322 protein-coding genes, 2 tRNA genes and 1 pseudogene (2 of these 325 running past the window's edge) are annotated in these 461,373 nt (G+C 56.2%); 159 read left to right on the forward strand and 166 right to left on the reverse strand.

What is annotated here, in order from left to right:
* On the reverse strand, nt 1–317 hold the beginning of the coding sequence (locus THTE_RS07170) for an ATP-binding protein (protein ID WP_095414784.1). The gene continues 1,444 nt to the left of window position 1, outside the view; 317 of the gene's 1,761 nt are visible here — the first part of the coding sequence; the start codon lies at nt 315–317; its stop codon lies off the left edge, out of view.
* A 249-nt stretch (nt 318–566) separates the two neighbouring features.
* Between THTE_RS07170 and THTE_RS07175 the strand changes: the two genes are divergently transcribed.
* Entirely contained in the window at nt 567–1,826 is a 1,260-nt protein-coding gene (locus THTE_RS07175; RefSeq protein ID WP_237260225.1) for a DegT/DnrJ/EryC1/StrS family aminotransferase, read from the forward strand.
* A 193-nt stretch (nt 1,827–2,019) separates the two neighbouring features.
* Here the strand turns inward: THTE_RS07175 and THTE_RS07180 are convergent, their stop codons facing one another.
* From THTE_RS07180 to THTE_RS07200, 5 genes are all read right to left on the reverse strand, one after another.
* Nucleotides 2,020–2,319 (reverse strand): hypothetical protein, encoded by a 300-nt coding sequence (locus tag THTE_RS07180; RefSeq protein WP_157731885.1) that lies wholly within the window; start codon nt 2,317–2,319, stop codon nt 2,020–2,022.
* A gap of 326 nt (nt 2,320–2,645) precedes the next feature.
* Nucleotides 2,646–3,737 carry a phosphate ABC transporter ATP-binding protein PstB gene (gene pstB, locus THTE_RS07185; RefSeq protein WP_237260226.1) on the reverse strand — a complete coding sequence of 364 codons (1,092 nt, stop codon included), beginning with the start codon at nt 3,735–3,737 and terminating at the stop codon, nt 2,646–2,648.
* Between the two features lie 20 nt (nt 3,738–3,757).
* A complete protein-coding gene (gene pstA / locus THTE_RS07190; protein ID WP_095414787.1) occupies nt 3,758–5,515 on the reverse strand; it encodes a phosphate ABC transporter permease PstA in 1,758 nt (585 codons plus the stop codon).
* A gap of 52 nt (nt 5,516–5,567) precedes the next feature.
* Nucleotides 5,568–8,336, reverse strand: a complete 2,769-nt coding sequence (locus THTE_RS07195; protein ID WP_207651803.1) for an ABC transporter permease subunit — start codon at nt 8,334–8,336, stop codon at nt 5,568–5,570.
* Between the two features lie 328 nt (nt 8,337–8,664).
* The gene (locus THTE_RS07200; RefSeq protein ID WP_207651804.1) at nt 8,665–9,669 is read right to left on the reverse strand and encodes a PstS family phosphate ABC transporter substrate-binding protein; all 1,005 of its coding nucleotides are present in this window, start codon (nt 9,667–9,669) and stop codon (nt 8,665–8,667) included.
* A 775-nt stretch (nt 9,670–10,444) separates the two neighbouring features.
* Here THTE_RS07200 and THTE_RS07205 point away from each other — a divergent pair.
* Both THTE_RS07205 and THTE_RS07210 read left to right on the forward strand, forming a co-directional pair.
* The gene (locus tag THTE_RS07205) at nt 10,445–11,731 is read left to right on the forward strand and encodes an adenylosuccinate synthase (RefSeq protein WP_095414789.1); all 1,287 of its coding nucleotides are present in this window, start codon (nt 10,445–10,447) and stop codon (nt 11,729–11,731) included.
* Nucleotides 11,732–11,914: 183 nt separating this feature from the next.
* Entirely contained in the window at nt 11,915–12,676 is a 762-nt protein-coding gene (locus tag THTE_RS07210; RefSeq protein WP_095414790.1) for an isoprenyl transferase, read from the forward strand.
* Between the two features lie 80 nt (nt 12,677–12,756).
* Here the strand turns inward: THTE_RS07210 and THTE_RS07215 are convergent, their stop codons facing one another.
* Together THTE_RS07215 and THTE_RS07220 are read right to left on the reverse strand one after the other, a co-directional pair.
* Nucleotides 12,757–14,154: an MBL fold metallo-hydrolase RNA specificity domain-containing protein gene (locus tag THTE_RS07215; RefSeq protein ID WP_095414791.1), complete on the reverse strand. Its 1,398-nt coding sequence runs from the start codon at nt 14,152–14,154 to the stop codon at nt 12,757–12,759.
* A gap of 292 nt (nt 14,155–14,446) precedes the next feature.
* On the reverse strand, nt 14,447–15,739 hold the full coding sequence (locus THTE_RS07220) for a cellulase family glycosylhydrolase (protein ID WP_095414792.1): 1,293 nt from the start codon (nt 15,737–15,739) through the stop codon (nt 14,447–14,449).
* A gap of 229 nt (nt 15,740–15,968) precedes the next feature.
* Here THTE_RS07220 and THTE_RS07225 point away from each other — a divergent pair, with 229 nt between their 5' ends.
* The 8 genes from THTE_RS07225 to THTE_RS07260 all read left to right on the forward strand — a co-directional run bounded on the left by THTE_RS07225 (nt 15,969) and on the right by THTE_RS07260 (nt 29,194).
* Nucleotides 15,969–16,925, forward strand: coding sequence for a sugar phosphate isomerase/epimerase family protein (locus tag THTE_RS07225; protein ID WP_095416814.1), 957 nt, complete (start codon nt 15,969–15,971; stop codon nt 16,923–16,925).
* Nucleotides 16,926–17,108: 183 nt separating this feature from the next.
* Nucleotides 17,109–18,479, forward strand: coding sequence for an L-lactate MFS transporter (locus THTE_RS07230; protein ID WP_095416815.1), 1,371 nt, complete (start codon nt 17,109–17,111; stop codon nt 18,477–18,479).
* Between the two features lie 305 nt (nt 18,480–18,784).
* Nucleotides 18,785–19,864, forward strand: coding sequence for a sugar ABC transporter substrate-binding protein (locus THTE_RS07235; RefSeq protein WP_095414793.1), 1,080 nt, complete (start codon nt 18,785–18,787; stop codon nt 19,862–19,864).
* Between the two features lie 131 nt (nt 19,865–19,995).
* Nucleotides 19,996–21,402 carry a hypothetical protein gene (locus THTE_RS07240; protein WP_095414794.1) on the forward strand — a complete coding sequence of 469 codons (1,407 nt, stop codon included), beginning with the start codon at nt 19,996–19,998 and terminating at the stop codon, nt 21,400–21,402.
* Between the two features lie 255 nt (nt 21,403–21,657).
* Nucleotides 21,658–22,677: a D-2-hydroxyacid dehydrogenase gene (locus THTE_RS07245; RefSeq protein ID WP_095414795.1), complete on the forward strand. Its 1,020-nt coding sequence runs from the start codon at nt 21,658–21,660 to the stop codon at nt 22,675–22,677.
* 173 nt (nt 22,678–22,850) lie between these two features.
* Nucleotides 22,851–23,834 (forward strand): type I phosphomannose isomerase catalytic subunit, encoded by a 984-nt coding sequence (locus THTE_RS07250; RefSeq protein WP_095414796.1) that lies wholly within the window; start codon nt 22,851–22,853, stop codon nt 23,832–23,834.
* Between the two features lie 190 nt (nt 23,835–24,024).
* Nucleotides 24,025–27,288: a transcription-repair coupling factor gene (gene mfd, locus THTE_RS07255; protein WP_095414797.1), complete on the forward strand. Its 3,264-nt coding sequence runs from the start codon at nt 24,025–24,027 to the stop codon at nt 27,286–27,288.
* Between the two features lie 55 nt (nt 27,289–27,343).
* A complete protein-coding gene (locus THTE_RS07260; RefSeq protein ID WP_168175806.1) occupies nt 27,344–29,194 on the forward strand; it encodes a peptidylprolyl isomerase in 1,851 nt (616 codons plus the stop codon).
* Nucleotides 29,195–29,321: 127 nt separating this feature from the next.
* Here THTE_RS07260 and THTE_RS07265 read toward each other — a convergent pair whose 3' ends face one another.
* Together THTE_RS07265 and THTE_RS07270 are read right to left on the reverse strand one after the other, a co-directional pair.
* Complete coding sequence (locus tag THTE_RS07265) at nt 29,322–30,683, reverse strand: citrate synthase (RefSeq protein WP_095414799.1); 1,362 nt, start codon at nt 30,681–30,683, stop codon at nt 29,322–29,324.
* Between the two features lie 547 nt (nt 30,684–31,230).
* Nucleotides 31,231–32,862, reverse strand: coding sequence for an SH3 domain-containing protein (locus THTE_RS07270; RefSeq protein ID WP_095414800.1), 1,632 nt, complete (start codon nt 32,860–32,862; stop codon nt 31,231–31,233).
* Nucleotides 32,863–33,288: 426 nt separating this feature from the next.
* On the opposite strand from THTE_RS07270, the gene THTE_RS07275 reads away from it, so the two are divergent.
* Nucleotides 33,289–34,701: a neutral/alkaline non-lysosomal ceramidase N-terminal domain-containing protein gene (locus THTE_RS07275; RefSeq protein ID WP_095416816.1), complete on the forward strand. Its 1,413-nt coding sequence runs from the start codon at nt 33,289–33,291 to the stop codon at nt 34,699–34,701.
* Nucleotides 34,702–34,769: 68 nt separating this feature from the next.
* Here the strand turns inward: THTE_RS07275 and THTE_RS07280 are convergent, their stop codons facing one another.
* The gene (locus THTE_RS07280; RefSeq protein WP_095414801.1) at nt 34,770–37,673 is read right to left on the reverse strand and encodes an alpha-galactosidase; all 2,904 of its coding nucleotides are present in this window, start codon (nt 37,671–37,673) and stop codon (nt 34,770–34,772) included.
* A gap of 426 nt (nt 37,674–38,099) precedes the next feature.
* On the opposite strand from THTE_RS07280, the gene THTE_RS07290 reads away from it, so the two are divergent.
* On the forward strand, nt 38,100–39,053 hold the full coding sequence (locus THTE_RS07290) for a restriction endonuclease (RefSeq protein WP_095414803.1): 954 nt from the start codon (nt 38,100–38,102) through the stop codon (nt 39,051–39,053).
* Here THTE_RS07290 and THTE_RS07295 read toward each other — a convergent pair.
* From THTE_RS07295 to THTE_RS07305, 3 genes are read right to left on the reverse strand one after another with little or no spacing between them, the layout of a single operon-like run.
* Nucleotides 39,038–39,466 (reverse strand): response regulator, encoded by a 429-nt coding sequence (locus THTE_RS07295; RefSeq protein ID WP_095414804.1) that lies wholly within the window; start codon nt 39,464–39,466, stop codon nt 39,038–39,040. The genes THTE_RS07290 and THTE_RS07295 overlap by 16 nt on opposite strands.
* 46 nt (nt 39,467–39,512) lie before the next feature.
* Entirely contained in the window at nt 39,513–40,913 is a 1,401-nt protein-coding gene (locus THTE_RS07300) for a sensor histidine kinase (RefSeq protein WP_157731889.1), read from the reverse strand.
* 29 nt (nt 40,914–40,942) lie between these two features.
* The gene (locus tag THTE_RS07305; RefSeq protein WP_095414806.1) at nt 40,943–41,815 is read right to left on the reverse strand and encodes a GAF domain-containing protein; all 873 of its coding nucleotides are present in this window, start codon (nt 41,813–41,815) and stop codon (nt 40,943–40,945) included.
* 692 nt (nt 41,816–42,507) lie between these two features.
* On the opposite strand from THTE_RS07305, the gene THTE_RS07310 reads away from it, so the two are divergent.
* From THTE_RS07310 to THTE_RS07340, 7 genes are all read left to right on the forward strand, one after another.
* Nucleotides 42,508–43,374, forward strand: a complete 867-nt coding sequence (locus THTE_RS07310) for an HDOD domain-containing protein (RefSeq protein ID WP_095414807.1) — start codon at nt 42,508–42,510, stop codon at nt 43,372–43,374.
* 101 nt (nt 43,375–43,475) lie between these two features.
* Nucleotides 43,476–45,155 (forward strand): PAS domain-containing protein, encoded by a 1,680-nt coding sequence (locus tag THTE_RS07315; RefSeq protein WP_095414808.1) that lies wholly within the window; start codon nt 43,476–43,478, stop codon nt 45,153–45,155.
* Nucleotides 45,152–45,718 carry a sensor histidine kinase gene (locus tag THTE_RS07320; RefSeq protein WP_157731890.1) on the forward strand — a complete coding sequence of 189 codons (567 nt, stop codon included), beginning with the start codon at nt 45,152–45,154 and terminating at the stop codon, nt 45,716–45,718. Before THTE_RS07315 ends, THTE_RS07320 begins: the two co-directional genes overlap by 4 nt.
* A gap of 73 nt (nt 45,719–45,791) precedes the next feature.
* A complete protein-coding gene (locus THTE_RS07325) occupies nt 45,792–47,021 on the forward strand; it encodes a response regulator (RefSeq protein WP_168175807.1) in 1,230 nt (409 codons plus the stop codon).
* 3 nt (nt 47,022–47,024) lie between these two features.
* A complete protein-coding gene (locus THTE_RS07330; RefSeq protein ID WP_095414811.1) occupies nt 47,025–48,287 on the forward strand; it encodes an HDOD domain-containing protein in 1,263 nt (420 codons plus the stop codon).
* A 7-nt stretch (nt 48,288–48,294) separates the two neighbouring features.
* Entirely contained in the window at nt 48,295–49,479 is a 1,185-nt protein-coding gene (locus THTE_RS07335; RefSeq protein ID WP_095414812.1) for an HD domain-containing phosphohydrolase, read from the forward strand.
* 231 nt (nt 49,480–49,710) lie between these two features.
* A complete protein-coding gene (locus THTE_RS07340) occupies nt 49,711–51,819 on the forward strand; it encodes a bifunctional serine/threonine-protein kinase/formylglycine-generating enzyme family protein (RefSeq protein ID WP_095414813.1) in 2,109 nt (702 codons plus the stop codon).
* A gap of 97 nt (nt 51,820–51,916) precedes the next feature.
* On the opposite strand, the gene THTE_RS07345 is transcribed toward THTE_RS07340, so the two are convergent.
* The 3 genes from THTE_RS07345 to THTE_RS07355 all read right to left on the reverse strand — a co-directional run bounded on the left by THTE_RS07345 (nt 51,917) and on the right by THTE_RS07355 (nt 55,810).
* Nucleotides 51,917–52,762 carry a hypothetical protein gene (locus tag THTE_RS07345; protein ID WP_095414814.1) on the reverse strand — a complete coding sequence of 282 codons (846 nt, stop codon included), beginning with the start codon at nt 52,760–52,762 and terminating at the stop codon, nt 51,917–51,919.
* Nucleotides 52,763–52,997: 235 nt separating this feature from the next.
* A complete protein-coding gene (gene ilvB, locus THTE_RS07350; RefSeq protein WP_095414815.1) occupies nt 52,998–54,791 on the reverse strand; it encodes a biosynthetic-type acetolactate synthase large subunit in 1,794 nt (597 codons plus the stop codon).
* A 311-nt stretch (nt 54,792–55,102) separates the two neighbouring features.
* On the reverse strand, nt 55,103–55,810 hold the full coding sequence (locus tag THTE_RS07355; RefSeq protein ID WP_095414816.1) for a PTS sugar transporter subunit IIA: 708 nt from the start codon (nt 55,808–55,810) through the stop codon (nt 55,103–55,105).
* 397 nt (nt 55,811–56,207) lie between these two features.
* On the opposite strand from THTE_RS07355, the gene THTE_RS07360 reads away from it, so the two are divergent.
* Nucleotides 56,208–57,395, forward strand: a complete 1,188-nt coding sequence (locus THTE_RS07360) for a Gfo/Idh/MocA family protein (RefSeq protein WP_207651805.1) — start codon at nt 56,208–56,210, stop codon at nt 57,393–57,395.
* 472 nt (nt 57,396–57,867) lie between these two features.
* Here THTE_RS07360 and THTE_RS07365 read toward each other — a convergent pair whose 3' ends face one another.
* Complete coding sequence (locus THTE_RS07365) at nt 57,868–58,554, reverse strand: zinc metallopeptidase (protein WP_095414818.1); 687 nt, start codon at nt 58,552–58,554, stop codon at nt 57,868–57,870.
* 421 nt (nt 58,555–58,975) lie between these two features.
* Here THTE_RS07365 and THTE_RS07370 point away from each other — a divergent pair, with 421 nt between their 5' ends.
* Nucleotides 58,976–60,241, forward strand: coding sequence for a Gfo/Idh/MocA family protein (locus tag THTE_RS07370; protein WP_095414819.1), 1,266 nt, complete (start codon nt 58,976–58,978; stop codon nt 60,239–60,241).
* Between the two features lie 216 nt (nt 60,242–60,457).
* Here THTE_RS07370 and THTE_RS07375 read toward each other — a convergent pair whose 3' ends face one another.
* Nucleotides 60,458–64,384, reverse strand: a complete 3,927-nt coding sequence (locus THTE_RS07375; protein WP_157731892.1) for a glycoside hydrolase family protein — start codon at nt 64,382–64,384, stop codon at nt 60,458–60,460.
* A 226-nt stretch (nt 64,385–64,610) separates the two neighbouring features.
* On the opposite strand from THTE_RS07375, the gene THTE_RS07380 reads away from it, so the two are divergent.
* Nucleotides 64,611–66,311 carry a carbohydrate binding domain-containing protein gene (locus THTE_RS07380; protein ID WP_095414821.1) on the forward strand — a complete coding sequence of 567 codons (1,701 nt, stop codon included), beginning with the start codon at nt 64,611–64,613 and terminating at the stop codon, nt 66,309–66,311.
* A gap of 149 nt (nt 66,312–66,460) precedes the next feature.
* Here THTE_RS07380 and THTE_RS07385 read toward each other — a convergent pair whose 3' ends face one another.
* A complete protein-coding gene (locus tag THTE_RS07385; protein WP_095414822.1) occupies nt 66,461–67,045 on the reverse strand; it encodes a thioredoxin family protein in 585 nt (194 codons plus the stop codon).
* A 565-nt stretch (nt 67,046–67,610) separates the two neighbouring features.
* A complete protein-coding gene (locus THTE_RS07390) occupies nt 67,611–68,069 on the reverse strand; it encodes a TIR domain-containing protein (protein ID WP_095414823.1) in 459 nt (152 codons plus the stop codon).
* Between the two features lie 305 nt (nt 68,070–68,374).
* On the opposite strand from THTE_RS07390, the gene THTE_RS07395 reads away from it, so the two are divergent.
* Complete coding sequence (locus tag THTE_RS07395; protein ID WP_095414824.1) at nt 68,375–69,346, forward strand: hypothetical protein; 972 nt, start codon at nt 68,375–68,377, stop codon at nt 69,344–69,346.
* Between the two features lie 70 nt (nt 69,347–69,416).
* On the opposite strand, the gene hpnH is transcribed toward THTE_RS07395, so the two are convergent.
* The 3 genes from hpnH to THTE_RS07410 all read right to left on the reverse strand — a co-directional run bounded on the left by hpnH (nt 69,417) and on the right by THTE_RS07410 (nt 74,584).
* The gene (hpnH, locus tag THTE_RS07400; protein WP_095414825.1) at nt 69,417–70,556 is read right to left on the reverse strand and encodes an adenosyl-hopene transferase HpnH; all 1,140 of its coding nucleotides are present in this window, start codon (nt 70,554–70,556) and stop codon (nt 69,417–69,419) included.
* Between the two features lie 27 nt (nt 70,557–70,583).
* Nucleotides 70,584–72,788, reverse strand: coding sequence for a terpene cyclase/mutase family protein (locus tag THTE_RS07405; RefSeq protein WP_095414826.1), 2,205 nt, complete (start codon nt 72,786–72,788; stop codon nt 70,584–70,586).
* A 488-nt stretch (nt 72,789–73,276) separates the two neighbouring features.
* Nucleotides 73,277–74,584 (reverse strand): Gfo/Idh/MocA family protein, encoded by a 1,308-nt coding sequence (locus THTE_RS07410; protein ID WP_095414827.1) that lies wholly within the window; start codon nt 74,582–74,584, stop codon nt 73,277–73,279.
* Between the two features lie 670 nt (nt 74,585–75,254).
* Between THTE_RS07410 and THTE_RS07415 the strand changes: the two genes are divergently transcribed.
* Entirely contained in the window at nt 75,255–76,280 is a 1,026-nt protein-coding gene (locus THTE_RS07415) for an HDOD domain-containing protein (RefSeq protein WP_095414828.1), read from the forward strand.
* 92 nt (nt 76,281–76,372) lie between these two features.
* On the opposite strand, the gene THTE_RS17930 is transcribed toward THTE_RS07415, so the two are convergent.
* On the reverse strand, nt 76,373–76,522 hold the full coding sequence (locus THTE_RS17930; RefSeq protein ID WP_157731896.1) for a hypothetical protein: 150 nt from the start codon (nt 76,520–76,522) through the stop codon (nt 76,373–76,375).
* Between the two features lie 439 nt (nt 76,523–76,961).
* Nucleotides 76,962–77,165: a DUF6485 family protein gene (locus THTE_RS07420; protein WP_095414829.1), complete on the reverse strand. Its 204-nt coding sequence runs from the start codon at nt 77,163–77,165 to the stop codon at nt 76,962–76,964.
* Nucleotides 77,166–77,431: 266 nt separating this feature from the next.
* On the opposite strand from THTE_RS07420, the gene THTE_RS07425 reads away from it, so the two are divergent.
* Both THTE_RS07425 and THTE_RS07430 read left to right on the forward strand, forming a co-directional pair.
* Nucleotides 77,432–78,907: a tetratricopeptide repeat protein gene (locus tag THTE_RS07425; RefSeq protein WP_168175808.1), complete on the forward strand. Its 1,476-nt coding sequence runs from the start codon at nt 77,432–77,434 to the stop codon at nt 78,905–78,907.
* Nucleotides 78,908–79,109: 202 nt separating this feature from the next.
* Nucleotides 79,110–80,633, forward strand: a complete 1,524-nt coding sequence (locus THTE_RS07430) for a CRTAC1 family protein (protein WP_207651806.1) — start codon at nt 79,110–79,112, stop codon at nt 80,631–80,633.
* Between the two features lie 124 nt (nt 80,634–80,757).
* Here the strand turns inward: THTE_RS07430 and THTE_RS07435 are convergent, their stop codons facing one another.
* The 3 genes from THTE_RS07435 to THTE_RS07445 all read right to left on the reverse strand — a co-directional run bounded on the left by THTE_RS07435 (nt 80,758) and on the right by THTE_RS07445 (nt 87,190).
* Nucleotides 80,758–82,788 carry a DUF4340 domain-containing protein gene (locus THTE_RS07435; RefSeq protein ID WP_095414832.1) on the reverse strand — a complete coding sequence of 677 codons (2,031 nt, stop codon included), beginning with the start codon at nt 82,786–82,788 and terminating at the stop codon, nt 80,758–80,760.
* A 147-nt stretch (nt 82,789–82,935) separates the two neighbouring features.
* Nucleotides 82,936–86,277, reverse strand: a complete 3,342-nt coding sequence (locus tag THTE_RS07440; protein ID WP_095414833.1) for a Gldg family protein — start codon at nt 86,275–86,277, stop codon at nt 82,936–82,938.
* A gap of 163 nt (nt 86,278–86,440) precedes the next feature.
* Nucleotides 86,441–87,190 carry an ABC transporter ATP-binding protein gene (locus tag THTE_RS07445; protein ID WP_237260227.1) on the reverse strand — a complete coding sequence of 250 codons (750 nt, stop codon included), beginning with the start codon at nt 87,188–87,190 and terminating at the stop codon, nt 86,441–86,443.
* Between the two features lie 699 nt (nt 87,191–87,889).
* Here THTE_RS07445 and THTE_RS07450 point away from each other — a divergent pair.
* The gene (locus THTE_RS07450; protein WP_095414834.1) at nt 87,890–89,008 is read left to right on the forward strand and encodes an isocitrate/isopropylmalate dehydrogenase family protein; all 1,119 of its coding nucleotides are present in this window, start codon (nt 87,890–87,892) and stop codon (nt 89,006–89,008) included.
* A 371-nt stretch (nt 89,009–89,379) separates the two neighbouring features.
* Nucleotides 89,380–89,724 (forward strand): hypothetical protein, encoded by a 345-nt coding sequence (locus tag THTE_RS07455; protein ID WP_095414835.1) that lies wholly within the window; start codon nt 89,380–89,382, stop codon nt 89,722–89,724.
* Nucleotides 89,725–89,809: 85 nt separating this feature from the next.
* Here the strand turns inward: THTE_RS07455 and THTE_RS07460 are convergent, their stop codons facing one another.
* From THTE_RS07460 to THTE_RS07470, 3 genes are all read right to left on the reverse strand, one after another.
* The gene (locus THTE_RS07460) at nt 89,810–90,226 is read right to left on the reverse strand and encodes a hypothetical protein (RefSeq protein WP_095414836.1); all 417 of its coding nucleotides are present in this window, start codon (nt 90,224–90,226) and stop codon (nt 89,810–89,812) included.
* 378 nt (nt 90,227–90,604) lie between these two features.
* Nucleotides 90,605–91,957, reverse strand: a complete 1,353-nt coding sequence (locus THTE_RS07465; protein WP_157731898.1) for a Gfo/Idh/MocA family protein — start codon at nt 91,955–91,957, stop codon at nt 90,605–90,607.
* A gap of 180 nt (nt 91,958–92,137) precedes the next feature.
* A complete protein-coding gene (locus tag THTE_RS07470) occupies nt 92,138–93,604 on the reverse strand; it encodes a Gfo/Idh/MocA family protein (protein ID WP_095414838.1) in 1,467 nt (488 codons plus the stop codon).
* A gap of 398 nt (nt 93,605–94,002) precedes the next feature.
* Here THTE_RS07470 and THTE_RS07475 point away from each other — a divergent pair, with 398 nt between their 5' ends.
* From THTE_RS07475 to THTE_RS07485, 3 genes are all read left to right on the forward strand, one after another.
* Nucleotides 94,003–94,227, forward strand: coding sequence for a hypothetical protein (locus THTE_RS07475; RefSeq protein WP_095414839.1), 225 nt, complete (start codon nt 94,003–94,005; stop codon nt 94,225–94,227).
* Nucleotides 94,228–94,570: 343 nt separating this feature from the next.
* A complete protein-coding gene (locus tag THTE_RS07480; protein WP_095414840.1) occupies nt 94,571–94,840 on the forward strand; it encodes an EF-Tu/IF-2/RF-3 family GTPase in 270 nt (89 codons plus the stop codon).
* Nucleotides 94,841–94,858: 18 nt separating this feature from the next.
* Nucleotides 94,859–95,776 carry a class I SAM-dependent methyltransferase gene (locus THTE_RS07485; RefSeq protein WP_095414841.1) on the forward strand — a complete coding sequence of 306 codons (918 nt, stop codon included), beginning with the start codon at nt 94,859–94,861 and terminating at the stop codon, nt 95,774–95,776.
* On the opposite strand, the gene THTE_RS07490 is transcribed toward THTE_RS07485, so the two are convergent.
* From THTE_RS07490 to THTE_RS07565, 16 genes are all read right to left on the reverse strand, one after another.
* Nucleotides 95,773–96,753, reverse strand: a complete 981-nt coding sequence (locus THTE_RS07490; protein WP_095414842.1) for a CNNM domain-containing protein — start codon at nt 96,751–96,753, stop codon at nt 95,773–95,775. The two genes, THTE_RS07485 and THTE_RS07490, sit on opposite strands and share 4 nt — an antisense overlap.
* Nucleotides 96,750–98,096, reverse strand: coding sequence for a CNNM domain-containing protein (locus tag THTE_RS07495; protein WP_095414843.1), 1,347 nt, complete (start codon nt 98,094–98,096; stop codon nt 96,750–96,752). The genes THTE_RS07490 and THTE_RS07495 overlap by 4 nt, the downstream gene beginning before the upstream one ends.
* Before the next feature lie 60 nt (nt 98,097–98,156).
* Nucleotides 98,157–100,064, reverse strand: coding sequence for an ABC transporter permease (locus THTE_RS07500; RefSeq protein WP_095414844.1), 1,908 nt, complete (start codon nt 100,062–100,064; stop codon nt 98,157–98,159).
* Nucleotides 100,065–100,498: 434 nt separating this feature from the next.
* On the reverse strand, nt 100,499–101,218 hold the full coding sequence (locus THTE_RS07505; protein WP_095414845.1) for a response regulator transcription factor: 720 nt from the start codon (nt 101,216–101,218) through the stop codon (nt 100,499–100,501).
* Nucleotides 101,219–101,564: 346 nt separating this feature from the next.
* Nucleotides 101,565–102,047 carry a RidA family protein gene (locus THTE_RS07510; protein WP_095414846.1) on the reverse strand — a complete coding sequence of 161 codons (483 nt, stop codon included), beginning with the start codon at nt 102,045–102,047 and terminating at the stop codon, nt 101,565–101,567.
* Between the two features lie 48 nt (nt 102,048–102,095).
* The gene (gene hisG / locus THTE_RS07515) at nt 102,096–102,980 is read right to left on the reverse strand and encodes an ATP phosphoribosyltransferase (RefSeq protein ID WP_095414847.1); all 885 of its coding nucleotides are present in this window, start codon (nt 102,978–102,980) and stop codon (nt 102,096–102,098) included.
* Between the two features lie 82 nt (nt 102,981–103,062).
* Nucleotides 103,063–103,485: a phosphoribosyl-AMP cyclohydrolase gene (hisI, locus tag THTE_RS07520; protein ID WP_095414848.1), complete on the reverse strand. Its 423-nt coding sequence runs from the start codon at nt 103,483–103,485 to the stop codon at nt 103,063–103,065.
* 334 nt (nt 103,486–103,819) lie between these two features.
* A complete protein-coding gene (locus THTE_RS07525) occupies nt 103,820–106,744 on the reverse strand; it encodes a carbohydrate-binding protein (protein WP_157731900.1) in 2,925 nt (974 codons plus the stop codon).
* Nucleotides 106,745–106,900: 156 nt separating this feature from the next.
* Complete coding sequence (locus tag THTE_RS07530; protein ID WP_095414850.1) at nt 106,901–108,829, reverse strand: ABC-F family ATP-binding cassette domain-containing protein; 1,929 nt, start codon at nt 108,827–108,829, stop codon at nt 106,901–106,903.
* A gap of 112 nt (nt 108,830–108,941) precedes the next feature.
* Nucleotides 108,942–109,712, reverse strand: coding sequence for an enoyl-ACP reductase FabI (locus THTE_RS07535; protein ID WP_095414851.1), 771 nt, complete (start codon nt 109,710–109,712; stop codon nt 108,942–108,944).
* Nucleotides 109,713–109,916: 204 nt separating this feature from the next.
* Entirely contained in the window at nt 109,917–111,659 is a 1,743-nt protein-coding gene (locus THTE_RS07540; RefSeq protein WP_095414852.1) for an acyl-CoA dehydrogenase family protein, read from the reverse strand.
* Nucleotides 111,660–111,767: 108 nt separating this feature from the next.
* Nucleotides 111,768–112,799 (reverse strand): electron transfer flavoprotein subunit alpha/FixB family protein, encoded by a 1,032-nt coding sequence (locus THTE_RS07545; protein WP_095414853.1) that lies wholly within the window; start codon nt 112,797–112,799, stop codon nt 111,768–111,770.
* A gap of 151 nt (nt 112,800–112,950) precedes the next feature.
* Entirely contained in the window at nt 112,951–113,865 is a 915-nt protein-coding gene (locus THTE_RS07550) for an electron transfer flavoprotein subunit beta/FixA family protein (RefSeq protein WP_095414854.1), read from the reverse strand.
* Nucleotides 113,866–114,183: 318 nt separating this feature from the next.
* Nucleotides 114,184–115,476: a Gfo/Idh/MocA family protein gene (locus THTE_RS07555; RefSeq protein WP_095414855.1), complete on the reverse strand. Its 1,293-nt coding sequence runs from the start codon at nt 115,474–115,476 to the stop codon at nt 114,184–114,186.
* 46 nt (nt 115,477–115,522) lie between these two features.
* Nucleotides 115,523–116,935, reverse strand: a complete 1,413-nt coding sequence (locus THTE_RS07560; protein ID WP_095414856.1) for a right-handed parallel beta-helix repeat-containing protein — start codon at nt 116,933–116,935, stop codon at nt 115,523–115,525.
* A 545-nt stretch (nt 116,936–117,480) separates the two neighbouring features.
* Nucleotides 117,481–119,325, reverse strand: a complete 1,845-nt coding sequence (locus tag THTE_RS07565) for a prenyltransferase/squalene oxidase repeat-containing protein (RefSeq protein WP_168175809.1) — start codon at nt 119,323–119,325, stop codon at nt 117,481–117,483.
* Between the two features lie 483 nt (nt 119,326–119,808).
* Between THTE_RS07565 and THTE_RS07570 the strand changes: the two genes are divergently transcribed.
* Complete coding sequence (locus THTE_RS07570) at nt 119,809–120,351, forward strand: hypothetical protein (protein ID WP_157731904.1); 543 nt, start codon at nt 119,809–119,811, stop codon at nt 120,349–120,351.
* A 37-nt stretch (nt 120,352–120,388) separates the two neighbouring features.
* Here THTE_RS07570 and THTE_RS07575 read toward each other — a convergent pair whose 3' ends face one another.
* The 8 genes from THTE_RS07575 to THTE_RS07610 form a co-directional block, all read right to left on the reverse strand.
* Nucleotides 120,389–121,309, reverse strand: coding sequence for a DUF6263 family protein (locus THTE_RS07575; RefSeq protein WP_157731906.1), 921 nt, complete (start codon nt 121,307–121,309; stop codon nt 120,389–120,391).
* 365 nt (nt 121,310–121,674) lie between these two features.
* The gene (locus THTE_RS07580) at nt 121,675–122,532 is read right to left on the reverse strand and encodes an NAD(+)/NADH kinase (RefSeq protein WP_237260228.1); all 858 of its coding nucleotides are present in this window, start codon (nt 122,530–122,532) and stop codon (nt 121,675–121,677) included.
* A gap of 55 nt (nt 122,533–122,587) precedes the next feature.
* Nucleotides 122,588–124,495: a 1-deoxy-D-xylulose-5-phosphate synthase gene (gene dxs / locus THTE_RS07585; protein WP_095414860.1), complete on the reverse strand. Its 1,908-nt coding sequence runs from the start codon at nt 124,493–124,495 to the stop codon at nt 122,588–122,590.
* Nucleotides 124,495–125,406 (reverse strand): polyprenyl synthetase family protein, encoded by a 912-nt coding sequence (locus THTE_RS07590; RefSeq protein ID WP_095414861.1) that lies wholly within the window; start codon nt 125,404–125,406, stop codon nt 124,495–124,497. The genes dxs and THTE_RS07590 overlap by 1 nt, the downstream gene beginning before the upstream one ends.
* 62 nt (nt 125,407–125,468) lie before the next feature.
* Nucleotides 125,469–125,873 carry an exodeoxyribonuclease VII small subunit gene (gene xseB, locus THTE_RS18630; protein ID WP_095414862.1) on the reverse strand — a complete coding sequence of 135 codons (405 nt, stop codon included), beginning with the start codon at nt 125,871–125,873 and terminating at the stop codon, nt 125,469–125,471.
* Between the two features lie 7 nt (nt 125,874–125,880).
* Nucleotides 125,881–127,428 (reverse strand): glutamine-hydrolyzing GMP synthase, encoded by a 1,548-nt coding sequence (gene guaA, locus THTE_RS07600; protein WP_095414863.1) that lies wholly within the window; start codon nt 127,426–127,428, stop codon nt 125,881–125,883.
* Between the two features lie 287 nt (nt 127,429–127,715).
* On the reverse strand, nt 127,716–129,005 hold the full coding sequence (gene eno / locus THTE_RS07605) for a phosphopyruvate hydratase (protein ID WP_095414864.1): 1,290 nt from the start codon (nt 129,003–129,005) through the stop codon (nt 127,716–127,718).
* 363 nt (nt 129,006–129,368) lie between these two features.
* Nucleotides 129,369–130,013, reverse strand: coding sequence for a HEAT repeat domain-containing protein (locus tag THTE_RS07610; RefSeq protein ID WP_157731908.1), 645 nt, complete (start codon nt 130,011–130,013; stop codon nt 129,369–129,371).
* A gap of 683 nt (nt 130,014–130,696) precedes the next feature.
* Between THTE_RS07610 and THTE_RS07615 the strand changes: the two genes are divergently transcribed.
* The 6 genes from THTE_RS07615 to THTE_RS07640 all read left to right on the forward strand — a co-directional run bounded on the left by THTE_RS07615 (nt 130,697) and on the right by THTE_RS07640 (nt 139,151).
* Nucleotides 130,697–131,206, forward strand: a complete 510-nt coding sequence (locus tag THTE_RS07615; protein ID WP_095414866.1) for a hypothetical protein — start codon at nt 130,697–130,699, stop codon at nt 131,204–131,206.
* Nucleotides 131,207–131,343: 137 nt separating this feature from the next.
* Nucleotides 131,344–132,747, forward strand: a complete 1,404-nt coding sequence (locus tag THTE_RS07620) for an SPFH domain-containing protein (protein WP_095414867.1) — start codon at nt 131,344–131,346, stop codon at nt 132,745–132,747.
* A gap of 32 nt (nt 132,748–132,779) precedes the next feature.
* Nucleotides 132,780–133,949 (forward strand): DUF1570 domain-containing protein, encoded by a 1,170-nt coding sequence (locus THTE_RS07625; protein WP_157731910.1) that lies wholly within the window; start codon nt 132,780–132,782, stop codon nt 133,947–133,949.
* A 189-nt stretch (nt 133,950–134,138) separates the two neighbouring features.
* Nucleotides 134,139–135,476: a Gfo/Idh/MocA family protein gene (locus THTE_RS07630; RefSeq protein ID WP_095414869.1), complete on the forward strand. Its 1,338-nt coding sequence runs from the start codon at nt 134,139–134,141 to the stop codon at nt 135,474–135,476.
* Between the two features lie 89 nt (nt 135,477–135,565).
* Nucleotides 135,566–137,146 (forward strand): pectate lyase, encoded by a 1,581-nt coding sequence (locus THTE_RS07635; RefSeq protein WP_095414870.1) that lies wholly within the window; start codon nt 135,566–135,568, stop codon nt 137,144–137,146.
* A gap of 118 nt (nt 137,147–137,264) precedes the next feature.
* On the forward strand, nt 137,265–139,151 hold the full coding sequence (locus THTE_RS07640) for a sulfatase-like hydrolase/transferase (RefSeq protein WP_095414871.1): 1,887 nt from the start codon (nt 137,265–137,267) through the stop codon (nt 139,149–139,151).
* Between the two features lie 498 nt (nt 139,152–139,649).
* On the opposite strand, the gene THTE_RS07645 is transcribed toward THTE_RS07640, so the two are convergent.
* Complete coding sequence (locus tag THTE_RS07645; RefSeq protein ID WP_157731912.1) at nt 139,650–141,035, reverse strand: Gfo/Idh/MocA family protein; 1,386 nt, start codon at nt 141,033–141,035, stop codon at nt 139,650–139,652.
* 177 nt (nt 141,036–141,212) lie between these two features.
* Between THTE_RS07645 and THTE_RS17935 the strand changes: the two genes are divergently transcribed.
* Entirely contained in the window at nt 141,213–141,473 is a 261-nt protein-coding gene (locus tag THTE_RS17935) for a hypothetical protein (RefSeq protein WP_157731914.1), read from the forward strand.
* A gap of 12 nt (nt 141,474–141,485) precedes the next feature.
* Here the strand turns inward: THTE_RS17935 and THTE_RS07650 are convergent, their stop codons facing one another.
* The 4 genes from THTE_RS07650 to THTE_RS07670 form a co-directional block, all read right to left on the reverse strand.
* Nucleotides 141,486–143,366, reverse strand: coding sequence for a chromosomal replication initiator protein DnaA (locus tag THTE_RS07650; protein WP_095414873.1), 1,881 nt, complete (start codon nt 143,364–143,366; stop codon nt 141,486–141,488).
* A 469-nt stretch (nt 143,367–143,835) separates the two neighbouring features.
* Nucleotides 143,836–144,816 carry a GNAT family N-acetyltransferase gene (locus tag THTE_RS07660; RefSeq protein ID WP_095414875.1) on the reverse strand — a complete coding sequence of 327 codons (981 nt, stop codon included), beginning with the start codon at nt 144,814–144,816 and terminating at the stop codon, nt 143,836–143,838.
* Nucleotides 144,817–144,835: 19 nt separating this feature from the next.
* Complete coding sequence (locus THTE_RS07665; RefSeq protein WP_095414876.1) at nt 144,836–145,579, reverse strand: NAD(P)H-hydrate epimerase; 744 nt, start codon at nt 145,577–145,579, stop codon at nt 144,836–144,838.
* A 178-nt stretch (nt 145,580–145,757) separates the two neighbouring features.
* Nucleotides 145,758–147,233: a purine-cytosine permease family protein gene (locus THTE_RS07670; protein WP_095414877.1), complete on the reverse strand. Its 1,476-nt coding sequence runs from the start codon at nt 147,231–147,233 to the stop codon at nt 145,758–145,760.
* 494 nt (nt 147,234–147,727) lie between these two features.
* On the opposite strand from THTE_RS07670, the gene THTE_RS07675 reads away from it, so the two are divergent.
* From THTE_RS07675 to THTE_RS07720, 11 genes and pseudogenes are all read left to right on the forward strand, one after another.
* Nucleotides 147,728–149,047, forward strand: a complete 1,320-nt coding sequence (locus THTE_RS07675) for an ArnT family glycosyltransferase (RefSeq protein ID WP_095414878.1) — start codon at nt 147,728–147,730, stop codon at nt 149,045–149,047.
* A gap of 243 nt (nt 149,048–149,290) precedes the next feature.
* Nucleotides 149,291–152,548 carry an AsmA-like C-terminal region-containing protein gene (locus THTE_RS07680; RefSeq protein WP_095414879.1) on the forward strand — a complete coding sequence of 1,086 codons (3,258 nt, stop codon included), beginning with the start codon at nt 149,291–149,293 and terminating at the stop codon, nt 152,546–152,548.
* Nucleotides 152,549–152,726: 178 nt separating this feature from the next.
* Complete coding sequence (locus tag THTE_RS07685; RefSeq protein WP_095414880.1) at nt 152,727–153,047, forward strand: hypothetical protein; 321 nt, start codon at nt 152,727–152,729, stop codon at nt 153,045–153,047.
* Between the two features lie 209 nt (nt 153,048–153,256).
* On the forward strand, nt 153,257–154,111 hold the full coding sequence (gene dapF, locus THTE_RS07690; protein WP_095414881.1) for a diaminopimelate epimerase: 855 nt from the start codon (nt 153,257–153,259) through the stop codon (nt 154,109–154,111).
* Nucleotides 154,112–154,353: 242 nt separating this feature from the next.
* Nucleotides 154,354–154,518: pseudogene (locus tag THTE_RS18635) on the forward strand (DUF374 domain-containing protein); the annotation flags it as partial.
* 18 nt (nt 154,519–154,536) lie between these two features.
* A complete protein-coding gene (locus THTE_RS18395; RefSeq protein WP_237260229.1) occupies nt 154,537–154,917 on the forward strand; it encodes a lysophospholipid acyltransferase family protein in 381 nt (126 codons plus the stop codon).
* Nucleotides 154,918–155,089: 172 nt separating this feature from the next.
* Nucleotides 155,090–156,304 (forward strand): exodeoxyribonuclease VII large subunit, encoded by a 1,215-nt coding sequence (gene xseA, locus THTE_RS07700; protein WP_237260230.1) that lies wholly within the window; start codon nt 155,090–155,092, stop codon nt 156,302–156,304.
* Between the two features lie 193 nt (nt 156,305–156,497).
* On the forward strand, nt 156,498–157,520 hold the full coding sequence (locus tag THTE_RS18400) for a MotA/TolQ/ExbB proton channel family protein (RefSeq protein WP_237260231.1): 1,023 nt from the start codon (nt 156,498–156,500) through the stop codon (nt 157,518–157,520).
* Complete coding sequence (locus tag THTE_RS07710) at nt 157,517–157,942, forward strand: ExbD/TolR family protein (RefSeq protein ID WP_095414884.1); 426 nt, start codon at nt 157,517–157,519, stop codon at nt 157,940–157,942. The genes THTE_RS18400 and THTE_RS07710 overlap by 4 nt, the downstream gene beginning before the upstream one ends.
* A gap of 36 nt (nt 157,943–157,978) precedes the next feature.
* The gene (locus tag THTE_RS07715; protein ID WP_095414885.1) at nt 157,979–158,422 is read left to right on the forward strand and encodes an ExbD/TolR family protein; all 444 of its coding nucleotides are present in this window, start codon (nt 157,979–157,981) and stop codon (nt 158,420–158,422) included.
* Nucleotides 158,419–161,061 (forward strand): tetratricopeptide repeat protein, encoded by a 2,643-nt coding sequence (locus tag THTE_RS07720; RefSeq protein WP_095414886.1) that lies wholly within the window; start codon nt 158,419–158,421, stop codon nt 161,059–161,061. Before THTE_RS07715 ends, THTE_RS07720 begins: the two co-directional genes overlap by 4 nt.
* Before the next feature lie 2 nt (nt 161,062–161,063).
* Here the strand turns inward: THTE_RS07720 and THTE_RS07725 are convergent, their stop codons facing one another.
* Both THTE_RS07725 and THTE_RS07730 read right to left on the reverse strand, forming a co-directional pair.
* Complete coding sequence (locus THTE_RS07725) at nt 161,064–163,856, reverse strand: GDSL-type esterase/lipase family protein (protein ID WP_095414887.1); 2,793 nt, start codon at nt 163,854–163,856, stop codon at nt 161,064–161,066.
* A gap of 197 nt (nt 163,857–164,053) precedes the next feature.
* The gene (locus THTE_RS07730) at nt 164,054–165,403 is read right to left on the reverse strand and encodes a Gfo/Idh/MocA family protein (RefSeq protein WP_095414888.1); all 1,350 of its coding nucleotides are present in this window, start codon (nt 165,401–165,403) and stop codon (nt 164,054–164,056) included.
* Nucleotides 165,404–166,062: 659 nt separating this feature from the next.
* Here THTE_RS07730 and folE point away from each other — a divergent pair.
* From folE to acpS, 8 genes are all read left to right on the forward strand, one after another.
* Nucleotides 166,063–166,731: a GTP cyclohydrolase I FolE gene (gene folE, locus THTE_RS07735; protein WP_095414889.1), complete on the forward strand. Its 669-nt coding sequence runs from the start codon at nt 166,063–166,065 to the stop codon at nt 166,729–166,731.
* A gap of 26 nt (nt 166,732–166,757) precedes the next feature.
* Entirely contained in the window at nt 166,758–169,958 is a 3,201-nt protein-coding gene (locus THTE_RS07740; RefSeq protein WP_095414890.1) for an anaerobic glycerol-3-phosphate dehydrogenase subunit C, read from the forward strand.
* A 40-nt stretch (nt 169,959–169,998) separates the two neighbouring features.
* Nucleotides 169,999–170,463, forward strand: coding sequence for a YkgJ family cysteine cluster protein (locus tag THTE_RS07745; protein ID WP_095414891.1), 465 nt, complete (start codon nt 169,999–170,001; stop codon nt 170,461–170,463).
* Between the two features lie 549 nt (nt 170,464–171,012).
* The gene (locus THTE_RS07750) at nt 171,013–171,342 is read left to right on the forward strand and encodes an HU family DNA-binding protein (protein ID WP_095414892.1); all 330 of its coding nucleotides are present in this window, start codon (nt 171,013–171,015) and stop codon (nt 171,340–171,342) included.
* Between the two features lie 215 nt (nt 171,343–171,557).
* Complete coding sequence (locus THTE_RS07755; protein WP_095414893.1) at nt 171,558–171,776, forward strand: hypothetical protein; 219 nt, start codon at nt 171,558–171,560, stop codon at nt 171,774–171,776.
* 613 nt (nt 171,777–172,389) lie between these two features.
* Nucleotides 172,390–173,328, forward strand: coding sequence for a dihydroorotate dehydrogenase (locus tag THTE_RS07760; protein WP_237260232.1), 939 nt, complete (start codon nt 172,390–172,392; stop codon nt 173,326–173,328).
* 182 nt (nt 173,329–173,510) lie between these two features.
* Nucleotides 173,511–174,482, forward strand: coding sequence for a tryptophan--tRNA ligase (gene trpS / locus THTE_RS07765; RefSeq protein WP_095414895.1), 972 nt, complete (start codon nt 173,511–173,513; stop codon nt 174,480–174,482).
* A 268-nt stretch (nt 174,483–174,750) separates the two neighbouring features.
* Nucleotides 174,751–175,161: a holo-ACP synthase gene (acpS, locus tag THTE_RS07770; protein WP_095414896.1), complete on the forward strand. Its 411-nt coding sequence runs from the start codon at nt 174,751–174,753 to the stop codon at nt 175,159–175,161.
* Nucleotides 175,162–175,212: 51 nt separating this feature from the next.
* Here the strand turns inward: acpS and THTE_RS07775 are convergent, their stop codons facing one another.
* Nucleotides 175,213–176,355 carry an LptF/LptG family permease gene (locus tag THTE_RS07775; RefSeq protein ID WP_157731916.1) on the reverse strand — a complete coding sequence of 381 codons (1,143 nt, stop codon included), beginning with the start codon at nt 176,353–176,355 and terminating at the stop codon, nt 175,213–175,215.
* Nucleotides 176,356–176,808: 453 nt separating this feature from the next.
* Between THTE_RS07775 and THTE_RS07780 the strand changes: the two genes are divergently transcribed.
* Nucleotides 176,809–177,327, forward strand: coding sequence for a UvrB/UvrC motif-containing protein (locus tag THTE_RS07780; protein WP_095414898.1), 519 nt, complete (start codon nt 176,809–176,811; stop codon nt 177,325–177,327).
* 185 nt (nt 177,328–177,512) lie between these two features.
* Nucleotides 177,513–178,583, forward strand: a complete 1,071-nt coding sequence (locus THTE_RS07785) for a protein arginine kinase (protein ID WP_095414899.1) — start codon at nt 177,513–177,515, stop codon at nt 178,581–178,583.
* 89 nt (nt 178,584–178,672) lie between these two features.
* Here the strand turns inward: THTE_RS07785 and THTE_RS07790 are convergent, their stop codons facing one another.
* The 5 genes from THTE_RS07790 to THTE_RS07810 form a co-directional block, all read right to left on the reverse strand.
* A complete protein-coding gene (locus THTE_RS07790; protein WP_095414900.1) occupies nt 178,673–180,217 on the reverse strand; it encodes a sulfatase family protein in 1,545 nt (514 codons plus the stop codon).
* 78 nt (nt 180,218–180,295) lie between these two features.
* Nucleotides 180,296–182,680, reverse strand: coding sequence for a PPC domain-containing protein (locus THTE_RS07795; protein ID WP_095414901.1), 2,385 nt, complete (start codon nt 182,678–182,680; stop codon nt 180,296–180,298).
* A gap of 110 nt (nt 182,681–182,790) precedes the next feature.
* Nucleotides 182,791–184,185 (reverse strand): DUF1501 domain-containing protein, encoded by a 1,395-nt coding sequence (locus THTE_RS07800; protein WP_095414902.1) that lies wholly within the window; start codon nt 184,183–184,185, stop codon nt 182,791–182,793.
* 19 nt (nt 184,186–184,204) lie between these two features.
* Nucleotides 184,205–185,797: a DUF1549 and DUF1553 domain-containing protein gene (locus tag THTE_RS07805; RefSeq protein ID WP_095414903.1), complete on the reverse strand. Its 1,593-nt coding sequence runs from the start codon at nt 185,795–185,797 to the stop codon at nt 184,205–184,207.
* A gap of 333 nt (nt 185,798–186,130) precedes the next feature.
* Entirely contained in the window at nt 186,131–187,753 is a 1,623-nt protein-coding gene (locus tag THTE_RS07810; protein WP_095416820.1) for a glycine--tRNA ligase, read from the reverse strand.
* A gap of 540 nt (nt 187,754–188,293) precedes the next feature.
* Here THTE_RS07810 and THTE_RS07815 point away from each other — a divergent pair.
* Genes THTE_RS07815 through THTE_RS07830 form a run of 4 tightly spaced genes read left to right on the forward strand, consistent with a single transcriptional unit; the run spans nt 188,294 to nt 192,498 of the window.
* Nucleotides 188,294–188,947 (forward strand): DUF5752 family protein, encoded by a 654-nt coding sequence (locus THTE_RS07815; protein WP_095414904.1) that lies wholly within the window; start codon nt 188,294–188,296, stop codon nt 188,945–188,947.
* Nucleotides 188,944–190,197, forward strand: a complete 1,254-nt coding sequence (locus THTE_RS07820) for a glycosyltransferase (RefSeq protein ID WP_095414905.1) — start codon at nt 188,944–188,946, stop codon at nt 190,195–190,197. The genes THTE_RS07815 and THTE_RS07820 overlap by 4 nt, the downstream gene beginning before the upstream one ends.
* Complete coding sequence (otsB, locus tag THTE_RS07825; RefSeq protein ID WP_095414906.1) at nt 190,185–190,991, forward strand: trehalose-phosphatase; 807 nt, start codon at nt 190,185–190,187, stop codon at nt 190,989–190,991. Before THTE_RS07820 ends, otsB begins: the two co-directional genes overlap by 13 nt.
* Nucleotides 190,978–192,498 (forward strand): alpha,alpha-trehalose-phosphate synthase (UDP-forming), encoded by a 1,521-nt coding sequence (locus tag THTE_RS07830; protein ID WP_095414907.1) that lies wholly within the window; start codon nt 190,978–190,980, stop codon nt 192,496–192,498. Before otsB ends, THTE_RS07830 begins: the two co-directional genes overlap by 14 nt.
* A 200-nt stretch (nt 192,499–192,698) precedes the next feature.
* Here THTE_RS07830 and THTE_RS07835 read toward each other — a convergent pair whose 3' ends face one another.
* The gene (locus tag THTE_RS07835) at nt 192,699–193,877 is read right to left on the reverse strand and encodes a hypothetical protein (protein ID WP_095416821.1); all 1,179 of its coding nucleotides are present in this window, start codon (nt 193,875–193,877) and stop codon (nt 192,699–192,701) included.
* A 260-nt stretch (nt 193,878–194,137) separates the two neighbouring features.
* Here THTE_RS07835 and THTE_RS07840 point away from each other — a divergent pair, with 260 nt between their 5' ends.
* Nucleotides 194,138–196,186 (forward strand): sulfatase-like hydrolase/transferase, encoded by a 2,049-nt coding sequence (locus THTE_RS07840; RefSeq protein ID WP_157731918.1) that lies wholly within the window; start codon nt 194,138–194,140, stop codon nt 196,184–196,186.
* 23 nt (nt 196,187–196,209) lie between these two features.
* On the opposite strand, the gene THTE_RS07845 is transcribed toward THTE_RS07840, so the two are convergent.
* From THTE_RS07845 to THTE_RS07890, 10 genes are all read right to left on the reverse strand, one after another.
* Nucleotides 196,210–197,460 carry a DegT/DnrJ/EryC1/StrS family aminotransferase gene (locus THTE_RS07845; protein ID WP_095414908.1) on the reverse strand — a complete coding sequence of 417 codons (1,251 nt, stop codon included), beginning with the start codon at nt 197,458–197,460 and terminating at the stop codon, nt 196,210–196,212.
* A 48-nt stretch (nt 197,461–197,508) separates the two neighbouring features.
* On the reverse strand, nt 197,509–198,603 hold the full coding sequence (locus THTE_RS07850) for a GNAT family N-acetyltransferase (protein ID WP_095414909.1): 1,095 nt from the start codon (nt 198,601–198,603) through the stop codon (nt 197,509–197,511).
* Nucleotides 198,604–198,620: 17 nt separating this feature from the next.
* Nucleotides 198,621–199,862: a glycosyltransferase family 4 protein gene (locus tag THTE_RS07855; protein WP_095414910.1), complete on the reverse strand. Its 1,242-nt coding sequence runs from the start codon at nt 199,860–199,862 to the stop codon at nt 198,621–198,623.
* 258 nt (nt 199,863–200,120) lie between these two features.
* Nucleotides 200,121–201,365, reverse strand: a complete 1,245-nt coding sequence (locus THTE_RS07860; RefSeq protein ID WP_095414911.1) for a HEAT repeat domain-containing protein — start codon at nt 201,363–201,365, stop codon at nt 200,121–200,123.
* Nucleotides 201,366–201,659: 294 nt separating this feature from the next.
* Nucleotides 201,660–204,551 carry a PD-(D/E)XK nuclease family protein gene (locus THTE_RS07865; RefSeq protein WP_157731920.1) on the reverse strand — a complete coding sequence of 964 codons (2,892 nt, stop codon included), beginning with the start codon at nt 204,549–204,551 and terminating at the stop codon, nt 201,660–201,662.
* Nucleotides 204,541–206,178 carry a methylenetetrahydrofolate reductase C-terminal domain-containing protein gene (locus THTE_RS07870; protein WP_095414913.1) on the reverse strand — a complete coding sequence of 546 codons (1,638 nt, stop codon included), beginning with the start codon at nt 206,176–206,178 and terminating at the stop codon, nt 204,541–204,543. The genes THTE_RS07865 and THTE_RS07870 overlap by 11 nt, the downstream gene beginning before the upstream one ends.
* A gap of 183 nt (nt 206,179–206,361) precedes the next feature.
* Entirely contained in the window at nt 206,362–207,024 is a 663-nt protein-coding gene (locus tag THTE_RS07875) for a corrinoid protein (protein ID WP_095414914.1), read from the reverse strand.
* A 229-nt stretch (nt 207,025–207,253) separates the two neighbouring features.
* Nucleotides 207,254–208,315, reverse strand: a complete 1,062-nt coding sequence (locus tag THTE_RS07880; protein ID WP_095414915.1) for a hypothetical protein — start codon at nt 208,313–208,315, stop codon at nt 207,254–207,256.
* A 168-nt stretch (nt 208,316–208,483) separates the two neighbouring features.
* Nucleotides 208,484–209,659 carry a sialidase family protein gene (locus THTE_RS07885; RefSeq protein WP_095414916.1) on the reverse strand — a complete coding sequence of 392 codons (1,176 nt, stop codon included), beginning with the start codon at nt 209,657–209,659 and terminating at the stop codon, nt 208,484–208,486.
* Nucleotides 209,660–209,716: 57 nt separating this feature from the next.
* Complete coding sequence (locus tag THTE_RS07890; protein WP_095414917.1) at nt 209,717–211,039, reverse strand: right-handed parallel beta-helix repeat-containing protein; 1,323 nt, start codon at nt 211,037–211,039, stop codon at nt 209,717–209,719.
* Between the two features lie 552 nt (nt 211,040–211,591).
* Between THTE_RS07890 and THTE_RS07895 the strand changes: the two genes are divergently transcribed.
* The gene (locus THTE_RS07895; RefSeq protein WP_095414918.1) at nt 211,592–213,034 is read left to right on the forward strand and encodes a sulfatase-like hydrolase/transferase; all 1,443 of its coding nucleotides are present in this window, start codon (nt 211,592–211,594) and stop codon (nt 213,032–213,034) included.
* Nucleotides 213,035–213,480: 446 nt separating this feature from the next.
* Nucleotides 213,481–216,069 (forward strand): tetratricopeptide repeat protein, encoded by a 2,589-nt coding sequence (locus THTE_RS07900; protein WP_168175810.1) that lies wholly within the window; start codon nt 213,481–213,483, stop codon nt 216,067–216,069.
* 207 nt (nt 216,070–216,276) lie between these two features.
* On the opposite strand, the gene THTE_RS07905 is transcribed toward THTE_RS07900, so the two are convergent.
* From THTE_RS07905 to THTE_RS07915, 3 genes are all read right to left on the reverse strand, one after another.
* Entirely contained in the window at nt 216,277–216,738 is a 462-nt protein-coding gene (locus tag THTE_RS07905; RefSeq protein WP_095414920.1) for a carboxypeptidase-like regulatory domain-containing protein, read from the reverse strand.
* A gap of 286 nt (nt 216,739–217,024) precedes the next feature.
* Nucleotides 217,025–217,693, reverse strand: coding sequence for an IS630 family transposase (locus tag THTE_RS07910; protein WP_157731922.1), 669 nt, complete (start codon nt 217,691–217,693; stop codon nt 217,025–217,027).
* Nucleotides 217,690–218,160, reverse strand: coding sequence for a helix-turn-helix domain-containing protein (locus THTE_RS07915; RefSeq protein WP_157731745.1), 471 nt, complete (start codon nt 218,158–218,160; stop codon nt 217,690–217,692). Before THTE_RS07915 ends, THTE_RS07910 begins: the two co-directional genes overlap by 4 nt.
* A gap of 110 nt (nt 218,161–218,270) precedes the next feature.
* Between THTE_RS07915 and THTE_RS07920 the strand changes: the two genes are divergently transcribed.
* A complete protein-coding gene (locus THTE_RS07920) occupies nt 218,271–219,389 on the forward strand; it encodes a DUF1559 domain-containing protein (protein WP_095414922.1) in 1,119 nt (372 codons plus the stop codon).
* A 207-nt stretch (nt 219,390–219,596) separates the two neighbouring features.
* Nucleotides 219,597–221,048: an FG-GAP repeat domain-containing protein gene (locus THTE_RS07925; protein WP_095414923.1), complete on the forward strand. Its 1,452-nt coding sequence runs from the start codon at nt 219,597–219,599 to the stop codon at nt 221,046–221,048.
* 2 nt (nt 221,049–221,050) lie between these two features.
* Here THTE_RS07925 and THTE_RS07930 read toward each other — a convergent pair whose 3' ends face one another.
* Entirely contained in the window at nt 221,051–223,075 is a 2,025-nt protein-coding gene (locus THTE_RS07930) for a c-type cytochrome (RefSeq protein ID WP_095414924.1), read from the reverse strand.
* Nucleotides 223,076–223,511: 436 nt separating this feature from the next.
* On the opposite strand from THTE_RS07930, the gene THTE_RS07935 reads away from it, so the two are divergent.
* From THTE_RS07935 to THTE_RS07955, 5 genes are all read left to right on the forward strand, one after another.
* Entirely contained in the window at nt 223,512–224,954 is a 1,443-nt protein-coding gene (locus THTE_RS07935) for a sulfatase-like hydrolase/transferase (protein ID WP_095414925.1), read from the forward strand.
* 448 nt (nt 224,955–225,402) lie between these two features.
* Nucleotides 225,403–225,933 carry an RrF2 family transcriptional regulator gene (locus THTE_RS07940; RefSeq protein WP_095414926.1) on the forward strand — a complete coding sequence of 177 codons (531 nt, stop codon included), beginning with the start codon at nt 225,403–225,405 and terminating at the stop codon, nt 225,931–225,933.
* A complete protein-coding gene (locus THTE_RS07945; protein WP_095414927.1) occupies nt 225,914–226,819 on the forward strand; it encodes a 4Fe-4S dicluster domain-containing protein in 906 nt (301 codons plus the stop codon). Before THTE_RS07940 ends, THTE_RS07945 begins: the two co-directional genes overlap by 20 nt.
* Before the next feature lie 53 nt (nt 226,820–226,872).
* Nucleotides 226,873–228,147, forward strand: coding sequence for an NrfD/PsrC family molybdoenzyme membrane anchor subunit (nrfD, locus tag THTE_RS07950; protein WP_095414928.1), 1,275 nt, complete (start codon nt 226,873–226,875; stop codon nt 228,145–228,147).
* 65 nt (nt 228,148–228,212) lie between these two features.
* Entirely contained in the window at nt 228,213–231,482 is a 3,270-nt protein-coding gene (locus tag THTE_RS07955; RefSeq protein ID WP_095414929.1) for a molybdopterin-dependent oxidoreductase, read from the forward strand.
* A gap of 245 nt (nt 231,483–231,727) precedes the next feature.
* Here the strand turns inward: THTE_RS07955 and THTE_RS07960 are convergent, their stop codons facing one another.
* Both THTE_RS07960 and THTE_RS07965 read right to left on the reverse strand, forming a co-directional pair.
* Nucleotides 231,728–232,051 (reverse strand): putative quinol monooxygenase, encoded by a 324-nt coding sequence (locus THTE_RS07960; protein ID WP_095414930.1) that lies wholly within the window; start codon nt 232,049–232,051, stop codon nt 231,728–231,730.
* Nucleotides 232,052–232,148: 97 nt separating this feature from the next.
* On the reverse strand, nt 232,149–233,291 hold the full coding sequence (locus tag THTE_RS07965) for an enolase C-terminal domain-like protein (RefSeq protein ID WP_095414931.1): 1,143 nt from the start codon (nt 233,289–233,291) through the stop codon (nt 232,149–232,151).
* A gap of 641 nt (nt 233,292–233,932) precedes the next feature.
* Between THTE_RS07965 and THTE_RS07970 the strand changes: the two genes are divergently transcribed.
* Nucleotides 233,933–234,598 (forward strand): metallophosphoesterase family protein, encoded by a 666-nt coding sequence (locus THTE_RS07970; protein WP_095414932.1) that lies wholly within the window; start codon nt 233,933–233,935, stop codon nt 234,596–234,598.
* Nucleotides 234,599–234,623: 25 nt separating this feature from the next.
* Here the strand turns inward: THTE_RS07970 and THTE_RS18640 are convergent, their stop codons facing one another.
* Complete coding sequence (locus tag THTE_RS18640; protein ID WP_420823858.1) at nt 234,624–234,998, reverse strand: phosphatase PAP2 family protein; 375 nt, start codon at nt 234,996–234,998, stop codon at nt 234,624–234,626.
* On the opposite strand from THTE_RS18640, the gene THTE_RS18410 reads away from it, so the two are divergent.
* The 5 genes from THTE_RS18410 (at nt 234,900) to ppk1 (ending at nt 241,514) form a co-directional block, all read left to right on the forward strand.
* Nucleotides 234,900–235,130: a hypothetical protein gene (locus THTE_RS18410; RefSeq protein ID WP_237260235.1), complete on the forward strand. Its 231-nt coding sequence runs from the start codon at nt 234,900–234,902 to the stop codon at nt 235,128–235,130. The genes THTE_RS18640 and THTE_RS18410 overlap by 99 nt on opposite strands.
* A gap of 318 nt (nt 235,131–235,448) precedes the next feature.
* Nucleotides 235,449–236,195, forward strand: a complete 747-nt coding sequence (gene bshB1, locus THTE_RS07980; protein ID WP_095414934.1) for a bacillithiol biosynthesis deacetylase BshB1 — start codon at nt 235,449–235,451, stop codon at nt 236,193–236,195.
* Nucleotides 236,196–236,516: 321 nt separating this feature from the next.
* Nucleotides 236,517–237,548, forward strand: a complete 1,032-nt coding sequence (locus THTE_RS07985; RefSeq protein ID WP_095414935.1) for a CHAD domain-containing protein — start codon at nt 236,517–236,519, stop codon at nt 237,546–237,548.
* 181 nt (nt 237,549–237,729) lie between these two features.
* Nucleotides 237,730–239,292 carry a Ppx/GppA phosphatase family protein gene (locus THTE_RS07990; RefSeq protein WP_095414936.1) on the forward strand — a complete coding sequence of 521 codons (1,563 nt, stop codon included), beginning with the start codon at nt 237,730–237,732 and terminating at the stop codon, nt 239,290–239,292.
* Nucleotides 239,293–239,378: 86 nt separating this feature from the next.
* Complete coding sequence (ppk1, locus tag THTE_RS07995) at nt 239,379–241,514, forward strand: polyphosphate kinase 1 (protein ID WP_095414937.1); 2,136 nt, start codon at nt 239,379–239,381, stop codon at nt 241,512–241,514.
* A 365-nt stretch (nt 241,515–241,879) separates the two neighbouring features.
* On the opposite strand, the gene THTE_RS08000 is transcribed toward ppk1, so the two are convergent.
* Nucleotides 241,880–243,982, reverse strand: coding sequence for an elongation factor G (locus THTE_RS08000; protein ID WP_095414938.1), 2,103 nt, complete (start codon nt 243,980–243,982; stop codon nt 241,880–241,882).
* A gap of 161 nt (nt 243,983–244,143) precedes the next feature.
* On the reverse strand, nt 244,144–244,905 hold the full coding sequence (hisA, locus tag THTE_RS08005; RefSeq protein WP_095414939.1) for a 1-(5-phosphoribosyl)-5-[(5-phosphoribosylamino)methylideneamino]imidazole-4-carboxamide isomerase: 762 nt from the start codon (nt 244,903–244,905) through the stop codon (nt 244,144–244,146).
* A gap of 522 nt (nt 244,906–245,427) precedes the next feature.
* On the opposite strand from hisA, the gene THTE_RS08010 reads away from it, so the two are divergent.
* On the forward strand, nt 245,428–245,643 hold the full coding sequence (locus THTE_RS08010) for a dodecin (RefSeq protein ID WP_095414940.1): 216 nt from the start codon (nt 245,428–245,430) through the stop codon (nt 245,641–245,643).
* A 101-nt stretch (nt 245,644–245,744) separates the two neighbouring features.
* On the opposite strand, the gene THTE_RS08015 is transcribed toward THTE_RS08010, so the two are convergent.
* Entirely contained in the window at nt 245,745–246,398 is a 654-nt protein-coding gene (locus tag THTE_RS08015) for an MBL fold metallo-hydrolase (RefSeq protein WP_207651807.1), read from the reverse strand.
* A 249-nt stretch (nt 246,399–246,647) separates the two neighbouring features.
* On the opposite strand from THTE_RS08015, the gene THTE_RS08020 reads away from it, so the two are divergent.
* On the forward strand, nt 246,648–247,541 hold the full coding sequence (locus THTE_RS08020) for a DUF1571 domain-containing protein (RefSeq protein ID WP_095414941.1): 894 nt from the start codon (nt 246,648–246,650) through the stop codon (nt 247,539–247,541).
* 22 nt (nt 247,542–247,563) lie between these two features.
* On the opposite strand, the gene THTE_RS08025 is transcribed toward THTE_RS08020, so the two are convergent.
* Nucleotides 247,564–248,136 (reverse strand): putative molybdenum carrier protein, encoded by a 573-nt coding sequence (locus tag THTE_RS08025; RefSeq protein ID WP_237260260.1) that lies wholly within the window; start codon nt 248,134–248,136, stop codon nt 247,564–247,566.
* A gap of 77 nt (nt 248,137–248,213) precedes the next feature.
* Nucleotides 248,214–249,341 (reverse strand): prephenate dehydratase, encoded by a 1,128-nt coding sequence (pheA, locus tag THTE_RS08030; RefSeq protein ID WP_237260236.1) that lies wholly within the window; start codon nt 249,339–249,341, stop codon nt 248,214–248,216.
* Between the two features lie 590 nt (nt 249,342–249,931).
* Between pheA and THTE_RS08035 the strand changes: the two genes are divergently transcribed.
* From THTE_RS08035 to THTE_RS08055, 5 genes are all read left to right on the forward strand, one after another.
* Nucleotides 249,932–250,642 carry a class I SAM-dependent methyltransferase gene (locus THTE_RS08035; protein WP_095414942.1) on the forward strand — a complete coding sequence of 237 codons (711 nt, stop codon included), beginning with the start codon at nt 249,932–249,934 and terminating at the stop codon, nt 250,640–250,642.
* Between the two features lie 104 nt (nt 250,643–250,746).
* On the forward strand, nt 250,747–251,202 hold the full coding sequence (locus THTE_RS08040; protein ID WP_095414943.1) for a hypothetical protein: 456 nt from the start codon (nt 250,747–250,749) through the stop codon (nt 251,200–251,202).
* A gap of 637 nt (nt 251,203–251,839) precedes the next feature.
* Nucleotides 251,840–254,284 carry a GspE/PulE/PilB domain-containing protein gene (locus tag THTE_RS08045; RefSeq protein ID WP_095414944.1) on the forward strand — a complete coding sequence of 815 codons (2,445 nt, stop codon included), beginning with the start codon at nt 251,840–251,842 and terminating at the stop codon, nt 254,282–254,284.
* 211 nt (nt 254,285–254,495) lie between these two features.
* Entirely contained in the window at nt 254,496–256,460 is a 1,965-nt protein-coding gene (locus THTE_RS08050) for a PSD1 and planctomycete cytochrome C domain-containing protein (protein WP_168175811.1), read from the forward strand.
* A 102-nt stretch (nt 256,461–256,562) separates the two neighbouring features.
* Nucleotides 256,563–258,008 (forward strand): DUF1501 domain-containing protein, encoded by a 1,446-nt coding sequence (locus THTE_RS08055; protein ID WP_095414946.1) that lies wholly within the window; start codon nt 256,563–256,565, stop codon nt 258,006–258,008.
* A 142-nt stretch (nt 258,009–258,150) separates the two neighbouring features.
* Here THTE_RS08055 and THTE_RS08060 read toward each other — a convergent pair whose 3' ends face one another.
* The 5 genes from THTE_RS08060 to THTE_RS08080 form a co-directional block, all read right to left on the reverse strand.
* On the reverse strand, nt 258,151–261,630 hold the full coding sequence (locus THTE_RS08060; RefSeq protein ID WP_168175812.1) for an FAD-dependent oxidoreductase: 3,480 nt from the start codon (nt 261,628–261,630) through the stop codon (nt 258,151–258,153).
* Between the two features lie 164 nt (nt 261,631–261,794).
* The gene (gene proC, locus THTE_RS08065) at nt 261,795–262,604 is read right to left on the reverse strand and encodes a pyrroline-5-carboxylate reductase (protein ID WP_095414948.1); all 810 of its coding nucleotides are present in this window, start codon (nt 262,602–262,604) and stop codon (nt 261,795–261,797) included.
* 32 nt (nt 262,605–262,636) lie between these two features.
* Complete coding sequence (locus THTE_RS08070; protein ID WP_095414949.1) at nt 262,637–265,867, reverse strand: family 78 glycoside hydrolase catalytic domain; 3,231 nt, start codon at nt 265,865–265,867, stop codon at nt 262,637–262,639.
* 83 nt (nt 265,868–265,950) lie between these two features.
* Nucleotides 265,951–268,350 carry a purine-cytosine permease family protein gene (locus THTE_RS08075; protein ID WP_095414950.1) on the reverse strand — a complete coding sequence of 800 codons (2,400 nt, stop codon included), beginning with the start codon at nt 268,348–268,350 and terminating at the stop codon, nt 265,951–265,953.
* 316 nt (nt 268,351–268,666) lie between these two features.
* Complete coding sequence (locus THTE_RS08080; protein WP_095414951.1) at nt 268,667–269,935, reverse strand: L-rhamnose isomerase; 1,269 nt, start codon at nt 269,933–269,935, stop codon at nt 268,667–268,669.
* 445 nt (nt 269,936–270,380) lie between these two features.
* Between THTE_RS08080 and THTE_RS08085 the strand changes: the two genes are divergently transcribed.
* From THTE_RS08085 to THTE_RS08095, 3 genes are all read left to right on the forward strand, one after another.
* On the forward strand, nt 270,381–272,555 hold the full coding sequence (locus tag THTE_RS08085; protein WP_095414952.1) for a glycoside hydrolase family 2 protein: 2,175 nt from the start codon (nt 270,381–270,383) through the stop codon (nt 272,553–272,555).
* Between the two features lie 260 nt (nt 272,556–272,815).
* Entirely contained in the window at nt 272,816–273,904 is a 1,089-nt protein-coding gene (locus THTE_RS08090; RefSeq protein WP_207651808.1) for an Sb-PDE family phosphodiesterase, read from the forward strand.
* Nucleotides 273,905–274,074: 170 nt separating this feature from the next.
* Complete coding sequence (locus tag THTE_RS08095; protein WP_157731926.1) at nt 274,075–275,949, forward strand: hypothetical protein; 1,875 nt, start codon at nt 274,075–274,077, stop codon at nt 275,947–275,949.
* Between the two features lie 75 nt (nt 275,950–276,024).
* Here the strand turns inward: THTE_RS08095 and THTE_RS08100 are convergent, their stop codons facing one another.
* On the reverse strand, nt 276,025–278,058 hold the full coding sequence (locus THTE_RS08100; RefSeq protein WP_095414954.1) for an NPCBM/NEW2 domain-containing protein: 2,034 nt from the start codon (nt 278,056–278,058) through the stop codon (nt 276,025–276,027).
* Between the two features lie 208 nt (nt 278,059–278,266).
* Between THTE_RS08100 and THTE_RS08105 the strand changes: the two genes are divergently transcribed.
* Nucleotides 278,267–278,890 (forward strand): HAD family hydrolase, encoded by a 624-nt coding sequence (locus THTE_RS08105; protein WP_095414955.1) that lies wholly within the window; start codon nt 278,267–278,269, stop codon nt 278,888–278,890.
* Between the two features lie 237 nt (nt 278,891–279,127).
* Here THTE_RS08105 and xylA read toward each other — a convergent pair whose 3' ends face one another.
* The 8 genes from xylA to THTE_RS18530 form a co-directional block, all read right to left on the reverse strand.
* Nucleotides 279,128–280,441: a xylose isomerase gene (gene xylA / locus THTE_RS08110; protein ID WP_095414956.1), complete on the reverse strand. Its 1,314-nt coding sequence runs from the start codon at nt 280,439–280,441 to the stop codon at nt 279,128–279,130.
* A 282-nt stretch (nt 280,442–280,723) separates the two neighbouring features.
* Nucleotides 280,724–281,428: a class I SAM-dependent methyltransferase gene (locus tag THTE_RS08115; RefSeq protein WP_157731928.1), complete on the reverse strand. Its 705-nt coding sequence runs from the start codon at nt 281,426–281,428 to the stop codon at nt 280,724–280,726.
* 242 nt (nt 281,429–281,670) lie between these two features.
* Nucleotides 281,671–283,242 carry a PulJ/GspJ family protein gene (locus tag THTE_RS08120; protein WP_095414958.1) on the reverse strand — a complete coding sequence of 524 codons (1,572 nt, stop codon included), beginning with the start codon at nt 283,240–283,242 and terminating at the stop codon, nt 281,671–281,673.
* A gap of 609 nt (nt 283,243–283,851) precedes the next feature.
* Nucleotides 283,852–285,933, reverse strand: a complete 2,082-nt coding sequence (locus THTE_RS08125; RefSeq protein ID WP_095414959.1) for an ATP-binding cassette domain-containing protein — start codon at nt 285,931–285,933, stop codon at nt 283,852–283,854.
* Nucleotides 285,934–285,941: 8 nt separating this feature from the next.
* Entirely contained in the window at nt 285,942–287,096 is a 1,155-nt protein-coding gene (locus tag THTE_RS08130) for a hypothetical protein (protein ID WP_157731930.1), read from the reverse strand.
* 181 nt (nt 287,097–287,277) lie between these two features.
* Nucleotides 287,278–290,574: a protein kinase domain-containing protein gene (locus THTE_RS08135; RefSeq protein WP_095414961.1), complete on the reverse strand. Its 3,297-nt coding sequence runs from the start codon at nt 290,572–290,574 to the stop codon at nt 287,278–287,280.
* Nucleotides 290,480–290,887 (reverse strand): hypothetical protein, encoded by a 408-nt coding sequence (locus THTE_RS08140; protein WP_095414962.1) that lies wholly within the window; start codon nt 290,885–290,887, stop codon nt 290,480–290,482. The genes THTE_RS08135 and THTE_RS08140 overlap by 95 nt, the downstream gene beginning before the upstream one ends.
* Nucleotides 290,888–290,900: 13 nt before the next feature.
* A complete protein-coding gene (locus THTE_RS18530) occupies nt 290,901–291,176 on the reverse strand; it encodes a helix-turn-helix domain-containing protein (RefSeq protein ID WP_095414963.1) in 276 nt (91 codons plus the stop codon).
* Nucleotides 291,177–291,423: 247 nt separating this feature from the next.
* Here THTE_RS18530 and tsaA point away from each other — a divergent pair, with 247 nt between their 5' ends.
* Complete coding sequence (gene tsaA / locus THTE_RS08150) at nt 291,424–291,939, forward strand: tRNA (N6-threonylcarbamoyladenosine(37)-N6)-methyltransferase TrmO (protein ID WP_207651809.1); 516 nt, start codon at nt 291,424–291,426, stop codon at nt 291,937–291,939.
* 160 nt (nt 291,940–292,099) lie between these two features.
* Nucleotides 292,100–293,473, forward strand: coding sequence for a glycosyl hydrolase family 28 protein (locus THTE_RS08155; protein WP_095414964.1), 1,374 nt, complete (start codon nt 292,100–292,102; stop codon nt 293,471–293,473).
* Between the two features lie 126 nt (nt 293,474–293,599).
* Here the strand turns inward: THTE_RS08155 and THTE_RS08160 are convergent, their stop codons facing one another.
* From THTE_RS08160 to THTE_RS08170, 3 genes are all read right to left on the reverse strand, one after another.
* A complete protein-coding gene (locus THTE_RS08160) occupies nt 293,600–294,292 on the reverse strand; it encodes a hypothetical protein (RefSeq protein ID WP_157731932.1) in 693 nt (230 codons plus the stop codon).
* Nucleotides 294,293–294,749: 457 nt separating this feature from the next.
* A complete protein-coding gene (locus THTE_RS08165; protein WP_157731934.1) occupies nt 294,750–295,559 on the reverse strand; it encodes an ABC transporter permease subunit in 810 nt (269 codons plus the stop codon).
* A gap of 37 nt (nt 295,560–295,596) precedes the next feature.
* Nucleotides 295,597–298,113 (reverse strand): beta-L-arabinofuranosidase domain-containing protein, encoded by a 2,517-nt coding sequence (locus THTE_RS08170; RefSeq protein WP_095414967.1) that lies wholly within the window; start codon nt 298,111–298,113, stop codon nt 295,597–295,599.
* A gap of 628 nt (nt 298,114–298,741) precedes the next feature.
* On the opposite strand from THTE_RS08170, the gene THTE_RS08175 reads away from it, so the two are divergent.
* Entirely contained in the window at nt 298,742–300,217 is a 1,476-nt protein-coding gene (locus tag THTE_RS08175) for a beta-galactosidase (protein ID WP_095414968.1), read from the forward strand.
* Nucleotides 300,218–300,293: 76 nt separating this feature from the next.
* On the opposite strand, the gene THTE_RS08180 is transcribed toward THTE_RS08175, so the two are convergent.
* Both THTE_RS08180 and THTE_RS08185 read right to left on the reverse strand, forming a co-directional pair.
* Nucleotides 300,294–300,821 carry an NUDIX hydrolase gene (locus THTE_RS08180; protein ID WP_095414969.1) on the reverse strand — a complete coding sequence of 176 codons (528 nt, stop codon included), beginning with the start codon at nt 300,819–300,821 and terminating at the stop codon, nt 300,294–300,296.
* 209 nt (nt 300,822–301,030) lie between these two features.
* On the reverse strand, nt 301,031–302,344 hold the full coding sequence (locus THTE_RS08185; protein ID WP_095414970.1) for a Gfo/Idh/MocA family protein: 1,314 nt from the start codon (nt 302,342–302,344) through the stop codon (nt 301,031–301,033).
* Nucleotides 302,345–302,696: 352 nt separating this feature from the next.
* Between THTE_RS08185 and THTE_RS08190 the strand changes: the two genes are divergently transcribed.
* From THTE_RS08190 to THTE_RS08230, 7 genes are all read left to right on the forward strand, one after another.
* Nucleotides 302,697–304,148 (forward strand): neutral/alkaline non-lysosomal ceramidase N-terminal domain-containing protein, encoded by a 1,452-nt coding sequence (locus tag THTE_RS08190; protein WP_095414971.1) that lies wholly within the window; start codon nt 302,697–302,699, stop codon nt 304,146–304,148.
* Between the two features lie 132 nt (nt 304,149–304,280).
* Nucleotides 304,281–305,240: a ComEC/Rec2 family competence protein gene (locus tag THTE_RS08195; protein ID WP_095414972.1), complete on the forward strand. Its 960-nt coding sequence runs from the start codon at nt 304,281–304,283 to the stop codon at nt 305,238–305,240.
* A gap of 458 nt (nt 305,241–305,698) precedes the next feature.
* Nucleotides 305,699–306,397, forward strand: a complete 699-nt coding sequence (locus THTE_RS08205; RefSeq protein ID WP_095414974.1) for a hemerythrin domain-containing protein — start codon at nt 305,699–305,701, stop codon at nt 306,395–306,397.
* A gap of 519 nt (nt 306,398–306,916) precedes the next feature.
* Nucleotides 306,917–308,230: a hypothetical protein gene (locus THTE_RS08215; RefSeq protein WP_095414976.1), complete on the forward strand. Its 1,314-nt coding sequence runs from the start codon at nt 306,917–306,919 to the stop codon at nt 308,228–308,230.
* A gap of 95 nt (nt 308,231–308,325) precedes the next feature.
* A complete protein-coding gene (locus THTE_RS08220) occupies nt 308,326–310,521 on the forward strand; it encodes a GAP1-N2 domain-containing protein (RefSeq protein WP_095414977.1) in 2,196 nt (731 codons plus the stop codon).
* A 44-nt stretch (nt 310,522–310,565) separates the two neighbouring features.
* Nucleotides 310,566–313,472, forward strand: coding sequence for a hypothetical protein (locus tag THTE_RS08225; protein ID WP_095414978.1), 2,907 nt, complete (start codon nt 310,566–310,568; stop codon nt 313,470–313,472).
* A 74-nt stretch (nt 313,473–313,546) separates the two neighbouring features.
* Nucleotides 313,547–314,419, forward strand: coding sequence for a DUF4339 domain-containing protein (locus THTE_RS08230; protein ID WP_095414979.1), 873 nt, complete (start codon nt 313,547–313,549; stop codon nt 314,417–314,419).
* A gap of 97 nt (nt 314,420–314,516) precedes the next feature.
* Here the strand turns inward: THTE_RS08230 and THTE_RS08235 are convergent, their stop codons facing one another.
* Nucleotides 314,517–316,181, reverse strand: a complete 1,665-nt coding sequence (locus tag THTE_RS08235; RefSeq protein WP_168175813.1) for a glycosyl hydrolase — start codon at nt 316,179–316,181, stop codon at nt 314,517–314,519.
* Nucleotides 316,182–316,728: 547 nt separating this feature from the next.
* Here THTE_RS08235 and THTE_RS08245 point away from each other — a divergent pair.
* The 3 genes from THTE_RS08245 (at nt 316,729) to mtnA (ending at nt 319,791) form a co-directional block, all read left to right on the forward strand.
* Nucleotides 316,729–317,985 (forward strand): beta-ketoacyl-[acyl-carrier-protein] synthase family protein, encoded by a 1,257-nt coding sequence (locus tag THTE_RS08245; RefSeq protein WP_168175814.1) that lies wholly within the window; start codon nt 316,729–316,731, stop codon nt 317,983–317,985.
* 121 nt (nt 317,986–318,106) lie between these two features.
* Nucleotides 318,107–318,613: a 5-(carboxyamino)imidazole ribonucleotide mutase gene (gene purE / locus THTE_RS08250; protein ID WP_095414983.1), complete on the forward strand. Its 507-nt coding sequence runs from the start codon at nt 318,107–318,109 to the stop codon at nt 318,611–318,613.
* A gap of 86 nt (nt 318,614–318,699) precedes the next feature.
* On the forward strand, nt 318,700–319,791 hold the full coding sequence (gene mtnA, locus THTE_RS08255; protein ID WP_095414984.1) for an S-methyl-5-thioribose-1-phosphate isomerase: 1,092 nt from the start codon (nt 318,700–318,702) through the stop codon (nt 319,789–319,791).
* 60 nt (nt 319,792–319,851) lie between these two features.
* On the opposite strand, the gene malQ is transcribed toward mtnA, so the two are convergent.
* Nucleotides 319,852–321,462, reverse strand: a complete 1,611-nt coding sequence (malQ, locus tag THTE_RS08260) for a 4-alpha-glucanotransferase (RefSeq protein ID WP_095414985.1) — start codon at nt 321,460–321,462, stop codon at nt 319,852–319,854.
* 737 nt (nt 321,463–322,199) lie between these two features.
* Between malQ and THTE_RS08265 the strand changes: the two genes are divergently transcribed.
* Nucleotides 322,200–324,062, forward strand: a complete 1,863-nt coding sequence (locus THTE_RS08265) for an SLC13 family permease (protein WP_095414986.1) — start codon at nt 322,200–322,202, stop codon at nt 324,060–324,062.
* Nucleotides 324,063–324,556: 494 nt separating this feature from the next.
* The gene (locus tag THTE_RS08270; RefSeq protein ID WP_207651810.1) at nt 324,557–325,855 is read left to right on the forward strand and encodes a glucuronyl esterase domain-containing protein; all 1,299 of its coding nucleotides are present in this window, start codon (nt 324,557–324,559) and stop codon (nt 325,853–325,855) included.
* 14 nt (nt 325,856–325,869) lie between these two features.
* Here the strand turns inward: THTE_RS08270 and THTE_RS08275 are convergent, their stop codons facing one another.
* A complete protein-coding gene (locus tag THTE_RS08275) occupies nt 325,870–326,313 on the reverse strand; it encodes a CBS domain-containing protein (RefSeq protein WP_168175815.1) in 444 nt (147 codons plus the stop codon).
* A gap of 228 nt (nt 326,314–326,541) precedes the next feature.
* Here THTE_RS08275 and THTE_RS08280 point away from each other — a divergent pair, with 228 nt between their 5' ends.
* A complete protein-coding gene (locus THTE_RS08280; RefSeq protein WP_095414988.1) occupies nt 326,542–327,330 on the forward strand; it encodes a pyrroline-5-carboxylate reductase family protein in 789 nt (262 codons plus the stop codon).
* A gap of 6 nt (nt 327,331–327,336) precedes the next feature.
* Here THTE_RS08280 and THTE_RS08285 read toward each other — a convergent pair whose 3' ends face one another.
* From THTE_RS08285 to THTE_RS08310, 6 genes are all read right to left on the reverse strand, one after another.
* Nucleotides 327,337–328,629, reverse strand: a complete 1,293-nt coding sequence (locus tag THTE_RS08285) for a YeeE/YedE thiosulfate transporter family protein (protein ID WP_095414989.1) — start codon at nt 328,627–328,629, stop codon at nt 327,337–327,339.
* A 42-nt stretch (nt 328,630–328,671) separates the two neighbouring features.
* Nucleotides 328,672–329,211, reverse strand: coding sequence for a YeeE/YedE thiosulfate transporter family protein (locus tag THTE_RS08290; protein ID WP_095414990.1), 540 nt, complete (start codon nt 329,209–329,211; stop codon nt 328,672–328,674).
* 69 nt (nt 329,212–329,280) lie between these two features.
* Nucleotides 329,281–329,940, reverse strand: coding sequence for a cytochrome b/b6 domain-containing protein (locus tag THTE_RS08295; RefSeq protein WP_095414991.1), 660 nt, complete (start codon nt 329,938–329,940; stop codon nt 329,281–329,283).
* A gap of 54 nt (nt 329,941–329,994) precedes the next feature.
* Nucleotides 329,995–332,241 carry a hypothetical protein gene (locus THTE_RS08300; protein WP_095414992.1) on the reverse strand — a complete coding sequence of 749 codons (2,247 nt, stop codon included), beginning with the start codon at nt 332,239–332,241 and terminating at the stop codon, nt 329,995–329,997.
* 64 nt (nt 332,242–332,305) lie between these two features.
* Entirely contained in the window at nt 332,306–333,751 is a 1,446-nt protein-coding gene (locus THTE_RS08305) for a tetrathionate reductase family octaheme c-type cytochrome (protein WP_095414993.1), read from the reverse strand.
* A 73-nt stretch (nt 333,752–333,824) separates the two neighbouring features.
* Complete coding sequence (locus THTE_RS08310) at nt 333,825–334,211, reverse strand: ArsR/SmtB family transcription factor (protein WP_095414994.1); 387 nt, start codon at nt 334,209–334,211, stop codon at nt 333,825–333,827.
* Between the two features lie 334 nt (nt 334,212–334,545).
* Here THTE_RS08310 and THTE_RS08315 point away from each other — a divergent pair, with 334 nt between their 5' ends.
* The 7 genes from THTE_RS08315 (at nt 334,546) to THTE_RS08345 (ending at nt 342,955) form a co-directional block, all read left to right on the forward strand.
* Complete coding sequence (locus tag THTE_RS08315; protein WP_095414995.1) at nt 334,546–335,163, forward strand: RNA polymerase sigma factor; 618 nt, start codon at nt 334,546–334,548, stop codon at nt 335,161–335,163.
* A 118-nt stretch (nt 335,164–335,281) separates the two neighbouring features.
* Complete coding sequence (locus tag THTE_RS08320; protein WP_095414996.1) at nt 335,282–336,070, forward strand: anti-sigma factor; 789 nt, start codon at nt 335,282–335,284, stop codon at nt 336,068–336,070.
* 47 nt (nt 336,071–336,117) lie between these two features.
* Nucleotides 336,118–337,089, forward strand: a complete 972-nt coding sequence (locus THTE_RS08325; RefSeq protein ID WP_157731936.1) for a PDZ domain-containing protein — start codon at nt 336,118–336,120, stop codon at nt 337,087–337,089.
* A gap of 244 nt (nt 337,090–337,333) precedes the next feature.
* Nucleotides 337,334–338,203, forward strand: coding sequence for a hypothetical protein (locus THTE_RS08330; protein ID WP_095414998.1), 870 nt, complete (start codon nt 337,334–337,336; stop codon nt 338,201–338,203).
* Entirely contained in the window at nt 338,184–338,429 is a 246-nt protein-coding gene (locus THTE_RS08335) for a hypothetical protein (protein WP_095414999.1), read from the forward strand. Before THTE_RS08330 ends, THTE_RS08335 begins: the two co-directional genes overlap by 20 nt.
* A 381-nt stretch (nt 338,430–338,810) precedes the next feature.
* The gene (locus THTE_RS08340; protein ID WP_237260237.1) at nt 338,811–339,491 is read left to right on the forward strand and encodes an ABC transporter ATP-binding protein; all 681 of its coding nucleotides are present in this window, start codon (nt 338,811–338,813) and stop codon (nt 339,489–339,491) included.
* A gap of 11 nt (nt 339,492–339,502) precedes the next feature.
* Nucleotides 339,503–342,955, forward strand: coding sequence for an FtsX-like permease family protein (locus THTE_RS08345; protein ID WP_095415000.1), 3,453 nt, complete (start codon nt 339,503–339,505; stop codon nt 342,953–342,955).
* 110 nt (nt 342,956–343,065) lie between these two features.
* Here the strand turns inward: THTE_RS08345 and THTE_RS08350 are convergent, their stop codons facing one another.
* The 13 genes from THTE_RS08350 to THTE_RS17940 form a co-directional block, all read right to left on the reverse strand.
* Nucleotides 343,066–344,415 carry a Gfo/Idh/MocA family protein gene (locus THTE_RS08350; RefSeq protein ID WP_095415001.1) on the reverse strand — a complete coding sequence of 450 codons (1,350 nt, stop codon included), beginning with the start codon at nt 344,413–344,415 and terminating at the stop codon, nt 343,066–343,068.
* A gap of 453 nt (nt 344,416–344,868) precedes the next feature.
* On the reverse strand, nt 344,869–345,690 hold the full coding sequence (locus THTE_RS08360; RefSeq protein ID WP_157731938.1) for an FkbM family methyltransferase: 822 nt from the start codon (nt 345,688–345,690) through the stop codon (nt 344,869–344,871).
* Between the two features lie 197 nt (nt 345,691–345,887).
* Complete coding sequence (locus tag THTE_RS08365) at nt 345,888–347,351, reverse strand: glycosyltransferase (RefSeq protein WP_095415004.1); 1,464 nt, start codon at nt 347,349–347,351, stop codon at nt 345,888–345,890.
* A 520-nt stretch (nt 347,352–347,871) separates the two neighbouring features.
* A complete protein-coding gene (locus THTE_RS08370) occupies nt 347,872–348,324 on the reverse strand; it encodes a DUF2703 domain-containing protein (protein ID WP_095415005.1) in 453 nt (150 codons plus the stop codon).
* 42 nt (nt 348,325–348,366) lie between these two features.
* Nucleotides 348,367–349,560 (reverse strand): ACR3 family arsenite efflux transporter, encoded by a 1,194-nt coding sequence (gene arsB, locus THTE_RS08375; RefSeq protein ID WP_237260238.1) that lies wholly within the window; start codon nt 349,558–349,560, stop codon nt 348,367–348,369.
* 124 nt (nt 349,561–349,684) lie between these two features.
* Nucleotides 349,685–350,080, reverse strand: coding sequence for an ArsR/SmtB family transcription factor (locus THTE_RS08380; RefSeq protein WP_095415006.1), 396 nt, complete (start codon nt 350,078–350,080; stop codon nt 349,685–349,687).
* 551 nt (nt 350,081–350,631) lie between these two features.
* The gene (locus THTE_RS08385; RefSeq protein WP_095415007.1) at nt 350,632–351,363 is read right to left on the reverse strand and encodes a sulfite exporter TauE/SafE family protein; all 732 of its coding nucleotides are present in this window, start codon (nt 351,361–351,363) and stop codon (nt 350,632–350,634) included.
* 206 nt (nt 351,364–351,569) lie between these two features.
* Entirely contained in the window at nt 351,570–353,756 is a 2,187-nt protein-coding gene (locus THTE_RS08390; RefSeq protein ID WP_095415008.1) for a LamG-like jellyroll fold domain-containing protein, read from the reverse strand.
* Nucleotides 353,757–353,834: 78 nt separating this feature from the next.
* The gene (locus tag THTE_RS08395; RefSeq protein ID WP_095415009.1) at nt 353,835–355,202 is read right to left on the reverse strand and encodes an ROK family protein; all 1,368 of its coding nucleotides are present in this window, start codon (nt 355,200–355,202) and stop codon (nt 353,835–353,837) included.
* A gap of 25 nt (nt 355,203–355,227) precedes the next feature.
* Nucleotides 355,228–357,099, reverse strand: a complete 1,872-nt coding sequence (locus tag THTE_RS08400) for a hypothetical protein (protein WP_157731940.1) — start codon at nt 357,097–357,099, stop codon at nt 355,228–355,230.
* Nucleotides 357,100–357,306: 207 nt separating this feature from the next.
* Entirely contained in the window at nt 357,307–359,736 is a 2,430-nt protein-coding gene (locus THTE_RS08405; protein ID WP_157731942.1) for a glycoside hydrolase family 127 protein, read from the reverse strand.
* Nucleotides 359,737–359,996: 260 nt separating this feature from the next.
* Nucleotides 359,997–360,977, reverse strand: a complete 981-nt coding sequence (locus tag THTE_RS08410) for a BON domain-containing protein (RefSeq protein ID WP_095415012.1) — start codon at nt 360,975–360,977, stop codon at nt 359,997–359,999.
* A 511-nt stretch (nt 360,978–361,488) separates the two neighbouring features.
* Nucleotides 361,489–361,629 carry a hypothetical protein gene (locus THTE_RS17940; protein ID WP_157731944.1) on the reverse strand — a complete coding sequence of 47 codons (141 nt, stop codon included), beginning with the start codon at nt 361,627–361,629 and terminating at the stop codon, nt 361,489–361,491.
* Between the two features lie 493 nt (nt 361,630–362,122).
* Here THTE_RS17940 and pap point away from each other — a divergent pair, with 493 nt between their 5' ends.
* A complete protein-coding gene (pap, locus tag THTE_RS08415) occupies nt 362,123–363,610 on the forward strand; it encodes a polyphosphate:AMP phosphotransferase (protein WP_095415013.1) in 1,488 nt (495 codons plus the stop codon).
* Between the two features lie 20 nt (nt 363,611–363,630).
* Here pap and THTE_RS08420 read toward each other — a convergent pair whose 3' ends face one another.
* Entirely contained in the window at nt 363,631–364,830 is a 1,200-nt protein-coding gene (locus tag THTE_RS08420; RefSeq protein ID WP_095415014.1) for a NupC/NupG family nucleoside CNT transporter, read from the reverse strand.
* A 324-nt stretch (nt 364,831–365,154) separates the two neighbouring features.
* Between THTE_RS08420 and THTE_RS08425 the strand changes: the two genes are divergently transcribed.
* The 4 genes from THTE_RS08425 to THTE_RS08440 are packed head-to-tail and all read left to right on the forward strand — an operon-like array spanning nt 365,155 to nt 369,501.
* Nucleotides 365,155–365,463, forward strand: a complete 309-nt coding sequence (locus THTE_RS08425; protein WP_095415015.1) for an MTH1187 family thiamine-binding protein — start codon at nt 365,155–365,157, stop codon at nt 365,461–365,463.
* 27 nt (nt 365,464–365,490) lie between these two features.
* Nucleotides 365,491–366,924 (forward strand): FAD-binding oxidoreductase, encoded by a 1,434-nt coding sequence (locus THTE_RS08430; protein WP_095415016.1) that lies wholly within the window; start codon nt 365,491–365,493, stop codon nt 366,922–366,924.
* Nucleotides 366,921–368,168, forward strand: coding sequence for an FAD-binding oxidoreductase (locus THTE_RS08435; protein ID WP_095415017.1), 1,248 nt, complete (start codon nt 366,921–366,923; stop codon nt 368,166–368,168). The genes THTE_RS08430 and THTE_RS08435 overlap by 4 nt, the downstream gene beginning before the upstream one ends.
* A gap of 28 nt (nt 368,169–368,196) precedes the next feature.
* Nucleotides 368,197–369,501: a (Fe-S)-binding protein gene (locus THTE_RS08440; protein WP_095415018.1), complete on the forward strand. Its 1,305-nt coding sequence runs from the start codon at nt 368,197–368,199 to the stop codon at nt 369,499–369,501.
* Here THTE_RS08440 and THTE_RS08445 read toward each other — a convergent pair.
* Entirely contained in the window at nt 369,498–370,631 is a 1,134-nt protein-coding gene (locus tag THTE_RS08445; RefSeq protein WP_095415019.1) for a glycoside hydrolase family 88 protein, read from the reverse strand. The genes THTE_RS08440 and THTE_RS08445 overlap by 4 nt on opposite strands.
* A gap of 345 nt (nt 370,632–370,976) precedes the next feature.
* On the opposite strand from THTE_RS08445, the gene THTE_RS08450 reads away from it, so the two are divergent.
* The gene (locus THTE_RS08450) at nt 370,977–372,884 is read left to right on the forward strand and encodes an alpha-L-arabinofuranosidase C-terminal domain-containing protein (RefSeq protein WP_157731946.1); all 1,908 of its coding nucleotides are present in this window, start codon (nt 370,977–370,979) and stop codon (nt 372,882–372,884) included.
* A 141-nt stretch (nt 372,885–373,025) separates the two neighbouring features.
* Here THTE_RS08450 and THTE_RS08455 read toward each other — a convergent pair whose 3' ends face one another.
* From THTE_RS08455 to THTE_RS08465, 3 genes are all read right to left on the reverse strand, one after another.
* Nucleotides 373,026–374,015, reverse strand: coding sequence for a 6-phosphofructokinase (locus THTE_RS08455; protein WP_095415021.1), 990 nt, complete (start codon nt 374,013–374,015; stop codon nt 373,026–373,028).
* Nucleotides 374,016–374,075: 60 nt separating this feature from the next.
* Nucleotides 374,076–375,035, reverse strand: coding sequence for a carbohydrate kinase family protein (locus THTE_RS08460; protein ID WP_157731948.1), 960 nt, complete (start codon nt 375,033–375,035; stop codon nt 374,076–374,078).
* Nucleotides 375,036–375,160: 125 nt separating this feature from the next.
* Nucleotides 375,161–375,811: a phosphopantothenoylcysteine decarboxylase domain-containing protein gene (locus THTE_RS08465; protein ID WP_095415023.1), complete on the reverse strand. Its 651-nt coding sequence runs from the start codon at nt 375,809–375,811 to the stop codon at nt 375,161–375,163.
* A gap of 435 nt (nt 375,812–376,246) precedes the next feature.
* Here THTE_RS08465 and THTE_RS08470 point away from each other — a divergent pair, with 435 nt between their 5' ends.
* Nucleotides 376,247–376,510, forward strand: coding sequence for a hypothetical protein (locus THTE_RS08470; protein ID WP_157731950.1), 264 nt, complete (start codon nt 376,247–376,249; stop codon nt 376,508–376,510).
* 74 nt (nt 376,511–376,584) lie between these two features.
* Here the strand turns inward: THTE_RS08470 and THTE_RS08475 are convergent, their stop codons facing one another.
* The 5 genes from THTE_RS08475 to THTE_RS08495 form a co-directional block, all read right to left on the reverse strand.
* On the reverse strand, nt 376,585–377,160 hold the full coding sequence (locus THTE_RS08475; protein ID WP_237260239.1) for a hypothetical protein: 576 nt from the start codon (nt 377,158–377,160) through the stop codon (nt 376,585–376,587).
* 324 nt (nt 377,161–377,484) lie between these two features.
* The gene (locus THTE_RS08480; protein ID WP_095415025.1) at nt 377,485–378,519 is read right to left on the reverse strand and encodes a glycoside hydrolase family 5 protein; all 1,035 of its coding nucleotides are present in this window, start codon (nt 378,517–378,519) and stop codon (nt 377,485–377,487) included.
* 108 nt (nt 378,520–378,627) lie between these two features.
* Nucleotides 378,628–380,010, reverse strand: coding sequence for an NAD(P)(+) transhydrogenase (Re/Si-specific) subunit beta (locus THTE_RS08485; protein ID WP_095415026.1), 1,383 nt, complete (start codon nt 380,008–380,010; stop codon nt 378,628–378,630).
* Nucleotides 380,011–380,144: 134 nt separating this feature from the next.
* Nucleotides 380,145–380,489, reverse strand: coding sequence for an NAD(P) transhydrogenase subunit alpha part 2 (locus THTE_RS08490; RefSeq protein ID WP_168175816.1), 345 nt, complete (start codon nt 380,487–380,489; stop codon nt 380,145–380,147).
* A gap of 215 nt (nt 380,490–380,704) precedes the next feature.
* Nucleotides 380,705–381,856 (reverse strand): Re/Si-specific NAD(P)(+) transhydrogenase subunit alpha, encoded by a 1,152-nt coding sequence (locus THTE_RS08495; RefSeq protein ID WP_095415027.1) that lies wholly within the window; start codon nt 381,854–381,856, stop codon nt 380,705–380,707.
* 648 nt (nt 381,857–382,504) lie between these two features.
* Here THTE_RS08495 and THTE_RS08500 point away from each other — a divergent pair.
* A complete protein-coding gene (locus tag THTE_RS08500; RefSeq protein WP_095415028.1) occupies nt 382,505–383,749 on the forward strand; it encodes a hypothetical protein in 1,245 nt (414 codons plus the stop codon).
* An 83-nt stretch (nt 383,750–383,832) separates the two neighbouring features.
* Here THTE_RS08500 and THTE_RS08505 read toward each other — a convergent pair whose 3' ends face one another.
* Nucleotides 383,833–384,453 (reverse strand): SAM-dependent methyltransferase, encoded by a 621-nt coding sequence (locus tag THTE_RS08505; protein WP_095415029.1) that lies wholly within the window; start codon nt 384,451–384,453, stop codon nt 383,833–383,835.
* Between the two features lie 263 nt (nt 384,454–384,716).
* Here THTE_RS08505 and THTE_RS08510 point away from each other — a divergent pair.
* Nucleotides 384,717–384,788 (forward strand) — tRNA-Gly (locus THTE_RS08510).
* Between the two features lie 201 nt (nt 384,789–384,989).
* Here the strand turns inward: THTE_RS08510 and THTE_RS08515 are convergent.
* Nucleotides 384,990–385,721 (reverse strand): hypothetical protein, encoded by a 732-nt coding sequence (locus THTE_RS08515; RefSeq protein WP_095415030.1) that lies wholly within the window; start codon nt 385,719–385,721, stop codon nt 384,990–384,992.
* Between the two features lie 114 nt (nt 385,722–385,835).
* On the reverse strand, nt 385,836–386,315 hold the full coding sequence (bcp, locus tag THTE_RS08520) for a thioredoxin-dependent thiol peroxidase (protein ID WP_095415031.1): 480 nt from the start codon (nt 386,313–386,315) through the stop codon (nt 385,836–385,838).
* 1,001 nt (nt 386,316–387,316) lie between these two features.
* On the opposite strand from bcp, the gene aroF reads away from it, so the two are divergent.
* From aroF to THTE_RS08535, 3 genes are all read left to right on the forward strand, one after another.
* Nucleotides 387,317–388,357: a 3-deoxy-7-phosphoheptulonate synthase gene (gene aroF, locus THTE_RS08525; RefSeq protein WP_095415032.1), complete on the forward strand. Its 1,041-nt coding sequence runs from the start codon at nt 387,317–387,319 to the stop codon at nt 388,355–388,357.
* 212 nt (nt 388,358–388,569) lie between these two features.
* Nucleotides 388,570–390,063, forward strand: coding sequence for an aldehyde dehydrogenase family protein (locus THTE_RS08530; protein WP_095415033.1), 1,494 nt, complete (start codon nt 388,570–388,572; stop codon nt 390,061–390,063).
* A gap of 335 nt (nt 390,064–390,398) precedes the next feature.
* On the forward strand, nt 390,399–390,581 hold the full coding sequence (locus tag THTE_RS08535; RefSeq protein ID WP_095415034.1) for a hypothetical protein: 183 nt from the start codon (nt 390,399–390,401) through the stop codon (nt 390,579–390,581).
* Between the two features lie 136 nt (nt 390,582–390,717).
* Here the strand turns inward: THTE_RS08535 and cobA are convergent, their stop codons facing one another.
* Entirely contained in the window at nt 390,718–392,295 is a 1,578-nt protein-coding gene (gene cobA, locus THTE_RS08540; protein ID WP_095415035.1) for a uroporphyrinogen-III C-methyltransferase, read from the reverse strand.
* 156 nt (nt 392,296–392,451) lie between these two features.
* Between cobA and THTE_RS08545 the strand changes: the two genes are divergently transcribed.
* The 4 genes from THTE_RS08545 (at nt 392,452) to der (ending at nt 398,316) form a co-directional block, all read left to right on the forward strand.
* Complete coding sequence (locus tag THTE_RS08545) at nt 392,452–393,924, forward strand: tetratricopeptide repeat protein (protein ID WP_168175817.1); 1,473 nt, start codon at nt 392,452–392,454, stop codon at nt 393,922–393,924.
* Nucleotides 393,925–394,019: 95 nt separating this feature from the next.
* Complete coding sequence (gene rpsT / locus THTE_RS08550) at nt 394,020–394,307, forward strand: 30S ribosomal protein S20 (protein WP_095415037.1); 288 nt, start codon at nt 394,020–394,022, stop codon at nt 394,305–394,307.
* A gap of 670 nt (nt 394,308–394,977) precedes the next feature.
* Nucleotides 394,978–396,534, forward strand: a complete 1,557-nt coding sequence (gene trpE / locus THTE_RS08555; RefSeq protein ID WP_095415038.1) for an anthranilate synthase component I — start codon at nt 394,978–394,980, stop codon at nt 396,532–396,534.
* Between the two features lie 369 nt (nt 396,535–396,903).
* Nucleotides 396,904–398,316, forward strand: coding sequence for a ribosome biogenesis GTPase Der (gene der, locus THTE_RS08560; protein WP_095415039.1), 1,413 nt, complete (start codon nt 396,904–396,906; stop codon nt 398,314–398,316).
* Nucleotides 398,317–398,511: 195 nt separating this feature from the next.
* Here the strand turns inward: der and THTE_RS08565 are convergent, their stop codons facing one another.
* From THTE_RS08565 to THTE_RS08585, 4 genes are all read right to left on the reverse strand, one after another.
* Nucleotides 398,512–399,591, reverse strand: coding sequence for an Mrp/NBP35 family ATP-binding protein (locus tag THTE_RS08565; RefSeq protein ID WP_095415040.1), 1,080 nt, complete (start codon nt 399,589–399,591; stop codon nt 398,512–398,514).
* A 257-nt stretch (nt 399,592–399,848) separates the two neighbouring features.
* Nucleotides 399,849–400,076 carry a hypothetical protein gene (locus tag THTE_RS17945; RefSeq protein ID WP_157731954.1) on the reverse strand — a complete coding sequence of 76 codons (228 nt, stop codon included), beginning with the start codon at nt 400,074–400,076 and terminating at the stop codon, nt 399,849–399,851.
* Between the two features lie 475 nt (nt 400,077–400,551).
* The gene (locus THTE_RS08580; protein ID WP_095415043.1) at nt 400,552–400,752 is read right to left on the reverse strand and encodes a hypothetical protein; all 201 of its coding nucleotides are present in this window, start codon (nt 400,750–400,752) and stop codon (nt 400,552–400,554) included.
* Nucleotides 400,753–400,770: 18 nt separating this feature from the next.
* Entirely contained in the window at nt 400,771–402,120 is a 1,350-nt protein-coding gene (locus tag THTE_RS08585) for a hypothetical protein (RefSeq protein WP_095415044.1), read from the reverse strand.
* A gap of 250 nt (nt 402,121–402,370) precedes the next feature.
* On the opposite strand from THTE_RS08585, the gene THTE_RS08595 reads away from it, so the two are divergent.
* Entirely contained in the window at nt 402,371–403,315 is a 945-nt protein-coding gene (locus THTE_RS08595; RefSeq protein WP_207651811.1) for a PIG-L deacetylase family protein, read from the forward strand.
* A gap of 309 nt (nt 403,316–403,624) precedes the next feature.
* Nucleotides 403,625–404,341, forward strand: coding sequence for a hypothetical protein (locus THTE_RS08600; RefSeq protein ID WP_095415046.1), 717 nt, complete (start codon nt 403,625–403,627; stop codon nt 404,339–404,341).
* 13 nt (nt 404,342–404,354) lie between these two features.
* On the opposite strand, the gene THTE_RS08605 is transcribed toward THTE_RS08600, so the two are convergent.
* Nucleotides 404,355–405,143: a 3-ketoacyl-ACP reductase gene (locus tag THTE_RS08605; protein ID WP_095415047.1), complete on the reverse strand. Its 789-nt coding sequence runs from the start codon at nt 405,141–405,143 to the stop codon at nt 404,355–404,357.
* Nucleotides 405,144–405,924: 781 nt separating this feature from the next.
* On the opposite strand from THTE_RS08605, the gene nagB reads away from it, so the two are divergent.
* The 5 genes from nagB (at nt 405,925) to THTE_RS08630 (ending at nt 411,486) form a co-directional block, all read left to right on the forward strand.
* The gene (gene nagB / locus THTE_RS08610) at nt 405,925–406,707 is read left to right on the forward strand and encodes a glucosamine-6-phosphate deaminase (protein WP_095415048.1); all 783 of its coding nucleotides are present in this window, start codon (nt 405,925–405,927) and stop codon (nt 406,705–406,707) included.
* Nucleotides 406,708–406,731: 24 nt separating this feature from the next.
* A complete protein-coding gene (gene ruvX, locus THTE_RS08615; RefSeq protein WP_237260240.1) occupies nt 406,732–407,274 on the forward strand; it encodes a Holliday junction resolvase RuvX in 543 nt (180 codons plus the stop codon).
* Nucleotides 407,275–407,307: 33 nt separating this feature from the next.
* Entirely contained in the window at nt 407,308–408,198 is an 891-nt protein-coding gene (locus THTE_RS08620) for an NAD-dependent epimerase/dehydratase family protein (RefSeq protein WP_095415049.1), read from the forward strand.
* A gap of 343 nt (nt 408,199–408,541) precedes the next feature.
* Entirely contained in the window at nt 408,542–409,678 is a 1,137-nt protein-coding gene (locus tag THTE_RS08625) for a BNR-4 repeat-containing protein (protein ID WP_207651812.1), read from the forward strand.
* 704 nt (nt 409,679–410,382) lie between these two features.
* Nucleotides 410,383–411,486 carry a helix-turn-helix transcriptional regulator gene (locus THTE_RS08630; RefSeq protein WP_168175818.1) on the forward strand — a complete coding sequence of 368 codons (1,104 nt, stop codon included), beginning with the start codon at nt 410,383–410,385 and terminating at the stop codon, nt 411,484–411,486.
* A gap of 48 nt (nt 411,487–411,534) precedes the next feature.
* Here the strand turns inward: THTE_RS08630 and tgt are convergent, their stop codons facing one another.
* The 3 genes from tgt to THTE_RS08645 form a co-directional block, all read right to left on the reverse strand.
* Complete coding sequence (gene tgt, locus THTE_RS08635) at nt 411,535–412,695, reverse strand: tRNA guanosine(34) transglycosylase Tgt (protein ID WP_095415052.1); 1,161 nt, start codon at nt 412,693–412,695, stop codon at nt 411,535–411,537.
* Between the two features lie 162 nt (nt 412,696–412,857).
* Nucleotides 412,858–414,195, reverse strand: coding sequence for a DNA-directed RNA polymerase subunit alpha C-terminal domain-containing protein (locus THTE_RS08640; RefSeq protein WP_095415053.1), 1,338 nt, complete (start codon nt 414,193–414,195; stop codon nt 412,858–412,860).
* A 140-nt stretch (nt 414,196–414,335) separates the two neighbouring features.
* Nucleotides 414,336–414,408, reverse strand: a tRNA-Thr gene (locus THTE_RS08645).
* A gap of 730 nt (nt 414,409–415,138) precedes the next feature.
* On the opposite strand from THTE_RS08645, the gene THTE_RS08650 reads away from it, so the two are divergent.
* The 4 genes from THTE_RS08650 (at nt 415,139) to THTE_RS08665 (ending at nt 420,669) form a co-directional block, all read left to right on the forward strand.
* The gene (locus THTE_RS08650) at nt 415,139–416,257 is read left to right on the forward strand and encodes a TadA family conjugal transfer-associated ATPase (RefSeq protein ID WP_157731956.1); all 1,119 of its coding nucleotides are present in this window, start codon (nt 415,139–415,141) and stop codon (nt 416,255–416,257) included.
* A gap of 334 nt (nt 416,258–416,591) precedes the next feature.
* Entirely contained in the window at nt 416,592–417,605 is a 1,014-nt protein-coding gene (locus tag THTE_RS08655) for a Gfo/Idh/MocA family protein (RefSeq protein ID WP_095415055.1), read from the forward strand.
* A 340-nt stretch (nt 417,606–417,945) separates the two neighbouring features.
* Nucleotides 417,946–419,508 (forward strand): hypothetical protein, encoded by a 1,563-nt coding sequence (locus tag THTE_RS08660; RefSeq protein ID WP_095415056.1) that lies wholly within the window; start codon nt 417,946–417,948, stop codon nt 419,506–419,508.
* A gap of 519 nt (nt 419,509–420,027) precedes the next feature.
* Nucleotides 420,028–420,669, forward strand: coding sequence for a hypothetical protein (locus THTE_RS08665; RefSeq protein WP_157731958.1), 642 nt, complete (start codon nt 420,028–420,030; stop codon nt 420,667–420,669).
* Between the two features lie 8 nt (nt 420,670–420,677).
* Here THTE_RS08665 and THTE_RS08670 read toward each other — a convergent pair whose 3' ends face one another.
* Nucleotides 420,678–422,597, reverse strand: a complete 1,920-nt coding sequence (locus THTE_RS08670; RefSeq protein ID WP_157731960.1) for an ArnT family glycosyltransferase — start codon at nt 422,595–422,597, stop codon at nt 420,678–420,680.
* 476 nt (nt 422,598–423,073) lie between these two features.
* On the opposite strand from THTE_RS08670, the gene THTE_RS08675 reads away from it, so the two are divergent.
* The 7 genes from THTE_RS08675 (at nt 423,074) to THTE_RS08705 (ending at nt 434,116) form a co-directional block, all read left to right on the forward strand.
* Nucleotides 423,074–425,575, forward strand: a complete 2,502-nt coding sequence (locus tag THTE_RS08675) for a YidC/Oxa1 family insertase periplasmic-domain containing protein (protein ID WP_095415059.1) — start codon at nt 423,074–423,076, stop codon at nt 425,573–425,575.
* Between the two features lie 14 nt (nt 425,576–425,589).
* Entirely contained in the window at nt 425,590–427,014 is a 1,425-nt protein-coding gene (locus THTE_RS08680; protein ID WP_095415060.1) for a tRNA modification GTPase, read from the forward strand.
* 91 nt (nt 427,015–427,105) lie between these two features.
* Nucleotides 427,106–428,041 carry a ribokinase gene (gene rbsK, locus THTE_RS08685; RefSeq protein ID WP_095415061.1) on the forward strand — a complete coding sequence of 312 codons (936 nt, stop codon included), beginning with the start codon at nt 427,106–427,108 and terminating at the stop codon, nt 428,039–428,041.
* A 161-nt stretch (nt 428,042–428,202) separates the two neighbouring features.
* Nucleotides 428,203–429,450, forward strand: coding sequence for a Gfo/Idh/MocA family protein (locus THTE_RS08690; RefSeq protein WP_095415062.1), 1,248 nt, complete (start codon nt 428,203–428,205; stop codon nt 429,448–429,450).
* Nucleotides 429,451–429,549: 99 nt separating this feature from the next.
* Nucleotides 429,550–430,596 carry a ThuA domain-containing protein gene (locus THTE_RS08695; RefSeq protein WP_095415063.1) on the forward strand — a complete coding sequence of 349 codons (1,047 nt, stop codon included), beginning with the start codon at nt 429,550–429,552 and terminating at the stop codon, nt 430,594–430,596.
* A gap of 229 nt (nt 430,597–430,825) precedes the next feature.
* The gene (locus THTE_RS08700; RefSeq protein WP_095415064.1) at nt 430,826–432,109 is read left to right on the forward strand and encodes a Gfo/Idh/MocA family protein; all 1,284 of its coding nucleotides are present in this window, start codon (nt 430,826–430,828) and stop codon (nt 432,107–432,109) included.
* A gap of 69 nt (nt 432,110–432,178) precedes the next feature.
* The gene (locus tag THTE_RS08705) at nt 432,179–434,116 is read left to right on the forward strand and encodes a HEAT repeat domain-containing protein (protein WP_095415065.1); all 1,938 of its coding nucleotides are present in this window, start codon (nt 432,179–432,181) and stop codon (nt 434,114–434,116) included.
* A gap of 106 nt (nt 434,117–434,222) precedes the next feature.
* On the opposite strand, the gene THTE_RS08710 is transcribed toward THTE_RS08705, so the two are convergent.
* From THTE_RS08710 to THTE_RS08720, 3 genes are read right to left on the reverse strand one after another with little or no spacing between them, the layout of a single operon-like run.
* Entirely contained in the window at nt 434,223–437,546 is a 3,324-nt protein-coding gene (locus tag THTE_RS08710; protein ID WP_095415066.1) for an error-prone DNA polymerase, read from the reverse strand.
* A 16-nt stretch (nt 437,547–437,562) separates the two neighbouring features.
* Entirely contained in the window at nt 437,563–438,981 is a 1,419-nt protein-coding gene (locus THTE_RS08715; protein ID WP_157731962.1) for a DNA polymerase Y subunit UmuC family protein, read from the reverse strand.
* A complete protein-coding gene (locus tag THTE_RS08720; protein ID WP_095415068.1) occupies nt 438,893–439,753 on the reverse strand; it encodes an ImuA family protein in 861 nt (286 codons plus the stop codon). Before THTE_RS08720 ends, THTE_RS08715 begins: the two co-directional genes overlap by 89 nt.
* 208 nt (nt 439,754–439,961) lie before the next feature.
* On the opposite strand from THTE_RS08720, the gene THTE_RS08725 reads away from it, so the two are divergent.
* From THTE_RS08725 to THTE_RS17950, 3 genes are all read left to right on the forward strand, one after another.
* Nucleotides 439,962–440,450 (forward strand): L-2-amino-thiazoline-4-carboxylic acid hydrolase, encoded by a 489-nt coding sequence (locus THTE_RS08725; protein ID WP_095415069.1) that lies wholly within the window; start codon nt 439,962–439,964, stop codon nt 440,448–440,450.
* Nucleotides 440,451–440,539: 89 nt separating this feature from the next.
* Nucleotides 440,540–441,532 (forward strand): NADPH:quinone reductase, encoded by a 993-nt coding sequence (locus THTE_RS08730; protein WP_095415070.1) that lies wholly within the window; start codon nt 440,540–440,542, stop codon nt 441,530–441,532.
* Between the two features lie 368 nt (nt 441,533–441,900).
* Nucleotides 441,901–442,113 (forward strand): hypothetical protein, encoded by a 213-nt coding sequence (locus THTE_RS17950; RefSeq protein ID WP_157731964.1) that lies wholly within the window; start codon nt 441,901–441,903, stop codon nt 442,111–442,113.
* 48 nt (nt 442,114–442,161) lie between these two features.
* Here THTE_RS17950 and THTE_RS08740 read toward each other — a convergent pair whose 3' ends face one another.
* Both THTE_RS08740 and THTE_RS08745 read right to left on the reverse strand, forming a co-directional pair.
* Entirely contained in the window at nt 442,162–443,472 is a 1,311-nt protein-coding gene (locus THTE_RS08740; protein ID WP_095415072.1) for a Gfo/Idh/MocA family protein, read from the reverse strand.
* Nucleotides 443,473–443,575: 103 nt separating this feature from the next.
* A complete protein-coding gene (locus THTE_RS08745) occupies nt 443,576–444,754 on the reverse strand; it encodes an FG-GAP-like repeat-containing protein (RefSeq protein ID WP_095415073.1) in 1,179 nt (392 codons plus the stop codon).
* A gap of 229 nt (nt 444,755–444,983) precedes the next feature.
* On the opposite strand from THTE_RS08745, the gene THTE_RS08750 reads away from it, so the two are divergent.
* A complete protein-coding gene (locus tag THTE_RS08750) occupies nt 444,984–446,273 on the forward strand; it encodes a uroporphyrinogen decarboxylase family protein (protein ID WP_207651813.1) in 1,290 nt (429 codons plus the stop codon).
* A 21-nt stretch (nt 446,274–446,294) separates the two neighbouring features.
* Here THTE_RS08750 and THTE_RS08755 read toward each other — a convergent pair whose 3' ends face one another.
* The 3 genes from THTE_RS08755 to THTE_RS08765 all read right to left on the reverse strand — a co-directional run bounded on the left by THTE_RS08755 (nt 446,295) and on the right by THTE_RS08765 (nt 450,666).
* Complete coding sequence (locus tag THTE_RS08755) at nt 446,295–447,383, reverse strand: FemAB family XrtA/PEP-CTERM system-associated protein (protein WP_095415074.1); 1,089 nt, start codon at nt 447,381–447,383, stop codon at nt 446,295–446,297.
* A gap of 231 nt (nt 447,384–447,614) precedes the next feature.
* Nucleotides 447,615–449,567, reverse strand: coding sequence for a type 1 glutamine amidotransferase family protein (locus THTE_RS08760; protein ID WP_095415075.1), 1,953 nt, complete (start codon nt 449,565–449,567; stop codon nt 447,615–447,617).
* Nucleotides 449,568–449,670: 103 nt separating this feature from the next.
* The gene (locus tag THTE_RS08765; RefSeq protein ID WP_157731966.1) at nt 449,671–450,666 is read right to left on the reverse strand and encodes a 6-phosphogluconolactonase; all 996 of its coding nucleotides are present in this window, start codon (nt 450,664–450,666) and stop codon (nt 449,671–449,673) included.
* A 631-nt stretch (nt 450,667–451,297) separates the two neighbouring features.
* Between THTE_RS08765 and aspS the strand changes: the two genes are divergently transcribed.
* From aspS to THTE_RS08785, 4 genes are all read left to right on the forward strand, one after another.
* Complete coding sequence (gene aspS, locus THTE_RS08770) at nt 451,298–453,064, forward strand: aspartate--tRNA ligase (RefSeq protein WP_095415077.1); 1,767 nt, start codon at nt 451,298–451,300, stop codon at nt 453,062–453,064.
* A gap of 97 nt (nt 453,065–453,161) precedes the next feature.
* A complete protein-coding gene (locus THTE_RS08775; protein WP_095415078.1) occupies nt 453,162–453,914 on the forward strand; it encodes a redoxin domain-containing protein in 753 nt (250 codons plus the stop codon).
* 54 nt (nt 453,915–453,968) lie between these two features.
* Complete coding sequence (locus THTE_RS08780; RefSeq protein ID WP_095415079.1) at nt 453,969–455,201, forward strand: acetate/propionate family kinase; 1,233 nt, start codon at nt 453,969–453,971, stop codon at nt 455,199–455,201.
* Between the two features lie 185 nt (nt 455,202–455,386).
* Nucleotides 455,387–456,430, forward strand: a complete 1,044-nt coding sequence (locus tag THTE_RS08785; protein ID WP_207651815.1) for an aldose epimerase family protein — start codon at nt 455,387–455,389, stop codon at nt 456,428–456,430.
* A 166-nt stretch (nt 456,431–456,596) separates the two neighbouring features.
* Here THTE_RS08785 and THTE_RS08790 read toward each other — a convergent pair whose 3' ends face one another.
* Together THTE_RS08790 and THTE_RS08795 are read right to left on the reverse strand one after the other, a co-directional pair.
* Nucleotides 456,597–457,931 carry a sulfatase family protein gene (locus THTE_RS08790; RefSeq protein WP_237260241.1) on the reverse strand — a complete coding sequence of 445 codons (1,335 nt, stop codon included), beginning with the start codon at nt 457,929–457,931 and terminating at the stop codon, nt 456,597–456,599.
* Between the two features lie 78 nt (nt 457,932–458,009).
* Nucleotides 458,010–459,221, reverse strand: a complete 1,212-nt coding sequence (locus tag THTE_RS08795) for a beta/alpha barrel domain-containing protein (protein WP_095415082.1) — start codon at nt 459,219–459,221, stop codon at nt 458,010–458,012.
* A 383-nt stretch (nt 459,222–459,604) separates the two neighbouring features.
* Between THTE_RS08795 and cbiE the strand changes: the two genes are divergently transcribed.
* Together cbiE and THTE_RS08805 are read left to right on the forward strand one after the other, a co-directional pair.
* Nucleotides 459,605–460,891: a precorrin-6y C5,15-methyltransferase (decarboxylating) subunit CbiE gene (gene cbiE / locus THTE_RS08800; protein ID WP_095415083.1), complete on the forward strand. Its 1,287-nt coding sequence runs from the start codon at nt 459,605–459,607 to the stop codon at nt 460,889–460,891.
* A 132-nt stretch (nt 460,892–461,023) separates the two neighbouring features.
* A protein-coding gene (locus THTE_RS08805; RefSeq protein WP_095415084.1) for a PIG-L family deacetylase crosses the window boundary here: on the forward strand, nt 461,024–461,373 show its beginning. The gene runs 412 nt beyond the window's last position; 350 of the gene's 762 nt are visible here — the first part of the coding sequence; it begins with the start codon at nt 461,024–461,026; the stop codon falls past the right edge of the window.

Here is a 461,373-nt window from a genome sequence, read left to right on the forward strand (position 1 = left end):
GCGGCACGGGTAATTCCCGGCGTTGTGGCTACCAGGACACGTCCGCCTGCGTCGAAAATCGCAAGCTGGAGTTCCAAAGCGCCGGCCTTTTGACGCAAGACGTTGGTCAGGGCTTGGAGGTCCGTCATCTGTTTCGCCGTTTCGTCTGGAAGAATGGTCCGGGCAAGATAGTGCGCCCGCTCTTCGATCCACATGTTCACGAGCTGCTCATGGGTGGCCGGACTCGTGAGTAACCATATCAGGGCAATTGGAACAGTCGTGACAGCCCAAAAAGTGAGAAGCACGAAAGGTAACCTCAATCGAGACAGGCGAAACATGACTGCGATTCCCAAAGTGCGATGTCTGGATCAAAATGGTGGCTTAACCGATCTGACTGACGGAGCTTTATTCCAAGGTGAGCGCGTCGAGATCGGTAGTCTCAGCTTCTTATGTTCTCATTCCCCTGAAATTGATCTTGACTGTTTTCAAGCAATCAATCTACGCTACTTCCGATGGTGCGTCCAAGTTGACGGATGTTGGGACATCTGGAGAGACACCCACGGACGGTGAGCGAAGAAGGAAATCACATGGCACCAACTCCTCGGCCAATGGAGAGCACGGAAGCCTCGTCGCACCCCCGACGCATGGTCCCCTTTCTCGACCTCGGTCGTGCCCAGGCGCCTCTGCGGGACGAGATTGTGGCAGCGCTGGCGAGGGTCGTCGATTCTGGAGTGTTTGTTCTCGGCCCCGAGGTGGAGACCCTTGAACAGGCCCTTGCAGAGTACTGTCATTGCCGGTATGCCATTGCCTGTGCTTCGGGCAGTGATGCTCTGCTGCTTGCGATGATGGCTCTCAACATCGGGCCGGGGGACGAGGTGATCGTCCCGAGTTTCACTTTTTTTGCAACTGCCAGTGCCGTCGCACGGCTTGGAGCCAAGCCAGTCTTCGCTGACATTGACCCGCGATCGTACAACATATCGCCCGAGCACGTAGCGCGATTGATCAGGAAGAATACCAAAGCCATCATACCCGTTCATCTTTTCGGTCAGGCGGCCGACATGACGCCGATTTTGGAACTGGCGGAACGCTTCGGCATAACCGTCGTCGAAGATGCCGCCCAGTCGATTGGGGCGGAGTACCGCGGAAAACGCGTCGGCTCGCTGGGCCGAATTGGATGTCTCAGCTTCTATCCCACCAAGAATTTGGGCGGGATGGGCGACGGTGGAATGTTGACCACCAACGATGGGCAGCTCAGCGATCAGCTTCGCATCCTCCGCGTCCACGGAATGCATCCGCGGTACTATCATCATAAAATTGGTATCAACAGCCGGATGGACGCCTTTCAAGCAGCCGTTCTCCTGGTCAAATTTCGCCATCTGGAGGATTGGGTGGCCTGTCGCCAGGAAATTGCCCAACGTTACACCGCGCTCTTTTTGGAAGCCGGTTTGGAACGGCACATTGTTTTGCCGGAGAGAACCGTGGAAGGGCGCCACGTGTGGAATCAGTACGTCATTCGGGTGCGCAACGGACAGCGTGACGCTCTTCGCAAGTACCTCCAAGAACAGGGAATCGGGACCGAAATCTATTATCCGCTTGGCCTGCACGAGCAGGAATGCTTTCAATTCTTGGGCTACGCTCCCACCGACCTGCCGGAAACATTTCTGGCCAGCCGAGAGGTGCTGGCTCTCCCCATTTTTCCGCATTTGACCGAAGAAGAGCAGCGGACAGTGGTTCGGGCGATCGCGGAGTTTCTGGGGGCACAATCGCATACGTTCCGGATTGGGCCGCCCAAATTTCTGGAAAGAACATCTCAACCGACGACGGAAACACACGTGGAACGCCGGTAACGGCCAGCTCGAAATCTCTTCCCACAGCGGCCGAGAGCCTCCAACTGCACTCCCGCTGTGTGCGGCCAACTATCCGACGCAGCCCGGCGGATCGCACGTGCGAAGCCCAATTCACGAGGAATGCACAACGGCAACCACCGGGACACGGCTGCCAGGGCCCGTTGGGCAGGTACGGCGAGGAGACCCGACGAGCTCACCCGCGCTTTTTCGCCATCTGAGCAGGAGCAAAGACGCCGGGCGGAGGGCCCTCCGGCGCCTTCTTCTTTTCTGTTTCTGACGTCACGACTTTACCCCAGGATGTGCCCTTAAACTCAATTCCCTTGACTTTGTCGGATCTGCGACTCGGGGCCAAAGCGATCATCATCACGAAAACTGTGGCCAGGATGACCACGAGATACCCCGGTGCCCATGCTGGACTGCCTCCCCCGCTCGCCTCTTCAGCGATGAGCAAGCTTTCCCCCAGATTGATAACCGCCAGCCACAAGCACATCACGCGGGCTCCTCACTTCTCTGCGTGTTTTCAGTGGTAGATGACATTTCCGCGATGGCCACACTGTTCGATTATAAACCGGCACGCCGTCTCTGCCAATTTGGCGACTGGTTGCCTGATCACCAGTTTTCCTCCGCCAACGGCGCCCCGGACCTTCGTGCCGTTTCGTGTGGGAGCGAGATTCGCTCCGGAGGCAGTGGATTATCAGGTCCGCTTTTAGAGGGGCCTGCTTGTCAGGTCCGCTTTGCCACGTTAAATCACCCATCGGGTTTCGGCGGGCACGACGAGCGTGCCCCTCCGAAGGATTTCCCCTCCAATGGGGACGAACCTTATCCAAACCGTCCCGTCACATACGCTTCCGTCTCCGGCAACCGTGGGGCACTGAAGATGTCTGGGGTCGGGCCGTATTCGATAAGACGACCCAAATAGAGCAGAGCCGTGTAATCACTCACCCGGGCGGCCTGCTGCATATTGTGAGTCACGATGACCACGGTATATTCCCCAGCGAGTTCTCGGATGAGATCTTCAATCTTGTTCGTCGCGATGGGATCGAGTGCCGAGCAGGGCTCGTCCAATAACAGCACTTCCGGGTTGCCTGCCAAAGCTCGGGCGATGCACAGACGCTGCTGCTGCCCGCCGGAAAGCTGGAGGGCGTTTTGATTGAGATGATCCTTGACCTCATCCCAAAGTGCGGCCGCCCGGAGGCACCGCTCACATTGTTCCTGAAGGTACTGCCGATTTCGGATGCCCTGAATCCGCAGCGGATAGACGACGTTCTCAAAAATGCTCATGGGAAAGGGATTGGGCTTCTGAAACACCATGCCTGCCCGCTTGCGGATTTGGGTCACATCCACGGTAGGATCAAATACCGAGACGCCATCCAACCGGATATCTCCTTCCGTACGCACATCATCAATCAGATCATTCATGCGGTTGACGCAGCGGATCAGCGTGGATTTGCCGCATCCACTGGGACCGATGATGGCGGTTACCTTCCCTTTCGGGATATTCATGGAAATGTCGAAGAGGGTCTGTTTTTTCCCGTACCAGAGGCTGAAATGGTCTATTTCAAGGACGGCGGGCTCTGCCAGAACCTGCGGATGGATTTCGCTTTCAAAAGGTTCACCTCGGGCGATCGCTGCCAATCGCGACGCGCCCTGCAACAGCGATTCTTCGAAGGAAAGCAGTTTTCCGTCACGGCTCGCTCGTACTTGGGAGTTGGAGGGCTGAACTTTTACGGCCGAGCTTAGCCGAGTTGAGGTTGTTTCCGCAGATGACGGTGCAGACTTGGAATCCATGGGAGACACGCGCTCAATAAACGGATTACTGGCCAGACTGGCCAGTTGCGACTCTTTCTTCTCTCGCAAAGCGGCAACCTTACGGCCGGAGTTTATTGGCACAAAAGTTTGCCAGTAGCTCATCTTAGTAAAGCCACGCTTCATCATAAATGCAAGACGCGTGAGGCCCGCCGTAACCGCGCACGCAGTGCGAACGCCCACAGGTTGAGTGCCAGAATAAGCAAAATCAACACCAGTGTTGTGGAGAATACCATCGGCTTGGCGGCTTCGCTGTTGGGACTTTGAAAACCGAGGTCATAAATGTGGAAACCCAGGTGCATAAAACTCCGCTGCAGGTGAATGTAGGGGAAGCGATGATCGATGGGCAACTCCGGAGCCAGTTTGACAGCGCCGGTCAGCATGAGTGGAGCCACTTCTCCCGCGCCACGAGCCATGGCCAAAATCGTGCCGGTGAGGATTCCTGGAAACGCTTGGGGTATAACCACCCGACGCAGCGTCTGCCAGCGGGTAGCACCACAGGCATAGGAGCCCTCGCGGACAGATCGAGGAACTGCGGCCAGTGCCTCTTCAGTGGCCACAATGACTACCGGGAGCGTGAGCAGCGCAAGCGTAAGAGATGCCCAGAGAATTCCCCCGGTGCCAAAAGTCGGGTTGGGGAGCCGAGCCTGGAAGAAAATGCTATCGATCGATCCGCCGACCAGGTAGCAGAAAAATCCGAGACCAAACACGCCAAAGACGATGCTGGGTACTCCCGCCAAATTGTTGATGGCAATCCGTAAACCACTGACGATCACGCCGCCTTTGGCATACTCCCGCAGGTAAAGTGCCGCCAGCACTCCCATGGGCACAACAGCGATGGTCATCAAGAGCGTTAGAAATGCTGTCCCAAAAATCGCCGGAAAGATTCCACCTTCGGTGTTGGCCTCTCGTGGTTCGTCTGTTAAAAACTCCCAGACCCGGCTCAGGTAAACCTGGCATCGCGCAATCAGGTCAAGTTGGTTTGCCGGATACGCGCGAACAATGTCCGCCAGAGCGATGTCTTTCTCCTGACCATCGGCCGTTTTCAGGCGAATGGCATACCGAGCGTTCTCAGCTCGCAGGCGCTCAATTTCCTGCCGCACCGATTCGTAACGTTCGTTTAATTTCTTTTCTGCCTGAGCAACCTCTGCCTCCAAGCGGCGATACCGCGGGGATTGCTTACCTTCTTCCAGTTCCACAGAGCGCAGACGCAGACGGGCAGACTCAAGATCGTGATTGATGTCGCCAAGGACCCGAGTTTCCAATCGCCTGATCACCCTGAACCGGCGGCGTACCTCTGGATGCCAGTGAAGAAAGTTTTCCCATGCCTCGGAGGGCGTGGTGACCTGGGGCTGACCATCGATCACGAAAGCCACGGGAATTCCATAAAACCGTCCCCATGCCATCCGTTCCAAAACAATAACCCAGTCGGGCCAGGTGGTCTTACCCAGGAGAATCTCAGGCGCCGACACCCACTGGAAGTGTTCATTGGTGAGTTCGTAATTACCTGTTCTCACCAGGTACCGCAGAACCCAGCCTTTGTGCTTATCCGTATATTCCTGGAAGGATTTTTGTAGTTCCGGTGACATGTTCTGGATGGATTGAGGGTCTGGACGAAACCATTCGCTTCGAGTGATTTCACCCATCACCACGCGATCCGGCAGTTCCCACCGAACGACACGAAGGGGCCAGAAAGTCCGCGTCCCTTCTACCAGGATGAGGGCCAGCAAACCGAACATCATCGTGAGTGCGATGACCAGCGCGCCGCCAGTCAGCCACAGAGAGGGCTCGGCATAGGCCGAGAGCAATCGTGCGGGGCTGTCCCGCAAGGCGGGCGGTTCACGAGAAATTCTTGTGTTTCTCGAAGTTATAACCTGTGTCATCGAATTGGAACCGTTAAGCCATCCAGGTTTAAGTGATGGAAGCGGTCTGAAATCACAATTGAAATGCCTTCTTGCGGAACCGTAGACGGACGAGCTCCGCCACGGTATTGACGATAAACGTGATAACAAACAGGCAAAGCCCGGCCAGGAACAGCATCCGGTAGTGCGTGCTGTACTGGACCGCCTCGGGCAATTCCACCGCGATGTTGGCCGACAACGTTCGGAAACCGCTGAATATGTTCCAGTCCATGATGGGCGTGTTTCCGGCGGCCATCAGGACGATCATTGTTTCCCCAGCAGCCCGCCCCAGCCCAATCATGAGGGCAGAGAAAAGTCCACTCATGGCGGTCGGAATAACCACCCGGAGAGCGGTTTGCCAGGGCGTGGCACCGGCGCCAAGGGAAGCAGCACGGAGGTGATCCGGTACAGCCGTCAGGGCATCGTCGGCGATCGTGTAAATGATGGGGATGATCGCAAAACCCATCACGAAACCGACGACGAAGGCATTCCGCTGCACGTAGGTACCAAGAAACAATCCACGTGGGTCGATGCCCAAGACATGCGTCAAAAGCCACCCCAGAAGGAAACTGGCAAAGAAGGCTGCCACGACGCCCAGCAGAAATAAGCCGAGCTTGATCCATGCCCAAAGTTGACGAGAAGCAAGTGGCAGAAATCTTTCAAGAGTTGGCCCAATCCACAAGATCTGGGTCATCGCCACGAATACGCCCGCGAGAGGCAACAATACAAACGCCCAGCCAGGTGTTCCCGAGCCTACCCTTCCATTCAGCCATGCCTTGATATCCCCGTGAAAAAAGGCCTTTTCAGCCAGTGGGCCGGCGTAGTTGGCCAGGGCAATGCCCAGCGCGCAGGCCACTAGGATTGTCCAGAACCGGTACCGCGCCGCGACGAACTGCCAGGACCTCGGCAGAACCCGAAGAACGTGTCCGCCCAGCAGGAGCGCGAATGGTACTGTGTAGAACACGGCTAGAACCTGGGGAAGGCGTGTTTCCACCCAGGGGGCAAACACAAGTGCCGCCAGAAAACCCAGCACCACGCTGGGCAGGCCCGCCATCAGTTCCAGGCTGGGCTTGACATACGCCCGCACGCTCTTGTGCAGCACCTCGCTGGTATAAACGGCGGCCAGGAACGCCAGTGGCACGGCAAAAAGAAGGGCGAATACGGTGGCCTTGATAGTTCCGAAAATGAGTGGAGTGAGACTGTACTTGGGCTCAAAGTCGTCTGTACCGCTCGATGATTGCCAGACAAACTCCGGTTTTGGGTACCCCTCGTACCAAACCCGTCCAAAAACAGAGCGGAGCGTGATACCGGCATGAGGGGCGGCAAGCCGCCAGAGTTGGGCCTGGTGCTTTTCGACTGCGATGAGGGCGTCTTCTTTAGGGCCAATCGCCACAGCCGAAATGTGTGTCTCCCACGATTTTGCGGCGTTCCTTGCGGCAGAGAGTGGTTTAGAACCATGAGCGGATGACGCAGTTACCTCTGCAACAAACCTATCTTCCGCGACGAGCTGCTCGCTTGTGGCGTGAAAGACTCTCACCGTTCCGTCGGAGTACGCCACGGAGAAGAGACGACTCCGCTGGGAGGGACCGAAGCACACAGCCGCGGCCGGCCCTTTGCGAAAGATATGTCCCTGCACAAGCTGGACGCCATCGGGAGTCTTAGCATTTTCGGGTTTAATGGGAAACCAGGCAGAGACCTCACCATCGCGGGTTCCAATGAGAAGGGTGTTCTTTCCGATGAGTTGACCGAATGCTGTAATGGTATCGTTTCCGCGAGTGACTCGGAGTCTTTCTGCGACCTGTGGGGCATCCACCACACGGGTGTCAACGCGGAGGAGTCGGCCGTCTTGCCACAGGAGGTAGACCGAATCGCCAACCCCCGACATGCAGAGATAACTCGGAAAACTCTCTCCGAGCTCCGCGTCCAATTCCAAGGAACCCCCGGAAAAGGTCACCGTTTCCTCGCCTGTCAGAAAGTTGAGCTTCTTTTCTGAGGTTCCCACGTGGAGAACTCTATCCTCAGTGAGGGCGGCGAGAAGTCGGGTTTCACCGCGGAAAGAAGAGTCCACCAGGACCACGGCCCGATCACCAAGGACGACCGGGTCTTCCCGCGAAACCGAGACACGCGAATTTCGCCAGAGCCCCTGCCCGGCAGTCCACCAGGCGGCGTCGCCCTCGATGACTACCTTGGTCTCAGCGGCCGGGCTCGGCCGATGAGATCTGATTTGCGCGGGTACTTCCTCCTCAGGGACGGAAGTCATCTGGATCGTGAAACTTCCCGGCAACAGTTTGCCGTCCTGCGTTCCCAGCACAAATGATCGTCGTCGAGCGTCCACCGTGGCGCAGACGATGTTTTCCGATTCACTTAATGGGATCTGGTGAACCATCCGTCCTTGAGCCAACTCCCAGACGGAAAGGATACCCGTTCGCGAGACACCCCAGAGCACGGAAACGGACTCATCCACACCGAATGCCACAGGATTTGAAGGCAGGGCGTCGTCAAGCGATTCATGGCGAGTCTGCCTGCTCTGAAGCTCTTGTTGCGGCTCCTCGGAACTCGGCGGTTCGCCGGACGTTCTTGCAGCCCTTGAGCCCGCAGTCGGCCGCTCCATGGTGAGTCGCACGACTGCCTGGTGAGTTAAAGATGCAGGCCGGAAAAGTGGGAGCACACTCCAGACCAGAAAGACAAAAACCGCCAGAACGGCGACAATTGTGCTGACGCCTCCGAGGGAAATAATCCAGGCTGCGATTCGATCGATTGAGTGGACTATGCGAGTTCTTCGCCTCGACGCACTATCCATCATGCTCCTTCATACTCGCCCAAATGACAATGCCCACGATGTGATTCATAAATGTGGCTTGATGGATGAAATTTGTCGTCTGCGTCTTCTGTAGTGAGGTCACGTCGCACGGGCTAAACCACGAGGAAATAGCCTAACAATATGTGCTGATTTTGCCGAGTACTGCACATTTCTTCTACAGTCGACTCGTGGCTGTATGGCAAGGCAGGGGCCTCCTGTCGGCGCCCCTGCCCTGAATCGCCAACTGTCCTGCGGACGGACCAGCACACCAAGGTCAATCGCTCACGGGTAATCCTCAAAATACTCATTTATCGTTTTTCACTCCACGAGATCAAAAGTCGACGGGTAGCCCCACAGCCTGAAGTGTTTTTCGAGCGAAGACAGCCGGCACGGGATAGTAACCGGCACGAATGACGTCATTCTGCCCTTGCTTGCTGAAGATATACTTGATGAACTCAGCCCGAAGGGGGTCGAGTTGGGTTCCTTGCTTATAGTTCACGTACACGTAGAGAAACCGGGCAAGGGGATAATCCCCCGTGTAGGCATGCTCTGGTTCCGCGGGGACGAAGGGTGCTCCCTGTTTGGCAGCGAGAGGGAGTGCTCGCACGTCTGCGGTCTTGTACCCAATCCCGCTGTATCCGATGGCATAGCGATCGCTCGCAACCCCTTGAACCACCGAGGAGCTACCAGGCTGTTCCTTGACCTCATCTTTGAAATCGCCGCCGAATAGGGCGTGTTCTTTGAAGAATCCGTAGGTTCCCGATGCCGAGTTTCGGCCGTAAAGACTTATCGGATGGGAAGCCCAATCTCCAGTCAGGCCCAACTGGCCCCAGGTTCGGATATCCGTGGGATAACCGCCACGACGAGTCTTTGAGAAAATGGCGTCCACCTGCTGGAGAGTCAATCCTTTAATGGGATTGTCCCTATGCACATAAACTGCCAGCATATCGATGGCCGTGGACAGAGCCGTTGGCTTGTAACCGAACTTGGCCTCAAATTGATCGATCTCGGCTTCTTTCATGGGGCGACTCATCGGCCCAAATTGCGATGTGCCCGCGATTAAGGCGGGCGGTGCCGTCGATGAGCCTTTTCCTTCGATCTCAATCTGCACGTTAGGATAATAACGGCGGAATCCCTCGGCCCAAAGGGTCATGAGGATGTTCATGGTGTCCGAACCAACACTTTTCAGGTTACCGGACACACCCTGAACGGGTTTATAATCCGGAAGTTTGGGATCTACCTGTATCTGCGCGAAACAAGCCGCATGAAACGCCCAGATACCGTAAACGGCCAGCGTCAGTCTGGCCAACCAGCGTGCTGCAAGTAATCGTCTCATCGTCATAACTGGTTTCCTTTGGGTGCCGAAGAGTTTCATCCACAGTACCTCGTTAAACCTCACTTCTGACCGCAGAGTCGCATCCGCGGAGCTTGCGTCCCTACCGCGCCTTTCCTTTACTCTTGTTGTGCACTGCGGTCGTGGCCACGTTTGCCTTGATTTTAAAGGCACTCTGTTAGGCATTTGTTAAGGAATTGTTAAGAATTTGTTAACATGGAATGTTTGGAGATGCCTGCGAGGACAGTTCTTAGGCGGTATTGCAGCCGTGGGACGCCTTCCACGGGGTCCGTCGAACCCGGAGGGGCACGCTTGTCGTGCGCGGGCCAACTCCATATGGGGACTGCGGGGCTTTAGCTCCGCTTTCCGCGCGGGACTTCAGTCCCCGGCGAGAGGGAATGGATGATCGAACGTCAAACCACGGACCCGACAAGCGGGTCCCTCCAAGGGATGTTTCGGAGGGGCACGCTTGTCGTGCCCGACGATTCGAAATGGAGGATCCGACCTTGAGCGGCGGACCTGACAAGCAGGTCCCTCCAGGCTGAAGCTTGCCCCTGCCCAAGGCGTTGTCTAGGTGAGTGCCGGTTTCCAGCAGGAAAATAGCCGGGGGGACTCCGGTGTCCCACATGCTTGACGAAGGCTTTCCCTCGGGGTTAGACTGCATGATTTGGGTTTTGCCAACGGCTGAAATCCGAGTCATCGGGTGCCGGCTACAGCCAAGGAGCTTGTAACCCAGAATCCGAACGTCGCGTTCTGACGAGAAAAGGACACTTTAACCGTGAGTGCTACCGCCGTCATTGGACTTCAGTGGGGGGATGAGGCCAAGGGGAAGATTGTCGATCTTCTCACTGAAGAACACGATATCGTGGTCCGCTATCAGGGGGGAGCAAACGCCGGGCACACCGTGGTGACGGGTGGAAAAACGTTCAAGCTCTCGCTCGTGCCAAGCGGAATTTTTCGCCCCCACGTGACATGCGTCATTGCTGCCGGTGTGGTCGTCAATTTCAAAACGCTCTGTGAAGAAATTGCCAGTCTCCGGGCTCAGGGGGTATCTATTGGTGACAATCTGATGCTCAGCGACCGAGCGCACGTCATTCTCCCCTGGCACATCGAAGAGGACCGGATCCTCAACGAATGTCCCGGGGGAGAGGCAATTGGTACGACCTTGCGCGGAATTGGGCCGTGCTACCGAGACAAGGTGGGGCGCTCCCTCGCGGTACGGGTAGGCGATTTTTTTGAGCCGGGCTTGAAAGAACGGCTCCTGGCCATCGCGGCGAGCAAGGCCAAAGCCCTCATTCCGCTCGGATTGTCGCCGGACTCGCCCGCCCTTGATGGGGAAGCTGTGTACCGGGAATACGCGACCTATGCGGAAGAACTTCGGCCCCATGTGACGGACACAACCGCGTTTTTGCTCGACGCTGCTGAAAACGGGAAAAAGATTCTTCTCGAAGGTGCGCAGGGGGCCCTTCTTGATATCGACCACGGTACCTTCCCCTATGTGACGAGTAGCAACAGCTCGGGGGTGGGGATTTCCGCTGGGTCAGGCCTGCCTGCCAAATATATCACCAGAGTTGTTGGGGTCATTAAGGCGTACACAACGCGGGTGGGCGGCGGGCCCTTTCCTACCGAGCAGAACAACGAAATTGGCCAACTGATTCGCGATCGCGGTAACGAATACGGCACAGTAACCCGGCGGCCGCGGCGCTGTGGGTGGTTTGACGCCGTGGCGGTTCGCTACACCGCAAGACTGAGCGGTGTGGACAGCCTGGCCATCATGCTTTTAGATGTGTTGAGCACACTTCCTGAAGTCAAAATTTGCGTCGCTTACGAATTGGATGGCGAAAGGATCGATCGATTTCCCAGCCACACCGAACAGTTGCGGCGCGTGCGGCCAGTCTATGAAACACTTCCCGGTTGGGAGCAGGAGCTTCGCGGCATCCGGCGGTTGGCGGAGCTTCCGAAAGCTGCCCGTGCATACGTCGACCGGATCGCCGAATTGGTGGGAAGACCGGTTGAGATTATCTCAGTAGGGCCTGATCGCGAGGAAACGATTTTTTGTCAGTAGCGTATTTGCGGCGAACTAACCGGCAGTCGCTCTAGGCGTTGAAATCTCCGATCGGCAAAATGAGCGTGCGAGGAGAGAAAATCTGGGTCAGAGAGATCTCTGGATCTTTGCCGCGCCGAGCAGTTCTCAGCGTGAGCAAGTCAATGCCCGAAATTTGGGTCTTTTGACCGAGGTGGGTGCTCCATGAAATCATCGCCAGGCAAAAGCGATTCTAACTTTGAGGTCCCGCCCGAAAAGCGACCCCGCCACATAGCGGCGATCATGGATGGAAACGGGCGCTGGGCCCAACGCCGGGGTCTCCCGCGGATTGAAGGGCACCGCCATGGTGTCGCTGCCGTTAGGCGTACCGTGGAAGAGTGCGTCCGGCTCGGCATTGAATATCTGACACTTTATTGCCTATCCAGCGAAAACTGGAAAAGGCCCAAAAGCGAGCTCGACTTTCTCCTAAGGTTGCTGGAGCAATACATCGTTGAAGAACGTCAAACTTTTCTGGAAAACAACGTGCGTGTGGTGGTTATCGGAAAGCGGGAAGGGATTCCATCTCATGTTCAGCGGGAGATCGATAAAACAGTCGAAATGACGGCTGATCAGACCGGGCTGTGTCTGTGTCTGGCAGTTAACTACGGAGGGCGTGCGGAGATTCTCGACGCAGTCCGTGCAATCGCGGCCAAGGTGGCTGAAGGACAGCTCAGCCCGAACGACATCGACGAAGCAACCTTCTCCGCCCATCTCTATACGGCCGGGATGCCTGATCCTGATTTGTTGATTCGGACAGCCGGCGAATTGCGAGTCAGTAATTTTTTGCTTTGGCAGATCAGTTACGCAGAGCTCTGGGTGACCGACGTCTGTTGGCCAGATTTTGATGAAAACCTGCTGCGGCAGGCCATCCGTGATTATGCGCGACGGGTGCGCCGGTTTGGGGGGCTGGCGGTTTCCCCAAGTTGACCTCAAGGGGGCGAAGGACCTCGTCGGCTGATGAGTTGATTTTCCACGGCGGAGAAAAACGTCCCCGTGGGAAATTTGCTCTATTCCAGCTCCACCTCGTCCATGTATTCTGGCACGCTTGCTCGCCATCCGAACCGACTGCGGAGCGTCTCGGCGAAAGAGAGCGACGCGTTTTCTTCACCGTGGGTAATGAACACCGATTTTGGGGGTTGCTTGATTTCCGAGAGCCAGCTCAGCAGGGCAGGACGATCAGCATGTCCAGAAAGACCGTGGATTTGCTCGATGCGGGCACGAGTCGGCCACTCTTTGCCGTGGATTCGAACCTGAGGGTTACCGTCGAGTATTTGCCGTCCCAGTGTTCCCCTTGCCTGGTAGCCCACGAATAGGATTGTCGATTCCGGCCGCACGATATTGTGCCGCAGGTGAAACTTGATTCGCCCTGCCGTGCACATTCCCGATGTCGCCATAATGACAGAGGGAACGCTTATGGTGTTGATCTGTTTCGATTCCTCCACTGTGGAAACAAGATGCAGGTTGGGAAAACTGAACGGTGATTCGTCCGCGTCAATCAGGGCTTGCGTCTCTTCATCGAGGCATTCTCGATGGCGTCGAAACACCTCGGTGATACGTACTGCCATTGGGCTGTCCAGAAAAATCGGCAAGGGCGGGAGTTTGCCTTCACGGTAGAGGCGACTGAAGTAAAAGAGGAGTTCCTGTGCCCGTTCGAGGGCGAAAACGGGAATCACAACATGGCCTCCTCGGGCCGAGGTTTCTTTGACCACCCGCGTAAGCTGTTCCATGACGCTCGGACCGTGATCGTGTTCCCGATCACCGTAGGTGGACTCTATGATGAGATAGTCAACCTGGTCGATGGTTTCGGGATCCCTGAGAATAGGGCGGTCTCGCATGCCGAGATCCCCGGAAAATACAATCCGCCGTCGCCGACCGTTCTCGACCGCATCAAGCACGAGAAATGCGGAGCCGAGCACGTGGCCCGCATCCAGAAAGCGTGCGGTTACTCCATTCAACTGAATCGGTTCGTGGTACGGGATGGGCTGGAAATACGGCAAGGCCCGCTCCACATCGGTTTCATCATAGAGGGGAATTTCCGGATGTTTGCCGGTGCGACCTTCCTTGCGGTGGCGCTTCTTTTTGTAGGCGGCATCTTCCACCTGGATATGGGCTGAATCGCGGAGGATAATCTCGGCAAGATCGGCCGAGGCCGCCGTGGTGTAAATCTTTCCGCGGAAGCCGTCGCGAACCAATTTGGGGATCAGGCCGCAATGATCCAAATGGGCGTGTGTGAGAAGGAGTGCATCAATTTCTCTGGGGGGAACAGGGAGGGGTTCCCAGTTGCGATCAAGATACTGTCTTTCTTGGAACATGCCGCAGTCAATTAGGAGACGAGTTTGTCCTACCCGCAGGTAATACTGCGACCCTGTGACCTGCCTGTTTGCGCCAAGAAATTGAAGTTTCACGGGGATCCTCGACGAGTGCTCACGCTTGGCTGAACGATCAAGACCTGCTGACCATTCCTCACGCGGGACATCCGATCCTCTCTGGAAACGGTGGGCAAGGGCAAGACGTACCTTGCTCTTACCGACATCTGTGTTGATACGCTCGACGGTACCACAAATGTTCACCCTGCCGTGGGGTGAACGCTCCTCTCAAAATTTAGCTTACGGAAGCAAATGGGACCAATTCGGGGACATCCCAGGTGCCCGGGTTGCCGAAAAAGTTCCTGCCCGCACGAGGCTGGCCTGGAGGCACTCATTCGGCGACCAGATAGGTCGGACTGTCGGCCACCTCCACGGCAACCGGCTGGGATGTAACCTCAAGCACACCTTTATCTTGTCCCAGCCAGTCTGTCATGCGGTACCGTCCCTCGGGTATCCGCAATCGGATGGTAGCAGTCTTGCCGTCCTCTTGACACCAGGCGACAATGGCTGGCTTTTTATCCTTTTCAAAAAGGAGCACCCAGCAGGGGACCGCATCATTTCCCTCGGCCTCCAAGGTTTTAACGAATCGGAAATCCTGGAGCACTCGACAGAGTGTTTGCGCTGCCCGATAGGCAGGTTTGGGGTCGTACACGGGGTCCCGCCCGGCATGATATGGATAGGCCACCATTCCGAAGTGGTGCTCGGGTTCTTTCGGATCTGGGCCGTCATCGTGCCAGTCGTACCAGATCGACACCGGGACTCCCGCACTGATGTTGATGAGCCACTGGCGAGGCAGATATTTGCCCTGGCGCGTCTCATCGTAGTTTTTCCATACGGCCGAATATCCCCACTCTCCCGAAATGATGGGGATCTTCTTGCCTGCCGGAGCGTATTTATCGATGAGCTGGCGCAGCTTTTCATACTCAGGGAGAACGGTTTCGGGGGGCGTCTGACGATAGGGGTGCACGGAAACGGCGTCCCAGTATTCCAGTAACCCGCCCTGGAAACAGGCTTCCAGGAACTTCAGGTCAATCTGGGAGGTGGCGGGACCTATATACAGCTCTTCCGGAGCTTCTCGACGAAGGGTTTTACCCACTTCCACGGCCAGTTTGACGTAATCCTGCACGTTGGGCTTGGGTTTCCAGAATCCGATGTTGGGTTCGTTGTACATTTCCCAGAGGATATCCTTGCCGCGAAAATGCTTGGCAGCCGCTGCCGCCCAGCGTGCGAAGGCCTGACGCCCTTCATCAGTGTGGGGGGCCAGACCATCGTCATAGAGAGGATTGCCATAATCGAGAATGAACAGGGCCCGGATCCCGTGTTTTTCCAGCGAGTTCATGAGCCGCTCGTAGGCTGAGAAATCGTATTCTCCTCGTTTCCGCTCGGTGGCGCCCCAGACAAAATCCATGCGGATCCATTTGACTCCGGAAGCAGCCAGCATTTCCATTTCACCCGGGCGTGCATCCGTGAAGTGGATATTGACTCCAAAACCCTGCGGCACAACAGGGGGCGGGAACTTTTCTTCCGCTGCGCTCGGGGGCAGTGCTCCGGCCAGAATACTTCCCGACACTGTTATCCCCAGGAGTAACCGAATAAGAAAAGAAGCGGAAGTGGTGCGACGCATGGTCAATCCTCCTCGATCCTTCGGCATCTTGTGAGAGTGTGTTACTTGCGTGGGCAAATTGTTCCAGTGTATATTTTGTCCAATCAAAAACTGCTTCGTTTTGTGGGAGGCAGTTATTTTACCTTTTATGGGCGAAGTTGCAGTCAAACGCGAAGAACCGGCGTGTTGCCTGGGTGGGTGGCTGTACCGTGCGAAAGATTACATTATCACTGCTTCAAAGGATCATGCAATGGCTGAGCTATCTCGACGTCGCTTTCTGAAAGCAGCAACCGCCGCCGTTTGCGCGGCCCATGGCACTGGCTGGCTCACAGCTCGGACGACCGAGTATCTGGCTGCGGCAGAGAGCCAGCTCCACATAGCCACAAACGTGTATCCGTGGTTTACGTTTTATCGCCGGGAGAAGAAAGACTTCAACGCCGACCTGGACGCCGGCCTCGCAGAAGTTGCAGCGGCTGGTCTGGACGGCTTCGAGCCCATTCTCAACAGTCCGGAAGAAGTGGACAGGTTGGCGCCGCTCCTGGAAAAACATCATCTGGAAATGCGATCGTTTTATGTGAACACAGTGCTTCACGATCCTCAGGCGGCGGACCAGTCCATTGAGCATGTCCTCGTGGTTGCGGAAAAGGCACGGTCACGCCTGGGAACCCAGTTTGTGGTTACCAATCCCAGTCCGATTTCCTGGAATCGGCAGGAACCGAACATTGATAAGAACGACGAACAACTGGAAATCCAGGCCCGTGCCCTGGACCGGTTGGGTGCGGCCTTGAGAGAACGTGGGCTGAGGCTGGCGTATCACAACCACGACATGGAACTCCGGCAAGCTGCCCGCGAGTTCCACCATATGATGTTGGCAACCAATCCCGAGAATGTGGGTTTATGCTTGGATGCGCACTGGATTTACCGCGGCTCGGGAAATTCGCAGGTGGCTCTGTTCGACGTGATCAAGCTTTACGGGTCTCGGGTGCGCGAACTGCACCTCCGCCAGTCGCAAGATGGGATTTGGACCGAAGCTTTTGGGCCAGGCGATATTGACTACGTCCGTCTGGCAAATGAGCTCAAGCGTTTGGGCGTCCGTCCCCATCTCGTCCTCGAGCAGGCTGTGGAGCAGGGATCACCCAACACGATGGGGGCCCGGGAAGCTCACCGGAAAGGGCGTGATTACGTCCTCCAGCTCTTTGCTGGATGATGCGGACTGGAGCAGGGCACGCGGACGGGCTTATCGTGTTGACAGACCAAATCTCGTGCCAGGTTGTCTGGCCATTGTGATTGGGACGAAGGGTTTTTGTCGGGTGAGTTGGAACGGTCAGCGCGGCTGAGGATCAGCCGCCGGCCGTGACGGATGGTCGTTTTCCTTCCGGGAGGAGAAACAATGGCAACGGTTAAAACGATGAACCGCTGGTGGGTTGTATTGGGGGCAATTCTCATCCAATTGGCCCTTGGTGCGATCTATTCCTGGAGTGTGTTCACCAAAGCGTTGACCTCCGAACCTTATGCCTTCAGTAAAACCCAGACGCAGATTATTTTTAGCGTCGGGTTGGCGACATTCGCGTTTGTCATGGTTGTGGCTGGGCAGCTCCAATCGCGATTGCCGCCGCGCGCCGTCGCTTTGTTGGGCGGATGGACGCTGGGCCTCGGTTACATTCTGGCCCGTTTTGTAGGGACCAGTTTCTGGGGTCACGTCTTAACGATCGGACTGGTCGGTGGTGCGGGGATTGGGCTAGCTTATGTGATTCCGATTGCGGTCGGGGTGCGATGGTTCCCGGATCGCAAGGGAATGCTTACGGGGTTGGCCGTCGCAGGTTTTGGTTTTGGAGCATTCCTTTGGATTCAGCTGGCGGGTAATCTTGGCCAGCTTATTGCGCGATTGGGCGTGGCCAATGTGTTTCTCGTATACGGAATTCTCTTCGCCCTTCTAGTCACGGTCGGTGCGATTTGGATGGTCAATCCCCCGGAAGGATATACTCCGCCTGGATGGACATCGGAAACCGCGGCAAGGGTGGCGAAGAAAACGGGCGGAACACGGGAGTTTTCGCCCTGGCAAATGCTTCGCACACGGCAATTTTATATGCTGTGGTTGATGTTTGTTGCCGGGGCAATGGCGGGCCTCATGGTGATTGGCATCATCAAATTGTTTGGCATCGAACGCCTGACGAGCTACTACGAAGCGACTGACCTGCCGCCGGAGCAGGCCATGAAACGGGCCGAAGTCACCGCCGAACTGGCAATGGCCATTTTCTTTGCCCTGGCCAATGGACTTGGACGGATCGGTTGGGGAATTATCTCGGACTGGATCGGTCGAAAGGCCGCGCTGGTGGCAATGCTCATTTCCCAGACCATTGTGATGGCAGGGTTCTACTGGCTGGCCGCCAGCCCGGCCCTGTTCTGTGTCGGCACGTGTTGGATTGGCTTCAACTTCGGAGGGAATTTCGCCCTTTTCCCGGCAGCCACGGCAGACCTCTTCGGTAATAAAAACGTGGGTGTCAATTACGGGTGGGTATTCACTGCCTACGGCATCGGGGGCATTTTGGGGCCGATTCTCGGCGGTTTCTTCGGCGATCTTGCAAAGAGCAGCCAGCGTTTGGAAGCCTGGCTGGTACCGTTTTGGATTGCGGCTGCGGGATGCCTTCTCGGTACCGTTCTGGCGGCACTGCTCAGTCCCCCTGAGTCGGCTCCGTCCGCCAAGCCGAGCTTGCCTGCAGGTGAACCTAACACCCGGCACGAGGCCGCCGCGCAGCGGTAAGGGCTGTTTTCCCGTGATCCGCAGCTCAATAAACTGGTCGGGCATTGTGACCACCCGGTCCCGACTGGTCACAAAACGTTCTTGAAAGGCCTTCTGACGACAGAATGGTCGGCCAAGGCGGTTTTTCCACCGCAACCTTGGTGGGAGTGGACAGGAGGTCTTCTCCGTCAGAGGCACACTGTTTGCTCCGCCACCGGAAAGGTGCACGGTCTTGATTTTCGCTTGGCGGGGGGTAAAGTACAAGGCAACTGACCGCCGATGGACGTCCTCTGTGGAAACGGATAATTCGTGGGAGATCGTTCAGCATGCGCAATGATACTTGCCAGTGCCGGCCCGACACAAATGCCGAGACAACCTCGCTGGATGTATCCCGTCGCGAGTGGCTTGCCGCCGCGGGGGTGAGCGGCATGCTTGGGCTGGTCGGTGTTCTGGGCTGCCAACCTGCTAAGGTTGTGGAGGAGGCTCAAAAAGGCCGCCGTTTGCGAGCCGCGTTTTCGAATGCCGGACTGGCCGGGACATGGAACAAATTGGGTTACGACGCGGCGAAACTCTGGGGTGATTTACTCAACGTGGAAGTCGTCTGGTTCGATGGCGAGTTTAACGGTCAAAGGCAGAGAGAGAAAATCGAATTGGCTGCCGCGGAGGACTGGGATTTCTGTGCCTTTCAGGCCCATCAGATCGACATCCTTGCGGAGCCGTGTCGGCGGCTTAAGGCTCGGGGCATCCCCATCATTGGAATGGACACTCTCATCGTCCCGGAGAACCAGCTCTTTGAAACAGGGGTCCTCGTCTATGTGACCCCTGACCACGTGAAAATGGCCGAACAAAGCACGCAGTACATGGTGGATAAAATTGGTGGTAAGGGAAAGGTTATTCACATCGGCGGCCAAAGTGAGCACAGCGGAGCGCAAGACCGTGCCCGAGGATTTCAGAACGTCATCAGCAAATACCCGGAAATCGAAGTGGTCGGTGGGGGAGTCCGCTGGTGCGACTGGCAAACAGAAAAAGCTCGAAATACGTTCGAGGTGCTCCTGGAACAAACCCAAGACCGGATTGCCGGGGCGTTTTTCCATAACGATGACATGGCGCTGGCCTGCGTGCCGTCTCTCAAGGGAACACGCCATGAGGGGATGGTCGTCACGGGCGTGGATGGTCAACGTCCCGGATTGCTGGGTGTTCGCGACGGTTTGCTGGCAGCCACCAGCGTCAATCCCGCCGCGATGATCCACATGTATGCGCTGGTGATCGGACAATTTATTGTGCGAAACCAGGAAAAATTCGACCGGCTTCTGAAGATTGTGCTCCCCTGCCCTCTCGTGTCCAAGGAATCGGGCAATCTGGACGCGATGCTCTACCTTTCAGACCCGAAGCACTGCTTAGTGTGAACAAAAATAGAGAATAAAATCGTTGTAAAAACCATATTTGGTTTGCGGTACGAGGAAGAGCGACTAAGTCGGGAAAGTCTGCTGAAGAAGCTCACTGACTCGCTGAGTCTTTGCTGTGGGAGGCCGGTGCTATGGACCGATCGCTCCGCCAAATGAGCGCTCTGTCGTGGCCTCTAATCCTTTTTCTGATTGGCATCGCGCATGGCGGTGAAGTTTCCAACAGTATTCGCCCGTGGTCACAGAACCCGCGCTATTGGGAATACAAAGGGAAACCGGTAATGCTTATTGGGGGCAGTAAAGACGACAACCTCTTTCAAATCCCGGATTTAAGAGAGCATTTGGATGAGATGGTCCAGGTGGGGGCCAATTACATTCGCAATACCATGAGCGACCGCCCCGATAAAGGATTCGAAGTTTATCCGTTTAAAAAGCTGTCCAATGGGAAGTATGACCTGAACCAGTGGAACGAGGAATACTGGAACCGGTTTGAAAATATGCTCAGATGGACTGCCGAACGTGATATTATTGTCCAGATTGAGGTATGGGACCGCTTCGACTATTCGCGGGACAACTGGGAGGTTCATCCCTACAATTCCAAGAACAACGTGAATTATTCGTACGAAGAATCCGGGTTCGCCGAGCACTATCCGGAGCATCCCGGTGCGAATAAACAACCATTTTTCTTTACAACCCCTTATCAGCGAAATAACAGGGTCGTTTTTCCTTATCAGCAGCGATTTGTGGATAAACTCCTCTCTTATTCATTGCAGTACGGTCATGTGTTGTACTGTATTGATAATGAGACGTCGGGCGAGGAAGCTTGGGCACGGTTCTGGGCGGAGTATATTCAGAAATGCGCGAATGAGTTGGGAAAAACAGTTTGCATTACGGAAATGTGGGATGACCGGGACCTAACCGCGCCACGGCACCGGCGAACCCTGGACCATCCCGAGCTTTACGCATTCGCTGAAGTGTCGCAAAACAACCATCAAAAAGGAGAAACTCACTGGAAAAATTTCCTGTGGGTTCGTGATTATGTGGCCAATCAACCCAGACCGCTGAACAGTGTGAAAATCTATGGTGCGGACACCGGCCGATATGGAACAGATCAAGACGGTGTGGAACGCTTCTGGCGGCTTTTGCTAGGCGGGGCGGCGGCTGTCCGGTTCCATCGTCCGGATTCGGGGCTCGGGCTGTCAGAGAAGGCCAAGGCTTCCATTCGGGCAGCACGCAAGGTCGAGAGCGTTCTGCCCTGGTGGGAGCTTGAGCCCAACCTGGCGATTCTCCGCGACCGAGAACCGAACGAGGCGTATGCGGCACTGTCACCTGGGAAGGGGTGTGTTGTGTTCTTCACAAACGGCGGCAGCGTCGAAGTGGACGTGTCCAATCTTCCCAAAACCCTGGCGGTGCGATGGATTAATGTGAGCACGGGCGAATGGGCCAGCAGGGACTCGCTGCCTACAACCAGCAGAGTGATATTAAAAGCACCAGCAGCTGGTCCGTGGGTAGCGGTTATCACGGGAGAACAGAAGAATTGAAGAGGCAGACACCGCCGTGGCACAATCACTGTGCTGCTTCTCTTTGTGAGAAAAAACATTATGCTGAAAAGTGAAGCCTACGGAGGCGCCAAGCCTTTACCAACACGTTCGGCGCGTCCGGTAGTCGTGACAGCTTTCGCGGGAAAACGCTTACGGTTTTTCTAACTCCCTGTCAGAGATTACCGATGTAGTCGCTTCGTAGATTCACCCGCCAAACTGGTCTTTCGGCACCGGTGTTGTGAAGGACATTTCCCGATGCGACCAAGAATCGTGCTGTGTTTTCCCCATGAGGAGCGTCATCGTCAGGCCATTGCGGCTGCTGCTCCGTGGGGGAATGTTGTCTCCGTGCCCCAGGAACAGATTGCAGAAGAGTTGATGGAGGCAGATATTTTTTGCGGGCACGCGAAAGTCCCGGTGGATTGGGACGCCGTGGTCAAACGTGGTCGTCTGGTCTGGATTCAATCGTCGGCAGCCGGGATGGATCACTGCCTGGTCCCCTCCGTCATTGCCTCCAACATCGTGGTGACAAGTGCTTCTGGTGTCCTGGCGGATCAGGTAGCGGAGCACACAGTGGCCCTGATGACGGCATGGCTGCGCAGCCTTCCCACGTTCTTTTGGGCTCAGCAGCGGGAAGAGTTTATCAGACGCCCCACACGGGATTTGCATCGGAGCCGCATCCTGATTGTGGGTTTCGGGGGTGTCGGGCGTCGCCTCGCCCAGGTGCTCCATGTTTTCAAAACGCACATCTGGGCCACGGATCTTTTCCCTGTGGATAAACCCGCGTACGTGGAAAAATTGTGCCCCCCTGAATCTCTTGAAGAATTTTTGCCCGAAGCGGACATCACGATTCTGGCATTGCCGCTCAACGATAAGACTCGGGGGATGTTTGGCCAAGACCAGTTCGCGCGGATGAAACCGGGATCGCTATTTGTGAACGTCGCCCGGGGTCCCATCGTGCGAACCGACGCCCTTATTGAGGCCCTTCAAAAAGGCCCCATCGCGGGGGCTGTGCTCGATGTGACTGACCCGGAGCCGTTGCCTCCCGGACATCCTTTGTGGAAACTCTCCAACGTAATCATTACCCCTCATGTGGGTGGGCAGTCGGCAACCCGGGCAGACGATATTACCCGACTCATTTGTGAAAACCTTCGGCGGTGGCACACGGGGCAACCCCTCATCAATCTGGTGAGCGATAAAACGGCCGGTTTTCCATTCCGGGATGGCTCAACGCCGCTTTGGATTGATGTCTGTGACTCGATCCCGGCTGATTTTTGAGTGTCTCCGCGGAACCGCAGTGACGCTTGGGTCTCCCGCGCGCGGGTCGGCCCGATTCTGTCGGTTGGTGGATGCAGCGCAGCGCCGCAACTGCTTTTTTCACAGTCAAGTTTTTGCGGGCGATTCTGTGCTATGATGTTTAAAAAATTGAGGCCATTCGGCGGGACGAGACTATGGAGCCGCTTTTTTTTGAACCGTTTTTACGGGAACAGATTTGGGGGGGCCGACAGCTCGGGTCGGTGTTGGGGAAGCCTCTTCCGAATGAGGGTTGGTATGGAGAGTCGTGGGAGATAAGCGCCCATCCGTTTCACGTCAGTCAGGTTAAGGGAGGCCGTTTTGAAGGTTGGTCCCTCACCGAGCTTTGGTCAGCCTTCAAGAGGGAATTGTGGGGTGAGGGACGCGAACCACCGGAGGAGTTTCCCTGGCTCATCAAGTTTTTGGATTGCCGGGATTATCTTTCCGTTCAGGTCCATCCCGACGATGCCCTTGCCGGGATTCTGTGCCCGCCTGAGAAAGGTAAGTTTGAGGTGTGGACCGTCGTGGAGGCGGAGCCAGGGGCGAAGATCTTTGCCGGTCTTAAGGCGGGTGTGAATCCCGACGAGCTTCGTGACGCCCTTCAACGAAAAGAACCAGAGACGTGCCTCCACGAATTGACACCCCGCGTGGGTGATGTGGTCGTCATGCCCCCGGGAACCGTCCATTCCGCTGGGGGCGGGGTCCTGGTGGCAGAGGTGCAGACGCCCAGTGACGCAACATTTCGGCTCTATGATTGGAACAGGACGGACCGAAATGGGCTTCCAAGACCCCTTCACATTGAAGAGGCTCTTCGCGCGATCAACTGGGATCAGGGCCCCTGCTCCGTTGTGAAACCGCGGGAAATCTATCGCGATACGGGTGCGGTGGGAGAACTCCTCGTCGAAGGCCCTACATTTGTTTTGCGGCGATGGATCCTTTCGCCGGGGGCCGGTCTTTTGATCAGCCGCCATATGCTGGCGGTCTGGCTGGTGCTGCTTGGCAGCGGCGAACTTCTCGTGGGTGACTCGGCATTCCCAATGAATCGGGGTGACAGCGTTTTGATTCCCGGGAGTTGTCCCCATGCCCGCTGGAAATCGACCTCTCCCGGACGGGCAATCTTGCTTTCGTGTCATCCCGTGTGATCCGTACCACCGGGGGCGAGGGACCTGGCACTTACCCCGGTCTGAAAAGTCTACAATTGAAGCGCAACACACCAACCGGGAAAAACTAGCCCGGACGCATCTGGGCACGACCGTCACTTTGCGCGGTTCACTCAGTCGCCGCCCCCAAATGGTCTTATCATTCCCGAAACTCATTTCTAAAATTGAGGGCATGGAAATTGTTCAGCCGGGCACGGAGGCGATCGCGACGAATTTGGGCTTTCTCGTCGACCTCGTCCGTGCCCGCGATGACTTCGCTCGGTTGCTCGCGTCGCTCCGCTTCGGTCAAAGTGTGGTAGCTGACGAAGCGGCCGGGTCAGGGTCTGCGCTGTTGGTGGCCAGCCTTGTCGCGGCATGCCCGGGCGTTGTGCTCGTGGTCGCGCCTGACGAGCAGCTCGCCGATGCGATTCTGGAGGACCTCAAGCTTTTCGGAATTGATGAGGTTGTTCTTTTCCCCGCGCTGACGTCGCCCACCGAAGCTCCCCGTCCGGACGACGAGACGTTGGGCCAGCGGTTAAGGATTCTGTTACGTCTGGTTCGCGCTGAGTTCCCACGGGTGATTGTCGCCTCCGGGGAGTCCCTTCTCCAGGCCGTTCCCCCCGTCCATGTGCTCAAAGAAAGACTGTGGACGTTGAAAGCCGGTGAGAACCTGGACGTTGCGGCATTTTTAAGGGCCATCGGGGAACATGGCTACCGGAGCGTCCCGACGGTCGCAATGCCGGGCGAGTTCTCATTGCGGGGCGGAATTCTCGATGTATTTGCTCCCGAGTGGACGGCTCCTCTCCGCATCGAACTTTTCGACGAGCGTATCGAATCGCTCCGGCATTTCGATGTTTCGTCCCAGCGAAGTGTGGAGCGGGTGGAGGAAATCACGCTTAGCCTTTGTGCCCTCACCGAACAGCCGGCAGGATCGTTGCTCGATTATCTGCCGCCCGAAACCTGGACGGTCTGGATTGATCCCCAGGGCATTGAGTCCTCTTCACGGAGTTACCTCGCGCGGTTGGAGAAGACCGCATTTCATCACACCTGGGAAACGGTGGTTCGCGATTCCCAGAAGTTCGCGCGTCTGGAAATATGGGATATCGCGCCGGAAGCCGAAAGCGATGTTTTCCACGGGCAGATGGAATCAGTGGAGCGGTTTTCCGGGGATGTCGAGCGGGTGCGGGACGAGCTGGACGCGGTGGCCGGTGACTCCCGCGTGTACCTGGTATGCACCGCGTCTGCCGAGATTGAGCGACTCCGCGAGCTTTTTGCCAGCACGCAAATTGCCAGCTCCGGAAATCTCCATTTTGTGGTTGGACGCCTCTCGCGGGGATTTCGACTTCGGCCTGAGAAGATCGTTCTCATCAGCGTCAATCAGCTTTTCCAGCGAACCGAACTCCGCATCCCCGCACGACGGCCAGAGTCTCGCCCCATCGAAGATTTTTTGGATCTGAAAGAGGGAGACCTGGTGGTTCACGTGGCACACGGCATTGCCCGGTATCGTGGATTGAAGCTCCTTCAGAAGGGTGATCAGCTCGAGGAGCATCTGCTGCTCGAATTTGCCGAGGGCACCAAGCTCTACGTGCCGACCTCCAAGATTGGTCTGGTTCAGAAATACATCGGCGGTGCCCGGGCCCGGCCGAAATTGTCCAAGCTTGGCGGACGAACCTGGACCAGGCAAAAGCAGGCGGTGGCGGCGGCAGTTTTTGATCTGGCGGCGGAAATGCTCGAGATGCAAGCCATCCGGCAGACCCGTCCCGGCATCGCCTTTCCTCCCGATACCATTTGGCAGCAGGAGTTCGATGCCTCCTTCCCATTTGAAGAAACGCCGGACCAGTTGGAGGCCATGGCCGCCATCAAACGCGACATGATGAGTCCGCGGCCCATGGACCGACTCCTCTGTGGGGACGTTGGCTTTGGCAAAACGGAACTGGCGATGCGGGCGGCTTTTAAGGCAGTGGATGCTGGCTACCAGGTTGCGATGCTGGTTCCGACGACGATCCTGGCCGAACAGCACGTGAGGACTTTCCGAGAAAGGATGGCGGAGTTCCCCATCCGGATCGAGTGCCTATCCCGTTTTTGTACGCCCCGGGAAGAAACTGAGATCCTTCAAGGGCTTGCCGAAGGGGCGATCGATATTGTCATCGGAACGCACCGACTGGTCCAACCGGATGTTCGCTTTCACAACCTGGGATTGGTGATCATCGACGAAGAACAGCGATTCGGCGTGGAAATCAAAGAGCGTCTGAAATCGTTCCGGCAAACCGTGGACGTGCTCACCATGACGGCCACGCCCATTCCCCGCACGCTTCACATGGCGCTGGTCGGACTGCGTGATATCAGTACGCTCAGGACACCTCCTCAGGATCGCTTTGCTGTTGAGACACACGTGTGCCGATTTGATCCCCATTTGATTCGACAGGCTGTGTTGCGGGAGTTGAACCGCCACGGCCAGATCTACTTTGTTCACAATCGAGTCAAGGATATCGACGCGGTTTACCGCATTCTCTGCCAAATCGTTCCTGAGGCACGTATCCGGGTAGCCCACGCGCAAATGCCCGATCATCAGCTCGAAGAGATCATGCTAGCGTTTGTGCGTCATGAATTTGATCTTCTTCTGACCACAACGATTATTGAGAGTGGGTTGGACATCCCATCGGCAAATACGATTTTCATTGACATGGCGGAACGCTTCGGTCTGGCCGATTTGCACCAGCTTCGGGGTCGGGTCGGCCGTTACAAGCACCGGGCCTACTGCTATTTGCTGATCCATCCTCATCAGCGGCTCAATCCCAATGCCCGGCGGCGGTTGCAGGCGATTGAGGAATACAGCGAGCTCGGTGCGGGGTTTGCGCTGGCCATGCGAGACCTGGAAATCCGTGGGGCGGGCAATATTCTGGGGACCGAACAGAGTGGCCACATCGCGGCGGTGGGATATGAGCTGTACTGCGAACTTCTCGAGCAGGCCGTCCGCCGTCTCAAGAAGTTACCGCCAGCAACTTCCATTGACGTGGACGTGGACCTGCCGTGCCAGGCTTATCTCCCCGATTCATACATTCCGGATATTCGCACGAAGATTGATCTTTATCGGAAGCTGGCTCGTCTTACCGAAGTTGCTCAGCTAACCGATTTCGCCCAGGAATTGCGAGATCGCTTTGGTCCCCTACCCCCACCCGTGGAACGGCTGTTAGAGCTGCACGAATTGCGGATCCATGCTCACTGGTGGCGGATTCGTAACATCCATCAGGAAGCGACCTTTGTCGTCTTCCAGTATGTCTCCCGCAGAAAAATGGAAAATTTACAGAAACTGGCGAAAGGACGTCTCCGAATCGTGGACCACGAGTCTGCTTATCTGGTTGCCGACGATTGGGTGGGCGATATCGACCAGCTTCTCTCCGCGCTCAAATCGCTGTTGCAGCAGCGTCCCGAGGATCCTTATAATCCGCGGGCTTGATTCGGCGATTGAGAACTGGAAGGCAGATAAAGCCGGTCTCTATTCGAGCCTTACCGTGACGGGCAAACATCTCGGAACGATCATCCTCGGCTTATGTCTGACACTCGGGTTGATTCTGTGTTGCGCACCCGAGGAAGGTTCTCATTTTTTGCGATTCTTGTGGCAATTGGGAGGCGAGTTGGGGCACACCCTGGTCAATCGGGTTAAAGCTTCGGAGTCCCAGGTGTCAAGCCCCGATTCACCCGGCGAGGGTATTTTCAGCGAGGGCAAAGGATTCGGCGGGGTGCCGATCGGGCCCCATCTCAAGCGGCCCGCATGGCCTCCTCGCTTTGAAGACGCGCCGGACTCCGACAGCACGCAGAGCGAGGAGAAGCCAGCGCAAGAGAATAATCTTCAATTCCCGGTGCTCCCGAAAACGCTTGTGCCATCCCAGCGCACTGATGTGGCGGGCTCTTCAGTTTCGCTACCCGAGCAGCTGGGAAATGATCCCCAGGTCTACCCGGCCACTTCTCGGCCCGTGGCCAGTTGGGAGGCTTCACAAATCCGGCCTGTCTTTGATCCGATGGAAGCTCAGGTTGTCCGGTTGCCGGGTGTTGCCGGTCTTGGCGGCTCACGGGTTTCCAACGCGACTGCCGCAGATAACGATTTCCGACAGCTGGCGCCGGGGAGCACGAACGTTACGGATGCCGGCGAGTGGTCGTTGCCGAGCGGGAGGCCAGTGATGCCTCAGGCCGCACCGCCGCAGTTTTCCGCAGACTCCGCGGCGCGACCTGCGAATTTTGTGGCACCCGCGGAGGTGACGGTATCGGATCAGGATAGCTTAGGAGATGACCGTTCCTCTCTTTCCGAATGGGCCAGGACAGCGGCTTCCCTCCAAACTGATCGCGTGGGCGATTTTCGGCAGGAAATCAACGAGCAAACTCGGGTGCTGGCACGCGTGGGATCTGAGGTGATTCTCGCTGGTGAAATCCTTGGTGCCGTCAACGAAATCTTGCTGCCCTATCAGGATAAAGTACCCGTCGTCGTGTACGAGCAATACAAGCAGCAACTGATGCGGCAACTTTTGAATAAACGGATCGAAATGAAACTTGTCTACGAAGACATCAAACGCAAAATCCCCCGGGAAAATCTTCAGCGAATCGAGCAGGAAATTGCCAAGTTTTTTGAGGAAAAGGAGATTCCGGCACGGCTTCGCAAAATGGGCCTTCAGTCTGCGAAGGAGTGGGATGAACGCCTCCGTCGTGTGGGGAGTTCCTTGGAGCATGAAAAACGGGCGTTCATTGAGGGAACCCTCGCTCGTGACTGGATCAAACAGCAAATGGCATCGGCCGGCTCGACGGCGAAGACCGTATCGCCGGAAGTTCTCTGGGAGTACTACCGAACCCATTTACATGAGTTTGAGCAACCCGCCGAGGTCCGTTGGCAACAGCTCATGGTGAAAAAACGGCCGGACCGCTCGGATGCAGAGGCCTATGCGAAGCTTGCTGAATTGGGCAACCGAGTTCTGCGGGGCGAGCCGTTCGAAGAGGTTGCCCGTTCTGGATCGGAAGGCCCCACCGCCTCCGAAGGGGGCATGAGAGAACCGGTGCAGCCTGGGAGTTTGCGGTCCCGCATCCTCGAGGAAGCCCTATTCTCTCTGCCCGTCGGCCAGCTCAGCCCCATCCTGGAAGACGACCAAGGATTCCACATCGTCCGTGTCCTGGAGCGCCGCGAGGCCAGCCGGATCCCGTTCACCGAGGCCCAGGTGAAAATTCGGGAACGTCTGGCAGAGGAAGAGAAACAAAAGCAGTTGAATGAGTATCTTGCGAAGCTCCGCGAGGAAATTCCTGTGTGGAATGTCTTCGAGGCCACGCGAGAAGATTCCGGTGTGCTTCCCACGGCCACAAAAGGCGGCACAGCGCCGTGATCATTTTGTCGAAAATCCTGCAATCCAGCTCTCGGAATGCAGGATCATGCGACTGGCAAATCGGCAACGCACGGGATGTTGCTTTCGATTCGATCCCGTGGTTCGGATGAGTGAAAACGAGCTCTCGTCAGAGCTCGAATTCGCCACCGGGGAACGGACCTCCCACCGGCCGTTTGATGGAGACTTCCTGCGTGGGCTTGGGCGAACGTTTGATCAGGGGCACAAAGGGGCGCTCGGGATAACCAATGTAAAGTTGCCGCGGACGGTGAATACGCTTGTTGGGTGTGAGGTGCATTTCACGCCAGTGGGCAATCCAGCCGGGAAGCCGTCCCAGTGCGAACAGCACCGTAAACATGTTCTTGGGGATACCCATGGCGCGATAAATAATGCCTGAATAAAAATCGACATTGGGATAGAGCTTGCGCTCCACGAAGTACGGATCTTTCAGTGCGATTTCTTCGAGTTCCTTGGCCAACTCGAACAGTGGATCAGTGCCGATCTTCTTGGCGATCAGACGGTCGGCCACGCTCTTAATAATCTTCGCGCGAGGATCGTAGTTCTTGTAAATTCGGTGTCCGAAACCCATCAACCGGAACGGATCATTGGGATCCTTCGCCTTATCGATGTATTTCCCTATGTTGCGGTTGTCTGCGAGAATCTGCTCCAGCATGTTGATGCAGGCTTCGTTCGCCCCGCCGTGAAGTTGTCCCCAGAGGGCGCAGATTCCCGCCGAGATGGCAGAGAAAAGATTCACGTTGCTGGAACCCACCATCCGCACGGCGGACGTGCTGCAGTTCTGACCGTGATCAGCATGCAGGATCAGCAGAAGATTGAGGGCCTCCACATAATCCGGGTCCATCCGGTAGCGTTCGCTGGGGACTGCAAACAGCATGTAGAGGAAATTCTGACAGTACGTCAGGTGATTCTGCGGGTAAACAAACGGCTGGCCGATCGACTGCTTGTAGCCAAACGCCGCGATGGTCGGCATCTTCGCCATCAGACGGTAAATGGAGAGCTGGCGCTGGGCTTCATCGAGGGGATCCAGCGAATCCTTGCAATAGATGGCCAGAGCCCCCACCACTGAACTGAGGATGGCCATGGGGTGTGCATCGGGCGGAAAACCCGCGAAGAGCTGCTTCATTCCCTCGTGGAGGAGCGTGTGCCGGCGGATGTTGTCGCGAAATTCCTCCAGTTGGTCGGCAGTGGGCAATTCTCCGTAAATGAGCAGGTACGCCACTTCGAGAAAATCGCAACGCTCGGCAAGCTCTTCGATCCGGTAACCGCGATAGCGAAGAATCCCCTTTTCACCATCGATATACGTGATGCTGCTGGTCGTACCGCCGGTGTTGGCAAAGCCGTCATCCAGCGTGATGTAACCAGTCATCTGATAGAGCTTGGATATATCAATGACTCGGTTACCCTCCGTACCCACGCGGATAGGCAGTTCGTACTCTTTGCCGTCCAGAATCAGCTTTGCGACCTCTCCCATAGACGCTCCCAATCATTCGGTGAGAGAAAATAGCGTAAACGGTTTGCAGACCTTCCCCCCTCCCTGCGACCAACACTTTGCTCCAAAAAACAGCATTTTACGGCGCAATAACCCCTGCGACCAGATACCGCTTTGCCAGGTTGCCCGACTGATTGCCGAAAATCCCGACAAAAGCCCGACGGAATCGGCAAGCTTGCCGATTTGACACGGGCCAGATCTAAACTATCATGATAAAACAAGTCATAATGATGTGCAACTAGTGGCTGTAACAATTGCCATTCTCCGGCCGTTGAGAATTCTCTCCCAAGGGGAGCGTCGAACCCGCCGAGACCGGTTCGTGCTGCGTAGGCCCATCAAAAACCGGCGCCCTTGGCACACATGGTCTATCAATGAACACGACACACAAAACGGAGGAGCCGCTCCCAGTCACTCCCCCTGGCAGCATGATGCGATAAGGCACACTGGCACTTCTGTGCGGCTATCTGTTCAAAAGAAAAGAAGAGTTGTTGAAGGCGAAATCGCCACAAAATTGTGTGGCCCAGGAGTGCTACGGGGCTGACCGCTGGGCCAGAATTGAGTTTTCCCGTCTCTTCTCCGGTGGATCCAGGAGTTGCACCGACTCTGCCACGAGGAGAGGGCCGCGCCCATCGGCGGACCGGACTTTTCGGCCGACGATTCCGACCTGGTGGCCAATGTAGGTGCGGAGCAGCGTCCCCGGAGCAGGACGGACATAGGCTTCGATCTCCCCCCGCTCGTTGATGACCTGATAAGGTGGGTCGGACGGACGTCTCACCTGTGCTCGAACGAGGCGTCCCACCGCGTCGAAGCGCTGGCGGCGCAGTTCGTTCAACTCCTGGGCAATCTCCTCTCTGGTCGGGATAGGCCGGTCTGCCTGCCCCATTTCGGGAGCGACCTGCGCCTGGTGCTGGGCGAGCGGCTGAATTGCATTGGTCGCGTTGCTCAGCGGTTGCGTGACAAACGACGCCTGCGCCACTTCGGGAGCGGCCGGGGGAGACTCCGGTGCGAACGGCAGGCGGGGAACCGCGGGGCCGGCCACGGTCTGGAAAGACGTGGCCAGAGTTGGAGGAGCAGCAGGGATCACGACCCGGGTGGCGGGTGGGGGTATCTCCGTCAAAGTCGGTGGACCTGAAAACACGGTCGCCGAAGTATCAGGAGTTGGTGGTATCGTGGGCGATCGCATACCCGGGAAACCCGCGGAAACGACGCCAGAAGATAACGTGGCTTTGGCGGCCTGGGCGATGTGCCTGGCTTCGGCAGTACGCTCGGCGAGGGCCTTCAAACGGGTCACCTGGGAGGGGGACAGCGGTTGCGCGGCCAGATTAGCCAGAGCGTCTTCAAGGGGCTTCAGATCCCATGTTGTTGGGTCCTGTGTCAGCATTCTTGTGAATTGGGCCTCGATTTGATCCAGACGTGCGTCCACAGATACCCGCCCCAGTGCATCGAAGCTCGTACCGCCCGCGGTTGCGGATCTCAGGGAGCGGTTCTCGGAACCTCCGCCGGGTTGGGCGTGAGGGTTTGAGAGGACACTGGAGCGAGCTGAGGCGTTTCCCGCTGGTCGCCACCCGTCGCCCTGCCCTGCCCCGCCCATCATGCCGGGCAAGAGAAACGACGCTGGCTCGACGGTACTGGTGTTTTCCGTAGCGTCGTTTCCTCGACGGGAGGAGGGGTCCCGCGATGGTTTTCCACCCTGGTTTGACGATCCTGACGGGGCGGAAGTAGGCACGGTGAGTTCTTTTAACTGGGACGTCGTTATCCATACGGTTTGGCCGTCAGCCAATCGGACGGCCGACCAACCGCCGGGATCGTCCACAATCCACTCAACGACGTCCCCGGCACCAATCGTCGCGGCGAAAGGGTAAGTTTCGCTGGGACCAGTTCGCCCTGGGATGGATATTCCCGGCATGGCAGGGTTGACCTCTCGCCACACCTGGTCGGGAGGCACCTCGCCGCGGCATAGCAGCGAGGCAAAAAGAACGACAGAGCCAGCCAGCAGTGCCAGCCTCACAAGTCCGGCGAGGTTTTTGCGCCATCCGCGCTGAGCTGGCCAGTTAAAGCCGGGTTGCTTCGTGGGAAAATCGGCAGCCTGCGGGAGAAAGGCCGCTACAACCGCGCTTCGATGTTGCCGGTTGACGAAAGGTCGGTTTGGGGACCCTTCCATGGGACGGTTTCCTGACAACTGAGGATGTTAGCTCAACTGAGAAGACAATGGCTCGTGGGGCTTATAACAAATAAAGCAATGTCGGGGCAAGATCGCCGTGGAAAACGTGAGTTACAAAAGAATAAAAAGGTTAGGACGAGAAATCCGCGTAAAGTAGAGAACAAGATCACGAGAGTTTAAAGTTGGGCGACCGGCCAACCTGTTGAAGGAATCGTCCCCGAAGATCAGCCGGGTGTGTGACGACATATTGCCATCCGGAGACTTGTCCGCGCCACTGGCAAACGGCCGCTGAGGGCAGTATCCTAACGGCGGGCTGGTCACAGGTCGTGAAAGACCGACAGGTCGTTGGGCCTTCGTTATTTGGAGGGAATCGCCGTGATAGGCACTCGCACTATGGTGACTTTTGTCTCAGGGTTTCTTTGCTGGATGGCAGTGGTGAAGACCTTGGCCTGGGAGTCGGAAGCAGCCAATGTCCCAGAATCTAAGGTTCTCAAAGCGGGTGCAGCTGCAAGCAACATCACACCCTGGCTCGATGAGCCGATCGTGGGTGGATGGTCGTCACCCCCGGGAAAATACATCCACGATGAGCTATTTGCGCGTGCCCTTGTGCTGGATGATGGAACGACGAAGGTGGCGATCGTCGTGGTGGATAATCTCGGACTGGCCCGGGAGGTATGCGATCTGGCCAAAAGGTGGATTCGGGAACAGACGGATATTCCGGAAGATCATATTTTGATCGCAGCAACACACACGCACTCTTCGATCAGTGCAAGGCCGGCGAGCGTTCTCAAGCCAGATCCTCAAATGTCCGACTACGCGACATTTGTGGCGCGGAGAATATCAGATGGAGTTCGCTGCGCAGTGGCCCGTCTGGAACCGGCTCGCATCGCCTGGGCCACCTTGGACGTTCCCGAGCACCTCAACAATCGCCGATGGTTCATGAAACCTGGTGTTCGGTTAGTGAACCCGTTTGGTGGGGAGGACAAAGTCCGCATGAATCCGCCAGCGGGCAGTCCGGACCTGGTGGAGCCTGCTGGTCCGGTGGATCCCCAACTTGCCTTCATTTCTGTGCAGTCCCGTGACGGTCGGCCGATTGCTCTGTTGGCAAACTACTCGTTGCACTATGTGGGAGGAGTTGGCTCCAACCACATTTCTGCGGACTACTTTGGCGTTTTTGCTGATCGGATCCAGCAACTTCTTGGTGCGGACCGTCTCGATCCCCCCTTTGTTGGAATGCTTTCCAACGGAGCGAGTGGGGACGTCAACAACATCTCGTTCCGACAGCCGCGGCCTCCGAAAAAGCCGTACGAGCAGATGCGTTACGTCGCTTATGACCTGGCCCAGAAAGTCTTCGACGCTCATCAGTCGCTTCAATGGCATAATTGGGTGCCCCTGGGGATGCGACAGCGAGAACTCGTGTTGAAAGTGCGCAAACCAACACCTGAGCAACTGAAGCGGGCACAGGAAATTCTCGCCGGGGCGCCCCCACTTCCGGAGCGGCCGCATGAAGAAATTTACGCCCATCGCGTCATTCAGCAACAGGAGGCCCCTGAAACCATTTCCGTCCCCTTGCAGGCCGTTCGCATCGGAGATCTCGGCATCGCCGCAATTCCGTTCGAAGTCTTCGCCGAGATCGGACTGGAAATCCGGGAAAAAAGTCCATTTCGCCCGACGTTCACCATTTCCCACGCAAACGGCTCATACGGTTATCTGCCCACTCCTCGCCAGCACGAACTGGGCGGCTACGAAACCTGGCTGGGCACGTGCAAAGTCGAGGAACAGGCCTCGGTCAAGATAACCGAGGCGATCTTGGAGATGTTCCAGGAGCTTCGGCCTTAGTGGCCAAATTGGCCGTGGGCCGATCCCCACTTGGCCAGTTTGTCTGGCTGTCATTCAGTCCGATGCGCTCACGGTTGGAGGGGCTCGCCAAAGGCGATGACCGTCACCTTCGCCCGATGATGGACCTGCGGGGGAGTCTCCGCAGCGCAACTAAAGTGAATTGTGTTGACGCCATTTTGCAGCTCGGGAATCTCTCCTTCTATCTGCGCGGTTTGAGTGAGGGTTCCTCGGGCGTCGTACACGCGCACGTCCCCCGAGCCGTCAAATTCCAGGTAATCCCCGCTGGCAAGCGGTACCGGGAAAGTGATGCGCCGCCCGTTCAGCTCCAGTGCTGGGCGGGTCAATTTTATTGAAACAATGGGCATAACGCGGACGGGGCTGATGAGGCATGTCGTACTTCCCTGCACTGGCACATTGTTGAGGTAGATGTTGAGCTCACTCACATGGTCCCGGATGAGCGGAGATCGGTAAACGACGGCATAATAGCTTCCATATGGCCACACGTAGCGGTGGAATTCGTCGGCGTCGCGTTCCCGCAAAAGCAGCTCAAAATATCTCCAACCTTGGAAGTCGAGATGAACGTAGTGCTCGTCGCATGTGGGCCAGTAATGGAGGGGATTGCTTAACTGGAGATTTAATACTGCCCCACTTCCGTCCCCCCGCACCCATACTCCCAGCGCCGCTCGGTCCTCGAAATTAATTGGGGGCTCAAAGGCCTTTGTGACCTTCGCCCAGGCACCTCTTGGCGAATTGCCCGAGTTGCGCACAAAAAACTTTCCACTTTGCTTTCCAGCCTTGACGTCGTCCTGAACAAGTTCAAACTGTGCTGTGACGTTCGCTGCCTGAGCCGCCTGACCAAGTTCGTCCGCCGACTTCAAAGAGAGAATTTCCAGAGCACGCGGACCCTCGTAGGGTTCTACGCCATAGAGGGCCTGGATCCGGACACGCAGCGGCTGGGCCGAATAACGATTGGTCACCTGCCATGTGTCACTCTCCGGAATGGCCGCCGTGATCTTGTGGGACATGTAATCCACGGGGTAAAACCTCCAGGAACCGTCTGCCCGAACCTCCAAATGGAAATCCTGGCCCTCTTCTTTAAGTCGATCACGGATAGTCTGAGGAACCTGCTGGGAAAGCCGCAACCGCTCGTAGTGGGCAAGCATTTTCAGGTATTCTGGCTGCCGGGCACAGGGAGGATTAGGACCGGGAGCGATTCCCTGAAATGAAAGCGGCATTCCGTAGGCAAGGGCTTTGGCACACAGATATTCAAACTCGTCGGGGAGTTCGGCGTCGTGATCCTGGGTGGGGCCGAGGATCGCCCACCAACCAAGCTGCGCCGGCAGTAAAGTACTTCGCCGGTGCTCTTCATTGGATCGGCAATGCCAGTCCACAAACGGTTTCAGACCCCAATTGGGATGATCCCACGCCCCCAGGCGAGAATGGAAAGCCCAGGAATGGTAGTCCCAGCAACTGGCCTCAACCAGTGCCGGACGCTTGAGTCGCCGGAAAATAGCCTCGCGCATCCGACTGATCCCGTACCATCCACCGGGCATGCCTTCGGCCCCATCCATGTAGATCATGTCAAATCCACAGGTGTTGTACACATCGGCGATGGCCTGGGCAATTTCGTCGACAAGCGTGGACTTTTCGTCGGGCAAAAAGCAGCCATAACGCACGAAGAGGTGATCAACCGAACTCCCAGGCGCGTGACTCTGAGGCTTTGTTCCGAACGCTCCCCGCTTACACCCAGTGAAGCCGTAGGGAGGTTCCTGGGCCAGGCCACTGTACTGAATGAGCTCATCCCCAATCCGAAGGACATTTCCTCGACTGCCGTAAGCCCAGACCGTATCCAGGTCACCCGGCTTTTCCTGAACGATGATCCGATCGGCATTCTCATCGAGCGCCGCTGCAAGGGTGAATCGGGCGTCCACCGCCAACCGAGGATCGGGGTGTGGCGTGACCCAGGGATCGGCTGGCGAAATACAGCCCGTGAGCGTGTGCATGCCGGCCTTCAAGCCTGCTGCATGGATTTTTTCCACCACCTGGCGCAATCCCTCGATTCCGTGAGGAAAAAGATTTTTTCGCGGTTGGTAATGTCCGAGGGTCTGCTCCCACCCGATCATATGGATTTCGGCAATGCCCGCGTTCCTGGCGAGTTCGATCCAGTCATCCGCATTCTCTTCGGAGACGGTCGCAAAAACGTAGGAGCCCTGGGTTTCCGGGGCATCCGAAGCCCAAGGGCCGCCGAGTGGCGAGCGAATGGCCTCCTCTGCTTCCAGCATTTCCCGAAGCGCGTCTCGAAGGCCTGGCGTTGGACATCCGACGAGGGCCACCGCCGCCCCGCCAAAGCCGTGTTCACGGTAGGCCACGGCAGAGATACTCGCGGCTTGCGAAGGTTCCTGCGAACTCCCTGGTTGGCCGCCGGAAGACTGACCGGTTGTCAGCCGCACACTGTGGACCTGGCCGAGCACGAGTAAGTTGAGCGATCGCACGGCTACGGCGAAGTTATCGTCCTGCGCAATTCCCGAAATGCTGCTTGTCAACTGTGACGGCTTGACGAGCAAGTTGAGCAGGCGAATTTCATCTGCGTCACCTTCGACTGACTTAATGCCAAACGTAAAATGATGCCGCCGGGACGTAACTTCCAGCACGACGCGCCCATTTTCGAATTCCACAGTGAGTGTGTCACCGTTTTTCGTGCATCGCCGAGGAACAAACGTTTTCCCCGCCTGGCGGTACGTCACGATGTACCCGGTTTGAGTCGTGATGAGTTGTTCGCCCTGGCCGACTTTGTCCGTTAAGCTCAGATTTCGACCATCGGGGCCGACGACATACCGGACGAATTCGTTCTCCAGGACGATTTCCTGGCTGAGACAGGGTGCACGCAGGCCGGTCCAGAGAGCGACGACGATGACCAGGAGACCGCCCTGGTGCACCGGTAACACTGACCGGGAGTTTCGCAATGACCGCATGGTTGAACTCCTTCGGAAAAACGAAATGGTTGACCGCCAGAGGTCCTTGCACCGTAGCAGACCTCTTCGAGAATGGGAAAACGTGCCACGATTCCGCCGCGTTGGATTATGACACTTCCCGCCCGTGGCGGAAAGATCCACACGGGAATGGCCCTGAGCCATCCCCATTTTTGCAAAAACCCATGACACGCCACGAGCGCAAAGCGCCGCAGGGGCAATTCATGAATTGCCCCCACCAGTGCGTGGCCCGGGTGCAACCGGGCGCTCCGGTCGCTCGCATGGTTCGGGTGCGACCGGGATGCTCGGTCGGCGTGGAAGCCGGACCTGTTAAAAGGACGCCTTTCACGGCGTCCATCCAACTCTCATGGGAATGGCTTGGTCTAACACTTTTTGACGAAAGCGTATCGTGAAAGGACATCGCGAGCTATGAAACTGCCGGACGATCCAAGACAACTGATGGAGATGGAGGCTGCCACGCTGCGAAGCCTGCAACTGGTGGAGGCAGAGCGTTCTCAAATCAAGCGGCAGATCGACACATTACGTTCATCGCTTGCAGGCTTGAAACGCGAGAGGTTTTGGGCGGAGCTCAGGCTGCGTTATGTGCGCTGCGCGGGCGCCATTCGGAAATGGTTGACGCTGCCCGAGTGGATGCGATTTCTCGTGTGGCTGAGTGCGGGAATCACGCTGGCCGTGGGGCTGGCAATCACAGTAGGCCCCAAAGTAGCCGTTGGCGCGCTCCTTGCAGGGTGCGTTGTCGCATTGTTATCTGCTTTCCCCAGTGACACCACCCTGGAGGCTCTCAGACAAAGATTAATGGATCATTTACCCCGGCTGCTGGAATCGCATACGCAGCTTCTGGCTGAGTTGGCCCAAAAAAAGGAGGAATTATTGCAAACCGAACGGCAGGTGGCGACGATTCGCGGCACTTTGGAGGAGATACGCCGATCCCGGCTCCACCGTCTCGCCGTTCTGGCCTCGGCCGATTGGCGGTCGTTCCGGGGTGAAATGTTCGAGCGATTTCTCGTGCAGGTTCTCAACGAACTGGGCTACCGGGTCCATCATACGGGGAAAAGCGGAGATCAGGGCGCGGATATCATCTGCGAGCGGGACGGCTACAGAGTGGCTGTGCAGGTGAAGGGATACACCCATAGTGTGGGCAATGACGCTGTGCAGGAGGCGTACTCCGGCAAGGCCTTTTACCAGTGCCACGGATGTGCGGTGATCACCAATAGTGTTTTCACATCCGGTGCCCGCGAGTTAGCGCAAAGAGTCGGTTGTGTACTTATCGACCAGACGATGATACCGGACTTAATCTTCGGGAGAATTAACCTGATCCAATTGTCATGCCAAACGCGAGTCCAGTCTCAGGGAGTCGCATGATCGGGCCGGCGGCAAGAAACGTTCATGGGTGAGCGTGCAGCTTCCAGAGCGTCATGGATCGTCATCACAAGATCCCAGTCGCTGCACGGCTTTGTGAGAAAGCGAAAAACCTGCCCGCGGTTGATCGCGTCGACAGCGGTTTTCAGGTCCGGCTGTCCTGTCAGGATGATTCGCACCGTACGAGGACAATGTTCCGCGATCCATGCGAGTAGTTCCGTGCCGCGTGTTCCCGGCATATGCTGGTCACAGATGACGACATCGACCGGCCACCGTTTGAGGATTTCGCGGGCTTCTTCGCCGCTTCGAGCGGTCAAAAGTTGAAAGGTTTGATGCCGGAGAACGCGCGTCAATCCCCGCAAGAGATTCACGTCGTCGTCCACAACCAAAACCAGTGCGTCGCGTTCGGTGCTCATATCGTCCGCCCAGGTGATTCTTCAGAGCGACGGAGACGTCAATACTTTATTTGCCATAGCTTAATCGTGAGATGTCCCCGTTCAAAAAAGTCGTTGTGTCTGGCGAGGCGGCGGCCTGCTCGCTGGCGATGATAGGAGTCAGGTGGGAGCCGTGCGCCTTTGCCTTCTCTAGATCTTGCGTCGGAAGCCGAATGACAATCCGCGTGCCTGTGTTTTCTTCGCTTTCCACATTGATGCTTCCTTGGTGTCCTTCCACGATCACTCTGTAAAGATGAACCAGGGAGCGGCGGGATGTAACGGATGCTGGCTGGTGGGCAAAGTACGGTTCGAGGAAATTCTTCCGTTCCTGGGAATCCATTGCAACGCCGTTGTCAGAGACTTCTATTTCCACCCAATCTGTATCCAGGCGACGCGTACGGATCACGATGAGGCCCTTTTCATCCCCTGAGTTTTGCTGCTTTTCGATGGCTTCCACGGCGCCCAGAAGAAGATTGGACACGGCCTGGCTGAAGGCCCCCGCCATCAGTGGGACATGCGGGAGGGTGCTGTCGAATTCTGTAATGACGTCGGCGACCTTAGACACACGGGAGTGCATCACATCCACCGCGGGCTGAATAACAGCATTGAGGTCCTGAACCGTCTTTTCTGTTTCATCCGGATAGGCGAAAGTCCGAAGGGCTTTCACTATTTTCGCAAGGCGCTGGACCCCTGTGAGGGTTTCTTCCAGTGCATCCGGGAATTCCCGAGTGAGCAGTTCATCGTCCAGCATATTTCCCTGAGACCCTGTGGAAAATCCTTCTTTTTGCAGTACCAGTCCTTGCGGGTTTTGGCTGATCTCGCGCCAGGTTTCCCGCAGGAAATGGAGATTATGTTCCAGGTACTGAAGCGGGGAATTCATCTCGTGGGAGAGGATCTCGGCCAGGTGACCGATGGCTGCGAGTCGCTCGGCCTGCACCAAACGGTCTTCCCAGCGCTTCCGATCGGTGAGGTCCACCGTGATTTCGCTGATGTACCACTTGGCGTCGGGTGCCAGGAAAGGGATCGCGGTGGTTTGCACTGGGCGATTGCCTTCGCGAGGCAGGATCCGTTCCTGTGTCACCCGCATTTTGGTTCGCAACGCCCTGGCAGTGGGGCAAGCCCAGCAGGGCTCGGTCGTTCCACAGAAATACTCGTGCGTGGTTTTGCCACGATAGTCGCCATAAACAGCCCGCCGCCAAAGGTCCACATAAACCAAGCGACATTCTTGGTCCACGATGCTCAGTCCCGTGCGTGTGACCTCCAGAACCAGTTCTGTTTGCCGTCGGAAAGCGTGGATTTCCTCTTCCACTTTTTTGCGCGTCAACACGGTGCTCAAACGTTCCGCCAGTTCGTTGACAAACATGCGATAGACGGAGAAGCCTTCGTCATCAAGAAGCTCCTTGGGGCAGCATATTTCCACGGCGCCCACGTAATCATCTCCTAGAAAGATGGCGGCACTCAGTTTGTGCTCTGTTTCTTCGTACGAGTCAGCTTGGTAAACCTGCCCCCGAAAATGATCCGCGAATAGACATTTGGAAGGTCCTGGAATATCCCAGCCAGGAGATGGCTGGTCAGCTCGACCATCTCTTCGATGGAGGCACCACGTTCCGCCAGATCGCTCAGCCCGGCTAGGCATTCGAGCTGACGATTGCGCCGCTTTAACTGCTGTGTTTGGATGGCTAGTCTTTTTTCGTACTCAACTCGCTTTTCCTTTTCCTGCTCCTCCCGAATATGGGCATCGACGATGGGGGCCAGAAATCGGGCGATCATTTCGAGGGTACGCACATCCTCCTGTGTGTAATCGCTAGATTTATTGGCCAAAAAGATTGCCGCCACCAACCGATCCTGGACGATGAGAGGCACACCCAGAAACCGGGTGATGGGCACGTGCCCAGGGGGAGTCGCAACCGGTTGATTGACGCACACGGTGAGTTGCTGCTTGAGGACCTGCGCGAGGACACCGCCCAGTTCGTCCAACTCAAACACAATTTTCTTGTCTGCCATCTGGCAGCGATTCCACACGTGGCGCGTCAGGCTGGGACAAACAAGGCGGCCAGAGCGATCGATGTAGCCGATGATGCCATACTCACTCTTGAGAGCTTTGAGGATTTCATCAAGAACTTCAGAGTATACGTCGTCGCTGGAAAGTCGCAGGAAGCATTCGTTGATCCGAGTCAGTGTCTCAACGAGGGAGGCCGCCGAGGCGTCCGCGCAGGGTTGTGTATCCAAGGATTTGTTGGCCGCACCCATTCGAGCGGAATCCTCTATGACTGCAAAGCCGAGTGGCGGGGCCGGGGTGACAGGTTTCACCGTTTCATTCTGCTCGTTCATGAGCAACCTCCGCGGCCTGCTTCAAAGGGACAGACCCTTCAATGTTAATGACTCGGCATCGACGTTCGCGATTTTTCGTGCCCAGCGGTGCTGTGCGGAACTTCCGACCATCTTCCAGACAGGAAAATGCAAGGGCTGCCACTGCTAGGGAGCGGTTCTGGCCATTACTAGGAAAATTGAGGCCTCCTGGCTTTTGCCTTTTGTTAAAACAATAGGTCACAAATGCGGCGTGTCGGGACGTGTTCGTTCGGCGGGCATCTTCAGTGAGCGACGTTCGGGGAACCTTTCACCGCGGGCTGGGGAGGGGTAGCAGTACAGAAGTAGGTCCTCGTGCGATGGCGAGAATTGCTCAGGTGGCAGGTCCCCGCGCCTCACGGGCTGCGTTTTTGTTACGCCGTTCGAACCGGTGGAAGCTCCGTCGGCATTTTTCGAATATCCCACCGAATCTCCACACGCGGAACAAACGGAATCGAACACTGGTATGGCCCTGAAGACGCCGAAGAAACGCCGTTGGTAGGAAACGAGTGGCCAGGAAAGGCTTTGGAACTACTTGTGCACGTGGGATCGAGAGCTAAGAACCTGCTCTCGCCGTCCCCAGCTGTTCCACCACGTGACCTATACTTTTTATGGCCCGTAGTATCGATTCCCGATTTCCCATTCGTTTCTGAGCGTTAATAAGGGGGGTTCTGGAGATGGCTGCCGTTTCTGCGTCAACCGGCTCCGCGCTGGAGAATGTGGTCCGTCGCGTGCACGATATTTCCAGCATTCCGCAAGTTGCCCTGCGGGTACTTGAAGTGGCGAACGATCCCGATTCAAGTGCCAGTGACCTTAAAGAGGTTATGGAAACAGACGCTGCCCTAAGTGCACGAGTCTTGCGGTACGTTAATTCGTCTGCCTACGCGGTGCGAACCCGCATCACCAATCTACAGCAAGCGATTGCCTATCTTGGAATGAAACAGATCCGCAATATTGCGCTAACGGCCAGCGTGGCGGAAATGTTTCGAAATGACATGGGGGTGGAGCCGTACCGGCGCTCCAGTCTCTGGAAACATCTCGTTTCGGTCGGGATCTGCGCGCGGTTGATCGCCATGCGGTGCAAAATCGCGGCATTCGAGGACGTTTTTCTGGCCGGCCTTTTGCACGATATTGGCATCATCCTTGAAGATCAGTATGTGCACCCCAAGTTTCGTCAAATGATTATGGCGCTGACTCCGGAAAAGTCGCTCTGCGAATGGGAACGGCAGTTCCTGGGCTTTGACCACGCAGAGTTGGGCGAGGCGGTCGCCCGAGCATGGGGATTCCCCGAAAATGTGCGGACTTCCATTGCCTTTCATCACAATGCGGCCCTTTATCGCGGCGAGCAGATTAACATCATTCGCTGCGTCGCCGTGGCCAACCTCATCTGTACTTTGAAAGGCATGCCTTCTGTGGGAATCAACCTCGTCCGCGTACCCACTTGGGCCCTCCAGGGATTGAATCTCACAAAGGCAGATATTGCTGTGCTGGCTGAAGACCTGGATCGGGAAATAGCCCAAAACGCGATGTTGTATGAACTTTGACGGACGGGGAACGAATCGGTTGTGTGAAGCGTGAAGACCGCGGCGGAATAGATCGCGCAAATGTGGCCGAGGGGCAAAGACAGCCGAAAGCGAGGTGACAAATGGATGGCATCGTCCCCGAAAACCTGACTGAGTTTTTAGAAAAGTGGCAGGATCCCGAGGTGGGAAATTTCTCCCAGCCTTTCAGAGCATCTGGTTCGGGGTTCCTCGCACGGTGCAAAGCCCTGTGGGTTCAGTCACTCGGTTGCCCGGGGGATGGACCGACGGCCTCAACCACACTTATCAACACACTCGCCCCGGCTGTTTGGGACAAATTGGTTGACCTGGTGAAACATGTGGACCCCACAGTCGGAGCGCACCGCCTGGCGGTTCCCAACGAGCCCTCCTCATTCCTTCTTGTCTGGCCGCTACGGGGGACATTGCCCCCTCAAGTCTTGGCTGCTGTTCTTGAGAACGACTGGTTGAAAGAAGATGCTGAGGATGGCTGGCGAGATTGGTACGAAGACGACTCGGCCATGCCGGCCGCGGAGATTCTCACGATGTTGCTCTTGGAGTTGGAATGGCAACAGAAGGAGAAACTTCTCCAGGCCGAAAAGCATGTGGAGCAGCTCCTTAACGAACGGATCACGTTGAAGACCTCGCATGCCGAGGCGGTAGCTAGTGTGGTGGCTGAGCGCGAGCAGCGGCTTCGGGAGCAGGAGGAGCACTACCATCAAATTCAAACCATCATGCGCAAGGCGGCCGACGCCATTGTGACGCTTAACGAATCGGGAACGATTCAGTCGATCAATGAGGCGGCGGAAGAAATCTTTGGTTTTCGCGAGAATGAACTTGTTGGCCAACCGGTGGATGTGCTTCTGGGGTGTGACCATCGGGAGGCGTCCTCTTTAGAGGTTCTCTGCCAGGCCCTCAAGAGTGAACGACAGGTGTGCGAAATTCAGGGGCAGCGGAAAGACGGAACGGCCATCGAGCTCGAGCTCTCGGTAAGCGAGGTGTCCCTCGGGCAGGAACGCAGGTACATCGTCATTTTTCGCGATATCACCATTCGCAAGCGATTGGAAGAGCAGCAACGCCGTCTCCATCTGATGAACCAGATGATTCTGAATGCGGCCGGGGATGGCATCGTCGGCGTCGATCATGAAGGACGCATCACGTTTGTCAATCCGGCTGCATCGCGGATGCTGGGTTGGGAATGCGACGAACTCTTGGGGCGGTCGTTTCGGGAGACTGTGCATCAGCCTGTGGCGCAGGCCGGAAACCACGGAATGAGAGATTTCTTCCCGGTCAAGGGCTTGCCACATTCGGCCACGCCTGCACTGACGCAGACCGTATTTCGGCGGCGCGACGGAAGCACGTTTCCTGTGGAATGCAGCAGCCAGCCGATCCGGGAGGATGAGAGGATTACCGGTCAGGTCATTACATTTCGCGATATTTCAGAACGGCAAATGCTGGAAGCCAAGCTGCGCCAGGCTCAGAAGATGGAATCGATCGGCCAGTTGGCGGCCGGAATCGCCCACGAGATCAATACCCCACCCAATACATTGGGGACAATATTTGTTTCGTCCTGGAAGCATGGAAGGAACTGGATCCCATCTTTCAGGGTTGTCTCGAAATTCGCAGGCGGTTGCTCAGTGAAGAGGCGATCCAGGAAGAACACCTGGCGGCTCTCTACGATGCAATCCGCGAGGTTGACCTGGACTACCTGTATGAGGATGTTCCACGCGCTCTCAATGAAGCAATGGAAGGCGTGCGCGGGGTGGCCAAGATTGTCCGTTCGATGAAAGAATTCTCGCACCCAGCGGCGCAGGCGAAGCAGGTGGTGGATTTCAACCGCTGTGTGGAGAGCACGGTGACAGTGTGCCGAAACGAGTGGAAATATGTGGCGGATGTGGAGCTCGATTTAGACCCGCGACTTCCACCTGTGTATTGTTCGCCTGGTGAAATGAATCAGGTGTTACTCAATCTGATTGTGAATGCAGCCCATGCCATTGGGGACAAACTGGGAGGGGTCACAAATGAACGGGGAAAAATTACGATTTCGACGCGCTGCCAGGGGGATTGGCTGGAGATCCGCGTCAGTGATACGGGAACCGGTATTCCAGAGGCCATCCGCGACCGCATCTTCGATCCCTTCTTTACAACCAAACCCGTGGGTAAGGGAACCGGACAGGGCCTGGCGATCACGCATTCGATCGTGGTGGAAAAGCACCATGGCACGATCGATGTTGAAACGACCCCAGGAAAAGGGACGACCTTTATCGTGCGCATTCCTATTCACGATCAGGAAGAGGAAAAGAATGCTTCCGATTTGCCTGGCGGGTCTCCCGAGTCCGTGATCGCATGACAGGTACAAGGCCTTTGGCCAGGTTTGCGCGACATCAACCGTGCCCATTCCCGTTAATAGGAGTGAACAGACTGTGGAGATTTTAAGATCCGTGCTCCTGGAGAACAGAAAAAAGCGGATTCTCTTGCTCGATGACGAACCGGCCGTGGTCCGTTCCCTGGCCAGGATCATCAACCAGTTCCACCGTGATTGGGAACTTGAGGCCGTCACCGATCCGGAAGAAGCCTGGCTGCGCTTGCAGCGTGACCGATTTGATGTCCTGGTGACGGATGTGCGGATGCCCAAAGTCACAGGTTTGACCCTTTTGGAACGGATGCAGATGGACCCGCGCACGGCCTGTATTCCTGTGGTGGTTGTCACGGGATGGGGGGATTACGAAACCAAGCTGCGTGCCCTTGAATTGGGGGCGATGGATCTGCTGGAAAAACCCGTGGAACCGCGGCACCTGGTCACCCGATTGCAGCAGGTCCTGCGATGGAAAGAGGGGCAGGACATCCTCGCCGCACTCAACGTGCGTTTGCGTCGGATTCTGGACCGACACTTGCGAGAGCTTGCTTCTGAGCGAATGGGAACCATCTTGCGGCTGCTGATTGTGATCCAGCAGCGCAATCCTGATTTAGCTTTCCACAGCATGCGGGTTGCTGTGTATTCCAAAGTGCTCGCGCAATTGCTGAAGCTGGAGGACAGTCAGTGTCGCGAGATCTTTTGGGCGGGAATGCTCCACGACGTGGGCAAGATCGCTTTGCCCGATGCTCTCCTTGTGCGGGCAGGCATGTTCAGTCCTGGGGAGATAACCATCTGGCAAAAGCATTGCCAGTATGGCGAGCAGATTTTGCGGGGGCGCACGCCCTGGTCAGGCATGCTGCCAACCGGCGAAGACAGCGATTCCGGGACATCATCGATCGTCAAGACGGCTGCCCAGGTTGCGATTAGTCATCACGAGCGATGGGACGGCACGGGGTTCCCGTACGGGTTGGAAGGCGGAGCGATACCCCTCCCGGGACGGATCGTCGCCATTGCTGATGCCATCGACCATGCAACCCGCCCGGTGGCTTGGGCACATCTCTCTTCTCTCGTGGTATTGCCAGCGTCGGAAGAGGCGCACAAGGCGTTTGATCCGCGGATGGTTGAAGTGTTCCGCTGCCATGAGGAGGTCTTTCGCAAGCTCAGCGATCGGTTTCGAAGAATTCCTGCGGACAATGAAGGGTGGCTGGCGAGTGTGGACACCCAGTTATGCGGGGAATGGCAAGACGCTGCCAGTTCCGATTCGGACGAATCGAGTGCGCGGTGTTTATCGGAGTAAGCAATGAAGCGGATCATTTTCGTGGATGACGACACGAGAGTCCTGGAAGGTCTTCGGCGGTTGATGCGGGGATTCCGCTCCCAGTGGCAGATGGAATTTTTTGACAACCCCCTCAAGGCCCTCGAGCAAATCGAGAAGCAGCCACCAGACGTCGTCGTGAGCGACATTCGGATGCCTGTTATGGACGGTGCCGAGCTTTTGACGCAGGTTCAGGAGCGCGCACCGGCCACCATCCGAATCGCGCTGAGTGGGCAGTGCGATCGGGCGGCCGTCATGCGGGCTATCAGGCCCACCCATCAATTTCTTGCCAAACCATGTGAGCCGGAGACATTGCGGAAAACCCTCACCCGATTGAGCGAACTGAGGGACCGCGTCATCAACGAGGAGGTTCGGGCAGAGATTTCACGGATAGCGGCACTCCCGGTCGTGCCAGAAGCACTGACCCAGTTGCGGCGTGTTCTGACGCAGGATGATGTGAGTATCAGAACCGTGGCCAAGCTAATGGCTTCTGACGTTGGTATGTGCGCCAAGGTGATGCAGCTTGTCAGTTCCAATTTTTTTGGAACGCAGCGCAGCGCGTGTCTGCCGGAGGAAGCAGTGCGAGTACTCGGGATGGATGTCATTCGGCCGCTGGTGCTGTCGCAGGACCTGTTTACGCCCATCCCGCTCGAGGAAGATCTCAGTCATTTGGGGAGATTTTACAATCGTCTTTGCTGCACAGTGGCACGGGCCGCGCAGCGAATCGCTCAGATGGAAAACGCGGGGGAACCCTTTTGCACGTACAGCTATCTGGGCGGACTTTTCGCTAAAGTGGGTGTGGTTATTTATGCAGCGCTGGATATCACCAAATATCACCAGATCTTCAGACTCGCTGTGGAGGGGCACGGATCGCTCAGGCAACTGGAAACTCAGGTCTACGGCGTTGCTCGGACCCAGGCGGGCGCATATCTCTTTGCACTCTGGGGCCTGCCGGAACCCGTGGTGGACGCCGTGATGTATGCGGATCGGCCATCTGCGTCCCCGGTAGGGGGATTTACTCCGACCACAGCGGTTCATGTAGCGGAGGTACTGGTCCAGCGGCTGGTGGGAAGCATCGGTGGGGGTCAACCGTTCCTGAACCAGGATTATCTTCGCACGATCGGTCTGGAGGACCGCCTAAAAAGCTGGGAGAAAGAAGTGGAGCAAGTGGTCGAAGAGACATTCCGGGACGAGGAACGTGAGGGAAATGTGAGCGAGCCGGTCCTTCAAGAGACAGCAACAGAGTGAGAAAGATATGAGTGACAAGATTCTTTTTGTGGACGACGACGTGCATATCCTTCAAGCATTCCAGAGAACGCTTCGCCGCAAGTTCAATCTTGAGACGGCGCTGGGACCCGAGGAAGGACTGCGCTGTGTCAGAGAAAGGGGGCCGTTTGCGGTGGTCGTCTCGGATATGCGGATGCCGAACATGAATGGAGTGGAATTCCTACGGCAAGTCCGCGAGATCAATCCCGACACGGTGAGGATGATTTTAACCGGCAATGCCGATCAACAGACGGCTATTGACGCGGTCAATGAGGGATACATCTTCCGGTTCCTGACCAAACCATGTCCGCCGGAAGTCCTGGCGCGTGCGCTGGAAGCGGGACTGGAACAGTACCGTCTGATCACGGCAGAGCGCGAGCTTCTCTCCAAAACCTTGGCTGGCTGCATCCGCGTGCTCACAGACATCCTGAGCCTGGTGGCCCCCGAAGCCTTTGGGCGAGCGCTCCGCGTGCGCGAAATTGCGGCCCGTTTGTGTCGGGAACTCAATGTTCGCGATTCCTGGCAGATCGAGATTGCAGCGATGCTCGCACCAATCGGATGTATTGCCATGCCGGACGAGATCGTGCGGAAGGTGTTTCGGGGCGAGGCCCTCAAAGATCACGAGCAGTTGACCTATCAGACGCATCCCAGAATCGCCTACGATTTGTTGAGCAAAATTCCCCGGCTTGAACAGGTGGCTCTCATCGTGGCCTATCAAGAAAAGCTTTTTGACGGCCGTGGATTTCCGGCCGATCTGATCGCTGAGGAGGCGATTCCACTGGGATCCCGGATATTGAAACTGGCGATGGATTGGGATGACCTTTTGCAGGCGGGGATTTCTCCGGAGATGGCATTGGCCGAAATCATGGATCGTCGCGGCTGGTATGATCCGGCTGTGGTGGCAGCACTGCGGCGGACGCTCAACCTGAATCGCGTGTGCGTGGTACGAGAAATGAAAGTTTCCGACCTGGTGGACGGCTTGATCCTGGCCGATAACGTGTATTCCGTCAGTGGAACGCTTCTTTGCAGCAAAGGTCAGGAAATCACCCCGGCGATTCGCTTTCGCTTGCGCAATTACGCAGTGAACGTGGGGATCGCCCGGCCTATTCGCGTTTTCGTACCCACCAATACCGACCAGGAAAACCTGGAAAACCAACTCATTCCCGACCAATGAACTACTGAACACCTGTCAGTGGTTTTTTGCCAGAAAACGTGGAGAATGATAAGTAAGTCCCGAAAAACGTTTGGTTGCCTGGGAAGTGCTTATTGTTGATCTCTACACAAGGCAACTTTTTTCGTCTGTTCGTTTTTTCGGTTGGTGCATGTCCATGCGAGATTGGTATAATTAATGGAGAGCGAACTGGATGTGAAGTTCTTATAAGCCAACATCGGCGGGGGCGCCATCATGATCATCCGCTGTCCGGATTGTTCGGGCACGCTGGAAGTGGGGGACGGTCAATTACCCGACGATGTGGTCTGCCCACACTGCGGTCGACACAATCCTTTTGAAACAGCGACTCTCTCGATCCATCCCAAAGATCTCATCGCCCTTGGCCATTTTCAGCTCCTCGAACACATAGGAACTGGAAGATTCGGGGAAGTCTTCAAAGCGCGGGATATCAGGTTGAACCGCATTGTGGCTCTCAAGATCCCCCGCACGGAGATGATGGACGAGGGAACAAGGCGGTGGTTTTTACGAGAGGCCCGGGCTGCTGCCAAACTCCGCCATCCGAACATTGTGGCCATTCATGAGGTGGGTGTCGCGGACGGCCGGATCTACATTGCAAGTGACTATATCGAAGGGTGCACACTTGCCAATTATTTGGCAGCGACCCGGCCGACATTATGCGAGATTGTGAACATTTGTATCCAGGTCGCGGATGCCCTTCATTATGTCCATCAGGAGGGGGTAATCCATCGTGACCTGAAACCAAGCAATATTCTTTTGGATGCCCAGCGACGGGCCTATGTGACCGATTTTGGACTGGCAAAAGAGCTGACCACTGACTCCACCGTGACAGCCGAAGGGCTCGTCTTGGGCACGCCATCGTACATGTCACCGGAACAAGCCAAAGGAGGGGCATGCCACGCCGATGCCCGTAGCGACGTGTTTTCGCTGGGGGTCATCCTGTACGAGATGCTGGCTGGCAAGCTGCCTTTCAGTGCAGACAGTGTTCATGGGTTGCTGGACCAGATCCGATATGTGGATCCGACTCCTCCCCGCCGTTTTAACAGGCAAGTTTCCAGGGACCTGGAAACAATCTGCTTGAAAGCCCTTGCCAAGGACCCCGCGGCTCGCTACCAGAGTGCACTTGAGTTTGCCGAGGATCTTCGGCGGTTCCGTGCGGGATTGCCCATTCGCGCAAGACGGGTGGGCTGGGTGGGGCGGACAGCACGCTGGATTGAGAGGAACCGCCCGCTCGCGATCACCTTATGCGGTTTGGTGTTTTTGGCGTTACTCGTGACAACACTGGTTGCTACCCAAGTGTACCGGCACTGGTCGCAGTTCCGACAGGTTGTGATCGATACCATTCCCTCGGGGGCCAATGTGGTTTTTATTCCAATCGATCAGGAATCAGGCGAGCCAGTTCCAGAAAACGCCACCGTACCCAAGAAAAGTCCTGTACTTCAGAGTCTTCTTTCCGGCGATTATCTGGTGGTGGCTTACCTACCTGATGGACGGTTCCACGAGGTTTATCGGCATGTGCCACGTGACCAGCAAGAAGTTCCCACGATCTATCCTCACCGTTCGTGGGAATGGAACGGCAAGAAAGTCACGCTGCCCGTGGTCAAAATTCCTGATCACTTTGTGGCTCGCGACATGGCACTCATCCCCGGGGGTGAGGTCACGACCGTTCCTCCAAGGGTACCCTCTGTCTCAGGAAACGTAGTTCCCACACCCCATCGGCAGTTTGTGCCCAGCTTTTTCCTCGACACTGAGGAGATTACCTGCAAAAAGTATCGCGGCAACGAAGGTGAGCTACCAGATTCTACAAGCTGCTTGACAGAAAAGCCCGACGACAGCGATGCCCTCACATGCATATCGCTCGATCAAGCCATTGCTTTCGCGGAAGTTGTTGGCAAACGGATTCCCACGGAAGCGGAGTTCCTGCTGGCGGCAACGCATTTAGAACGTGAACGATCCAGGGCTGGTGCAAAGAGAGTGAATTTGACGTTCAGTGCGGCTTCTGAGGATAAAGGGGATTTCCTCCTTGTGGACCCGCAACGCCCGGTTAGGGGACTTTTCTCCAACGTGGCTGAGTGGACGATCACGGTAGCCCTGTTACCCGACCTGAGCGGTTCTCCGAGCAGGACCATCCGCGGTCGTGTCGTATGGGGCGCAACGCTCTCCATTCTGGATCGCAAGCCGGAAGCACTCGAAATCGCAGGGATTAGCACTCCTCGGCTGGTCCTTCATGAGGGCACCAAGAAGCCCGGCCTCGGGTTCCGGTGCGCGCGAAGCGTTAAACCCAGGATCGCCCCGGAAGACTTTATACGCTCCGTTGAGCGATAGAATCCACCGGTTGGGGGTGACGATCGTGACCACGGAAAACGGCGAAAAGACGGACGCCGTTGGCTTTCCTGGAGCCCTGCTCAAATTCGAGTCTGGTTTACAGGTTAGCCGCCTTTGTAGGTGTGCACTCCACGGGCTCCCCGAGAAGCACGATGTAAATTGTGCCCTCGTACTCCACCAGCACCACGCACGAGGTTGACGTTTCAGAATCCGAGGAGGGACAGTGAATTTTATCCCGCGGGATATCCACGATTTGACCTTCCGGTTTCCCGACAACCTCAACACCGTGCCCGATCGTAGTTTCGCCTTTTATGCTTTCTGGCAATCCCTCTGCCGAAGCGACCATGCGGATTTTTTGAAGTTTCACGATCGCAGACTTTCCTTTCAGGAAATAGAGCTTGGCAAACCACGGATCGCCTTCAGGTTTCGCAGAGAAACCCGGTGGCACGTGCGGAGAAAGAAAGATCGGAGGAGCTTGTGGTGGAATTTTTGGATAGCACTTTTTGGTTACCCCTGGAGGTACGATCACGTACGGTGGGCGGGGTGTCACCTCATGCGCTAGGTGAATGAGTCGCCCATTGGGCTTGAAACAGTTACCGTCAGAACAACTGGGAGGATCCGGACAGGCCGACGGGCTGGAGCAATGACAGGAACCTACGGTGCGGCGGATGGCGTCGGAATACACGACCGTCCCTGGATTCCCCTCAACCGGGCAGGCCATGCCGTAGTAATAGTAAATCGGGCTCGACGGGGGCGGCGGCACATAAAGGCAGTACTCATAAAAAAGGCAAACGCACGGTCCTCTTGTTTCGGTTGCTGTGTTGGTTGGCCCGCATTGGCAGCCGTCACCGCCCTGCGCCACATTCCCGAAACACACCACCACAAACGCCAGCGTTACGATTCCCAGCACGACTGCTGGAGCCCACTTGGCCGACCGAGCCATGGCTCGAACCTCCTCATTGAAAAGACCCTGGTTATTACACCCCACGCCTACTGCGTGTTTGCGCTCATCGGGAGTAGGAGAGAATAAAGTTAAGAATCGACTCTGTTTTCTATCCCAACGCGCAGAGGTTTGTCAATCCCCTCATATTGACTAAATCGGCCAGTCCTAATGAGTGGATTGGCTCCGGCGTGGTAACCAGTGATAGTGTTTGTGTCCCGCTCATCCTACGGCAATGTCACTCGCGGATGAGTTCGCGAATGGTCATTCCCGCGGGAATCATTGGCAACACGTGTTCCTGATAGGGGACAAGAACATCCAGGAGGAAGGGGCCCTCACTGTCGATCAGCTCTTTGAGGCCATCCAGGAGTTCTGATTTGTGCCGAATATGCCGAGCCTTCCAATTGAAGCCTTTGGCGATGGTCACAAAATCGGGATAGTGATACCGCGGAGCAAGCCCCTGCCCCTGTCCGACGGCCTCTGGCTCGTCGATTGGGCCGAGATAGGTATGCGCCCGGTTCCGGGCATGAAAGCGGTCTTCCCATTGGACCACCATGCCCAGGTGCTGATTATTGAGAAGCAGTACTTTAACCGGCACCTTCTCGCAGTAGCAGGTGGCCATCTCCTGAATATTCATGAGGAAACTACCGTCGCCATCGATATCGATGACAAGTTTATCCGGATGGGCAATCTTGGCACCGATGGCCGCGGGCAGCCCAAATCCCATTGTTCCCAGACCGAGGCTTGATAGCCACGTCCGCGGCTTGCGGAATTTGTAAAACTGTGCCGCCCACATCTGATGCTGGCCGACGCCGGTGGTGATGATCGTGTCACGGTCTTTGGTCAGTTTCCAAAGCTCGTAAATCGCCTGTTGGGGAAGAATCGCCTCGGGATGCTCCCGATACCGGAAAGGTTCCGTCTCCTTCCAGTGTTTAATCTTGGCATGCCACTCAGAAATGTCCTCAGGCGGCTCAATGATCTTATTCAATTCCTCAAGGGCGTATTTCAGGTCGCTCACAATGCCAATGTGGGCGTGCTTCACCTTATTAAGTTCGGAGGGGTCGATGTCGATGTGGACAATGGTAGCATATTTTGCGAATTCGCTGACTTTGCCCGTGACACGATCGTCGAATCGCACACCAAACGCAAGGAGCAGGTCGCACTCGGCCACCGCGTAATTGGCATAAATGCTGCCATGCATGCCCAGCATATCAAGCGAGAGCGGGTGGTCACCCGGAAATCCACCCAGGCCCATCGCAGTCATGGCCACAGGGATGGATGTCTTCTCCGCAAACTCACGGAGGGCGTCAGCCGCACCCGAAGTGATGACGCCACCTCCCGCGTAAATAACTGGACGCCGTGACTTTTTCACCACCCGCGCCACTTCACGCAGTTCTTCCGGTCGCGCCAGACGGGGTACCGGCTTGTAGCCGGGCAGATCCATCGGCACGTCGTAATCGGGCACGGTTTGGGCGATTTGCACATTTTTAGGAATGTCGATCAAAACTGGGCCGGGGCGTCCCGTGCTGGCTACGTAGAAGGCCTCTTTGAACACACGGGCGAGATCATTGACGTCCGTCACCAGATAGTGGTGCTTTGTGATACTCCGGCTGACCTCAACGGTGGGCGTCTCCTGGAAAGCATCCGTTCCGATGACGGATGTCCCCACCTGCCCCGTAATTGCGATGATCGGGACACTGTCCAATTTGGCGTCGGCCAAGGGAGTGATGGCGTTCGTTGCCCCCGGACCGCTCGTCGTCATGAACACGCCAACTTTACCTGTAGACCGGGCATACCCCTGAGCGGCGAAACCGCCGCCCTGCTCATGTCGCGGAAGCACAACGCGAATCTTATCCCGATATCGCGTGAGGGCCTGATGAATGGGCATACTGGCCCCCCCGGGGTAAGCAAAGACGACCTCAACCCCGTGATTCACGAGCGACTGCACGACGATTTCAGCGCCGCTGACCGGTTCACGCTTCACTTCGATCTGAGGGCTTCGAGTTTGAGGCGCCTTTGTTGCCGTGCTCACTGGTTTTCACTCCTTTTTTTCAGCTCTGGTCGTGGTTTTTCCCCAAATCAGATAGGCCGCCTCGCCCGCTCCGCAGGCGTAAGGGCGAGTTCAGCACAAATTGCAATAATCTTCACCAATTCAGTGTCGAATACCGCTTTGTCTTATCTCCCTGCATTGATCAAAGATACGGCGTCGCCGGGCCCTTTTCAATGATTACTCGGCCAGAAAATAATGCCCCGACGGCAGGACGCGGCTGCACCAGATGCGATAACACTCTCACGCCTGGTCCAATAGGACAGCCTTTCCCGAGTCAATGGTTCGCGCGATTCTTAAAGCCCCGACTCCGTTTCCGCGATGAGACGCCGGATCGCCTCAGGGTCGTCCAGTTCCCTCAGTTGGGGGAGAAAACCTGGCTGCGCAAGAATCCGGCTAAGTCGGGCAAGCGTCCGCAGGTGGCCGCGGTCGTCCACAGAGCATATCAAAAAGAAACAATCTGTCAGGGCTCCAGACTCACTTCCGAACGGGATACCGCTCGCTGTCCTCCCGAATGCGAGGAACGGCTGGCCGAGAATCCGGCTAAGGGGACGTCGCGGGTGCAACAGGGCGACACCGTTTTCCAACGCTGTGGGGTGCATTTCTTCCCGAGCGAGAACCGCCTCGGCCATCGCCTCAGGATCCCAGAGCCATCCTGTTCGGGCGGCCACTTCCGCCATCCTTTGAATGACTGCGATCCGCGTCTTTGCCGCCAACGGGACTTCAATCGCTTCCGGTGGTAACATCTCGGCAATGGAGATTTCGCTTCCGGGGCTCGCTCTGCCACGGAGTTGCTGCTCCATTTCCGCCAGATCGTCATCCTCTGTGGCCAGCCCAATGCGGCGCTCCAGCCAGTGGTGGATTTCAGCGCGCGAAAATCGCCAGTGACCGGCGACTTTCCGCCCGGGAATTTTGCCTCGTTCAGCCAGCCGCTGCACTTGCTGAGGTGTGAGGTGCAGGTACGCGGCAAGGGAAGACAGATCAAAATCTTCTGTGTCCGACATCTGGCCTATCCCCTGTGTTTATCCCCAGTCCTGGACTCTCTCACCTGGGCTTGGTTCTTCAGGCTGCGCAACGCTGAAAACACAATCTTGGAAAACTCCGCGCAATACGCCAACTCACGAGACCCGATGCCGATAACCTTGATTGTCCGCTACGATGGGGTGGTGGTCTATCCAGGGCAGCAGCGCCAGGCTTTTCGTCGAACGAATTGTTTGGGCGCCCGATACCAACCGGGTAAAGTTGGCAAACCAGGCTGATTCTGCCGAAGTGATGGGTTGTTGCTTGGCGGAACTGGTCTTCGGGCCTCTTGCAAAGTTGACAGAATAAGTTATAACGGCGAACCAAAGGACTAATCGTATCGTGCAACACGGTGATTGTCGGCATATGGAGGAACAGCTTATGGACACCATCAATGTCGCGTTGATCGGTCAGGGGTTTATGGGGCGGTCCCACTCGAATGCGTGGGGTCAGGTGGCCAAGTTTTTCAAGCCGCCCATCAAGCCGATTATGCATACGTCTTTTGGTCAACCAGGGGTGGACCCCGACCCGGCGGGTTTCGCGGCGAATTGGGGCTGGAAAAATGTTTCCACCGATTGGGAATCAGTCGTGAAGAACCCCGAAATCGGTCTCGTGGACATTGTGACGCCCAACTACATGCACGCGCCGGTGGCCAAGGCCGCCATCGCTGCGGGCAAACACGTGGCCTGTGAAAAGCCGATTGCAGGGACGCTTGCCGATGCCCGCGAAATGGTGGAGGCGGCGAAGAAAGCGAATGTGAAGACGTTTGTGTGGTTCAACTATCGCCGATGCCCTGCCGTGGCACTCGCCCATCTGTTGGTCAAGCAGGGAAAGCTCGGTGAAATTCGGCACGTTCGTGCTGCGTATCTCCAGGATTGGGCTGACGAAAACGTACCCCTCGTTTGGCGATTCGATAAGAATCTCGCGGGCTCCGGCGCCCACGGGGACCTGAACGCTCACATTGTGGACATGACACGTTTCGTCACCGGCTTGGAAATCACTGAAATTGCCGGCGCAATCGCAGAAACGTTTATCAAGAAGCGGAGACTGCCAAGTGCAGGCTCGACTGGTGCAATCGTTTCGGGTGGTGCCGGCAAGGAGGAGTGGGGCGACGTCACTGTGGATGACACGGTGCTCTTCCTGGCACGATTCTCCAATGGTGCCGTCGCCAGCTTCGAGGCGGCACGTCAGGCCACCGGCAATCAGAACCGCAACATGTTCGAAATCAATGGCACAAAAGGTGCGCTCAAGTTTGATTTCGAGCGGATGAATGAACTGCTGTTCTATGATGCCACGCTGCCTCGCGCGGTCCAGGGTTGGACGAACATCATGGTCACACATGCTCCGGATCACCCGTATATCGCCAACTGGTGGCCGGACGCCCACATCATCGGTTACGAACACGGCTTTGTGAACCAGGCGTATGATATCCTGCGAGTGATTGCCGGTCAGGAGCCTGTGGTGCCGATTCCGGACTTCGAGGACGCTTATCAAACGCAGCGGGTCTTGGAGGCCGCTTTGATTTCTGCCCGGGAGCGGCGCCCGGTGAAGCTCGAAGAGGTGTACTGAACTGACCTCGAGCCCGTCGCGTCGAGTAAATGGTGACGGGACGTTGGTCAACTGGAGATTGGTGAAACTTTCCGACAGGAGGTCACTCGGGGCGCTATGGACCGAGGAGCGGCTAGTCCAGAGCGCCCCTTTTCTCTCTCATCACGGCATTTGCCTGTGGGGATGATCTCCGTTTTCCTCAATGCCGGCTTCCGTTTGGTGATCGCCGAGTGATTACCTGTCCATCCGCGCTTTTGCAAAAACTACGACACCTCGCGGGCGCAATGCGCGTTGCAGGGGGCAATTCATGAATTGCCCCTACCGTTTAGACGGCAACTGAACCGGAGACTCGGAGCCCGGCCAGTGAAATGGCCTGTGCAAGCTCCAAGAACGGACCTAACATGCAGGTCCTTCCGGGCTGAATCCCGCCCCGCCCGAAGCCATGCCGAGGTCCACGTCCCCGTCAGAAAGAATGAGGATGAGTCAGGAGTGTTTACCGGTCACGATCTCGGGCGGAAACCAACAACAGGTAATAGAGCAGAGTGAGGATCGCCTGGAGCGTGGCCGCCACGTAAGTCCAGGCCGCTGCATTGAGAACTCGATTCACATAAGTAAGTTCCTCAGGGGAGACGATGCCGCGTTCCACCAGGAGCTGCTTGGCCCGGCGGCTTGCGTTGAACTCGACGGGCAGATTGATGACTTGAAAGATGACCACCGCCGAGAACAGATAAACACCCACCCAGGCGAGCCAGGTGAGACCCATCCCTAAACCGATGAGAAGGGCGAGAAGACCCAGGCTGCTTCCGAAATTGGCAGCCGGATAGGCGATTTGGGTAATCATGAGGGGCGCATACCCGTGGGCATGCTGAAGGGCATGACCCACTTCATGAGCCGCAATTCCCACCGAGGCGAGGCTTCGGCCCCGATAGACGTCAGGGCTGAGGCGGATGACGCGCTCGCTTGGGGAATAATGGTCAGTTAATTCACCGGGGACCATATCCACGTCCACATCCGTGAGCCCGGCAGAGTTGAGAATTAACCGAGCTGCCTCTGCCCCACTCAGTCGCGCCGGGATTTGCCTTGCCTGCGCATAGGTGCTGCGCACCCGGAACTGGGCCCACAGAGCCAAAATGATCGCCGGACTAATGAAGATCAGGTAAAACGGATCGAAGAAAAACATCGGCACGACGCGTTCACCTCCTCAAAAATTTATCCATTCCAGTGTTGACACCATCCCCGATGTGTTCACCGGGCAAACCCCTTGAATGTCGGAAGATGCCCGTCGTGATGACAGGCTTCAACCCAATTTTACGTTGGGTTTTCAGATTGTGTAGATCGGATTCCTGTTGCAGAATCAGGCTTGCCGGTCTAACATGGTAGCGGCGAAGTGGAAGACAATCTGGGCACACTCGAAAGGAGCCGTCCTCCAACCGGGCCACGAAGGTGTCGCCCTGTGCAGAAAAGCTTGGCGGCGTCAATCCCTGGCTCTGGCTTCCCCCCAATCCGGACTGAATGCCCGGACGCTCAATTCGGGATCAAAGAATCAACTGCCGTGACTCGTGTTGGGTATTCCTTCAGACGCATTTCGGGAGGACTATGTTATGCAGCAGCCTCGTATCTCACGCAGACGCGCGTTGCAATCCCTTGTGGCCACGTCGCTGGCCATTCCCTCATGCGTCAAGGCGACGGCCTTGGGGCTTGAAGGAGCCACACCGGCCAGTGAACGGGTGACGGTCGGACACATCGGAGTGGGAGGACGTGGACGGGATTTGCTTCGAGGTTTCATGACCTGTCCTGGCGCGCAACCCGTAGCGGTTGCCGACGCCTATCGCGACCGTCGCGAGGCGATGGCGGAAATGATTGAAGGAAAGGCCTACGGAGACTTTCGCGAACTGTTGGCCCGCGAGGATATCGATGCGGTGGTCATTGCCACTCCTGATCACTGGCACGTGCCCATCGCAATCATGGCGGCCAAGGCCGGCAAACACGCTTACGTCGAGAAACCGCTCGGACTGACAGTGGAGCAGGACCTGCTGTGCCGCAAGGTTTTCCGCGAAACCGGCCGTGTGTTCCAGTATGGAACCCAGCAGCGGAGCATGGCCCACGGCCGATTTGGCTGCGAACTGGTTCGCAGCGGGAAAATCGGCGAACTGAAAAGGATCGAGGTGATTGCCCCTGATGGTGGAGCAGGTGGGTCCACTGAACCGGCTCCTGTGCCGCCTGAGCTGGATTACGAAATGTGGATCGGTCCAGCCCCCATGAAGCCGTACACGGTGAGCCGTTGCAATCCACCGGGGACTTACTGGATTTATGATTTTTCCATCGGATTCCTGGCCGGTTGGGGGGCCCATCCGCTGGATATCATGATCTGGGGATGTGACGCAGATCTGGCAGGCCCGATGACCTTCGAGGGAACTGGTGAGATTCCGAAAGAGGGACTCTACGATACCGTGATCCACTGGGATGTGACCGTCCAGATGGGAAATGGGGTGGTGATGACCTTCAAGCCGGGCAGCGATTCAACGAAATTCATCGGCACAGAAGGCTGGGTGGACGTGCGCCGCGCAGGGATTGATGCCGAACCGAAGTCGCTCCTTAAGCTGGAGTTGGGTCCCAATGACGTGCACCTGACCCGCAGTCCGCGACACGACCAGAATTTCATCGAAGCCATCAAATCCGGTGGAAAGGCCATTGCCCCGATCGATGAGGCTGTGCGATCGGACATCATCAGCCATATGTGCGATATTGCCATCCGCACTGGCCGGAAAATCACGTGGGATCCCAAGAAAGAAGAAATCGTCGGCGATCCGGAGGCCGCCAAGATGCTATCCCGGCCAATGAGGCCGCCGTGGAAGCTGGAGGTCTGACCGACTGGTCCATTGGGAAAGCGGCGGGGATGGCTTCCACCAACTTTCCCAACCACCGTTCCGTGCACGATTCAGGCGGTAAGCGGTGAGATCGGGTGTACAACGCCCGGCCGCTGCCGCGCTGTGTCCGAGCCGCCACCAACAAAGGTCAGGCGTCCGCCCGAGCTGTGCGGGAAGCGAAAAAACCAAGCTCATGTGTGAGCTCAGTGAGCGTTGTCAACGCTCGCCGGAGTTCTGGGAAGATTGAGGCGCTGTAGACACCGTGTAGGCCCACTGAGGCGCGCGGCTCTCAATGCGCAACTCCGCCCAACATCCCCAATCGCCGACGGAGTTGCCCGCCGGTCCGACGTCTGCCACGAGTTTGAGCTTGATGGTCTTCCCTGCCCAGGGACTTAGATCGAGCTCCCAGGGATGCCAAGCGTGGTCGCGCTGGATGATTTCTCCAAGGAGCGTGTGCTGGCCGCCATCGTCCACCACATAAACCTGGTACAGGATGCCGTCTCCGGGGTCGCTTCCGTCGCCTTTGCCTACGGCACATCGCAAACAGGCAGGCACATTCGGCGGAAGATGAACTGGCTCGAGGACGGCCGCCACGTAGCCCACACCTCCGCGATAGGGCGGATGCATGAACAGAGATGCCTTCTCCACGCCCCCGCAGGAAGTTTTCCTTTTGTCCACGATCGCCCCTGTGGCCGAGTCCACAGGGGCCTCGTTGTGACCGCGCACGCATTGCATGGTGGATTCAATTTCAGGAAACGGCACAACTTCCACGAGTCGGCGGTCCACAGCGAGCCGCCACATTTGGCGAAGAGTGAAACCGTTTGCACTGAGTTCCACCGGCACATCGATGACGCCCTTCTTTTCCGGTGGTCGGAAGGGTAGAGAGACCACCGTCCAACTCCGCGGAGCGAGTTTAACCTGTTGAGTGGCTTCCCCAACTTTAACCAGGAAAGGTTTTTCGTCCGGCAAATTGGCACGCAGTGACAGCGACCATTTTTGCTCAGCGGCGTTTACCTGGAGATCAACATCCGCCAGGGGAACCACGCGAAAATCCAACCAGTGTCCATTATGCGAGTGCCACACGAGACTTCCTGGTTTGGCGTCGAGGGGAACAATCCAGGACCCAGAAGGTTTCCCTTCGATCTTAACGGTCTCGCCGGGTACGACCGTTTCCCGATCGCAGTTCAGGCTGGTGGAAGGCGGCGGTTCAGGTATGAGTCGGTAGCTGAAAGATGGGTTCTGGGGAACCACGTGGACAAATCCCCGAGCAAACCTGACCTCAACCGGTTGGCCCTCCCTGCTCTCTTCATCAAGGCCGGTTGCCTTGGCTGACTGGCCATTCAACTTGACAGCCATGACGCTGCAATCGAGGGGAATTAGCTCAAAACTTCCGTCCGATTTTGGCAGCAGGACCAATTGGCCATCACACAGCACACGCGGAAAACGTGTGATTTTTCCCCGCCCGTTGGCATAGATGTAAGCTGGGGATTCTACGTAGTCGCAACGGTGATTCTCTATGAGGGCCGAATACGCGAGCAGCTGACCGTCGGGAAACTCTCCCCGTGCACACCAACCGTTCGGCGGTAAAGTCAGGTCCATTTCCGGAATATGCCATGAATCGTGGGAGTGGCCGTTCACCCACAGCTCAAGGCCGTTGGAGTACTTCACGTACACCTGTGACCGGCGGTACGCTCCTGTGAGGAGCGCTCGGCTGGTCGGTTCCAGGTGCCCTTCAGCATTCCAGTAACGGATATCCGCCACTGTGGCCTGGGCATATCGGGCGTGAATTTGTTGTACTGAGTAGTAGCTTCGGATGGCGTTGCCCATTCCGCCTTCCATGACAAGAAAGCCCGTGTGACCAAAGGCGAGTGTCGCTGCCAGAAACCGATCCAGTGCCTGCTCGTCGCTCAGGTGGGGGTGGCCCTGCGGATAAAACATCCCCAAATTTCCCATCCCGAAATTGCAGCACAGGGGGTGGAGTTTCCGCAGGTCAAAATCGACCAGCCAGGGATTGATATCGAGCCGGGCGAGTTGGTCCTGACCGTAATTGCCATCCGTCAGACCGCAGTAGTACCAGTGGTTGTTCCCTTCGCTGTACACCGGCCCATTCCAGGTGGCCTTCTGGTGAAGCATGATCTCGCCATAGGCATAGAATGTGGCGGCGAAGGTCCCTGCTCCTGGTACACGGGCATCAAAGTCGCAGTAATCCCACGGGCGGACGGCCGTGTGGACGTCGCAGTACGCGGTGCTCAGATGGAATTTCTCCTGAATGATGGGGGCCAGTTTAGCCTCGAATTCCACCGCTCGGGCTGGTTTGAGGTTGTAACAGCGTGGCCACGCCCGGCGCCAGTTACCGTCCGATAACCGTGTGACGCAGTCCTCATTCCAGAACTCATTGACTGGCGCGTAGTCCGTATAGTTGTTGTAGATGCCGTAGCGAAATCCCAGTTCCTGCATTTTTTGGGCATACCAGCGCTGCCCTTCATCACCCCCCTTCCCCGGTGCCGCACGGGTACGCAGCGTGAAACTTTCGCCACCATCTCGCCAACCTGTCTCGTGGTCGGTGACGACGATGTTCGTCATACCGTAGCGGGCGACGCGCTTCCACAGCTCATAATCACGCTGGCGATTCGACGCCCCGTGAGCCCGCCAAACTCGCTCTCCGGCCACGTGCATCCAGGGGGATTTTGGATTAGGAATATTCGGCAATACCTCTTCAAACTGGGGTGAGACTGTCAGGAAGATGCGTTCAAAGCAGTCATTGAGTTGGCCGTCTGTTTTGGGCAGATAGCGGGCACCACCGTTATACACGAGATGCTGAGGGGAAGGATCATTGATCGCGAAAAGGGCCGACGCGTTGGAACGGTAGTAATCCACAAGCCCCATCATGAACAGTGGCATGTGATCATCCCCCGCCACAACGACGGCCGGTCGGTGGGCGTCGCAGGTCAGATACGGCAGCGTGATCAATCGTGGGGAAGGAATTCCCTCTGCGTATCCAAATTGCACTTCACCCACCACACCGCCGCGACACGCGACATCGATGACGAGGCTTTTCTGCCACAGTCGAAACGTGTAGGTCACCTCGGTGCTGAGACCGTCGGCCTCTGCCCGCCAACGGGAAACCACGCGCTGGTCCTCTTTGCGGCAGTCAAGGAGCGTGTATTTCGGCTCTACAAGCCGTCCGTCAGGGAGGCGAAGTCGAATCCCTCCGTTCACCATCGGCCGGAACGTCAGCCCATTTGACCAAACCACGGCGACATCACCCCAGTGTCCTTCCCGCGGCTGGTAGCGATAGGCGAACTGGCAGTCGGTTCCTTCGTAACGGAATTCAAACGCATCGCCCGTGTGGACAACTTCGGTCCGATATGGCTGCGTGAGCTGATCGGGAAGGATAGTTTCTTCCCGCGTGGGGAACGGAAGAACGCCAGGGCCGGTGTTTGTGCCGGTTGTTTGGCCTTCTGGGAGAGTAAGGGGACGCCTGGGTCGCGGCGCAAAAGCTAGGGGCGGCAACGCTTCCAGGTAGGGCGTCAGGTTGTCGAAATACAGAACACGGTCCTCCGCGTTTGTACCCCCGCTGATCTCGATACCTTCGACGAGCCCGCCCTGCTCCAGGGCCTTGGCATCTTCCGGACGAAGGCGAGTGTGGACGAGAAACCATTCCCGCCAGTTGACACGTCCCATATCGGCTCGAATAGACCGGCCGTCGGGGGACTTCAGGAGGATGGTGATTTGCACCTGAGGTGTGCTTGGGTCTGGAACCCATGCCCAGTTATTGCCGTAGATCCACACGTTGACGCAGTCCACCGGCCCGGCAAACGGCACAGGCTGCGGCGGCCTGACAATGATTGCGGGATTCGGGCCAGTTCCTCGATAGGTGAGCTTGCCCACATACTTTCCCCAAATCTGTTGCTCGCGGGAGCGGATGAACTCGGCTACCGCATTTCTGGTTTCCACGGTCCATCCGTCAAGGTTTTCAAAGTCGATGAGAGGCGGCCGCGTATCCTCCGTGCGGCCGGCCCAGTCCATTTCGTACGGACGCTTTCCTACAACCTCCTCTGCCTCGCAAAGGAAAGAGTAGGACTGTATTCCAAGCAGAATTCCCAAAAGCGTCAAGTACCTGAAATAGAGGGTGTGAAGCATGGTCATCTCCCTCAACGAGTACAGTTTGATCGTCGTCCCGGCCTGCCCTTTGCGGGAAATCATAGGGAGGAAAGGGAACTTAGGGTGCTGAAAGGCGACGTACAAACGCACGGGGGCACTTGTGTGCTGCGTGCGAAGGAACGACAATTCTCGTCGGTCGAGCCCCATTATGTTCTGCCCTTTGGCGAAAAGCGAGAGGGTGTAGCTTTGCGAGGAGGAATCTGCCATGCGGTCTGTGTTACGGCGCCATGTGGTTTTGTCGTTCCTAGTGATGTTGGGGAGCGTCAGCATCGTCTCTGTTAAACAGAAATTCGTGGCTGCAGAGGATGCCCGCTACCCCGACCGCTGGGTGTGGGTGTTCGGCTACGGTTTGGGACGAGATAGTGATGTGGCCGAAGTGATTAAACTGCTCGATCGAGCAGGCAAAAGTGGGTACACCGGTGCGGCGGTTTCTTTTGGACTGGACAGTCTCTGCAAACGGGATGAGACCTTCTTCAGACGGCTCGAAGAAGTCAAGGCGGCCTGCGCTCGGAATCATCTCGACATAGTCCCTTCCATTTTCTCGGTGGGCTATGGGGGCGGTATTTTGGCCCACAATAAGTACTTGGCAGAAGGCCTGCCGGTCAAGGATGCCCTGTTCGAAGTCCGCGGCAACGAGGCGCGGCTCATCCCCGATCCGCCAGTCGAGATTCAAAATGGAGGGTTTGAAGAATTCTCGGGAAATCGCTTCACCGGTTGGCGCTTTCACGACCAGCCTGGAGAAGTGAGCTTTGTCGATACTGCCGTGAGGCACACTGGCCGGGCGTCGCTGCGAATGGAGAATTTTCGGGCAAATCCTCACGGCCACGGCCGAGTCATGCAGGAAGTTCGGGTCCACCCCTATCGCTGCTACAAAATGACGTTGTGGGTCAAAACAGAGGAATTGCAGCCCACCAGCGCGTTCATGGTCCAGGTGCTGGCAGACAATCGGACACTGGCCCCCATTGAATTCAATCTGTCTCCCACCACCGACTGGACGAAGCTCGTGCTCATCTTCAACAGTCACAAATTTGATGTGGTCCGGGTGTATGCCGGGGTGTGGGGTGGTCGCAGTGGGCGGTTCTGGATTGATGACTGGACCATCGAAGAGATGGGGCCGATCAACGTCCTGCGCCGCCCGGGAACCCCCGTGACGGTCAAGAGCGAAGACGGCTCGATCGTCTACGAAGAAGGTCGCGATTATCAGCGATTGGAAGACCCGAATTACAGCCCCTTTCGGGTGGACCGCCCTGCTCCTCCGCTGCGGCTGATGCCGGGAAGCCGGATCAGAGATGGGCAGCGACTTAGAGTGAGCTGGTATCACTCCCAGAAAATCCATGATTCGCAGGTCACAGTCTGCATGGCCGAGCCCGAGCTGTACGAGATTTTCGACCACGAGGCAGCTCTTCTCGCGAAATACGTCAATCCTAAAAAAGTGATCCTCAGCATGGATGAGGTCCGCATGGGCGGTACGTGTGAAGCCTGCCGAGGTCGTGATATGGGCGAACTACTGGGCGAGTGTATCACGCGGCAGGTCCAGATTCTGCGGAAATATATGCCCGATGTGCAGGTCTATATCTGGTCAGATATGCTCGACCCCAATCACAACGCCCACGGGGATTATTACCTTGTGGAGGGCGATTTTACGGGAAGCTGGAAACATGTTCCTAAAGACCTTGTCATTGCGGTGTGGGGTGGAGCCCCGCGTCCCAAGAGCGTGCAGTTCTTTGCCGAGCAGGGATTCCCCATCCTCATTGCCTGCTATTATGACGCCCCCAACCTCGACGATGTGAAAGGATGGGCGAAGGTGGTGGAAGGTGTCCCGGGCGTCCGGGGGTTCATGTATACACCATGGACCAGGAAATACGATCTTTTGGAGGAATTTGCGAAAATCCTGTGGGGACGCTGAGCGCGGAGCTCAGCCTGACGTGGCTCCGATGCCATCATGTGCCCTGAACAGGCCTCCACCTGTCACTGGCCGGGGTTCACCGTGTGCCAGCGGCTAGCGGGAGCCGGTAAGGCAGGTATGGCCCGGGCGGCCTGGGTCACAGGACCACATTACGCGGAGAAATACTCCGGCTCGTTGCCGGGTTTCCATTTGATATTGCAGCCGAGGCTGGGCTTTTGATCGGGCGGGACTGGTCGGCCGGCGAGAACGGCTTCGATGGCTGCTCGCAGGTCTTTTCCCGTCACAGGGATTCCGTTTCCCGGACGGCTGTCGTCGTACTGCCCTCGGTACACCAATCGACGCTCTTTGTCGAAGAGGAAAAAGTCAGGAGTGCAGGCCGCCCGGTACGCCTTGGCAACTTCCTGGGTCTCGTCGTATAAGTAGGGGAATGTGTAGCCGCGAAGTTTGACCTCTTCCCGCATCTTTTCCGGAGAATCATCCGGGTAACTTGCTGCATCGTTGGAGTTGATTCCGACGATCGCGACCCCCTTAGCCTGAAATTCCTTAGTGAATTGTGCCAGGTGATCGGCAATATGTTTGACGTACGGACAGTGATTGCACATGAAGATGACCAGCAGCGCCGGGGCGCCGTCAAAATCGGAAAGGCGGACGATGCGACCCTCGGTGTCTGGCAGAGCGAAATCCGGCGCCTTGGCCCCAAGCGGGAGCATCATGGTACTGCCTGTGCGAACCATCGAATTATCCTCCTCCTTTTCGTTTTCAAATAAGCGCGGGGAAAGGTTCCCCCATCGACTGACTCATCGTCATCATTTGAACTGCCTTTGGATATTGTACGGTGCCAGAAAAGAAGTCCAGTCCACAGGCTAGGCGAAATGGTGAGTGAATCGCCAAACACATCCGCACTTTCTCCTTGCTTATGGGGCCGCGGACGTTCACACCCCTTGGCGCGGCAGCCAGAGTCAACCCGGAGGGACCTGCTTGTCAGGTTGGCTTTTCAATGTTGGATAGTCCATTTTTATTCAGCGGGCATAACAAGCGTGCCCCTCCAAAAGATTCTTCCTCGAAAGCCGCGTGTCAGGTCGCGTTCTAGCGTTCGGACAATCCACACCAGCCGGGCTCCAACTCTGCGGTTCCGTTGTCGGTCGAGCGGTAGAGGCAATTCATGAATTGTCCCTACCAACACATTGTGTTCGTGGGATGTGGTGCGTTCTCTGCAAAAGCGAAGATGAGTCAGGTGAATCACCCATCAGTTCTAGCCAAATTGGGAGACGGCTGGTGGGGTGGCCTGGACAAGAGTTCTCATCTTTGCAGTGAGCTTTTTCCAATCCTCTCCTGCAAAAGCCGACGAATCTCGCCCGTCTCCAGGGCCACCCTGAACGCATCCAGGCCTGAATAGATTCGGTGGCTGAGAAACTTGACGACCCAGTTGTGCCGCATGGGACTTATAGTGACCACCACCGCTCCATGGCGATAGGCTTCCCACATCTCGATGGCCGTCCCCATTGAAGCCTGAGGCAGATAAGCGATGAGAAGGTCCACGGTTCGACACATTTCATTGTGAAAGAAAAAGACTTCGCGACCGGTGCGCCGGTCATATTCCAGAGAATTTCTGTGATCGGCAAGGGGATCGTAAACGTCGGCCTCGGGAAGGTGTTGCCGCAGGAGGTGTTTGAGCTCTGCCCGATAATCCTGCGGCACCAGTCCCTTCTCGATCATGGATCCCTGCATCACGCCTGCCAGGAAAACTTTCCACCGCATGGAAGTCGCTGGTGCTGATGGCTGTTTCCTCCCGACCGTTACTTTGCAGGGCGATTGCTCGGTTGGTGTGTGATCGTGAGCCATGGCTGATCATCTCGTGGTTCTCGGTTTTCGCCTAGGCCGGTAAGTGCCACAAACTTTTCCCAGACGTCATCAACCGTTTGTCTTCACGCCTGTGTGAGCCAAAAACAGGAATAAACAGGCATCGCAGGGGCTAACTAGCGGGTATGGTTGAATAGCCCCCCGTGCCTCGCGAAATCCCGCCTTGAATACACCCCCTTCTTAAGTGGGAGTCGAAAAAGGTGATGCCGAAATTCTGGCTCCAAATCGCTCCGCTTGTCACCCTTTGCTCATTGATTGGGCTGGCTATTTATCGCTATCAAAACGTTAACGACCGCATATGGCAAATGGTACAGGCGCAAAAGCGCTCAGTCAAAGAGGGAATTGCGTCACGCGGACCCACTTCTGACCCATTGGGCTATCAGACCGAGACCACGAACACCGGTTCGGACACGGCCCCGGCGGCCTCCCTCCGCACGCCCTCAACCATGACGAGCCGGGAAACGATCACCGGATCGGATAACGGGGATGCACCCATTTCTCCGACGGGGTGGACTAGTTTGGAAATCACACCTAGCGTGGCAGAAAGTCACGATGATTCCGGTGGAGAACCGGCAAGTAACGGTTGTTCATCCCACACCGGACCCAACGGCGAGGCAGTACGTTCCCCGCAAATCACAACGGCGGTTCCCCCGCGGATGGCGATAACGGTTCCACCATCAGTGACGGAGATGTCTCACGCGAAAAAGAACGCCAGCCCGGCCGCGGCGGAGCCGGTACCAGCAGACCCCGTAGTAGGGACGCAACCATCAGCGGGGGAATCCAGTACGACTGCGGGTGATTCAGAAGTAGCGTCGCCCGAGGTGCCAAAGCCGCAAACAGGCCAGGAACCGATGGCCACAGCCGATGCCGGTGGCGACATGCCTCCGCTGGTGCCGATCGCAGGATTTCGCTCGAGGTCGAACGAGGGCTCGCCGAGGTCTGCGAAAGAGGAGTTTCAAACGCTAGATACCCAACCGAGTGTGGCCCGCAAGATGGAACAATCGCCCGTTGTGGGAGCGGGCTTGCCACTTGTGACTATCGTCAAAAGCCCGTGGTTTCCCTCAGAGAAACCACAACGGCTGCCACCTGTCGATCAAGCGTTGCCCAGTCCCCAGGCTGTGTCTCCTTCGGAATGGTTTCCCAGCGTCCCCTTGTATCCTTCCACGGGTCGATAACTGCGCCGGGCACCACCAAGCGCTGGCTTTTATCGATTCTTGCTTGCCACGGCGATCCCTGAACGTTCTTTTATCGGCCGAACTGCCAGATGGCCAGGCTCAGGCTATCGCGAAGGGATTTTTGGGCAGCGAAGACGGCCCCGGTTTCAAATCCATAATGGACAAGGCAATTCTCGCAGCGGGGATCACGACCCGGGCCCAGCCTCTGCCACGGGGTCTTTTCCTGCCATTCTCGAAACGTGGCGAAATGTCCATCAGTAATGAGGTAACAGGGCGACTTCCAGCCACACACATTCCGTGTCGGTGAAGCCCACGCAGCACACGGCAAATCTCGCAAGCCCATGAGAAAGTCGAGATACAGGGGGGAATTGATCAACCGAAACCGCCGAAGTTCAGTTTTGATCGATTGGAATTTCTCGGCTACCTGGGAGCGCGTCAAAAAAAGTGACTGTTCCCGAGCAATCGCGGTATCCTTGGTCCTCTGTTCCACGGGGGCTAACGGTGTGGCACAATCATTTTCTTTAGCGGCGCAGCCTTCAGGGGTGAAAGGGACGGCTCCTGCCGCCGCTGGGAGGGATGTTGTAGCCGGCTGGAGGCATTCGTAGGAATAAGCCGGGGAAAGCAACATGCCGTCCACGCCCAATTCCGTCAAATACTCCATCAGTACGATAACTTCATGCATGTCCATGGAGGCGTAAATGGTGGTGTTGGTGGTTACCCGCATTCCCGCCTCTTTGGCCAGACGGATAGCCCGGGTCACTTCACGAAAAGTGCCAGGTCGACCGGTGATGGCGTCGTGAGTCGTTTCCATGCCGTCGAGATGGACATTCCAGACGAGCCTTTTCGTGCGTGGAAGCCGGTCCAGCCAGCGCGGAATAAGCAACCCGTTAGTACACAGATAGATGAATCGTTTTTGCAACAGCAAACCCGACACTAAACGATCAAGGTCCCGATACAGAAGCGGTTCTCCTCCGCACACGCTGACCACGGGTGCATCACATTCCCGTGCCGCGTGCAGGCATTCCTCCAGAGGCATTTGGCGATGAGCCATCGCCGCGTACTCGCGGATGCGGCCACAACCTTCGCACGCCAGATTACAGGCAAAAAGAGGTTCAAGCATCAGCACGAGGGGCGGTCGTGTTCGCCCGCACATTCGCGAGCGGAGCAGATGTAGGCTCATTGTTTTTACAAGTGACCAGGGAAATCGCACGAGATAGAGGTCCTTTCTTGAGGGCTTTTACGCACTTCGCGACTCTGAGGATAGGTGGTCCTGTTTGGGAACGAGCACACGCAGCTCGGGAAGGTCGAGTTCTTCAAGATAAGGTGCATTTACGGTGGCAAACCGCGCCAGGGCCATGAGCGGAAAATAGAGAGGGTAATGATGGTAGCGCAGGTAAAAGACGCGCGGGAAGCCCGTTCCGGTGAAGGCCTCTTCCGCCCATGTGCCGTCGCTCTGTTGGCGATCGAGCAGGTAGCGCACACCTCGCAGGACGGCAGGGTGTCGCGACTTGCCGGCGGCTAACAGCCCAAGGATTGCCCAGGCGGTTTGAGAAGGAGTGCTTGGGCCGGCTCCGCGCTTGGCAGGATTGTCGTACGTTTCGGGCGTTTCCCCCCAGCCGCCGTCGGGGAGTTGGTGGCCGATGAGCCACGTCGCGCCGGCGAGTACACTGGGATCATGTTCGGGAATTCCTACGGCGTCCAACCCTGCAAGGGCCAGCCATGTACCGTAAATATAGCTGACTCCCCACCTTCCCAGCCAGCTTCCATCTGGCTCCTGAACTGCCCTGAGATAACGCACAGCGCGATCGACCGCCGGATGACCCACGCGGTAACCGAGATTACCGAGAGCCTCCAGGACCCGCCCCGTCACATCCGGAGTGCTCGGGTCGATCATGGCATTGTGATCGGCAAAGGGAACTTGGGTCAGAAGTTGACAGCAATTATTTCGATCGAAGGCGGCCCAGCCACCGTCATCGTTCTGCATGGCCAGCAACCACTTGAGCCCGCGATCGATCGCTCTGGTTGCGTCGGCGAGAGCTTCCTCGCCGGACAACCTCTCCAGACGCCCATGGGATAGACGATCATCGCCTGGATGATTGAGCCGACCCTCACATTTGTCTGGCGGGTTGACCAGCTCCCATTGGGGAGGGAACAAGCCGTCAGCAGGCGATTCAGTCTGGAATAGAGCTGCCAATGCGAGCAGGACAGCAGCGGTGTCATCACAGTCCGGATAATGATCGTTGGCGTATTGGAAGCACCATCCCCCGGGCTGAGCCTGGGTGTGAAGGGCCCAGTCGCCGGGTTTGAGAATCTGTCGGCCCAGAAGCCAGTGGACGCCTCGCCGCAGAGCTGGATGGTCAATCCCCAAACCCGATTCTCTCAGGCAGCGGACGGCCAGTGTCGTGTCCCACACGGGGGACAGACAGGGTTGAACCCGGGCTGTATGATTGTTCTCGTCGGAGATGATAAGCTCTTCCACGTGCCGCCATCCGGTCCTCATCAGGGGACTTTCCTCGTCATAGCCGAGAGCCTTGAGAGCAATGAGGCTCCAAACCATGGCAGGATAAATGGCACCCAAACCATGGCTTCCCTCAAGATGTTGAAGAATCCAGGCTTCAGCGGCACGGAGGGCCTTTTGACGCAAAGGTACCAAACGATGACGATCACAAAGCTTATAGAGGCGATCCACGGCGGAAAAAAATCGGCTCCAGAACCACTCCAGCCGTGCGGACCGCGATCCCCTGGTCAGCGGCCAGTTCTCCGGACGAGTGAGAAATAGTTCCCGAATTCCCTTTTCGGGCGGAAGGGTGCGGACGGGCTTCAATGCCCAAATGATGGACAGCGGCACCACCATTGTGCGCGACCAAGCGCTTAGAGAATAAAGATTGATCGGAAACCACCGAGGCAGGAGCACAAGCTCCGGCGGAACAGCGGGGCACGCCGAGTACGGAATTTGCCCCAGAAAAGCCAGATAAAACCGGGTAAAACTGTTGACCGACTGAGCACCGCCTCGCGCCAGAATGGCATCCCGTGCCCGGCGGATGGGCTCCTCATGGAGGTCGAATCCCGCGATTTTGAGGGCGAAATAGGCCTTTACGGTGGCACTTATATCCAGGGGACCGCCAGGATAAAGAGACCACCCGCCCTCCGCCGTCTGTGTTTCCAGGAGCCGTGAGGCCAGAAGCGAAACCAGTTCGCTCGATTCGCGGTGGAAAAACGCCAGAATGAGAATAGTCTCGCTTTGAAGGATGCTGTCACCTTCCAGTTCCGCCCGCCAATGGCCATCAGGATACTGGCGATTGAGCAGGCACCATCGTCCTCGAGAGACGCTCCGCCGGAGTTGAGATTCAAGCGTGGAGCGAGGTCGGGTGGTGTAGGCCAAGCGGAGGCGATTCTCACCTCTCGGCCTGAGACTGTCGCCTCCCTGCCAGGGCTCATCCATGCGCGCATTCTCCTCACATCCTCAAGATTCGAAAAAGCAGTTAAACCTCCTCGCTCAACTAGCTTAAAGGGAAGGCGGGCGTTCTGCAACCCGGAATCCGTCCGATTCATCCCCACTTTTGCTTTACCGATGGGGAGGCAAACGTCCCCAGGGATACGCGCGAGAGCGCGGCCCCAGGGGAGCGGACTGTCAGGTCCGCTTTTCAACGTTAGGGCATGCATTGCGTTTCGCCGGGCACCACAAGCGTGCCCCTCCTAAGGACTCCTTCGAGAAAGCTGCTTGTGAGGTCCCATTACAACGTTTGAATTATCCAGCTCACCGACCCGAGGCCAACTGCTGGGTTCGGTTGCTGGTTAAACGGTAGGGGCCGTTCATGACTTGCCCCAAGAACACACGAACTGTCGCCGAATCGATCCCGAAAAAACACGCCCCCTGCTGAAATCAGGGGGCGCAGCCTCATGGAGTCTCTTGATCTCGCCAGTTCCAACTCAGATCGTGGGTAACTGCCAGGGATCCCGGCGAGGCTCTTTTCGAATCCCGTCCAGCCACTCATTGGCCTCGGCGGGTTCTACAAATTTCCAATTTTGTGGATCCCATTTGAGACGCTTGCCCGTCCAGTAAGCGAGATTACCCAAGTGGCAAACCGTTACAGAGCGGGCCCCTACCTCCACCGGGCAAATGGGTTGACGATTTTCGCGGATGGCATTCAGCCAGTCGCGGTGGTGACCCGGGGACTCATACAGTCGAACTTTTTCACTATCTTTGAGTGGTTCCTTGACAACTTCATCGGGCCAACTTTGGAGCTTTCCACGATCGACGTACACCACTCCATCGGTCCCAACGAAATTGACTCCCCCGCGACCTTCGTATCCGCCATGAATGAGCTCGACGCCATTTGCGTAAATCCATCGAACCCCCTGGCCTTTTTCGGGGTCATCGGGAGGAATCACTTCCACCGGTCCCGAATCGTCCATGCCCAGACCCCATTGGGCAATATCGAAATGATGGGCACCCCAGTCGGTCATGCCACCGCCTGAGTATTCGCGATAGGCCCGCCAGTTCGGAAAGTGGTTATGAACCCCGCGAGGGCTGAGAACAGAGTTGTACGGCCGCATGGGGGCTTGACCCAACCACATGTTCCAATCGAGACCGGGCTCCATGGGTTCTTCCGGCAGGTCACAAAAGCGGCTCGGCCCTCCCACTGCCGCGTAGACCTGCTTGATCTTTCCGATCCGACCGTTTCGGACGGCCTCGCAGGCAATTCGGAACTCTCGGCTGGAACGCTGCTGGCTGCCCGTCTGAAAAACAACACCATACTTGTTGACAGCATCAATGCAGAGTTTCGCCTCCGCAATTGTCAACGTCAACGGTTTTTCGCAGTAAATATGTTTCTTGGCCTTGCAGGCATCCACAATGGGATGCGTGTGCCAGTGGTCCGGCGTGGCGATGACCACGGCGTCAATATCCTTGCGAGCAATCAACTCACGATAATCGTTGTAACCTGCGCAGTCCGTGTTTTCATAGGCTTTGTTGACCTTTTCCACGGAGAAATTTCTTCGCGTGGTGTCCACCTCGCAGACGGCCAGAACGTGCACGTCCTTCATGCGAAGGAACGCATCGAGATGATACTGATTCTGTTTTCCCATTCCGATGAAACCGAGGGTCAAGCGTTCGCTGGGCGCTGGTTGCTCCGCTGAACCCAGCGCGGAACGGGCAATGATGGTAGGCAGAGCCATAGCGGCTGCCGACGCTTTTAACATGTCGCGACGAGAGAGTGATGCATTCCTCCGACTCATGGCGGTTTCCTCCATTCATTCGGGGGCCTAACGGCGGGATGCTACCAAACTGCACAGCGTTTACAGCAACTGCGTCCTGACACAGCCAGCCCCTGGGACGATTCGTTTTCAGGGCGGGCATGAACATCGCGATGGAAACTTTCATCACGATAATTCCTGCTCACAAGGAAAACAAGAGACCTGAATTCTGGGTACACTGCAACCTGCCTCGTCGCTGACCCATTCCCGCGTTTGCGATAGCCTATGAGATGTCACGGGCACACTGTGCTGTACGGGCGATCATGAATTGCCCCTACCGTCTAACCGACTGGACCGAAGAGTTGAAGCCCCGCTGGTGTGGATTCTCCAAGCGTGGAAAGCGGACGTGACAGGCACGTCCCGCCGAAAGCGGACCTGATTATCAGGTCTCGCCGGGTTGAATCTCGTTCCCATGCGAAGCCCCGGGGAGGTAAGTTTTCCGTCGGTGAAGAAACCGTGGGAATGAGTCAGGTCTCGTCGGCGCGTGAAAGGACCGCCGACGGGTTTTACGGTTCAGCATGATGCCTTTTGCGGCGATCATGTGCCACTGCCGGGTGGGTCCGTGAGCTATACTTTTAGCGAGGGACGTTTTGCCTCAATTCGCGTGACAGCGTTTCCGCCACGTCAATACCGCTATTAAAGGTGTGGCCATATGCGGGAATCGCAGATCTTCGCGGGTAGTACGGGTGATAGCACACAACAATCCCGAGGTTTCGCAGCGCAATCGGCCAGTCCGGAGCAGCTTGTGGAACGACTGGAGATCCCTCACTCTTCACCGGGGGTCGCGTGGCGAGTGGTTCAAATTCTGAAAGATCCCGAATACGATGTTCACGAAGTGGAGTCCATTCTAGAATCGGATCCCGGTTTGTGCGCGTCCATCCTAAAGCTGGTCAACTCGTCCGCGTTCGGGTTGCCCCGCAATGTCACCAATCTTCGGCAGGCGATCACCCTGCTTGGTGCCCGATCGCTCCGGTTGGCCGTGTTAAGTTTTGGGCTGGTCAACAGGCTGACGCAGGGAACGCCCAGGGAAGTATTCGACGATTTTTGGAGACGGGCGCTAACGACGGCCGTCGTGGCCGGAAAACTCATCCGGCGAGAAAGGGCCGTCAATCCTGAAGACGCGTACTGTGCAGGGCTTCTTGCGGAAATCGGCGTTCTGGTGTTCTCTCAGGTTGACACGAGAAAATATCCCGGCTTGTACCTGAAACACCGCCATGGCAAAGATCTTCTGGCGGCAGAGGAAGAGCACTACGGATTCGATCACGCGACCCTGGGGGCGTGCCTGCTCGAGCGCTGGGGGCTACCCAGTCCTTTGCCTCTGGCGGCGGCTTGCCACCACCAACCAAATCGATGCGATACCCCCCTGCTGCAGGCGGTTCACGCGGGAACCATGCTGAGTGATGTACTGTGGGTAGCCCGCTCGGCTCTTCTACCGACGGCCCGGCAATGGCTGGAAAGACACTTCGGGATGGATCTGGATGGCTTCATCGGTCTCGCCAACGAGTGCAAACAAGAGATCATGGATAGTGCCGAGTTTTTCTCGGTCAAATTGAAAGGTCGGATTGATGTCTCGGCACTGAAAAAGGAGGCCTTTGAAATCTTCAAAAAGGCCGCCCTGGAAACGGCGTTAGAATATGACTCAATTACCGCTGTTCTCGAACAGCGTTACACAATGTGAAGTTGCGTCCGGTGCCCACCCCGATGGGCCGGTCCCCGATGACGCAGGCGTGCCAGTTATCGACAACGGCTTGCTACGAAGCAGGAGCGAGATCAGCCCAGGTAAGGTGCGAGCGAGACGATTAAACTGAGTACCACGGCGGTCGCAAGGAAAAAGACCATGGCGTAGTGAATCGCCAGTAGGCCAGCTCGCCCCCTTCGATCGAGTGCTCCTGCGAACGAAGCTCTGAATTTTCTCGTCATTCCGGGCTCTCCTGGGATCACAACTATAACAAAAGAGCGGCACACATTTGGGCGTCTGCTCGGTACCTGAGCCGTTGGCCTGGCCGAGCGCGGAAAGGTGACTTCTCCCCTTGGAACTATAGCATTCAGAAATTGCCATGACAGATGGAGATGATCCCCATCATATGAGGGATGCAAGGGGAGAATATTGCTCCGCCGGCCTGTCCGATCCCGGTGGCGTCTGGGACTGGGGACACCCTCCGTTGCGACAAGCAATCCGAACCAACTGGGGAGCGTAAAAACTGAAAGGCAAAGCGTTGGGTAGGGGCAATTCATGAATTGCCCCTACAAACGCAGTGCATGGTGCTCCGAACACCGCACACACGATACCGATCTGGGCGATTCGTCAAACGAACTGTGCAGAGCTTCCAAATGATAAGTCGCCCCGGCCGTCAAAAAATCAGACTTTTTTCTCCTGAATTAACCTTGCAAAGTGTTCAAACGATCGGTCGTAGGTCGCTTCCGCCGCAGGCGGGAAGCAGCAGCCGGGAAGCTGGCGTTTCTTCAGGTGGTATTGGAGACACTCGCAACAAAGTCCTTTCCGCGGACAGGGATCGTAGGTACACGTGCAAAACGAGAGATTCCGATCTTTCCGGCATTCCATGACGCTCCTCCCGGAATTTGAGAACAATCGATATTTACCACTTACCTCTATCGGTGAGGACACCCATGTCCGGTTCACCAGCGAAACGCGTCCCATACCGGGAAGCGGCGCGTGAACATCACGATGCAATCCATTATCTTTTTTGCGAAAATTTTGACCAGCCGATGAGGCCGGGCCGTTCTCCGCGGAGCTTGCCCGGGAGTAAAATGACCCCGAGAGACACGTCGAGCCGGGACGACCCCCAAGCGTATGACTCGGGGTGCTTTATGCGCACAGAGAATATCAAGTTCGAAACCGGCGGTTTTCGGAGATCGTTTGTTTTCTTCGCGATCGCCCCAGTACTTGGCCTGGTGTTCTGTTCCGGTTGCGGGCAGGACGAATCTTCTGATTCGCGCCATTCCACCTATTCCGTGCCAGTGGCGTCAGCCCGGCCGGAAAAACAAACTCCGAGCGCCACCGCGGCTGTGTGGGAACCAGCGCCATCCGACCAATCCGGTGAGTCGCAGGGGACCGTCCCGATCAAATGGCCTAAACTCCCTTCGCCCTTGACGGGCGACTGGATGAAGGAGCAGGGACATCACGTCGCGGACGAGCTTGCGCAGAAATTTCCAAACGATGTGTATGCGCAACATGTTCACGCTCAGGTGTATCGTCTTTCTGGCGATACGGAGGAGGCATTGAAAATATGGCATCACTGTTTGGAGCTGAAAAAAGACTTTTTGCCGGCTTACGAGGAGATTGTCCAGATCCTCGTGCGGCGGGGAGATCACGCGCAGGCAGAGAAAATGGCACGGCAGGGGCTGGCCTTCCATCCCCGTGCCGTCTCGCTGCGGAATTTGTTGGCCAGCATCCTTCTGGAACAGGGGCGTCTGGATGAGGTCATCACCACCGTCCTGGCAGGGCGCGCTCTCGGGACGGAGTCGCCTGAAGGTCTCTTTTTAGCTGCCCAGGCTTACCAGCGGAAGCAGCAGCACGACCGTGCTCGAGAGGTCCTGGAAGAGGCCGTGCGACTGCGACCAGAGTTCACTCAGGCCCACTATGCGCTGGCTGTCAGTCTGGCAAGGCTTGGGGACCAGGCCGGGGCTCAGCGGCATCGCGAGATTTTTCAAAAACTGAAGGAGCGCGATCAGCAAGCGAATGCCGCTATCTTGCGGGTGGAGAGCGATGAATTCGTACGCCGGACCGTGGCCGGTATTTTTCAGCAGGCGGGGGTCATTTTTTCGAATCACGGGCTTCCCGAGCGAGCCGAGGAATGTTGGTTGATGGGAGCCGCTCTTTCGCCGAAGGATGTGGTGTGCCGCCAAGCCCTGGTGGTTCTCTATCAGCAGCAGCGCCGGCCCGCCGCAGGCCTCGCAATCGTGGAGGAGCTCGTTGGACTGGAACCTCGCAATCCCTCGCATCGCGTGGCGGAAGGGGTATTCTACTTACAAATACAAAACTTCGAGAAGGCCATCGACTCGTTCAAACAGGCACTTGCCCTGGACCCCAAGATGGATGCGGCATATGCTGGACTGGCTCAAGCGTATTTACAAAAAAAAGAAAACCTCGAGGAAGCCCGACGGCTCGCCGAAACCGCTGTGCAACTATCTCCCCAGCCGGATTACTTCGTGGTGCTGGCCGTCGCGTCTGCCGAACTCGGGGACTGGGAGCAGGCCAGACGAAATGTCGAAAAAGCCCTGGCGATCAATCCTTCTCACGACCTCGCCCGAAAACTAGCTCGGTTTCTGCAACATGGAATTTAACTGTCTATCCTTTGCCTCAATCGATATCTGTAGGCTCCGTTGGTTTAATGGGATCGCTATTGTCGGTGTCGTCTTTTGGTTTTTTGTCCTTGCGGAGGACTCGAAAGCTAAAGAGCCCGCCCGACTGGTTTTTCGGAACGTCACACAACAAAGTGGCGTTAACTTTCGACATACTCACGGCGGCTGTGGCAAATATTACATCGTGGAGACGGTGACAGCCGGCCTGTGTCTTTTCGACTACGACGGTGACGGGGATGACGATATTTACTTTCTCAACGGGGCTCCGCTTGTCGGTTGCCCACAAAAGGAAAAACCCACGAACAAATTATTTCGAAATGACGGCGGGCTTCACTTTACTGATGTGACAGCCCAGGCGGGTGTAGGTGATACCGGTTATGGGTTGGGGGTGGTTGCTGGGGATTACAACAACGATGGTTTTCTTGATTTGTTTGTAAATAATTACGGCAGGAATGTTCTATACCGTAACAATAAAGACGGAACGTTTTCTGATGTAACCGTCGAAGCCGGGGTGGACAACGGTTCACGGGTCGGAGCCGGCGCCCTTTTTCTGGACATTGATGCCGATGGATGGCTCGACCTGTACGTGGGTAATTATATTGTGTTCGATGAAAGCAAACACGTTTTCCATCAATTGACAGGTATTCCCGTGTATGGTAGTCCTGAGGAGTATCCCCCTGACAAAGATACCCTTTTTAAGAACAATGGGGACGGAACGTTCCGAGATGTAACGGAGATTTCGGGGATTGGAAAAGTGGCAGGCACAAGCATGGGTATGGTGGCGGGGGATTTCGATAACGATGGCGATACCGATATTTTTGTGGGGAACGATGTTCGAGCTAATTTTCTTTTTGTCAACGATGGTAAGGGGTATTTTATAGAATCGGCTCTGGAGAGGGGTGTTGCCTATAACGGTTACGGCGACGAGAACGCAAGCATGGGAGTTGATTGTGGAGACTATGATAATGATGGTTGGTTGGACCTGTTTATGTCGGACTATCAAAACGAGTGGCCTGTTCTTTATAAAAACACCGGGAACGGATTTTTCGAGGACGTAACATTCAGCACAGGGGCAGGCGGAAGGGCGTATCCGTATGTCAATTGGGGAGTTGGTCTGGTGGATTTTGATAATGATGGCGATAAAGATATCTTTATCGGAAACGGACATATTAATGATAGAATTGGTGAGATAGACGATACGACGGCTTATCGAGTGGCAAATGCTGTTCTCCGCAACGACGGTGGCAAATTTGTGGATGTGAGTGCGACCGCTGGAGATTTGCCGAATCTGGTGAAGTCAACGCGGGGCGTCGCTTTCGCGGACCTGGACCTGGACGGTCGTGTGGATGTCGTTATCCTCAACTCGCAGGATACCGCCGATGTTCTGCGAAATGTGACAGACACAGACAATCACTGGATCCAGATCGACCTCCGTCAAACGGGAAAAAATTGCTTCGGAGTCGGTAGCCGGGTGAAGGTCGTGGCGGGTGAACTTGTTCAGTATGATGAGGTTCACGCTGGTCGGGGATATCAGAGCCACTGGGGGTTACGCCTGCATTTCGGATTGGGTAGCCACGACCGGGTGGATCGTCTCGAAGTCCATTGGCATGGCGGTGGTCACGACATTATCGAAAATATTCCTGCCGATCAGATTATCACCGTCAGTCCGGGCGGCAGATGGTCTCGCTCCCGTATACGGGGCCACTGACTCGCCTGCACCTCTAGCCCAGGCGAAGAATCCGCTATAAACGCCAGCAAAATCTGTAACGTCCGGCGGCGTATAACCACCAGACTTATCGCAGCGCAGATCAGCACAGGTCATGGAAAGAACCTTACTTTTGTTCCGCGGAGGAATTGGCTGTTGAAGCAGGTCCACCTTGCCGAGGTGTTTCGGACTGGCCTTGCTGTTGTGCCGGCTGAGACGGAGCCGCATCATTCCCCGTTTTTGCCGGTGTTTCCGGGGCCTGTTGCTGGTCAGGTTGGTTGCCACTGGCGGGCTGTTGTTCTCCTGTCTCAGGTTTGCTTGCGGATGGAGTTGCTGGACTTTGCGCGGGAGATTGCTCACCAGGCTTTTGGTCTGTTTCACTGGTCGCAGGTTGTTTCTCACCGGTCTGATCGGACTTTTGTTCAGTCTGTTGCTCTTTCTTTTTGATGATATCGCTCAGACCGAGATGGATCTTGCGATAGACTTCGTCGGATATGATGTAGTACCAATCTGCAAAACGAGCATTGAGTTCTGTGACTCTTTCCTGCCCCTTTTTAAGTTTTTCCTGATATTCGTCTTGCTTGCGTTTATTCTCTTTTTCGATCCGCTCCCGTTCAGCTTTGATGTCCTCCGGCTTTTTCTGAGGTTGGGCATCCTGTTGGCTACCTTGAGCCGAGGCATCGGACTTCACTTGATCAGGTGTGGGCTTCGTGGTCTCCTCTTTTGCCTCCTGGGCTGTTTTTTGGGCGTTTTCGGGGGACGTCTGAACGCTGTCTGCTGGTGCGGAGTGTTCCCCGGAATGACTGGTTACACTCGACTTTTCGTTTGATTGTTCCGCCGTGATGGTGCTTTTTTGCTCGCTGCTGGAAGTAGACTGCTGTCCCGACGGTTGCGATGGACTGCCCGCATTATCCGCGGGTAGTTCGGGAAGGGGCTGAAGCTCGGGTTTCGGAATCAATTCAGGGTCGAATTCCGCCACCACAAAGAGATAACGGTTGACTCCCGCCGACCCCGTGCTTTCACCCTGCCCCTCAACAACGCGACCGAACCGGAGGAGATACCGCACACCATCCTTCATCCCGACGCGAACTTCTCCCTCGCTGGAAATCACTTCCACATCGCCGGGTTTGATCTGTCGTTGGCCGACCATTGGGAAGATCTGATAGAATTGCTGCGCCGATGCAAGGAAGAATCCTGCTTCACTCAAGGAAGCGGCCGTCTCTTTATTCGCTTTGACTGATCCATCGGCGCTTAGGCTTGCGCTGATACCTTGCGGTTTGCGCCGCACGTCCACGATTTTCAGATCGTCCAGTGCTGTTCGCAATCCATCGAGCTTGGCTGTGTCGAGCTCTTCATCCTGGGCCAATTCGCGAGGTGTCCATGTGCCTTTGTCGAGGTCAAAAATCAAGCCGCGGACGAGTTTCCAACGGGGATTTCCTAAGTCGTCATAGGAAAGCACGACCTGCGATCGGGGGGTGATGCCAGCCGTCACCGGATCGAACGAGTAATCGTGCAATTGCACATCACGAATATCCCAGGGATTAAGTTGGAGGAGATCCTTTTCTATCCAGTCACCGAATTCGCTCGAGAACTTATCGTCCGATAGTTTAACGACGTAAACTGGTTCTGCGCCCTTCACCCGCACATAACGCAGTTCCTCTCGGTCGGGTACCTTGTTACCGATAATCACATCGGCGAGCACTTTATCGCTGCTGTCACGAAAAATCACGCGTTTACCGACGCCCCGCGTGACGGTCTTAATCACGTCATTGGTCGGCTCAACGACGCCATACATGACAAGCTCATCCTGCGTGGGCGACTCACTGGCCACATCCAGAATCTTCAGACCGATAAGGGCAGTAGCCGCCTGGGCCAGATGCTCTTTCGCATCGGCAGGATAATTTTCGTGGCTGGGAATACACCAGCGGTTGTTGATCTGGGCAACCTTGAAATTCTTGATCCGCACTGCGTTGGGATCGTACTCGAAGATTTCCAGACTAGTGGCCGCGAGGGCGTCGGTGAGGTTCGGGCAAAGTAATTGTCCCCTCAACTCAGTTTTTATATTCGTTGTCGGAGTATAATGGCTCCACCATGCGATAACGAGAATGAGCGAGGACGCGCCAATAAAGGCCAGGGTTTTTTTAATTTCGTTATTCATTGCTGGCTATCTCCTCAACTCCCTTGCAGGAAATCGTTGTCAGGAATAAAAGGCTTATGTTACGATGATTGGCGTGAAACTCGTATTTTCGCTTTGTTCTATTACTCAATGGTCCAAATACCAAGTGTTGCTGACTGAGGTAACGATTCAGCCTTTTTCGGAGCTCGTGACTACGGCACTGCTGGCGGTCTGGGTGGTCGAGGATCGCCGCACCCGCCGAATATCGGGAATTCCCTCCATTTCCTTGGCCCGTCTCCAGATGAACACGATGACGGCGAGCCCCAGCGGGAAAAGGGGCGGGATGATCACGGAGACCATCTTGTAGAAGTTCTGCAAACGTCGCACGTAAAGGCTGAGCTCGGTTTCGATACGTTCCAGGGCACGGTCCCGCTTTTGTCGTTCTTCTTCCATTCGCGCATTCAGGCGCCGCTCGCCCTGCTGCTGAGCTATCGCGACGCGCCTGAGAATCTCGTCCAGACTGATATTTTGTTTCTTCATGTCCTCTTCGAGCTTCTTAATACTTTGTTCGAGCTTTTCCCTTTCTTCTCGCTCGATTTTGTTGTATGCCTCCTGAAGTTTCTGGCGTTCCTCGGCCGCGCGAGCCCGAGCCGCTTCGGTTGCCCGCTCGATGGTGGTCAGGGTGCGATGTTTGGGGCGTCGATTACGGATATCAATAAATCGATCGTCTCCCGCCACCCAGTCGATGAGGTTCAGCACCATGGTGACGTTGTCGAAGCTAAGCTTAACATCGAGACCGGGCAGGTCCTGACGCTGGCGAAGGCGGAAAAACGTCTCGTGAAGCATATCAATATCCGAGACCAGCACAACTTTGAAGTCATGTTGTTTATTGGGAATTTCTTCAACTTTCTCGGAATTCTGGTCGCTGTTGGAACTGCTTTCGGTCTTGGTAATCTTCATTTCTGGCAGTTTGCCTTCGATGGCGGCCGCCAGGATGTATTCGGTACGGGTGGGGCGAAATTCGCGATTTCGATTGAGCTCCCGCGTGCCGGTGAGAAAGTCCATTCGGAAAATGTCATCGTAGTTGATGAGACCGGTCACACGGCCGGTTCGCACCAGGGGGGTGAACTTCATCGTGGAGCTGTTGAGCCTTGTGATTGCTCCGGGGAACGGGAACAGAACCTGTTGCAGTCCACCCACCGCCGGAATTTGTCGGTTGAACGGTTCCTCCGCACCGCAGCTCCAGTTGACGAAGACGAACTCAGGGTTCTCTTCGAAGAGCTGGAATTTCGGATAAGGATTGTACCTCTGCCAGACAATCTCATTGGCTGTGAAATCGATTCCCAGCTTCCGCCACAATTTGGTGATATCACCTTTCGGCAAGGGCCGCATCCCGAACATCATCATCTGCTGCGGCGGCCGCCGTTCCTGACCCGTGCCCGCCACGTTGGACGCAAATAAGGGCATCGGATCTTCAAAGACGACGGTGGGCTGGCCGTAACTGATGGCCGCGATGAATCGGTCCATGTCCTCTGGCGCAAGCGTGCTGGGCTGCACAGCCAGGAGGACGTCCCACCGTCCCAGCTTCATTGCTTCCTCTTTAACTTTGGCCTTACACTGCTCTTTTTGCTGGTCTGTAAGCTTGTCGGTCGGGACATTCAGGCCGAGGAGTTCCCGTCCACGTTCAATGATTTTGCTCTCGCTGGCATCAGCAAGGCCCAGCACCTTCATGCCCGCCTTTTCGCACTCTTCGTCGTTCGTCACAAGGTCCGCGGGTTCGACCCGCACGACCTCGTACTGCTTCTGAAGTTCGTCCACAATGGGCCAGCGCTCCTCTCCGCCCTGGAAACTGAACTGTCCGAAAAGTTGGGCATCTGTCGTCAGGATACCCACCCGTTTTCGCTTTTGCTGCGTGACCGTGGCGATGGACCGGATCAATTCATATTCCACGGGAATGTCTCGATCGATAAAGGGGACGACAACTCTCTCTAAACCGCATATGAAGGCCACGCCCATAAAGATCCTGTGTTCGGTCCACCGGCCCTGCTGCAGGGCGAACACACGTTGCGGTGTGATGTTGAATCGCTCCGCTGCCCGTTGGGCTTCCGCTGTGAACAGTTCCGTGTTATTGATTCTCACACGAACGTTTTTGGCCCTGGCTTCGAATTCTTTCAGCAAATTGATGAGGTTCGCACGCGTCTGTATGTACGACTCGGGAACCTCAGGACTGATAAAGGCTTCAATCTGGACAACATGCTTGGGATCCAGCGAGCGAAGAATCTGAAGCGTATGCGGCGACAGCGAACTGATCCTTTCATTGGTAATGTCCACGCGCACATCAGCCGCCTGAAGAACAGCCACCAAACCCAAACTCGCCGCTGCCAGGGCGAGCGTCCGCAGTGTGAAGTGGGCGGGCATCAGCGCGACGGCGCGAGGGAAAGTGGCCCAACCCACAAAGAAAAGCACATGGAGAGCAATCAGAATCGCCATGAGCGTCCAGAAGACCCAGCCAGAGCTGAGCTTCTCTCCCCAAAGGATAGCCACAACAGCGCCCGCGATGATCGTGACCACCTGCGCGCCGGGCGCCACAAAGTGGATGGGCGTGATCGTTTCCTTCCTTGGGAATTGCTGCCAGATGTAGAGGAGCGCGGCGTGCAGAATCAGATAACCAATTACAAGACCAATTATCCAGAGTGTGGAGCCGCCCAATTTGCTGGCAAGGATACTCCCCAACAGTGCGAAGCTCCCCAGCCAGGCAAGATGCAGCACCGCGAAGAACAGTCCGGAAGGCAATCGAGACTCCCCTGTCGGCCAGTGCCGCCGGCCGATCAGGACCATGGCCACGTAGAGTGTTACAGCGGCAATAAAGACGAAATACGCCAGGCCGGAAAGCGTAATGAGGCCGCGTCCAAAGTTGGCGAACTGCTCGGCGATGCTCCACGCTTTAGCCCGGATGGCGAGGTCCTGACGCATGATCACGTCCGCTGAGGACAAAAAGACGGCAGGTGCGTTGAGCAGCACGCCCAGGATATACGCCACTGTAAGATTGGCTGTAAAAAACGAGGCCACCATGCCGATCCCCAGCATGGCCAGACCCATCAGCCAGTAGCCCAGGTAGGTTGCCACGAACAGGCCGAAATCCGGGTTGCCCAGACTCCGCAACACGGCGTAATTGCAAATGAACGAAAAGACCAGCGACACAGTAAAAATTGCTACTGCGGCGAAAAACTTGCCGAGTACTACTTCCCAATCTGTTGCGGGCATCGTGAGGAGGAGTTCATCTGTCCCCTGGCGGCGCTCATCCGCCCAGATGCCCATCGTGATAGCCGGAATGAAGACCAGCATTACGTAGGGAAACCATTTATTGAGCTGATCGAGATTGGCCAGGTTGGCATCGAAAAACTCATTGGGCCAGAAAGCGGCCACGGTGCTCAGAGCGACGAACACGCAGATAAAGAGGTAGGCAATTGGACTGGCAAAATAACTGATGAAATTCCGTTTAGCAACGGCCAGCAAGACTTTCGTATTCATACGCTCGACACCTCAGTGTCCGAACAGTGTCTATTTAGTTTTCGCAATTTCCTGACGACTTTCTTGCGCTGCTGATCAGTGCCTTGTGGACAACCCCTGGATTTCTAGGGCGTGGGGCTTTTCCCTTTGAGAAAGCCCTCTGAAATCGCCCCGTTCCACGCCATTAAACAGCGACTTGTTGACCCATTGACAGTTCCCTGAACCATTCGTCCAGTCGCTTGCCGGTACGAATGACATCCTCAACTGGCCCATCGTAGATCAGTCGGCCTTCGTTGATAAACAGAATTCTGGTGGCCATGGCTTCCACCTCTTGGAGAATATGGGTGGAAAGCAGAATCGTCTTCCGCTCTCCCATCAGGCGGCGGATCGTTTCCCGAACCTCGTGAATCTGATTGGGATCAAGTCCCGCAGTGGGTTCGTCGAGAATGAGGACATCCGGCCGATGAAGGAGCACCTGGGCCATTCCTACCCGCTGCCGATACCCACGCGACAGCTTCCCGATCGGTTTCCGCAACACGCCTTCCAGGCCGCACAACTCCACCACCTCCGAAATGCGCTGCTGCCGCTGGGCGGGCGGGATTCCCCGGGCTTCCGCGAAAAACTGAAGCAACCCGATGGGGGTCATGTCCGCGTAAAGCGGACCGTTTTCAGGGAGATACCCGAGGTGCCGGGCTCCCTCCAATCGCTCCTCAGTCGTCATGTCGTAGCCGGCGATCCGGGCAGTCCCGGCACTCGGAGCCAGATAGCCGGTCAGCAGTTTCATGGTGGTGCTTTTCCCGGCTCCGTTTGGCCCCAGGAAAGCCACCACCTCTCCCTCGCGAATTTGGAACGTGACATTCTCAATGGCAGCAAAGTCTCCGTAGTACTTACAGAGGCCATCTGCCTCAATCATCAACCGACCATCTTTCTTCATGACTTTTTGGCTCCACGGTGACAATTGCGTTTTGCCAAACTACGCGAACATGTCCGGTCGATCCGTCGGACAGGCTAATTGAGAACAAACGACCAGCCCCGATTCGTCACCGAAACAATCGTTTTACGGAAAGCTACGGCCTTTCCATGTCCGCGGTTCATTCCCCGCCCTGGCGTAAAGTTGAACATTGACCTTGCGGGAATCTGACGCGTATTTTTTCCCCGCGTTGGGTGGGGCTGCTGAGGACCGAACGTGCTGCCCAGTTATGGAGCGGTGAGAGTGTCATTATAATCCCCCCGCCTTTCTCGCTCCAGAACCACGGCGGGGTGTTCACTCCGGATAAAATCCGTTACCACAGCCCAATTAACGCAATATGTTTGGTTGCCGGTGGTCGGGTGACTGTTGCAGCGAAGGGCGCTTCACAAGAACGGGCGATTTGCCAAGAGACATTTATCATCAGCGAGCGGGTGCGTGGCGTGAAAGCTGGGATAGGGGGCGGCTCCCCTAGGCGACAAAAACACGCTACCATTTAAATTTCGCCACATCCCGTTGTGCTAATTGTCCGGATGAGGCTCTGCTTCGACTCGAAACCGGGCATTTGCCCCACTTCCGGTGGGCGCGAACCTAGCTCTCCGTGGAGAGAATTGTTGCCGATTTTGCTGTTTTCAAACACGGTTGCACGGTGGGAAAGGAATAAGCATGGCTCACGAGGTGACCCTCATTACCGGTGACGGAACCGGGCCGGAACTGGCCTCCGCTGCTCGTCGCTGTGTGGATGCCACGGGCGTCGAAATTCACTGGGATGTTCAGGAAGCCGGCGTGGACGTTATGGAAAGGACCGGGACCCCGCTCCCAGAGGCAACGATGGAGAGCATTCGCCGAACACGTTGCGCGTTAAAGGCCCCGATCACCACACCGGTCGGAACCGGATTCCGCAGTATCAACGTGTATCTCCGGCAGGAATTAGGGCTTTATGCATGCGTGCGTCCGTGCAAATACTATCCAGGGGTGCGGACGTTTTTCGAGCGGGTACCCGTGGACCTGGTGATCATTCGCGAGAACACGGAAGATCTCTATGCGGGGGTCGAATTTGAACGGGGCCAGCCAAATACCGCCGAACTGATCAGCACAATCAACCGCCTGTCCACTGATCGGAAAGTAAAGACCGGACCTGAGGAAACTGGCATTTCAATCAAGCCCATCAGCGTCTCCGGGACCGAGCGGATCGTGCGATTCGCCTTCCGGTATGCTCGAGAAAACAATCGCAGGAAGGTCACGGCCGTCCACAAGGCCAACATCATGAAATTCACCGACGGATTGTTCCTCGATGTGGCACGGCGGGTCGCCCAGGAGTTTCCGGATATCGAATTTGAGGACCGGATTGTGGACAACATGTGCATGCAGCTTGTCCAAAAGCCGGATCTGTATGATGTACTTGTCCTCCCCAATCTTTACGGAGACATCATCAGTGACCTGGCAGCCGGACTGGTGGGCGGACTGGGCGTGGCACCAGGAGCCAACATCGGAGAGAACGGCGCAGTCTTTGAGGCTACACATGGCAGCGCTCCAAAGTACAAGGGGCTCAACAAGGTCAATCCCACCGCACTCATTCTGTCGGCGGTTCTCATGCTCCGCTATCTGAACGAGAAGGAGGCCGCCGACCTGCTCGAACGGGCAGTGGCCGAGGTGATTCGGGAGGGGAAATACGTGACGTACGATCTCAAACCAGATCGCAATGACCCGACGGCGGTGGGAACCCAGGAAATGGCCGACGCAATCTGCCGAAAGATCGAGGAGCTACGAACGACGGCAAAATAGCTGTCCCCGTAAGAGCGGAAGGCCCCCATCCATCCAGGTGTTTTTCCGGTAGCTTGACCCTCCCCAATCGGAAAAATTGGTAAATTCTCGTTTGGGGGACGATGTGATACTAAGAGGAATGAGCTTTTTGCGACCATTTGAAGAGGCGCACCCGTGAAGCGCTGCGCTTAGGATGCGCGTGCGCAGTCTTTTTGAATGTGCTTGACTCGACTTCTCTGGCGTACTTAAGTGTTGTGCTCATCCATATCTTCCTTTCTTTTCATCACTTAGAGAAAGTTGCAAAGTTCTGGCACGGGATATGCTCTGGATCCTCACGTCGGTTGGTTGCGTGGCCCGGATCAGGAACGCCTTGCAGAAAAGAGGAGGGTGTCATGCGTGGGAAATGGCTACTGGCTGTTGTGTGTGCGATAGGACTGGCTGGCGCTCAAGCCGCCCTAGGGCACGACGACTGGGGACGAGGTGACCGTCGGGGTCCAACCTTCGGTGGTGGCGTTTACTCGTTTGTCCACGAGGGTCGCGACTACTGGTACGGCTACCATCATCCACACCATGTGCCGCCGCCGGTGATTGTGAAACCGTACCCTGGTCATCCGCCGGTGATCATTGTGCCTCCGCGGCACGATGATTGCCACAGGCCTCGATACTATGGTTATTCGCACAGTCACGGCGGAATTGGTATTTACGGACCGAGATTTGGTTTCAGCCTGCGGTGGTAATAGCACCGTTGCGGCGGAGCAGAAAAGAGCTTAAGCCCCCGGCGACGAAAGGTGTTACCCGTAGTTGGTAACACCTTTTTTGTGTTTAGAAAACCACCTCCCGTAACTCGGGGTGATCGCCTGGGTGAAGCATTTGGAGGAACTCCAGACCGAGCTGAAAGAAACCGCCGCCCATGGGGGTCAGATGCACGGCCCTGGCAAGGATGAATCGCATTTCCCCCTGATACTTTAGTCCCACCACCACGCGGTCGTATCCACGTGGCTCGGACAGAATGACCGACATCCCAGTGGAGGAAAATTCCTTTGTGATCACCGGTAACTTTTCCCGGACCGGGATCGTCCTGGCGTCATAAGGAATCAAAACCGCCACGACGCACAACCGGGTACGCGACTCCCGCCTTTGTCCGAGTTCAACGGATTCCGCCACTTCCGAGTGGCTGTTGACAAATTTGAGAACGAAACTTTGCACTTCGTGAACTTTTTTCTGGGTGAAGAATGGCATGCTCTCAGCCTCGCCCACCAGAGTCAGCGTAGAAAAACGTTGAAGCGATGGTCTCCTCGCCTTACCGACCCACTCGCTGCGAATACCGATCTGCGTTGAGCAGCGGGTAGCCGGCTCGGCCAACTCATTCCGATTTTCCCTGTCTGGGAAAATCTAGCTTATAAGATCTATTGGTGGGAAATGGCTGAGAGTGAGGTGCGAAAATGCATCACTCATGTGGGGGGTGTAACTGCGATAAAATGGCCTGCAGAAGCCGAACGCACCCCCTTTCCCTCTTGTCACGCTTTAGGGAGTTCCTACGACGCGCGAAACGCTTGAGCCGAACCCCCGAATGGTTGCCATCGGACGGGACCGGCACCCATTCGGGCACGCGGTAGGCTATCCCTTCAGATACTCCTCCGGGAAACGCCACGGCTTTCGATAAACCGGAACGGCGAGACGCGCCGCTTCCTCGTCTCCAACGATTTGTTCCGAATCCGGATCGAAGGTGAGCGACCGTCCCAAACGGTACGCGAGATTTCCCAACACGATGGGGACATCCACGCGAACGTGATAGAACACGCTGCAGGATGGCTGTTCTCGTGTTTTCACGCAATTGATCCATTCCAGTTCGTGTCCAGGCGAGGGCGGGATGGAAGCAGGCGGCGGCTCACGGTCCTTCATGCGATCGCCTTCCGGCACCACCTGATGCATCGTGTAATTGGCGTACAGCGTTCCATCCACTCCATGGAAATAAATGCCCAGACGACGTTGTGGCACGGGGTTCCCGTGGAGGTCGAAGCCGTAGCTGTTCACGAGATTGCACATCCAGGTCATCGTCAGGTTCGGGTACTGCCACAGGATTTCCTGAACATCCGGGGCGTCCCCATCGTCACGAATAATGTAGCGACCACCTGAACAGTGGACGCGAAGCGGATATTTGAGATCCAGCGCCCAGATGGGGAGGTCGATGATGTGGGGCGCCATTCCCGGTGTCCAGCCCCCGCTGTAGTCCATCCAGGAACAATGGTAGTAGGAACTGCTGGCGAGGATGCGGTTGTACGGTCGCATGGGCGCCGGGCCGATCCAGAGCTCCCAGTTCAGGTCTGGGGGGCACGGAGTGCCGGGGTCGCGTCCCACTCCTTCCGGCCCCTGGTTCATGACATTAAACGTCCGAACGACGCTGACCTGCCCGATAAACCCTGCCCGAATCTTTTCCACCACACGACGGTAGTTTTCGGATGCGTGGATTTGGGTGCCGATCTGGCTGATGCGATTGTGCTTCTTTACGGCGTTGCGAACCGCCAGACTCTCCCCGAGATGGAGCGTCATGGGTTTTTGCAGGTAGATATCTTTGCCGGCTTCGCAAGAGTGGATCGCATGAAGACAATGCCAGTGGGGTGGTGACGCAATGATCACGGCATCTACATCTTTTTGATCCAGCAATTCGCGATAGTCTTTAAAACCTTTGCAACCGGGGTATTTCTTGAGCACGGCATCTAAACGGGACTCCCACGGATCGGCGGCGGCCGCGACAACCACATCTGGGTGCTGTGCGGTGTTTGCGAGGTTCGCCTGGCCCATTCCGCCGCAACCGATGAGGCCAACCCTCACTTTTTCACTGGCGCCCGAGGTGCCTCCCTCGCCGAGTACGGCACCGGGAATGAAGGTGGGCACCATCATTCCTGCGCCGCCCAGGAGGGCTGTTCGATCGAGAAAACTCCGGCGGGACAAACGATCAGGCTTGTTCATGGCTGGATCTCCTGTCATCGGACGGAGGATGGATGGGGTAAAGGTGAACACTTCAGCCAGGATGGTGTAATTTCTCTTAGGATCCAAGGGCGAATCTCCAACCGCCCTGAGCGAGGATCCCTCGCCCAGTTGAGCATGGATCGGAATTACGACCGCACAACGCGGAGCTTTTCTTCGAAATCACACGTTTTCCGGAACGACGAACGGCTTCCGGTAATCTCGCGTGAGGAGTTTATCCGCTTCGGGGTTGTCAACAAAACGCTCTTTACTTCGGTCGAACGCCAATTTGGGGCCCAAAATGCACGTGAGCTTCGTCAGATCCACGCCCAAAGCGCCCGCGATGTTGTCTTCCAGCATCTTCCATGCAGCGGCGACCAGCTCGTGGTTTGGCAATCCGGCGGCCGCTTCGGCGAAGCTGACTTCCTTGCCCAGGCGATAAGAAATGTTACCCAGGTGGCAGAGGGCGGAAGAGTAGTGGGCAACCTCGATATCGGCGTGCAGTTCTTCGACTTTGCGACTGCGCATGCATGCGATGAAGTTTTCGAATTGGTCGCCCGGACCCATTTTGACGTCCACCTTCACCAGCGGTTCTGGCTGGTCCTTTCCCTTGGGATAGAACTTACCGTCCTTGATGACGCCTTCTTCAAGATAGAATTCGTTGGTGACGATGGGGTCAAATTTTTTGCCGCCCGGGCCTGCTTTTCCCACGAGACCTCGCACCTCAAAGAGCAAGAGCACATCTCCGAAACCCATGACGGTGATCTGCATGTTGGGCGTCTGGCCCTGGTCCTTCCAGTTGTGGTTGGGCTCGTCGACATATCGGCCACCCGCGCTGATGACCCAGTCCGGCAACGTGGCGCCAGGGATCGCCCAACGCGCGATGTCCATCTGATGAACTCCCTGATTGCCGATTTCCCCATTGCCAGTTGGCCAGAACCAGTGCCAATTGTAATGGACGAGGTTTTCGTTGTACGGCATCCACTGAGCGGGTCCGAGCCACAGGTTGTAGTCCAGCCCAGGCGGCGGATCCTTATCTTCTTTGAATCCGATGGACCACCGTGGTTTGCTGGCATAGCCTTTCGAGACCAACAGTTTGCCGTATTTGCCTGAAGCGATGGCGGCCACCTGCTGTGCCCAGGAGGCACTCGACCGACTCTGCGTGCCATGTTGCACAATTCGGCCGTATTTGCGGGCGGCCTCGACGCACTTGCGGCCCTCGAACACGTTGTGGCTGCACGGCTTTTCCACGTAAACGTCTTTGCCCGCCTGGCATGCCCAAATTGTCATGAGCGAATGCCAGTGATTGCAGGTGGCGATAGAGATTGCGTCCAGGTTCTTGTCGTCCAGAGCCTCGCGGATATCCTGGACACACTTGGGGGTATTACCACCGCGTTTTTCGACCTGCTTGATGCGACTAGCAAACAATCGGCTGTCGGGATCGATCAAATACGTGACCCGCACATTGGGCATACTGGCAAAGGCATCAATATGGGCTCCACCGCGTCCGTGGATGCCCGCCACACCGATGTTGATCGTCTCATTAGCGCCGATGATTCGACCCGAGCTGCGTGTGCCCGAGATCGCAAAAGTGAAGACCACCCCAGCGGCAGCCGATGTTTTGAGAAAGGAGCGACGATGAACACGCATAGGTTTGACCTCCTTCATCAAAGGGTGTGACGGATCGTGCAATGGTTTGCTGGTGAATCGTTCGCGGTTTGGAAAGATGTATCTCCGGCTCTGGTGTGCTTCCAAGGTTGGATGGAACCGGACCGAGCGCCCTGCTCGAAGCCCGCCAACATTAAAACAAGACGGAAGCTCGTCGTCCAGTCTTGGGCTTAAATTTTCCCGTGGGGACGTCGCCTGGCGAAGACTGTTCGACCTTTTTCCAGAACGTGCCTTGGGCTGAATCGCGGCGATCACCAGCACCACTCTTTCAAGCAACCGGGACCTAAAAAAGTGCCTCGGGGGCATTGAAATTTTTGCAACCTTCGATATAAAGCCGATGAAACCACTTGCGGCGTGCCATCGATGGTGGCCATTGAGCGATGGCGGCCCTGAAAACGTGGCTGGGTGTGGCTGTATGTGCCCAGGCGGGAAAGGTGGCCTGTAAACGGCTTCGGCGGTCGGAGCCATCCCGCGGGTACTGTTTGGACGGAGGTACGTATCGTGGCGACCAAGAAAGCAGCGACGAAGGGTGCGGCAACCAAGAAGGCTGCTGCCAAGAAGGCAACCAAGAAATCGTGCAAGAAGAAATGCTGACCGAGATTTGAGAGACTGGAAGCCTGTCCTCGGATCGGGGAAAGGCAAAAGGTCTCAGCGTCGGCTGACGCCGCTCACCCCGACGAGAAAGGGCCGCGAAGCACGAGGCTGAGCGGCCCTATTTTCGTGGAAACGCTCCCACATAGCTGCGTCTCGTTGCAGGTTCCGCGTGGGTATGCCATACTGGAATGGGGAGTCCATGCCATGGCAATCATGTGCCCGCGCTGTGGTGCGGCTTACGATGTAACCTTGTTCGCGTTTGGTCGTTCCATAAGGTGTGAGTGCGGCCAGTGGATCGATGTACGATCCGGTCACACCCAACCAGTTCGTTTCTTGCAAGAAGGAGGACATGCCATGGCAGAGATTCCAGTGGGACGCGTAACACACTACTTCAGCCATTTGGGCGTGGCGGCTGTGGAGATTACGAATGGCACTCTGGCCGTAGGAGATACCATCCACATCAAAGGGCACACGACTGACTTTTACCAGCCTGTGACCTCGATTCAAATTGACAGGCGGCCCGTTCAGCAGGCGGAGGCCGGGCAGAACGTGGGGATCAAAGTTGCGGAACATGCGCGTGAACACGATACCGTGTACAAGGTAGTTCCGGAGGCGTCGGCATAAGGGCGTGCGATTCCTCACATGTTCCAGGTTGACTGCGAAGAATGGGGTGCAACTCCTTTTCAGACTCAGGATTACGAGCTCCTCGATTTCGGAGAAGGACGTCGCCTGGAACGCTTTGGAGCGTGGGTTTTAGACCGGCCCAGTCCCGCGGCGGAAGGGCCGCCGGTTCGGCCGCCGTTGTGGCGCATGGCTCACAGTCGGTTCGAGCGGGTTCGTGGGAATCTGGGCAGGTGGGTGGACCAGACTCACGTCCCGCAGCGATGGACGATTCGATGGGGCCCGCTCGTGTTCGAATTGAAGCGGAACGATTCTGGCCACGTGGGGCTTTTTCCGGAACAGGCTGCCAACTGGAACTGGCTCTACTATCGGCTTCGCGCCACTCCTCCCACCAAGCCGATTCTCAACCTTTTTGCCTATACGGGAGGGGCTACTCTGGCGGCGGCACTGGCAGGAGCCGAGGTCATCCATGTGGATGCCGCTCGGAATGTGGTGGGTTGGGCACGTCGTAACGCCGAGCACTCGGGCCTGGAAAATCGGCCCATTCACTGGATTGTCGAAGACGCGCGAAAATTTGTGCGGCGCGAGCTGCGGCGAGGCAAAAGCTACGAGGGGATCATTCTGGATCCGCCCAGTTACGGTCATGGTCCCCGAGGCGAGGCCTTTCAGTTTCACAAAGATATTGAGGCCCTTGTACGAATGTGTTTTGAGCTAATGGCCCCCGACCGGGGTTTCTTCCTCTTCACGTGCCACACGCCTGGTTACGGTACCCAGCAGGTTACACGATTGATCCACGGGATTCGTCCAGAGATTTGGCAGTATGGGGAATTAAAAATCCGGATGATGGCGATTCCTACTGCGGATGGCCGATTCCTTCCCAGCGGTATGATGGTCCGCTGGGATGCGCTCGGTGTTCCGGCACCTTCGAACAAGCTCTAAGAGTTGCTATCCACAAGATAGAGGCGGCGCAATGCCCGCTCGATGAGCACGCCCACAGGCTGACCTTTTGCATTTACCACCAGCGCCAGAGGTTCCCGTGTCCGAAACAGCTCTTGAAGGACGGACACCAATCGCTCCTCCGCATAAACGCGAAAAATCGGCCGAACAAAAGCACGCACCGGTGTCTCTGGATTCAAAAAGAGTTCCGCCAGACATACGTAGCCTCTGTATCTTCCATCACCGGTGCTCTCGCAAACCAGGGCAAACTCCTCTTCTTTAAAGGATGATTGCTGAGCCAGATGTTGCCAGGTGATGTCGAGCGAAACGTGGGGAATAGCCGAGAGTTCCTGCATGAACGCGCTTACCGGTTTGGCGCCGCTCTCCAGAATGGCTCGAGCGATCCGACGCTGCATGCCCACAATTAGTCCCGCGTGTTCACCCTCCTCCATGATCCGTCGTAACTCCTGACTGGTGATCTCGGAGCGTGCTTCGTCCAGCGGAGCAGTAAGGAACAAAGCCAAGACTCGACTATACGCCCAGAGGATCACTGCGACGGGCAACAGCACGACGGCCAGAACGGCAAAGACGGGCCCTGTGATGCGAAGCAGCCGAAAAGGAGCCTGAAGGAAGAGTCGCTTTGGAATGAGTTCTCCGAAAATAAAGACGATGGGAGTCGTGACGAACGTGGCGAGAAACTCGACCGTTGTGGTCGACGCACTGGCCAGTTGCTGTAAAAGAACAACGGCCGCGAAAGAGACCAAATAATTGGCTAGATTGTTGCCTACAAGAGTCGTGCTAATGAATAACGCGGGCCGCTCGGCGAACCAGGCAAGGATGCGCGCAAGCCAATCACCCGTGCCCGCCAGGACCTGGAGTCGTAATCGAGAAACGCGATAGAAGCCGGTTTCCGTTCCGCTGAAAAGTGCGCTTAAAGCAAGGCCGATGAGGAATAAAGCAAGTGGCAAAACGAGGGTCATTCACCGGTCTCCTTCGCGTGATCACAGCGGCGAAGTTCAGCCAGAATGACACCACGACGGCCCACCTGAATGGCACGCAATTCAAATGGTCCCCACCGGCAGATGTCGCCAGGCTTGGGCAGTCGTCCTAATTGGTCCTGAAAGATGCCGGCGACTGTACGGCTGGCCTCCTCGGGATGTTCCAGACCGAAATAACGGCACAGGCGATAAACACTCGTCAACCCCGTTACGTGCCAGACGCCCGGCTGTACAGGGAGGATGGGACGCCGTCCGAAGAACTGCTCGCTGCGGCTGGTCTCACGTGTGAAGATGCGGGAGAGAAGGTCCTCAAGAGTGATGATGCCCACCGTTTCGCCATACTCATTCACAACCGCTGCCACGTCTCGATGCTCATCCACCAGGGTTTGCAGGACCTGCGCAGCCGTGACGTTCCAGGGGACATAGGCAACGGGCTCGGCCCAAACAGCCAGGTCCACGGAATCCAAACCTTCTGATTCGGTTGTGTTACTCTGATCTGAGGCCGGTAGGACATTCGGTTGCGGTTCGTCAGCGCTCACAGTGCGCTGTGCCGCTCTCATAAGGGTCCGAGAAGAAATCGCTGCCGTGAAAGCCTCGTCTTCCTGCTCCACGATGAAGAGATACTTTGACACTGAGAATGCCGCTTTGGCCTCGGGGGGTGATACCGGTCGGTGGAAAATCCGGACCTCGGTGCGAGGCTGCATGACATCCTCAGCGCGTAGATCAGAAAGCTGGACGAGGTTCTCCAGGACGTGTTGTTCATCTTCCAGTACCGCCGCAGCCTCCTGGGAGAAGCGGACCGCTTTTTCCAACTCCCTGACACGCAGAAAGGGTTCCGGTTTGAACCCGGGCCAGAACACTCGTCGAATGCTGATGGCTATTCCACGTAACACCGGCAGAAGGGGGTTTGTCAACCTGACGGCCATGTAGATGGGAAAGGCCAGTATTAGTGCGGAGGCTACCGGACGCTGGGCGGCGAGGCTTTTGGGCAGCATCTCACTGAAGAAAATGAGAACCAAGATGGAAAGCGACGCGAAAACACCGGCCTGCTGGATATTCCCCTGTCGCTGCCAGTGCAGTGTGATCACCGAAGACATCGTGAAGTAGGCCACGTTGACCAGCAAATTGCAGAACAAAATGGCCGTCAGAAGGTGTTCCCCTCGGTTCGCAAGATAGGAAGCGAGGCGACCTGTCCAGCCGAAAGTGGCCAGCCGTTGCGTGTCCTGACGACGAAGCGAGAAGAAAGCTGCTTCCGCCGCAGAAAAGCATGCCGACAGGACTGCCAATGCCCCCATCACGATCAGAAACGGGATCAGTGAGAGCATGCTCACAGCGGCGCCCTGACCTCCAAGTGGAACGGTATCACTTCGAGCCGTCCTGCGTGTTCAGGTCTCATCCAGTGTAGTGCGGCCGGTGGCCACATCGAACTCGTCGATGGCCGGAATGAGCATCGCAGCCGTGGCGAAACTGTAGGCGGCAACCAGCGTGACAAAAACCAGATGGGTTTGTCCCAAAAAAAGACTGGTAAGAGCATAAAATGTGGCCAGGGGACAGGCGAACGAAGCGAGAGCCAATGCATTCGACGGGTTTCGAATCCCCAGCGCTAGGTACAGGCCCGCTCCGCCTCCGATCATGAAAGCCAGAAACGGATGAAGCTGGGCCTGGAACGACCCACTGAACGCCAGCATCACCCGCATGCACACGGCGACACCGAGAAAGAGGAAAAACACGGTCCCCAGACTGGTCGCGATGGCATGGCGGGAGTTGACGTAGTTTAAGCCAGCGTGAACTCCGAGCATCGCCACAAATCCAAAGAGCACCCACAGACCGACAACGAGATAGACGGTGTCCTCCCACGTCAGCCAGCCGCGCCAGCCCAGCCACAGGCACAGAACCGTGGGTAAAAGCACATACTCCTTGCAGTTGTAAAAAGTTCCCGCCAGTTTGCCAAAGATAAACTCTTTGGGGGTAATGTCTGAGACCAGGAGGAGATCCAGTGTTCGACCGTCACGTTCCGTCGTCAGAGCGATGACCGCCTGGGTGTTGACGAGGATGAGACTGATCAATAAAACCGGCACCGTGACTGCGGCGACGAGGCCCTTGTTGACCCCCTCAGCAGTTTCCCCATACTGGGCCAGGGTGAAAAAGGCGGCAAAAAAGAGGGCCAGATATCCAATCCGTACGAGAAGGGCGCGCCTTCCGTACGCCCATGTGCAGACCTCCCGCCAAAGTACCGGATTGTCCCACACCTCTCTCTTTTTGCCCGGTGCGGCGTGAAGACGGCTCAATTCTTCCACCGACTTTGCCCCTCGAGCGATTGGAGTTGGAACCGTTGCCTCCTTCACGCCATCCTGGTCCGTTGTCTCGCTTTGAGACGGCCTGGTCTGGGCCTGAGCACTTGTCCCGACAGCGGCGAGAGCTGGCTCGAGCACTTCCGCTTCCTGGGCTGTGGCCCAGTCCTCCTCCGCCGGCTGCCGCCGAGGATCTCGAACTACGTTCCAAACTCGCACTCCGGCAATGGCAATGCCATTCAGGACCAGGAAAGAGACTAGCTCCACGGCAAGAAACCCCGCCCAGCTATATCGTAATATGCCGAGCGCGCCTTCTGCCCGGAGAATCGGGCGAGACGCCTCCAGAACTGCCCGCCAGGGGCTGATCATCACAGCCAGCGACGAGCAGGGTATTCCCGCAAGCGATCGCTCCCCCTGCCAGGCCAGCACCTCGCCGATGCCCAGCCAGAATACAAGCGCGAGAATGGTCAGCGTGATTGCCTGAACGGTCTTTTCCCGCCAGAAAGCCAGAACCGTGCCGATACTTCCGGCGACGAGCATGGCTGCCAAGGTAACGAGGAACACGCGAAAAATCTGGCCGTAAGAAATGCCACCTAAAAGGGCAGCAAAAAGATACACGGGAATTCCACCCACCAAGGTCGTCAGAAGCGTAACAAGGCTGCTGAAAAGCTTCCCCAGAACAAGCTCGGTGTTTGCGAGCTCTGTTACCAGGAGGAGATCGAGGGTGCGTTTGTCTTTTTCCTGACAGACGCTCGAGGCGGCGACCAATGCAGCCGAGAATATTGCCAGGACAAGCTGTAGCGGGCTGGCGATCTGAAACCACGTTTCCCCAAACCGAGCGGCGTCCCCAACATCTCGAATGTACTGCGTGCCGGTGACCACCAGCCATGCCGTGCACATGATTAAGAGGAGAATGGCCGCATAGGCCGTTCTGGCAAGAAAGAATTGCCAGCGGCGGGGACAAACGGCCATTTCGCGAGTTAATATCGGCCCTGCAAACAAAGCTTTCTCCTGGTGCTCCCAATAAGCCTTATGAGGTGTTCACTCCGGTTTCTGCTTCTACTTTAAACCCCTGTCCCCTGCCCCATCTGGGGCCATTGTTCGCACCACCAGTGTGGGGGTCGCCGTGACTGGAAACAACCAACGTCTCACACGCCGGCAATTCGCCGCGCGCAGCACAGCAACACCATCCCGGGGGCGTGTTTCCTTGCTATTTCCGAACTGCTCCTCCGGCCCCCATTTTCTGCCTTCGGTCGACGCTCCCCAACCTCCCATTTTATGTTAGACCGTGCCTGCAAGTCCCGAAAGACAGAGCTGTCGGACCAAAACGAGCCGCAGTATCCGATTGTCCCGAGGGCGGACGCCCCTCAGTGGGGATTATCTTCCTGCAAAGGGGAAAACGTTGGATCGCTTGCCCAAATTAGGGGGAGCGTTTCTCACGGCTCGACTTGCGATGGCTGGCTGGCTTGGTGGGGCTGAATCCGATAACCAACACCACGGACTGTCTCCACCATTTTTCCCGCTTCCCCCAGTTTCTTGCGGAGAGACGCAATGTGCACGTCCACGGCCCGATCGGTTGTCACGAAGGGCTCTCCGTGAACCAGTTCGGCGATTTCCGTTCGCGAAAGTACCCGACCAGCACGGCTGGCGAGAATATCGAGTATTTCAAACTCCGTCCGCGTCAGTTGGATCGACCTATCCCGCACACGCACTTCCCGTCGGGATCTATCGATCGTGATTTCCCCAACGGAATAGCATTCTTCGTCCTGCTCTTTGTCAGGCGTCTTTCGTCTGAGAACAGCGCGAATTCGAGCGATCAACACCTTTGGACTGAATGGCTTAGGAATGTAGTCATCAGCCCCGGTTTCTAATCCCGTCACGATGGCCTGATCCTCTCCTCGAGCTGTGAGCATGATGACGGGAATATTCGCTGTATCGGGCTGACTTTTTAAGCGACGACAGAATGTGAGGCCGTCCATCCCCGGCAGCATCAGGTCCAGAATGACGATGTCGATCGGTCTCTGGCTGAGGAAAGACAAAGCTTCCTCGGCCGAATACGCTGAAACCACGGAAAACCCCGCCCGCGTGAGGTTGTACTGAAGAAGTTCCTGGATGCGAGTGTCATCTTCAACGACCAGAATCTGACAAGTGCTCATGCATCATTTCCCCATGCACAGTCCCGCCAGCAAAAAAACGATCGAAAAGAGGCGTCGTGCGCTGAGCGCTCCACCCTCTGAGTTCCGTTATTTTATCGAGCTGTAACAGCTCAAGTACTGGCGCACGGACATGCTCTGGGTCAAAGTCCTCCTTCTGAAGATCGATCTTCCTGTTTTACGTTATTCCTCCCCCCTTCCGCTGACTGATCCCCAGAAAAGCCGGACAGGGTTACAGCCTTCTCATCTTGTCAACAAGACAAACGAGCGGGAAATACTCCTTCGGCCTGCCGGCCTTTTCTAGGATTCTCGTGTCTCATCGCATCACCGCAGTTACGGGAAGAACGGGTCACTGGGAATCAGCAAGCTCAAACACGGCCTCGATCTCCACTGCAGCACCTAAAGGAAGCGTGGGAGTTCCAAAAGCGGTACGCACGCCGATGCCGCCATCGTTTCCAAATACCTCTGCGAAAAGTTGGCTGCACCCGTTAATAACTGACGGTTGTCCGTGGAATCCGGGAGCCGATTGAACAAGACCGGTGAGCTTGATCAGTCGTTTCACTTTATCAAGGCTGCCTAGATAACTTCTCACGGAAGCAAGAATTCCCAATCCCGCCCAAACGGCGGCCTCTCGCCCTTTATCCTCCGTCATGTCCGCACCCACGGTTCCCCGGATTAACTCGCCGGTGTCAGTGACGGGCAGGTGGCCCGAGGTCCACAGCCAGGTGCTGGTCTGGACAACGGGCCGGTATAAACCTTTTGGCTCCGGCGGGGAGGGAAGCCGAAGGCCATTTTTTTCCAACCACAGTTGCAGCCGCTCTTCGTGGGTCATGGTGTGATGTAGGACGAAATTCTCGGTTTCAAGTCGAGGCGTTCCGGGTTAGTCGATCAGCTTGGTGATGGGTTGTTCCACAATCCCCTGCGCGCCTGCCGCCTTAAGCCGCGGGATGATCTGTCGCACGACGCTTTCGTCGCAAACGGTGATGACCGCCACCCAATCGGGATCAGAAAGGTCGGCCACCGTCGGTTTTTGCAGGGCCGGCAAGATCGCCACTACCTGTGACAGCTTGTTTCGCGGAACATTCATCATCAGGCTGACCTTGCCCTCAGCCGCCATCGCACCCTTAAGCATGAGTACGATGTCCTCGATCTTCTGCCGCTTCCAGGGGTCCTGATAGGCAGCCCGGTTGGCAATAAACCGCGGCGTGCTGACTAGAACTTCCTCCAGAATCCGCAGATTATTGGCGCGCAGGGAACTACCCGTTTCTGTCACTTCCACGATGGCATCCGCCAACCGTGGGGGTTTAACCTCGGTGGCTCCCCAACTGAATTCCACTTTTGCCTTCACCCCGTGACGAGCAAGAAACTGCTCGGTGATGCCCACTGCTTCGGTGGCGATGCGTTTGCCTTCCAAATCTTTCACCGACTGAATGGGAGAGTCCTCGGGAACGGCCAGAACCCATCGGACCGGTCGGCGGGAAACTTTGGAAAATACCAACTCCGCAACTTCCACGACATCCGCTTTCGTCTCGATGATCCAGTCGTAGCCCGTCAGTCCCGCGTCAAGGACGCCGTCCTGAACGTATCGGGCCATCTCCTGGGCTCGGATAAGAACGCACTCAATCTCCGGATCGTCAATCGCCGGGTAATAACTCCGATTCGTGTAAGTAATTTTGTAACCGGCACGACGAAACAAATCGGCCGTGGCTTCCTGAAGGCTACCGGCCGGTAAACCCAGACGCAATACTTGTCCAGACTCAGACATTCCTTCGTTCACCTCGCAGAATGAGCGTTGTTAAAGCTTTGAACCGTGCGAAACTATGCGAATACGGCTTGACCACACACATTCAGGATTTCTGACCGTAAACCTTTTGCGGATCGAAAACCGGCTCGCCCACCGGTTTCAGACCATTGGGAGTGAGTTGTCGATAAAAACAGGAGCGATAGCCGGTATGACACGCTGCCCCACCCACTTGCTCGACTTTGAGAAGGATTGCGTCATTATCGCAATCAATGAAGATTTCCTTGACGATTTGCACGTGCCCGCTCTCTTCCCCTTTGCGCCACAGCTTGTTTCGGCTCCGGCTGAAATAAACCGCCCGGCCGGTGGCCACCGTCTCGGCAAAACTTTCCGCGTTCATATACGCGAGCATGAGGACTTCACCAGTCACGGCGTCCTGGGCGATGGCCGGAAGAATACCCCCGCCGCGACTGAAATCCGGGCCGGCCGGTGGGATCGAATCTGTAGAAGTGGAAGTTTTATCGCTCATCACGTTATTTCCTCAAAGAATCTGGTTGCGAAACGTCACGACCTTGCCATTAGGTTCGACCCAAGCATGCCCGAGGAACCGTGTCAACGGCCTGAACTTTCACGGGGGCTCTGAACGCCATCAAAACCCCCGGAGTCGCTCACGCCGTGCTCCGTCGACCCAGCCGGTGGGACTCCCTGGGCAGCAAACTAATTATTTTACCGGCCTTCACTCTGCCGATAACCGCCGCTCCGCGAAATCACTGGACCCCCCGCCCAAACTGTTTTGCCGGAGATACGCCGTTATAAAGGCATGAGCTGGTTGCTCGTCGGCTACGGTAAAGGGAGTCCCGCGTTCACTGGCTGTCAAGGGATTCTTTGATGTCCCCTCGCCGGACGGGGATAATATCGCTCTCAAATACACCCTGAATCCCCTCGACTGAGTTGTTTTCCAACGTGCACAAAGTCTGCGGACTGTCAATTTGAAAAGCGACACGCTCCCCAGCCCGATTGTTCACAGGATACCAGAAGTACACGTGATTGCGGCGCAACACGACCCCCTCAACGGAGGAGGCTAACCGAAATCCGCAGAGAGCATCCCGCACCAAATTGAACTCGGCTATCGTACCCATGACAGCCGCAAGGCCCGAGTCTTCGCCATCCCTTCGGTTTCCCATGACCAAAACGCCATCGGTGCGGCTTTTGACGCAACCGTTGTGGCGGAGAACATTCCCGAGAGCGTGGGGGAAGAGAAGCGGCAAATCGGCTCGCTCGCCGGTTGTAAGCAGGATGCCGCAGCTCGTCTCGTCCGCCTGAGTTCCCTCCACATGGTTGAAAAACAGGGGACCAATCCCCCGGTTCCACGTCATGGGCATGGAAGAGGCCAGTGTGGTACAGGTGCCATACAAGAAGACTGCCGGTTTTCTTTGCCGGGCCACTTCATTCCCCGACACAATGTTCCCGATGCAGGAGATCCAGAGCTGAATCCCGGTCATGCCGTTGACTGTCCGATTGTTGACGATGTGGTTTTCGAAAAATGCGGTGGAAATCACCACCCGGCTACCCGGCGGTGGAACGACTCGCCACGGCGAGGCCAGACGGTAGGTCGTTTGATCGCGGGCGACAATCCGCCGGGTCTGGCCCCAACCGGGACCGTCAAGCACGATAACATAATATTCTGTGAGCACCGGCTCCCGATCGTTCTCTTTCTCCGGTGGCCAATACGGTGTTTCCCGGCCTTTATCATCACGCGGAAGATCCTCGCGTTTGACGTCGCCCAACCATTCTTGTGGTGTGTCCTTTACGAAGGATGGTAACGTCACTCGATCAACGTCCGCGCCCGCAATCGGGCCGAAATACGCCACGCGCTGGCAGGCTTCAAAAAGAATCATCTCGCCCACGTTCTGGTCGGTTCCCGCAACCCCTCCGAAGACTGCCCGCTCCTCACGGTTCCCCGCGATCCAGTTGTGCGTGACGGAGCCCCGCCCGGTGGATAGCCAGATCATGCGTCGCCCCGTGGGGCCACCTCCTTCACTCCCCGGTGGAACGGCGCAGACATTGCCTTCGATGATGCACTCCTCCACTGGCTCATTTCGGCCGTTAATGTAACCCTCTGCATTCCCGCCCCAAAGTGTGACGCTGACCAGGCGATTCTCGGAGAGGTCGCACTGCCTCACCCCCGATAGAAAGAGGGGAGATCGGGCCCACAACTCGCAGCCTTTGACCACGGCACCGAACGCATGAAACAGCCGGACCCCACAGTTCTCAGCCTGTTTTCCTTGACAATCCCGCATCTCGACGTTTTCCATGCGGCAGTTGTAAATCCATTGAGGAAACTCGGGATGACGAACGACAATCCCCAGGTTGGTCTGGATACTTCCCAACACCGTCAGATTACGCACGGAAGCGCCGTCACCGGCCAGCCACACGCACGCCTTTTCGGCACCAGGTAAGCTTCCCTCCTTGGTTTGAAAGTCAACCACGTCTTCTCCCTGGAGCACGACCAGGTGCGGCCCGGAGACGGGAAATTCGCCTTCCTGGGGTTGCCAGGACGGATCATCCGTGAAGACAAACGCGTCGATGTGAATCCCGCCTCCCTGTTCGTTTTTCCATTTGAGGACATGTTCTCCCGCGGACGCCGTGAGTGTAGCGGAAAGACTCCATCGGAACGTGCCGAAACTTCCCGTGTTCGGCAGATTCTCCAGACGAACGGGAGGATTGTCGTCGAGAGTGAGCGTCATTCTGCCCGAGACTCCCGGCTGTCCCCAGGGCGACATGTCCGTGGCGTAGCGCAACCACACGTGCCAGTCGCCCGCCCGAGGGAATGTCACCTTGTACACCATGGTGTCGCCGGGAGTGTGAACCGCGGCAGGCCCCTGATTCCACGCACTGCCCTGAAATTGGGCGAACTTGACGGCGGGGCTTGACGGTGCTTGAAGGATCGTCCGGCCCTTCCCTTGCCCATTCACAGTCACCCCAGCGGGAATCACCAAGGTTCCAGAAAGCGTGTATCGGCCCGCCGGTAACGTCAGGATGCCTCCGCCTTGCGCACCCAAAGCATTGACTGCGGCCTGAATGTCTGTCCCGGTAAGCTGTATCCCTGTTTGGGCTGGTGCCTGTGCCTGCACCTGAATGGTTATTGGATCGCTCCATCCCCACTGTCCCCCGGCACCGGCGTGAATTCGAAGTTGATACCGCCCCGGGGCAAGATCATCGGGCAGACGGAGTGTGGCCGAGTATTTCCCCGAAGACAACGAAGGCAACCACGACCCACTTCCCGATTCGGACTCAAGATAGGCGAACACTTCTGCAAAATGGGGTCGCCTGCCGATGTTCCGGCCAAACACCCGCACGGTGCCGCCGGGAGTGCACGTGCGGGGATAACACCACCACAATTGTGGGCGGTTGAGAACCAAAGGCTGCGATCGGCCATTGGCATTTTCAACCCATACCACGAACGGCCCATCATAGGCGCGTTCGGGGATTGTGGCGGCCAACATCTTGCCAGTGCAAAACTGAATTTTGGGACGAATTTCCGCTCCATCTTCCCGATTGGGGCTCAATCCCCACATAAAAACGTTTTCGGTAAGGCCTTCGCCAACCAGCAGGAAGGTTTCGTCCGGACCTGCATCATCCGTCCACGAGGAAATGACAGGCACGCCCGGGCCCGACTTGCCTTCGGGCACCCTGTACGCTGGCCCCGGCGGTGGAGGCAACTCCGCCGGTAAAGGAAACGATATTCCAGCAAAGAAAAATGCCAGCAGGATCGAGAATCGTGCCATGGCAGGATTTCGGTGCGGTCGTGTGCGAGTACGAATGTTCACAGCCTCTGGAATGACGATCATTATTTCTGGAATGATGGAGTGTTGCAATGATTTTCTGCCGATAGTATGCGACTTTAGGGCAAAAGCTATTGACGGGACTGGCTGGGCCCCACTTCAGCCATTCAGCTCCATCGCTTCCTCCCAGTGTGCATACAACGATTGAAGTTTTTGCTCCAATTCTTCAAGCTCCTGTTTGAGCCGCTTCACCCGATCGCCGTGGCGATACGTTTCCGGCTCGCTGAGTTCGCGGTGAATCTCTTCGCGGCGGGCCTCGTGCTGGAGAATGTCCGCCTCGATATCCTCCACTTTGCGATAGGGGAATCGTCTCTTTCGCTTTCCTGAACCTTCGCCGCGATCGTCAGCGCGTTTGCTGGGCCTCCTGACTTGGGATTCGTCTGGAGCCGTGTCCTTTATCTTTTGTGCGGACTCCGCACGTCGGGCATCCGCGAGGGCCTGGTACATTGCGTAATTTCCATGGATCACCCGCACCTCGGCCCCCTCGAAAACGAGGAGGTGATCAGCCACCTGATCGATAAAATAGCGGTCGTGACTGACGAAGAGAACGGTGCCGTCAAAGCGGCGTAGCGCCTGTTCAAGGGCATCGCGTGCCCAGAGGTCGAGGTGGTTGGTCGGCTCATCCAGAACGAGAAAATTCGCTTTGGCCGCGGTCAGTCGCGCAAGTGCCACTCGACAGCGTTCACCCCCGCTCAGGTTCCGGACGGGCGTGAGGGCACGGTCCCCTGTGATACCGAATTTTGCGAGAAGATCTCGACGCTTTTGCTCGACCAGGTCGTCACCGACGATTGAAGTGGGGAGAACCGCGTCCATGGCGGGTAGATCGGGAGGTAGACATGTCAGATGCTGGTCGAAATAGCCCACTATGACATTGTGCCCTCGAATGACACGCCCCTCATCGGGCTCGACTTCTCCGAGCAGGCACTTCAGGAGAGTACTCTTGCCGCATCCGTTAGGGCCCAGGATACCCCATCGCTGACCACGCGCGATTTCAAAGGTAAGTCCCTTAAAAAGCGGCCGTCCAAAACTCTTGCCGAGGTTTTCGACTCTCAGCACGATATCGCCGCTTCGTTCTGCAGCGGGAAACTGGATCGGCGGCGCGGTGATTTCCCGCGGCGGTTCAACAAGCTCAATCCGTTCCAGCTTTTTGCGGCGATCCTGAGCCTGAGCTGCCTTCTGGCCGTAGTGATGGCGCCGGATGAACTCCTCTGCCTTTTCAATTTCTTCGAGTTGCTTCTCGTAAGTCCGCCGGGCGACCAGAAGCCGTTCCTCTTTTTGACGACGGTAGGCAGAAAAATTACCTGGAAATGTCTCCACCGTTCCGCGAAAAAGTTCCAGTGTCCGAGTTGTAACCTTGTCGAGAAAGTACCTGTCGTGGGACACGATGATCATTGCGGCACGGTGGTTTGCGAGAAACTCCTCCAGCCAGCGCGTGGCCTCAATGTCGAGATGGTTGGAGGGCTCGTCGAGGAGCATGAAATCCGGTTCGGAGAGCAGGAGCTTCGCCAGCAAAAGTCGGTTTTGCTCGCCGCCACTCAGTTCGCAGGCAGGTCGGTCAAAGAAATCAGGCCCCAGCCCCAGACCTACCAGAATTTGCTCGATTTTATGGTCTAGGTGATAAGCGTTGAGCCGGTGGAGTTCTTGTTGAAGTCGGTCGAATCGGGCTGCCAGTCGGGCACGCTCGTCGGGGCGCTGGATCTCCGCCAGAAGAGCCGCCGTTCTTTCGGCTTCGTGTTGCAACTCGAGCAAATGTTGCAGAGCACTCTGGGCCTCCTCCCACACGGTGCGGCCGGGCAAAAACTCCGCATGCTGCTCCAGGTATCCCAGACGGATGCCGGTGGTGATTTGGCACTCTCCCCCGTCGGGTGATTCGAGACCCGCAATGATTTTCAAGAGTGTCGTCTTGCCCGACCCGTTGGGTCCGACAAGGCCGGCCCGATCTCCGGCGTAAAGATCAAAGGTGACTCCGTCCAGGACTGGATTGGGACCAAAGTATTTTCGGATGCCTTCAACGTGCAGAACTTGCATGATGACATGGCCAAACTGATGCCCTCAGGCGGACATTTCCGGAAGAGCCCCTCTTGAGGCAGTCTGACGCGCCATGAATGAGCGCGGAACGGACAGCGGCTGCCGAAAGTCTTTACAATCCCACGATATTGTAGCCGCAGTCCACGTGAAGGATCTCCCCGGTAATTCCGCTTGACATTTCACTGAGGAGGAAAACAGCGGTGGAGGCTAGCTCATGGAGGTCCACGTTTCGCCGTAACGGGCTTTTATGTGCGGCGTGCCGCTGCATCTCATCGAATCCCGCGATTCCGGCAGAACTGAGAGTCCGCACCGGTCCCGCGCTGATGGCGTTGACGCGGATATTTTTCGGCCCCAGGTCCCAGGCCAGATATCGGACACTGTGTTCCAGCGCCGCTTTGCAGACTCCCATGACGTTGTAGCCGGGCATCACTTTTTCCGCGCCGAAGTAGCTGATCGTCAAAATGGAGCCGCCGCTTTCCATGAGCCCTCGCGCGGCACGGGAAACCGCCACCAGGCTGTAGGCCGAAATGTCCATCGCGACGTGCCAGCCCTGGCGGGTTGTCTCCACGTAAGGATTCCGCAGCTCGGCTGGTGGCGCAAATGCCACTGCGTGGACGACTAAATCGAGCTGGCCGTACTGATCTTCAATCGCCGAAAACACGTTCGCGATGTCGTCATCAGACTGTACGTCGCAGGGTAGAAAGACTTTGGGTTGATGGGCCTCGACCAGCCGGCGAACGCGGCGTTCGTTGGATGGACCCGGCAGGTGCGTGTAGGCCAGCTCCGCGCCCTCGCGATGGAGTGCCTCAGCGATGGCCCAGGCGATGCTCCGGTCGTTGGCCACACCCATGATCAAACCGACTTTGCCACTGAACAATCCCATGGTTGTCAGCATCCCTTACAAATTTCCGGAGTTGGATACAACTGTCGTACAGCAGGAAAACTCATTCTTCTTTGTCCCTCCGGAAAGCAGGATGTGATCTTTTAAGGAAATCTCCTCGGCCGACAATTATTGCCCGTTTAAAGAATCTTCGTTGATCGTAGCCTGTTCCGACCGGAAGCGGCCCGCTGTTGCATTTCACGGTTTTCATGCGAGAGCCGGGACTGGGCCCGCCAGCACATCGTACTCTTCCAAAGGTGCCATGTCTCCCGAGAGGACCTGCCGACACTTGGCCTCGAGTTCGGGGAGACGATGTTCGATATAGCGGCGAGCGACGCGACGCTTGCGTTCGTTGGCGGTAGCCTGCCCCAGCAGGAGATGGCCCACGATGCAGATGATGGCGGAATCCACCAATCGGCGCCCCGCCAAATCGAGATAGGTGGTGGACTGCGTCTTGGTGAACTGAATTGCCTCCTGGACGCGCTTCCGCGCTTCGATCAACTCATTCCGCAAATCATCAAGGAGTTTGTCGCCATACACCCTGTTTTCGAAATCAGCGACGTAACTTTCAAACGATCCGGAAGCTACGCCGCGTACGGCGGCCACGATTTGGAGTTGGCTGGTCCCCTCATAAATTGTGGTGATCCGGGCATCCCGTAAATAGCGCTCCGCCGCGTAATCCTTCATGTAACCCGATCCCCCGAGGACCTGGATCGCATCGTTGGCCACCTGGACGCACATTTCCGAAGCGTAGTACTTGCTCATCGGGGTGAGCATGCCATTGATGCGTTTCAGCGTCCGGGCCAGTTGCTTCCGCTCTTTCTGTTCGTCTTTGGGAAGATCGGGCACGGTTTCCAGGATTCGCAGATTGTTGTTTTCCAAATCACAAATGCGGCTTGTTTCGTACGTGAGCGCCCGGGCGGCTTCGATGGCAATTTTCATTTCAGTGACCATCTCGGCCACCGCGGGGAGACGCTCGATCGGCCCACCGAATTGTTGACGTGTGTGCGCGTACACCCGGGCCAGGCGAAAAGCAGCTTCCGCGATTCCCAGGGACTGGGCGGCGATTCCTACCCGGGCACCGTTCATCAGCGCCATAACGTAAGTAATCAGGCCGCGCTGACGTTCGCCAATGAGCCGCGCGGGCGTATCGTCGAACACAAGCTCGCAGGTCGGACTGCCATGGATTCCCAGCTTTTCTTCCAGGTGCCGGACACGCACCCGCTCGTTCCGCTCGGTGATGAAAAGACTGAGTCCCCGGCCGTCCTGGATGTCGGGTTCACTTCTGGCCAGGACGAGCAAAATCTCACCACAGCCGTTGGTGATAAAACGTTTGACACCATTGAGTCGCCACTGTCCCGTTTCGTCCTGATATGCGCGGAGACGCACAGCCTGCAGATCGCTTCCCGCATCCGGTTCGGTCAGAACCATGGCCCCCGTAACTTCGCCCCGGGCAAACCGCGGAAGGACCTCATCTTTGATGTCATCTGATGCGAATGCGTTGATGGTCTCCGCGATGCCCTGGAGCCCAAACAGGTTCATGAAGGAGGCGTCTGCGCGGCTGACAATCTCGGTGGCCATTGTGTAAATGAGATTCGGACAATTCAGACCACCGTACTTACGCGGGAGGGTGAAACCCATGAGATCAGCCTGGGCCATGCGGCGAAGATTTTCCCGAACCAGGGGGTGGAGCGTGACGGTGCCGTCCTCGTTGAGTTTGTTTCCTTCCCGGTCGATCTGCTCCGCATGCGGCGCGATGATATCGGCGGCAATCTGGCCGACAATTTCCAGCACCCGCCAGTAATTGTCCACCGCATCTTCTTCATCGATGGGGACATAATCCGCATCGCCGTTGGCGGCATACGCCTCTTGCAGCCGCGCCAGTTCCTTCAGATCGATGTGCCGGAACAAAAACTGGATGTCTTCGTTATCCAGAAAGTAGTTCCCCACAGATGATTCTCCCGTTTACCAATTCCCGAAAGCCGCTTCTGAATTGCGATTGAAAACCCAGCCAGTTGTATCCTTGCCCGTTGGTGCCTCCACACGAACAATATCAGCTCACCTTCGTCGTTCACGAAGGGCTTTGATCATCATCGGAATGACCTTTTTCAGATCACCCACGATCCCGTAATGGGCAATGGAGAAAATCGGGGCGTTTGGATCGATGTTGATCGCGATGATTTTGGCAGACTCTTCCATTCCTGCCCGGTGCTGGACCGCACCAGAAATGCCGGCGGCAATATAGAGGGCAGGCCGGACAGTGGTCCCCGTCTGGCCAATCTGGTGCTCCTTGCCGATAAAACCGCTATCCACCGCCGCACGGCTTGCCCCCACGGCTCCTCCAATCGCTCCCGCCAGCTCATGGATCAGCCGAAAATCCTCTTTGCTCCCCACTCCCCCACCGCCCGCAACGATGACTCGGGCGCTCTTCAAGTTCACCTTCCGCGGTTCGATATGTCTTTCAATGAGCCGCAAGGCCAACAGCGATTCGTCGATCTCCACTTTTTCATCGATGATTTCGCCATTGCGGGAGGGATTGGGCGGTAGCAGCGGCATAACACCTTCCCGAACGGTGGCCATTTGCGGCCAGCGGTCGTAATTGACAATCGTGGCGATAATATTGCCCCCGAACGCCGGCCGAATTTGCAGAAGCAGATTGCGATGGACTTCCTTTGTTTTCGGGTCGGTGACATCGCTGATTTGGAGATCCGTGCAATCCGCGGTCATTCCTGCCTGAATGGCCGAGGCCACACGCGGTGCCAGATCCCTTCCCAGGGGAGTTGCCCCGTAAAGCACAATCTGTGGTCGGTATTTTTCAATCAGGGTGCAGAGGACCCGGGCATAGGGGATTGTCTGGAAATGGGCCAATCGCGAATCTTCCACGACATACACGCGATCAGCGCCATGCGCGATGAGCTTGCTCGCGAGAGGGCGAATCTGGTGTCCCGGAAGAACCGCTCCGACGGGTACTTTCAGTACGTCAGCGAGTTGCCGTGCCTTGCCGCAGAGTTCAAGCACAACATCGTGCAACGAGCCGTCTTCCTGCTCCGCAAAAACCCAAACTTCTCCTTGGCGATTTGGTGCGATCATGATTGAAACCGTTTCCCTGAGTACACACTCCCGTTGGCTGATCTTTTAGCTCTCTCTTTCTCGGTATCTAATTCGGCGGTCACCTGGCTACCTTTAATCCGCGGATTTTCAGGCGATCACCTGGCTTCTGGCGGGTGGAGGTTTTTACTGTTTATCCAAGGGTCCGGTCCACAACCAGTTCGTCGATCAGACGGCGGATTCCTTCCTCGGTCGGCGGAATATTTGTGAAGCCTTTCTTGGTCAGGACAATGGCCTGGACACGATAAACCTTGGTAGGCGAGCCTGGCAGACCACAACGATTGAGGTCCGCGTGAATATCATCGAGGCTCCATTGCTCCATCAGCAGCCCCTGCCGGGCCAATTCTTGTTTGCGCCGCTCAACGGCGTCCAACAGCTCCTCGTCCGAGACCTGGCCCAGGCTGGCCTTCACTTCAGCCTCAATCTCCGCGGGAATACGAGCCCGCTTGTACCGCATCACTTTTTTCGCGGCTGGAGGCCGCGGCTGATTGGCCCCCCCGATCACCGTAAACAGGACGGGCAGTTTGACCTCCACAACTTCCCAACCCCGTCCCACATTTCGGCGCACTCGGGCGGTTCCGTTTTCAATGCAGTCGATCTTTTCGAGGTAGGTCACCTGGGGAATGCCAAGCTTTTCCGCGATTTGGGGGCCCACCTGGGCGGTGTCACCATCGATGGCCTGCCGACCGCACAGGACGATGTCAAACCTGCCGATTGTGCGGATAGTCTGAGCAAGAATGTAACTCGTGGCGAGGGTGTCGGACGCGGCCGCCCGGCGATCCGTAATCAGGATGACTCGGTCGGCACCCCGGTAGAGGCAATCGCGAAGAACCTCTGCCGCTTTGGGAGGTCCCATGCTGATCGCCGTGACGGTTCCGCCGTAGCGGTCACGGATCTCCAAAGCGGCCTCCAAAGCATTAAGGTCTTCCGGGTTGAAAATGGCGGGCAATGCGGCACGATTGACCGTGCCGTCCTCCTTCATGGCCTCAGCAGTGATGTTCGCGGTGTCGGGAACCTGTTTGACACAGACGACGATGTCGTATGGCACAGCGCGATTCTCCCAGACGTGTTATCCCCCCGAAAGCGTCGATCGTTACTAGTCTCGCGTAGTATTTTCTGGACCTATCCTTTTTGACCCATAATTTGGCAATTGGAAGGAGCACCCGTTCTAGCTTATTTCGGGCAAAATGGCTCCCGGCTCCGGGTAATCCGCCCAACTTTAGGGGCATAAGATGCCAGATTGCCAAAATGCCTATTGTAGCGAAAGAGCGAAAACTGCGGAACGGCACCTTTTGGAGGCAACCCCCACAATAGAAGGGTATGATTGTGCAGAATCGAGGCAATCGCAAGCTGGATTTTCGGCCCGTCATCCTGAATAGGGATGTTTCCATGGGGCCCGATACTCTCGCTTGAGGAGCTTCTCCGCCGCCGGATTATCCACGATGGTGCCTTTGGCCTCGTCCCAGTGGACGACCGAATCGCTCTCATAAGCGATCATCGCGAGTTTCACAGTGACGGTGGAGCGGTATCCTTCCTCGATCGGACAGGCAGGCTGACGTCCTTCTCGAACGGCCGTCAGAAAGTCTCGCATGTGTTCCAGACCGGCATCGGTCGCGGGGGTGTATTCCTTGCGATCGGCGTTTTTGCCGTTGGGTATCACGACCCATCGGTTGTCTGTGACGAACACTGTGGCCTTGGTGCCAAAGAAGAACACGCCGTTATTGACTTCGGGGGTGTACTCCTCAGCACCCCATAAGCGGTGCCGCCACACGAGCGGTCCCTCAGCAAATTCAAAATGCGCGGTGAGCGTATCAGGTGTGGTGATGATCCCCTTGAGCTTGTAGATTCCTCCGGTAGCGGCGACCTTGTGGGGCGTCATGAGATTCAAGATCATCCGCGTGGCATCCACCAGGTGAATACCCCAGTCCACCAGATGCCCGTGGCCGGTTGTTCTTTCCAGCCTCCAGTTGAAATGGCCCACCTGCTCGCTGTACGGAATGAGCGGCGCTGGACCGCACCAGAGGTTCCAATCCAGGCTGGGCGGGGGATCTTTAGGTGTGGGATCTTTGGTTCCAGCGCGATAATGAATCTGCGCATCAACCTGGATGATATCTCCAGCGTCGCCGCCTTTGATGAAATCCCGCACCTGTCGAAAGCTGGCGTGCTGTCGTCTTTGAAAACCGATTTGGACAATACGTCCGCTATCCCGTACAGCCTTCAAAAGTGCTTGACATTCGCGAATATCATAGGCGAGCGGTTTTTCACAATATACATGGAGTTTCCGATCCAAAGCCGCCAGCAGGTGAAGGGCATGCCAGTGGGGCGGACTGGCAATGATCACCGCGTCAAGGTCGGAATTATCGAGCATATCCTGGTAGAGCTTGAACGTCTTAGGACGCGTGCCCTGGAGTTGCTCCAGTTCCGCGGCGGATTTTTCGAGATGTTCCGAGTCCACGTCGCAGATGCTGCTGATGACCACGCCGCCCGCCTTCAGCGCGGCACGCGCATCAACCATTCCGTACCAACCCACCCCGATAACGCCCAGTTTGAGGGGCGACTCCACTCCCGCATGCACGGATTTCATGAAAAAGTTGGGGATGGTGGTGGCAGCAGCAATTACGGAGCCACTTTGGAGAAATGCACGACGCGTTGTTTTCATAGGTATTCCCTCCAGTTAACAGATGCCTTACCAATGATCGGTCTGTTTATCGGTCCTGGCCCGGCTCGGCAGTACGGTATTCGTACGCCCCAAGATCGATGCCCTTTCCTTGAGGTCTGTGGACACCCAGGATGTCAATGCTGGGTGCCAGCTCCGCCGTACCCGCGTCGATGGCGGGGCAATCTGGCCGGAGACGCATGTCATACCGGTTCGGGTTGAGGAAGAAATCTTCAGGGCGTTCCACGACCAAATTGTGATCCACAGTCATATTTTCGCCGCGAACGTCCAGTGCACTGGCCAAATTGTTTCGCACCACGCAATCTCGGGAGGGTGTGCCGTTTTTGTGGTTCCCGATGCGGATGGCGGCCGGTCCCGGACGATAGGCGTTGGGATCGATCACCGTGTTGTTGACAATTTTGCAGCGCACCGCACCACCCAATGTGATGCCATGATAGTGGTCCACAACCACCACGTTGTTTTCGATGAGCCAGTCTTCGTACATGCCGTCAAAGCATCCGATGCCCTGAAGAGTACCTCGATGGGGTTGCTGGGGATCTTCGTAATTGATGATGATGTTGCCGCGCAGGACGACGCCTTTTACCACGCCAGTTCCCACACCGCCGGGTCCCACAGACCAGCTTTGAAAACCATCGTCGTGGTTCGCATTAACGTCGTAACAGTTTTTCACAATGTTGTACTGGAACACCGTGTGATCACCCAGTCCCCGGAGGCCGTCGCCTGCGAAGTTTTCCACAACATTTCTTTCCACAAGGCAGTGCACCCCGCTCACTGAAATCCCGAAATTGACGTTTTTGAGGTAATTGCCCCGAAGTGTAATCCGTGGCCCATCGGCGAGAATCCCATCGCAGGAAAGGTTATTCCAGTCGTCCGCTGTCCAGCGTGAAGTGTCGGCAGCGGATTGAAGATGACAATTTTCCACCACAATATCGTGAACTGGTCCGCGCCAACCGTGCGATTCCAGGCGGATCAAGACGCGCGGCCTCTCCCCTTCCCCGTATTCCGGACTTACATGCAGACCTCGTAGGATCCAGTGACAACCCGACTGAATGTGGATGCGTCGAAACCGGGGAGTGTGGCCGGGTTCAGCGGCAATCGTGATCGCGCTGGGATTGTAATACCCTTGAATGCGGAGTTCACCGAAATCACCAGTGCGAAGGTAGATGGTGTCCCCCGGTTTTACAGGAGCGCCGGGATTTCTCGGGACGAGTTTCACTCCCTCCCGATACGGCAAGGATTCCCACGTCTGAGACTCGATCAGGCCTCTGTCGAACAGTTCCTGGAGGCTCTTCCAGGGGCGTTCCTTACTTCCATCGTTCTCCGAACGGCCCTGAACGGGGTCAACATAAAACTCGGCACCGTGCAAGGAAGTTACGGAACCGAGGGCCGTCATTGCGAATGCGAGTAAACAGGTTCGGAAAAGCCGACCTGAAGGTTGCATGGAAAAATTCCCTGTCGCTGGACTTAATTCTGTTTTCATTACCATCATCCTCGATTACTTTTCGATGGAAAGATTGCCCAGATTATATGGAGGCATTCTGTCCTGGCCAATCACCCCCAATTGCGACTTATCTCCACTTTCCGCGTGGCGACAGAAAGGGGGCGGACCTCGCTGTCGGTGGGCACAACGAGCGTAGCGCTCCGATCCTTTGGAGGGATACACTTGGCCCGTTTGCTCTCCAAGGTTGGATAATCGACTTCACCGATCGGACTCCGTCTGCTCAATTCAGTTCTGGCTCAAATGCAGGGTCAACACCTAAATTGCGCCGACAGCACATTGAGACCCTGGCGTATCACGAATTCTTAAAAAAACTATGGTGGCTCAAACGCTGAAGCGAGATTCACTTCGTGTGTCCGATCTGGTGGCCGATTGCAGGGATGTTCGCTCAGGCGGAGCAGATTGATGGGCCGGCCAGATGATTTTCCGCGTCGTTCCCATGTTGCCTGCATTTTTGTTGCGGAAAACCGGCGAGTGATCGCTCGGAATCAGGGAGTATTCTGTGCAGGAGAAGACCGGTTCGGCTTAGCCGTTTCATTGGCATTACCAGATGCCGGTTGAACGTTTTGGGCCAGGATTGGGAGTGGGTCATAGAGGGGCATATGTCGGTAGTATACCTCGAGCGTACAGATTGCTAGTGCTGTGGTGTAGATGCGACCTCCCTGTCGGCCGTAGCGCTCCGTGGGGTCCCAGCTTCCCGCCAGCGATCCAGTTTTCCGCTGGGTGGGCAAAAGCGTCGCTTTCATGGCCTCGTTCCATTTACGCCAGAAATCTCCGCCCATATTGTGCATCACCTGAGTGGCATAGTAGATGTAATAGAACCAGGGCTGAGAAGTATCGAGCTTTTTGGGGGACGGGAGGTTTTCCAGGAGATAGTACGCCCCCGCTTTCATTCCTCGGTGTTCCCTTGGCCAGCCCAGATATTGGCGGCACAAAAGGGCTTCAGCGGTCATAGTGGGAGTTGCGGCATGCCCCGGCCGATAGGCGTAGCGGCCGCCATATTGATCCGTTTGTGCTGAATCGAGGTACTGAGAGGCTTTGTAGAACACGGTGTCCGGTACGCGAAGATACGCCATCTTTCCGCTGCGGAGGGCCATCAATTGCCAGCCCAGTACGCTCGTATCTCCTTCCTGTCCAGGTTCATAGCGCCACCCGCCCGCCGGATGCTGAGCGCGAATGATAAAATCGATCGCTTTTTGCGCAGGTTCTCGCAGTTGCGGGTCCTGAGTCATCGCGTAGGCTTCACAGAGGACCAGGGCCGCCTGTCCGTGCGCGTACATGTCGCCAATGCCGTTTCCCCGCAGGTCACCATCGGGTCCTTGGTGACTGACAAGCCAGTTAAGGCCCTTCAAAACGACCTGGCGGTATTCCCCCTGGATGTGTGTCTGACCGGCTCCCAGAAAAGGCAGCAGGGCCAGAGCGGTGGCAGCCACGTCAGCCTGCTGGCCGAGTCCGTCTTCATCACCGGAGGCCCCGGGCGCCAAATGGAAGGCGTGGAGCGACCAACTCCCGTCGGCATTCTGATGTTTGGCCAGCCATCGCAGTCCGCGGGCGACGGCGGCTTCGGTTTCGTTCGTTCCGCCCTGTTCAGCCAGGAGCCGTGATCGCACTGACGGATCCCGACCCGCAAATATGGCGGCCACCGGCCGGGAAAGAAGGACGTCGCTGAGGCGATCTGCTACCGCGGCCATGGGAAGAGTGGGTTGCAGCGATTCCCCCAGCGAATCGGGGGCAAACTGATCCACGATTCCCACATCCTGCTCGGCGGGCAGGTGGACGTCGGTCACCAGCCCGGCCTCTTCGAATTCGTTCGGGAGATGCTCACGCTCTTCCAGCAACCCTTCCTCACCAGGGCTGTCTCGATAGTTGATCGAAGTCGAAAGCGTGATGGCCGGCGGAGGCAGGCCTCCTGGCGCGGCCAGCATTCCCAGAAGCAGGAATGCGACCAGATGAAACACGAGACTGATCAGCCAGGCAGGGGCGTCGTCCCAAATGACCTGCCAAAGGCTGCGAACTTTCCGCGGCGCTATCGATTGGCGGAGAAACTCCCGTCGCTCCTCAGCCTGGCGAGAAGGGGAGCGCATCGGCTGACCAGCCGATTTCGGCACCTCTGCCGTCCAACGCGGAGGCGTTGGAACCTTGGGCCCTTGTCCAGTGCTCCTGGCGCGAAGCGAAGGTTGGATAGAGCGGGCGGCCTGTTGCACCTGTTGGAGCCGTTCTGCTTCCCAAAGCTGGAGCAGGCGAATCGCTTCCGCTTCCTGCTCCTCTGTCAGCTCCACGCTGGCCCCGCACCGCCAGCAGTCCGCCAACCGCAACCACAGCCGAATCGACATGGGTGCCCCGCAATCGGGACACGCACAAGCCAGAACCCCACCGTCCAGCCATATTTGGCCAGGTTGCAGGGACGAGCGGCTTTCGTGGCTCGGGGAGCCCGTCTCCACACCTGACGGGGACTCCGCTAAAGGCTCCGAGTTTTGAGAAAAATCCCGCATCGGACCAGGTGGCAATGTCTCATCGATAGGGCATCGGAACGCCTTCCCTAATCGTCATTGTATCAGCCTGAACGAAAAAACCCACGTTTTTCCTTCCTCTTTGACGCAAGCCTGCCGTTTTTTGTGAGTCTGGCACTTTCCCGCCGGGAGAGGCGAAACACGTATCGAATCCTCTCTGACGAACCCGCTGGAGGTTGTTTCGTTTTCCCGCCGAATTGGCCAAAATAGAAGCGAACTCCGCGCTGGGGAGTCTCTGGCTGGGTGGAAGATTGGGAGTTCTGCGGGGATCTCGCGAACTCTAGCTGTCAAGCATGTGATGCCAAAATGAACCTGAGCTGGATTGTTGACGATCCCACTCCTGTGGTGGTCATTATTGTGATCGTGGAGGCGATCCTCGGCCTTTTCTTTGTTGCTACCGTTCAGAAGCCTTTCCTGTGGGGGATGGGTGGAGCAGCCGTGGTGCTGGGGCTGGTGCTCCTGGCCGACTACCTTGTAATAACGGACCGGGAGGCCGTCGAACAGACGATCCGTGAAGGTGTTTCCGCCCTCCGCGACAACGATCTGGAACGGGTCCTGACGTTTCTCTCCCCCTCCGCCGTCAAGACGCGGGAAAGAGCCATTTGGGCAATGAACCTCGTCCGCTTCACCGGGATTCACATTTCCGATTTGAAGATCGAGGTCAATCCCCGGACGAATCCGCCCACGGCAGAAGCACGTTTTTTTGCGGTTTTTCGCTACGAATTTCGGGAGAAAACAGCGGAACACATCTACGAAGCCTACGCGGCCCGATTTACCGTCATCTTTGAAAAGGTCAACAACCGCTGGCTCCTCACCGACCACTACGAGTACGAAGCAGCCCGACTGTAGTACACGCTCACCCGCGGGTTGCGCGGGGCGTGCCGCTCTAACGGCCGAGTTGGTCCGCAGACTTCTGGCGGTCGGCCACCTTGTCGACGAGAAAATCCTCAGTAAATCGGGTGCGGTAGTGAAAGCTGCTTGCCGGTCCCTGGAAGCCGACAACCTGCCGATCTACCTCGATTTCCTGGGAAAGAATGTGTCCGGCCGTCACGTCGAATTTGATGGTCCCTTCACTCAATCGTTGGACGAGCTGAACTTCCACTTCGGGGTCATCGATCGGCGTCAGAACCTGGGTTTTTACCTCAATTGTGGCCACGTCATTCTTCACAGACACAAGCGTGAACTTCTGCTGCACTTTGACCTTTTTGACTGTTCCATTGCGCAGCGGCACCATGATTTCATCGGGGAAAGTCCACGATTCACCAATGGCCACGGGCTCTTCCGGGAATGGGACTGTCAGGTAGCCATGGGTCTGGAAGGCATCGGGTTCCAGTTGTTCTCTTTCAAGGACATGGCCGCGGGAATCCAGCGTGATCCTGGCAAGCGGCTTCCCCACCGTTTTGGCGACGTCCTCAAATCCCAGCGGTGGATCCTGTTTCTCACGGGTTGAATAGCGAACCTCGGGACGCCCCCCGATGCGATGTGTCATGTCCACGTCATCCACTTGCAATTGAAAAGTCACCGTTCCGTCTGGCCGCCGAGAAAGCACTTTCCATGTTTTAACTGATTGCGTTACCGTCTCGGCTGTTTGTTCTGTTTGCGTCACAACCGTGCGAACGCTCGCTCTGTGGACGACCCGCCAGCGAAGCTCCTCACCGGGCTGAAGACTGTAACGGAGCCGATAGCGACCGGGTTGAGAACTCGACGGTTTTTCCGATTGATCCGCGGCCCAAAGCCTCCCCAGACCCGGTACTACCAAGCAAACTACAAACGCACTCATTAAGACATGGTGTTTTCTAATGAACATGATGACGTCCCTGTCGCTATCGTGGCAACAAACAATCCGAGCCCACGCGATACGACCGCGCTCACGTTTATGACTCCGGTTTGTAGCCGTGCATTGTCAACGGCCGCGGCGTAGATCGCCACTGTTATAAAAGCAGAACGCTCGGTCGCAAAGGTCAATTTTTTGGAAATCCCCCTCACCTGGAAATTTGGGATTCTTGAGGAAAAGGCGCAAAGTTTTGCGGGCGGTTTCAAAAGGTAGGAAAGCGATAATTCCATCGCTTCGAGAAGCGTGACCACCGGAGCTAAGCTTTGCGGATTACTTCCTGTCCCATCGGGCGTGATTCTGGGGAGTCGCTCGCGCTTCCGCGAATGCCGCAACGGCTGTCAGGAGATGTTTTCGATCGCTGGCACACAGGAACGCGTATGACCTCCCCAGCCAAGTTTTTCCCGCAGAGTGCGGTAATAGCTATGGCCGGGAGCACTGACGAGTTGAAATCTCGGTTCGGCCCGACGGACCCGTACGCAGTCTTCTCCGCGGAGTGTATCGATCGCCTGCCCATCGATCACCAGCATCGTGTTGGGCTGGGGATTGAGAACGCGGAGTTCGTACGTGCGATCCGCGGAATCGACCACCGGCCGATTGGACAGCGTGTGGGGACTGATAGGCGAAATGACAACCGCATCCAGGTCTTTCCGGAGGATGGGACCACCCGCGGACAGCGAGTGAGCTGTGGAACCCACCGGGGTGGCGAGGATCAGGCCGTCCCCAGAGTACACCGTTGCCAGGTCGTGATCCACCCACAGTTCCACGTCTAGGAGACTAAACGGTGGCCCGTTGAGAATAGCCACCTCGTTGAGTGCCAACCATGATCCGCAACTCAAGCCGTCGCGCATCAGTTCACAATGCAGCATGAGGTGGTCGATGATCGGAAGTGGGCCGCGTGCTGCGAGAACCAGCACGGCTTCCAGTTCGTGTGGCGAAATATCCGCCAGAAAGCCCAGCCGACCGAGATTGACGGCGATAACCGGAAGCTGCCGGTTCCCCATTTGTCGTGCTGCCCGCAAAATCGAGCCGTCGCCACCGAAGACGATGGCAAAATCCGCCTGAAATTGCGACAGATCGACCTCGCCCGTCAGGTCGATGACGAGGATCTCCGCGTACCGTTCGATCATCGATTTCAGGCGGTTGACCTCCCGCACGACGTCCGGCCGACCCCCATATCCAAGGATGATCACCTTCATAGCGTAATCTCTCGCGGGAGCACGTGTTGAGGCCTCGACGCCACCCCGGCGTGGATCAGGAAAATGCTCTCCGGTGGCATCGTCTTTCTGCTGCTTGTCGGCAAGCCTGGGCGATCCCCTCCACGTCAAGCCCGAGGTCGGCAAGTTGCTCCCCTCGCTCGGCGTGTTCCACAAATCGGTCGGGAATCCCCAGTCGCTTGATATGAGACGTATTTAAGCCCGCGTCATTTGCGGCTTCCAGTACCGCACTTCCAAACCCACCCTGGAGTACCCCTTCTTCAACCGTGATCACGACCGGACTTTCCTCAATAGCGGAAAGAATGGTCTCGGTGTCCAGCGGCTTCACGAATCGGGCATTGATAACCCCGAAGTTGAGCCCCTCCTGAGCCAATTGCTCGGCGGCAGCCACGCATGCGGGTAGGAGCGCCCCGCAACAGATGATTGTTCCGTCGGCACCGTCCCGAATCCGCTCCGCCTTGCCGAGTGTCACCGGTGCGAATGTCCGCGGCACTTTTTCTGCTTTGGCCTTGGGATAACGGATGGCAACCGGCCCATCGTGGCTGAGGGCGAATTCCAGCATTGCCGGAAGATCGGCGGCATCGCCGGGAGCCATGACTGTCACATTCGGGAAAGGTCGGAAGTACGCGAAATCAAACACGCCATGGTGAGTCGGACCATCTGCTCCCACCACGCCAGCGCGATCCATCATGAACACAACGGGCAGATTCTGCAGGGATACCTCCTGGAAAAGTTGATCATAGGCACGCTGGAGGAATGTGCTGTAAATATCCACGATGGGACGGACGCCCGCCTTTGCCAAACCTGCGGCGAACCCAACCGCATGCGATTCGCAAATTCCCACATCGAAATAGCGATCGGGGAATTCATCGCGGACCGGTTCGAGCATATTCCCCTGGCACATGGCGGCCGTGATCACCACCACCCGCTTGTTCTTGCGCATCTGTTCCAGAATGGCGTTTCGTGCCACTTCAGTGAACGTCACCGAGGAGCCGTTGCTTTTGAAGGCGACCTCGGTGCCATTAATTCGGTGGAACGGTGCGGGGGCGTGAAATGTTCGAGGATCGCGCTCTGCCGGCGGGAATCCACGCCCTTTCTCGGTCAATACGTGCAGCAGCACCGGCCCGGGGAACTGCTTGACCATTCGGAGATACTTCTGTAGTTGGGCGATGTTATGCCCGTCAACCGGTCCGATATAGCGGAATCCCAACTCCTCAAATAGCATTCCGCCCAGCATCCCGGCCTTTATCGCATCGCGGAGTTGATCGAGAAGCCGCTCCATCGACGTTCCCACCAGCGGCACCTTGGACAGCAGATTATAAACTTCGTTCTTTATGCCGGAATACAGCGGGGCCATGCGAAGGCGATCGAGATATTCCGCGATACCTCCCACTCTCTGGCATATGGACATCCGGTTGTCGTTGAGAACCACGATCAGCGGCTTTTTGAGCCATCCCGCGTGGTTCATGGCCTCGGAGACAATTCCGGAAGGAAACGCTCCGTCGCCAATAACCGCCACAACATGACGATGCTCTTCCGGTCGAACCAGATCATCGCCGCATTTCAGCCCAACGGCCGTGGAAATGCTGCATCCCGCATGGCCAGTCATGAAAAGATCGTAGGGACTTTCCGCGGGGTTGGGATAGCCCATCAAACCACCTTTGGTTCGGATCGTGTGGAAACGATCGAACCGTCCGGTAATCATTTTGTGGGGATAAACCTGATGCCCGGTGTCCCAAATGAGGCGGTCCCGGGAAAAATCAAAGACGGTGTGGAGAGCAAGCGTCAGCTCGACAACCCCCAGATTGGAGGCAAAATGGGCCGAGCGTGTGCCGAGAAGCTGGCACATCGTCTCTCGAATTTCGCCAGCCAGTTCCTGCAACTCCTCAAGACTGAGCGATTGAAGATCCTGGGGTGACTTAATGCGGTTGAGGATCTTGACCATCAGTGTTTCCGAGTCCCCACAAAAAAGGCCAGTGCCACGAGATGGCGTCCATCGATCGGTAACTCTGCCAGGGCCTCGGCAGCCTGAGAAACGAGCTGGCCAACCATCTCGCGGCTTTTCTCAACTCCCAGAAAACGTGGGAATGTCAATTTTTTCTGGGCGTCATCCTTTTTCAAGCGTTTCCCTACCAATTTTTCATCACCTTCAAGATCAAGCAAGTCGTCTGTAATTTGAAAGGCGAGCCCCAGTGCCCTGCCATATTCGCGCAATCCGCGCAAAACCTCCTCCGTGGCTTCGGCGAGGGTGCCCCCCAGCATGAGGGATGCTTCGATCAAAGCCCCTGTTTTTCGGCGATGAATGGATTCCAGCAGCTCGAGCGAGCCCTCGGCTGTGGCCGCCTGAATGTCATCTGCCTGGCCACCCACCAACTGGCAGGGCCCTGCAGCCTCCGCCAGCAACCTGCAGCATTCGGCGGCCAAACGAGGAGGATGGATATCCTTCGCCAAAGTCTCGAATGCCAGCGTCAAAAGCGCATCACCAGCTAGGATCGCCGTCGCCTCGTCAAACTTTCGATGACACGTCGGCTGGCCCCGCCGCAGATCATCATTGTCCATAGCGGGTAAGTCATCATGGATGAGGGAGTACGCATGAATCATTTCGACGGCGCATGCCGCCGGTAACGCCCGATCCCATTCCTTCCCGCACGCTTCCGTACTAAGAAGTACCAAAAGCGGCCGGAACCTTTTGCCAGGGGCCAGGAGACTGTATCGGATGGCTTCTCTGAGTCGGGAAGGACATCCTTCCGGAAAATTTGTGCGACGGTCCAGCTCGGCATCGATCCGCTGCCGCATTTCCTCTAGATGCGCGGCGGTTTCCTGCCAGTCGTAGGAAGGAATTCTCACGTTGGACATGAAAGAGAGACCTACTGCGTAACGAACGCCGAGATTTTAAGTTCGCTAGTTCCTGACCGGATTCAGCTTTCCTCCCCTTTTGCACCCCGCCTTCGACTACGTTTTTCCCGTTTTTCTTCCAGAGACATTTCTTCTTCTGCGAACGGCTTTGTGATGGGAGTTCCGTTTTCGCCGATGCCGGTGAGGATTTCAATTCGCTGTTCGGCACGTTTCAAAAGTTCCCGACATCGCCTGATCAGCCGAATTCCGCGTTCGTAGGCTGCCAGGGCCTCATCCAAACCGAGATTGCCCCGCTCGAGTTGTTCCACGACGCGTTCCAGCTCCCCCATCGCTTTTTCGAACGACAGCTCTTCTTCCGGGCTGGAAGACTCAGCCCTATCCTGAGCGGCATTCGGCACGCAGGCCTGGTCGCTCTTGCTCAGCGCCGATTCGCCGTCGTTGCATGAATCACCGGTCAAAGGGACCATTGCGAGATCACTCCCATTCAATTGTCGCCGGAGGCTTCGAGCTTATATCGTACACCACACGATTAATACCGGGAACCTCGTTGATAATACGTGTGGCAATCCGTCCCAAGAGGTCATAGGGCAGGCGGGACCAGTCGGCTGTCATGAAATCCTCGGTATCGACCGCGCGAACTGCGATAACCTCCTCGTAAGTCCGGGCATCGCCCATGACCCCCACGGTCTGCACCGGCAACAGGACGGCGAACGCCTGTGCTGTTTTGCGATACCATCCTGCTTTCTTGATTTCCTCCACCACGATGGCGTCGGCCTGACGAAGGATTTCCAGCCGTTCTTTGGTGACAGCACCGAGGCATCGCACCGCCAAACCGGGACCGGGGAAAGGATGCCGCCACACGATCTCCTCCGGCAAGCCCAATTGAAGGCCGAGTTGTCGAACCTCGTCCTTAAAAAGATTGCGGAGTGGCTCGATCAGTTCAAACTGCAGGTCCTGTGGGAGACCACCCACGTTATGATGGAGTTTGATTGTGGCGGCTGGACCGTCACGCAAACCGCCGCTTTCGATCACATCGGGATAGAGTGTACCCTGGGCAAGAAACCGTGCCCGCGGAATCTTGGCCGCTTCCTCGGCGAAGCAATCGATGAATATCCGCCCGATGATTTTTCGCTTTTCCTGAGGATCTGTCACCCCCGCCAGCGCGGCCAGAAAGCGATCTTCCGCCCGCACCACATGGAGATCCGTCTTGAAGTGTTTGCTGAATTCCTCAATGACGGATTCGATTTCTCCTCGCCGCATCAGACCGTTGTCGACGAGAATGCACGCCGTTTGGTCGCCGACAGCGCGGGAAAGGAGGGCCGCCGTCACCGAAGAATCGACACCTCCGGACAAGCCACAAATGACGCGATTACTACCCACGCGTTGTCGGATCTCGGCTATCGTTTCTTCCGCGAAATCTGTAAGCTTCCATGTCCCCTGACATCCGCAGACACGCTTCACAAAGTTCGCCAGGATCTGCGAGCCGTATGAGGTGTGCGTCACTTCTGGGTGAAACTGGAGTCCATAAATCGGCCGACGGCGATGCTTGACGGCCGCCAAGGGACAACTGTCGGTGGAAGCCAGGACAGTAAATTCTTCAGAAATGGCGGTCACCTGGTCGCCGTGACTCATCCACACCTGAAACTCGTTGGGCAATCCCTCAAACAGCTCATTGGGCTCCCGAATGCGGCACAGAGCCGGGCCGTATTCACGCCCCCGCTGACTTTCCACTTTGCCCCCCAGACTCTGACAGACGAGTTGCATTCCGTAGCAAATGCCCAGGATGGGCAGGTTCAGTTGAAAAAGGTCGGGGTCACAACGGGGACTGTCATTCCAGTGCACGCTGGCTGGCCCACCCGAAAAGATCAAACCGCGGGGCGCGATTTCCTGGACTCTCTCTGCAGGAATGTCGTGTCGGACTATTGCCGCATACACGTTTTGCTCGCGGACCCGCCGCGCAATAAGCTGCGCGTATTGAGAACCAAAATCGAGGACCAGGATTTTTTCGTCAGTTACGCTCATCGTATCCCGTAGATTCTATCGGTACCAAAAGAAAGATGGCCCCTCACTCGCCGAGTCTCACTCCTTTCACATGAGTGCGGAGCTTACCAGCCGTTGCTTCTTCGTACCGCGTCAAAACTTCAATATCCCTAACAGGCTTGTAATCTGAAAAATGAAGCAAGGCGCTCCCTCCGGAACGCCTTGGATCTATTTACGCTCATCAATTACGGAAAGACTTCTGGGACTTTTCCGGCCCCAAATACGGATTTGCTTCCTAGCCACCGCACAAAAGTGCAGCGGGCGAGAAGCTATTTCCTTTTACGGGGAAACAACTTGCCGCCGTAGATCGCCCCGGAACCAAGTTCCTCTTCGATCCGCAGTAACTGATTGTACTTGGCAATCCGGTCGGTTCTAGATGCAGACCCGGTCTTGATTTGTGCCGATCCAGTGGCCACGGCGAGGTCAGCAATGGTGGTGTCCTCCGTCTCGCCACTGCGGTGGCTGATGACGAACGTGTAACCCGCCCGACGTGCCATGTCGATGCATTCCAAGGTTTCCGTCAACGTCCCGATTTGGTTGAGTTTGATGAGGATGCTGTTCGCAACCCCCGATTCGATACCCTTTTGGAAGATCTTGGTGTTGGTCACGAACACATCATCCCCGACGATCTGGACCTTTTGGCCTAACCGCTCGGTGAGGAGTGCCCACCCGTCCCAGTCATCTTCGGCGCAAGCGTCTTCGATGGAACAAATCGAGTACTTGTCGATCCAGGAGTCAAGCATTTCGATGACCGCCTGAGCAGACATCTCTTTGCCCCCAATCTTGTAGACGCCCTTCTTGCCCTCAACGGCCAGTTCGCTGGCTGCCAGGTCGAGAGCGATAAACACCTGCTTGCCGAGTTCGTATCCGGCCTTCTCAATCGCTTCACGAATGCACTCGAGGGCCTCCTCGTTACTCTTCAAATCGGGAGCGAAGCCCCCTTCGTCACCAACGTTCGTTGACAAACCGCGGGCTTTTAGAACCTTACGCAAATTGTGGAATATTTCGCAGCCGCACCGGATTGCCTCCTGAAAGCTGTCAAAGCCCAGGGGCATGACCATGAATTCCTGGATATCGACGTCGTTATCCGCGTGAGCTCCTCCGTTCAGGATGTTCATCATCGGCGCCGGAAGGATTCGGGCGCCGACTCCCCCCAGGTAGCGGTAGAGGGGAAGATTGCAGAATTGGGCAGCGGCCTTGGCCACGGCCAGAGAGACCCCGAGGATGGCATTGGCGCCCAATTGACTCTTGTTCTCCGTACCGTCCAGTTCGATCATCAGTTTGTCGATGGCGGCCTGGTCCAGGGCGTCCATACCGCAGATTTCGTCGGCCAGCTTCTCATTGATGTTACGAACCGCCTGGGTCACCCCCTTGCCGAGGTATTTAGTGCTATCACCATCGCGGAGTTCCAACGCCTCCCGCGTACCCGTGCTGGCTCCGCTGGGAACCGCCGCCCGACCGAACGAGCCGTCCTCGAGGAGCACGTCCACCTCGACCGTCGGGTTCCCGCGACTATCCAGAATCTGCCGACCAACAATGTCAATAATCGTGGAGCTCATTGTTCCATCCTTTCTTGTGACTTCAGGACATGCCCTCAAACGCTTTATTCGGGTCTCGACCTCCCGGAGCTTCTCCACCCAACACCTGTCAGCAGCGAGAAGGTCCTGAGTGGACCTCCCCTCGAATACGAACCTACGCAGCGCATGCGGCCGCTCTAAGGCCCTTCCCTACCCCGGGGTTAAAACACATATTGTGATGCAAAACGGCGATGACGACCAGACAGGGCGTCCCACTTTACCAGAGGCCGGCACAAATCCTCAAAAAGCCAAACTTTAAGCCATAGCACTTTCTACCAGACTAAATTGATGAGCCACACACCTTGTTTGCAAGTGGAACGCCAGGATACTCAGCGCAGCCAGTGGTTAGTACCGCGGAGAAGCTTTTTCCGCCAAGGCGGGCTGGCTTTCTCCGGCTGGGGTGCCGCCGTAAACATACGCTTCCCATTGTTTGAGGTCCATGCCAAAGTCCTTGCCGGTGGTTTGTTTGAGGGATTGCACGGCAAGGTACTGGATGGCCGGATCGCGATTGCGGAGAAGTTGAGCTAGAACTTGGTTCGCCCTGGGATCGTGGAGTCGGCCCAGCGCCTTGATTGCCGCCTGGCGAACGTCCTGATCCCGGTCGTTGAGGGCTAACTCAGACAGCACGGACACCGCGGAACCAGAGGGACTTTTGGCAAGGAGATGGCACAATTGGATCCGTACGCTTGGCTCCTCGTCGCTCTTGGCACGTTCCACAAGTGTGTCGCTCGGTGGCAGGTTCAACTGCCCCATGAGACGAAGAAGCTCGGCTCTCAATTGTGGGTCGTCCTCCTTAAGAAAGGCTTCTTCCAATTGTCGGGCTACGTTTGATTTGGCGCTTGGACTTGTCGCGCTTTTGACCAGCTTTTGCCAGTTTTGAAGCTTCTCCCGCGGGGCGACGATTCCTGGAGGCAGTGGAATATCCTGCGATGTTTTCTTCTTTCGCAAAAAGCTGTTCGAGCCGCTACAGCCTGCGGCTAGCACAAGCATGATCAGCACTCCACCAAAGACGCAGTATTTTGTGAGCGCAGGCGTTCGTGGCTTGTTACGCCTCATCAGATGATTTTCCAGTTTGGATAGGGAGACACACATGAACGGGTCTGCCACAGCGCGAGGTCAAGGGTTTTCCGTCCATGCCTGACGACGTCCGACAAATTGTCGACAAGCAGGGGGCCGACGGTATCCCTGTCCGCAGACGCCCTTGCTGACATGACTTGCGGATGCTTCCTCCATCAGCGCCTAAAGTGCCCGCCGTACGGCCCAAGAATCCCTCTCGCCCGAAACAACCACCCAGATACCCTCGGAGAATACTTACCCAATTCGGTTCAGTTTGCCAAGGTTTATTTTGCTTCCTTTTTGATGGAGGGGCCAAAACCAGGTCAATGTGCGCCGTGATCCTCAGAACCGCTGGCCTGACTGTGTCTCGAGGCCGGCTCCCTGGGAATCCGTTCGAAAAGACTCGCGCTGGGCCGGCGAACGGACGTGAATTAGGATAATCTCGGAAGAGCGTTGCCAAATTGGCGGCGACCATTCGCCCTCCGAATGGGGATGTGATATGATAACAGGTGGTAATGGCCATCCCCTGCGCATGTTCCTCGAGTGGTCTCGACCTACGGATGTTTATCGCAGGGTGGTTTACGGTCCATTGGGCGCAAAGGGAAGGAGCGAGTGTCATGATTGAACCTGCCGATCATACGAAAAGACGCAATTGGGTCGAGACCATCCTCAGATACGTGCCGGGATTCCGCGGATACTTGGAAAAGGAGTACCGTCGAGAAAGCGACAACCTCCAGCGTGAATGGCTGGCAGGTCGCCTGGAGCGGGCCAAGCGGGCCATTGACAATCTGATGGGGTTACTGGCCGAAGGAGGACACGTGGACCAACTCGCCAAGCTGGATCAGGTCCGCAGCCGGATCGATCATCTCATCGCGCGCGTCCGGGGGGCGATGGAGGGCTATAGCGGTTTCTTTGACCTTGTCAGAATCGACGAAGCGGTGCTCGATCGTGTCTATGAATATGATGTGTCCCTCGCAGAGAAGGTGGAGGAACTGGCAACGGCCATCGAGCGCTTGCCCAAATGCCCCTCTGACCTATCCTGCGCAATCGACGAGGTGGTCGCTTCGCTCCAACAGTTCCACCACCTCTGGGATGCCCGCGAAGAGATTCTCGCTGGTCTGCGATAAGTGGCGATGAGTCAGGACTCATGAATTGTCCACGCCTCATGAGATTGGCACGCGAGAAGTTAAAAAGGTTTTCCGCGCAACCGAAATTACCGAGGCGGGCGTGTTATCTCGCAAGAATTGACTGAGGAGATTGTTCAATGGGCGTGCGCCTGGAAGTCATCCAGTTCTTCGACGAGACAAACCGTTCGCTGATTCAGCGCATTCCTCCGGAAGGATCGGCGGATATCAAATTGGGGGCACAGCTCATTGTCTATGAAAATCAGGAAGCCGTCTTTTTTCGTGACGGCAAGGCCCTGGACCGATTCGGGCCGGGACGCTACACACTCACAACGGCCAATGTCCCCCTGATAACTCGACTGCTGACAATTCCCTGGGAGAAATCCCCTTTTCAATGTTCCGTTTATTTTGTCGGTAAGCAAACGTTTCTGGATCAGAAATGGGGGACCCGCCAACCTATTGTCTATCGTGACCCGCAGCTTGGAATGGTCCGTCTACGGAGTTTCGGCAAGTTTTCATTCCGGGTGAGGGATTCTGTCGTTCTCATCAACACGCTTGTTGGGACACAAGGCAAGTTTACGACCGAGGAGGCTACGAATTTCTTAAAAGATCTCATCGTTGCTCGTCTCACTGATTTTCTGGGCACCCTCAACGTCAGCGTGCTTGATCTTCCCTCGCGGTATGACGAACTGGCGGCTGGGGCGAAAGCCAAAGTGGCAGAAGATTTCGCCAAGTACGGTCTGGAGATTGTAGACTTTTTCATTAACGCCATAACTCCGCCCGAGGAAGTGCAACGTATGATCGACGCCCGCAGCGGCATGGGGGTTATCGGCAATCTGGATGCCTATTTAAAGTTCCAAATTGCCCAGAGTTTGGGAAAGCTCGCTGAGGGACAGGGTGAGGGCAGCAGCGCCATGGGGATGGGCTATGGTGCCGGCTTCGGCATGATGTTGCCTGCGATGATTCGCGAAGCGATGCGGGACAGCGCCGTTTCCCCTAGTCCGGGCGCACCGCCTTCGGCGATGCCCGTTTCGACACCGTCAACTTCCCCCCTGGCCGCAGGTGCCGTCGGTAATTCGGTCATGTCGGGAGGTGCACAGACGGTGCAGCAACCAGAAAAAGACGCGGCTGAGGCCACCAGCGATCCCATCGCGTTGGTCCGGGAATTTGCATCGCGGTCCGGCTATCAGGTGGAAGAGACGGCGGACAAACTGAAAGTGCTCGTTCCTGTGGGAAATCTCCGCAAGCAAATTGTCTGGTGTGGTGTTTATCAGCCACAGTCCACTGGTGGGCAGGTGGTACGTTTTTGGTCGGTGTGTGGTCCGGCCACAGAAAAAAACGCTGTCGCTCTCTTGCGATTCAATGCCCAATTGGCCATCGGAGCTTTTGCGTACGACAAGCTGGATGGTCAGGAAGTCATCATTCTCCAGACCACCGTTCCGGCCGCGACGATGACCGTTTTCGATGTCGCCCGAATACTCCCCGCCCTCGCATGGCAAGCCGATCGAGTAGAGGAACAATTGAGCGGAGAGGACATTTACTGAGACGCCTCCCATTTTAAATGGGTGCTGATCGGATGAGTGTGGTAACACGTGTCTCTCAATCAGCCAACTTTTCGAAAGTTGCCGTCTATTGGCTCGCAGTAGTCCTGTTGCTGTCCCCGGGGAGCTTTTCCGCTGTCGGCTATTCGCTGGACATTGTGCAAGTCAAAGAGGGCGAGAGCGTCCTCACCTATCATGGCCGAATTCTTGTTCAGGCTGTGGATGGCGGAATTCTCTTGCTCACGCCGGAAGGGCGGTTGCTTCCCCTTGCGCCGGCCGAGATCGTCTCCGTCTCCCGCGACTCTGCGGAATTCAAGCCAGCAGATCCGGAAGAGGTCGCGCGGTGGTGGCTGAAGCAATTACCCTCCGGCTTTGAAATGTATCAAACTGCCCACTACCTGATTTTGCATAATACCTCTCGCGATTATGCCCGCTGGTGTGGCAGTCTGTTGGAAAGACTTTACGCTGGTTTTACCGCGTATTTTGCCAACAAGGGGGTCACCATTGAGAAACCGGAGTTTCCCCTTGTGGTGATTATTTTTTCAACTCGGGAGCAGTACGTGGCGCATTGTCGGGCTGAGGTGGGCGATGGCATCGAGAAAATTCAGGGTCACTACAACCTGGTGACCAACGTCGTCACGATGTATGACCTGACCGGGAGCGGCGGGACCGCCACCGCAGCCCAGATCGCGCGATTTGTGCAAAACCCCAACGTGCGGCAAAGCATTGCCACGGTCGTCCATGAGGCGACTCATCAACTGGCCAACAACTGTGGAATCACGTGCCGCTGGACCGATACGCCTCAGTGGGTGGCGGAGGGGCTGGCCATGTTCTTTGAGACCCCCGATCTGCGAAGCGCCCGCGGCTGGTCCACGGTGGGAGCCGTCAATCAATCCCGGCTGGACCGTTTTCGCAGTTATCTTGCCAGAAGGCCAGATGATTCGCTGATAACGCTCATTCGCGACAATGCACGCTTCCAGAGCACGGAAACCGCCTTGGACGCGTACGCCGAAGCCTGGGCCTTGACGTATTTCCTGCTCCAGCAGAAACGAAGCGCTTTTTTGGAATACCTCAAGCGGCTGCGAGAAAAGCCGCCCCTGGTTTATGACTCCCCAGAAGAACGAATCCGCGAGTTCACGGAAATCTTAGGGAATTTTGAAGCCCTCGACGCGCAGCTTGTCCGTTTCGTTTCGCGTCTGCGTTGACTCCTCTCACCGAGTTAAGCCAATTACGGCCGGATGCTTGTTCCTTGAGGGGGTTCGAAATAAGATAAGGGGCGAATTCGGGTTGCACAATTCTCGCCAGAGTGTTCCACACATCCGTTGTAGCGTTACGTCGTGTCCCCCTGCAAACGCAGAAGCGTCAGTTCCGGTTTTTGAAGGAAGGAGTTCGTCATGACACGTTCACAGCAAGCATGTCGCGGAACAACGAAGCCGTCTGCCTCCACTCGAAGAGATTTTCTGAAAACGACCGGGTTGGTGACAGGCGCCGCGCTGACCGGTGTCTCGATCGCCCGCATGGCCCATGCGGCGGGAGAGGATCCGATTTTGAAGATCGCCCTCATCGGATGCGGTGGCCGTGGAACGGGAGCGGCGGCCAATGCCCTGGAGGCGGATCCAAGAACTGTCCTCGTAGCCATGGCAGATGCTTTTGAAGACCGTTTGAAGGGCAGCCTCGCGGCCTTGAAAAAGCAGTTTCCTGATCGCGTCAAGGTGACTCCCGAAACTTCCTTCGTCGGCTTCGAGGCTTACAAGAGTGCCATCGCAGCGGGTGTGGACGTGGTTCTCTTGTGCGAGCCACCGCATTTCCGCCCCATTCATCTCAAAGCCGCGATAGAAGCCGGAAAGCACGTCTTCGCAGAAAAGCCTGTGGCGGTGGATGCCGCCGGTTATCGTTCCGTTCTTGAAAGCACAGAACTGGCACGGCAGAAAGGGCTTTGTATCGTCTCAGGACTGTGCTGGCGTTACCACCGGGCAACTATCGAGACGGTCAAGCGAATTCAGGACGGAGCGGTGGGTGACATCATCGCGATTCAGGAAACTTACAACACAGGTCATATCGGTGGACGCGATCGTGATCCCAAGTTGACGGAAATGCAATTTCAATTGCGAAACTGGTACTGCTTCACCTGGCTTTCCGGGGACCACAATGTGGAACAGCACATCCACAGTCTGGATAAAGCCCTCTGGGTGATGCACGATGAGCCGCCGGCCGTGGCTTGGGGGATGGGGGGACGCCAGGTAAGAACAGAGATGCCCCGTTACGGCAACATCTACGACCACCACGCGGTCTGCTATGAATACCCCAACGGAGTTCGCGTCTACTCCTATTGCCGTCAGCACGCCAATTGCTGGAACGACACAACAGATCACGTCTTCGGCACAAAAGGCCGGGCAATCATTCTCAATCAATGGCGAATCGACGGAGAACAGTCCTGGAAATATCAGGGCGAAAGTCCGAATATGTATGTTGAAGAACACCGCGCACTCTTCTCCGCGATCCGCAAGGGTGAACCGATCAACAACGGCGTGTACATGGCCCGCAGCACGATGATGGCCATTATGGGGCGGATGGCCACGTACACAGGGCAGAGAATCACCTGGGAAGAGGCGATCAATTCCAAGGAGGTGCTTGCCCCGTCGGCATACACGTGGGACGCGACACCGCCCATCGTCCCGGACGAGAACGGTCGCTATCCCGTGGCGATTCCGGGCATCACCAAATTTATTTGATTGTCTTCATCACCGTTTCAGTGACGGCTGAATAATGACCGGCAGCCGGGGTTGGGGACGCGGAACCTCGCCCCGGCTGTGAGTTTGGGATGGACCTTGCGAGTCTTCAATGTGGATGCCCGCCGGAGGCGATCGAGGCGGTACGCATCCATGACAAACCCGAAGACAAATCTCGGTATCAGGCATGGGGGAGGCATCCTGTGCGACGTCGCGAATTCTGCCAGCAGATAGGAATCGCCATTGGGCTTTACGCCTTTTCCAGACGCAGTTACGCAATTGAAATCACAGGGCAGGAGCTAGACCTTCCCAGAAAAGCTCATGATGCCCTTGTCCAGGCAGTCCGATTCTTCGACGAGAAAGTGTCGGTAGAAGGGGGTTACCTCTGGGCTTACTCCGAGGATTTGCGCTTTCGGGAAGGTGAAGCCCCCGCGTTACCCTCGACGGCCTGGGTACAACCGCCGGGCACTCCGAGTGTGGGAATGGCGTTCCTTGTCGCGTATCGCCTCACAAAGGAGCCGACGTGTTTGCAAGCGGCGACCCGCACGGCCCATGCACTCGTGAAAGGCCAGCTTGTTTCGGGGGGATGGGATTATCGGATCGAATTTTCGCCCGAACTGCGGAGGAATTGCCGTTACCGTCAACCGCCGAATGGCGGCGAAAAAGCACGGAACGTATCGACGCTGGACGATGATACGACACAATCGGCGCTAAGGTTCCTCATGGAGTTCGACCGCACAACGGGGATGGCCGATAAACAGGTGCACGAGGCGGTTCTTTACGGGCTGAATTCGCTCCTGGCGGTGCAGCGTCCTAACGGAGGTTGGCCTCAGCGATTTAGGGAACTGCCTCGCCTTGAGGATTATCCGGACGTGCCCGCTTCCTACCCCGAGGACTGGCCGCGTCAGTGGCCGGGCAAACCTTACTACGATTGCTACACCCTCAATGATAACGTCCATAACGAGGCCCTGAAGACAATGCTTTTGGCCTGGCGAATTTACGGAGACGAAAAATACCGGGCGGCAGCCCAACGAGCGGTAGAGTTTCTCCTGAAAGTCCAGATGCCAGACCCGCAACCAGCTTGGGCGCAGCAGTACGACGCGCAGATGCGTCCGTGCTGGGCACGGAAGTTCGAGCCCCCGGCTATATCCGGTGGCGAATCGCAGGGTGTTTTGCAGACACTCATTCTGGCCTTTCACGAGCTTGCCGAACCCCGCTTCCTCGATCCTATTCCCCGGGCTCTTGCCTATCTTGAACGGTCTACGCTTCCGGATGGAAAGTTGGCACGATTCTATGAATTGAAAACGAATCGGCCGCTCTATTTCACGCGGGATTATCAATTAACCTACAGTGACGCAGACGTTCCCACACACTATGCCTTTAAAATAGACAATCATATTGGGACTATCCGGCAGATGTATGAACATGCACGGCGAACGGGTCCTCAACCGTCGCTGGGGCTAAAATCTCCTGCCCCTGTTCTCTCTTCCGCCCTCGTGCAAACTGTGGAGCGCATCCTGAAAGAAATGGATGACCAGGGACGTTGGGTCGAAAAGGGAAATCTCAAAACAAGCGGAAAAGACGTAGCGGGGGACCGGATTATCACCACGCGAACCTTCATCAGAAATATCAGTGTACTGGCCCAATATCTTGCGGCTACCGAAAAAGAATAATCCCTCGTATCTACCCTGAGAGCAAGTGTTGTGAGGAGCGGTGTCTCAGGGATAAGCTGGACCCCTAAGGATTGCGGACGTAGCGTTGGTTGCACCTGGTACGGAGGAGATCGGCAAAATGGCGCGTCCCAAAGTGCTCGTATTGTTGGAGGGAGTGGTGGCCGTTGGTTTGGGCCTGTGTGCGGTGGCCACTTTGGCATTTGGGGCTGCGCCGCGACCGAATATCGTGTGGCTGACTACAGAGGACAACGCCGCATGCTGGTATCGGCTCTATGATCCGGCAGGGGCACCGATGCCCAACGTGGAACGTTTGGCGAAAGAGGGAATTGTTTTTAATAATGTTTATTCATGCTCACCCGTTTGTTCGCCAGCCCGAAGTACCCTCATTTCTGGTTGTTACGCGCCGCGGTTAGGAGCTCAGTGGCACAGGAAAATCCTGCCAGTGAAGCTTCCCCCGGGCCTCCATATGTTTCCCTGGTATCTGCGGCAGGCCGGCTACTATACGACGAATAACAGCAAGGAGGATTATAATTTTGCCCCTTCCGAAAAGGCGGATGTCTGGGACGAATCTTCGCCGCGGGCCAGCTACCGTAACCGGCGACCGGGCCAACCATTTTTTCATGTTCAAAACTTCGGCCGAACCCACGAGAGTCAGTTATTCCCCAATAAAGACAATTCCGAGCTCGAAACGGATCCCAACTCCGTTGATTTGTTTCCCTACCATCCCGATACGCCCCTTTTTAGAAATAAATACGCGCATTATCTGGATCTGCAGCGCGAGGTCGATTGGCAAATCGGCGATTTTATTCGGCAGCTCGAAAAGGATGGACTACTCGATGATACGTTCATCTTTCAGTTTGGTGATAATGGCGGGGTCCTGCCCGGCAGCAAGGGGTATGCCCGAGAGGACGGATTGCACGTTGCTTTGATTGTGTATGTTCCCAAAAATTGGCAGCACCTGGTCCCTGCACCGCGTGGCTCCCAGGTGGATGGGGTCGTTCAATTCGTTGATCTGGGGCCCACGGTACTCAACCTCGCCGGCGTGCCGATCCCGGAGGGAATGGACGGTAAACCATTCTTGGGACCCGGTGTCACACTGGAAGAACTCAATCAGAGGAACCAGGCCTTCGGCTACGCCGATCGCTTTGATGAAAAATATGATCTCGTCCGTTTTCTGCGAAAGGGCAAATATACTTACTGGCGAAATTATCAACCTTTCAACTTTGACGGCCTCTACAATGAGTATCGTAATAAGCAGGCCGCCTACCGAGAATGGTGGGATCTTTATCAGAAGGGACAGCTCAACCCGGTACAAAGAGCGTTTTTTGAACCAAAACCGCCCGAGTGCCTTTTCGATATAGAAAAGAATCCCCATGAAACCGTTAATCTGGCGAATGATTCGCACTACGCCGAGGTCCTCGCAGACATTCGAACGACGATGCACGATTGGGTGACTGGACTGCCAGATCTCGGTTTTATTCCCGAACCCGTGTTCGTGCGGGAAAGCCAGGGTGATGGTTACTCCTACTGCCAGCACAATAAACAGCGCATAGCACGACTGGTTGAAATTGCTGACTGGCAGCTTCGGCCCTTCCCGGAGGTTGTCCCGATGTTGGAAAAAGCATTACAAGCGGACGATCCTCTGGAGCGGTATTGGGCCGTCATCACGTGTAGTGCGTTCGGGAAAGAAGCTCGGGCACTGGCCGATTCCATCCGCAAAATGGCGGCGAGCGATCCCGACAGATTGGTGCGAATGCGGGCGGCCGAGTTTCTGGGGCTGACGGGCGAGGGAGATCCGCGACCATTCTTGATGGACATCCTCCAAAAGACTGACGATCCCGTGGAGGCCAACCTGATTTTGAACACGGTTGTGCTTCTCAAGGATGGGCCATCCCGGCTGAAGTTTGATCTGACACCGTTGCGCTCGGCCGCCTGGTTTAATGCACCGGGGGAAGTGGCACGCCGGGTCAGATATCTGATGGGGGAAGACGAAGCCAATAAATAGCGGATTTCAAGGCCAAATAGAAAAAACAGTTTCATTTGGCGGACAAATTGCGCCATTCTTCACACGGCGGATTCAATTTCCCCGCAGGCTGAAGCTCTCAATATAAAGCGCGCAGTCCGTCGTGTGGTTTTTGTCGTAATAGTGCGCAGCTCTGGGATCGGTGAGGAGACCCGGGCGAAACGGTGTGAAACCCTGGCAAACGGGGCGTGGGCTGACGCGGTCGAAGGAAATGCCGATGTCGGTCGGGGATGCGCTATACTTCCCCTGGCGACGTTACCCGCTGACTTGCCAAAAATGTGGTATGGAGGTTACATCCGCCCCTGTCATCAAACCGGGCAGGGAAAGATTGTTGTCTTGCGCCGATTCGGAATCGACCAGTGACGCCCAGTCTCTTCAAACAGGCCGGGCGAGTGCCTTGCTGTTCAGGAGATAGTGACAAGCCTGAGCCTAAAGTTTTTCTCGTCCGTGTGGACAGCTTCTCGATGACGGGAGAGAGCATCACAGCGTCCATCCCTTGCGGTAGGGCGGGCGAAGAAGCGCGTCCGCTTCGTCGTTGCCCACGATGCGGCAGGCGACGGGATCATATTCCAGGGGTTCGTCGAATCGACCGGCCACGTTGGCCGCCAAAAGCAATTCAATGACTGGACCTGCGTGATCGAAGTTGGAAAACGGCCGGCCCGTGCCGCGACACGCGTCGAGCCACTCGTATTCGTGGCCCCTTACCCTCGGATAACGCTGCGGTGGCTCCGTTTGTTCGGGAAACTTCTCGATGGGTAAAATCTGGCACACCGAATTGTGAGCATTGGTGTGGACGACGCCTTTCTCACCCACCAGCAGGGTGCCGGAACGGGGCGTCCAGCTCCTATCCTTCCATTCCAGATCTCGACCTGCAATCTCCTGGAGTTTTCTCCACACACCCTGCCGTCGCAGTTCATCCTCGTCGGCGTTGTACCAGTGGATGATCGCGGGAGGCTGGGAAGATCTCGCGGGAATATAAAACCGCACGAACTGCCAGCGAGGAAAGCCATGAGGAGCCTTCTCGGGAATCTCGCTCTCAATGCGAATTCGTTTGCCAGAGCTTGCAGGAGGATCCCATAATTCTCGAAGTTTCAGCGCCTTGAACGCCAGGTTGAGCGAATGCGACCCACCTCCACCCAGGCATCCCGTGCCAAAGTCCCACCAGCCACCCCATCCTGAGACATACTGTGGATGATACGGCCGCTCCGCTGCTGGCCCCAACCAGAGATCCCAGTTCAAATGTTCGGGAACTGGTGGCTGATCTTTCGGAGGAACGCGTGGGCCGCTTCCCCCAAATACAAACCACACGTGTACTTCCCGGATGTCCCCAATCATGCCGTCCTCCAGCAGTTCGAGGACACGGCGAAATGAATCGGTAGCCATCCCCTGATTGCCCATTTGGGTTGCGACCCCCTTCTGATTGGCCAGGTCGCGCAGGATGCGTGCCTCCCGAACATCATGACTGATGGGCTTTTCACAATAGACGTGCTTATTGAGATGAAGAGCTGCTGCCGAAACGACCGCATGCGTATGGTCCGGTGTTGCCACGACCACTGCGTCAATCTGGCTGCCTTTTTCATCAAACATTTTTCTGAAATCCTGATACAAGGCAGCTCCCGGCAGTTTCTCCGCAAGCTTTCCTAGCTGCTCTGTGTTAGCGTCGCACAACGCGACGGGCGTCGCTCCAATTCGGGCAAAGGTGGGCGCAAGGTAACTTCCTCGCTTTCCAAGTCCCACAGCAGCGTAGGCCACTTTTTCGTTCGCCTCGTACGAGAAAGCTACCCTGGTGGAATGCAGAATGTACCATGCAGCGCCTGTTGCGAGTGACTGTTTGAGCCAGCTTCGGCGAGTCATTCGGAGGGCCATGGGTGAACCTCCCGGTTCCTTAGCGATGCCTGCGTCGAGTGCGTCAACGGGACTCTTTGGAACTTTGCGGCGCGATCGACGCCCTTTGTTTGTCTGCGGATAGTATAACCCGACCGACTGGGCAAGCAATGCTCGGAAGCTCTGAGCCATCCCCACTTTGGTATTTAAGGGTCATTCATGAATTGCCTCCGCACCTTTAAAAATAAACAGGCGGAGGCCGGTAGTTGGTGTGGACTATCCAAGGTGGAAACAGGGAGAGGACAAGTAACTCGTGCCGGGCTGAATCTCGCTCCTGCTCAGGGCGTTTTCGCGGTCCCTGGCGCTTTCCCGCAGGAAGTAAGTGGCGATGAATCAGTTGGAAGCTACGTCAGATATGGCGTCAAATATGGCGCGGCGGCGTGGCAGTACGACAAGGATCTGGGATCGCCGTTCATGTGAACGCAAAATCGATTATCCTGCGCGAAGACGACGTTCAATCTCACGAATTGTTTCGCGAAGAGGTCGCTGGCCTTCTGAAGAGGCCATGGCCTCTTGGCCCGAAAGCCATTCCTCCACACGCTTTTGGGCCGAGATCACGGTCGCGTGACTGCGTCGTCCGAAAAATCGACCAATCTCCGAAAGATTGGCCCTTGTGCATTTGCGAGCGAGCCACATGGCCAGCATACGTGGCTGCGTGACGATGCGATCTTTCCGGTCACTCTGAAGCGTGCCGGGAGGAAGGGCAAAAGCTCGGCAGACCTCCCTCTCGATATCGGCGAGCGTCACCTGCTTGGTACCTTCGGGCAGAAGGTCGGAAAGGATTTCTCCGGCAAGCTGCCGATCGGGTACCCGCTTGAGGGCCCTCGCAGCGGCTTCCAAACGTCGGAGGGCACCAATGATCTGACGAACGCTTCGGGCAAACGATTCAGCAATCCACTGCTGGACTTCGCGATCCAGGGAAAAATTGGTCGCGAGGCAGAAATTCTCAACGATTTTCACCCGCGTGGCAAAGTCCGGCGGATCGATACGACAGACGATCCCACTTTCCAGTCTGCTGCGTAGCTCAGGTGTCAATTCACGAAGTTCCGAGGGCGGTCGGTCCGCGGCACACACGACCTGACAGCCATTTTTCATCAACGTGTCAAGTGTGTAGAGAAGTTCGATTTGCGTCTGTCGCTTGCCCCCGAAAAACTGAAGGTCATCCAAAATAAGGAGCTGGACGCCCCGGTATTTCTGACGAAAAACCGGGATCGTTCCCGATTGAAGGGCCTCCACGTAAGCACTCGTGAATTGCTCGGCAGAAAGATAGAGCGCGGCGACGCGTGGATTCCGTTTTTTAACTGTCTTCCAAATACCTTCCAGAAGATGTGTTTTGCCGACACCGCTTGGTCCGTGGATCACCAGCGGGGAATAACTCCCCAATTTTCGGGTGACCGTCTCGGCAGCCGCATATGCTAGTCGGTTACAATCTCCCACCACAAAGGTTTCCAGATCGCCAAGGCCCAGTGCGTTGGCGCGATTCACGGCACGCGGTTCCGAACCGGCGGAATTGGGGCGACCCTGGGTGCCATGGACATGCGTGGCGTCCAGTGGTTCTTCCCGTTTTTCCTTCGTGTTGCCATTCGCCTCACGGCCATCAGGTGCTTCGACCGTCGTGTGAGGGAGGACGCGAAGAAAATCGCCTGACGAGTCGCAGCCGTCGCACGTAGGTTCGATCTCATCATCGCTGGGATCGGCTGGTGCTTCGCCTGCGATATGCGGTGCGAAACCGCAAGGTTTGTGGCTCGCATCATTGAGCGCTTCCAGGGTGCCAGCTGTTTCCCGACTCCCCACCGCTGACAGAATCGGCTTTGGCGCGGTAAGTGAATCGGAGGTAATGCACTCAGCGCATGAGGCGTCATTCTCCGCGGAACACTCACGGGCGTGCGCTAAATGAGCAAAGAGGGGCAGGTCTTCCAGCGAAAACGTCTGAGTGTGAGAGGATAAGCTTTCGCGTGAAGTGGCCCTCTTAGTTGCGGCGGCAGATGACCGAGTACTGCCCTTGCCCGGACGAGTGGTCGGCCTGGCAAGCACGGGCTCTTCTTCTTCCGAAGTACTCAGATTCTCATTCCACTCGTAGTGAACCTGGGGGATTTTGCCGAAGACCGCCTGGCAGGCTTCCTCGATTGCGTCGTGAAAGACTGTTCGAATCCAATCGACATAAAAACTGTTGGCCACCTGGAGCGTAAGCTGGGCACCATCCCAAAGGAAGCGCGTACGTCGGCCGAACCACAAGGCATAGCGTTCATATCCGACCTTATCGGCCAACACCTTTCGGAGGGCCGATATGACTTCCTTATCATCCCTGGTCACTGCTCCACCGCTCCTGCTGCGCGTACCTTCAGCGCAATGATTTCAGCGATCGTGCGATATGATTGACGCTGAACAGGCTGCGCAATCAGATGAGTTGCGCACGAGGGATGAACCGCATCATCCTCAGCCTGCATGTGTGTCACCCGATGAGCGTGATTCTACCGCTGACAGCACTGCTGTCAAAGCCCCACAACTGGGTTGGCGAGCGGAATTTTCTGTGGTCATTTTTCGTTGGCTGAACCACTCCGCAAAACGCAAAACGTCTTCGCCGTCCAAAAACTTTTCAAAGGGTTATCCCTCAACCGTGGCGTGGGGAAAGATTGTTACGGAGTAAGTCCGATTGGGCTTCAAGGCTCGATGTATTTGTCGTAACTAATCGACTGGTATCAGGTTACGATTTATTGCGAAATCTCTCAGCGACGTCGGAAACGGTGGCGAACTGAAGAGATCTTGCCGTGTCAATCCGGCGTCACCCGGTGACGGGACCTGCCGCCCCGCGATCGTCGTTGAAAACGAACAGAAAGATGTCGCGTTCCTCAAGAGGTTGCATTCCCAACGACTCGTACACGTGAATGGCCGGTGTGTTTCGGGTATCAACGGCCAGCAGTAGCCCGCTCCGTTTCCGAATCTGCGCCATCCACTGGGCGTAACGGACCGCTTCCCTGCCCCATCCGTGTCCCCGAAATCGCGGAATCAGACCCATGTAGACCAGCTCGAGTTGGTCAAAATCCGGATGATCGGTGAGAACCAGGCACCCGACCGGCTCATTCTCGTGGGTGATGACAAACCATAAGTCGGGACAATAGACCCCCGCCGCGCGGTAACCGGCCAACACGTCTTCGGTTTCTCGAATTCCGTTAAGTTCAGGGCAATCAAGAGTACCCACGTACGTTTCTTCTACAATTTCCGCGAATTCTTTCTCGTTCCATGATGTTACGGGAACGAAAGATAGCTCCGAAGAGGGAAGCTGGCGTGGAAAATCGCGGGCCGGGGAGAGAAGATAGCGAAGCCGTGCGAGAGGCGAGAATCCGGTGTTCTTTAATGGGTCATGAAATATCGTTTGGTCCACCGAAAGGTTGGCAAAAATGAGGCGTGTTTGAGAGCTACGCAAGTTAGAGATTATCCCCTTGAAAAGTTTCTCGGCCGTGCTGAGAGGTTCATTCTCGCGGAGTCCCGGGGCGGAAATGACCGCCGTTCTGCCGGGATACATCGTCCAGAGAATGGCTCCCACCACATCGCTTCCGCGTTGGGCCTGAAGGATCCCAGCGGTGCCTGGTGGCGATTTGCGGAGATGGTCGAGAAGCCGTTGGACCTGGGCGTCGCGATCGCCCGGCGGAAGGTCCTTGCACAGCAACCATAGATTGAGCCGAAAAGTTTCTCGTGAAGCGGGACGAATGATCAGCCCCGTTTCGTCGGAATTCTCAGTTGATTGTCGAGTTGGGGCGCCCATGGCTTTCTCTCACTTGACGTCATCCTGGGCTGGGAACTCCCCGCGCATGTTGCTCGGCCACTTCCAGCACCAGCCGTCGCGGAACCCCGATGTCCACCACCTCCACCTGGCCCACAAAGGGCGCGGCATGGGGCTTCAGAAAACCTGGTTTCATTACGGCGAAGGTTACCGTATGATCCGCACGAACACATGGCTTTCCTGGTTCGCCGCTGTCGCAGTCCCAGCCACTGGGAAGATCGAGGGCGAAAACGCGGGCCCCTGCATCCCTGGCGAAGTTGATTGCCTCAATGATGGCGTCAAACGGCGGCCGGGGATCTCCAACAGCCCCCGTGCCCAACAGTCCGTCCACGATCCACTCGGCCTCCGTGAGACAGCGCTTCAATTCGTCGTTACTCAGGTCCATCCCCAGTACTTTCATCGGCAATCCGGCACGGTTGGCAATTTGGTAATTGAGGAGGGCATCCCCTGTAAGAGATTCTCCCGGAAAGGCCAGTAACAGGAGGACATCGAACCCTCGCAAATCGAGGTGCCGGGCGACCACGAATCCGTCCCCCGCGTTATTACCCTTCCCACAGCAAACGACGACGCGGCCATGGATTCCCAGGCGTTCCAGTACGTCGGTGGCCCCCCGGCCGGCATTTTCCATGAGGACCGGACCTGGGATTCCAAATTCTTCGATGGCCCTTCGGTCGAGCTCCCGGACCCACCGTCGGGGAAGGACCACATGACGCAACCAGTCGCGCTGGCAGCGATGTCCGTCCATGTGTGGCAATCCCCTACGACACTGATCGCTGTTTCCCAGGAAAACTTCTCACCGTGCAACCAGTTTACCAAAAGAGGGCCCTTTTGGGGCCCTCCCAGGTTAACTGACAAAACTTGGATCCCGAATTTTATCCTGCGGGTGCGCGCCGGCATTTTACTTGCCGGGCTGCCGTTAGAGTTCAGTGCACATCCCGAGGCATTTCGAGCGTCCGGCTTTCCAGTCCTGCAAACGCAAGGACGAGGTACACTACAAATCCTACCAGAAAGGCAGCAACCGGTGGGCACGGGATGATGTTGGTGTTGAGTACCAGGTTGGCCGCACCAACGCAAAAGCCCAAAATCCAGGACACCCAGCCTGCCGGATTGAAGCCTGCCCGCGGTCCTGCCCAGCGGTTGCCACTGAGCAAGTAGTCGGCAGCCATCGCGCCGCATACGGGACCGAATGACGCTCCGATCACTGAGAACACCTTAACGGCATTACCAGCATACCCAGAGAGCACCAGAGCAATGGAGCAAAGGGCCCCAATGCCACAGGAGACGAACGGATTGACCTTGGGCAGCGTGGTTTTGAAACTGTTAGCCGCGATGAAACTGGAGAAACATGCGGGCGGGAAGGCCGCGATGGCAAGCAGATACCAGAAAACGGCAGGGGTTTTTGCGCCGAGAACGGGCGAAAGCTTTTCCATGAGCAACGTCGTTTGCAGGACGGGAGGTTTCCCCGCGAGCTGTGCCCCAACCGCTCCGGCCGCGATCACGAGCGAAAGCCCACCGGTCAAGATGATGGCCCCGGCAATTCCCACCAGGCCGCCCCATTTGACGTCATTTTCATCCCGATTGCCCATGCCAAAATCGACGCCCGCGGCTCCTGCTGTGGCGAAAAACCCGACCACGTAAGTGGCAACCGCCAGGAAAACGCCCCAGACTGTCAGTGGATCATGAGCCTTGACCTCTTTGGCACCGGACGCCTGGTCTGTCGCCAGGGCACCATCGGCAGTGACCTTCACCGGAGTCTGACCGTCCTGCACAAGCTGCGTATGATCCATCTTGGTGACGCCGCCTAGCGATGCCAGGGTGAGGATGACCAAGATCGAAAGCGGCAACAGGGGCAAATAAGTGGCCACACGCCCCACATATTGAATTCCCTTAATGCCGATCAGCGTGGCCAGCAGCACAAAAGCAATGGCAACCACGGAGAAAGCGACCGAACCCGGTCCCGCCCCGAACGGCTGACACAACAATTGAGTGGTGAAAAATGCATTAACCGCCAACCATCCGAATTGCAGAACCCCCATCAAAAATCCCGGCATGATGAATCCGCCCTGTACGCCGTACGTGGAGGTGCCCACGATGTAAAGGGGAAGTCCCGTCTGAACACCGAGCTTTCCCGGGATGAGATAAAACAGGTAGTGACACACCAGGGCGGACACGATGAGAGCCAGGATAGCAATCCCCAGTCCCTGGGCGAGCGCGCCACCTGCTGCAAGCGGTATGCCACTGCCTTTGGCAAGCTCTTCCAGCATGGGCAATTGATGCCAAAAAACGAACCACAGGAAGATACCTGCGTAGGTAGGCGCTGTACTTGCATACCAGGGGGTCCGTTGATCCTTGGGCACCGGACGGGCGCTCGCAACATAATCTGGCAACTGTGTTGACATAGAATGTTCCTCCTTACTGGAAGACAACGCCAACGAAACCTCCACGTTTCGGGTTCATGCACTGATAGCACTGTCAGTTGGCATTGAGTATAACTCCGAAATGCCACTTGTCCATTACCGCCCTGCACTTTTGGATAACGGACAGATAACAGCATTGTCTGGCAAAATTCGTGACAGCTCGTCCCCAGCGGGAGTCCACCGAACCACATTTTGTGGAGGGTTTTTAGGGTAACACTGGCCGGAATCTCGATAAGACCGGAAGTCGCCAGTTTTCCTGTTTAGCTTATTCGCTGCGAATTGCTGGTTTTGTTCATCCTGAAAGAATTGTGGAGACTTCTTATGTTTTCGTATATGTCTGCGCTCAACAGTTTGCCCACTCTTCAAATGTTCTGCGTTGACGCACTCGACGAGGTCCTGTAGCATACGGGCGTCAAGGCATTCTCCTCACATTGACGGGTGCTGGAGAGTTCGCATCTTACACGCTAGACGATTCCATGGATGGATACTTATATTCAGCCCGATGTTTGAGTGCCTTAGATCCATCCCGAGGTGGACTTGGGCCTTCAGATGGGATCTCCGCGTGGACGTTAGCGGGAATCTTTTCGCTGGGCCTGGGCGTGAGACTGGTGGCGGTCTATCTCTGGGGATGGCGATTTGGTGGCGGATTCATCTTTGGTGATAGCGAAAGCTATTGGCATCTTGCGCGGACGATCGCACGAGGAGAGCCCTACAGGTACGGGATCACAGGGGCCATTTTCCGCACGCCTGGATATCCCCTCATGCTGGCCCCCCTGTTTCTCGTTTTTGATGATCCACCCATCTGGATTGCACGCGTTGAAGGTGCCGTTTTCGGTGCTGTGACGGCCGTGTTAGTTTGTTTGTGGGGGAAAGAACTATTCAATAGGCACACGGGGATTATTGCGGGAATTTTGGCGGCTCTGCACCCTGAGTTGATTCTGGGGTCGGTCCCCGTGTTGAGCGAAGCAGGCTTCGCCCCGGCATGGGTGCTGGGAATGTATCTCCTTGCACGCAGTTGCAATCAGCGAGATTCCGGTGAACTCTGTGCCTGGAGGTCTTCGTTAGGTGCTGGTCTTGCATTCGGGCTGGCCACACTGATTCGCCCCAGCGCCCTTCTTTGGCTTCCCTTTCTGCTGGTCGTCCAACTCCTGGTCTGGCGGCGTCTCCTGCCTTCCTGGCGGGCCTGGGCAAGCATTGTCGTGGGGTTTGTCCTGGTGATGTTGCCATGGTGGCTTCGGAACTACTGGCTGACCGGGAAAGTTATTCTGACGACCACTCAAGTGGGGGCAAGCCTCTACGACGGTTGGAACCCGCAGGCCAGCGGCAGCAGCAACATGAATTTTGTGCCTGATAAGTTGAGGGAAGTGCAACGCCAATATCCTGACGCTCATCCGCTGTTCTGGGAACTGGAACTGGATCGACAACTGAAACGCGAGGCCGTGACGTGGGCAATCCAAAATCCTACGGCTGTCCTTCGGCTTGCATTCGTGAAGTTTCGTCGCTTCTGGAATATCGTGCCCAACGATCCGGGTTTCAATGTCTTTCCGGTGAATTTGACAATGGCAGTCGCCGCGGTGTTCACCTTCGTTCTGGCGATTGTGGGTGCCTTGCGGTGGGCCAAACAACGCGTGGTAGCAATGACATGTGTGTTGCCCGCCGTGTATTTCACACTTTTGCACATGGTTTTTGTGTCTTCACTGCGATATCGCATCCCGGTAGTGCCAGGACTGATCGTCCTGGCGAGTGCCACACTGGTATCGAGGTTTTTTGTGGCGTCCGGCGATAAAGGTGCTTAGTCAAAGGGGTGAGGTGGCGATTGTTGAGGGAGAAAGATGCAGTGCCGACAAGAATTAGCTTGCTGGAAAACGAAGGGCCTGGAAGCGAATCATGCGACCCTGCGGAAAAATGCCTGAGGTGGCGGCGGAAGAGGAATGGATCATCCTTTTAGCAAAATGAAGGTGAAAGGGACGTGATGTCTCGAACCAAAGGGTACCACACTGCTGGTAAGTTCACCGGCCCATATTGACCCCGGGAAAAATATGACCTGGCGGCAGCGGCTGATCAGAGAGATCGGTTTCTTCCTAAAATGGGGCCTTGCTGTTGCCCTGGTTGCCGGGTTTTTCTTTGCCATCTGGCTCTACAAAAGAGTGGATGACGAGCTCCGCAGCGAAATCGAGCGGCGATGTGCGCAGCTGTGTCCTCATTTGCGAATCCGAATTCGATCAGCTCAGTTGTTGCCCGGCGAGGGGATACAGCTTCGCGGGGTCCGCATCACCATCACGGATTTACCCAAGGTGACGGCTACAATCGCTGAAATTGAGGAAATCATGCTGGCTGGGCCAGTGGATTACAAGGGGTTGCTTTCTGGCGAAGTTCCCATTCAACGAGTCGTTGTCCGCCGGCCGCAGGTGCGCATCGCGTGTGGTAGCGATGGACAATGGAATATTTCTCGTTTACTTCCTCTGCCAAAGCTTGCAGGGAGCAAGCATGCCCCGATTCACATAGAAAACGGCATGGTGGAGATCGTCGATCTTCGCGGCCCGATTCCCACCGCCATCGCATATCGGGACATTCAGATGGAGATTTCTGGCGACTCTCTGCCACAATCGGACGGATCGACCGCCGGGATTCGAAAATTCCGCGGCACAATGACAGGTGATTATGTACGCCGAATCGATGTTGAGGGGACATTTGATTCCGAAGCACCATGCGTGAGACTGGCCGGCGCGGTCGACTCCCTGGAATTCTCGCCCGAGTGTCAGGCGGCATTTCCCCGGGAAGTGCGACGCACCCTGCGTCCGCTGGAACATCTTCGTGCTCAGCTTTCACTGACATTCCACCTTTTCTGGGCGGGCGGAAGCAGCACAGTCGTGGACTATGACGTCTCGGGCCAGATTCGTCGCGGACGGCTCGATGATCCAAGACTGCCGTATGCCATTACGGATATCCGCGGCTATTTCACCGCATCGCGGGATGAAGTCTCATTGACCGATGTGACGGCGTTTTCGGGGTCGACGGCATTTGTGGTGCGCTCGGCCAAACTCTTGCACTGGAACCTGGCGGAGTTGGCTGACCTCGACATGCAGATCAACAATTTGAAGTTTGATCCAGCACTTCTTCCCCTTTTGCCACCCAAACTTCAGGAGGAATGGCCGAAATACTTTCCGGAAGGAACGGTTCATCTTACTTTGCGTTTCACCTCACTCGATGACCAGCGTCACTTTCACGTCACTGCCAATTTGGAAAATGCATCGTTTGCCTATTATCGCTTTCCTTACCGGCTTCAGCAGGTTCAAGGGCGACTGGAACTCACGCCCGAGCGGCTGGGAATTCAGCTCGTGGCAATGGCGGGAACTCAGCCCGTGGAGATTCGCGGGCAGGTTCTCAATCCTCTGACGGCCCCTGTGACGCAAATCAGCATCAGCGGTCAGCGGATAGCTCTCGATGAGCGGCTGGTGAACGCTGTGCTCGATACGAAGAGCCGTCAAACGTTGCGGGCCTTGCATTTGGCTGGTTCGGCTGATGTGTGGCTTGGTTTGTGGCAGGATGAGCCGGGTGGCGTGCTCCATCGCCAGATGGAGGCGACCCTCAACGGATGCTCGATTCGATATGAAGCGTTTCCTTATCCGATTTCCGACATCACTGGCCGCATCGTGATGCGGGACGATGCCTGGTCGTTCCAGGAACTTCGCGGAAGAAGCGGTCCAGCAGAGATCTCTGCCTACGGTACGCTCCTTCCGCAAAATGGAAGTTCCACTTTACGCCTCGATTTTGAAGCGAAACATCTCCCGTTAGACAATGAATTGAAGGGCGCCTTTCGCGAAAATCACATCCGTCAGTTATGGGAAGAGCTAGATCCGGCAGGCACCGTCCAGGTACGGGGGACGCTCCTCTATACCTCAGGTGAGCCTCTCGACGTCAAATTATGGGCAAGTCCAATTGACCGGGGGCTGACCCTTCAGCCCCGATCTTTTCCCTACCGTTTGGAGGGCATCGTGGGCCAATTGAGATACGAGGCTGGAACTCTCTCATTTCATGGGCTCCGCGGACATCATGAAAACACCGAGTTTCAGGCGGATGGATCCTGCCGACTCTCACAAAACGGAGGCTGGTCACTGGATCTACGGAACTTGTGGATTGACCGCTTGATAGTGGATCGGGCGTTACTTATGGCCTTGCCGGAAGCCCTGAGCCGCCCTCTCGCCCGTCTCAATATTCAAGGGCCTCTCGTTGTGCGGGGGCAGTTCCGACTGATCAGAGAACACGACGCCTCAGATCGGGGGCCAGGAGCTGAAATGGTTGCTTCTGCCAGCGACTCGGTCGGCGGGTCGATCCCGCTTCAGGCAGCGTGGGATGTGGTGATCACCCTCGTTCAAAACAGTATGGGAACGAGCCTGGTATTCGGGAATTTGAATGGAAAAATTCTTTTCCAGGGGCAATATTCGGAGGGAAGGTTTACAGCCGATGGGTATTTGGCTCTGGACGCCCTGCAGGTGCTCGGGTTGCCGATCAGCCGGTTACGAGGACCATTTCGGGTTGACAATGAATTTGTCATTTTTGGGGGGGACTGGGCTGTCGCTGAATCCGCTCGAGAGACACCGATGGCGGGTCAACCGGCAAAGTCCCGCCAGCCTTTAACGGCGGAGATTTTTGGAGGCACGTTATCCGGAACCGGTTGGGTGCGTCTTTCCGACAAATTCGAGTACGATGTTGCGCTTTCGTTGTTGAAGTCCGATTTCACGGAGCTTGTACGAGAATACCAGAGTAACTCGTCCATCATCCGTGGGACGCTAGATGCAGCCGTGCGACTTAAAGGTCAGGGTGACGATATCCAGGGATTGGCCGGTTATGGGAATTTTCAGCTCCGGGAAGCGAATATCTACGAGCTTCCTTTGATGATCGCACTTTTGAAGATTCTGAGCATACGACAACCGGAGACCACGGCGTTCAGCGAGAGTTCAGGGCAATTTCGAATCGCTGGCCGACACGTCTATCTGGACAGCATCACCTTTTCGGGGGATGCCTTCAGCCTCACCGGCCAGGGTGAAGTAGATTTGGACGGGAACCTGCGATTGATCATGCGGGCGATGCTGGGACGCCGCGAGATTCAGGTCCCCGTGGTCAAGGAGCTGTTCCGCGGCGCGAGCGAGCAGATTGTGCTTGTTCACGTGGGAGGCAACTTGAGGGAACCAATTGTGCGGCGAGAGCCTTTCCCCGGGGTGAACGAGGCCCTCCAAAGGTTCCAACTGGGAAACAGAAGCGTTCGCGAGGGTGAGGCAATCCTCAGGGAGCGGTGAAAAGCCGACGATCTCCAGGACCTTGTTGTCCTACAGTTTGTGTTGAAACGAGCTTTGAGCAGGTGGAGTAAGCACAGGTTTGATGGGACGAGGAAGAGAGTGACAACTTCCAGAGAACGCGGCAAAGGGTTCTTCCTCCTCGGCTGTGACGGCCCGATGTCAATGAGGAGGTTGCACGATGAGTGTTGGACCACTTGGCCCCATTATCTCCGCGATTGCGGGTACGCCTTTGGCCCAGGGAAAAAGTGAGACTGATACCAGTCAAGTGGTACGGGAGGGCCAGGAGAGGCGTGTGGCAGCAGATCGGCAGGCAGAAGCCGCTGCTGGAATTGGCGAGACGGATGGAGAGAATCACGAAACGGAAGAGCGCGATGCCGATGGTCGTCGTCCCTGGGAATTGCCGCCCGTTTCGAAGAAGACAGATGAAGGCGACGATCAGAAAAAAACTCCCGCTGATCCGCACGGTGAGCTGGGACGCCTCATCGATCTGAGTGGGTGACATGAGGGAGGGAAGAGATGCAGAAGAACGGAGGTGAATCTTCGCTGGCGGTGGCCGGCCGGTAGCGATGTCGCGTGATAGCATCGCCGAAACTGTTCCAATTGGCGTTCCGGCACGATTCGCGCTCGAATTCTGCTCCACTGGAATGCGACCTGCCTGTAAAATCAATGTTTGCGCGAAGGACGTCGCATGCATGAAGGAGCGGACGGATGAGATTTGTGAAAATGCATGGCATTGGAAACGATTACATTTTCGTCGACTGCTTTGAACAGTCCCTTCCGGAGGCCCCCGAGGTTCTCGCACCGAAACTTTCCGACCGTCACTTTGGAATTGGCGGCGACGGCCTCATCCTGATCCTTCCCTCCGATGTGGCTGACGCGCGGATGCGAATCTTCAACGCCGATGGTTCCGAAGCCGAAATGTGCGGCAACGGCGTGCGATGCGTCGCCAAGTACATTTACGAAAGAGGGTTGAGCCGGAAGAATCCGCTGAGAATTGAAACCGGCCGGGGCATATTGAGTCTTCAGCTCAAGATCCAAGGAGACCGGGTTACGGAAGTGACCGTCGACATGGGCGAGCCGATTCTGGAGGCCGCGCGGATTCCCACGACGTTGCCGGGAAGTCCGGTCGTTGAAGCGCCCCTAACTTTGGATGATGGAACGTCCGTCAACGTGACATGCGTGTCCATGGGCAATCCCCACTGCGTGATCTTCACCGAGGACCTTACAGACGAGACTTTCCGTCGGCTTGGCCCGATTATCGAAAAGCATCCCGCTTTTCCCCAGCGTGTCAATGTTGAGTTCGTTCGGGTTTGTTCGCCCCAACGGGTGGAGGTGAGAGTTTGGGAACGCGGATCGGGCGAAACGCTGGCCTGCGGTACCGGTGCGTGCGCCGTCTGTGTGGCGGGAGCTCTAACCGGGCGAACAGAGCGGAAAATCACGGTTCGGCTTCCCGGGGGCGAACTAATCACGGAATGGGCACCGTCGGGAAGTGTGTTCATGACAGGGCCGGCAACCACCGTTTTCACCGGCGAATGGCCGGCCGAAATTGAGCCGGCGCGATAAACGCCATGGCGGAGCCAGCTAAGCTTTCTATGGACGGATCGCCGAAATGGCCAGTGAGGGCAGCAGCCCGTGTCACAGCGCTGTTCCTCCGTACGTGGATGAGTACATTGAACTACCGGGTCTGTTATGAGGATCGGAGTATCGACCCGGTATATCCGGAATGTGTGGGTCCAAAACTCTATCTGTTTTGGCACGAATATATTTTATTTCCGCTTTATTTACGTGGGCATTGTTACCTGACAATGCTTGTGTCCCGGCACAGAGACGCGAATTTGTTGACCGAAGTGGCCAGGGTCTTGGGGTTTGATTTCGTTCGGGGTTCAAGCCGCCGGGGGGGCGATCAGGCCCTTCGACAATTAATCGAGATTGGGCGGTGCCGGCATCTTACGATTACGCCCGACGGTCCCCGCGGACCCCGCCGCCATATGGCACCGGGTGCCGTTTACGTGGCCTCTCGATTGGGTGTACCGATTGTGCTGATGGGGTTCGGGTATCACAGGCCGTGGCGGTTGAACAGTTGGGATCGGTTCGCCATTCCGCGGCCATTTTCAAGAGCCCGTGCAATCACCAGCGCTCCCATCACGATTCCTCAGGACCTGGACCGAGAAGGCATTGAGTATTATCGCCAAATGCTGGAGAGCCGCTTGAATGGGCTGACGGAAGAGGCGGAGAAATGGGCTGAAAGTGGCCTTGCGCGTGAGAACGAGACGGCCTTATTCAAAGCCCGGGCCGCTCATCCGCCGTGGGAATGTCATCCAGAAGGCCATGAAATAGGGTTGAAACTGGTAAATCGCGCGGCATGCTAGCCGAGGAGTGGTGATTGATAGTCTTCCAGAAAGCTGTATGGATCTTGATTGATTATCAAAATCCCGCGGAATTGTCCGGGCTGTAGCGCTCTCATTGTATTACCGGATGTCTATGTCAGACGAATATGTTTTTCAATCGGTGTTATTTGAAAACCGCTCGCATGTTTTCACGGTGTCTGAGCTTACAATTCTTATTAAAGAGGTTCTGGAAAACATCTTCCCCAGTGTAGCTGTTATCGGCGAAGTAGCCGATTTGTCTGTGGCTAGATCAGGCCATTGTTATCTGACACTCAAAGACGAGGGGGCACAATTGCCAGCGGTCATCTGGCGATCGTACCGCGAACGACTCACATTTGATCTGCACGATGGCTTGCAGGTGTTGTGTCGTGGAAGGCTGGAAGTTTACCCACCCCATGGACGGTATCAACTGATTGTGGAGGAAATTGAGCCGAGCGGCTGGGGGGCCAAGGAGCTAGCCCTGCGACGGCTCAAGGAACGGTTGGCACGCGAAGGACTGTTTGATGCGGCCAGGAAGCGCCCCCTGCCCCGCTGGCCGCGTCGAATCGGCGTGATCACAAGTCCCACAGGTGCGGCGATTCACGACTTTCTCACGGCCCTGCGCGAACGCTTTCGCGCGGTTGATGTGCTCATCATTCCTGTGAAGGTTCAGGGGGAAGGAGCTGCTGAAGAGATCACGCAGGCATTCCAATGGCTGGAAAAATATGATTGGAATCTGGATGTGATTGTCCTGACCCGCGGCGGAGGAAGTATTGAGGACCTTTGGGCATTCAATGAGGAGAGTGTGGTTCGGGCGGTTGCGAGTTCAAGGATTCCGGTGGTGTCTGCAGTGGGGCATGAAATAGACGTGACGCTGGCCGACCTGGCGGCGGACGTACGAGCACTGACACCCACTGACGCCGCCTCCAAAGTGGTGCCCTCCCAGGAAGAGTTGGAAGCCGTCCTGGCGGGGTATGCAATGCGGCTTCGGGCTCATCTTGATCTGCGGCTGAAGGCGGTACGGCCCCACCTTGACGCGATGGCCTCCCGGCCCGTGTTCCGCTTTCCGAAAGATTTGGTCTATACTCGCAGCCAGGAGGTGGATGAATGGGAACGGCGCCTGGAGCACGCTGGCGACCGGTTTCTGGAGCGGAGCCGTATGGTGCTCACCACGATGGCGGCGCGACTGGAATCGCTGAGTCCCCTGGGGGTGCTTTCTCGGGGATACTCAATGACGTTGACGCACCCCGAAGGACGTGTTGTCCGAGAGGCCGCGTCACTTTCTCCAGGGACGATGGTACAGACTCGCCTGCACCAGGGAAGCTTTCTCAGTCGTGTCGAAGAAGTACACGGAGATGGTGAACCCGTCCATCCAGACCAACGAATATGATGCAACGGGCCCAGAATGTTCCATGTGTTCGGAACGTTGTCCGGACCAACGCGGTGGTTACGACGGGGTGATCACAAGGTCCATAGGCGTTGGGTAGGATAGGCGACGATTGAGGCGGTATCGGAGTTGGTCATCGACAGACGTCGCGCTTGTTTTGAGAAGGCACGCGTCAAAGCTTTGCAGAGCGGTCAACATGCAGCAAACGCTTCTCCGTCTAGGCACTCAGATAGAGAACCGCTTGCCAACGGGTCTTTTGGGCTTGTTTGGAGCGTTGATCTTCTGCGCCGTTGTTTTGGACTCGAGTTCGATTCGAGCAGCCCCACAACAACAGCGGAGTGGCTTCCTGGTGGGGTTCGAGGCGGCACCGTTTTTGCCACTCCCTGAACCCGGACCTCCGTCCGCCCAGGTGAAGGAAGGTCTGGGTGAATCGCGTGAAAAAACTGTTCAAAAAGACCAAACGACAGCGCAGCCGCAACAACCCGAGGTCGCGGAATCTAAAGCTGTTAAGAAAGACGCCGGACTGCCATCGCAGCAGTCTTCCTTCGGTGTATGGGAAATCATCAAAGCAGGCGGGACGGTGGGGTTCATCATCATCGGCCTCTCCCTGGTGGCTGGTGCCCTGGTTGTCGAGCAGCTCATCACGCTTCGTAAATCGGTGCTTATGCCCCCGGAGGTCGTGAGCCAACTGGGTCAGGCGATGGCCGCTCGCGATTCAAAGGGACTGATGGCCACTTGTGAAGCCCATCCGTGCGTCTTCACAGATGTACTGAAGGCCGGGCTGGCTGAGTGGGAAGGTGGATGGCACCAAGTGGAAAAAGCGCTGGAGGATGCCCTTACGGAATACACCGCCAAACTTCTCCGCAAAGTGGAGTATTTGTCTGTGATCGGTAACCTGGCGCCGATGCTGGGGCTGTTGGGAACGGTGGTGGGTATGATCCTGGCGTTTAAAACAGTGGCCGAGACTCAGGGGGCAGCACGGGCCGCCGATTTGGCACAGGCGATTTATCTGGCCCTTGTGACGACCGTGGAGGGGTTGATCGTCGCCATCCCCTCGCTTGCCGCCTACGCCTATTTTCGCAATCGCGTGGATGAATTGATGGCAGAAGTGGCCGTTACCCTGCAACAACTTTTGGCACCGTTGCGGCGGCGGCGTGTGGCCGCAAAGCCTCCTGTCAGTTCCTCGGGAGCACCACCGTCTGGAAGTGTCCGCGGATGAGAGCGAGCGTTCATCCGGTCAGATTGCCCGTGAAGTTGAATCTCACGCCGATGATCGACGTGACGTTTCAGCTAATTTTGTTTTTTTTGCTTGCCGGACACTTGGCTCAACAGGAAAGCGCCGTGGATCTGGATCTGCCGGTGGCACAAACCGGCCACAAAGCGATGGAGAGTCCCACGCGACGACTTGTCATCAATGTGGCCCAAGATGGAACCCTCATCGTTGGTGGTGAGATGATTGATCTCGAACGGTTGGGCCAGATTCTCTCAGCGGATCGGAAGACGAGCGAATCCCTGGAAGTGCGGATTCGAACTGATCGCCGGACACCTTACGGCAAGATCGCACCCCTTCTCATTCGCTGCACGGAGAGCGGGATCTGGAATGTTTCCTTTGCAGTTATCGGTGAAGAGACATCCCCTTAAAGGCTCCAGAAGATTGATCGTGAGTCAGGGTGCGTCATGAGACGGCAATCAGTGTTGAACCAGAAACAGGACCTGGATTTGCCGATGACGCCAATGATTGACGTCGTCTTTCAGTTGATTATCTTCTTCCTCTGCACAACCCGATTTACACCGCTTGAGCAAGTCCTGCCAACCCCACTCGATGAGTCCGGCGGCTCGCGAAGAGTGGAGTCGCCTCCACCAGAAGTTGTGAATCTGACGGAAGTTGTCATCAAGCTGGCTGATGGTCAGCCGGTCAGGATCACTCTTAATGGTCGGCAGGTGAGCGATTTCGACGAACTCGGGATGACGCTTCAGGCTGTTGCACGTGTTCGCGTGGATGTTCCCGTGGTTATCGATGCAGGCTTTGCAGTTCCAATGCAGGACGTCGTCCAGGCATATGATCTCTGCCGGAAGGTTGGTTTCCAGAAGATCCATCTTGCGGCTCCGCCACGTCCATGAAACGGTTGTTGGCTTTCTTGGTTATTCTGTTGGAGTTGGGCCTGGTGCCGTTAGAGGGCACGGCAGATGTTACTGAAGACCTGCGGTTCATTCAATCGTTGCGGTCTCGTCGTCTCTTTCGGCTGGCCGAGTATCAGTGTGAGCTCGCGTTGCAGCGGCCGGGCTTAAGTACCGGTGACAAGGCAGTACTCACCGTCCAGTTTCTGGAAACGCTCAATGAACACGCCCTTTATGCCGAAGTTGGCCGGCGGACAGCCTGCTGGCAACGGGCTCAGGAATTGACCAGCAGCTTCGAGAAAGATCACGAAGAGACCGATGGGAGCCTCGTCGTGCGCCTGTCGGGCGTGAAAGTTCTCGTGGAGCAGGGAAAAATCCTGCGGGAGGAGGCCGAGTTGACTCTTCTGGCCACACGTTCTTCGTCCTCGCTGTGGGATGAGATGATGAAGCCGTCGCGCACAGTTCTCCGGAAGGCTGGAGAGCAACTGAAGGCCCTCCGCGATGAAATCGCGCGATCACTCAGGCGCGCGCAAAAAGTGACGGAGACTGACGGCCTTCCACTTGGCGAGCAACAGCTTCTGAGCCTCGAAAAACAGGCCCAATTCTGGACAGCGCTTGCCGCATGTGAACTGGCACGGACCTATCCTGCTGGGTCGGAAGATTATCTGGCTATGCTCAATGATGCGGCGAGCAACCTCCGGGGCCTCAGTGAACTGCCGCTTGACCATCCTCTCGGCTTTCCCGCCCGGCTCTATTATGCGGATGTCAATCGACTGCTCGGCCAGAAGGAAGCGGCATGGAAAATCCTCGCCGGTCTCGATGATGAGCAACTCTCCAAAGATCGACAACAAGAACTCCTTGCGGGTCGGTTGCAATGGGCCACCACTTTTGAAGAAGAACAACTGGCCAAAACGCTGTTTGAAAGGGCCATGACAGTTGAGGTTTCACTTTCGCCACCTTTGGCTTTCGCGATGCTCGAAACCGCTACCTGGTTTTGGAAAAAAGCAGGGGAAAAAGGCGACAAAAGTTCTGAGGAGTGGGAGGTCCAGATCAAAAAGCTGGTGGAAGTCCTCAGACAGAGCGGCTCGACGTATTGGACCCACCGGGGAGAACTCCTCGTGGCGCATGCCGCGTCGGCAAGTGCAAGCGCAAACAGCACAACTCTGGATCTTTATGTGGCGGAGAACGCTTATCGAGCTGGAAGGTGGCAAGAGGCCATCGAGGCTTATGACCGTGTTGCTCAAACAGCAAAAAAAGCCGGGCAGGAGGATGTGGCCTTTCAGTGCAGTTGGGCTGCTGCGGCCATTGCCCAACAACAGTCGCTGCATCAGGAAGCGTGGCAGCGGTTCAACACGCTTGCCCAGGAGTTTCCCCACCAGGCGAAGGCGTCCCAAGCTGCGTTTCTGGCGCTGGTCAATCTTGGCCAACTGGTAGCAAAAGACGAGAAAGCATACCTCGCTCTTTACGAACGAGAACTCCGCGCGTATCTCGATCGATTCCCCCGGGGGAAAGAGGCGTATCTCGTGCGATTCCGCCTGGCGCAACTCCTTGAGTATCAATCCCGGATACAAGAGGCCGTTGGCATGTACCTGGACACCCTGGAGCAATTGCCTGCCGACCAAGGCGGAGAAACGAGTGGTAGTTCTCAGCAGGGGGATAGTACGAGTGACCTGCTGCAGGAGACCAAACGAGAAGAGGTGCTTGAAAAAGTCTTCCTGGGGCTCGATCGGTGCCTGTCCGTTCTCTGCGCGGGGACAAGGCAGGATTTCTCCGCGGAGGCTCGCCAGGTTGCGCAGCGTCTTCATGCCTGGAGTATCGTCGGGAACGGGGATCGCACGGATCAGCGCTATCGACTCATGGCCGAGGAGCGCGCCATCCGACTGATGCTGTGGGAATGCGGTGATCCCGTATTCGCGGAAAAAATTCTCCTAACACGGTTCCCCGATCCAGATCATTTTTGGAAAGAATTCCGAACGCTAAGCAATGACGTCTCAAGCACATCCGGGTGGATAACCCTCTGGCTGGAGGTCATGGCTCAATTGGGGCGAGAAAGAGAGGCACAGTATTGGTGCGAACAACTTCGCCATCTGGAGTTTGATGTTCGCTGGGAATGGGCGAGCGGCGTCACCGAGAAACTCTCCCAGGCAAAACCGAATCGAGCTCAGGCGATCGCCCGATGGGTTGTGGCAGCGGTCCCGGACTTTGTCCAGCAATACGCGACACATCCCCAAGATTGGAAGGTCCAAGCCGGTTTGAAGTATGCCCGGCTGCTCGTGATGGCAAACCTCCATGAGGACTCGCTGGGCTGGATGCGCCGCCTGGCGCAGGAATTTCCTGAACATGGTGAAATTCAGGAAAACCTTGCGCTTCTTTTGGCTTATTCGGACGACGTTTTGCTACGGAACGAATCTCTCCAGAAATTTCAGGAAATTGCTCGGCGAACGCCGGAGGGATCTCCTCGGTGGTTTCGGGCAAAGTATATGACGGCCTGGTTGCTCCACAATTTAGGGAGAACACGCGATGCCTGGGAGATGCTGAGTCTGCTTGAAACTCTCCACCCTGACCTGGGAGGAGAGCCCCTGAGGGGGAAAATCTTGTCCCTGAAAGACGAATGCCAGAGACATTCGCCGCAAGACAGATAAAATCATCCGGATTTTTTGGGTAGGTTGTCGCCCAGCAGTTGCTCTACCACCGGTTTCAGGAGTTCCGACCACAACTGGTATCCCTTGTCGCTCAGATGAAGGCCGTCGTTGACGAAAAGGTCTGGTTGCGGATGGCCATCGGGGCCCAGCATGGGTTTCTCGACGTCCAGAAAATGCACTTTGGATTCCGGATGGGCCCGGCAGTATTCCTCAATGAGATGGTTGGCGGCTCGAATTTTGTCGATCAGATGCCATCGGGCAAGCGATGGCTTGATCCCGATGAAGATGACCGGGGCGGTGACACCTTCGGAACGGATGACCTGCAGGAAATCGGCGAAGCGCCGACAAACGATCTCCGGTGATGCCCCGGCTCCAATGTCGTTGTCCCCGGCATAGAAGACAATCAGTTGAGGGTGGTAGGGAGCAATAATGCGCTTCGCGTAATGGGTAACCTCATGAATCTGTGAGCCGCCAAAGCCCCGATTGATTGTGATCCAGTGGGGAAACCATCGCGACACATCCCATCGCACGATGCTGGAACTTCCCACGAAGAGAATGGCTCCGTCGGGTGGCGGATGAAGTTTGTCTGCTTCTTCGAATTTCTTGATGGCGGATTCCCAGCGTTCGGGCCCCGTGTCCTTTTTCTTCTCCTCGTAACTCGCAAGCCTCGCGGAGATCGCACGCCGCCATGACAGCAGTGCGCGATTCGCAGGTCGCGGGCCGATTTTCTCAAAAGGAATCGCCTCAAATCCTGGAAGTGTGGATTGAAGGGGGGCATCCGGCTTCAGCCGCCAGTCTTCGGTCTCGGGATTGACAAAGAAACGGGCTGTGGCCTCCAGCGGAAGTATCACATTGTTTTCCATGACGAGGTACGACCGCGCACGATTCTCGATGTTTTCCCAGGTTCCCCCGAAGCAAAGGTTTTTGCGAATGATATTGCCTTTCGGTGCCGCAGGTTCGTCCTCGAGGATATTGACCAGTGTCGGATAGGCTTTTCGCCAGAGTTCACTCTTATAGGGCATGGCTTTGAGACGCTCCGTCATTGTCGTGGGCACGTGGTAGGAAGCCCAGCCGAGAGCGCGGGCATCGACATGCACTGCCGGGCGGCAGTCAATGAATATGTTATTCTCTACGAGATTGTCTCGCCCACCTCCGATAAATGCAGCGCGTGTTACCTGATAAAAGATATTGTTGGTGATTTGTGTGCCGCAGAACATATCGTCCAGGTACACTCCCATACAGCCGCGGTTTTGAAAACCCGATATATGATGAAAGTAATTCCAGGAGATGACGGTCCCCCGCATGGTCCAGTCACGGCCGGCGTAGATCGCTCCCGCATCGTTGGACTCCAGGCAGACGTGGTCGATCTCGTTCCATGAAATTGTGTGGTTGTTACCGGAAAAACCGACCGCCTGATGGGGCGCATGGTGGATGTGATTATGGAGGACATGCTGTCCAACGCCGCCGATCGAGACTCCCGCGCGATACATGGGATGGATTTGCCCGTAGTCATGGATTTCGTTATCCTCCACGATGTGGCCTGCGGGCGAGAGCGTGGCCCGATCGCCCCCTGTGGCGGAGACGCCCCCTTCGCCGAGTTCATGGAGATGACTCTGGCGTACGACGCACTGACGACCTCCACGTATCTGAACCGCCCAGCCACCCGTCAATAGGAATTCACAGTTTTCGACGGTGCAATTTTCACAATTCTCGCACACCAGTGCCGTGCCGCGACAATGGGCGAGCCGCAGACCCCGCAAGGTGACATTTCTTACTGAAACCAGTTGCATAATTCCAGAACTGACAGAAACGGTGGGCTGGCCATCTTCAAGGCGGGCGGGATCGGTGGGAGAGTCGGGCGGCCAGAAATAGAGCTGGCCCGTTACTCTGTCGAGATAATATTCGCCCGGTGTGTCGAGTTCACTGAGGAGATTGAAGGCATACCACCACTGTCCTTTTCGGTAGCCATAGTAATGGTAAGGTGGTTTAACAGCAATGAGGGAACGATCGGGATCAATGAGGGCGACCGGATGCCGCTGGTCGGACCAGTCCCAGAACCAGTAGCCATGAACCCAGGGGTCCTTCTCCTTCACCCAGCGGGATGGACGATTGCCCTCGTAAATAAACTTGCCGACTTTGTCGCCCTTTTTACCGCGTACGTCGATGGGCTGTTCACCCAATACGTCCACAATTTTGGTAAAACCCTGGTTCGGCCATCGCGCTAATGTCATTCGGCGATTTTGATAGCAAAGCTCGAGACCTCCGCCTCCCGCCGAGCCGTAGTCGGACACCCCAAGTTCTTTAAGATCGGCAATGAAGACGTGCTCGCGTGCCTCTTGAGGGAGGAGCGGCGACACGTTGGCCACCTCAATCGCACGTTTCCAGTTCGTGACGAGTCGTCCGCCACTCCATACCACGGCGCCAGGCGTCTTTGCTTCAAATTCGAGGCTGGCGATCGACTTCGGTAGATCACGGAGGGTAACGGGTTCGGACAATTCCAGCCGGCCAGGTTCGAAAATGACCTTGACCCTGACAACAGTGCCTTTTTCTGCAACTTGATTCAAGGCCTGGCGGAGTTGGGCAAGTGTCCGCCATGGTCCGGTGCGATTTTTGGCATCCGGAGAAGGCGACAGCCCGGACCACTCATCGTTTCCCTGGGCAGAAACGTAGAAGGTGACCTGGCCCGACGCTGCTTCCTCGCCAGATGCGATCGCCCCTTGTGGCAACAGCCACCCGGTGATCAGGCAACTCAAGATCGCCCAGCGGACAAGAGTGCCTTTTGTTTCAGCAAGCATGGTGCAACTTTCCTTATTCGAGGAAATCAAAGAAGTGACTGTCGTCCCTTAAAGCAATACTCCAGCTGTGGTTCGTAGACCACTTGACGGAGATGTCAAACATCAGGCCGTGTAACCCTCTGCTCGCACCCTGCGGCTCACTGGGTTGAGATGGGTTGAGAAATGCGAGCCAGTCCTCGCTCAGCGGATTGCACGCATCACACCGTGTCTGGATTGGGATGTTGCCACGGGGCCCGGTAGGGGCGTGCCAGCCGTTGGTTGGCGGCTTCGTCCCCAACCGCCCGGAGCTTTTCCGGATCCCAGGTGATATCGCGCCCTAGCTCTAGGGACACATTGGCGAGGATACAGCAAGCGGAGGAAATGAAACCCTGCTCGATATCGGCCACCGGGCGGCTCCGGGAATCCACGGCGTCCAGGAAGTTTCGAATGTGCCTGCGGATCGCCGGCGCTACGTGACGTTCGAGGTCCTTTTCCGTCCGGTCCTCGGGGTATTGATCCAGCTCGTACTGAACGTCCTGGTGCACCGGTTCCCCCTGGCCTTCCGGAATAAAGTCGTAGCGGAAGACACTCGCGTGGAGCGTGCCTTTGTCCCCGTAGAACGTAGCTCCCCATGGATAGTCTGGATTGGGAGCCTTGCCCCATGTGCGGTGCTCCCACACGACCGTGACATCTCCGAAATCAAACACGGCCGTTTGTGTGTCCGGAACGTTGGCCATGCTCTCCCTGTCTACGAGGATACCACCGGCCGAAGAAATACGTTTTGGCCAGCCCAGATCCAGCATCCAGCGGACCATGTCCAGCATATGGATGCACATATCCCCGATGATTCCGTTGCCGAATTCTTTGAAGGAACGCCATCCCCGGGGATGAATGGCGGGGTTATACGGTCTGTAGGGGGCGGGACCACACCAGAAGTCCCAGTCCAGGTACTCAGGCGGGGGCTGGTCGGGCACACTTCCCCGCCGTCTCATGTGGTAGTAGCAATAAATCTCCACATGGCCGATCTTACCAAGTTTGCCCTCTTTGATGAAACGATCCCGCGCTTCAATGAGATGAGGAGTGCTGCGTCGCTGCGTGTTGACCTGCACCACACGGTTGTATTTCCGCGCGGCGGCGACCATGGCGGCCCCCTCCATGACGTCCACACTGATAGGTTTCTCCACGTAGACGTCTGCTCCCGCTTTCATGGCCTCGATGGCGGCCAAGGCATGCCAGTGATCGGGAGTGGAAACCTGGACAATATCGAACTCGTTTTCCGCCAACATCTTGCGGAAATCGCGATATGTTTGTGGCTTTTTGCCGGATTTCTGGCGCTCCGCCACAATCTGCGCTGCTTCCTCAAGCATTCGGCCATCCACGTCGGCCAGGGCCACAACTTCGCACGGTTCTACCTGAAGAAAGCGAAGGAGGACGCTCTTTCCGTACCATCCGCATCCGATCAGACCTATGCGGCGAGGTTTGGTTCGGGTCAAGCCCACGGCATAGCCGGGCATCGTGGATAGTGTTAGGCCGGCTGCTCCCAGTTTGAGAAAATCGCGTCTGCGCATGGCGTGCCTCCTCATCTTGCGATAAGTCAACCAGTTCGTAAGGTTCGCATGATGTAATGACAGCTAACTCCCTTATCAGAACGGTAGTGCGTTCCTGCTGTTAATTCGGTACAAGTTGCCGCGCTCCAGTCTGTTCAATGTTCGCGCAGCCGACGTACTCCCCACAAGTGGTGAAGTCTGCGCTCAATGATGGTTTCTTCGCATCACTCAGCACCGGCTTGCGGTAGGATACCGGCCGACATCGGTCTTGTCCAGTATCGGCCCTTTTTTGATGTTTCTCTTTGGCACACCACGGCTGCAGCGTCAATGCCTACAGAGTTTCCCGGCGAGGCGGTATGATAGCGCACGGGCCCGTAAAGTATTGTGGAAAGGCGAAATGAAGGCTGATCCAAAATGAGTGTCCGCGTCGAACTGCTGAAGCTTCCTTTCCAAAAGGAGCTGTCCGGAAGTGTTCTGGGGAGTATGATTATTGGTTTGGGACAGTTGGGCCACAGGTGTTGCTGCCGTCCAGAAACCAGGCGGGCACCGCGACAGCGGTAGCAAGGAATTCCCGACTGAATTACCTCCGGATCGAATAGTCAGAGCCTGAACTGGGCTGGTATTAAAGGAGTTTTTTGACGGCGAAGCACATGGAGCTTTGTTGTCGAGGGTGATTGCCAATGAATCGTGAAGTTGATCATATTGAAGCAACGCGATCTTGTCGGGATGCCAAGCAGGCGGGTCAAGAGCCGAGAGACAAACTGTCGGCGACGCAGGAGTATCAGGTGGATTTGCCCCGCATCGAGCGGGCTGTGCGGGAAATCCTTCTGGCTGTAGGCGAAGATCCCGATCGAGAAGGTCTGCGGGAGACACCCGCACGTGTGGCCCGCATGTATGCTGAGCTCTTCCGCGGATTACGACTGGATCCGCGTAGGCATCTCAAAAAAGTCTTCACCGAAAAATACGACGAAATCGTTGTCGTCAAGGACATCAGCTTCGAGAGTGTTTGCGAGCACCATTTGATGCCTTTCATGGGCAAGGCCCATATTGCTTATCTACCAGGAGGAAAAGTGGTTGGCCTGAGCAAACTGGCGCGGGTGGTGGAAGACGTTTCGCGGCGTCCGCAGGTCCAGGAGCGCATGACGGAAGTCATTGCCGATCTGCTGATCGAAGAGCTTGACGCGAAGGGGGTGGCTGTGGTTGTGGAGGCCATTCACACCTGCATGACGGTGCGGGGAATTCGCAAACCGGGTGCCATCTGTGTGACGTCAGCGTTGCGAGGGGCGTTTCGCACAAATCCTTCCACCAGAGCGGAGGTCATGACCCTAATTTATAATGGCCGTCAGTAAAGGTGTGCTTCTCCGGTGGTTATGGCATGGCGATCGAAGCCTGGGAGCAACAGCGGGTCCGCGTTTACGAGGACCTTTCCGGGTTGGTCAAGGGAAGGGTCCTGGCGGAGCCTGTTCTGCTTGAATTGTTTGCCCGGGATGCCAGCATCTTTCATATTCGTCCCCTCGTGGTAGTTCGGCCTCAATCCACGGCCGATGTATCGGCGTGTCTCCAGTACTGTGCCGAACACCGTCTCCCGGTCCATGCACGAGGCGCGGGGACAGGGTTGGCAGGAGAGTGCCTGGGACCCGGCGTGGTGCTCGATTTTTCCGCCTACATGCGGCGGTTGATTTCTGTTGAAGAGCGCGGCCGATTCGTTCGCGTCCAACCAGGGGTGGTGTTGGAACGTCTCCAGCGGCATCTCAAAAGTTTTGGCAGAAAAGTGGCGCCAGAGCCGTTCAATTCCGAGGTGACCACTGTGGGCGGCTCCATCGCCCGGGAAGCGTGGACCAGTCGATCTCTCAAATACGGACTGTTGGGTGACTATGTGCGCGAGGTGACCGTGTGTCTTGCTGACGGTACCCGCGTCCATTTTGGCCAGGAATCTCTCGCGGAACATGCCGCGTCGCCGACTTTGGCACCCAAAAGTCGTCTTGTGTTGCAGGTTGCCCAATTGCTTCGGACCTATGAAGAGAATCGCACCATAAAAGGACGACCGAGGCTCCGCTCCGGGTATCGGCTGGAAGGCATTCTCGCGGACGGCAAACTTAACATGCCGAAACTGCTGGCTGGATCGGAGGGGACTCTGGCGGTAATTGTCGAGGCGACCTTGGAAACCGTTCCCACACTGCCGGGCAGAGCGGTGGGACTTTTGCTCTTTGACAAACTGGAACCGGCATTTGATGCGGCGCTTGAGATATTGAGCTTTCGCCCGCTGGCGTGCGACCTGATGGACCGCCGTCACCTGGGACTTGCTCGGGAGGCGGAATCATGGTTTGAGCGTTTGATTCCCGAAAGCGTCGAAGCCGCGGTATTGATCGAAATTGAGGGATTGGATGTCGAGGAAGCCCGTCAAGAACTTCAAGGCCTAATTGAAAACCTGCGGACGCGCAAGCGATTGGAGTTTTCTGCGCGGATAACAACTGACGAGTCAGAAATCACTTTCCTGTGGAAGCTGGCGCGAATTCCGCAACCGATCCGATCTCTCGGATCACGGAAATCGCGGCCGTTGCCGGTGGCGGACGACGTGGCGGTTCCGCCTGAGCAACTTGGTACCTGCGTCTTCGCCCTGCAACACCTTCTCAACAAGCTGGAAGTCTCTGCCGCCGTCTATTGCCAGGTCAGTCAGGGACAGATTCATCTCCAGCCGTTTCTCCAGGAGTCGGAACTAAGTGATGCCCAGCGGATCCGCCAGGTCTGCGATGCAGTGTACGAGCATGTCCTCAGTTGTGGAGGAAATGTGGGCCTGGGCCGAGGCTGTGGGCTGAGTCGCAGTGCCTATCTGGCTCGGCAGTGGGGACCGGAATACGCGCTCCTTGTAGAGCTCAAAAGAATATTTGATCCCCTGGGACTTCTGAATCCCGGAAAAATTGTCGCGGATTCCTACACCCGTGAATGGTGGCAATTCCTGGGCCGCCACGTGCGAGCCGACTGGACCGCCTCTACTGTTGCAGTGACCAATTCGGTGAGCCTGGAAGACTCACTCGACCATGGAAGCACACGTGACTATGGGCCGACTCCGGAAAGGAACTCCTCGTCTTGTCCCCCCATCGACACAGTCCCTCAGGAGCAGCAAGGATCTGGAGCCACAAATGGAGGGACGGCGCTAGATTGTGTGAACTCGGTAGAAGGAGATGATTCGGATTCTCCTCCCGAGGCCGACAGGCCGGATGAACGGCTGCCAGACATCCTTGTTTCGCAACTGGATTGGCATCCCCAGGCGGTTGCGTCCGTGGTGTCTCAATGTACTGCCTGCGGTCATTGCCGGACGCAGGGGCCCGGACTACGCATGTGCCCGCTTTTTCGTGCACAACCCTTCGAAGAGGCGTCGCCTCGAGCCAAGGTGACTCTGGTGAGGGCCATTTTGACGGGGGACTTGCCGCTCGAGACCATCACCGAGGACACCTTTCGCGCGATCGCCGACCTGTGTGTACACTGCCACATGTGCCGGGTAGAGTGTCCCGCGCAGGTGGATGTGCCTCACCTGATGATGGAGGCCAAAACAGCGAACACCGCCGCACATGGCCTTCCGTTTTCAGACTGGTTGCTTAATCGGATTGAGATAGTGGCTGCATGGGGCGCGCGTGTAGCGCCGTTTGTCAATTGGGCCTTGCAAAATAAACAATTGCGGTGGCTCTTGGAAAAGGTTACTGGCATTGCTCAGGCACGGAAATTGCCTCGGCTGGAAAAAACAAGCTTTCTGCGCATTGCGGCAAGACGCCACCTCCATCGACCCCCGCGCCACGGTGGTCCCAAGGTGGCCTACTTTGTTGATGTCTTCGCGACCTGGTTCGATCACCGATTGGCCGAGGCTTTAATTGAAGTATTTGAGCACAACGGAATTGGGGTATACGTCCCTCTAGACCAGCGAGGTGCAGGAACAGCGGCCCTCACATCGGGAGATGCCGATTATGCCCGGCGGGTGGCACGTCGGAACGTGATGGTACTGGCGGAAGCCGTTCGTCAGGGATATGACGTGGTGACGACCGAACCGGCGGCGGCCCTCAGCTTGACCCGGGAGTATCCCGAGATCCTTGATGAAGAGGATGCACGGCTTGTCGCCGCTCACACGTTTGACGCCTGCGATTATTTGTACCGGCTGTATGAAGCGGGCAAATTGAGGTTGGACTTCCAAGAGATACCGCTCAGGTTGACGTATCACTGGCCCTGCCGTCTTCGTGCGCTGGGTGTGGGACAGCCTGGACGTCAGCTCCTTGAACTGATTCCCGAGCTTCGCGTCACAACGGGGCCGGACGGATGTTCGGGAATGGCTGGGACGTACGGATTGAAGCATGCCCATTACCGAACCAGTCTCCGGGTCGGCTGGCCACTTCTCAATGCAATGCGCGACGCCCAGGTGGAAGCCGGAGTGACGGAATGCAGCACCTGCCGGATCCAGATGGAGCAGGCCACGGCGAAGCCCACGCTTCACCCAATCAAGATTTTGGCGGTTGCCTATGGCCTTTGGCCGGGCGGAAAGAATGCGTTGCTTCGACCGAGCCAGGAACGCACATTGGCCGAAAATTAGACCGCAAAATTTTCGTACGTTTTTTTCGGGACCTGAAAGGATGAAAAAGACCAGCACGCAAGCCAGACGGACTTCCAAACCCCGGACTGCTCCCGAGCCCTGGTACGCGGCCGGGCTCCGATTTGAATGTACGGGATGTGGGTATTGTTGTTCGGGACAGCCGGGCTATGTGTATGTCACGGAGGAAGAAATTCGTGTACTTGCCGATCGGTTGAAGATGGAAGTGCAGGAGTTTGAAGCCCTGTTTGTCCGCGAATTACCCGGCGGAGAGAAGAGTCTTGTAGAGCGTCCCAATGGAGACTGTGTTTTTCTGGACCTCTACAGCCGACGATGTCTGGTGTACGAAGTCCGTCCGCGGCAATGCCGGTCATTCCCTTTTTGGCCCTCTCAATTACGGAGCGAGCGAGATTGGGAGAAGGTATGCCGCACTTGCCCCGGTTGCGGACGGGGAAGGCTCTACTCCCGGGAGGAGATTGAGCAGTGGGCGAGCCTCATCGATATCTAACGCCTCAGGTTTGCTATGTCGATTGGTGTAAATTAGTTAATTGCGGCACTTTGCGAGGTTCGCGCGGGCTTTGGAACACGGCCCAATCGGTTCGGATTTTTGCCACTATTTTTTCGGGAAGATTTACAACCCGCGCTGGCAGTTGTCGCCACCGCGTTCTTGTCGTGATCGCGTGTCGTCTGACATCGGCGGGATCGAGCCATCCAGCTTCCCGTTGCCCCATCGCAGTCGCGGGGAATTTTCAATCTGGTTAGAGTTTTCCGAAGTTTGCGCCGATAATGATTTTGAGCAGAGAAGCGGCAACCATGCCCGACGCAGTAGCTCCACGTGCGACTCAAATGCGTTGGTATCTCGCCATCGAGGTTAAGACAGTGCCCGGCAGCGTCCACTTGGAACCGCCAAGGCGTGCCTCCAGGACGGATTGAGGTTAGCTTCGGGAAAATCGGGGGCTTGACACTAGTTTCGCTCTGGCCTAATGTTACAACTGGCTGGTAGCAACACGAAACGGCGTGGAAGCGATTTGACCGGAGCTAATCGGAGGAGCCAATTGTGACTAAGCGAGATATCGTGCGACAGATTGCGGAGGAACTAGGACTCCCCCAGTCGCAGACGCGAGAGGTTGTTCAGCGCACATTTGACGCCATCATCGATATCCTGACGACGGAACACAAAATTGAGCTGAGAAACTTCGGGGTTTTCAAGATTAAGCTGCGAAAATCGCGACGAGCGATGAATCCGAAGAAAAAAACGGAGATTCGGGTCCCAGAGAAGTTTGTGGTCCGCTTTAAACCCGGCAAGGAGTTGAGAAAACGACTGGAGGCGATGTCGAAAAAGCTCAAATCCGCGACTAAGGAAAGCGTTCCCAGGACGCCCGCCTGATGCAGTGGGGCCAGTCCGAGGGCAGTTATTGGGAAAAACGGGCTTGAAGCAATGGAAATATGACCAGGATGGATAAATGGGGCTGAGTGGGGGTTGCGAGGGTTGGATCTGATTTTTGAATGATAACAAACACCGCAGGCAAGGGAAAACAAATTAGCCGCGACCACGGTCTTCAGAGGGCCAAATCTGGATTTTGGTGCAACGGAGTGCGCCTTATGCAAAAGCTTGTTCTCGCTGTGATTTCCTGTCTTTTGCTGACGATGGCTGTCGGGTGTGTGGTGCCGATCTACTCGGCCGACCCGGACCGGAGAGTCCAGCAGTTGATCTACACGTCTGAGGACTTGCGGTTGCTGCTGGATGAATGGGAACGGGCGTGGATGCTGGACCATCCCGACCATATGACGCCGTACCGTACCCACGGCGGTATTATCTGAACCGATGTTGATCCATACGAACCGCCGGATAACCGATCGGCTGGTGGGTTGCTGGTCCGCCCAGGATGGGCCGTCAGAGCCGGGGGAAGCCGGTAACCAAATGTTGCTTTGACGGCTGGCCGGCCCTGCCGTTACAGCCGGCCGGAGTTCCGGATGTTCGTCGGGTTGACGTTTCGGGAACAGAACCACGATGGTGTAGTTTTATTGATGGCGCGCCCTGCACCGCGCGGGAGTCAGCATAAGCGATAGGACCGGCGATGAAGTTGGTCCTATCGCTTTTTCGCTTTTCCAATCCCGCACGCATGACGTCGCCTTGGCGGCGCTCCGATCGAGTCCAAGCGGCATCACGAAGGCCTGTGCGAGAAACCGACTCGAAATTAAGTGCGATGCCGAAATCGGAACGCAGTTCCGGCCTTTGACAGAAGCCGATCTCCCGCCGAGGCGAGCATTGTCGCAAACCGCCGAAGTAAAGCCAGCCCGCGTTGTTAGCTCGTCCGCGGTGTAATAGATTGAAAAGAATCGGACGCAGCCTGCACGTCCCGATGGCTTGTCGGCAAGCCGTCGGACTCCGTGTTTTTCTCGCATATTTTCGCCTGGGTTGAGTGTGACATTGATGGAACCGGACCTCAGTATCGAGATAGGTGGCTTGAGGCTGAAGAATCCTGTGATGCTGGCCTCGGGCACCTTCGGGAACGCCGTTGATTGTTACGCGTTCGCTGACCTGAACCGATTAGGCGCTATCATCCCGAAGACGGTGACTCTGTCCCCAAGAATAGGGAACATTCCACCCCGGACCGTGGAGACGGCGGCTGGGCTTTTGAACTCCATTGGTCTCGACAACGAGGGACTCGAGGGGTTTCGCACCCGTCTGTGGGGCAGATTATCCTCCCTTAAATGTCCGGTGATCGTGAGCATCGCGGGAAAAGCCGACGGAGAATTCGTGGAGCTTGCCCAGGCTATTGGTGAATTGGAAGGGGTTAAGGCGATTGAGCTGAACCTCTCCTGCCCCAATGTGGCGGGAGGAATTGATTTTGCGACCGATCCGGCCCGCTGTGCCGCGGTGGTGGCGGCCGTCCGACGAGTTTACGACGGGCCAATCCTTGCCAAACTGACCCCCAATGTGACTGATGTGGCGGCGGTAGCCAGAGCGGCTGAAAGCGCGGGAGCCTCGGCCATCACGGCGGTCAACACGCTGCTGGGAATGTCGGTGGACTGGCGTCGCCGAAGGTCGAGGCTGGGGCAAGTGTTTGGCGGTCTCAGTGGGCCGGCGATCAAACCGGTGGCCTTGCGGATTGTCTACCAGGTCGCCCAGGCGGTGAGCATCCCCGTGGTGGCGGCGGGGGGAATCACGACAGTGGACGATGCGATGGAGTTTTTCGTGGTCGGTGCCAGCGCGATTCAGGTGGGAACGGCTTCGTTTTATCGTCCAACCGCGGCTTGGGAAATTCTCGACGGTCTCCCTGGGGCGCTCATGGAACTGGGGGCACGTTCGTTGCGGGAGGTCGTGGGCAGCTTTGGTAGCCCGAGGATCTCCTGTGAAATTCAGTGTTAGCGACTGTTTCTGTGCTGAGATTGTTCAGGGCTTTTCCTGAGGTGGGCTCCGGGCTTTTTATTGAAACTGCTGACAGGGAAAATGATGAAGAGGGGGAGTGTTTTTAAGGTCGCTCGGGAAACACAGGCAGTTTCATCACTGCGAATGGATTGATACACACGGAGAAAGATGGGTCGAGAGATATGATCGTCGTTTCTGGCATTCAACCCACTGGCCGATTTCATTGGGGGAATTATTTTGGTGCCATCAAGCAATATGTTGAGCTGCAGGACCAGGCAGATGCCTCGTACTATTTCATTGCCAATCTCCATGCGCTGACGACCGTGCGCGATCCTGAGGTTCTGCGACGGAACACCATTGATGCCGCGATCGACCTTCTGGCTTTGGGGATCAATCCAGATCGGGCCACGCTCTTCGTCCAGTCCGACGTGCCGGAAGTGACCCAGCTCTGCTGGCTACTGATGACCTGCACCCCGATGGGACTTCTGGAGCGGTGTCACGCGTACAAGGACAAAAAAGCCAAGGGGCTACCGGCCGATGCCGGTCTGTTTACCTACCCGGTGTTGATGGCTGCCGACATCCTCGCCTACGATGCGGACACCGTTCCGGTCGGCGAGGACCAGATTCAGCACATTGAGGTGTGTCGGGACATTGCGGGAAGCTTCAATCATCTTTATGGCGAAGTCTTCGTGATGCCTCGCGCCAAAATCATGGAAAAGGCGGCCCGCGTGCCGGGGACGGACGGCGAAAAAATGTCCAAAAGCTACAACAACACGATCGGTATTTTTGATGATCCCAAGGTGGTGCGCAAAACCATCATGCGAATCGTCACGGATTCGCGTCCCATCCACGAACCGAAAGATCCGGAGACAGATCACCTCTTCCAGTTGTATTCCCTATTTGTGGGAGAAAAAGAGCGAGAAGCGATGGCGGCGCGCTATCGCGCAGGCGGATTCGGTTACGGAGAGGTCAAGCAGGCCCTGGCCGATGCCGCCGAGAAATACTTTGCAGAGGCTCGCGAGTACCGCAAAGAATTGGAAGCGAAGCCGCAGTTTGTTCGAGAAGTCCTGGGAGATGGGGCGGCGATGGCGCGCAAAAAGGCGGCGGAGGTTCTGGCGCGTGCGCAGGCAGCTTGTGGGATCAAGTATGCATGATATTGTGTGACCGGAGGATGCACAGGCTTTTGCACCAGCCGCGGTGAGTCCCCAAAGGGGCGCAATTGCGGCAGGACCGATTTTTTTCGATTTTTTGAGTTTTGGTTTCGATGAATGGCCGGTGACGACTTGGCTCATTCTGAGGAAACAGGATACCGCTAAGATTTATCGGCATTGATTGACTTGCATCGTCAGGACACCAGCAAGACTTGCAGCTGCTCAGAGTAGCGGCCATTTCTGGCCGTATGGAGTTCGATAATCGCCGACGATGAGGGTACTCGGGGTTGGCACAGACATCACCGAATGCCTCCGGATTGCCCGCATGATTGAAAGGCATGGGGAGGTGTTTTTGCAGCGGGTGTACACACCGGCGGAGATCGCCTATTGTCAGAGTCGCCGGCAGTCTGTGCAGCATTTCACGGGAAGGTGGGCAGCCAAAGAGGCCGTTTTGAAGGCGCTGGGAACTGGTTGGGTGAAAGGGATCAGTTGGCTGGATGTTGAGATTCTCAATCGGCCCGGTGGGCGGCCGGAGGTGATACTCCGGGACGGTGCCAAGGAGGTAGCAGACAAACTGGGTGTGAAGGAGGTTTGGATTTCGATTTCGCACTGCCGGAGCCATGCCACGGCATTTGCAATTGCCATGGGACCGGATTCAAAAAACGACATGAATGAGCCGTGAAGGAACGTTGAGGGTTACCAGCGGTTTAATAGGGCACCAGGGGAGACCTCGTCAGGTTTCACAGTAGAGGTACAAGAGCACACTTCCGGGAATGGCTATTCCGAGATTGGCAAGCCAGAACCCGGGAGGCGGAATGGCTCCGGAAGATGTCAGGCCATTGGCGAGCATGAGCAACGGGTAGTAAACGATCACAATGGGCAAGAACGACAAAAAGAATATCGCGAGGAAATTTTCACTGCGGCAGTACATAGCAAGGGGGCAACCGAGGAGCACGAAACACAGGCTGCTGAATCCGTTGGCCCACCGACGGTAGGGCTCTGTCTTGAGCTTGCGGCATTGGATTTTCAGTTGTTCCAGTTGATACTGCCAGGTCCTTTTCTGCTCGTCCGTGGCTTCGGCATGGCGGATGAGCATCTCAAGCTGGTGGGCGTCCTTTTCCAGTGTTTTCACTGCCTCCGGGATCTGCCACGTGGCAAGCCAGTCCCGATGGAGTGGTTCGATCGGTTTATCGAAGGGAATGAGCTGGGAATAAATATCAGACGCCCGCACCACCGCGGAATTTTCAATCCTGGCCTCCGGTTTGCGACACGTGATGATAAGGCCGCCCGCCTGGCGGTCCGTTGTCAGTTCGGCTTCCTCAGCGGAGAGCACGATGGCCGGCATATCAGGCTGGGTCTGGATCGTGATGAGAGGATTGATCAAGGTTTTCCCCTGCACATCCTTCACGACGATGGAGAACTTCGGAGATGTGTAACTCCGTCGCGTCCGCAGCATGCTGTAGGCAATCTGTTCAACCGACTCCACGACCACCCGGCGGGCTCCGGGCCGCCCCCACGTGGCCGCAACATCGTACATCCAAACGGTAAACAAACTGACAAAAAACGCGAACACAATGGTAGGCCGAACGGCGTGGATCGGAGACAGCCCCAGGGCACGGAGAGCGACGATCTCGTTGGCTCCCGACATGCGGCCCAGAACCTGACTGACAGAGAGGAGCACGGCAATCGGGATGGTGATTCCGAGAATTTCGGGCATCAGATAGGGCAACATGCGAACAATTAAGATAGGGGGCAGGCCACGGCTGATGCCCTCCCGAGCGCCAATCCCCAGCGCAAGCAGCAGCGTTAGGACCGTCAGGGCGGCCCCGAAGATTTTGAGTAGCTCGGTGGTAACATAGCGAGTAAAAACAGCCATGATGCGCGCAACAATATCAGGCCACTTTCTGGAATGTTGTTCTTTATCAAAAAGTGACGGTTTTGCCAAGGCGGCTTGGAATTGTCCCGTGGGTTCCGGGTTCCCCTCCTGGGAATGCTACGCAGATTCTGCGAGCGCGGCCCTGGTGAAGGTCGGCCCGCCTCGCGGCCAGAAACGATATCCGAGTGGGTTGACGTGGACTGGGGGTGAGGAAAGAGAAATGCCGTGCGGCAAAATGGGGACAGCAAGGGGATAAATCAAGCAATGTTGACACGGTGGCCAAGGGTGTTAGAATCCAGTTGAATCGCTCGGGCTGAGTATAACTTGCCTATCCTCGTGTGAGAGAGGCGGGCTGAAGACCCGCGATGAAGAGTTCGACGTGCGAGGTACCCGGGATGCGAAACAGACATCGCGGGTGTCCCGTTCTGTAATCTTCCAAAGAGGATTGTCTGTATGAAGTGCCAACGCTGCGATCGACCGGCGACCTACCATATCACGGAGTTGACGGGGCCAACCCCGGTAGAGGTGCACTTGTGCGAGCAGCACGCGCACGAATATTTGTCGGGGGGAAGCAAGGCCACTGTCGAAATGACCCAAGTGGCGGAGCAGGTGGCTCAGCACTATGCCAAACATATGGCGGTGGGACAGGCGGCCGAGGAGATGAAGCGGGCCGATCAACAAACCTGTCCCTGCTGCGGGATCAGTTTCTACAAGTTCCGGAGTCAGGGACGGCTGGGCTGTCCGTACGATTACAAGGCCTTCCGCGAACAGCTAGAGTTCCTTCTGGCTAATATTCATGGGGAGACGCGGCATAAAGGGAAGCGCTCATCCAAACCTCCCGAGCTTGCCGCGCGGCGCACGGAACTGATTCGCCTGCGGCGCGAGATGCGTGAGGCTGTGGAAGCCGAAGAATACGAGCGAGCATCTCAGATCCGCGACGAAATCCGTCGCATTGAGTCGGAGGCTGTTTAGAATCTCGAAAACATGTGTGGTGCTCAGCCGTTGGCTGAAGGAGGCGTTGACCGTAGGCCTACCGCAGTACCCGAGTTTGGCCGCTTTCAGTGTGAACCACAAGCGTGGGGGCGACGAGCACGGAAGGAAGCGGGGAGATTGGCTTGCTGGTGCGAAAAGTTAGTTTTGTGAAAGAATAGCAATCTATGATCTCAACACTCGATGACCTGATGCATGGTTGTGGAGAATGGCTCCGCGGTGAGGGGCCGGAAAACGATATTGTCATCTCTACGCGAATTCGACTGGCAAGAAACCTCGCAGATTTTCCATTTACGAGCATCGCCACTGAAGCGGATCGGCGTCAGATCCTGGATCGCGTGAAGGAAGTTGTCAACAACAGCCCTTTTCGCGAGCAAGTATTTTACGTGGACGTGGACGCACTGTCGGATTTGGATCGCCATTTTTTGGTGGAGCGACAGTTGATCAGCCGGGAACTGGCCGAGGGACAGGGACCGCGTGGAGTTTTTATCGATCGGGCAGAGCGCTTCAGCATCATGATCAACGAGGAGGATCATCTGCGGATCCAGGCTGTGCAAAGCGGTTTTCAACTTCAGGCCACTTGGGAGTTGATCAAGCAATGGGATGATTATCTCGACCAGCATCTCGTGTTTGCGTTCGACGAAGAATGGGGCTTCCTGACGGCATGTCCTACCAATGTGGGGACGGGCATGCGGGTCAGCGTGATGCTGCACCTTCCCGCCTCCGTGATCACCCGCCAGATGGACCAGACCCTGCGCAGCCTCGAGAAGTTAGAGTTGGTCGTGCGGGGACTCTATGGAGAAGGCTCCCAGGCGATGGGAGATTTTTACCAGGTCAGCAACCAAGTCACGCTGGGAAGGAGTGAGGAAGAACTCATCAATAAGATGGCCCAGGTCGTACCGGCCGTGGTTGCCGCAGAAAGAAAAGCCCGGGAGTTCCTCCTTGCCGAAGGGCACGAAAATCTCCATGACCGTGTGAGTCGTGCCTATGGAATTCTCAAGACTGCCCAAACAATTTCCGCCGAGGAAACGCTTCACCTGCTGTCGAGCGTCCGCATGGGAATCCATCTGGGACTCATTCAGGAGATTCCAATCCAACTTCTCAATGAACTTTTCCTGTTCACCCAACCAGCTCACTTACAGAAACTGGCGGGTAGCGAGCTCGACAGCGCCGACAGGAATATCGAACGGGCGCGATTTCTACGACGCAAGTTAGGCGAACTTTCGAAGAAAGTCTAAGCACGCCCGTCACGCCCTCCGGCGGGTTAGAATGCTCGCGTCATGGTGGTAAACGCTGCCGCTCAATGCGGGCGCTTGTAACGTCACCGCTATCGAGAGTGACCACTCTCGCGGATGTTTTCCAGGAGTTTGCTCAAGCGAGCTACGATGTTCGGATAGTGGTGGAAAAGGTTATTCTTTTCCCCGATATCTTCGCGGAGGTTGTACAGTTGGGCGGGGGGAGCACTCTCGGGCACCTTGTTTTCCGGCAATGACCAGCCTCCCGAACCTCGACAAAGGAGGAGCTTCCAATCACCCTCGCGTATCGCAAAGTGGCCATCAACGGAGTGCATGACCACGGGCGGGCGTTCCCAGGATGCCTCAGGATTTGTTAACAGATTGAGGAAGCTCACGCTATCTTCGCCGGCATTCTCCGGCAGGGATGTGCCCATTAACTCCGCGAAGGTGGCCAGGCAATCCGTCAAACAGATCGTTCTGGAACACTGACTTCCCGGTGGGACATGCCCTGGCCAGCGGACGATGAACGGCACGCGGTGCCCCCCTTCCCAGATGTCCGACTTTTGGCCCCGGAAGTGATAGTTCGTGGCATGATTGAATTTCTGGAAAAAGGGGCGGATCGTCATCGTGGACCCGTTGTCACTTGTTACGATGACGAGGGTATTCTGGCGCATCCCAAGATCATCGAGGGCATCGAGAACCTTGCCAACGCAGTCATCCACCTGCACGACGAAGTCCCCGTATTCCCCTGCCCTGCTCTTCCCATGATATTGGGAAAGCGGGAGGACGGGTGTGTGAGGTGCTGTGAGGGCGAAATACAGGAAAACTGGCTGGTCGGGAGACTCGCGGCGGCAACTCCGCAGCCAAGCTATGGCCTTTTCAGTCAGCGTTGGGAGCACCTCCTCGTGGGCGAAATCTTGGGCCTTTTTCCCGGGTCGCCAGTTGAAGGGAAAGTCCCTTCCCTTGGTGTCTTCGGTGGGCGGCTGGGTCACGTGATCATTCTCGATGTAGCAGTAGGGTGCCATATCCAGAGAGGCGGCGATGCCAAAAAAGTAGTCGAATCCCACTGTAAGAGGCCCTTCGGTGAGAGGTTTCGAATAGTCAACGCCGGGGTCATTCGTTGTGCCGTCAGAGTCCGTGACGGGTTGGCCGGTCGGAGATTGCCATCCCAGACCAAGATGCCATTTTCCGACGCACGCCGTTCGGTAACCGTGGGATCGAAGCAACGAAGCCAGAGTCATTCGGTTCGGTTCGATGAGGGGGCGGTCAAACCCAAGCAAGACCCCACGCTGAAGGCGGGTTCTCCAGGCATATCTCCCGGTGAGTAATCCATAACGTGTGGGAGTGCACACGGAGGATGGCGTATGGGCGTCGGTAAAGATCATGCCCTCCCGGGCTAATTGATCAATCCGGGGCGTGGCAATTTTTGATTCCGGGTTGAGACAGGAGAGGTCCCCATAGCCGAGGTCGTCCGCCAGGATCAGCACGATGTGAGGCGGGTTGGCCTTCCGTGATTCTTCGGCGTGGGTTTGTCCGCCCTGCGGCATCCAACCCCAGCAAAGTGCGAGTGCCAAACCCAAAGCGAGGTGCTTTCTTTTGTTGCAGCACCGAATCGTCGCCGATAATCCACGCATCATCGCCCTCGTGTTTCTGTAGCGCAGAATAATGGATTTCGAAAATGCTCGACTGCTGCCGGAGAAAGGACGCGTCCTATCCTACTCCGATACCACTTCGAATGGAAGAGCTGGCAAGCATCCGGCGAAGAATCGCTGAGTGCGTAGAGCAGTCGAACCAGCGGTGCGAGGCCTGTTTTCCACGAACATTCCCAATATCAAATTGCCCCGCGTGCCCGGTTTGATTTTCTCCTTGTCGGCTTGAAAAACGAGCACGTATCCCGATTGTCTGCGATCGACCTTCGCCAAAGTGATTCCCTCGGGAGCAGAAGTTAGCTGAAGTGTCGTATTTTCCGGGAACCAGGCACTGCCAAGGGGAAGTCGGAACTCCGCTTCCCCGCCTGCTGGTATTCGCACTGCTTCGCTGGCCCCGAAGGTCCACGGCACAGGATAGCGTGCACGGCCGCTCAGATTGAGGGCAAATCTCTCGGCAGGAACCAGGTGATGGTAATAAAAGGCCTGCATCATATCGTCGGCCGGCACGGCTTTTCGCACAATTTCCTGTCCGTTAGCCGTGGCTTTACCCGCCAGCTCGATTTCCACCAATCCCGAATCCGCGTTCCGTGGCACGGTTAACGTGACGACAACGTGGTCGGTGCCCGGTGGGATCCATCCTCCACTGAGACGAGTCCCTTCCGGACCTTTTGTGATCAAAAGCTCAATGCCCTGATCAAACCCGTCACGACGCACGGCATACACGTCCACCGGTACCACCGTTCCCGGAGAGGTATTGATAACTGAGGGAACCACACGGAGTTCAAAATCCGGCCGTGGTAGGCTGAGCCGAAGGCGATAGACGAACGCCTCACCGCCCTGATGCTGCATATCGGTGACCTCGACAAAGTAAGCACCATCACGGGGAAGTGTCACTTCCAAATAAGAGTCGGCGTGGTGTGTCAGGAGACCCACGCTCTTGTCTTCAAAATCATCGTTGACACCTACCACGTTGCCCTGCTCATCGAGGATGCGAAGAAGAGAATCAACTGGCGAAAAGACGCGGCGTCCAATCACCTCCGCGACCAATTTTTGGCCCTTGGTGCCGGTGAATCGGAATACATCCTGGTCACCGGGCCGATCTATCCGCGCATTAATCACCGTGCCGATAGAGATCTTTTCCGCAGATTCGGGAGTGTCATTGGGTTCATGCTCCATTGCTTCTGGCCACTCGGAGAGTGCGAATTGAACCGGGTGAGCCCAACGGGCCCAGGCGGGAAGCTCAAGTGACCGGATGCCCGGTTGGCCTTTAAGTCCCCGCAAGAAAATCTGTTTCTCGGGCAGGTTCCAGCCCATGAGCTGGAGCGTGGCATTCTCTCCGACTCGCCCACCAACGGGGAAGACGCCGGTTACGTAGGGAACTTCTCCTACCACGATGCGATAGACAAAGTCGTCCCGCCCTCGGTAGACGGCGTCCTTTATCTCGATGACATAATCGCCGTCAGACGGCACATCAAACGCCAGCACGGGATCGGGATGGAACCAGAAGTCGTCGACATAGGCCATTTCGCGTCCTGAAGAATCCAGAATTCGTAACGTAGCCTGAAACCACCCGGGAACCGCGTCTGCAAGGTAGGGAATCAGTTCCCGGGCGAGAACTGCCACCACCAGATGTTGCCCCTTTTTGGCATGGATGCGAAAGTAGTCCACATCTCCCGGTTGAATTTGACCATTAAGCACCACGGGGAATTCTTCATTAACGACGGTGGGCGATTCCTTGTCGTTTGGTTCACTTTCCAGAATTTCCTTCCACGAAGTGACGTGGAACCGCACGGGATCTGAAATGCCGTTCACCGTTTTTAAGCGGAGCATGTACCAACCGGGCTGGACGTTCGGGGACAGCGATACCTGCACTGTTGCGCGTTCCGCAATCTGCGGGTTGAACTGCCGCTTGGGGTCGGTCCGATACTTTCGGAATTCCTCCAGGGCCTTCAACATTTCCTCTGTGATGCCTTCTTCTGCCGCGAACTTGACGAGAAGCTGGCGATAAGCCACCACGTTGAAACCGGCACGCCGCTGTCGCAACTCGCGCCGAACCTTGTCCTGAATCTCCCGCAATTTTTGAGCGAGATCGTTGGCCTGTTTGTTTGTGAGCGGTTTGGTCAGTCTCACGAACGTCCCTTTGGGAAGTTCTGTGCCTGAGATTTCCGGCGACAGCGGTGCGATCAACACATCCGTCACGCCATCTAAATACTGGCCGCCTACAACGATTTGCACGCTGGTCCCCAATTGCGCGCCTGCGGGATAGGCATACCCAATGTGCGGCTCTCGTCGCGTTCTCATCTGCTGCGCCCAAGCCGTCGTGGACCAGAACAGACCCGCGATTACTGTAAGGACGCCGGTGATTCTATACGCTGTGGACACGGATTCTCGGCGGAATAACCGAAACAACCCGCGCGGTGTCGGTTTGAAATAAGCCTTCACGCACTTCATAAGGCTGACTCCCGCTGAGGGAAATAAAACATGCAAGCCTCAATCCGAACGCTGATCTTCTTGATCAGCGCCGTTGCTTAACGCCCCGAATGGAGGACCCAGACCTGGGGTTACATAATTTCTCTCAACAGGCCGCCTGATGTGGCCCCGTTTTCCGGCTCGGGGATCAGTCGGACCATGTATCCCTGCGGATGGCGGATGGTGGTCCCAGGATCAATTCCCAAAAGCTCATACATGCTGGCGATCAGGTCGGTTGGATGCACAGGTCGGTCTTTGACTTCGGAGCCCGTCCTGTCTGTTGCCCCCACCACATGGCCACCCTTGAACCCACCGCCCGCCACAAGAGCAGAGAACGCCGGGCCATAGTGGTGCCGACCGCCGTTCCACGGAGCTTCCCATGCGATCTTTGGAGTCCGGCCGAACTCTCCGCAGCACCAGACGATCGTCGAGTCAAGCAGGCCGCGATCGGCCAGGTCCTGAATCAGGGAGGCCAGTCCGCGATCGAATTCGGGCAGCTTACGCCGCATGACCACGAAGTTCTCTTTATGGGTGTCCCAGCCTTTGTAGTTGATTGTGATGTAACGGACACCGCGTTCCACCATCCGCCGAGCCACCAAACAGGATTGACCGAAGGTGGTCGTCCCATATTTCTCCCGCACTTCCTGCGGTTCCTCGCTCGGATCAAAGGCCTTACCGCTGGTGCCCAGAATCAGGTCGTAGGCCTGTTCCTCGGCCTGTTTGATTTCTTGAATTTGGGGATCATCCCCCATAACCTGGCGCAGAAGATCCAAGTTTTGCAAGAGTTCCCGGCGACTTTTTTGCCGGGCCACAGTCACTCCGGGTGTTACAATCCCTTCCACGGTGAACGGGGTTCGGGCTGGATCGCCGCCCGTGGCGAACGGTTTAAAGCGTGGGCCCAAAAATCCCGCCTCAGAGAACCGCCCTTGCGGTTCGGTCAGCACGATATACGGAGGAATCAAACCCTCGTATTCTGGTGGTTGTCCCTTGAAGTAGGCCACTACTGCCCCCACGGCGGGATAGACGATCCGGTCTCCCGGCATGCGTCCTGTTTGCACCAGGTAGGAAGCCGTTTCATGGGCGTTGACGCCGTGCGTCATGCTGCGGATGAGACTGTACTTATCCGCGATTTTTGCCAGTTCCGTGAGCAGTTCGTTGATCCGAATGCCACTGACGTTCGTTGCGATGGGGCTTGTGAATGGTCCGCAGTAATCGCTGCCCGCCTCGGGTTTTGGGTCGAACGTGTCCAAGTGTGGCGGACCGCCCCACATCCAAATTTGGATCACGGCTTTTGCCTTTGCAGGTTTGGTGGCCGGAAGAGTCGGATCAAAGGCCCAAGCATGACGGGGGAGAACTCCCGAGCGGCCGAGGTAGAGGGCCAGCGCGCCGAAGATTCCCCGCTTGAGCGCAGCACGCCGACTCAATCGGGTCGAAAGTTGAGGCCCTTCCGCATTGAGAACCACATGGGTATTGGCGACATCGCTCATGAGCGAACCTCCCTCCATTTCAGTGGCGGTAGAGAAACTCCGTACTATTCATCAAGGCCCAAATAAGATCGACGACCATTTCCCGTGAAAGCCGCGAAGACTTTGCGGTGGTTTGTTTAAGAATTTGCCACTCTTTCTCGGTCGGATACCGAGAGAGAATCGTGAGGTAGAGTCGGGTAACCGTTTGCCGAGGATTTGCGTAAGAGGTACGGGCCCACTCCAACCCCGGCCCCTCCTCGATCTTTCGCAATATATGGCTGGAGTTGAGAAGATGGAGCCGCTGCGATGCCGTCATGCGGTTCGTTCGTTCGGACACGAGTCCCACATCGCGCGGTGGTCGTCCAAAAAGCTCCAGGAAAGCACTTGTAATGCTGGCATCCCCCAGACGGATTGCTCGTTCTCCCTGGGGAATGATGGTGTAAGGCTCGGGCACCATACTCCAGTACTCTTCGCTGGTCCCCGTAATTTGGCAAATAGCGTCGATGAGCACCTCGGCGTCAAGACGGCGCATCGGATAGTAGGCAAAGTAAATGCTTGCTTGAGGGTTCTGGCTTCTGGAGATACACGACAATTGATACGTGGCGGAATTGCAGATAAGACGATAGATGTGTTTGAGGTCCCAGCCGGAACGAACCAGCTCCGACTCCAGATAAGAAAGAACCTCGGGAGCCACGGCAGGATTGTCGTCTCGGATATCATCCGGCTCGTGGATGATCCCCCGGCCGAACAGCCAGTACCAAATTCGATTAACCGCGTTCTTAGCGAACCACGGATTCTTTGGCGAGATCAACCAGTCCGCGAACACCTGGCGGGGATCACGATCGGCCGGCAATTGAATTTTGACCCCGTCAGGAAACATCGCTTCCCTGGGCGGAGCCTGCTGTGTTGCGGCGCTGCCAGCGTAAGGATCCCAGCTCACGATCTCCTCTTTCCATTCCATTGTCGGCTTAAAACTGATCTGCGAGAAAAAGGCCGCCATGCCTTCAAGTTTTTCCCGCGGCCATTGATCTGTCCGAACGCCCATGAAAGTGAGTGCAACAACCTGGGCAATGCCTTTGGGACTTCGATCTTGCGTGGCGCGATAAAAATTCACAGGCCCCACCCGAAAGTTGCTGCCGCTCGACGTGAGAAGTTCCCGCACAAACTGGTCGTAAGGCTTATTTCTCGCCAGAGAAGAATACAGCCACCTGTTATACGCTTGCACGGCGTTAGGCCACAGGTTAATGGGGAATTCTGCCTTGATTCGGAGAACGTCTCCCCATCGCATGGTCCAGTAATCGGCGTACTCCGGCCGATTGAGCAACTCGTCAATCAGCCGTTCCCTCTTTCGCGGATCGCGATCTTCGAGAAACTTCCTCGCCTCGCTTTCCGTGGGCAATGTGCCAATCAGATCGAGATAAACCCGTCTGAGAAAGACTGCGTCCGAACAGATGAGTGCGGGAGTGATGCCCTGCTCCTTCCACCTCGCCGCCAAGAGTTCGTCAATCCGATTGCGGACGCTGAACTCCTGGTTGCTGTCGAACGGCTCAACCGGTTCGGGAGGAATGGCGGCAAACGTCGCCGTAACTGTCAAGGCAGCCAAGAGGAAACCGATCGGGACGGGGTTCCGCATGAGATACCTTTTTCAAAAGCCAGCAAGACGGAAAACAAATCCACCTGTCATTTCCCTCCAGAGAGTAATAGCGCGAGACGGCACGAGTGCACGAAAGCCGAGAGTCTCAAAAAACGAGACGCTCAAGGGAGGCCCTTGAAAAGACCGCCGAGCCTACAGTGACCGAAAATGCAACTCCAAAAGGTGACCAATCGCAGAGAACCAGCAGCCCGGGGGCCACGGCTTATCGCAAAGAATGGTCATTAACCGCGGGCGTCCAACCGGCAGGTACCGGTTCCGTTCCAAGTTCAGAAATCACCATTTCCCACTCGGAGGGATCCCTTGGCAATAGCGTCATTCAGGAACCACATACGTACCCCGAATGAGCCCGCGAATGACCTCCACGCAGTCATCTGCCTTAATTCTCCACTGCCGGAGGGAATCGCGATCCCTCACAGTTACGGTATCGTCCTGGAGAGTTTGGCTGTCCACAGTGATGCAGTAGGGCGTGCCGATCTCGTCCTGGCGCCGATAGCGTCTCCCCACAGCCCCTTTTTCGTCATAAAAGCAGTTAAAATGCGGTTTCAGATCCGCGTAAATTCGCTGGGCAATTTCCGGCATGCCGTCTTTCTTTACGAGAGGAAATACTGCAACCTTGATGGGAGCCAACCTGGGGTGGAGTCGCAACACCACCCGTTTTGTGGGGACTCCCTTTTCATCGGGTACCATGTCCTCGGCATATGCCTCGCACAGAAACGCCAAGGCTGCCCGGTCTGCCCCAGCCGAGGGTTCGATCACGTGCGGAATAAACCTTTCCCGAGTTTCCTCATCAAAATAAGTAAGGTCTTTCCCGCTGCCCCGGTATTTTGGCTGACCATCTGGTCCTAGTTCGACCACCAGCTCATTTCCTTTTCGGATGAGTTTTCCTTCCATGTGACTCCGCAAATCAAAGTCACCGCGGTGGGCGATTCCCTCCAATTCTCCGAAATCCCCCGGAGCAAGGAACGGAAAAGCATATTCCACATCCGCTGTGCCGCAGGAGTAATGACTCAGCTCGTCTGGTGAGTGATCCCGCAGACGCAACCGCTCGCTGGCAAGGCCCAAACTGATGTACCAGTTGAATCGGCGCTGCCGCCAGTACTCGTACCAGGCCCGAGATGTTTCGGGCCGGCAGAAAAACTCGATTTCCATCTGTTCGAATTCTCGCGAGCGGAACGTGAAATACCGCGGCGTGATTTCGTTTCGGAAACTCTTGCCCACTTGGGCGATTCCAAAGGGAATCTTTACCCGGGTGCTGTCAAGTACGTTTTTGAAATTCACAAAAATGCCTTGAGCTGTCTCGGGCCGAAGAAAAGCCACGTTTTCCTCCCCGCTTAAGGCGCCGACATAGGTTTTAAACATCAGGTTAAACTCCCGGGGAGGCGTGAGTGTGCCCAGGGTTTTGGCATCCGGGGCGAGCACCTGCGAAAAGTCTTCTACTGTGGTAAGCGACACCAGCGGCGAATGCCACACCAGACGATCGGCTTCCTTGCTCCGAAGATTGAAAAAACGCAGGGCTTTGTGCTCCACGTCGGCCAGGGCCTCGTCGCCCACGGCTTCGGTAGTCACAAAAATTCGCTGGCCGTTGTATTCTACCCATCTTCCCTGAACCTGATCATAGCGATACCGTTTTTTTGTCTCCCGGCAGTCAACCATGTAATCGTGAAAGAGGTCGTAATGCCCGGAGCATTTCCACACCTGGGGATGCATGATAATGGTCGAGTCGATGCCCACCATTTGAAACGCGGACGGCGCACCCGGCGGCACGACAAGTTCGTTGTGAGAGGTCACGTTGTCGTACCACCACGCTTCGCGAATATTGCGTTTGAGCTCCACCCCCAGCGGACCGTAGTCCCAGAAACCGTTAATCCCGCCATAGATTTCACTCGATTGGAAAAGAAACCCCCTCCGTTTGCACAGTGCAACAAGCGCATCCATGTTCATGTCCGTGTTTCCTCCAAATGGTTGCGATGGGCACTCTTTCTCAGTGCGGACGCCCTTCGGAGTGGCGGTTTGCCGAAGCGATCGGGTTTGTGAATGGCCGCGTAAACGCTCTAATTTACCTCGAGGCGGAGCGGACGTCTATTCACCACATAGCGAATGGAGATCGCGGGGGTGAGATCGCGGCGAAGGTCTCGGTAGGCTTGACTCGGCCAATCTTGGGGCCCAAAATAAAGTCACCGCAACAGTCTGGCAAAAAAGTGTTATCGTTTTCACCTCATGCCGCAATTATTAGACCTCTTAATGTCTATTCAGATCACTCACCCAAAGCGGTAGGTGGTCGGTGGAGAGCCTCGCACGTATATTCACCGTACCAGGCGACCTCCGGAGCGGCGCCGGTGGCCGGTTGCACTCTGAACGCTTGAATGATTCACGCGGCAACCAATACGCATCGTTTGGACAGTCATCCCCTAGAAAATCGATCCTCGAGTGCTGTGCCACCGGCAGCGAGCACAACTGGAAAAGGAGATACCCAGAATGACTTTCATTGTCAAAGACTGCGCACTGATTCCTCTTTCAACAGGGCTCAGGGCAAGCAATCTCAGTGAGTTCAAAGCGGCGCTGGCCATGGCGCCGACCGAGTGCATCTACCATCATTTCTGGGGTGCCCTGCTTCAGCCCCGGTTTGACGACCCGGAGTTCAAAAACGACTTCGCGGTTTGGGTGTATCGGGAAATCCGAGACGAAGTTTTGGCAGAATTGCTGGCGATCATTGATCCGGCGGATTATAGCGACCTGGAGGTCCTTCGCGGCGAAATCATTGAGCTGATCGAACAGAGAATCGAACAGAAGGAGTGGCTGGCGTGGATCCCCGCGACCCGGCCGTTTTATTTCCTTCGAGCCCAAATTGTGGTGTTCGATACGGGGCGCCGGGCGGAGACCGTCGAGGACCTGGCGGCTTTGCTGCCGGAGCTTTCGCCGGGCTCGGTGTTCTACCATGTCATCGACGCCAGACGACGATCTCCAGTGTGCTGCGACGACTTCTCGGCCTGGCTGGAGGGGTTAGGGGAGGGTTATGAGCCTTTACGGCATGCTCTGTCTGAAATTGATCCGTATTTCGGCAGTCTGACCGATCTACGCTCACAGTTGATCAACGCATTCCACTCTTTCTTGCATGCGGAGAAGGTATGACGGAACTACTTGAACGCTATGCAGAGGTTGCTGGTCCCGACGCGGTGGCCCAGTTACGACAGTTGGCTGAGCCACTCAAGGGGATGAAAGTCGTCCACGTCAACTCGACAAGAGTGGGTGGAGGGGTCGCTGAGATTCTCAATCAGTTGGTTCCTCTCCTCCGCGAACTTGGCGTCAATGCGGAATGGCATGTAATCGAGGGGAACGCGGCGTTTTTCACCTGTACGAAGAAATTTCATAACTGTCTTCAGGGCGCTGTGGATCGACCCAGCGAACAGGATCTGGCGATTTACGAGCAGGTCAACGCGGAGAATGCCGAGCGGTTGGCTCCCGTGCTCAAGGAAGCGGATGTCGTTTTCATCCATGATCCGCAGCCGGCAGCACTCATTCGGCACTTTCCTGAACGGAAAGGGAAATGGATTTGGCGGTGTCACATCGATGCCAGTCATCCGGACCGAAGCGTGTGGCGGTACCTGCGTCAATTTCTGAAAGACTACGATGCCAGCATCTTTTCCCTTCCGGACTTTGCACGGGCGCTTCCTCACCCTCAATACCTGATTGCGCCAGCGATCGACCCGTTCAGTGGAAAAAACTGTGATCTCTCGGAAGACTTCATTGACGCGGTAGCCAGCGATTTCAACCTGGACAGGGGGCGTCCCTTGCTTGTTCAGGTGTCGCGATTTGATCGCTTCAAGGATCCGCTTGGGGTTATCCGCGCGTACCAGATCACCAAGCGATTTTTCCCGTCTGTTCAGCTCGTGCTGGCGGGCGGTGGAGCTACCGACGATCCCGAGGGCGGCATGGTCCTTGCCGAAGTTCGCGCGGCAGCCGCGGGCGATCCCAACATCCACGTTTTGGAACTTCCTAGTGATGCCCACCGCATTATTAACGCCTTTCAGCGTCTGGCCACGATTGTCCTTCAGAAGTCCACCCGGGAGGGATTTGGATTGACGGTGACCGAAGCTCTCTGGAAAGGCAAACCGGTGATTGGGGGGAATGCAGGGGGAATCCGACTCCAGGTGATCAACCACCACACCGGTTTCCTGGTGAGTTCTCCGGAGGGGGCCGCCATGCGAATTCGCTACCTCCTGGAACGCCCTGATCAGGCCCAGCGTATGGGCGAGAAAGGGCGGAAGTACGTGCGAGAAAATTTCCTCATGACTCGGCTGGCGCGCGACCATCTGACCTTGATGGTGGCCCTGCTCCGCCGGGAAATCGAAAGGATTGACACGACCCAATGGAGATCCTGAAAAACCCTCACAAATTGCCAGCGATCCTTGATTTGCTGGCACAAGGGGCTCAGGGGGTTCTCCTTTGCGATTACGACGGGACGTTGGCACCTTTTTGTGAGGACCCACGAAAGGCCGTTCCCTATTCCTGGGTTCCTGCCCTTTTGGGGGAGATTCAGCGAGAAGGAACCCGAGTGATTGTAGTGACGGGACGGCTCGCTGAGGATCTCACGGTTCTTCTTCCCCTCTCAGGAGTTGAAATCTGGGGCAGTCATGGCCGCGAGCGGCTTTTTCCGGATGGCCGACGGTGGGTGTGGGAACCGGATCCACACGCCGAGCAACTCCTCGACACTATTAAAACGGAGCTTTCTCGAGAATGGCCGGATGTGCGGATGGAACGGAAAGTGGGATGCCTCGCAATCCACTTCCGCGGCCTGCCCGACCAGGACGTGCAACGGCTGCAGCAGTCAATCGCGGACTTTCTCCATCGGCAGGATTCCAGCGGCCTTTTGGAGAGGAGAGCTTTCCATCTTGGAGTGGAACTCCAGATATCGGGACCTACAAAAGGGGACGCCGTGCGGGGAATTCTTCAGGAACTGGGGGATCGGAGAACGGCGGTGGCTTTTCTGGGAGACGATCGGACGGACGAGGATGCCTTTCGTGCTCTGGGAGAAGCGGGGCTGAGCGTGCTTGTCAGTCCGACACCACGAGAGACGTACGCAGACGTTCGTCTGGAAAATGAAGGGGAAGTTCACGACTTCCTTCGTCGCTGGCTGAACGCTGCGAGGAAAGGAGGAGATCATGACCGGCAATAAAAAAGGTCAACGGTTGCTCATCGTTTCCAACCGTTTGCCTCTCAAACTCACCCGAGAACGGAGCGGGACCTGGCGGCTCGACCGCGGCAGCGGCGGTCTGGTGACGGCCCTGGCCCCGGTGTTGCGGAACCGAGGGGGAGTGTGGATTGGCTGGCCGGGCATTCCCCAGGAAAAAGCGCCCCCGAATCTCGGTGAGCTCCTCGATCGCGCAGGCCGCGACCTCGGCTACCGCATTGCACCAGTTGGATTGTCCCGCCGGGAACAGCGACTTTTCTATGAAGGATTCTCCAACGAAGTGATTTGGCCATTATTCCATGAATTGCCGACGTTAGCCAACTTCGATCCAACTTATTGGCTTGCTTACCACCAGGTGAACCGCAAGTACGCCGAGGCTATCGCCGCAGAATCACAACCCGATTATTTCGTCTGGGTCCACGATTATCAGCTCATGCTGGTGGCCCAGGAGTTGCGTGCTCTGGGCGTGAACAGCTATGTGGCTTTTTTTCTTCACATTCCCTTTCCGCCGCTCGACGTCTTTCTCAAAATTCCCTGGCGGTTGGAGATTCTCAATGCCCTTCTCCAGTTTGATCTCCTGGGCGTGCAGACAGCGCGAGATAGGCGAAACCTGCTGGATTGCTTCCGTGCGCTGATGCCGGACGTGAAATGGCACGGACGTGGTCGCGTGGTCGTGGGACAGGTCAACGACCGATTCGTGCGGATTGGAGATTTCCCCATTTCCATTGATTATCGGTCTTTTGTTCGCCGGGCAGGCTCTAAAGAAGTCCTGGCAGTCAGAGATGGGATCCGCAAAACATTGGCCAACTGTAAAATCCTGCTGGGAGTGGATCGGCTCGACTACACGAAGGGGATTCCTCACCGGCTGCAGGCATTCCGTGAGGCATTAAGGGAGTATCCCGATCTGGTAGGCAAGACCACGCTGATCCAGGTTGTGGTGCCCAGCAGAACGGGCGTTCCGCAGTACCGCCGGTTGCGTGCAGAAATCGAACGGCTTGTGGGGACCATCAATGGTGAGTTTACCAAACCGGGCTGGGTCCCCATTCATTATATCTTCCGTTCTCTCGCTCCTGACGAGCTTCTGGGGTATTACCGCGCGGCTGATGTGGCGCTCATCACGCCGCTCAAAGATGGTATGAACCTGATCGCCAAAGAATACTGCGTGACGAACGTGGATAATGACGGAGTGCTGATTCTGAGTGAATTTGCCGGAGCAGCTTCTCAACTTCAACATGGGGCCATCCTTGTGAACCCGTTCCATGTCCAGCAGGTTGCCTCCGCGATTCATCAAGCATGTACGATGCCGATCACAGAGCGCAAGCGGCGAATGAAAAAACTGCGGCAGTCTATTCGGAAGCAGGATATTTTCTGGTGGGTGGACTCTTTTCTGCGGAGTGCAATCGCCAAAGACCTCAGCGAGTTTCCCCAGTTGGACGAGTACATGCCCCTCACAACCCGGCCGGAACCTATTGCCAGTATCCCTGGGGCATAGTCAGGCTTTCCACGGTCCGGAAACGGCCAGGCCGTTACCAACGGGGGGCAATCCCGGGAATTGCCGCTCTTTCTGCGGAGTAGTGGTTCGTTTATCTCTGCGAAAAGCTTTCCAGCGCTGCTTTTGACAGTCGCGATAGGATAAGGAAGGTGCCATCTACCGCACCGGCCGTAATGCGGGGCTAGCAGGAGCGGCCAGCATCACTTTGCTTTAAGGCATTCTTCTGGCGTGATAACCCCGTCTCCATTTCGATCGTACTTTTGGAATTCGCGAAGCTTATCGGGTGTCCATTTATCTGCAAACTCGGCCATTAGCACTTGGCCATCCTTATCCTTATCGCGGTCTTTGAACCAGGATGGAAGATCTGGAGGCAGCCGCTCCCAGGGCAGTCTTTGAATGAATCGTTTGCCCGTGCGGCTTGACACCTGCGTGGCGGTGGGCTGTCCGCTCTGCGACGAACCAGCACCCGATTCGCCGGCGAGATGTCGGCCAATTTCTTCGAGAGTGAGTTCACCATTCCCGTCCTGGTCTGCCTTCGCCCAATCGCTCCCCCGCATTTTCGACCACTCATCTTTTTCCAACTTGCCGTTACGGTTTTCGTCGTATTGACGCATGAGACTTTCCGCGTATCGACGAATTCTTTCATCGAGCGGAGGTGGCGGGGGAAGGCCCAGCCCGCTTTCACTTCCACTTTGACCCTGTGGTGCCGCGGCCACCGTCCCACCTGTGTTCTGGACGGTTCCTGAAGTCGTCGTTGCCCCGCTGGGAAGTCCAAATCCCGGGACGGTTGGAGTGGTAGAAGTGGTACTTGCACCGGGTGGCCCGAATCCCGGCACCGGCACATTGGGACCAATTCGCAGAACGGCCACCTGCTGCGACTGAGCTTGATTAGTCGGCGTTGATCCGCTGCTCGGAGTAGGTGTGCTCTGCTGTGACTGGCCGCCTTCGTACCGTTGCTTGTAGTAGTCGATGACCTTTTGGCGGACTTCGTCGATGCGGAAACCTCGGGAGACGTCTACTCCGAACCGCTCGCTCAGCCGGGAAGTGAGGAAACTGCCCATCCGGGATTGGTTAAGTTCTTCCGGAGACACGGTTCCGTCCTGATTGGTGTCCAACTGGCGAATCATGTTTTCGTAGAACGACACCCGGCGATCGATTTCAGGGTTGCCGGTGATCGACTGCGGCTGAGGGCTCGGCATACCCGGTGGGCCGCCCGGCCCCCCGAACATACCAGGAGGCCCCCCACCAAACATGCCCGGAGGTCCACCTCCCATCATCCAGGGGGGTTGGGCGTGAACCAGTAGTCCCCCTTGTAGGGCGAGTAGCAGACCAGCCAACACCACGTTGATCCGAAAAATCGCTATGACGCCTCGAAGCATTTTTGTGTTCCTAAGCTACGCAATTTATCTAAAAATCGCAAATTGACATGCTGCGTGCTTCTCATCCTTTGTTTTGGTTCGCCCCTAGTGTCAAACGGCTTGGCGGCCGAAAAGTTTCGTTTTTGGATTTCCCCTCTCCATTGTAATTAATGTCCAATTCCAGTGCCCTTCAGCCCATTGACGCAATAACTATGTGGCAGGAAACTTGAGCGCGGACCGAAGATTCGTCGAATGCACCCGCAACTGGGGAGGGCCATCCGATGAAGAGATTCCTTTTGTATGTTCTGCTGTGTGTGCTTGGAGGCGGATTACAAGGTAGATGGGGCGGCGTAGCTATGGCGGCGGATCGCCCCAATTTTTTGATCCTCATCACCGACGACCAACGGTACGACGCCCTCGGCGTGGTTCAGAGGGAACTTGGTGAGCGCGGCCGTTTTCCCTGGTTTGAAACTCCCCATATGGATCGCCTGGCGGCCGAGGGGGTGCGATTCCGTAATGCGTTTGTCGTGAATTCGCTGTGTGCGCCCAGTCGCGCTGTGATGTTGACCGGTCGTTATAACCATCTGAACGGCGTCGCTTCCAATTTTCGCCCCTTTCCAGTGGATAATGTGACCTATGCCACACTTCTCCAGCGCGCCGGCTACGTGACAGGTTATTTTGGTAAATGGCACATGGACAGTCAGCGGGAGCGACCGGGATTCGACTTTTTTGCCAGTTTAGTTGGCCAGGGGCAATACTTCGATTGCCCACTCCTGGTTCAGGGTGTGGAAACTGCCACCACGGGCTGGGTGGATGATGTCACCACCGACCACCTCATTCAGTTCATTCGCGAGAATTCTCGGAAAGAACGTCCATGGCTGGCCGTCCTGGGGTTTAAGAGTCCTCATGGTCCTTTCACACCACCGGAGCGGGCAAAAGAACGCTTTGCTGGATGTCTGGCCAAACGCACGCCAAACTTCGATGTTCGGCCGCCCTACCTGGGTGCCGGCCGCAACCCGACAAAACCGGTGGCCGATGAGGTTGCGCCGGGTGAGGTACCAGTGAATCTGGATTATTTCCGCTGCATCAGCGCCGTTGATGATTGCGTGGGACGAATTCTGGAGGCACTCGATCAGTGTGGAGTCGCAGACAACACGTTGGTTATCTTTCAAAGTGACAACGGATTCTACCTGGGCGAACACGGTCTGGGGGACAAGCGCAGCGCTTACGAGGAGAGTCTGCGGATTCCTCTTCTGGCCCGCTATCCGAGAGCCATTCCGAAGGGGTTAGTCCGCAACGAAATGGTGCTCAACCTCGATCTGGCTCCGACGATTCTCGACTTCGCCGGTGTTCCAATTCCCCGGGAGATGCAGGGGCAAAGCTGGCGGCCTCTGGCTGAAGGAAAACAAATCCCTTGGCGGAAAGCCTGGTTGTATGAATATTTTGCGGAAAAGCAGCGAAACAGCCGGGTTCCAGACATCGTGGCTGTGCGCACGGAGTCCGCCAAGCTGATCACGTATCCTGGACACGAGGATTGGACCGAGTTGTTTGATCTGAAGACAGATCCTTACGAAACAAAGAACCTCTATAACGAGCCGTCGGCTGCAAAACTTCGGGCCGAATTGGAAGCTGAATTGACTCGCTTGCGGCAGGAGCTGGGATACCGCGTGCCCGAGTATGTGGACCGGCCCGACTGGTGGGGAGGAACGCCGCCCGACCCCAACGCACCACCGGAAATCTGCCTCGACTATCGTTTTGATGCCGCCTCTTCGGTAGATAGGATTCTTGATCAATCCCCGCACGGCAATCACGGCGTTAACCATGGTACGACCGTACGGTCTGTGCCAGGAAACGGGGCCGTCCGTGTCTTCGCCGGGAATTCCCATATCGAGGTCCCCAAATCATCGAGTCTCAATCCCGCAGGAATGTCCTGGACCGTGGAAGTGACTTTTCATCCCGAAAAGCCTGATGGGGTACTCGTGGCACGCGGAGGACAGTCGCACGGATACGCCCTCTGGCTTCGTCAGGGACACCCGGTGTGGACTGTTGTCATCGAGAACAAACCGTTTTCCGTTGAGGCAAATGAATCCGTGGAAGGGTGGGTGACATTACGGGGCGTCATCACACCGCAGCACACCGCCGAGCTTTACATGAACGGCAAACTGGTTGCACGGCGTCCCCTGCCGGATTTCATCGTTACGGATCCCAATGACTCGATGCAGATCGGGGCTGACACAGGAAGCCCGATTGTCCCTCCGGGTACGCCGAAATTTCAGGGGGAAATCAGGCGAGTAACGATTTGGAGGGGTGCTCAGCGCCCGTCGCCCTGAATGGTGCGTTGCGCTGAAAAGACTTACCATTCCGTCGCGACACGGAGAACCTTCTCCACGGCCATAGCTGTCTCCAGCATTTCCCGTGCACCGAGGGTGGGATGCACGAGAAACATGAGACTTGTTTCGCCAAGCTGTTGCGCCACCCGGCATGGGCGGGCAGGAATCAGACCGCGTTGCTGGAAGAGGCGTTCCCGGTAAATCTCGGGACAGGCACCCGAGCCACACGGAATCCCCTCTGCATTAATGGCCGCGATGATCCTGTCACGGTTCCAATCCGGTCTCAGATATTCCTCGCGAAGAAATGCATAGAACTTGTAATAGCTGTGCTCGATGGAAGTAGGAGGTTGCGGAATGCGCAGGGACGGAATGGCAAGCAGATATTGCCGCAGAAGTTGCGCGTTGGTCTGCCTCGTCCGGACCCACTCATCGAGCTTCCCTAACGCGATCCGCCCGATCGCTCCCTGCACCTCCGTCATTCGCCAGTTCGTTCCAAGGTTGTCATGCAACCAGCGGAAAGTGCCGTCAGCGGGCTGGTGTGCCCTGTCGAAATCTTTTCCGTGGTCTTTGAGGCTCCACACCTTGCGCCAAAGAGCGGGGTCGTTCGTGGTGACCATCCCCCCTTCCCCGCCTGTGGTGATAATCTTGTCCTGACAAAAGGAAAAGGCCGCGATATGACCCAGGGATCCGACTGACCGGCCCTTGTAACCAGCGCCGTGCGCCTGGGCACAGTCTTCTACCACAAAGAGGCCTTTGCGCTCGGCAAGATCCATGATGGGATCCATGTCGCACGGCCAGCCGGCCAGATGGACACAAATAACCGCACGAGTCCTTGGAGTCAGGACCGCTTCGATGCTTTCCCGGGTGATGTTCTGGCTGTCCGGATCGACATCGGCGAAAACAGGTCTTGCCCCCACGCGAAGAACACAAGCGGCGGAGGCAACGAAGCTCCGGCAGGTCACCACAACATCATCGCCGGGACCAATGCCGAGAGCTTCGAGAGCCGCCTCAAGGGCCACCGTCCCGTTGGCAACCGCCACGGCATAACGGCAACCCACGGCCTGAGCAAATTCCTCTTCAAACCGGCGAACCTGTTGACCGGTCCAGTAGTTGACTCTGCCACTCCGCAGTACGTCAACCACCGCTGCAATCTCGTCCTCTTCAAAAACCGGCCAAGGTGGAAAGCGGGTTTCGCGAATTGGGGCTCCGCCGAAGATCGCTAATTGATCGGATCCGCTTGTATGAAAACACTCGATTAAACTTATTTCGCTCATACGCCAATAAATCTACATTACTTTAGCGATTTAAAAACTGTTATTTTACTAAGCGGCCTTCTTCACGCTTGGAGAGCGATACGCGGGAAACCAACCATTGGCCGTAGACAGAGCCGCGTCGTTTCCAAAACGGCGTCGCACAAGCTCGTTGTAAACCTCTGGTTCTACGATGTAGTTAACCACCGAGTAGTCGCAGCGCAGGTGGGAAAATCCTGCTTTGAATTGAAAGAGCGAGTCTTGCCGCGCCCCGAGTCCGCCTCCCAGATGCAGCCACCGAAAACCATTGGCCGTTCCCCAGCGTCGGACGGTATCGATGATCATTTTGGTTGCCATGGCTCTTTCCCGGCCGAGTGTGGGATCTGCCCCGCTGAGGTGATATTGAAGCACGCTGCCGCAGTGAAAGAACAAAGAGCCGGCGATTGATCTGCCTTCATGTACTGCAAAAAAGAGCTTGATTCTTCCATTGAGGTGCCGACGGAGATCATCATAATATGACCTTGGAAAGAAGTAATAAGGCTCGGCGTTGACTGCCTGCATCGTTAATTCGTAAAGTTTCTGAAATTCATGCATTCGGTTCAGGTGTTGATCCTCGACGATTGTTATGCCTCGTTTCGTGCCTTTCTTTATGTCGCTGCGATGGTCATGCCGAATCATCTGGAGCTGCTCGGCTTCGGTTAGGTGGAGGTCGAGCACAACCGTTTGCCCGAGAGGTTTCACAGTGGCGATTCCCTGCCACATCCATTCCGTTGGGTGCAGTGGGTGTTGGCGGACGAAGAGGGCGACGGTTCGCAAACTTTTCAGCGCATGCTGCAACGCCTTTTGCCAGTTATTGCGAAAGGCTTCCGCTCCCGGCGCCTCGGGGCGACAGTTCGTCAGAAGCCCGGGATAACCATAGGCCGAACTGGCGTCGTACCAGTGATCGGCGTTTAGCTCCGGTATACTGCCGAGGCCACGAATCAGGATGGGAAGTGCCGCGATGTAGGGATCTTCCTCATATACCAACAAAAGCGCGGTTCCCTCGTCCACCGTTCGAACGGCCAGATAATACTCGGGTAGATGATAGACGTCGAACCAGCCGCAGCGAGTCAAGACATCACACCAGATTTGCCGTTGATAGGGCTGAAGGATTTGCATTTGTGCCATAGGAGCCAATATCCTCTTTAAGCAGCCGCTTTGTGACGTTTCAGCTCGTGATCTCCAATGGCAGCATAGAGCGTGGCTTCTACCTCATCCACGCACTTTTGGGCGTCAAACTGTTTTCGTCCCAGTTGATAGGCGCGGCGCCCGGCTTCGCGAAGCCATGTCGGATCTTTCAGGGCCGTGACCATCATCTGAGCGGCCTTGCAAATCTTTTTGGCCGGCAGCACCAGCCCGCAGTCATGCTCTCTGATCAGGTCCGCCAGCCAGCCTTCATGGTTGATGGCAATGGGGCGCCCGGCAGCGAGGCTGTCAAAGAACTTGTTAGCACAGTTCTTATGAAGCGCAGGTACGTCGATAACGGTTGACATTGTCATATCGGCCGCTGAGAAAAACCGCGGTACTTCATCCTTGGGGACCGGTGGGTGGATGTAGAGCGTCCGATTGAGAACCCCCAGTTGTTCGGCCAGTTCGCGAATAAGTGATTCCTCTCGGCCGCGTCCTAACAGAAGAAACCGGGCTTCGGGAAGGCTCTTTTGTACTTCCGCTGCGAGACGAACGATGTAGGAACAACCATTGACCAACCCGAAAGCGCCCGCGTACAGGACGAGGGGCCGGTTGGCCAGCCATTGATTCTCCTGGCGGAGCGAGCGCCCCCATTCACCAGGGACGTCGAATCGCTTGAAGTCACAGGCATTGGGCACTACTCGCACCCGCTCTCGCGGATAGCCCGTGGCCACCACGCCGTCAGCCATCATGGGCGAGCGAGCGATCACGAAAGCAGCGTTGCGGTAGGCGAACCGTTCTAGCCATCGGGCCGCCGCTATGCTGAGGGGACTTCGCAAGGCCCCCAGAGCGATGGGGACCTCCGGCCAGAGGTCACACACCTCAAAAACCATGGGACAGCGCCAGCGCCGGGAGGCGTAAACGCCGGGCAGGGCCACGGTGAGCGGTGAGCTGGCCGCATACACCAGATCAAATGGCGGAAGCCGTCGAATGTGCCGGATGCACCAGGCGGCAAATGCGAAAAAAGCCACAATCCTGCGCCAGTAGGGCATCTTGTTTGAATAGGCGATCCGGGCCCAATGAACCTCGACGCCTTCCTCGTTCGTGACATAACTCCCACCGCGTCCTGCCGCTTGATCAGTCGTCAACACCGTGACCTGATGGCCCCGGCGCGCAAGGCCCGACGCTAGCACGAAAGGAAAAGTACCGGTTGCCAACCGGGGAACTGCAAAATGCTGGTTGATAAGCAGGATTCTCATAGCAACGCGCCATCTCCTCTTCCGTGAGCAAACAGACACCGCGAGTCCTCAACCCAGGCAGAGCCCCATTGGCGGTTATAGCTGCTTGGCGGCGATCATAATGGATACCGCGCTGCCTGGACAATGCCGATTCTTTAAGAAGGAAGACTGCGTTGCTTTGGAGATGAAAAGAGCCTTGGAAAATGAGCTGTTCTGGAGAAGAAAGAAAACTTTTCTCAATAACGTCTCGCCGTGAAGTGAGACTTCATACAGTGGCCGTTACTGCAGGGCCTTGGCCGCTTCCGATCGTTTTTGCTCCGCGTACCATTGCTTCCACAGACGGACGTCAAAGCTGAAATTCTTACCGCCGCTCAGCTCCACAAGTGCCTCAAGCACGCCCCGATTCGGGATCGCCCGCTCGACGATCTTTGTGCTGTCACCGCCGCCCCCAGCACCGAACGTCATGCCTGACTGGCCCGTGCTGGAACTACTGAATCCCGCGCCAATAGCGCCGGGGGGCCGCCTACCCGGTATGACGAACTTGTGGCGTGTGATCAGGGCGTCGATAAGGGCCGGGATGGCAGATGGGTCACCCATCTTTTTCAGGGCCTCCCCCGCGCGATTGACGATCACGTTGTCTTTATCCTTAAGGCGACTCACAAAGTAGGAGACCACTTCCCCCGATTTGGTTGGAGCCAGGAAATCGAGGGCCCGGAGTCGGATTTCCTCCACGGGGTCTTCGAGGGCGATGATTGCAAGGGCCCGCAGGGCCTCTGGCGAACCGATTCCCCCCAGAACATCCACCAGCAACAGGCGGACGGCATCCCGCCGTTCATCCTTCATTGCAAGCACCAGCGGCTTGACGGCGGCCGGATCTTTGATGGAGCGGAGTTCGTGTTCTGTGCCCACCGGGTCAGCCTCAAAGCGGGTCAACATCCGGTGGATTTTCTGGGCCCACTCCCGTTGCACAGCCGACTGCTGCTCCTTTTCTTGCTCCAATTGTACCTGCTGCGGGAGCATCCATCGGCCTTTGTAAAGGACATAGCCCATCGACTTCATGATCTCGTCGCGGGTCTTCCACTCGTTGCCCACCTTCTGGTAACCGAGAAGCGCCCGCGCCCGGGCGTTCTCCGGGTCCAACTCGATGATTCGCCGGAGGTGTGCCTCACGCTGCTCCGGGAGATGATGATCGCGACACCAATCGGCCAGTTTGAAATGGCCTTCCACGGTATCCGGCGTCTGGGCCTTTAATTGTTCGTATTCTGCTTCCACTGGACTGACCCGAATGATATCGGCGATCTCTTCGCGGGGAATGCTTAGGACAATGTTGTCCTTGGTCTGTATGCGGACGGCATCCTCATTCCCAGGATTCTCTTCCGAAAGCACCGCTCCTGTCACTTGACCGCCCGACTTCAGGATGATGGTGTCGCCAAACGCGGGAATGGTACCAGCTGCTGCAATCCAGGCGAGGAGAATGCCAGCACTCAATATCCGAATTGTCAGGAGATGGTACATGTTTTTCATCGTGCGGTGCACCTTCAGAATAGCTTCCGGGGCGGATCGAACACTTTCCCCTCATGCCCCTCTTTTAGTATAGGTCCAAGGGCCGACGGCGGCCAATCACGAAGGGGCCTGACAAGCGGGTTTTGCGGAGAAGTCCTTCGGAGGGGCACGCCTGTCGTGCCCGCCGAAACCAGGTTGAATCTCGCTCACACACGAACACCTGTGGAGGTCCGCGTCCTCGTTAGCAAAGGAAAAAGGGGATCGCTCAGCGACTGTGGCGTGGACAATATTACTTTGGCGGACGAGTTAGAGAAGTCAGGGAAGAATAGGGAAAAGGTCCGGAAACCGCCCCTCCGCATCATCCTCCGGCGGCCAAAAGATTCCCTGCCGAATCTTCCGAATAACCTCCGCCGCCGTGGCGTCGGCCTCAGCTAACTCTTCCTCGCTCCACTCCGCCTCGTACAGGCCGGTTTGCTGGACGTCCTTAGGAAGAACGATGTAGCCCAACTTGAGTGGTGCGTGTGTGGTTACCGATTGAGCGAGATGACGGTAAAGCGGCAACTGAAGATCAACCCATTTGAGAACACCTTCTTCGCGCCGGCGGTGAGTCTTTTCTGGCGGCATTGGGTCTTCACTCACTTTGTAGTCGATAATCAGGAATTCCGAGCCATCCCGCCGTCGGTCAATGCGATCGATTCGGCCGACAAGTGTGATGGGTTCACCATCAACGGTGAATGTAACCTCTTTGCTGGGGGTGTACTCGGAGTGAAGGATTTGCCATTCCTGCGCATGGAAGGCCTGAAAATTCGCGAAGGCCCGGAGTCGCTCGCGGAGTTGCTCAAGCTGAAGTGGTACGGACGGCCGCGGGGTGTGTGCCAGGGTTTTCTCAACCGTGCGATCCAATGCCCGTATGAGAAACTCAGCGATTTCATCGGCGGCGGTGCTATCCCGATGTTGAGATCGGGCGAATTGACAAAGCACCCGGTGTGCCAGATTTCCGAAGCTGAGCGGGTCCAATTCTTCCACGTCGTCGGAAATCGTCCCCAATTGAAGCACGTGGCGTAGATAAAATCGGTACGGGCAGGCAAGATAATCACGGAACTGAGTGACGCGGATTTCCGAAAAGGGCACGATGACGGTCGGTGCGGGGGGAGCGAGTGCCTCGCCACTTGGGGAATACTTGCACCATCGCGGGGGCCGACGTGGCGGTCCTTCGACACCCCCGAAAAAGGCCGTCACCCGTCTCACCATGCTGCCATCGTCGCAGGAAAAAAGAAATCGGCTGGGGAAAAGGGGGTTTCCCTCTGTGTCCTGCCGCCCGACGACGAGATGGAACTCCTCCCGACTGAAAGTGATCAGACTCAGCAAATAGGCATCCCGCGCGATACGCCGAGCGCTTCCCTCCAGTTGCAGCCACTCTCTCAATTCGGCCGTCAGGAACATTTCATTGCGCGTGATTGAAGGCACAAAACCCTCGTTGACGCTCGTCAAAACGGTTACCGGTGCATCATCCCAAGGGATGTCAAGCCATCCCATAATCTCCACGGACGGCCCTTTCAGGGGAGCAGGGACACGACTGTTGGCCAAATGATACCGAACCCACCGCAGTAACTCCCCAGGCGTTGTTTGCCATCCCAAGAAACTTTGCACTCGCTGGGGTACCTGCATCCATTCCCCAAGAGTCTCCACAATGGCGCGACAGACTTGAATAGTCTCTTCCTTTACATCGGAGTCGTTTCCGGATGGCTGGCATGAGGCATCCAGCACTGGCCCATAGAATTCGAGCAGAATGTCGCGGAGTCGTTCCGCGCATGCTGAGATCGGCTGAGCACGAGTCCAGGTTTGGGGCGAGAAACGTTGCCAGAGACTCAGCCACGCCTCTGTGACGGCGTTTTTCTCACCCTGCATGTCGCACTCGTCCATAAGAAGCGGGAGTCGTTCAGCACACCAGGTGTCGAACTCTGTGAGCAGATCAACGTTTCCGCCAGCGCGTCGAGCCAGCCACTGTTCCGCCACAGGGTGCCGGAGGAGCGAACCAAATGCTTCGACAGTTTTTTGCTCCAAAAAATCACCCAGTGCCTCGAAAAGTCCCCACACCGAAGTACGAATGACAGGCCGTCCCGGACCGTACCGGGCAGGCAATCCGTGGTGCTCGAGGGCATCCAGAATCAGGGGGACAAGCGACTCGTCAGGCGCCCCCACCGTGATATCTTCGATGCCGTATCGCTCATCCAAACGTGAAAGAAACCGGACGACGGCATACGCCTGATCTGACGGCTGCTGGCAAAGCGCGATTCGATCATCGGGGATGGGCTGCGGCAACTCCTGCCAGCATTCCGGGATCAAACAGCCAAGCTCGTCAAAGCGATCGGCGAACTGCCGCGGAGCCACGGTCAGAACCTTGATTTGGTCGCGGACCTGAGCCAAAAGCTGGCGGACAATCGGCGGAAGGTCCACAAGCCCGACAAGGAGTGTCTCCCGGTCCAAGCTGCATGCATTACGGGAACGCGCTTCAAAACGGGCGGCCACCACATCGCAAAGGCCTTCCCGGTCGAGAGTTTCCAGATACAGCCGTTCCAAGAGGTCGAGCGTCTCCCATCTGCCACGGTCAGGGAATTCTGGATCACGTTGAAGCGCGATCTGGAGGACGTCATGAAATGAGAATCCTCCACTACTTACTTCGTACCTCAACTGAGCGAGGCATTGAGCCAGGGACAACCACCGCTGGCTCTCCGTGGAGGTTGTCCAGTGGGGGAAAAGCCGTCGCAGGGCCGATTCATCTCGATATGCCAGCTCCTGCAGTGCGATGCACCATGCCAGAAGGCAGGTGGGCTCGCTAGCCGGTGGCTTTTCCGGCGAATAAAGGCGTTCAGGAAGCTGCCCCACTGTCATGACATCCGGTGGAAGCAAAATCACGCTGTGAGTTTGGGCTTTTTCCGCCAATTGGGCTAAAAGGCGTCGAACGGCCCAACCGGTCGGCAATACGATAGCGAGTCGAGAAAGGTCCCAGAGCTTCCCACCGGCGTTAGGCGGGTTGTTCTGGCATATGTAATCCAAGACGAGTTGAACAACTGGCCGCGACCAACCCAAAAAGATATGCTGAAAATCGCGGGATTTGCCGGCTGCTCGAAGCTGGGGCGTCAAATCACCCTGTGGCACTTCCGTTTTGACCGACTTGGAATCTCGACGTGGTCCCTTACTCACCATGCGTATTTGCCCCACCTGAGGTATCTTGACCGAGATCCCTCTTCTCAGTGACTCCGTGATGATCGCGATTGAGGTAGGTATTTGCCCAGGAAGAAGTATGGGCCAATTCTGCATTGTACAAAACGGGTGGTCCGCTGAGCATCTCTTCGGATTCCCCGTACGCTTTCAATCGTTCGTAGACAATAGCCCACAGGCACTCCTTGTTGCGAAGCTCACACTCGCCATCCACGGAGCCTCCGCATGGTCCATTCCGGCTGCACTTGGAGCACCAGCGTTTGGGACAAATATAGGCACAGTCCGGCAAACTGCAGTCTCCGCAGTCCTGACAACCGTACATCACGTATTTGGAGAATTTTTCCAGACCATATAAAACACGAGCCGGAGCAGGCGGCCGCGGTTTACCGGCCCAGCGTTGGTAGAGCCTCTGCGCAAGATTCCACAGGCCCTTCCCTCTTGTAAAGGCCAGTCGATGTACCAAGCGGGAAAGGCGGTATCCTAGCGTGACGTACCGGGAACGCCTCGGTTTTCTCAACGATTCAAGGTATTGCCGATTGATTTTCTCAGGTCCACTCAACCCCGTCTCGGGCTCGTGCTCAAAGAAGAAAAACTCGTCGGGAAACGAGAATTGGATTTCTTTTAAAAATTGACGCCAATCATCGGGGGCGAAAGAGTCCAGATGTCGGAGGACCTCCTCTAAGGACTCCAGCTTGTGGATTCCTCCCAAGTAGCCTGCGGCGAAGCCCAGCCCTCGCAGCACGGCCAGTTGTTTGGCAGCCAGTTCGGCGAAAAATTTCTTTCCGCGATCGGGACCGGCGGCGTATTTTTGGCAGAGTTCCCACAGTTCATCTGTGACGACGCATCCGGGGAGTTGGCGGTCGTGGAAAAGTTTGGCAACGGTTTTGGTGAGAAGATACACGTTACCAATGGCCGGAATACCCGAAATACCTCTTGCTTGGAGGAAAAGTTTCACCTCGTGGTATTTCCGCATATCGTAGCCGAGCTGGGTGATCACCCACTCCGCCCCGGTGGCGATTTTACGCACAAGCTTGAAGTATTGTGGGACAAGTTCGCGTTCGTAACGTTTAAAGGGAGAAACGGCACAACCTATGTAAAATCGCGTGGGCGGAAGGGTCTCACGTTTTCCTGGGCGAGTTGTGACACTCAGCCCCTCGTTCATGGCCTTAAGCAGCGCGATCAAACCAACCGAGTCAAGATCAAACACCCCTTGAGGTTTGCCACCGAAACCCGCTGTGGGATAATCGCCCGTCAGGGCCAGCACGTTGTGGAGTCCTTCTGCCGCCAGCCGCCACGCGAGGCTTTCCAACCCGGCTCGGTTGGTGTCCTTGCACGTCATGTGAATGACGATCCGATCCCGCTCGTTGAACAGAAATTGGGCTATCCAATCTGCCGGTAACATGGGGTTACCGCCAGGATTATCGGTGATCGAGATCCATCCGATACGAGGATGCGAGAGAAGTTCCCGGGCTAAGATGATCGGGGGCGCATCACCGGGATTCGCCGGGAAGCCTCGCGTGGAAACAATCTCCACCCCGATCGGGAATCCACCGCTCTCCAGAAGGCGTCGAAAGCTCAACCCGGAGGGCTCAGCGGTCGCCCCACCTGTCATGGTTCGACTCCAAAGATAAATGGGATTTTGTCGATCGCTGCCCCAAAAGTTCCCGGTGTGTGTTCGCTTTTCCGGGAAGCCGGCGGCTGCTTTCCAGTCGTGCTGAACAAAAGCACAGTATTCCCCGCGGAAAGACCTCAAAACCAACCAGCTTGATATGATCGGGTGCTTGACCAGCGGGTATCAGCCAGTGGTAGCCGCTACGGATCCCAGTTCGGCAGCGAGCCGTCGCGCGACATCAACGGCCTCGGTGGCGTTCTCGCCGTAGCCGTCGGCGCCGATTTGCTGGGCAAACTGCGGGGTGATGGGGGCTCCGCCGACCATGACGCGGACCTTATCGCGAAGACCACTTTGCTGAAGAGCCTCGATCACGTTTTTCATATTGAGCATGGTGGTGGTGAGGAGCGCGGACATCGCCACGATTGTGCCCGGTCTTTCTTGGGCAGCCTGCACGAACTTTTCTGGGGGCACATCCACCCCCAAATCCACCACTTCAAATCCGGCACCTTCCAGCATGGAGGCGACCAGGTTTTTGCCAATGTCGTGGAGGTCGCCCTTGACTGTCCCAATCACCACTCGCCCGATGCGTTTAGCACCAGTTTCTGCCAGTTTCGGGGTGATGAGTTCCAGAGCCGCTTTCATTGCCCGAGCGGCAATCAGAAGTTCCGGAACAAAATACTCATTACAGGCAAACCGCTGCCCTACTTCGTTCATCGCCGGGATCATGTATTTGGAGATCAGCTCCGAGGGATCTACATTAGCCTCCAAAGCGGCCTTGGTTACCTCCACCGCAGTTCGATGATCTCCGGTCACGATCGCGTCATAGAGTTTAGAGTAATCGCTCATGGACCCCTCCGAGTCGCTGTGGGCCAAAAGTCGTCATGCGGTCAACAAAGTGAGTCCGACCAACCGGATCTGTCAGGACTCGCCTCCAACCCTGCCGGGCAGTGTTCCCCTCAACTCCCGGGCGCTTCCAATATTAACCGGTTTGCCAGTCGCCTGCCAAGGGTGGTTGGCTCACCCCCTGCGATCCGCCACCGTCTCGAAGCAGAGCGGTTGTGGCGTCACTTCGCAATCACGCATACCAGGCGCGTTCACGTTGTCCTACCTTGTTGAGAGCTTCGATGGCTAATCGCACGTCCATCTCAATTTGAAAATCGAACATTCCCACCACGATGAAATCGGCCCCGTTTCGAAAAGCGTAGGCGAAACCCTGCTGCGGATGGATGGCGCCAGCGGCAAGCACCTTGAAGGCCAACCAGGGTTTTTGCACCGTTTTCATGAAAGCGGCGGTTTCTTCTGGGTTATTGCACCACATGTTGTCGTTATTGGCGTCATGGTCGCTGGGGTTGCCCCGCATCCAGTCAAACTCCTGCCGTCTTTCCTTCGGCGTTGCCGACCAGTAACGATCCGAATGGAACGTTTTCATGTAAAAGTCGACGGGAAGTTTTGCCTGTTCGCACGCCTTGACCACTTCCAGGGAGTGGCAGCCGATCCCCGCTGGGCGGCCCGTTTCGTGGATCAGGTCCAGCATTTGAGCGAGAGCATCGAGACCGCCGCCATTCATGAAATGGGAATCCGTCGATCCGCCGTGCGAATAGATACAGGTGGCCCCACGCTCAACCTGCTGCTCGATCACCCTCTTCATTTCAGCCCGGTCTTGGATGACGGGCACACACACAATTGTCTGAATGGGAGGATTGCGGTGTCGATTGTACTTGGCGATGACATCCCAGCAAGCTGGGTCAAGTTGGATCGTGTTGATCCCACAGGCCATGGCAAGGTCCAAAGTTTCGAACACCTTGGGTTCGGTGTTGTACTCGCGGAAGAGGCGAGACACGTAGATGAGGTCTCGACTGTGCGCCCACCCACCGATGAGATTTCCACCGATAATCAGGCGACTGATTGTGACGTTCCCAATTTTTCCGGTTGGCAAAGGTCCCGGCAGAGGTTCCGAGGGTCGCCGTGTCGCCGGTGGAACGCTCTCCGTTTGCGAGGCGGGTTGTGCCTTTCCTTCTGCTACGGCGGCACGAAGGATTTCTTCCTCGATACTTGTGTACGCCAGCCCCAAACCCGCCGCGCCTGCTAATCCATGGGCAAGAAAACACCGCCGATCTGTCTTGCGGACGTCGTTCATGATCAAGCCTCCCGGTCAATTGGAACCCGTTCAGACAACAACATTTTTTGCTCATCTCAGCAGCCAGCCGCAGTGGGCGCAAAAACTCACTCACTGTGGCCGCGCCTCATCCGCTACTCATTGTGTTCTACCGAAGGGCCGTCGATCAATCAGCGCGTTGCCCGTTCCTCATCGCGGCTCCACCCATGACAGGGAGACCGCGGCAAAAATGATCTCCTGGTACGCTTTCTCCCATAAGATGCCGAGGGTCTTATCGGGGAGGACCGCCAGGTCGGAGTAGGCCCCGGGTCCTTCGCTTATCAGACGTGGATTTTGAAACGTTTGCAGTTCGTCATAGCTAATCCAAAGCGTGAGGTTATTTCGCCCAGGACCGCGTGGACCCGTCCAGGCAATGCGATTGCGATCATCCCCCCTTTTCACCGAGGTCCACCGTTCCACGGCACAGCACACGGGAGTAACCTCCTGGCCAGGCCGTGGCTCTGACCAGGTTTGGCCACCATCGCGACTGAAGCTAACCCAACGGTGGGGACCATTCTGCTGCCGCATATCCAGGGCAAGCCTGCCGTCAGCCAATTCCACGAGCTGGCACTCGTCCACCCCCATTTCACCGGGGACAAATCCGCCTCTCTGCCAGGTTGCCCCATGGTCGTCACTGAAGAGGACAAAATCCCGGAAAGGACGGTAACGCCACATTGGGATGACGAGCCTCCCCGATGACAGTTGAATCCCACCCCCCGGCCCTGGGACGCTCGTGCCCCATTCCTTGTCCGCCATATCCCTAGCCACCGGCGTCAAATCGACAGGATCGGACCAGTGTTCCCCGTGGTCGTCGCTGAATCGGACGAGATTGAGGACATCGCGTGAACCCGGGCGGGCACGGTGGGTATTGGCTCCCGGCGCGCAGCGAAGGTAAAAAAGCCAGATTCGCCCCGTGGTTTTGTCGACCACCGTGGCAGGATTGGCAGAGGACCACTGGGCGCCCGAATGTTCAATCACACGTATCGGCGACCAGGTGCGGCCCCCGTCGCGACTGGTTTTCAACAGTAAGTCAATCTCCTGGCCAGGCCAGCCGGGGTCAGCACTGCTGTTGCGACGGCCTTCGGCAAAAGCCAGGAGTGTACCGTTGGGAGCGACCTCCAGAGCGGGAATCCTGATCGTGTGGTAACCTCCTTCTCCGGACGTAAACACCGTCACATGCTGTAAGCCAGGTTCATTGGCCGGTGCACGACATGGCCCAAACAAGATCACGCCCCACAGGATCGGAATAATAACCGTGTGCACGCGTGTCTTCCGCACAGATGCGCAAAAAGGAATAATCCCTGTGAGCGTCAACCAGGTTTTCATCCGTGGGAACCTTTCGATTGTTAAGGTAATGGAAGTGAGTACATCAATTCTCACTCTTCAATTGCTTTTTTGAAGCGGAGACTCTTTCGGCCATTCATCGGCTCCGATGTCTGGCCGGCTGTCACGCGGTTGCCGGTCGAAATCCTCGGTCACCTGAGGTAACGGGGTGCCCCCGTCGCAGACTGCTAATTGAGGGGTTTTGAGGTGCAAGTCGCCACGCTTGGGATCCGCAAATAAGTCTGGACTGGGTGGCAGTACCAGATTCTGCAATAAGCGTATTTCGCTGGTGGATTCGTTCCGAATAGGACTTCCCACGAGAAGATTGCTGGCCACTACGGTGCCTGAATTATCATGAACCAACCTGATGAGCCTTCCAAGGCGATTTTCGGGATCAAAAATCGTATTATTGGCAATAAGGCAGTCACGGGTATAGTCGGCGACAATATCTGATTCCGGACATTGAACGACAAAATTATTCCTCACAACAATATTGGTCGCGTGTACCGGAACGTCTGGCGGCTTGTATGAGTTACCGATCGCAATACCCACGTCACAGTTGATGATCACGTTGCGTTCCACGATGCAGTCCCGACTGTCGTGCCACAGGAATATGGCCCCGCGACCCTCTCGTGTACGGCCCTGAATGTTGTAAAAAACATTGTCCGATATAGTCCACCTCATGGCGAACATGACGTCAATACCGCCAATATAGTTACCCTGAAAATTCTCGGGCGTATCTGCGGGATCATCTGCGTAACTTTTGGGGCGATCATTATAGAAGAGACAATACATGACTCGGAAGCCTTCCGGACGAGCGACTGTGGCTGGAACCCGGACACCCTTGACCCCGCGTTGCCATATATTGTGCAGAATGCAGTTGTAAATGGTGACGCGATGCACTCCCGAGTCTGTATCCAGCTTGATGCCGTTCCATCGAACGTTTTCAATCGTAAGATCCGCGACAACGACGTCCGAACAACCATGGATGGCGAGAAGTTCGCCGAGTTGGTGCGGCCCGCCGTCGAGGATGACTTCTTCCCGTCGACCGGTGGCACCGCGAAGCGTCAGCCTGTCGGTGCGAATTTCCAGCCGACGAGGGAGCATGTAGCGACCGGGACTCAGAAGAATCGTTGTTCCTTCTTTTGCGGTCTCCACAGCCCGAAAGAGTTCCTCCACGGACTGGACGCCAACGACCGGCTCCGCTGGTGGCGGTAATGGCGGGGCCACGCGGATAACTGCCGCGGCGATGGGCAACTCAGGCTGCTGTGCGGGAAGCCGTGATAGAGATGGAGGCACGAGGTACGCCACGAGACTCAGGTGCAGTGCAATCGTCCACATAACCCGGGCCGATGATCGCCTGGGACGTCGGTACCACCCCATGATTCTGTTTCCTTGTTACCTCGGGAACCACCAAATTGCGAATCGAAAGTCGCTGCCTATTATGGCCGGGTTGCGAGACAGATGGCAACTGGTTTTGCAAAATATTTGTTTCCCGAATCGCACGCACGGCGGAACGGAATCTAACTCATCCCCCATTTTTCTCTACCGGTGAAAAAGGATGCCGACCTCGTCAACAGCTTGCGTGGGAGCGAGATTCAGCTTGGAAGGAGCTGGTTGCCAGGTCCCTATTCCAACGGCGGATAGTCGCTTTGACCCACCGAGCTCTATCTACTTGAACCTATAGGGGAATTCATGAATTGCCCATGAGGGAATGCGATTCGTCGATACGAGGCATTTGAGCGACGCGACTCGGGAACTGCCCCGACAGCCCGTTGGGCCTTTGGCTTGTGGCAGATCGCTAAAAGTGCGGGGATGGGTCTGGTTTTCACCGGGTTGCCGTCGAGATGAGAAGCACATTATCCTAGACAGGCGAAACAGGCGGTGCTTGGCTGGTCACTGGTCGCAACAACCAGCTCGGGGAGGGTGTGTACCATGCCGCGATCGATGATCTTTATTCTCGCCGGACTTGTTGCGGTTAGCACTTGGGCTTATGCCGGGGAAGAACGACAGGTCCGCCCCAATGTCATTGTGGTGTTTATTGACGATATGGGCTGGGGCGATTTCTCCTGTTTTGGGAACACGGAAGCGAAAACACCCAATGTGGACGCCTTGGCGGCCGAGGGGATTCGATTCTATCAGTTCTACGTCAATTCGCCGATTTGTTCGCCCTCGCGCTGCGCGATCACCACTGGCCAGTTTCCCACACGATGGCGGATCACGTCGTACCTGAACAATCGGGCGGACAATGCTCGTCGCGGGATGGCCGATTGGCTGGACCCATCCGCACCAACGCTGGCGCGGATTCTCAAGGAAAATGGCTATGCCACTGGGCATTTTGGAAAATGGCATCTCGGCGGGCAGCGGGATGTCGATGATGCCCCACCAATTACTGCTTACGGTTTCGACGAATCACTGACAAATTTCGAAGGGATGGGCCCCAAGCTGCTCCCCCTCACACTTCGCCCGGGTGATAAGGAGTATGGCAGAATTTGGGCAGACGCCGAGATTCTGGGAGGGCCCGTCGTGTGGATGCCCCGTTCTCAAATCACCAGCGGATATGTGAATGCCGCCATGGCGTTCATGCGCAGGGCGATTCGGGCAAACAAGCCGTTTTATGTCAATATCTGGCCCGACGATGTCCATGCGCCATTCTGGCCGCCGGTGGACAAGTGGGGGGACGGGACCCGGCCTCAACTCTACAGGGCGGTCTTGGAAGAGATGGACCGACAACTGGGGCCCCTGTTCGAATTCGTCAGGAATAATGCCAACCTAAGAAATAATACCCTGATACTCGTCTGCTCAGATAACGGTCCGGACGTCAATGCGGGAAAGAGTGGTCCTTTCCGCGGTGGGAAAGCCACGCTGTACGAGGGTGGCATACGGTCACCTTTAATCGTTTGGGGCCCCGGACTGGTGGTAAAAGAAGCGATCGGTACCTGGAACAGAACTTCTGTTTTCTCCGCCATGGATTTAGTTCCATCTTTATTGTCTATCGCAGGAATCCCAGTGCCAAAGGAAATCTCTTTCGATGGCGAGGATATCTCCCCTGCCCTGCTGGGTAAGCAGACTGTTTCCCGCAGCTCACCCCTATTCTGGCGGAGGCCACCGGATCGAAAGTTTTTTGCCGGCACCGGCCCGTATCCGGATCTGGCGGTCCGCGAAGGACGTTGGAAACTCCTTTGCGAATACGATGGTTCCCGCCCGGAACTCTACGACGTGGAGACCGATCCCGGAGAAAAGACGAATCTGGCCGATGCACAGCCCGCGGTGGTTGCGTCGCTGCGAGAAAAGCTGCTCAAATGGCACGCAAGCATGCCACAGGACAACGGGCCACAACTGGGTGAGGAAGATGGCCGCCGGAGCCGAAGTCAGTGAAGGGAAGGGAGTGCCGGTAAAAGACAGTGCCCCAGGCGGTGATGCTGCAGGAGAACCATCGCTGCGGAAAAAACTTCGGTCGCGAAGCATAGCAGGTGTGAGATGCATGGTCACCAGCCGTGATCCACGACTTACTGGTTCGCTTGCTCTTTTGTGACGTCACTCCATAGAATCTTTTGAGTGCGGCGAGAATAGGCGACACAAAACGTCTGCGGCCAGTGGGGTGTCAAGTTTCACCCGCGTCAGGTGAGCAGGATACCGTGGATATGCTCAGGAAGGTACTTGTCCCTTTTTGGTGCTGCACGCTCTTTTGGTTAGGCTGTTCAGACAACAGGGATCAGCTTCCCATTGCGGACAAATACTCGGCACCGGCTGCGAAAAGTACACACGAGAGGTCCAACGATGAGGGGAGAAATGGGGCGGCCGGGTCTGGTCGTTCCCGGTTGATGTTTTCCAAAACGCTGCGGGAAATCCTCGTAGGAAGGTTAGCTTCAACCGATTCCGATGCTCTGCCACTTGACACGGCCTGGACAGCAGTCGCCGCGCAACTTCACGAAAGCGTACCTGGGGCCGACGGTGCCCAGCTAACCATCGACTATCCTCTCGATGGTTCAATCTTCCCGCCCGAAATTGTGCCGCCAACGATCCTTTGGCATGACGAGACGCCCGGGGTAGACTCCTGGTTGGTAGCGTTTGTCCTGGCCGACGGCAGGTCCTGGCTGGGCGCTTTAGTGCCCGGTGACTCACCTCCAGAAGGTGAAATCGACCCCCGGTGTGTTACCGAGACGAATGAGATTTACCGGGGAACACCCTATCAGCAAACGGCAAAGGCCTGGACGGTTCACAAGCAGGTGTGGGAAATAGTCAAACGACGCTCCGTAGAAGTTCCGTATCAACTGCAGATTGTGGGGTTTTCCAGTGCAAATCCCACACGGGTTCTTTCCTTCGGGAGCATAACGTGTGTGACATCCAAAGACCCGGTAGGTGCTCCGATCTTTTACCGGGATGTCCCCCTTGCCCCGTCGCAGACGGAACGCGGCGTCATCAAGCCCCTCAGCGAAGCCTTTCTCCCGCTAATCGCGTGGAGGTTGCGTGATATTTCACAACCGGAAAGCCGGTTGGTTTTGACGGGACTGCTAACCTGCGCGAATTGCCATTCTTTCTCCACAGATGGAAAAACGCTGGGTATGGACGTGGATGGGCCTGCCGGGGATAAAGGCGCCTACGCCATCGTTCCGATAAAGAAGGAGACGGTCATCGAGCAAAAAGACATCATCAGTTGGAACTCATTTGAAGGTAAACCGCCGGGCCAGAAAACCATTGGATTCCTTTCGCAGGTCTCGCCAGATGGACGCTATGTCATCACGACTTTGAATGAGTCGGTTTACGTTCAGAATTTTGCCGACTATCGTTTCCTTCAGGTTTTTTATCCTACTCGGGGAATACTCGGGTATTACGACCGGGAGACGAAGCAGATCAAACCGCTGCCCGGAGCCGATGATCCTCGATATGTGCACTGTGATCCGGTGTGGACTCCCGATGGGCAGACAATCATTTTTGCCCGCGCGGAGGCTCGAGATCCTTATCCGCCGGGTTACCGCCCTGCTGCTCGGGCAAATGATCCTAACGAACCTCAGATTCAGTACAGTCTGTATCGCATTCCGTTTCGAAACGGCCAGGGCGGAGTGCCTGAGCCGATTCCTGGGGCGTCTCACAACGGAATGAGCAATACCTTCCCCAAGGTATCGCCCGATGGCAGGTGGATTGTTTTTGTGAAATGTCGGAACGGTCAACTTCTGCGCCCCGACAGTGAACTGTGGATTGTTCCCACCAGTGGTGGTGAGGCCCGGCGAATGCGGTGTAATACCAGTCTGATGAACTCCTGGCACAGCTTCTCACCAAATGGCCGCTGGCTGGTTTTTTCTTCGAAGGTCAACACCCCGTACACACAGATGTTTCTCACGCACATTGACGAGAACGGTAACGACAGCCCACCGATTTTGATTCCCAATTCGACGGCCGCTAACCGTGCGGTCAATCTCCCGGAATTTGTGAACCGCCCGTATGAAGAATTTGTCGCCATTCGTGTTCCTGCCACTGAGTATCTCGAGATCGGCATGCAGGGGATCAAACTGTATGAACAGGGCCGACTGGACGAGGCTTTGCAGCGGTTCGAGTTGGCCCTCCAAAAACAGCCGGACTACCTCGAAGCTTACGTGAGCATCGCAGTCATTCTGATGGATCAGGGACGGTGGGAAGAAGCCATTCCAAAGCTGGAAAAGGCGTTGGATCTTGATCCCAATTGCTGGTTTGCCCACGCTAATCTGGGCATTATTAGAGAAAGACAGGGGCGTAAAGCGGAAGCTCTGTCGCACTTCCGCAAGGCTGTGGAATTAATGCCGACCAACCTCAACGCGAGGTTGAATCTCGGCCGCGCACTCGCCGAGGCAGGATCGCTCCAGGAGGCAATCACACAATTTGAAGCGGCGACCAAATTGGCTCCTAATTATGGACCGGCCCATTTGAATCTCGGGAATGCCTATCTTGAGCTCGGAAAGTACGAGGAAGCGGCAACCGCCTACATGCGTGCATTGGAACTGGAGCCTTCACTGATTGATGCACGGCTGGGACTGGCCGAGGCCTTGGCCCGGTCGGGGAAATATCCGGAAGCCCGAGCTGAGTTTGAACGTGCCCTATCGGAAGCCAAAGGCGATCCGTACTGTCAATCGCTGGTCGCCCTCTTTCTGGCGACATGTCCCGACGACGCCATTCGCGATGGGCCGCGCGCCAAAGTGCTTGCAGAAGCCGCCAGTGAGGCCACCAATCATGCCGATCCAGTCTGTCTGCGGAGTCTGGCGGCGGCCTGGGCAGAACTAGGTGATTGGGAAAATGCTCTCAAAACGATAGACCAGGCCATTCAGCACTGCACAAGAAGTGACGCACAACTTGCCAACGAGTTGCAGAAATACCGGGAGGATTTTCTCCAGAAAAAGCCAGTTCGTCGGCCGGCCGCGGCCAAAATCCCCAGCGGGTGATTCTCCCAGCTTGCTGGGTCAGGCCCGGAAGGCTGAGCGCCCTCAGCCTGTAATGAGGCCATAAAACGGCTTTCTGTCCTTCCTACGGGCTCAAACTTTGACGCATCGGCCGTGCGCGGAGGAGATAGCGGCGAATCCACGCCGAGAGCGATGCAGCCCACCCGAGATTCTCGCTGCTACAGGCGGCCTGGCCGCAGTGGCATTTCTTCAATCGGTAAGTTCGAACTTGAGTTCGACCGGCCCCGGTTCCTTGATTTCTGCTTTCAAACCGGAGGTAGCCGCCACCTTGTATTTCGGCGGAAGCAGGTCCTTGGAAACACGTTTGTCCGGCTCGACCCCACCGGTGTTCTGCGGATTCTCCGGTGGTGGTTCGCCTTCCAGAATGGTTTTTGAAATGGCCACATTGTAAGTTCCGGGAATAGCTCCATCACCGGGATCGAAGGTCGTCAGCGTGAACTTCCCTGAAGCGTCCGTTTTGCCCACTGCTCCGCGGCCGTTAGGATCTGTGGACACCAACATGACGAGAGCCCCCTCGACCGGTTGCCCGTTGTAGAGGACCACCCCATTCACCTTGACCGTCTTCGGCCGGTTTGCCGACGTCTTACCACATCCAAACACCAAAAGAGCCCCGATCACAGAAAGCAACAGACAAGACCTTGGAAAACGCATGGCTCACACCTCCTCACGGAACCTGACTGCGAAACGAGTGTTTATCACACCGGGGATTATACTTCGCTTACGCGCGAGAACGCAACGTGCCAGTAGTGAGTGGTATCATTCAACCATACTGTGGGGTAAAAGCCGGGAGGACAAAAAGATGTGTTCACTTACCAATTTGTTGCGGAGGTGTGGCCTGGATGCTAGAATTACGGTCGCTCCACAGGGGGTTTGCGAAAAACTCGTACCGTGCTCTTCGCGTCCGTTTCGGTTCTTTCTGTGACACGCTAGTGCTCCGTCACAGGATAATTTTGGGATAAACAGACTTCAGTTTGCAGCGGGCATCTTCCGCGGTCATTTGCCAGTCGACACCCCGCTGCCGAGCGTTTAGGTCTCCCGACCACGCCGCAATTTCCTCCTGAAGAAGACGTAACTCTCCCACACGACGCCCCGCTAGACACTGCCGGGTCAAACAGCTCAACTCGCACTCCGCCACGTTCAGCCAACTGCCGTGTTTCGGCGTGTAAACAAACTCAATGCGACGAACGTACTGACGAGCCCGCTCCGCTGGGAACACCTCGTAAAACGCCCCTTTCGTGTGCGTGTTCAGGTTGTCGCAGATCAGCGTGATCCGCTCACAGTCCGCGTAACGCCCGTCCAAAAGCGCCGCCACCTCCGTGGCCCAGTCACTCTTCGTCCGACGTTCCCGCGCCGTTGCCTGACGCCAACCGACCAAGGGCTCGCAAAACAGGAAGATCGCCGCCGTCCCCGCTCGTTCATACTCGTAATCCACTCGCTGGGCATGCCCTCTCGTCGCCGGAATCGGACGCCGCACTTCCTTCACCAACTGCACCGGCTGCTCATCCATGCAAACGACCGGATGCAACGGATCATATGGCCGACAATACACCTCCAGCACCTCTTCCATCTGAGCGGCAAACTCCGCATCCGCCTCCGGCGGTATCACCCAGTACTGAATCTTCCGCGCCGTGATCTCGTTTTTTTTAGCGCCCGGCGTACTGTCTCGTGGCTGATCGATTCCACCACTTTCAGTTCCACCAACCGACGGGCCAGGAGGCGAAGCGTCCACTGACCGTAACCCGCAGGCGGCGGCCCCAAACGGGTGGCAATGATTTTCGCTTCCACCTCCCCATCCAGAATCTTGTTCGCTGGTGGCCCCGACCGGCTCTTCCCTTCCAGCGTCTCCTCAAAACCCCGTTCCACAAAACGCTGACGAATCTTCTCCACCGTCTGTCGCCGACACCCGAACGCTTCGGCAATCTGTTGGTCCGTCCAGGCCGGACCGTCCGCGTCCGCCTTCAGCAGAATCTGAGCGCGACGGACCTTCTGGCTGGTCCCCTTCAGCTTGCGAATGACCTCCTGGCATTTCTGACGTTCTTCCTCGGTCAGCCGGACAATATACTTCTTTCGCATGGCAACCCTCCTTGGCAAAAGGGAACGGAAACGACCACCCATCCTATCCCATCCCACCCACCCAAGACAATCCCAAAATTTTCCTGTGACGGAGCACTAGGAGGTGACCTATGCGAAGGTTGGTCAAGCTGAAGGCGTTTACGCTCGTCGAATTGCTCGTAGTGATTGCCATTATTGGCATTCTCATCGCGCTGCTATTACCAGCGGTGCAGGCGGCCCGGGAGGCAGCGAGGCGTTCCCAGTGCACCAACAATTTGAAGCAACTGTCTCTGGCGGCGCACAATTACGCAGACGTCCACAAGATGCTACCCCCGGGGGAAATTGGCACGGGTATCATGTGGGGCGGTGACCCGGTGAATACCAATACGGAGCGTTTGTCCACGTGGGTCTTGCTCCTGCCCTTTTATGAACAGCAGGCGCTTTACCAGCAAATCAGCGGGCCGCTAAACGTGGGAGGCACTGTGTTACCGGCATGGGGTCGTGATCCATCCACCAACACGCCAGGGGATCCAGCTAATAGCCGGTTTTATCCACCCTGGACCACGCAGATTGACGTCCTTTTGTGCCCGTCCGACGGTAAGGTGAGGCAAAAAGGAGTCAACGATCAAGGCCGTACAAACTACCGCACATCGGTGGGTGATTCCATTTATCGTGGATGGGCGCGGGATGGTAACTCTCAAACGTGTCGTGGGCTGTTCGGTCTTCGTCAGGGCGTTCCTTTCGCGGCGATCACCGACGGCACCAGCAACACGGTCATGTTCTCCGAACGGTTGTTCGGCGGTAACGCAAATTTGATCAAAGAGGGGATGGCCACCAATGTGACCAGCCTGAATCCCAACGCCGCCGTTGCCCCCGCGGAATGCCTGCAAACCAGGAATCCTGCCCGTCCCAACGAGTACCTGACGGGGACCTATGGCACGGCCAACTGGTCAGGACGACGCTGGGCAAGCGGCATTCCCCAGTATACACGGTTTAACACCGTGCTGCCGCCCAACAATCCCTCTTGCAACGACAGCACTTGGGATGAGCGGAACGCTGTCATCACGGCGACCAGCAATCACCCAGGAGGTGTGAACGTGGCGATGGCGGATGCTTCCGTTCGCTTCATCTCGGAAACTATCAACGCCGGTGACCCCACGTTGATCGAGGTCCAATCAGGACCCAGCCCCTACGGGGTATGGGGAGCTTTGGGGAGCAAGGACGGCGGCGAATCGGTCCAAGCCCCGTGATCTGACCGTCTCGGCTGCTGAAATCAAAGTTTCTTATACGTGAAGACAGCGCTGAAATCCCTGAGATTCCAGAGCGCGTGGGGGATCTGCGTTAGCATATCCCTCACGCTTGTTTTTTGTGGGGCAACAGGTTGTGGCAGGAAAGTTCCGCTCAATGCTCGTGCCATTACGGGGCCGGCCCGCTCGCAGCCCGAAAGTCTTGCGGAAGTGGAGGAGCACATCCGGAGGTTCTGCGGCGATTGCCATGCTGTACCGCAGCCGGAGTCTTTTCCCCGCGATCGCTGGGCGGAGGAAGTTCGAATCGGCTATCAGCAATACGTCCGTTCAGGACGCGATGACCTGACCCCACCGCCAATCGCAGAAGTTGTCGACTACTACCGCAAACGGGCGCCGGACAAGCTGGTCTTTCATCTTCCCCAAGATTCGGCGCAGAACCTGCCCTTGTCATTTCGTCGGGAAGATGTGGATTGGGAGGAACGGCCTCGTGTGGCACCGGCGGTTTCGGGGCTTGCCTACCACAAGCTTCCAGGTAGCGATCAGCCCTGGCTGGTTATTTCAGACATGGCCACCGGCACAATCACGGCTTTGAACATAAGGTCACGACAATCGCGCGTCCTTGCCAGGCTTCAATTCCCCTGCCGGATTGAGCCCTGCGACCTGGAAGGCAATGGGCGAGTTGGATTCGTGGTTGCCGAATTAGGTAGCTTTTTTGCAATGGATCACCACGATGGGAAGGTGATCTGGTTGCGTCCAGAAGAAATGGGACTGCAATTTCGGGTGATTCCGCTCGCTGAAGGTCTGGGTCGCGTGGCCGATGTGAGAGTTGCCGATTTTGATTGCGATGGCGACCCGGACGTTCTAGTGGCAGAATTCGGGCACTATCGCACGGGTGGAATTCTGCTGCTGGAAAACGAGACTACCAAAGAGGGACAGCTTCGTTTTGTTCCACATCGCCTTGATCATCGCCCCGGAACCATCCACATCCCAGTAACGGATTTGAATGCCGATGGTCGGCCCGATTTTGTCGCGCTAATCAGTAATGAGTGGGAGGCAGTCGAATGGTTCGTCAACTTGGGAAATAATCGATTTCTCTGTCGTCCCCTCTGGCGGGGACCGGACCTGACGTTCGGTTCCAGTGGGCTGGAACTGGTGGATCTCGACGGAGACGGCGATACTGACATTTTGTTCACCAACGGAGACAGCTTCGATAACCTCTACGCGAATCCGTCTCACGGAGTGCAGTGGCTGGAAAATCGAAACTCCGAGTCGCCCGAAGGTTTTCACTACCATCGACTTCTGGATTGGCCTGGTGCCTATCGCGCTGTGACGGGAGACCTCGATGGGGACGGTGACCTGGATATCGTTGCCTCGGCCTGGCTACCGAAAAGCGTTCGGCCGCAGGAGTTGCAGCGGATGGAAATACCTTCCCTGATCATTTTGGAACAGAAACCCGGGCCGACGTTTAGCTGCCATATTGTCGATAGGAGCTGGCCGCAATTTCCGATTCTGCTGCTTGCGGATTTGGACGAGGACGGCGATCTTGATATCGTTGCTGGCCGACATTCCGGCCTCGACGGCGGGGCCTCTGACGTGGCTGCTCCGCTTTGTGTGTACTGGAATGAAATGAAATCTGTTGCGGGATCTCCTGGAAAGCACTGAATTCAATCTTGTCCATTCATCGCGGGACTGGAAGAAACGTAGGCCGGTGACCACGCAAGTGATTCGGCATGAAGCCACCGTTCGTAGTTGGTCATATACGATGCCGGTCGCATCCGCAGACTCTGGCAGAATATGACAAGCGCAGTCGCTTGATCAGGCGGAGCACTCAAACAGGCAGGATGGGCAGTGCCGGGCATTCCCAGCCGAATTCTTAAATAGAGTTCCGCGAAACTCTCCCCGCCCTTAAATGAATCGTGGCGAAGATTTCGCGGTGGATTCGGAAATCCCCAGTCGTCCCAAAGGGCCAGATCGCAATAATTCGCTCCTTCCACTCCGTGGCAGTTGGAACAACCCAGCTCATGGTAGGCAGCTTGGCCGCGCGCCAGTAATTCCTCGGAAAATTTCGGCGCAAGAGGAATGGCCACTCTTGGGCCGGGAGTGCTCTGAATTTCGGCCACAGACCTGAGTTCTTCGGGGGAAATTTCCTCGTCAAGTTTTTGATACTCTTCCAACAGGCGATCCTGAACCCCCTCACGCCGCATTTTGATAACAAGTTGAGCAAGGCCGAAAAGTTCCTGGGGAGAAAGCTCGTCGAAACCCCGCATGCTGGTCCCAGGCATTCCGTAGCGAATAACAATCGCGATATCCTCCACGCTGGGAATGGCATTTTCAGTACTTACAATACGGAAGAAGTCGCGGCGAAGATTGCGGGGCCTCGGAAATAAAAACCGCGATGCCACGCCATCACCATTTCCTTTTTCTCCATGGCAGGAAGCACAAAACCGAGCGTAGAGGTCCTCGGGTGTTCGGGAATCGCCGAACTTTCGATCCTGAGATGGGGTCCGCTCATTCTCGCGAGCAACCAAGAACGACGCTGCATGTCCCGCAGTGGACTCCCCGGCATCTTCTGTCTGCTGCTGAATCGGTCCCAAAACGCCCATCGAACTTCGGAGCTGGGATTCTTGACGGCGACATAGCTCGCGGAAGAGTTGATCGGCGCGCTCCATGAGCTGGAGCCCGACGATGGCGCTGCCGGATAGCCCTTCCGCAAGGGCCGCCGTATGGAGGAGTGCTCGATCCGATGTGTGATGATAATCAATGTGGCGGAGCCATTGCCGTGCCTGTGCCGCACAGCCCAATTCGAGCTCGAGTTCCGCTATCTCGCGAATCAACTCTGGAGAGGCGAAGAGCTGTCCGACATCAGATCGCAGAATGGCCAGCGCTGTTTCCCAATCACCGTTGGAGCGCAAAGCCCGCGCAAAACAGGCGTTGGCAAGATCGCTTTGGGGAAGGGATTCATACCACTGCTGACTTACCGCGAGCACCTCGCCCCACCGATCCTGCTGCTCCAGCAATTCACACAGCGCAAGCAGGGCTAGCTCATGATGGGGTTCCAGAGCCAGCGCTTTGCGATAGGCATTTTCTGCTTGGACGAGGTCTCCCCGGTGCTGGTGATAAACACCCTCCATGTAAATGACATTCGGATCATTCAACCTGTCCGCCCGCCACGCAGTCAGAACCCGCTCCGCCTCCTCAAAGTGTTTCCTGGCAATAGCTCCGTATATGAAAGCCTCCGCCACCTGGTTTGGATCGTAACCCTGGGCGATGAGGTCTCCCACATCGTTCCCCTTGCCAGGCGTTAAACGACCTGCCTGGATCAGCGCGAGACGCTGTTCCTGCTCAATGAGACCGGAAGGTGCACCCAAACGCTTGGCCTGTGAAATTGCCTCGCCGAACGCCTGCGGTTGATTCAGGCGGCGGTAGAGTGTGGCCCGGAGAAGGAAAACACGCCCATCGCGTGGCGCAAGTTTTTCCGCCCGATCGAGCCATTGTTTCGCAGATGTCACCTGGCCTTGCCGAATCGCTTCTGCGGCACGGCGGCGTGCGTCGGCGGCCAGGGCTCCAGGCAGAAAAATCACGCCTGCAATCGCAACCACCACACTGAAAAGCCCGACAACCAACGCAATTTGCCAATGTGCTTTCAGGTGCTCGCTCAATGTGCGAAAACGCAAACGTGCATTCGTCACGGCGGCTCTCGACTCGAAACGTCCCACCAGAAATATGGCCAGGAAGCCGAAGAATGATTCATCTTGGAAACTTGGTTGACTTTGTAAACGTCCTTAGCAGATTTTAGGCTGACAATCCGGTGAGCAGAAGCTCTTTCCTCGCAATCATCGCTGAAAAGTATACGTCGTTAACTGTTTGGATGGCATCCAGTCACGGCACATGGCGGCTGGGAAGATCAAGGATTTGCGATGACACTTCTATCAAGTCGGGCTGAGGCATTGGGGAACTCTCCGTCAAAAAACAGCGATCGTAGAGACTCCCAGGTTGGCGGACAGCATCGACCAGACGTGGAGGTCTTTCCGAAACCCGTGCGCCCATAAGGTCGGGAGTTATAAATACTTTGGCGTGGCGTTAACAGTGAGATCGCGTGGTCTTGTCTGGGAATGGAGGTGTAATATGCACGTGCCGAAGATGAAGATAGTGTGGGGTCTGGTTGCTTCTGCCGCGATAGTGGGGGCACTGAGCATCCGCTGCAGCGTCCTGGCTGGTGAAACGGAGGATGAAGCCTCGCGGCCCAATTTTCTCTTCATCCTGGCAGACGATCTGGGATGGGGTGATCTCAGTTGCTATGGAAATCGCCAGTTTCGTACCCCCAACCTGGACAGGCTTGCACGGGAGGGCATTCTTTTTACCCAGTACTACCAGGCGGGATCGGTGTGTTCTCCCACCCGGGCAGCCCTGATGACGGGGCGTTATCCGGCGGAATTGCGGATTCATGGTCATCTGGCCACGCCCGAGCAAAACGCTGCCCGAGATATGCCAAATTATCTGGACCCGCAAGTCCCCACGTTGCCCAGGCTCTTGAAAGCGGCGGGTTACACAACGATCCACGTGGGTAAATGGCACCTGGGGCGTCCGCCCGCGGCGGGGAGCGGGTTGGAAGTATATGGTTTCGACGTGGCCCGATGGATCGATTGTCAGGAGGGCGGTAGAAATCTTTGGAGTGTGGAGGAACGGCCGGTTGCGGCCAGGGAACTTGTTGACGCCACAATCGAGGCCCTGCGAGGCGTTTCTGGAAAACCCTTTTACTGCCAGTTGTGGCTTAATGATCCCCACGCTCCTTTGGCACCTTCACCGGCGCAAATGGCGCCGTTTCGCCGTCGGGTGCCCGACGGATTCACCAGTCCCTTTATGGTCTATGCGGCCACCGTCGTGGAAATGGATCGCCAAATAGGGCGGCTCCTCGCTGCGCTCGACGAGCTCAGCCTGACGCGAAACACGGTGGTTATTTTCTCCTCTGATAACGGACCGGAGGATATTGATATCGCAAACGCCTCGTGGTCGGCTTATGGCAGTGCAGGACCGCTTCGCGGTCGCAAGAGGAGCCTTTACGAAGGCGGCATCCGGGTACCGTTCATTGTGCGCTGGCCCGCTAAAGTTCCCGCTGGCCTTGTGAATAATACCACCGTCGTTTGCGGTGTCGACTTGCTGCCCACGCTGTGCGAGTTGGCCGGAGTGAGTTTGCCCGCCGAGGTGAAAGCAGCCTGCCGCGGCGAAAGCATGGCCCAGGCCTTCTGCGGGGACAAGAATGTTCAGAGGAGCGGAACGCTCTTCTGGGAGTGGCGATTCCGAATATTCAATCACCCCTGGAATCGGAGTCCAATCCTTGCCGTGCGCGAAGGACCGTACAAGCTTCTATTTAATCCGGATGGCTCACGAGTCGAGCTCTACGACATTCCTCGTGATCCCGGCGAGTACAACAATGTTGCCCCAGAGCACCCCGACGTCGTCCAGCAACTCATGAAAAAAGGGATCGCGTGGCAGAAGTCCCTCCCTCCCGGGCGGTTCGATAAAGAAGCGGGACGGGCTGATTATCCCTGGCCGCAAGAGCAGGATTGAAACGAGACGGACGCGGTCGGCTTCGCACGCTGCGGAACGCACCGTGGCACGTGGCCTGGAGTGCTTGACCGGCCGTCGCGGAAGTCACACGTAACGCGTTATTGTGGGCGAATGCCCGAAGCGTAAAAGAAAGTTCGGGCATTCGTCATTTCTTGTTGGTTGCCGACACACCTTGTTGTTCATGAACAGCCGAGCGTGACTTTCCAACAGGACCACCCCGTCGCCGGCTGTGCCCGATGGTAGCCGATTCCGTAAGGCAAACCACTTGAGCGGTTCCATATTCATCCGGTGTCTCGTCGGCCATAAAAGATCAAACGCGTGCGGCGTTGGACCGGTTATTTTTGCCAAAGGAAATAGACAGAAATTCTTTTAAGATGTCTGTGTCAGAAAAATTGTTGACCTGAATGTCAGAAAGGTATATACTTGAGCACGATGGAGGGATACTGGGATGCTCGCGCTCTCTCAAACGACTGGCTACGCGGTACTGGCGCTGGGGTGTTTGAGCCGCACCCCGGATTCGTATGTTTTGGCCAAAGATATCGCCAGGTGCACCGGTATTCCCTGGGCTTATCTGTCAAAGGTCTTACACACTCTGGAAAAGCACGGCATTGTCGAATCGCGCCGGGGCTATCGCGGCGGCTTCAAGCTCCGGCGTCCGGCCGAGCAGGTCACTTTGGAAGATATCGCGGCGGTTCTGGAGAGACAATGGCCACCCCGGTGCCTGCTGGGTTTTCAAGATTGCCAGGGCGAACGGAATTGCCCATTCCATGATTTCTGGCAGCGCGAGCGTGAGGTCATTCGGGAAAAGCTCCGCAGCACCACGCTTGCAGATTTGACAGCCTCTTCCCCGGTGATTGGGCAGGTGCATTTGGAATGGTGTGACTGCGCGACATTGCAGTCCCCCAGGAGAAGCCGCCAGCGCAAAACAAGTGGTTCAACAAGAGAGAGGAGAAAAAGCGATGGGAGCTACTCGCCGTGAGTTTCTGGAAGCCGGAGCCATCATTGGGGCCGGTGCTGCCGTCGCAGCGACAGCCGCAGTAACGGCCCGGCTTGACCACCGGACGACCGACCCGGTGGGGGAAGAGACGGTTCGCCACATTGACGTGCTTCCCAGTGTTAAGCCATCACCCGAGGAAGATGTTCTCATCCGCATGCAGCGGGACCTGGCCCGCGCTATGGCCAAGCCTATGGAGCAGCGGCGGTGGGTGATGATCATCGACACGCGCAAGTGTGTGGGATGTCATGCGTGCACCGTGGGCTGTGTGGCTGAAAATCATCTTCCGCCAGGGGTAGTCTATCGTCCCGTCGTCACTGAAGAGTATGGGGAATATCCGCATGTTCAGATGCGTTTTTTTCCGCGGCCCTGCATGCAATGTGACGTACCACCCTGCGTGCCAGTTTGCCCAGTTCATGCCACGTGGAAACGCCCGGACGGCGTCGTTGTAGTCAATTATGACCGGTGCATCGGATGCGGTTACTGCATCACGGCCTGTCCTTACAACGCCCGTTCACGGGACCTGGGAGAATACTGGCTGGACGGAGCTGCGGAAGCGGACACTCCCAGTGAACTCCCCATTCTTGGGCAAAACGCACCCTGGGAAAAAATTGCCTCCAATGAGTACGCCAAGTCATGGGATCGGACTAAAGGTTCGCCTCTTGGAAACGCCCGCAAGTGCCACTTTTGCTTGCATCGTTTAGAAGTGGGCCAGCTTCCCATGTGCGTCACCACCTGCATCGGACGAGCGACATATTTTGGCGATGCCAACGATCCTGACTCCCTGGTCAGTGAGTTGATGGCAGCTCCAAATGTTATTCGGCTTCTGGAACATCTGGGAACAGAACCGCGCGTACGCTATTTGATTTGATCAAGGCGACACCAGGTATCCAATAACGCAATAGCTACTGAGTGAGGGATGCCATGCAAAAAGAAAGTGCACGACTTCTCGGCGTGAGGATTTTCCAGGTGCTCGTAATAATTGCCTGGATTTTCTTTGCAGTGCTCGGACTACAGGGAATCGCCGAGCGCTTGTGGCATGGGCATCATGCAGCCAATTACGGGAGCTATGTGGTGTGGGGATTGTGGGTCTCGGCCTACATTTATTTCATCGGTCTATCTGCGGGAGCTTTTCTTCTGTCCTCTTTGATCTATGTTTTCGATTTCAAGCAACTGGAAAACCTCGGGCGATTGTCGCTATTCGTCGCGATAGTGACCCTATTTATGGCACTTCTCTCTATTTGGTTCGACCTTGGGCGCATGGACCGATTTTACAACGTCTTTTTGTACCCAAATTTTACTTCCATGATGGCATGGATGGTGTGGCTGTACACCATTTATACGATCATTATGATTCTGGAACTGTGGTTTTCTTTGCGGCCTGACCTTGCGCGAATGCAATCGGTTGGCGGAATTAAGGGTATGATAGCCCGGGCTCTCGCGTTTTCTCGCGGGCCGCTGTCCCCGGAGCAGGAGGAGCGGTGTCTGCATTATCTTCGGATTTTAGCCATCACCGGAGTACCTCTCGCGATTACGTTTCACGGTGGCGTGGGCGCGCTTTTCAGTACCCTGGCGGCACGCCCCTTCTGGCACACGCCGCTGATGCCGATCCTGTTTCTGACGGGCGCGCTTGTGTCTGGAGGGGCCTTGATGACATTTATTGTGGCAGCATTCTGGAAAAACGGGGACGCTGAATATCGGGAAATGCTCACGCTTCTGGGAAAGGTCGTCCTAGGGCTCCTCATTTTTGACGTGGTGCTGGAATGGGCAGAATACTCGATCCCGATGTGGTACGGGGTGGGACATGAGGTCGATCTATTGAATAAAGTGCTGTTTGGCGAATTTTGGTGGGTATTCTGGATTATTCACCTGGGACTGGGAACGCTTGTGCCTCTGCTGCTATTGGTCTTTGGTGGTAATCGTCCCGCGGCGGTGGGGCTGGCAGGTCTCCTCATCGCCGTCACATTCATGACGGTGCGTTTGAATATCGTCATTCCAGGACTGATTGTGCCCCATGTCCGTGGCCTGGAGTCTGCCTACGTGCATCCTCGACTGGTCTTCCATTATGTGCCGAGCTTTTTCGAATGGAAAGTTACGTTTTTCGTTGTGGCCGTGGGGATGACGCTATTCTTCCTGGGTTATTGGTTATTGCCGCTTATACCGGTAAAAGACAAACAGAATCTTCAGGCTGCGGCGTAACAGTCGTTATGTAAGTAATGGCGCGCAAGCAAATAAACGAGCTAAAATGATCCGCGAGGTGTATCATGGAAAACAGGAAAGATGACGACGCAATGAAACGCAGGCTCACAAGAAGGGGATTTCTGGCTGGTGGCGCTTTGCTGGGCACCGGAATGATCGGGCCGGCAGTAACGGCGGCGGAAAACGACGAGCCGGTCCGGGTTCTCAATACGGCACGGCCGGACGCAGCTTATCCGCTGGTCAAGGGTGAACATATCATCCATTCTGTGTGTTTGCAGTGCAACACGGGTTGTGGAATTAAATGCAAACTTGTTGACGGGATTGTAACTAAAATCGATGGCAATCCATACAATCCATGGACACTCCATCCCCACTTGCCGTACGACACGCCGCTGGCGGAAGCGGTGCTGGTCGATGGTTCAATCTGTCCGAAGGGGCAAGCTGGCCTGCAGACGGCCTATGATCCGTATCGTATTCGCAAGGTGCTCAAGCGGGCAGGAAAACGCGGCGAAAATCGCTGGATCACGATCAGTTTTGAGGAGGCAGTCAAAGAAATTTGTGAAGGGGGATATTTATTCAAACACGTGCCGGGGGAGGAAAAGAGGTACGTGGAGGGCCTGAAAGACCTTGTAGCCCTTCGTGACCCAGGACTGGCCGTTGAGATGAAAAAAGATGTGGACGGTATTCTGAATGAGAAGGACCATGATAAGAAGCGCGCGCTCGTTGAAGCCTTTAAAAAGAAATTTAGCGAGCATCTTGACCTCCTGATTGACCCAGATCATCCGGACCTGGGGCCAAAAAATAATCAAATCGTTTTGGCGTGGGGCCGACTGAAAGATGGACGCGGTGATCTCTATAAGCGTTTTGCGGCAGCCCTGGGGACGGTCAATGCCCATGGCCATACGACGGTCTGTCAGGGCTCGCTTTATTTCACGTGTAAGGCAATCAGTGAACAATACGTGGGAGGGAAGTTTTCCCAAGGGGCGAAGTTCTATTGGCAGGCTGATCTGGACCACGCGGAATTTGTGCTGTTTGTCGGGGCCAATTTGTTCGAGGCGAACTATGGTCCCCCGAATCGTGCGGTGCGCATCACAGAACGACTTGCCACGAAGCAGGCGAAAATCGCGGTGGCTGACCCGCGATTCAGCAAGTTGGCCAGCAAAGCCTGGAAATGGCTGCCGATAAAACCGGGGACGGATGCGGCGCTGGCCCTGGCCGTCATGCGGTGGATGTTCGAGCATGGCGGGTATGACGCGAAGTTCCTTTCGGCAGCCAATCGGGCTGCGGCCGCCCAGATCGGCGACCCGGCATGGAGTAATGCCACGTGGTTGGTCGCCTGTCCGGACGGAAAACCCGGAAAGTTTGTACGGGCGGCAGATATCTCGATCGATGGAACGCCGTTACGCGCTTCGGAGAAAAGACGCTACCTGGACGAGACGTCGAAGAAAGAAGTCGAATATGAAGAAAAATTCATGGTCGTCATGTCGCAAGGTACATTGAAGGCCGTTGATCCCAATGACGATCAGGAGGCCGTGTTCGGCGATCTGTTCGTTGATACAAAACTTCCCGATGGTACGCCAGCTAAATCGGCTCTGCAAATTTTGAAAGAGGAAGCTTTTTCACGAAGCTTTGAAGAGTGGTGCGAAATTTGTGGCGTGCCCGCGAAGGACGTGGCGGCCGTGGCTCGAGAATTGGTCTCGCACGGACGTAAAAGCGCAGTGGATATCCACCGTGGAGCGGCACAGCACACCAACGGTTTCTATAACGTTCTTGCCTGGATGACAGTCAACATCCTGCTTGGGAATATTGGGGCCAAAGGGGGGATGCTCAAAGCCGCGACATACGATCACAAAAAAGGAGTTTTCGATCTGACGCAGCATCCCAGCAAAGCTGTAGCCTTCGGTATAAGCTGCATCCGTCATGAAGTATCGTATGAGCAAACGACCATTTTTGATGGTTATCCCGCAAATAGGCCGTGGTATCCACTCTCCTCGGATGTTTATGAAGAGATTATACCTTCCATTGGCGATAAGTATCCGTATCCGGTCAAGGCATTGTTTTTATATATGGGAGCGCCTCCCTATGCACTGCCGGCCGGGCATACGAATATAGAAATCCTTGCCGACGTTGAAAAGCTGCCGCTGTTTATTGCGAACGATATTCTTGTCGGCAGTGCATCGATGTATGCGGATTACATCTTCCCGGATCTCTCCTTCCTGGAAAGGTGGGAATTCCATGGCAGTCATCCCAATATTCCCCACAAGGTACAACCCATCAGGCAGCCGGTCATAGCCCCGATTCCCGAGGAGTGTGCCGTTTTCGGACAAAAATTACCCCTTTCGTTTGAGGCGATGATCTTTGGGATTGCGGAGTACCTAAAACTGCCGGGCTTTGGACCCGGTGGACTGGGGGCAGACAAGAACGGACAGCCGCTCGATTTAAATCATCCGGACGACTTTTATCTTCGGGCCGTTGCCAATTTGGCGTGGGGTGATCAGCCCGATGGCTCGACGGCTGTCCCCGACGCGGCCGATGAGGAGGTAGAAATCTTTCTCAAAGCGCGACGGCATCTGCCGCAATCGGTGTTCGACGCCGCGCGCTGGAAACGGATCGTGGGTGAAAATCTATGGCGAAAGGTGGTCTATGTATTGAACCGTGGAGGTCGCTTCGAAGCCTTTGAAAAGGCGTTCAGTGATACTCATCATACACACGCCTTCAAAGGTCTGTTAAACATTTATCAAGAAAAAACAGCTATGACTATTCACTCTGGCACCGGGGTACCGCATCCCGGATTCGCACGATACATTCCGGTCCGAGACTATCTCGGGCGAGAGCCTTCCGAATTGCAGAAAGGTTATGAATTTCACCTGATCACACATCGGGTGATCAGTCAGACGAAAAGCCGAACAATTGTGGATCCCTGGTTGACGCCCTTATTGCCGGAGAACGTGTTGCTAATAAATCCACGCGACCTTGCCAAGCTGGGATTAAAGAGTGGCCAGCGGGTGCGCATTGTGAGCGCGACAAATCCCCAGGGCGAATGGGATTTCAAAAACGGAACTCGCCGGGCGGTCATCGCCAAACTCCACGCCACGCAAACCATCCGGCCAGGCATTGTAAGTTTCGCGCTGGGCTTTGGACATTGGGCCACGGGTTCTTCAGACATCGAAATTGATGGCCATATCGTGCGAGGCGAGGCCCGCCGAAAAGCCGGATTCCATGCGAACGCAGTGATGTGGGTGGACCCAGTTTTGAAGAACACCTGCATGCTTGATCCCGTGGGAGGAAGCGTCAGCTTTTATGATACCTACGTGCGCTTGGAACCCGTCGGGTGACACCGCAAGAGTGGTTACAGGTTAGAAGAAGAATCGCGCACCCGGTTGCTAGCGAGCCTCTGCGAAATAGACGCTCCGGGAATAGATGGTGGGTTGACCTCGTGTGGTCGATCTCAAACGGGACCACTCTCGCACTCGATGGCGTTTGGAATAACTTGGCAGCAGGATGCTTTCACCCTACCGGACAGTTTGAAAGACCCTCCGTACTTGGCGGAATAAAAATTCACGTGAGAAAACCCCGACCACTAGTAGACCGAGGGCCCAACGGGCTGCAACACGCTGGCCACAATTTGTTCGATAGAAGGTCCCGCCTGCTGGAGAAAAGTTTGCAGCGGCGCGGCCTGGAGATGCTGCTGGAGGGCCTCCAGTGATTCCCACTTTTCAATCACGTGGATGACATTTTCCCGAACGGGGGGCTGCACGGGGATCCCGCTCGGTATTTCCACAGCTGCACCATATTCCAAACATCCGGGTTCGGCACGGACCTGATCAACGATTTTGAGAAATTCCTCAAGAACTTTTTCTTTTTGGCCAGGTTTCACAATAATCTGAGCAAGGACGTGAATCATTGTTTTTCTCTCCCATGAATTTAAGCGTTGTTTAAAGCATCCTTGAGTGGCGTTCGTTTTTCATGCCTGAATTGAAGCGTCGGGCGTATCCAGGAAGTTAATCCAAGTGGGCTTCCTCCAGAATCCATTGACGAAATTGTTGCGGATCCGGCGTTATGCCCAGTCCAGGATTTTCCCACAGTTTTGCCCGAATCTTGCCATCTTCGGAGTCTCTTTCCAACGTGACTGGCTCGCCAACATCTTCGGCCAGCAGATTGGGCCCCCAGTAATCGGCGGGATAACAAAAATTCGATAGCGTGCCGAGAGCGAGCGCTGCCCGAGTTCCGACGGCTGTTTGCGGATACATGCCGAGATAACATGGCACACAATGTTCGTGCGCCGCCTGATGGATGGCCAGTGCGGGGGTGAGGCCGCCCACGCGGACAGGATTAAGGTTGAAATACTTGGCACTATGAAGTTCAAGTGCCATGTCGGCCTGCGCGGGGGTCGTGATCGATTCATCCAGACAAATAGGTGTCCGAAGGGCCTCCTGCACCATGGCATGTCCGACGAGGTCATCCGCGGACAGCGGCTGTTCCAGCATCCGCAGGTTAAAATCGTCGAATCGATAGATGATTTCCATCTGACCGAGGCTCAGCGCCCCTTCCAGATCGCCGTGGATATCCGCAACCGGAAATTCATGACGGAGGACGTTGAGAAGTTGTAAATCTAAGCCCGGCCGAATCTTAACGGCTACGCGGCTGAACCCCTTCTGGAAAGCGTCTGCCACTGCCTGAACGAAACGTTCCAGATCCGGGCAGTTAGGGCGATCGATGATGGTGCCAAGCGGCAGTTCCCTGTTCGTTCCGCCGAGAGCGGCATAGAGCGGCCGCCCCTCGATACGGCTTTTCAGATCCCAAAAAGCAATATCCAGGGCTGCCTTGGCGGCCCGGTGCCCACGGATGATCGCAAGGCACTCCGCCAATTCTGAACTTGCATTGAACTCCTTGTGTAAGACAAGGGGGGAGATCCAGTCGCGGAGAACACGGTAGGCACCGGCCGACCACTCAGCGGTCCAAAAAGGCCCATTGCCTGGAGCAGCCTCTCCCCAGCCACAGATATCGCCGCTCCAAAGGCACACCAAAACCGTTTGCAACTCGGGCCATTCCTGCACGTTTGGCGAGTATGGAACGGTTTCAAAGCGAAGTGGGGAATTCAAAGGGATATTTAACAGATAAAGATCGATGCGAGAAATTCTCATCCTGGCATACCTCGTGGAAAGATACGACGCCCGAAGGGCTTTATCATGACGCCGCCCTGCCCTTCTCGCAAGCGGGGTCTCTCCTGTCCCATCCCCGCCTCAGCAAAAAACTATGAGATGCCACAAGCGCAGAGTCTTGTAGGGAGAATTCATGAATTGCTCCTACCCGCAGACAGTTTCCGTGATCGCGGCAAAAGACAGTAAAGTGCCGTGGCCCGGGTTGAACTGGGACCTCCAGTCCCTCACATGATGCAAATGCGACCAAGACGCTTGATCGGGATGGGAACCGGGTCTATTTGGGGGAGGCCTTCCACGGTGTTTATCAAATACGGAGGGTCGCGCTAATTGTGCCGGCTAATGCGAAACGAGCATCCAACGTTGAGAGGTGGACCTGACAAGCAGGTCGCTCCAGGCAGATGTCGCTCCCGCGCGAACCCGTATGGATGCCGGCCCCGCCATGAGCAGAGGAAAGGTGAGGGTGAGTCAGTTTGGTACCGATGTTGTTTTCCCCAGTTCCCGGCCTAAGATAAAAAAACGGCCGCATTTCGCTTAATTCGCCGTGACGGCGAGCTGGTGGCCAGGTTCCAATCCCAGAAAATCAGGTGAGGTCTCCATTTTGAATCGAAATTGTGAGTGGCCGCATGGTCATCCTGGCAATCTCCGACCTTCATGGCAACCGATGCGCACTAGATCGAATCCTGGAGCAGTCCGGCCCGTGTGACATGATCCTGCTTGCGGGCGATTTGACGCATTTCGGCTCCGGCCGCGACGTGGATCCGCTCATCGAGCGATGTCGCGAGAAATCGCCGATTGTTTACGCCGTCGCTGGTAATTGTGACACCAAAGAGGTCGCACTTCGGTTGGATGAGCTGGGTGTAAACCTGGCGGCTCGCGGCACAGTCGTCAATGGGGTGGGGGTACACGGTCTGCCAGGAATTCCGCACTGGCGGCCTGGCATGTATCAATTCAGCGAGGATCAACTCCGCGACATGCTTGAGCAGGGGTGGACCCAGCTTGAGAGTGCATCATGCCGGATCACACTCGCCCATGCACCACCCCGCAATTGTGCTGTGGATCGTGTTTACTGGGGGTGCCATGTGGGAAGCGTCGCCCTCAGAGAGTTTATTCAGCGCAATCAGCCAGCGGTTGTCATCTGCGGTCACATTCACGAAGGAAGGGGTTTGGCCAGTGAGGGAAGCACACAGATCGTTAACTGTGGACACGGTTCGTCTGGATTTTACGCAACGATTACGGTCGAAACGTCTTCCGATTGCCCCTCAATCCAGGTGGCTTTGCATGAAGCGTAGGGATCCGTCGAGGAAATTGGGTAGTTCAGGACGACGGCGTACACGTTTCTGGGGTCGACTTCCACCATCGAACTGGGAGTACGAACCGGGTAAAAAACCAGGCTGCACACCAACCGAGACCGGCTCCAAAAGCGACGTCGCTCGGGAAGTGGGCCCCTGCAAAAACCCGCTGCAGGCAAGCGAAGCCAGTTAAGAGGGCGAACACGGTTTTCCCGTCTGGATAGAGGGTTGTCAAAGCAAAAGCCAAACCAGCAGCCGTAGCAGCGTGTGAAGATGGGAAAGAACCGCTGAGTTTTGCAGGATGAAGGCTCAGAACCGGGAGCCACTCGTGGAAGGTGGTCCAGACGTTACCGGCGAAATCGAAGTCGCGGGGACGGATCCGGAATATCACAAGCTTCATGAGATCACCCGACAACCCAGCGAGAAGACCCGTACATCCCACATAAAGTGCGTGTATTCGCCGGGGATCGAGCGTTGCGATCAGGATCGCGATCACTATGATCCCAAAGCCGTGAGCGAAAAACTCACTTAAATTGGCAGCTTTGACCAACCACCTGGGGAACAGATTGGCCCGGGCACACTCCGCAACGGTTAGATCAATGGCAAAACAGAAAGGAGCAATCGCGAGGAGAAATACCCCAATTCCCACGGTTGGAAGAGATCGAGTTGTGGCAGATGCGGAACTGTGGGCAGAGAGAGGACGATTCATTCCTTTAGGTCGGCTCAGTTGTAAAACGAAGTTTAACACCGCGCTGGACGTCCGGTGACGCCGTTCCATTCCTGCTTCAAGATTCTGCATTTTAGCATTGTTTGGTTTTTGCTCCGAGAGCGATAAGTAAGAGCGATAAGTATGAGTGAACAGGTGTTGTCAGCCTTTCAGAAAAAGCCCGAGGAAGTTACTCAGGTGGACGTGATTGTTGTGGCTCCGCATCCGGACGACGCGGAGCTTGGGATGGGGGGCACCATTCTCAAGATGGTGGCTCAGGGACTAAGGGTGGGCATTGTCGACATGAGCGACGGCGAACCCACCCCTCACGGAAGTTCCGAGATCCGCGCTCGGGAGACAGCCCGCGCCACTGAGCTTCTCCAGCTCGCATGGCGAGTCAATTTGGGACTGCCCAATCGGTCGATCCAACCAACGCTGGAAGCGCGCGCACTGCTGGCGGGCGTCTTTCGGCTCGGTCGCCCAAAAGTGGTGTTTTGTCCTTATTGGGAAGATGCCCATCCTGACCATTGGGCTGTTACCGAAATCGCGGAGGCCGCCCGCTTTTGGGCAAAGTTGACCAAAACGAATCTTCCGGGCGATCCATATTATCCGCCGCGATTGTATTACTACTATTGCACGCATCTTCGGAAACCGTTCACACCCAATTTCATTGTTGACATTTCTGATGTAATCGATCGAAAATTGGACGTGGTACGGTGTTATGAGAGTCAGGTCATCGTCGGCAGGCCAGTAGAACCTATCTCCTTTCTCGACCAACTTAAGGCGATCGCGGCATCCCTCGGATGGTTTGGTGGGTGTGCCTATGGAGAGGGGTTTGCCGTCAAAGAAGGACTGTGTCTTCGGGACCTCCGCGCTTTCCTCTTAGGGTGAGTTATCGGCTATAGTTATTGGATGTCAAGTAAAGACCGACCGTTTTTGGTCGGCCATCGCCTGGCCGAAACGCCTGTGGGAATTCCGGTCGAAATGGATTTAACGAATAGCCGCGAGGACACTGTTGAGGCAGCCAGCAACTGCCGTATGGGATAATCATTCAAGCTGGGCGGAAAGCAATTCCGTGACTCGTAAGGCTTTTTGGGGCCGATGCTTGTTACGGTATGCTGCATTGTATCGGATCATGAGGCATGTCAGGAAACGACGTTCCTGGTGGGCACGCGGGATGAGTGACCACTGCCGTATCGCTGTCGAATTGTTATGGGTGCCCAGTTCCAGCATAGTTTACTTCTGCTCACCCAACAGTATCTGCGACGACATGCTCGTCGGCTAGCTCGCTCGCTGCGGGGTGCCTTCGACGGAGCAAATGTCGAAGCCATCCATCAGGTGCGTGTAGCGTGTCGCCGGTTGCGCGCTGGTTTTCGGGTGTTTCACGACATTTTGGGGAGGACACGGGTACGGCGGTGGCGGCGGAGCATTCGTCTTCTGGCGAAGAAACTGGGTGAAGCTCGCGACCTCGATGTCGAAATCCAGGCCACCTTGGAACGCCTTGCCCAGATTCACGATGTGCACATGATTCCCGGTGTGGCCTACTGGTTGGCACACCTGGAGCGAGAGCGGGCCCGGCTTCAGCCAAAGGTGCGACGGGCGGTGCGAAAATTTCTGCGTTCCGGTACATTGGGCAATATGCGACGGTGGTGGAGACGCTCGGTTGTCACACCCGCCTGTCAGAGCGAACCGACAAGCGATCGGACTCGCGACGCTGCGCAAATGGCACTCCAGATTTGCATTCTCCAGCGGCGTCTGGACGCCTTTCAAAAGGCGTCCGCGTCCCTGAGCGACCCGGCCGACCAGGAGGGGCATCATGTGTTCCGGATCAGGGCTAAGAAACTTCGGTACTCGCTGGAAGCCCTTTTGCCGGTTCTGGGAAGCACTGCGGAAGTTGCCGTGGAGGCTTTAAAGCAAATTCAAGGATGGGCGGGGGAGATCCACGACTACGATGTGTGGTCGGCACGGTTGGACAAGGCGATGAGACGGGTTGAATCGGGAGACCCGATGGCGCCCCGGTGGCTGAATCCGCACCGGCTGGTACCGGGATTGACTGCACTCCACGAGTATTACCGGCAGGCTCGAATACAGGTCTTCGATCGCTTGCGAGAATTTTGCACTCAGGAGAAGTTGCGCAACCTTTGGCGGTCGTTAGAGCAATCACATTTTCACGGCGACTGCCGTGAATCCGGTGAGACATCCGCAGCACCTGTTTGCGATGGGTTGGACGGACAGCGTAGCTAATTGGATATATGACTAACTGGTTTAGTAAGTTACCCAGTGCGCCACCTGTTTAAATGCGTGGCTGTTTGGCACTTTTGGGCCTGAAATGGGAATACACCCTGAGCCGGGGAACGCGTTGGAAGCTGCGTAAGCCGACGGTGGGTTACTACTATTTCAACTCGAGTATTGCCGCTCAAATCAGATGATACCCTCCGAGGAAAGCAAGGAAACGACTGGTCGGGCACACCCCGTGGCCGTTATTGATATCGGCACGAACGCTATTCGTATGGTGATCGCCCAGGTTTTTGAAGATGGGCAGATTGAAGTGCTGGAGCGAGTCCAACGGCCCATTCGGTTGGGAAAAGATACGTTTTCTCGCGGCCGGATTGGGGCCCAGTGCATGCGCTCGGCTGTGGAAATACTCCGAAACTATCAGAAGATAATGGAGACCTACGGGGTGGAAAAAGTCAGGGCAGTGGCGACCAGTTCGCTTCGCGATGCTGCCAATGCCGACAACGTCCTTGACCGTATCTTTCTGGCGTGCAGACTCTCCGTGGAAGTAATCAGCATTGCCGAAGAAGGTCGGCTGACGGTGGCAGCGGTGCGGGAGGCTGTCGAAGCCTTTCCAGAGGTCAACCAGGGAAAAACTTTGATTGTCGATGTGGGGGGCGGAAGTACCATCCTGACGATTCTTGAAGAGGGCGAGATTGTCAATTCAGTTGGGTGGCGTCTGGGATCTGTGCGGCTCCTGGAAACCCTGGGATTGCAATCCGAACCGCCCGAACGCGCCGCCCAGGTTCTGGAACAACACATTCGCAGCCAGGTCGCGATGGCAAAGCGCACACTGCCGCTGGCAGCGTGTGACACGTTTGTCGCGGTCGGGGGAGACGTTCGATTTGCCGCCCGCGTGGTGGGATATCCCAGCCGTTCAGAGAAACTGTTCATTGTTGAAAAGGAACAATTCCAAAAATTGATACGCCGATGTCAGCGCTACCGACCGGAAGAGTTGGCCCGGCAGTACAATCTTCCCCTTACCGAGGCGGAGACGCTGCTCCCTGCGCTATTAACCTACTGGGAGCTGCTGTGCCATACTTCCGCTCCGCACGTGATTGTCTCCCAGGTCTCGATGCGGGATGGGCTTCTGCTGGAACTAGCCCGACAGACCACGGGCAAGGAAGATACCGCTCTTCAGGAGGGCATCATTCACGCGGCTCTGGCGATGGCTCAGCGTTATGGTGCAGACCTGGAACACGCGCAAATTACTGCTGATATTGCGGTCCGATTGTTCGACACTCTCACCACTGACCACGGCTTGGGAAGTCGGGAGCGGCTTCTATTGCGGGTGGCAGCAATTCTCCACGAGGTTGGGGGATACATCAACCTGAGTGCTCATCATAAGCATAGTTATTACATCATTGCGCATTCAGAAATCTTTGGATTGACACGAGGAGAGACACAACTGGTAGCCCACGTGGCCCGGTATCACCGGAGAAGTTCGCCAAAGGTTTCTCACCTGGACTACATGGCCCTGCCGCGGGAATCTCGCGTGATCATCAATAAACTGGCTGCCATCCTGCGTGTGGCCGACGCTTTGGCACGAGGCAGGATTCGCCAGGCAGAACAGGTGGAATTTCACCATGAGGGCGACGAATTGAGTATCGTGGTCCATGGTGCTGAGAATCTGGTTCTTGAAAAGAAATCGGTGGCAGCCAAAAGCGACATGTTTGAGGATGTCTACGGAATGAAGATCCGTTTCGAACAATAAAATACTATTTTGAACGTTTATGGCTGGGTGATTTCACAACTTGAGGTCAGTTGAATAACTTTGCGGAGCCAATTCGGGGACGGTCGATGAAGAAAAAGAGCTTTTCTGATCCTTCGCTCTACATCAACAGAGAATTGAGTTGGCTGGAATTCAATGAGCGGGTTCTCCAGGAGGGTTTGTCGCCGGATGTTCCTCTTCTCGAACGACTGAAATTTCTCGCGATAGTCAGCACGAACTTGGACGAATTCTACATGATCCGGGTCGCCAGCCTCAAGCAACTTCAAAAGGCTGGAAAATCACGGCGTGATATTTCGGGTATGACGCCTGAGGAGCAACTTCAGGCAATTGCCGAGAGAGTTCGCCGGATGGTGAAGGACCACGATCGCGGCGTCCTGCGCGCGTTCGAAGAGCTTGCTGAGCACGGAATACAATGGCTCCGACCAGCCCAATGGTCCGAAGAAGATCGCGTCTTTTTGCGGCAGTACTTTGAGCGAGAAATAGCCCCCATCCTTACCCCTTTAGCAATGAGCGATTTATCGCCTCCTCCGGCGATTCCGGGGCTACAGATTCATCTCGGTGTGGTTTTGCGATCTCGAAAAAAAGATAACGGGAGCGAGGGGAAAATTGCGTTTGTTCCCATCCCCACACGCCATCCCCGGTTTGTCTTTCTGCCCGCGACGCAGGGACACCGCCTGGCCCTGCTCGACGATGTGATAGCAACGTTTGTCCAAAACCTCTTTCGCGGCTATCAGGTGGTGTATGCTGGGCCGTTCCGTGTAACTCGGGATGCCGACGTCTCAATCCAGGACGATGACGCAAGTGATCTGCTGAACGCGGTGGAGGAAGCGATTCTGGCCCGTCGCCGCCGGGCGGCTGTGCGTTTGGAACTGGCCGCGGGGACGCATGAACGACTTTATGAATTTCTATTGAATCTGTTCCAGTTGACGGATGAAGATGTGTTCGCGGTGGAATCATTTATTTCCGCCGCATCTCTGCGGGAAATTGTGGGGCTGCCAGGTTATACGCACCTGCGCGATCCCGAGTGGCCACCGCAACCTCCGCGCGATCTGCTGGGGTGGGAGGACCTCTGGAAGGCGGTCCTGGACCACGACGTGATGCTGTTCCATCCCTACGAAAGTTTTGAACCCGTGGTGAGATTTCTCCGCGAAGCAGCCAACGATCCTGATGTGTTGGCGATCAAGCAGACTCTCTATCGCACGAGCGGGGAATCACCCATTGTGGAAGCCCTGGAAACGGCTGGCCGAAAAGGCAAAGAAGTCACGGTGATCGTCGAAGTCAAAGCGCGGTTCGATGAGGCAAGAAACGTCCAGTGGGCAAGACGGCTGGAAGATGCCGGATGCCACGTGATCTATGGGGTGGCCGGCTACAAGACTCACGCGAAGGCCCTGCTGGTTGTCCGAAGGGAACAGGGACGAATTCGACGGTATGTGCATCTTTCTACTGGCAATTATAACGATCAAACGGCACGGATTTACTCGGATATCGGGCTGTTTACTGCAGACCCAGATATAACCACGGATGTAGCAAGCTTTTTTAATCTCCTCACAGGATATTCTGAGGCAGTGGGGTGGAACAAACTCACTGTTGAACCAGGAGAACTGAAGGCAAAATTCATCTCCCTGATTGAACGAGAAATCGAGGCAGCCACGGCCGACTATCCGGGACTGATTCTCGCAAAAATCAACTCTCTCCAGGATAAAGATATTTGCGCCGCACTTTACAGGGCAAGTCAGGCGGGTGTTAAGATTAAACTGAATGTCCGCGGTATTTGCTGCCTGCGTCCCGGGATTCCCGGTGTTTCGGACAATATTGAAGTGCGATCGATCGTGGATCGATTTCTGGAGCATGCCCGAGTCTTCTATTTCTCAAACGGCGGGCGAGAAGAAGTGTACCTGGCCAGCGCGGATTGGATGGAACGCAATCTCGAACGGCGTGTCGAAATTATCTTTCCCGTGCAGGACCCTGTTCTGCAACAGCGGTTGATGGAAATTCTCAACATTTACTTTTCAGATAACACTAAGGCCTGGGAACTCTGTCCGGACGGAACCTATCGCCGTGTTGCGCCGGGGCATCCCCGGATCCGCGCGCAGGAATACTTTTACCAAAAAGCCGTCGAGGCGGCCCAAACATCTCTTCCCAGGGACATTCGCTATCGTCCACTACACCGGGAACAGGCGTCCAGCGAAACCTCGGAACGATAAAAACGAGACCAGTGCCAAACTGAAAGCCCTGGACAGTTGCGTATCAGCTTTCGTTGCCAAGACTGCAAGGCGTTTTGCCAACTTGTGCCGGAATGCATGCGCCGAGGTGCGGGCATGCGCGAGGGCGAGATGATTCCGGTGCAACAAAGCTCCGCGTGGCCATTTGCGAAGCGATAGAACCCCAGCACGCGAGAGGGGGCATAATCCAAAGGCTCCATTCTGCGAGCCCTGGCGCGGTGACGGTGTCAAAGGCTTGACCGAAGCGAGCCGGAACAAATCAGATCCTAACCGTCCCGGTTCCCACAAGAAATGGGCCGCGCTCTCTCTTGAAAATGTCTGAATATCCGTCCGCCAAGTCTGGAGCGTTATTCCTCTTCTTCCTCTTCCAGCTTGGCTTTTTCGATGATTTCCCGCTGGATATTGGCGGGCACGACATCATAGTGGCTGAACTCGAGTGTATAACTCCCCTGTCCGCCGGTAATACTCGAGAGGGCCCGGCTGTAATTGATGACTTCCGCCAGGGGCACCTCCGCTACAATCGTTTGAAAGCCACCTCCCGCGGAGGTCATACCGAGCACCCGACCGCGGCGTCCCGACAGGTCGCTGTTGATATCCCCCACTTTGTCAGCCGGTACCGTCACTTCGATCTTCACAATCGGTTCCAGCAGGGCAGGCTTGGCCTGTTGGAAGACGTTCCGGAACGCCATCGAAGCTGCCGTCTTGAAAGCCTGTTCCGAACTGTCCACAGGATGGTGTTTTCCGAAGAAGACTTCCACGCACACATCCTGAACCGGATACCCGGCGATGACTCCCTTGGCGATTCGTTCAAGAAAGCCTTTTTCGACGGCGGGCATAAAGTTACTCGGAATAGTTCCGCCCACGATGGAGTCAATCCACAGGAAATTCGACTCCTCATGGTAGTGGATTTCTTTCATTTCAGGAAAGCGTTCCTTGGTGGCAAACTCCTCAATCTTTGTGCCACGTGGGAACGGGAACATCCGGATGTGGACCTCCCCAAACTGGCCGCGACCACCCGTTTGCTTCTTGTGGCGGTACATCCCTTCGGCCTTGGCCTGGATCGTCTCCCGATAGGGAATTTTCGGCTCTTTGACGTCCACCTCGACCTTGTCACGCCGCTTGAGTCGCTCTCGGATAACCTGAAGATGCAACTCGCTCATCCCCGTGATGACCAACTCCTTGGTCTGGGGATCGCGATCCAAACGGCAGGTCGGATCTTCCTGACAAATTTTGGCGAGGGCGCCTGAGAGTCGCTGCTCGTCGCCCCGACTCTTCGGCGAGATAGCAAGACCCGTCATAGGCGTGGGGAACTCGATGGGAGGCATGCACAACTCGCCGATCGACATACCTGTGCGAAGCTCTTCCACTTTCGTCACGGCGACGATTTCACCCGCGATGGCCTCCTCGACGGGCACCATCTCACTGGCCTGAACATGGAAGAGTTGCGCGATTTTTACACCTTTCCTTTCACCGACGACGGGAACGGTAGTATTCGCCTTGAGTGTCCCCGAGAAAACGCGGAGATAGCTGATCTTCTGCACGAAGGGGTCAACCCGCGTTTTGAACACCTGCGCGACGAGGGGGCCGTTCGGATCGGCATGGAGTTCAACGGTCTCTTCGGCGTCAACCTTTTTCGCCTTGCGAACAAGGCGATCGGGGGAAATGCCGCACAACTCAAACGTCTGGAGCAACTCGGGAATCCCGACACCAGTCTTCGCTGAGATGCACACGATGGGGATCAGCGAACCGTCCAGCATGGCCCGGGCGAGCAACCGCGAGATTTCTTCATCCGTCGGCATTTGGCCTTCGAAATAGCGCCCGAGAACTTCCTCGTCGGCGACAACGATGGATTCCATAAGAGACTGGCTGATGCTGCTCGGGTCGATCACCGCCCCGGCGACGTTGCTCTCCGCACGCAGAGTGCTCGCCACGCCACGAAATTCCTGTCCCAGGCCGATCGGCACATTGAGCGGAACACAGCGATCACCGAATGTCTCTTTAATTTGGTTGAGCAACTTGGGAAAGTCGATGTTCTCAGCGTCGAGCTTGTTGAGGATGATCAACCGTCCAAGCCCTGCCTTTTCCGCCTCTTGAAAAACGCGTCGCGTGTTGACTTCGATTCCCGCCTGCGCGTTGATGACGATGGCAGCGATGTCCACGGCTCGAAACGCCCCGATGACCTGGCCGATGAAGTCTCGGTAACCCGGGGTATCGAGCACGTGATAGTGATATCCATTGTGGTCGAAGAACGTGACCTTGGCCTCGATGGTGTAGCGATGGGCCTTCTCCTCTTCGTCGAAATCGCAGAAGCTGGTGCCCTCATCCACGCTCGCTGGTCGGTTGATGGCCCCTGTGAAATTGAGAAGGTGATCGAGAAGCGTGGTCTTTCCCACCGAACCGTGACCGCATAAGGCAATATTGCGAATTTTGTTGACGGACAGTTCTGCCATAGTCACTGTTCCCTCGCTTTCTCAGGGTCCACAACGCTCGATCGTGCTTCCTTGAGTGTGTCCCTCAACAGAAGTGACAGTTATGCGTGGATGTTCTCCGTTAATTCCCACGACGGCCCCTCCAAAAAACCGGAGGGTTACTCTTCATCCGCGGTTAGACTTCACCGCGCCGAGTTGGCCGACACGGATCCCCCTTCGGTTGCTTCACGTTCTCCAGCGGCCTCCAGTGCTTCCGAGAGGCTGAAACGCTGTTCATAGAGGGCCCGGCCCAAAATGCAACCCGCCAGGCCCGCGGCTTTTAAGGCGCGGATGTCCTCGAGCGTGGTGATTCCGCCCGAGGCGATCACAGGGACGCTGACGGATCGCTGCAACGCGGCCATCGCAGCCACATTGACGCCTTTCAGCATTCCATCACTCGCAATGTCCGTATAAACGATCGCAGCGATCGGCTCGTCCTGGAATCTCTGCGCCACCTCGACGGCGGATTCCCGTGTGGTCTCAAGCCACCCATCGGTGGCGACCAATCCATCCCGAGCATCCAACCCCAGGACGATTTGCCCTGGAAATCGGCGGCACAACTCTCGGAACCACTGGGGATCCTTGATCGCCCGAGTGCCGATGACCACTCTCGCCACTCCTGCCCCGAGCAGTTCCGCCACCGCCTCAGTCTGCCGTAGTCCCCCGCCCACCTGGCAGACCAGGCCCGTTGCCTGAACGATCTTGATTATTACAGGAAAATTAGTAGGGTTTCCCGTCCTGGCCCCGTCGAGGTCCACAATATGGAGGCGCATTGCTCCTAGCCGCTGCCAGTGCCGCGCCATTTCAACCGGATCTTCGCCATATACAGTTTCCCGGTTGAAGTCCCCCTGGCAGAGCCTAACGCACCGGCCGCCTCTGATATCGATCGCGGGCCAGACCTCCACTATGCTTTCTCCTCACAGGTAGCCGTCGCATGCGGGAGTGTAAAACCTGTAATATGACACATTTGCCGTGCTTCTTCAAGTCGGCGCATAGTTGGCCCATGCCCGCTTTTTAAGGACCGGCGAGCGAAAAAAGCTCAAGGTTATACAGGCGATTCACGAATGGCGCCTGCCATTCGAACAGAAACCCCACCAGGCAGGCGGATCCCAGCCGGTGAAATGGATCACCTATACCTCGTGGTATGGGCGGACGTCACGAGCAAACCGTTCTCGAGTGAATTTCGCGCCTGCGCGAGACCGTGTGAGACCCGCGCGCCTTTTCTGCGGTAGAGAATAAATGGAAATGGCTCAGGGGAAACGGGGATTGGAGATAACGGCGAGTACGCGTGTGCCGTCTGTGACCGAAAGCACTGTGAGAGGGTGCCTCTCTCCCATGCACCAGGCATAATCGTGTACAATCAAACGCTCCCAGGTAACAAACTTTTTTCGATCAGTGGAACCACAACCGAAGTGAAGGAGCTTGCGATGGCTGACGCGGTGTACAAAAAAATTCAGCTTGTGGGAACCTCCACACAGTCGTTTAGTGACGCCGTGGCGCAGGCCGTCAAAAAGGCTGCCACCATGGAAAAGAATCCCTCCTGGTTTGAGGTCGTCGAGTTGCGAGGGTCGATTGCGGATGGCAAAGTCGCACAGTATCAGGTTACCGTCAATATTGGCTGTCGGATTGTCGACGAAAAGTGATCCGTTTTTTTGCGGAGACGATTTTTCACGACATCCAGTGGTGACCGGTTGGTCGGGTTTCCGGCCTCCGCACCCGGATGTAGCGTGACGTAGTCCTGGCACTATCCACGGACAAAAGGATTGTGTGTTTTCTCGTGCCCCACGGTGGTCGGTGGGCCGTGGCCCGCCCAGAGTTGCGTCTCCGGGGGCAACGTGTAAATCTTGGACCTGATCCCTTCCGCCAGGAGTTCAAAATCGCCCCCCGGAAAGTCGGTACGCCCGACGCTCCCGGCAAAAATCACGTCACCGACGAATGCCAGGGGCGGGGTGGCGTCGTTCAGAAGGTAAATTACGTGCCCCTCGGAGTGCCCGGGAACTTCCCGGACAAGGATTTTCATACCCGCATAGTCCAAAAAACGGCCGTCCTCGACGAGTCTGTCAGCAGGTGGCGTGGTTAGGGGGAATCCGAAATCTGCTGACAGATTCAGGGTAGGATCGGTCAGTTTTTGCGCGTCGCGTCTCCCAACGACAATCTCGGCCTCCGGCCACCGCTGCTTCACGGCTTCCACTCCAGCGATATGGTCTGCATGACCGTGGGTGATCAAGATCGCCGCAGGCGTGAGATCGAGTTGCGTGACTTTTCGGATGATTTTTCCCCAGTCCAGACCTGGATCGATGATGATGCAATCAGAACGGTTATCCCGGTAGACCACGTAGCAGTTTTGGCCAAACATGGCCGAGACGATCGTGACCACTTTGGGATCTCGCTGTTCCACTCCGCTCTCCTTTAAAATGGAAAGACATGCAAACTGGGAAGTTGGACAAAAATGGGGATGGGATAGCTATTAGAGAAATCAGTCGCAGGAGTTTAACCATTTTAATAAGAAGCACGTGCCAACGCGATAACCCATTAAGACGGGTTAAAGGATACATTTTCACGGCGCACCGTGCCGTGCAAGCGTCGTGAGATTTCTTTTTCGGTAAGGATAGCACCACAATTTGTGTGTTGAAGTGGAGGCGATCGGATGTTAACGAGGCGATTTCTCCTCTCTTCCTGTTCTCTGGTCGCGGTCATCGCGGGAATCAGTCTTTGCAGTGGACTGGCAGCCCAGCAGGCGAATGACCCATCAAAACAGTCGTCGGGTCCCCAGGCGCAGTTAAGGATTGCCGACCGATCCGCTCCGCAGGAAAACACAGTCGTGGAACACCCCCTCATGCCTGCGATCCGCTGGGCGTATCAGGGCCTTCAGGATATCCAGAAAATCCAGGATTACTCGGCGATCATGGTCAAACGGGAGCGGATAGACGGAAAGTTGAACGATCCCGAGTACGCGTTCGTCAAGATCCGGCACAAGCCGTTCAGCGTTTACATGTATTTCCTGGAACCCGCGTCAGTTAAGGGGCAGGAAGTGATCTATGTGGAAGGCGCGAACGGAGGCAAGATGTGGGCCCATCCCGCAGGGATCCGGAACAAGCTTATCGGCACGGTCTCGCTCGATCCCACAGGACCAATTGCCATGCAGAATAGTCGATACCCTATCACAGAAATAGGAATTCTCAATCTCGTGCGGCGGTTGATCGAGGTGGGCGAACAGGACATGAAATACGGAGAATGTGAGGTCAAGTTTTTCGAGGGCGCAAAAATCAACGACCGCACCTGTACATGTATCCAGGTGGTGCATCCGGTTCCACGGCGCAACTTCCGCTTCCATCTCGCTCGCATCTATGTGGACACCGAGTACAACCTCCCAATCCGCTATGAGTCGTACGATTGGCCGACAGAGCCGAATGGGCCACCTCAACTCATCGAAGAGTACACTTATTTGAATATCAAATTGAATAATGGCTTCACCGACATGGACTTTGATATTCGCAACCCGAATTACGACTTTCGGGTGAAAGATAAAGAGGCTCAGTGAGAAATTCGACGGACGAAGGCGGTCACGGCCCAGGCCGCCCGAGTTTCGTCAAAACAGCGTCCAACACGCGCTTAGCCCGGGCGTAAATGCCCGGGCAAGTGCTTTCTCGAGGGCCTGCTACGTTGAGCACGCGGATTTTATGCATACGAAGCCATTCAAGAATCCGCTGTGCGATTTGCTCCGGATCACCGATTCGCGCGAGATCGACCACTAACAGAGGCTTGTTGTACCGCAAAGCGATTACGGCCGTAAGGCGAGTGCCCCCCGTCAGGTTTTCAGACGTCAGAATGAGTGTGCCGTCGGAATCTCGTACATTCCACTCGGTGCGCACCGCATACTCGGCCGTCGGTGTTTCGATCAACGCGTAAATCTCGGGAATTCGGCCATCCTCGGCAAGTCGGCCGGCAGGACACCAGCCGCCGTGAGCGAGATTGCTTTCGCGGGCGGCATCGAGGGCAGCCCGATCGACTCCCGTTTGGCCCCCGCTGATGACCACGAAGGGCGCTTGAGTCATTAACCAGGGCGGGATAGGCTGACGGAAGCAGCCGGGACTCCCGGACCGTTTCACCGAGTTCGCTTGAAAACCCGTTTCCATGGTGTGCACGTGAGATCCCTGCTGCTTCTCATTTTGGGTGTCGCTTGCTCTGGAGCACTCGTTGATTTCTCGTCACGTCACGTGCTTACCGGAGCGGTGACAGGATACGAGCCGAGAATCTCCAATCGTTGGGTCTTGCTTTTGAGGGCATTCAAAGCCCGCCGTACCCGCTGCTCCGACTCATGACCTTCCAGTTCCACAAAGAAGTAGTATGCCCCTCGGCATCCCGGGGCCGGAAAGGACTCGATCCACGTAAGATTGAGGCGATTCCGCTTGAACACGTTCATCGCGTCAGCCAGGGCTCCGGGTCTGTGTTCCACCTGGAACATCAAGGCGGTCTTGTCGTTGCCTGTTCTCGCACAGATTTGATTTCCAATGATCGCAAAACGTGTCGTATTTCCCGGATTGTCTTCAATATTCTCCGCAAGTGGTGTCAGTCCGTAAAAAACACCCGCCTGAAGACTTGCGATGGCAGCCGCTCCCGGCTTCTCCGAAGCGAGTTGTGCGGCAGTTGAAGTACTCGTCACCTCAATAAGGCGGGCGCCTGGGAGGTGCTTGGCCAGCCAGTTGCGGCATTGGGACAAGGCCTGGGGGCGGCTGTAGACCTCGCGAATCTCAGAGCGGGGGCATTTCGCAAGCAGCGTGTGATGAATTTCCAGCTCGACCTGGCCACAAATTCGCGCCGGGGTGCGGATGAACATGTCCAGCGTATCAGCGATACGGCCATCCGTGGAATTTTCCAGAGGTACGATCCCAAACTGGGCGTGCCCCCGGAGCACCTCCTCAAAAACGGCCGAGATGCTTCCCACAGCAACATATTCCACCTGCTGGCCAAATCTGTGAAGGGCTGCGAGGTGACTGTAGCTGTACTGTGGGCCGAGGTAAGCCACCCGAAGAGGCTTGATGAGCGCCCGGCAAGCGCTGAGAACTTCACGGAAGATGGCCTGCGTCGCTGCCCGGCTCAACGGTCCGGGGTTTTTTTCGAGGACCGCCGCCAATTGCCGATCTTCGTCTGAAAGCTGAAAATCGGGCTCTCCTTCCTCTTTGCGGAGTTCAGCTAGCTGCAGGCTCAGCTCGGCCCGGCGATTGATGAGCGCGAGAAGATGCTCATCCAGAGCCTGCAGTGCCTGTTGGACTTTGCTGGCCGTCGGTTTCCCGCTGACACCGAAGGACTTGGCAGATTTCAGGCCTTTGGCCATAACCATACCCTGCGCTCACGTCTTTGGCCGCTCGTGCATACCCCCATTCCCCCTTGTAGTTACGCAACGGTGGGTTGTCAACCTACCCTCCGAGTGGGCAAAAGGAGGCAAACGCGGTGGGAAAAGAGAGCCGGTGCAAGATGTTCGCGCGCATTTTATATGCATTTCCATCGTATATGCATGCATAGAAGTGTCCTTATCGTGTATTGTGTCTTGGCGAAGGGAAGCCTCGCTCACACATATGCTGGTTGCCACGCCGCCACCGGGGCGTTTCCTGTCGAGGCGGATCAGTTCTGACTGCGGTATACGGCAGTTGACAGATGCATCGTGAACCAAAAGAGGCCAATCTCAACTGTCTGGTTACTGCGACGCCGTCGCGCCTGCTCTTTTGGGAGCCCCAAAGTGAAGCCAGCGCTGCCTGCTGCTTGGAAGGCAGGGCCGGGGGCGAAATGGGTCTTTGGTGAAGAGTCAGGACTTGTTGCTACTTACGGAGTGGTTTCGCGGCCACGCTAATGTGTTACCATAAGAAAATCCAGCGATATAACCCGATGATTGCTGCAAGACGCCGCAGGGACGTCCTGGGGCGAGTGAGTTAGATGTCTCACACGGTTGAATATCGAGGCAATCGTTCACGCTACCAATATAGAGAAGAACGGACCACAGCTATGGCGGCGAGTTTACGAAAGTTCCGTGCGCCTTCCGCTGCTGATTGGGACACTGTTTATCGAGAAGGCTTGCCCCCGTGGGAAATGGGGATACCGTCCCCTGCACTCGAAGAGTTTTTGAAGCGGGAACTCATTCGTAAGGGAAGTGTCCTGGAACTGGGTTGTGGTACGGGAGCCGACGCGGTCCTGCTTGCGCAAAAGAAATTTGATGTCACGGCCATCGACTTTGCACCCACGGCAATTGAAAGGGCCCGGACGCGGGCCCAGCGGGCCGGGGCGCGGTTGTGTCTGGTTCTCGAGGATGTCTTCCTGTACAACTATAAGGGAGCGACCTTCGATCTCGTTTATGATTGTGGGTTTTATCAGTACGTTCGTCTTTGGGAGTTGTCGAGGCTTCTCGATCTCCTATGGCGTGTGACAAAGCCGGGATCGTATTATCTTTCCGTAAGCTATTGTGGAACGGAGGAATTTCCCGGATTGACGAGTGTCACGGAAGATAACATCAGGTGGGAGTTGGGAAGACTGTTCGAGCTAAAAGAGCTGTCCACGTTTCGCTTCTATTCCCCTCTTCAGCGGAAGGAGATCGATGGCATTTCAGCCCTGCTGTACCGTCCGGAGCCGAAAAGAACAGAGAAACAATAGTAGCATGGGATGTGTTGTGCTAGAATCCACTCAAGTGGTATTCCGAGGGGCGTGTACAGAAGAACGAGAGATTAGGTTTTGCCTTTAAGGAAAGGATGCTCAGGATGAAGACAACTGCTATTTGGATCTTGTCCGTCATGGTGTTAGCACTTGCCGTTGTGTCCATTGGGTGCCAAAAAGGTTCCGGTACCGGCGAAGGACGAATGACCGGGCCTGCGACGTCGGTTCAAGCTCAGGAAAACTTGTCGGCGCCCGAGCAGCGTACGCCAAGTTCGCAGGAAAGCCGTGGATTGGATTCTGCCGCTATTCCCGCCGAACGGACGCAGCCCCGACCCTCTGACACAATGGTCCAACCGGCTTCCCCGCCCGCCCCGTCAAGCCCCTCTCAGCCCGAGCAAGGGGCGGCCTCCTCAGAGGATGATGAGGGCGATGTTCGTCTCGGCCGGATGGTAAGGGGATTATTCCGAGCGGCTCAGTCTGCCGTTCCCGGTGTTACCACACGCGAGGAATCCCAGACGAAAACCGAGGAAGCTCCGCCGTTCATTCCTCCTCAGCGGTGATCAACGCATCACATCTTGTTTTTTCAGTACCTGTAACTTGCCGCGGTTACGTGGGTACGGCTTGGCGGCGGTGTAGCGGGGGTTCCGCGACGTATTCCCGTCACGTGAAGAGCAGACTCTGCTGTCTTAATTGCTGACTGAGGCCAGGCTGCCCCCTCAAGTGAGGTTGCGGTCCATCGGGGGGAAACGGTTAAGACCCCGGCATGCCGAGGAAGTTGTCGTTCGACGGCGCTCAGGCCGAAACTACGTCGTGCTCCGAAATGTGGGCGGCAAGACGCTCCTTGAACCGCGACTGGCAAAATAGCGGCACTTCAAAGCGCCTCAATCGCACTTCTAAGGTGTTTGCAGGTGTTATACCTGCCCCGGTATAATCATATTTGCACCCTGGGACATGGAATCGTTCAGGACGGGGTAAAACGTGGAGTCGTGGCGGCCTGGGGTATCGCACCACGGGGTGGTAAACATTACAGCGGGTCTGCTTCGCATTGGCCGTTGCTTATTGAGTGACCGTGTTCGCTCTCCGACGGGCTTTTGCCCACCCGTCGTGATATTGATGCATGGGGCAATAGTCAAAGTGTGCCAGTACTGTCGGGTTGGGGTGTACAACCTCGTCTTCTGAGTTTTAGAAGGTGCCGATATGAACGCGCCCGATCAAGAACGCGCCCGATTTGGGGCTTCGGCGAATTTTTCAAATGCTGAAGACGCTCGTCTGGTGGAACTGGCCGAGCAGAAAGCCGCCCGATTGGGGTTTCGTTTTGTGGACGTGCGGGCTGTTCACCCTTCCCCCCAGATTCTCCGCCTCGTTCCCGCGGATTTTGCGCGATCGTTCCAGATTCTTCCGATTGAGTTCGATCAGGATCGCCTCGTGGTGGCAATGAGTGATCCGCCGTCGCCGGAGATGTCTGATCGACTTCGGTTTGCGCTGGATCATCCGGTCCGGGTGGTACTGGCCGTCAAAGAACATCTTATGGAGGCGATCGAAAGGGCTTACGGAAAGGGCACGGCTCAGGAGAGCAGTCCGGGTGCGGAAGCCGCGGAGGTACCGCCCAGCGCATCGGTCGAGTTCGTGGAAGTTCGAGAGGAAGAGGAAGCCCCCGGAGAGGCGGCTGCTGTCGACCCGGAGTCCCCGGAAATCACTCGGGCCATTCAATCGGTGGTCGGAGAGGCCATCCGGCTGGGAGCCACCCGCGCGGCGCTGGTCCATTATCATGGGACGACCAAAGTGGGGTACAAAGTGCACGACGGGATTTGCACTCGCGCCGATATCCCCTTCGAGCTTCTGGCGCCGATGGCCGCCCGCATGCTGGCAATGGTCAACTTTTACGGTTACGTCAAAGTCGTGGCCCGCGGCACGGAAAGAAAAATTCGGGTTGGGTGTCGAACCACCCCTTATGGTTTGTCGCTGATCCTGGATTTTGATAAGGACGATTCGGCTGTGCAGGCGGCCAGGGAAAAGGCCGTGTTGCTGGGATACGGTTTCGATGACCTGGAGCGTGTTCAGATTCCCGCCGAAGTTTTGGCGACTGTTCCTGCGGATATTGCCCGCGCCTATCATATTCTGCCGCTTTCGCTGAAAGGGGATATCGTCACCCTAGCATTCGTGGAGCCGCCGACCCCGCAGCTATCGGATGAGTTGCGATTTACCCTGGGAAGACCGTTTGAGATCGTTCTGGCTCCCGAAGGCAGAGTTCGAACACTTGTGGAAAGGCTTTATGGCCCCGCGGAGCCTGAAGTGGTGGCTCTTCTTCTTGCAGAGCTGGCCCGACCGTTGCCTGTGGTGGAAACGCCACGCCCTGCAGAATGGACTCGGCCTGTTCCCTCGTCGGGGCATCCGGCGGAAGCCGTTTTTCACTACCTGCGGCAATTTGCCACAGAAAAGCTGCTCGATTTGTTCGAGGACATTCGGAGACGGCCGAAATTGTGTATCAGGTCGGCGGAAAAATGGCAGGTGGATGTGGTCATTCCTCGAGCCGAGATGATCTCTGTACTGCCGGCGTCGCTACGATCCTACCTGGAGAATCGTCTGTGGCTGGTTCGTGAAAACATTATTGCGCGACTGTTTAACATTCTTGCCCAGAAGGAACAGGTGCGCAGTATTGCTCTGGCCTACGCTCTGTACGTAGCTGCGTGCCGCATGTCACAGGGCGAACGTGAAGTTCCCCTGGACCCGGTGTTGCTTGTTGATGAATGGTTCAATTTTCTGTTCTGCTACGCGCTGAAACTAAATCCGTCACTGGAAAGTAATTCCGGTCTGTTAAACTATCTTACGAACCACTCGGAAGAGTTTGCCGAGCGGGTGGCCCAAATTGCCGAAGATCCCTCGTTAGTTCAGGATGTCGGCGCTGCCAAACGGTGGTTGGAAAATCTCTCGCGCCAGGTTGTAATCCGGGACCTCATCGACGAGAAGTGTGGGATTCCGGAAGCAATGCTCCATTTGTTTGTGGCGGAGGCTCATCATTACAGCGCCTCCCATATGCTGATTTTGCCGCGCGATGAGTATTTGGAAATTGTTTATCGGGTGCAGAACCGGCTTTTCGCGACAACCAGGTTCCCCGTATGCTGGTTCTTCCCCGTGTTATCGCGTCTCATGTGTTGTCTGATCGACCATGCCGAATGGCAAACCTCAGTCGCCGGTCAACCGGTCAGGGCAGCCGTTCGACTCGTCGCCACTCCCGGAGGATTGGCCGCTTTAGTGGAGTTCCGGCAGGATCCCCGAGTTTTGGATACAGCGCAGGCCCTGGCCGTGAGCGCGAACTGTCGCTTCATGCGACTTCACGACATTGAGGTGCCGCCAGGAGCTCTTCAGCTCATGGACGTGGCAGTAGCACGCCATCTCGGTCTGCTGCCGCTGGGAATGGAGGGCGACGCGGTGGTAATTGCCACGGCGCAACCCCCGACAGCGCGTCGGCTCCAGGAACTGCAGATTCTTTTTAATCGCCCAATCGAGGTTGTTATCGCTCCCGAACCGGAACTGCTGGCAGCGATTTACCGGCATTATCCACCTCCCCATCGCTTCGAGGCATCGCCGATGGCGACGTATATCTTTCAGCAGTACACGGGGCTCCTCAAACCGGGCGTATGACTCGTCGCCCGTGCTCATGAAGATTTCGCCACTGCCGTCCGCGGCTGCGGGGTTGATCGGTCTGCGCGAACCCGTGTAGCCGACGAGGACGTGACGCACGGTGTATTGACAAATGCCAAAAATGCCTATAATAAGTGGCAGAAATTCTGACATTCCAAGTCGGATCGGGAAAAAACTCATGTGCTTGACAGTGTTCAGAAGGTCGTGCTCCGTGGGTGTTGCGGTCCGTGGCGCTCTGCTACTTGTTGGCACTCTCGCATTTGTCCTGGGAGGCACTCAGTGGGGCGTGGGTGAGCCAACGGGCGATGCTCACGTGCAGGCGACCGAAACCCGTGTCGATTTTGTTCACGAGATTGCGCCCGTTATCCAGAAACGCTGTGGTGAATGCCACGTTGGTCATCGCGCGGAAGCAGGCCTCTCTTTCAATACGCGGCAGTCCCTTCTTAAGGCCGAGGTCATCGTCATCGGCCATCCGGAAGAGAGTGAGTTGGTGCGGCGCATCTCGTCGAACGATCCTGATGAAAGAATGCCGCCGAATGGGCCGCCGCTGGATCCGCAGACCATCGAAAAAATCAAACTCTGGATCGCTCAAGGTGCCCCATGGGAAGAGGGCTACGCCCTCAGTCCACAGGAGAATCAGACCGAGCCGCCGCTCAAGCTAGCCGAGGTCACGATCCCGCCCGCGGATGATGAGGTCACCCATCCGATTGATCGGCTGGCTCGTGAGTATTTTCGGACGCACAATATGACATTCCCGCAAGTGGTGGATGATCAAACATTCCTTCGGCGAGTAGGATTCGATCTGGTCGGGCTTCCTCCCACACCCGAAGAAGTGGCGGGCTTTCTGGCTGACTCGGCGTCGGATAAACGAGATCGCTGGGTGCGACGGCTTCTCGATGACCGAACGGCTTACGCTGACCACTGGATGTCTTTCTGGAATGATTTACTGCGGAACGACTACACGGGCACCGGCTACATCGATGGTGGTCGAAAGCAAATCTCCGCCTGGCTTTATCAAGCTCTGTATAACAATATGCCCTATGACGAATTTGTGCGCGAGCTCGTCGCTCCCTCCAGCCCTGAGTCCGAGGGTTTCATGCGGGGCATCAAATGGCGGGGCAATGTGAACGCGAGTCAACGGGTGGAATTGCAATTTGCCCAGACCACGTCCCAAGTCTTTCTGGGCATCAACATGAAGTGTGCCTCTTGCCATGATAGCTTTATCGACCGGTGGAAACTGACAGATGCGTATGGGCTGGCAGCGATCGTGGCGGAAGAGCCATTGGAAATTCACCGTTGCGATAAGCCTACTGGCCAGATGGCAACGCCGCACTTTCTCTATCCAGAGCTTGGCGATATCGATCCGAACCCGCCACCCCAGGAACGGTTGAAGCAATATGCCCGACTGCTGACCGTTGCCGACAACGGTCGCACCAGTCGGACGATCGTCAATCGCATTTGGCATCGTCTGATGGGGCGGGGACTGGTCCATCCAGTGGACATGATGTCCCAGCCGGCTTGGTCACCAGAGCTGTTGGATTACCTCGCACGTTACCTCGTTGATCATAAGTGGGATTTGAAAGAATTGATCTACCACATCTGTACTTCGCGAATCTATCAGGCGGTGTGTGATGAGTCGGCGACGCCGGGCGAAGAAAAGTATGTGTTTCGTGGTCCCCTGCCCCGTCGCATCACCGCAGAGCAGTTCTGTGATACCGTGTGGCGGCTGACGGGGAACAGCCCGGCCAAGCCGGCGTTTAATCCACCGGTTGCCGATCGAAAAGCCGATTTTGTACGGGCATCGCTGACGGCTGCCGATGCCTTTCAATTGGCCCTGGGTCGACCGCAGCGGGATGTGGTGGTCTCCACTCGGCCGGAAGTCATTACCACCCTTCAAGCCTTGAATCTGTCCATTGGTCCCAGGCTGCACGAGGACCTGGAAGCTGGGGCGCGAAATCTCCTACAAAAGTTTGCCGACAAACCCGCTGATGACTTGGTCCGGCACATTTATCTGATGACGTTGACGCGAGAGCCAACTCCAGCGGAAAAGCAGGTTCTGACAAGCGTGCTTAACATTGAAAGTCTCGATATTCCCGCGCGAAACCTGGAAGCAGCGCACGTGGAAGACCTGCTGTGGATGATCGTCATGCTGCCCGAGTTTCAAACAATCCGTTGAACGTGCGGAGTGCGGAAGTTTGACCCACGAAGCGGCACCGGGTGAATGTCCTTGTGGCAAGGAAGGGAACAGTGTCGCAGGGGATCGAAAGGAGGTGCGGAGATGAAGTCAAATACGATTCCCTCCGAAAGGCAATTAACGCGGCGAAGTTTTCTTAAATGGACGGCTGGGGCAGCGGCAGCGACGTACCTTTTGGGAGAGCCACGTCTTTTGGCCAACCCTGCACCTAACGCCCCGGCGCCGCGAGCCGATTGCTGCGTCCTGCTGTGGATGGCGGGTGGAATGGCGGCTCCAGAGACGTTTGATCCGAAGCGTTACGCGCCGTTTGCCAAAGGGTTGCCGGCCAGCGAGATTCTGAGTACCTTTCCGGCCATCGACACAGTGCTTCCCGGCGTCAAAATCTCACAGGGATTGGAAAACATTGCACAGGTTTTGGATCGTGGCACGCTTATCCGTTCCCATGTGTTGCCAGATCTGGGGCACATCCTCCATTCGCGTCATCAGTACCACTGGCACACGGGATATGTGCCTCCGCAAACCGTGGCGGCGCCCCATATGGGAGCGTGGATGGCACGGCTGCTCGGGCCGCGTAATCCTGCCATCCCGCCGTTCATCGTGATTGGTCAGCGCCTGGAGGGAATCGGCGAGAAGGAAGAGTTGAAGGCTTTCCATACGGGGGGTTTTCTCGGCGCAGAGTATGACCCGTTTCTCATCCCTTATCCCGAACAGGCTCTCGAAGCAGTGCAGCCTCCGCGGGGGATGACGCCTTCCCGGTTTGAAAGCCGCTACCAGTATTACCGAAAGCTGGCAGAGCTGGATCCCCGCTATAAGGACGCTAGTGATTTTCACCGCACGTCGATTTTGCGGGCCATGGAAAACGCCCACCGATTGCTCTCGTCTCCGCAACGGAAGGCGTTCGATATCTCAGAGGAACCAAAGTCAATTTACGAGAAGTACAACACGGGCAGGTTTGGGCTGGGTTGCCTTTTAGCAAGACGTCTGGTGGAGGCCGGTGCCCGCTTTATCGAAGTCAGCACAGAATATGTGCCGTTTGAAGGATGGGACACGCACGAGAACGGCCATCTGCGTTACGCGAAGATGAAGGAGCTGATTGACCGTCCAATCGCCCAACTTATTCTGGACCTCGAAGAACGTGGGCTGCTGGATAGAACCCTTGTCATTGTTGCCAGCGAATTCAGTCGAGACATGCTCATCGAGGGTGTTCCCGGCAGTAACGCCCGGGATCAATCACGGGCGCCGGCGGATAGGATGGAGGAAATGATCCACTACGGGCTCCACCGTCACTTTACCGGGTCAAGCTCCGTGCTTCTATTCGGGGGAGGAATTCGTCGCGGCGTGGTATTTGGAGAATCGGCACCGGAGCGGCCGTGTCTCGCCATCAAGGATCCCATCGGTGTTACCGACCTTCATGCGACGATTTACACAGCCATGGGTATCTCGCCACAAACAGCGATGGAGGTGGAACGACGGCCGTTCTACGTCACCCAAGATGGCAAAGGTCGCCCGGAAATGCGGCTTTTCGCGTGATTGTTGCAACCTATCCGAAAACCTCAAAATTGGCGTGATTCCCCGGGCGCAGTTCGGTTTTTGGATAGGCTCTTATTCCCGCTGAGCAGCCTGGATTGTTCCCGGAAACAATCGCAAGATGCCCGACTGAATTAGGGATGATTCACTTTCTGTGTTGAGGGCCTTTTTCAAGGACGGCCTTGGCGTGGCGGGCCAAATGCCCTCGGAGATCTTCCGTGTAAGCCCGAAGAATCTGCTCGCCAATGCCCCCGTAATCCCCGCAGCGATAGAGAGCTCGGGCAAGTGACAATTCCCGGATCGAGTCCCGCCGTGTCTTGACGGCATCGGTCCCGCCGGGGCTCTCTTGATCGAAACGGATGGCATCCTCGACGGTACGGTGGACGTAGCCTGTCATGCCGGGAATGGTGAGCAGCTCAGCGAGAGGCTGCGCGGCACGGGGATCACCAATCATCTCCAGAGCCAGCGCCACAGCGCGGAAGTGCGAGAATTCCGACTCAGGTTTAAGCAAACGCATTTTCTGCAATATCACGGGAACGGCTCGGGGGTCGCGGGTTCGACCAAGGGCGATGATCAGTTGATCCAGCCGACTGAGAGCGCTTCCAAACTGGCCCATGCCTCGGTAATCCCATCCTTTATCCCAGTCTGTGTACTTACGGACTTCGTTGATCAGGGTATCGAGACCGGTGGCGTCCCCCAGCACGGCCAGAACATGTGCGTAGATAAGACGCTCTTCCTCGCTGTTCGCCTGCTGGTACGCCTCGCGCACCATGGGACGGGCAATGTCAGCATGGGCAAGCACCACGGCAGCGCCTTCGTAGTTATTCTTAAGACGCTCAACTGCCTCACGCACCTTTTCGGGCGGATAGGGAAGGGAATCTTTCTCGGTGAGTACTTCTTCTGGCAGATTGCCCATCTCTATGAGGTGACGCTGAAGGGCCTTCACATCGAGCTCGCGCACCGACATGTTCTGAGCGGCAATCCAGGCGGCGGCAACACCAGCGGCATAGCCCTGATTCTGAATATCGGCTTGCATCCGGATGAGCGGCAGCGCATCCCGATGGGCACTAATACCGAGTCCCGTTACCAGAATTCCTTCTAACCCTTTGGGAATGAGACAGCGGTACGGGATATTGACGCGGAAGCCTTTCTTTTCGGGATGCTCCAGCTCAAGATAGGGATCCACTGTGAAGCCATGCGTGTCGAAGTTGCTGTAAGCCACACAAATGGTGTCGGGATAGCTTCGCTGCAGCATCTGATCCAAAATCGTCATGGTGAACTCACCCACGATCCGTCGGCGCTCTCGTGTATCCACGAGCCGTCCCTGATCAAATGCTTTGCTGTATTTAAGCTTGGAGTACACGAAGACATGCCACACATCCATGACGTCGGTTTCGTCCGTGATCGTGAAGTCTGTGTTCGCGTAGGTTGCCCCAAGATCCCGCGGAGGCAGTCCCGTTCCCTGCACGGCAGGTTCAGTATCATCCGTGTACATCGTTTCCGCGCCGGCCGCGGCCGCAATATCGGCGTTTCCGGTAGAGTCCACGATAACGTCTGCCAGGACAACGCCCCGACCGAAAGGCGTGGTCACGACGACGCCCGTCACTCTATCGTTGGTGACAACGGCTCCACATCCCAGACAACTCATCCAAATCTCAGCGTTCGCCTTGAGCAGTTCGCTTCGCCACCATTCAGCCTTTTGCTCGATGACCCATGTGGGACGGCCTTGATCGACAGTCGCGGTAAATCCCACCCGATTGCCCCAGTAATAGGATGAAATGGCCCCCGATGTGCCCACCCCGCCGAGCGTTGTGAGATACTCAATGACGAGTGTCTTCGCTCCCTGTCGGGCCGCACCGATTCCGGCGGCTGCTCCCCCCGTCCCACCGCCTACCACGACGACATCGAAGTGCCCCAGAACAGGGAGTGCTGAAGCATCCTGAGGAATTCTGGGATACTCGTGAACGGGCCGCAGACCATACAGAAACTCCCGTACATCACCCGGCAAATATGTGTCTGCCGCACTTGCCACCACTCGTGGTGCTTTGGAAGCAGGAAGGGTTTTGGCTTTCCGGGCGATTTCTGTTCCCAAACGCTCGCCGAGGGCCATCAGGTTCACCGGGCGCAGGAGCTTCTCTGCCTGCTGTCGAGATACACCCGCACAACCTCCCAGAATCCACACGCGGTCGATTCCCCTGGGTGTCAGCGCCGCCAGAGGAATGGCCTCGACTCCGCGCCACTCACCGTCGCACGGCTCCTGCGGTATGACGGGATCGGGCGGAACTTCAAAAAGCATGTCCGAAGTGAATTGCTGCTCAGGGTGATAGGTGAGCGTTCTGGCCAGTTGTTCGGCTTTGGCCCAGCTCCGCCATGAACCGTCTTCCATCGGAAGCTGAAGAGTGTATTCGATGATCTTAAAAACACCGCTCGATGTGCGAGCACGATTTGGATACGGGCCGATAAAAGGAGGATCGATCACCCGCGCTGTGACGTTCTCTGCCTGAACGGGCTCGCCACCGACCACCACACGCTTGAATGTGTGGAGCCCAGCGGGATAGGGAGCGAATGGAGCTCCAGCAAGGCGGGCAACAACAGCGCGGGGTGTCGCATCGATAATTGTCTTGGCCAGGATGACCTGTCTCCCTGCCCGGTTGGCGATCACCACGCCACAGATTTCGCCGTTCTCGTCGCGGACAATGTCGGTCGGGTAGCAGCTATACAGAAAAGGAACTTTGGCTTCCAGAAGATAGGCATCCAGAGTTTGCTTCACATGGAGAGGACGCGGCGCCGGAGTGCGAGCTCGCTGCGGAGAAGATTCTTTCTCCGGCGGACCGAGCAGTTCTAGCTCTCCCAGAAGCATGCGGTCAACGTCGGGGGCCTTGCGTACATGAACTCTCACAAATCGCACTGTTTGATGGCCGATATCCAGAAAGACGGGCACCGGCATGTCCGCGCCTGCTGCAGGCGGAGGTGATGCTTCCACAGAGCCGACTTCTTTCCATGTGTTCCCGTCGTCACTGATCGCTACGTCGATTCCTGCCACCTTAAAGCCAACGTCAGGCGCGGCGTTTCGCCAAAACGCAATGAGATTGACGCGGTCGATGAGCTTCGGTTCTCCAAGATCTGCCGTAATCGTGGCATCGCTGTTGAACTGGACACTTTGCGTCGGGGCCTCGAAATATTTTCCGTCATTCAGCATGCTGGGCGGCTGCGTATCCCGGTGCTTGGGATCGCTCGGCACATCCACGCTATAGGTGAACTGGTAACGTGGGCGATTGGGTTCCTGTTTGGGACGGTCGGGATCTGTGTAGACCCTGCGGGCCAAATCGGTCGCCAATTCTTCGCCTTCTTCCAGCCACAATTGAAGTGTGGCCGTGATGTCGTCGCCCAGGTAAGGTTGTTGTGCCACCAGAAAAACCCGGGCACCTTCCTTGGCGGCTGCGACTGCCGCCGCAACCGCCCCTGTGCTTCCCCCAATAACCGCTACGTCTACATCAGCCACGACGGGCAGGGTGCGAGCCGATTGTTGGACAAATTCATTCCCCAGGCCATTTCTGCTCGCCAAAGCTGCGCAGACAACTAAAATACACACAGCAGAAGAATGCAAAATCCTCGCTTTTTTCATAGCGGCTTCCGCTCCGTTCGATCTTGTTTCTGAAAGCATGAGCAGGACGGTCTCGCCCTTTCAAATTGGCAGGATTGGGACAAAGGCTCGCGGTGTCTCCTGGAGGTATTTCCCTACCACCGCAATGATACCCACCCGAATACCTATTCTCCAGTGCGGTACAGCTACTGAGAGAGCTCGCGGGCACGCCGCCAGGCGGCTTCAACACCAGCGAGGACCGCCCCCCGGAAACCCTGACTCTCCATCGCCGCCAGCGCTGCAATGGTGGTTCCTCCGGGGCTTGTTACCTGATCTTTCAGGACGGCCGGATGCTGTCCGGTTCTCATCACCATTTCTGCGGCACCGCGGACCGTTTGGGCAGCGAGTGTCAGCGCTACATCGCGGGAAAGGCCATGCCGAACTCCTGCATCGGTGAGCACTTCGATCATGAGATACACATAAGCCGGTCCGGAGCCTGACAGAGCCGTGACTGCGTCGAGCAGCTTCTCATCTACCCGAACAGCGATGCCGATCGCCTCGAGAAGCTGCTGCACCAGGCTGGCATCGTCCGGCCCTGCGTTTTTCCCGAGTGCATACGCCGACGCAGCAAATCCTACCAGGGCAGGCGTATTGGGCATCACACGGATCACGCGGGTATGTGCTCCCAGGCCCTCTTCAAGCTGCTGGAGGGCAATTCCCGCCGCGATCGATATAACGAGTTTTTCGGGGGCGACGCGTCCTCTCAGCTCCTCGAGTACCTTGGGGATTTGCTGGGGTTTAACAGCCAGGATTACCACGTCCTGTCGGCGTACCACGTCCAGATTGTTGGGCGTGGTTTCGGCGCCGGTTGCCTCGTGAAATTTTTGGCGGGCAGACTCGCTTGGGTCAGAGGCCAGCACCTGATCGGGAACGAGCAAGCCTTTGTGGAGCAATCCCTCGGCTAGAGCCCGTGCCATTTGTCCCGCGCCGATAAAGCCAATTTTTTTGGTGATCATGCGCGCTTTCACTACCTTCGATTGTCCAGCCCTTAAGGGACGGTGACGACAAACTCATACCGGCCTGCAGGGGCATGTAGCACAAGCCAGTTGTCCTGCTGTCCGAGTGTTTTGACGAGCGCTGTATCCGAGAGTGGCAGACCGTTTACCGTGATTGTGGCCCCAGGTCCGGCGGGCACGTAGAGGGTGGCAGTCGTGTTAGCGGGAATGACCACTCGCCACTGCCAGGAGTTTCTGTCTTTACGCCAAGCGCTGTGAATTTCTCCACAGATCGAACCGTAGCGGGCTTCCACCCAATCAAGACCGTCCGCCACATGAGGCTTGAGCACCAGCTTTCGGAAACCTGGTCCGTCCGTGTCGATCCCGGCCACGTACTGAAACATCCACTGTCCCACTGCCCCGAACGCGTAATGGGCAAACGAATTCATCCCGGGGTCCTGGAACCCTTTTTCAGGTGTCCAGCCGTCCCAGCGTTCCCAGATTGTGGTGGCGCCATGTTTGATGGAAAATCCCCAGGACGGGAAGGTATCGTTGAGAAGCAGCCGGTAGGCGAGTGGGGTGTGTCCTGCTTCGGAGAGCACCGGCATCAAATAGCCTGTGCCGATAAACCCTGTGGAGAGGTGATCATTGCGGCTGTGAATGTCCTCCACGAGATATTGCACTGCCTTGGCCCGTAGCTCTTCCGGCAGCAGGTTGAAGCGAAGGGCCAAAACGTAGCATGTTTGCGTATTGCCCTGAATGCGGCCATCAGCCGCTACATAAGCCTTTTGGAAGGCTTCACGAATTCTCCCGAACAGTTCATCGTAATAGGCCGCCTTGTCTTTCAGGCCTAAAGCCCGTGCGCACTCCGCCGTCAAAAAGGTGCTATACGCAAAGTAGGCGGTGGCGAGCACGTCTTTCGGCGTATCGGCATTGATTGATAGCCAGTCGCCGTATCCTTGCGCGGGTCGCAGAAGGTCCTTGCTGTGGGCGACGCAATACGCGATCCATCGTTCCATCGCGTCGAAGTGTTCCTCCAGGACACGGCGATCGTTGTAAACCCGGTGGATGGTCCACGGGCAAATCACCCCTGCGTCCGCCCAGCCGGCCGTTCCGCCGCCGAGGGCCACGACGCGGGGGGCAACGTCCGGAAAGTCACCTTCCGGTCCCTGGGCATCTTCGAGATCCACCAACCATTTTGTGAAAAAGGCAGCCACATCGGCGTTGTAGGCGGCCGCCCGAATGAAAATCTGGGCGTCGCCCGTCCAGCCAAGCCGTTCATCTCTTTGCGGACAGTCGGTAGGTACGGAGATGAAATTGGCCCGCTGTGTCCACACGATGTTGCTGTACAGTTGGTTGACCATTGGACTGGAGCAGCGGAAAGAACCGACAAGCGGAATGTCCGAATTGATTGCCAGGCCAGTGATTGCGTCCGGGCCAGGCTCACCGGGATAGCCGGTGACCTCTACGTAGCGGAAACCGTGAAATGTGAAGTGGGGAGCCCATGTTTCTTCTCCCTCTCCTTTCAAGATGTATGTATCGGTAGCCCGTGCTGAGCGAAGGTTGGCGGTGTAAATGGTTCCATCAGGATTGAGAACTTCCGCAAACCGAAGCTGGACAGCCGTCCCACGCGGTCCCTTCACCCGCAGCCGGGCGATTCCCGCGAAATTCTGCCCCAGGTCGAACACGTAAACACCCGGGCGTGGCTGGGTGATCTTCTTTGGTTTCAACTCCCCTGTGATCACAACCGGGACGCCGGGTTGCGCTTCGAGCTTGGTCGGTACATTTTCGGCAACTCGCACTGCCTTCCATTGCGAAACATCCAGTCCAGGTTCGGACCAGCCGGGGATTTCCAGACGAGCATCGTATGTTTCTCCTGCGAGGAACTCGCCCTCCAAATGTGGCCCGAAGGTCATTTTCCATGAACCATCGGAGATCACCACCTGGTGCTCGCCATCAGCGGTTTCAATTTCCAGCTGCATCCAGAGCTTGGGATCACGTCCGAAGTGAAACCGCTCGCTTTTCCAACCAATCGCACCGGCGTACCACCCGGCAGCCAGAATCGCGCCGATGGCATTTTCCCCTTGTCGCACCAGTCCGGTCACGTCGTAGGTGTTGTAATAAACCCGCTTCCGGTAGTCAGTCCACCCTGGGGCGAAGAACTCATTACTGACCTGATGACCGTTAATATGGGCTTCGCCAATTCCCAGCGCACTCATGTAGAGGGTGGCTTTGCGGATGGGCTTGGTCACGCGGAACTCTTTACGAAAGAGCACACACCCGAGGACATCCAGTCCTTCAGCGCTGATTTTGCCCCAGGGGGCATCTCCCATCTGACCAATGACGAGAGCCTGGGACCATGCGCTGTCATCAAAGTTGGCCTGGTTCCATCCCGGCGGAGCTTCCTGGTTGGTTTTCCACGTGCCGTCGATGACGTACTCCACAGGATCGCCCTGATCGAACTCAATGCGAATCCGCCCGGCCAAGCCTGCGGGTGAGGGACTCGCGTTCGTTGCCACGATAGCCAGAACGTTGTGCCCGGAGTGCACTCGATTGGTGATATCCGCCAGCTGCGGCGAAGTGTGTCCGCTTCCCCGACCGGCAGGCTGCCCGTTACAGAAAAGCTCGAACGAGTCGTCGGCTGTGATAAGAAATCGGGCACGCTTGATGGTTCGTCCTTCCGGAATCTCCAAAATCTTTCGGAAATACCGTGGCCCCGCCGGGGCTTTTTCCCGCGGATTGGTCCCCTGCTCTGGGTACCACGCCCACGGGCAATTTCCAAAATCGAGGATTCCCCCCTTGGCTGGGTGCACGAGCGGACAGGGAGCTTCGATCCATTGAGCCACCCTGTCCGAGTCTTCCAACAGCCCCATCGACCACATGGCCGGCTCGCTCCACTGACTCACCTGGCCCTGGTGGTCCCAAATGCGAACTTTCCAATAGCAAGTTTGACGCGATGGGAGGGGCTTTCCTGCATATTCGATCTGGTTCATTTCCGACGATTCGACCTTTCCGGAATCCCAGAGATCCCCCTCGTCCCGTGCCAGCAACTCGGGGGATGACGCCACCAGGATCTGATAGGCCGTCTGCGCAGCTCCGTAGCGATGATCGTCGATGGTCCAGCTCAACCGTGGCTTACGGGTGCCGATCCCCAGCGGATTAACCCGATATTCGCAACGGAGTCCCTTAACCTGGGCCGGGGATTGTACCTCTGCTGACTCCACTGAGGTTGTTCCCGTCAACGCGAGGACGAGTCCTGCAAACACAGTCAGGAACCAATTCATGGCCAACACTCCATTTTGTGAGCAAACTTGTTGACACAATAACCCGAATTCTGCATTTACTGCGTGCTTTTTGCTGAAATTTGCTAAGCCGATTGCCGCGCGCTCTGAAGCCGTTCCCGGTAGTTGAGGTAGAGCACTCCCGTGACAAAGTAGGCAAGGGCCAGGTAGAGCAGCGTGGGTTTAACTTTGTCGGCCGACATGTAGCCTGCGAATACGAACCAGGCGAAAGTCACGCTTGCTACCAGGCACAACAGCGCTGCAAGGCCAAAAATGACCATGAGAAAACGACTTTGTCCAATACCTTTTTTGACGGGTACCGGCGATGGTGCCGGAGTTGCCGTTTCCGTTGTTTCGCCAACTGAGTGTTCCGATGCCGAATAGAGCGGTTCCGATTGCCCGGAGGCTTCTTGCCTTTTGGGAGCTCCCAGCAAACCCGCCAGAATAATGTACGTGATGGCCGTGGCAAACCAGACGGGAATCACAAGGAAGAACAGATGCAGCCATTGCATTCGCCAGAGTAGAAGTGCCAACCCCAACCCCACAGCCCATGCTATGAGCGCTGCCACGTTGAGCAACTGACCCTTCCGCGTAGACCAGAACTTCTGCCACCCAAGAATGGGAAAGAGCCAGTGTTCGACGACGACGATCGTCCCCACAGGCATAAGCAGAATCCCATAGATTCCCACAAAGTCCAAGAGGTACAGAAAGACGAACGGGAAGCATGCAATGGCGGTGGTGATTGTTCCCGCAAGGAATGTTACCAACCAGCGCGGCCAGTTGGGAGTGATGACCTGGAGGGCCAGTCCAGCACGATAGAGAGTGGGATTGGCAGTTGTCCATCCCGCGATGATGACCGCCAGGGCCCCTGCCCACCCGAGGGCGAAATAGGCGACCTGCCCGGAATCCAGTTGCATCAGCGGTTGCATAAATGCTCGGGCGGCTGCTGCCCCCATGATACCAGCGCACATCCAGGCCAGATAATGTCCCAGAAACATTCCGAACGCCGAGTACAGACCGTACCAGGCACTTTTGGCGTATCGAAAGATGGCCATATCCGAAAGGCCCAAGTGCATGGCCAGATTGCATATCCAGGCAAAAAATACGATGTGCCAAAACCCGATGGGGGAGCGCGCGCTCAAATGCTGTGAGTTAACGGCGGCTTGAAAACTCTGCAGAGGGACAAAGTTCTCGTTGCAGATGACACCACCGCGACTCTTGGGCATCACATACTTGACGGCAGCGGGTTCCGGAACCGACTTGCTTTCGACACGAATGCGGTAGCCAAGAATAGGCGGTTTGGGCGGGACTTCGACTACAGGAGCGACGGGAGGCATGAATCCCCCACCACCCCCCGGTCCCTGGCTGCTCGCGCCTCCTTGGGAGCGGGGACCTCTTTGCGACCTAGCCTGTTCCGCTGGGGAACCGGCTGCAGGTTGTTCCGCGATCGATGTGGCGGCAGCAGTGACTGTACTGACGGATGAAGTATCACTAGGTTGCGCCGACGAAGGGTCGGTTTTTGCTTTCTCTTCCGACTCGTTTTTTCCCTCTCCACCTGATGCCGGCTGCTCTTCGAGTTTCCCGTAGATGTATTCCAGCCGGGCTTCCGCGGGAACAAAATCCTCCGGCTTCGGAGTGGCCGTTGGTGCCAGGAAGAACCCCGGCAGGGACACCTGGGTGGGATCAGCTTCGGCGGCCGCTGCCACACCTGTCGCCTCTTTAAGAACCTGCAGATGTCCTTTGACATTTTCCAACTCCAGGACAATCTGGCTTCCCTCACGCTTGACGACCGCGACCGATGGGCCTGGTCCGCTCCAGATTCGCTCCTCGGCAACGTTCCACAGGGTCTTCCAGTTGGAAACGTGACCGACTGTGGGAAGCGTCACAAGGGCCCCGCACACAAACATCAGCAGCATCCAGGGTGAGCACACCACAGCGAACTGGGACAGCCGCTTAAATCCAAGAATAGCAAGCGTGACGACGACGGCTCCCACCGCCACAACCACGACGACAAATAAAGGATCCTGCGGGAGCCAACCAGTTTGCGGGGGGATGCCAAACGGTATGCGCACCGCCGAGGCTGCTACTGTGATCATGCAACCCGCCAGAATGCAGTAGAGAACAGCATTGAGGAGGTTATAGATGACCGTTAAGACCGGGCCACCGATCTGACGAAAGTACCAGTACAGTGTCAGCCGCGTCTGGACGGCGATCGGAGCACAGACGAGCGTCCAGGAAAGCACAGCCAAGAGGTTTCCCAGCAAAAGACCAGCAACCACGTCGAACGTGCGGGCACCCCAGATTACAAAGAGGGCCCCGATCACGAATTCCGTGGCCGCCACGTGTTCGCCCGCGTAAAGCCCAGCGAAATATCGCCCACTTTGAAGTTTATCCGATGTTACGGGGCGCCTTTCAAATTCATTGAGCTTGTCAAGCCGCGCGAAGATGGATTCTTTCTTGCCGGTTGCTTCTTCTGTGGTAGCCATACCCAAAACACCCCTGAATGATGACAAGGAAGGCATGAAGCATCCTCAACGACTTGCCACAGTATGCACCCTCATCACAAATGCTGTCAAGTACCAAGATGAATTGATTCATCAAGCGATTCCGGGAACTCAGGACGCTCGTGTCCTCTGGTGCTCCGCCAGGCGGCGAGTCATAGACAATCACAAACAAACCCAAGCAAACCTGCCACGACGGGTGAGCGGACCACGCCAACTGATGTTTGACTGCTTGCCGCTAGGAAAGCTTAAACTCAGGCGACTTGAAGAGTGCCTTGCCAGCCGAGAACAGAACGCAAGCTCAGCCCCGCCGCTTGGGGAAAACTTCCTGCTCGTAGCGTCGTACCTCGTTGAGGACCAGATCATCCCGAGGAACGTTGTGCCGGGCACAATACTCTTCCCAAACGGCGGCAAAGGGGGCCGTCTTTTCGGCTTCCAATAGTGTCAGACGCGCGGTGTAATCACCCCTCGCTTCGGCATCTTTCAGGGCAGCCAGAGGTTCCAGCAGAGCCCAGAGCAGGGCCTTGAGCATGCTTCGCATGCCGATGATCCATGCCGCCAACCGATTGATACTCGCATCGAAAAAGTCCAATCCGATGAACACTCTATCGAGGTATTGACCGCGCACGAGCTCTTCCGCAATGGCGCGGACATCATCAGTAAACAGGACCACGTGATCACTATCCCATCGAATGCCTCGACTCACATGGAGGAGCAAACCGTCCACGTAAAACAACACAGCGGATATCTTGTCAGCGATGGTCTCCGTGGGATGGAAGTGACCTGAATCCAGGCAAAGCAGAGTTTTTCGTGTGATGGCGTAGCCCAGATAAAACTCGTGTGACCCGGCAACATAGGCTTCCGAACCAATGCCAAATAGTTTTCCCTCCACGGCATCGCGATGGAATCTTGAGTCAATTTGCTCCGACAGGATTTCATCCAGCGACCGGATGAGCCGTTCCCGGGGGCCCTTTCGATCAACGGGAAGATCCTTCATTCCGTCGGGAATCCAAATATTGGTGACGCACACCTTCCCAAGGCGCTGGCCAAAATACGATCCAATACGGCGGCACGCCTGGCCGTGTCGTACCCAGAACCGGCGAATGCCCTCATCGGCATGGGTAAGGGTGAAACCACTCGCTGCCAACGGATGGGAAAAAAACGTGGGATTGAAGTCCAGTCCGATCCCGCGTTCAGCCGCCCAATCAACCCACCCCTGGAAATGCTCAGGCCCAATTTCATCGCGGTCCACCTTTTTCCCGCCCGATTCCAGATAAATCGCATGCAAATTGAAGCGGTGTTTTCCAGGAATCAGTCGGAAGGCCATTTCGGCGTCCGCGCGGAGTTCGTCGGGTGTGCGGGGCTTTCCGGGATAGGAGCCCGTTGCCAGGATGCCCCCGCCCGTTAATCCCTGGGGGCTTTCAAATCCGCCTACATCATCTCCCTGCCAGCACTGCATGGAGATCGAAATGGAAGCAAGCGTTTCCATCGCTTTTTCTGTATCCACTCCCCATTCGGCATAGCGCTCTCGGGCAAGTTGGTAGGCTTGGGCGGTTTGGTTGGAGATCATTTTCCGTCGTACTCCTCGGTTTCCGATACAGTGTGATTTCTTCGATCCGGTTGCGCACCACACCAGTGTGGAAGAGAGCCGTTCCCGGCGGTCATTCAAAGGGCCATTGTGGTGAATCTTCGCTCGGAACGCCAGGGGGATGAACACAGTGATCACCAGTGGCGCTACGTAGCCATTCCCCGTGACGTTAGACGGCGAAGCTGAAAAAACAATCTTTCCAGTGGCGGCATGCGATCGCGCGCCCAGATTGAGTGCGGATTGACTCACGGTGGAGTGGCAACAGAATCGTTCGCGCTCCAGTTGGAAACGCCTCCGTTTATTGACATAAACTCAATACAGCTTTATAAACCAGCGGGGCGATGAAGAGCCTTTCAGGCGTGGCCCCTGGAGGCTCGCACCGTGCGAGAGATCGATTCAAACAATTTGGCTGACGAGGAGCCCGACTATGGAACGGCCGTACATGCTGTCCAGTTTGTGCCGTGTCCTTCTTCTGGCAGTTTTGTTGCTGCTCCCCCATAGTGCGGGGGCGGAGGAGAGGAATCACCGAGAAACGATCTCCCTCGACGGCGTGTGGGAACTTGCCAAGGGACGAATGGACACCATACCGAATGATTTTCCCTCTCGGGTGCCCGTTCCCGGCTTGGTCGATTTGGCAGAGCCCCAATTCCAGGAGGTCGGTACAGAAGAAAGTTTTCGCTATCGCGAAGCGTTCTGGTATCGCCGGAGCTTTCGTTTGGACGGTGAGGTTCCATCCCTGGTGCGCTTAAAAATCAACAAGGCGTGTTATGGGATGCGGGTGTATCTTAATGGCCAGTTGGTCGGTGAGCATTTGCCGAGTTTCACCCCGGCCGTGTTTGACGTGACTCCGTACATCAAAGGGCGAGCAGAGGAGAACGTACTGGTCGTTCGGGTGGGAGCTCATCGCCGCGCCTTACCGCCGGGCATTCCGGATGGTTGGGATTTTGAAAAGGTCCGCTATATTCCGGGCATTTACGATTCCGTCCAGCTTATCCTTTCCGAAAAACCGGAGATTCTTCACGTCCAGACGGTGCCCGATCTTCGCCACGAGCGCGTGCGGTTGTATGTTACCCTCGGCCAGCAGAAACAGCCTGTGGAGACTGTCATTCAGTGTACGATTCGCGAGGCTCGGTCGGGGCGTGTGGTGGCAGAACAAGAGGTACCGGCTATTCACATAGCGCCCGGTGAGGAGAGGGAAGTTGAGCTCACGGTCCCAATTCCTGAGTGTCATCCCTGGACTCCCGAGGATCCTTTCCTTTATGAGGCGGTGATTTCTACCTCCGGTGATACCCAACGATTTCGCTTCGGAATGCGGGAGTTCCGGTTTGATCCGCAGACGAAAATGGCGATGCTCAACGGCCGCATTTATCCGTTGCGCGGGACGAACGTGTGTATCTATCGGTTTTTCGAGGATCCCGCGCGAGGCAATTTACCGTGGAAAGAAGACTGGATTCGGCGGTTGCATCAAACTTTCCGCACAATGCATTGGAATTTTGCCCGGTACTGCATTGGCTTTCCGCCAGAGAAATGGTACGACATCGCCGATGAAGTCGGGTTGCTCATCCAGGACGAATTTCCGATCTGGTATCTCGGGCAATGGCCGGAAGAACTGGGCCACGAGGAGTTAGCCCGCGAGTACGCCGCATGGATGCGGGAACGATGGAATCATCCGTCTGTGGTCATTTGGGATGCGCAAAATGAAACACGGACCGAGGAAACTGGAAAAGCCATCCGTGAAGTGCGGCATCTGGATCGCTCAGGAAGACCGTGGGACAACGGATGGGCGGCCCCGCAGGATCCGCTTGATGTATTCGAATCGCACCCCTATCCGTTTTTCAGCCCAAAGGGCAAAAACGAGCCTTCGAAATTTCGTCTCAGTCAGTTGGCCGGGAAGCCGAAACGGCCGGACGTGGAAGGTGGTCTGCGGGGAAGCGTGCAACTGAACGCAGGCAATAATCCCGTCATCATCAACGAATATGGTTGGCTGTGGCTGAATCGGGACGGGAGCCCCACCACCCTTTCGCGCCCTAACTACGATGCGTTTTTAGGACCCAATGCTTCAACCGAGGAACGCCGAAGGTTTTACGCTTACACGATTGCTGCGATGACGGAGTTTTGGCGTGCCGGTCGGGAGGTGGCGGGGGTCATGCACTTTTGTGGGCTGGGCTATTCCCGCCCGGACGGCGAAACCAGCGATAACTTTGTCGATCTGCACAATTTGGTTTTGGAACCGCATTTCGTCCGTCGTGTTGGGGATGCCTTTTCCCCGGTGATCGCCATTCTCGACTTCTGGAATGAAGAGGTGACCGCTGGTGTTACTGTTGAGGTGCCTGTGGTGGTCCTTAATGACCGGTGGCAGAATTGGTCCGGAACAGTTCGCCTGGCTCTTGTACCGGAAAGTGGTTTTCAGGATGGGGCCGAGAAATTAGCGCCCGTGGTGGCGGAGCGATCCTGCCGACTGGAGCCCGTGGATCGCCAGAGTTTCACTGTGTCCATTCAGGTTCCGTCACGCGCTGGGATCTTTTACCTGGTAGCGGAACTCACGGATGACGACGGACGCCCCGTGCGAAGTGTCAGACGGGTTGAGATCACAAAACCTTAACCAAAAATTTGCTCTTTTCACAGGGTGTGCAACGATTGACACTTTGAGCATCCCGAATACAATCGGTGCGGATGTTTTTTGGTGAAGTTTGGCTTTCGGCGAGCGGGGTGGGAGTTACGGGGTGAAAGGGGAGTTGCCAGGGGCAGAGGTGCATCATTTCAGCGCGTAACCTGCCGATCGGCGCCTCAAAAAGGTTGAACACACCGCGGTCGTTTGGGTAGTTCTGTGGTATCAACCTAGCCAAGAAAGGACTGTGCCGTATGATGAGACGATTTCTCCAGGTGTGGGTTTTGTCCCTCTGGTTAATGGCTCTTGCTGCCACAGGCTGGAGCCAGGTCCGGCATGAAATTGCGTTTCCGGACATACCGGGTTACAAGACGTTAAAATGCGATTTCCACATGCACACCGTTTTTTCGGATGGAACAGTTTGGCCCACAGTGCGTGTGGATGAAGCGTACCGAACAGGACTCGATGCGATTGCGATCAGTGATCATATTGAATATCAGCCGCATAAGGATGATGTGCCAACTAATTTCAACCGTTCGTATGAACTGGCCGTGGGGCGAGCGCGCGAATTGGGGATTATCCTTATTCGAGCTGCCGAGATCACGCGTGATACCCCGCCCGGCCATTTCAACGCGATATTCCTGAAGGATATCAATCCCCTGGCCAAGCCCGACCTGGTTGAGGCTATTTCGGCCGCCTGCGAACAAGGTGCGTTCGTGTTTTGGAATCACCAGGCGTGGAAGGGGGAAGAATTGGGCCGCTGGATGGATATTCATACCGAGTTGTACGAAAAGAAGCTCTTACACGGTATGGAAGTGGCCAACGGCCCCACCTATTACCCGACGGCCCACAAATGGTGTCTGGAGAAGGGACTGACGATGGTCGGAAATTCTGACATTCATCAGCCCGATCTCCTCACGCAGAACACGGCCGCTGAGCACCGGACAATCACACTGGTGTTCGTCACGGAGCGGAGTGAAGATGGCATCCGCGAAGCACTCCGTGCTGGTCGCACCGCGGTTTGGTGCGCCGAGTTTATGATCGGAAAGCCTGAATGGCTGCAGGCTCTTCTCGAAGCAAGTGTGGACATCGCCCCACCACATCTGCGTTCCAAGACCAGTGTCTGGACCAACGTGACGAATAAGAGTGCGGTCGATATTGTCCTCCGGCGTGTGGGTCAAATCGGTCCGGCCGAACTGACACTGAAGGCCGGAACAACGACCCTTGTCCGAATCAACGCCCCGGATACGTCCAAGCCCCTCGAGCTTCAGTATGAAGTGACGAATTTCCTGGTAGAGCCGGGGAAGGGCCTCACGGTAACCTATACTATCCCGGCCCCGTAATTATCTGAATGGCGGTTCAGTGCGTGAGGATTTGCGGCACGGACGGTCTTATCGATCGTCCGTGCCGGTCATGGTCGGGGCGCAGTTGGAGCATAAGTTTCGGGATGCTCTTCATCCTGGAAATATTTCAGGCTGACTGTGGTTTTGGGATCAGCGGAGGAGAACTCCCCGTGATGTGGGTGAACCGAAAATCGCCGCGGTTCGTGGTGACCGCGTTGTTTGTGGCTCTGGCGCATGCCCTTGGGACAAGTGATTTAGGGCAAGCTGTGGAGCGGGCGATTCCGAGGCCCTTGGAGCACCATCCCGGCAATATTTTTCTGGAAGGCGAATCGGTCCGAATCTCGTTGCCCAAACAGGGTGTTTGGCAACTTCTCGATGCCGATAATCGTTCCGTAAAAACGGTGGTGGCGAATGACAATCTGGTCGAACTTGGTTCATTGCCGGTTGGTTTTTATCGGCTGAAAAATGAGGATTATCCAGACTGGGTGTCATTGGGGGTGATCGCCCCGCTCAAAGTTCCCACCCCTCAGACGTCGCCCATCGCGCTGGATGTGGCGATGAGTTGGTTTTATCGGGAGGACCGCATGGCCGATGTGGCGAGCCTCTGTGCTCTCGCCGGAGTCAATTGGGTGCGGGACCGGTTGTCTTGGGGGGAGGTAGAGCCACACAGGGGAGAATTCAGATCACGAACCCGCTACGATGCCGCGGCCGAAATTCAGTCTGCCTGCGGCCTCAAGGTATTGCAGGTTTATCACGCTTCTCCAAAATGGGCGAACCCCGAAACAAAACGTTTTCCAATTGATTGGCGGAATTGCCACAATTTTCTGAAAGCCGTTGCCGAACGATGGAAGGGGAAAGTACTTGCTTACGAACCGTGGAATGAAGCCGACATCGAGGTGTTCGGCGGACACACAGGGGCAGAAATGGCGTCGTTGCAGAAAGCCGCCTATTGGGCGGTCAAGTCAGCCTCACCCGAGACGATTGTGTGTTGGAGCGTGTTTGCAACCAACAATGCTGCCCATCTGGAAGATATTGCAGCCAACGACATTCTTCCCTACTGCGACACCTTCAACTTTCATCATTATCGACCTCTCGAAGATTATCCTTCCTTGTACGAAAGTTTTCGGCAAATTGCCGGGCCGCGCCCATTGTGGGTAACGGAGTGCGCGCTCCCACTTCGCTGGTCGGGCGACCCTGAGAAACAGGAATTGAGCGACGAGGATCTGTTTGAGCAGGCTCGACGGTTGGTCAAGGTTTTTGCGTGTTCGCTTCACGAGGGCACGGCCGCCACTTTCTATTTTCTTCTGCCTCATTACGTGGAAGGGCCCACTCAATTCGGCATCATCCGCAGGGATCTAACGCCACGTCCGGCCTACGTGTCACTGGCGGCGGTGGGCAGACTTTTGGCAGACGCTCGACCATGTGGAAAATTGGCAGAGAAGGACGTGTGGGGTTACCTGTTTAGGGCAAAACCGGATGGAAAGTCGCGACTCGTGCTGGTTCTTTGGAGCAAAGACCAGCGGAATTTGCCGCTTCCAGTAAAGCCTGTGGCTTTGTACGACCACTTTGGCCGTTCGATCGAGCTACCAGCCGAGAGTTTACCCCTGACGGCTGCGCCGATATTTGCCGTTTTCGACGAAGATTCGTTGGCTCAGTTTGATCTCGTCAACCCACCGCAGGCGAACCCTGTTCCGGTAAGCAGCCCTTGCCCTGTGGTGCTTCAAACTTTGTGGCCCTCCGACAAGATCGATTTGCGGCAATCAGCCTACAGGGTGAAATTGGACGGGCAGGACCTGTCGTTCCCAATCTTCATCTACAACTTCGGGCAAACGGGTGCGGAGGGCACAATACGCGTGACGGTACCAACCGGATGGGAGGCAAAATTCATTGATCACTGCCGCCTGGCCGCTCATGAACGCGTAGAACACACCCTGCAACTTGTTCCCCCGAAGTCTGGCTGGTCAGGAGTTGCGGTCACCAGAATCGAGGGTGATTTTGGTACCCTTGGCCGGAGCGTACTCTCGTTTCGACTTGTCGCCGATTGAGTCAGGCGACAGCCTCTTGCCCTGGGCGGTCATTGTTGACGGAGCCCGCGGCGTGACAAGATGTGCCGCATTCTGTCATTTCTGTTCCGAGGCAGCGGGCCTGATTTTGATCAGGGCGACCCCGTGGCGCCCCACCTCTACTGTGTAGCGTTCTGAAAACACTCCGAGGTCTTTTTGCCGCCAAAGATCCCGCACGTGCTGGGGACCGTCACACTGAAGATCTTGCCACGAGATCGTCATCGTGCGCGGGAACTCGTCCAGATTGAACAATCCCACTGCCAGGGACCCGTCCACCAGCGGTTTGGCGAGGACTAATTCCTCTGGGGTTTCCCGAATGATCCGCGCCTGTTTGCCCAGCGGATCCTGGTCCACGGCGATCACTTCTCGATTACACAGGATGCCTAACGTGAAGTCATCGAGTTTGGTCATGTCTCCGGAAAAGATCAGCGGCGCCGCCATCAGACACCACATGGACATGTGAGTGTACTGTTCATTGGGGGTTAATGGAGTGGGCCGCCCCTCGCCACCAGTTCGCGCGTCACCCACCCAGCCAATGAGAATGTAATCGGGATCGTTCCAGTGGCCGGGGCCAGCGTACTGCCAGAGTTTGGCGTTTTTTAGGCCCACCTGATAGATTCCCCGGTTGAGCGATCCGCCCTCGAGACCGAGGTCGCCGGTGGTCCGCCAGCAATTGCCGCCCACTGAGGCCCCCCATTCCCACACGGAATCCATGCCGTACTGGCACAGGTTGTACACAATATCCCGGTCCAGCGTTTTCAGAATATCGCCCATGAGTTTGTACGGCTTCATGAAGTCTTCACGGGTCTTGGCTTGAACGACGCGACCGTACGAACACCAGTCGTACTTCAGGAAGTCAAATCCCCATTCCGCAAATTTCCTGGCATCAATTTCCTCGTGCTGGTAGCTTCCCACGTATCCACCACAGGTGAGCGGGCCAGGCGAAATATAGATTCCCGCCTTAAGGCCTTTGGCATGAATGTAATCCGTGAGCGCCTTCATATCTGGAAACTTCTTGTTTGGACGGACTGCGCCCTGTTCATCGCGCGGAGGACCACCCAGGAGTGGATCGTCTGAACCAGGCTTGACCATCCAGCAGTCATCAATGTTTACATAGGCATAACCGAAATCGGCCATCCCGGACGACACCATTGCGTCAGCCGCCGCTCGGATGTCCGCATCAGAAACCCGGTGATAATGGATGTACCAGCTATTCCAGCCCATGGGAGGTGTGAGCGCAAGTGTGTCTCCGACGACCAGCGTCCACTCACCTTCAGCGACCCCGTGGCGGTTCTCCGCCCTGAGTGTCACACGGTATTCACCACGGACCTCGGGAGCGCGACCGGTAATGATGCCGGTGGTCTCGTCGAGGTGGAGACTTTCCGGAAGATTCCGGGCAGTGAAATGGATGGGTCGTTCGCCCGTGCACGGGATGCGGAAGATGACCGGGCGATTCGGCCGGCAGCCGTACCGCTGCGGATGGTTAAGGACCGGTTCGCGGCCCGGCGACGGCGTGAGTCGGACACGGGGTTCCTCGGGCGCAGGGACGGTTGATGGTGGATCGGCTCGATAGGCGATGGTTGCCTCGGCCCAATCCGCGTGGTCAAAATCAATTCCGTCTCCTGCTGCTCCCACGTATAGGAGAAGTTGCTTCACTCCCTGGAGCGGGACATCGACGATCTTGGCCTGTTCACCACCGCGCATGATTCCGCTGTCAAAAACTTTCTTGCCGTCGGCATAGACGCGGAATTCCACACTACCCCGGGTGCCCGCCGAATCATCCACACCAACCTTGGCCGTGAAACGTTCGGCATTGCCGTCGAGCTTGATGTACAGTGCCGAGACCGCGTGCGTTCCCACCCCATGGGCGAACGCCTGGCCAGCAATCCGCATTGGTTGTTTGACAATATTACGATTGACTTGCGGCTGGCCGTAACCCTGGGACATGTGTGCCAGGTCCAGAGCAGAGAGTGCAATAGTCTTGAGTTCCTGGCCGAATGCTGTCGGCATCGCAACTGGCCAAAACAGAAAAGCCAGGGCCATTCCCATACGCAACCAATACAAAATCCGGCGAAGACCTTTGGAAACCATGATTTTCTTTCCCTCCCGAGCTGGACTGATGTGCTGTGCCTTGACACGCTCTGTTCTGTTTGCGAATTTAACACTTTCCCCATTGTGATTCAAACGTCGCAAACAACTCCAGTAGCCGATGTGTTTTTAGTGGCCCGCTCGGTCCAAAGCAAGATGGGCCATCCTCGGCGGATTGAGGATCAATCATTGAGTGGCAACAGGAGCGTTTATGTTGAGCACCGTGGATTTTATCTATTTCGACCTTGGACGCGTGATCATCAATTTTGATAACGACCGGATGTGCCGGCAAATTGGAGAAGTCAGCGACGTGCCGCCGGATCGCGTCCATAAAATTCTGTTCTCAACCGGGCTTCAAAGGGCGTTCGAGCTGGGACGAATCTCGCCCCAGCAGTTTTATGAGGAGTTCTGTCGATTGAGCGGACGGTCTGTGCCATGGGATCGGCTTCGTCAGGCCGCGTCGGATATATTCTGGGTCAACACGCCGATGTTGCCCGTGGTGGCGCAGCTTCAGGCGAGATGCTTTCCCCTGGGGATTCTCTCAAACACGTGCATCACCCATTTTGAGTGGTGTCTTGAACATTTTGCCATTCTTCGGAGAGGGTTCCGCGTCTACGGTTTGAGCTGTGAATTTGGCCTGATGAAACCCGATCCCCAGATATTTCTGGCCGCGGCCGAAAAGGCAGGCGTTGCGCCCGAGCGTATCTTCTTTACGGACGACATTCCCGCGCACGTTGAGGCTGCCCAGCGGGTGGGATTTCAGGCCGTCCCTTTCATCTCTGCGCGACAGATCGCTGAGGAGCTTCGCAGACGCGGCGTGCAATTCAACTACTAAACCGCCCGACACAACCCCGCTTTTCCTCTGGAGACACCAGGTATTTAGCGGTATTTAGCGGCTACACCTCTTGTGATCATCCATCAGGAAAATGAAAACGGTAGGGGCGGAATACCCCTACCGTTTGTCCTCGTGCTTGTGTGAAGCCGACGACATCGGGGACGCGCTACTTACTGAGCATCCGCAAAACGCCCGGCATCCCACGGAGGTGCCAAAATCGGTTGCGGACGACCGGTTTCAGAAGATGTACCGGTTCACGATGTTTTCGAACAATTCCTGCCGACCGCTCTTGTTCGGCGAGACGTCGCCCTTCTCCAGCATGTACTTTTCGAGGGTCTTGAAGTTGTGCTTGCCGGCTTCGATTTCGGCGCCGATCCCCGTGTCCCAGGATGAGTAGCGCTCCTTGAGCAAGCGTGCAAGCTCACCATCGGCACGGATAGCGGCGGCCACCTTGAGCCCTTTCGCAAAGCAATCCATCCCGCCGATGTGGGCATAGAACAGATCGATGGGCTCAAAACTTTCGCGGCGGACCTTGGCATCAAAGTTCACGCCACCCGGTGCGATCCCACCATACTTCAAGAATACGAGCATAATCTTGGTCGTGAGATAAACGTCGGTGGGGAATTGATCGGTGTCCCATCCGAGCAACAGGTCGCCTGTGTTGGCGTCCACCGAGCCAAGAAAACCTTGCATTCCTGCGTACTCAAGTTCGTGCTCCACATTGTGGCCGGCCAGTGTTGCGTGATTCGTTTCGATGTTCAGCTTGAAATACTTTTCAAGCCCGTAGGTACGCAGGAAATTGATGCAGGCAGCAGCGTCGAAATCATACTGGTGTTTGGTGGGCTCCTTCGGTTTGGGTTCAATGTAGAACTGGCCTGTAAATCCGATTTCCTTGGCATAATCGACAGCCATATGGAGGAATCGAGCCAGGTTGTCCAGTTCACGCTTCATATCCGTGTTCCAAAACGATTGATAACCTTCCCGGCCGCCCCAGAACACGTAACCCGCCCCACCCAGTTCCTTAGTGACTTCAAGGGCCTTCTTGACCTGCGCCGCAGCGTAGGCAAAGGCGTCGGCATTGCAGCTCGTGGCCGCTCCATGGACATACCGCGGGTTGCTGAAGAGGTTGGCAGTTCCCCAGAGAAGTTTGACGCCCGTGCGGTCCATTTCCTCCTTGATAACCTTCACAACCGCATCCAGGTTCTTGTTGGTCTCTGCAAGGGTTTTGCCCTCGGGAGCGACGTCCCTGTCGTGAAAACAAAAGAATGGGGCCCCCAGCTTTTCGCAGAATTCAAAAAACGCTTTGACTCGGTTGATGGCATTTTCAATGGTGTTTTCGCCGGTGTCCCACGGCCGGATCATCGTTGGAGCACCGAAGGGGTCGGCACCCGTCCCGCGCATTGTGTGCCAAAACGCCACGCTGAACCGAAAATGCTCTTTCATTGGTTTGCCTTCCACCAGTTCGTCAGGATTGTAATGGCGGAAGGCAAGCGGGTTGCGAGAATCGGGACCTTCGTACCGAATCTTGGACACTTCTGGAAAAGCTGCCATCGTTGCGACTCCTTCTTTACCCTTCACAAGTCAATAGGTCCGACATATGGGACGACCTGACATTGATCCTTGCGTCCGGTGGATGGACCATATCCTGGCATATTCGCACTTGCCTCGCAAGAGGGACCGGCCGAAAAGCGTGGAATATGCGGTCAATCGGCTATCGAAATCAATCCGGGAAACTTAAGATTTACGGAGCAAATTAAGCGTCCTTCACCCTTCTTAGCAGCCTCATTTCAAGACGGTCAGCGATCAAGGTCGCGACCGTTCGATTGGTCAAAATCATTGCTGAGAAGCTGGCTTCGGGAAAAAGGCTCTTTGCTGGATGAAAATCGCCAGGTAGTGCTGAGTGCCGGGGATGAACCACACTTCCACGGGAATCCACCCGCCTTCCTCCGCTTCTCGCACCAAAGTGCTCAGCGGTGTTCCATGGTCCTTCCCTTGCAGGGCAATTTGGGGATAGGTTTCGATGACGGCCACGCGGCCCGAAGGCGTTACCGTTTTAGCGAGTTCTCGCCAGTAATCGATCCGGGTCTGACCTTCCAGGTGGTGATAAACTTGGGAGATAAACACCAGGTCCACGGATTGGTCAGGGAGCCCCGGGCGATTGCGCGGACAAAGGTAAGGTTTTGCATTCGGATGGTCCTGCAGGCGCTGCTTGAGTCGATCCACGAGTTCCTGCGTCACTTCCCCGGCATACACGGTCCCTTCAGCTCCGACCTTTTCAGCAAAATGGGCCGTCCACCAGCCGTCGCCCGCCCCCAAATCCAGGATCCGGTCGCCGGGCTGGATATCGAGTCTCTGCAGGATGAAATCTAGATATGTGCGATACGCATAACCGCCTCCATCCCGCTGAACAAGAATGTTCGGATCACGCACCCGGCTGGAAGGGATGACAGAAACCTCTACCTCTCCCCCGCGAGCCGCAAATGCGATAAGCGCGAAAATCGCAGTGAGGAAAATCCAAAGATCACTTCTTCTTGACATGTTGAGCCTCCCCTCGTGGCAAACCATCGAGTCCGGTGTCTATAAATCCTGGTAGGCTTTTGGAAGCTGACAGACGAAAGGCCCGCAATCACGGTCCTATCATGGTACAGAGATGATCACCTTCCGCAAGAGGCGCGATCACGAGGGAATAGCTGGCCTGGCCCATAGCTCAGAAAATGACCGGGCCAAGTTTCACGCAATTGTCGTTTCAAAAGGTGATTCCCGCACGCCAGGAAAACGATTCATTTGGGGAGGAAATCCTGCACGATTGTCACCTGACGGATCTGGCGACTATCAGGTTCGAAAACGCGAATGGTGACCTGAACGCCACGGCACGGCGCAGGATAAGGCGGGGGAGCCTCCCATTCTCCGAAATCGTCCACAAGACCGTTGTTGTCGTTATCGAAGCCGTCAGTGCCCGTATCGGGGCCGTTTGCCCCGTCCTGGTCCAGGCCATCCTTCTCATAATGGATGGACCAGGTATCGTACACGGCAAGGGGGCCCAACTTCGCCTTGGCGAGCGGGTAGTCGGAAAACGTGGAGAGTGGCCCGATTGCGGGTGACTGGGGACGGTAGGCCAGATCAACGTACGCCCCACCAATCACCGGCTGTTGCGGCGGCGCTACAAGGTAAGAAAGATCGCCCGGACGAAGTGCCGCTCCGGCGGCGGTGACGGTCACAGGGGCTGTCGGGTCCCAGATCTTCACATCAAACGCAATCACATTGGTGAGGACGAGGTCCTCCGATTCGCGATAAAGTTGACCGGCGTTGTTGAGCAGACCGGTCTGTGTGTCAACTTCCTGGAATGGATAAGGATTGTTCCAAAAATCGAACGCCCCCATCGGCCCGGAAAGCCGGGTCAGCGTGACTGGCGGCAGAACCCCGCTGCCAAGCCATGCCGTGCCCATGTTAGCCGAGGCACTTTCCGCAAGGGTGGGAAGCCCCAAAGCCTGCCAACCAGCGATCCGATGGGGATGGAATGGAAACGATGCGACGTTACGAGGGTCTCCCGTCCGATGGGCATAACGGTTCTCGGGTTTGGTGAGGTCTCCCAGCGTGGAGAACACCCAGCCTCCCCGGTTCACATCGTAATGGGCAGCAATATCGTAATACCGACGGAAGTTTTGGGCGCCGCTGTCACCCGCGGGTACCCACTCCCCCGGATCCAAAATACCGTTCTTGTTAACGTCGCAAAGTTCCATGGCTTTGGGGGCCACCAGCCGAACCTGCCTATACAGGCGATTTCCCCGCACGAACCACGCCACTTCGGCTGTATCCGAGTAAATTGTGCTGGGCTGACCATTGATGAGACATCGGCCGACGAATGGCTCTCCCGTCGAACGCGTGGTAAACATCAGGATGTCGTCGTTGTCGCCAACTGTGGGGTCAGGGAGTGGGTTGCCGTTTCCATCCACATCGTCCAAATTAACCGCTACAAGTGGATCGTTGAGCTGCATGATGGGACGGACCTGACCATTTTGCCCTACCGGGCCTTCCGTGTATTCAAAGTAGCCCTCATCGTTGGCCGGATCCCGCGGTGGAATGGGGATTACAGTAAGGCCCCGCAAGTCCGATCGCAGTAACTCGGCAGCTGAACGTAAGCGATCGGAGGTTTCCAGCATTGCACGCGCCTGGTTGATACTCTGCATGACAGACGCGAATACCGCGACCACCGCCCCCAGCATGATGAGTGAGATCGCCGTGGCAAGGAGAATTTCCACCAGAGTGAATCCGGCACGTCGGAAGCGAGTCATAGCTATCGCACAGCTTTGAAGAGCGTTTTCAGCCGGGCCACGCTTGAAAAGATCGTCCATTGCAAGGACCTCCATTCACGTCGGTTTTCTCCAACCTCAGCGCTGGCCCGTGATACGTTATCTAATCTCGTGGTAGTTCCGCTTTTTGCCTGGCAATCTAGACTGCCGGTCGCACGCGCCCCTCCCCTTTCTAACTATATTCGAATTCCCATGGCGGAGAAAGTCAATGACGGCTCGCTGGAACCTATCGCCACTTTTTGAGAAATCTATGAGATGCCACCGGCGCACTGCGTTCGTACTGGCGATTCATGAATTGTCCCTACTGGAATCCGGTTCGGCCATGGTCTATGTGTTATTGGGGTGATTTATGAATCGGCCCCACCGATCGTCGTTGTGCGAGCCGGGCCGAGGCAAGGTGGTGAAGGCTAAAGCCTTCACCGAAAAGCGGCGATAAATCGCCGCACTCCATGGAGTGCGGGGCTTTAGCCCCGCTTTCGGCGCGGGACTTCAGTCCCCGGTGAAAGGCAATGGATGATCGAACGTTGAATGACGCACCTGACAAGCACGCCCCTCCGAGGGGAAACGGACCTGACAAGCAGGTCCCTCCAACTCCGAAATGGAGGGGCACGCTTGTCGTGCCCGGTGTCCCCTGGCCACGGGGCTGTCTTCTCAGTATCCGACCAATGCCGGCCAGCGCCGCTCCTGATTCAGGAACACAACCCACAGCATCAATCCGTGAATCACGATGAGGAAAAGGAGATGGCACAAATCGCCCAGCCAAATATGTGGTCCAAAACCACTGACTTTTGGTCGTTCTACGACCAGAACCGCTGGACGGCACACGAGTGCCAGAGATATACTGTCCACCAATACTTCGATCCGTTTGAGACGCTCCCGTTTTTCAGACGCCTCTTGAGCCGCCGTGAATGGATAACGCAGGGTCACTATCAGCGGGCGGAAAGGGCGAGCATCCGTATACTGCAAAATACTGACGCCTGTCGCCGTGCTACTAAAGAGGATCTGGGGGAGGATCAAAATCGGCAACCATGCCACGGCAGCCTCCTCGCTTCCCACCACAGTCGAGATAACGAATGCCAACCCGAGACCTCCCAGATACGCCAGCCAGAGGCCCCCTAACCAGGCAACCAGGGATCGTTGGGTCACCTCGTCTCTCAGATTCTCGGGGAGGACCGAAGGTAAGAGAAGCCTCAACAAGACCAGAAAAAATACGAGTTGTGCCAGCCCAATCAGACCGTACAGCCACTTTGCCAATAAATAGCTACCGGGAGCCAGTCCTCCCAATCGATCGCGGATATAAGCCCGGCGGTCTCGCACGAGATCGCGGATCGAATTGTTCATTCCCAGCCAGCAGGCCACCACAGTTGTGAAAAAGAGCAATCCAAAAATTTTGCCGGGACTGAACTGCGTCAGGGCCACAACCACCGCGAGAATCGCTGGTTGACCGATTGTCATCCAGCGCATCCACCTATCCCGCCAAATGCCCAAGGCCGTTCGCTGCGCGACCACCCTGACCGACAAAGGATCGACCTCACGCGTGGGCGGAATCGCCAACTTGCGTAAGGCCAAGCGACGCGTTCCTGTGTTGGTGCCGAGTTCCTCGATCTCCTCGGGGGACGCGCCGGCAGGAGATCCCTGTCCGTCCTCATTGGACGATTCTCGCCCGGCTCCGCCCAATGGCTCAAACTCTCCCCGTTCCAGTCGCTCGTAAAGATCGGCAAAATTCCGGCAGCCGAGAGTCGGTAAAAGAGCGTCAGGCGGTCCGGCGTAGGCTACTCTGCCCTGCCGCTCGAACACGCCGAGGACCAAAACCGAGTCCAAAAGATAGATGTTCTCCATCAGATGAGTGGTGCAAATCACCGTAGCGCCCTGGCGGGCCACCACCACGAGATTTTCCATCAGCCGGGCCTCATTGGCGGGGTCAAGCCCTGCCGTCGGTTCATCCAGCAGGAACAGTTCCGGCCGGCGGATCCACTCCATGGCCACGCTCGTCCGCTTTCGCTGGCCGCCGCTCAAATATCGAGCCAACTTCTCGGCGTGCTCCTTCAAACCGAAGAGTTCCAGGGCCGCCTCCACACGACGCTGCCGCTCCGGTGCAGGTAGCTTGTCGGCCAAACGCAGCTCGCAAGTTAGGGCTATGTTTTCGCGCACCGTCAGCAAGGGATTAACGACATCGTCCTGCGGAATAAAAGCAAGGCGGCGCCGATAACTGTCGATATCCTTCCAGACATCGGGCAGGTCCCCGCAGGCGATGATCCCGGAGCTCGGCGGCCGGATCCCGCCCAGCGTCCGCAAAAGCATCGTCTTCCCGGCTCCACTTGGCCCCAAAATCCCCGCGACCTGTCCCGACGCCAACGACCATCTCCAACCGCCAAAACTCACCAGCACCCGGTTTGCGACTTTCACCTCCAAACCTCTGACGGACAGCCCCGCGGATTCCGCCGGCACCAAACGTAAACCGCTTTCCTCCACGGCATACGTCACCACCTCCCCAAATCGGACGCGATCCCCAGGCCTGAGTTGCCGTTCCCGAATTCGCAAACCGTTCACAAATGTCCCAAACCGGCTCTCCAGGTCGCGGACAAGCAATCGGCCATCCCGCACTTCAAGCACGGCGTGTTGCCGCGAGACTGTCGGTTCGGTGAGACAGAGATCCGCCTGAGTTCCGCGACCAACCTGAAGCGGAAGACCACTCAGTGGCACAAAGCCGGGATTCGGTTCCAGCTTCGACATGGCTTCCCTCAAGGCGTGTTGATGATTGTGCAATGGTAAGTCAATCTCACTTCGGGACTGGTCTCAAACCGAGTTTCGAACAACAGGTGATCCCGGGAAGCCTCCTCCATCGTTCCGGTCGCCTGTAATTTCGCCGATTCAATGTGGCCTTTTGTGATGTTGTATTTAAGCTCACCACGCGGGGTAAGGCTGGCCAGCCGGGTACGGCTGCTGTCGGTTGCGTCAACAGTGATCGATCCCGAATAGCAGCGAAGCAAGGCGTACCTCTCGCCGTTTTCCTGAAAATCCTTCTCCCGCCGAATACTCACCTTGCCCCGCGGTGTACCTCGCCATGATGGCGGCAGAAAATCACTGAAGGCTCTTCCGTCCACATCCCACACGTCGCCCGGTTGGCTCTTCATATCGGGCAGCAAATACGCATCGGTGACCACGGCCGAGGCCATTAGCAAATCTCGTTCCTCTTCTGTCAACTCACAATCCACAGGCTCCAGCTCAACCACACCTTGACCATCAACAAAGGTGATGCGGACCTTCTTCCCTTTCAGTGAATCCACCGCGGCCGTCACCTTTGTGTTCGCTTGGTCCAGAAGATACTCGGTCCCCGCCTGGTAACCCACACAGATCCCTTGAATGACTGCTGGCGCGAGTTGCGACGCGCCACCTCCAGTAACTGTTGCATCCAAAAGTGCGACCAACGCTCCCAGGAGCAGGGATCCCGGTTCCGTGGGGACAAACCGGACTTCGACCTGACTGGCAACCTTCACAGCCGCGGCTTCCAAAATGTGCCGCAATTCGACGACGCGATGGCCATCGTTCTTCTCGATTGTTCGCCGCATTCTCATTTCGGCACGATACGCCACATGAATTGTCCGCTGAAAACCCCATTGCTTGTCGCGGGCGGGAGCGGTGATCTCTGCCGTCGTGATTACCTCGTACGTCTTCCCCTCCTGTAACACGTCGCGGATCCGGTCAGGAGAGCCAACTGTCGGCGGCGGCGCTGGCGCCTCGGAGGGACGCGGCACCTTTTCCCCCGGCTTTGCTATCGGCGTGTTGCCGCCGCTCGGCCCTCGCTGTGTGTTTTGCTTCTCACCGTGCGGCCACAACACGACCACCAAGATCACCAGCAACACGATCAGGATCGCCCCCAGTAATGCCTTGGTCACGGCGTCTGCGGCCCCTTTTCGTGAACCTCTTCTTTGGTCGTACCTTCGTTGCCCAGGGATGCGCTCTGTTTTCATGCCGTTCATCCTTTTTTCTGTGTCTGACCTTTTTTCTCATCTACCGCGCAATCCCATTCGCAGCCAAAGCGGTTACGGTGGGTTTGCGCTCCACTTGATCCAGCTTCTAACCGCCCAGCTTAACCCGAACCAAGTCCGGCCTGTGGTAACGCCGGATGACCTCCTCCATCGGCAAATCCTGGCCCGTCACAGGGTCATAATAGGTCACGGGCAACTCAATCGGGTCGATGATGTCCGTATCGAAATACCCCTCCGGCGTCAGGACCAGCCAGTGGCCGTCGGTGAACCCATAAAACCGGCACAGCTCCCGCCCCGTGGCGACATCCCACAGCCGGGCCGTGCCATCCTGCGAACCGGTGAGAATCTGCCGCCCATCCGGACGGAAGGCCACAGACGAGACCATGTCAGTGTGGCCTTCAAACCGCCGCAACTCATGCCCTGTCGTGACATCCCACAGCCGGGCTGTGTTGTCCGGGGCTACTCCAACGAAATGACCGGCCCCCGTGAGGACCTGCCGACCATCCGGACTGAAGGCCACAGGCCAGACCGCGTCAGTGTGCCCTTCGAACCGCCGCAATTCTTTCCCCGTGGCCGCATCCCACAGCCGGGCCGTATTGTCCCGCGACCCCGTGAGGACCTGCCGCCCGTCCGGACTGAAGGCCACGGACGTGACCGGGTCAGTGTGGCCTTCGAACCGCCGCAATTCTTTCCCCGTGGCCGCATCCCACAGCCGGGCCGTATTGTCACCCGACCCCGTGAGGACCTGCCGCCCGTCCGGACTGAAGGCCACGGACAAGACCGGCAAAATGTGCCCTTCGAACCGCCGCAATTCTTCCCCCGTGGCGGCATCCCACAGCCGGGCCGTATTGTCCCGCGACCCCGTGAGGACCTGCCGACCGTCCGGACTGAAGGCCACGGAAGTGACCCAGTCAGTGTGGCCTTCGAACCGCCGCAATTCTTTCCCCGTGGCCGCATCCCACAGCCGGGCCGTCTTGTCCGCCGACCCCGTGAGGACCTGCCGCCCGTCCGGACTGAAGGCCACGGACAAGACCGGCAAAATGTGCCCTTCGAACCGCCGCAATTCTTTCCCCGTGGCCGCATCCCACAGCCGGGCCGTCTTGTCCGCCGACCCCGTGAGGACCTGCCGCCCGTCCGGACTGACGGCCACGGACAAGACCGCCTCAGTGTGCCCTTCGAAGCGCCGCAATTCTTTCCCCGTGGCCGCATCCCACAGCCGGGCCGTATTGTCACCCGACCCCGTGAGGACCTGCCGCCCGTCCGGACTGAAGGCCACGGACGTGACCGGGTCAGTGTGGCCTTCGAACCGCCGCAACTCCTGCCCCGTGGCCGCATCCCATAGCCGGGCCGTATTATCGGAGGTTCGTTCAAAAGGATTACCGGACCCCGTGAGGACCTGCCGCCCGTCCGGACTAAAGGCCACGGACAAAACCCAACCGGTGTGGCCTTCGAACTGCCGCAATTCTTTCCCCGTGGCCGCATCCCACACCCGGGCCGTGCCATCCCACGACCCCGTGAGGACCTGCCGACCGTTCGGACTGAAGGCCACGGACGTGACATACCCTGAGCTTGTGGTGACAACCACCCTTGGAAAAGAAGGTGATGTGGGCCCAACTGCCGGGGGCCTATCAGAAGTTAAGGCCACGTCCCCCTTAACGCCAAAAGGCGTCGTCGGGCCAACTTCCGGCGGCGTATCAGGTGTATAGGGCATATCCCTGCTGGGGATGCGTCCTGACGGAGGCCTTTTTGTCACAACGAGCACGACGCCCACAAGGACCAAAACACCCAGTCCAACTGCAATGACTGCATAGAGGCCCGACCGGCGAGATTCTTGGGCAATCGCTTCATTCGGTACAGGAATCCAGTGCGTGCCTGAAGGTGAAAGTGATGGCATGGCACTGTGTTTGACAGGCAAATCGGGGAGCGACGTGGTGCCCCCAGGACGTGTTGCCTGAGCTGAGCTGGAGGCAGATTCCTCCTGGCGGTCGGCCGCTGTGAAAACGAATTTCGGCACCAGAGGTGGCGTGGGCGGGGAATGAGGACTCGCCGGACGGTCGTCTGCCTGTGGGCCAGGAGTCTCCTCTGCCGCGTCCGCTGGTCTTATCAGTCCGTTCTCCAGGAGGGCCTGCCGCAGACTCGCCACCGAGTCGAAACGCCGCTCCGGCCAGGGCTCCAGCAGGCGCTCCAGAATCCGATCAAACGCCGCCGGCACAGTACGGTTCATCTGAGAGGGGGCCTGCCAGCGACCCGTCGGCAACCGACCTGTCAACAGTTCGTAGAACGTGACCCCCAGGGCATATAAATCAGCTCGCTGGTCCACACTTTCCGGGTTCTCCCATTGCTCAGGCGCCATGTAATGGTAGGTGCCCAGGGCTGCACCCGTCGCCGTCAAAGAGGCCGTCTCCTGGCCCAATCGCCGGACGATTCCCAAATCCCCGACCACCGCGCGACTGGCCCCATCCAGCAAGATGTTGGAAGGCTTCAGGTCTCGATGCACGAGGCCCAACTGATGCAGGACCTCCAACCCCGCCATCACATCCAAAAACCATCGCAAGGCGACCTCAAAATGGCAGACCTGCTTTTGCCGCCTCAACTCGTCCAGCACCGCACGCAAACTGCCTTGCGCCATGAGCGGCGTCAGAACACAGGGCAACCCCTTCCACCGCCCCTGCCCGAGCCGCCGCAAGACCCGAGGATGCCGCACCTGACGGAGGATTTCCGACTCGCGCTTGAAGCGTTGCAGGGCCGCATCGTCGTTCAGTAAATGCGGCATCAAAATCTTGATCGCCACCGGTTCGCTCTGGCCATCCACCTGGCCCTCGAACACCCACGTCATTCCGCCCTGACCCACCAACCGCACTAGTCGGCAGGGCCCCACCCGACAAGGAAGGATCACCCGCCGACCCAGCCCATCCTGCACCACCATGACCTCTTGCTGACAGGATGGGCAACTTCCCGTTCCCAGTGCCAATTCCCCACATCTTTCGGAGCGGCAATGTGGGCAAACGGACCAGTTCCGCTCTTCCCTCGAGGATGTCACTTCTGGCGATGCCAGACATTCAAACTCGCCGGAGCCAATTCGGAAGCGGACTCCCGGTTGGAGCACCAGCTCCTGCACTTGCTGGCCGCCAGTCTCCAAATAACCGTCCCGCTGCAGACAACGAACGACAAACTGGCCTTGCTCCTCGCTAAAATCGACGATGGCATGATGCCGGTCCACGGCGTCTTCCGGAATCACAAAGACGTTATCGGGCGTCCGCCCGATCGTCAGCTTCCGCGCGACGTACACTTCATCGGTGGGAAGACCGGGTAAGGAAAAGCGCAAGAGAAGCCGCGGACCACCGCGTGTCCCCGTTTTTCCACCAGAACCGCTGGAACTGCCCATTTCTAGCTTCTCCCTCTGGTAACTCAGCGGCGTACGGAAAACACTGTTTTGCAAAGGAATAGACACCTGCCAAAAATTTTCCCAACCGCCCGAGAACCTGTAAAGAGCTTCGCTTTCGATTCACGTAACTGTTCAGCCAGTAGCGGCTCTTGTGCGGCTTGAAGGCCACCTGATCGAGAATCCGCCACACGGTGCTGCGGCTCATCGCCGCTGCAGGAGATTCGTTGACGAGCTGCGCAGCCAACTCGCTCAGCGACCACTGGGCCACAGGGACGCTCCGCTCCGCCGGTTTCTCCGTGGCCAAGATCAGCACCCGATGGCGGTCCTCAGGGGGAAAAAGTCCTCGGCCGACCGGAACGAGGCAAATCCTGCAAACCATCCAGGCGGAGCCGCGCGAAGCGACCCCGCCATTTACAAAGCGTGTCGGGATGGCAACCCAACTCCACGGCCACCTGCAAGTTGGTCGGATCGTCCGGCTGGGCACAGCGAAGGATGATCCGTGCGCGAAACACCGCCGCTTGTGGCGAAGATCGTGCCCGCACGATGCCTTGCAGCTGGCGGGCCTCCTCTGGGGAAAGATGGATCGTAGGGGCTCGAGCCATAGGGAGCACTCCATGCAACAAGGAAAAAGCTTCCGTGATTTCCTGACAACTCGCTTCCCCATTAAACCATCTCCGCCATTTTCCCCAAAGCCCAAAATCCCCCAACACCAACCGATGAACTTGTGAAACCGTGTTACTCGCAAAAACACGAAGTTATACATTGTGTCTGCCGTGAAGAGAGGGCACAATGAAGTGCCGTGGGGTGAGACAAGTTTGAAACCGTCTGCAGAAGTTGAGGAGACCAGCTATGAAACGCGCGGTCATCATGAAGTTTCTTGCCGTTGCCCTGTTCGTGCAAACATGTTGGTCAGTTGAAGGGCTAACGAACGCTGAAGAGCCCAAGTTTGTCGTGTACCCGATTGGCCACGTGGAAAAAACCGAGGGCCGATGCCGCATCATTCTCGACAAGAAATACCAGCCCGGTTTATTAGGTCTGGAAAAGTGGTCTCACATCCAGGTGCTTTGGTGGTTCGACAAGAACGACACACCAGAAAAGCGATCGATTTTGCAGGTTCATCCCCGGGGCAACCCGAACAACCCACTGACCGGGGTCTTTGCCTGCCGTGCTCCGGTCCGCCCGAATTTGATCGGCTTGACGCTTTGCAAAATCCTTCGTGTCGAAGAGAACGTCGTGGAAATTGAAGATATCGATGCCTTTGACGGAACGCCGGTTCTGGACTTGAAACCGTTCACGCCTGGACTGGATACCGGAAAGGATGTGCGTGTTCCAGAGTGGGCGGGTCCACCGGCACCCCGCGGCTAGCTGGCGGAATCTGCGGAGGCGTGCCCATACCCGGAAGGGCTTTCCACCATCGCAGGGTATGACCGTTGGCGCGAAAAGCATCAAGAGCGGGTCGAATCAGCAGAGTTTTGCCGGGTGATGTTTTGTAACATTCTGGAAGCGCGAACACAGGGAGTTTGCCATGAAGTGGATGATTTTCTCATTCGTGGTTGTGATACTGGCACGTTCAACTTATGGTGAGGTGGTGGTCTATCCCGCTCCGCCTGACGAAAGGCTTTCGGACGACTACAACGTTTCTGTCGCGGGGCAGAGCGTGCCCGTTTACACTGCCCGAACCTTAGATCCACCCTTTGCCGGCAAACAGTGGGACTATGGTGGACCGTACTCGTTTGCCAATTTCGATACTGACGAAGCGGTGGAGGTGAGAATTACGTCACCAAGAAACCTCGCAAACACCGTCATTCGTCCTACCTACCCCGACGTGACAATGCGGGTGGTTAATGAGCATGAGGTCATCATAAGCCTTCCCGGACCGCGCAAGATCAGCGTGGAACCTGAAGGTAAACGGGGGCCGTTACTTCTCTTCGCTAATCCGCCTGAAAAAGATCGGCCCAAGCCAGACGATCCAAATGTGGTCTATTTTGGGCCGGGTGTCCACAAACCCGAAAAGATTGTTCTCGGAAGTCAGCAGACTCTTTATCTGGCAGGTGGCGCGGTCGTTAAAGGTGGTGTGTTGGCACAAGGTGACCACATCCGAATCATGGGGCGAGGAATCCTCGACGGGTCCGACTGGGAATGGCGAAAAGGCCCAACGCCCACGGTTATCTCCATCCGCGGTTCGGACGTTGAAGTGAGCGGGATTACTGTCCGAGGTGCGTCCCATTGGACGATCGTTCCGGTCCACAGTCAGCGAGTCACGATTCGCAACGTCAAGATCTGTGGTGGTCGTGTTCAAAATGATGACGGGATCAACCCCTGCAACTCCCAGGATGTGTTGATCACGGACTGTTTCATCCGCAGCGACGATGACTGTGTTGCTATGAAGGGATTGGAATTTGTGGAAGGTAACAACAATGTGGAACGTGTCCGGGTAGAAAACTGCATTCTGTGGTGTGATCGGGCGAGGATTTTCCTGCTTGGCCACGAAAGCCGGGCTCCTTTCATGCGCGACATCACCCTCACAAACTTGGACATTATCCATTTTTCCATGACGCCTTTCTTGTTTGAGCCGGGTGAGGACATGCGTCTGGAGAATGTCGTTGTGGATAACGTTCGAATTCACGGAGAGGGGCAAGCAGAATTGATCCGTCTTCGTCCTGTCGTCAATCAGTATATGCGGAAGAAGACACCCGGGTTTGTCAGCAACGTCACATTCCGAAATGTCACGGTCTACGGTGCCCCCGGCCCCTATCGCGTGCAACTTCACGGAGCGGATGCCGAACACAATGTGAAGGATGTGACATTCGAAAACGTTGTCATCCTCGGCGAGAGACTCGACAAGGAATCAAACCGGTTGGAAATAGGAAACCATGTTGAGGCTGTCAAGTTCCAATGAGAGCGAATCCAAACAATTCGCAATCGGAACCGTGCAGCTACAATTCTACAAACGTCGCTAATTTGCTCGACGAATCCACGAATTTGGTTCTTGTGTGTGGTTGACCAAGACCTGGCGTGTTCTTGGTTACCATAGCTGGCTGATGGTTTCCACAGTGCGGTCGACAAGCACCTGGCCAGCTTCGGGGCCAATCCGTCCGCTTTGAATGACCGCACCATACCCACCCCCGCGGACGGCACGTTCTGTCGGCAGGTATCCGGCCGATCCAGTGAGCTGGATAACGAATGTCTGAACGGCTGGGCTGCGTGCCTTGATCTGGATTCCATAATCCGTATAAAGCTCGAATTCATTCGTCGCGATGGCGACATCGCCAAGACGAATCACGTGCAACTCCATGGGAAATGAGCCACTCTCTCCGCGCTGCTGTTTCTCGTAGAGGTCAACAACTCTTTGATACCATAGATAGTTCCATCGTTCAGAGGGCTTATCGACATACTGGGCAGCCATCTGTCGGGCTTCTTCGGCTTCGGCGGCTGTGACCTGGCGATACGGAAGCTCGATCGTTTTCACCACATGTTTCAAAACCACATCACTTCGAATGTCAAGCTTGGCAACTTCAAAGGCCTCTTCCCAACCGCGAACAATTCTCCGTGCGATTTCGTCCAGTCGGCTGAGCTTTCGGAATTGACGAATTCGCTCATCCGCGGCCTTGCCAAGCATCAGGTGGGGCGTTACGTCACCACCGGCCCCAATCAATCCAGCGCAGGATGGGTGAGAAAACCGATAGCAATCAAGATTCCCCAACAAACATGGCGGCAACCCATGGCGTTCTCCTCATTTGCATGTAGGCTCAAGTCGTGAACGGGACTCTGCAAGGGACATGTGTCTCGCCGTGACGGGATCAAGCTAGCTCTCGGCCGAAGAGCTGTCAATGACCGAAACGAGGGTGCCTGTCTCTCGCGGCCGATTTGAATAGCCTGACGTTCACCCACTGCGGGGACAGATGGCGGCACGGGTAGTCGGAAAAAGGCATGCTCTTATGAGAGTGCGGGCAATTCATGAATTGTCCCTACTGTTTAGCCGCCAACTGAACGGAGCACTTGGAGCCGGTCTATGAAATGGATTATCCAGGTTGAGAAAGCGGGCGTGACGCGCACCTCCCTCGGGTTTAGATTCCGCTAACATGCGATCCCGTGTGGACGCCCGGAGCCTCCATCGGCAGAGGAAAAGCGGAAATGTGTCCACGGCCCGCTAGAACCGATCCAGGGTTACCTTTTCACCGGGGTACGGGAATATCCCGCCACGCAAGAATGGCTGCCGCTATCAGGTGGCCCACCAGGCCGATGACGCCCAGCGCGAGGTTGTAATGCAGGGAAATCCGAGCACTCTCCTGGCTGAAAATGAGAAGCTGCGGCTCAAAAAGGGTCATGAAGGAGAGGTATTTTAACCATTCCCCCGCGGTCCACAGGCGTGCCACCAACTTGACAATGACTGCTGCGACGAAAAGAACGGTCGCGATTGCCAGGGTTTTCCCCCGACTGTGAAAGCAGGCAGAAATCGCTGAGGTGATGCCAGCGAAGGCAAATGCCATCATCGCCAGATTAAGCGCCGCCAGATGGAATCGCGTCGTGTCGACTGGTTCCCCAACACGGATCTGGTGGCATCCTACCCACAGGCCCGCCCATAGCACCATTGCCAAAATCACCGCTCCCAGAAAGGTCACGGTACCCGGGATGAAAACCCAAACTGGCCGAGGTACCGGCAGCGTGAGCAGTACCTCAAATCGCCCCGACTCAATTTCACCACTGATCATCTCCGAGCCCCGAACAAGGGCCCAGCCGACAAAGAGAATCATCGGCACAATGTGCACAAAAACCAAACTGATCCTTCCCGTGGGGCTGAGCAGTTCCTTCGCGGGTACCGGCATCAACTTGTGCACGAAGTTGGGGAGCATGTCGAGAACCGCGGACCACAGCCCCATTTTGATGAGACTGTTCATCCAAACGAACAGCCAGGCGAACGCGAAGAGCAAGGCCGCACTGACAAGAAGTTGCCAGCGCGTGTCACGAATAATTTTGACGCACACAGCGGAATTCATTGCTGATCGACGAGCGACGCCTTGCTCACTCCACTTTCCATTCAAGAATTCCCGCAGAAAACCCAGGCTGGAGCTTGACGAGCAGACGCAGTCGGGTGGTTTTCACGGGATCAAAAACAAGCTCGTTGTATTGATTCTTTTCCACACCACACTGTGCCTGCGGCCTGACGGGTTGCCAATTCTCTCCATCCCACCATTCCACACGGCACTGCTCTGGAACACGGCACTGGCCGTGGCCCGTGTCGTCGTACCAATAGACGGCTACCCTGGAAACTGCACGCGGGGCATCAAATTCGTAAGTGACCCATTCCTCGCTTCCGCGATGGGGCCACCAGGTAAAGCGCGGGATATCCTGATCAAAAGAGTGCTTCGGTTCCAAACCATCGCTCAGAGCAGCAACGGTGTCGCCCGAAAAGCAATGGGACGCTTGATGGGGCGGTTTGCGAGGCTCCTTCCAGATGACGGCGTCCGAGCCTTCCCCAATTACCGGAAACGCACTGATCCGCAGTCGGCCGCAACCCATCGGAATCAGATCTAGATCGACCACCGGTCCCTCGCCTCGCGCCGGACTGGGCTGAAGCGGGGCGACCAATCCGAATTCATCCAGCTTCCATTGTGGAATTTTTTGACCTTTGGCTTTTATGACAATCGGAGCGGCTTCCGGTGTAAATGGTTGGGAAACACCATCCCAAGGGCGAGAGACCACTGCAAAACTTCCTTCTGGGTTTTCCCAGTCAATCACCAAGCCATAGTTCCATTCGTTTTCAGGGTAGATTTCCCAGGCAGGCCATTTGTCTGTACCGCCATGGCGAACATAACGCTCATTAAACTTCAGGGCAAACGTCAACGGCCCATAATTTACTGAAATGCTGTTCTGATTCCTCTCCCAGCGCGTGATAGTCACTTCGCGTTTGAGTTGGAGGGTTACCCCATCGCCCGACTGCCAGATTCGCCGCAAAACAATCCAGTGACCGCCCTGAGAAGCGTTGTACTGGAATGCCTCATCGTGCTTCCCGGAGTGAACCTTGACCTCCGCCGCGCGACACCACGTAGGAATCCGCAAGTAAAGCGGAAACTCCACGGGTTCAGGCGTCTGCATATTTAGCTCGATGGTTCCATCAAACGGATAAAGCGTTTTCTCGGAAATTTGAATCTCCACACCCTTTTGCCCCACGCGTGCTTTAACCCGGCTGGGGGCATAGAGCACTGCTGCCAATCCATCGCCTGGAGCCGCCATCCAGAGGTGCTCTGTGAAATACGGCCAGCCGTGAGAGACATTGTGCTGGCAGCAGCGATGACCGTACGGGTCAAACAAAAACATCGGCCCCGAGTTTTGAACGCCTGGAGCTTTGCTGGATGCGTCGGACACCGCGAGATTGGGCGACGTGAGATAGCGGAGGGCCTTCAGATCCGGCGTCATCGAGGCCGGCAGCGAGTTAAACGCAACATCCTCACATCGGTCGGCCCAAAGCGGATCACCGCTGACCCGAACGAGCAACTCGCAGGAATACATCATTTCCACCATGGCGCAGGTTTCCGCAGCCTGGCGAGGATCGCTGTATCCCGGCCGGCAATTCTCGTCTGCGCCATAAAGCCCTCCAGGGACCTGTCCGTAACGCTCGCGAACTTCGCGGTAGTTATCGTAAGCCCTCTGGAGGAGTTTTAAGTCCCCGGCCTGCTGATAAAATATGCCCGGTGCACGGAATCCCTGGGCAATATTGACGCCGTGCCAGTTAATGACTCCTTGGTCCCAGCGGGCACCACAGCGGTGAATTTTTTCAGCCAACTCGAGGAGAAATTTGTCACCTGTCAGGTTGTACAGCCAGTAGACACTGACCAAATTGTCGCTTGCCCGCATGGCCTGCCAGTACGGAAGGAGAAAATCTTCGTCGGGTTGGCGAAGTTCCCATTGAAAGTATCTCCGCATCGCCTCGATGACGCGTTGATCCTGGGTGTATTCGTAGTAGGACTGGAGGACATGGAGCATGATCATGTTGGGCCACACGTCCGGTTTCTTACCGCGCGGTGAATTGATCATCTCGAGATTCCGTCGCGGACCAAGCCATCCGTCCTCCCGCTGACCCTGGAGTGTGGGTTCAATCCACCGCCGGGCCTCAGCGATCATCTCAGGCCTTTCCAGAAGATAAGCCAGATCACCATATCCTTTGAGCCAGTAGGGAACTTCTTCCCAAAAGCTACGATCGCCTTCCCCATGTGGATCCAGCCAGGCATTTCCTTCCGGAGCGAGAAATCGACTCAATTCGTGCAAATGGCCGATGAAGCCGTCGGCCTCCAATTCCAGTTGAGTTTTTAGCCATCCTTCCGCCCTCACAGCCCCCACGGGAAGCTTCACCAGCGGGCTGGGAAGGAGCGGTGGTCGATTCGCCGGATAGTGATGGATTCCCAGCTCCGCAGGCGGGCGGTCAATCACTTTAAACTCGGTTGATACGCGTTCCTGGCCCAAGCTAAGGCCCGCCATGATGCGCGGTAATGTGAGTGCCAAGGTAAGGACGAGAATATGCCGCGGCGTGCTGACCAGCATGTGACATGTCCCCTGCTGAAACTCGAAATTCTAACTTGCCTCACTCACTTGGTATTCCCGGTACTTACATTATCCCAACCCGCGGGCTGGGGCAAGTCCGAGACAATCTAAACCCATCTCCGCTTTCTCCTCCACCCACTTGACCCAGTTTTTTGTGTCGCTCAAAAGAGCCACATCCTGGAAAAGGACTCGTGCGCCACGCGATTCAGCTCGGACGCACCACTTCGGAGCAACCTGATGCGGCGGGACCTCCCTTTTGCGTTCGCTTTCCCCAGTTGGATGGCCCACGGTTTTTAAACAGGCACGATGGGCGTGCCGCTGTAAAGCATTTTTCGGAGGGACCTGCTTGTCAGGTCCGCCTCTGAAGCTGGGATACCCCGTTTTGCATCACCGGGCACGACAAGCGTGTCCCTCCAAAATACTTCGCGGTGCGACGTGCCTGTCATGCCCGTTCTTGAACTCACGCCGAGTGGAAACAACGTCAATGGGCCACGAGCTTGGAACTCGCTCCACGATAGCGACTTCTGTTCTGAGTTCGCGCTTCCAGTACAATAGGACTCGACAAGCGTAAGCATGGCGAGGCTGGGAGCAATTGTTCAAGACACACCTGTAACGGAGGCGTGATTCGATGAGCCAGCGTGACGTGAAGCAATCATGGAACCGTTTGAAGTATTGCCTCATAGGTGCCTTCACACTGGTGATGTGGTTCAGTTCCGGCACACCGGCCTTCCCGGAAAATACGTCGTCACTCAAAAAAATTCGGGTTGATGGGGAGCGGCGGTGTTTTGTGACCGAAGATGGTAAAATCTTCGTTCCGTTCGGCGTGAATTATTTCCGGCCCGGCACCGGTTGGGCTCCGCAGGTCTGGAAGAAATTCGATGCGGCGGCTGTCCGTGAGGATTTCCGCCGCATGAAAGAGTTTGGCGTCAATTGCGTGCGAGTTTTTCTTACCTTTGATTCCTTTTACCGCGAGCCAGGACGGCTTGAGACATTTGGTTTAGAGCGGTGGGAAGAGTTCCTCGCCATCGCCGAGGAATATGGGATCTATGTTCACCCCACCGGGCCGGACCACTGGGAAGGCCTTCCAGCCTGGGCCCGAAAAGACACGATTTCAAATCCGGAGTCGGTTGCGGCGCTTGTCGAATTTTGGAAGCTGTTCGCAGGCCGATATCGCGGACGGCCCGTCATCTTTGCCTACGATTTGCGCAACGAACCGAGCGTGCCATGGGAAAACTCGGAACTTTCACGTCGGTGGGCTGACTTTTTGCATCGAAAATACGGTTCACCTCAAGGGCTGGCAAAAGCCTGGGGAGTCGAGATCACCGAACAGGCCTGGCTCACGCCGCAGGTTCCATCGCTGGACGGTCCACGGCAGGCGATCCTCGATTATCAAAATCTTCGCGAGGAGGTGGCCGACGAATGGACACGGCGCCAGGCTGAGGCGATTAAGAGCGTCGATCAGCAGGCATTGGTGACGGTGGGTCTGATTCAATGGAGCGTGCCGGTGCTGTTGCCAGACTTGCGAAGCTATTCCGCGTTTCGGCCCAGCCGTCAGGCACAGTTGCTGGATTTTCTGGAAGTGCATTTTTATCCACTTGCACGCGGCTTCTATGAGTATCAGAGTGAGGAAGATCGGTTGGCCAATTTGGCCTATGCCGAATCGGTGGTTCGGGAGGTTGCGCGACCGGGGAAGCCCGTTGTGGTGGCCGAGTTCGGCTGGTACGGGGGCGGCAAGCTGACAATCAACAATGGACGGCATCCACCCGCGAGCGAGGAACAACAGGCAACCTGGTGCGCTGAGTTGATCGGTGTTACACGCGGGCTGGCATGTGGGTGGCTGAATTGGGGACTTTACGACCATCCGGAAGCGCGGGACGTCACGCAGTTGACCGGTCTGTTCCGAGTTGATGGAACGCCGAAAGCCTGGGCCCGTAAGTTTCACGAATTAAGCGCGAATATTGCGTCCTCCTGCTGCGTAAAGTGGGCAGAGTGGGAACAGAATCACCCCCGACCGGCGTTTGATTTTGACCGTGCTATCTCCGACCGCAATTATGCCCCCGCGTTCTGCCAAGAATATTTGAAACGCTTCCGCACGACGAAATAACTGTTGAAAAGAAAAGGAAGTTTTGGCAAAGACCTCTTGCCAAGGAGAAGATTTTCCGTGGGTGCGTCGTTGTGATTCAGCCAATGAATTGAGCCTGCGAGAAAAAAACGAGCAGTGCGATAATAGATTTGGCATCGCAAATAAGTCCTTCCCGGAGGGCCGTCTTACACTGTTCCACTGTGGCGATTTCGACACGAAGATCCTCATCCGGTTCCAAATGGGGTGAACCGGGAATAAGATCCCGGGCAAAAAAGAGGGTCATTCGCTCATTGGTTATTCCTGGCGAAACGTAAAACTCAAGGACCTCCTGCCAGATCCTTGCCGAGTATCCCGTTTCCTCGCTGAGTTCGCGTATGGCAGCCGCCTGCGGATGCTCGCCGGGGCGCCGTGTGCCGGCCGGGATCTCGAGCAATTCCCTGTTTATCGCCCAGCGTCGATTTCGCACGAGGACAATCCGCTCATCATCTAAAATCGGCAGAATCGCGACCGCCCCAGGGTGATTCACATAGTAAAGAGATTGTGCGGGTGCCTGCGAAGCTGTTCTTCGCACGATCTGAAACTTCGGTGCTTCAAAAACGATGTCTCCGTCGCTCCAAACGTCCATGAGGCTCTCCGAATGATCGATAGATAAAAGGGGCGACTACGCGAACGATTATTATCGCTTGACACTTCAGGACTATTTTAGAGCGCTGACCGCCACCCGGCATGGCTATTGTCGAAAAACATAAGGCCCCTGCGGGGCGGCAACCCTTCTGGTCCAGCGCTCCCAGCAAGCGCTAACCGGCAAAAAGTTGAATATTAAAAAGCGATTGTTCAGGCAAATTTTGTAATACCCGGAATTGCCGTGGGATAGATGCCATCCGGACCCGGTTTGACAGGTGGATCAATGTCAAAACCATACCGCGGGAGGCTGAACGAACGGGTGGACTGCATGGCTTCTTCCCACGTAATCAATTGGCCCGTATAACACACCATCTGTGCCAAAATACCCAGCATGGTGCTTGTGAACATATAATCGCCATTGTTAATGGGTTTGCCTGCACGAATAGAATCAAACATTTCCTTATGTTCGACGTCATACATGCTAACTTTGGGACCTGTGTACTGCCATTCCACGGCCCCTTCGATACGCGGCTTACTGGGTAAATAGCAGCGTCCCTTGGTGCCGAAGATAATGTCGGAAGTTTCATTGTAACAGCCGGGAATATCGCGGCAGTATCCGAACACGCGCACGCCATTGTCATATTCGAATACGACCGCGTGGTGATCGAACTGGTCGCCATATTTGGGGTCAAGACAGGCCTGTCGGCCACCCAGCCCCCACGCCCGCAGGGGCGGCTTATCGCGAAGGGCCCAGGAAGCTTTGTCCAAGCTGTGAATAAGTTGCTGGCTGGTCTGATCCCCCGATAGCCAATTGAAGTGATACCAGTTCTTAAACTGGTAGTACGCTTCACTCCAGCCGGGCTCACGTGGTCGGACGACATAAGGAGTTGTGATGTAGGTTTCCTGAATGGCCACGATCTCACCAATAACCCCGTCCAGAACGCGTTTCATTGCTTCGCGAACACCGTAGTCGTAACGCCAGCAGAGCCCTGAAACCACAGCCAGATTCTTTTTCTTGGCTTCCTCGCAGGCGGCCATGGCCATTTTGAGACCGGGGACATCGATGGCGTGTGGCTTTTCACAGAAGACATGCTTGCCGGCGTCCACGGCCGCCTTGAGCATCACAGGATGAAAATGGGAGGCGGCGGCAATGATGACAACATCCACATCGGAAGCGATCACTCTTTGGTAGGCATCGAAGCCCACAAAGCAGTGGTCATCATCCACCTGAACCTGGTCCGGATACAAGCTTTTCAAACGTTCCCGCGCACCACGAAGGTGGTCCTCGAAGATATCCGCCATGGCGACCAGTTTGATATCCTTGCCCGCATTCATGGCATTAGCCGCTGCACCGGAGCCGCGTCCACCGCAACCGATCAGACCGACGCGGAAGCCCTCCCTCCCCTCGGCGTGGGCAAATCTTTCGATGGAGATCACGCTCGTCGCTGCTGCCAGGATTCCGGCCTGCTTGAGAAATTCTCTTCGGGACGTGTTTTGTACGGCCAAGGGTTTGTCGCCTGCCATGATCGTTCTCCTCTCTGCGTGGGACTCAAGATGACTCACTTTGAACTGTGCGTCATTGTAAGCTGGGCTGTTGGAAAATCATACCACCATCGTTTCAAGAAAGTGAGGGTCCAGAGGTTGCCAAGGAAATATGGACCGGGGGACATGTTCTCGGAATGTTCAAAGTCCGCGTCTAAGATGAGGAACTCAACAGTTTAACAAACAGGAAGCCGCATCTGTCGAAGTTGCTCGAAAGTTTTCGTACAATACCGGTCGGATCACCGGGGATAGCCGTGTCCCGGACAGAAGCCGGGTAAGTTTTCAATAACCATCCAACCGGCCGAGGTCATTCTGGAAGGGAAAGGGAAAAGACATGATCAAAAACCAAATGTGGTGGCTAGCTGTGGCCGTGTGTCTGCTTCTGGCTTCGGGTTTGCCGAGGGCTTGGGCCGTGGAACTGTGGGTGGGTTCAGCCACCGTTGATATCACACCTCCGCGGCCGGTGGCACTGGAGGGACAATTTCACACGCGAGTCGCGAATCGGGTTGAAACACCTCTGGTTGCGGCAGCGCTGGTGCTGGAATCCCGCGAGAACGGCCAAATGAAGGATCACGCTGTCATGGTGTCTTGCGACCTGGTCGGAATACCGGAGGCGGTCCTTCAAAAAGTGCGAGAGCGGATATCACAAGCTATTCCGCAGATTTCTCCAGAAAAGATCATCCTCAGTGCGACCCACACCCACACGGCACCGGTGGTGACGGAGGGAAAGTACGTCATTCCCGATCACGGCGTCATGACGGTTTCTGAATACGTGGCCTTTTTGGTGGATCGGGTCGCTGAGGCTGTGAAAACGGCCTGGCAAAACCGCCAGGTTGCGCAGCTCGGCTATGGTTTTGGCTATGCGGTGGTGGGACACAATCGGCGGGCGGTTTATGCAGACGGGCATGCCGTCATGTACGGCCGTACAGATGTACCAGACTTTCGCCACCTGGAAAGTGGAACTGATCCGGCGGTGCAAGTTTTGTTCTTTACGGATCGATCCGGAACGTTACTGACCATGGCGATTGAGGTGGCCTGCCCGTCACAGGAGGTTGAAGGTCAATCCACCGTCCACGCAGATTTCTGGCATTTCGTACGGCAAGAGATTTGGCGCCAGTTCGGCCGAAAGGTTGACATCCTGGCGTGGTGCGGGGCAGCGGGAGACCTGTCACCCCATCTCATGTTGCGGAAGGCTGCCGAGGAACGCATGCTGCGGCTGCGTGGCCTCGATTCGCTCCAGGAAATTGCTCGTCGCATCAGCGAGACGGTGATGGATGTTTATAATGTGGCACGGCAGGAGCTTTATCCCGAGGTGCCATTTGAGCACAGGGTATTGAACCTGGACCTGCCGCTGCGCGTGGTGACCGACGAAGAAGCGCGGACGGCGCGGGAAGAGGCTGCCAAGCTCGCTGATAATCCTGCCCTCCGCATGAAGATGCTGTGGCATCAACGCGTCGCCGAACGATACGAGAAACAACAACAGATTGCCCGTGACCAGTGGACAAACTCGTACGAGATTCATGTGTTGCGGATCGGGGATGTTGCTATTGCTACCAATCCCTTTGAACTTTTCGTGGACTTTGGTCTGCAAATTCAGGCCAGAAGCAAAGCCACACAAACGTTCGTGATTCAGCTTGCCGGCGCGGGAACGTATTTGGCGACGGATCGCGCCGTGGCGGGGGGTGGTTACAGTGCCGTCGTGGAGAGCACGGAAGTGAGCCCGGAAGGCGGACAGATTCTGGTGGACCGAACCGTCGAAGCAATCAATGCTCTTTTCGGACAGTGAGGTGTGCCTTGCGAGTCGTAACATGTTCGTTGATGCAGAGGGATTGCGCCAGAAAAGGAACATTTCGGCAAAATACTTGTTGCTGACAGGTGAGGTTACAACAAACTTGACTGCATTGCAAAAGGGTGATGTATGAAGTTCCAACCATCGACATCGTTCTTGCAAAAAGCATCCGCGGCAATTGGGATTTCCTTCGCGTTCCTATTTGGTCTGACTGTTTCCGGTGAGGATCGGGATCAAAAACCCCTCACGCTGACTGTGATCGAGTTGAAGCAGCATGGTCTGGCGATGCTGCTGGAGACTCCGGAAGGTCGGCATTACCTTATTGATACCGGGGGTGGTGGAGACCGGGATACCGTGGCGGCATGCCTCACCGAGCATCATGTGCAACAAATAGAGGGACTCGTGATTTCTCACCCGCACGGCGATCATCAGGGCGGTGTCCCGGCCGTTTTCGATCGCTGGCCGGTGAAAGAGTTGATCGTTTCCCCGTTTGTCCGCAAAGTTCCTGAAAAGCTCAAGACATCCGAGACGGAGTTCTCGCTGGGTCTACAGAAGTTGGCCGAGCAAAAGGGTGCTCGCGTCAGGGAAGTGTCCCAGGGAAGTGGTCTTGAGTGGGGAGCCGATGTGCATGTGGAAGTCCTTTGGCCGCCCGAAGAGCCCTTTTTGACTGCGAATCCCCGGCCGCACGGAACCTACAACAACAATTCACTTGTCTTGAGGGTGCAGTACAAGGACGCGGTATTCCTGCTTCCAGGAGATCTCGGTAACGAAGCGGCGGCCGTGCTGGTGAGAGAATCTCCTGCAAAGCTCAAAGCCCACGTGGTCGTTGTGCCCCATCACGGATTTTTTGGTAATGCCGATTTTGCCAAGGCGGTTCAGGCACAGGTGGCGATCGCTTCATGCATCGTTGACTACCTGGATCATCCCACGCGAAACGTCCCGGGGATTCATGCTGTTGATCTATTTGCACCGGTGGGGACTGGCGTGTATGTCACGCCGTGGCATGGGACGGTGACCGTGTCGACGGATGGAAAATATCTGGCTGTTGAGGCGAGAAAGAACGTCGAACTCGCACCGCTTTCCAATTGAAGTAGAGAGTCAGCGGCTCGCTGGTGCAATCCAAAAGGCCCAAGTCGGGGGATCTGTGCAACCCAATTCTTGACGGTGTCCTGTCGCCCATACCCGGTTTCGTGGGATGGCAAGGTCGGCGACGTTGCTGCGGTCTTTTCAAGCGGCAACCATGTCGAGTGACTCGTTGTGGTTTGCAGGGTGGCGCGTTCTTCACAGCGATCGGGTTGCCATGGTGCAAGTCATTCACTTGTCCGAACTGCTAGAATTCTTGTCGACGTGGGAAGTCGGAGATTCTCCTGCAGTTGAGATTGAAATGGCTTTTTGATGCTGTCAAGCTAACGGTGGCGGAAATCGGCCACTTCGCCGCCAACGTCGCCAACCAGAGGGACTGGGTACCACAGAAGAGTGCGTCGTCGGCAGCCGTGGAAGGAACGCTACCTGTTTGCTCCATCGCGATCCAGGAAAGGAGGTTGGCCATGTCTCGAAGTCGTCGGCAATTCCTTAGTCAAACGGCCGGTCTGGGATTGGTGATTGTTTGTGGGAAGACGGCCGTGAGTGCAGCGGAATCCGGGGAAGACTTGGAAGAGTCGCCGGTACCTGCCGGCGAAGATCTCATGCGCGAGCATGGAGTTCTTAATCGCATCTTGTTGATCTACGAGGCGGCTTTAGCGCGGCTGCCTCAAGCCGGGGAAGACGTCGCGGAGGTCGTGCACGAAGCGGGGACGATTGTCCGGAGTTTCGTGGAGGACTACCATGCCAAACTGGAAGAGAATTACATTTTCCCCGTTCTCGAAAAACATCAACGGTTGACGGATGTCGTGGCTGTGTTGCGTGAACAGCATGCTGTAGGGCGAAAAGTAACAGACAGAATTCTGAAAGTCACTGAAGCGCCTGCCTGGCGGCAGTCGGAGAACCGGCGCAGCTTTGCGAGAGCGTGTCGTGCCTTCATACGAATGTATCGCCCGCACGAATCGCGAGAAGATACGGAGGTCTTTCCGGCTCTTCACCACATCTTGTCTGCCAAGGAACTTGCTGAATTGGGAGAACGATTTGAAGAGGAGGAAGAACGACTGTTCGGGAGCGGCGGCTTCGAAAAGGTGGTTGCCCGGGTGGGCAAGTTGGAAGCCCGAGTGGGAATCAACGATTTGCGGCAGTTTACAGCGCAACTTGATTAGAGCGGGACGTTGTGTCCTGCGGACTGCGGGGAAGTGAAAACAAAACGGAGCGAGACCCCAGTTTTATCTCGGCATGCCACCTGCTACTAAAAATGCAGCGGGCGCTGCGGTTGGTCGTCGGGCAAAGCACTGACCAAGCCGCAAAAAAAGGTCATAGGGCTCTACGGGGCGTCAGAGGAGTTGCACTCCGGCTCGGCCGGGGATAATCTTGTTGCAGGATGCTGGCAAACCGGAATCATTCGCTCCGAGGGGCGTGCTTTTCATGGTGCTTGACAGTTTGCGGGCAGATCGGAACGGCAAATCGGGATTGCGGGATAGACGTGCCCGATGGCCCTGGCTCGCTTTTTCCATACCCCTGGCGAATTTCGCCCATATTTTGGGGATAATACGAAAAAGGGGTGCACGATGCGTCGTTTTCGTCGCCTGTTGGTTCTCCTGGCCCATGGCGACCTGGCCCCGCGGCGCTCCTGTTTGGCAATCAGCTGGCATGGCGTATTGAGGAAATGGGGAAACTTGTAAATGAGCAACCGAATGCTGGATGAGCAGGACTTGCTGGGACCCTTGTTGTCCAAGATCACCTGCCCCCACTGCTGGCACGTTTTTCAGCCTGCGGACACCCTTTGGATTTCGGAACATCCCGATCTTTTGGGCGATCGGCTGCTCGGCCCTCACGTTCCCCAACGATTTCTCCCTAATCGTTTCACTCTTCAGGGTAAAGCTTTGGACAGCCGGGGCATGCCTACTTCGCGACTTGCCTGTCCCCATTGTCACCTGGAAATCCCGCGTGGCATTTTTCATTTGCGGCCGGTGTTTTTTTCCCTGTTGGGAGCTCCAGCCTCGGGAAAGTCCTATTTTCTTACGACGATGATTTGGCGTTTACGGAAACTTCTTCCAGAGAAATTCGGACTGGCTCTCACCGATCTCGACGCCATCCATAATCATCGGCTGCAGGAGTACGAGAATACTCTCTTCCTCAATCGTGATGGTCAGACACCCGTGGAGCTTCCGAAAACCGAAACCACCGGCGACCTCTATAACCTCGTTATGCTCGGGGGTGCACCTGTTCAGTATATAAAACCCTTTTTGTTTTCTATTCAGCCGGTGGGAAAACACCCGCGGGCCAATTTGGGGCTTCGTGGAGGCCGGGCGTTGGTGGTGTATGACAATGCAGGCGAAAGTTTTCTTCCAGGTGCGGATTCCGCGAGAAGCCCGGTCACGCGTCACCTGGCGCTCTCGGCTGCCTGGTTTTTCGTGTTCGACCCCACCCAGGATTTACGATTTCGGCGGGAAGTCAGTCGCATTTCCGACGATCCGCAGGTCCGAATGGACCTCGATCGGCCTGCACGAGAGGTTCCCTACCGTCAGGACGTGATTCTTCGCGAAGCTTGGGAGAGGGTGCTGCGACATCACGAAGCACCCCTTCGCAGGGGCATGCCGCCACTCGTCGTCATCGTGGCCAAGGCAGACTGTTGGGGGCCGCTACTCCCCTGCTGGCCGCTTCCAGAACCGTATCGCATGACAGCTAAAGGGGTTGCAGGAGTGAGTATCGAACGCATCGTGGAGGTCTCCAGTGCCGTACGGTCCTTGATGGAGCAGTACGTGCCGGAAATTGTGGCTGCCGCCGAGACACTGAGCAGGGACGTCATTTACATTCCCGTCAGTGCGACCGGTTGCTCTCCGGAGACTAACGAACGGGGCGAGATCATTGGATTTCTTCCGAGCAAGATTCAGCCCATCTGGGTGGAAACACCCATTCTGTATACGCTCGTGCGATGGATGCCTGGCTTGGTAGGGCGGCTCGTCGGAAGCACTTCTCGGGGGGCTGCCGGATGAGGTGGCACACTTCGGCAAAACCATGCTGGGAAACACGACGCCTGATGCCATGACAGGGAGAAAGTCGGTGAAACACTGAGCGGAGAATCTTGACAATGGCCTGGGAACTCGTGATCACGTCGGCACCCAAGGGGCTAAAGCCCGGCTCAAGCGGTTTTTGCCCGGTGTTGGCTACGCGGGGAATTCCGCCGAATCTTTTGGACCGTCTCGAAGCCCTGAGCGGCTATCGACACCAGGAGATTGGAAGCGGAACGGGGCGTAACCCGGTGGTCTGGAGCCACACGATTGTCCGGCTGGGAACGGAGACCTATCACGTGCTCTCGCGCGTGGCGGACGCTGGGCGGGATTACTCTGGGCGATCCAATAAAGTCGCTCATCATGTGGTGCTGAAACCGGGGGAGTGTCCGCCCGGCGGACCGGCTGCCCTGCTCATGTGCCCGGGGGTGATGCGCGATCACTGGGACGGCCAGGTGGGTTGGTTGGACCGCGAAGTTTCCATTCCTTCAATAACGGCCCAGCCTCAGCCTTGCCTTTCTTGGGCCAAGACATGGGGAGATTCGGGATGGGGCGGAGTTCTCGCTTTTCGGGCGCTTTCACGCCCCGACGATCTGCTCCATTTTATCTATCCTGACGATGTTCCCATGCTCCGGCTTTTCGCTGAGTCACTCGCGCTGTTGCCCGAGGCATTCCGCTGGCGAGTGACTTTCACCACGTATGACTTGGGGCTGGCTGACGTGGCGATTTGCCGATGGCGGGCATGCCCCGCCAGTTCGCCTCAGGCCATTGCCTGGCGAAAAGCCCGTGGTCTGGAAATCTGGGACCTCACAAAGCCGCGAGGGCAGGCTCCTTCGGATGGGGCGGCTCTGGCTGGGCGAGAAGGATGGATCCTCCAGCCCTCTGGGGAACGCGATGGGGGTTCCACATCCCGCGCGGCAACCTCCGACCAGGCGAGAGGCCTTCAGACCGCATCCGCAGGCGCAACAGTTCAACCGCCCGACCTGCCTCCCGTATTGGCCCCTCCGGACAGCGGTGTGTTTCCGCTTGCCGAACGCCAGGGCCCCCCGCCCCTCACTGGTTTCCCGTCGAACAGAGTACCATCGAATCGAGGAAATAAAAGAGGGTTTTGGCTGGGATTCGCAGCCGGTATGGCGTGTATGCTGGTGCTGTCTATCGGAACAGTACTGGGGATCTCGTTCACCCCGGCGGGTAAGGTGCTCAGTGGTATTCCAGGGCTCATTGCGTCTAAGTTCAGCAGCCGAGGAGGTTTCGGCGGAAAAGCAAGTGATCAAGCCGAGAACGCCCCTGAGCCCGGAGAAAAGCCGCCGGCCGCGGGGAACCCTCCCCAAGCTGCTCCCGAAAAGCGGCAACAAATGGCGGGCGGTAAGACGGCTCCATCACCCGATGGCCGACGGACAGAAGGCAGCCCTTCTGATAATAAGGGGAAAGTGTCCGAAAGACCAAACTCGCAAACCGACGGCAAAAATGAGGAAGTTCGCGATAAGAATTCCTCGGCGGCGCCCGGAACTTCGGCTCCAGATAAGCGGAATTCTGCCAGCGAACAACCGCAAGGGCCTTCGGAGTCGAAACCGGAGAAACCGCCCGCACAGCCTGAAAAAGATTCGTCGGCCAATACCACGTTACCCCCTGCCCCGTCATCTGAGACGTCGCAAACCCCAAGAACACCAGTCGCCGACGGCAAACGAGAGAGGGAATTCAACGGCGATCCGAACGAAGCACGCCTGCTCACAAAGCTGGTAGGTGGCCCTGTTAACTCAGTTGAATTGCATGTCGAACCACGCACACATTCGTCCGAGGTGAGCAACGAGCTCGTGGTGGTGCCTGTCGCCCCTCGGCTCGATAGTCGACCCTCTACTGAGTCGCGTATTCGGCTCTATGTCGTGCAGTACTCGGATCGAAATAAGGTGCCGGATGCAGATGTTTTCTATATTCCACCTGACGGTTGGCCCAAGCGGTTTCGACTTGGTTTGAAGGACCAAAAAGAGGTTCCGGCTGTCCCGGGAGGGATTGCCCTTCAGTTGAAAACCGAACACGGCTGGGAAGGAAATATTCCGGAGTACCGGTATCGACGCAGTGATAAAACTCTCGTGATTCTGACCATTGAGGGAAAGGGCAACGGTGTAACCATTCAGACAAAGCCTCCCGATGATGCGAAAGAAGAACTGCGTGAACCGATTCCGGCGAAATTGGGTTTCTGGGTGGAAAAAGGTGCACAGTTGCCACGGCGGGTCTGGGTGACAATGGTGGAGCTGGAAATTTCCCAGTCGAAGTAGCTCGCTGGGAGAACTGGTGCTGATTGGACAATAAGGTGGGCCCGATGGATTACCAAGCGATTGCGGACAAGATTGAACTGGTTCTGGCGTCGCTCTCGAACGTTTCAGACGAGGAACTGCGCGACCTCGCAGAAACCTACGCGAGGGCCTGTCAGGAGGTCAATCAGCGTCTTCAGGACATCCATCATCTCATCAAGGCGGGTGAGCGAAGCGAGGCCATCCGCCGTGCCGATATCGCGCCTCGACTTCTCGATGCCGTCGATGCGTTGGATCTACCCGATCGCGACGCATGGGTGGATATTTGCACCTTGAAGCGACTTCCGCAACCGCCCGAACTTTTGACGCAGTACGTCGCGGAGCTCAATGAGGCATATGAGAGCGAACAGGGGCTGGCGGGGCTTTTGCGACAGCATCGGCTGCTAGCGCTTGCCCGCGCGCCGCTAGCCAAACGTGCGGCGGTGCTCAGACAGCTTGCGGAGGCCGAACCAGAAAACCCGATTTGGGTGGAGGACCTGCAAACACTGGAAAAATTCTGGCTGGATCAGATTTCCCAAGAGATTCAGGAATGCGTAAAGGCGGAGGACCTCTCAGCCCTGGAAGACATTCATAAGGAGCTTGAATCTGGACAGTGGCGCTGTGCTCCGCCAGCGTCCGTGATTTCCCAATGTCGTTCGGCCGTGGAAATGCTCCGCAACAAGGCTTTCCGTCGCGAGATGGAACATCTCGCCACGCTCATTCGTGAGGCCATGGAACGGCGAGATGTGTCTCGCGTGGAAGAACTGCTTCGCGTCTGGCAGGAGCGAGCTGCGACGGCTCCTCAATGGGTGGATTGGGACCTGCAAAACAAGGTGCAGCCTGCGATGCTCCTAGCCAAACAATTGGAGGCCGAACGACAGGCTGAGCGTCGCCGCCGACAGTTGTTCAACCAATTCCAGCAGATGCTCGTGAATCCACCTTCCCGAACGGAGCTGGAAAAGCAATATCTGGCACTCCAAGAGGCGGGGGTGACTCTGCCTCCGGATGTCGAGGAACGCTACGCGGCAGTCATCGATATGTACCGCCGCCGCGCGGCTTTGCGAAGAAATATCCTGCTCGTTGTTATGACGCTGGTCTTTATTGCGGCGGGCGTGATCGTGTGGAAAGTCCAGGCTCAAATCCAGACTAACCAGATCGCCGCGAACGCTGTGGCAGTGGTGGAAGCCTACATCGAAAGCAAACAGTTTGAGGAGGCGGAAAACTACCTAGCGGATCTCGAAGAAAAGCATCCCCAACTGCTGGAACGGCCCGAATTGATCGCCATCAAAACTCGTCTGCAAGAAGCCCATCAGGAAGAGAACTCTCGTCAAAAGAAACTCGCCGATCTTTTGATCATGGTTGAGCGTTCCCTGGAGAGCGTCCCTAATGCCCCTGCGCTCGATCAGGCCACCAGTCTCGCACGGACCCCGGAAGAAAAAGAGCGCGTGGCTGCCCTGAGAACGCAGGCTGAAAAGCGCTGGGCTGCGTTGCGTGCCGAAGCCGAAGAAGAGTTCCGTAAACGAATTAATCAGTTGGAGGAAGATCTCAATCAGATTGTCCACAGCAATAACCTCTCGGTGGAAGAGGAATTACACCAATTGTCACAGTTGGTCGAACGTGTCAACCGTTTGGAATCGGAAAACCGCGATAAGGGCCTATCGTTCGACAGGGAGTTAAATCAACTTCGTGACCGTGCCAGTGCGCGGCTTATGGAGGTGGCCAAGACGTCCAAAAGAGAAAGGGCCGTCCGTGAGTTGTGCTCGGCAGCCGCCCAGGGCACGCAGGCCTATCTGGCAGCCGTTCGAAAAATCGCGGCTGGTGCTGACTCGGTAGGTCTGACCGACCTCACGATGGTCGAAGCAGAGCTTCCACGGCTGGATGCGCTACCTGCATGGAATAATGCGGCAGCATTGTGGAATGATTCGCGAACCGTGTTATCGGCCCAGGCCCGCACAACCTTGCTCGAGCAGATCAACTCCCTCCAGGTCGAGCCGGTTGATGCTTTCCCGCTGAAAATGGAGGAGCGTCAGAGGCTGGAAGCGTATCTCACGATTATTTCCCAGCGCGATCAACTGGCTCTGACAATTGTCCCTGCCCTCAATGAGGAGTGGAAACAGCCCCTTATCAGCGATGCGTGGTTTGTCCAGTTGAAAAACGGGCGGCGGTACTACTCCCGGGAACAACCCGGCAGGCTTATCAAGGTGGTGCGGAGCCTAAAATCCGATAAAGATGAAGAATTGCCCATCGTACAAAGTATGGTGGAGTATCAAGGACGTGCTCCGCATACGGTGCTGTACAACCGCGTTGAAAAGGCCTTGGCGGACTGGAGTGCCAGATCCTGGGAGGCATCCGCCGACACGGTTTTATCCGAGATTATTCGTTTTTCACGCAAGGAGCCGCCCGAACTTCCCGAGCTTCCCCTCCTCTTTCACCTGTTTTGGGAGACACTAACTGTCGCCAAAAGTGGCGATGTGGGCTGGCAGGTTTTTTGGAACACGTGGCAGGATACGCTCCAAAAGCTGCGAGATCAATATCCTGCCAATTACGACTGGCCGCGTGTGGCCCAGGACAATAGCAGCAGAAACTTTGATGACCTGCGTGCATTTTTCAACAAACTGCCGTCGCCCGAAGAGGTTCTGAAACAGGTGGCCAGTACACGGCAGGAGTACCGTGGGATCCCCTGGCCGAGATTGGAATGGGTGGGCATCGTGATTGAGGATGACCAGCGGGTTTGGTATGTCCGTGGTATTCGCGGTGAAATCGTTCAGGATGGAGCACCACTCTTTATTCTTGAGGCCCCACCGGGTGGGAAGGGGCTTTTTTTACAGCGGATCGGGATGTGGCAGGGCCAGCGGGGAGTGGTCCAAAAAGCAGGCTCCTTGCGATTGTATAATGGACGGCCAGTCGTGGCGTTTGTGCCTCCGGCCCACAACTAAACCGCGCCGGCACGGAAAATACCAGGTGGTTTGCCAACCATTGTGCCAGTAGGCTGGTTTGGGAGAAGTCGTCGATGAGTTCATCTCCTCAGGACCTCCAGATCCACGTACGGTTTCGAGGAAACGTCTTCGGCCCCTTCACGCCGGATGAACTCCGTGATCTGATCCGTCGTGGTCGGTCAGCTTCCACCTGGCAAATATCCCTGGACAAACAGACCTGGCGTCCGATCACCGAACTGGAGGCTCTGATACGAAGTGCTTGTCTGCCCTTGCAGTTGGACACAGATGACCTCCCCGGAAGCATTGACGATGTGAGCGCACCTGTCGGGGTGCCGCTTTCTGTACCGGGACAACCGTCGAGTGGTCATGAAACTCAAGCCGGAACAATTTCCACGGGGGGCACGGCCGAAGCGCTTTGGTACTATGCGGACGGTGAACAGCGAGTGGGGCCTGTTCCAGAGAGCCGCGTTATTGCCCTGATTCGGGAGGGCGTGCTCAAACCGAGTACGCTCGTTTGGACGGTGAACATGGAAACCTGGCGGCCGGTATCGGAAACCCGGCTCAGAAGAGCGCTTCCAGAAGTGGTCACCGTCAATCGACAGCCGGGCCCCAGCTTTGCCAGAGAAACGGCTGCACCGCCGTTGCTGCCCATCCGGCGCATGTCGATGAGTTTGAATCGTGATCGTTTGGAGTTTGGACTCATCGCGCTGGCGTCTGTTGCTGGGGTGAGCATGGTATTGAAGCTCCTCCTGTTACCTGTCAGTGGTGGTGGTCTTCACCAGCTGGTCGAACTCACTGAATGTGGCGTGCTGGCGAGCCTGATTCTGGTCGCGCTCGCCGGTCGGGCGTGGCTGAAAGAAGCATTCGCCACAGAAACCGACCTGAATGATCTCACGCCACCAGATCTGCAGCACCAGACACAGGTTCCTCCTGACGTTCCGCCGTAGTCACGCCATCGTCTCTGGATCGCTTCGAGACTGAGTGAATCACAGCGGCGCCAAAGAGAGCTTTGACTGACCGCAAGGCGATCAAACCGGATTGCAATCAACGGGCTGGAATGGGGATCTCAATCTCGGCCAAGTCGTATCCGGCCCAGGTCTGATGAGCGGCTCGCTGATAGGCGTGGACTCTCACAGCTCGTGCGATCCGCGGCGCAAATCGGACCCGATGAGTGGCCTTCCATGGTTGCCACGGTAAATCTTCGAGTAGGCTCACCGTCTCCCACGATCGCTCGCTATCGTCCGGGGCCGATCTGCTGATTTCCACGGCAAACTTTGCCGGGTGGATTTTCCATCCCCAAATCAAATTCACCTGTGAAATCTCCACGGGAGAGCCAAGGTCCACCTCGATCCAGGCATCTTCGGCATCCTTGGCTGCATGCCATCCCGAATAATAACTTCCGTCAACCGCCGCCTCGGGATTCGTGCCGGAAGAGGCACGCACAGACCGACTCCGTGCAGCGTTGCGAACCCCCACGGCAATGTGGATTCGGTTGGAGAGGTTTTGTTTGCCCGCGGCGTCGTAGGCCCGAGCAGTTAGCTCGAATGTGCCGTGCAGGTCGCCAGGCCAGGTCCACGAGAAATCTCGCGGGGGGTGGCGTATCTCAGCGACGACCTTGTCGTCCACCAAGAATTGAAGGAGATCCACCGGGCTACCTCTGCCAGCGACGAAGCCCTCGATGACCGGCACGGAGTTTGGAAACCACGCACCACCGTCGTCGGCGGGACGTAGAATTCCCAACTCAGGGGCGTAGCTGGCATCGTCAAAAAGGGGTAGTTCGTCCAGTGTTATGACCTGGGGATGACCCATCGTGAACCGGGCCCAATCCACCGAACGCCGCGGGTGCGGACATCCCCACCACGGTAGCGCGTAGAGCCAGCAGGGGGTCTTCCCGGCCACCATTTTATCAGGATTGGGGATCGCGTCACATTCACACAGGGCCAACGTTTTCCCGGGACAGATTTCTTCCATCGCGCGGAAGTAATCCCAATAGGGTGTTTCATCCTGCTGCAGATCAACTCCGTAGATGTCGATCCCCGCAATGTCGACGTACTGATCTCCGGGATAAAACCGGCGGCGCCATTCTGGTGGTTTCTTTTTCAGGTCGCCCACCCCGGCACTGTACACCCAGATGAGGTTGTTGAGCTTGCGCTCTTCAGTGAAGTAGCGAAACATCACACGCCATAGTTCTGCAGTGTTCTCGGGGTGCTGCAGATCCGTCCACCAGAACCAGCCGCCGTCGATTTCGTGGAGCGGCCGCCACAAAACAACGATGCCGGCCTGTTGAAGCTTTTCCAACACGTCCGCCGTTTTGGAAAGTTCTCTCATGAGGGTGTCGTGCTCGGGCGTTCCCGGCTTGAGAAGTTGGTCCAAGACGACAGGAGTTTTTCGCTCGCGGGTCCACGCTGAATCCCCGCCAAAAAACCAGTGCCAGTGGAGTGTCAAAATGTAACCGTGCCTCTGCACGTGGGCGATAACCTCATCTACATCTCCTAACCACTGGATGTCTCGGCCCCAAATGGCCGCGTGCCGCCCGGTCTGCTGGTAATCGTCCGGGGTGTGCGGATAAACGTTGTACCCGGCGAGGATTTGCTTGCCATAAATAGTGCGAAAATACAGGAGAAGCTGTTGCCCTTTTTGACAAAGATGCGGATTTGCGAATTCGCCTCCGGAGACGGTTCCCGCCAGGGCCACGGAACCGACCGCCATAAGGAGCCATCTCCGTAAGATGCACGTGCCAGACATGGTTGTCACCTCATTCGGGATTTTCGGGCGTCAATTTTGTTGCGATGATTTAGGCGTGGGCTGGTGTGAGGGCTTCAAAATTTGGCACTTAGCAGTGATGGCCTGCCCGCGTGGGTCATTGTGCCACGTCAATTCAAGCTTGGCAAGAATCTTTCCCCGGCCCATCCGCCTGTTTTTCAATGATGTGCAACTGGCCTAGAGATGAATGTCTTGTTGGGGACAAATGATGAATTGCTCCTACCCGAATGATTTGGCCGGGTTCCGAATCTTGCACGGGGGATCCATAACTCGCCACCAACGCATGACCTGGGATGAATCCGGAGTTCTCTTGTCGAAAAACAACTCCTCGGGTAGTATCACAGTTTTACGGGTGGCGAGAGGGACGCACCCCAGGTGCCATTTTGCGCTGGCGAGTGGGTTTTGCGGGCGGTGGGCCGGCATTTGCTGGTGCGCTCCATGGTTCTTTGTGGTGGCGAGAGTCGGGAATAGTCGCCTCAAAAAGATGAGCAATGTGCCAGAGGTCGTCATAACAGGTCTGGGAGTTGTCAGCCCGATCGGAACGGGATGTGACGAGTTTTGGCACTCTCTATCCGAAGGCCGATCAGGGATTCGGCGGATTCCGGCACTTAACGGGCAGCCTTTTCCGTTTGCAATTGGGGGGCAGATAGTCAACTTCGACGCCACCGATAAGATTCGTCCCCGCAAGGCGCTGAAGGTGATGAGCCGAGACATTCAGCTCGCCTTCGTGGCGGCTGATATGGCCCTGCAAGAGGCTGGAATTGCAGCGTCGGGTGTGTCGCCGGAGCGGTTCGGCATTGTATTTGGGGCAGACCTCATTCCGTGCGAACTGGACGAAATTGCCAATGCGATCCGTAGTTGCATGGTCGATGGCCGATTTGATTTTAGTTTGTGGGGAACGCGGGCACTCTCGGAGCTATATCCCCTCTGGCTTCTGAAATACCTTCCCAATATGCCCGCGTGCCACATTGGAATTGCGTACGATGCCCGCGGGCCAAATAATTCGCTGACTCTCGCAGAGGTTTCCAGCCTGGCTGCGATCACGGAGGCTGTGCGTGTGATCCAGCGGGGGGATGCCGACGTCATGGTGGCTGGAGGAACCGGCTGTCGGATTCATCCCGCAGTTTGGGTGAGAACCGGAGCGTATCAACTCTCCAGCCGCGTCGACCAGCCTGAACGGGCATGTCGGCCGTTCGATTTGGATCGTGACGGAATGGTGCACGGCGAGGGTGCCGGAGCGGTGGTACTCGAAAGCCGAAAGCACGCCGAGGCCCGTGGCGCACCAATTTTGGCAAGAGTCCTTGGATTTGCCTGTGCATTCGAGGCTCGGCGGCCTGATCAGCCCTGGTCTGGAGAAGCCATCAAAAGGGCGATCCGCGATGCGCTTCGGATGGCGGAGTTGAAACCGCACGATGTGGGGCACGTTAACGCCCACGGACTGTCCACAGTGGAAGATGACATCGCTGAAGCCCGCGCGATCCGCTCCGAACTTGGCGATGTAGCGGTGACAGCCCCAAAAAGTTTTTTTGGCAACCTTGCAGCGGGAACCGGGGCCGTGGAATTAGCAGTCTCTCTCCTGGCGTTCAGGCACGGACAGGTGCCCATCACGCTCAACTGTGAACGGCCTGATCCGCGGTGCCCCATCAACGTTGTCAATAAGGCGCCTGTGCCGGCAGCACCGCCGGTGGCCGTTGTCCTCAACCACTCACGCATCGGGCAGGCCGTGGCCCTGGTCGTTGCGGGGCCGTGAAGTGGCCAGCCAACATGTTCAGGCAAACGTGCGGCGCACTTGACGTCGGGGTATCATACTATATCCAGAGTAAAGTGTGCATAAGGATCGACGAAGCCTCAAGCGAAAGAGCGAGGAGACTATGAGTGCGCTGGTAGGAATCTTGATGGGAAGTGACAGCGATTGGCCACACGTCAAAGCGGCGGCCGATGTTCTGAAAGAGTTCGGGGTCCCATTCGAGGCCCACGTCATGAGTGCCCATCGCACGCCCGACAAAGTGGCCCAGTATGCTGCGCAGGCTGAATCGCGTGGGATCAAAGTCATTCTTGCGGCAGCAGGTGGGGCGGCGCACTTAGCCGGGGTCGTTGCGGCACATACCACACTTCCGGTTATTGGCATTCCAGTGCCCACCAATTTAGCTGGTGGGTTGGATTCGCTCCTGTCGATGGTCCAGATGCCGGGGGACATCCCGGTGGCTACCGTTGGAGTTGGGAGCGGCGGGCCGCGGAATGCGGGGCTTCTGGCCATTTCAGTCCTCGCACTTTCCGATTCGAAACTGGCAGAAAAGTTGAAAGATTTCCGAAAGCGACTGGTGGAAAAAGTTGCGGCGAGGGATCAGGCACTGCAGACCAAGATCAATGAGGAATGAGGAGCAAAAGGTGAGATCGCGCGGGCAGCCAGCGGCGGTGATACCAGTTTTGGATTTGAGGAAAGAGAGGCACCCCGGCTAGCGGTATGACAAAAGAAGTGGTCACGCTCGAGTGGATCGGTGACGTTGACGGGAGCCTACGGATATTGGATCAAACGCGGCTACCCCGGGAAGTAGTCTATCGGGAATGCCACGACGAACGCGCCGTTTGGGAAGCGATTAAGACGCTTCAGGTGCGTGGGGCTCCGGCCATCGGTATCGCCGCTGCCTACGGGGTGTGCTTGGGAATCAAATCTGCGCCTGATGACGAGCAAGCTTTTTTCCAGCGGCTGGACGAGGTCGCATCGTATCTTGCATCGTCTCGCCCTACGGCGGTCAACCTTTTTTGGGCGCTCGATCGCATGCGTCGCCGGGCGGAGACTCTTCGGGGACAGCCGCTGGACCTGATTCGCAAGGCATTGCTGGAAGAGGTACGTGCTATTCACGAAGAAGATCGTGCATTATGCCACGCGATCGGGCGATGGGGGGAAAGCCTTATCGAAGATAGATCAGGGATCTTGACGCACTGCAATGCCGGCGGCCTGGCTACCGCAGAGTATGGCACGGCCCTGGCTGTCATCTACGAGGCGGTTGCGAAAGGAAAACGCGTCCACGTCTTTGCCGATGAAACCCGTCCGCTTCTTCAGGGCGCACGGCTAACAGCGTGGGAGCTCAAGGCACACGGCATTCCGGTCACCCTGATTTGCGACAATATGGCAGCGGAAGTCATGAAGGAAGGAAAAGTGCAGGCAGTCATTGTCGGGGCGGACCGAATCGCTGCCAATGGGGATACCGCCAACAAAATTGGCACCTACGGTCTGGCTATTCTGGCTCGGTATCACCGCATTCCCTTCTATGTCGCTGCGCCCAGTTCGACATTTGATCTGCAGCTCTCGCATGGCGGGCTGATCCCGATCGAACAGCGCGATCCTCGAGAAGTCACGTCTCCGTTCGGAATTCCAATCGCTCCTGAAGGTATCGACGTTTACAATCCCGCTTTCGACGTGACACCGGCTGAGCTCATCACGGCGATCATCTGTGAGAAAGGCGTCATCCGGCCCGTTAACAAGGAGACCATTGCCGCAATATTGGGTCGGGCTCTCGCCGGCCCCGAGCGGGCACAGACCGTAGTGAAATAGTATTCGAAGTGAAGTAGTTTCCGAATGACTTGTTTTGGCCTGATCGAACTTCCCACTGGCTCATCGCGATTGTGGGGAAGATGCAGCGGCGGGTTGCGAGATTGCGATGCGACCTGTCTTTTCGGTGACTTGTCGAAGCCGTTCGGCCAGGGCCTTGGTGAGCGACGCTGGTGAAAACCGCCACCGCCAGTTGTTGGAGGGAGTTCCAGGGATGTTCATGCGCGCGTCTGAACCGAGTCCCAGAACATCCTGAAGAGGCACAATGGCAATCTCGGAGCGGGATTGAAAAGCCAGTTCGATCATATCCCAACTGATGCTGTCAGGCTCTGCACGGCAATATTGGCGGAGACGGGCCAGGAGCGCTGGGTCTCCCCTCACCTCATGCTGGAACCAACCCAAACTCGTGTCATTATCGTGGGTTCCCGAGTACATGACGGTGTCAGGGGCCACTTTATCGGGGAGAAATTGATCGACCTTCGCGGGGCCAAACGCAAATTGGAGCACAGCCATGCCCGGAAATCCGAACATTCTCCGAAGGGCGATAACGTCTGGTGTGATATGGCCGAGGTCTTCGGCGACGATCGGGAGGGTTCGCGTGTTGGCCGCGGTTTCTCGCCATGGGCCTTCCCAGGATTTGAGGAGGACTTCGAAGAAGTGGGCCCCCGGGCCTGGGACCCATTTTCCATGTTCCGCCGTCGGATGCCCGGCCGGGACAGACCAGTACGCTGCAAACCCCCTAAAATGGTCAACTCTTGCCAGGTCAACACGTTCGAAAACGGAGTGAAACCGTTCGATCCACCAGCGATAACCGTCCCGGCAGAGAATATCCCACCGATAAACGGGATTGCCCCACAACTGGCCCGTGGCATTGAAATAGTCGGGTGGAACACCGGCGACTTCAATCGGGCGGTAATCGTCATCGAGGAAAAAGTACTGCGGATGGGCCCAGACATCGGCACTGTGGTAAGACACGTAGATCGGCACATCTCCGAATATTTTTATGCCATGAGTGGCTGCGTAGCGGTGCAGGGCGTCCCACTGGCGGCAAAACAAAAACTGCACAAAACAGTGAAAGCGATAATTTTTCTGCAAAACCTCAGGGAGATCTTTGCCGAGAGGATCAAATTCTCCTCTCCGCAGCATTTCCAGGGGTATTCCGGGCGCCTTTAAGTGCCACTCCGCCCAGGGAATTCCGGGAAACATCTCTGCCAGCGACTGGTAAGCGGCGTAGACTTTGAGCCACCACGCCTCTTCACTGCAAAATCGGGCAAAGTGTTCCCACAAGGGGTGATTCCCCTCGGACCGGTCGAAACCGCTCATTGAAAAGGCGTGCTGGAGGAGTTTTCGTTTCGCATTCGCGACGGTCTGGTAATGTACGGGGCTATCGACGGCCGCGCGGGGAATTTCACCGTCATTCAAAGCGGAGAGGGGGAGCAACCCCTCTTCGACCAGCAGCTCGGGGGAGATGAGCAATTCGTTGCCGGCAAAGGCCGAGACCGAACTGTACGGTGAGCCGTAGCCGTCCACAGGACCAAGCGGGAGAATTTGCCAGTAACGCTGACCCGCCTCGACGAGCCAATCGATGAAGGCGTACGCGCTGGGACCAAGATCGCCGATGCCATACTGGCTGGGTAGCGATGTCGGATGCAGGAGGATGCCGCTTTCCCTCATAAAAAACCTTCACAATCCGTGCTGGAAGAATCGTCCTACAGTCGGCCCCGTCTCGTAGCGCGATGGTTTTTTTCCTGCCGAGCCGAGAATAACCGGCAGTGACGCTCGCCCATTGGTGACCGCTCTCTGCTGAAACGCACGTTCGGACCTTACGCTCATTGTAGGACAGTCAGGAAATTTCGACACCCTCTGGATTCTGCCGTCTGGCAAGATTTCGCAAATGCTCAACCGGGATTGTACGTGGCGCCCGGGCCGGAACGAATCAAGAATTAGCATTACGAATGGGAGTTTCGCGATTATCGCCACGTTGAGCCCAGACTGTAACGTCGGATGGCCGTTTTTCTCAACCCAGGTCACGCCAAAAGCTGGTTGCCGAAAAAGGAGCTGGGATTCCGCTTCGGGGACCGACTGGCCGTCGGAGGAACGTGCCGTTATAATTATTAAAGTGATCAATTAAGTGATTTATGTTTGCTGAACTGTCGTGAGTCGAAGGACTGGAAAAAGATCAGGGGAAAAGGAATGGTGCGGCGGGCCTTATCGCTTGATTAGAGGAAAGACGAAGTGCTATGACCGGCGGGGAAGTTATGATGAAGGTAAGTTTTCCAGTTGACCGGAGTGTGTTTCCGGAATCGGGTGAATGTACTGTGCGGGGTGAGACTTGAGCCAGCTGATTATCCGGACCGGAAGTACCATTTATGTCATCTAAACCAGAATTGATGGAACGGATGTGAACGGACATGCTCGAGTTTGGCGCCGCCATTAGCCTAATCGTTGTCGGGTTGATTTTTGTCCTGCTGGCGACCACTCGGCTTGCCCCGGATGTGGTCCTGATGGGGGGGCTAACGATCCTTTTGTTGACCGGCTGTGTCACCAGTCAGGAGGCCCTCCAGGGGTTCTCCAACGAAGGAATGATAACAATCGCGGTGCTTTTTGTGGTTGGGGCGGGACTTGTTGAAACGGGGGCGGTTTCCGCACTGGCCGATACCCTTTTCGGCCGCGCCAAATCGGTCACAGGGGCCATCGCACGGGTGATGATCCCCACGACAGCGCTCAGCGCGTTTATCAACAACACGCCGGTCGTCAGTATGCTGATTCCCGCAATCAACGACTGGGCAAGGCAAAACCGAATTCCCCCGTCCAAACTGCTGCTGCCGCTGAGTTACGCGGCCATTCTGGGGGGCACGTGCACTCTGATTGGCACGAGCACGAATTTGGTCGTCAACGGACTTCTCATTCGGGCTTATGACCAGGGCCAGTTAGCCTGGGCACCTCACGTGACGCGGGGACTAGGGATGTTCGATCCCACATGGGTGGGCCTACCTATAGCAGTGGCGGGAATCGCTTTTGTACTGATAAGCCATCGGTGGTTGCTACCGGCACGCGATCCGATCACACCGATCCGTGAGGATCCCAAGCAGTACACTACGGAGATGCTCGTGGAGCCAGGCAGTCCGTTGGTCGGCAAAACGATTGAAGAGGCGGGGTTGCGTCATCTGCCGGGACTTTATCTGGCCGAGATCAATCGGGATGGGCAGGTTCTTCCAGCGGTTTCTCCGCAGGAACGCCTGCGGGCGAACGACCGACTGATCTTTGTGGGAGTGGTGGAATCGGTCCGTGATCTTCAGCGGATTCGCGGTCTGGTGCCCGCCACGAATCAGGTGTTTAAACTCGACGCACCCCGTTCGCAGCGCTGCCTTATCGAGGCTGTCATCAGCGAACGCTGTCCAATCGTTGGAAAAAGCATTCGCGACGGCCGATTCCGCTCGCGGTATAACGCAGTGGTCATCGGGGTTGCTCGGGAGGGGGAACGCTTGCAAGGCAAAATTGGCGATATCGTTCTCCGCCGCGGCGATACGGTGTTGTTAGAAGCGCATCCCTCGTTTGTGGAAATCCATCGGCACAGTCGAGATTTTTATCTCATCAGCCGCCTGGAGGATTCCAAACCTCCACGTTTTGAGAAGTCAAAAACAGCTCTTCTGATCCTCGCGGCGATGGTGCTCGTGGTCACTGTGAGCGAGTCCTTTGGCGACCTGGGTTTGAAAATCGGGTCATGGGAGCTGGTCTTCGGAAAGATAACGATGCTGAAAGGGGCCCTTCTGGCGGCAGCCGCCATGCTGGCTTTTCAGTGCTGCACTTTAAGCGAAGCTCGACGGGCGATTGACTGGCAGGTTCTCGTGGCCATTGGAGCAGCTTTTGGTATCGGGACCGCCCTGGAACGCACTGGTGCAGCGGCCTTTGTCGCTCACCATCTCATTCACTGGGTGGGACAGAACCCGCGTTTAACGCTGTTGGCGATCCACGCTATCACATCGCTCACAACGGAATTGGTGACCAACAATGCAGCCGCTGCGCTGATGTTCCCTTTCGCACTCGCCACAGCCCAGGAGTTGCAGGTCAATCCTATGCCGTTCGTGATCAGCGTCCTCACGGCGGCCTCCGCATCATTTGCGACTCCTCTTGGCTATCAAACCAATTTGATGGTCTATGGACCCGGGGGCTATCGGTTCACGGACTACCTGAAGATTGGTATTCCCATGAACATACTCGTGACAGTGCTCACTGTTACACTCGCCCCGCTCATTTGGCCTTTTCACCGGTGATTCCTGATTTTTGAATCGCAAAGAGAGCGGCTTAAGTGGAGCATGGCGACACGTCCGCGGCAGAAACTTGATCCGTCAGTTCCCTGCAGCGCGGACGGGAATCCACTTCGGCGATGAAAGGGATGGATCGCTGGGTCATTCCCGATTTCGCGAGGACCTGTGAGACGCCAAAGTCCCGATGTTGTGCGGGGGCAATTCATGAATTGCCCCGTCGTTTCAATAGCAATTGAGCTGAGCAGACGGAATCGAGTCGGTGAGGTGGATCATCCATTGCACAAGTGAGGACCTCATAGTGAGGCGTTTCCGGTTGAATCCGTCTCGGGCAAGTCCTGATTCTGGTCGGTGCCCCTTCCCACTGGCAGATGAAAAGTGGGGATGAATCACGAGGGTGGAAGTTGCTGTTTCTTGGCCATCAGGCTACACTGGGCACACAAACGACGGGAAATCGGCTCAAGGTTCACCCACAACGACGTACTCTGAGGAAGGTGATCGCCATGAAGACGCGGTACTCGTTACTCTTTGTGTTCGTTGTCGGACTGACGAACTCCGTTACTTTTGCTGAATTGCCACCGGTGAATTACGACGAGAACAAGGTGCCTTCCTACACGCTGCCAGACCCTTTGATGTGCGAGGACGGCACGCGGGTGAGCGACCCGAGCACGTGGTTTTCAAAGCGTCGCCCAGAGCTTCTGCGACTGTTTGAAACACACGTATATGGGAAGGCACCAGGAAGACCCGAGGGGATGTGGTTTGAAGTCCGCGACGTCGACCCCAATGCGTTGGGAGGAAAAGCCATTCGAAAGCAGGTCACGATCCACTTCACACCAAAAGGACAGGATGGCCCTATGGTGGACGTTCTTTTCTACCTACCTAAGGATGCTCCGCGGCCGCTGCCCGTTTTCCTGGGGCTGAATTTTCGCGGCAATCAGGCGATCCACAACGATCCGGGGATTTTTATCTGTCGAAGCTGGGTTCGTGACGGACCGGGCGTCGTGGACCACAAAGCGACGGAAGCCACTCGGGGAACGGCCAGCAGCCGCTGGCCGGTTGAGATGATTCTCTCCCACGGCTACGCATTGGCAACGGCCTATTATGGCGACATTGACCCCGACTTCGATGATGGATTTCAAAATGGAGTTCATCCCCTGTTTTATAGGCCAGGTCAAACCCAGCCGGATCCGGATCAATGGGGATCTATCGGTGCGTGGGCCTGGGGTTTAAGCAGGATCATGGATCTCATCGAGACAGATCCGGAGCTTGACAAAACAAAAGTGGCAGTGATGGGACATTCCCGACTGGGCAAAACGGCACTCTGGGCGGGGGCACAGGATACGCGGTTTGCGATCGTCATCTCGAATAATTCTGGCTGCGGTGGCGCTGCCCTGAGTCGTCGACACTTTGGAGAAACTGTGGCCAGAATCAACACCGCATTTCCCCACTGGTTCTGTGAAAACTTCAAGAAATACAACGAGAACGAGGCGGCCCTCCCTGTCGATCAGCACGAGTTGATTGCTTTGATCGCTCCCCGCCCCGTTTATGTGGCGAGCGCTACCGAAGATCTGTGGGCCGATCCTCGCGGCGAGTTCCTGGCTGCAAAAGCTGCCGATCCCGTTTACCGGCTACTGGGGACAGAGGGACTCCCTGCCGATGAGATGCCGCCCCCCGATCACCCTGTCATGGGCCAGATTGGTTACCACATCCGCACGGGCAAGCACGACGTCACGCCCTACGACTGGGAACAGTACATCAAGTTTGCTGATAAACACTTCGGTCGTGCGACTCCCGGGAAGTAACCGGCCAAAGCCAATCAGCCCTGAATATAGTCCTTCATAAAACGATTCTCCATCGCAAGCTGCTCCAACTGGGCCTTAACAGCATCGCCGATGGAGATAATTCCGACCAATCGGCCATCCACCACCACCGGCAAATGACGAATGCGGTTGTTGGTCATAAGCTGCATGGCCTGCTCGACGGAGTAGTCCGGATGGGCTACGGTCAGGTTGCGGGACATCACCTCTTCCACCCGCACGGAGCGCAGCGGGTGATCCGAGAAAGCGCAGCGGCGAAGGATATCACGCTCGGTGATGATGCCCAGGATTTCCTCGCGGCCCTCGCCAGGATCACGCCGACAGACCACGAGGGCACCGATGTTATGCTGGACGAGTTCTTCCACCACGTCCTGAAGAGTGGCCTCGGGGTGAATGGTATAAACGTGGCTACCTTTGGCCGCAAGAATTTCCTTCAGTGTCATGGACATTCACTCCGCTCGCTGAGGCTTTTCGTTAACCGTTTCGCTATAGCAAGTGTGTCAGTGTCGCTACCATTCTAGCCCGAAAAAATTGTACGGAACAATAGATCGACGCGTCGAGAACAACTCCGGGCGAAAGGGCCGGGGGCCTCCGTGTTGACACGGAAACGGTTTGTTGTAAACTTGCCAAATGTTGCAAGTACTGGCTCGCTTACTAAGAAGGAGCAAAAAATGGCGTACACCCTAGGATTTGCTGGTGGTGGACGAATCGCGCGGATTATGCTTGGAGGCTGGGTCCGGAACGGGGCTGCGATCACCCGCGTTAAGTTTGCGGAACCGGACGACAGTGCCGCGGAGCTGCTTTTGTCCCGTGTGCCTGGCCCCCTTGAAAGGGTTTCTCGGGTATCAGAGCTCGTTGACTGCGAGTTTATCTTTCTGGCTGTCCATCCACCGGCGATTCCCACGGTTACCGCGGAGCTTTCCGGTAAACTGAAGCCAGAATCGGTCGTCGTTTCATTGGCTCCCAAAGTTACGATCAGTCAGCTTCAGCGCCAGCTGGGGGGATTTCCGAACGTTGCTCGGGTCATTCCAAACGCACCTTCTCTTGTGGGAATGGGCTACAACCCGGTCTGCCTCGCCAAGGGATTCCCGGATGCTCATATGGTCCGCCTGATGAGCCTCCTGCAAATCCTGGGGAAAGCGCCGTTCGTGTCAGAATCGCATCTGGAGTTGTATGCACTTCTCACCGGAATGGGCCCGACGTACTTCTGGCCCCAGTTCTATGAACTTCGATCCATTCTGACAAATCTCGGTTTGCCACCTCACTATTTCGAGACAGCCATGGATCAGATGCTGCTGGGAACTCTTGCTGTGATGGAACAATCGTCTCTGTCAGAATCGGATGTGCTGGACCTGATTCCTGTGAAACCGCTTGCTGAGATCGAAGGCACGCTTCGCCAGGCTTATCGAGACAAATTGCTGGCGATTTACGAAAAGATTCGACCGGTCGCCGAAAGTTAAAATCCATCATCCGCCGCAGCCACCTCCGGGGGCCTTGACCGCTTTCAGGAGGCGAATTTTGGGGGTGAATTGACGAAGAGTCACAGACTTTTGATCTGGCCGCGACACGTCAATGTCGGTCCCGGGGGTGCCGGGAATATTCAGGCCAACGGGCACGGCGCCGGTCGGACATTGCCGCAGTTTGATGAATGCCTCGGCGTAGCGAAAGTGCTCGTCTCCCTGCGACCCGAATTCCGGCCCCGGAACGTTGAGATTGCCGGCGAAGTACACATCGCACCAGCGGTTAACGCCTCCGGCCAGAATGTACGCGTTAATGTTGCGGGAAACGGCCAGGTGCTTCCAAGCCTCGATGGCATCCCGCTCGTCATTAGACATGACCACGACGACCTGTTCCGCTGTTAACCGGGGACGCCAGAACCGATCGATCTCCTCGATTGTCGCATGGATCGCGTCTTTCAAATGAAAAAGGTTGTAATCCGATTCGCTTCGAACGTCGAGCAGGATTCTGTCCACCTGGTTGTTGTACATGAGGTCCAAAAGTTCGGCCGGATCAATGAACACCCTGCGCGATTGAATGGCTGCGTCAAGTCGTGCCTTTTGCAGAGCGATTTTTCGCTCGGCGTCTGGCTGGCCAATGACCACCGCGACCAGTGCCAGGACGAGGCCCGCCGTAACAAACGCGCGTAATACGACCGGAGAATTAGCCACACCGGGCACGGGTGGTTTGGCCCACGGAAACCGCTTCTCCGCCCATTCCGCCCCGGCAAAAGCCCCCACGGCCATGAGGAAAACCGCGAGCACAATCGGCCCGGCATCAAGCCCGAGCCACTCAAAGATTGTCACCCGTCCCATCGCGCCGGTGACAGTCCAGAATTCTTTCACATAAGGAGACGTTAGTCCAAAAAGGAAGATGCCTGCCGCCACACCGGCGAGGAAGGCCAGGCCATCGAGCTTCAATGTCGCGGAAGAGACAAGCGATGTTCCAGGACAGTAGCCGCCAATAATAAATCCAATACCCAGTGCTAACCCTCCAGCAACTGATGCGGCCAAATATGTAGGGGGAACGAAGATCTGTTCGAAGTCGATCCAACCGATGGCAGACCCAGCAAACACCAGGAGCATCGCCGTCACAATAGCGGAGAACATCACCTTCAAAACACGCATGTCGGAAAGATAGAACTGCGCAGCGAGATTGCGGCAGTCGCCAAAACCGGCCTGTTCGAGAATGAACCCAAACCAGAACCCGATGACGATCGTGACCAACACGTCGGCAATGCCCGTCACATGCAAGGGGAACATTGTGCCGCCTCCAAAATGTTTGCCGCTCGCTGGATTTGTGGATCAAAGCCAGAATCGCCGAAAAGGATAGGCGAGTGCATATCCCGCAGCGAAAATCATCATCATGAACACCCAACTTCCCAGGGACAGCACGGCACCGCCCGATAACGCCTGTCCCGACGTGCAACCGCGTGCCATGGCGGCGCCCCATCCCATGAAGGCCCCTCCAATGAACGCCAGAACAAGTCGCTGGGCTGGCCTGACCCGTGGTCCGCGACAGATTTCCACACGGCTGCGACCGGAAATAACTCCCGAGACGAAACCGCCAAGCAGCACACCCGCCACCATCCACACGATATGGTTATTGAGCGGATTGGCAAATCCTCCTCCTATCGGTGCAAAATACGGGTTGCGATCAACCGTGCTGGGGGCCACCACCTTGACAACTTGGACGACCAATCGGGCAATTCCACCGGACGCTCCGAGGCCACTTCCAGTAAGCAAAAAGGCCAGAAACAGGACACCTCCGAGAGATACCCCGGCCACGTATGGGTTCCAGTAACGTTTAGTAACTTGATCCTTTGGAGTCGGTCGGTTGGCCATTTCACTATTCTCCTTCAAGACACATGGACCTTTTATCTGGGGTCTTTGTGCCACGGTGTTGCATCGTCCCTATGTAGTTTCATTTTGCTGAACCGGCAGGGGATCACTGCCAGAAGGTCCCTCGACAACTTCGTACCCAGTAATCATCGTCACAAAATGTGCCCAGGGGGTAGGACCCGTCGTTGCCAGGTAGATGTGTGCGAGGACGAATGCGGCAAAAAACCATGCGCCCAGCATGTGGACAGCCGCCAGGTTGCCGATCCCTCCCACGAGGTGTATCAGCTTTGGAGAATACTGCATGAACCAGAGAGCCACACCTGTAACGACCTGAACGGGCAATAGGATATTGAGAATTGCCAGATACGTAATCTGTTGTAACGGATTGAGTCTCCGCTGGCGTGATCGCTGAAGGGGGTGCGGTTCACCGTGGAACATCCCATAGAGATAGTAGCGCAACTGTCGCCAGGCCAAAATGTGCCACTCACGCGGCTCCGGTATGAGTTGCCGGAGCATGCCCGTCGTCAGGTAGTAGAAAAACCCCAGAAAAGCATTAATCACAAGCAGCCATCCCACGACGTTATGCAGGCGGACAGCCGTCGCAAACGGAATGACCCCAGCGCTTCCGGAATAATGCACGGAAAATCCAGTCAAAAGGAGGGTCAGTATCATGACGGCCTGAAACCAGTGCCAAAACCGTTCATACAGCGTATAAATGAGCTCTTTATGCATGATTACACCTCTTGCGCGTGAATAACCATGCCACGTTTGTCGCACCTTGCTATATCAATCCTGGCGACCAATACTTCTGACAGACGACAGGTATGGAACGATTCGAAATGATGTGTGCAACACAATTGCCAGCACGATCCCGACCAAAGCGAGGAATCCAAGCCAGTCCACCCAGTTATGCCGGCTTTTCCCCAGAATGTAAAAGCCTGCTTTTTCCGGGGTCGGAGTCAAAATCAACACGGGGTTTTGAGTTGACGAAGAGATTTGAAGACTGTAAGCCTGCGGAATTCCGCTGCTTGAAACTATGCGGGCCTCCCGCGATTTATCGTCATCTTGAACCTTGCCCAGTGAAAAGCTTTGACCAAGTAGCGAGGACGAACTGTGGCACGTCTCACACTGGCGGATCGCCAACCGTGCCGGCGCCACACCGTGGTGAATGCCGAACGGCCATATTTCGACCGTGTATTCCGGAGAGCTCACGCCGGCGTTTTTCAGTCTCCCGCCAATTTCTGTGGTGGAATAATGCGGCTGGAGGCTCCGGGTTTGCTGATTCGTCGAAAAAACGACAGAGCTCTCGCTGCGTCTGTGGCCGGTATTGTGAGAAACGCCGGAGAGAATGGCCTCCAGGTCCCGCAGTCTCACCGGTCGGGGGCTTGCGCCACCTTCAACCCAGTAACTGGCTCTCACGAGATTGTATGGTCCAAGTCTGAGTTCGCCGTCCACGGCCTTTCGCGGAAGAATCACAGGCCGAAAACCCGTGATCAGTGGGACGGTGGTCGACGTCGACGAGGTGACTCCTCGCCACTCCAAAAACGGTTGACCGTTGGCGGGGGCAGACCAATCGATCGCTTCCAGAGCAGGCGCATAAACCGCGGGAATGTGACATGTCTCGCATTCCAGTCGGGCGAGGTGCACTGCTCGGAAAGGCAACCACTCATGGGCCGCGGTGGCGTCGTGACAGTCCCGACACGTTCGCATTGTGCCGGTAAACTCGGGAGCAATCTTTCCCTGGGCAGTATCACCTTTGGCAAATTGATGACTGGGACGCTCCAGATACTCCGCGAATGACAAACGCCGAGGTTCGAATCGGAGGTGCTTTGGCCGACCCCGCGCGGGCGGCTCAAAGAGGGCCGGATTGTCGAGCGAAAAGTGACAGTGTCGGCAATCCAGAAGGGATGCCGCATGAATATCCCACGGACGAACCAGTGTCTCCTTCCCAGCGATGTTCAGTTCCGAGTCACTAATCCGCTGCGGCGAGAATATCTGGCCCTTTGTGAGTGTCGACCAATCAGACCAGCTTATTTCCAGGCACGAGAGTTGTTCGTGGGCGCTGACGACTTTTCCGTGACACTGGCCGCACTGCTCGGCGGTGGGGCGTTCGATTCGGAAAGCTTGAGCAACCACCGCACCGCGTTGATCGAACGCCTGCTTGTTGTATTCCCATTGGGTACCCTTGCGTACCACCGCACCGGTACTGGCGAGAGTGGCCGTCACAGCCCAGGCAAAACGCCCGGCTTTAATTTCTTCGATTCGGGAAGCACTATCTGGCGAGTGAAGATGGCACAAGAAGCAGTTCATCTCCAGTGTGCCTGAACTGCCCCAATCCCATCGCACGGGTTGATTACCGGACAGCGTGGAGATCAAGTCGGGATCCCAGGTTAATTCTGATTGGCTACCAGGTGATGACGAAGCCATCGCGTCAGGGCCAGACTTTTCCACCTGAGGTCCGCCAGCGGGCGTGTCGTTTGGTGTTGCTGCTTGCTCTGGAGAATGGCCGCCCCGCTTCGTGAGCAGTTGGTGGCCAAACCCGAATTGCCCTAGCCGACCACCCACATATCGGAAGCCGTATGTGCGGAGCCAGTCCGCAAGTCCCAGATCAGGCTTGCTTTCGCCGGGTGGGGACAAGCGTTGATAGAAAAACGGTGTCCACCCCCCTACCCCACCGCTTGTGTAATCCCAGGCGTGAGCGACACGTTCCGACTGGCCCGGTCGAAACCACCGCCTGATTCCCAAATCCGCATGATAACAATGATTGCTTATGTATTGCGCATCATGACATGCCCCACATGTTCGCTCTGCAGAGACAGGTTGCCCGCTGGCAATGACGTTTTGGCCGTTGGCATCGAGAAGACGCACCGGCCGGTGTGTTATCTCAGTGAGATTCTCCTGGCGTTGCGATTGCGCTACCTCAGCAATGGCCATGCACCGGTCTGATGAAAGCATCATCAACGGGAGCACCGCCGCCCAAACGGCGCTGCGCTCGAGGACTCGCCGGACCCAGTTTCGCTTCGTCGTCCCCATGGTGGCAGATCCTTCAATGGTCGAAGGAATGATCGCGAGTTGTCTTGCTCAAGTGTTCACAATCTTACCGTTCCACAAGTCCCGTCATTTCTCGATCACCCCGAAACATCGGGTCACCATCGTATCCCAGTGCTTTCCAGTTGAGTCGCCCACCTGGTCCATGGCAATCGGCACACTGCAGGGCCCGTTCTTTGGGCTGAACCATATGGGAGAGTGGCCAGTACATTTCGGTGTCCACGAAATCGTACTGACCGCTGTACGGCAAACCCGTGTCCTGGCTGCCGAGGCGGCAGGCCAGGTCCCAGTTGAATTCTGTCCAGTAGCCGCCCGGTCCCCAGGTGCGGGGCGTGAGAAGATAAAGATACTGTTTGTCGTAGATCTGCCTTCCCCGATGTACTTTGAAGGGCCAGATTTTGGCTTCGGGATCTCCGGGACCTCCCAGAGGCCGATTGATCTGGACCACGCGAGTGGGATCGATTTTTTGCCCGGTCAGATAACGCTCTCCACGACCGTTGTACCAGTAATACTCGGGATTGATATTCTGTGCGTAAATAAATCGCCCTTTCTGCTTTAAATAGACGTGCGGATCCTCGGGGATATCGTCGCGACCGGCAGCCGACCAATCCCAGTACATCTTGGTCGGCGCATCGATGGCCATCTTGGGGATGTGGCATGTCTGACATGCTACGGTGGCGGTGTGAAAATCGAGCCTTTCATTGCCGTGCGGCTTTTCGCTATGGCAATCCGTGCAGAAAACCCGAGCGGGTTTCTCGATACATACTGACATGGCGCAACCGGGGATCTGATGTTTCTGCGTTCGATGGCAATCCACACACTGGAATTTCAAACGCCCCATGTGCACGTCGATTCGCTCCGGAGGATAGTACATCGTTCCATCAAGATCTCCGTGCTTGACGGCATCGGCACCACCTCCCTTGAAGTGGCATTGGCCGCAATTGAGTCGAGTGGGGCGCCCCACACTCCGCGCAACCGCCATCAGGTCCACGTCTGGTTTGGGAAGCCCCGCGAGTCCTTTTTGATAGGTGTTGGTCTGGTCGTGGCACACCAGGCAATCCACGTTTTCCTCCCGGCTGAAATCAAAATGAGGATCTTTCCAACCGTATCCTGCATGGCACGCCGAACACGCCTGAATATTGGGGAGGGCCGCGATGCAAAAGTTATTGATGAGGTTCAACTTGCCGACGTGAATCGTTCCCCCGGTTTTAGGGTCCTTAACCTTTTGACCGGCCCAGGTCCAGTGGTCTGTCGCCATAACCTCCCGGGCAGAGTTGGGGTGACAGGAAAGACAAACCTTGGTGACTTCGGGCCCCGTCTTTAACCCTGCAGGTATAAACGGGGTATGATCCACATGATGGGGCGGGGGTGGGACGTGCTTCCAGGGATTATCAGGTCGCTCCCGCTTCTCTAGTCGGGAAAATTGCCAGCCCGCAAGGCCCAGCCCAGAGATGAACACCGCGATACAAACCCCGACAAGGACGGCACCCCGCATGACCGTTGCTCTCCTTTTTCATTCCTTCAGGGGTTTTCAATCCAGCGCTGCTTATATCTTGTTTCATGTGTTTCTACAAGCTGCCCGATGCTGGCGGGAAAACTCCTCCGGATTCGCTGTTTTCTGCGGGCATCTTGAATCGCTCCTGAACGGCCCGAGGAAGCGATTGCTCAATCATACTGAGAACGGTCTGCCGCAGCAGATCGATTGCTTCTGCCAGGCGAGGATCAGCAAGACGGTAAAAAATTTGCTGACCCCGGCGTGCGGTCTTGACCACGCCTGTCTCCCGCATCAAACGCAGATGCTGCGAGGCGTTCTGGGATGCAACTCCGGCTGCGTCGGCCAGTTGAGTCACAGTTTTTTCCCCTTCCCGGAGCAGACAAAAAAACTGCAGTCGCGTCGGATGCGACAGAAGATTGAAGAAGTTGGCGAGAATCTGGCATTCGTCGCTGGGAAGCATGGGCAACGATCCTCTTTTGTAGCTAATACGTACTTCTATTCAATTATGTTCGAACATTCGCACCTATGCAATACTCTTATGGTGCAGATTCTGTGCATATTTTTTATGAAACTTTCGATAGGCACTTGTATCTTGGGTGTCACCGGTGTGGCCATTTTACCCCCGCGTGGTTTTCAACGTGCGCGGTGGTCTGCCTTGTCGCCCACATGCCGTCTGCAGGGTGGCAGTACGGCGGTCTCTCATTGCATACTGACCCCGGGGGACGTGGCATGTCACAAGATCGGCCGTGAAACACCTCAGGGCCGTTCGGCAACCAACTCAATAGAAGGCGACAATGGGTACCGAACTCGATCACCGACCACCCGACGGTGGAAATCCCCACCGTTCGGCAACTGTCGATTGGGAGGCCGCACTGGCACAACATGAGCGCTGGTTGCGGGCGGTTATCTATGCGCGGGTCAAGGAGCCCCATGCAGTGGACGAGGTCATGCAGGAAGTCGCATTGAGTGCCGTCCGTCAGAAAGCTCCCTTGCAGGACCCGACCAAGGTCGCCCCGTGGCTTTACCGTCTTGCGGTGCTCAACGCCCTGATGTATCGCCGTAAGCTGGGGCGACGGCGCAAGTGGCTCAAGCGGTACGGGGAGGAGCGGCGAAATCATCCCCCTGCCGAGCCAAATCCTCTTGACTGGCTGCTGGCGGCGGAACGTGATGAGATTCTCCACGCGGCATTGCGAGCTCTCCCTCCGAAAGATGCAGAGATGCTTTTACTCAAATATGGACAGGACTGGAGCTATCAGGAGATTGCCGACCACCTGGGCATAAGTTTTTCGGCGGTGCAGACAAGGCTTCATCGCGCTAGGCGGCGACTTCGCGAGGAGCTTCACAGAATTTCCCAGACTGGATTGGCCGACGAGGCGTCCGGTCAGGGTAGAGTCGTTGATGATCCATGTTGACCTGGAGTGCAACACTGGGCACTGGGTCCCACATCGGTGCGAGGGTGAATGCTCAGGAGCAAATAAATCCAACGTAACGGCAGTGAGACGTGTGAGCGGTTTGTGCGAGATGACTCGGATGAAGATAGATCAAGACCTTATTGACAGATTGGTTGATGGCGAGGTGAGTGAAGACGAGCGGCGCCGCATTGTGTCGGCCCTGGCTCATGACCCAGAACTCTCCCGACGGGTTGCACTGGCCTTTTTAGAAGCGCAGGAATGGCGTCGGATCTTGAATGCGGCGGCCAGTGCTTTAAGTTCGGAGCAGGGTACGGTAACCGGGGCTCGACCGACCGGACTCGCGGTTGCGCTCGCCGCACCTGAAAAGTCAGGCGTCACCGACGTTCGATCGCGCCCGGCTCAGAACTTACTGCGGCGTTATCTTGGCACGTTGGTAGCGATGGCGTGCAGTTTTGCCCTTGTGTTTGGAGCTGTCTGGTGGATGGCGCAGCCGCGCCAGGAGAAAACGGTCTCCGCAGGGTCAGAAGCTACTGCCGCGGCAGCAGGCGCTGCGCTCAGCCCGGGGCAAAGCTTAATCGCCCAGAGTGCCCCGAGTCAGGGGCAGGTCGCAAGCGCGGGGAAACCTGCTGCGACCCCGTTTCAAATGGTGGCCGTTCCGGTAGCGGTCGGCAATGACGGTACTCTCACATCAGTGGATATTCCCGTCATTCCAGTAGCCGACGGAGAACAAATCAATCTCTGGCCGGACAGTGTGGTCCCCCCGGAGGTGCTCGATGTTCTCCGAAAAAGTGGACACATCATCCGGCAGCAACGTCACTTGATGCCGGTATCGCTTCCTGACGGCCGGCAAACAATCATTCCTGTCGACCAGGTGGAGATCCAAATGCCGGAGCACAATGTTCGCTAGGTTCGCTAGATGTGTGATTGCAGACGTTCAGGAAAGGAGGAATGACCATGAGTCGAGCCGTAATTAGAATGACCAGGGGCATGACGTGGGTTTTTGTGCTGGCGAGTATCTCGGGTCTAATGGTAGCCGGGGGTCTCGCGCAGTCTGCCGAACCTGCCCCGGGAATCTCGGTCACCCGGGTAGTGGCAGCACCTTCTGAAATCTGGATTGGCGTTGTGGTGGAGCAAGTCCCGGAAGCCCTGCGGGCCCATTTGGACCTGCCAAAAGATCAGGGACTGTTGGTCACGAGTGTGGCCAAAGACAGCCCTGCTGAAAAAGCCGGGATCAAGGTACACGATATCCTGCTGGAGGCAGCCGGAAAGCCGCTGACTACACCTAGTGATCTGGTTAATCTTGTTCAGGAGAAAAAGGATAAGCCGATCGAAATCAAAGTGTTTCGGAAGGGAACGACCGAGACCGTAACGGTTACGCCGGCGCCTAGGCCTGCCGGGGCCTGGGAATTTCCCCCACCTTTTCCTGGAACTTTCGCAGACCCCAAAGCGTGGGAGAAATGGTTGGAATCTTTCCGCCAGCGTCTTCCCGGGCAGCCGCCGCTTGTGTTTCGATTTTATCATCCTGGGGTGATCGTTCCGCCGGGCGAGTCCCTCAACATTCCCAAAAACATGACAATCGTGATTACCAAAGAGGGCGACAAACCGGCGAAGATTGTGGTGCAGAAGGAGAATCAAAAATGGGAAGTGACCGAGAATGAACTGGACAAACTTCCGCCTGACGTGAGACCCCATGTCGAAAAGATGCTCCGCGGAAGTGCTCGTCCAGGGGTTGTGGAAGTGAAGCCGGCGGTGCCTCAGGAGGGGGTGCCCAGGGCGCTTATCCGTCCCTGGCGGGAACCCAGCACAGAGGCTGAAGGACGCATGGACAAACTGGAAGAGAAAGTTAAGAGCCTCGAAAACCGACTGAAGACACTCGAGAAAAAACTGGAACAGTCGCAACAGCCGGAAGGAAAAGCCGCTGAATGATCTGTTCATAATTCAGCGGCCCGGGTGTACCTCGCAACACCCCGGCCGGGATGCAATCGAGCGGTGTTTGCACAGTCGACGAGACGGCAGCCGTTTGACATTCCGACCGGGGTGTGATTATACTCGGAACGTAGACCGAGTATGAGAAGAAAGATGTTGTGCCGGGGAAAATTCCCGCGGACGATGAAGTTGTTCCCATCCAGCGTGGATTTGCAGCCAGGGGATTTGAAGGAAGGTTGAGCTTATGAATCTCATCGGCAAGATCTTCGTGGTTCTTATCTTTGTGATGAGCATTGTGTTCATGAGCTTTGCGCTCATGGTTTATTCTGCCCATGTCAACTGGCGCGAAGTCGTTGAGAACCCCAAGGAGGCCCCCGGCAAGCCTTTGGGATTGCGCCTCCAGGTGCAAAACCTCCGAAAGGAGAATGACGCTCTCAGAGCCCAGATCGATGAACTGACGAAGAAACTCGACGCGGAAATCGCTGACAAGCGAGCGCAGGTGGCCAAGCTGGAGCAGGAGCGTGATGATCTTCAACGGGAACGCGACCAGCTTATGCAGCAGGTGGCGCAGTTGACACAACAGGCTCGCGACGCGGTTGCGGCGATGGAGGCGGCTCACCAAACCCTGGCCAAGAGAACCGCGGAGGTAGATGATCTGCGCAATCTGCTGCGGCAGGCTGAACAAGCGCGGCATGACGCGCTTCTACGTTTGGTCCAGAGAACCGATGAACTTCATCAGGTGGCAAACGAATTGCGGGTGTTGAAGGATCGCTCCGTGACTCTCGCCGATGATCTCGCGAAGGCCCGAGAAGTGCTGGCGAAGTTCGACCTCAAGCCCGAGCCGGAGCTCTATCAGGACCGGGCCCCGAAAGTAGAGGGCGTGGTCCTGGCGGTTCCCGGCAATGGATTGCTGGAGATCTCAATTGGTTCCGATGATGGGCTTATGAAGGGACATAAACTGGACGTATTCCGCCTGGGTAACGGGGAAAATAAGTATCTCGGTCGAGTGGTGGTCGTCAGAACCGAACCCGACCGGGCTGTCTGTCAGGTCATTCCCGAGTACCAGAAAGGTCCGATTCAGCAAGGAGATCGCGTTGCAAGCAGCCTCCAGTAGTCCATTACAATATCGGCCGCCTCGGGTAGACATTTATACCGTGCTGCTGGCGATCGCGCTGGTGGCCGTGATCATCGGCTGTGTGTTTCTGTACCTGGAAGTGGCCGATTATGGAAGTCCACCGTATCCCGAAGGTGGCGTGGTTCTCAACAATCCAGCGGTGCGGGCGATTTCGCCGGCGCTCGAAGGAACATGGTTGTCCCCGCTGGGTGAGTTGACCGCTTAACAGCGTCCGCCGGATTCCGGTGGGATTGTGCCCGCCAAAGATAGAGATCAGGTTGATAGGCCCCGTTGTGGGGCCTTTTTGTTTCGGGGAACCGGGCCTCGCCTGTCGATTGGTAACACGGGAGCTTCTTGCCAGGTCAGGCCTCCATCGGTGTGCACTCCGAACGTTCTTTTCCGCCTCTTGTTTATTTCCTCGCGTTATTCCCCTGCCCGGCGATTTGTCTTGCTTCGGGTTATCTCTTGCACGTCTTGGCGTGACATTGAGTCAGGGAGCCCTACTGAGGGAACAGGAAGTGGTTTTGCACAGGTGCTGTGATAGTTGTATAGTGAGCGGTAGCTGAGATTGCCCACGTGACCACTTTTCAGGAACCGGACAGCGGATATGACGGTGTTAGCGGTCCAGGGACTCAAAAAGGTGTACCCTTCTCCGGGACAGCCCCTGTGCGTTCTCAATAATGTGGAGTTTGAACTTCGGTCGGGAGACCGCGTGGCGATCTTGGGACCAAGCGGCTCGGGCAAGAGCACTCTTTTGAACATCATCGGTGGATTGGACCAGCCCACGGAAGGCCGTGTGGTGGTGGACGGCCAGGTCGTCTCGGAGATGCCCGAGAGGGAGCTTTCTCGCTATCGAAACCGAACCGTCGGGTTCGTTTTTCAGGACCATCATCTCTTGCCTCAGTGCACAGTTCTGGAGAACGTCCTAGTGCCGTGCTTGGCATCCGGATCACCCCAACAGGATGACGTCAACTGGGCTTTGGCACTTTTGGATCGGGTAGGCCTGAAAGACCGCGTTTGGCACAGGCCGGGTGAACTGTCGGGGGGTGAACGTCAGCGCGTCGCGATAGCGCGGGCTCTCATCCGGCGTCCCGCTCTCATCCTTGCAGACGAACCTACCGGCAATCTCGACCGTTCAACCGGGGAGCAAGTAGCCCAATTGCTTGTTGAACTTCACCAAGAGCAAAACAATATCCTCATTGTGGTGACTCACAGCGAACATTTGGCTGGAGTAATCGGAAAGCAGTGTCGACTGGAGAACGGCCAGCTCAGGTGGGAGAACGTCTGAGACCGCCTTTTATGAACCCGATATCCCCAGCTTTCTCGATCGGAAAATTGGTTCGTCAGACACTGTGGTATTTTTCTCGGCCGCTCATCGGTGTGGTTCTAGCGATTGCCGTGACCACAGCCGTGTTGGTGGGGACCCTTGTGCTGGGCGATTCTCTTCGCGAGAGTCTGCGCCACCAGGCTATCGATCGCCTTGGCGCCGTAGACGACGCTCTTTTCGCTGCGGGGTTCCTCCGTCAACATTGCACGAGTGAGTGGCAAAAGCGGAGCTATGTATATTCGCAGATCGTGCCCATCATTCGTGTGGCGGCTTCACTCGAGAATTCCTCGGGCAACGGCGAGAGGACTGCCCGTGCCAACGGCGTGCAGATTATCGGTTGTTCGGCAGATTTTTGGACGTTGGGTGTGGCAAAACCCGCTCGCCATCCGCAAGGACGGGAAATCGTTCTGAACGAAAAATCCGCGGAATTACTTCACGCGAAGATCGGTGATCGAATCATCGTGTGGTTGCCGGTCGTTCGCGGCATTCCGGCGGAGAGTAGCTTTGGGCGGCGCGCCGATGTGGTCAAGCCTTCAGCCGTAGCTGTCGTGGACATCGTGCCGAATGAGAATCTGGGGGCCTTCCAACTGGCGGGGTCGCAGGAGATTTCTCGTAACGCGTACGTCGACCTGGCATGGCTGGCGGAGGAAATTGATCAGCCCGGTCGCGCCAACGTCGTTTTGTTCTCGAGAAAAGCCGAGTTTTCACACGATACAGGGAGGGCCCTTGCCGAACTGGAGCAGCTTCCTCTTTTACCCGAAGACTACGGTCTCCAAATAACCAGGACACGAAGGGGATATCTCCTTCTTACGACGGAGAGGTTGATCTTCGATCCAGTTACCGAGAAGGCGGTGACAAGCCATCTGACAGATGTGAAGATCCAACGGGTATTCATCTATTTGGCAGAGCGAGTGACTTCGCCCGATGGGGAGGCCTGGTACGCGACTGTGGCGGCTGTTCCGATTGTGTCTGATCCGCCCTTTGGTCCTTTTTTGGATATGGCGGGCCACACAGTCACCACGCCCGCGGAGGACGAATGCGTTGTCAACGAATGGCTGGCAGAAAGATTGAAAGTTCAACCAGGCGAAAAGATCACGATTACCTATTTCGCGCCCGAAACCCAGGGCGGCGATATCCGGCGGGAAAATGCTTCTTTGAGAGTGAAAGCCATCGTCCGTTTGCAGGGCGCCGCTGCGGATCCAGAGCTTGTGCCCGAAGTGCGTGGCCTGACTGACAAGAGAACCATCGCGGAGTGGGATCCCCCATTTCCATTCGACCCCGCTCACGTCACGCGCGAAGACGAGGATTACTGGGCGCGATACCGAGCGACCCCCAAGATTTTTGTTTCGCCCAAGTTTGCCGAAAAATATTGGGCCAGTCGTTATGGGAAAACCACGGGCATTCGTGTTCTTCCGACCGACGGGCTCGATGAACAGACGCTGCGTGCTCGGCTGACGTTATCTGTTGGAGAGCTGGGCTGGCAACCCCAACCGGTCAAAGAACAGGCCCTCGACGCTTCTCAGGGTACCACACCCTTTGATGTGCTCTTTCTGGCATTCAACCTGTTTGTAGTGGTGGCCAGTTTACTGCTGACCGGGCTCCTGTTCGTGCTCAATGTGGAGAAGCGTGCCAACCAACTGGGACTTGTGCGAGCCGTGGGTTGGCCTCGCGCAAGAGTTCTCCTTTGGCTTCTTGCGGAATCTTCAATTCTGACCGCGGCCGGAGTTTTAGGGGGAGTTTTGCTCGGGGTGGGGTATGCGAAAATTCTTATCTGGGGACTGCATACGATATGGCTTCCGGCGTTAGGCACCCCGTTTCTTCACCTCGCCGTGACGCCCTCTGCGGTGATACTCGGCATTCTGCTGGGCGTTGCGTGTTCTCTTGTAGTCACAGCCTTCATGACATGGCGGTTCCTCCACTTCACGCCTCAGGCCCTCTTGATGGGGACGTGGGCCACGGCGGAAACTGTCGGGGCAAACCGTGGCAGAAAGTACGGACAACCCATCGGGATTCTGCTCGCCGTCATTGCTCTTCTGGGGGCCATCCTTTTGGCTGGAGTGGGGTTCGTTGGTGACGAGCGGACTCAGGCAGGCGCCTTTTTCGGATCGGGGGCACTGATGCTTTTCGGTCTGTGGTGGGCACTGGTCCTGTGGTTCAGGGGTTGCCTGCGAACGAGGGCCTTCGTCCGCCGGATTGCCGGTCTTGCTGTCAGAAACCTCGGGAGGAATCCCACGCGGTCGGCGCTGAGCACCGTCTTAATGGGCCTTGCGGTGTTTTTGGTCATTTCGGTGAGTAGTTTTCACATGGATGTCAGCGACCGCGGACCCAATCTCACCAGTGGCGATGGCGGATTCTGGCTCATTGGTGAAAGCGATCACCCAATTTTTTCCAATTTAAATAGCGTCGATGTCAGACGTTCTCTGGGTTTACATGAAGCGGATTTGGCCGAGTGGAAGAATGTCCGTATCTACGCGCTGCGTCGTCGCGCAGGAGAAGACGCAAGCTGTTTGAATCTTTATCGCACGCGCGAACCCATCGTTTTGGGGGTCGGGGATGATTTCATTGCTCGCGGCGGCTTCCGCTTCACGTCCGTGCTGAAACCAGCCCAAGGAGTAACCGCGGGCAATGCCTGGGAGTTGCTCAAGCGGCCACCTATCTTCGATCGAAGTGGCGTGATTCATGTGCCCGCCATCGTTGATGATGCAACAGCGAAGTATGCCCTTCAGAAATGGCGAGGTGTTGGGGAAACGTTTGAGATTGCCTTGCCCACAGGTAAGCGAGTCGCCTTTGAGTTCGTGGCACTTTTGGATAATAGCATTTTTCAGGGGCGAATTCTCATTTGGGAGCAGACCTTTCGCGAGCTTTTCCCGGACGTGTCTGGCTACCGATACTTTCTCGTCGAAATCCGGTCATCTGATGTCCACGAGTTGAACACAAGCTTGGTGACAAAGGTCCAAGATTTTTTGGAGAAAAGCTTTTCCGCCGAAGGCCTGCAAATTGTCTCCACCCGAGAGAAGCTGCGGGCGCTCTACGCGGTACAGAATACCTATTTGTCCACATTCCAGTCCCTGGGCGGATTAGGACTTCTGCTGGGCACCATCGGTCTGGGAGCCGTCGTCTTTCGCGGGCTAGTCGAAAGGCAGAGGGAAATAGCCCTGCTCCGTGCCGTAGGATTTTCGGCCGGTCGGGTACACTTAATAGTACTGCTTGAAAATTTGGCCGTACTTCTGCTCGGGCTCGGAATCGGTGTGATTTCCTCCCTGCTGGCTGTGGCCCCGCAGCTTTTCTCGGGCCGCGGCCACGTGCCGTGGCAAACAGCCATGGTCGTGGGGGGACTTATGTTGCTGATCGGCCTTGCCACAGGCCACATGGCTGGCCGATGGGTCGCACACCAACCCCCGGCCATGGGATTACGGCGCGAATAACCTCAGATTCCCTGCCAACAACAGACGACAGATTGACTGTAGTCGCCCTGCGCAGCCAGAGGTGAACATCAGTCAACGGGGAACTGCTTCTCGAATGGCCGATCCAAAGATCACAGGAAGCGATACCGCCCAGGCATGGGGACCGGTGCGACAGGATATGACCCGAACTCATACTTCTCGGGCCCCAATCTCGTGGTGGACTGCATGGCGTCGTCCCAGGTGATGGACTGGCCACTGTACACCGCTTCTCGTCCGAGGATCCCCGTCATGGTGCTGATGGCCACGTTTTCCGCCTCGTTGATGGGGTTCCCCTCGCGGATGCTTGCGATGAGATCTTCGTGTTCCTGCTCGTATGGATTGGGGTTAGGACCACGGTAACGCCAGCGTTCATTCTTCGTTTGAATCATTTGGTGGCAGTCACTTTCGCCGAGCGTACCCTTGACGAATTCGCCCACGATGTTTTGGCACCCGTTGATCTGTCGGCACTGACTGAACACGGTGACGCCGTTTGGATATTCGAATTCCACAGCGAAATGATCGTAGATGTTTCCGTACTTCGGATCCGTCCGCACTTGACGACCACCCAGCCCAGACACCGCGCGGATGGGATGAGTACCCAGCACCCAGTTCATCACGTCGAGATTGTGGACGTGTTGCTCAACAATATGGTCTCCGGAAAGCCAGGTGAAGTAATTCCAGTTGCGCAATTGCCACTCCATATCGGACCAACCCGGCTGCCGTTCCACCACCCAGATTTCTCCCCCGTTCCAGTAGCACTTGGCATAGATGATCTCACCGATTGCCCCGTCATGGATGCGGCGGATCGTTTCCTGATAGCTTCGTTCATGCCGACGCTGAGTTCCCGCCGCTATTCCAAGCTTCTTTTGCTTGGCCAATTCACCGGCTTTCAAAACCAGTTTGACTCCTGGAACATCGACGGCCACCGGCTTTTCCATGAATACGTGCTTCCCAGCCTCAATTGCCGCCATCAGATGCATCGGACGGAAGTGCGGAGGAGTAGCCAGAATTACATAATTGACTTCCGGGACGGCGAGAAGCTGCTTGTATGCGTCAAATCCGACGAAGCAACGGTCGGGCGGTACGTCTCTCCCCAGCTTTTGCAGGTTGGCACGACAGGCCTCGAGACGATCTGGAAACAGGTCGGCCAGGGCCACCACTTTGATATTTTTCCGAACAACCGTTGCGTTCTCAGCCACGTCTTCGGTGTGGTAACCCGTGGCCGGATAGATGACCTTGGTCGCGGCTCCCAGTGCGTTAAGGACGGCGCCGGTACCGCGGCCTCCGCAGCCGATCAGCCCGATATTGACTTCCATATCCTCATTGAAAGCTCCATGGGCAAATCGGTGCACGGCAACGGCAGTCGCCAATCCCACGGCACCGGTCTTGGCTAGAAACGACCGTCGATTCAGCACGCTTGAGCCTTGCCGTGACTGTGTCATAAGAGCATTCCTCCTTTTTCGAGAAACATGTGTCGTGTGATTTAGGAAAAAAACATCAGTTAGATTATCAAGCCCATGGCGAGGAAACAAGGGTGCCGCTAGGCCCAAATGGGACATGGGTCGCACACGCTTTCGCGATACTCTTCGCATGTCATTTGGTGGGAATCCATCGATCGGTTGGCGGTGTGAGCTTAAGCACCTGGATCCTCTTCCGTGCGTCCATTGTTTGGTGTCCGCCAGCAACCCTTTTCAGCCGCAATATCAAATCACACACCTTGCCAGGATGGATTTTCCCGCCAAAGAAATCTCGGTTCATCTCGAAAGAAGGCAACCCGGTACCGAATTTCATCACTTCACGAAGCGGAGTCTTTTTTAAAAAAACACCATCGGAGGCTTCGCGGCGTGAATCGTTTCAAGTTGTTGCCCCGTCCTGCCGTGGCCGCGGGCAACTCATTATGCGGCGGCGGGTTCGCATTTCTCTGCGATAACGCGGCGCTTAAAGAGAAAATCGACGGCCGATATTTCGTGGCTGGGCCGCCTCGTCAGAGAAAGGGCTCCAGCACATTCGAAACCGCGGTCGGACAGGAAATCCACGAGATCTCGAAAAGAGTAGTCGGTTCGATACGGTGAACAGAACATGAACTCAGTGAGGATGACCTCGGTTCGCCTGAGGGTGTGTGGCGCTCCCCGAAGGATGCGCAATTCATTGCCCTGGGTGTCCAGCTTGAGGAAAAAGGAACCACGCAGGTCCGGAATCTCCTCGACAATGTGATCGAGTGTTTTCGTCTGCACCATTCGCAGAGCGACTGGCTCGGGAGCATCGTTGGGAAACTTTTCTTTAAGAATAGTGCCCTCAGCCGGCACAAGGGAACTCATCGTGCGGTCATGGTGGATGTAAAACGGCACCGTTGATTCCTGTTCATCGAGTGCGGCACAGATTACGGTCACGTTGCTGGATGGGTTGCGCTGGCGAATTTCTGCAACGAGGTCTTCGTCTGCTTCGATACAGACGATCCGGCGAAACCCAAAGAGACGGCGAGCCAGTTGGGTGAAAACGCCCCGATGGGCGCCCACGTCGAGCAGCACGGCGGGAACATTCGTGACCAGCGCGCGAATGGAGAGCAGTGTTTCCAAAAGCTCGAGAGGGTAGCGATCGCGTGGTATGCCTGATTCCGCACACAACTGGCGCACTCGTTCCCGATGGTAAAATGCGGCGCTTTTCTTGAGTACGGTAGTGCGAAGTTTATGGGATAGTTGACTCAAGAATCGTACCATGCCCGAGGATCCTATCTGCCAAGGTTGCCTCCCCCAGTTTCCACAAAGGTTCTCATTTGGACCTGTTCTCTTCAGCCTTAAAGGCGTCAGAAGCCGCTTCGCATTTTGGCCCACTGGGAGGCCAATCCTATCCACCATTGTTGGACCCGGCAAGATCGGTTTGCGTGCGTCGCCATGCTTCTGCATTTTGCCCAATTTCAGTGACCGGGAATTTCTGCGGGCGAAACCGGCCCGGTGCTGGCGGTTGCGTTCCGGAAGACCAGATGCGGTGCGGATGAACTGGTGGGATACGCAGTTGCCGACGGTGATGACCGTTGAGATCCCCAAAGCCGATGCAATAGCTCACTGAGCCGACGGGTGAGCTCACGACGCTCAAACATTTGAATGCCGGGCGGAGGGAGGCGGTGGACTGCTCCTCTTTGTTGCCAGGCTAAATAGCGACGCTTGATTGCCTCGGCAATGCCCTGCACGTCGGTGGGCTCCATCACATCACCCGCATCAAATTGCCGAATAAGGTTCCATATGTCACTTTTCTGGACAGGCGCGAGGATGGGAGTACCGGACCGAAGGTAACTGTAGAGCTTGCCTGGGATCATGGGGAGGAAGTCTCGGCCGTGGTGCCATTGACCTACCTGGAGCAGGAGAAGGAGATTTGCGTCGAGCATCATCCGCACGGAGACCGTCTCGGATACGGGAGAGCGAACCGCGATCACCGATGGGATGGGAAAACTTTTCAACAACCGACGAATCTCTTGGGAAAAACACCCGACGAAAACCACGCGCAATGTCTTGGCCCAGTCCGGATAATCGTTGAGAACCTGCTTGAGGGCATCCAGAAAATACCCGGGCCAGCGGAGATTGTTGCATGTCCGCAGAGGCTGATACTGGAATCCCAAGAATTGAAAGAAAGGTTGAATTCCCGGGTGGCGGTCTGGTCTGGTGAAAACCCCGGAATAGAGGATCGTAAACTGGTCGGGTGGAAAAATCGGGGGAATCGTTTCGGCGGACACAAAGGCCGCTTCATCGTAGCCGTTGGTCAAAACGGCCAGCTTGTCGCTGGAAACGTTGAGGAGGGTTCGGAACATTTTGGCGGAGGTTGGCGTGTTTGCCAGAATGAGCGCCGCTTTGCGAAGAAGTCTCGCTTCACAGCGGCGTTCCAAAAGATAGTCGACCCAGTGCCGATAATACGTGTTGTGAAAGGCGCTCCAGGGATCGCGAAAATCCAGAATAAGTGGGATGTTCAAAGCGTCATGGAGCAACTCACCCAGCAGGTAAGCAACCGGGGGAGGTCCTGATGCCAGCACTGCATCGGGCCGAAATTCCGATGCCGCAGCAAGAAGGGAAGGCGTCAGGCGACGGAGAATCTCTCGCCGCTCGATGTGCCGGACAAGCCACCACCCCACCGGGAATGCTCGTAAGATCGCTTTCGCAGAAAATGAGTTCCAGCGTTTTCCGGGAGAATACCACGGGACGCTAAACACCCTGTGGGAGGCTGGATGGAAGTCACACCCGGGGTATGGCTCGGGTGTGGGTGAACTCGCTGTGAAGACGGCCGGTTGAATTCCAAACTCGGGCAGGTACTTGAAGAAACCCTCAATGCGAAAACTGCCGCTTGTCCGCCGTGGCGGAAAAGATTCGGCGATGATGAGGAGACGTTTCATTCCGTGCACCGGTTCTCTGACTGGATCAGCTCGAGCAACCCCTCTTTCATTGCAGCATCAAATTGACTTTCAAGTCTGGTGATTGACGCAGCAAAGGGTCTCACACTCTAATCGACATTGTCGCGTCCTCGACATGAGGGGTTAAAGAAAACTTCGACTCATCCCGGTGGATAAATTTGCAAGTTTCTCTCTCTTTACCCAATGTTTTGGCACCACGGAAGGTGCGTTTTTCGCCACGGATAACCCGATACTTTGAGGCGCAGGCGACAAGCTGATCTTTTTTGTGGGTTCACTAGATTGCTGATCCTTGCCAGTATGCGTGTATTTTTCAATTTGTGGATTTTGACAGACTGAACTCCGTAGGGTGGCGAAGCGATTAAGCCGCAGTCACGAAGGGGTAAGTCGTCCGGTGACATGCCCCGGCGTGGCGTGTTCGTTCCGGCGAGAGCACATTCGGACTGCTTGTCGAATTCTCGAGACGTTGCGACCGCTGTGGTGGAATAAGTGGTGCTGGTTCTCCTTAGCCGCAGCAGTGGGAACTACCAGGGGGCTCGGCTCTACAGCAGCACGACTGCGTCTTCTGGGGCGCGACTATTTCGGCCGCAGCCAGCAGGCCCGCTTTGATAATCAGTTCGCTAGGGATCGACTCGTAGGTAGTCCCTTCGACGGTGAGCGTTCGGCACTCGGCGTCGCCGCACACGGAGCAACACGGGCTTTTTCCCACAGTGGCCCCAAGCCAATCTTCAAGGGGTCTCCCCTGAATGAACACACGATTGGACTGGAGAGGATCACGGCTAAACTCGGCGGGAGTGAGCGTCTTTTTCTCCGCAACCACGCATATTCCCAACGTTTTTAGAGTTTGATTCAGTAGGCGGACCGCCTCGTCAACAGCCTGTTCTGTAGCACCGCAGCGGCTACAGGTATTCCCTTGATCGTCCACAACACGCTGCCAGGTGATCGTCAGTGTCGGCATAGGGAACCCCCCGTCACAGATACGTGTTCCGGCGTAACCGAATCACCGGTAGCCGGCAAACCAATGGCGTGTCCGATTGCAGAAGCTGCATACGGAAAGCATAACGGGTACTTCAATGAGAACCCCAACCACTGTAGCGAGTGCCGCTCCCGAGCCCGGTCCGAAAAGCGCAATGGCGGTTGCGACAGCCAGCTCAAAAAAGTTGCTCGCTCCAATGAGCGCCCCCGGAGCCGCCACATTGTGGGGCACGCGGAAAAACCACATGAGGGCATAGGTCAGCGACGAATTGAAATACACCTGCACCAGGATGGGAATGGCAATCAGAACCACGTGCCAGAATTTGTTCGTAATGTTGTCCGCCTGAAAAGCAAAGATCAGGATGAGAGTAACCAAGAGGGCCACCATGCTGACGGGAGCCAAGCGAGGAAGCAGGACTTTTTCGAACCAGTCCCGTCCCCGATAGGTTATGAACACGCGGCGCAGGATAACACCTGTCGTGAGGGGGATCACGATGAATACGAGGACCGAATAAAACAGGACCTGGAATGGTACCTGGAGAGACGATGCTCCGCTGACAAGAAATCGCACAATTGGGGCGAACAGCACGAGCATGATCAGGTCATTCAGCGAGACCTGGACAAGCGTGTACGCCGGGTCACCATCGGTCAGGTAGCTCCACACAAACACCATGGCCGTGCACGGAGCGGCTGCCAAAATAATCGTTCCCGCGATGTACTGATTGGCATCGTCGGGACTCATCCAGTATCCAAACACATAGCGAAAAAACAGCCAGGCCCAGAGGGCCATGGAAAACGGCTTCACCACCCAATTGATGAACAGTGTGATGAGCAGCCCTTTGGGACGCCGTCCCACATTCTTGATGGATGCAAAGTCCACCTTCATCATCATGGGGATGATCATGAGCCAGATGAGAACCGCGATCGGAACATTGATTTGGCTCCCTTTCGCGAATTCCCACTCACGGAAAATGTTGGTGATGTCCGGAAGGGCTTTTCCCAGCAGAACCCCCGCTATCATGCACAGGCCCACCCAAACTGTCAGATACCGCTCAAAAAGATTGAGCCGTTTCGCGTCCGTTGGACAGGCCGTGCCGCCCCCATGCGTCCTCGTGGTTAAGCCACCCGCAGAGAAGCCGGACGAACTGCGAGAATTGTCCATGAATTCTTCCGGTCGGTGATCCTGCTGCGGCGATGGCAAGAGATTATCCCGATTCATCGACAATTCCTCCAAATTGATTCCATCATTCGCTGGTTCCACTCAACGCAGGTCTCTCGCACCCCAAGAAGAATGCCCCATTGCGAAACGCCAGACCCCGATCGGCTACCATTTTCGCTTCGGGTCAATGACACGGGCGGCTGTGGTGACCGGGAGGCCCGCAGGCTATGTTTACCCGGTTGCGCGAGAGGTAGCTTTTCAGCCGCTGTCGATCCGCTGCGACTTGTGGATCGTCTTCTACCTTTTTAAGAATTTCAGTTACAATTTTTTGCCATTCCGAGGGCAGTTTATCCAGCTCGAGGCTAAAAAAATGCCACCGGTGCGACACCCGTTTGCGGACCAGTTGAGCTCTTTCCAGGACGCTCAAGTGACGGGATACGGTAGCTCCCGTCAATCCAAGCATCTCGGTGATCTCGCAGAGGCACAACTCCCGATCGCGAAGCAGCGTCAGAATCCGTAAGCGAGTGGGCTCGGCTAGGCTTTTTAATATTCGGGACACTGTCATGATCGAATGCGACATTCTGCTGCTCCTGTCGCGGAAAACCGGTCAGGCATATTTAGTCATTTGGCTAAATGAACAATAAAGTTTATGCGGATTGTCGGCAGGTGTCAAGGCTGAGCTATCCCCGCTTTTGTAAAAAGCCACGCTGTGTCACGAACCCTATGTGTTGTACCGGCCATTCATGAATGGCCCCTACCGGTGAAACGCTTTCGTGGTTGCGGCAAAACACCGCAAACGCCAAGATGGTGAAGGCTAAAGCCTTCACGATAAAGCGGCGATGAATCGCCGCACTCCACATGTGGAGTGCGGGGCTTCAGCCCCGCTTTCCACGCGGGACTTCAGTCCGCGGCGAAAGAAAATGGAGGATCCAACGTCATACGGCTGACCTGACGAGCAGGTCCCCCCGGACAAGGTCCCTCGGATGTGCGGACCTGGCAGGCAGGTCCCTCCGGATTGAGTCTCGCTCCCATGCGCACCTGTGTTGACGCCCGAGTCCGCATCGGCAACGAAAAATTGGGGATGAGTCAGGAAAGCGCAGAATTGACGCGTCCCCCTGAACGTGACCTTCATCACGGAACAAAAAGAAGCTTGAGAGCGGCAATGACCAGCACCACACTGAGGGCCCGTCGCAGCCAGACGTCACTGAACCAGGTGGACCCAAGTGTGGAACCAAGAAACCCGCCCAATGCAACCGTTCCTACTGCAGGCAGCAAATGGGTCGGTACTGATTGCAGACCAGCCATCACCCCCAGGAGACCGGAGATCGAGTTGATGAGAACAAACGGGGCCGTGATCGCCGCCGCCTCACGTGCTGTCATCCATTGCGAAAGAATGAGAACAGGCGTCAAGAATATGCCTCCGCCTGTTCCAGTAAGTCCCGCGAGGAGGCCGAGAACGGCGCCCGTTACAAAAAGGACAAAGGGTGAGGGTGACGGCTTAGTCATCCCTGTTTCTGAAGGTTTTCCGACAAGCATTCGCACTGCGGCAGCGAACAGGACGACTGCAACAAGTGGGCGGTATACATTGCGGGATACGGGCACAAATCCCCCAATGAATGCGAGGGGAGCGGAGCCTGCAAGCAGGAACAACAGGAACAACCAGCGCGGCCGCACACGACTGAAACGGACAGTCGCGATGGTGGCCACAAACACATTGAGCACGAGCGCAGTTGGCCGCATCTCCTCAGGGGCGAAACCGAGAATGGCCATCCAGGCCAGATAACCCGATGCGCCCGCATGTCCCACAGACGAATAAAGGCAAGCTATGAGGAACAGGCCTCCAAGAAACAGCGCGAACATCATTTTTCAAGACCGCAAGTTCAAGGGTGAATTGCCGCTGGATTCTCCATGGATCGTCGTAATGTCACACATTAAGCGCTTCTGTCGAGACCGCAAGGAATGGTTTGTATCAGTTTCGGTATTGGGAAACCGAAATGAGCCGCTCCACGCAGTGTGCTAATCTAACCGTTCCGAGAAGGGAACAGGAATCGTGGCAGACAGAAAACGATTCAAGGTTGATTGGGCCGCGCGTGAGCCGCAATCTCTTCTGGCGAAAGGCATCGCGAGTAGATGCGGACCTCGTCAATCGCTCCGGTAAAGTGCGCAGAATGGCCTTTTTCATAGTTGCCCAGTACCAAATAACGGCTGTTGAAAGTGATGGGGGCCCGCCGTTCGAGTTCACCGATTTCCCGGCCCTGCATGTAGAGTCTCATCGTACTGCCGTCGAACGTGGCCGCCAGATGGACCCATGGCCCAACAGGGAGCGGTGATTGCCCGACCAGATGGTGACTCCAGGGCGTGACGGGAATTTGAAAACACGGCTTGCCCTCGAGCACACCAACTCGAAATCCGGTTGTTTCAACCCCACCGAAAACACAGTTGACGATCCACCGATTGTTCTGGTTGGGAGTTTCAGTGCGAACCCAGCACTCCACGGTGAGCTGCGAGCAATTTGTCAGCGGCCTGTCCATGGGCACGATGACACATCCCCCGTGGCAATCGAGGGCCCAACCCTGCCGTCCTTTAACGCGGGCAACGTTGTGAAGCACTCCCCCGAGGCGATGCCCGGAATAATCGAAGGCCACCTCTTGCTCCGGAGGCTCGTCAAAAGTCCACCAGGCGACAAGGGCGGGATCGGTTCCCGGAAGGGTGACTCGGCGTCGAGCCTGCGCAATGAGTGCGCGCTCCCTTTCAAAGTACTGTCGGACAGGCGCGTCGTACGGACCGAGGCCGACGTCCTCTGGAAGCAAGTCAATATGCTGAAAAGACTCGGTGGAAAAGACGCGACGGACCGCATCCAGATATTCAAAGCCGAACTCACGGTGAGGCGCAATGTAATGCCCTTCCCCCCATTCATTCCAGTTGTCAAGAAGAATCAACCGGCTTCCCAATTGCTCCCTGGGAAAAGTTGCTGCCAGTGCCTTAGCACGCCGGAGGAGTTCCTCGAAATCCTTTGGTGGCAGCTTCCAAATAGACCCCTCGTCTTGCCATCCACTCCAGCCTTGTGACACGGTGATGACCTGGGGAATGATTCCCAGCTCCTGTGTGCGCGTGATGTACGACAACTGTGCCTCGATCGCTTGCCGCGGCGTGGGATTATTAGGAACTGGCCAGACGTATGCAAAAGTATAGTCCAGCCCAAGGTCTTTCATGAGTTGAAGATGGCGGGCGTCGGTACCTCGATATTCGCCGAGAAGGTACAGTCCCGCGAAACCTGCCTGCCGGCATAATTGGCGTGCTTTTTCGAAGGCACTCGCAACTTTATCCACACCGCCCAGGTCGTCCACCAGAAACTCGGGACGATAAATAAAAAGAAGAGGCTTGCCATCAATTACCAGATAGTTGGGCCGTTGGAAGTAGTTTTTGATCCAAAAAGGCAGGAGGTTGTCCAAAAAGTCACGCTCATCGGCGACACCGGCCTGACCACGGGCCTGATTTTCCCACATGATGGCAAAACGCAACCTGTCCTGAAATCGGGAATGAAAAAAGGCCTCGTGAAGAGCACTGGAGTACCGCATCTCAACTGGACCGCCCTGTCGCGCCCGGTACCAGCAATAAACGAAAAATGAAATCCCGTGCTCAACGGCCCATTTTGTCTCCCAATCGGCTACTTCAGGGTTTTCCTGACCGTAGAACCCTAGTGCCGGCGTCCTTTCGGGATGCTTGAGCAGGTTGCGCCAGATTTCAGGCCTGTCTGTCTCCCAAAGCGGGCAATTGTGGGCGCCGACAAGAATATCGGTGGCCACCGGCTGAGGTGGTGGAATCTCCCGGTTTTTAGGGATCGAAAGAGCCGGGAGAAACAGCACGGAAAGAGACCGGCGCACCGCGGCCTGCTGGTATTTGGCAAGGACCGCCAAATCGTGGCGTCCTGCTTCCGATGTCACCACCGTCCATGACGTATTGATTTCGTCAACCCCGTTTTCGAAGCGAAATGACTGTTGCACATTTCCTTGGACAAGACGCACCTCGGGCGGAAGAATTAGTTCCAGTGTGCCCTCGAGGTCCTGGCCTCCACGATTACGAAGGGTGACGGAGAGGGTGCAAGGCCATCCTGCACGATAAATTGGCCGGACGGGCTGGAAGTCGGCGATTTCCAATTCTCCCGGCCGGACTTGCCCACTGAGAAGCACCGTCAGAAGCATAAATGCGCAGAAAAACCCCGTTTTGAGCAATCGGCCTGAAAATCGCGCCGTCATGGTGACTCCTTCTATGAACAGTGTCTGGTGGCAGGGCGTGGATGGAGCAATTTCGCCGTTTGATCGACGATATTCGGTTTATCGAGAGACGCAAAAATAGGCCGACCTCCGCGTGTTGGATCGCTCATATGCGATCGCGGCCTGCGGTGTGGGTAGAGCCAACAAGCTGATCCGTCTTCGAGCGAAGAACTCATAGATTTTACTGATGTCCGTATTTTTCACATCGAAGCCTAACCCAAGGATGACGGTCTCAACACCGCCCCGTGTTAGCATCTCTAGAAGCTCTTCGGAGAGCCATGCGTCACTCTCATTCACGAGTTTCGAACTTGCCTTTTTAACACGTCCATGGCTCAGAATGACAACATCTTCCTCGTACTGTTTACCAGCAATTGTGATACTACCAGGGTGGCACTCTTCCACGCAGGGATACTTGATGTTGCGCAGAGATTTAAAGACGTTGATCCCCACTTTTCTGGCGGCGATCGCCACTGCTCCTAGAACAACCGCATCGTCCCCGAGAGCCGACAGGCAGAGGCCACCACGCTCCCGGGCGCCGGGGAGTTGATCGGAGTTCACGACGGCCTGAATTGTCGGCCACAGAGTGTCCCCACATGCCTCCATGACCCCGCCTCCCAGCACGATCCACTCCGGATCCAAGAGGTGCCGTACGGTGAGGCATGCATAACCGATGATCTCCGCGGCCCGCCGCATAATCCGCTCGACAAGGGGATCACCCTTTTCCAGAGCTTGCTTGAGGGCTTTACTCCGAATAACGCTGAGATCTCCGTCGAGGATTTCGGTCAGTAATGTGGACTCGCCTTTCGCCACCGCATCTCGAATGTCGCGTTCAATGGCCGCCCGACCAGCGAGGGCTTCAAAACATCCGCGATTCCCACATCCGCACAGCGGGCCCCCAATCTCCATGACGATATGACCGATTTCACCCGCCACTTCCCGGGCACCTCGCCAGATCTTCTTTTTCTGTGCAAATCCCGCCCCGATTCCCGTGCCGACAAAGATCCCCATGGCGCTTTTGGCCCCGCGGGCAGAGCCCAGCCAAACTTCACCCAGCGTACCGAGATTGCAGTCATTCCCCAGGATAACTCGGCAGCCAAAACGGGATTCCAAGCGAGGGACGAGATGGACGCCGGAAAGGCAACTGTTGGGAGTACGTACAATCGTCCCCTTTTTGGGATCCACCACTCCCGGTATGGCGACACCAATGGCCGTCACGTCGCGGTGGCTCAGATCCTCTTCTTTGAGCACCGCTTCGATGACGCCTTCGATTGCCTCAACAATCTCTGCGGGGTTGTCCGTCCGCGGTGTGGGAAGCCGCTCCCGGGCGCGAATGACCCCGCGCCGATCGGCCAGCACGCCAAGAATTTTAGTGCCTCCCACATCGACAGCAACGAAATTCGGTTCGTTGGATTGTTGTTTGCCAGCCATAGGTGATCCCTCTGTGCTCACCGTACTAATGCTCCTGCTCTAATATTGTGGGGTGGAAAAGCCGCTCCTGCAAAGGAACGGCCGGTTTTCCCAGAACGGCCGCTCGCATCCACTCCGCCCACCACTGAGTAGCTCTGGCAGCATGGGACATTGGTGGGTTAACGTTCAAGGATTCTGTCGCCACACGCACAGAGTGCAGCAATTCCTCATCGTTTCTCACCAGCGTGCATGGTGCCCGCAATTCAACAGTCAGAGGAGGCAGCTTTCCCAACGATCGGGCGAAAAAATCTTTCACGTTCGCCGGTCGTGATTGTCTCAATTCGCAACCGATAAAAAAAACGCTTTGTTGGCTCACATCAGTCTGCCAAAGATTATCGACCACCAGCCGCGGACCATCGACCATCAATCGGCCCTGGACGAGAAGCCAGGGATAGAGAGTGACTGCGTCAGCGATGTGGTCATTGGTGGCAATTCGCAGAGCGGAAGCAATGTCCCAGGAACGCGTGAAAACGCATTCGTCGTTGTGATTCGTCGGGACAACAGGTGGTACAGCGGCGAGAAGGACTGCTCCGTGGGGCACTTCGGCGCGCTGTGTTTCCCTCCTGATTGTGTTCAAAATGATTTCCTGGGCCTGCCATGACTGAACGTAATTGTTGCGCTGCAACAAAAAGGAGGTGGCATTGACGAGTAAGGCCACACACAGACCAACTTGCAGCCAGCGCGTTCTTTTAAAAGATTGTTGATGAGCCGGGCCAGTCCAATAGGTGCTCGCCGCGAGAGCAACGGCTACCCACAGGGAGGAAAGTTTTCGGTTGTCGTTGCCATAAACCGCAGCATAACTGCCAGAGAGCACAAATAGCAGAACGCTCATTGCCGCGGAGATCCAGCACACCCTCCTGAGCACGCCGACTCGACAAGATTGGGTAGCGAAGTGGTTGCGGTGAGAACGGTCCTCGCCATTTGATCGTGTTTCGAGATGAACACTGCCATCTGGCTTGTCGCCCGATTGACGCGCTGTGTTTTGCGCGTTTAGAGGTTCCCCAGCACCCGTGGTTCGCGAGTGAGCTAGGACAAGGGAAATCGTCACGAGCAGAGCACCCGCCAAAGCTGATGCATCCCACGCTTCATGGATTCGGAAAAGACCATCGGCCCAGAGAATAGGCGTCTGAACGGACACTGCAAATACCCAATAAAGAAACGTCCGGAGCATCATTCCAAGGCCGCCCGGCGTCAGCCGAGACATGTCCGGAAAAAAACTTGGCATGATCAATTTCTGCACGACCAGCCCCAGTAAAACGGCAACAGCGAGGGGAACTGTCGTCCTGGCAACGCTTTTCCATGTGTGCCGATCAAATCCCAGGTAGGTGGGTGACGCTGAGCCCAGAGTGGCTAGCTTTCCAGATTGATCCGCCTTAAAGCAGGCAGCATGGTAGAGCGGCATCAAACACTGCAAAACGAGCAGGGGTAGAAAAATCTCGTAGATCAGCATCCCGATGAAAATAAGAAGACCGGACAACAACAGCCAGCCGCCCTGCCGGCTCATCGCCCTTTCGTGACATACGAGTGACCCTGCCCATAAAACGTACGCCGTCGCCGCGAGATGTTGCATTCCTGGCGAAAACACAAGTGTGGAAGCAATACTTGGCAAATATACGGCCGACAGGAAAAAAGCCGCGGCCTTTTCGCCGCACAATCGACGCCAGACGTACCAGACCATTCCCCATGCCACGCTGAGCGACAAAAACTGAGAGCAGACGTACCAGCGAGGAGTGCCGCCATACACGCCGGATATACTGGAAAGCACAACGGGAGCTAATGGGCGGGCAGAGAAAAGTGGAAACCATGACCGCACGGCATCCCACCACTGACGGTGCACACGCCAATGGTCGATGATCATCCAATCGTCGCAAACCCAACCTGCTTTAAAAAGATACGGAATATATACTGCAAGTATGAAAACAATAGCAGCACAGGTGGGCAGCCTTTTTTTGCAGAAGTGTGCAAATGCCATAACCAAAAAGAAGGACAGCAACCATCAGCCGAGCAATACCGATGCACATTCACCATCCTTGTCAGTGGTGTGTGCCACTAGCACGGAAGACGTTTATCGCTCGGATTCGTGACCAGTGGACTCTCCGTTTGGGTCGGCTGATGTGGTCACAACCCGCAAGTCAAATATACCACCTGCCATGGCCCCCGGATGGGCCTGAAAACGCACGGTGACCGCTTCGCGATCTTTTACGAGTTCGGCCGGCAGCGGGTAAACCTCAATAAAAAAGCGTCCGGGCCGATTGTTCGCCAATCGCTGTGTAGCGAGCCTCGATCCATCGACCACAATATCAAAAACCCGATTCCCAACGTCGCTGCCCCAGTATTCCACAAGGAGGGACTGCCCCTTGCCCTTGCCTACTTTCACTGTGTAGGCGAACCATCCACCGTTGACGGCATGCCGCCACCGCCGCCCGGCAAACGTCCCGCTCTCGGTCCTTTCACCAGCAAGGGAATGTTCTTTTTCGCTAAGGGGGTCCCCAACAATAACTCGGTCGACTGTTCGCTTTTCAATTTCCTCCCATTTTTTCTTTGCTTGATTATATTCGCTAATGATTTTCTCCCATTGTGATGGAGATACTCGATCGAAATAGACCACATAACGCCGGGGACCATGGATCTTGTAGAACGGTTCAAGTATGATCTCTCGGTCCGCGCTATCCACAAGCGATCGGAATAATCCCCTGGGCGCCGTCCAGCATCCGGGACGCCCCTCCGCCACTTTGAACGTCGTCAAATCGACATGATCCGCCACGGCCGCCAGCAGCCCTCCAAAACTGCGGCCGATGTCCCTGGCCGGGAAATAGGCAACGGCAGGCGATTGGAGCACGCTGTCCGGTACAACAGCCGCAAGCACGATGGGACCATGGAGAATGGCAAACCGGTCAGGATTATCGGGGAATGATTCTGTCCGCAACTGCATGGGCACCCGGATTTCGACGTGGTCACCGGCAGTCCACGTACGGGTGACGCGAACGAACTGGCCCGGACGATCTTCCAACGCCCATGGAGTCCCATTGACCAGAATCGAGTATCCCTGAGTACACCACGCTGGCCAGCGGATCGCAATGGTTAATTGCGCGGGCGACTGCGGTTCAACGTAGAGATGCACCGTGTCTGAATCGGGAAATTGCGTTTCCAGTCGGACTCGTACACCTTTTTGTTGCCATTGGAGTTCTGACGGAATAAACAGATTCACATACAAAGTGTCGCGGCCATCGTGAAAGTAGATGCTTTCTCCATATTTCGCATGGTTTTCGATGCCTGTTCCCGTGCAGCACCAGAAAGAGTCCAGGGGTGTGGAATAAGTTTTATGTGATCCCGATTGTAAAGGAACATAGTAGCACATCATTCCAGTTTCTGGATCTTGCGACGCAAGGATGTGGTTGTAGAGGGCACGCTCGTAGTAGTCGGCATATTCGGGTACCATTTCCCAGAACAGCAGGTGCCTGGTGAGCTTGAGCATGTTGTATGTGTTGCAGGTTTCCGCAGTGTTGGGGCCGAGGGCTTCCGAGAGCCTATCTTTGGGCGTGAAATGCTCGTTGTTGCTGTTTCCACCAATCACATAGGAACGTTCGTGGACAACACACTTCCAGAAGTTCAACGCGGCATCGCGATACCACGGCGTTCCCGTTAATTCGTACAGTCTGGCCGCACCGATAAACTTAGGAATCTGCGTATTGGCGTGCAAACCGGTGAGAATGTCCTTCCCTTCGGCTAAAGGCTTGAGCACCGCCAGATGGTTGAAGCGCTCGGCAATCCGCAGGTATTTTTCTTCCCCGGTTAAGGCGTACAGATTGGCCAGGGCCTCGTTCATGCCGCCGTGTTCCACGTTCAACATGCGTTGCATCTGCTCGTCGGTCAGGCGGCTGTTCCGCGCGATCACCCAATCCCCGAGCTTCTTGGCCACTTCTAGTGCCTGCTGATCGCCGCAGTACACGTAGGCGTCGAGCAGCCCTGCCAGAATTTTGTGGAGCGTGTAGTAGGGAGCCCAAACCCGTCCAGTAGTTTCAACCCGGTCAAAAAACTCTTCTGGAAACGCGCTAAGATAGCCGTTACCGAGTTTCTCCTGGCACTTCGCCAGTTCCTGGACCAAAAAGTGGACTCGGTCCCGGAACTGGGCATCGCGAGTACTCGCGTACATGAACGAGCAGGCTGACAGATAATGGCCCACAAAGTGTCCCCGTAATTCGCAATCAGGTCGTTCCCAGCCGCCGAGCGGTCTCGCATCACTGGGAAGTCCCGCATTGACCCGAAACACGTGCAAAAGGCGGTTCAGATCGAGCGACACCAGGTATTCCGCGTCCTTCCGCATTGCATGGAGAAAAGGGCTGGGCAACAGACGCACGTCTTCCAGGCGGAAGGGATAGGTCGATAAGGGGATCTTCGACTTACACTCAGATGCTCGCAGATGTTCGACAGGAGGCAAAACCCCAAAAGTACCCACAACTAACACGGCAAATAAGAAACGTGAAAGTAGCTCCATGGGCCAGTTCCTCGAAGAATTCGTATGGTTTGGCATTTCCGATCCACCTCTTCCATCGTAAAACCCTGGGTGGAGCAGGGCCTATCTGCTGCCCGTTCCTGTAACGATTATACACCTTTTTCCGTCAAGCCATGGAGGTGCAGCCTAAAATCGCGGGGACGGGCAGTTACGCGAGTAGGCTACGTGCTAGACCAATAAAAAAGGCCCCGCATTGAAGCGGGGCCCAAACATCAATCAGGCGGGAAGGATACTTATAAGCTTCAGTGGCCCGTGATCGCTCGGAACAACCCAGAGAACGGTCCCTTGGTTGATCCGTCATCGAAGTCGAGGAACCACCAACCGTCGTGCCATTCAAGAGTCACTTTCCGCCATCCGAGCGGCACCTGCGGATAGGGATAGAACGGACCAATATAGGGCCACGCGGTTGCGGAATACTGTTTGGGGTAAGTGACCGCGGCGTAATTCGGGTAAGCCGCGTAGCTTGGCCAGGCGTAATTCGGCATGTTGGGCTGATCATACCGGGCCGGTGCCGCTGCTCCGACCTGGCCGGCGTACATTGGAAGTGGACGACCAAGTGGTGCCGCTGGAGATGCTTGAGTCGCAGGGGCGACCGGTGTCGGCTCCTGAGCTTGGGCGTAAGCGATCGGCAGAGGTCGAATCGGCCGCGGGGCGCTTTCCGTAGCTACTGTGGCGGAAGCAGGTGTGGCTTCAACCGGGGGTTCCAGCGCTGGGATTTCTGGAGCGGCAAACGCGGGACCTTCGCTGACTGCGGTAGCGGCCGTCGGACGCACAGGCTGATTGGCGAACACAGAGGGAACAGGATCTGCCTTCTGCACTTTGCCCGCCAGGGCCGGCGCCGCCATTGGGCGGTCGCTACCTTGCAGGCCGCCGATTGGCGAAGTCACCCGTTCGGGAGCCACCGCTGCCGTGACCGGTTGCAGACCGAGTTGCTCCGCCGGAGCTCCACTTTCGACCAATAGTTCATTGATCACTGTTTTGACGCCCTGAACCTGGCTGGCAAGGCGTTCCGCAATGGCCCGCTGTTCCGGATCAGCGACTGTCCCCCGTAGCCAGACAGTTCCATCCTGACAACGCACACCAATCTTGTACCCCTTGAGCTGCCCGCTGTTCTTAAGCGCACTGGCAATCTCCTGGGCCAGTTCCTGGTTGCCTGCGAGCACCAGTTGGGGCGCGAACACCATGAACGCCGCGGCAATCCATGTGAACGAATGACCTCGCATGCCTGTCCTCCTGTTTCGGAAATCGCCCGACGGTCGGCATCTCCCTCGGAAGGCCGAATCGATTCCCGCCTGGATCTTGTGACCGTTTTGTGTCAGGCTCTCAACAAACCGAAATCCACCACGTAAACACGAACTGTTGTAAACGCGAACTCCGGCGACAATTCAATTATCCGGCCGGTTTGGGTTCTTTTCTTCCGGCAGGAAGAGTTCGCCTAGCTATAGGATTCGGAAAAACGGTCGCGGAAACCGGAGCTTTTTTCGGGTTTTAGCAAACTCAACGGTCGCTCCGTACATACTGTAAACTTCCCATATTGCCAGAGTTGCCGCGGTTATGGATTGTGCGGTCGGCGAAATCCTATGACGTCTTCCCTGCGGGTGGCTGAAGTTGGTGGAGAAGTTCGATAAAGGTGCGCTATGTCGAAGAAGCCGATCACCCGAGCCTGTTCGGTCCGCTCTAGATGGGCTGGCTCCCCCTTTTAGTGCGGAAGGGGACGGCGAGAAAGGCCTCGGGCTACACTGAGCGGCGATGGAATTGCCGGGAGAAGTCGGTAATCCCGATGAGCAGCATCAAGGAGAAAGTCACCAGGCACAGGCACCAGATTCGGGGTGACTGCCCTGCTGAACCGAGAATGACCCCAGAAAGAAGGGCCATGGCCCCTCTGTAGGCGGGGATTGCCCATCTTCCAGTGCTGGGAAACCGGGTGCAAAGCGCCAGCGCAATCCCAATTACTGGTAAACACGTTACCAGCACGTTTGCCAACACGATGGGTGCGGTGATATTAGCTGGGCACCACATTGTTATTATTGCCGTTGTTCCGAGGCGCTGATCGGGGAACTCGAACCATTCGTGGGGGGATTCTATCACTGCTCTTCAGTTTTCGGCTAGATCAATTCTTTTGACCCCCAAAGCCTAAAACTCATCGTGGCCGAATTTGGATAGGGAAATGGCTGCGCGGCAGACACTCGGCCGGGTTGGTCCTTGCGCAGGCCGTGCATCGCGAACAATCCGACTCCTCGTTGTTTCACTACCATCCCCACGGGCAAGAAAAAGCTAGTGTTTCTCGGGAGATGTCGTGTGATGAGGCCAGAGCCACTTCAATGGCAGGAGGAGGTTTCTCCCCAACCACAATACGAGGGAACTGACGATGTTGGAATTGGTCGATCCCTGTCAGAAGGTGAAAAAGCAAGAATACAAGAACGTCTTTCCAACCCTCGAGCAAAAGCTGGCGGCATGTCAGCGGGCGGCCAGGGCGGCTGGCATACCCGTGATCATCGTGTTTGAAGGGTGGCATGCTGCCGGCAAGGGGATGGTTATCAATAGTCTGGCCCAGGTGCTGGATCCTCGCGGATTTCGTGTCCATCTGACTCTCCCGCGTAACGAAGAAGAGAAACGGCACCCATGGATGTGGCGATTCTGGAATAGGATTCCCGGGGCGGGCGAGATTGCTATTTTCGACCATTCCTGGTATCAGCGCGTGCTCGACGATTTTGCGGAGGGGCGGATTTCTAAAAAAGAGTTCCGTCAGGCGATTGCCGATATTTTGGAATTCGAAAGGCAACTCGCGGATGCGGGAACATTAATCGTCAAGTTCTGGCTCCACATTGACCCGCGGGTGCAGAAAAAACGCTTGAAAGCCCTCGCTTCCTCTCCAGCCACCCGTTGGAAAGTCTCCCCAGAACAGTGGAAACAGAACAAGAAGTACAAGAAATGGTTCAACCTGGCGAACCAGGTGCTCGAAGCCACCAGTACATTCCAGAACCCTTGGCAGATCGTGGAAGCTCATCAGGCCCGTTTTACTCGCCTGAAGGTGTTCCGCACGCTCATTTCGAAGATCGAGCAGGAGGCTCAGCGACGTTCGAAACAGCTCGCGGAGCCTCCGTCTCCCATGCCAGAACCGCGAGAAGACGAGCTTCTCCGTCCCACGATTCTCGATCGAGTGGACCTTACTCAGTCACTGGAGCGCGGGCAATATGAGAAGGAATTGAGAGGGCTCCAAAAGGCCCTTTACGAGCTTGAGCATCGCTGCCATTTGGCACAGGTGCCGGTGGTCATTGTTTTTGAAGGGTGGGATGCGGCGGGAAAAGGCGGAGTGATCAAGCGACTGACGCGGGGCCTTGATCCGCGAGGTTATGAAGTGGTACCCATTGGGCCACCGACCGCCGAAGAAAAGGCTCATCACTATCTGTGGCGGTTCTGGCGACGGCTGCCGAAAACGGGCCATATCACGATTTTTGATCGCTCGTGGTACGGGCGGGTGCTGGTGGAGCGGGTAGAAGGTTTCTGTCGGGAGGAGGAATGGCAGCGGGCATTTCGGGAAATCAACGAATTCGAAAAACAGCTTGCCGACTTCGGAACCGTGGTCATCAAGTTCTGGCTGCACATCGACCCTGATGAACAACTTCGCCGATTCCAGGCCCGTCAAAGCGATCCTAACAAGCAGTGGAAAATCACTGAGGAAGACTGGCGGAATCGCAGTAAGTGGCGACAGTACGAGGTGGCCGTAACTCAAATGCTGGAACGCACCAGCACCACGTATGCTCCCTGGACGGTGGTGGAAGCAAATTGCAAGCTTTTTGCCAGAATTAAGGCGCTCAGGACTGTCAAGGAGCGTCTTGAAGCTGCCGTCTCCTGAATGCCGGTTTTACTCCACGATCAAATAAGGATCGCCGCGACACACGCTGTCAGATAACACGCCAGAGTACCGGCGATCATGGAACGGAATCCCAGTTGGGCGAGTTCTGACCGCCGCCCAGGGATGAGCTTGCCAATCCCGCCAATCATCACGCCAATCGATCCGAGATTGGCAAAGCCGCAGAGAGCGTATGTCGCAATCGTGAAGGAGCGTGGTGCCAAAGTCTGTTTGAGAGTGGTGAGTTCCTGATAAGCAATAAACTCATTGAGAATGAGTCGCTTCCCCAGGAGTGTTGCCACGGTCGACACGTCTTTTGGGTCGACCCCCATGAGAAAAGCAAACGGAGCGAAGAGATAGCCGGTCAATCTCTCTAAACTGAGGGGTTCCCCACCCACGTTTCCCGGCAGGCTAAGGAGCCAGTTAGCAAAGGTGATCAGAGAGATAAACGCGATAAGCATGGCGGCCACGTTGAGGGTCAGGGTGAGACCTTCGCTAGCACCGCGGCAGGCGGCATCCAGGATGTTGGTGTCCTGCCTGGGGATCTCCACGCGAACCACCCCTTTGGTCGGCGAAATCTCGGTTTCGGGGACCATGATTTTCGCGACCACAAGCGCTGCCGGTGCAGAGATCAGAGATGCCGTGACAATATGCCCGGCATCTACCCCCATGGCGACATAAGCGGCCATGACAGTTCCCGCAATGGTTGCCATTCCGCTGCTCATCATGGCCATCAACTCCGAGCGGGTCATACTTTCCAGATAGGGCCGAATCACCAGCGGAGCTTCTGTCATTCCCACATAGACATTGGCGGCGGCCGCCAGAGATTCCGTGCCAGAAACGTCCATGACCCATACCATGATTTTCGCCATGGCTTTAACGAGGAGTTGGAGAATTCCCAGGTGAAAAAGAATGGCGGTCAGGGACGACACGAAGATGATCAGCGGTAGGACCACGAAGGCTACCTGGTGGTGTTTTGCTTCCGGGCCGAACACGAAACCCGTTCCCTGATCCACGCAATACTGAAGGCGCTCGATGAGCAAGCGACTGGCAAAAAAGGCCCCTTGTCCGATGTCGGTGCGAAGAAAGATGAAGGCGATGATCCATTGCAAAAACAGGCCGCTGAGAATCAACCGCCAGTTCATCACCCGGCGATTCTCCGAGAAAAGCCATGCGACAAAAAGGATGACCAGCACGCCCGCAACGGGAATAAGCCGATTCATCGTTCAAGCTCCTCCCTGGTATGCAGCATGCGTGACTTCGGTTATCGGAATGAGGCGACCACCTGGCGTTTTTTGAGGCTGATACTCGGCCCAGCGTCTCTTCGTGATTCTGCATGCCGCTGGCCTGCTTTTTGCCGGGAGTGGTAATATAAATAAGGCACAAGCCGCCCTACAAGCCGGAAGTGCGCTCTTCCGAATGCGTCCGGACGTTTGGGGGCGACATGATCAATAGCGGATAGAGGCGGTGCCCTCAGGTCTAGAGCAATTGGAGCTGAACGCCCAAGGCTGAAAACGACAAAACCTGTGCTGAGAGGGAGATCTGCGATGGTTCTGCTGGAATTCAGTATCTACCCGCTGGATAAGGGGGAAAGCTTGAGCGCGTATGTCGCGCGATGCGTGGAGATTGTGCACACCAGCGGTTTGAAATATCAGTGCCACGCGATGGGCACCATCATCGAGGGAGAGTACGACCAGGTCATGGAAGTGGTACGCAAGTGCTTCGAAGCCCTTCAAAAGGACTGTAATCGCATCGAATGCATCATGAAGCTGGATTATCGCAAGGGATATCAGGACAGAATCTCCGGAAAGGTTCGCAGCATTGAAGAAAAACTTGGGCACGTTGTACAAAAATGACTCAACCGGGTAACGAGAGAGCCCACGATGCAAGACCTCTCTCCACGTCAGAAAGCTCTTCGCGAAATCACGTCGCGACTTGGGCGTGAGAATGTCCTGGTCCACCCCGCTGACCGACTGGTTTACGAATGTGACGGCTACACTCTCGTCAAGTGCATGCCCCAGGCTGTGGTATTCCCGCGGAACACGCGCGATGTGCAGCAGGTGGTTCGTATATGTCGGCAATATGGAGTCCCGTTGGTGGCGCGAGGTGCGGGAACTGGGCTGGCCGGCGGTGCCACGCCGATAGATGAGGCGATCGTTGTCAGTCTGGCCCGGATGAACCGAATCCTTGCAATTGATCTTGTCAACCGGCGGATCCAAGTAGAAGCCGGGGTCATCAATCTCGAACTGTCGCAACGTCTCGCGGGGACGGGCTACCAATTTGCTCCAGACCCATCCAGCCAGGTGGCGTGCACCCTGGGGGGAAATATCGCCACCAATGCGGGCGGACCCCATACGCTGAAATATGGTGTGACGGTCAACCATGTTCTGGGACTGGAGTGCGTCACTGGTGAGGGAGAGGTACTTGTGGTGGAGCCGAGGTGGGACCCGGGTGATCTTGATTGGATTGGGGTGCTGACCGGTAGTGAGGGCACCTTGGCGATTGTGACCAGTGCCTGGTTGAAGTTGATCCCCGCTTATCAAGAGTTCATCACACTCCGTGCGACCTTTTCGCGAATTGAAGATGCCTGTCTCGCGGTCAGTCGAATCATCGGTGCCGGCATCACTCCGGCGGCAATGGAACTCATGGATCAGGGGATCCTTCAGGCCGTTGAAGAGGCCTTTCATTTCGGTTTTCCCACCGATGTCGAAGCAGTGCTGATTGTGGAACTCGACGGAGTGGGACCAGCCATTGCAGCCCAGGCGGAGCGGGTTGCGGCGTTTTGCCGGGAGTGTGGTGCCGGGGAAGTCCTGAGTGCCTCCGACGCAGCGGAGAGGGCTCGCCTGTGGCAGTGTCGTAAATCGGCTGTGGGAGCGGTAGGACGGCTCAGCCCCGCGTACTTTATCCAGGATGGGGTCGTCCCGCGGACCAAATTGCCTGAGGTGGCCACCCGTGTGAAGGAAATCGCACGTCGCTGGAATGTTCGCGTGGTCAATGTGGCTCATGCCGGGGACGGTAATATTCACCCCATTTTTCTTTACGATCCGAAAAATCCAGATGAAGTGAAACGAACGGTGTCCGCGAGTCATGAAATCCTTGCTGCCTGTATTCATCTGGGCGGAAGTATTACCGCGGAACACGGCGTGGGATTGGAGAAACGCGACTTCATGGAGCAACTGTATCCGCCGGAAGTATTGCAGGCGATGAGAGCACTCAAGAGTGTCTTTGATCCCGATGCCATCCTGTCACCCGGTAAAGTAATTCCGCGGGACGGTCAGGAGAAGTCCGCCATCGTCGAGGGTGAGAAGAACGCATGATTTCGACATCCGAGAGCTTTCTCCAAAACTGGCTGCCGATCGAGGCCGCGCAGGAGGTTGCCACCTCCCAGGAAATGAGTCAGGTAGTGCGCGAAGCATCGCGCCGTGGCCGAGCTGTTTACACGGTGGGAAGTGGCTTCCGGGCCAGGTGGGGAAGCCGTCCTGAAAAGAGTGGGTTGGCAATTTCATGCGCTCCTATGAACGGAATCATCGATTACCAGCCCACGGAGTTGACATTGACCGCAGAGGCGGGAGTCACCATTGCCCAGCTCGAAGCGACGCTGTCCGCCTCCGGGCAATGGATTCCCGGGTTGAGTGGATTGCCGGGCGGCCTCCAATTGGGCGGGCTTCTGGCCAGCCCATTTCCTCGCCTTCGCGATTGGCGGTGGGGCCGACTGGCAGAAGCCGTTCTGGGCCTTGAAGTGATCACTGGTGAAGGAACACGTCTGGTCCTGGGCGGTTCTGTTGTCAAGAATGCTGCTGGGTATCGACTCTTGCGTTTATTTCTCGGAAGCTGGGGGAGCTTGGCGATCATCACGCGGGCCACGCTCATGACCCGGCCCCGGCCCGAGGTCTCCGAATTTTTCACGGTGGGAATGCGGCGTGCTACTTTTTGTGAGACGTTTCTCCAACGTCTCGCTGCCCTGCCCTTGCCGTGTCTGTCGGATGTCATGATCTGTGAACAAACCTGTTTGATCGACTCCAATCTCGACTTAGACCTTGCAGAAGAATTGGGACGCCGCTGGATTGCGGCGACTTTTCTGCTGGAAGGCGACCGACTGGAGGTAGACCTGGCACGAGATGCCCTGACCTCCTTGGCAGGCCAGCAGGGTTGGAAGGTGATTCCCACTTCCAGGATCAGTGACACCGCGTTTGAGAGTAAGCTGACGACCGGTGGTGACGCTGTTTGTCAGATCAGCGGGTTGCCAGAACAAATGGCCGTGATAACGGCGCACATCAAAGAGGTGTTTCCTGGGGCGATTTGGTGGGGCTACCTTTTCAGTGGACAGGTTCTCCTCGTTGATGCTGCTAAGGAATTCACCATCGAGAAAGTCAAGGCGCTGAGAACCAAGATCGAGGAGAAGAGGGCTTGTCTGGTGGTTCTCCGGACGCCAGCCAATCCTGATTGGCCCTCGTCGGTCGTGTGGGGGTTGCCCCATCCGCGACATGTGTATGTCCAGCGATGGAAAGACATCTGCGATCCGGCCCATATTCTCAACCCGGGTCGATACGTATTCACATAAACCAGAAGAAAGAAAACTCGACGCGAAAATGGCGGTGCAAGTGCACGAACATTCGATGGAGGAGATTCACCGGTGCGTCCATTGTGGACTGTGCACCTCGGCGTGTCCTACATTTGTGGAGTTACGTCAGGAGGCCGACAGTCCTCGCGGACGCATCTACTTGATGCACGCGATCCTGGAGAAACAGCTATCGATCGATCGAAAAACTGTTCAACACATTGAACTGTGCCTGGATTGTCGCGCCTGTGAGACTGCGTGCCCGTCGGGAGTGAGATATAGCCGCATCCTCGAACCCGTGCGTCTGTCCCTAATCAACAAGCGGGCGGTTTCCCTGACGTGGGGTGAGAGGTTCTTTCTCTTTCACGTCTTTCCCTATTCGCGAAGAGTTCGCGCGGCTCTATGGCCGGTCAGACTGTTACAGCGATTGGGAGCCTACCATGGCCTGGAACGAATGGGACTTTTTCGCGTGCTCCCCGGCATTCTGGGGAAAATGGCCAGCCTTGTGAATCCTCACGTACCGGGACAAAAGCGTCTGCCAGATTTTCTTCCTGGGAAAGGACGTCGGCGGGCTCGCGTGGCCCTGTTTGTGGGGTGTGTGGGCGACGCAATGTTCCGGCACATTCACTGGGCGACACTCCGTGTGCTGCAGGAAAACGGTTGCGATGTGTTGGTACCCCGCGGTCAGGGATGTTGCGGAGCGATTCATTATCACGCTGGTGACGACCGTGGCGCCAAAAAATTGGCTGAGCAGAACGTCCGTAGTTTTCCTGTCCGTGACCTCGATGCGGTGATTGTCAATCATGCAGGCTGCGGCGCGATGCTCAAGGAATATCCCCAATACTGGGCAGATGGGGATCGTGAGCGATACGCAGAATTTAGCGGGAAAGTCCGCGATATCTGTGAGTTTCTTGACGACCTGGGAATCAAGGCCCCAGAAAACCCATTGCCTTTGCGAGTGACTTACCACGATGCGTGTCATCTTGCGCATGCGCAGCAAATTCGCCGACAACCCCGAGCGCTGCTTTCAAAAATTCCCGGGCTGGAGCTTGTACCGTTGTATGAAAGTGAGCTTTGCTGTGGTTCCGCAGGGAGCTATAACCTTCTGCAGGATGCGATGGCCATGCGATTGGTGAAGCGGAAGGTGGATCGCATCCTGGAAACAGGCGCTCAAGGCGTGGCAGCTGCCAATGCCGGTTGCCTTCTCCACATTGGTCGCGAGGTAAGACGGCGTCGGCTTCGCCTGCTTTTGGCACATCCGGTTGAGCTTCTGGACTGGAGTTACAGGGGAGTCACGCCCCCGCAGCCTGGCTTCGACGTGGAATACCGTCTCTAGCTGTTATTCCCCTCGGCTGTCAGGACCTTGGTCAGCCCCTCCACGAAGAAGTAGTCTCCCCACATGACGGATTCGTCCACGCCAAGGTTCTTTCGCGTGTGATACACGCCGTGTTTGAGGATGCCTTCCCAACCCGGGGTTTCAATGGCGAGGTATTCGGGGTCGCACAGAGCGGATAACATCACAAGGGCTATGTTGCGGTAGACAAGCCCACGTTCGGGAGATCGGGTCTGTTTTGCCAGATCCCACAGACCACTGGCTGCGATGGCGGCTGCCGAGCTTTCTTTTTGCCGACCCCACGGCGGGGGCTGCGACAGATCAGCGTGAAAATCCCAGTATGGGATCTTGTCCTCGGGAAGATGGGTGATCCAATACTCAGCGTTACGTTCCGCCACTTCCAGAAACTCGGGGTTGTTCGTCAGGGCGTAAACCTTGCTGAATCCATACATCGACCACGCCAGGCCACGCGCCCAGCAGCTCTCGGGGCTAAGGCCCTGATGGGTGCTCTGGCCAAGAAATTGCCCGGTTTCCACGTCGAAAAGTCCCTCATGGGCGGTGGAACCATCCGGGCGTACCAGGTAATCGCGGGTAGTCCGGCAATGGGCCAGGCCGATCTCCAGCAACTCTTGATCACCCGTTTTTAGAGCCGCGAAGATCACCAGAGGGACGTTCATCATAATGTCGATGAACAGACTGTGTGGGCCAATAAAAGAGCAGAGATACTTTCCTTTGGGTTGAAACCGCATGGCAAGTGTGCGGCCAGCGGTGATGAGGACATCGAGCAAGGCCTGATCGCCGGTCAGTTCGTACCATGGAAGATACGTGTTGAGAAAGATGAATCCCAAGTCATGAACATTGCGATCGTGTTTGCGATGCTCGAGCAGACGTGAATAGTGCGTTGCCAGTTCCCACCATTTAGGGTCTCGCGCACGCAGATAGAACTGCCACATCATTCCAGCCAGGAAGCCGCCGGTCCAGTCCGTCCACAGTTCGCCTTCGTGATACCATCGGCCGTTGACCGTGTAGATGGGGAAGAAGTCAGGATGTTTTTCGACCAGGGCGGCCACCTGTTTTTCGGCGAACTGAAGGGCCTCCTGAAACTTGCTGATTTCTTCCGGCCTGAGAGTCATGACATCTCCTCCCGCTGCCTTATGAAATGGGCTCAGGCGGCTCATTATACCGCAATATTCGTATACTCACACCCGGGACGTTTGGTAAGTCAGGGATTTGCCCAGCCCCACTTTTGCAAAAACCTATAACATACCAGCAGGCCATAGTGGTGTAGGGGCAATTCATGAATGGCCCCTGCAACAGATTCAGCCATTGGCCTGTCAAAGTTCCCGTGTAAAAAGTGCGGACGAGTCACAGTTAGGGCGGATTGTTCCCCAAGGATCGAGTCGCTACACTGGTCGATAATTCTGCAAAGACGAGGACAATTGTGGACGATTCGACGAGCTTTGAAGGAGATCCTTGTTATGAGCCGTGCCACCACACGCCGTCACACCACAAACTCTTTGCTTGCGGCGATTGCAACCGTTGGCCTACTCACTGCCTGTGGAGGTGGGCATGCACAAGAGGCTCGCGTGACGATTGATGCATCTCAAACGGCTGCCCCCATTTCCAAATACATCTACGGGCAGTTCATCGAGCACCTGGGCCGGTGTATTTACGGCGGGATTTGGGCGGAAATGCTCGTCGACAGGAAATTCTTCTATCCTGTCGGTAGCAAGGAATCCCCGTGGACGGTCATTGGGCCAGAAGGGAGCGTAACAATGGATCGTCATCAGCCCTTTGTGGGGGTGCATTCACCGCGAGTCGCGTTGAGGGGCGATGGCACCGTCGCGGGCATCGCTCATGGCGGTTTAGGCGTTCTCGCTGGGAAAGAGTACGTCGGTTACATATGGGTGAAAGGCGCTCCGGAAGCAGCCCCAATCACGGTGAGACTGGTGTCGGGAAATAATCCTGGCAATGCGGGCGAGATGGACATCCCCGAGGTGGGATCAGACTATCGGAAGGTGACTTTTCGTTTTCGGCCTGCAGAGTCTACTGACGATGCCCGGCTGGAAATCGTGTCCAAAGGTAGAGGCTACTTTTATGTGGGGACAGTTTCCCTGATGCCGGCCGACAACATTCATGGCATGCGGGCGGACACCATTGCTCTGCTAAAAGAGCTGGACTCTCCCATCTATCGCTGGCCGGGTGGCAACTTCGTGAGCGGTTACGACTGGCGGGACGGAATCGGCGACCGCGATAAGCGCCCGCCGCGCAAAAACCCTGCCTGGCAGGGAATTGATTCGAACGATTTCGGAATCGATGAATTCATGACGTTCTGCCGGATTGTCAATACCGAGCCGCTGGTAGTGGTGAACACGGGGCTTGGGGATGTGGAGATGGCTCTCCAGGAGCTGGAATACGCCAATGGCTCTGTTGAGACAAAAATGGGGCAGCTACGGGCCAAAAACGGTCACCCCGAGCCCTATCGTGTCAAATACTGGGGCATCGGAAACGAAATGTACGGTAACTGGCAGCTTGGACACATGCCTTTGGAGGAGTACGTCAAAAAGCATAACGAGTTTGTTGCCGCAATGCGGAAGCTCGACCCCACAATTGTGGCCATTGCGGTTGGTAATGTTGGACCATGGACTGAGGGAATGTTCCGCCACTGTGCGGACTTTATCGACCTGATGAGTGAACATTTTTACGTCGGGGCAAAAAAGGATTTGCTGGAGCACGTCGAGCAGGCCGCACGTCGTGTGCGCGAGATCGCCGACGCCCATCGCCGCTATCGGAAAGAAATCCTGGGCGGCAAGGCCATTCCTGTTGCGCTCGATGAGTGGAACTACTGGTACGGAGAGCATCTCTACGGCGAGCTGGGAACGCGGTATTTCCTCCGCGATGGCCTTGGAGTCGCGAAGGCTCTCAATGAGTATGCTCGTAACACGGATGTCTATTTCATGGCCAATTATGCCCAAACCGTGAATGTGATCGGAGCGATCAAGACGACGAAAACGGCCGCCAGCTTCGAGACCACCGGGCTCGTCCTGGCCCTGTATCGAAAGCACTTCGGGCAAGTCCCCGTCGCCACCACATGTTCCAACTCCGTCCTCGATGTCCAGGCCGCTCTGAGTGAGGCAAAGGACGCGGTGGTGCTTGCCGTGGTCAATCCGACTGCCGAACGGCAGCACCTGATCCTGCAATCCACCGCGGTAAAGCTGGAATCGCCCGGCCGTGCATGGGAAATTGCCGGGGATGATCCGATGCTTTTCAATGAGCCGGGAAAGCCTCCGCGTGTCAGCATTGTGGAAAGAGAAATTCCCGACGCGGGGAAGGTTGAAGTGGCACCCTACAGCGTCACGCTGATTCGTTTTCCCGCTAAACGCTGAAAGGTGCGCTGAAGATTACCGGGGAGCGGCAAGCCAACGTCGCAACTGATCGTTGTCGCGCGTTTTTGCCCCTCGGTTCATGCGCACGAATTCGGCTGGGTGCTGGAGGGGCATTTTCTGGAATAACGGTGGGCGCCGGCGTCAGGAGGCGAGCGTTTCCAGGAGACGTACCAGCTCCTGGGGAACCGGCTTGTGCGCGGCATACGTTTGTTCAAATGGCACGAGGACAAGCTCACCCCGCTGCTCGCCCGCCATACACCCGGTCTTTCCTGCCAGAATTGAGCGAACGGCGAAATCTCCCAGCCGGGCAGCCAGCAGTCGATCCTGGGGGACGGGGCTTCCTCCTCGCTGCAGGTGACCGAGAGCGAGCACCCGGGTTTCAAACGGACATCCATTTTCACAGAGGGCTTTTTGAAGGGCGGCGGCACCCCCACGCTCGTCCCCCTCCGCCACGATCATCATCACCGAAGTCTTGCCGCGGGATTTCAATTCGTGGAGTTGGCGGATGATCTCGGATACTTCGGTGGGGGTTTCGGGGATGCATGCAATTTCCGCGGAGGCGGCGATTGCCGTATAGAGAGCGATGTACCCACTGTGTCGGCCCATCACCTCCACGAGGAACATCCTCTCGTGTGCATCGGCCGTGTCGCGCAGCTTGTCAACCGCATCCACAGCCGTGTGCACCGCAGTCGCGAAGCCAATTGTGTAGTCTGTTCCCAGGAGGTCGTTATCAATTGTTCCAGGGCACCCGATGATCTGGCCATCCCAATACTTGGCGAGCGCTACTGCGCCGTGAAACGTTCCGTCGCCACCGATCGGGATGAGAGCGTCAATCTTGTACTTCCGCAAAATCTCGGCTGCCCTTTTTTGTCCCGACTCTGTGTAAAATTCCTCGCAGCGACTGGTGTGGAGAATGGTCCCCCCTCGCCGAGCGATATCAGACACGCTCCGCAGCGACATGCGTGGCTGTCCCTGCTCGTTGAGGAAGAACTCTTCCCGCAAAAGACCGGAATAGCCCCGGAGGATCCCAATCACTTCGTGACCCGCTGAAATCCCTGCCCGAACGATCGCCCGCACGCATGCGTTCATGCCAGGGGCATCACCGCCACTGCACAGGACTGCAATCCGCATGGTCTCCTCCCAGACGCTCTGCTTTTATTTCAAAAAACAAATGAAGCCGTTGCTGACCGGTCAAAGCGGCGTGATTTCTAGTTGATGGCTTGCCAAAAATTCCTCTGCTTCCGCCCGATTGAAGACACCTTCGGTGGTCCCGATTGCCCGCACACAACTGGCTCCCAGCGCACTCCCCCAGCGTACACAGCCTTCGGGCGACTCGCCGAGAAGCAATCCCATGATAAATCCCGCGTCAAAGGCATCACCTGCGCCGGCGCCCCCGACGAACGTGGTGGGATAAACTCCCGCTCGGAAACTCCCACGTTCTCCCACAAAGAGACAGCCTTTTTCGCCCAGTGTGATGACGACATTCCGGGCTCCCATGTCGTGAAACCGCCGCGCTTGCTCGACAGGATCGGATACACCGAGGATGATCTCGCCTTCGTCGTCGTTAGGCATGAAATAATCAACGTGGGGAAGGACCTTCCTCAAAATGGATTGAAAGTCCTTGCGCTCCATGAGCACCACGTCGAGAACAACCGTGATTCCCCGCTGGCGGGCGGTTGCCAGCAGATTAGCGAAGTCATCGGTTTCCACACCTGGCATCATCAAATACCCGCCGACGTAGAGAACCCGAGCGCCGTCCAGCCAAGCGGTTGGAATATCGCCGGTGTGAAAAACCACATTCGCCCCCGGCGTGCTGATGAAGCGTCGGTCTTCACCCTGCACATTGACGATCATGGTGGCCGCCGTACCGTATCCCGGTACAGCGCGGATTCCAGCCGTAGCCACACCGGACCTTGTGAGTGCTTCCTGAATGAACTGGCCGAAGAAGTCTTCCCCCACACATCCCGCCACGCCCACAGAAACATCCAATTTTCTCAAATCCACGGCCACGTTCGCCGCGCAGCCCCCCAATCCGAGCTGGATGCGAGACGTTGGAACGAGCTCACCGGCTTTAGGGAGCCGTTCAATCGGTTCGCAGGCAATATCAGCGAAAAGAATACCGGCCGATATGACCTGGAGCGCCTGGGACATGTTCATTCCTCCTGGATTTATTCACCCCCTGAGCGGCCGACGTCGAGTACCACAAGCCGCTCGCGTCGCGTCACCTTGATCACGTTTTCTTTTGCCGAAGCTGAGTTTATGGATCCGGCTTCAATTCATCCACCACCGACGCTATTGGACAGTTTCAAGAGCTTTTGCTCGATCAATTCCCGCAGGCGAAGGGCGATATCCGTTTTTGTCCCGGTCCATTCGGCGAGACACGTGCCCTCCGAATCGAGAACCTCCACCGACGAGCAATCCGAGCCGATCGCCGAGGGGCGGTTCACGACCATCAAGTCGCACCGTTTCTTCTGAATTTTTTCCAGGGCGTGCTGCCTCGCATTGTGTGTTTCCAGGGCAAAACCCACAATCCATTGATGCCTTTTCATCATGCCAAGGCTGGCCAAAATATCGGGGGTCTCCACGAGGCGGAGTGTCAGCGGAGTCCCCGATTTGACAATTTTTCGAGTTGCCATCTGCTCCGGGCGAAAGTCACAAGGGGCGGCGGCACCGATCACGCCGTCGCAGTCTGGAAAAATGGATTGGCAGGCCTTCAGCATTTCCTCCGTCGTTACCACCGATACGATTTCCGCTTGCGGAGGATAATCAATGGCCACAGGTCCTGACACCACGATGACACGATGGCCAGCAGTACAGAACGCCTCGGCCAGGGCCCTGCCCATCCGTCCTGAAGACGCGTTCGATAGGAATCGCACCGGATCCAGGAATTCCCGCGTTGGTCCTGATGTGATGAGGACGGTGGCCATTTTTCACCCGGGCAACTTTGTTAATTTGGTCTGCCAAATCCGAAGACCGCGCTGAGAGTGACCGATGGCACCGGTTTCGCCTTTCGGGAACCTCAGTGCGGCTGGTCGGTCACCACGTTGGGTGCAACAGCAATCGGGACGCAGGATCCTCGACGTGCCCAAGAATTTCCCCATTGACACAAGTCGCGAGCAATGCCGGTATGGCCCAGCGCGGATCTGATTGCGGTGGTGACCCACACATTAATGTAACGTTGCAAGTTTATCGAACAACGTGCGTTTTTTCCAGTTGGCCTGGTTTGGCGGTTTTTCGCTCTTGATAGGAAAGCGTCTTTTTGTCATACTCTCCCGCCTTTCCACGTTGCCGGAATTTCAACCCAGCGATTGTTGACCGGGCAGAAGCGTTCTGAAAGAGTGGTTGAGCTGGAGTAAACATCCATGACCAGCAGGTTGTCGCGTCGTTGCCGGAGCATGGGAATCGTTGTGAGTTTGCTGGCAAGTTTTTTGAGCATCGCTGGCTGTACTTCGGTGCCGCCCCAGAACGAATTGACACCGGCTTCGGACTTGTCTCAGCTTGCCCGCCAGCTTCGCCCCGCTGATCCAAACCGCGAACCATTCACCTTCAGTAACGAGGCGCGAGCGATCGAAGAAGACCTCGGGGTTGGAAAAAAAACGTCCCCTGTTCCCACCGAGGCGAAATAAAAAAGGCCCCTCAGACGGAATGGGGCCTTGTATTGCATAGGTCGTTCGTGGTAAAGCGAGGATCGATTGCGGGATCAATAGTTGCTCCCCGCGCCGCCTTCCACATTTCCTACCATGTGCAGGTGGTCGTGGTCGATGTAAACCACTTCGACAGCTTCCTGGTTTTGTGTGGTGTAGGGAATCGGCCAGCCGACTTTAACTGTTTCCGTGAAATAAATGGTGCACTTCCAGTGGACGTGGTGCAGTTGGGCCGGGCCTATCAGCGGATAAACACGCGGTGGATCGATCGAATCGGTGATGAGTTCCTTCACAATTCGCACATTACCGCGCTGGACCTCGTGAAGGAGGGGTAAACCGCCTTCCACACCACGGGCCTTTTCCAAGGCACGGATCACCTCGTCGTCGGATGGCTCATCGAGGGCCGCATGCGGAGCGCCCTCAACCAATGGTGGAAGAATCGGCATTTTCTTGTACCGCTCTTCTTCCCAAGCTTTATCCTCGAACTTCTTCTGAAAATACGGGGAAACCGGGATTGGATAATTGAGAACTCCCCAATCAAGGGGGCTCATTGCGGTCCCACAGCCTGTGAGGAACAGCAGTCCGCCACCCAGGAGTCCCCACAATTGCAGTGTTTGTAGTCCTCGCGCCATGTACCGCTCCTCAACTAGCGATCGTTACCGTTTCGATTCTGGGTTGCCAGGCTTAATGACGCCTCAGACCGATCGTCCTGTCGCCGGACACCCTCATTCTGGCGAGCCGGCGTGGCTGAGCCATTTGGAAGACCGGCTACATCATTTATCGTGAGAATCTACTCCGAACTTGCAGGATTTTCCCGCGATGAGGGAGAAATGGACGGTAGCGGTCTTACCTGGCGGACGGCCCCTGAGGCTGCGGAATAGCAAGAGCTCACTTGCCAGAAATTATTTCGAACTTCTCAAATGTCCGCGGAACAGAGTGGTAACCGGCCCCAGAATCTACTTTTTGAGAACAGTCTCTGCGGAGAACTTTGTGATCAGTCGGAGAACGGTTTTTTCCTCAGAGTCGAGTTGAGCGAATAGAGGGCCATCTCTGAGATCAAACGACCGTCGTGGCCGCCCGTCCGCTGCAGCGCGGCAGTCTCCAATGTGAAAGCACCATCCGGCAGCCCCTCCACGGAAAGCGGCCTCCAGATCGGCAATAAAGTCTTTGGCGGATGGCTGCCACGAGCTAAAATCGCGTCGGAATGGTTCCTGATAGTGAACCGGGACAATCTTGCCTATCTTCTGTAAGGTGTCCAGATACTCACGTGTTTTTGCCTCCGTTTGCTGGGCTGATTTCGCGTTCCGAGGCCGATGCGGCGCGATAAAATCCAATCCCACCCGCATGACATATTCACGCAACATATCCGGCGGAATGTCCCCAGCATGCGAGGCCGTGACAAGCCGACTGGAATCGAGGGAGCGAACCTCACGTCGGAGCACGACCAGGTCCTCAATGGAAGTGAAACGGGAATCCTGGATGTTCCGTTCGTTGGAGAGGTCGAGGTACCAGTTTCGGTAATCCTTCAGGTGCTCCACCAGGGAACGAACTGCCCGAAGATGCGCATCGAGGGACTGCAGCCGCCGGGGCCCGGTCACGCCATTCCCCCGGGAGAGTGTGATATCCACGATCATCCCTTGGGTGTCGCACCAGCCTACGATTTCGCGGAGCTTTGCCATCCCCGGTTCCCAGGGGTGGCCCTCCTCGTCGACGGCGTAAGCTTTCTGATCAAAAGCTGCCCAGTTTGCCCAAATTCGGATCCAATTGAATCCCAGTCTTTTGATTTCCTGCAGATCTTCAGTCCAGATTTCTCGTGGCGCACCAAGCGCGCCGTAATAACTGATGCCCAGCAGAAAGGTCGGCTCACCATTAATTGTGAAACGCGATCCCTCAATTCCCAGGACTGTGTGAGGCTGCGCGGAAGCCCGCCTTGGCGCGGTCGAAATTCCGAAAAGAAGGATTAGCAGGCATGTGGTAAGCGTGCGATGCATAGTGGCCCTCCCTCGTCCACGTTTTTGCCGCTCAGGTCTTGACCAAATCGGCTGGCGATCCAGACGCTCACCCAAAAACCTGACGGGTGTTGGTTGAAGCCTATTGTGTCAGCTTTCCTTGATGGCGGCAACCAGGTCGAGCACCGCACGCTTGCCATCCGCGAAAAACATTAGTGTATTGGGAGCGGCAAACAGAGGATTGGGGATGTTTGCGAAGCCAGGGCTAAGGCTCCGCTTGATCACCACTACGGTTTTCGCTTTGTCCACTTCGATAATCGGCATGCCTGCAATGGGGCTTTTGGGATCTGTCTTGGCAAGGGGATTGACAACGTCGTTAGCCCCCAGGACGATCGCCACATCGGTTTCGTTAAGGATGGCGTTGATCTCGTCCAATTCTTTGAGCTTGTCGTAAGGTATTTCGACTTCCGCCAACAAAACGTTCATATGTCCGGGCATGCGACCCGCTACCGGATGAATACCGAACAGAACCTCGATCCCTCGCGATTCGAGCAAGTGATAGAGGTCCCGAACCGCGTGCTGAGCTTGGGCCACAGCCATCCCGTAGCCAGGAACGATCACAACACGGCGCGCGGTATCGAAGAGCATGGCAATTTCTTCGGCTGTGGCGGATTTCACCGTCCGATAGACCTCGTCCGCCTTGGCAGCCTGCTCACCTTCCTGAAGTACGCCGAACAAGACGTTGAACATCGAGCGGTTCATCGCTTTGCACATGATATTAGTGAGGATGATGCCAGACGCCCCGACAAGCGAACCCGAGATGATCAGCACGGCGTTTCCCAAAACGAATCCGGTTGCCGCCGCTGCCAGTCCGCTGTAGGAGTTCAGGAGGGCGATGACAACAGGCATATCGGCACCACCAATCGGATTCACCAACGTTAAGCCCAATACCGAGGATAAGGCCACCACCACCCAGTACCACCCTGGGGCGGATGGATCGAGGACCCCCAACACACTCGCTCCCAGGGCCAGTATGCCCAGAACGGCGTTGATCGGCTGGAGAAGTGGATATCGAATCGGCTCTCGAAACGCCTTGTATTCCTGCAGTTTCGCGAAGGCCAGAAGACTTCCCCAGAAGGTTACAGCCCCAATAATTGCCGAGGCAAATGTGGCAATGGCAATGTCGCTGACGGGTGGGGGAGGAGTCCGAATCAGCTCCGCGGCAGCTACTAGGACAGAAGCTGCCCCACCGAAACCATTAAGAAGGGCCACCATTTGCGGCATGGCGGTCATGCGCACTTTGAGCGCCAGCACGGCCCCCATGACACTCCCCACGATCAGTCCCAAAATAATCCAGTGATACTCGATGATTCCGCTATGAAAGAGCGTGGCGAGAACAGCAATGAGCATCCCCAGGGCCCCCGTTAGATTTCCGCGGACTGCGGTTCGGGGGTGGGTGAGACCTTTAATGCCCAGAATAAACAGGACCGAGGCTAATAGATAGGCCAGAACAATCACACTCTCGGGAATCACGTCCGTCTCACCTTTCCTTCAGTCTACTTCCGACTTAGTCCGGGATTGTGGCGGATACCGAACGCTTTGTTTACACCGAATTGAATGTGCTGGGGCGCTCCGTGGAAATACCGTCCGTCGACGTCCCTGGGGAATTACGATTTGCGTTTAAACATTTGAAGCATTCGGTCCGTGACCAGGAAACCGCCAACCACGTTGATTGTTGCAAGGATGACCGCCAGGGTTCCCAGAATGGTGGCCAGTGTCGAATGCCCGGCTCCGGCCGCAATGATGGCCCCCACAATCGTGATGCCGGAAATCGCATTCGATCCGGACATCAACGGCGTGTGCAGGGTTGGTGGAACCTTTGTGATAATTTCGAACCCCACAAAGATAGCCAGCACGAAGATTGTGAGTGCCATGACGAAGGGCAGGTCGGAGTGGCTCCGCGCTGCCGTCTGCTCAGCGATTTCGTTAGCCAAAAGAAGCAAACTTTCCATAAATAAAACCCTTTTGCCGACCGGTTAACTTTCGCAGTAGGGTCTCGCCTTAATGCTTCGTGTGCAGGCCAACCGTTTGGGATTCCTTTTTGCCCGATGCGATTGAGAACTGGACCAAATTTCCAAGTTTTCTTGCCCCAACTCTTATTTGTTGAATAAGTTGGATGACTGCGCTGCGTGTTGAAGCTTTAACTCGATTGGTGTGCCGAGGCTTTTCATTGCGACGGCTGCCCGGCAGGTTCCCTCAACATTGCGTGGACCACCTGGCCGCCCCGAGCTACCAAAGTATCCCGAATAATCTCGTCTTCAGAGTCAAGGGCGATCTGGCCATTCTTGCATACATACAGGAAAAAGGTCGTGATGTTTTTGGAATACATCTGGCTGGCATGGTGCGGTATTTCTGCCGGGAGATTCACGGGGCCGAGAATGGTAACTCCGTGCTCCACCACGGTTTCTCCCGGCCGGGTCAGTTCACAATTCCCCCCTCGCTCAGCCGCTAAATCCACGATGACAGAACCGGGCTGCATGCCAGCAACCATCTCGCGGGTGATCAAGACGGGAGCTCGCCTACCGGGCACCGAGGCCGTCGTGATCACCACGTCGCTCTGGGCCACCACCTGAGTCATTAGTTCACGTTGGCGGCGGTACACTTCTTCACCAAGTTCTTTCGCATACCCGCGTTGATCCTCGGCTGCCTGAGTTGGCAACTCCAATTCCACAAATTTGGCGCCGAGGCTTTGAACCTGCTCTTTGACAGCAGGGCGAACGTCATACGCGGACACCGCAGCGCCAAGCCGCTTCGCCGTCGCGATCGCCTGAAGTCCCGCTACCCCTGCCCCCACCACGAACACCTTGGCGGGCGTCAGTGTGCCAGCCGCCGTCATGAGCATCGGGAAAATCTTGGGAAGCGTCAGCGCGGCGAGAAGCACAGCCCGATATCCGGCGAGAGTGGCCATGGATGAGAGGATGTCCATGCTCTGTGCCCGCGTGATGCGTGGGAGCAACTCGAGCGCGAAGATCGTCGCTCCTTTTTCTACCCACGGCAGTAAATCCCCTTTTTTGCTCAGCGGATCCCAGGCACCGATGAGAATCTGACCGGGCCGGATCCCCGCGAGTATTTCGTCTCGGACCTCGGGCGGAATATCCCATCGGACACCAAGCAGCACCTCGGCCTCGAGGACCTCCGCCAGGGATGTTATGGTTGCACCTCTCGCAGAATATTCGCTGTCAGGGAATCCAGCCCGTTCCCCGGCTCCGCTTTCCACACGCACGGTGTGGCCCGCTTTTACCAGGCCAGGGACATTCGCAGGGACAACGGCGACCCTTTTCTCCCCGGGAAACCGCTCTCTCAGTACGCCAATAATCATAGGATTCGTAAATTCGTCAAAAAGAGCCTACATTTTACGGGAAAGGATACCCATTGTACACAAAACAGTAACGTGGTGAATGAGGGGGGAAGCTGAGTCATCCAGTTTTGAGCTTCGCTAGACAGGGCAGCGGATCACGAGACGCCGTTGCCCGGGGATGAGGTATCCGCGAGTGACCTAGTGGTCAGGTTCATATTCCAAAGTTGGACAGTTTCACAACAGCCGAGCCAAACCGCTTGGTTTGCTTCCCGTTCAAACTCAGGGACAACTCATGATTTCATGATTTGTCCTACCATACGCTGCGCGTCTGGCCGCCAAGAGAGCGTGGCAAAAAGTGGGGACATCGAAAAATTTTTGGGCTTGAGCGACCGCACAGAAAAAGGTAGATAACGAGTGTCCCCGGTGCCGCTCGTGGCGAAAGTTTTTACCCAAAACGCTCGAGTCGCACATTAGGAAAAATACGCAAATGAAAGTAACCGTGACGGATCTTCCGTAGGTGACACATTTTCTGGCCGAATCAGCCGATGCAGGTTTCAAGAATCACAATTGCGGTCGGCCAGAATTCCGGGACGGCGTGGAGTCTGTTCCTCGCCCAGAAAAGTTGTAGCGCTGGCTGGATTTCTCAAGTTTCCCACGGAGGGGAATACCATGGCCCTAGCGGCAAGATACGGTTTGGCGGGGGTCCTTATCGTCTGCTTTTCTGTCGGCGGTGGATGTGCTGCCAATAAGACGGGATCCCAGTGGTCGCTCGCTAGTATCAACCCATTCAAGAAAGCTCAGACTGCCGAGCCCTATCCGCAAAAGCCGTCGGCCTTTGCAACACCAAGCGCAGTGCCCGGCGATAAGCAAGGGGCGAGCCTTGCCAGCGCACCAACGCAGGGTGGACCTCTGTATCCCAGCACCACTCCGCGAGTCTATTCCAGCCCAACGAGTAGCCAGAACGCTTTGAATTCTTCATCTTTACAGCAGGCTTCCGGGCAGTTGTCCAGCAATCCCGGGCAAAGTTCCTCGCCTTACTCCCCGGTGAATCGGTACGATCCCAACGCGTTTACCCGCAATCAGAATCAGACGGTGCAAGCGCAACCGGTCGGCGCGGCTGTCGCATCAGACACCAGCACCGTTGACTTGGGCGGAACTGCGGGCGGATATCCGACTTCCCAAAACACGGCCGGGATGCCGACAAGAAGCCCCGTAGGACTTGCGACGCCAGCCTCCAGTTCACCTGTTTCGGGGTACAGCGGCGGCCTCCCCGTGAGTTACGACACGGCATCCTCTCCGGCGCTGCCCACCGGTTCCAATACCGGACTGATGTCGCAGCAGCCGACCTCAGCCACAAAAACCACCTCACAGGGGCTGTCGTCAGGTTCGAGCTCAGCTCTGCCGGGTAACGCCCTGGCTCCACAGAACGATTGGAGCGAACTGGTGGGCGATCGTTATGCGCAAATGTATCGTCAAGCTCCGCAAACGGCAAATGCGGACGCCAACCTGTCTGCCGGCGGTGGAAACAGCCCGTTAGGGGCGACCGGCTACGTTCCGGGTGACACGGGCTACGTGCCCGGACAGACCCCTAATCCGCCAGGCAACATTTCCTACCAGCCGGGCCAGACCGGATACCAGCCGCCCGGCATTCCACCTTATACGCCACCTTATGCAGTACAGAATAACGGGGTTCCGGGAGCCCCGGCCGGAACAGGTGCCTCGGTGCCTGCTCCGTCCAACTCCGGAGAGTATCGGCCGGGCAGCACAAAAACCTACATTCCCCGAAGTACTTCTTTGCCACAGGGAAGTAGCACTACTTCCGGTTTCGAGACAACAAGTCCCAGAAGTGCTGGGGTGGTAACGACGGTGCCGACCAACTCTCCACCTACAGAGGGCGAATCCTTCCGGCTTTAAAAACCGGAATGAATCATCCCGCTCTGAAACGATTAAGGCCGGTTTCCGGCGTGCGGAGATCGGTTGGCAGCCCCGGCAACCTTTTAGTTCTTCTCCTTTTTGAGCGGTGTGGTCCACAAATAGATCGTGTGTTCACGCTGGCCTTTTGGCTTAAAGTGGATCACCTTATCAGGAATGACTCCATCCATGTCAAAGTCATGTGAGACGATTCGGCTACCGGGTTTGAGTTTTTCCAATTGTGGGATCAGCTTCACATTCAATTGCGGAAGCAGGTAAAGGGTCACCACCGTCGCCTCACTCAGATCGAGAGTGAAAATGTCCTTTTGTTCGATCCGCACGAGATCCTCCACTCCGTTTTTGCGGACATTTTCCCGGGCTTCCTTGATGCGTTCAGGATCGATGTCGAACCCCACCGCCCGGACGCCGTATTTCTTGGCTGCCGTGACGACGATACGGCCATCGCCGCAACCAAGGTCATAGACCACGTCACCCTTTTTGACCTGAGCCACCTCGAGCATCTTCTCCACAACTTCATACGGGGTGGGGACGTAGATGACGTCGGGAGTACGAATAAACTTTGGTTCTTCTTCCTTCGCGGCAGCGGTCTGACCGGATTTCTCTGCCGTGGCTGCTTCGAACGCGAGCACTGCGGAAGTGACTGCCAACAAACATGCTCCGAGCAACAGAATCCACAGCCTTTTCATAAAGACCTCCTTCCCGATGCGATAACAGGATGGTGCACCACATTGCGCGGCCCCGTGCCGCACACTGCCGATAGGTTAATTTTCTCCTTTAGACAAGTAAAGTAGCCGTTCCAGAAAAATACCCCGCGGAAATTCCATGGCTGAACGGCGATGCCCGCGTCTTGCTCGGGACTCCAATCGTGCGACGAGCGACAACTTCCTTACGAAACTCGTAGTTGACACGGGCATGGGGAACCGATACATTGATAATCGAAGATGCACATGCGGGAGTAGCTCAGGGGTAGAGCGCTAGCTTCCCAAGCTGGGGGTCGCGGGTTCGAATCCCGTCTCCCGCTCTTTGGTTTGGTGTAACCTTTCACTGGTGGACCGTTGTCTGCCCCCGACGTGGGGCATTTTTTTTGTTCGGAAGAGCCGTTTCGGCTCGGGGTACGGCGCGGAATTCTCAGATCGGGAAAAAGTTGGCAACGGCGCCGCGACTGGTCGCGGGCTTGTTCATAAATCTCACGGCCACCACTTGCGATCGCTTCGAGTAGGCCTCACCGGTGGAGAGATTCGATCATTTTTCGGAACGCCTCCGCATTCGCGGCCACTGTTTTTTCGGGACCGTAGAACTTGATGAAGTAGCTTAGGCCGTCCTGCGATTCGATCACGGCCCCCAGCATGCGGTAGTTTTCACGCGGGACTGCATTTCCCATCATGGGGCCGGAACTTTCCATGTAGGTTCCCGTTATATCGACGAAGTGTACGCGTGTTCCGGCGATTTCCAGCGTTTCCTGTTTTACATGATTCGACGCCGGCTGGCCTTGAGGATGTTCAAACTGGTTGATCCATCTTTGGATGTTGGCCTCTACGGATCCGCCGGCAGCCATGAAAGTGACGCGACCATCCCGCGGATCGCCTGTCACCGCCGGCACGGAGAATTCATACTCAATCATCGAAATCGCCGGTGTCCGCCGCTGCCATCCTTGCGGAACTGTGAGCCGGTATTTTCCCGCCAGAACAATTTCCCCGGCATTACCCTCGGGTTGTTCCGGCTGCGTGGCGGGCGATTCGACGTTTTCCTTCTGAGACGCCATTAGCCCGCTTTCGTTCGAGGTCGGCTGCCGGGGAGTGCTCGTCCCCGTGGGTTGAACCACCACCGTTTTCTCCGGACGGATCACAACCTCCTCCTGCGGAGCCTGCTGGCACCCCATCACTGCCAAGAAGCAAGCGCTGTAAACTGCGACGTTGATCCATGCTACTTTCATCGAGAATCTGAGCTGAGACATAGAGCGACACCTCACATTCTTTCTGATTGCCCGCAAACTGTGCATATTTTAAGTACCCCAAATTTTGAAAGAAATTCTTTCATCACCGAAGAGTGGGGCACTTCCACGGGGTTCTCATCCCCCAACCAGCTCGCGGAGAGCGCTAAGGACCTGTTCATCATGCCCGTCAACTTTGACGTTCTTCCACACTTTCCGGATGATTCCGTTAGCGTCGATGAGAAATGTGGAGCGCTGAATCCCCATGGATTTCTTGCCGAAGCGTACCTTCTCTCGCCAGGCCCCGAACATTTCGGCCACCTTGTGGTCGGTGTCCGAAAGCAGGGGGAAGTTCAAGTTGTATTTCTGACGAAACTTTCTGTGGCTGTCGAGGTCATCCGTGCTCACCCCTAACACGACCGCTCCGAGCTTTTCCATTTCCGCTTTAAGGTCCCTGAATGCGCAGGCTTCACGGGTGCATCCTGGTGTGTCGTCTTTTGGATAGAAATAGAGCACCACCGGGCGACCGCGAAGGCTTTTCAGATGAATTGTTTCACCTGTATCAGAGGGCAGCGTGAAATCAGGGGCTTCCACTCCCGCTTCAAGCCAATCGGCCATTGATTGTCCTCCGGCTCACTTCGAGAAACTTTACTGTGGGTTGCTGGCTGATCTACTTTAGGTTCAAACAACCTCTTGAGCGGCACGAGCGTCGACAACTTCCTGAGAGAACGTCGGCCAATGAATTCTTCGATTCACGAATTTCGTGGGGACTGCCCGCCACCTCGGTCCGACAATCCCCTTTAGGTCTTTGCACTGACTTGTGGAATTATAGAGAACAGGGCAAAGGGGCGTTGTGAAATAGTGGGCGCCACCGAGACCAGGTTGAGCAGTACCGAAAGAGATCCACAGCAAAATCGCGCTCGGCCCGAGATATGGGAATCCTGACGTCTGCGGTAAACAATTCTGAGGTCCAGATTGGTTGGCGGCTGAACCATCCCCACGCATGTAAAAACTGTGAGATTCCGCGGGCGCGAGGTGTTGGAGGGGCAATTCATGAATTGCCCCTACCGTTAATGACAACCTGAACCCGGCGGTTGGAGCCCGGTCGCTGAAATAAACGATGAAAATCTTGGAATGTGGACCTGACAAGTAAGCATTTCGGCGAAGTTGTTGGGCGGGTCCCTTTGTCGTGTCCACCGCGACGCCATGCATGATCCAACGTTCGTAAGCGGACCTGACAGGCTCGCCCCTCCCAAGTTGAAGCATACTCCCCGAGCCGATATGGACATTTCGCGTCCCCCTCAGCCGAGGAATAGTGGGGGTTACTGACTTTTCTCTCCACTTGCAAAGTAAGTGGTACGATCTTAAGATATGAGTGGATTTCGAAACGCTCTGTGTTGGTACGTCCTATGAATCGACTGTGGTCCTACTACCGGTTTTACTTTAGCCCGCCTGGTTGCGGGGCCGGTGGAGGTCCATAAACGGTTCGAACCCTAACCGAAGACAACCCCAGCCCTGGCAACCAAAAAAGGTTACCAGGGTTTTTTGTTTGAAATGGTAACTCTGGTCCAACAGTGATTGACTTGGCGAGCCCGTGAAGTGCGAAAGGAGATCGATTCATGATTGTGGTCATGCAGAGGGGAGCAACAGAACGGGAAATCAATTACGTCGTGGAGCGCGTGCAATCGCTGGGACTACGTCCCCATGTCATTCACGGGACAGAACGCACCGTCATAGCGGCGATAGGCGACAAGCGGGACGAGCACCGTGCGTCGCTGGAAAGCTGTCCCGGTGTTGCCGAGGTGATTCCGATTCTGGCACCCTACAAGGTGGCCAGTTTGGAGGTCAAACCCGAACGTACGGTGGTCCGTGTGGGGCCATTCATTGCCGGAAATTTGCACATTGGCGTGATTGCGGGGCCATGCTCTGTGGAAAGTGAAGAGCAGACTGTGTCCACGGCGCGGGCGGTTAAAGCTGCGGGAGCCACGGCACTTCGGGGTGGCGCCTTCAAACCGCGGACGAGCCCCTACAGTTTTCAGGGGCTTAAGGAAGACGGCCTTAAAATACTCGCTTTAGCTCGGGAAGAAACCGGCCTGCCGATTGTGACAGAAGTGATCACCCCCGCCGATGTTCCGGTGGTGGCTCAATACGCGGACATTCTGCAAATCGGGGCCCGCAACATGCAAAATTACCGGCTTCTGGAGGAGGCCGGCTACGCAGGCAAGCCGGTTCTTCTCAAACGCGGTCCGGCAGCTACCGCGGAGGAGCTTTTGCTGGCGGCGGAATACATTCTGAACACAGGCAATCACAATGTGATTCTCTGCGAACGGGGAATCCGCACATTCGAGTCGCACACACGATACACTCTTTCTTTGGCAACGGTGGTTTGGCTTCATCAGAGAACACATCTTCCCGTCATTGTGGATCCCAGTCACGGTACAGGACACAGCGCGCTGGTGCCCCAGATGGCCGCGGCGGCGGTTGCTGCCGGGGCGGACGGCCTCATCATCGAAGTGCACCCACGGCCCGAAACGGCTCTCAGCGACGGCTTTCAGTCTCTTACGTTCGAGCAGTTTGAGGCTACCATGGAACTTTGCCGAAAAGTCGCGGAGGCTTTGGGCAGATCTTTGGGTGCAGCCGTTCCCGCCACGTGTCACTGAATAAGGAAACCAGGATCAGAGGCTGGCTTAACCCTGCTAACGGGCAGATTGGCACGGTTCGGCACGTTGCTTATGCCCAATCTCTGGCAGCCGACTCGTTTTGTCGAATGAACTTTGTTATATTGTGGACGAACCATCGGTTGGAGACCTTTGGGGCAACCTCTCTTCTGCGAGGCTTGTTGGGTTGAAATTTTGTGACGGAGGACTGGCTCATGGCCATTGCGGAATTCGATCTCTTGCCGGAAGTTCGAGAGTTTCTCGAAAAGAAGCGCTTTGGCGGAGTGATCGGTGGCAAAGAGGTTTTCTCCCAGAAGGGAGAAACCTTCGTGACCCGCGATCCCGGGACGGGTGAGGTGTTGGCCGAGGTCGATAATATGCAACCAGAAGAGGTAGACCAGGCCGTCAACGCTGCATGGAAGGCGTTCCGCGAGAGCGGCTGGCCTACAATGACCGCCCACGAGCGGGGTGCGTTGCTTCATCGGTGGGTCGAAGCGGTGGAGAAGCGGAAGCGGGTGCTTGCCCAGATCGAGTCCCTCGATTGCGGAAAGATTTATCGCCAGGCTGAGGCGGATGTCCAGAATTTTATTGACACAATGCGTTACTTCATCGAGATGTCGCTCCATATCGAGCGCCGCGCTACTCTGGCGGTGCCGCGGTATGAGGCGTACTCCTATCGCGCTCCATGGGGGCCCTGCGGGTTCATTTTTCCGTGGAATTTTCCCATTTTGCTCGTGGGTTGGGGAATCGCGCCGGCTTTGGCTGCTGGGAACACGGTTGTCATCAAACCAGCGGAGGACACACCATTGTCCACGCTGTTTGTGGCTCATCTGGCGAAGGAAGCCGGTATTCCCGACGGCGTGATCAATGTAATTCCCGGCATTGGTGAAATCACCGGGGCGGCGTTAGCTCGGCATCCCGGTTTAAGGCGAATGTCCTTCACGGGATCGCCAGAAGTGGGCCGATTGGTTGCCGAGGCCTGTGGCCGAAACCTGGTTCCGGTAAAGCTGGAATTGGGCGGCAAAGGAGCCGCCGTCGTGTTCGACGACGTGGATCTATCCGACACCGTGGAACAACTGGTACGAGCTGTCACGTTCCATTGTGGGCAGGTCTGTTGTACAGCCACGCGATGGATCATTCAGAAATCGATCTATGACAAATTTGTGGAGCAGGCGCTGGAGCGGCTGCGGTCTTTGAAGATCGGTCATGAGTTGGAGCCCCGGGTGGATATCGGACCGGTAGTCAACGAAAAGCAGAAAAAGCGAATCCTTTCCTATATCGAGCGTGGGCGGCAAGAGGGGGCTGAGGTGATTCTTGAGGGGGGTGAAGCGGAAGTGCCAGGTAAGAAGGGGTTCTACGTCAAGCCAGCTTTGCTGGCTGGGTCGCTCAAAAACGTTGCAGCTCAGGAGGAGATTTTTGGCCCGGTGGCTTACCTGACTTCCTTCGAGGACGAGCAGGATGCCATTGCCAAAGCGAACGACACGGACTACGGTCTGGCCAATAGCGTATGGACAGCCGATCTGGAAAGAGCTCGTCGCGTGGCCGAGGCCATGGAGGCTGCCAATAGCTGGATCAATGCCCATAACCTCTTCCCTCACGGAGTGCCTTACGCTGGGATAAAAAAGAGCGGACTGGGCGGCGGCGTGCTCTCCGAACAGACGTTTTTCGACTATCTGCGCAGCACTTCTGTGGTTCGGCCTCTGGCGTGAGCACAGCCCGCGGTGTGGTTCGCGCTTGTGAATAGAGGGACTCTAATTAAACTGGAGAATGTATTCGTGTCACCCGGAATGGGGTAAGCCCCGGGACGGCTTGCATTTTTGGCCGCCATGGGCCGGGATGATCTTCGTGTGGTAGATTTTTTTCGACGCAGCTATAATAGGCCACTTTCTGGCTCCTGTGAGGGATTCGGCGAGGTGAGAAAGAGGTCCATTCAAGAGGCGACGCTCTTTCTTATAGGGAAGTGTCTCGAGACAACGCATTTGCCCAGTTCGGATGAGTTGAGGTGAGGCACCTTACGGGACGAGCACCTTGAGGACGTACATCAATGGGTAAAGGCCTCTGCATCTTCGGAATGGTCGGAAGTGCCCTATTAATCCTCCTGTTTGGTCTCGACCTGGCCCTCGGAATCCCTTTTGGCCGCGTGAGTGTCGTCATGGACATCGGTTTTATCGTGGCTTCGGTGCTCTTGGGAGTCGCCGGCTTTCTTACTTTTCGAGAAATCCCCTGACTCGATCTTCGGCCTTCTATTCTCGCCTCTTGCTTGAGGATTCACTCCCGTCTTCTGTCGATCGAACGTTCTGTTTCCGCCATTCGTCTTTCCACAAGAAAAACGACAAAAATGCACGTTATGTGGACGATCGGTTTCAAGAGGAATTGTCGATGTTTCGGCGCTGGGCGTCACGTTCTCGCCTCACCGCCTCGACGATTGCGTCCACTACCCCGGGGATGGTGTAAGTCTGCGCTTCCGCGGCCGGTTCAAAACCGTGCTCACGGAGGACAGCCGAGGTGATTGGACTGATGCTGGCAATCCGAACGCGTGGTAGGTAATTGCCGAAGAGACGAACCGCCGCCGTGGCGATGGAGGGACTTGTTGCGGTCACCCAATGAATGCGACCCTCCGTGAGGAGACGCTCGACTTCCTGTGAAATTATGGTGACATCGCGGCTTTCGTAGGCAGTGACCTGATTAACATCCCAGCCGCCCTTTCGCAGTTCGTCCAGTAACACCGGCCTGCCCCGGCTTGCCCGAACAAGCAGGATTCTTCCCCGGGTTGGAAGGCGATTCAGCTCCTCTGCCAGCTTTTCCGCGCAAAACTGACCGGGAACGAGGTCCGCACGCAGGCCGAACTGCCGCAATGTGGCTGCTGTTCCCGGACCAATAACCGCAAGTTGCACGCCTCTCAGCCGCCGGGCGTCCGCACCCAGATGAAACAGCCGTTCCATGAAAAAACGTACCCCGTTTCCGCTTGTGAAAACGATCCACTGATAGGACTCCAGAGAGGAAATGGCTTCATCCAAGGGCCGCCAGTCGAACACTGGGAGGATCTCGATGACTGGATGAATGACGACATGGGCGCCAAGGGATTCCAACAAGTCCCGCAATTCGGTGGCTTGCTCTTCAGCCCGCGTGACCAGCACACATTGCCCGAACAGTGGCTGGCGCACATACCACGCGTCGGTTGGAGCTTCACGTGCCGTTTCGCCCACGATGATGACAGCCGGCGGTTTGATTTGAGCGTTGGCGATGAGCTGTGGAAGGTCGCCAAGAGTCGTCTTGTAAACCTTTTGATCGGGCCATCCACAGCGCCGCACCAGCACCACAGGAGTGGTGGCCGATTTGCCGTGAGCGATGAGTTGTCGCGTCCATTCCCCGGCAGAGCGGACCCCCATGTAATAGATCAGCGTGCCGGGAAACCGCGCCAGAGCTTGGTAGTCCAGGTGGCTTTCACCTTTGTAACTGTGTTCATTCCCCGCGACAAAGGCCACGGCAGAAGCCTGATCCGCGTGCGTCAGGGGTATTTCCGCTAGCGAGGCGGCCGCCAGGGCCGCGGTGATCCCCGGAATGATGACGGTCGGGATGCCCTGCCGCCGCAGGAAGGAGGCCTCTTCAGCGAATCGCCCGAAAATAAGCGGATCCCCCCCTTTCAACCGTACCACCGTCTGAGCGTTGCGTGCCGCTGCGAGGATCAAGTCGTTAATTTCCTCCTGGGAGAGAACCCGGCCCTGACTGTGGTGACCGAGGGGGATCCGCCGCGCGTGCTTCGGGGCATACTCGAGAAGCGCAGGATTGACCAGGTAATCGTAAATGACGACATCCGCTTTCTGAAGGCACTGGATACCCCACAAAGTGATCAGCCGGGGGTCACCTGGCCCGGCACCAACGAGATAAACGGTGCCTAGCCCAGCGTTTGGCACATCCTTTTGTTTATCCTGGTCAGTCATTGCATCGAGGCCCCCGAATCGGCCACGGTTTGCTCTGTTGAGTTTGGAACTGTTGTGGCTAAAATGGTAATAGGCAAAATATGGAAAGAAGTGGTTATCGGGCGGGATCAAACCGCCGGGGGAGTGAAAAATTTCCTGTTCCTCGTCGAGGCCAAAATGGCATCCGAAACTCCTGCACAGGCTGTCGGTAATGTGCCGCCGGAACCAAGCCCGGCCAAGCGAAAGCGACTCAAAGAATGCTTTGAGTACGGCAACCGCATTGCGGCTCAGGAGAATTTCGACTACGCCGCCGACGTTTACACTGAGTGCATAGTAGGAGAGCCGGGTAACGCTCTCTATGTTCAGGCCTTCTTAAGCAATCTTAAGAAGAAGTTCAATAATAACAAGCGCGGCCAGGCTTTGGGATTTTTCAAGCTGGCTCCTCTCAAGGCGGCATTAAAAAAAGCCGTTCACAGTAAAGACTGGGTGAACGTGTTTCGGATTGGCGCCGAGGCGCTCAAGATCAATCCGTGGGACACCGGTGTGCTTACGGCGCTGTCCCAGGCATGCGAACAGTGCGGCTACCACGAGGCACAACTCGTCTATCTCAAGCAAGCGCTCGATGCCAACCCCAAGGATGTGGAAATGTGCCGCCGCTGTGCCCGGACCTTGGCCGAGCTCAAGCTCTATGACCAGGCCATCGCCATGTGGCACAAGGTGGAGCAGCTCAAGCCGAACGATCCAGAGGCTCCCAAGGCCATTGCCGACCTGACGGTTCGAAAAACGATCGAAGTGGGAGGATACGACGAGACTGGGGAATCCCGGCGTCGGATTGAAGCAGCCGGTGGCGAGGTGCGGACGCCGGATGCTTTGAGCCGTCGAGATCGGCTGGAAATGGAAATCAAGCGGCAACCGACGAATTTGCCGCTTTATTATGAATTGGCCGAAATTTATGTCCGCGACGGCGAGTATGCCAGGGCTGAGCAGTTGATGGCCAAGGCATACGAAATCACAAAAGACGTGGCCGCGAAAGAAAAGCTTGAGGACCTCCAGCTTCGTCGACTCCGTCAAGCCCTGGCGGAGGCGGAAAAAGAATACCGCAGCAATCCGTCGGACCAAACGAAGCAGAAGATGGTGGCTGCCCAGAAGGCTCTCTGGTCAAAAGAGCTCGAAGTGTACAAGGATCGCGTGGAACGGTTTCCGAACAATCTGGCATTCCGTTTCGAGCTGGGGGTCCGTTACCAGCTTAATGAAATGTATGAAGAGGCGATCAAACAGTACCAGATCGCCCAGACAGATCCACGGCGGAAGGGCGTGTGCCTTCTCAACCTGGGCCAGTGTTTTGAGAAAATCGGGCAGCATCGCTTGGCCATGAAGCACTTTGAGGACGCTGTCCAGGAGATTTCCGACCGGGACGCCGAAAACAAGAAACGGGCTCTTTACTCCGCCGCCGTGCTGGCCTATCGTCTGAAAGACTATCGGAAGGCCGAACAGCATGCGAGCGCGTTGGCGGCGATGGATTACTCTTACCGGAATGTCGGAGAGCTTCTGGATAAGATTGCCAAGCGGCTGGAAGCTCAGCGGGGAGCCGCAACGGCGGAGGAAGAGGCGGTGGAAGTCGAACTGCCCCCTGGACAAGATGAAGAATAGTTTTGATAATGATGTTTTCGACGACTTAAGCATTAAGGTATGGAGGTCCACGGGGTAATTCGTCTCCAGAACGGCTTTTGGGTGCTCTGAAGGATATGCCCAACACAAAAAGCGCAAAAAAACGTCTTCGGCAGAATATCAAACGGCGGCTTCATAACCGGGCCATCAAACGTGCCACCCGGACCCAGTGCCGAAAAGTGCGGGAAGCGGTGGCGGCAGGTGACTTGGCCCGGGCGGAAGAGGAACTGCGGAAAGCCTATAAGCTCCTGGATCGCGCAGGCGTCAAACGCATCATCCACCCCAATGCCGCGGCAAGAACAAAAGCACGTCTGGCGGCTAAAGTGAACAGCTTGAAGGCCTCGCTGACGGCGTCTGCCCAGTAGTGCTGACAAAGACCGCGCTGTTGTTTCCTTTTGGCTCGTCTCCGGGGAGTACCTTCCCCATTCGGGTTGGGTGGGCAATGTTGCGTGCTTCCCCTGCCGGAATTGCGCTCCCGCTTTCCTTCTGAGATTACGTCTCAATCGCCTTTTGTGAGCCTTGTCCTACGACTGGGTGTCTATCAGGAGGAGTGCAGTCGGGGTCAGCTAGGCGGCTTCAATGGCGATTCAAGGTTCCGTGTTTTCGGGCGTTTTGGGCCAAATAGTCTTGTTGCCTGTTCTGTGGACGCGTTTTTTTGGATAAACCATGGTGGTGGTAAACACGCAATAAACCCCGCCCGCTACCGATTCGTCGTTTCTTTTAGCGATGTGTAAATCGTGAGGTAGGGTCAATTCATGAATTGCCCCTATGCTTCAGCAAGAACCTAACCGGCCAGATGGGGGCCGGGTTGCCGAAACATTTGTCCCAATCTCGAAATGTGGAGGTGACGAGCGGTTCCTCGGTGCTGAATCTCACCTCGTGTGCAAGGTCAACGGCATGATCGGCACCCTATCCATGCGACAGAAGAAAAGTCGGGATGAATCAGCGCCTGCTGGGGCTGAAGTACACACTCGTGGGCGTCATAATAGAGGAAATTGGCCGGTTCGTGCCCAGATACTAAAAACGGGTTGAGACATGTCCGCACTGCGATACTACCCGGAGTTTGCAAAATTCGCAGAGCTTGCCGACGGGGTTGACCTTGTTCCAGTCTATCGCCGCCTGGTGAGTGACTCTCTCACGCCGGTTTCGGCCTTCCACAAATTGGATGCCGGTCGGTGTGCGTGCCTTGCCGAAAGCGTTACCGGGGGTGAAAAGGTCGGCCGGTATAGTTTCCTCGCCACGCACCCCTTTTTGGAAGTTGAAGCCTGGGACCGGCGTGTCATCGTCAATTCGTACACGGGCGTTTCCGCCTCGGGGGCCCCTCTCCTGGAAACGAGGCAGTATGTCTGCCAGAACCCAATCGAGGAACTCCGTAAACGCGTGGAAAGCCTGCGAGTAAGGATGTTGCCCGAACTTCCCCCATTTTGTGGGGGTGCCGTGGGCTACGTGGGCTATGACGTTGTTCGGTATTACGAGCGTCTGCCGAACGTGCCGCCGGACGATCGCAACATTCCGGATCTGTCCTTCGGTTTCTATGACAGGATGGTGATTTTCGACAACGTCACCAAAGCCCTCATTGTGGTGGCGCTGGCACATGTCCGCCATCCCGGTTGGAGCTTCGCTGACGCCTACGACGATGCGTGCCGACGAATCGACGAAATCGTTGATCGTTTGCGAAATACACCAGCGGACCTCGAGCCTTTCGACATTCCGATTGAAGGGGAGCCGACGCTCAACTACCGATCCAATTTCACCCAGGAGCAATTCGAGGAGGCGGTTCGGAAGTGTATTCGCTACATTGAAGCGGGCGACATTTTCCAGGTGGTCATCAGTCAGCGGCTGGAGGTCGACCTGCAAGCTCACCCGTTTGAGGTATATCGGGCACTGCGGGTTATCAACCCCAGCCCGTTCATGTTCTATGTGCGGAGTCCGAGCGTCACACTGGTCGGGAGCTCCCCGGAAATCCTGGTGCGGGTGGTAGGTCGTCAGGTGACGACTCGGCCGCTGGCGGGGACTCGCCCGCGGGGTAAATCGGAGGAAGAAGATCGACGGCTCGCGGAAGAGTTGCTGGCCGATCCGAAAGAGCGCGCGGAGCATGTCATGCTCGTGGATTTGGGGAGAAATGACCTTGGGCGGGTGTGTCGATTCGGCTCGATTAAGTTGACCGACGTTATGACCATTGAGCGGTACAGCCATGTGATGCATATCACGTCCAATGTTACTGGAGAGCTGGCACCCGGTCGCACGGCCTTTGACGCCCTTCAGGCGTGCCTGCCCGCCGGCACCGTGTCGGGAGCGCCAAAAGTCCGAGCGATGGAAATCATCGACGAGATCGAGCCCCACAAACGGGGGCCATATGCAGGTGCGGTGGGGTACTTTGATTTCAGCGGAAACATGGACACCTGTATCACGCTTCGGACCATCGTGGTCCAGGGCGACAAGGCATACATCCAAGCCGGTGCAGGGATTGTGGCGGACAGTGATCCCCGCCGTGAATGGCAAGAAACGCTCAACAAGGCCAGGGGACTCCTCAAGGCGATCGAAATTGCTCAGACCAGGTCCGCACCGCGGGAATATGCTGTGCGCCGTTAGATCCCGGCGGGGGAATGGGGGCTTCACGTGGCGGGACAACCTGGTAAGTAACCACGTCACAGACGCTGCGGGCGGACGTGCTGTTGTACCCGAGGCAAGTCGGACTGCACGGCTTTCAGTTTTTTGGCAGTTGCGGTGGCCGCGCAGGTAGTCTGACCACTGGGAACCGACTGTGATGCTTTTCGTCCCGCTTTACCGTCGCATTTTTGACTAATTCCCTTACAATTCATAAGAAGCAGGGACACTACGTAGAACTTCTGACACGGTTGTGGTGGTCATTTGTTGGCATCCGTGGCTGGAAGACGCCATAAAACTACCAAAGTGAACTGTGGATCACGTGTTTAAAGGTATTTGGAGATACAAGACGTCATGCCTATTCCTAAAGTAGTCATTGTCGGTCGACCGAATGTGGGCAAGTCGAGCCTTCTCAACTGGTTGGTGGGGCGGCGGGTGGCCGTTGTTGACGCACGGGCAGGTGTAACCCGGGACCGTGTCACGGCTCTGGCGCGGATCGATGATCGTTGGTTAGAGTTCGTGGACACAGGCGGTATCGGAATCGTGGACGCAGCCGAACTGGAAGAGCATGTGGCGCGGCAGATTGACATTGCCCTTCATGAGGCCACGCTCATCTTGTTCGTGGTGGACACGCGGGCGGGGCTGACGCCCATGGACGAGGAGATTTCCCGCCGCCTTCGCACTCTGGTGCGTCCGACGATTTGTGTGGCGAACAAGGCCGATGCTCCCAAATGGGATGTCGTAGCTCAAGAGTTTTCCAGGCTGGGCTGGCCGCTGGTAACCGTCAGTTGCGAGCAGCATCGTGGAAAGGAAGAGTTGCTTGGGGAGATTTTCCGCCTGCTGCCGTCTTCGGCGTCCGAGGACGTGCCGGAGCCCGTCATGAAAGTGGCTGTCGTCGGTCGAAGAAACGTGGGGAAAAGCACCTTTATCAACACTCTCGCCCGGCAGGAGCGGATGATTGTCAGCGAAATCCCGGGCACGACACGGGACAGTGTTGACGTCCGGTTCGAGCTGGACGGGCAGGTTTTTGTGGCGATTGACACGCCCGGGCTGATGCGGCGTAAAAGCATTCGTGAAAATGTTGATTTTTACGGGGTCTGTCGGGCGCAGGAGAGTATCCGCCGGGCCGACGTCGTGCTCCTGTTTTTCGACGCCACCCAGGATATTGCCCGGGTGGACAAGCAGCTCGCCAAATACATTGCGGAACACACGAAACCGTGCGTCTTTGTGGTCAATAAGTGGGATCTCCTGGCGAACAAAACGCCAACAGAGTCGTGGGTCAATTTGCTCCGCAGTACCTTTGGCAACATGTCTTATGTGCCGATCGCCTTCATTACTGCAAAGACGGGAAAGAACGTTAAACGGCTTATCAACCTCGCCCAATCTCTCCACAAGCAGGCCCAGATAAGAGTGGGGACCGGGCAACTGAATCGAGCACTTCAGGACATTCTCAAGCGGCATCCGCCGCCGTTGTCCGGGACAAAAAGACCAAAGATATACTTTGCCACTCAGGTGGGAGTTCAGCCGCCCACCATTGTCATGTTTTGCAATGAGCCAGAGGCATTCTCCAACGCCTACCGCCGCTACCTCGTCAATGCCCTCCAGGAAGAGCTTCCCTATCCGGAGGTGCCGGTGCGAATCTTTTTGCGCAAACGGGAAAGTAAGCCCGGCAAAGTGGCGGTTCCCGCTCTGGACGAACGTGACGACATTCCCGTCGACGAGGGAGACGTGGAGGACGACTGGGGCGACATTGAAGCGTACGAATGACCGCAATTTTGATCGCCACGGTGCCCCACTCTTCACGGACGGTCATAGCCGCGAGTTCGAGGTTCCATGGTGCGTAGGCCCCAGCGTTTGCCTGGTTGCTGCCTCGCGATCACGGCTGCAGGTGCAGACCAGGACCGCTCAGAAGGTCCCGCAGGCTCTTTCAAGGTGTTGAATGCACGGAGTACCTGAGAGACATCACAGTATCGAGAGCGAAGGAAGGGGCGGCGATGCCCGACGCTTTTCCACGATTTGACGCACAAGGTTTTTGCACAGGGCACTCAGGCATGGCTGAAGAACGGGGTCTTCAAAGCAGTCAACAAGTTTTCCTTCGTCCCCGCGAACACGGATTGCCATATTAAGCGGTATTTCGCCAAGGAATGGTACCTTGAGCTCTTGAGCCTTCTTTTTCGCCCCACCCGAGCTAAAGATGTCGTGCCTGGTTCCGCAATTCGGGCAGACAAAGTAGCTCATGTTTTCCACGATCCCTAAAAGCTCGATATTCACTTTGCGGAACATCGCGATGGCTTTGACCGCATCGAGGAGCGCCAGCTCCTGCGGAGTGCACACAACCACCGCCCCGGAGACGGGAAGAAGCTGGGAAAGGCTCAGCGCCACGTCGCCGGTACCCGGTGGCATGTCGACAATGAGGTAGTCCAGGTCTTCCCAGTCGGTATCTCGGAGAAATTGTTGGACGGCCTGATGGAGCATCGGACCACGCCAGATGACCGCCTCTTCCCGGGGCACAATGAAGCCCATCGACATCACCCGCATCCCATGGACAACAATGGGGACGATTTTTCCTTCATAAAGGGTAGGTCTCTCCTCGGTTCCCAGGAGGTGCGGAATGCTCGGGCCGTAAACATCCGCGTCCATCAGGCCGACTTTACAGCCCGCCCGGGTGAGACCGAGCGCCAGGACTGCAGCCACGGTGCTTTTTCCCACACCACCCTTCCCCGATCCTACTGCCACGACGTATTTGGCTTTTAGACCGATCTGGCCGAGCTTTTCCGCTGCCCGCGGAAACTCGGAAATCTTTACTTCCACTTCCACGGCTGAGTCCAGATTTTTGCGGACCAAATCGCGGACTTCCTGGGCGAGTTCGTCCCATAATGGGGCACAGAAGGTTGTCAACCCGAGTTGAATGGTCACCCGGCCGGGCGCAATCTTAATATCCTGCACCTGGTCCAGATTGACGACACTTCGACCGAGTTCTGGGTCAAGAAACTGGTCCAGAACCTTGAGGATGTTTTCACGTGTCAGAACGGCGTCACTCATGGGTGGGTTGGCTCCTTTTTTGTCATCAGCGTGCGCTTATCCGAATTCTGAGCCCACTTTTCACTGTCGGGCAAGATACATCGGCCTCGTTAAAAGTGAAGCTCACGGCAATCGCCGCAATTTGCAATTTTGGTGAACTCGTCGGAGGTGCGAGTATTGGCAAGCACAGTATGGTCAACATTCTCTCCATTCTACCGTCATGAGCAAGCACGTGCCGGCACAATAAGGGGGTTCAAGCCGACGGTGGGAAACATGCTCTATCTGGACACGGGTTCTTTTCCGCTCCATTGTGGCCAGGGGAGGCGATCCCACAGTCCTTGCAGCCATTCACTGGGCGGCTCGTCCAGACGCCGCAGGTGCCAGGCCAGCCATAGCGCGAGGATTTCCATCTCCCAGGTGGACTGGATAACGCACCGTACTCCTAACTCCCAAAGGGGAGGAGAAAGGTTGATGCCCGGGCTATGGATCACGCAGAAAGTCGCCAACCGAAACTCGGTCCTCCAATCCGGGAGTCTCCGAAGGCAAGCTTGGTAATGTGGGCTTTTCGCAGAGAGGATGGCGAAGCTCGCTGGTCGGCTTCTCAAGATCGACTCGATCTTGTCGGTCGTGGAAGCGACGAGAATGCGCGGTAAAGGTTGCCAGACTTGTCCAACTTGTTGAAGAACCTTCCAAGCATTGGAGAGGGCCAGTTGCCAAACCCGGCCGGGATGCTGAAATATCACGGCTGGCGGCAGGTGCGATTGGCCGGAAGTGGAAAGATTGGAATTAAACTGGCTCATTTCAAGGTGACATCAGCCGCACTGAAGTTTTGCTTTCCGACTGGCACGCCCAAAATATCCGTTCGCCATCGATCGCCGCACACCGCCTGGTGCTCGGACACGTTTTTCGAGTGGCTGAGAAGATTATGTCCAATTGGTAGTTGCGCTCTCGCTTTGAATTGCGTTTGATTTTGCTCCTTTATCAGGGGACCGGCGAATTCCATTTTTTGAGCCACCGCTGGAATGCCTGGAATTTTGGCGACTGCGTGGGTGATTCGTCGGCATACTCCAGGAGCCCCCAGCTTCCCCACTGACTCCACCGTCCCACAGATGAAAAATGGCAGCACAATCCACCGCCAATCTCTTCCCAGGCCTGGAAATACTTGTCGTAGATGTTTCCCATTCGGGGATGGCGATTGGCCTATTTAAGCAGTTCCACGAGCTTTTCGTTCCGGTTGGCGTCACCGACGGCCACAAGATGCTGCCCTGCCTCGTAGGCCACAAGACCGACCCCAAACCGATTAGCTACCTCTTTCTGTCGCTTCATCCATTCAATGGCCTGCGGGAGGCTTCGGTTTTCTACGTGGTCGAGTAATTTGTCCAATGACCATTGGGCGACTTCCTCCGCCGTGGGGCCATTCCCAGACGAGTGGATATTCATGCTGATATATGGTGCGATAGCCAGCACGTCGGCATGTCGATAGGCATCCTGAAATGACAGGATCTGTTCAGACACGTAAGGGTTCGCCGCCTGACTGGGAAGCACCCGGACCAAGCGATCTCTTCCACCGAACACTTCCTCCCAAATGCGAAAGATTTGCACCGATCGCCAGGCCGTGTAACGCCACGCCGCTTCCCACGGCTTTTCCGCAAAGCCGAGGCGAATCCCCTGCTCTCCCGCCCATGGGCTCTGTTCGAACATCCCGTTCCAGACTTCGTTGGAGTATTCAAGATAGACCTTCAATTCCGGGTTCAGCCTATCTTTGACAAGCTGTGCGAATTTGCGAATATACTCGTCATCGGCCAGATGAGGCATACAGAACCAGGCGTCCGCCTTTTGGCGGTTGCACAGGTCGATCATAAGCTCGAGCGGGATGCCTTTTGCGCAGAATGTGGCATCCTCTAACAATGGCCGATCTTCCCACCGCGCAATTCGTGAGCCATTGGTCTCCATCCAGTCCATGAAACGAAAACACCTCACCCCTGCCCAGCGTTTCAGGAAATCGGGATGAAAAGGTTCTTTCTCATAGACTTCTTCAAATCCTGGCATGATCACCCGGATGTTTCGAACGTAATCCGCCGGATCGGTCTGAGTGATTCGCAGAAAAATTGCTCCTTTGGTTGAATCGACCTCGATCACCAGTCGTCCCGGATGTTCTTCCACAATTCGTGCGGCGTTACCGACCTCGATCTTCCCTTTTCCGTCGTAAAAAACGGTGTATTTGCCGGACGGATAATGCCCGCCGTCGATCGTGCACATAAGTGTTTCCGCCCAGCAGTCAGGTTGCAGGCTCCGCACCCAACCGTGTTCGTCGAGATCGAGGCGCGGTCCCTGCCCCCACGGCTTTCCTTTTTGCTGGCTGATCCAGGGGCGGGAAAGTTTGAAGACGTCAACAAACGGCAGTTCGGTGTTCCAGTCGGCCGGGCCAGCAAGATTGATCCCCATTTTCGGCTGGGCGGGTTCGGCCTGAGGCTCGCCCTGGCAGACAATGGCCCCTGAACTGAAAACCACCGCGAGCGCAACACAAACAACAGACCATCTTTTCGCCATGTGTCGAGACTCCGAGACATAGAAGTTGCCAGATTATCGCTGGGAGTTCATGGTTTGCAATTCACTTTCCTATCTTCGAGTCCGTGCCCGATGACTGTCAATACGCTCCATGCCGGATTGCTCTCGCTTGATTCTGAGCACTGGATTGCCAATAATGGTGGCCAGGTCAGGCACCTTTTTGGCTCGGTGGCCAAACCGCCATCTGGTTGCGACCTTGAGTGCTTGAGCATGTGGAGGCGGGAGCCGCATTATGAAGCTCAACCAACAATTCTTGGCGAGGTATTTCGGGATGGTCCGATTTATTAGTGTCATTTGTGCCGTCGTACTCGGTATCGCGTGTCTCAGCCAGCGTCCTCTTCGTGCCGCCGAGAATCGACCTCTTCGAATCATTGTGTTTGGGGCCCATCCGGACGACTGTGAAATTCGGGCGGGTGGTGTGGCGGCACTTTGGGCAAAGGCCGGACATCAGGTGAAGTTTGTTTCCATGACGAATGGTGATATTGGGCATTGGGCGATGGCTGGCGGTCCTCTGGCTCAGCGACGAACGGCGGAAGTCCAGGAAGCCGCCAGAATCCTGGGTATCACAACCGAAGTATTGGACATTCACGACGGCGAGCTTTTGCCCACTCTGGAAAACCGAAAAACGATGACTCGCCTCATTCGCCAGTGGCAAGCAGATATCGTGATCGGGCACAGACCAAATGATTATCATCCCGATCATCGCTACACGGGCGTGCTGATGCAGGACTCGGCCTTTATGGTGGCGGTTCCCTTTTTCTGTCCCGACGTTCCTCCGCTTAAGAGAAACCCCGTGTTTTTATACTCGTACGATAATTTTCAACGCCCCAATCCCTTTCGGCCTGATATTGTCGTGGCTATTGATGACGTCATTGAGCAAAAGCTGGATGCCTTGCTCGCCATTGAGTCGCAGTTTATTGAAGGCGGGGCGCTGGGATCGCTGGAGACCGCCCCGCAGACGGAGGCCGATCGTCAAAAAAAGCGGGAAGAGGTTCGTGAGGCTTTCCGCCGAAGATTTGCGCAAATCGCCGACAAATGTCGTGACCGACTCATCGAGCTCTATGGGCCGGAAAAAGGAAAAGCGATTAATTATGCGGAAGCGTTCGAGGTGTGTGAGTATGGCCGACAACCGACTGAACAGGAAATCCGCGAACTGTTTCCATTCATTTCACCTTAACTTTAAAAAGGGGCACCTGAATACAATAGGCTTTGCGGGTAATCTCGTCAATTGATGGACGGGGCAAAAGTCCCGCGGGACCGACAAGCAGTCTCCGGGACGTGTCAGGGCTTATCTCAAGTCCAGGTGTTACTGGCAGCCAGGCTTGGCCCGTGCGGATGACCGAGGCGGCAAGCCAGTCTCGGCGAACGCACAGATGCCGGCGGTTTCCCTCGTGAGCAAGCGGTGGCTTCACGACGGGGGTTTGTGCTGATTCATCAAGTGTAGTTTCCTTCGGTCAATAAGTTTTGCGCAAGGAGGTACGTGGTGATGAGACGTCGAGATTTTTCGGCGATTCAGCACCTGTGTGTATGGCTGGCGCTCTGCGGAGCGGGTTTGGCAAGCCAGCGTGTTTTGGCGGGGATTATCTATAACGGTGGTTTTGAGAGCGACTTCTCGGTGACGCCCAACTGGAGTGTGAGTTTGGCCGATAGCGGCACACTCCAACGTGTGACGAGTTGGACGGCCCTGGCTGATCCGACAAAGACTATTCTTCCGAAAGAAGGCAACTATTTACTCATGATCAAAAGTGATGAAGTTCCTCCCACAGACACTATCCTAACGCAGAATGTGGTCCTTTCCTTAGGGGACATTGTATCGGGTTGGATGGCGATTGACGCCTATCTATCATCCTACACATATGCGGACAGCGATTACGCGGCGGTCCGTATTCTTCAGAATTCCACTGTACTTTTTTCAAAGACTTTGACTGTGGATCAGCTTAAAAACGATCTATCCCTGCTCAATTGGCAATTTTGGTCGTGGACGGCCCCCGCGGCTGGAACCTACACGCTTGAGTTACGCGCCATGGACGACACCACAGAAACTGGTCTCATGACATGGTGGGGGCTGTTCGATGGGATCACAATCACAGCGAGCGTGGTCCCGGAGCCGTCCGTCGGCGTCGCACTTATATCGGGGCTGGTGATGGCGATGGCGCTCGGGCGGCTTCGGCACTTGACCGACCGTATCACCACCAGACGTTAAGGCGATCCAACAGTCACAGGGTTCGAATGTGGAACCCGCCGTCCACCAGAAAGCGGGCCCCGGTGCTGAAGGGGAAATAATCCTGAACAATGGCGGCGACTGCCCGGGCGACGTCTTCGGGACGTCCCCATCGCCGAATGGGCCATGCCCCCTCGGCGATCAACCGGTCATATTTCTCTTTCACGGGCGCCGTCATATCGCTCTCGATAACGCCGGGACAGATCTCGAAGACCTGGATTTTTTCCTCCGCGAGCCGCTGGGCGAAAAGCTGCGTCATCATGTGCATTGCGGCTTTGGTCAGGCAGTAGTCCGCTCGATTTGTGGAGACGGCGAACGCCGAAACGGAAGAAATATTAATGATGTAGCCTTTTTCCTGTCTCCCTGCCCGAATGAAATCAATCATCTTGCGACCGGCGGCCTGCGATAGGAAAAACGGACCTTTGAGATTGGTGGCGAAGACCCGGTCCCAACTCTCCTCGGTGGCTTCCAAAATATCCTTTCTGCCCACCGAGGTGATCCCCGCATTATTGACAAGCACGTCCCAGCGACCGTAGTTTTCAAGACAAGCGATCATCCTCTCTCGGTCCGCGGCATTTCCGACATCTGCCTGAATGGCTTCCGCAGATCCTCCTTTCGCCACGATGGACGCCACAACTGTCTGAGCGGCCTCAGGTCGCGTGGCGTAGTTGACGAAGACGTGATATCCCAGTTCCCCAAGTGTCAGCGCAATCGCTGCCCCGATCCCACGAGATCCCCCGGTGACCAGAGCCGCTGGCAGCGAAGGTGCGGTGGTGCTTGTCATCTCTGTCCTCCTCTTCGCCTAAATCCTTCCTGAACCCCTGGGAGTGAACGACCTCAGCAAAATTGGTGAAGCTGCAAGTTGCGATGTGACGCAGACAGTTCCATCAGCTTGACGAAGCCCGATCTGCTTCTTAGCGCTGGAAAGCCGATTTCGCGTCGCCGGGCACGACGAGCGTGCCCCTCCGAAGGATTTTTCGGAGGGACCTGCTTGTCAGGTCCGATTTTCGGGTTTTGCACGTCATGGGACAGACTGCAGGGCCCGATTCCACCCGGAGCCATGGGACGCTTTGGACGGCGTCCCTCCGGTGGACCTCTTCAGGTTAAATGATCTATCCTATTTTCCGGGCACGATGAACGAGCCCCTCCGAAGGATTTTTCGGAGGGACCTGCTTGTCATGTCCGCTTTCCAAGCTTGGATAGTCCGTTTCACCCACCGGGTTCCGACTGCTCGGTTCCGCTCCCGCTCAAAAGGGTAGGAGCAATTCAGGAATTGTTCCTACCAATCCATTAAACCTGTGGCGTTTCATAGGTTTCTGCAAATGTGGAGAGGGGTCACTGCCACGCAGCTTGACAAAGCTCAGTCCAAGGCTGACACTCAAGTATTATTATCATGAAGAATCGTTCGACAGGAGTCAAACGCGGGTCTGCATATCGTTCCGCAGGGCGTCAGAATGGCTGAAAGCACCATCCAGCAAATCGGTCAACAACCGGGTAGTGGCTCTGTTTACGGAAAGAGGCAACGGGGTCAAAGATTGGCCGTGGTTTATTGAGGGAGATACATTATGGAAGTAGTCATCAAGGACACGTACGAGGAAATGTGTCGGGCGGCTGCCGAGGCTGTGGCCAGTGTTCTCAATGCCAAACCCAACGCCGTTCTCGGCTTGGCTGTGGGAAATACGCACATCGGATTGTACCGCGAACTTGTGCGGATGTTTAAAGAGGGGCTCCTCGATTTTTCCCAGGTGACAACCTTTAATCTGGATGAATACGTCGGCCTGGGTAAGGATCACCCTCAAAGCCAGTATTACTTCATGCATGAAAATTTCTTTAAATATGTGAATCTATCACCCCAGAATATTTACATGCCGTCGGGAACGGCGAAGAATTACCGAGCTTTTTGTGCTTGGTACGAGCAGCGTATTAAGGAGTGTGGCGGGATTGATTTGCAAATTCTGGGAATCGGGACGGATGGACATATTGCTTTCAACGAACCGGGCAGTTCGCTTGGTTCACGGACAAGAATCAAGACCCTGTCCGAACGACGTTTGGCGGAAATCAAGGATCTGTTCGACGAGGGCGAAGAATTACCGATCTATGCCATCACGATGGGGGTGGGTACGATTCTCGAAGCACGGCGAATCATCCTGCTAGCGCATGGGGCTGCCAAGGCGGATGCAGTGGCGGCGGCCATTGAGGGACCGGTGACGAGTATGGTGACGGCCAGCGCTCTGCAGCTTCATCGGGATACGATCGCTTTTTTGGATCGCGAAGCTGCATCCAAGTTGAAGCTGTTTGATTACTATCTGTGGGTCCAGAAGAAGCGGCCAGGGGCTCCAGGATATTGAATATTGGCAATGTAAAAAACCATCATGAGTAACGAGCCAGCAGGAGAACAGCGCCAAGAAGAAGGCCTGAAAAGAACGGCGCTGCCCGAGCGGGGACGGATCGCCGGACTGGACTACGGCAAGACACGCATCGGCATTGCCTTGAGCGATCCAGGCCGGGTGTTGGCCACTCCTTGGTCGGTTTACCAGCGACGGGGACCCAGCCAGGACGCAGCTTATTTTCAGAAGCTGGTTCAACAGGAGGAAATCGTCCTCTTTGTCCTGGGCTTGCCTGTCCATTGTGACGGAACCGAAAGCGAGGTCTCATTGGAGGTGCGAGAATTTGGAAAATGGTTGGAGTCGGTGACCCGCGTGCCGGTCGTTTATATGGATGAGCGGTTCAGCACGCAGACAGCGGAAACGTGGCTTCGGACCGCAAATCTGAGTCGTAAGGAAAGGCAGAAACGCGTGGACAAACTCGCCGCTCAGATTATTCTGAGCTCCTATCTGGCAATTCTAAAGCGGGGCGATGCTCCGCCGTCGTGGACGCCCTCCCCTTTGGATGATTCCTCCAGCAGCGAAGAATGAACAGACTGGGATTGCCGGGGGACAGTCAACTGAATGGCCCGACGCATTGTGGTTGGAACCGGTTATGTAGGCCTGCGTATTGCCAAGCTATGGCAAGAGCGAGGAGACGACGTCTACGGAGTAACGCGATCGTCTTCAAAGGCCGCCACGCTGACAGAATTGGGGATCAAACCCATCATTGCCGATGTTTTAGTGCCAGCGAGTTTGGGCGATATCCCTCATTGTGACACTCTGGTCTACAGCGTTGGGCCCGGCGGCCAAAGCCAGGTCTCGCGATTTGCCCTGTATCGTGACGGTCTGGTGGCGGTCCTCGATCGTTGGGGCCATCAGGCCGATCGAATTGTTCTCGTCAGTTCGACAGGAGTTTATGGAAATTCATCATCCGAAGTGATTGATGAGTCGACTCCCAGAAGGCCGCTCCGGGAAGCCTCGCAGGCGCTGGCAGAAGCGGAGGATATCCTTCTGACGCCGGCATGGCGGAGCAAGGCGATTATCATGCGCATGGGTGGGATTTATGGTCCCGGCCGACTGCCACTTCTGCGTTACATTCGCACGCAGCAACCGCTTCCCACCGATTCGGACGCGCTTCTCAATCTGATATATGTCGACGATGCCGCCCGCGCCGTTATTATTGTGGCTGACGCGGCAGAGCCTCCGGAGGTGGTCAATGTTGTTGATGGTCGCCCGGTCACACGAAGGCAATTTTACGAGAGAGTATGTCAGTACCTCGGCTTACCACCACCCGTCTTTTGTTCACCGTCGCCGGAAGGTACACACTTGTCCCGAGGAGCGAGAGGAGATAACGCGGTGCGAATGATCAGCAACCGGCGGTTGGTCGACCGATATAACATGTCTTTTCTTTGCGCGGATTATGAACAAGGCATCGAGCGGATTATTGCCTCCGAGCTGCAGAAAGAGTGTTGATGATGTCCGTGTTTACAAATACACGATCAGACCAGGTACGAGGTAGGTTCCGATGACGAAGTCTTCAGGCCATTATACTTGTAGTGCTGGCAGGATCGGTTTATCGATATTTCTGGGGTTTGCCCTCTTTTTTAGCACCCCGGTCTTGGGTTCCGAGAGGGACAGCGGTTACCGCGGTATCTGGTTCACGCTTGGGCAGATGACTGAGTGGGGCGACAAGTATTCTGGCGGACTCGGAACATATACAGCGAACCATGTTCCGATCGCGATCTATTGTCCTCAGGTCAAAAAAACCTTTTTTGTCTACGGCGGTGCAAAAGATGGCAAGCGACATTTACTGAATATGATTTCTTATTACGATCACGAAACAGGGACGGTTCCGCGACCAGTCATAGTTCATGACAAGGGCGGGGTGGATGATCCGCATGATAACGCGGCGCTGGCCGTTGATGACCAGGGATATCTATGGGTTTTTATCAGCGGAAGGGCGCGTCTTCGCCCCGGTTTTATCTACAGAAGCCGCAGGCCATATTCCATCGACGACTTCGAACTCGTTCAGGAGCGAGAACTTACTTATCCACAGCCATGGTGGTTCCCGGGCGAGGGATTTTTCTTTTTGTTTACGAAATACACGAGGGGGCGCGAGCTGTACTTCAGCCGTAGCCTGGACGGGCGAGAGTGGCTTGCGGATGTGAAATTTGCCGGGATGGGCGGGCATTACCAGACAAGTTGGCGACGACAACATCTCGTCTTCACCGCGTTTAATTATCATCCGGGAGGAAATGTTGATCGCCGGACGAATCTTTATTATCTGCAAACCGACGATATGGGACAAACATGGAAAAACGTCCAGGGTGACCCAATCGAAATTCCGTTGACCGATCCGGTGAATAATGCGCTCGTCCGTCACTATGAGGGTGAACACCGTCTTGTCTATATTCACGATATCGATTTGGATCGAAATGGATATCCGGTCATCCTCTACATCACGTCTGCCAGTTACAAACCGGGACCAGAGGGGCATCCACGTTGGTGGACGGTAGCTCACTGGAATGGCAAGACCTGGGAGTTTTCAGAAATCACGCCAGCCAACCACAATTACAGCACGGGAGCCCTTTATATCGAGGAAGATGGTTGGCGAGTTATCGGTCCGACTCAACCGGGACCACAACCCATCGGTGCGGGCGGCGAGATTGCCGTGTGGCTGAGTAGAGATGAAGGTCATACCTGGAGAATGGTCCGGCAGCTCACCGCACGAAGTCCCTTTAATCACAATTATGTACGGCGACCCGTTAACGCTGACCAGGGATTCTACGCATTTTGGGCGGATGGCAATCCGGACGCGTTTTCCCCTTCCTGTCTCTATTTCTGCACGAAAGACGCTGATGTTGTGTACCGCCTTCCCTATCACATGACCGGCGAGGAAGAACGCCCCGAACCACTCCCATTGACTCATCTCAATAGCACTGGGACCGAATAATCCTCATCCCATTCTCTGAGAAAGAGCCGCGCGCTAGCTGCGGCGCAGGCCGTGAATATCAGCGGCCCATCGCCTGGCTCGCCAGCGCTATTTGTCCCCGGGATTTCGTCGTTCCCAATCTGGTTTCGCCTGGTTGTTTAAAGCCGATGCGGCGCGAATGAGCCCGTCTCCGATCCTTCCTTCACTCGGGATCCAACCGGTCGTTCCCAGCGCGAAAAGTTGAAACGGTTGGACGTGGTTTGTCCAACCTGTCGGTTACATTGGTGTTGGAAGGGAAAGTTCCCGGATGAGCTTCGGAGGTTGGACAGGGGATGGCCCGGCGCCTGGTTTCTTGGGGCAGAACGGCGGCACTGCCCCGAATGCCGCCACCAGCGCCGGGCCGCCTTTTCCAAGTGGCTTACTTCAACGTGACACAGCCGCCTGGAGACTGTAGAAATTACTGCCTTGGGTTTTGGCAACAGGCAGGGTTTTAACACTGGCTACATGTGACGTGTTACTCCTTCCTGGTGGGAAAGTCGGTAGTGGCCACGAGGTGTCGGGGGCCGTTTTTCAGAAAAGAGGGCGGAATCCGAAGAACACTTTGGCGCTGACGCCCCAGACGTTTTATAATCGAACACGGGGGCGGAATGATGGAACCGGTTTATCGATTTTTGCGACGATGCTGTGGATGGGGAATCACCTGGAAGGAGACCTGGGAGTTGCGCATGTCCGAGCACTCTCCGCTTGTCCGTCAATGGATGATGCTCAGGATCCTCTCCAGCCGTCACTATGGCGTGACAGTGAAAGAGCTGGCTCAGGAGTTGGGCGTCAGCGAGAAAACCGTGCGTCGCGATCTGGACGCTTTTTCTGAAGCAGGATTCCCTTTGGAAGAAACCGTGGTCGAACACGGGAGGAAGAAGTGGAAGCTGGCCGGGGATCTGACGGTCAAGGGGGTGCCGCTCCACTATGACGAGGCCATTGCTCTCCACGTCGCGCGGTGCTTCATGGAGCCGCTGGCAGGAACAATTTTCTGGTCAGCCGCACAGCGGGCGTTCAATAAAATCCGCTGCATGTTCAACGAGCGAGCGCTGAAATATGTGGAGAAAATGGCCCAGGCTTTTTACCAAACCCGCGTGGGCTTTTGTGACTATTCGCGACAGGCTGAGATTATCGATCAGATTATGATTGGACTGGAAGATCATCGTACATTGGAAATCGAATATCAATCGCTGAAAGCCACGGAGCCGGTCACGTATGAAATCCATCCTTACGGTATGACGTATCATCGGGGGGCTCTCTATCTTGTGGGATGGTCCCCCGGGAAAAAAGAGATACGACACTGGAAAGTGAATCGGATAAGTCGGGCGGAGGTGACCGACCGACGGTTCGAAATACCCAACGATTTCCGATTGGACGAACACTTTGCTGGAAGCTTTGGGGTGTATCAGGGGGACGGTGATTATCATATCCGCGTTCGTTTTTCTGCTCAGGTGGCGCGGTATGTCAGTGAAGCGCGGTGGCACGCCAGTCAGCGACTTCATCACCAGCGAGATGGCAGCCTTATAGCAGAGTTTGACCTGGAAAGCCTGGAAGAATTTGAACGATGGATTTTGAGCTTCGGGCGTCACGCGGAAGTGCTTGAGCCACCGGAACTGGTGGAGCGGATTCGTTATGAGGTGGAGCAAATGGCGCGGATTTACAACCCCAATAACGAGGATCAAACACTGACGCTTTCCAGTCCCAAATCCATTTTTGAGGCGGCCCTCCCGCAAGAGGAGCCTTTTCTCGGAGGTCGGATGAAGAGTGCTGTCTCTCGCGCTCAAAAATGAAAACGATTGTCTCCGACAGATGAGATCAAGATTTTCCGCGGAAAATCCTCAGCTCGATCGGTTCTCAAGTTCGTCCTCATCTTCCATCGTTGTCCGGGACCAGGTGGCCCGTTTTTCTTCCAAAAAATCGCCGAACGAGCCGGCTTCAATCGCTGCTCGCGCCTGCCTTAAAAGCCGCTGGTAAAACGCGATGTTGTGGAGGCTCACGAGAATTGGTCCCAGCATTTCCCGGGCCATGAAAAGGTGCCTGATGTATCCCCGGCTGAAGGTGCACGCGAGGCAAGGACACGTAGGGTCCATGGGACGGGGATCCCGCTCGTGGCAGGCGTTGCGCATGCGAAGCGGTCCAGCTTCCGTGAAGGCCATGGCGTTCCGGCCGTTGCGCGTCGGCATCACGCAATCGAACAGATCCACGCCCCGGGCGATCGCTTCCAGAAGATCAATGGGACGTCCCACACCCATGAGATAGCGAGGCCTCTCGGCCGGCAAGGAAGGAGCCACAACATCCAGGATGCGGTACATTTCGGCGGGAGGTTCGCCAACGCTGAGGCCGCCAATCGCGTATCCGTCGAACCCCATCTGAACGAGCTCTTCAACGCAACGAAGTCGAAGGTCTGGTTCCAGCCCTCCCTGTACGATACCAAAGAGCCATTGATCTTTACGCTGGTGAGCTTTTTGACAGCGTTCCGCCCAGCGGAGACTCCTTTCCATCGCGTCCTCGATGACCGACCTTTCGTTGGGCAGGGCGACGACGTGATCGAGAACCATGGCGATATCGCTGCCCAACAACTCTTGCACTTCGATGGCGCGTTCTGGTGTCAATTCGACAAGGGAGCCGTCCAGATGCGACCGAAAAACAGCTCCCCGTTCCTCGATGCGTGTGAGTTGAGCGAGGCTGAACACCTGGAATCCGCCGCTGTCTGTGAGGATGGGTTTGTGCCATCCCATGAAGCGGTGAAGTCCCCCTAACGCGGCCACCGTTTCCGGTTTCGGACGCAAAAGGAGGTGGTATGTGTTCGACAAAATGATTTCCGTGCCGGTCCCTTCAACCAGATGGGGCAGCAAACCCTTGATGGTTGCCTGCGTGCCGACAGGCATAAAGGCGGGCGTGTGAACAATGCCGTGGGCCGTTCGGAGAATGCCGCACCGGGCGAGTGTTTGCGAATCTGTGCGGACAACTGAAAAGATCTCCCCGCCAACGGTGCTCATCTTCTCCTATGCCACAGTCGGCATTGCCTGGTCACGACTGCTGTCGAAACGTCCCACTGACCTTCGCACCTTACCTTACATTGTGAGTAAGCAAGGCCAACCCTGGCCACTGAGTGCCGGGATGAATCGTTGGCCGAGCATCCTGCAAACGTGCGGAAGGAATCAATCCCCGCGAAGCTTGAGTCCTAACGCTCGCAGCTTTTCGCGAACCTCGTTGAGGCTGGTTACGCCGAAGTTCTTGCACTCCAGTAATTCATCGCCGCTGTAACGGATCAGTTCTCCAACTGTATTGATTCCCAGCCGGGCGAGACACTTCCGTGCACGCACGGAAAGATTCAGCTCGGAGACCGGTTTGGCAAGGAGTGCCTGTTCCTCGGGAGGCAGGGCTTCTTCCTCTTCCCCAACGCCCTCTGCGGCAGGCGCGCCTGGACGCTCGGGGAGCAGCTGCCCGAGACGGAGCCCTTTGGATGCCAGCATCTCTTTGATTTCGGCGAGACTCGTTTCACCGAAATTCTTGCTGGCCAGGAGGTCTTGCTCGGTGCAGCGGCACAGATCGCCCAACGTCATGATGCCCATTTTCTGGAGGCAGTTACGGCTGCGGACGGAGAGTTCAAAATCTGTGACAGGGGTGGCGAGAATCTGAGCGAGGCGATCTCGACGTCGGGTGGTATCCTCTTCGAGAACAATCTGCCCGGCCGCCTGGGCGTCTTTCAAGAACAGCCGCGCACGCTCATGCCCCGGAAAGGCCTCCAACACCCTCTGATAGCAGCGGACAGCCTTTTCGTACTGCTCCATATCCTCGTAAAGAATGCCCAGATTGATGAGCGCACCCAGGTGCGGCGGAAACCGCGATACGCATCTTTGGTAAAGTTCGAGAGCGACGTCGTCGTTGCCATGACGGTCATTTTCCCACGCCAATCCGAAAAGTGCGCCCACGTGGTTAGGATCAATTTGAATCGCCTTTTCATAAAGCGCGGCTACTTCTTCGGCGGGAGCACCCAACGCTGCCAGCGTGGCACCACGCTGGTAGTAATACTCGGCACTTTCGGCGGCGGAACCAGAAAGCCGATCGAGGATCTCCATCGCCCCCTTGAGCTCTCCTTTCCCCCGCAGAGCCTCCACTTCCCCGAGAGCGCAATCATCCGGGTTGTAGCCAGCGATTCTTGCCGCCCGAAAACTCTCCAGTGCCTCGTCGTACCTTTGAGTAGCTAGATAACACTTTCCAAGGTAGAAATGGGCGAGCGCACCGTTATCCCCTCGTTTGAGGACGGAAATAGCGCTTTCGAAACGCCCCAGCAGATAGAGGCAACAGCCGAGTCGGACATTACTGGCCGGAGTCTCTTCGCGAAGTTCCAGTTCAGCGACTGCGTCGCGGAGTGCTCTATATTGGGAGGGGTCCTCCGCCATGGCACTGGCCAGCGCCTGAACCTCTCGTGGGCCAAACAGAGAGTTGCTGAGGACGATTTGCTTGACGTCAGTCTCCAACGCCGCTTGCGACATCTTATCAGTCCTTGTTGTTGGTTCGTTGGGAGATTCCCGTCCGAAAAACCAGCCCCACCTTAGCCTGAAGGAGTGGCAATGTATGAAGCTCCGTGCCGCGATCTAAAGAGTGTGCCCCGTCACGTGGTGTCCAAAGAAACAGCCAACGGGGGGACTCGAACCCCCAACACCCGCATTACGAATGCGGTGCTCTGCCGATTGAGCTACGCTGGCAGTTAAAACCCGGGTGCAAAACATAAACCCGCCCCGCACGAGGGGACGCTCCCTTGAAAATTAACATACCAAAAAGAACTACTTTGGCAAGGGCGACCGCAAGTCAGTACTAAATTAGGAGGAGTCCCCTATCCCTCATGATCGGGGCGATTTGGTACTTTTTCCACAAAGGCTGATATCCGGCTTACGGGTAACCAAGGGCGGCCGTGTGTCGGCGGATCGCCGGACTTACGGCGGGTTAAGAACAGGACGAGATGCGGTCGCTCGGCATTCCTGGGTCTGCCCGTCCTTAGAACACCTCCAATCCCTTCGGATCCTGGGCCACCCCCATTTCTTGTGAGGACCTGTAAGACGCCAGTACGCCAATGTATCGTTGGGGCAATTCGTCCATTGCCCCTGCCTTAGATAAACAAGGGCCGAACCAGCAAATGGGGGCCAGGGGGCGAAATGGATTGTCCACCGACGGAATTTCGACGTGACAATCACGTACCTCCGGACTGTATTCCGCTTGTTTTCATGACCTTGCGAAGGTCGACGCCCCTTTCCAATCGTCTAAAAATGGCGATGGCTCAATCCCAACGGCTTTGCTAGCACCGCGAGTTTTTCGCTATCATGGATGGACGGGTAGGTGAGCTGAGATGCGGCCGACTTTCGCCAGAGATTATCCTCGGCAGAGATGCCATGATTTCACAACATGCGCGTCGTGTGCCGGATCGGAGGGGACCCATCCATGTCGCGGGAAGCCATATTTGAAGCCAGCACCCGATATTTTCTGTCGCCCATTTTGCCTTATTTACTGGACGACAGCGTGACCGAGATTATGGTCAACGGGCCATACGAGGTTTATATCGAGCGCGGCGGCAAACTGGAAAAAACGGATGCGCGATTCCCCAGTGAAGACGCCCTTATTTCTGCAATCAACAATGTGGCCCAGTGGGTTGGTCGAGAAATTAACGAGGAGCACCCGGTTCTGGACGCCCGCCTCCCCGATGGCTCGCGCGTCCACGCTATTCTTCCGCCAACCTCCCGGATTGGACCTTGCCTGACGATTCGTAAATTTACCCGGGAAGCGATGACCCTGGAGGATTTGGTTCGACTCAATTCTCTATCCGAGATCGCCAAGGAGTTTTTGGAAATCTGTGTGAAGTTGCGGAAAAATATACTCATTTCTGGGGGGACCGGTACTGGGAAGACGGTTCTGCTCGGAGCGTTATCGCGTGCAATTCCGCCGGAAGAAAGGATCGTCGTCATCGAGGATACTTCCGAACTGCGTCTCGTTCAGCCACACACGATTTATCTCGAGGCCAGGCACGGCGGCCGTGATGGACGCGGTGGTCTGACGATCCGCCATCTGTTCAGCAATTCGCTTCGTATGCGCCCGGATCGGGTGATTGTGGGAGAGGTGCGCGGTGGCGAGGCGCTGGACATGATTCAAGCCATGCTCAGCGGCCATTCAGGCAGTCTTTCCACGATTCATGCGAGTTCTCCGCGGGATGCCCTCATTCGATTGGAGACGCTCTCGCTGATGTCCGATGTAGAAATTCCCGTGTACGTCGCGCGGGCGCAAGTGGCGTCAGCAATTCACATCGTCATCCAGATTGCCCGATTCACCGAAGATGGATCACGGAAGATCACCCAGGTAAGTGAGGTGGCCGGTTTAGACAATGATGGCCGATATATTCTCCGGGATCTTTTTGTTTCCCGGCTGGTGGGCCGCTCTCCGCAGGGGAAACTGGTAGCGGACCTGGCGTTCACCGGCGTAAAGCCCACTTTTGCGGATGCACCGAAGAATACAGGTATGGAGCATTTGGTACAGCATTCGGCGCCACTCTGGGATCTGGCATCGTGAGCATTTGTGGGATGCGTCAACCTGGGAAATTGTGAGGGACCATTCCAATTTGTGCCCGCTGGTGATAAGTACCTTTGACCGGAATTTCCTGCACGACCGATTGATTTTAACTCGGGCGAAAGTGACAGGAAGTGGGCTCATGGCCATGGAAGGGGCCAATCGAAATCGGCCGGGCCAGTTCTGAAGTGTGGCGGAGACAGGAAGTCATCCCGACACTGTTTCTCAAAGTTTTCGGCCTTTGGCAAAGATGAATTCAGGCGAATAGAGGTGGGCACTCGAACCGACCGGTACCTAACATGGATCACGAGACAAAGGGTATCAGGGATAGCCTCTGATGAAGCTGCGACTAGGAGTCATTGGATTGGGGGAAGGCTGGGAACGCCGCTATTTGCCCGCTCTCCGTGTGCTCAGTGATCGTTTTAACCTCGTAGCTGTCTTCGAGTCGGTCTCCCAGCGGGCACGGATGGCAGCGCGGGAATCGAGCCTTGCTGTTCACGACAGTTTTTGGACACTCTGCCGGCGAAATGACGTGGACGCCGTTCTTGTGCTTAATCCCCGCTGGCTGGGGCCATTGCCGGTATTGGCGGCCTGTGAGTTTGGAAAGGCCGTGTATTTAGGGGCTTCTGTCCTCTTGACACTCGAAGAGGTTACCGAATTGCGGGAGGCCGTGTTTCGATCGGGGGTGGCTTTCATGGTGGAGTTCTACCGCCGGTATGCTCCCGCCACAATCCGCCTCAAGGAATTGATCGCGACGCGGTTGGGACCTCCACGACTTCTGTTTTGCCACCGGCGCCTGTCTCATTATCTCAAAGCAAACGGCACATCGGGGCCTCAACCAGTGGACCCCATCCGGCTCGATCTCGTCGAGCTTGTGGATTGGTGCCGGTTCGTCGTGGGCGAACAGGCTACGAGCGTGATGGGGGTTTTACATCATTGCCCGGAGAAAGGAGAACTCGACTATTTAATGCTCAACCTTGATTTCAGTCCTCCGGGGCAACTCGGAAGGGGCCCAACGGCGCAGATTAGCTGCGGCCGCTACATCCCTCCGCACTGGCATGAAGCCGTGAGCTACCGTCCACTGGCGGAGCTGCAGGTAGTCTGTGAACGTGGTGTGGCGTTCGTTGATCTTCCGACAACCCTTGTTTGGTTCGATGAAGCCGGCCGCCATCAGGAACTCCTCGATCATGAACGCCCGATCGAAGAGCGCTTGCTCCTTCATTTTTATCGAGCGGCGACCAGCCTGGTACAGCGTGCCAGCGACATCGACGACTTGCGTTTCGTGCTGAGCACCATTCACAAGGCCGAGGAAAGTGCTGCAGCAGGGCGTCGAATCTCGCTTGACGGCTGAATTGTTCTAATCTGCTTTCGCACCTGTCTTTCTGATCTCGCTGAGATCGCAAGTTCATCATTTCAGACTCCAACCGCGGAGATGGAATGCGGGTTCCACGCCTGAGCCAGAGCTTCGATGCGGCAGGGCCAATGTGCGTGGAGCACTTCGGAAAGGTGAAATGAAAGCAGTGTTCAGCTATAGTAGAAGATGCTTGGCATGCTGGCACAACAGTGGGTTCGAGCCTCTGCTCCGTCGTTTTTCTGCGCCACGGCAAGGCTGCCAGGATCCAGCACATGAAGTTCGGGCAAGACGTTGAATGGGGTGAGGCTCACATGTTTGAGGGAGGTCGGCTGCGCGAATGAACTGGCTTTCCGCTGCTTATCGCCTTTTCAGTGTGATGGATGCCCTTTACCTGGCGGGAAATTTTCTTTATCGCCGGAGTCTCCGCTATACGTTGGCCACGGCAGTGGTATCGTTGCTGGGATATCTCGGTAACTTCATACCTGGAGTTCGTACTTATGATGCTCAGGTGGCCATTTTTATGCCACTTTGCGTAGGGGGAGGTATGCTCACCGGGGGCCTGCTCCTCAAGCTACTGCCCAGCCTCTTCAAATCCCGGCTTCTCAACGTGGCCCAAGCGGCTGATCTGGACCTGATGGAAAACTACCGGAAATGGAACCAGGACAAACACCTGGAGGCTCTCTGGGATCGTGTGTATCGCTTTGAGTGGGAATTAGGGACGGCGTTGGTTCGGCTTCGTTCTCATGCCGAGGAATGCCCTCCCGAGCTGTGCAGTGATGAAGGTTTGCCGGACGACCCGATGGAACGGGGAAGAATCAAATTTTTGCGGTGGGGGAGGTTTGCGCTCGCGCGGCCACAACCGGAGCCGCGACAGCGTTACTATTTGGGCATTGATCTCCGCTTCCTCGAGGACTGGTACAATGGGGGCTACTTTGATCCCAACGATGTCAAGCTTTATGAGCAGCAATCGGCTGCACTCCCAATTGAAAGGGTACGCGATCTGGCAGGTTATCATCTTTGGGATGTGCTCGCCGACCTGCCAATGAAAATCTCTTCCAAAATCTGGTTTCGGCTGATCACTCGGGCGGTTGCCATGCGGGTAGGGGAAGCGGTGATTTGCCTTAACCGTACCTTCCGCACCGATTATTTCAATGCCCAGGCCCTTCTCTGGCCGGAGGAGGCGGACGAGCCCTGGGTCACGGAGATGGGAACGAATGCCCGGGAAACACTCCTGCGCGAGCGGGCCAGGCTGCTCAACCGGGTTTTTGGGTCGCTCGAAGAAGGACGACGCATGCTCGACCATTTTTTGGTGCCCCTGTTTTGGGCGGCTACCGATCTTCGGGCACGATTTGATCCGGAATATGTTGATGGCAGCCTGGGATACGACGTCTGGAGCGACCTCAAATGGGCGGGGTTTGGAAATTTTCGACCGATGCGATTCGTCCGCCTGATGCAGCGGGCAGCGCGCGATAGAAAACAACTCATGGACTGCCTCGAATCTGGTGAATTCTCGGAGCTGGACCCGAATCCTTTGACAAAAGAAGGCCGGGAGGCATTTCGCGCCGTTCGCATTGCACTTCATGTCAACTGGCAGGGTTTGCGGAACAAACTTGCCCGCTGGCACCGCGCGGGAGAACGGCATGCTCGTTATCATGAGGACCTCTACACTGTGTTTAAACAGGCAATTTCCTGCCGATCTCAATTCACCACTTACCTGGTGGCCCTGCGAACACACCACGAACTTTGCCGACTTCATCGCATCACGTATCAAGAACTGTTGGAGGACCTTTTTGAAACCTGCTCTGAAGTTGCCCCGTGGGGGGCGAAATCCATCGAATTGGCATCAAATGAAAGGAATCGATACTGCGCAGAGGTCGCAGAAAAAGAAGTCCGCCTGTGATCAGCGGCTGGCAGAACAAGGCTTATAGTACCGTCGGCGAATTTGCCGATCGGTCTTGCCAGTCGCATGACGACTCCGGAAAGTGCGGAGGGACGCATACTCCGGGGCCAGCGATACCCGTCGAGCGGCCGGGTGTTATCATGATAGGCAGAGAGTTGGCAAAGGTGTGAATTATTTTTCCGGGAGACGGAGTGGGCTGCGATGGAACCTAAAGGAAGTTCGGGAGCGGTCCGGTGTCCCCAGTGTGGCAAACTTTCGCGGCTCCCGGCCGGGATTTCGGTGACGCGGGTCCGGTGCCCACACTGCCATGCGGTTTGGCAACTTGCCCCCCGAGGCGAACCGAGCCCGGCTCCCAATCTCGGATCACAAGCAGGCGGAATCCCCGACAGCAGCATTGCCACCGGGGCGCCAGGCACCGACGGCCCAGACTTTGGGCAACAACCTTTGCATCTTGCAAGCAGAGGACCTTTCGCCGAGGACAAACATACCAAAGCACCGCCGCATATTTGGTGGTTTGTTTTGGGAGGCCTCTTCGTATTCGCGTTGGTGGTCATCGTTGGGCTGGTGATCGCGGTTGTTTTTCTGGCATGGCAGCGTCCTGCACCGGCTCCACAGCCGGTTGCGCCTCCGCAGCAAGTTGTGGCACCCCCTCAACCGCCTCCGCAACCTCAGATGGATCAAGATTTGGTCCGAAGGGGAGAAGCCACAGCCGCGTATTTGCAAGGATTGCTCGACGCCACGGGAAAAGCTCTTGTTGGTTCCGACCTCGCCTCGATCCTCATTGGGGGCGCCGGAATTCAAAACCCGGGCGAGAAGTTGGCGGCATGGGAGCGGGAGGTGGCTTCCCTTAACCCACAGGACGTAGACCCGCTTGCGATCGAATTCAAAGAAGAATTTGCTCAGAAATTCCGCAACTTGATGCGTGCGTTAGAGGCTGGTCCGAAGCTGGCTTTCGACATCGCCAGTGCCCCGCCTGACAAAATGCTTGATCAGGCGGCCGGCCAGCTCACGCCACTTGCATTCATTGCGCCTCTTCAGGACTTTATCAACTTCGTGAATACCCGCGGGGCCGAGGTCAAGGCGGAACTGGAAAAACGCTACAATCGGGAGATGCCGGTCCTCAGAATTCCCAGCTTGGGGGGAGGATCACAAGTTCCCTGACATGCTTCTTAAGGCACTGTATCGTGCGCGGCATGCTGGTCCGGTTTAAAAAGAGGGGCACAGGCAGGGTTGGAAGTTGTATCTTCGCGTTCGACGGTGATCGCTTCGCCAACGATGACCACCGGTTGAGGATCCCGGCCGGGCGTGCGACCGAGCGGAATAACTCTTCGGGGTGTCCAGCAAAAGGACAACCGAGGGCAAACAATTAATCGGCCGTTCCACGAAAACTGAACGACCTGTTGACCACTTTTCTGTTCGACGCGAGCGCGCGATGAGTACATTGATCCCGCAACACAAAACACGGGATCTAGCAGGGTTTCGACGGACGTTCCTCGGGGAAGCTGTCTGACGAAGTACGGGTAGTGGAAACGAAAGGCGGCCGGAACAGGCCCCAGGCTGGCCAACTTTTCTGGTGCCCGTAGCTCGCCTGCGAGACTCTGGATCTGTTCACGGGGCGACCACAGGAGTTGTCGTTGGAGGGGCAGAATTCCCACGCGATGGCCCACACCGAGAAAAAGTCCAACGGCGAGAGCAGAAAAAGCGAGATTGTGGGGGGTAGCATTTTTCAATGTCAATTGGGTGGCCACAACGACCGAAACCGCCAGGACGCAAATAATGACCGTCGATAAAACGGGAAGTTGGAGTCCCTTAAACACATCCGTCGAAACGGAGAAGAATCTAACAACACAAAGGAAAATTGCCGCGGCAGTCCCCAGGACTGCGAGGGCTTGCATCAATCTGAGAAAAATGACGAAGCCTCGCGGTTGTGGGGCAGAAAAGTTGCCGGCTTTGTCTGATGTCTCGGACACATATTGCCACGGTAATGAGAACAGAAGAGCGGCCGGCAGGTAAAGCGGCAAAAGATATCGGTTTTTGGCTTCGGGGATGACCCAGAGGCTCACAAATCCGACTGTTACGCAAAGTATCAGATAAGTGATTAGCGACCGATACTTCGTCGCCCAGCGGCGAAAGCGTTTATCTGTCCATGCCAAAAACAACAGGGACCACGGAAGCATGGCCCCCATCGTTTCCACCGGAAAAGAGAAAAAGTGGGCTAAAAACCCGCGGGTGGCAAGACGTTCCTCCACCTGGCCCAACCAGATCTCTCGCGTGGCCTGCAAGCCCGTGGTCAGACAGTACGGAATGCTCCACAGGGCGATGGGCAGTGCCATGGCCCCAATGGAAGCGAGGTATTGCTTGCCAACAATGCGATTTCCCTGTCGCGAAATGAGGAGGAAACCCGCGGTGGAGAGGATGAAGTAAACGGGAGCTTGAAGCCCTTTTGTGAGCGCTGCCAGCCCAGCGAGAAAACCAGCCGTAGTCCAGCGCCACCCATAATTTGATCTAAATCCACCACAGAACCACACCAGGAGAGCGCTGCCAAGGAAAGCGGCAAAGAGCGAGTCGGTCTCTCCAAGTTGCCCGATCGTCAGTGATTGACCGGCGGTCAAGTAGGCAATCCCGGCGACAACGCCCGCTACTGGTCCGATGTGTTGTTGGGCGATCGTCCAGCAGATCCCGGCGGCAAAGACAAGGGCCAGGGCGCTGGGCAGACGAACCGCCCAAACATCGAACTCGCCCCGCCACACGCCAATTACGGCAATAAGCCAGTTTTGGAGCGGAGGACGCGTACAGTAAAGCTGGCCCTGTTCCCGAGGAACCAGCCAGTCGCCGGCCCAGTACATTTCTCGCGCCACCTGACCGCGTCGCGGTTCTTCCCCTATGATGGGCAGCGTGTTGATTCCCAAGAACGAGACTAAAAGGACGGTGATGGCAAATGCCAAAGACAAGACCGGCGCGAATCGTTCTTTTCCTGAGTCTCGTCCAGGCTGCGGAACAGTCGGTTTGGCTTCGGCGATCTCCGTATTCGCCGGCGAGACACTGTGCTCATCCACGAGATGGTGTAGTAGGCTCGCTTGAATTCCCACGCGCACGGTCCTCCACACCGCGACCCATGCACGGAATTTATCGGGCCTGCTAAAATGATAAACTTGGGATGGAGTTGCGAAATAGATGGACATAATAGCCGAAGGTGCCAATACCGATCAACGCTGATTAAATCCCTGACCGCGATTACCACCAGGAGTGTTTGCACGGACCACGCGAACGGGGATGACGCCGGCCTTTCCATCGTGTTTTGACCAGGCGGAAAACCACGTGATTTTTACCTTTGGCTCCTGCTGGAAATAGGATAAAATGTCGGTTTTTCCACAGCGGAACAGAGTAATGTCGCCGAAGTGGCATCGGGGTGCACAAAGGCCGGCAAGAGTCCTGTTGTGAAAATGAGTCAAATGGGCAAAAGACCGGGCAAGCTCCGCTGGTTCGCCGCGTATGATGGATCTCCTGTTCCTGTCGTCAATTTGGGGGGTTGCACATAGCTAGAGTGTTTGCTTGAGGAAGCGATATGCTCGATCAGAGTCAGAATCGGATGTGGGCACGGTACTTCGCTTTTTTGGCCGTGTCCATGCTCATCATTGTGATAAATCTTTATCTCGGGAGCCTCTGGGCGCCGAACCCCCCCGGAGGACCGCCAGCCAACGTCTCTCAACTGGAAGAAACGCATTCTGGGGAGACCGAGGGTAAAAAAGAGAGTGTAAGCGCTGAAAAAACAACCGGCAGCTCCGAGAAGCCCAGCGTATCTGCCATCCAACAAGAAAAAGAAACTGTCAAGACTGAGAAGTCCCACCTGCCCGAGCCACCGGTTCGCTACGTCACGCTGGGTTCCCTGGATCCCGAAAGCCCGTATCGGATGCTGGTAACCCTCTCCAGTCGGGGAGCGGCGGTCTCTCGGCTTGAGCTGAATAGCCCCAAGTACTGCGACACGGAAGCCCGGGGAGGATACCTGGGAGAATTGTTCTTCGAGCCTCCCCTGGACAAAGGACCGCTCCAGGTGGACGTTGTCGGGCCTGGTACTCCGGCCGCTCTTGCAGGTCTCCGGGCCGGTGATGTGCTTTTGAGCATCGACGATAAGCCGGTGGAAGGGATTCTTGGATTCCGGCAAATCATGGACAAAACACGTCCGGGCCAGACGGTGAGCCTGACAATCCGGCGGGGCGATAAACAGCTCACCCTGGAAGCCCGATTGCGTAGGACGCCGATGGCGATTATTCGCCGAGAGGAAGGGGGGCCCTACTCTTTCGAAATGACGCTCGCCGCATTGGGCAAGGAACGGCTTGTTGACGTCCGATCTCGATTCGAAGAACGGATGCAGGAAACAAACGATCCGCTACAAAAGGAGGTTCTGTACCTTCAGTGGTTGCATTCCGAATTACCGGACATTCACCTGAAAAGCGAGAACTGGTATCTTCTGCCCGACGGGGCCGACCCGACCAAGCCCGAAACATGGACGGCCGAGTCAGACAATAACGGTGTTGTGCCCCGGGAAAGTGTCCGTTTTGCGCAATGGCTCCCGGACAAGAATCTGGTCATCGTGAAGCGGTACGAGTTGGCGCGGGTGTCACCTGGAAAGCGGGATGATCATGATGATCCGTCGTATCACTTCACCCTTGGGATCACGGTTATTAACGTCGGGCAGAGCGCAACCAGCGTGGCTTACGAAGTGGACGGACCCAACGGTCTACCTACAGAGGGGGCCTGGTATGCCCGAAAAATGAGCAATAGCTGGAGTGCTGTGGGGCTTCGCGATGTGGCCGTCCGCGTTGGTAACAATGGGATTAAACTAGTGGCCTGTCCGGCTATTGCACGGGATCGCTGGGGAGCCCCCTGGAAAGATACGGAAAAGCAGTTAATTACAGCTCTTGGCGTTGACGCCCAGTATTTTTCCGTGATTCTTCTACCCCAGCGGGAACAGCCGAGTGACATTTGGTTTGCTGATGCGAGGCCAATCCGTATTGGAGCCGTCGAGCCGAACTATGAATATCTCACGAACGTGTCCTGCCGTCTCCAGTCTGTTCCGGTAGAACTGAAGCCTGGCGATCGGCTATCGCATACCTTCAAAGTCTTTGCTGGGCCCAAGCGGTCTGATCTTCTCGCTCATTATGAACTTGGTGGTCTGATTCAGTACGGTTGGTTTTGGTTCGTAGCCGACCCGATGACAAGGCTCCTGCATATTTTTCATGACTATCTCGTGTTTAACTATGGCCTGGCGATTATTCTGCTGACGGTGGTTGTGCGGCTCCTGATGTTTCCCATCAGCCGCAAGCAGGCTCTCAACGCCCAGAAGATGCAAGAGCTCCAGCCGGAGATTAAGAAAATCCAGGAAAAATATAAAGACCTTCAGGAACGTAATCGCGCAACACAGGAGCTGTTTCGGCAGCATAATTATAACCCATTCTCCGGATGTTTGGTTTTATTCATACAATTGCCGATTTTTATCGGTTTGTATAAAGCCCTTGCCATTGACGTGGAGTTGCGTCAGGCACCATTGATTTCGGAAAGCATTCGCTGGTGTTCCAATCTGGCAGCCCCCGACATGCTTTTCGACTGGAGTTTTCTCTGGCCGGAGTGGTTCAACCGCGGGCACGGGATGTTTGGACTCGGCCCGTATTTCAATATCCTACCGGTTCTCACAATAGCCCTTTTTCTGTGGCAGCAGAAGCGGATGATGCCGCCGCCCGCGGATGAGCAGGCTGCGGTGCAGCAGAAGGTCATGAATTTCATGATGATCTTTATGGGAATCCTTTTCTATAAAGTCCCCAGCGGGTTGTGTCTTTACTTTATTGCGTCGAGTTTATGGGGCATGGCAGAACGCGAAATTCTACTGAAGACGGTAAAGAAACCTGACAAGACCAGGAAAGCAAAACGCGACTGGAAAAACACATGGCAGAAGATACAGAGTGCAATCCCCGACTGGCTCAAAGCACTCGTCAAAGCCGCGGATAAGCGGTACGCGGAAAAGATGCCTCGTGAAAGGCAGCGTCCCCCCGCAAAACGCACACGCGTCTGAATATCAAGAAATCCATGTGGCAGCAGGCCCATGATACCATCGCCGCAGTGGCAACCGCCTTTGGGCGTGGTGCCCGGCAAATCATTCGAATCTCTGGCCCTGAGGCGTGGCAGGCGGTGAGGCGCGTTGTTTTTCCGGAGAGCCTCCCTTCAGAGGAACCTCTTCAGCCAGTGGTCGTTGCAGCATATCTGGCTTGGGAAGGACTACCCGCACAGGTGCCGTGCGATGTCTTCTACTGGCCCTCAGGCCGAAGTTACACCGGTCAGGCAGTGGTGGAAATTCATACGGTATGTTGTGGTCCGCTTGCTCAAGAGATCGTAGCGAGGCTCAAGCTCCGACCTGCCCGTCCTGGGGAATTTACGTTACGGGCGTTTTTGAATGGACGACTTGATTTAACCCAAGCGGAAGCGGTGCTGGGAGTCGTCGAAGCTCGCGAGGTCCGGGAACTTCAGATCGCGCTTCAGCAACTTGCGGGAGGCATTGGTGGGCCTTTACGGGCATTACGGGAAGAACTTCTCAACCTGGTCGCAGACGTGGAAGCAGGCCTCGATTTCGCGGAGGAGGATCTGCCGTTTCTGTCCTGGGAGGAGTTGGAAACCCGAGTAGCCACCGCTGGCAGAACGCTCGAGGAGATTCGACACCAATTTGAACAGCGAGGAGGAAGTACCGAACTTCCCAGGGTGGTTCTGGTTGGGCCACCAAATGCCGGGAAAAGCACGCTTTTTAATGCACTTCTGTCAGCAGAGCGGGCCATCGTGTCGCCGGTACCGGGAACGACGCGTGACTATCTGACGGCCGTCTGCACTTACCGCGGGGTGAGCTTTGAGCTGGTCGATACGGCCGGTGTAGAAAGTTGGTCTGGGACGAAGTCGTTTTCTGCATCCGAAAACATGACAGAGGCGGAGACGTCAACCGGAGATGCGGATTCTTTTATCGCAGGAAAGATGCGGGCGGCCACCCAACAGGCAGCGGAAACGGCTGATTTACAACTCGTTTGCTGGGACGTTACCCAATATTCCCCCCAGGCGGTGCGGCTGAACCGGAATACTCATAACTCGCGGACGCTTCTCGTGCTGACCAAAGCCGATCTGCTGCCGACGGAGAAATCATGCTCGTGGCCGGAAAGTGCGATCCTGGTGAGTGCTCGCCGTAACAGGGGGCTTGAGACGCTCAAGGAGGCCATTGTAAACCGCCTTGTATCGCGACAGGAAACAAGCGCGGGGGTCGTCGCAGTGACGGCTATGCGCTGTCGGGATGCTTTGCAACGGGCGGCCGATTCTCTTCAACAGGCCCACGAACTTATCCGCCGGCGGGAATCTGAAGATTTCATCGCGACCGCTCTCCGCTCCGCTCTCTCTTCGATTGGTGAAATCACGGGTGAGGTTTATTCGGAAGAAATCCTTGCCAGAATTTTCTCGCGGTTCTGCATCGGCAAGTAAATCATCTCGTCTCCCGGCAGGGCCGGTTCTCGGTAGGATTCGCCGCGAGTAAAATCGTCGCGAGCATGTTGAGCCGGCAAGGAGACTGTGAATGAAAGACCGCGTTATCGTCTTGGGCTCCGTAAACACGGATCTTGTGGTCAAAGTGCGCCGCTTGCCCCGGCCGGGAGAAACTGTTATTGGCGGTACCTTCTACCAGAACCAGGGCGGAAAAGGGGCCAATCAGGCGGTGGCTGCTGCCCGATCGGGTGAAAAACCGGTGACGCTCATCGCGGCAGTGGGAAACGACGTTTTTGGGCGGGAAAGCCTGGCAGCGTTACAAAGAGATAGAATCGATCTTACGCATGTCAAGGTAAAGCACAGCATCTCCTCAGGAGTGGCACTCATCATGGTGGATGAGGGTGGTGAAAACGCCATCGCGGTGGCATCTGGTGCGAACACCGCTCTTTCGCCAGCGGATGTCAACGAGGTGCCTGATTCGGTTTTCGAATCGGCTGCTGTCCTGCTGGCCTGCTTCGAAATTCCTGTGGAGACTGTGCGAGCTGGGATGCGCCGTGCCCGACAGTTCGGGGTGACCACCATCCTCAACCCAGCACCTGTTCCCGAAGAACTTCCTGCCGATTTGTTTTCCGACGTGGACATCATGACTCCGAACGAGCATGAGATAGCAAGGCTCTTGCACTTGCCACAGATAGAAGATGAGGCGGGTGTGCGCGATGCGGCGACGCGGTTGTTGGATCGGGGTGTTCGAAATGTCGTTCTTACTCTTGGAGCTCGTGGGTGCTTTTTCGCGGGAGCCGAGGGGACCGGATTCCTTCCTGCTTTTCCAGTAAAAGCTGTCGATACGACAGGTGCAGGGGACGCGTTCAACGGAGCGCTCGCTGCGGCCCTCTCTGAAGGGCGTGCTTGGGGGGACAGTCTCCGATGGGCATCAGCCGCCGCCGCCATTTCGGTGACGCGCGCAGGGGCACAGCCATCGATGCCGTTTCGGCGCGAAATTGAGGATTTTCTGAAGATTCACGGATGATTCAGTCGTGGCTCTGTCTTTTGGGGAAGCTTGAAGCCCGGCCCGCCGTGCCGTAATATAACCGGCAATGATTGGCGGAAGACCGAGTCGTCCCCACGCAAGGAACCCGGGGGTTTTCATGCCCTTTCCTTCGTTTGCCTTCTTGATTTCGGAGGGAAGAGATGAGTGCGCTGCGATTTGGGCTGGTAGGAGGCGGTTTTTACGCGCGGTTTCAACTTCGGGCACTCGAGCAGGTTCGGGGTGTGGAGGTGGCGGGCCTCGTATCACGACGACCGCCAGAGGCAATCGCCCAGTATGTCCGTGAAAAAAGGCTGGGGGAAGGGCGAATCTTTCCCAGCGTTCGGGAAATGGCCCATCATGTGGATGTCGTGGCAATTTACGCACCCAATTTTGCGCGAGTCGCAATTGTTGAAGAAATAGCGAAGGCGCTTGAAGAGGGGGCAAAACTTCGGGCAGTGATTTGCGATAAACCGCTGGCACGGAATCTCCGCGAAGCCAACCAGATGATTTCGCGCTTGGAACCCTTTGGTGTGCCGCTCATTTATTATGAAAATCAGCTCCATATGAAGGCTGTCAAAGCGGCGAGGACGCAACTCGAACCTGTTATGAGCACGATGGGACCGCTTGCGCTGGTTCGCGCCTCTGAAGAGCATGCAGGTCCGCATTCCGCATGGTTTTGGGATCCCACGCAGCAGGGCGGCGGAGTGATGACGGACATGGGGTGCCACAGTGTGGCGGTCGCATGGTACCTACTGACCCCGCCCGGAAAGCCGTTGGGATATTTGCAGCCGGTGTCTGTTCAGGCGGATCTCTCACTTTTGAAATGGGGCCGTCCCGAGTGGCGAGAACAGCTCAAGGCCCGCTTTGGTGTCGATTATACGAAGACTCCCGCGGACGACTTTGCGACCGGGCTGATTACTTTCCGCAATCCCGAAACTAACGTTCTCAGCAAAGCGCAGTTCACTGTTTCATGGATGTACGACAAGCAGGGGTTGCGGGTGATGATCGACGGTCTTGGTCCCGGTTACGCGTTCGAGTTCAACACGCTCCGCTCACCGCTCGACGTATTTGTGGGGGATGTCGCCGCGGCAGCCGTTGCCGACGCTGAAGCGGCCCTGGAAAAGCAACAAGCTACGCGAGGGTTACTCACTGTTCAGCCTAATGAAGCAGACCTCTACGGCTATGTGGATGAAAATATCGACGCCGTGGAAGCAATTCTCACCGGGCGGCCGGCGCTCATGGATTGGCGTTTTGGCCGTGAGGTGGTTAAACTCACAATGGCCGCCTACTTGTCGGCCGAGAGGAAGGCAGTTGTGGATCTAACTGATCCGGCGACGGTGGAATATCTCGAGAATTACATTCCGCTGATTCAACAGGGGAAAGGTCGTGAGGTGCTCCATCTTCCCTGAAACATAGAAGCGGTAGACTATCAAAAGTTGCCGAGTATAGAAACTGATTGTTCGAAGTGTAGAGTTTAACAGAGCTACGGGAACTGGGAGACAGCACCGATGAAACCATTGACTGGGTTGTGTTTGTCCGTGGCTTTGATCTGCACTCTGTGGCTTGGCGGTGGATTTCTGGCTTTTTCAGATGAAGGATCAAATCAGCGGTCATGGGTTGTGTATGAGGGCAAGACCGGTCCGGGAGTGGGCAAGCGGATCGTCCTGATTTCGGGCGACGAAGAATATCGATCCGAGGAAGCGTTACCGATGCTTGGGAAAATCCTCGCCAAGCATCACGGTTTCACGTGCACGGTGCTCTTTGCTATCGACCCTGCGACGGGAGAAATCGCTCCCAACGTGAGGGATAATATTCCCGGATTAGAAACACTCAAACATGCGGATTTGATGATTATTTTTACCCGTTTTCGAAATCTTCCTGATGAACAGATGAAATACATCGTGGATTATCTTGAAGAGGGAAAGCCTGTCATCGGAATTCGGACGGCCACCCATGCCTTCGATATTCCTCGGGATAGGATGTATGCGCGGTTTAGCTGGAACTCCCAGGAGCCCGGCTGGGAAGGCGGGTTCGGACGGGTTGTGCTGGGCGAGACATGGATCGCCCATCATGGAGCACACAATAAAGAGAGCACCCGCGGCGTGATTGCCCCCGGGGTAGAGAACGAGCCTATTGTACGGGGTTGCCAGGACATCTGGGGGCCAAGTGATGTTTATCGTGTGCGGCTTCCCCTCCCGGGGGATTCCCGATCATTGGTGCTGGGGCAGGTGCTCGTCGGAATGAATCCCACTGATCCGCCTGTCACAGGGCCTAAAAACGATCCGATGATGCCCGTTGCGTGGGTCAAGACGTATGAAATCGCGCCCGGCAAGAAAGGACGGGTATTCACCACCACGATGGGAGCCGCCGTGGATTTCAAGAGTGAGGGACTGCGCCGCCTGTTGGTCAATGCGGCCTACTGGTGTGTCGGGCTGGAAGATCGCATCCCAGAAAAGGCCAATGTTGATTTTGTGGGGCCCTATGAGCCGAATTACTTCGGTTTCAACGGCTACAAAAAAGGTCTTCGTCCGGCGGACTTCGAGTGGAGTGAATAAACTCAATGCGAGCTAATTAACCCGGGTTAACAGTTGTTTGTTTTCAATCGGTCAGGAGGCTTTGTTTAGCGAGGGATATGAGATTGCTCTAAGCGGTGTTTCGCGTGCGGCGAGAGTAATACAAATAAAATCTCGTTACGTGATTCCTCGACATGGGATTAGAAAATTACAAAGTAATGGCAAAGTTTAGAGGAGTAGCCGAGTGGTGTAACATAGGGAGATCCAAGCGATGAGAAGGCCTGAGCATGCTTCACAGGTAAATCGGCGAGAGTTTTTAGCCAGAAGTGCCGCTCTCATAGGGAGCGTGGGAGTACCGTTACTCGTTTCCGGCCGAGCGCTGGGGCTTAACGGTAGCGTGCCGGCGAGTGAAAGGATTGTGATGGGTGGGATCGGCATTGGGCCGCGAGGAAGGACCGACCTGGCATGCTTTTTGAGAAACCCCGATGTGCAATTCGTCGCCGTGGCCGATCCACAGAGCGACCGAAGAAAGCTCGTCAAGGAAATGGTCGACAAACATTATCAAAACAGCGATTGCCAAACTTATCACTCCTTCTTTGACGTGCTCGACAGGGAGGATATTGATGCTGTTCTCATCGCAACCGGGGACCGATGGCACACGCTGGCTTCTATTCTGGCGGCCAAGGCGGGCAAGGATATTTACTGCGAAAAACCCTGCTCGATGACGATCGCGGAAAGCCGGGCCCTGGCGGACACGATTCGCCGTTATGGCCGGATTTATCAGGCAGGCACTCAACGGCGGAATATTGGCAATTTCATTTTTGCGATTAATCTTGTGCACAGTGGCAAGTTAGGAAAACTTCATACTGTTCATGCCAACACCCTGGATCCCCGTACCACAAAGGATTGGCTGCCGGCAGAGCCGGAGCCGCCGAAAGATGTCTGCGATTGGGATCTCTGGTTGGGCCCGTGCCCCTGGCGACCGTTCAACCAGCGCTACGTCAACGGAGGTTGGCGCGGGTTCTTCGATTTCCACGGTGGGGGGATCCTGGAATGGGGATCGCACACGGTCGATCTCTGTCAATGGGCTAACCAAGCCGACGACACAGCCCCCATTGAATACGAGCCGCAGGGCAATCATGTCCATGCCACCTACGCCAACGGGGTCAAGCTAATTATGCGCGACACCGGTTGGCTGGGCCTGGGCACGTGCAGTGTTCGCTTTGAGGGGGACGAAGGCTGGGTGGAAACGGGCGACAGCGGCCAGGTTGCCGTCTTTCCGGAATCCCTGCGCTCTGAAATGCCCGTTTTTACGATGGCGGGAACAGATCCTTCGACGCATATCCGTGATTTTCTGGACTGTGTGAAAAGCCGTAAGCAGCCAGCTTCCAATGCGAGCGTGGTGGCCCAGTCGCACATTGCCTGTCACGCTGCGTATATCGCGTGGCAACTGGGTCGCAAGGTGCGATTTGACCCGGTCAAGGAGGAGTTCATCGGTGATGATGAAGCCAATCGCTTGCGCTCCAGGGCGCTGCGCGAACCTTGGCATATTTGAGGAGCTTTTGGTGGAGTGGGACTTTAGCAAAAATCGACAATGATGTTTTAACAAACAGGGAGTAAAACAATGCGTGCCGGAAGCGTGTTGTATTTTGGTTTGGGCTTGCTCCTTGTGTTCGGTGCCAATCTGCTGAAAGCGCAAGATTTGGCGACCACACAGGACGTCTCTCAGTTGGTGGCGGCGCTGAAGAATCCCGCATCAACAGATCACGAGAAAGCGGTGGCGTGTGAACGCTTGGCAGTTCTGGGAGGCGAGGACGCTGTGGCCGTTCTCAAGGAAATGCTCCTCGATCCTAAGTTTTCCCACTACGCGCGATATGCGCTGGAGCCGATTCCCTCACCCGCGGTAGATCAGGCGCTTCGAGAGGCCCTCATTAAGGCTGAGGGATCTGTGCGCCTGGGGATCCTTAACTCGCTCGGCAATCGCCGGGATGGCAGCGCCATTTCAATCATCGCACCCCTCTTGGAGAACTCCGACCTGGCTGTTGTGGATGCGGCAGCCTCCGCACTGGGACGCATCGCCACGCCCGAGGCAGCACAAATTCTCTCGAAGGCGCTCAAAGATACTCGCCCAGCAACACGGAAGGCGGTTGGAGATGCGCTCTTGACATGTGCGGAACGTTTGAACGCCGCTGGTCAACGCGATCTCGCTCTGGCAACTTGGGATATGCTGCGAGCCGCCGACGTGCCGCTACCAATTCGCGTGGCTGCACTCCAGTCTCTGATTATCGCTCGAGGGGCTGATGGGATTAGTTTGTGGAAAGAGCAGGTGTTCTCTGACAACGAAAAGTTTTTCCAACTGGGGATGCAGGTAGCGCGAAAACTGCCTGTTGAAGCTGCTCGCCCCGTTCTCGCTGAGGCGGTGACCAAACTGCCCGAGACACGTGCCGCGGTTGCGCTCGAGGTTCTGGCGGAGGTTGCATCAAAAGAGTCACTGCCGATGGTTCGCCAATTCGCCCAGCAAGGGCCGCAGGCAGTGCGGCAGGCGGCTCTGCGTTCACTTGCAAAAATCGGCGATTCCTCGGACATTGCGATACTTTTGGCTGCAAGTGTTGACTCGGACGAACAAATTGCAACGGCAGCGCGTGAGGCTCTTGAGGTCTTGCCAGGGAAGGAAGTCAATCAGGCCCTGGTGCAAGCGGCAAGTGGTGCATCTAGGGATAAATTGCTTGTTATTCTGAATGTATTGGGCCAGCGACGGGCGTCCGAAGGTTTGAAAACCATTCGCGAGGCGATGCGAAGCGACGATAAAGAAGTGCGGGCGGCCGCGGTTGCTGCTTTAGGAAAGGTGGCCCGGGATGATGACATAATTCCCCTTGTTAAGGAACTCGTACAAACCGAGTCGGAAAGCGAACGGGCTGTGTTGATGGAGGCCCTCCGAACGGCTTGTCAGCGAGTGGGGGATAGGGAGAAAGTGGCGGCACTCGTTGCTGCCCAGTTGCCATCGGCCCCCGCTCCGGCTCGGGCCAGCTTGCTTGAACTTCTCGGCGTTTTAGGGGGAAAAACAGCGCTGACAGCGGTGGCAGAAGCTGCCAAAAGCTCAGATGCTGACTTGCAGGATGCTGCCACGGCTGTGCTTGGAAACTGGCTCTCTGCGGATGTTGCTCCGGTTATCTGGTCGTTGATCGAGAGTAATGCGGCGCCCCGTTATCGGGTGCGGCTGATTCGCGCCTATATTCGTGTGGCCCGGCAGTTGAGTGTCCCCGACCAGGAACGTCTGGAGATGTGCCGGAAGGCACTTTCCGTGGCGGAACGTCCAGACGAGCGACGTTTGGTTCTGGATGTTTTGAGACGGAATCCCTCAGCGGAGTCGCTCGCACTGGCAGCGCAATTGGTTGCGCAACCAGATGTCCGGGAAGCGGCTTGTGATGCTGTGGTTACGATCGCCGAGAAATTGAATCAGAATGTGCCGGGATTGAAAGAGGCTCTGCAAGCGGTTCTGCAGCATGGCACCAACGCGCAGGTTCGCGCCCGGGCGGAAGCACTCATGAAGCGTTTTCCGTGAGTGATTCCGCGCTATTAGTCGTTGCAATTTGTTAAACCAATAATGGCCCGCTCCGAATACGGAACGGGCTTTTTTGTAAGCACATGGTACTATGATTAAACAGGCATTAACAGAAGTCACGAGATTGTCCTTCTAATCCTGCAAGTTTGCTGGAAAGATCTTCTAACCGCATGACAACAACGTGGATGACCCCACTCTGCTTTTGAAGCCGTCCTACCGCAAGGATGAGCGGTGCGTTGAGGGCAATGAGCCGCCACCGTTGCCATACATCAGGGCGGATGATCAGGTTAATCATCCCAGTCTCGTCTTCCAGGGTCATGAACGTGATTCCTCGGGCAGTGGAAGGTCTCTGACGCACGAGAACCATTCCCGCCACGCGCACAGGATGACCATCAGGAATGTCCTTCAATTTAATTGCTGGAACGACACGTAGGCGGTTGAGCTCCGATCTGAGTAATCGTAAAGGATGCGCCTTCAAGGACACACCAAGCATGGAATAATCAGCGACTACTTCCTCAGCCATTGACATTTGCGGCAGAAGAGACTTTTCTAAGGACTGATCTTTTGTATTCTGGTGTGAGGATTGGTCCGATGGATAATGAGCAGAACTCGTCTCCACGGTGGAGGTAAAAAGGGAAGGAGTTTCAGGAGCCATTTTCATGGCCAGCCAGAGGGCCTCGCGGCGCGTCAGGCCCAGTGAGGCAAAAGTATCTGCGCGGGCAAGACGGACCACGGCAGACTTACTGAGTTGGGTTCTTTTCACGAACTCAGTGAGACTTGTAAAGGGGCCTTTCACTCGGGCTTCGATGATTTTTTCGGCGTCTGCTTGTCGCATGCCCTGGACCATGCGAAATCCCAGACGAATGGCTTTTACGGGGAAGAACGTTGATTCAGGGCAGAGTGGAAACTTATTGGTATTGCTTTCCAGATGTGGGTTTGGAGAAGCGTGCCATGGACATGGACCCTCCCAGGGTATTTCCTTTGACAACGGCCATGGATTCTCTCCCTTTCTTTGAGAACGATCAGATGCAGAGATTGCCTCGGTCGCCAGTTTCGTGGGTGCATCCGCGTCTTCCAGATCGCTATCCCAGAAGCTGAAATTCACATCCACAGGCCGGACTTCGACCCCGTGACGCTGGGCATCTTCAATGAGTTGGGCCGGGGCGTAAAATCCCATCGGCTGGCTGTTGAGAAGTCCCACCGTAAAAGCCGCCTGGTAGTGATATTTGAGCCATGCAGAAACATAGACCAGCAGGGCAAAGCTGGCTGCGTGGGATTCTGGAAAACCGTAGTCCCCGAAACCACGAATTTGCTGGAATATGGCTTCGGCATATTCTGGACTAAAGCCATTGGAAAGCATGCCATCAATGAGTTTACGGCGAAATGCATCGATGAGGCCCGGTCTCCGCCATGCTCCCATAGCCCGGCGCAACTGGTCGGCCTCTCCCGGAGTAAATCCGGCCGCCACCATGGCAAGTCGCATCGCCTGTTCCTGAAAAAGGGGCACACCCAGGGTTTTGCCCAGCACCTCACGAATGGCCTCATTGGGATACGTGACAGGTTCCTCACCGGCACGGCGGCGTAAATAGGGGTGAACCATATTTCCCTGAATTGGGCCAGGACGCACAATGGCCACTTCTATGACAAGATCGTAGAAGCACCGAGGTTGAAGTCGGGGCAGCATGCTCATTTGGGCGCGACTTTCAATTTGAAAGACACCCATCGTATCGGCACGGCGAATCATTTGATAAACCCCTTCATCTCCTTCAGGAACCGAGGCGAGGGTGATTTCCCGACCATAATGCTTTTTAATTGTCTGAAATGTCTTACGAATAGCAGTCAGCATTCCCAAACATAGACAATCAACTTTGAGAATGCCCAGCTCATCAAGGTCGTCTTTATTCCACTGAATAACCGTTCGATCGGGCATTGCCGCGTTCTCAAGCGGAACAAGTTCACACAGCGGCCCATGTGTGATGACCATCCCGCCCGTGTGCTGGGAGAGATGTCGGGGAAATCCCACCAGTGCGGTGGCCCATTCCACAAGGTGTCGGGTGGCAAGAGACTGGGTGTCAAATCCCGCTTCGCGGCAGCGTTCAAGGAGATCGGGCTCCTCGTGGAACCGCTCGATTGTGCTCGCAAGGCGGTCCACCTCCTCCAGCGAAAAGCCCAGGGCCTTGCCCACATCCCTGACCGCAGAGCGAGGACGGTAGGTGATGACTTCGGCCGTCATCCCCGCACGTTCCCGTCCATATTTGTTATAAATATACTGAATAATTTCCTCCCGTCGTTCGTGCTCAAAATCCACATCGATATCGGGAGCTTCGTTGCGTTCTCGGCTGACAAAACGTTCAAACAGAAGATCCATGCGGTCAGGATCCACGGCAGTAATGCCCAGGCAGAAACACACTGCTGAATTGGCGGCGGATCCCCGGCCCTGACAGAGAATGCCCCGACTCCGAGCAAAACGGACAAGATCCCACACAGTGAGAAAGTATGCCTCGTAGTGGAGTTCCCCGATAAGGCGAAGTTCATGTTCAAGGATCGAGCGAACCTTTTCAGGAATTCCCCGAGGATAGCGTTGGCGGGCTCCCTCCCACGTGAGATGGCGAAGATACTCCAGCGGCGTGTATCCAGGTGGAACTAATTCCTCGGGATATTCATACCGAAGTTCATCAAGTGAAAAGTGGGATTGCTCGGCAATTTCCGCGGCTCGCTCGCAAGCGTCCGGCGCGCGGTGCCACAACGCTCGCATTTCCTCAGGTGATTTCAGATATTTCTGGGCATTGGCAAACCGCTGCTCTCCGAGTTCATTGACCTTTATTCCCATCCGGATGGCTGTGAGGATGTCGTACAAGGGAGCGCGAGAAGGATGGTGATAAAAAACATTCCCGTCGGCTACGAGCGGTAAATGGGATCGCTGCGACAGACTTTGCAGCCACTCCAGGCGCCGGCGGTCGTTCGGGCCAAGGGAAAGTTCTCCCAAGAGATAGCCTCTTTTTGAGAAGACTTTCGCATACTGTTGAAGATGGAAAAGAAGGGGCAGTCCTTTTGGGGCTTTTGGAATCACTCCCGCCAGAAGACCATCACTGTGTTCGACAATATCCTGAAAGGTGAGGCTGTACTGCCCCTTTTCGGCCTGGCACCGGCCCTTTGTGATGAGACGACAAAGCCGTCCATAGGAACGGCGATCAGTAGCCCATAGAACAACCGGCAAACTATCCTGTGGGTGAATCTCGGCACCCACGATGAGTTTCAGTCTCAGCTCTTTTGCGGTGATGTGGGCCCGAACAACTCCCGCCACACTGGCTTCATCGGTGATGGCCAATCCTTTCAGCCCCAATTCTGCAGCCTGTTGAAAGAGTTCATCCGGATGGGAAGCCCCCTGAAGGAAAGAGAAATTTGTTTTGACATGAATATGATAATCCATATACGTCTCCCCTTTTTTAGAATATGCCATGAAGAAACCATTTTCCGGTGTAAAGGCAGCGATAAATCCAGAAATGTTCTCCGGCAGTCGTTTCAACCCGATAATAGTCACGCAGAATCGTGTCGCCGCGCCACCATCCGGTTTCAATTCGCTCTGGCCCCCAAAAACGCACGATTTCTTTGTTTTCCCCCCGATAAAAGAATCGATAGGGATGTCCTGAAGGAATCCCCATGACCACCTCAATCGGTGCAGGATTGTTCAAAAGCCGCAAAGGACGCGCTCCGGGAAGAGATGAGAAAGATAAGGATGAGCTCTTCTGTTTTCGCTCTCGATCGAGACAACTCCTCCATCTGGTCACATATTCCGGTGCATAATCCGGTTCAAGGAAGGCCTCAGAGATTCGCTCTTTTCCCAACCGGGCAGCCAATCGCTCGAGAAGCTCTGTCCACTCCCGGGATGGGGAGGTGGCCGAGGGATGAAAGAGAGTCGATTGTCCCCATTCGAGGGAGGCAGCACACGTCACCGCAACCGAGATTTGCGTAATAGGCCCTGGTAAACGTAGATGCTCTTTGTGTAACTGGAAAAGACTGTACAGTTTGTCCGCATTTACCGTAGGATGGATCAGATTGATCGTGATGGATAAAGGCTTTATATCGTCACAAAAGAAAGTTATGACTAACTCCAAGGCCCCCTGCCCTTTTTTGAGAAGATCGTTTGTTAATGTGTGCAAAAGTGCCGATATGTGTCCATCGATAATTTCGGCCAGTGCTGTGGGATATTCAAGATAGGCACTGTATTCGGATTTGGGTAAGGGATGATACGGAGGAAGAATTTCCTCGCGCTCTCCCAGGAGTTGCTGAATGCGAATGCCAAAGTCTTTTCCGAAACGTTCCTCCCATTCAGAGAGAGGGATGCGGAGAACGTCTCCAATCGTATGACATCCCAGCTCATGACAGGTAGCATGCCATTCCTCCTTGCCCCGAATGGCTTCCACAGGAAGGGAGTGCAGCCAGTATCGCATCTTTCCCGGGGGAATAATCCATCCCTGAGATAGGTGATGATTTCTTTCAAGGGAGACGAAATGGGTAAAGGCCCAGCCGGCCGACGCGGTTTCGGTGATCGCAATCACAACTGGATGAAATCCTTGCCGATAACATTCTCCTATCAGATGGATGATGAATGCCTGTTCATCGTTAATGAGGTGAGGCACATGAGTAAGATCGAGGAATAATGTGTCAGAAGGGGAAAGCGAGTCAAAATAAATGTGAGGAGTATATCGAGTACAAAATTCCGCAAGATGGAGCAAAAGGAGTTCCTGGTTGTTCTGGTCCGTGCTGCGAGGGGGATTATGCCCGAAGTGATGCTCCTTTGAAGGATGGGCTTTGGGAGAGGGATGGGGTTGCAAAAGTCTGAGACAGAGGATCCGCCGGATCATCGATCAGCACCTCCCCTGCAATGTTTTCCCATTGACCGCGAGCCCGAAGCACGCTCACCTGGATACGCCGACGCTGAGAAGTGTCCCGAGCACAGGCTGCCGGCTGGGGTTGAACAAGAAAGCGTACCTGGGCCCAGGAAATCTCGTTGATTGCCTGGAACGGCCGAACGAAAATTCCCACGGTGAAACCCTGTTCAGCGGCGAGTTGAAAGCGACGAGCGGTTTTCGTGTCCAGGCGGTCGATGTGTGCCCAAAGGGCCCCTGTGGCAGAACAGCGAAGCACTTGAGTGATGGCCCAGTAAGCGTCCTTTGTGGAAGCGGGGTGAAGGAAGATGGTTCGTTGGAGATCGATCCCCAGATACACCAAGCCTGGAGGATAGATTTCCTGAGTTGGGTCAACAATGACGAGATGGCCCTTCCGCTGCACTGCGATAGACCAGGCCATTCGCAGAGAAAGACATTCTCCTCCTGTGCCTTCTGTGGGGATCAGCCATTCAACAAAACCGCCTGGAAAAATTCTTTTTTGGGGAAGGAGGGCGTCCACTTCCGGCAGGCCTGTGGAAATCCCTTCGGAGGGAGAATGCACCTGCCGACGCGAAACCGCCTCTATTTGCTGGCGAAGAGCGGCCACGAGAAGACTCCGAGAGTCCCCTGCCTGCTGCGAGGAAGTCGGAGGAGCCTTCACATGGTCTCCATAATTTCCCAGGGAAGTATTCTCTTGAGGAATCCCGAGGGAGTCTGCCGAAGGTATAAAGACATCGATGCTAGCCATGCTGTCACCTCCATGTATAGTGTACATCTGTACCCTATCTTCGTCAATTTGCATCGATGTGTTCATGTGAACATCATAGAGACACTTTTTAGGTAAACTGATCCGCTGGCAAACGCGGCTCTTGTGTTTCCTGCGCGCCCTTGGGGCCTATAATTCTGGGAAAACGGTTATCAGAAGCTTGTGGAAGCGCTCGACGAGGGAGAAGCCCATGAGTGAAATCGAAGAACTTCGCCAGCAGTTGAGAGATGCCTACAAAAACCGGGCGATGATCTATTACCATATCTACGAAGAGCTATCCCGGGAACTTGGGCCGGAGCGTGCTGAGCAGATTATGAAACGGGCCATTTATCGCCGCGGGCAGGAGCGGGGGCAGGCCTTCCGCCAGTTTGCCCCCGCCAATCTTGCGGGACTGCGTGAGGCATTTTTGGGCCATCTGCCCGATCAGGGACGGCTTTTCGAGCCTGAAGTCCTGGCCCACGATGAGACGCGTCTGGATATCAAATTCCACCGTTGTCCCCTGCGAGAAGCCTGGGTGGAAGCGGGCTTGCCCGACGATCTCGTGGCCACTCTCTGTCGAATTGCTGCTGAGGTGGATTACGGGTTATTTCAGGAGGCTGGATTTAAGTTTTTTGCCGACACATGGCAGCCAGGAGGCGAAGGGTGCTGTTGCCTGCACATCCGTCCCGGAACAGGGTGAGTGTCATCGGAAGCTGAATATTTCGGTCGAAAGTCGGCGACGCACCGAATCATGGATTGCCTTTCAGGAGAAGCAGCGAGGAGGTTCCTATGAAGGCGGCTTATATCGAACATTACGGTCCTCCGGAGGTTATCAGATATGGGGATCTGCCGCAACCACGGCCCGGCGATACCGAGGTGCTCATTCGCGTGGGGGCAGTTTCTGTCAATCCCATTGACACTTACATTCGGGCGGGCATTGTTCCAATGCCGATTCCAAAGCCCTATATCTTAGGGTGTGATGTTGCCGGGACGGTGGAGGCCGTGGGAGCGAAAGTGACGCGATTCAAGGTCGGCGACCGCGTGTGGGGCTCGAATCAAGGGCTTCTCGGAAGACAGGGAACTTTCGCTGAATACGTCGTGGCCGACGAATGTTGGCTTTATCCCACGCCGCCAACGGTGTCTGATCGCGAGGCAGCCGCCATCGCTCTGGTAGGAATCACGGCCCATCTGGGATTGTTCCGCGATGCAAGACTTCAGCCGGGCGAGACTGTGTTTGTGCACGGTGGGGCTGGAGGGGTGGGATCCTGTGTCGTTCAAATGGCCAAGGCCGTGGGAGCCCGCGTGATCACCACGGCGGGGAGTGACGAAAAAGCCGAACTCTGTCGCCGGTTGGGTGCAGATCTTGTGATCAATTACAAGAGAGAGAACGAGGAGCAAGCGATTCGTCAGTTTGCCCCCGACGGTGTGAATGTCTGGTTCGAAACGCTTCGTGAACAGAATTTGGAAATGGCTGTGTCACTGCTGGCCATGCGGGGCCGGTTGGTCCTCATGGCTGGGCGGGAATCTCGGCCACCATTTCCCGTGGGACCATTTTACGTTAAGGATTGCAAGGCTTACGGGTTTGCGATGTTTAATGCCCCGCCCGAGGAGCAACGCCGCGCCGCGGAAGATATCAACCGTTGGCTCGCCGAAGGGAAGTTGCGGCCGGTTATTGGTAAGATTTTCAAACTCGCGGAGGCGCCCGAGGCTCATAAACTTCAGGAAGACAACACCCTGCGTGGGGCGGGGACGCTGGTGGGCAAGATCGTGCTGGAGCCCTAACCCGATCTCGCTGCCGTTGGGTTGGCCTCGAAGGATCGCCCCAGACACGCTTGACAGTTTGGCGATCATATCCGGGGCGGCTTAACCCTCGCTGGCATCAACTCGCGGTATGGATCTTCTCGACGAGGTTGGAACGGTTTCCCAAATCGGACACAATGAGGAATGCTGTAGAAAGAAACTCAGCTTCCCACGTGATCCTCCATGAAATGGCCTTTCATAGGAACCAAGAGTCCGTCGACCCAACGATTCATCTGCGTCGTCACGCCCTTGGCGTGCTCGCAGTTCTCTTGTGCCTAGGAGCCGTTTTCTTTCAACTTCACCCGCCGCGCAGTTCATTTGAAATCATGTGCGAGTCCGCCTGCTGGCGGATGGCGCCGGTCACTGCCCTGCTCTGGCTTGCGTACTACCGCATTCTCGAGTTGCCGCGGTGGCTCGTGGTGGCGGTTCCTTGCTTTTTGCTCGTGGTGGTGATCCGACCAAAACTTTTGTTGTTTGCTGCCCCTCTCATTCTGCTCATTTTGTTTCTAAAACCGCGTCCAGCAGGCTCGGCAGGAAAAAAACGGGCCGCCAGAAAAAGATGATCTCGGCGGCCCTCCGCGCAGTTATTTTTCTTTACGTTTTCTGGGGCGTTAGACCTCAGGCAGCAGATAGGGCTTTCGGCGAGGACGATCCAGGAATTGGTTTGCCTCCTCGTCGCCTACAAAACGTTCTTTAACAGGATCCCACTTGAGGGGCCGACCGACCCAGCGAGCGATATTGCCAAGATGGCACAACGTTGTCGAACGGTGACCCACTTCCTCGTGGGCGACCGGTTTTTCGCGTGTCTTGATGCATTCCAGCCAGTTCAACAAATGGTGATTGCTGACCGGTAGATGCACCGTGAAATCGTCATACGGGGGATCTCCGAGCTCTTTCGGTTCCGCCACAAATTTCCCGCGGTCGATCGTGATCCGTCCTTTTTCCCCGATGAAAATGGCACCTCCCGGCGGACCGTTGTCGAACTTCACGACAATCCCGTTTGCATATTTGAAAAACACCTTGGGCTGGCTGCAGATTTTCTCACCGCGGGCCCGGGATTCTGGCTCCGTGTAAGTGGGGGGATTAAACCTGGGGCCTTCCGTCCAGATTTCCACCGGGCCGGTATCGTCGGTACCGAGAGCCCACTGGATCTGGTCCAATCCGTGGGCTCCCCAGCCGGTCATTTCGCCTCCCGAATAGGGCCGGAACGAAATCCACCCTGGGCGGGCGCGGGGGGTGTAAATGTCGATGTGGTAGGGAACCGGCTCTGTAGGCCCACACCACATATCCCAGTCCAGGCCCGGTGGTACCGGCTGACCGGGGAAATTGCATTCCCACGGACTTGGATAATTGGCCGCTATGACCGTGTGTACTTTACCGATACGTCCGTTTCGTACCAATTCACATCCCAGCCGATTGGCTGCCATCGAACGCTGCTGGCTGCCGGTTTGGAAGACTCGCTTGTATTTCTGAACGGCTTCCACGATTTTCCGCCCCTCATGGATCGTAAGTGTCATCGGTTTTTCGGCGTAGATGTCCTTCCCGGCTTGGCATGCATGGATGCAAACAATGGCCCGCCAGTGGTCGGGTGTGGCTGTGATGATCGCATCGACATCTCTCCGTTCCAGCAGTTTACGATAATCCTGGTAAGCGGCAGCCTTATAGGGCTCGGCCGTCTTTTCTGCCCGCGGGAGGTTCACGTCGGCAATTGCCACGATCCGCCCGAGCGTGGGGAGTTCATCAAACAACTGGAGTCCCCGACGGCCGATACCTATCCCACCGATGCCGATGCGTTCATTGGCCGGGGGAACGCTTTCCGTGCCCAGCACGTGCCGCGGAATATACAGGGGAGCCACTGTGGAGGCCGAAGCAATCAGTGACAACCGCAGAAACGAGCGACGGCTGGTTCTTGTGGTTGGCATAACACATACCCTCCCAATTCCCTTTTAATTTATCTCTCACGATGAAGAAACCGCAGGCAACCGAGGTTTGAGAGTTACCTGCGGCGAGACGACGAAGCCAGGATCAACGCAACTGGTTTTCAAACCAAACAGGGCCCCCCCACTTTCCCGTGACGACGATGTCGAGATCTCCATCCCCGTCCATGTCGACCACAGGGATGTTGAGGCCCGCCCCAATCCCCTGATCGTAGGTAATGGCGTGCTTGATCCATTTGACTTCGGGCTTGGCCTGTAATTCGTACCAATACACGCCAAGTGGCTCGAAGGCACCAGGGTCCCCACCATTGTGTGCCATGAACCGCTTGCCGGTCACAAGGTCAAGATCACCGTCGAGGTCAATATCCGCCAGTGTGAGCGAATGGGCCTGGCTCCATGTGTTGTCAATAACGTGGCGTTTGAACTTGATCTCCTGCCCATCCCTGACCTGTTCGTACCAGTAAATCCCGTAGCGATGCGCAGAGCTCGCGATGAGATCATTAAGTCCGTCGCCATTCACATCGTGGACAAGAATCTGAGCTGTGTGTTCGGCAGTTCCTTCTTCGGCTCCTCCCAGGGCGATAGGGTGTTCAATCCAGGTGCCCTGGCGAGGGTCAGAGGGGGCCTCGAACCAGGCATTGGGGCGGATGATATCCGGGCGGCGGTCGCCATTCACGTCCCCTACCCCAGAACCAAAGTTCATTGGCTTTTCGCTCACCACGTGTTTGATAAACTGCACCTTTCCATCAGCCTGTGATACGATTTCCCACCACCACGTTGGGGCAACTTCGGGAACGATCTCCCGGGCCTTTCCGTCGCCATCCACGTCCGCCAGTTGAGCGGTTTCATGATTGAGGCTCACATCAATGACCGTCCGCGGCCAGAGGTCGCCGTCAAATCCCGTATTTCGATGCCAGTCCAGGCACTTTTCAAACCAGTCGCATGAAATGACATCCGGGCGGCCGTCGAGATCCACATCGAGCGGCAAATCGGCAAAATTCCACATGTAGCCTTTTCCAGAGTTGTCTACCTCCCCTTTCAAATCCCGAATCTTGTAGGCTTTCCAGTCGGGTGCCAGATAGACGAACGGGCCAGCGACCACATCCAGTTTGCCATCGCCGTTGAAATCTGCAACTCCACAGGCTTCGCTGCGAAACTGGCCGATGCGGTGCATCTTGAACGTGACGTCGGCCCCCCAGCTTGTGACCGTCCACGCGAGAACCACGGATAGTGGTGAAAGAGCGACCAAAATTCGGTGTAAACTCATGGATTCTCCTCCGATGCTAATTCACTTTCCCAACGCGGTATTCACTCATGCTCAGTGTGGCAGCATGTTGCTCACCAATAGGCTAGTCTAACCCGAAAACTTCCGCAAGAGACCGGCTAAGCGGGGTGTTCTTCGGTATGAGGTGCCGATTGACCGAGATTGCCGAGATTGTATCATGGGCGCCCGAGAGCTGAGACTGAAAAATTTTGTTTAACTGGGAGCGGCAACGATGGGATTGACCTCGCGACAGCGGGTGCAGATGGCGCTTTCGCACCAGGAGCCAGACTACGTTCCGCTTGATCTGGGTGGTAGTGCCGTCACGGGAATGCACGTTAGCAGTGTTTACCTCTTGCGGCAGGCCTTGGGGCTCGATCCACCAGGGACCCCGGTTAAGGTTGTCGAACCTTACCAGATGCTGGGTGAAATTGACGAACGGCTCCAGGCGGCGCTGGGCGTGGACGTTGTGCCGCTCGGTCGTCGCAAGAATATGTTCGGCTTTGAGAATAAGAACTGGAAACCCTGGCAATTGTGGGATGGGACGCCTGTCCTCGTTCCCGGAGACTTCAACACCGAGCCGGAACCAAATGGGGATCTCCTGATGTATCCCGAGGGAGATAAATCGGCGCCCCCGAGCGGAAGAATGCCAAAAAATGGCTTTTATTTTGACACAATCATCCGTCAGGAACCAATCGATGAGGAGAAGCTCAACCCTGAGGATAATCTGGAAGAATTCACCCCGATCGATGACGATGAGCTGCAATGGCTGGCTACTGAAGCAGATCGGTTGTATCGCGAAACTGATAAGGCGATTCTGGCTAATTTTGGTGGAACCGCCTTTGGAGACATTGCCCTTGTGCCGGCCCCATTTCTGAAGCATCCCAAGGGCATCCGCAATGTAGCGGAGTGGTACATGAGCACGGTGACGCGGTTTGACTATGTGTGGAAGGTTTTTGAAAGACAGTGCGAGATCGGTATCGCGAATCTCAAAAAAATTTACGAGGCGGTGGGTGATCGTGTGACCGCCGTGTTCATTACGGGGACGGACTTCGGCCAACAGCATGGGCCGTTCATCAGTCCCCAAACGTATCGGCGGCTTTTCAAACCGTTCCACCAACGAGTGAACGCATGGGTACACGAAAACACTCCCTGGAAAACGTTTATCCACTCGTGTGGTTCGGTGGTGGCCTTTCTCGACGATTTCATCGAGGCTGGTTTCGATATTCTCAATCCGGTGCAGTGCTCCGCGGCCGGTATGGACCCACGAATGCTCAAGGAAAAATACGGCGACCGCCTTGTCTTTTGGGGTGGAGGTGTCGACACACAGAAAACGTTGCCCTTTGGAACGCCTGATGATGTCCGCCGGGAAGTAAGGGAACGGATAGAAATTTTCGGACGCGGTGGAGGGTTTGTTTTTAACACTGTGCACAACGTTCAGGCAAGGGTTCCGGTGGAAAACCTCCTGGCCCTGTATGAGACGGTCAATCAATGCCGAGGCCTTCCATTTCCGGTAACACGCTGACCAAGATTGGCCGTGCTCGAACTACGGAATTCCTTTAACAATCCATGGGCCTAAGCACCGCGTCAACCAGACGGGCAGGCGCCGCCACACGGCAGTTGCGAAACGGAAACGGGGGTTATCGGGACGGAGATCACGCGCGGAGCCGCGAAAAACGTGGTACTGCCAGTGCGCGGGGTGCGGCTGTGCGCCCCACTGTTTTTTGAAACGGTAGGTGGAACTCTCAAGAGTGCTTCGTCCAAAATCGAATTCGGCTTGTCCTCGTTCGATGCTCCGCTTCAGCATCGCCCAGTAAAGTCCCATATTGGCACAGGTCCAGTTCCACTTGCGGAGCGAGCTGGCGCTTGGGACTTCGGTGACGCCCGACCCGTGCAGAACGATCCCCGCGGCCAGTGCCCGATGTTTGAGCCGCACGATAGCAATTTCGGCTTCGGGAAACGCACGCAAGATACCGGCAAAAAGTTTTCGAGGAAAAACGGGCGTACCGAGATCCCGCATATTGTGGCAAAAGACGCGATAAAACTCCGTAAGAAACTCTTCCCGACCCCACTCCACGACAAGGCCCAGTTTTTCGGATTTACGAATTTGATTACGGACCTTGGGTGAAAGGCTTTTCCACAGTGCCTCGACCGTGTCAGGAAGTGCGAGCCGCATGTGGACCTTGTCGGTGACCGCCTGGGGGAGCGCCGGGTGCTCCACGGGGCGGTCGTGACGCAATTCGAGGTACCGCACCCCAAGCCGCTCCGCCAGCAGTACAGCCTCACGAATCAGCCCGGACGCGTTCTCTGGTCTTCCCAGCGCCCCGCCGTAATTGACATATGGGAGGCTTACCAAGCGTGACCCGAACAGTGGGCTTCTGACGTGGGCGAGGGGAAGAATTGTTAGATACGTTTGCCTCTCTGAGGAATCATGACTTCCTGGCCGATCACAGGCGACCAAACAGAACGGTCGATGTCCCAAAGCCTCGCGGAGTACCTGCAACCACCGCGGATGGCGTGATAGGAAAGGTGTGCCGCTCGCTTTATAACAGGTTTCCAAAGCAGCCTCGGCATCAGGAAGATCTTCCGCCGTCAGGAGTTGAATGTTACTGTCTTGGCAAGGAGTTTGTGGCATACACCATCAGCCGTGCGAGTTTAAAGGGAGAGCTCTTCACGTGCTCAATGGCAGAGACGCCTCGCAATCGGGACGAACAGACGTGGCAACGCCGCTGGTTTAAACCCATGATAATCAGCGGCGTGCCGGCTGGCATCGTCCGGCAAGCCCACACCGCGGGCGAACAACTGTACCGTGGGCTTTCATGCTCGCGGGGAAAAAGCACCGGAGATCGGCAAGGAGTGGTCGATATTATTTTTCGAGAAGATAGAGAAACGTGTTCGGACCGTCTGCCCGACATGTGATCTGCTGCACATTGTGGCCAACTTCCTGGCCGCTGAACAGCTCCATCACACGGGAACAGGGCTCGCGCAGGCGGAGTTGCCACTCGCCCGGCCGGGCTGTATGAAAGGCGATGAAGTGGCTGTTTACGTAGCAGACCTGGTCCTCTTCGCAGTAGATGTGCACGCCCGCCTTTTGGGCGATTTCTCGGAGCGTTGCTCCCGACAGGTTTGGCTTGGGTGCCAAGACCGATCGCCAGGCAGAGAAATCCTTCACCGTGATCTCCTGTGCCCCAACGGGTAACCCGGTGAGTTTCTCCACTCCGTCCGGGTCATACCGGCCGTTCCAAATGATACCCGGTGAGCGAATCCAGACCACTGTGCGATGGTCTTTGAAGACTTTTTCCGAAAGAAGATTGATTTTCTCGTCATCGACCACGAATAGATTGGGGAAGATAACCATCTTGTATTGGCTGAGGTCCACGGTGGCCAGATCGCTGAAGACGTAAATGTCGTACGGTGCGCCCATGCGTGCCAGGCCAAATCGCTGGCGGGAAAGCAGATCGTTGTAGATACTGGCGTGGCCATCCAGGTAATAAAAGCTTTCGCTATCAACGAGAACAGCAACTTCGCTCACGGAACGCGTTTGAATTGGGGAAAACCGCTGCCAAAGGCTGGCCATTTCTGCGAGGGCCTGCCGGACCGCGGGACCATCGTACCAGTGGCCGAACATGTCGAACCACCATAGGGCAGTCCCGTTGATCAGCCCCAAGGCGAATTCCCTCCGTAGTCCAGCGATGGTGGACTGCTCGTCGGGAAATCCCGACTCATGTCCCGGTACGGGGCGCCCCAACAGGGTGACGCTTTTCGCGGTGTGGGTGCGGTGATCGATTTCATGGACAAACCCTTTTCTGTGGTGGCGGATAGACGCCAGGCACACCATGAATCCACTTGCCCCGCCGATTTGCCGATCGAAATAAGAACCTGGAGCGAGAAAAAAGTCCACGTCGGGCGAGTTGAGGACCTTTTCGAACCCGAGATGCCCTTCGTAAAGGAGCCGCCCAGCAGCGTGTTCCAGCCAGTATCCATAATACACGCCAACAGGAACGCGATGCCGAATGACCTCTTGGGCGGCTTTCGCGTAAAACAAAATCGTATCGGCGATCAAGTCGGCATTAAACTTCCAGTAAAGGATGCTTTGACGGTCGGCAACTGGATCTCGAAACAAACCATGGGTCACGTGCTCTCTGACCGAGGCAGGGGGAATGTCCACAGGGTCCGGTAAACCCTGCGCAATCATCCAGTCCCGCCACGCTTTACGGCGAACTGCGCTCTCTTCGCCACGCGCCATATCCTGCCATTCAAGGGTCATACCTCCCACAAGCACGTAGGCTATGATTCGCTCGCTATAATTGGCCTCCAAATGTTTTAAGAGAGTTTGCAGATACTCCCGGGTGTCCTGCCGCCATCCGGGATGTGCAGCCACTTTTCCCAGTTTCGTGAAACTATCGTCACGATCGGCTGCTGCTCCCAGCCAGCGAGGCCACCACACAGGTGTATTGAGATCGATTTCCAGAATAATTTTCGCTCGCGGATTGGCCTCGAGTATGTCATGGATTTGTTGATCGACGCAGTCCAGGCGGTGCATCCCAGGTCCAATCCAGATCGGCGGATACGGACTGTACGGTACACCGACCGAGGAGAGCGTGTTGGCAGGGAAAAAGGTGACCACGTCGATGCCGAGCGCTCCAAACTCCTTGAGGGTTGTGAGATCGCGGAGGTAAGAGTGGTAGCCCATAAAGCGAACAGGAGCTGGGCAAGGCGCCGGCTCCTCGGCATAACCAGAGAACGTCATACGGGAACCGACAAAAACCGTCAAACCGGCAGCCAAGCCTGTGATAAGAAGCTGTGTGATCCGCCGCACGACACGACCCTCCCTTTCAGTGATTGGCTCGAAAACGCAAACCGGAGCCGTCGCGATAGCGTCTTGCAAGGCCGCCGTGGCCGAGGAGCACACCGCAGCTCTGTTAACGTTCGTAACTAATCTTCATTGTGTCAAAGACACTGCATATCCGCGAAATGATGGCGGATACGTCGCTGGATTGCGGGCCCCGAAGGCTTTCCGCCAGTTTGACCAAGGCGTCGCGGGTGACAATATGCTTGTTGCGATATTCAAGGAGAGCCCAGGCGGCGGCCTCCGTTGTGCGGACGACACCTTTTCCAAACCGCTTGAGAGCACTCGCGGGGACAGCTTCGTGAACGACATCCGACCCAAAGGCAGCGAGGAGGGCAAAGGCCTTGCTGCCCTGCGGAACGTTTCCCTCGATGACGTGTCGCGTTGTGAGAAACATGGAAACGCTGCATGTGTAGGCAGACCTGGGAACATCCTCAGGTTTGGTGAAAATGTGCGGATGGTCCCGCATTTGCTGGTCCACATTTTCCGCGGTCAGCGCTACTTTCATGAACTGCGGTGGCGTATCGACTGGGATTCCGGGCTCGTGGAATCCCCAATGGCCATTTTCCCCAATCCCCATGATTTGAAGGTCCAACCCGTGAGTCAGAAGCAACTCCTGGTAGCGACGGGCTGCGGCGTCCGTATCCTCGGAGTCAGCATCAAAAAGATGAACCCGACCGGGGTCGCAATATGATGCCAAGGGTATGAAGAAATGCTTCAAGAGCAGATACCGGAACGAAGCGGGATGGTGGGCCGGGAGCGGGTAATCATCGAACTGAAAGTAATGCGTGCGGGAGCATGCCCGTTGAAGCTGGGGAGACATTTCGGCCAGTTGCACATAGGCGCGATAGAATGCAAAGGCCGAAGGGGCCGCCATGATGATGAAGCTGGCCTTGCCTTGCTCTTCGACAAGTCGGAATTGTTCCCGTGCCAGTCGAATTGCCGAGGCGCGGCCCATCTCTTCTGCCGTCTTGTACACGACCACGGTGACCCCTGATAACGGCACGACCGCTGAAGGTTGCGGGGACTGGAGCTCAAAAACCGGCTGAACGGAGTGGATGTCTTCCATGGGCATACTTCCTCTAGATACGGGATTGGCATTGTCGGAATTGTTATCACGTTGCTGCAACGGCATCAAGGTTCTTCCTCGCTGGTCACTCGCGAATTTCGGGTGAGTGACACCGGTCCGCATCGCGTGCGGCCGTGGAAGCCGATGAGTATTCTCTCGCGTTGCGGTGGCAGGCAGCCACCGACATGGCGAGACGGCAGCTAATATAAGCCTGTTCCGGTCCCTGTCAAGCATCTTGATGGCTGACCCGTCCGCACTTTTTGCATGGGCCTGTGAGAAGGCAAAGGTTCGATATGTGGTGGGAACAATTCATGCATTGCGCCTGCAAAAAAAAGGTCGGGATGGGTAGGTTCATCAGGGTCTGCGCTGCACCCGCGAGGCTATGGGACAGGACTTATCGCACATCCCCTTGCGAATCTCCGTGGTTGGCCTGCCGGAATCAGTCTGCCTATGAAACAAACGACGCTGGGTTAAAATAAAAAGTTTGTGTTTGTCGCTCAGAAGGACCCGTGGTGCACACAACGCTCAAAAGCCGGTTACCACTCCATTGATCGGTTGGCGATAGACTCCCCTCAGAGCGGGGATGGATGGCCTCCAAGGGCGTCTGTTTTGCGGAAAAGGAGTCGAAGCTTTGCTGAGAACACACACTTGCGGAGAACTTCGTCTTCAGCACGTCGGTCAGCGCGTTACCCTTTGCGGTTGGGTGGATACATATCGGGACCACAAAGGGGTTCTCTTTGTTGATCTTCGCGATCGCTACGGCAAGACGCAGATCGTTTTTTCCTGCGATGCGGGAGAGGAACTCCATCAACTCGCCAGATCGCTGCGTCCGGAGTACGTGATCCGGGTGACGGGAATTGTGGAACGCAGGCCCGAGGGAACGGAGAATCCGAAGTTAGCCACAGGTGAAATAGAAGTTCGGGCAGAGGAATGCGAGGTTCTCAATCGGGCGGTGACGCCTCCGTTTCTTCCCAGCGCCCCGGATCTGCCCGGCGAGGAAATTCGGTTGCGATACCGGTACTTGGATCTTCGTCGACCGATGATGCAGCAGATTCTCATGTTGCGGCATCGGATGGTCAAGATTATGCGAGATTATTTCGACGAGTTGGGGTTCATCGAGGTGGAAACTCCGATGCTGGGGCGAAGCACGCCGGAAGGAGCCCGGGATTATCTGGTGCCCAGCCGGATTCAGAAAGGTACCTTTTACGCACTACCCCAATCTCCACAACTATATAAACAGATTTTGATGGTGGCCGGATACGACCGGTACGTGCAGATTGCCCGGTGTTTTCGCGACGAAGACCTGCGTGCGGATCGGCAGCCGGAGTTCACGCAGTTGGACCTTGAAATGTCCTTTGTGGATGCCAATGATGTCATGACGGTGGTGGAAGGCTTGATGGCTCGTCTGTTCAAAGAGATTCTTGGGAAGGAACTCGCGCTTCCCCTCCCCCGCATGACCTATGACGAGGCCATGGAGCGATTCGGGCACGACGCTCCCGATCTTCGTTTTGGCATGGAGTTAACAGATATCACGGATATTGCCCGCGAGTGCGATTTTCGTGTCTTTCGGGAGGCTGCCGAGACCGGTCAGCGGGTGCGCGGATTGGTTGTGCCCGGTGGCGCGACGCGTTATTCCCGAAAACATATCGATGAAATGACGGAGTGGGTGAAGCAGGATTTTGGAGCGAAAGGCCTCGTGTGGTTTCGAGTGGAAGAAGGAAACGTCCTTAATTCAACGGTTGCCAAGAATTTTTCTGAATCGCATTTAAAAGCGATTGGGGAAAAGATGAAGGCGCGTGCGGGGGACTTGCTCCTGTTTGTGGCTGACACGTTTGATGTCACCTGCAAGGCCCTTTACGGTTTGCGAAAAAGATTTGGCGCCGAGCTTGGACTTTACGATCCCCGTGACATGCACCTTTCGTGGATTGTGGAGTTCCCGATGTTTGCCATCGATCAGGAAGATGGCGGCTGGACGGCGATGCACCATCCGTTCACGTCTCCACGACCACAGGACCGAGAGTTTCTTAAGAGCGATCCCGGCCGCTGCCGAGCACAGGCCTACGACCTTGTGCTGAACGGGACTGAAGTGGGCGGCGGGACGATCCGTATTCACAATCCGGAGCTCCAGCAGGAGGTGTTCGAAATTCTGGGAATTGACGAAGCACGGGCAAAGGATCGGTTTGGATTTCTTCTGGAGGCGCTCCAGTATGGTGCGCCTCCCCATGGGGGAATCGCACTAGGAGTGGACAGACTTGTGGCGATTTTTGCAGGCGTGGATTCGATCCGGGATTGTATTGCTTTCCCCAAGACTCAGCGGGCTGTCGATTTGATGACGGGTGCCCCGAGCGAGGTTGATCCGAAGCAACTGAAAGAGCTGGGGATAAAAATCGAGAAATGAGTAAGATATCATAGGCTTGAAGGCAGGCTGAGAGACGGCGGCCTGGCCCACGCACAGCGTCAGGTGTGGCATTTTCGTTGAGAGCAGGAGGTAAGCAATGAGATGTCAATGGCACCGGAGGACAGAACTTATTTCCATCGCCTCCATGGTTCTGGGGCTTGGCCTGCTGGTGTCTCTCGGATGTCCGCGACCGGTTTCTCAGGAGAAGGCGAAGGTCTCGGGGCAGCCGCAAGTCACGTCGCAATCTGTTTCCAATCCATCAGCCGCGGGTCAACCTTCAACGGAAACCGAGCAACCGGCGACGCCTCCATCCCCGGTGACCGAACCGGCGCCCAAAACAGAACCGAAAATTCCTCCGGTTGTGATGGCTGAAGTCGATCGGGCGCAGTGCAAACTGTTTGTGGGTGACGGGGCCGCTTTGGCAGCACTTCCCAATCTCGAGAGTCAGGAAACCGACGTGAAACAATTGTTGGGAAGCAAGGGCACTGTCTTGGTTTTCTTCTCTGCAGGTGAGAGCCAGAGAAAAAGACTGCTGGCGTCGAATCTGCTAGCTGATCTTCAAGAGGACATTGCGAAGGTGAGCGGCAGTTCCGGGATTTCGGTGGTCGCGATTCATGTGGGGGACGACAAGGGGCAGCTTGCGGCGGTGGTGAAGGATGCCCAGGCCGAGTTTCCCGTGCTCATTGACCGCGACGGCAAATATTACGGCCAATTTGCAACGCACGCTCCCCCTGCCCTTTACCTCCTGGATAGCTCGGGCAAGATTGTGTGGCTGGATATCGAATACAGTCGGGTGACGAGAGAGAACCTGAAACAGGCTGTGGCAGCTCTCGTGGCGGGGAAGTCGTGACGCAACGTCGCCGGGGACGAGGCGAATAATTGGCCGGCGGGAGTGGCAGTATCCATGAAAATCCTCGTCATCAACGCAGGTTCAAGCAGTATCAAGCTCGCCCTGTACACCTGGAACGATCTCAATTGTATCGCGCAGGGTTTGGTGGACTTTGGGGTGGGTGCGGGGTCGGCGGAAATTAGCCTCCAATATCATGATGGAGTCTCGAAGACAAGGGTTCCCGCAACCAGTTACCGAGAGGGCCTGCTCTCCGCTTTGGATTCTCTGAAAAACGCAGGGGTCATCGAGTCCAACACAGAAATCTGTGCCGTGGGGCACCGCTTAATTCACGGTGGCGAGACGCTCCGCGAGCCTGTGGTGATTGACGAAGAGGTCAAAAAAATCATCCGCAGTTTTCGGCCCTTGGCTCCCCTCCACATCCCCGCTGGCCTTGAAGCGATCGAGGCGGCTGAATCCTTATTCCCCTGGGCTGTGCAGACCGGGGTGTTTGATACAGGTTTTTTTGCCGATATTCCGCCGGCGGCCTATCTGTATCCGGTTCCGTATGAGTGGTACACAGAGTGGGGGATTCGGCGATTCGGATATCACGGCACAAGCCACCGGTACGCATGCGAGCGGGCTGCCGAAATGCTCGACCGTGATTTAACAAGTCTCAGGCTCATCACGTGCCATCTTGGACAGGGTTCCTCGGCGAGTGCTATTCAAGGTGGTAAAGCGGTGACCAATACGATGGGATTCACGCCGCTGGAAGGCTTTATGATGGGAACCCGCTCCGGTACTGTGGACCCGGGGATCATCACGTACGTCCAGAAGCACTACGGGCTTACAGTCGAGGAAGTGGAGGAAATCCTTCACAAACGTTCGGGATTACTTGGAGTTTCCGGGGTTTCTGGCGATTATCGGCAGGTGTATGAGGCAGCAAAGGCCGGTAATCCGCGGGCCAAGTTGGCACTGGAAATGTATGCCTATCGGGTGCGAGCAATGCTGGGAGCGCTCGCGGTCACGATGGGCGGAGTGGATGCCCTCGTGTTTACCGGGGGTATCGGGGAAAATGCGAGGGAACTCCGGGCGGACATTTGTCGTGGTCTGGAGTGTTTGGGGCTGGAGTTGGACCCAGAGCGCAATGCCCACGCCACTCCCGATGCCGAAATCTCGGCTGCCAGTTCGTCCGGCAGGATTCTTGTGATCCACTCGCGGGAAGACTATATTCTGGCACGGGAAGCCAAGCGGCTGGTTGAGAAACGTGAAAAAACCGATGTCGCATCGGTGAAGGCGTCGGAAAAGTAGTCGCTTCTTCCCATTCTTAATGGTTGTGGAGGGGTCGAACCATGTTGCGGGAAACATTTCACAGGGCGAGGCGTAATCGGGGGCAATGCGAGAAAGATTCACCCATTCGGTTTGGGGGCGTGCTGGTATCGGTTGTGTGGCTTGCGTTGGGGTCGTGCTCCGGTTTTGCGAGTGAGAGTTCAGCGATGAAAGTGACAAGAGAAGTTTTTGGAAAAACGCCTGAGGGTCAGGAAGTTTACCTGTATCAACTGGAGAATGGACGGGGACTGACCGTGCGGGCGATGTCCCTGGGGGCTACACTCACGGCAGTGGAATACCCGGACCGTGAAGGCAAACGGGAAAACGTGACTCTTTATCTGGAGACACTTGAGGATTACCTCAGGGGGCACCCGTGCTTCGGTTCCGTGTGTGGGCGCTACGCGAACAGAATTGCGAAAGGGCGATTTGAATTGGATGGTGTCGTGTACCAGTTGGCGACGAATAACGGTCCCAATCATTTACACGGAGGCCGTGTGGGATTTCATCAACGACTATGGCAGCATGAGCCGGTTCAGGGAGACGGATTTGTTGGCGTGAAGTTCACCTATGTCAGTCCTGATGGGGAAGAAAACTATCCTGGGACCTTAACTGCTACGGTCATCTATCGAATCACTCCAGACAACCGTTTGGAGATGGAGTACTTCGCGACGACTGACAAGCCCACGGTTGTGAACCTGACGAATCACGCTTATTGGAATCTTGCGGGAGCAGGCGTGGGGACTATTTTGGATCACATTCTGCAGATCAACGCGGATCGATATTTGCCCGTCGATGACACGTTGATCCCCCTGGGTGAAATGGCCCCTGTTGAGGGAACGCCCTTCGACTTTCGTCAGCCCAAACCGATTGGGCGGGATATCGAAAAAACGGGCGGGGGTTATGATCACTGTTTTGTCCTCAATAAGTCCCGGCCGGGCGAGCTCTCGTTCTGTGCTCGGCTTGAGGATCCGAAAACGGGCCGTGTGATGGAGGTGTTCACCACGCAGCCGGGCGTTCAGGTGTATACAGCCAACGGCCTGAACGGCCGCCTGGGCGCGCACGGTCGAACCTATCCCAAATTCGGTGCCGTGTGTCTGGAAACTCAGCACTTTCCTGACTCGCCTAATCGGCCGCAATTTCCATCCACGGTGCTCCGACCGGGCGGAACATACCACGAACTGACTGTCCACCACTTTTCCGTGGCTAGGTAGGTGTCTGCCAATAGCGAATGGTCCGACACCCTGTCTAGCTGGTGGCATTATCTCCTTCCGAGACGTTGGAAGGAATTAGCACAGAGCCTGACATAGGTAGAGCGGTGAAGCACCCGCGAATATTCCGCGCCGTTCTGCCCTCGGAACCGGCCTGTTCCGCGAGGTTCTATTCTTTCCCGGACCACCAGTGATCGAGCTCTTCCATGAGCTTCTTGACCAGTTCGGGATGCGCACTCGCGAGGTCCCGAGTTTCAAGTGGATCAGCCACAACGTCGTACAGTTCCGGTTTGCCATTCTGGTCGGCGGGCACGATCAGCTTCCAGTTTTCGTGAATAATCCATCGGAACGACAGGCTCTTGGTCGGGTGATCCACGTCGGCCACGTTGTGCTCGTAGATTTCACCAAAGATCGCCCGCCGTTGCTGTACCGCCTCGCGATTCAAGAGATTGATACCTGGAAGATTGGCCGGGACCGGAAGGCCACACGCCGTCAACACGGTGGGTGCAATATCGATACTGCTTGCCAAATTCTCATCATCGCGCAGAGGCGTGATCTTCCCCGGCCAGGACACCATGATGGGAGTGCGAATCCCGCCGTCGTACGGCGACCGTTTGGAACGCGGTGCAAACTGATTGGGCCGATTCGGATCCTGAATCCACCCGTTGTCTGCCAGGTAAATGATAAGCGTCGATTCTCTGAGCTTTTCTTTTTCAAGGAACGCTATGAGATCGCCGCATGTTTGATCGAACCACTCACACATGGCGTAATAGCGGGATTGCGCTGGGGTCAGGTCGGGGCGCTGGTACTTCTGGAGGTACTTCTCCGGTGGAGTGTGAGGAGAATGAGGCATCATCGGGGCATACCAGACGAAGAACGGCTTCCCCGCCTTTTTGGCTCTTTGAATAAAGTCGAAGATGGGCTCTAACCCCTCTCGGCCGATCGCAAGCCCGGCATCCCCGTGTCGCCCTCCCCGCTTGGGATCCCCGTGCGTCATACCTTCCGTGAATCCCCCACGGGTGTAGGCACCTTCCCACCACTTTCCTGTCTGCAAGGAGATATACCCAGCTTGACCGAGGAGTCTGGGCAAGGTTGGGTGCGTTTCAATTCGTCGCATGAGGGTTTCGTAAAACCGGGCAAATTCGGGACGGGCCCTGCCCGCCATCGGATTGACCTTCGGGTCGGGGAGCGTAGGGTCATTTCCCGTGATCCCGTGCTGGTGGGGATACAATCCCGTGATGATCGTGGCGAGAGAAGGACGGCAAAGTGAATCCGGGACATAGCCTCGGGTGTAAACAAGCGATTCTCGCGCGAGCCTGTCCAGATGGGGCGTCTGTATCACCGAATGGCCCATGAAACCATAATCCGTCCATGCCTGGTCATCGGAGATGATGAGCAGGACATTTGGTCGGGACGATTCCTGCGCAAGACCAATCCCCCCTGTTTCTCTCAAAAAGACAAAAAGAGCACCAACCAGCAGCAACCACATTGAAGCACGTCGCATGGGATGCCTCCTCAAACACCACCTTGTGGGGTAAGGATCCAGAAGGTCTCAGGGGCCGTTTGAAATTCCAGCAGAGGCCTAACCGAGTATTCGCTTCCAGCGTTCGATATTGTACCGCGCCTTTTCGAGGGGAGTCATCTTGCTGAAATCTGGGTCGTCAGGCGGCTGCCGCCATGTGGCGATGGTGACTCGTGGCTTACTGGGGCCCTGATCGGTACTCAGTTGCCGAGCATCGCGCCCTGTACTACCTCCGCGTCCAGAATAACTGTGCGAGGTCTGGGTAAGCTGAAGGTCGTCCTCCAATGGCCGATGAGGTGGCACGCCTAATTTTTCCAGGTCGGCATGGTAGGCACGGACCGCCTCGGCAGGCAAAATCTCGTCATCAGCAATGAGCCGCAGGTACTTGATGAAAGTCAACTGGTCTTCCGCGTTGTTGATCTTCCGTCCGTAAAGAGCCACCCGGGCACCGTACTTTTTGGCCTCCCACAACATGTGAAACGCGTCGTAGGTGGTGCCTGCTGAACCACCCAGGATGCCGACCACCAGCGAGCTGTCGTAGCGGCACAGTGCCTCCATGGCTTCGGGGCCATAGTAGGGGATTTTCAGAAATAAAGGACGGCCTGTGCTTGTCACTCCCGCCAGGGTTCGCACGATGTGGTCGTTAACGAACCGCGGAACGTCCCGCGGGGCGTTTTGACCGGGCGCGTTGGGACTGAACACCTCCAGAAAATGCCGAAAGCCTTTTCTTTCTGCCTCCAGTCGGAATTCGCGATAAGCCTCGAGCGTTCGCAGATCAAGCTCCACGTCGTTGTTGAACGTAACGGAATACAATCCTAAATCCGCCCCTAATTTGCGTTCCTCCGGAGTGCATTCGACCTTGCCGCACATGATATGGTCGAGAGTCGCCGTACGAAAAGGTCGCGATGGTTCGCGATCGTAGATGCCCAGGCCACCCCCCGCCAGCCAAATATCAGTGGCGTCGTTGGCTCGTACGGCGGGAGTGACGTGACTGTTGTCAAAAATTCTTTCGCGGATTGTCAGAACCTCGTTCGTGCTGGCGCTCATGAGCATGATGTCCACCAGACCCTGAGCCACAATCTCGCGGATGATCTGGCGGTATTCGTCGAGCGTTCGAAAGCGGGCTTCGTGAGCATGATGTTCCGGGCTTTTGCCGGGAGCGGACAGTCCAAAAGCCATGTCCGCATCTTTCGCATCCGCGAGAATAAAATCGCGGCAGGAGCGATCAGCCTTGATTCTCGCCAGCTTAATGTCAAGTGTTTTTTCTGGCATTGAAATATCCCTCGTTCCCGCAGAGACAGGACCTCCGGCCAGTCACTATCTCACAGATGGCGCGGAAAGATTTTTGTTCACCTCCAACCTGACTTTGGCAATCCCCAGTCAAACATCGCCCATCGAGGTTGTCAAGTCAAGCAGGCGAAGTCCGCTCTTGAAGGTTGGGGTGTGGAAGCCATTGTCCGGACCGGTACGACGATTGAGAGTTGACGGCCAACAGCGGCCCGAGGAAAGCCACCACTACCGTGGGTTGACGCTGTCCCGTAGAATCAGCCCAAAGGGCCTTACGAATCGAATCAACAGGGACTGGGACGCTGGAATAGCCGCTCAACGGCAGGCGACAGTGGACAGGTGAGCAACGGATAGGGATCAGAAACGCGATGAGCCAACGCATCGGTGATAAGAATGATAAGATTTACGTCGTGGGAATCGGTGAAGACGGATTTCTTGGGCTTACCGAGTATGCCCAAAATACCATCCGGTCTGCGGATGTTATTGTCGGTGAGCCCCACTGCCTTGAGCTTGTGCGGAATGTTGAGTTTGCGAAACCGGTGCAGATGCTCACTGTCTCCGGTGCTCTGGACGAGATTGTCCGGCGGATCGAGGAAAACTCCGACAAACGCATCGTGGTGCTGGCCGTTGGTGACCCCCTCTTTTACGGAACGGCTCGGTACCTCTGGGAAAAACTGGGAAAAGAGCGTTTTGAGATCATTCCCCACGTCAGCATGATGCAAATGGCGTTTGCCAGGGTGAAGGAAAGCTGGGAAGATGCCTTTCTGGCAAATTTGTCAACAACTTCTTTGGAAGACATCTTCAATCAAATTCGCTCTGCAGAAAAGGTCGGGCTGTTCACCAGCGAAGAACTCCCGCCCAACGTCATTGCGCAAAAGCTGCTTGATGTGGGCCTTGACTACTTCACAGCCTACGTGTGTGAGAATCTCGGAGCACCCAACGAGCGTGTGACTTGCGGTGAATTGCAGGATATCGCGTCGCACACCTATTCGCCGCTCAATGTGTTGATTCTCATTCGGAAACCTGACGTCCCGGACCGTCCCCTCAGCTTATGGGGAAAACGGCTTTTTGGAAATCCGGACGATGCGTTCTTACAGGCAAAACCCAAGCGCGGCCTCTTAACTCCCGCAGAGATTCGGTCGATTGCCCTGGCGGAACTTGATGTGGGGCTGGCGAGTGTGGTATGGGACGTTGGCGCCGGAAGTGGTGCCGTGGCCATCGAGGCCGCTCAAATTGCCAGGGACGGACGTGTTTACGCCATCGAAATGGATCCCGAAGACGTTCGCCTGATCGAGGAAAACGCCAAACGGTTTGGTGTGACGAACTTGGTCACAATTCTGGGGCGTGCCCCGGAGGCGTTGGCTGACCTACCCGCACCCGATTGTGTGTTCATCGGGGGGAGCGGGCGTCAGGTTGCCGAGCTATGTGAGCTGGCGTTTGAGCGACTGAAACAGCGGGGACGCCTGGTGGCAACGATGGGCAGTTTGGAAAACGTCGTGGATGTCCACCAGAGGCTCCGCCGACTCTCGCGCGTGGTGAATGTCCTCATGATTAATCTGGCACGGGGATTCTACCAGTTTGACCGTGTGCGGTTTCAGGCACTCAACCCCACTTTCCTTGTTTCCACGGTCAAAGTCAGGGAAGCGAGGGCGTGAGGTTTCGGGCAGAGCTGAAGGGGCAAGAGAAGGTTTTCAGCCAGGTTCAAAAAATACCCTCGTACTTTCGACCATAGATCGCAGATGGGCGTGATGGGTCTTGAGAGCAGAGCATCCGAGCGAGATGACAAAATGATCCAGAAGGCAAGTATTATTCACGATATCCGACAGTCAACTCAGGAGACGGTTGACGTTATTGCCGTAGGTGCCCACCCCGACGATGTGGAGATCGGGTGTGGAGGGTTTTTGCATTCACTCAGTCGGCGGGGCTATAGGGTCGGCATTATCGATCTCACCGATGGCGAGCCAACGCCGAACTGTCCCAGTCCCGACCAGCGGCTTGCCGAAGCGGCCCGAGCGGCCCAGGAACTCCAGGTTAAGGTCCGAGTAGTCCTATCGTTGCCGAATCGCCGGCTGTTTGATAGCTTTGAAGCGCGCATTGCGCTGGCGCACCAGTTTCGGGTCCTCAAACCGCGGTGGGT

Origin of the sequence: Thermogutta terrifontis (assembly GCF_002277955.1) — a bacterium.
GTDB lineage: Bacteria > Planctomycetota > Planctomycetia > Pirellulales > Thermoguttaceae > Thermogutta > Thermogutta terrifontis.

Coding starts and splice junctions, on each gene's coding strand:
- THTE_RS08440 (WP_095415018.1), top strand. CDS start 368,197: ATGGCGGTGCAAGTGCACGAACATTCGATGGAGGAGATTCACCGGTGC.
- THTE_RS07630 (WP_095414869.1), top strand. CDS start 134,139: ATGACACGTTCACAGCAAGCATGTCGCGGAACAACGAAGCCGTCTGCC.
- THTE_RS08425 (WP_095415015.1), top strand. CDS start 365,155: ATGGTTCTGCTGGAATTCAGTATCTACCCGCTGGATAAGGGGGAAAGC.
- cobA (WP_095415035.1), bottom strand. CDS start 392,295: ATGACTGACCAGGATAAACAAAAGGATGTGCCAAACGCTGGGCTAGGC.
- purE (WP_095414983.1), top strand. CDS start 318,107: ATGAGTGCGCTGGTAGGAATCTTGATGGGAAGTGACAGCGATTGGCCA.
- THTE_RS08280 (WP_095414988.1), top strand. CDS start 326,542: ATGGCGTACACCCTAGGATTTGCTGGTGGTGGACGAATCGCGCGGATT.
- THTE_RS08655 (WP_095415055.1), top strand. CDS start 416,592: ATGAAGCTGCGACTAGGAGTCATTGGATTGGGGGAAGGCTGGGAACGC.
- THTE_RS08100 (WP_095414954.1), bottom strand. CDS start 278,058: ATGGTTTCCAAAGGTCTTCGCCGGATTTTGTATTGGTTGCGTATGGGA.
- THTE_RS08600 (WP_095415046.1), top strand. CDS start 403,625: ATGAGACGTCGAGATTTTTCGGCGATTCAGCACCTGTGTGTATGGCTG.
- THTE_RS08745 (WP_095415073.1), bottom strand. CDS start 444,754: ATGAGTTTACACCGAATTTTGGTCGCTCTTTCACCACTATCCGTGGTT.
- THTE_RS08515 (WP_095415030.1), bottom strand. CDS start 385,721: ATGTCTCAGCTCAGATTCTCGATGAAAGTAGCATGGATCAACGTCGCA.
- THTE_RS07715 (WP_095414885.1), top strand. CDS start 157,979: ATGAGACGGCAATCAGTGTTGAACCAGAAACAGGACCTGGATTTGCCG.
- THTE_RS08350 (WP_095415001.1), bottom strand. CDS start 344,415: ATGACACAGTCACGGCAAGGCTCAAGCGTGCTGAATCGACGGTCGTTT.
- THTE_RS07560 (WP_095414856.1), bottom strand. CDS start 116,935: ATGCAACCTTCAGGTCGGCTTTTCCGAACCTGTTTACTCGCATTCGCA.
- THTE_RS08225 (WP_095414978.1), top strand. CDS start 310,566: ATGGATTACCAAGCGATTGCGGACAAGATTGAACTGGTTCTGGCGTCG.
- THTE_RS07415 (WP_095414828.1), top strand. CDS start 75,255: ATGCGGGAATCGCAGATCTTCGCGGGTAGTACGGGTGATAGCACACAA.
- THTE_RS08155 (WP_095414964.1), top strand. CDS start 292,100: ATGAAGTGGATGATTTTCTCATTCGTGGTTGTGATACTGGCACGTTCA.
- THTE_RS08695 (WP_095415063.1), top strand. CDS start 429,550: ATGAAACCATTGACTGGGTTGTGTTTGTCCGTGGCTTTGATCTGCACT.
- THTE_RS07880 (WP_095414915.1), bottom strand. CDS start 208,315: ATGAACGACGTCCGCAAGACAGATCGGCGGTGTTTTCTTGCCCATGGA.
- THTE_RS08230 (WP_095414979.1), top strand. CDS start 313,547: ATGAGTTCATCTCCTCAGGACCTCCAGATCCACGTACGGTTTCGAGGA.
- THTE_RS08775 (WP_095415078.1), top strand. CDS start 453,162: ATGAGATGTCAATGGCACCGGAGGACAGAACTTATTTCCATCGCCTCC.
- THTE_RS17950 (WP_157731964.1), top strand. CDS start 441,901: ATGGCGCCGGTCACTGCCCTGCTCTGGCTTGCGTACTACCGCATTCTC.
- THTE_RS08765 (WP_157731966.1), bottom strand. CDS start 450,666: ATGGAAGACATCCACTCCGTTCAGCCGGTTTTTGAGCTCCAGTCCCCG.
- THTE_RS08700 (WP_095415064.1), top strand. CDS start 430,826: ATGAGAAGGCCTGAGCATGCTTCACAGGTAAATCGGCGAGAGTTTTTA.
- THTE_RS07570 (WP_157731904.1), top strand. CDS start 119,809: ATGAACCTGAGCTGGATTGTTGACGATCCCACTCCTGTGGTGGTCATT.
- THTE_RS08080 (WP_095414951.1), bottom strand. CDS start 269,935: ATGATCTCCAACCAAACCGCCCAAGCCTACCAACTTGCCCGAGAGCGC.
- THTE_RS08445 (WP_095415019.1), bottom strand. CDS start 370,631: ATGACTCTCAGGCCGGAAGAAATCAGCAAGTTTCAGGAGGCCCTTCAG.
- otsB (WP_095414906.1), top strand. CDS start 190,185: ATGGAGATCCTGAAAAACCCTCACAAATTGCCAGCGATCCTTGATTTG.
- THTE_RS07565 (WP_168175809.1), bottom strand. CDS start 119,325: ATGTCGATTCGGCTGTGGTTGCGGTTGGCGGACTGCTGGCGGTGCGGG.
- THTE_RS07610 (WP_157731908.1), bottom strand. CDS start 130,013: ATGCTTGTGCTAGCCGCAGGCTGTAGCGGCTCGAACAGCTTTTTGCGA.
- THTE_RS07970 (WP_095414932.1), top strand. CDS start 233,933: ATGGTCATCCTGGCAATCTCCGACCTTCATGGCAACCGATGCGCACTA.
- THTE_RS07960 (WP_095414930.1), bottom strand. CDS start 232,051: ATGATTCACGTCCTTGCTCAGATTATTGTGAAACCTGGCCAAAAAGAA.
- THTE_RS07270 (WP_095414800.1), bottom strand. CDS start 32,862: ATGGAAGGGTCCCCAAACCGACCTTTCGTCAACCGGCAACATCGAAGC.
- THTE_RS08690 (WP_095415062.1), top strand. CDS start 428,203: ATGAGTGCGCTGCGATTTGGGCTGGTAGGAGGCGGTTTTTACGCGCGG.
- mfd (WP_095414797.1), top strand. CDS start 24,025: ATGGAAATTGTTCAGCCGGGCACGGAGGCGATCGCGACGAATTTGGGC.
- THTE_RS08630 (WP_168175818.1), top strand. CDS start 410,383: ATGTCCGAGCACTCTCCGCTTGTCCGTCAATGGATGATGCTCAGGATC.
- THTE_RS08535 (WP_095415034.1), top strand. CDS start 390,399: ATGGGTAAAGGCCTCTGCATCTTCGGAATGGTCGGAAGTGCCCTATTA.
- THTE_RS07530 (WP_095414850.1), bottom strand. CDS start 108,829: ATGCAAGTTCTGCACGTTGAAGGCATCCGAAAATACTTTGGTCCCAAT.
- THTE_RS07385 (WP_095414822.1), bottom strand. CDS start 67,045: ATGGTTCGCACAGGCAGTACCATGATGCTCCCGCTTGGGGCCAAGGCG.
- THTE_RS08405 (WP_157731942.1), bottom strand. CDS start 359,736: ATGGAGCTACTTTCACGTTTCTTATTTGCCGTGTTAGTTGTGGGTACT.
- THTE_RS07870 (WP_095414913.1), bottom strand. CDS start 206,178: ATGACAGGTGGGGCGACCGCTGAGCCCTCCGGGTTGAGCTTTCGACGC.
- THTE_RS08070 (WP_095414949.1), bottom strand. CDS start 265,867: ATGAATTGGTTCCTGACTGTGTTTGCAGGACTCGTCCTCGCGTTGACG.
- THTE_RS07435 (WP_095414832.1), bottom strand. CDS start 82,788: ATGAATAACGAAATTAAAAAAACCCTGGCCTTTATTGGCGCGTCCTCG.
- dapF (WP_095414881.1), top strand. CDS start 153,257: ATGAGATTTGTGAAAATGCATGGCATTGGAAACGATTACATTTTCGTC.
- THTE_RS08475 (WP_237260239.1), bottom strand. CDS start 377,160: ATGGCGCGAGGACTACAAACACTGCAATTGTGGGGACTCCTGGGTGGC.
- THTE_RS08605 (WP_095415047.1), bottom strand. CDS start 405,143: ATGACAAGCACCACCGCACCTTCGCTGCCAGCGGCTCTGGTCACCGGG.
- pstB (WP_237260226.1), bottom strand. CDS start 3,737: ATGAGCTACTGGCAAACTTTTGTGCCAATAAACTCCGGCCGTAAGGTT.
- THTE_RS07370 (WP_095414819.1), top strand. CDS start 58,976: ATGCAGCAGCCTCGTATCTCACGCAGACGCGCGTTGCAATCCCTTGTG.
- arsB (WP_237260238.1), bottom strand. CDS start 349,560: ATGAATCGGGATAATCTCTTGCCATCGCCGCAGCAGGATCACCGACCG.
- THTE_RS08085 (WP_095414952.1), top strand. CDS start 270,381: ATGGAACGGCCGTACATGCTGTCCAGTTTGTGCCGTGTCCTTCTTCTG.
- THTE_RS07380 (WP_095414821.1), top strand. CDS start 64,611: ATGCGGTCTGTGTTACGGCGCCATGTGGTTTTGTCGTTCCTAGTGATG.
- THTE_RS08315 (WP_095414995.1), top strand. CDS start 334,546: ATGGGTACCGAACTCGATCACCGACCACCCGACGGTGGAAATCCCCAC.
- THTE_RS08640 (WP_095415053.1), bottom strand. CDS start 414,195: ATGTCGCAAGCGGCGTTGGAGACTGACGTCAAGCAAATCGTCCTCAGC.
- THTE_RS07230 (WP_095416815.1), top strand. CDS start 17,109: ATGGCAACGGTTAAAACGATGAACCGCTGGTGGGTTGTATTGGGGGCA.
- THTE_RS18410 (WP_237260235.1), top strand. CDS start 234,900: ATGAAGGCTCAGAACCGGGAGCCACTCGTGGAAGGTGGTCCAGACGTT.
- THTE_RS08410 (WP_095415012.1), bottom strand. CDS start 360,977: ATGCGAGGTCATTCGTTCACATGGATTGCCGCGGCGTTCATGGTGTTC.
- THTE_RS07425 (WP_168175808.1), top strand. CDS start 77,432: ATGCGCACAGAGAATATCAAGTTCGAAACCGGCGGTTTTCGGAGATCG.
- THTE_RS07410 (WP_095414827.1), bottom strand. CDS start 74,584: ATGAGTCGGAGGAATGCATCACTCTCTCGTCGCGACATGTTAAAAGCG.
- THTE_RS07265 (WP_095414799.1), bottom strand. CDS start 30,683: ATGGGAGAGGTCGCAAAGCTGATTCTGGACGGCAAAGAGTACGAACTG.
- THTE_RS17935 (WP_157731914.1), top strand. CDS start 141,213: ATGAATTGCCTCCGCACCTTTAAAAATAAACAGGCGGAGGCCGGTAGT.
- THTE_RS18640 (WP_420823858.1), bottom strand. CDS start 234,998: ATGAAGCTTGTGATATTCCGGATCCGTCCCCGCGACTTCGATTTCGCC.
- THTE_RS07245 (WP_095414795.1), top strand. CDS start 21,658: ATGCGACCAAGAATCGTGCTGTGTTTTCCCCATGAGGAGCGTCATCGT.
- THTE_RS08530 (WP_095415033.1), top strand. CDS start 388,570: ATGGCCATTGCGGAATTCGATCTCTTGCCGGAAGTTCGAGAGTTTCTC.
- THTE_RS08040 (WP_095414943.1), top strand. CDS start 250,747: ATGAAGACAACTGCTATTTGGATCTTGTCCGTCATGGTGTTAGCACTT.
- pheA (WP_237260236.1), bottom strand. CDS start 249,341: ATGGTTATGGCCAAAGGCCTGAAATCTGCCAAGTCCTTCGGTGTCAGC.
- THTE_RS07760 (WP_237260232.1), top strand. CDS start 172,390: ATGGAACCGGACCTCAGTATCGAGATAGGTGGCTTGAGGCTGAAGAAT.
- THTE_RS08780 (WP_095415079.1), top strand. CDS start 453,969: ATGAAAATCCTCGTCATCAACGCAGGTTCAAGCAGTATCAAGCTCGCC.
- THTE_RS07860 (WP_095414911.1), bottom strand. CDS start 201,365: ATGAAAAACATGTACCATCTCCTGACAATTCGGATATTGAGTGCTGGC.
- THTE_RS17930 (WP_157731896.1), bottom strand. CDS start 76,522: ATGACGAGAAAATTCAGAGCTTCGTTCGCAGGAGCACTCGATCGAAGG.
- THTE_RS08205 (WP_095414974.1), top strand. CDS start 305,699: ATGTCTCGAAGTCGTCGGCAATTCCTTAGTCAAACGGCCGGTCTGGGA.
- THTE_RS08275 (WP_168175815.1), bottom strand. CDS start 326,313: ATGACACTGAAGGAAATTCTTGCGGCCAAAGGTAGCCACGTTTATACC.
- THTE_RS07315 (WP_095414808.1), top strand. CDS start 43,476: ATGGATGGCATCGTCCCCGAAAACCTGACTGAGTTTTTAGAAAAGTGG.
- THTE_RS08090 (WP_207651808.1), top strand. CDS start 272,816: ATGATGAGACGATTTCTCCAGGTGTGGGTTTTGTCCCTCTGGTTAATG.
- THTE_RS07635 (WP_095414870.1), top strand. CDS start 135,566: ATGGACCTTGCGAGTCTTCAATGTGGATGCCCGCCGGAGGCGATCGAG.
- folE (WP_095414889.1), top strand. CDS start 166,063: ATGAATCGTGAAGTTGATCATATTGAAGCAACGCGATCTTGTCGGGAT.
- THTE_RS07535 (WP_095414851.1), bottom strand. CDS start 109,712: ATGGGATTGTTCAGTGGCAAAGTCGGTTTGATCATGGGTGTGGCCAAC.
- THTE_RS08025 (WP_237260260.1), bottom strand. CDS start 248,136: ATGGAAACGGGTTTTCAAGCGAACTCGGTGAAACGGTCCGGGAGTCCC.
- THTE_RS08650 (WP_157731956.1), top strand. CDS start 415,139: ATGTCGCGGGAAGCCATATTTGAAGCCAGCACCCGATATTTTCTGTCG.
- THTE_RS07280 (WP_095414801.1), bottom strand. CDS start 37,673: ATGCGGTCATTGCGAAACTCCCGGTCAGTGTTACCGGTGCACCAGGGC.
- THTE_RS08125 (WP_095414959.1), bottom strand. CDS start 285,933: ATGTCGAAGCTGGAACCGAATCCCGGCTTTGTGCCACTGAGTGGTCTT.
- tgt (WP_095415052.1), bottom strand. CDS start 412,695: ATGAGCACCGTTGGCGGGGAGATCTTTTCAGTTGTCCGCACAGATTCG.
- THTE_RS07440 (WP_095414833.1), bottom strand. CDS start 86,277: ATGAATACGAAAGTCTTGCTGGCCGTTGCTAAACGGAATTTCATCAGT.
- rbsK (WP_095415061.1), top strand. CDS start 427,106: ATGAAAGACCGCGTTATCGTCTTGGGCTCCGTAAACACGGATCTTGTG.
- THTE_RS07820 (WP_095414905.1), top strand. CDS start 188,944: ATGACGGAACTACTTGAACGCTATGCAGAGGTTGCTGGTCCCGACGCG.
- THTE_RS17940 (WP_157731944.1), bottom strand. CDS start 361,629: ATGGCCCTTCTTTCTGGGGTCATTCTCGGTTCAGCAGGGCAGTCACCC.
- THTE_RS08565 (WP_095415040.1), bottom strand. CDS start 399,591: ATGAGTGACGCCGTTCTGACACGTGAAAACATCCTCAAGGTTCTGGAC.
- THTE_RS07935 (WP_095414925.1), top strand. CDS start 223,512: ATGCACGTGCCGAAGATGAAGATAGTGTGGGGTCTGGTTGCTTCTGCC.
- THTE_RS07965 (WP_095414931.1), bottom strand. CDS start 233,291: ATGAGAATTTCTCGCATCGATCTTTATCTGTTAAATATCCCTTTGAAT.
- THTE_RS07460 (WP_095414836.1), bottom strand. CDS start 90,226: ATGCCATTCTTCACCCAGAAAAAAGTTCACGAAGTGCAAAGTTTCGTT.
- THTE_RS08660 (WP_095415056.1), top strand. CDS start 417,946: ATGAACTGGCTTTCCGCTGCTTATCGCCTTTTCAGTGTGATGGATGCC.
- THTE_RS07505 (WP_095414845.1), bottom strand. CDS start 101,218: ATGAGCACTTGTCAGATTCTGGTCGTTGAAGATGACACTCGCATCCAG.
- guaA (WP_095414863.1), bottom strand. CDS start 127,428: ATGAGCGTAACTGACGAAAAAATCCTGGTCCTCGATTTTGGTTCTCAA.
- THTE_RS08195 (WP_095414972.1), top strand. CDS start 304,281: ATGAAGTTCCAACCATCGACATCGTTCTTGCAAAAAGCATCCGCGGCA.
- THTE_RS07575 (WP_157731906.1), bottom strand. CDS start 121,309: ATGTTCATTAGAAAACACCATGTCTTAATGAGTGCGTTTGTAGTTTGC.
- THTE_RS07865 (WP_157731920.1), bottom strand. CDS start 204,551: ATGGTGAGTAAGGGACCACGTCGAGATTCCAAGTCGGTCAAAACGGAA.
- THTE_RS08755 (WP_095415074.1), bottom strand. CDS start 447,383: ATGCCACAAACTCCTTGCCAAGACAGTAACATTCAACTCCTGACGGCG.
- THTE_RS07510 (WP_095414846.1), bottom strand. CDS start 102,047: ATGACCCACGAAGAGCGGCTGCAACTGTGGTTGGAAAAAAATGGCCTT.
- THTE_RS08370 (WP_095415005.1), bottom strand. CDS start 348,324: ATGCCGACACTGACGATCACCTGGCAGCGTGTTGTGGACGATCAAGGG.
- THTE_RS08500 (WP_095415028.1), top strand. CDS start 382,505: ATGGCCCTAGCGGCAAGATACGGTTTGGCGGGGGTCCTTATCGTCTGC.
- THTE_RS07665 (WP_095414876.1), bottom strand. CDS start 145,579: ATGGACGGACATCGCTGCCAGCGCGACTGGTTGCGTCATGTGGTCCTT.
- THTE_RS08305 (WP_095414993.1), bottom strand. CDS start 333,751: ATGCGGGGTGCCGTCCTTGTCGGGGTTTGTATCGCGGTGTTCATCTCT.
- THTE_RS07710 (WP_095414884.1), top strand. CDS start 157,517: ATGAGAGCGAGCGTTCATCCGGTCAGATTGCCCGTGAAGTTGAATCTC.
- THTE_RS07685 (WP_095414880.1), top strand. CDS start 152,727: ATGAGTGTTGGACCACTTGGCCCCATTATCTCCGCGATTGCGGGTACG.
- dxs (WP_095414860.1), bottom strand. CDS start 124,495: ATGGTCAAGATCCTCAACCGCATTAAGTCACCCCAGGATCTTCAATCG.
- THTE_RS07795 (WP_095414901.1), bottom strand. CDS start 182,680: ATGAAGTGCGTGAAGGCTTATTTCAAACCGACACCGCGCGGGTTGTTT.
- THTE_RS07445 (WP_237260227.1), bottom strand. CDS start 87,190: ATGAAGAAAGATGGTCGGTTGATGATTGAGGCAGATGGCCTCTGTAAG.
- THTE_RS08380 (WP_095415006.1), bottom strand. CDS start 350,080: ATGTCGCATTCGATCATGACAGTGTCCCGAATATTAAAAAGCCTAGCC.
- THTE_RS08055 (WP_095414946.1), top strand. CDS start 256,563: ATGAAGTCAAATACGATTCCCTCCGAAAGGCAATTAACGCGGCGAAGT.
- acpS (WP_095414896.1), top strand. CDS start 174,751: ATGAGGGTACTCGGGGTTGGCACAGACATCACCGAATGCCTCCGGATT.
- THTE_RS07210 (WP_095414790.1), top strand. CDS start 11,915: ATGAAATCATCGCCAGGCAAAAGCGATTCTAACTTTGAGGTCCCGCCC.
- THTE_RS08790 (WP_237260241.1), bottom strand. CDS start 457,931: ATGCGACGTGCTTCAATGTGGTTGCTGCTGGTTGGTGCTCTTTTTGTC.
- THTE_RS07955 (WP_095414929.1), top strand. CDS start 228,213: ATGGAAAACAGGAAAGATGACGACGCAATGAAACGCAGGCTCACAAGA.
- THTE_RS07895 (WP_095414918.1), top strand. CDS start 211,592: ATGCCGCGATCGATGATCTTTATTCTCGCCGGACTTGTTGCGGTTAGC.
- THTE_RS08450 (WP_157731946.1), top strand. CDS start 370,977: ATGAGCCGTGCCACCACACGCCGTCACACCACAAACTCTTTGCTTGCG.
- THTE_RS08620 (WP_095415049.1), top strand. CDS start 407,308: ATGGCCCGACGCATTGTGGTTGGAACCGGTTATGTAGGCCTGCGTATT.
- THTE_RS07305 (WP_095414806.1), bottom strand. CDS start 41,815: ATGAACGAGCAGAATGAAACGGTGAAACCTGTCACCCCGGCCCCGCCA.
- THTE_RS08705 (WP_095415065.1), top strand. CDS start 432,179: ATGCGTGCCGGAAGCGTGTTGTATTTTGGTTTGGGCTTGCTCCTTGTG.
- THTE_RS07780 (WP_095414898.1), top strand. CDS start 176,809: ATGAAGTGCCAACGCTGCGATCGACCGGCGACCTACCATATCACGGAG.
- THTE_RS08715 (WP_157731962.1), bottom strand. CDS start 438,981: ATGATCCGGCGGATCCTCTGTCTCAGACTTTTGCAACCCCATCCCTCT.
- rpsT (WP_095415037.1), top strand. CDS start 394,020: ATGCCCAACACAAAAAGCGCAAAAAAACGTCTTCGGCAGAATATCAAA.
- THTE_RS07730 (WP_095414888.1), bottom strand. CDS start 165,403: ATGCGCAGACGCGATTTTCTCAAACTGGGAGCAGCCGGCCTAACACTA.
- THTE_RS08400 (WP_157731940.1), bottom strand. CDS start 357,099: ATGATCATCGACCATTGGCGTGTGCACCGTCAGTGGTGGGATGCCGTG.
- eno (WP_095414864.1), bottom strand. CDS start 129,005: ATGAGCTCCACGATTATTGACATTGTTGGTCGGCAGATTCTGGATAGT.
- xseB (WP_095414862.1), bottom strand. CDS start 125,873: ATGGTCCCTTTGACCGGTGATTCATGCAACGACGGCGAATCGGCGCTG.
- THTE_RS08010 (WP_095414940.1), top strand. CDS start 245,428: ATGGCTGACGCGGTGTACAAAAAAATTCAGCTTGTGGGAACCTCCACA.
- THTE_RS08190 (WP_095414971.1), top strand. CDS start 302,697: ATGATCAAAAACCAAATGTGGTGGCTAGCTGTGGCCGTGTGTCTGCTT.
- THTE_RS07945 (WP_095414927.1), top strand. CDS start 225,914: ATGGGAGCTACTCGCCGTGAGTTTCTGGAAGCCGGAGCCATCATTGGG.
- THTE_RS07740 (WP_095414890.1), top strand. CDS start 166,758: ATGGCGATCGAAGCCTGGGAGCAACAGCGGGTCCGCGTTTACGAGGAC.
- THTE_RS08185 (WP_095414970.1), bottom strand. CDS start 302,344: ATGGCAGGCGACAAACCCTTGGCCGTACAAAACACGTCCCGAAGAGAA.
- proC (WP_095414948.1), bottom strand. CDS start 262,604: ATGATCACCAAAAAAATTGGCTTTATCGGCGCGGGACAAATGGCACGG.
- THTE_RS08120 (WP_095414958.1), bottom strand. CDS start 283,242: ATGGACGATCTTTTCAAGCGTGGCCCGGCTGAAAACGCTCTTCAAAGC.
- THTE_RS08215 (WP_095414976.1), top strand. CDS start 306,917: ATGAGCAACCGAATGCTGGATGAGCAGGACTTGCTGGGACCCTTGTTG.
- THTE_RS07470 (WP_095414838.1), bottom strand. CDS start 93,604: ATGCGTGTTCATCGTCGCTCCTTTCTCAAAACATCGGCTGCCGCTGGG.
- hisG (WP_095414847.1), bottom strand. CDS start 102,980: ATGTCTGAGTCTGGACAAGTATTGCGTCTGGGTTTACCGGCCGGTAGC.
- THTE_RS08045 (WP_095414944.1), top strand. CDS start 251,840: ATGAACGCGCCCGATCAAGAACGCGCCCGATTTGGGGCTTCGGCGAAT.
- THTE_RS07905 (WP_095414920.1), bottom strand. CDS start 216,738: ATGCGTTTTCCAAGGTCTTGTCTGTTGCTTTCTGTGATCGGGGCTCTT.
- THTE_RS07755 (WP_095414893.1), top strand. CDS start 171,558: ATGCAAAAGCTTGTTCTCGCTGTGATTTCCTGTCTTTTGCTGACGATG.
- THTE_RS07720 (WP_095414886.1), top strand. CDS start 158,419: ATGAAACGGTTGTTGGCTTTCTTGGTTATTCTGTTGGAGTTGGGCCTG.
- THTE_RS08330 (WP_095414998.1), top strand. CDS start 337,334: ATGAATCTCATCGGCAAGATCTTCGTGGTTCTTATCTTTGTGATGAGC.
- THTE_RS08060 (WP_168175812.1), bottom strand. CDS start 261,630: ATGAAAAAAGCGAGGATTTTGCATTCTTCTGCTGTGTGTATTTTAGTT.
- THTE_RS08750 (WP_207651813.1), top strand. CDS start 444,984: ATGGGATTGACCTCGCGACAGCGGGTGCAGATGGCGCTTTCGCACCAG.
- THTE_RS07675 (WP_095414878.1), top strand. CDS start 147,728: ATGGATGGATACTTATATTCAGCCCGATGTTTGAGTGCCTTAGATCCA.
- THTE_RS08265 (WP_095414986.1), top strand. CDS start 322,200: ATGCTCGAGTTTGGCGCCGCCATTAGCCTAATCGTTGTCGGGTTGATT.
- THTE_RS07800 (WP_095414902.1), bottom strand. CDS start 184,185: ATGAGCGATGTCGCCAATACCCATGTGGTTCTCAATGCGGAAGGGCCT.
- tsaA (WP_207651809.1), top strand. CDS start 291,424: ATGAAACGCGCGGTCATCATGAAGTTTCTTGCCGTTGCCCTGTTCGTG.
- THTE_RS08675 (WP_095415059.1), top strand. CDS start 423,074: ATGCTCGATCAGAGTCAGAATCGGATGTGGGCACGGTACTTCGCTTTT.
- THTE_RS08455 (WP_095415021.1), bottom strand. CDS start 374,015: ATGCGGATTGCAGTCCTGTGCAGTGGCGGTGATGCCCCTGGCATGAAC.
- THTE_RS07845 (WP_095414908.1), bottom strand. CDS start 197,460: ATGAGCGAAATAAGTTTAATCGAGTGTTTTCATACAAGCGGATCCGAT.
- THTE_RS07810 (WP_095416820.1), bottom strand. CDS start 187,753: ATGGATGCGCTTGTTGCACTGTGCAAACGGAGGGGGTTTCTTTTCCAA.
- THTE_RS08170 (WP_095414967.1), bottom strand. CDS start 298,113: ATGCTGGTCAGCACGCCGCGGCATATTCTCGTCCTTACCTTGGCACTC.
- THTE_RS08345 (WP_095415000.1), top strand. CDS start 339,503: ATGAACCCGATATCCCCAGCTTTCTCGATCGGAAAATTGGTTCGTCAG.
- THTE_RS18400 (WP_237260231.1), top strand. CDS start 156,498: ATGCAGCAAACGCTTCTCCGTCTAGGCACTCAGATAGAGAACCGCTTG.
- THTE_RS07940 (WP_095414926.1), top strand. CDS start 225,403: ATGCTCGCGCTCTCTCAAACGACTGGCTACGCGGTACTGGCGCTGGGG.
- THTE_RS07485 (WP_095414841.1), top strand. CDS start 94,859: ATGTTCCAGGTTGACTGCGAAGAATGGGGTGCAACTCCTTTTCAGACT.
- THTE_RS07405 (WP_095414826.1), bottom strand. CDS start 72,788: ATGGATGAGCCCTGGCAGGGAGGCGACAGTCTCAGGCCGAGAGGTGAG.
- THTE_RS08385 (WP_095415007.1), bottom strand. CDS start 351,363: ATGATGTTCGCGCTGTTTCTTGGAGGCCTGTTCCTCATAGCTTGCCTT.
- THTE_RS08395 (WP_095415009.1), bottom strand. CDS start 355,202: ATGGCTGGCAAACAACAATCCAACGAACCGAATTTCGTTGCTGTCGAT.
- THTE_RS08235 (WP_168175813.1), bottom strand. CDS start 316,181: ATGGCGGTCGGTTCCGTGGCCCTGGCGGGAACCGTCTCCGGAGGCGAA.
- THTE_RS08180 (WP_095414969.1), bottom strand. CDS start 300,821: ATGGACGTTTGGAGCGACGGAGACATCGTTTTTGAAGCACCGAAGTTT.
- THTE_RS07850 (WP_095414909.1), bottom strand. CDS start 198,603: ATGGCACAAATGCAAATCCTTCAGCCCTATCAACGGCAAATCTGGTGT.
- THTE_RS08075 (WP_095414950.1), bottom strand. CDS start 268,350: ATGGCTACCACAGAAGAAGCAACCGGCAAGAAAGAATCCATCTTCGCG.
- THTE_RS07615 (WP_095414866.1), top strand. CDS start 130,697: ATGATTGAACCTGCCGATCATACGAAAAGACGCAATTGGGTCGAGACC.
- THTE_RS07330 (WP_095414811.1), top strand. CDS start 47,025: ATGAAGCGGATCATTTTCGTGGATGACGACACGAGAGTCCTGGAAGGT.
- THTE_RS08480 (WP_095415025.1), bottom strand. CDS start 378,519: ATGCATCGCACGCTTACCACATGCCTGCTAATCCTTCTTTTCGGAATT.
- THTE_RS07625 (WP_157731910.1), top strand. CDS start 132,780: ATGAGTGTGGTAACACGTGTCTCTCAATCAGCCAACTTTTCGAAAGTT.
- THTE_RS08360 (WP_157731938.1), bottom strand. CDS start 345,690: ATGGTACGATTCTTGAGTCAACTATCCCATAAACTTCGCACTACCGTA.
- THTE_RS07660 (WP_095414875.1), bottom strand. CDS start 144,816: ATGGGCGCCCCAACTCGACAATCAACTGAGAATTCCGACGAAACGGGG.
- THTE_RS07290 (WP_095414803.1), top strand. CDS start 38,100: ATGAAACTGCCGGACGATCCAAGACAACTGATGGAGATGGAGGCTGCC.
- THTE_RS07355 (WP_095414816.1), bottom strand. CDS start 55,810: ATGTCGGACACAGAAGATTTTGATCTGTCTTCCCTTGCCGCGTACCTG.
- THTE_RS08430 (WP_095415016.1), top strand. CDS start 365,491: ATGCAAGACCTCTCTCCACGTCAGAAAGCTCTTCGCGAAATCACGTCG.
- THTE_RS08435 (WP_095415017.1), top strand. CDS start 366,921: ATGATTTCGACATCCGAGAGCTTTCTCCAAAACTGGCTGCCGATCGAG.
- THTE_RS08290 (WP_095414990.1), bottom strand. CDS start 329,211: ATGGCCAACCGACCGACTCCAAAGGATCAAGTTACTAAACGTTACTGG.
- THTE_RS07480 (WP_095414840.1), top strand. CDS start 94,571: ATGGCAGAGATTCCAGTGGGACGCGTAACACACTACTTCAGCCATTTG.
- THTE_RS07455 (WP_095414835.1), top strand. CDS start 89,380: ATGCGTGGGAAATGGCTACTGGCTGTTGTGTGTGCGATAGGACTGGCT.
- THTE_RS07345 (WP_095414814.1), bottom strand. CDS start 52,762: ATGGCTCGGTCGGCCAAGTGGGCTCCAGCAGTCGTGCTGGGAATCGTA.
- THTE_RS08495 (WP_095415027.1), bottom strand. CDS start 381,856: ATGATTATTGGCGTACTGAGAGAGCGGTTTCCCGGGGAGAAAAGGGTC.
- bshB1 (WP_095414934.1), top strand. CDS start 235,449: ATGAGTGAACAGGTGTTGTCAGCCTTTCAGAAAAAGCCCGAGGAAGTT.
- THTE_RS07490 (WP_095414842.1), bottom strand. CDS start 96,753: ATGACCCTCGTTTTGCCACTTGCTTTATTCCTCATCGGCCTTGCTTTA.
- THTE_RS08420 (WP_095415014.1), bottom strand. CDS start 364,830: ATGAATCGGCTTATTCCCGTTGCGGGCGTGCTGGTCATCCTTTTTGTC.
- THTE_RS08585 (WP_095415044.1), bottom strand. CDS start 402,120: ATGGCGAAAAGATGGTCTGTTGTTTGTGTTGCGCTCGCGGTGGTTTTC.
- THTE_RS08595 (WP_207651811.1), top strand. CDS start 402,371: ATGAAGCTCAACCAACAATTCTTGGCGAGGTATTTCGGGATGGTCCGA.
- THTE_RS07640 (WP_095414871.1), top strand. CDS start 137,265: ATGGCGCGTCCCAAAGTGCTCGTATTGTTGGAGGGAGTGGTGGCCGTT.
- THTE_RS07320 (WP_157731890.1), top strand. CDS start 45,152: ATGAAAGAATTCTCGCACCCAGCGGCGCAGGCGAAGCAGGTGGTGGAT.
- THTE_RS07875 (WP_095414914.1), bottom strand. CDS start 207,024: ATGAGCGATTACTCTAAACTCTATGACGCGATCGTGACCGGAGATCAT.
- THTE_RS08490 (WP_168175816.1), bottom strand. CDS start 380,489: ATGGAAAGTTTGCTTCTTTTGGCTAACGAAATCGCTGAGCAGACGGCA.
- THTE_RS08680 (WP_095415060.1), top strand. CDS start 425,590: ATGTGGCAGCAGGCCCATGATACCATCGCCGCAGTGGCAACCGCCTTT.
- THTE_RS07545 (WP_095414853.1), bottom strand. CDS start 112,799: ATGATCGCACCAAATCGCCAAGGAGAAGTTTGGGTTTTTGCGGAGCAG.
- THTE_RS08730 (WP_095415070.1), top strand. CDS start 440,540: ATGAAGGCGGCTTATATCGAACATTACGGTCCTCCGGAGGTTATCAGA.
- THTE_RS08725 (WP_095415069.1), top strand. CDS start 439,962: ATGAGTGAAATCGAAGAACTTCGCCAGCAGTTGAGAGATGCCTACAAA.
- THTE_RS08270 (WP_207651810.1), top strand. CDS start 324,557: ATGAAGACGCGGTACTCGTTACTCTTTGTGTTCGTTGTCGGACTGACG.
- der (WP_095415039.1), top strand. CDS start 396,904: ATGCCTATTCCTAAAGTAGTCATTGTCGGTCGACCGAATGTGGGCAAG.
- THTE_RS07680 (WP_095414879.1), top strand. CDS start 149,291: ATGACCTGGCGGCAGCGGCTGATCAGAGAGATCGGTTTCTTCCTAAAA.
- THTE_RS07220 (WP_095414792.1), bottom strand. CDS start 15,739: ATGCGTCGCACCACTTCCGCTTCTTTTCTTATTCGGTTACTCCTGGGG.
- THTE_RS07525 (WP_157731900.1), bottom strand. CDS start 106,744: ATGGCACGATTCTCGATCCTGCTGGCATTTTTCTTTGCTGGAATATCG.
- THTE_RS07590 (WP_095414861.1), bottom strand. CDS start 125,406: ATGTCCAACGTGAGAATTCCTTCCTACGACTGGCAGGAAACCGCCGCG.
- THTE_RS07235 (WP_095414793.1), top strand. CDS start 18,785: ATGCGCAATGATACTTGCCAGTGCCGGCCCGACACAAATGCCGAGACA.
- THTE_RS18530 (WP_095414963.1), bottom strand. CDS start 291,176: ATGGCTCGAGCCCCTACGATCCATCTTTCCCCAGAGGAGGCCCGCCAG.
- THTE_RS08710 (WP_095415066.1), bottom strand. CDS start 437,546: ATGGATTATCATATTCATGTCAAAACAAATTTCTCTTTCCTTCAGGGG.
- mtnA (WP_095414984.1), top strand. CDS start 318,700: ATGACAAAAGAAGTGGTCACGCTCGAGTGGATCGGTGACGTTGACGGG.
- THTE_RS08325 (WP_157731936.1), top strand. CDS start 336,118: ATGAGTCGAGCCGTAATTAGAATGACCAGGGGCATGACGTGGGTTTTT.
- THTE_RS07365 (WP_095414818.1), bottom strand. CDS start 58,554: ATGTTTTTCTTCGATCCGTTTTACCTGATCTTCATTAGTCCGGCGATC.
- THTE_RS07885 (WP_095414916.1), bottom strand. CDS start 209,659: ATGAAAACCTGGTTGACGCTCACAGGGATTATTCCTTTTTGCGCATCT.
- ruvX (WP_237260240.1), top strand. CDS start 406,732: ATGAGTAACGAGCCAGCAGGAGAACAGCGCCAAGAAGAAGGCCTGAAA.
- THTE_RS07835 (WP_095416821.1), bottom strand. CDS start 193,877: ATGCTTCGAGGCGTCATAGCGATTTTTCGGATCAACGTGGTGTTGGCT.
- trpS (WP_095414895.1), top strand. CDS start 173,511: ATGATCGTCGTTTCTGGCATTCAACCCACTGGCCGATTTCATTGGGGG.
- THTE_RS07225 (WP_095416814.1), top strand. CDS start 15,969: ATGGCTGAGCTATCTCGACGTCGCTTTCTGAAAGCAGCAACCGCCGCC.
- THTE_RS07310 (WP_095414807.1), top strand. CDS start 42,508: ATGGCTGCCGTTTCTGCGTCAACCGGCTCCGCGCTGGAGAATGTGGTC.
- THTE_RS07915 (WP_157731745.1), bottom strand. CDS start 218,160: ATGCGAAAGAAGTATATTGTCCGGCTGACCGAGGAAGAACGTCAGAAA.
- THTE_RS08175 (WP_095414968.1), top strand. CDS start 298,742: ATGAGCCAGCGTGACGTGAAGCAATCATGGAACCGTTTGAAGTATTGC.
- THTE_RS08320 (WP_095414996.1), top strand. CDS start 335,282: ATGAAGATAGATCAAGACCTTATTGACAGATTGGTTGATGGCGAGGTG.
- THTE_RS07855 (WP_095414910.1), bottom strand. CDS start 199,862: ATGAGAATCCTGCTTATCAACCAGCATTTTGCAGTTCCCCGGTTGGCA.
- THTE_RS07920 (WP_095414922.1), top strand. CDS start 218,271: ATGCGAAGGTTGGTCAAGCTGAAGGCGTTTACGCTCGTCGAATTGCTC.
- THTE_RS07555 (WP_095414855.1), bottom strand. CDS start 115,476: ATGAAAACAACGCGTCGTGCATTTCTCCAAAGTGGCTCCGTAATTGCT.
- pap (WP_095415013.1), top strand. CDS start 362,123: ATGTTGGAATTGGTCGATCCCTGTCAGAAGGTGAAAAAGCAAGAATAC.
- THTE_RS08795 (WP_095415082.1), bottom strand. CDS start 459,221: ATGCCAGAAAAAACACTTGACATTAAGCTGGCGAGAATCAAGGCTGAT.
- nagB (WP_095415048.1), top strand. CDS start 405,925: ATGGAAGTAGTCATCAAGGACACGTACGAGGAAATGTGTCGGGCGGCT.
- THTE_RS07805 (WP_095414903.1), bottom strand. CDS start 185,797: ATGCGGAACCCCGTCCCGATCGGTTTCCTCTTGGCTGCCTTGACAGTT.
- THTE_RS08740 (WP_095415072.1), bottom strand. CDS start 443,472: ATGCCAACCACAAGAACCAGCCGTCGCTCGTTTCTGCGGTTGTCACTG.
- cbiE (WP_095415083.1), top strand. CDS start 459,605: ATGAGCCAACGCATCGGTGATAAGAATGATAAGATTTACGTCGTGGGA.
- THTE_RS18395 (WP_237260229.1), top strand. CDS start 154,537: ATGGCACCGGGTGCCGTTTACGTGGCCTCTCGATTGGGTGTACCGATT.
- THTE_RS07420 (WP_095414829.1), bottom strand. CDS start 77,165: ATGGAATGCCGGAAAGATCGGAATCTCTCGTTTTGCACGTGTACCTAC.
- trpE (WP_095415038.1), top strand. CDS start 394,978: ATGTCCGCACTGCGATACTACCCGGAGTTTGCAAAATTCGCAGAGCTT.
- THTE_RS07200 (WP_207651804.1), bottom strand. CDS start 9,669: ATGAGACGATTACTTGCAGCACGCTGGTTGGCCAGACTGACGCTGGCC.
- THTE_RS08460 (WP_157731948.1), bottom strand. CDS start 375,035: ATGTCCCAGGCGCTCCAGGTCATATCGGCCGGTATTCTTTTCGCTGAT.
- xylA (WP_095414956.1), bottom strand. CDS start 280,441: ATGGCAGCTTTTCCAGAAGTGTCCAAGATTCGGTACGAAGGTCCCGAT.
- THTE_RS08340 (WP_237260237.1), top strand. CDS start 338,811: ATGACGGTGTTAGCGGTCCAGGGACTCAAAAAGGTGTACCCTTCTCCG.
- THTE_RS07815 (WP_095414904.1), top strand. CDS start 188,294: ATGACTTTCATTGTCAAAGACTGCGCACTGATTCCTCTTTCAACAGGG.
- THTE_RS07775 (WP_157731916.1), bottom strand. CDS start 176,355: ATGGCTGTTTTTACTCGCTATGTTACCACCGAGCTACTCAAAATCTTC.
- THTE_RS08580 (WP_095415043.1), bottom strand. CDS start 400,752: ATGGGAAACATCTACGACAAGTATTTCCAGGCCTGGGAAGAGATTGGC.
- THTE_RS07790 (WP_095414900.1), bottom strand. CDS start 180,217: ATGATGCGTGGATTATCGGCGACGATTCGGTGCTGCAACAAAAGAAAG.
- THTE_RS07475 (WP_095414839.1), top strand. CDS start 94,003: ATGGCGGCCCTGAAAACGTGGCTGGGTGTGGCTGTATGTGCCCAGGCG.
- THTE_RS08390 (WP_095415008.1), bottom strand. CDS start 353,756: ATGACGGCGCGATTTTCAGGCCGATTGCTCAAAACGGGGTTTTTCTGC.
- THTE_RS08295 (WP_095414991.1), bottom strand. CDS start 329,940: ATGCATAAAGAGCTCATTTATACGCTGTATGAACGGTTTTGGCACTGG.
- THTE_RS08035 (WP_095414942.1), top strand. CDS start 249,932: ATGTCTCACACGGTTGAATATCGAGGCAATCGTTCACGCTACCAATAT.
- THTE_RS07990 (WP_095414936.1), top strand. CDS start 237,730: ATGATACCCTCCGAGGAAAGCAAGGAAACGACTGGTCGGGCACACCCC.
- THTE_RS08785 (WP_207651815.1), top strand. CDS start 455,387: ATGAAAGTGACAAGAGAAGTTTTTGGAAAAACGCCTGAGGGTCAGGAA.
- malQ (WP_095414985.1), bottom strand. CDS start 321,462: ATGAGGGAAAGCGGCATCCTCCTGCATCCGACATCGCTACCCAGCCAG.
- THTE_RS07985 (WP_095414935.1), top strand. CDS start 236,517: ATGGGTGCCCAGTTCCAGCATAGTTTACTTCTGCTCACCCAACAGTAT.
- THTE_RS07390 (WP_095414823.1), bottom strand. CDS start 68,069: ATGCGGTGGAAAGTTTTCCTGGCAGGCGTGATGCAGGGATCCATGATC.
- THTE_RS07275 (WP_095416816.1), top strand. CDS start 33,289: ATGGCAGTGGTGAAGACCTTGGCCTGGGAGTCGGAAGCAGCCAATGTC.
- THTE_RS07620 (WP_095414867.1), top strand. CDS start 131,344: ATGGGCGTGCGCCTGGAAGTCATCCAGTTCTTCGACGAGACAAACCGT.
- THTE_RS07250 (WP_095414796.1), top strand. CDS start 22,851: ATGGAGCCGCTTTTTTTTGAACCGTTTTTACGGGAACAGATTTGGGGG.
- THTE_RS07580 (WP_237260228.1), bottom strand. CDS start 122,532: ATGAAGGTGATCATCCTTGGATATGGGGGTCGGCCGGACGTCGTGCGG.
- THTE_RS07295 (WP_095414804.1), bottom strand. CDS start 39,466: ATGAGCACCGAACGCGACGCACTGGTTTTGGTTGTGGACGACGACGTG.
- THTE_RS08365 (WP_095415004.1), bottom strand. CDS start 347,351: ATGAAACGTCTCCTCATCATCGCCGAATCTTTTCCGCCACGGCGGACA.
- nrfD (WP_095414928.1), top strand. CDS start 226,873: ATGCAAAAAGAAAGTGCACGACTTCTCGGCGTGAGGATTTTCCAGGTG.
- THTE_RS07360 (WP_207651805.1), top strand. CDS start 56,208: ATGGACACCATCAATGTCGCGTTGATCGGTCAGGGGTTTATGGGGCGG.
- THTE_RS07175 (WP_237260225.1), top strand. CDS start 567: ATGGCACCAACTCCTCGGCCAATGGAGAGCACGGAAGCCTCGTCGCAC.
- THTE_RS07335 (WP_095414812.1), top strand. CDS start 48,295: ATGAGTGACAAGATTCTTTTTGTGGACGACGACGTGCATATCCTTCAA.
- THTE_RS08300 (WP_095414992.1), bottom strand. CDS start 332,241: ATGGGGACGACGAAGCGAAACTGGGTCCGGCGAGTCCTCGAGCGCAGC.
- THTE_RS07395 (WP_095414824.1), top strand. CDS start 68,375: ATGCCGAAATTCTGGCTCCAAATCGCTCCGCTTGTCACCCTTTGCTCA.
- THTE_RS07450 (WP_095414834.1), top strand. CDS start 87,890: ATGGCTCACGAGGTGACCCTCATTACCGGTGACGGAACCGGGCCGGAA.
- THTE_RS07670 (WP_095414877.1), bottom strand. CDS start 147,233: ATGTCAACACAGTTGCCAGATTATGTTGCGAGCGCCCGTCCGGTGCCC.
- THTE_RS07495 (WP_095414843.1), bottom strand. CDS start 98,096: ATGCTCTCACTGATCCCGTTTCTGATCGTGATGGGGGCATTGGCAGTC.
- aroF (WP_095415032.1), top strand. CDS start 387,317: ATGATTGTGGTCATGCAGAGGGGAGCAACAGAACGGGAAATCAATTAC.
- THTE_RS08545 (WP_168175817.1), top strand. CDS start 392,452: ATGGCATCCGAAACTCCTGCACAGGCTGTCGGTAATGTGCCGCCGGAA.
- ppk1 (WP_095414937.1), top strand. CDS start 239,379: ATGAAGAAAAAGAGCTTTTCTGATCCTTCGCTCTACATCAACAGAGAA.
- THTE_RS07830 (WP_095414907.1), top strand. CDS start 190,978: ATGACCGGCAATAAAAAAGGTCAACGGTTGCTCATCGTTTCCAACCGT.
- THTE_RS08000 (WP_095414938.1), bottom strand. CDS start 243,982: ATGGCAGAACTGTCCGTCAACAAAATTCGCAATATTGCCTTATGCGGT.
- THTE_RS08105 (WP_095414955.1), top strand. CDS start 278,267: ATGTTGAGCACCGTGGATTTTATCTATTTCGACCTTGGACGCGTGATC.
- THTE_RS08625 (WP_207651812.1), top strand. CDS start 408,542: ATGATTTCTTATTACGATCACGAAACAGGGACGGTTCCGCGACCAGTC.
- THTE_RS07465 (WP_157731898.1), bottom strand. CDS start 91,957: ATGAACAAGCCTGATCGTTTGTCCCGCCGGAGTTTTCTCGATCGAACA.
- THTE_RS08470 (WP_157731950.1), top strand. CDS start 376,247: ATGACCAGCAGGTTGTCGCGTCGTTGCCGGAGCATGGGAATCGTTGTG.
- THTE_RS08020 (WP_095414941.1), top strand. CDS start 246,648: ATGTTAACGAGGCGATTTCTCCTCTCTTCCTGTTCTCTGGTCGCGGTC.
- THTE_RS07375 (WP_157731892.1), bottom strand. CDS start 64,384: ATGCTTCACACCCTCTATTTCAGGTACTTGACGCTTTTGGGAATTCTG.
- THTE_RS08310 (WP_095414994.1), bottom strand. CDS start 334,211: ATGCTTCCCAGCGACGAATGCCAGATTCTCGCCAACTTCTTCAATCTT.
- THTE_RS07745 (WP_095414891.1), top strand. CDS start 169,999: ATGAAAAAGACCAGCACGCAAGCCAGACGGACTTCCAAACCCCGGACT.
- THTE_RS07195 (WP_207651803.1), bottom strand. CDS start 8,336: ATGATGGATAGTGCGTCGAGGCGAAGAACTCGCATAGTCCACTCAATC.
- THTE_RS08465 (WP_095415023.1), bottom strand. CDS start 375,811: ATGGCCACCGTCCTCATCACATCAGGACCAACGCGGGAATTCCTGGAT.
- THTE_RS08115 (WP_157731928.1), bottom strand. CDS start 281,428: ATGTCAAGAAGAAGTGATCTTTGGATTTTCCTCACTGCGATTTTCGCG.
- THTE_RS08720 (WP_095415068.1), bottom strand. CDS start 439,753: ATGGCTAGCATCGATGTCTTTATACCTTCGGCAGACTCCCTCGGGATT.
- bcp (WP_095415031.1), bottom strand. CDS start 386,315: ATGGCCGATTGGCTTGAAGCGGGAGTGGAAGCCCCTGATTTCACGCTG.
- THTE_RS07340 (WP_095414813.1), top strand. CDS start 49,711: ATGATCATCCGCTGTCCGGATTGTTCGGGCACGCTGGAAGTGGGGGAC.
- THTE_RS08220 (WP_095414977.1), top strand. CDS start 308,326: ATGGCCTGGGAACTCGTGATCACGTCGGCACCCAAGGGGCTAAAGCCC.
- THTE_RS08505 (WP_095415029.1), bottom strand. CDS start 384,453: ATGAAAAGGCTGTGGATTCTGTTGCTCGGAGCATGTTTGTTGGCAGTC.
- THTE_RS07840 (WP_157731918.1), top strand. CDS start 194,138: ATGAAGAGATTCCTTTTGTATGTTCTGCTGTGTGTGCTTGGAGGCGGA.
- THTE_RS07645 (WP_157731912.1), bottom strand. CDS start 141,035: ATGGCCCTCCGAATGACTCGCCGAAGCTGGCTCAAACAGTCACTCGCA.
- THTE_RS07725 (WP_095414887.1), bottom strand. CDS start 163,856: ATGCTTGCTGAAACAAAAGGCACTCTTGTCCGCTGGGCGATCTTGAGT.
- THTE_RS07240 (WP_095414794.1), top strand. CDS start 19,996: ATGGACCGATCGCTCCGCCAAATGAGCGCTCTGTCGTGGCCTCTAATC.
- pstA (WP_095414787.1), bottom strand. CDS start 5,515: ATGACACAGGTTATAACTTCGAGAAACACAAGAATTTCTCGTGAACCG.
- THTE_RS08285 (WP_095414989.1), bottom strand. CDS start 328,629: ATGTTCCCCTTGCATGTGACGGGCATTGCCGACGTGTTGGTCACGATC.
- THTE_RS07890 (WP_095414917.1), bottom strand. CDS start 211,039: ATGGGGTGGTACCGACGTCCCAGGCGATCATCGGCCCGGGTTATGTGG.
- THTE_RS07900 (WP_168175810.1), top strand. CDS start 213,481: ATGTTTTCCAAAACGCTGCGGGAAATCCTCGTAGGAAGGTTAGCTTCA.
- THTE_RS08135 (WP_095414961.1), bottom strand. CDS start 290,574: ATGGGCAGTTCCAGCGGTTCTGGTGGAAAAACGGGGACACGCGGTGGT.
- hisI (WP_095414848.1), bottom strand. CDS start 103,485: ATGAGCGATAAAACTTCCACTTCTACAGATTCGATCCCACCGGCCGGC.
- THTE_RS07785 (WP_095414899.1), top strand. CDS start 177,513: ATGATCTCAACACTCGATGACCTGATGCATGGTTGTGGAGAATGGCTC.